General features: G+C 65.0%; 435 protein-coding genes, 8 tRNA genes, 2 pseudogenes and 1 riboswitch (2 of these 446 cut by a window edge). Of the genes and pseudogenes, 264 read left to right on the forward strand and 181 right to left on the reverse strand.

From position 1 onward, the window contains the following. Window positions 1–24, forward strand: partial view of a PleD family two-component system response regulator gene (locus J2R76_RS04870; RefSeq protein ID WP_028336389.1) — the 3' end only. Its footprint begins 1,350 nt before the window's first position; 24 of the gene's 1,374 nt are visible here — the last part of the coding sequence; the start codon falls outside the window, past its left edge; the stop codon is at window positions 22–24. A gap of 104 nt (window positions 25–128) precedes the next feature. On the opposite strand, the gene J2R76_RS04875 is transcribed toward J2R76_RS04870, so the two are convergent. The 3 genes from J2R76_RS04875 to J2R76_RS04885 form a co-directional block, all read right to left on the reverse strand. After that, entirely contained in the window at window positions 129–779 is a 651-nt protein-coding gene (locus J2R76_RS04875) for a serine hydrolase (RefSeq protein ID WP_253623774.1), read from the reverse strand. After that, window positions 737–1,324: a serine hydrolase gene (locus J2R76_RS04880; protein ID WP_253623775.1), complete on the reverse strand. Its 588-nt coding sequence runs from the start codon at window positions 1,322–1,324 to the stop codon at window positions 737–739. Before J2R76_RS04880 ends, J2R76_RS04875 begins: the two co-directional genes overlap by 43 nt. A gap of 149 nt (window positions 1,325–1,473) precedes the next feature. Next, entirely contained in the window at window positions 1,474–2,076 is a 603-nt protein-coding gene (locus tag J2R76_RS04885; protein ID WP_253623776.1) for a TetR/AcrR family transcriptional regulator, read from the reverse strand. A 133-nt stretch (window positions 2,077–2,209) separates the two neighbouring features. Here J2R76_RS04885 and J2R76_RS04890 point away from each other — a divergent pair, with 133 nt between their 5' ends. The 3 genes from J2R76_RS04890 (at window position 2,210) to J2R76_RS40570 (ending at window position 5,540) form a co-directional block, all read left to right on the forward strand. Then, the gene (locus tag J2R76_RS04890; protein ID WP_057020799.1) at window positions 2,210–3,442 is read left to right on the forward strand and encodes an MFS transporter; all 1,233 of its coding nucleotides are present in this window, start codon (window positions 2,210–2,212) and stop codon (window positions 3,440–3,442) included. A 499-nt stretch (window positions 3,443–3,941) separates the two neighbouring features. Continuing rightward, a complete protein-coding gene (locus J2R76_RS04895) occupies window positions 3,942–5,339 on the forward strand; it encodes an ammonium transporter (protein ID WP_274612836.1) in 1,398 nt (465 codons plus the stop codon). Between the two features lie 72 nt (window positions 5,340–5,411). Continuing rightward, window positions 5,412–5,540, forward strand: coding sequence for a hypothetical protein (locus J2R76_RS40570; protein ID WP_256520374.1), 129 nt, complete (start codon window positions 5,412–5,414; stop codon window positions 5,538–5,540). Here the strand turns inward: J2R76_RS40570 and J2R76_RS04900 are convergent. The 9 genes from J2R76_RS04900 to J2R76_RS04940 all read right to left on the reverse strand — a co-directional run bounded on the left by J2R76_RS04900 (window position 5,537) and on the right by J2R76_RS04940 (window position 15,904). Continuing rightward, complete coding sequence (locus tag J2R76_RS04900; RefSeq protein ID WP_028341027.1) at window positions 5,537–6,067, reverse strand: hypothetical protein; 531 nt, start codon at window positions 6,065–6,067, stop codon at window positions 5,537–5,539. The two genes, J2R76_RS40570 and J2R76_RS04900, sit on opposite strands and share 4 nt — an antisense overlap. Window positions 6,068–6,176: 109 nt before the next feature. Then, window positions 6,177–6,344, reverse strand: coding sequence for a 50S ribosomal protein L33 (rpmG, locus tag J2R76_RS04905; protein WP_018271988.1), 168 nt, complete (start codon window positions 6,342–6,344; stop codon window positions 6,177–6,179). A gap of 129 nt (window positions 6,345–6,473) precedes the next feature. Then, on the reverse strand, window positions 6,474–7,799 hold the full coding sequence (locus J2R76_RS04910) for an LLM class flavin-dependent oxidoreductase (protein WP_057020797.1): 1,326 nt from the start codon (window positions 7,797–7,799) through the stop codon (window positions 6,474–6,476). Window positions 7,800–8,004: 205 nt separating this feature from the next. Next, entirely contained in the window at window positions 8,005–8,754 is a 750-nt protein-coding gene (locus J2R76_RS04915; protein ID WP_141342741.1) for an NUDIX domain-containing protein, read from the reverse strand. Window positions 8,755–8,790: 36 nt separating this feature from the next. Then, on the reverse strand, window positions 8,791–9,228 hold the full coding sequence (locus tag J2R76_RS04920; RefSeq protein WP_018271985.1) for a DUF983 domain-containing protein: 438 nt from the start codon (window positions 9,226–9,228) through the stop codon (window positions 8,791–8,793). Continuing rightward, the gene (rnr, locus tag J2R76_RS04925) at window positions 9,219–11,576 is read right to left on the reverse strand and encodes a ribonuclease R (protein WP_253623778.1); all 2,358 of its coding nucleotides are present in this window, start codon (window positions 11,574–11,576) and stop codon (window positions 9,219–9,221) included. Before rnr ends, J2R76_RS04920 begins: the two co-directional genes overlap by 10 nt. Next, complete coding sequence (topA, locus tag J2R76_RS04930) at window positions 11,577–14,348, reverse strand: type I DNA topoisomerase (RefSeq protein ID WP_253623779.1); 2,772 nt, start codon at window positions 14,346–14,348, stop codon at window positions 11,577–11,579. A 197-nt stretch (window positions 14,349–14,545) separates the two neighbouring features. After that, complete coding sequence (locus tag J2R76_RS04935) at window positions 14,546–15,190, reverse strand: leucine zipper domain-containing protein (protein WP_253623780.1); 645 nt, start codon at window positions 15,188–15,190, stop codon at window positions 14,546–14,548. 237 nt (window positions 15,191–15,427) lie between these two features. Continuing rightward, complete coding sequence (locus J2R76_RS04940; RefSeq protein ID WP_057020794.1) at window positions 15,428–15,904, reverse strand: helix-turn-helix domain-containing protein; 477 nt, start codon at window positions 15,902–15,904, stop codon at window positions 15,428–15,430. A 109-nt stretch (window positions 15,905–16,013) separates the two neighbouring features. Between J2R76_RS04940 and J2R76_RS04945 the strand changes: the two genes are divergently transcribed. After that, window positions 16,014–16,787 carry an SDR family NAD(P)-dependent oxidoreductase gene (locus J2R76_RS04945; protein ID WP_229163205.1) on the forward strand — a complete coding sequence of 258 codons (774 nt, stop codon included), beginning with the start codon at window positions 16,014–16,016 and terminating at the stop codon, window positions 16,785–16,787. A 254-nt stretch (window positions 16,788–17,041) separates the two neighbouring features. After that, window positions 17,042–17,200, forward strand: coding sequence for a hypothetical protein (locus J2R76_RS04950; RefSeq protein WP_092078167.1), 159 nt, complete (start codon window positions 17,042–17,044; stop codon window positions 17,198–17,200). A gap of 57 nt (window positions 17,201–17,257) precedes the next feature. Here J2R76_RS04950 and J2R76_RS04955 read toward each other — a convergent pair whose 3' ends face one another. Further along, on the reverse strand, window positions 17,258–17,866 hold the full coding sequence (locus J2R76_RS04955; RefSeq protein ID WP_076834471.1) for an FMN-dependent NADH-azoreductase: 609 nt from the start codon (window positions 17,864–17,866) through the stop codon (window positions 17,258–17,260). A 99-nt stretch (window positions 17,867–17,965) separates the two neighbouring features. On the opposite strand from J2R76_RS04955, the gene J2R76_RS04960 reads away from it, so the two are divergent. Continuing rightward, window positions 17,966–18,376, forward strand: a complete 411-nt coding sequence (locus J2R76_RS04960) for a helix-turn-helix domain-containing protein (RefSeq protein ID WP_168858165.1) — start codon at window positions 17,966–17,968, stop codon at window positions 18,374–18,376. A 167-nt stretch (window positions 18,377–18,543) separates the two neighbouring features. Here J2R76_RS04960 and dprA read toward each other — a convergent pair whose 3' ends face one another. Beyond that, window positions 18,544–19,659 (reverse strand): DNA-processing protein DprA, encoded by a 1,116-nt coding sequence (gene dprA, locus J2R76_RS04965; protein ID WP_057020790.1) that lies wholly within the window; start codon window positions 19,657–19,659, stop codon window positions 18,544–18,546. Window positions 19,660–19,784: 125 nt separating this feature from the next. On the opposite strand from dprA, the gene J2R76_RS04970 reads away from it, so the two are divergent. After that, window positions 19,785–21,023: an amidase gene (locus J2R76_RS04970; RefSeq protein ID WP_253623781.1), complete on the forward strand. Its 1,239-nt coding sequence runs from the start codon at window positions 19,785–19,787 to the stop codon at window positions 21,021–21,023. A gap of 124 nt (window positions 21,024–21,147) precedes the next feature. Here J2R76_RS04970 and plsY read toward each other — a convergent pair whose 3' ends face one another. From plsY to J2R76_RS04985, 3 genes are all read right to left on the reverse strand, one after another. Then, the gene (gene plsY / locus J2R76_RS04975; protein ID WP_076834465.1) at window positions 21,148–21,744 is read right to left on the reverse strand and encodes a glycerol-3-phosphate 1-O-acyltransferase PlsY; all 597 of its coding nucleotides are present in this window, start codon (window positions 21,742–21,744) and stop codon (window positions 21,148–21,150) included. A 224-nt stretch (window positions 21,745–21,968) separates the two neighbouring features. Continuing rightward, a complete protein-coding gene (locus J2R76_RS04980) occupies window positions 21,969–23,270 on the reverse strand; it encodes a dihydroorotase (protein ID WP_057020787.1) in 1,302 nt (433 codons plus the stop codon). Window positions 23,271–23,275: 5 nt separating this feature from the next. Next, on the reverse strand, window positions 23,276–24,229 hold the full coding sequence (locus J2R76_RS04985) for an aspartate carbamoyltransferase catalytic subunit (RefSeq protein WP_026192854.1): 954 nt from the start codon (window positions 24,227–24,229) through the stop codon (window positions 23,276–23,278). Window positions 24,230–24,497: 268 nt separating this feature from the next. Here J2R76_RS04985 and J2R76_RS04990 point away from each other — a divergent pair, with 268 nt between their 5' ends. The 3 genes from J2R76_RS04990 (at window position 24,498) to J2R76_RS05000 (ending at window position 26,359) form a co-directional block, all read left to right on the forward strand. After that, window positions 24,498–25,232, forward strand: a complete 735-nt coding sequence (locus J2R76_RS04990; RefSeq protein WP_253590627.1) for a M15 family metallopeptidase — start codon at window positions 24,498–24,500, stop codon at window positions 25,230–25,232. Between the two features lie 228 nt (window positions 25,233–25,460). After that, window positions 25,461–25,874 (forward strand): hypothetical protein, encoded by a 414-nt coding sequence (locus J2R76_RS04995; protein WP_092078151.1) that lies wholly within the window; start codon window positions 25,461–25,463, stop codon window positions 25,872–25,874. A gap of 32 nt (window positions 25,875–25,906) precedes the next feature. Further along, complete coding sequence (locus J2R76_RS05000) at window positions 25,907–26,359, forward strand: hypothetical protein (RefSeq protein WP_168858162.1); 453 nt, start codon at window positions 25,907–25,909, stop codon at window positions 26,357–26,359. 28 nt (window positions 26,360–26,387) lie between these two features. On the opposite strand, the gene J2R76_RS05005 is transcribed toward J2R76_RS05000, so the two are convergent. Genes J2R76_RS05005 through J2R76_RS05015 form a run of 3 tightly spaced genes read right to left on the reverse strand, consistent with a single transcriptional unit; the run spans window position 26,388 to window position 30,936 of the window. Next, window positions 26,388–28,364, reverse strand: coding sequence for a glycosyltransferase family 2 protein (locus J2R76_RS05005; RefSeq protein ID WP_253590048.1), 1,977 nt, complete (start codon window positions 28,362–28,364; stop codon window positions 26,388–26,390). Further along, entirely contained in the window at window positions 28,364–29,587 is a 1,224-nt protein-coding gene (locus J2R76_RS05010) for a hypothetical protein (RefSeq protein WP_253623782.1), read from the reverse strand. Before J2R76_RS05010 ends, J2R76_RS05005 begins: the two co-directional genes overlap by 1 nt. Then, window positions 29,584–30,936, reverse strand: a complete 1,353-nt coding sequence (locus tag J2R76_RS05015; protein WP_253623783.1) for an HlyD family efflux transporter periplasmic adaptor subunit — start codon at window positions 30,934–30,936, stop codon at window positions 29,584–29,586. The genes J2R76_RS05010 and J2R76_RS05015 overlap by 4 nt, the downstream gene beginning before the upstream one ends. A 580-nt stretch (window positions 30,937–31,516) precedes the next feature. Between J2R76_RS05015 and J2R76_RS05020 the strand changes: the two genes are divergently transcribed. The 5 genes from J2R76_RS05020 (at window position 31,517) to J2R76_RS05040 (ending at window position 37,766) form a co-directional block, all read left to right on the forward strand. After that, entirely contained in the window at window positions 31,517–33,160 is a 1,644-nt protein-coding gene (locus J2R76_RS05020) for an acyl-CoA dehydrogenase family protein (protein ID WP_253623784.1), read from the forward strand. 128 nt (window positions 33,161–33,288) lie between these two features. After that, window positions 33,289–34,059, forward strand: coding sequence for a CPBP family intramembrane glutamic endopeptidase (locus J2R76_RS05025; RefSeq protein WP_141341898.1), 771 nt, complete (start codon window positions 33,289–33,291; stop codon window positions 34,057–34,059). A 66-nt stretch (window positions 34,060–34,125) separates the two neighbouring features. Then, the gene (locus tag J2R76_RS05030) at window positions 34,126–34,869 is read left to right on the forward strand and encodes a CPBP family intramembrane glutamic endopeptidase (protein WP_057020779.1); all 744 of its coding nucleotides are present in this window, start codon (window positions 34,126–34,128) and stop codon (window positions 34,867–34,869) included. Window positions 34,870–35,083: 214 nt separating this feature from the next. After that, complete coding sequence (locus tag J2R76_RS05035; RefSeq protein WP_253623785.1) at window positions 35,084–36,295, forward strand: ABC transporter substrate-binding protein; 1,212 nt, start codon at window positions 35,084–35,086, stop codon at window positions 36,293–36,295. 268 nt (window positions 36,296–36,563) lie between these two features. Then, entirely contained in the window at window positions 36,564–37,766 is a 1,203-nt protein-coding gene (locus J2R76_RS05040; RefSeq protein ID WP_256520381.1) for a GNAT family N-acetyltransferase, read from the forward strand. Between the two features lie 44 nt (window positions 37,767–37,810). On the opposite strand, the gene J2R76_RS05045 is transcribed toward J2R76_RS05040, so the two are convergent. The 3 genes from J2R76_RS05045 to J2R76_RS05055 all read right to left on the reverse strand — a co-directional run bounded on the left by J2R76_RS05045 (window position 37,811) and on the right by J2R76_RS05055 (window position 40,188). Beyond that, a complete protein-coding gene (locus J2R76_RS05045; protein ID WP_253623786.1) occupies window positions 37,811–38,737 on the reverse strand; it encodes an AEC family transporter in 927 nt (308 codons plus the stop codon). 2 nt (window positions 38,738–38,739) lie between these two features. Continuing rightward, the gene (gene ruvX, locus J2R76_RS05050; RefSeq protein WP_253623787.1) at window positions 38,740–39,222 is read right to left on the reverse strand and encodes a Holliday junction resolvase RuvX; all 483 of its coding nucleotides are present in this window, start codon (window positions 39,220–39,222) and stop codon (window positions 38,740–38,742) included. A gap of 75 nt (window positions 39,223–39,297) precedes the next feature. After that, window positions 39,298–40,188, reverse strand: a complete 891-nt coding sequence (locus J2R76_RS05055) for a LysR family transcriptional regulator (protein ID WP_253623788.1) — start codon at window positions 40,186–40,188, stop codon at window positions 39,298–39,300. On the opposite strand from J2R76_RS05055, the gene J2R76_RS05060 reads away from it, so the two are divergent. From J2R76_RS05060 to J2R76_RS05105, 10 genes are all read left to right on the forward strand, one after another. Then, window positions 40,130–41,293: a nitronate monooxygenase family protein gene (locus J2R76_RS05060; RefSeq protein WP_256520382.1), complete on the forward strand. Its 1,164-nt coding sequence runs from the start codon at window positions 40,130–40,132 to the stop codon at window positions 41,291–41,293. The genes J2R76_RS05055 and J2R76_RS05060 overlap by 59 nt on opposite strands. A gap of 152 nt (window positions 41,294–41,445) precedes the next feature. After that, on the forward strand, window positions 41,446–42,525 hold the full coding sequence (locus J2R76_RS05065) for a nitronate monooxygenase family protein (protein WP_076834440.1): 1,080 nt from the start codon (window positions 41,446–41,448) through the stop codon (window positions 42,523–42,525). 360 nt (window positions 42,526–42,885) lie between these two features. Continuing rightward, on the forward strand, window positions 42,886–43,173 hold the full coding sequence (gatC, locus tag J2R76_RS05070; protein ID WP_057020773.1) for an Asp-tRNA(Asn)/Glu-tRNA(Gln) amidotransferase subunit GatC: 288 nt from the start codon (window positions 42,886–42,888) through the stop codon (window positions 43,171–43,173). A 78-nt stretch (window positions 43,174–43,251) separates the two neighbouring features. After that, window positions 43,252–43,482, forward strand: coding sequence for a hypothetical protein (locus tag J2R76_RS05075; protein ID WP_057020772.1), 231 nt, complete (start codon window positions 43,252–43,254; stop codon window positions 43,480–43,482). Beyond that, window positions 43,479–44,954, forward strand: coding sequence for an Asp-tRNA(Asn)/Glu-tRNA(Gln) amidotransferase subunit GatA (gene gatA / locus J2R76_RS05080; RefSeq protein ID WP_253623789.1), 1,476 nt, complete (start codon window positions 43,479–43,481; stop codon window positions 44,952–44,954). Before J2R76_RS05075 ends, gatA begins: the two co-directional genes overlap by 4 nt. A 3-nt stretch (window positions 44,955–44,957) precedes the next feature. Further along, a complete protein-coding gene (locus tag J2R76_RS05085) occupies window positions 44,958–45,248 on the forward strand; it encodes a hypothetical protein (protein WP_253590054.1) in 291 nt (96 codons plus the stop codon). A gap of 156 nt (window positions 45,249–45,404) precedes the next feature. Beyond that, window positions 45,405–46,766, forward strand: coding sequence for a patatin-like phospholipase family protein (locus tag J2R76_RS05090; RefSeq protein WP_168858152.1), 1,362 nt, complete (start codon window positions 45,405–45,407; stop codon window positions 46,764–46,766). Window positions 46,767–46,883: 117 nt separating this feature from the next. Then, window positions 46,884–48,371 carry an Asp-tRNA(Asn)/Glu-tRNA(Gln) amidotransferase subunit GatB gene (gene gatB, locus J2R76_RS05095; protein ID WP_076834432.1) on the forward strand — a complete coding sequence of 496 codons (1,488 nt, stop codon included), beginning with the start codon at window positions 46,884–46,886 and terminating at the stop codon, window positions 48,369–48,371. A gap of 30 nt (window positions 48,372–48,401) precedes the next feature. After that, a complete protein-coding gene (locus J2R76_RS05100; protein WP_141341872.1) occupies window positions 48,402–48,824 on the forward strand; it encodes a hypothetical protein in 423 nt (140 codons plus the stop codon). Between the two features lie 1,104 nt (window positions 48,825–49,928). Beyond that, entirely contained in the window at window positions 49,929–50,195 is a 267-nt protein-coding gene (locus J2R76_RS05105) for a hypothetical protein (protein WP_057020768.1), read from the forward strand. 40 nt (window positions 50,196–50,235) lie between these two features. On the opposite strand, the gene J2R76_RS05110 is transcribed toward J2R76_RS05105, so the two are convergent. The 4 genes from J2R76_RS05110 to J2R76_RS05125 all read right to left on the reverse strand — a co-directional run bounded on the left by J2R76_RS05110 (window position 50,236) and on the right by J2R76_RS05125 (window position 53,630). Next, window positions 50,236–51,000 carry a sulfite exporter TauE/SafE family protein gene (locus J2R76_RS05110; protein WP_253623791.1) on the reverse strand — a complete coding sequence of 255 codons (765 nt, stop codon included), beginning with the start codon at window positions 50,998–51,000 and terminating at the stop codon, window positions 50,236–50,238. A gap of 72 nt (window positions 51,001–51,072) precedes the next feature. Further along, window positions 51,073–51,795, reverse strand: a complete 723-nt coding sequence (locus tag J2R76_RS05115) for a helix-turn-helix domain-containing protein (protein ID WP_253623792.1) — start codon at window positions 51,793–51,795, stop codon at window positions 51,073–51,075. Window positions 51,796–51,864: 69 nt separating this feature from the next. Continuing rightward, entirely contained in the window at window positions 51,865–53,127 is a 1,263-nt protein-coding gene (locus J2R76_RS05120) for an MFS transporter (protein ID WP_253623793.1), read from the reverse strand. Next, window positions 53,124–53,630 (reverse strand): PaaI family thioesterase, encoded by a 507-nt coding sequence (locus J2R76_RS05125; protein WP_082654056.1) that lies wholly within the window; start codon window positions 53,628–53,630, stop codon window positions 53,124–53,126. Before J2R76_RS05125 ends, J2R76_RS05120 begins: the two co-directional genes overlap by 4 nt. Before the next feature lie 187 nt (window positions 53,631–53,817). Here J2R76_RS05125 and gcvA point away from each other — a divergent pair, with 187 nt between their 5' ends. Further along, a complete protein-coding gene (gene gcvA / locus J2R76_RS05130; protein WP_253623794.1) occupies window positions 53,818–54,717 on the forward strand; it encodes a transcriptional regulator GcvA in 900 nt (299 codons plus the stop codon). A gap of 215 nt (window positions 54,718–54,932) precedes the next feature. Here the strand turns inward: gcvA and J2R76_RS05135 are convergent, their stop codons facing one another. After that, window positions 54,933–55,721, reverse strand: coding sequence for a helix-turn-helix domain-containing protein (locus J2R76_RS05135; RefSeq protein ID WP_253623796.1), 789 nt, complete (start codon window positions 55,719–55,721; stop codon window positions 54,933–54,935). A 96-nt stretch (window positions 55,722–55,817) separates the two neighbouring features. Here J2R76_RS05135 and J2R76_RS05140 point away from each other — a divergent pair, with 96 nt between their 5' ends. Then, entirely contained in the window at window positions 55,818–56,726 is a 909-nt protein-coding gene (locus J2R76_RS05140) for a DMT family transporter (RefSeq protein WP_057020762.1), read from the forward strand. Between the two features lie 423 nt (window positions 56,727–57,149). Here the strand turns inward: J2R76_RS05140 and J2R76_RS05145 are convergent, their stop codons facing one another. Together J2R76_RS05145 and J2R76_RS05150 are read right to left on the reverse strand one after the other, a co-directional pair. Continuing rightward, window positions 57,150–57,431: a hypothetical protein gene (locus J2R76_RS05145; RefSeq protein ID WP_057020761.1), complete on the reverse strand. Its 282-nt coding sequence runs from the start codon at window positions 57,429–57,431 to the stop codon at window positions 57,150–57,152. 163 nt (window positions 57,432–57,594) lie between these two features. Next, complete coding sequence (locus J2R76_RS05150) at window positions 57,595–58,269, reverse strand: hypothetical protein (protein WP_253623797.1); 675 nt, start codon at window positions 58,267–58,269, stop codon at window positions 57,595–57,597. Between the two features lie 749 nt (window positions 58,270–59,018). Between J2R76_RS05150 and J2R76_RS05155 the strand changes: the two genes are divergently transcribed. Both J2R76_RS05155 and J2R76_RS05160 read left to right on the forward strand, forming a co-directional pair. Next, the gene (locus J2R76_RS05155) at window positions 59,019–59,279 is read left to right on the forward strand and encodes a hypothetical protein (protein ID WP_141341846.1); all 261 of its coding nucleotides are present in this window, start codon (window positions 59,019–59,021) and stop codon (window positions 59,277–59,279) included. A gap of 239 nt (window positions 59,280–59,518) precedes the next feature. Further along, window positions 59,519–59,827 carry a hypothetical protein gene (locus J2R76_RS05160; protein WP_210262909.1) on the forward strand — a complete coding sequence of 103 codons (309 nt, stop codon included), beginning with the start codon at window positions 59,519–59,521 and terminating at the stop codon, window positions 59,825–59,827. 239 nt (window positions 59,828–60,066) lie between these two features. Here J2R76_RS05160 and J2R76_RS05165 read toward each other — a convergent pair. Both J2R76_RS05165 and J2R76_RS05170 read right to left on the reverse strand, forming a co-directional pair. Beyond that, window positions 60,067–60,160: transfer RNA gene (locus J2R76_RS05165), tRNA-Ser, on the reverse strand. 239 nt (window positions 60,161–60,399) lie between these two features. Next, window positions 60,400–62,886 (reverse strand): transglycosylase SLT domain-containing protein, encoded by a 2,487-nt coding sequence (locus J2R76_RS05170; RefSeq protein ID WP_375166565.1) that lies wholly within the window; start codon window positions 62,884–62,886, stop codon window positions 60,400–60,402. Between the two features lie 331 nt (window positions 62,887–63,217). Between J2R76_RS05170 and dapA the strand changes: the two genes are divergently transcribed. From dapA to J2R76_RS05190, 4 genes are all read left to right on the forward strand, one after another. Then, window positions 63,218–64,108 (forward strand): 4-hydroxy-tetrahydrodipicolinate synthase, encoded by an 891-nt coding sequence (dapA, locus tag J2R76_RS05175; RefSeq protein ID WP_057020758.1) that lies wholly within the window; start codon window positions 63,218–63,220, stop codon window positions 64,106–64,108. A gap of 59 nt (window positions 64,109–64,167) precedes the next feature. Continuing rightward, the gene (mscL, locus tag J2R76_RS05180) at window positions 64,168–64,584 is read left to right on the forward strand and encodes a large conductance mechanosensitive channel protein MscL (RefSeq protein ID WP_057020874.1); all 417 of its coding nucleotides are present in this window, start codon (window positions 64,168–64,170) and stop codon (window positions 64,582–64,584) included. Window position 64,585: 1 nt separating this feature from the next. Beyond that, window positions 64,586–65,059 (forward strand): SsrA-binding protein SmpB, encoded by a 474-nt coding sequence (gene smpB, locus J2R76_RS05185; protein ID WP_076834415.1) that lies wholly within the window; start codon window positions 64,586–64,588, stop codon window positions 65,057–65,059. Window positions 65,060–65,172: 113 nt separating this feature from the next. After that, the gene (locus tag J2R76_RS05190; protein ID WP_076834413.1) at window positions 65,173–65,754 is read left to right on the forward strand and encodes a peroxiredoxin; all 582 of its coding nucleotides are present in this window, start codon (window positions 65,173–65,175) and stop codon (window positions 65,752–65,754) included. A 220-nt stretch (window positions 65,755–65,974) separates the two neighbouring features. Here the strand turns inward: J2R76_RS05190 and J2R76_RS05195 are convergent, their stop codons facing one another. Both J2R76_RS05195 and J2R76_RS05200 read right to left on the reverse strand, forming a co-directional pair. Then, complete coding sequence (locus J2R76_RS05195) at window positions 65,975–66,634, reverse strand: uracil-DNA glycosylase (RefSeq protein ID WP_076834401.1); 660 nt, start codon at window positions 66,632–66,634, stop codon at window positions 65,975–65,977. After that, on the reverse strand, window positions 66,615–67,247 hold the full coding sequence (locus tag J2R76_RS05200) for an NYN domain-containing protein (RefSeq protein WP_016844002.1): 633 nt from the start codon (window positions 67,245–67,247) through the stop codon (window positions 66,615–66,617). The genes J2R76_RS05195 and J2R76_RS05200 overlap by 20 nt, the downstream gene beginning before the upstream one ends. 361 nt (window positions 67,248–67,608) lie before the next feature. On the opposite strand from J2R76_RS05200, the gene rpoZ reads away from it, so the two are divergent. The 12 genes from rpoZ to J2R76_RS05260 all read left to right on the forward strand — a co-directional run bounded on the left by rpoZ (window position 67,609) and on the right by J2R76_RS05260 (window position 80,176). Next, the gene (gene rpoZ, locus J2R76_RS05205; protein WP_016844003.1) at window positions 67,609–68,001 is read left to right on the forward strand and encodes a DNA-directed RNA polymerase subunit omega; all 393 of its coding nucleotides are present in this window, start codon (window positions 67,609–67,611) and stop codon (window positions 67,999–68,001) included. Window positions 68,002–68,211: 210 nt separating this feature from the next. After that, window positions 68,212–70,503 (forward strand): bifunctional (p)ppGpp synthetase/guanosine-3',5'-bis(diphosphate) 3'-pyrophosphohydrolase, encoded by a 2,292-nt coding sequence (locus J2R76_RS05210; protein ID WP_253623798.1) that lies wholly within the window; start codon window positions 68,212–68,214, stop codon window positions 70,501–70,503. A 101-nt stretch (window positions 70,504–70,604) separates the two neighbouring features. Further along, complete coding sequence (locus tag J2R76_RS05215) at window positions 70,605–71,378, forward strand: pyridoxine 5'-phosphate synthase (RefSeq protein WP_057020753.1); 774 nt, start codon at window positions 70,605–70,607, stop codon at window positions 71,376–71,378. After that, window positions 71,375–71,791, forward strand: coding sequence for a holo-ACP synthase (gene acpS, locus J2R76_RS05220; protein WP_021078359.1), 417 nt, complete (start codon window positions 71,375–71,377; stop codon window positions 71,789–71,791). The genes J2R76_RS05215 and acpS overlap by 4 nt, the downstream gene beginning before the upstream one ends. Before the next feature lie 283 nt (window positions 71,792–72,074). After that, a complete protein-coding gene (gene lepB / locus J2R76_RS05225; protein WP_028333840.1) occupies window positions 72,075–72,836 on the forward strand; it encodes a signal peptidase I in 762 nt (253 codons plus the stop codon). Next, window positions 72,833–73,654, forward strand: coding sequence for a ribonuclease III (rnc, locus tag J2R76_RS05230; protein ID WP_253623799.1), 822 nt, complete (start codon window positions 72,833–72,835; stop codon window positions 73,652–73,654). Before lepB ends, rnc begins: the two co-directional genes overlap by 4 nt. Further along, window positions 73,647–74,570, forward strand: coding sequence for a GTPase Era (gene era, locus J2R76_RS05235; RefSeq protein ID WP_016844010.1), 924 nt, complete (start codon window positions 73,647–73,649; stop codon window positions 74,568–74,570). The genes rnc and era overlap by 8 nt, the downstream gene beginning before the upstream one ends. A 14-nt stretch (window positions 74,571–74,584) precedes the next feature. Further along, window positions 74,585–74,965, forward strand: a complete 381-nt coding sequence (locus J2R76_RS05240) for a hypothetical protein (RefSeq protein ID WP_253623800.1) — start codon at window positions 74,585–74,587, stop codon at window positions 74,963–74,965. A 56-nt stretch (window positions 74,966–75,021) separates the two neighbouring features. After that, entirely contained in the window at window positions 75,022–75,771 is a 750-nt protein-coding gene (gene recO / locus J2R76_RS05245; protein ID WP_057020749.1) for a DNA repair protein RecO, read from the forward strand. A gap of 72 nt (window positions 75,772–75,843) precedes the next feature. Further along, window positions 75,844–78,099, forward strand: a complete 2,256-nt coding sequence (gene parC / locus J2R76_RS05250; protein WP_076834399.1) for a DNA topoisomerase IV subunit A — start codon at window positions 75,844–75,846, stop codon at window positions 78,097–78,099. 173 nt (window positions 78,100–78,272) lie between these two features. Beyond that, on the forward strand, window positions 78,273–79,223 hold the full coding sequence (locus tag J2R76_RS05255) for a cation diffusion facilitator family transporter (RefSeq protein ID WP_076834397.1): 951 nt from the start codon (window positions 78,273–78,275) through the stop codon (window positions 79,221–79,223). 149 nt (window positions 79,224–79,372) lie between these two features. Then, a complete protein-coding gene (locus tag J2R76_RS05260) occupies window positions 79,373–80,176 on the forward strand; it encodes an N-acyl homoserine lactonase family protein (protein ID WP_253625989.1) in 804 nt (267 codons plus the stop codon). Here the strand turns inward: J2R76_RS05260 and J2R76_RS05265 are convergent. Then, window positions 80,167–80,985: a helix-turn-helix domain-containing protein gene (locus tag J2R76_RS05265; RefSeq protein WP_076834395.1), complete on the reverse strand. Its 819-nt coding sequence runs from the start codon at window positions 80,983–80,985 to the stop codon at window positions 80,167–80,169. The genes J2R76_RS05260 and J2R76_RS05265 overlap by 10 nt on opposite strands. 79 nt (window positions 80,986–81,064) lie before the next feature. Between J2R76_RS05265 and J2R76_RS05270 the strand changes: the two genes are divergently transcribed. Then, window positions 81,065–81,943, forward strand: coding sequence for a DMT family transporter (locus J2R76_RS05270; RefSeq protein ID WP_141342650.1), 879 nt, complete (start codon window positions 81,065–81,067; stop codon window positions 81,941–81,943). Here the strand turns inward: J2R76_RS05270 and J2R76_RS05275 are convergent, their stop codons facing one another. Next, window positions 81,944–82,093, reverse strand: coding sequence for a hypothetical protein (locus tag J2R76_RS05275; RefSeq protein ID WP_309143527.1), 150 nt, complete (start codon window positions 82,091–82,093; stop codon window positions 81,944–81,946). Between the two features lie 216 nt (window positions 82,094–82,309). Between J2R76_RS05275 and J2R76_RS05280 the strand changes: the two genes are divergently transcribed. After that, window positions 82,310–83,566, forward strand: coding sequence for an adenylate/guanylate cyclase domain-containing protein (locus J2R76_RS05280; protein ID WP_076834391.1), 1,257 nt, complete (start codon window positions 82,310–82,312; stop codon window positions 83,564–83,566). A 106-nt stretch (window positions 83,567–83,672) separates the two neighbouring features. Here the strand turns inward: J2R76_RS05280 and J2R76_RS05285 are convergent, their stop codons facing one another. The 4 genes from J2R76_RS05285 to J2R76_RS05300 form a co-directional block, all read right to left on the reverse strand. Beyond that, on the reverse strand, window positions 83,673–84,914 hold the full coding sequence (locus tag J2R76_RS05285; RefSeq protein ID WP_076834409.1) for an MFS transporter: 1,242 nt from the start codon (window positions 84,912–84,914) through the stop codon (window positions 83,673–83,675). Between the two features lie 143 nt (window positions 84,915–85,057). Next, window positions 85,058–86,812, reverse strand: a complete 1,755-nt coding sequence (locus tag J2R76_RS05290; protein ID WP_141342651.1) for a flotillin family protein — start codon at window positions 86,810–86,812, stop codon at window positions 85,058–85,060. 3 nt (window positions 86,813–86,815) lie between these two features. Continuing rightward, entirely contained in the window at window positions 86,816–87,478 is a 663-nt protein-coding gene (locus J2R76_RS05295) for an OB-fold-containig protein (protein WP_076834388.1), read from the reverse strand. Then, entirely contained in the window at window positions 87,475–88,605 is a 1,131-nt protein-coding gene (locus J2R76_RS05300; RefSeq protein ID WP_253623801.1) for a PspA/IM30 family protein, read from the reverse strand. The genes J2R76_RS05295 and J2R76_RS05300 overlap by 4 nt, the downstream gene beginning before the upstream one ends. 120 nt (window positions 88,606–88,725) lie before the next feature. Between J2R76_RS05300 and J2R76_RS05305 the strand changes: the two genes are divergently transcribed. Continuing rightward, entirely contained in the window at window positions 88,726–90,099 is a 1,374-nt protein-coding gene (locus J2R76_RS05305) for an Nramp family divalent metal transporter (protein WP_076834384.1), read from the forward strand. Here J2R76_RS05305 and J2R76_RS05310 read toward each other — a convergent pair. From J2R76_RS05310 to hemB, 3 genes are all read right to left on the reverse strand, one after another. After that, entirely contained in the window at window positions 90,096–90,872 is a 777-nt protein-coding gene (locus J2R76_RS05310) for an arginyltransferase (protein WP_076834382.1), read from the reverse strand. The two genes, J2R76_RS05305 and J2R76_RS05310, sit on opposite strands and share 4 nt — an antisense overlap. Window positions 90,873–90,958: 86 nt before the next feature. After that, on the reverse strand, window positions 90,959–91,516 hold the full coding sequence (locus tag J2R76_RS05315; RefSeq protein WP_057020739.1) for an RDD family protein: 558 nt from the start codon (window positions 91,514–91,516) through the stop codon (window positions 90,959–90,961). Window positions 91,517–91,702: 186 nt separating this feature from the next. After that, entirely contained in the window at window positions 91,703–92,767 is a 1,065-nt protein-coding gene (hemB, locus tag J2R76_RS05320) for a porphobilinogen synthase (protein ID WP_076834380.1), read from the reverse strand. A 212-nt stretch (window positions 92,768–92,979) separates the two neighbouring features. Between hemB and J2R76_RS05325 the strand changes: the two genes are divergently transcribed. The 4 genes from J2R76_RS05325 (at window position 92,980) to J2R76_RS05340 (ending at window position 95,314) form a co-directional block, all read left to right on the forward strand. Continuing rightward, window positions 92,980–93,441, forward strand: coding sequence for a DUF6163 family protein (locus J2R76_RS05325; RefSeq protein ID WP_016845013.1), 462 nt, complete (start codon window positions 92,980–92,982; stop codon window positions 93,439–93,441). A 662-nt stretch (window positions 93,442–94,103) separates the two neighbouring features. Further along, window positions 94,104–94,622, forward strand: a complete 519-nt coding sequence (gene ldtR, locus J2R76_RS05330) for a transcriptional regulator LdtR (protein WP_018271925.1) — start codon at window positions 94,104–94,106, stop codon at window positions 94,620–94,622. Window positions 94,623–94,841: 219 nt separating this feature from the next. Beyond that, the gene (locus J2R76_RS05335) at window positions 94,842–95,072 is read left to right on the forward strand and encodes a hypothetical protein (protein ID WP_141342653.1); all 231 of its coding nucleotides are present in this window, start codon (window positions 94,842–94,844) and stop codon (window positions 95,070–95,072) included. A gap of 20 nt (window positions 95,073–95,092) precedes the next feature. Next, on the forward strand, window positions 95,093–95,314 hold the full coding sequence (locus J2R76_RS05340) for a hypothetical protein (RefSeq protein WP_016845010.1): 222 nt from the start codon (window positions 95,093–95,095) through the stop codon (window positions 95,312–95,314). A gap of 245 nt (window positions 95,315–95,559) precedes the next feature. Here J2R76_RS05340 and J2R76_RS05345 read toward each other — a convergent pair whose 3' ends face one another. Further along, complete coding sequence (locus J2R76_RS05345) at window positions 95,560–95,940, reverse strand: hypothetical protein (RefSeq protein ID WP_141341081.1); 381 nt, start codon at window positions 95,938–95,940, stop codon at window positions 95,560–95,562. A gap of 186 nt (window positions 95,941–96,126) precedes the next feature. Here J2R76_RS05345 and J2R76_RS05350 point away from each other — a divergent pair, with 186 nt between their 5' ends. Continuing rightward, window positions 96,127–96,384 (forward strand): DUF3551 domain-containing protein, encoded by a 258-nt coding sequence (locus J2R76_RS05350; protein WP_141341080.1) that lies wholly within the window; start codon window positions 96,127–96,129, stop codon window positions 96,382–96,384. A 330-nt stretch (window positions 96,385–96,714) separates the two neighbouring features. Here the strand turns inward: J2R76_RS05350 and J2R76_RS05355 are convergent, their stop codons facing one another. The 7 genes from J2R76_RS05355 to J2R76_RS05390 form a co-directional block, all read right to left on the reverse strand. Beyond that, window positions 96,715–96,888, reverse strand: coding sequence for a hypothetical protein (locus tag J2R76_RS05355; RefSeq protein WP_225158918.1), 174 nt, complete (start codon window positions 96,886–96,888; stop codon window positions 96,715–96,717). A gap of 766 nt (window positions 96,889–97,654) precedes the next feature. Further along, entirely contained in the window at window positions 97,655–97,837 is a 183-nt protein-coding gene (locus J2R76_RS05365; protein WP_057020734.1) for a hypothetical protein, read from the reverse strand. Then, window positions 97,834–98,139, reverse strand: a complete 306-nt coding sequence (locus tag J2R76_RS05370) for a hypothetical protein (RefSeq protein WP_246786886.1) — start codon at window positions 98,137–98,139, stop codon at window positions 97,834–97,836. The genes J2R76_RS05365 and J2R76_RS05370 overlap by 4 nt, the downstream gene beginning before the upstream one ends. Window positions 98,140–98,148: 9 nt before the next feature. Beyond that, complete coding sequence (locus J2R76_RS05375; RefSeq protein ID WP_092078022.1) at window positions 98,149–98,472, reverse strand: hypothetical protein; 324 nt, start codon at window positions 98,470–98,472, stop codon at window positions 98,149–98,151. 88 nt (window positions 98,473–98,560) lie between these two features. After that, window positions 98,561–99,016: an Hsp20 family protein gene (locus J2R76_RS05380; protein WP_057020733.1), complete on the reverse strand. Its 456-nt coding sequence runs from the start codon at window positions 99,014–99,016 to the stop codon at window positions 98,561–98,563. 510 nt (window positions 99,017–99,526) lie between these two features. Continuing rightward, entirely contained in the window at window positions 99,527–99,916 is a 390-nt protein-coding gene (locus J2R76_RS05385; RefSeq protein ID WP_028340955.1) for a PRC-barrel domain-containing protein, read from the reverse strand. A 108-nt stretch (window positions 99,917–100,024) separates the two neighbouring features. Next, entirely contained in the window at window positions 100,025–100,258 is a 234-nt protein-coding gene (locus tag J2R76_RS05390) for a hypothetical protein (RefSeq protein WP_057020731.1), read from the reverse strand. A gap of 331 nt (window positions 100,259–100,589) precedes the next feature. Between J2R76_RS05390 and J2R76_RS05395 the strand changes: the two genes are divergently transcribed. Genes J2R76_RS05395 through J2R76_RS05405 form a run of 3 tightly spaced genes read left to right on the forward strand, consistent with a single transcriptional unit; the run spans window position 100,590 to window position 103,554 of the window. Continuing rightward, the gene (locus tag J2R76_RS05395; protein WP_057020730.1) at window positions 100,590–101,558 is read left to right on the forward strand and encodes a tripartite tricarboxylate transporter substrate binding protein; all 969 of its coding nucleotides are present in this window, start codon (window positions 100,590–100,592) and stop codon (window positions 101,556–101,558) included. Continuing rightward, window positions 101,555–102,055 (forward strand): tripartite tricarboxylate transporter TctB family protein, encoded by a 501-nt coding sequence (locus tag J2R76_RS05400; RefSeq protein WP_141341078.1) that lies wholly within the window; start codon window positions 101,555–101,557, stop codon window positions 102,053–102,055. The genes J2R76_RS05395 and J2R76_RS05400 overlap by 4 nt, the downstream gene beginning before the upstream one ends. Beyond that, entirely contained in the window at window positions 102,055–103,554 is a 1,500-nt protein-coding gene (locus tag J2R76_RS05405; RefSeq protein ID WP_057020728.1) for a tripartite tricarboxylate transporter permease, read from the forward strand. The genes J2R76_RS05400 and J2R76_RS05405 overlap by 1 nt, the downstream gene beginning before the upstream one ends. A 191-nt stretch (window positions 103,555–103,745) precedes the next feature. Here J2R76_RS05405 and J2R76_RS05410 read toward each other — a convergent pair whose 3' ends face one another. Next, the gene (locus J2R76_RS05410; protein WP_253623802.1) at window positions 103,746–106,022 is read right to left on the reverse strand and encodes a TonB-dependent siderophore receptor; all 2,277 of its coding nucleotides are present in this window, start codon (window positions 106,020–106,022) and stop codon (window positions 103,746–103,748) included. Between the two features lie 607 nt (window positions 106,023–106,629). Between J2R76_RS05410 and glyA (J2R76_RS05415) the strand changes: the two genes are divergently transcribed. The 9 genes from glyA (J2R76_RS05415) to J2R76_RS05455 all read left to right on the forward strand — a co-directional run bounded on the left by glyA (J2R76_RS05415) (window position 106,630) and on the right by J2R76_RS05455 (window position 115,341). After that, window positions 106,630–107,931, forward strand: coding sequence for a serine hydroxymethyltransferase (gene glyA, locus J2R76_RS05415; protein ID WP_057020726.1), 1,302 nt, complete (start codon window positions 106,630–106,632; stop codon window positions 107,929–107,931). A 26-nt stretch (window positions 107,932–107,957) separates the two neighbouring features. Beyond that, entirely contained in the window at window positions 107,958–108,440 is a 483-nt protein-coding gene (gene nrdR / locus J2R76_RS05420; RefSeq protein ID WP_016844999.1) for a transcriptional regulator NrdR, read from the forward strand. Further along, the gene (ribD, locus tag J2R76_RS05425) at window positions 108,437–109,597 is read left to right on the forward strand and encodes a bifunctional diaminohydroxyphosphoribosylaminopyrimidine deaminase/5-amino-6-(5-phosphoribosylamino)uracil reductase RibD (RefSeq protein WP_253623803.1); all 1,161 of its coding nucleotides are present in this window, start codon (window positions 108,437–108,439) and stop codon (window positions 109,595–109,597) included. The genes nrdR and ribD overlap by 4 nt, the downstream gene beginning before the upstream one ends. A 110-nt stretch (window positions 109,598–109,707) precedes the next feature. Further along, window positions 109,708–110,316 carry a riboflavin synthase gene (locus J2R76_RS05430; protein ID WP_168855964.1) on the forward strand — a complete coding sequence of 203 codons (609 nt, stop codon included), beginning with the start codon at window positions 109,708–109,710 and terminating at the stop codon, window positions 110,314–110,316. 234 nt (window positions 110,317–110,550) lie between these two features. Further along, window positions 110,551–111,042 carry a 6,7-dimethyl-8-ribityllumazine synthase gene (ribH, locus tag J2R76_RS05435; RefSeq protein ID WP_076834363.1) on the forward strand — a complete coding sequence of 164 codons (492 nt, stop codon included), beginning with the start codon at window positions 110,551–110,553 and terminating at the stop codon, window positions 111,040–111,042. 2 nt (window positions 111,043–111,044) lie between these two features. Next, window positions 111,045–111,539 (forward strand): transcription antitermination factor NusB, encoded by a 495-nt coding sequence (nusB, locus tag J2R76_RS05440; protein ID WP_016844994.1) that lies wholly within the window; start codon window positions 111,045–111,047, stop codon window positions 111,537–111,539. A 150-nt stretch (window positions 111,540–111,689) separates the two neighbouring features. Then, window positions 111,690–112,691, forward strand: a complete 1,002-nt coding sequence (thiL, locus tag J2R76_RS05445) for a thiamine-phosphate kinase (protein WP_168855937.1) — start codon at window positions 111,690–111,692, stop codon at window positions 112,689–112,691. Between the two features lie 285 nt (window positions 112,692–112,976). Next, on the forward strand, window positions 112,977–115,097 hold the full coding sequence (locus J2R76_RS05450) for a sodium-translocating pyrophosphatase (protein ID WP_076834360.1): 2,121 nt from the start codon (window positions 112,977–112,979) through the stop codon (window positions 115,095–115,097). 88 nt (window positions 115,098–115,185) lie between these two features. After that, entirely contained in the window at window positions 115,186–115,341 is a 156-nt protein-coding gene (locus J2R76_RS05455; RefSeq protein WP_167350400.1) for a hypothetical protein, read from the forward strand. Window positions 115,342–115,383: 42 nt separating this feature from the next. Here the strand turns inward: J2R76_RS05455 and J2R76_RS05460 are convergent, their stop codons facing one another. Next, window positions 115,384–116,391, reverse strand: a complete 1,008-nt coding sequence (locus J2R76_RS05460; protein WP_141341073.1) for a tripartite tricarboxylate transporter substrate binding protein — start codon at window positions 116,389–116,391, stop codon at window positions 115,384–115,386. 157 nt (window positions 116,392–116,548) lie between these two features. Next, window positions 116,549–117,025: an outer membrane protein assembly factor BamE gene (locus J2R76_RS05465; RefSeq protein WP_018271914.1), complete on the reverse strand. Its 477-nt coding sequence runs from the start codon at window positions 117,023–117,025 to the stop codon at window positions 116,549–116,551. Window positions 117,026–117,162: 137 nt separating this feature from the next. On the opposite strand from J2R76_RS05465, the gene J2R76_RS05470 reads away from it, so the two are divergent. The 7 genes from J2R76_RS05470 (at window position 117,163) to J2R76_RS05500 (ending at window position 122,025) form a co-directional block, all read left to right on the forward strand. Beyond that, window positions 117,163–117,714 carry a ubiquinol-cytochrome C chaperone family protein gene (locus tag J2R76_RS05470; RefSeq protein ID WP_141341072.1) on the forward strand — a complete coding sequence of 184 codons (552 nt, stop codon included), beginning with the start codon at window positions 117,163–117,165 and terminating at the stop codon, window positions 117,712–117,714. Continuing rightward, entirely contained in the window at window positions 117,711–118,304 is a 594-nt protein-coding gene (locus J2R76_RS05475; RefSeq protein ID WP_141341071.1) for a DUF177 domain-containing protein, read from the forward strand. Before J2R76_RS05470 ends, J2R76_RS05475 begins: the two co-directional genes overlap by 4 nt. Before the next feature lie 309 nt (window positions 118,305–118,613). Further along, on the forward strand, window positions 118,614–119,675 hold the full coding sequence (gene plsX, locus J2R76_RS05480; protein WP_076834353.1) for a phosphate acyltransferase PlsX: 1,062 nt from the start codon (window positions 118,614–118,616) through the stop codon (window positions 119,673–119,675). Next, the gene (locus tag J2R76_RS05485) at window positions 119,672–120,649 is read left to right on the forward strand and encodes a beta-ketoacyl-ACP synthase III (RefSeq protein ID WP_057020717.1); all 978 of its coding nucleotides are present in this window, start codon (window positions 119,672–119,674) and stop codon (window positions 120,647–120,649) included. Before plsX ends, J2R76_RS05485 begins: the two co-directional genes overlap by 4 nt. A 130-nt stretch (window positions 120,650–120,779) precedes the next feature. Further along, window positions 120,780–121,115 carry an integration host factor subunit alpha gene (locus J2R76_RS05490; protein WP_035631661.1) on the forward strand — a complete coding sequence of 112 codons (336 nt, stop codon included), beginning with the start codon at window positions 120,780–120,782 and terminating at the stop codon, window positions 121,113–121,115. Window positions 121,116–121,242: 127 nt separating this feature from the next. Further along, a complete protein-coding gene (locus J2R76_RS05495; protein ID WP_253623804.1) occupies window positions 121,243–121,836 on the forward strand; it encodes a MerR family transcriptional regulator in 594 nt (197 codons plus the stop codon). Between the two features lie 111 nt (window positions 121,837–121,947). Next, a tRNA-Pro gene (locus tag J2R76_RS05500) sits at window positions 121,948–122,025 on the forward strand. Window positions 122,026–122,862: 837 nt separating this feature from the next. Here the strand turns inward: J2R76_RS05500 and J2R76_RS05505 are convergent. Next, complete coding sequence (locus J2R76_RS05505; protein ID WP_168855931.1) at window positions 122,863–123,375, reverse strand: MarR family winged helix-turn-helix transcriptional regulator; 513 nt, start codon at window positions 123,373–123,375, stop codon at window positions 122,863–122,865. A gap of 454 nt (window positions 123,376–123,829) precedes the next feature. Here J2R76_RS05505 and J2R76_RS05510 point away from each other — a divergent pair, with 454 nt between their 5' ends. Together J2R76_RS05510 and J2R76_RS40930 are read left to right on the forward strand one after the other, a co-directional pair. Further along, the gene (locus J2R76_RS05510; RefSeq protein WP_057020678.1) at window positions 123,830–125,362 is read left to right on the forward strand and encodes a porin; all 1,533 of its coding nucleotides are present in this window, start codon (window positions 123,830–123,832) and stop codon (window positions 125,360–125,362) included. 290 nt (window positions 125,363–125,652) lie between these two features. Further along, window positions 125,653–125,949, forward strand: coding sequence for a hypothetical protein (locus J2R76_RS40930; protein WP_141341069.1), 297 nt, complete (start codon window positions 125,653–125,655; stop codon window positions 125,947–125,949). 192 nt (window positions 125,950–126,141) lie between these two features. Here the strand turns inward: J2R76_RS40930 and J2R76_RS40575 are convergent, their stop codons facing one another. Further along, the gene (locus J2R76_RS40575; protein ID WP_256520399.1) at window positions 126,142–126,270 is read right to left on the reverse strand and encodes a hypothetical protein; all 129 of its coding nucleotides are present in this window, start codon (window positions 126,268–126,270) and stop codon (window positions 126,142–126,144) included. 228 nt (window positions 126,271–126,498) lie between these two features. On the opposite strand from J2R76_RS40575, the gene J2R76_RS05520 reads away from it, so the two are divergent. Beyond that, window positions 126,499–127,461: an SDR family oxidoreductase gene (locus tag J2R76_RS05520; RefSeq protein ID WP_141341068.1), complete on the forward strand. Its 963-nt coding sequence runs from the start codon at window positions 126,499–126,501 to the stop codon at window positions 127,459–127,461. A gap of 42 nt (window positions 127,462–127,503) precedes the next feature. Here the strand turns inward: J2R76_RS05520 and J2R76_RS05525 are convergent, their stop codons facing one another. The 4 genes from J2R76_RS05525 to J2R76_RS05540 form a co-directional block, all read right to left on the reverse strand. Beyond that, on the reverse strand, window positions 127,504–127,971 hold the full coding sequence (locus J2R76_RS05525; protein WP_141341067.1) for a GcrA family cell cycle regulator: 468 nt from the start codon (window positions 127,969–127,971) through the stop codon (window positions 127,504–127,506). Between the two features lie 107 nt (window positions 127,972–128,078). Next, window positions 128,079–128,279 (reverse strand): hypothetical protein, encoded by a 201-nt coding sequence (locus tag J2R76_RS05530; protein WP_016844973.1) that lies wholly within the window; start codon window positions 128,277–128,279, stop codon window positions 128,079–128,081. Window positions 128,280–128,453: 174 nt separating this feature from the next. Beyond that, window positions 128,454–130,280 (reverse strand): AMP-binding protein, encoded by a 1,827-nt coding sequence (locus J2R76_RS05535; RefSeq protein ID WP_168855930.1) that lies wholly within the window; start codon window positions 130,278–130,280, stop codon window positions 128,454–128,456. 191 nt (window positions 130,281–130,471) lie between these two features. Continuing rightward, window positions 130,472–131,413: an acetamidase/formamidase family protein gene (locus J2R76_RS05540; protein ID WP_141341065.1), complete on the reverse strand. Its 942-nt coding sequence runs from the start codon at window positions 131,411–131,413 to the stop codon at window positions 130,472–130,474. Between the two features lie 66 nt (window positions 131,414–131,479). Here J2R76_RS05540 and J2R76_RS05545 point away from each other — a divergent pair, with 66 nt between their 5' ends. The 3 genes from J2R76_RS05545 to J2R76_RS05555 all read left to right on the forward strand — a co-directional run bounded on the left by J2R76_RS05545 (window position 131,480) and on the right by J2R76_RS05555 (window position 134,384). Then, window positions 131,480–132,274 (forward strand): YdcF family protein, encoded by a 795-nt coding sequence (locus tag J2R76_RS05545; protein WP_141341064.1) that lies wholly within the window; start codon window positions 131,480–131,482, stop codon window positions 132,272–132,274. A gap of 86 nt (window positions 132,275–132,360) precedes the next feature. Continuing rightward, window positions 132,361–133,143: a DUF169 domain-containing protein gene (locus J2R76_RS05550; RefSeq protein WP_253623805.1), complete on the forward strand. Its 783-nt coding sequence runs from the start codon at window positions 132,361–132,363 to the stop codon at window positions 133,141–133,143. A 65-nt stretch (window positions 133,144–133,208) separates the two neighbouring features. Then, window positions 133,209–134,384, forward strand: a complete 1,176-nt coding sequence (locus J2R76_RS05555) for a trans-acting enoyl reductase family protein (protein ID WP_057020671.1) — start codon at window positions 133,209–133,211, stop codon at window positions 134,382–134,384. A 179-nt stretch (window positions 134,385–134,563) separates the two neighbouring features. Here the strand turns inward: J2R76_RS05555 and J2R76_RS05560 are convergent, their stop codons facing one another. Next, a complete protein-coding gene (locus tag J2R76_RS05560) occupies window positions 134,564–135,763 on the reverse strand; it encodes an NAD(P)/FAD-dependent oxidoreductase (protein ID WP_057020866.1) in 1,200 nt (399 codons plus the stop codon). 123 nt (window positions 135,764–135,886) lie between these two features. On the opposite strand from J2R76_RS05560, the gene J2R76_RS05565 reads away from it, so the two are divergent. After that, entirely contained in the window at window positions 135,887–136,381 is a 495-nt protein-coding gene (locus J2R76_RS05565) for a MarR family transcriptional regulator (RefSeq protein ID WP_141341084.1), read from the forward strand. Here the strand turns inward: J2R76_RS05565 and J2R76_RS05570 are convergent. The 4 genes from J2R76_RS05570 to J2R76_RS05585 form a co-directional block, all read right to left on the reverse strand. Then, window positions 136,353–137,621, reverse strand: a complete 1,269-nt coding sequence (locus tag J2R76_RS05570; RefSeq protein WP_076825280.1) for an O-antigen ligase — start codon at window positions 137,619–137,621, stop codon at window positions 136,353–136,355. The genes J2R76_RS05565 and J2R76_RS05570 overlap by 29 nt on opposite strands. Window positions 137,622–137,767: 146 nt before the next feature. After that, a complete protein-coding gene (locus tag J2R76_RS05575) occupies window positions 137,768–139,312 on the reverse strand; it encodes an undecaprenyl-phosphate glucose phosphotransferase (RefSeq protein ID WP_057020669.1) in 1,545 nt (514 codons plus the stop codon). A gap of 115 nt (window positions 139,313–139,427) precedes the next feature. Further along, window positions 139,428–140,567: a glycosyltransferase family 4 protein gene (locus tag J2R76_RS05580; RefSeq protein WP_141341062.1), complete on the reverse strand. Its 1,140-nt coding sequence runs from the start codon at window positions 140,565–140,567 to the stop codon at window positions 139,428–139,430. A gap of 3 nt (window positions 140,568–140,570) precedes the next feature. After that, window positions 140,571–141,182, reverse strand: coding sequence for a polysaccharide biosynthesis/export family protein (locus J2R76_RS05585; protein ID WP_375166477.1), 612 nt, complete (start codon window positions 141,180–141,182; stop codon window positions 140,571–140,573). Between the two features lie 175 nt (window positions 141,183–141,357). Between J2R76_RS05585 and J2R76_RS05590 the strand changes: the two genes are divergently transcribed. Further along, entirely contained in the window at window positions 141,358–143,700 is a 2,343-nt protein-coding gene (locus J2R76_RS05590) for an exopolysaccharide transport family protein (RefSeq protein ID WP_253623806.1), read from the forward strand. Between the two features lie 9 nt (window positions 143,701–143,709). Here J2R76_RS05590 and J2R76_RS05595 read toward each other — a convergent pair whose 3' ends face one another. Then, on the reverse strand, window positions 143,710–144,690 hold the full coding sequence (locus tag J2R76_RS05595; RefSeq protein WP_057020864.1) for a tripartite tricarboxylate transporter substrate binding protein: 981 nt from the start codon (window positions 144,688–144,690) through the stop codon (window positions 143,710–143,712). A 139-nt stretch (window positions 144,691–144,829) separates the two neighbouring features. On the opposite strand from J2R76_RS05595, the gene J2R76_RS05600 reads away from it, so the two are divergent. Next, a complete protein-coding gene (locus J2R76_RS05600; protein ID WP_141341060.1) occupies window positions 144,830–145,789 on the forward strand; it encodes a LysR family transcriptional regulator in 960 nt (319 codons plus the stop codon). A gap of 34 nt (window positions 145,790–145,823) precedes the next feature. Here J2R76_RS05600 and J2R76_RS05605 read toward each other — a convergent pair whose 3' ends face one another. Next, window positions 145,824–147,161, reverse strand: coding sequence for an MFS transporter (locus J2R76_RS05605; protein ID WP_375166566.1), 1,338 nt, complete (start codon window positions 147,159–147,161; stop codon window positions 145,824–145,826). A gap of 321 nt (window positions 147,162–147,482) precedes the next feature. Between J2R76_RS05605 and J2R76_RS05610 the strand changes: the two genes are divergently transcribed. Further along, on the forward strand, window positions 147,483–148,421 hold the full coding sequence (locus J2R76_RS05610) for a LysR family transcriptional regulator (RefSeq protein WP_141341059.1): 939 nt from the start codon (window positions 147,483–147,485) through the stop codon (window positions 148,419–148,421). A gap of 4 nt (window positions 148,422–148,425) precedes the next feature. On the opposite strand, the gene J2R76_RS05615 is transcribed toward J2R76_RS05610, so the two are convergent. Next, complete coding sequence (locus J2R76_RS05615) at window positions 148,426–149,619, reverse strand: GNAT family N-acetyltransferase (RefSeq protein WP_141341058.1); 1,194 nt, start codon at window positions 149,617–149,619, stop codon at window positions 148,426–148,428. A gap of 167 nt (window positions 149,620–149,786) precedes the next feature. On the opposite strand from J2R76_RS05615, the gene J2R76_RS05620 reads away from it, so the two are divergent. Beyond that, the gene (locus J2R76_RS05620) at window positions 149,787–150,815 is read left to right on the forward strand and encodes a polysaccharide deacetylase family protein (protein ID WP_057020662.1); all 1,029 of its coding nucleotides are present in this window, start codon (window positions 149,787–149,789) and stop codon (window positions 150,813–150,815) included. On the opposite strand, the gene J2R76_RS05625 is transcribed toward J2R76_RS05620, so the two are convergent. Continuing rightward, window positions 150,812–151,021, reverse strand: a complete 210-nt coding sequence (locus J2R76_RS05625) for a DUF2842 domain-containing protein (RefSeq protein WP_016844954.1) — start codon at window positions 151,019–151,021, stop codon at window positions 150,812–150,814. The genes J2R76_RS05620 and J2R76_RS05625 overlap by 4 nt on opposite strands. Window positions 151,022–151,212: 191 nt before the next feature. On the opposite strand from J2R76_RS05625, the gene J2R76_RS05630 reads away from it, so the two are divergent. Further along, a complete protein-coding gene (locus J2R76_RS05630; RefSeq protein ID WP_076825297.1) occupies window positions 151,213–152,298 on the forward strand; it encodes a COX15/CtaA family protein in 1,086 nt (361 codons plus the stop codon). 21 nt (window positions 152,299–152,319) lie between these two features. On the opposite strand, the gene nadC is transcribed toward J2R76_RS05630, so the two are convergent. From nadC to J2R76_RS05670, 8 genes are all read right to left on the reverse strand, one after another. Then, window positions 152,320–153,171, reverse strand: coding sequence for a carboxylating nicotinate-nucleotide diphosphorylase (nadC, locus tag J2R76_RS05635; protein WP_057020660.1), 852 nt, complete (start codon window positions 153,169–153,171; stop codon window positions 152,320–152,322). Next, the gene (locus J2R76_RS05640; RefSeq protein WP_253623808.1) at window positions 153,168–154,718 is read right to left on the reverse strand and encodes an L-aspartate oxidase; all 1,551 of its coding nucleotides are present in this window, start codon (window positions 154,716–154,718) and stop codon (window positions 153,168–153,170) included. Before J2R76_RS05640 ends, nadC begins: the two co-directional genes overlap by 4 nt. Next, entirely contained in the window at window positions 154,715–155,701 is a 987-nt protein-coding gene (gene nadA, locus J2R76_RS05645; protein ID WP_057020659.1) for a quinolinate synthase NadA, read from the reverse strand. Before nadA ends, J2R76_RS05640 begins: the two co-directional genes overlap by 4 nt. Window positions 155,702–155,755: 54 nt before the next feature. After that, window positions 155,756–156,607: a hypothetical protein gene (locus J2R76_RS05650; protein ID WP_256521427.1), complete on the reverse strand. Its 852-nt coding sequence runs from the start codon at window positions 156,605–156,607 to the stop codon at window positions 155,756–155,758. 119 nt (window positions 156,608–156,726) lie between these two features. Beyond that, window positions 156,727–157,134, reverse strand: coding sequence for a hypothetical protein (locus J2R76_RS05655; protein ID WP_141342883.1), 408 nt, complete (start codon window positions 157,132–157,134; stop codon window positions 156,727–156,729). A gap of 157 nt (window positions 157,135–157,291) precedes the next feature. Next, window positions 157,292–158,572: an O-acetylhomoserine aminocarboxypropyltransferase gene (locus tag J2R76_RS05660; protein ID WP_141342882.1), complete on the reverse strand. Its 1,281-nt coding sequence runs from the start codon at window positions 158,570–158,572 to the stop codon at window positions 157,292–157,294. Window positions 158,573–158,720: 148 nt separating this feature from the next. Beyond that, the gene (locus J2R76_RS05665) at window positions 158,721–159,305 is read right to left on the reverse strand and encodes a CoA-binding protein (protein WP_141342881.1); all 585 of its coding nucleotides are present in this window, start codon (window positions 159,303–159,305) and stop codon (window positions 158,721–158,723) included. A gap of 106 nt (window positions 159,306–159,411) precedes the next feature. Continuing rightward, window positions 159,412–160,239 (reverse strand): enoyl-CoA hydratase, encoded by an 828-nt coding sequence (locus tag J2R76_RS05670; RefSeq protein ID WP_057020655.1) that lies wholly within the window; start codon window positions 160,237–160,239, stop codon window positions 159,412–159,414. Window positions 160,240–160,309: 70 nt separating this feature from the next. Here J2R76_RS05670 and J2R76_RS05675 point away from each other — a divergent pair, with 70 nt between their 5' ends. From J2R76_RS05675 to J2R76_RS05695, 5 genes are all read left to right on the forward strand, one after another. Beyond that, window positions 160,310–160,738 carry a PaaI family thioesterase gene (locus J2R76_RS05675; protein ID WP_057020654.1) on the forward strand — a complete coding sequence of 143 codons (429 nt, stop codon included), beginning with the start codon at window positions 160,310–160,312 and terminating at the stop codon, window positions 160,736–160,738. A gap of 152 nt (window positions 160,739–160,890) precedes the next feature. After that, complete coding sequence (rplM, locus tag J2R76_RS05680; RefSeq protein ID WP_016840522.1) at window positions 160,891–161,355, forward strand: 50S ribosomal protein L13; 465 nt, start codon at window positions 160,891–160,893, stop codon at window positions 161,353–161,355. After that, window positions 161,355–161,831: a 30S ribosomal protein S9 gene (rpsI, locus tag J2R76_RS05685; RefSeq protein WP_028333930.1), complete on the forward strand. Its 477-nt coding sequence runs from the start codon at window positions 161,355–161,357 to the stop codon at window positions 161,829–161,831. The genes rplM and rpsI overlap by 1 nt, the downstream gene beginning before the upstream one ends. A 249-nt stretch (window positions 161,832–162,080) precedes the next feature. Continuing rightward, entirely contained in the window at window positions 162,081–163,298 is a 1,218-nt protein-coding gene (locus tag J2R76_RS05690; RefSeq protein ID WP_057020653.1) for a GGDEF domain-containing protein, read from the forward strand. A 44-nt stretch (window positions 163,299–163,342) separates the two neighbouring features. Beyond that, window positions 163,343–163,579, forward strand: a complete 237-nt coding sequence (locus J2R76_RS05695) for a hypothetical protein (protein WP_028333932.1) — start codon at window positions 163,343–163,345, stop codon at window positions 163,577–163,579. A gap of 7 nt (window positions 163,580–163,586) precedes the next feature. Here the strand turns inward: J2R76_RS05695 and J2R76_RS05700 are convergent, their stop codons facing one another. Next, the gene (locus tag J2R76_RS05700; protein WP_076825310.1) at window positions 163,587–164,723 is read right to left on the reverse strand and encodes an AI-2E family transporter; all 1,137 of its coding nucleotides are present in this window, start codon (window positions 164,721–164,723) and stop codon (window positions 163,587–163,589) included. A 278-nt stretch (window positions 164,724–165,001) separates the two neighbouring features. Here J2R76_RS05700 and J2R76_RS05705 point away from each other — a divergent pair, with 278 nt between their 5' ends. Further along, the gene (locus J2R76_RS05705) at window positions 165,002–165,772 is read left to right on the forward strand and encodes a gamma-glutamyl-gamma-aminobutyrate hydrolase family protein (protein WP_057020651.1); all 771 of its coding nucleotides are present in this window, start codon (window positions 165,002–165,004) and stop codon (window positions 165,770–165,772) included. Window positions 165,773–166,360: 588 nt separating this feature from the next. On the opposite strand, the gene J2R76_RS05710 is transcribed toward J2R76_RS05705, so the two are convergent. Further along, on the reverse strand, window positions 166,361–167,191 hold the full coding sequence (locus J2R76_RS05710) for a hypothetical protein (protein WP_253623810.1): 831 nt from the start codon (window positions 167,189–167,191) through the stop codon (window positions 166,361–166,363). A 759-nt stretch (window positions 167,192–167,950) separates the two neighbouring features. Here J2R76_RS05710 and J2R76_RS05720 point away from each other — a divergent pair. Together J2R76_RS05720 and J2R76_RS05725 are read left to right on the forward strand one after the other, a co-directional pair. Continuing rightward, window positions 167,951–170,224 (forward strand): PAS domain S-box protein, encoded by a 2,274-nt coding sequence (locus J2R76_RS05720; protein ID WP_253623812.1) that lies wholly within the window; start codon window positions 167,951–167,953, stop codon window positions 170,222–170,224. Window positions 170,225–170,405: 181 nt separating this feature from the next. Beyond that, complete coding sequence (locus J2R76_RS05725) at window positions 170,406–171,473, forward strand: ABC transporter substrate-binding protein (protein WP_076825313.1); 1,068 nt, start codon at window positions 170,406–170,408, stop codon at window positions 171,471–171,473. Window positions 171,474–171,747: 274 nt separating this feature from the next. Here J2R76_RS05725 and J2R76_RS05730 read toward each other — a convergent pair whose 3' ends face one another. Both J2R76_RS05730 and J2R76_RS05735 read right to left on the reverse strand, forming a co-directional pair. Next, entirely contained in the window at window positions 171,748–172,977 is a 1,230-nt protein-coding gene (locus J2R76_RS05730; protein WP_253623813.1) for an ABC transporter substrate-binding protein, read from the reverse strand. Between the two features lie 185 nt (window positions 172,978–173,162). Beyond that, window positions 173,163–174,140, reverse strand: a complete 978-nt coding sequence (locus J2R76_RS05735) for a GlxA family transcriptional regulator (RefSeq protein ID WP_253623814.1) — start codon at window positions 174,138–174,140, stop codon at window positions 173,163–173,165. 152 nt (window positions 174,141–174,292) lie between these two features. Here J2R76_RS05735 and J2R76_RS05740 point away from each other — a divergent pair, with 152 nt between their 5' ends. Beyond that, a complete protein-coding gene (locus tag J2R76_RS05740; protein WP_253623815.1) occupies window positions 174,293–174,556 on the forward strand; it encodes a tautomerase family protein in 264 nt (87 codons plus the stop codon). A gap of 165 nt (window positions 174,557–174,721) precedes the next feature. Here J2R76_RS05740 and glnA read toward each other — a convergent pair whose 3' ends face one another. Both glnA and J2R76_RS05750 read right to left on the reverse strand, forming a co-directional pair. Beyond that, window positions 174,722–176,131, reverse strand: a complete 1,410-nt coding sequence (glnA, locus tag J2R76_RS05745) for a type I glutamate--ammonia ligase (RefSeq protein WP_028333940.1) — start codon at window positions 176,129–176,131, stop codon at window positions 174,722–174,724. A gap of 151 nt (window positions 176,132–176,282) precedes the next feature. Then, entirely contained in the window at window positions 176,283–176,621 is a 339-nt protein-coding gene (locus J2R76_RS05750) for a P-II family nitrogen regulator (protein ID WP_011441447.1), read from the reverse strand. Between the two features lie 355 nt (window positions 176,622–176,976). On the opposite strand from J2R76_RS05750, the gene J2R76_RS05755 reads away from it, so the two are divergent. The 3 genes from J2R76_RS05755 (at window position 176,977) to J2R76_RS05760 (ending at window position 179,238) form a co-directional block, all read left to right on the forward strand. Next, window positions 176,977–178,476, forward strand: a complete 1,500-nt coding sequence (locus J2R76_RS05755) for an NAD(P)H-hydrate dehydratase (RefSeq protein ID WP_253623816.1) — start codon at window positions 176,977–176,979, stop codon at window positions 178,474–178,476. Further along, a complete protein-coding gene (locus tag J2R76_RS40580; RefSeq protein WP_256520413.1) occupies window positions 178,466–178,594 on the forward strand; it encodes a hypothetical protein in 129 nt (42 codons plus the stop codon). Before J2R76_RS05755 ends, J2R76_RS40580 begins: the two co-directional genes overlap by 11 nt. Before the next feature lie 86 nt (window positions 178,595–178,680). After that, on the forward strand, window positions 178,681–179,238 hold the full coding sequence (locus J2R76_RS05760) for a flavin reductase family protein (RefSeq protein WP_141341011.1): 558 nt from the start codon (window positions 178,681–178,683) through the stop codon (window positions 179,236–179,238). Here the strand turns inward: J2R76_RS05760 and J2R76_RS05765 are convergent. Next, window positions 179,235–180,134 (reverse strand): LysR family transcriptional regulator, encoded by a 900-nt coding sequence (locus J2R76_RS05765; RefSeq protein WP_141341010.1) that lies wholly within the window; start codon window positions 180,132–180,134, stop codon window positions 179,235–179,237. The genes J2R76_RS05760 and J2R76_RS05765 overlap by 4 nt on opposite strands. Before the next feature lie 143 nt (window positions 180,135–180,277). On the opposite strand from J2R76_RS05765, the gene J2R76_RS05770 reads away from it, so the two are divergent. The 4 genes from J2R76_RS05770 to J2R76_RS05785 all read left to right on the forward strand — a co-directional run bounded on the left by J2R76_RS05770 (window position 180,278) and on the right by J2R76_RS05785 (window position 185,358). Beyond that, the gene (locus tag J2R76_RS05770; protein ID WP_057016445.1) at window positions 180,278–181,279 is read left to right on the forward strand and encodes a CoA ester lyase; all 1,002 of its coding nucleotides are present in this window, start codon (window positions 180,278–180,280) and stop codon (window positions 181,277–181,279) included. Further along, the gene (locus tag J2R76_RS05775; protein WP_141341009.1) at window positions 181,269–182,468 is read left to right on the forward strand and encodes a CaiB/BaiF CoA-transferase family protein; all 1,200 of its coding nucleotides are present in this window, start codon (window positions 181,269–181,271) and stop codon (window positions 182,466–182,468) included. The genes J2R76_RS05770 and J2R76_RS05775 overlap by 11 nt, the downstream gene beginning before the upstream one ends. Window positions 182,469–182,507: 39 nt before the next feature. After that, complete coding sequence (locus tag J2R76_RS05780) at window positions 182,508–183,878, forward strand: LLM class flavin-dependent oxidoreductase (protein WP_253590111.1); 1,371 nt, start codon at window positions 182,508–182,510, stop codon at window positions 183,876–183,878. Between the two features lie 61 nt (window positions 183,879–183,939). Then, a complete protein-coding gene (locus J2R76_RS05785; protein WP_141341007.1) occupies window positions 183,940–185,358 on the forward strand; it encodes an MFS transporter in 1,419 nt (472 codons plus the stop codon). A 93-nt stretch (window positions 185,359–185,451) separates the two neighbouring features. On the opposite strand, the gene J2R76_RS05790 is transcribed toward J2R76_RS05785, so the two are convergent. Then, window positions 185,452–185,793, reverse strand: coding sequence for a hypothetical protein (locus J2R76_RS05790; protein WP_063790074.1), 342 nt, complete (start codon window positions 185,791–185,793; stop codon window positions 185,452–185,454). A 349-nt stretch (window positions 185,794–186,142) separates the two neighbouring features. Between J2R76_RS05790 and J2R76_RS05795 the strand changes: the two genes are divergently transcribed. Continuing rightward, on the forward strand, window positions 186,143–186,919 hold the full coding sequence (locus J2R76_RS05795) for a tetratricopeptide repeat protein (protein ID WP_141341006.1): 777 nt from the start codon (window positions 186,143–186,145) through the stop codon (window positions 186,917–186,919). Window positions 186,920–186,952: 33 nt separating this feature from the next. Here the strand turns inward: J2R76_RS05795 and J2R76_RS05800 are convergent, their stop codons facing one another. The 3 genes from J2R76_RS05800 to J2R76_RS05810 all read right to left on the reverse strand — a co-directional run bounded on the left by J2R76_RS05800 (window position 186,953) and on the right by J2R76_RS05810 (window position 190,194). Beyond that, entirely contained in the window at window positions 186,953–187,663 is a 711-nt protein-coding gene (locus tag J2R76_RS05800; protein WP_057016449.1) for a hypothetical protein, read from the reverse strand. Between the two features lie 77 nt (window positions 187,664–187,740). Further along, the gene (locus tag J2R76_RS05805) at window positions 187,741–188,826 is read right to left on the reverse strand and encodes an enolase C-terminal domain-like protein (RefSeq protein ID WP_141341005.1); all 1,086 of its coding nucleotides are present in this window, start codon (window positions 188,824–188,826) and stop codon (window positions 187,741–187,743) included. An 18-nt stretch (window positions 188,827–188,844) separates the two neighbouring features. Beyond that, complete coding sequence (locus J2R76_RS05810; RefSeq protein ID WP_141341015.1) at window positions 188,845–190,194, reverse strand: multicopper oxidase family protein; 1,350 nt, start codon at window positions 190,192–190,194, stop codon at window positions 188,845–188,847. A gap of 136 nt (window positions 190,195–190,330) precedes the next feature. On the opposite strand from J2R76_RS05810, the gene J2R76_RS05815 reads away from it, so the two are divergent. The 5 genes from J2R76_RS05815 to lon all read left to right on the forward strand — a co-directional run bounded on the left by J2R76_RS05815 (window position 190,331) and on the right by lon (window position 197,283). Next, a tRNA-Leu gene (locus J2R76_RS05815) sits at window positions 190,331–190,415 on the forward strand. Between the two features lie 164 nt (window positions 190,416–190,579). Further along, window positions 190,580–191,938 carry a trigger factor gene (gene tig, locus J2R76_RS05820; protein ID WP_141341004.1) on the forward strand — a complete coding sequence of 453 codons (1,359 nt, stop codon included), beginning with the start codon at window positions 190,580–190,582 and terminating at the stop codon, window positions 191,936–191,938. 240 nt (window positions 191,939–192,178) lie between these two features. Beyond that, on the forward strand, window positions 192,179–192,814 hold the full coding sequence (locus tag J2R76_RS05825) for an ATP-dependent Clp protease proteolytic subunit (RefSeq protein WP_016847729.1): 636 nt from the start codon (window positions 192,179–192,181) through the stop codon (window positions 192,812–192,814). Window positions 192,815–193,256: 442 nt separating this feature from the next. Further along, complete coding sequence (clpX, locus tag J2R76_RS05830; protein ID WP_018271869.1) at window positions 193,257–194,531, forward strand: ATP-dependent Clp protease ATP-binding subunit ClpX; 1,275 nt, start codon at window positions 193,257–193,259, stop codon at window positions 194,529–194,531. Between the two features lie 322 nt (window positions 194,532–194,853). Beyond that, on the forward strand, window positions 194,854–197,283 hold the full coding sequence (lon, locus tag J2R76_RS05835; RefSeq protein ID WP_028333951.1) for an endopeptidase La: 2,430 nt from the start codon (window positions 194,854–194,856) through the stop codon (window positions 197,281–197,283). Window positions 197,284–197,348: 65 nt separating this feature from the next. On the opposite strand, the gene J2R76_RS05840 is transcribed toward lon, so the two are convergent. The 3 genes from J2R76_RS05840 to J2R76_RS05850 form a co-directional block, all read right to left on the reverse strand. After that, window positions 197,349–198,008 (reverse strand): glutathione S-transferase family protein, encoded by a 660-nt coding sequence (locus tag J2R76_RS05840; protein WP_141341003.1) that lies wholly within the window; start codon window positions 198,006–198,008, stop codon window positions 197,349–197,351. Window positions 198,009–198,139: 131 nt separating this feature from the next. Continuing rightward, entirely contained in the window at window positions 198,140–199,351 is a 1,212-nt protein-coding gene (locus tag J2R76_RS05845; protein ID WP_092077821.1) for an MFS transporter, read from the reverse strand. Between the two features lies 1 nt (window position 199,352). After that, entirely contained in the window at window positions 199,353–200,021 is a 669-nt protein-coding gene (locus J2R76_RS05850) for a GntR family transcriptional regulator (RefSeq protein WP_028340149.1), read from the reverse strand. A 198-nt stretch (window positions 200,022–200,219) separates the two neighbouring features. On the opposite strand from J2R76_RS05850, the gene J2R76_RS05855 reads away from it, so the two are divergent. Next, window positions 200,220–200,630, forward strand: a complete 411-nt coding sequence (locus J2R76_RS05855) for a GFA family protein (protein WP_076825336.1) — start codon at window positions 200,220–200,222, stop codon at window positions 200,628–200,630. A gap of 63 nt (window positions 200,631–200,693) precedes the next feature. Then, a tRNA-Val gene (locus J2R76_RS05860) sits at window positions 200,694–200,770 on the forward strand. Window positions 200,771–200,933: 163 nt separating this feature from the next. Here J2R76_RS05860 and J2R76_RS05865 read toward each other — a convergent pair. After that, window positions 200,934–201,143 (reverse strand): hypothetical protein, encoded by a 210-nt coding sequence (locus J2R76_RS05865; protein ID WP_016847733.1) that lies wholly within the window; start codon window positions 201,141–201,143, stop codon window positions 200,934–200,936. A gap of 248 nt (window positions 201,144–201,391) precedes the next feature. Here J2R76_RS05865 and J2R76_RS05870 point away from each other — a divergent pair, with 248 nt between their 5' ends. From J2R76_RS05870 to J2R76_RS05880, 3 genes are all read left to right on the forward strand, one after another. Beyond that, complete coding sequence (locus J2R76_RS05870; RefSeq protein ID WP_038385060.1) at window positions 201,392–201,673, forward strand: hypothetical protein; 282 nt, start codon at window positions 201,392–201,394, stop codon at window positions 201,671–201,673. 23 nt (window positions 201,674–201,696) lie between these two features. Continuing rightward, entirely contained in the window at window positions 201,697–202,002 is a 306-nt protein-coding gene (locus J2R76_RS05875) for a YciI family protein (RefSeq protein ID WP_141341002.1), read from the forward strand. A gap of 91 nt (window positions 202,003–202,093) precedes the next feature. After that, window positions 202,094–202,945, forward strand: coding sequence for a class I SAM-dependent methyltransferase (locus J2R76_RS05880; protein WP_141341001.1), 852 nt, complete (start codon window positions 202,094–202,096; stop codon window positions 202,943–202,945). Between the two features lie 161 nt (window positions 202,946–203,106). On the opposite strand, the gene pepT is transcribed toward J2R76_RS05880, so the two are convergent. Both pepT and J2R76_RS40770 read right to left on the reverse strand, forming a co-directional pair. After that, window positions 203,107–204,363 (reverse strand): peptidase T, encoded by a 1,257-nt coding sequence (gene pepT / locus J2R76_RS05885; protein ID WP_141341000.1) that lies wholly within the window; start codon window positions 204,361–204,363, stop codon window positions 203,107–203,109. Window positions 204,364–204,535: 172 nt separating this feature from the next. Further along, entirely contained in the window at window positions 204,536–204,859 is a 324-nt protein-coding gene (locus J2R76_RS40770; protein ID WP_259171327.1) for an HU family DNA-binding protein, read from the reverse strand. Window positions 204,860–205,166: 307 nt separating this feature from the next. Between J2R76_RS40770 and J2R76_RS05895 the strand changes: the two genes are divergently transcribed. Next, window positions 205,167–205,243: transfer RNA gene (locus J2R76_RS05895), tRNA-Asp, on the forward strand. Window positions 205,244–205,359: 116 nt separating this feature from the next. On the opposite strand, the gene J2R76_RS05900 is transcribed toward J2R76_RS05895, so the two are convergent. From J2R76_RS05900 to J2R76_RS05920, 5 genes are all read right to left on the reverse strand, one after another. Then, entirely contained in the window at window positions 205,360–206,664 is a 1,305-nt protein-coding gene (locus J2R76_RS05900; protein ID WP_057016460.1) for a hypothetical protein, read from the reverse strand. A 156-nt stretch (window positions 206,665–206,820) separates the two neighbouring features. Beyond that, a complete protein-coding gene (locus tag J2R76_RS05905; RefSeq protein ID WP_076825345.1) occupies window positions 206,821–207,012 on the reverse strand; it encodes a hypothetical protein in 192 nt (63 codons plus the stop codon). A gap of 14 nt (window positions 207,013–207,026) precedes the next feature. Beyond that, window positions 207,027–207,227 (reverse strand): hypothetical protein, encoded by a 201-nt coding sequence (locus J2R76_RS05910; protein ID WP_028333962.1) that lies wholly within the window; start codon window positions 207,225–207,227, stop codon window positions 207,027–207,029. A 98-nt stretch (window positions 207,228–207,325) separates the two neighbouring features. Continuing rightward, window positions 207,326–207,970, reverse strand: coding sequence for a haloacid dehalogenase-like hydrolase (locus tag J2R76_RS05915; protein ID WP_141340999.1), 645 nt, complete (start codon window positions 207,968–207,970; stop codon window positions 207,326–207,328). 191 nt (window positions 207,971–208,161) lie between these two features. After that, entirely contained in the window at window positions 208,162–208,365 is a 204-nt protein-coding gene (locus J2R76_RS05920; protein WP_057016463.1) for a hypothetical protein, read from the reverse strand. A 199-nt stretch (window positions 208,366–208,564) separates the two neighbouring features. Here J2R76_RS05920 and J2R76_RS05925 point away from each other — a divergent pair, with 199 nt between their 5' ends. Beyond that, window positions 208,565–209,578 (forward strand): TRAP transporter substrate-binding protein, encoded by a 1,014-nt coding sequence (locus tag J2R76_RS05925; RefSeq protein WP_253625990.1) that lies wholly within the window; start codon window positions 208,565–208,567, stop codon window positions 209,576–209,578. Window positions 209,579–209,619: 41 nt separating this feature from the next. Here the strand turns inward: J2R76_RS05925 and J2R76_RS05930 are convergent. Together J2R76_RS05930 and J2R76_RS05935 are read right to left on the reverse strand one after the other, a co-directional pair. After that, window positions 209,620–210,911, reverse strand: a pseudogene (locus J2R76_RS05930) (spinster family MFS transporter). 47 nt (window positions 210,912–210,958) lie between these two features. Further along, window positions 210,959–212,149, reverse strand: a complete 1,191-nt coding sequence (locus J2R76_RS05935; protein WP_253623817.1) for an aromatic ring-hydroxylating dioxygenase subunit alpha — start codon at window positions 212,147–212,149, stop codon at window positions 210,959–210,961. Between the two features lie 130 nt (window positions 212,150–212,279). On the opposite strand from J2R76_RS05935, the gene J2R76_RS05940 reads away from it, so the two are divergent. From J2R76_RS05940 to mtnK, 22 genes are all read left to right on the forward strand, one after another. Continuing rightward, a complete protein-coding gene (locus J2R76_RS05940; protein WP_057016467.1) occupies window positions 212,280–212,795 on the forward strand; it encodes a MarR family winged helix-turn-helix transcriptional regulator in 516 nt (171 codons plus the stop codon). Between the two features lie 214 nt (window positions 212,796–213,009). Further along, window positions 213,010–213,375, forward strand: a complete 366-nt coding sequence (locus tag J2R76_RS05945) for an NADH-quinone oxidoreductase subunit A (RefSeq protein WP_018271860.1) — start codon at window positions 213,010–213,012, stop codon at window positions 213,373–213,375. A gap of 50 nt (window positions 213,376–213,425) precedes the next feature. Continuing rightward, entirely contained in the window at window positions 213,426–213,971 is a 546-nt protein-coding gene (locus J2R76_RS05950) for an NADH-quinone oxidoreductase subunit B family protein (RefSeq protein ID WP_176936700.1), read from the forward strand. 10 nt (window positions 213,972–213,981) lie between these two features. Beyond that, window positions 213,982–214,599, forward strand: a complete 618-nt coding sequence (locus J2R76_RS05955) for an NADH-quinone oxidoreductase subunit C (protein ID WP_076825355.1) — start codon at window positions 213,982–213,984, stop codon at window positions 214,597–214,599. Beyond that, window positions 214,596–215,792 carry an NADH-quinone oxidoreductase subunit D gene (locus J2R76_RS05960; RefSeq protein ID WP_076825356.1) on the forward strand — a complete coding sequence of 399 codons (1,197 nt, stop codon included), beginning with the start codon at window positions 214,596–214,598 and terminating at the stop codon, window positions 215,790–215,792. The genes J2R76_RS05955 and J2R76_RS05960 overlap by 4 nt, the downstream gene beginning before the upstream one ends. A gap of 41 nt (window positions 215,793–215,833) precedes the next feature. Then, window positions 215,834–216,445: an NADH-quinone oxidoreductase subunit NuoE gene (gene nuoE, locus J2R76_RS05965; RefSeq protein ID WP_029080758.1), complete on the forward strand. Its 612-nt coding sequence runs from the start codon at window positions 215,834–215,836 to the stop codon at window positions 216,443–216,445. Then, on the forward strand, window positions 216,445–216,657 hold the full coding sequence (locus J2R76_RS05970) for a hypothetical protein (protein WP_035631350.1): 213 nt from the start codon (window positions 216,445–216,447) through the stop codon (window positions 216,655–216,657). Before nuoE ends, J2R76_RS05970 begins: the two co-directional genes overlap by 1 nt. A 19-nt stretch (window positions 216,658–216,676) precedes the next feature. Continuing rightward, a complete protein-coding gene (gene nuoF, locus J2R76_RS05975; protein ID WP_057016471.1) occupies window positions 216,677–218,002 on the forward strand; it encodes an NADH-quinone oxidoreductase subunit NuoF in 1,326 nt (441 codons plus the stop codon). Window positions 218,003–218,007: 5 nt separating this feature from the next. Next, a complete protein-coding gene (locus J2R76_RS05980) occupies window positions 218,008–218,499 on the forward strand; it encodes a hypothetical protein (protein ID WP_143270708.1) in 492 nt (163 codons plus the stop codon). Window positions 218,500–218,506: 7 nt separating this feature from the next. Then, window positions 218,507–220,582 (forward strand): NADH-quinone oxidoreductase subunit NuoG, encoded by a 2,076-nt coding sequence (nuoG, locus tag J2R76_RS05985; RefSeq protein WP_253623818.1) that lies wholly within the window; start codon window positions 218,507–218,509, stop codon window positions 220,580–220,582. Window positions 220,583–220,592: 10 nt separating this feature from the next. Next, window positions 220,593–221,663: an NADH-quinone oxidoreductase subunit NuoH gene (gene nuoH / locus J2R76_RS05990; RefSeq protein ID WP_018271855.1), complete on the forward strand. Its 1,071-nt coding sequence runs from the start codon at window positions 220,593–220,595 to the stop codon at window positions 221,661–221,663. 7 nt (window positions 221,664–221,670) lie between these two features. Further along, entirely contained in the window at window positions 221,671–222,165 is a 495-nt protein-coding gene (gene nuoI, locus J2R76_RS05995) for an NADH-quinone oxidoreductase subunit NuoI (protein ID WP_018271854.1), read from the forward strand. Window positions 222,166–222,174: 9 nt separating this feature from the next. Further along, complete coding sequence (locus J2R76_RS06000) at window positions 222,175–222,813, forward strand: NADH-quinone oxidoreductase subunit J (RefSeq protein WP_028333975.1); 639 nt, start codon at window positions 222,175–222,177, stop codon at window positions 222,811–222,813. Continuing rightward, window positions 222,810–223,118: an NADH-quinone oxidoreductase subunit NuoK gene (gene nuoK, locus J2R76_RS06005; protein WP_016841823.1), complete on the forward strand. Its 309-nt coding sequence runs from the start codon at window positions 222,810–222,812 to the stop codon at window positions 223,116–223,118. The genes J2R76_RS06000 and nuoK overlap by 4 nt, the downstream gene beginning before the upstream one ends. Before the next feature lie 8 nt (window positions 223,119–223,126). Then, window positions 223,127–225,199: an NADH-quinone oxidoreductase subunit L gene (nuoL, locus tag J2R76_RS06010; RefSeq protein ID WP_076825360.1), complete on the forward strand. Its 2,073-nt coding sequence runs from the start codon at window positions 223,127–223,129 to the stop codon at window positions 225,197–225,199. After that, entirely contained in the window at window positions 225,200–226,714 is a 1,515-nt protein-coding gene (locus J2R76_RS06015; protein ID WP_076825362.1) for an NADH-quinone oxidoreductase subunit M, read from the forward strand. A gap of 10 nt (window positions 226,715–226,724) precedes the next feature. Continuing rightward, window positions 226,725–228,161, forward strand: a complete 1,437-nt coding sequence (gene nuoN / locus J2R76_RS06020; protein WP_057016475.1) for an NADH-quinone oxidoreductase subunit NuoN — start codon at window positions 226,725–226,727, stop codon at window positions 228,159–228,161. A 58-nt stretch (window positions 228,162–228,219) separates the two neighbouring features. Next, a complete protein-coding gene (locus J2R76_RS06025; RefSeq protein WP_076825413.1) occupies window positions 228,220–229,026 on the forward strand; it encodes a biotin--[acetyl-CoA-carboxylase] ligase in 807 nt (268 codons plus the stop codon). Then, entirely contained in the window at window positions 229,026–230,696 is a 1,671-nt protein-coding gene (locus J2R76_RS06030) for a ribonuclease J (RefSeq protein WP_253623819.1), read from the forward strand. Before J2R76_RS06025 ends, J2R76_RS06030 begins: the two co-directional genes overlap by 1 nt. A 71-nt stretch (window positions 230,697–230,767) precedes the next feature. Next, complete coding sequence (gene mce, locus J2R76_RS06035) at window positions 230,768–231,172, forward strand: methylmalonyl-CoA epimerase (protein ID WP_057016476.1); 405 nt, start codon at window positions 230,768–230,770, stop codon at window positions 231,170–231,172. 6 nt (window positions 231,173–231,178) lie between these two features. After that, entirely contained in the window at window positions 231,179–231,454 is a 276-nt protein-coding gene (locus tag J2R76_RS06040) for a DUF1467 family protein (RefSeq protein ID WP_057016477.1), read from the forward strand. A 197-nt stretch (window positions 231,455–231,651) separates the two neighbouring features. Then, window positions 231,652–232,956: an S-methyl-5-thioribose kinase gene (gene mtnK / locus J2R76_RS06045; RefSeq protein WP_253623820.1), complete on the forward strand. Its 1,305-nt coding sequence runs from the start codon at window positions 231,652–231,654 to the stop codon at window positions 232,954–232,956. 366 nt (window positions 232,957–233,322) lie between these two features. On the opposite strand, the gene J2R76_RS06050 is transcribed toward mtnK, so the two are convergent. The 4 genes from J2R76_RS06050 to J2R76_RS06065 all read right to left on the reverse strand — a co-directional run bounded on the left by J2R76_RS06050 (window position 233,323) and on the right by J2R76_RS06065 (window position 237,515). Continuing rightward, the gene (locus J2R76_RS06050; protein ID WP_057016587.1) at window positions 233,323–234,357 is read right to left on the reverse strand and encodes an ABC transporter permease; all 1,035 of its coding nucleotides are present in this window, start codon (window positions 234,355–234,357) and stop codon (window positions 233,323–233,325) included. Between the two features lie 94 nt (window positions 234,358–234,451). Next, window positions 234,452–235,954 carry a sugar ABC transporter ATP-binding protein gene (locus tag J2R76_RS06055; protein ID WP_253623821.1) on the reverse strand — a complete coding sequence of 501 codons (1,503 nt, stop codon included), beginning with the start codon at window positions 235,952–235,954 and terminating at the stop codon, window positions 234,452–234,454. A gap of 9 nt (window positions 235,955–235,963) precedes the next feature. Further along, on the reverse strand, window positions 235,964–237,001 hold the full coding sequence (locus J2R76_RS06060; protein ID WP_057016480.1) for a sugar ABC transporter substrate-binding protein: 1,038 nt from the start codon (window positions 236,999–237,001) through the stop codon (window positions 235,964–235,966). Window positions 237,002–237,089: 88 nt separating this feature from the next. After that, the gene (locus J2R76_RS06065) at window positions 237,090–237,515 is read right to left on the reverse strand and encodes a globin (RefSeq protein WP_057016481.1); all 426 of its coding nucleotides are present in this window, start codon (window positions 237,513–237,515) and stop codon (window positions 237,090–237,092) included. Between the two features lie 439 nt (window positions 237,516–237,954). Here J2R76_RS06065 and J2R76_RS06070 point away from each other — a divergent pair, with 439 nt between their 5' ends. From J2R76_RS06070 to J2R76_RS06115, 10 genes are all read left to right on the forward strand, one after another. Further along, complete coding sequence (locus J2R76_RS06070; protein WP_253623823.1) at window positions 237,955–238,344, forward strand: DUF2946 family protein; 390 nt, start codon at window positions 237,955–237,957, stop codon at window positions 238,342–238,344. Between the two features lie 82 nt (window positions 238,345–238,426). Next, window positions 238,427–240,835 carry a TonB-dependent receptor gene (locus J2R76_RS06075; RefSeq protein WP_253623825.1) on the forward strand — a complete coding sequence of 803 codons (2,409 nt, stop codon included), beginning with the start codon at window positions 238,427–238,429 and terminating at the stop codon, window positions 240,833–240,835. A gap of 11 nt (window positions 240,836–240,846) precedes the next feature. Next, a complete protein-coding gene (locus J2R76_RS06080) occupies window positions 240,847–242,073 on the forward strand; it encodes a sialidase family protein (protein ID WP_233475380.1) in 1,227 nt (408 codons plus the stop codon). Further along, the gene (locus J2R76_RS06085) at window positions 242,070–242,567 is read left to right on the forward strand and encodes a TlpA disulfide reductase family protein (protein ID WP_168855894.1); all 498 of its coding nucleotides are present in this window, start codon (window positions 242,070–242,072) and stop codon (window positions 242,565–242,567) included. Before J2R76_RS06080 ends, J2R76_RS06085 begins: the two co-directional genes overlap by 4 nt. Window positions 242,568–242,602: 35 nt before the next feature. Then, window positions 242,603–243,127, forward strand: a complete 525-nt coding sequence (locus J2R76_RS06090; RefSeq protein WP_168855893.1) for a copper chaperone PCu(A)C — start codon at window positions 242,603–242,605, stop codon at window positions 243,125–243,127. Window positions 243,128–243,134: 7 nt separating this feature from the next. Then, window positions 243,135–243,662: a YcnI family protein gene (locus tag J2R76_RS06095; protein WP_253623827.1), complete on the forward strand. Its 528-nt coding sequence runs from the start codon at window positions 243,135–243,137 to the stop codon at window positions 243,660–243,662. 3 nt (window positions 243,663–243,665) lie between these two features. Beyond that, entirely contained in the window at window positions 243,666–245,228 is a 1,563-nt protein-coding gene (locus J2R76_RS06100) for a copper resistance CopC/CopD family protein (RefSeq protein WP_253623829.1), read from the forward strand. Between the two features lie 163 nt (window positions 245,229–245,391). After that, entirely contained in the window at window positions 245,392–246,711 is a 1,320-nt protein-coding gene (proS, locus tag J2R76_RS06105) for a proline--tRNA ligase (RefSeq protein ID WP_038380332.1), read from the forward strand. 72 nt (window positions 246,712–246,783) lie between these two features. Continuing rightward, on the forward strand, window positions 246,784–248,064 hold the full coding sequence (locus J2R76_RS06110; protein ID WP_028339647.1) for a lipoprotein-releasing ABC transporter permease subunit: 1,281 nt from the start codon (window positions 246,784–246,786) through the stop codon (window positions 248,062–248,064). A 9-nt stretch (window positions 248,065–248,073) separates the two neighbouring features. Beyond that, window positions 248,074–248,772: an ABC transporter ATP-binding protein gene (locus J2R76_RS06115; protein ID WP_016840545.1), complete on the forward strand. Its 699-nt coding sequence runs from the start codon at window positions 248,074–248,076 to the stop codon at window positions 248,770–248,772. Between the two features lie 111 nt (window positions 248,773–248,883). Here the strand turns inward: J2R76_RS06115 and J2R76_RS06120 are convergent, their stop codons facing one another. Together J2R76_RS06120 and J2R76_RS06125 are read right to left on the reverse strand one after the other, a co-directional pair. Beyond that, window positions 248,884–249,156, reverse strand: coding sequence for a DUF3551 domain-containing protein (locus J2R76_RS06120; protein ID WP_253623832.1), 273 nt, complete (start codon window positions 249,154–249,156; stop codon window positions 248,884–248,886). 115 nt (window positions 249,157–249,271) lie between these two features. Beyond that, complete coding sequence (locus J2R76_RS06125; protein ID WP_246786911.1) at window positions 249,272–249,568, reverse strand: DUF3551 domain-containing protein; 297 nt, start codon at window positions 249,566–249,568, stop codon at window positions 249,272–249,274. Window positions 249,569–249,859: 291 nt separating this feature from the next. On the opposite strand from J2R76_RS06125, the gene J2R76_RS06130 reads away from it, so the two are divergent. The 14 genes from J2R76_RS06130 (at window position 249,860) to fabZ (ending at window position 267,000) form a co-directional block, all read left to right on the forward strand. After that, on the forward strand, window positions 249,860–250,594 hold the full coding sequence (locus J2R76_RS06130) for an outer membrane protein (RefSeq protein WP_028333998.1): 735 nt from the start codon (window positions 249,860–249,862) through the stop codon (window positions 250,592–250,594). Between the two features lie 183 nt (window positions 250,595–250,777). Beyond that, a complete protein-coding gene (locus J2R76_RS06135) occupies window positions 250,778–250,990 on the forward strand; it encodes a GDCCVxC domain-containing (seleno)protein (RefSeq protein WP_375166481.1) in 213 nt (70 codons plus the stop codon). Window positions 250,991–251,467: 477 nt separating this feature from the next. Beyond that, window positions 251,468–254,992, forward strand: a complete 3,525-nt coding sequence (gene dnaE, locus J2R76_RS06140) for a DNA polymerase III subunit alpha (protein ID WP_253623833.1) — start codon at window positions 251,468–251,470, stop codon at window positions 254,990–254,992. A gap of 218 nt (window positions 254,993–255,210) precedes the next feature. Further along, complete coding sequence (locus J2R76_RS06145) at window positions 255,211–256,203, forward strand: 30S ribosomal protein S2 (protein ID WP_057016493.1); 993 nt, start codon at window positions 255,211–255,213, stop codon at window positions 256,201–256,203. Between the two features lie 127 nt (window positions 256,204–256,330). Continuing rightward, entirely contained in the window at window positions 256,331–257,254 is a 924-nt protein-coding gene (tsf, locus tag J2R76_RS06150) for a translation elongation factor Ts (protein WP_057016494.1), read from the forward strand. Between the two features lie 71 nt (window positions 257,255–257,325). Then, window positions 257,326–258,042: a UMP kinase gene (gene pyrH / locus J2R76_RS06155; protein WP_253623834.1), complete on the forward strand. Its 717-nt coding sequence runs from the start codon at window positions 257,326–257,328 to the stop codon at window positions 258,040–258,042. Between the two features lie 74 nt (window positions 258,043–258,116). Further along, window positions 258,117–258,680: a ribosome recycling factor gene (frr, locus tag J2R76_RS06160; protein ID WP_028334007.1), complete on the forward strand. Its 564-nt coding sequence runs from the start codon at window positions 258,117–258,119 to the stop codon at window positions 258,678–258,680. A 21-nt stretch (window positions 258,681–258,701) separates the two neighbouring features. Beyond that, window positions 258,702–259,460, forward strand: a complete 759-nt coding sequence (locus J2R76_RS06165; protein ID WP_057016496.1) for an isoprenyl transferase — start codon at window positions 258,702–258,704, stop codon at window positions 259,458–259,460. Beyond that, window positions 259,457–260,305, forward strand: coding sequence for a phosphatidate cytidylyltransferase (locus J2R76_RS06170; protein WP_168855889.1), 849 nt, complete (start codon window positions 259,457–259,459; stop codon window positions 260,303–260,305). Before J2R76_RS06165 ends, J2R76_RS06170 begins: the two co-directional genes overlap by 4 nt. A 4-nt stretch (window positions 260,306–260,309) precedes the next feature. Next, entirely contained in the window at window positions 260,310–261,536 is a 1,227-nt protein-coding gene (gene dxr, locus J2R76_RS06175; RefSeq protein ID WP_253623835.1) for a 1-deoxy-D-xylulose-5-phosphate reductoisomerase, read from the forward strand. 44 nt (window positions 261,537–261,580) lie between these two features. Next, window positions 261,581–262,732, forward strand: coding sequence for an RIP metalloprotease RseP (rseP, locus tag J2R76_RS06180; protein ID WP_028339659.1), 1,152 nt, complete (start codon window positions 261,581–261,583; stop codon window positions 262,730–262,732). 175 nt (window positions 262,733–262,907) lie between these two features. Next, window positions 262,908–265,448: an outer membrane protein assembly factor BamA gene (gene bamA, locus J2R76_RS06185; RefSeq protein WP_057016498.1), complete on the forward strand. Its 2,541-nt coding sequence runs from the start codon at window positions 262,908–262,910 to the stop codon at window positions 265,446–265,448. Between the two features lie 32 nt (window positions 265,449–265,480). Beyond that, window positions 265,481–266,542, forward strand: a complete 1,062-nt coding sequence (lpxD, locus tag J2R76_RS06190; RefSeq protein ID WP_057016499.1) for a UDP-3-O-(3-hydroxymyristoyl)glucosamine N-acyltransferase — start codon at window positions 265,481–265,483, stop codon at window positions 266,540–266,542. Beyond that, complete coding sequence (gene fabZ, locus J2R76_RS06195; RefSeq protein ID WP_016841580.1) at window positions 266,542–267,000, forward strand: 3-hydroxyacyl-ACP dehydratase FabZ; 459 nt, start codon at window positions 266,542–266,544, stop codon at window positions 266,998–267,000. The genes lpxD and fabZ overlap by 1 nt, the downstream gene beginning before the upstream one ends. Before the next feature lie 12 nt (window positions 267,001–267,012). Here the strand turns inward: fabZ and J2R76_RS06200 are convergent, their stop codons facing one another. Then, window positions 267,013–267,336 (reverse strand): KTSC domain-containing protein, encoded by a 324-nt coding sequence (locus J2R76_RS06200; protein WP_141342145.1) that lies wholly within the window; start codon window positions 267,334–267,336, stop codon window positions 267,013–267,015. A gap of 147 nt (window positions 267,337–267,483) precedes the next feature. Here J2R76_RS06200 and lpxA point away from each other — a divergent pair, with 147 nt between their 5' ends. The 5 genes from lpxA to J2R76_RS06225 all read left to right on the forward strand — a co-directional run bounded on the left by lpxA (window position 267,484) and on the right by J2R76_RS06225 (window position 271,574). Further along, window positions 267,484–268,278 carry an acyl-ACP--UDP-N-acetylglucosamine O-acyltransferase gene (gene lpxA / locus J2R76_RS06205; RefSeq protein WP_028334015.1) on the forward strand — a complete coding sequence of 265 codons (795 nt, stop codon included), beginning with the start codon at window positions 267,484–267,486 and terminating at the stop codon, window positions 268,276–268,278. A 19-nt stretch (window positions 268,279–268,297) separates the two neighbouring features. Beyond that, window positions 268,298–269,155, forward strand: coding sequence for an LpxI family protein (locus J2R76_RS06210; RefSeq protein WP_159109568.1), 858 nt, complete (start codon window positions 268,298–268,300; stop codon window positions 269,153–269,155). Continuing rightward, the gene (gene lpxB / locus J2R76_RS06215) at window positions 269,155–270,333 is read left to right on the forward strand and encodes a lipid-A-disaccharide synthase (RefSeq protein ID WP_168855887.1); all 1,179 of its coding nucleotides are present in this window, start codon (window positions 269,155–269,157) and stop codon (window positions 270,331–270,333) included. Before J2R76_RS06210 ends, lpxB begins: the two co-directional genes overlap by 1 nt. A 119-nt stretch (window positions 270,334–270,452) precedes the next feature. Further along, window positions 270,453–271,112: an SRPBCC family protein gene (locus tag J2R76_RS06220; RefSeq protein WP_076825392.1), complete on the forward strand. Its 660-nt coding sequence runs from the start codon at window positions 270,453–270,455 to the stop codon at window positions 271,110–271,112. Window positions 271,113–271,205: 93 nt separating this feature from the next. Continuing rightward, window positions 271,206–271,574, forward strand: a complete 369-nt coding sequence (locus J2R76_RS06225) for a helix-turn-helix transcriptional regulator (RefSeq protein ID WP_253623836.1) — start codon at window positions 271,206–271,208, stop codon at window positions 271,572–271,574. 34 nt (window positions 271,575–271,608) lie between these two features. On the opposite strand, the gene gltA is transcribed toward J2R76_RS06225, so the two are convergent. Both gltA and gltX read right to left on the reverse strand, forming a co-directional pair. After that, on the reverse strand, window positions 271,609–272,910 hold the full coding sequence (gene gltA / locus J2R76_RS06230; RefSeq protein ID WP_168855886.1) for a citrate synthase: 1,302 nt from the start codon (window positions 272,908–272,910) through the stop codon (window positions 271,609–271,611). A gap of 160 nt (window positions 272,911–273,070) precedes the next feature. Further along, complete coding sequence (gene gltX / locus J2R76_RS06235) at window positions 273,071–274,492, reverse strand: glutamate--tRNA ligase (RefSeq protein ID WP_168855885.1); 1,422 nt, start codon at window positions 274,490–274,492, stop codon at window positions 273,071–273,073. A 177-nt stretch (window positions 274,493–274,669) separates the two neighbouring features. Here gltX and J2R76_RS06240 point away from each other — a divergent pair, with 177 nt between their 5' ends. The 3 genes from J2R76_RS06240 to J2R76_RS06250 all read left to right on the forward strand — a co-directional run bounded on the left by J2R76_RS06240 (window position 274,670) and on the right by J2R76_RS06250 (window position 277,422). Further along, on the forward strand, window positions 274,670–276,349 hold the full coding sequence (locus tag J2R76_RS06240; protein WP_057016590.1) for a glutamine--tRNA ligase/YqeY domain fusion protein: 1,680 nt from the start codon (window positions 274,670–274,672) through the stop codon (window positions 276,347–276,349). Between the two features lie 44 nt (window positions 276,350–276,393). Further along, window positions 276,394–276,780: a nuclear transport factor 2 family protein gene (locus tag J2R76_RS06245; protein ID WP_141342153.1), complete on the forward strand. Its 387-nt coding sequence runs from the start codon at window positions 276,394–276,396 to the stop codon at window positions 276,778–276,780. A gap of 279 nt (window positions 276,781–277,059) precedes the next feature. Further along, window positions 277,060–277,422 carry an SPW repeat protein gene (locus J2R76_RS06250; RefSeq protein WP_057016506.1) on the forward strand — a complete coding sequence of 121 codons (363 nt, stop codon included), beginning with the start codon at window positions 277,060–277,062 and terminating at the stop codon, window positions 277,420–277,422. 319 nt (window positions 277,423–277,741) lie between these two features. Here J2R76_RS06250 and J2R76_RS06255 read toward each other — a convergent pair whose 3' ends face one another. Further along, a complete protein-coding gene (locus J2R76_RS06255; protein WP_057016507.1) occupies window positions 277,742–279,070 on the reverse strand; it encodes an MFS transporter in 1,329 nt (442 codons plus the stop codon). Between the two features lie 432 nt (window positions 279,071–279,502). Between J2R76_RS06255 and J2R76_RS06260 the strand changes: the two are divergent. Then, window positions 279,503–281,778: pseudogene (locus tag J2R76_RS06260) on the forward strand (ComEC/Rec2 family competence protein). On the opposite strand, the gene J2R76_RS06265 reads toward J2R76_RS06260, so the two are convergent. The 11 genes from J2R76_RS06265 to J2R76_RS06315 form a co-directional block, all read right to left on the reverse strand. Then, window positions 281,775–282,002, reverse strand: coding sequence for a hypothetical protein (locus tag J2R76_RS06265; RefSeq protein ID WP_076825420.1), 228 nt, complete (start codon window positions 282,000–282,002; stop codon window positions 281,775–281,777). The pseudogene J2R76_RS06260 and the gene J2R76_RS06265 sit on opposite strands and share 4 nt — an antisense overlap. Before the next feature lie 145 nt (window positions 282,003–282,147). After that, window positions 282,148–282,576, reverse strand: coding sequence for a hypothetical protein (locus tag J2R76_RS06270; RefSeq protein ID WP_026192810.1), 429 nt, complete (start codon window positions 282,574–282,576; stop codon window positions 282,148–282,150). A 256-nt stretch (window positions 282,577–282,832) separates the two neighbouring features. Continuing rightward, window positions 282,833–283,537: a transcriptional repressor LexA gene (lexA, locus tag J2R76_RS06275; protein WP_016841600.1), complete on the reverse strand. Its 705-nt coding sequence runs from the start codon at window positions 283,535–283,537 to the stop codon at window positions 282,833–282,835. A gap of 243 nt (window positions 283,538–283,780) precedes the next feature. Further along, on the reverse strand, window positions 283,781–284,992 hold the full coding sequence (glp, locus tag J2R76_RS06280) for a gephyrin-like molybdotransferase Glp (RefSeq protein ID WP_168855883.1): 1,212 nt from the start codon (window positions 284,990–284,992) through the stop codon (window positions 283,781–283,783). 26 nt (window positions 284,993–285,018) lie between these two features. Further along, complete coding sequence (locus tag J2R76_RS06285) at window positions 285,019–285,645, reverse strand: HAD family phosphatase (RefSeq protein WP_057016509.1); 627 nt, start codon at window positions 285,643–285,645, stop codon at window positions 285,019–285,021. Window positions 285,646–286,083: 438 nt separating this feature from the next. Beyond that, window positions 286,084–286,242 carry a hypothetical protein gene (locus J2R76_RS06290; protein WP_253610086.1) on the reverse strand — a complete coding sequence of 53 codons (159 nt, stop codon included), beginning with the start codon at window positions 286,240–286,242 and terminating at the stop codon, window positions 286,084–286,086. 84 nt (window positions 286,243–286,326) lie between these two features. Beyond that, window positions 286,327–287,598, reverse strand: coding sequence for a serine hydroxymethyltransferase (glyA, locus tag J2R76_RS06295; protein ID WP_168855881.1), 1,272 nt, complete (start codon window positions 287,596–287,598; stop codon window positions 286,327–286,329). Between the two features lie 36 nt (window positions 287,599–287,634). Further along, window positions 287,635–287,720: riboswitch (ZMP/ZTP riboswitch) on the reverse strand. A 289-nt stretch (window positions 287,721–288,009) separates the two neighbouring features. Continuing rightward, the gene (locus J2R76_RS06300; protein WP_168855880.1) at window positions 288,010–288,456 is read right to left on the reverse strand and encodes a DUF4440 domain-containing protein; all 447 of its coding nucleotides are present in this window, start codon (window positions 288,454–288,456) and stop codon (window positions 288,010–288,012) included. Window positions 288,457–288,557: 101 nt separating this feature from the next. Beyond that, window positions 288,558–289,250, reverse strand: coding sequence for a helix-turn-helix domain-containing protein (locus J2R76_RS06305; RefSeq protein ID WP_168855879.1), 693 nt, complete (start codon window positions 289,248–289,250; stop codon window positions 288,558–288,560). Between the two features lie 210 nt (window positions 289,251–289,460). Then, window positions 289,461–290,123, reverse strand: coding sequence for a response regulator transcription factor (locus J2R76_RS06310; RefSeq protein ID WP_253623837.1), 663 nt, complete (start codon window positions 290,121–290,123; stop codon window positions 289,461–289,463). Then, a complete protein-coding gene (locus tag J2R76_RS06315) occupies window positions 290,120–291,541 on the reverse strand; it encodes a sensor histidine kinase (RefSeq protein WP_168855877.1) in 1,422 nt (473 codons plus the stop codon). The genes J2R76_RS06310 and J2R76_RS06315 overlap by 4 nt, the downstream gene beginning before the upstream one ends. Window positions 291,542–291,778: 237 nt before the next feature. Here J2R76_RS06315 and J2R76_RS06320 point away from each other — a divergent pair, with 237 nt between their 5' ends. The 3 genes from J2R76_RS06320 to J2R76_RS06330 all read left to right on the forward strand — a co-directional run bounded on the left by J2R76_RS06320 (window position 291,779) and on the right by J2R76_RS06330 (window position 294,323). Further along, window positions 291,779–292,714, forward strand: coding sequence for a DUF3280 domain-containing protein (locus J2R76_RS06320; protein ID WP_253623838.1), 936 nt, complete (start codon window positions 291,779–291,781; stop codon window positions 292,712–292,714). 137 nt (window positions 292,715–292,851) lie between these two features. Beyond that, the gene (locus tag J2R76_RS06325) at window positions 292,852–293,763 is read left to right on the forward strand and encodes an amino acid ABC transporter substrate-binding protein (RefSeq protein ID WP_168855875.1); all 912 of its coding nucleotides are present in this window, start codon (window positions 292,852–292,854) and stop codon (window positions 293,761–293,763) included. 410 nt (window positions 293,764–294,173) lie between these two features. Beyond that, window positions 294,174–294,323 carry a hypothetical protein gene (locus J2R76_RS06330; protein ID WP_018271828.1) on the forward strand — a complete coding sequence of 50 codons (150 nt, stop codon included), beginning with the start codon at window positions 294,174–294,176 and terminating at the stop codon, window positions 294,321–294,323. Between the two features lie 110 nt (window positions 294,324–294,433). Here J2R76_RS06330 and J2R76_RS40935 read toward each other — a convergent pair whose 3' ends face one another. Continuing rightward, on the reverse strand, window positions 294,434–294,838 hold the full coding sequence (locus tag J2R76_RS40935) for a hypothetical protein (RefSeq protein ID WP_168855874.1): 405 nt from the start codon (window positions 294,836–294,838) through the stop codon (window positions 294,434–294,436). A gap of 256 nt (window positions 294,839–295,094) precedes the next feature. Here J2R76_RS40935 and J2R76_RS06340 point away from each other — a divergent pair, with 256 nt between their 5' ends. After that, window positions 295,095–296,288, forward strand: a complete 1,194-nt coding sequence (locus J2R76_RS06340; protein WP_141343141.1) for an NADH:flavin oxidoreductase/NADH oxidase — start codon at window positions 295,095–295,097, stop codon at window positions 296,286–296,288. A 153-nt stretch (window positions 296,289–296,441) separates the two neighbouring features. Further along, the gene (locus J2R76_RS06345) at window positions 296,442–297,800 is read left to right on the forward strand and encodes a S41 family peptidase (protein WP_253623839.1); all 1,359 of its coding nucleotides are present in this window, start codon (window positions 296,442–296,444) and stop codon (window positions 297,798–297,800) included. Window positions 297,801–297,989: 189 nt separating this feature from the next. Here the strand turns inward: J2R76_RS06345 and J2R76_RS06350 are convergent, their stop codons facing one another. The 5 genes from J2R76_RS06350 to J2R76_RS06370 all read right to left on the reverse strand — a co-directional run bounded on the left by J2R76_RS06350 (window position 297,990) and on the right by J2R76_RS06370 (window position 305,227). Beyond that, window positions 297,990–300,719: an EAL domain-containing protein gene (locus tag J2R76_RS06350; RefSeq protein WP_168855872.1), complete on the reverse strand. Its 2,730-nt coding sequence runs from the start codon at window positions 300,717–300,719 to the stop codon at window positions 297,990–297,992. Between the two features lie 157 nt (window positions 300,720–300,876). Further along, complete coding sequence (gene moaC / locus J2R76_RS06355) at window positions 300,877–301,404, reverse strand: cyclic pyranopterin monophosphate synthase MoaC (protein WP_050384518.1); 528 nt, start codon at window positions 301,402–301,404, stop codon at window positions 300,877–300,879. Between the two features lie 4 nt (window positions 301,405–301,408). Beyond that, window positions 301,409–302,230: an indole-3-glycerol phosphate synthase TrpC gene (trpC, locus tag J2R76_RS06360; RefSeq protein ID WP_168855870.1), complete on the reverse strand. Its 822-nt coding sequence runs from the start codon at window positions 302,228–302,230 to the stop codon at window positions 301,409–301,411. An 11-nt stretch (window positions 302,231–302,241) separates the two neighbouring features. Continuing rightward, complete coding sequence (gene trpD / locus J2R76_RS06365; protein WP_057016518.1) at window positions 302,242–303,255, reverse strand: anthranilate phosphoribosyltransferase; 1,014 nt, start codon at window positions 303,253–303,255, stop codon at window positions 302,242–302,244. Window positions 303,256–303,325: 70 nt separating this feature from the next. After that, complete coding sequence (locus J2R76_RS06370) at window positions 303,326–305,227, reverse strand: peptidylprolyl isomerase (protein WP_253623840.1); 1,902 nt, start codon at window positions 305,225–305,227, stop codon at window positions 303,326–303,328. Window positions 305,228–305,468: 241 nt separating this feature from the next. Between J2R76_RS06370 and tpiA the strand changes: the two genes are divergently transcribed. Then, a complete protein-coding gene (tpiA, locus tag J2R76_RS06375) occupies window positions 305,469–306,221 on the forward strand; it encodes a triose-phosphate isomerase (RefSeq protein ID WP_168855868.1) in 753 nt (250 codons plus the stop codon). Window positions 306,222–306,278: 57 nt separating this feature from the next. Here the strand turns inward: tpiA and J2R76_RS06380 are convergent, their stop codons facing one another. From J2R76_RS06380 to J2R76_RS06390, 3 genes are all read right to left on the reverse strand, one after another. Further along, window positions 306,279–307,115, reverse strand: coding sequence for an IS5 family transposase (locus tag J2R76_RS06380; protein ID WP_253587672.1), 837 nt, complete (start codon window positions 307,113–307,115; stop codon window positions 306,279–306,281). A gap of 264 nt (window positions 307,116–307,379) precedes the next feature. After that, complete coding sequence (locus J2R76_RS06385) at window positions 307,380–307,910, reverse strand: N-acetyltransferase (protein WP_168855867.1); 531 nt, start codon at window positions 307,908–307,910, stop codon at window positions 307,380–307,382. Window positions 307,911–307,913: 3 nt separating this feature from the next. Further along, window positions 307,914–308,480: an XRE family transcriptional regulator gene (locus J2R76_RS06390; protein ID WP_168855955.1), complete on the reverse strand. Its 567-nt coding sequence runs from the start codon at window positions 308,478–308,480 to the stop codon at window positions 307,914–307,916. A gap of 203 nt (window positions 308,481–308,683) precedes the next feature. Here J2R76_RS06390 and secG point away from each other — a divergent pair, with 203 nt between their 5' ends. Then, window positions 308,684–309,073, forward strand: a complete 390-nt coding sequence (gene secG, locus J2R76_RS06395; RefSeq protein ID WP_028334048.1) for a preprotein translocase subunit SecG — start codon at window positions 308,684–308,686, stop codon at window positions 309,071–309,073. A gap of 167 nt (window positions 309,074–309,240) precedes the next feature. Continuing rightward, on the forward strand, window positions 309,241–310,872 hold the full coding sequence (locus tag J2R76_RS06400; protein WP_057016524.1) for a CTP synthase: 1,632 nt from the start codon (window positions 309,241–309,243) through the stop codon (window positions 310,870–310,872). A 23-nt stretch (window positions 310,873–310,895) separates the two neighbouring features. On the opposite strand, the gene J2R76_RS06405 is transcribed toward J2R76_RS06400, so the two are convergent. The 3 genes from J2R76_RS06405 to J2R76_RS06415 all read right to left on the reverse strand — a co-directional run bounded on the left by J2R76_RS06405 (window position 310,896) and on the right by J2R76_RS06415 (window position 313,825). Further along, window positions 310,896–311,558 (reverse strand): class I SAM-dependent methyltransferase, encoded by a 663-nt coding sequence (locus tag J2R76_RS06405; protein WP_057016525.1) that lies wholly within the window; start codon window positions 311,556–311,558, stop codon window positions 310,896–310,898. Window positions 311,559–311,774: 216 nt separating this feature from the next. Beyond that, window positions 311,775–313,154: a HAMP domain-containing sensor histidine kinase gene (locus tag J2R76_RS06410; RefSeq protein WP_057016526.1), complete on the reverse strand. Its 1,380-nt coding sequence runs from the start codon at window positions 313,152–313,154 to the stop codon at window positions 311,775–311,777. Beyond that, entirely contained in the window at window positions 313,151–313,825 is a 675-nt protein-coding gene (locus J2R76_RS06415; RefSeq protein ID WP_253623841.1) for a response regulator transcription factor, read from the reverse strand. Before J2R76_RS06415 ends, J2R76_RS06410 begins: the two co-directional genes overlap by 4 nt. A gap of 168 nt (window positions 313,826–313,993) precedes the next feature. On the opposite strand from J2R76_RS06415, the gene J2R76_RS06420 reads away from it, so the two are divergent. Beyond that, a complete protein-coding gene (locus J2R76_RS06420; RefSeq protein ID WP_018271819.1) occupies window positions 313,994–314,320 on the forward strand; it encodes an NIPSNAP family protein in 327 nt (108 codons plus the stop codon). 163 nt (window positions 314,321–314,483) lie between these two features. Here the strand turns inward: J2R76_RS06420 and J2R76_RS06425 are convergent, their stop codons facing one another. Then, entirely contained in the window at window positions 314,484–314,819 is a 336-nt protein-coding gene (locus tag J2R76_RS06425; RefSeq protein WP_168855865.1) for a PAAR domain-containing protein, read from the reverse strand. Window positions 314,820–314,984: 165 nt separating this feature from the next. Here J2R76_RS06425 and kdsA point away from each other — a divergent pair, with 165 nt between their 5' ends. From kdsA to glsA, 3 genes are all read left to right on the forward strand, one after another. Then, window positions 314,985–315,842, forward strand: coding sequence for a 3-deoxy-8-phosphooctulonate synthase (gene kdsA / locus J2R76_RS06430; RefSeq protein ID WP_168855864.1), 858 nt, complete (start codon window positions 314,985–314,987; stop codon window positions 315,840–315,842). 15 nt (window positions 315,843–315,857) lie between these two features. Continuing rightward, complete coding sequence (locus J2R76_RS06435) at window positions 315,858–317,051, forward strand: MFS transporter (protein ID WP_253623842.1); 1,194 nt, start codon at window positions 315,858–315,860, stop codon at window positions 317,049–317,051. A 165-nt stretch (window positions 317,052–317,216) separates the two neighbouring features. Further along, a complete protein-coding gene (glsA, locus tag J2R76_RS06440) occupies window positions 317,217–319,067 on the forward strand; it encodes a glutaminase A (RefSeq protein ID WP_057016594.1) in 1,851 nt (616 codons plus the stop codon). Between the two features lie 9 nt (window positions 319,068–319,076). Here the strand turns inward: glsA and queF are convergent, their stop codons facing one another. Together queF and J2R76_RS06450 are read right to left on the reverse strand one after the other, a co-directional pair. Continuing rightward, complete coding sequence (gene queF / locus J2R76_RS06445) at window positions 319,077–319,538, reverse strand: preQ(1) synthase (protein ID WP_210262590.1); 462 nt, start codon at window positions 319,536–319,538, stop codon at window positions 319,077–319,079. Between the two features lie 69 nt (window positions 319,539–319,607). After that, window positions 319,608–320,591 (reverse strand): lyase, encoded by a 984-nt coding sequence (locus tag J2R76_RS06450; RefSeq protein WP_168855861.1) that lies wholly within the window; start codon window positions 320,589–320,591, stop codon window positions 319,608–319,610. 174 nt (window positions 320,592–320,765) lie between these two features. Between J2R76_RS06450 and eno the strand changes: the two genes are divergently transcribed. The 13 genes from eno (at window position 320,766) to J2R76_RS06515 (ending at window position 333,054) form a co-directional block, all read left to right on the forward strand. Beyond that, the gene (gene eno / locus J2R76_RS06455; protein ID WP_057016595.1) at window positions 320,766–322,049 is read left to right on the forward strand and encodes a phosphopyruvate hydratase; all 1,284 of its coding nucleotides are present in this window, start codon (window positions 320,766–320,768) and stop codon (window positions 322,047–322,049) included. Window positions 322,050–322,095: 46 nt separating this feature from the next. Further along, window positions 322,096–323,232, forward strand: coding sequence for a zinc-binding dehydrogenase (locus J2R76_RS06460; RefSeq protein WP_168858572.1), 1,137 nt, complete (start codon window positions 322,096–322,098; stop codon window positions 323,230–323,232). Window positions 323,233–323,402: 170 nt separating this feature from the next. Further along, a complete protein-coding gene (locus J2R76_RS06465) occupies window positions 323,403–323,954 on the forward strand; it encodes an NADPH-dependent FMN reductase (protein WP_168858571.1) in 552 nt (183 codons plus the stop codon). Between the two features lie 140 nt (window positions 323,955–324,094). Next, window positions 324,095–324,406, forward strand: coding sequence for a septum formation initiator family protein (locus tag J2R76_RS06470; RefSeq protein ID WP_028334062.1), 312 nt, complete (start codon window positions 324,095–324,097; stop codon window positions 324,404–324,406). 166 nt (window positions 324,407–324,572) lie between these two features. After that, entirely contained in the window at window positions 324,573–325,592 is a 1,020-nt protein-coding gene (pdhA, locus tag J2R76_RS06475; protein ID WP_057016533.1) for a pyruvate dehydrogenase (acetyl-transferring) E1 component subunit alpha, read from the forward strand. Window positions 325,593–325,637: 45 nt separating this feature from the next. Beyond that, entirely contained in the window at window positions 325,638–327,032 is a 1,395-nt protein-coding gene (locus tag J2R76_RS06480; protein WP_076825471.1) for a pyruvate dehydrogenase complex E1 component subunit beta, read from the forward strand. A 5-nt stretch (window positions 327,033–327,037) separates the two neighbouring features. Beyond that, window positions 327,038–327,343: a DUF5076 domain-containing protein gene (locus J2R76_RS06485; RefSeq protein WP_018271806.1), complete on the forward strand. Its 306-nt coding sequence runs from the start codon at window positions 327,038–327,040 to the stop codon at window positions 327,341–327,343. Between the two features lie 2 nt (window positions 327,344–327,345). Further along, the gene (locus J2R76_RS06490; RefSeq protein ID WP_253623843.1) at window positions 327,346–328,716 is read left to right on the forward strand and encodes a pyruvate dehydrogenase complex dihydrolipoamide acetyltransferase; all 1,371 of its coding nucleotides are present in this window, start codon (window positions 327,346–327,348) and stop codon (window positions 328,714–328,716) included. Window positions 328,717–328,728: 12 nt separating this feature from the next. Then, window positions 328,729–328,905 (forward strand): hypothetical protein, encoded by a 177-nt coding sequence (locus tag J2R76_RS06495; protein ID WP_168858567.1) that lies wholly within the window; start codon window positions 328,729–328,731, stop codon window positions 328,903–328,905. Then, complete coding sequence (locus tag J2R76_RS06500) at window positions 328,906–329,148, forward strand: hypothetical protein (protein WP_057016535.1); 243 nt, start codon at window positions 328,906–328,908, stop codon at window positions 329,146–329,148. It abuts the gene before it with no gap. Window positions 329,149–329,165: 17 nt separating this feature from the next. Beyond that, on the forward strand, window positions 329,166–330,587 hold the full coding sequence (lpdA, locus tag J2R76_RS06505; RefSeq protein ID WP_168858566.1) for a dihydrolipoyl dehydrogenase: 1,422 nt from the start codon (window positions 329,166–329,168) through the stop codon (window positions 330,585–330,587). Window positions 330,588–330,764: 177 nt separating this feature from the next. After that, window positions 330,765–332,006, forward strand: a complete 1,242-nt coding sequence (locus J2R76_RS06510; protein WP_057016596.1) for a threonine synthase — start codon at window positions 330,765–330,767, stop codon at window positions 332,004–332,006. A 79-nt stretch (window positions 332,007–332,085) separates the two neighbouring features. Further along, entirely contained in the window at window positions 332,086–333,054 is a 969-nt protein-coding gene (locus tag J2R76_RS06515; RefSeq protein WP_253623844.1) for a tripartite tricarboxylate transporter substrate binding protein BugD, read from the forward strand. A 48-nt stretch (window positions 333,055–333,102) separates the two neighbouring features. Here J2R76_RS06515 and J2R76_RS06520 read toward each other — a convergent pair whose 3' ends face one another. Next, entirely contained in the window at window positions 333,103–335,322 is a 2,220-nt protein-coding gene (locus tag J2R76_RS06520; protein WP_253623845.1) for a lytic transglycosylase domain-containing protein, read from the reverse strand. Window positions 335,323–335,622: 300 nt separating this feature from the next. Here J2R76_RS06520 and J2R76_RS06525 point away from each other — a divergent pair, with 300 nt between their 5' ends. Continuing rightward, window positions 335,623–336,471, forward strand: coding sequence for an SMP-30/gluconolactonase/LRE family protein (locus tag J2R76_RS06525; RefSeq protein WP_253623846.1), 849 nt, complete (start codon window positions 335,623–335,625; stop codon window positions 336,469–336,471). Window positions 336,472–336,491: 20 nt separating this feature from the next. Here J2R76_RS06525 and J2R76_RS06530 read toward each other — a convergent pair whose 3' ends face one another. Next, the gene (locus J2R76_RS06530) at window positions 336,492–336,716 is read right to left on the reverse strand and encodes a hypothetical protein (RefSeq protein ID WP_253623847.1); all 225 of its coding nucleotides are present in this window, start codon (window positions 336,714–336,716) and stop codon (window positions 336,492–336,494) included. A gap of 62 nt (window positions 336,717–336,778) precedes the next feature. Between J2R76_RS06530 and J2R76_RS06535 the strand changes: the two genes are divergently transcribed. Beyond that, window positions 336,779–336,916 carry a hypothetical protein gene (locus J2R76_RS06535; protein WP_155258394.1) on the forward strand — a complete coding sequence of 46 codons (138 nt, stop codon included), beginning with the start codon at window positions 336,779–336,781 and terminating at the stop codon, window positions 336,914–336,916. A gap of 37 nt (window positions 336,917–336,953) precedes the next feature. Here the strand turns inward: J2R76_RS06535 and J2R76_RS06540 are convergent, their stop codons facing one another. From J2R76_RS06540 to dctP, 3 genes are read right to left on the reverse strand one after another with little or no spacing between them, the layout of a single operon-like run. After that, entirely contained in the window at window positions 336,954–338,312 is a 1,359-nt protein-coding gene (locus J2R76_RS06540; RefSeq protein WP_168858563.1) for a TRAP transporter large permease, read from the reverse strand. After that, window positions 338,309–338,863, reverse strand: coding sequence for a TRAP transporter small permease (locus tag J2R76_RS06545; protein ID WP_194295317.1), 555 nt, complete (start codon window positions 338,861–338,863; stop codon window positions 338,309–338,311). The genes J2R76_RS06540 and J2R76_RS06545 overlap by 4 nt, the downstream gene beginning before the upstream one ends. Beyond that, on the reverse strand, window positions 338,860–339,882 hold the full coding sequence (gene dctP / locus J2R76_RS06550; protein WP_076825488.1) for a TRAP transporter substrate-binding protein DctP: 1,023 nt from the start codon (window positions 339,880–339,882) through the stop codon (window positions 338,860–338,862). Before dctP ends, J2R76_RS06545 begins: the two co-directional genes overlap by 4 nt. A gap of 376 nt (window positions 339,883–340,258) precedes the next feature. On the opposite strand from dctP, the gene J2R76_RS06555 reads away from it, so the two are divergent. Continuing rightward, a complete protein-coding gene (locus J2R76_RS06555; protein ID WP_253623848.1) occupies window positions 340,259–340,492 on the forward strand; it encodes a pentapeptide MXKDX repeat protein in 234 nt (77 codons plus the stop codon). Window positions 340,493–340,546: 54 nt separating this feature from the next. Here the strand turns inward: J2R76_RS06555 and J2R76_RS06560 are convergent, their stop codons facing one another. Next, a complete protein-coding gene (locus tag J2R76_RS06560) occupies window positions 340,547–340,903 on the reverse strand; it encodes a DUF6481 family protein (protein ID WP_057016541.1) in 357 nt (118 codons plus the stop codon). A gap of 208 nt (window positions 340,904–341,111) precedes the next feature. Then, entirely contained in the window at window positions 341,112–341,336 is a 225-nt protein-coding gene (locus J2R76_RS06565; RefSeq protein WP_057016542.1) for a hypothetical protein, read from the reverse strand. Between the two features lie 188 nt (window positions 341,337–341,524). Here J2R76_RS06565 and J2R76_RS06570 point away from each other — a divergent pair, with 188 nt between their 5' ends. Beyond that, window positions 341,525–341,701 (forward strand): hypothetical protein, encoded by a 177-nt coding sequence (locus J2R76_RS06570; RefSeq protein ID WP_162832424.1) that lies wholly within the window; start codon window positions 341,525–341,527, stop codon window positions 341,699–341,701. 139 nt (window positions 341,702–341,840) lie between these two features. Then, window positions 341,841–342,116: a hypothetical protein gene (locus J2R76_RS06575; RefSeq protein WP_050384538.1), complete on the forward strand. Its 276-nt coding sequence runs from the start codon at window positions 341,841–341,843 to the stop codon at window positions 342,114–342,116. A gap of 15 nt (window positions 342,117–342,131) precedes the next feature. On the opposite strand, the gene J2R76_RS40590 is transcribed toward J2R76_RS06575, so the two are convergent. Beyond that, on the reverse strand, window positions 342,132–342,263 hold the full coding sequence (locus J2R76_RS40590) for a hypothetical protein (protein WP_256522279.1): 132 nt from the start codon (window positions 342,261–342,263) through the stop codon (window positions 342,132–342,134). 253 nt (window positions 342,264–342,516) lie between these two features. Between J2R76_RS40590 and J2R76_RS06580 the strand changes: the two genes are divergently transcribed. The 3 genes from J2R76_RS06580 (at window position 342,517) to J2R76_RS06590 (ending at window position 344,434) form a co-directional block, all read left to right on the forward strand. Continuing rightward, window positions 342,517–342,732, forward strand: a complete 216-nt coding sequence (locus tag J2R76_RS06580; protein ID WP_026192800.1) for a hypothetical protein — start codon at window positions 342,517–342,519, stop codon at window positions 342,730–342,732. Window positions 342,733–342,872: 140 nt separating this feature from the next. Next, the gene (locus tag J2R76_RS06585; RefSeq protein WP_253625992.1) at window positions 342,873–343,787 is read left to right on the forward strand and encodes a 2-dehydro-3-deoxygalactonokinase; all 915 of its coding nucleotides are present in this window, start codon (window positions 342,873–342,875) and stop codon (window positions 343,785–343,787) included. An 11-nt stretch (window positions 343,788–343,798) separates the two neighbouring features. Next, window positions 343,799–344,434: a 2-dehydro-3-deoxy-6-phosphogalactonate aldolase gene (locus J2R76_RS06590; protein ID WP_057016545.1), complete on the forward strand. Its 636-nt coding sequence runs from the start codon at window positions 343,799–343,801 to the stop codon at window positions 344,432–344,434. A gap of 16 nt (window positions 344,435–344,450) precedes the next feature. On the opposite strand, the gene J2R76_RS06595 is transcribed toward J2R76_RS06590, so the two are convergent. Beyond that, window positions 344,451–344,756, reverse strand: a complete 306-nt coding sequence (locus tag J2R76_RS06595) for a hypothetical protein (protein ID WP_168858558.1) — start codon at window positions 344,754–344,756, stop codon at window positions 344,451–344,453. A gap of 232 nt (window positions 344,757–344,988) precedes the next feature. On the opposite strand from J2R76_RS06595, the gene J2R76_RS06600 reads away from it, so the two are divergent. Next, window positions 344,989–345,402 carry an SRPBCC family protein gene (locus tag J2R76_RS06600; protein ID WP_168858557.1) on the forward strand — a complete coding sequence of 138 codons (414 nt, stop codon included), beginning with the start codon at window positions 344,989–344,991 and terminating at the stop codon, window positions 345,400–345,402. A 20-nt stretch (window positions 345,403–345,422) separates the two neighbouring features. Next, window positions 345,423–345,662 carry a YdeI/OmpD-associated family protein gene (locus tag J2R76_RS06605; protein WP_253623849.1) on the forward strand — a complete coding sequence of 80 codons (240 nt, stop codon included), beginning with the start codon at window positions 345,423–345,425 and terminating at the stop codon, window positions 345,660–345,662. A gap of 663 nt (window positions 345,663–346,325) precedes the next feature. Here the strand turns inward: J2R76_RS06605 and J2R76_RS06610 are convergent. Both J2R76_RS06610 and J2R76_RS06615 read right to left on the reverse strand, forming a co-directional pair. Next, the gene (locus J2R76_RS06610) at window positions 346,326–346,784 is read right to left on the reverse strand and encodes a DUF992 domain-containing protein (RefSeq protein WP_076825495.1); all 459 of its coding nucleotides are present in this window, start codon (window positions 346,782–346,784) and stop codon (window positions 346,326–346,328) included. A gap of 737 nt (window positions 346,785–347,521) precedes the next feature. Then, window positions 347,522–347,598 (reverse strand) — tRNA-Arg (locus tag J2R76_RS06615). 286 nt (window positions 347,599–347,884) lie between these two features. Between J2R76_RS06615 and J2R76_RS06620 the strand changes: the two genes are divergently transcribed. From J2R76_RS06620 to J2R76_RS06650, 7 genes are all read left to right on the forward strand, one after another. Beyond that, on the forward strand, window positions 347,885–353,092 hold the full coding sequence (locus tag J2R76_RS06620; RefSeq protein WP_253623850.1) for an alpha-2-macroglobulin: 5,208 nt from the start codon (window positions 347,885–347,887) through the stop codon (window positions 353,090–353,092). A 68-nt stretch (window positions 353,093–353,160) separates the two neighbouring features. Next, window positions 353,161–355,287 carry a penicillin-binding protein 1C gene (gene pbpC / locus J2R76_RS06625; protein ID WP_253623851.1) on the forward strand — a complete coding sequence of 709 codons (2,127 nt, stop codon included), beginning with the start codon at window positions 353,161–353,163 and terminating at the stop codon, window positions 355,285–355,287. 82 nt (window positions 355,288–355,369) lie between these two features. Further along, window positions 355,370–357,115 (forward strand): ArnT family glycosyltransferase, encoded by a 1,746-nt coding sequence (locus tag J2R76_RS06630; protein ID WP_375166482.1) that lies wholly within the window; start codon window positions 355,370–355,372, stop codon window positions 357,113–357,115. Between the two features lies 1 nt (window position 357,116). After that, window positions 357,117–357,962, forward strand: a complete 846-nt coding sequence (locus J2R76_RS06635) for a phosphatase PAP2 family protein (protein ID WP_229191481.1) — start codon at window positions 357,117–357,119, stop codon at window positions 357,960–357,962. 84 nt (window positions 357,963–358,046) lie between these two features. Further along, window positions 358,047–358,820: a glycosyltransferase family 2 protein gene (locus J2R76_RS06640; protein ID WP_253590638.1), complete on the forward strand. Its 774-nt coding sequence runs from the start codon at window positions 358,047–358,049 to the stop codon at window positions 358,818–358,820. Further along, window positions 358,820–359,158: a lipid-A-disaccharide synthase N-terminal domain-containing protein gene (locus J2R76_RS06645; protein WP_253590196.1), complete on the forward strand. Its 339-nt coding sequence runs from the start codon at window positions 358,820–358,822 to the stop codon at window positions 359,156–359,158. Before J2R76_RS06640 ends, J2R76_RS06645 begins: the two co-directional genes overlap by 1 nt. 203 nt (window positions 359,159–359,361) lie before the next feature. Further along, window positions 359,362–361,161 (forward strand): M23 family metallopeptidase, encoded by a 1,800-nt coding sequence (locus J2R76_RS06650; protein WP_253623853.1) that lies wholly within the window; start codon window positions 359,362–359,364, stop codon window positions 361,159–361,161. Window positions 361,162–361,210: 49 nt separating this feature from the next. Here J2R76_RS06650 and J2R76_RS06655 read toward each other — a convergent pair whose 3' ends face one another. Continuing rightward, the gene (locus J2R76_RS06655) at window positions 361,211–362,911 is read right to left on the reverse strand and encodes a Na/Pi cotransporter family protein (protein ID WP_253623854.1); all 1,701 of its coding nucleotides are present in this window, start codon (window positions 362,909–362,911) and stop codon (window positions 361,211–361,213) included. Window positions 362,912–363,248: 337 nt separating this feature from the next. Between J2R76_RS06655 and J2R76_RS06660 the strand changes: the two genes are divergently transcribed. Both J2R76_RS06660 and J2R76_RS06665 read left to right on the forward strand, forming a co-directional pair. Then, on the forward strand, window positions 363,249–363,494 hold the full coding sequence (locus tag J2R76_RS06660; RefSeq protein ID WP_026192789.1) for a PilZ domain-containing protein: 246 nt from the start codon (window positions 363,249–363,251) through the stop codon (window positions 363,492–363,494). A gap of 150 nt (window positions 363,495–363,644) precedes the next feature. Beyond that, on the forward strand, window positions 363,645–364,469 hold the full coding sequence (locus tag J2R76_RS06665) for a tetratricopeptide repeat protein (RefSeq protein ID WP_253623855.1): 825 nt from the start codon (window positions 363,645–363,647) through the stop codon (window positions 364,467–364,469). 15 nt (window positions 364,470–364,484) lie between these two features. On the opposite strand, the gene J2R76_RS06670 is transcribed toward J2R76_RS06665, so the two are convergent. From J2R76_RS06670 to metC, 5 genes are all read right to left on the reverse strand, one after another. Then, window positions 364,485–365,753 (reverse strand): AAA family ATPase, encoded by a 1,269-nt coding sequence (locus J2R76_RS06670; protein WP_057016553.1) that lies wholly within the window; start codon window positions 365,751–365,753, stop codon window positions 364,485–364,487. After that, on the reverse strand, window positions 365,750–366,490 hold the full coding sequence (locus J2R76_RS06675) for a CpaD family pilus assembly protein (protein ID WP_057016603.1): 741 nt from the start codon (window positions 366,488–366,490) through the stop codon (window positions 365,750–365,752). The genes J2R76_RS06670 and J2R76_RS06675 overlap by 4 nt, the downstream gene beginning before the upstream one ends. Window positions 366,491–366,523: 33 nt before the next feature. Next, window positions 366,524–367,972 carry a type II and III secretion system protein family protein gene (locus J2R76_RS06680; RefSeq protein WP_168858547.1) on the reverse strand — a complete coding sequence of 483 codons (1,449 nt, stop codon included), beginning with the start codon at window positions 367,970–367,972 and terminating at the stop codon, window positions 366,524–366,526. 34 nt (window positions 367,973–368,006) lie between these two features. Further along, complete coding sequence (cpaB, locus tag J2R76_RS06685; protein ID WP_057016555.1) at window positions 368,007–368,807, reverse strand: Flp pilus assembly protein CpaB; 801 nt, start codon at window positions 368,805–368,807, stop codon at window positions 368,007–368,009. Window positions 368,808–369,088: 281 nt separating this feature from the next. Continuing rightward, window positions 369,089–370,285 carry a cystathionine beta-lyase gene (gene metC, locus J2R76_RS06690; protein ID WP_253623856.1) on the reverse strand — a complete coding sequence of 399 codons (1,197 nt, stop codon included), beginning with the start codon at window positions 370,283–370,285 and terminating at the stop codon, window positions 369,089–369,091. Window positions 370,286–370,613: 328 nt separating this feature from the next. On the opposite strand from metC, the gene J2R76_RS06695 reads away from it, so the two are divergent. The 4 genes from J2R76_RS06695 to J2R76_RS06710 are packed head-to-tail and all read left to right on the forward strand — an operon-like array spanning window position 370,614 to window position 375,128. Continuing rightward, a complete protein-coding gene (locus J2R76_RS06695) occupies window positions 370,614–371,630 on the forward strand; it encodes an amino acid ABC transporter substrate-binding protein (protein ID WP_028339759.1) in 1,017 nt (338 codons plus the stop codon). Between the two features lie 23 nt (window positions 371,631–371,653). Next, window positions 371,654–372,859 carry an amino acid ABC transporter permease gene (locus tag J2R76_RS06700; protein ID WP_253623857.1) on the forward strand — a complete coding sequence of 402 codons (1,206 nt, stop codon included), beginning with the start codon at window positions 371,654–371,656 and terminating at the stop codon, window positions 372,857–372,859. Next, complete coding sequence (locus J2R76_RS06705; RefSeq protein WP_168856419.1) at window positions 372,856–374,376, forward strand: amino acid ABC transporter permease; 1,521 nt, start codon at window positions 372,856–372,858, stop codon at window positions 374,374–374,376. Before J2R76_RS06700 ends, J2R76_RS06705 begins: the two co-directional genes overlap by 4 nt. 11 nt (window positions 374,377–374,387) lie before the next feature. Further along, window positions 374,388–375,128 carry an amino acid ABC transporter ATP-binding protein gene (locus tag J2R76_RS06710; RefSeq protein WP_168856418.1) on the forward strand — a complete coding sequence of 247 codons (741 nt, stop codon included), beginning with the start codon at window positions 374,388–374,390 and terminating at the stop codon, window positions 375,126–375,128. 149 nt (window positions 375,129–375,277) lie between these two features. On the opposite strand, the gene J2R76_RS06715 is transcribed toward J2R76_RS06710, so the two are convergent. Next, window positions 375,278–376,312, reverse strand: a complete 1,035-nt coding sequence (locus J2R76_RS06715) for a cysteine synthase A (RefSeq protein WP_057016559.1) — start codon at window positions 376,310–376,312, stop codon at window positions 375,278–375,280. Between the two features lie 614 nt (window positions 376,313–376,926). Between J2R76_RS06715 and J2R76_RS06720 the strand changes: the two genes are divergently transcribed. The 6 genes from J2R76_RS06720 (at window position 376,927) to J2R76_RS06745 (ending at window position 387,064) form a co-directional block, all read left to right on the forward strand. Continuing rightward, window positions 376,927–378,396: an efflux transporter outer membrane subunit gene (locus J2R76_RS06720; RefSeq protein ID WP_253625993.1), complete on the forward strand. Its 1,470-nt coding sequence runs from the start codon at window positions 376,927–376,929 to the stop codon at window positions 378,394–378,396. Beyond that, entirely contained in the window at window positions 378,386–379,831 is a 1,446-nt protein-coding gene (locus tag J2R76_RS06725; protein ID WP_141340595.1) for an efflux RND transporter periplasmic adaptor subunit, read from the forward strand. The genes J2R76_RS06720 and J2R76_RS06725 overlap by 11 nt, the downstream gene beginning before the upstream one ends. 48 nt (window positions 379,832–379,879) lie before the next feature. Then, the gene (locus J2R76_RS06730) at window positions 379,880–383,008 is read left to right on the forward strand and encodes an efflux RND transporter permease subunit (RefSeq protein ID WP_253623858.1); all 3,129 of its coding nucleotides are present in this window, start codon (window positions 379,880–379,882) and stop codon (window positions 383,006–383,008) included. Next, window positions 383,005–386,109 carry an efflux RND transporter permease subunit gene (locus tag J2R76_RS06735; protein ID WP_057016562.1) on the forward strand — a complete coding sequence of 1,035 codons (3,105 nt, stop codon included), beginning with the start codon at window positions 383,005–383,007 and terminating at the stop codon, window positions 386,107–386,109. The genes J2R76_RS06730 and J2R76_RS06735 overlap by 4 nt, the downstream gene beginning before the upstream one ends. Window positions 386,110–386,144: 35 nt before the next feature. Continuing rightward, entirely contained in the window at window positions 386,145–386,870 is a 726-nt protein-coding gene (locus J2R76_RS06740) for a tRNA-uridine aminocarboxypropyltransferase (RefSeq protein ID WP_057016563.1), read from the forward strand. 120 nt (window positions 386,871–386,990) lie between these two features. Then, window positions 386,991–387,064 (forward strand) — tRNA-Cys (locus J2R76_RS06745). A 43-nt stretch (window positions 387,065–387,107) separates the two neighbouring features. On the opposite strand, the gene J2R76_RS06750 is transcribed toward J2R76_RS06745, so the two are convergent. Together J2R76_RS06750 and J2R76_RS06755 are read right to left on the reverse strand one after the other, a co-directional pair. Then, window positions 387,108–387,290 (reverse strand): hypothetical protein, encoded by a 183-nt coding sequence (locus J2R76_RS06750; RefSeq protein WP_016842103.1) that lies wholly within the window; start codon window positions 387,288–387,290, stop codon window positions 387,108–387,110. Window positions 387,291–387,724: 434 nt separating this feature from the next. Then, window positions 387,725–388,369 (reverse strand): TetR family transcriptional regulator, encoded by a 645-nt coding sequence (locus J2R76_RS06755; RefSeq protein ID WP_253623859.1) that lies wholly within the window; start codon window positions 388,367–388,369, stop codon window positions 387,725–387,727. Between the two features lie 94 nt (window positions 388,370–388,463). On the opposite strand from J2R76_RS06755, the gene J2R76_RS06760 reads away from it, so the two are divergent. The 7 genes from J2R76_RS06760 to J2R76_RS06790 all read left to right on the forward strand — a co-directional run bounded on the left by J2R76_RS06760 (window position 388,464) and on the right by J2R76_RS06790 (window position 396,141). Continuing rightward, window positions 388,464–388,949, forward strand: coding sequence for a DUF1772 domain-containing protein (locus tag J2R76_RS06760; protein ID WP_076828765.1), 486 nt, complete (start codon window positions 388,464–388,466; stop codon window positions 388,947–388,949). Window positions 388,950–389,220: 271 nt separating this feature from the next. Continuing rightward, window positions 389,221–389,295 (forward strand) — tRNA-Asn (locus J2R76_RS06765). Window positions 389,296–389,430: 135 nt separating this feature from the next. Continuing rightward, window positions 389,431–389,610, forward strand: a complete 180-nt coding sequence (locus J2R76_RS06770; protein ID WP_050404540.1) for a hypothetical protein — start codon at window positions 389,431–389,433, stop codon at window positions 389,608–389,610. A 136-nt stretch (window positions 389,611–389,746) separates the two neighbouring features. Next, window positions 389,747–390,412, forward strand: coding sequence for a protein-L-isoaspartate O-methyltransferase (locus tag J2R76_RS06775; protein ID WP_253623860.1), 666 nt, complete (start codon window positions 389,747–389,749; stop codon window positions 390,410–390,412). Between the two features lie 216 nt (window positions 390,413–390,628). Continuing rightward, window positions 390,629–392,032, forward strand: coding sequence for a TolC family outer membrane protein (locus J2R76_RS06780; protein WP_050385334.1), 1,404 nt, complete (start codon window positions 390,629–390,631; stop codon window positions 392,030–392,032). Between the two features lie 334 nt (window positions 392,033–392,366). After that, the gene (locus J2R76_RS06785; protein ID WP_057016568.1) at window positions 392,367–393,101 is read left to right on the forward strand and encodes a PopZ family protein; all 735 of its coding nucleotides are present in this window, start codon (window positions 392,367–392,369) and stop codon (window positions 393,099–393,101) included. Window positions 393,102–393,273: 172 nt separating this feature from the next. Further along, entirely contained in the window at window positions 393,274–396,141 is a 2,868-nt protein-coding gene (locus J2R76_RS06790) for a valine--tRNA ligase (RefSeq protein ID WP_253590208.1), read from the forward strand. Between the two features lie 18 nt (window positions 396,142–396,159). Here J2R76_RS06790 and J2R76_RS06795 read toward each other — a convergent pair whose 3' ends face one another. After that, the gene (locus J2R76_RS06795) at window positions 396,160–396,765 is read right to left on the reverse strand and encodes a DNA-3-methyladenine glycosylase (RefSeq protein WP_229191865.1); all 606 of its coding nucleotides are present in this window, start codon (window positions 396,763–396,765) and stop codon (window positions 396,160–396,162) included. Between the two features lie 165 nt (window positions 396,766–396,930). Here J2R76_RS06795 and lipA point away from each other — a divergent pair, with 165 nt between their 5' ends. From lipA to J2R76_RS06810, 3 genes are all read left to right on the forward strand, one after another. Further along, entirely contained in the window at window positions 396,931–397,890 is a 960-nt protein-coding gene (gene lipA, locus J2R76_RS06800; RefSeq protein WP_076828772.1) for a lipoyl synthase, read from the forward strand. A gap of 90 nt (window positions 397,891–397,980) precedes the next feature. Beyond that, entirely contained in the window at window positions 397,981–398,520 is a 540-nt protein-coding gene (locus tag J2R76_RS06805) for a DNA topology modulation protein (RefSeq protein ID WP_253623861.1), read from the forward strand. Further along, entirely contained in the window at window positions 398,520–398,987 is a 468-nt protein-coding gene (locus J2R76_RS06810) for a type II toxin-antitoxin system RatA family toxin (protein WP_076828775.1), read from the forward strand. The genes J2R76_RS06805 and J2R76_RS06810 overlap by 1 nt, the downstream gene beginning before the upstream one ends. A gap of 86 nt (window positions 398,988–399,073) precedes the next feature. Here the strand turns inward: J2R76_RS06810 and J2R76_RS06815 are convergent, their stop codons facing one another. From J2R76_RS06815 to J2R76_RS06825, 3 genes are all read right to left on the reverse strand, one after another. Next, window positions 399,074–399,469 (reverse strand): BA14K family protein, encoded by a 396-nt coding sequence (locus J2R76_RS06815; RefSeq protein WP_253623862.1) that lies wholly within the window; start codon window positions 399,467–399,469, stop codon window positions 399,074–399,076. A gap of 173 nt (window positions 399,470–399,642) precedes the next feature. After that, the gene (locus J2R76_RS06820) at window positions 399,643–400,242 is read right to left on the reverse strand and encodes a CinA family protein (protein ID WP_038386736.1); all 600 of its coding nucleotides are present in this window, start codon (window positions 400,240–400,242) and stop codon (window positions 399,643–399,645) included. A 1-nt stretch (window position 400,243) separates the two neighbouring features. Then, window positions 400,244–401,455: a bifunctional 2-C-methyl-D-erythritol 4-phosphate cytidylyltransferase/2-C-methyl-D-erythritol 2,4-cyclodiphosphate synthase gene (locus J2R76_RS06825; protein ID WP_253590211.1), complete on the reverse strand. Its 1,212-nt coding sequence runs from the start codon at window positions 401,453–401,455 to the stop codon at window positions 400,244–400,246. Between the two features lie 333 nt (window positions 401,456–401,788). Here J2R76_RS06825 and dusB point away from each other — a divergent pair, with 333 nt between their 5' ends. The 8 genes from dusB (at window position 401,789) to mgtE (ending at window position 412,968) form a co-directional block, all read left to right on the forward strand. Then, a complete protein-coding gene (dusB, locus tag J2R76_RS06830) occupies window positions 401,789–402,742 on the forward strand; it encodes a tRNA dihydrouridine synthase DusB (RefSeq protein WP_233475472.1) in 954 nt (317 codons plus the stop codon). Then, a complete protein-coding gene (locus tag J2R76_RS06835; RefSeq protein ID WP_057016577.1) occupies window positions 402,739–403,914 on the forward strand; it encodes a nitrogen regulation protein NR(II) in 1,176 nt (391 codons plus the stop codon). Before dusB ends, J2R76_RS06835 begins: the two co-directional genes overlap by 4 nt. Before the next feature lie 9 nt (window positions 403,915–403,923). After that, on the forward strand, window positions 403,924–405,366 hold the full coding sequence (gene ntrC, locus J2R76_RS06840; protein ID WP_050419700.1) for a nitrogen regulation protein NR(I): 1,443 nt from the start codon (window positions 403,924–403,926) through the stop codon (window positions 405,364–405,366). Window positions 405,367–405,555: 189 nt separating this feature from the next. Further along, on the forward strand, window positions 405,556–408,039 hold the full coding sequence (locus tag J2R76_RS06845; RefSeq protein ID WP_229191860.1) for an ATP-binding protein: 2,484 nt from the start codon (window positions 405,556–405,558) through the stop codon (window positions 408,037–408,039). Window positions 408,040–408,056: 17 nt separating this feature from the next. Beyond that, window positions 408,057–409,427 (forward strand): sigma-54 dependent transcriptional regulator, encoded by a 1,371-nt coding sequence (locus J2R76_RS06850; protein ID WP_028331957.1) that lies wholly within the window; start codon window positions 408,057–408,059, stop codon window positions 409,425–409,427. A gap of 374 nt (window positions 409,428–409,801) precedes the next feature. Further along, window positions 409,802–410,050 carry an RNA chaperone Hfq gene (gene hfq, locus J2R76_RS06855; RefSeq protein ID WP_006020546.1) on the forward strand — a complete coding sequence of 83 codons (249 nt, stop codon included), beginning with the start codon at window positions 409,802–409,804 and terminating at the stop codon, window positions 410,048–410,050. Between the two features lie 11 nt (window positions 410,051–410,061). Then, window positions 410,062–411,444, forward strand: a complete 1,383-nt coding sequence (gene hflX / locus J2R76_RS06860; protein ID WP_253623863.1) for a GTPase HflX — start codon at window positions 410,062–410,064, stop codon at window positions 411,442–411,444. Window positions 411,445–411,597: 153 nt separating this feature from the next. After that, complete coding sequence (gene mgtE / locus J2R76_RS06865; RefSeq protein ID WP_057016580.1) at window positions 411,598–412,968, forward strand: magnesium transporter; 1,371 nt, start codon at window positions 411,598–411,600, stop codon at window positions 412,966–412,968. 157 nt (window positions 412,969–413,125) lie between these two features. Here mgtE and mazG read toward each other — a convergent pair whose 3' ends face one another. Beyond that, complete coding sequence (gene mazG / locus J2R76_RS06870; protein ID WP_253623864.1) at window positions 413,126–413,971, reverse strand: nucleoside triphosphate pyrophosphohydrolase; 846 nt, start codon at window positions 413,969–413,971, stop codon at window positions 413,126–413,128. 128 nt (window positions 413,972–414,099) lie between these two features. Between mazG and queC the strand changes: the two genes are divergently transcribed. Then, the gene (queC, locus tag J2R76_RS06875; RefSeq protein ID WP_028344025.1) at window positions 414,100–414,819 is read left to right on the forward strand and encodes a 7-cyano-7-deazaguanine synthase QueC; all 720 of its coding nucleotides are present in this window, start codon (window positions 414,100–414,102) and stop codon (window positions 414,817–414,819) included. Between the two features lie 449 nt (window positions 414,820–415,268). Here the strand turns inward: queC and J2R76_RS06880 are convergent, their stop codons facing one another. The 3 genes from J2R76_RS06880 to nthA are packed head-to-tail and all read right to left on the reverse strand — an operon-like array spanning window position 415,269 to window position 416,931. Then, window positions 415,269–415,646, reverse strand: a complete 378-nt coding sequence (locus J2R76_RS06880) for a nitrile hydratase accessory protein (RefSeq protein WP_057018637.1) — start codon at window positions 415,644–415,646, stop codon at window positions 415,269–415,271. Then, window positions 415,646–416,305, reverse strand: coding sequence for a nitrile hydratase subunit beta (nthB, locus tag J2R76_RS06885; protein WP_253623865.1), 660 nt, complete (start codon window positions 416,303–416,305; stop codon window positions 415,646–415,648). Before nthB ends, J2R76_RS06880 begins: the two co-directional genes overlap by 1 nt. Beyond that, window positions 416,302–416,931, reverse strand: coding sequence for a nitrile hydratase subunit alpha (gene nthA, locus J2R76_RS06890; protein WP_028344028.1), 630 nt, complete (start codon window positions 416,929–416,931; stop codon window positions 416,302–416,304). Before nthA ends, nthB begins: the two co-directional genes overlap by 4 nt. A 74-nt stretch (window positions 416,932–417,005) precedes the next feature. Between nthA and J2R76_RS06895 the strand changes: the two genes are divergently transcribed. Then, complete coding sequence (locus J2R76_RS06895) at window positions 417,006–417,812, forward strand: enoyl-CoA hydratase/isomerase family protein (RefSeq protein WP_057018639.1); 807 nt, start codon at window positions 417,006–417,008, stop codon at window positions 417,810–417,812. A 256-nt stretch (window positions 417,813–418,068) separates the two neighbouring features. On the opposite strand, the gene J2R76_RS06900 is transcribed toward J2R76_RS06895, so the two are convergent. The 3 genes from J2R76_RS06900 to J2R76_RS06910 are packed head-to-tail and all read right to left on the reverse strand — an operon-like array spanning window position 418,069 to window position 422,283. Further along, window positions 418,069–418,641, reverse strand: a complete 573-nt coding sequence (locus J2R76_RS06900; RefSeq protein WP_253623866.1) for a DUF6496 domain-containing protein — start codon at window positions 418,639–418,641, stop codon at window positions 418,069–418,071. 42 nt (window positions 418,642–418,683) lie between these two features. Then, window positions 418,684–419,868: an acetate/propionate family kinase gene (locus tag J2R76_RS06905; RefSeq protein ID WP_253623867.1), complete on the reverse strand. Its 1,185-nt coding sequence runs from the start codon at window positions 419,866–419,868 to the stop codon at window positions 418,684–418,686. A 3-nt stretch (window positions 419,869–419,871) separates the two neighbouring features. Beyond that, entirely contained in the window at window positions 419,872–422,283 is a 2,412-nt protein-coding gene (locus J2R76_RS06910) for a phosphoketolase (protein ID WP_253623868.1), read from the reverse strand. Between the two features lie 661 nt (window positions 422,284–422,944). On the opposite strand from J2R76_RS06910, the gene J2R76_RS06915 reads away from it, so the two are divergent. The 3 genes from J2R76_RS06915 to J2R76_RS06925 all read left to right on the forward strand — a co-directional run bounded on the left by J2R76_RS06915 (window position 422,945) and on the right by J2R76_RS06925 (window position 424,161). Further along, entirely contained in the window at window positions 422,945–423,292 is a 348-nt protein-coding gene (locus J2R76_RS06915; RefSeq protein ID WP_253623869.1) for a response regulator, read from the forward strand. 274 nt (window positions 423,293–423,566) lie between these two features. After that, window positions 423,567–423,764, forward strand: coding sequence for a hypothetical protein (locus J2R76_RS06920; protein WP_057018643.1), 198 nt, complete (start codon window positions 423,567–423,569; stop codon window positions 423,762–423,764). Between the two features lie 217 nt (window positions 423,765–423,981). Next, complete coding sequence (locus J2R76_RS06925; RefSeq protein WP_057018644.1) at window positions 423,982–424,161, forward strand: hypothetical protein; 180 nt, start codon at window positions 423,982–423,984, stop codon at window positions 424,159–424,161. Between the two features lie 330 nt (window positions 424,162–424,491). Here the strand turns inward: J2R76_RS06925 and J2R76_RS06930 are convergent, their stop codons facing one another. Together J2R76_RS06930 and J2R76_RS06935 are read right to left on the reverse strand one after the other, a co-directional pair. Next, window positions 424,492–424,671, reverse strand: a complete 180-nt coding sequence (locus J2R76_RS06930) for a hypothetical protein (protein WP_229192086.1) — start codon at window positions 424,669–424,671, stop codon at window positions 424,492–424,494. 87 nt (window positions 424,672–424,758) lie between these two features. Continuing rightward, on the reverse strand, window positions 424,759–425,298 hold the full coding sequence (locus tag J2R76_RS06935) for a response regulator (protein ID WP_309143529.1): 540 nt from the start codon (window positions 425,296–425,298) through the stop codon (window positions 424,759–424,761). Here J2R76_RS06935 and J2R76_RS06940 point away from each other — a divergent pair. From J2R76_RS06940 to J2R76_RS07000, 13 genes are all read left to right on the forward strand, one after another. Then, on the forward strand, window positions 425,273–426,283 hold the full coding sequence (locus tag J2R76_RS06940; protein ID WP_253623870.1) for a chemotaxis protein CheB: 1,011 nt from the start codon (window positions 425,273–425,275) through the stop codon (window positions 426,281–426,283). The two genes, J2R76_RS06935 and J2R76_RS06940, sit on opposite strands and share 26 nt — an antisense overlap. Beyond that, window positions 426,283–426,552, forward strand: coding sequence for a hypothetical protein (locus tag J2R76_RS06945; RefSeq protein ID WP_057018646.1), 270 nt, complete (start codon window positions 426,283–426,285; stop codon window positions 426,550–426,552). Before J2R76_RS06940 ends, J2R76_RS06945 begins: the two co-directional genes overlap by 1 nt. Window positions 426,553–426,916: 364 nt before the next feature. Beyond that, window positions 426,917–430,087, forward strand: coding sequence for a CheR family methyltransferase (locus tag J2R76_RS06950; protein ID WP_253623871.1), 3,171 nt, complete (start codon window positions 426,917–426,919; stop codon window positions 430,085–430,087). Further along, window positions 430,088–430,834, forward strand: a complete 747-nt coding sequence (locus tag J2R76_RS06955) for a Crp/Fnr family transcriptional regulator (RefSeq protein WP_253623872.1) — start codon at window positions 430,088–430,090, stop codon at window positions 430,832–430,834. 303 nt (window positions 430,835–431,137) lie between these two features. Further along, window positions 431,138–431,338: a hypothetical protein gene (locus tag J2R76_RS06960; protein ID WP_028331978.1), complete on the forward strand. Its 201-nt coding sequence runs from the start codon at window positions 431,138–431,140 to the stop codon at window positions 431,336–431,338. A gap of 356 nt (window positions 431,339–431,694) precedes the next feature. Continuing rightward, entirely contained in the window at window positions 431,695–431,949 is a 255-nt protein-coding gene (locus J2R76_RS06965) for a hypothetical protein (protein ID WP_028331979.1), read from the forward strand. A gap of 245 nt (window positions 431,950–432,194) precedes the next feature. After that, window positions 432,195–433,040 carry a hypothetical protein gene (locus tag J2R76_RS06970; RefSeq protein WP_253623873.1) on the forward strand — a complete coding sequence of 282 codons (846 nt, stop codon included), beginning with the start codon at window positions 432,195–432,197 and terminating at the stop codon, window positions 433,038–433,040. A 33-nt stretch (window positions 433,041–433,073) separates the two neighbouring features. Next, window positions 433,074–433,295: a hypothetical protein gene (locus J2R76_RS06975; RefSeq protein ID WP_050385371.1), complete on the forward strand. Its 222-nt coding sequence runs from the start codon at window positions 433,074–433,076 to the stop codon at window positions 433,293–433,295. A 4-nt stretch (window positions 433,296–433,299) separates the two neighbouring features. Continuing rightward, window positions 433,300–433,743, forward strand: coding sequence for a hypothetical protein (locus tag J2R76_RS06980; RefSeq protein ID WP_253623874.1), 444 nt, complete (start codon window positions 433,300–433,302; stop codon window positions 433,741–433,743). A 96-nt stretch (window positions 433,744–433,839) separates the two neighbouring features. Continuing rightward, window positions 433,840–434,352: a hypothetical protein gene (locus tag J2R76_RS06985; RefSeq protein WP_057018651.1), complete on the forward strand. Its 513-nt coding sequence runs from the start codon at window positions 433,840–433,842 to the stop codon at window positions 434,350–434,352. A 2-nt stretch (window positions 434,353–434,354) separates the two neighbouring features. Beyond that, the gene (locus tag J2R76_RS06990) at window positions 434,355–435,440 is read left to right on the forward strand and encodes a YihY/virulence factor BrkB family protein (RefSeq protein ID WP_253623875.1); all 1,086 of its coding nucleotides are present in this window, start codon (window positions 434,355–434,357) and stop codon (window positions 435,438–435,440) included. A gap of 53 nt (window positions 435,441–435,493) precedes the next feature. Continuing rightward, entirely contained in the window at window positions 435,494–435,718 is a 225-nt protein-coding gene (locus J2R76_RS06995; RefSeq protein WP_028331984.1) for a hypothetical protein, read from the forward strand. 9 nt (window positions 435,719–435,727) lie between these two features. Beyond that, window positions 435,728–436,057 carry a four-helix bundle copper-binding protein gene (locus tag J2R76_RS07000; RefSeq protein ID WP_028331985.1) on the forward strand — a complete coding sequence of 110 codons (330 nt, stop codon included), beginning with the start codon at window positions 435,728–435,730 and terminating at the stop codon, window positions 436,055–436,057. A 190-nt stretch (window positions 436,058–436,247) separates the two neighbouring features. On the opposite strand, the gene J2R76_RS07005 is transcribed toward J2R76_RS07000, so the two are convergent. The 5 genes from J2R76_RS07005 to J2R76_RS07025 form a co-directional block, all read right to left on the reverse strand. Next, entirely contained in the window at window positions 436,248–436,679 is a 432-nt protein-coding gene (locus tag J2R76_RS07005; protein WP_057018654.1) for a CBS domain-containing protein, read from the reverse strand. A 128-nt stretch (window positions 436,680–436,807) separates the two neighbouring features. Then, window positions 436,808–437,026, reverse strand: coding sequence for a hypothetical protein (locus J2R76_RS07010; RefSeq protein WP_057018655.1), 219 nt, complete (start codon window positions 437,024–437,026; stop codon window positions 436,808–436,810). A gap of 21 nt (window positions 437,027–437,047) precedes the next feature. Next, window positions 437,048–437,800, reverse strand: coding sequence for a DUF72 domain-containing protein (locus J2R76_RS07015; RefSeq protein WP_057018656.1), 753 nt, complete (start codon window positions 437,798–437,800; stop codon window positions 437,048–437,050). A gap of 33 nt (window positions 437,801–437,833) precedes the next feature. Next, entirely contained in the window at window positions 437,834–439,081 is a 1,248-nt protein-coding gene (locus J2R76_RS07020; protein ID WP_253623876.1) for a DUF763 domain-containing protein, read from the reverse strand. An 87-nt stretch (window positions 439,082–439,168) separates the two neighbouring features. Beyond that, complete coding sequence (locus J2R76_RS07025; protein ID WP_028344048.1) at window positions 439,169–439,657, reverse strand: ferritin-like domain-containing protein; 489 nt, start codon at window positions 439,655–439,657, stop codon at window positions 439,169–439,171. Between the two features lie 238 nt (window positions 439,658–439,895). Between J2R76_RS07025 and J2R76_RS07030 the strand changes: the two genes are divergently transcribed. From J2R76_RS07030 to J2R76_RS07050, 5 genes are all read left to right on the forward strand, one after another. Next, the gene (locus tag J2R76_RS07030) at window positions 439,896–440,099 is read left to right on the forward strand and encodes a CsbD family protein (RefSeq protein WP_028331989.1); all 204 of its coding nucleotides are present in this window, start codon (window positions 439,896–439,898) and stop codon (window positions 440,097–440,099) included. 101 nt (window positions 440,100–440,200) lie between these two features. Further along, window positions 440,201–440,809 carry a cysteine hydrolase family protein gene (locus J2R76_RS07035; RefSeq protein WP_082653898.1) on the forward strand — a complete coding sequence of 203 codons (609 nt, stop codon included), beginning with the start codon at window positions 440,201–440,203 and terminating at the stop codon, window positions 440,807–440,809. Between the two features lie 569 nt (window positions 440,810–441,378). Next, on the forward strand, window positions 441,379–442,398 hold the full coding sequence (locus J2R76_RS07040; protein ID WP_018271684.1) for a TRAP transporter substrate-binding protein: 1,020 nt from the start codon (window positions 441,379–441,381) through the stop codon (window positions 442,396–442,398). Window positions 442,399–442,425: 27 nt separating this feature from the next. Next, the gene (locus J2R76_RS07045; RefSeq protein WP_253623877.1) at window positions 442,426–444,312 is read left to right on the forward strand and encodes a TRAP transporter large permease subunit; all 1,887 of its coding nucleotides are present in this window, start codon (window positions 442,426–442,428) and stop codon (window positions 444,310–444,312) included. A 25-nt stretch (window positions 444,313–444,337) separates the two neighbouring features. Beyond that, a complete protein-coding gene (locus tag J2R76_RS07050) occupies window positions 444,338–445,987 on the forward strand; it encodes an acyl-CoA synthetase (RefSeq protein ID WP_253623878.1) in 1,650 nt (549 codons plus the stop codon). A gap of 4 nt (window positions 445,988–445,991) precedes the next feature. Here J2R76_RS07050 and J2R76_RS07055 read toward each other — a convergent pair whose 3' ends face one another. The 6 genes from J2R76_RS07055 to J2R76_RS07080 form a co-directional block, all read right to left on the reverse strand. Further along, window positions 445,992–446,798 (reverse strand): MBL fold metallo-hydrolase, encoded by an 807-nt coding sequence (locus tag J2R76_RS07055; protein WP_057018661.1) that lies wholly within the window; start codon window positions 446,796–446,798, stop codon window positions 445,992–445,994. Continuing rightward, window positions 446,795–447,586 (reverse strand): TatD family hydrolase, encoded by a 792-nt coding sequence (locus tag J2R76_RS07060; protein ID WP_253625994.1) that lies wholly within the window; start codon window positions 447,584–447,586, stop codon window positions 446,795–446,797. The genes J2R76_RS07055 and J2R76_RS07060 overlap by 4 nt, the downstream gene beginning before the upstream one ends. Before the next feature lie 14 nt (window positions 447,587–447,600). Then, a complete protein-coding gene (gene metG, locus J2R76_RS07065; RefSeq protein WP_253623879.1) occupies window positions 447,601–449,592 on the reverse strand; it encodes a methionine--tRNA ligase in 1,992 nt (663 codons plus the stop codon). 87 nt (window positions 449,593–449,679) lie between these two features. Then, window positions 449,680–450,720, reverse strand: a complete 1,041-nt coding sequence (locus J2R76_RS07070) for a DNA polymerase III subunit delta' (protein WP_057018662.1) — start codon at window positions 450,718–450,720, stop codon at window positions 449,680–449,682. Continuing rightward, a complete protein-coding gene (tmk, locus tag J2R76_RS07075) occupies window positions 450,717–451,403 on the reverse strand; it encodes a dTMP kinase (protein ID WP_253623880.1) in 687 nt (228 codons plus the stop codon). The genes J2R76_RS07070 and tmk overlap by 4 nt, the downstream gene beginning before the upstream one ends. Window position 451,404: 1 nt before the next feature. Then, window positions 451,405–451,798, reverse strand: the final stretch of a protein-coding gene (locus tag J2R76_RS07080; RefSeq protein WP_253623881.1) for a D-alanyl-D-alanine carboxypeptidase family protein. 860 nt of this gene lie beyond the right edge of the window; 394 of the gene's 1,254 nt are visible here — the last part of the coding sequence; its start codon lies off the right edge, out of view — the gene reads right to left on this strand; its stop codon occupies window positions 451,405–451,407.

Consider the following 451,798-nt stretch of genomic DNA (forward strand, 5'->3'; position numbering starts at 1 on the left):
CGCGTGGTGTCTGCGGCAGCGTAGCGCGATCTCGCAGCCCGGATGCAGCGAAGCGCAATCCGGGGTATCGCGCCGCTTGCACCAGCTTCCCGGATTTCGCTGCGCTCCATCCGGGCTACGAAGTGCCCTTAGCGGCCGCGTCTCACCGCGTCATAGGCCATCCGCTTGAACTCGAACGAGAACGGATGGACGAACGCCATCTGGCGCTGCGCCATCATGACGCCGGCGATGCCCGTTTTGGGCGAAATCCACCACTGCGTGCCTGCGACACCGCCCCAATAGAGTTCGCCGGCGGCGTCGGGATGATCGATCGAGGAGGGGTTGAGGATCAGTCCGCCGGTAAGACCATAGGTCTTGCCGGGCTGCTCGCCCATCATCGCGAAGCGGATCCATTGGCCCGGCGTGAGCTGGTTGGTCATCGCCTCTGCGATCGTCTCCGGCTTCAGCAGCGTCGGCCCGCCGGGCAAGAGGCTGCGGATCAGCGCGACCATGTCATGCAGCGTCGAGACGAGGCCGCCGCCGCCATTGAAGCGCGGCACCGGGCGCAGATAGGCGCCAGGATAGGGCGCGTTGTCGGTGCGCGTCAGCCCGGGCTTCATCGGGTCCATCAGATCGGCGCCGGCGTAATAGGCGACGAGCCGGTTGTGATCCTTCTCCGGAACATGGAAGCCGGTGTCGACCATGCCGAGCGGATCGAGGATGCGCGCCTTGATGAACTTGTCGAACGGCTGGCCGCTCACCACCTCGACCAGCCGTGCATGGCAACGGAATATTCCCACGACGAGCCGGGATGGAACACCAGCGGCAGATCGGACAGACCGTCGACCATGTCGGCGAGCGTCGTCATCGGATTGAGGATCTTGCGCTCGTTGTAGGCCTTGAAGATCGGTGTGCCCGGATCGAACAGGCCGTAGCTGAGGCCGGCCGAGTGGCTCAGCAGATGGCGAATGGTGATCGACCGCTGCGCCGGTTCGGTGTCGTCGATCGACGTCGCGCCCGGCCGCAGCACCTTGCGGTTTCTGAGTTGCGGGATGAAGGTCTCGATCGGATCGTCGAGCCGGAAGCGGCCTTCCTCGACCAGCAGCAGCGCCGCGCAGGAGGTGATCAGCTTGGTGTTGGAGAAGACGCGGAAGATGTGATCGGTGCGCAACGGAATCTGCGCTTCCTTGTCGGCCCATCCGACGCAGCCCGTGTCAGCGATGTCGCGCCCGACCAGAACCGTCCAGGAGATGCCGGACAGGAGATCGTTGTCGATGTAGCGCTGCATGGCCGCGCGCGCCGGCGCGAAATCATAGCCGGTGGCCGTCACCTTCAGATCTTCCATGGTCGTTTCCCCTGTTGTGCCGCAAGTCTTCTAAGTAGCAGGTCTTCGCGCGGTCGCTGCCAATCTCGCCGGACGGAATATCCAGCCGGGAATGCCGTGGCCTGCGGTCGGTGTTAACAACCAAACCTGACTTCCGCACGCAACCGGATTTATCCGGCGCGTTTCTTGCCGGCGGGGGCGGGGCTGCCGACCTTGACGCCTGCATTTGCCAGCAACACGCGCGCGGCTTCCTTGGCCGCGTGCGCCATCGCCGGATCGTCGCGCACCAGATCCTGCGCGATCGAGCCATCGACCAGCAGCGTGAGCTGGGTCGCAAGTCCCTCGGCATCGGCGACGCCGAGCCGCCGCAGCAGATCGCGAAACCAGAGCCGGCGGCTTTCCTTGAAGGCGATTGCGATGTTCCTGAAGGTGCGATCCTCGTCCTCCGGCCCGAGCTCGGCCACCGCGTTCACGAACGGGCAGCCGCGAAAGTCCTTCGCCGAGAAGCGCCGCTCCAGCGAATCGAAGGTTGCGAGAATCTGCTCGGCCGGCGGCTTGTCGGAGGGACGCGGCTGCACGAAGCGGCGTTGCAGATAGGCTTCTATCAGCGCGTCCTTCGACGGGAAGTGGTTGTAGAGCGTGCGCTTGCTGATGCCGATCTCGGCCGCGATGGTGTCGACGCCGATGGCGCGAATGCCTTGCAGGTAGAACAGTCTGTCAGCGGTCTCGAGGATCCGCTCCTTCATGGTCTGTTTGGGAGGCGGGGAAGCCATGCGCCAGCCGTGATCCTCTTCGCTTGACAGTCGGCCCCCTGTATAGCCTAAGTGCACAGGTCTGTGTAACCAAAACATGCATGAATCGCAGGCCATGGCACGCGTGCCGTGCCGTTATGGGAGAATAAGAACAATGCCCCTGTTGCAGGTCCTGCGTCCCACCCTTCCCATCCTGATCGGCGCCTCCATCATGCTCACGCTGAGCATGGGGCTGCGGCAGAGCCTCGGCATCTTCATGCAGCCGCTGACGCACGACATCGGCATCTCGATATCCCACTTCACGCTGGCGCTCGCGGTGCAGAACCTCGCCTGGGGTTTTCTGCAGCCGGTCGCCGGCGCGATGACGGTGCGTTACGGCTTTCGCCCGATCATGGTGGTCGGCGCGCTGGCCTACATCGCGGGCCTCGTGCTGATGACGACGGCGCATGGGCTCGTTGCCATCATGATCGGCGCCGGTGTCCTGATCGGCCTTTCGCTCGCCTGCACCGCGAATGCGATCGCAATGTCGGTCTCGGCGCGCGCGGTGCCGGAGACGGTACGCTCGACAGTGCTCGGCATGGTCTCCGCCGCGGGCTCGCTCGGCGCGCTGCTGTCGGCGCCGATCGGCCAGATGCTCAATGAGGGTTTCGGTTGGCGCGTCGGACTTGCCGGCTTTGTCATTCTCTCGATCTTCATGATCCCGGCGGCGTTGTACGCCGGGCGCGTCGACAAGATTCCGTTGCCGAAGCCCGCTGGCGACGACATCGGCAACGCCACCGCGGCGACGGCGGCGAAGACCGCGTTCGGCAACGCAGCCTTCGTGGTGATGACCTGCGCCTACATGGTCTGCGGCATGCAGCTCGTCTTCCTCACCACGCATCTGCCGTCGTATCTCGCGATCTGCGGGCTCGATCCGATGCTGAGCGCGCAGACGCTCGGCATGATCGGCGGCTTCAACGTGCTGGGCTCGCTGTTCTTCGGCTGGGCCGGCCAGCGCTGGAACAAGCTGGCGCTGCTCGGCGCGATCTACATCCTGCGCTCGCTGGCGCTCGCCTGGTACTTCATGCTGCCGGCAACGCCCGGCTCGACGCTGCTGTTCGGCGCGATCATGGGCTTTCTTTGGATGGGCGTCGGTCCGCTGGTCGCGGGCGCGGTGGCCGAGATGTTCGGCTTGCGCTGGCAGGCGATGATCCAGGGCCTCGCCTTCATGAGCCACCAGGTCGGCAGCTTCCTCGGCGCTTACGGAGGAGGGCTGATCTACGACTCGCTCGGCTCCTACACCATGGCCTGGCGCATCGGCGTCGCGCTGGGTCTTGCCGGCGGCATCATCCAGCTCGCCTTCGCGTTGATCAGGCCGGCGCAACCACCACTGCTCAAGGCCGCTTAGCTTTCAGAATTCCTGCGAAGGCTGCTCCTTGCGAGGGCAGTCGCCAGGTGCTGCCTAGTTTTTGACCGGCCACTTGCCGCAAGAGCGTGCAATGAAGCGCGATGCTGTTCCGGCCGCGGATCGAAGCGATAGCGTTTTCAAAGTGTTACGCGGCGCGCAGTGGTGGCACGAATCTTGTTTCAATATGGCTAGAAATCGTGCCGGAAACCCTCGCTGAGGGTTCCGGCCTGGAGACTTTGGGAAGGGCTGGCCGCGATGGGGCTAGTCGCCGTCATTCTCCAGCCATCCGCGCACCACGGCCTTTGCCGCGCCGCCGAGCAGGAGGCCCTTGTGCCCTGCGTCGGGCCTGATGCCGCTGCGACTTCGCTGCATCCCGCCACCCGCACCGCGGCACTTCGAGACATCCCGATAGCCGGACGCGCGCTGTCCTTCGGCGCTCACGCTGCGAACGCGCCGCGCCCATTCCGAACGCCAGCATTTCTCTTGTGATGGGAGGTCGATGATGGAGTCTGCGACACACACGCGCCAAAAGCTCGTGAGAATCGTGGTTGCCTTGTTGGGCGTGGCGTTCCTTTGCCTGCTGTTCAACGATCTCGCGCTGGCCGAGGATGCGGCGGCGCCGCCTGCCTGTGGCGGCAAGATTCTCGAGAAGTGCACGCCGAATTCCGGCGACACCGCCTGGATGCTCACGTCAGTCGCGCTCGTCCTGATGATGACGATCCCGGGGCTCGGCCTGTTCTATGGCGGCATGGTGCGCAAGAAGAATGTCGGCGATACCGTGATGACCAGCTTCGCGGTCACCTGCCTGGTCACGATCCTGTTTGCCGTCCTTACCTACAGTCTGGCGTTTCGTGCCGGCACGCCGTTCATCGGCGGCCTCGATCGCCTGTTCCTCAAGGACATCCTGAGCGACATCGGCAAGGGAGGCATCGGCAATCCCAATCCGCTCGCTGCGACGATCCCCGAGTCCGTTTACATCTGCTTCCAGATGACGTTCGCCATCATCACGCCGGCGCTGATTGCCGGCGCGTTTGCCGAGCGGATGAAGTTCTCCGCGATGCTCTGGTTCATCGGGCTGTGGGCGATCTTCGTCTATGCGCCGATCGCGCACTGGGTCTGGGGCCCTGACGGCATATTCTCGGCCGGCAACGACGCTGCGTATGTCAAGGTTCTCGATTTCGCCGGCGGCACCGTTGTGCACATCAACGCCGGCGTCGCGGGCCTGATGTGCGCCATCATGCTCGGCAAGCGCGTCGAGACGGGGCCGGCGCACAATATGGTGCTGACCTTCATTGGCGCCTCGCTGTTGTGGGTCGGCTGGTTCGGGTTCAACGCCGGCTCCGCTGTCACGGCCGGAATGCAGGCGGGCATGGCCATGCTGGTGACTCAGATCGCCACGGCGGTGGCGGGCTTCACCTGGATGCTGGTGGAATGGGCGTTGAAGGGCAAGCCGACCGTCGTCGGAATCTGCTCGGGTGCCGTGGCGGGCCTCGTCGCGATCACGCCGGCCTCCGGTTTCGTCGGGCCGGTCGGCGCTTTCGCGATCGGCATCGCCGCCGGCGTCTGCTGCTACTGGGGATGCACCGGCTTGAAGCGCATGTTCAGCTACGATGATGCGCTGGACTGCTTCGGTGTCCATGCCCTTGGCGGCATCGTCGGAGCGCTGCTGACCGGGGTGTTCGCGGTCGAGCAGTATGGTGGAACGGCAGGTGTTCTGGAAGGAAATCCCGGGCAGTTCCTCAATCAATGCATCGGCGTCGCGACGGTTTTCGTGTATGATGCCGTGGTGAGCCTGATCATCCTGTTCGTGATCAATCTCTTCGTCGGCCTTCGAGTGACGCGGGACATCGAGCGCGAAGGGTTGGATCTGGCACTGCACGGCGAGGTCGTGCAGTAGACTTTGGCGGCATTCCGCGCAGCCGGTGATCTTCGCCGGCTGGCGCGGATCTAAGCTGTTCGAGGTGATCCGATGAACTGGTTCTATTGGAACACAGCGTGGTCGCTGTTCTTCAGCCTCGTTTGGTTCATGACGATCACACACAATCCGGATGCAGAGATCGCGGACGCGCATCTGCGCGATGAGGCGTTCAAAGGTTAGCTCCGATAATAGCGCCACATCCTGAGGAACGTCCGGTGGATCTCGTCGGGCGTCCGGTCGAATGGCTCCAGATTGACGCGGACCACGCCACGATGGTCCATGCGCCAGGGCAGGCGCATCAGCAGCCGGTAGGCCGGCCGCTTGCGCCAATCGGCGACCAGCGCGCTGCCGAGCGGCCCGCTGAGTGCGATCTGCAATTCGTGAACCGTCATCGCGCGCTCGGCGATCTCGACGAGGTCGATGCGCGTGATAGCGCGCCAGCGGATCAGCCCGAAGGCCTGGATGAAGATGCCGTACTGGTTGGCCCCGATCGTCGGACGACCGGCCTCCAGCAGGGGGATGTTGTAATAAGTGAAGCCGCCCGCTGCCGCCGCCGGCGCCAGCCAATAGATCGCGCCCGTGATCCAGGTCGCGGTCAGAAAGATCGCGGCGAGGGCTGCCGTGACATAGACCGGAAAGTAGATGTCCTCGCGGCCGTAAGCGACCGAGTAGCCGCCGACGTTTCCCTCGTCCAAGGTTGCGATCATCTGAGCCCTGCGCCCGGGACTGGTCCGGGAATCATGAGGGATGACGCAAGCCTAGAAAGCAAAAACGGGGCCGCGAGGGCCCCGTTTGAAACGTCGGAAGCTGCAGATCTTACTTGATCTTGGCTTCCTTGAACTCGACGTGCTTGCGCGCGACCGGATCGTACTTCTTCTTGACCAGCTTGTCCGTCATGGTGCGCGAATTCTTCTTGGCAACGTAATAGAAGCCGGTGTCGGCCGTCGACACGAGCTTGACCTTGATGGTGACCGCCTTGGCCATGTGCAAAACCTCGAAAATCGGGGGAATTCGGGAGCCGGCCAAATCGGCCCGCGTTTGGCCGGGAAACTAGCCAGAAACAGCCCAAAGTCAAGGATTTCTGAGCCAAGATCACCCCGATTCCGGGCCTAATTACCCCTCGAAGAACTGATTTTTCGGCCGCGGCAGGCCCAAATTCTCGCGCAAGGTCCGCCCCTCATACTCTGTGCGGAAAATCCCGCGCTTTTGCAGTTCCGGCACCACCTTATCGACGAACTCGAACAGGCCCTGCGGCAGATAGGGGAACATGATGTTGAAGCCGTCGCTGCCCCGGCCGGTCAGCCATTCCTCCATCTGGTCGGCGATGGTCTGCGGCGTGCCGACGAAGGCGAGCCCGCCATAGCCGCCGACGCGCTGCGCGAGCTGGCGCACGGTGAGCTTGTCGCGCGCCGCGACATCGACGAGGCGCTGCCGGCCGCTTTTGCTTGCATTGGTTTCGGGGATCGGCGGCAACTGTCCGTCGGGATCGAAGCCGGACGCATCGGTGCCGAGGATAACCGACAGCGAGGCGATCGCGCTGTCGTAATGCACGCGGCTGTCGAGCAGCGCGCGCTTCTCTTTTGCTTCTTCGACGCTGTCACCGACCACGACGAAGGCGCCTGGCAGAATCTTCAGATGCTCGGGATCGCGGCCGATCTTCTCCATGCGGCCCTTGATGTCGGCATAGAGCTTCTGTCCGTCGGCCAGGCTGCCGCCGCCGGTGAACACGGCTTCCGCGGTCTCGGCCGCAAGCTGCCTGCCGTCATCGGAAGCGCCGGCCTGCACGATGACAGGCCAGCCCTGCACGGGGCGGGCGATGTTCAGCGGACCGCGGACCGAGAGATATTTGCCCTTATGATTGAGCACATGCATCTTGTCGGGATCGACGAACAGTCCGGACTCGACGTCGCGCACGAACGCGTCATCGGCGAAGGAATCCCACAGGCCGGTGACGACATCGTAGAACTCGCGGGCGCGCTTGTAGCGCTCGGCGTGCTCCATATGGTCGTCGAGCCCGAAATTCAGCGCCGCGTCCGGATTGGACGTGGTGACGATATTCCAGCCGGCGCGGCCGCCCGAGATGTGGTCGAGCGAGGCGAAGCGCCGCGCGACGTGATAGGGCTCGTCGAAGGTGGTCGAACCGGTCGCGATCAGGCCGATATTCTCCGTCACGGCGGCGAGCGCCGATAGCAGCGTGAACGGCTCGAACGAGGTCACGGTGTGGCTGCGCTTCAGCGCGTTGATCGGCATGTTCAGCACGGCAAGATGGTCGGCCATGAAGAAGGCGTCGAATTTGCCGGCCTCGAGCTTACGGATCAGCGTCTTGATGTGGTCGAAGTTGAAATTGGCGTCGGGCCAGGCCCCGGGATAGCGCCAGGCACCGGTGTGAATGCTGATCGGCCGCATGAACGCGCCGAGCTTGAGTTGACGCTTCGCCATTGCCCCGTTCCGTCCTTGATGTCGTTAGCGGAACAGATAGGGAGGCGTTTCGCGGCGCGCCATCGGGAAGATTATTTTGTTTTTGGCCGCTCTCTCGACAGTGTCATTCCGGGGCATCGCGCAGCGATGAACCCGGAATCTCGCGCCGCAATCTCGAGATTCCGGGTTCGATGCTGCGCATCGCCTCGGAATGACGAGGATCATACTACGCCCCCAGCACGTCCTTCTGCATCTTGCCGCCGTAGAAATGGAAGAACGGCACCGGCGCGTCGTGGCGGAGCGGGCCGGTGGCGAGACGGCGGTCGAGCTCGGCGAGCACGTTCTTGGTCATGGCATGCGCGTCGGCGAGCGGCTCGGAGCCGATCTCGACCCAGACCAGCTCGACCAGCTCGGCATCGGCATGCACCACGCCCTCGACACGATGCGCGATGGTCGACGCGTCGGCAGTGAAGAAGCGCGTGTCGAAGCGGCGGACGCGGCCGGGCGGGGTGATCGCGCGCGCGATCAGGAACAGGCCGGACGGATCGGGCAAGAGACCAGCGTCGGCGAACGGTGCCCAGGGCCCGTCGAGCTTGTGCGGCTTCTCGACCTTGCGGCCGAGGCAGAGCCCGGTCTCTTCGCACGCCTCGCGGATCGCGGCGTTGGCAAGCGCACGCGCGCGGCCGGGCGTGATCTTCGGGCTGCCCTTCAACAGATTGGCTTCGAGCTCCGGCGTGATCGGCGCTGCGACCGGCACGCGGTTGTCGGCCTTGTCGACGCGGCCGCCGGGGAAAACGAATTTGCCGGGCATGAACACGACCTTGTCGTGACGCTTGCCGACCAGCACCTTCGGCTTGGCGCCGGAGCGATCGATCAGGATCAGCGTCGCCGCATCCTTCGGCCGGAAATACGCATGATGGTCGGCTTCTTTTTCGCCCTGGTGGACGACAGCGGCGGGCGCGGCAGCTTCAGTCATTTCATCCCTTTCATTTCTTCTTGCGGCCCGGTTTAGCTAGACCGGCGGGATGTCGCTAGGGGGATTCTCGTCAAAGCCATGCATGCGCAGGGCCCATTGCAAGCCGATCACGGCTCCCTTCACCGGCTGCAACAGCGCCAGCGATGCGAACAGCGTGAACGGCAGATAGATCGCAAGTTGCAGCCACACCGGCGGCGAATAATTGGTCTCGATCCACAGCGCCATCGGTACCACGATATGGCCGACGATAACGATGACGAGATAGGCAGGCAGATCGTCCGCGCGATGCGGCGTGAAGTCGAGGTCGCAGACCGGGCAATGGCCGTCGCATTTGAGAAACTTGCGGAACAGTCTGCCTTTTCCGCAGCGCGGACAGCGGCAGCGGAACCCGCGCTTCATCGCGCTCCACACGTCGCGCTTCTCGGGCTCGGCCGCCTCGCGAGTCCAGACCACTGTCGGTGGTGTCACTTCCATGACTTGCCTCGCTTCGATTTGCCGGACTTCTGCTGCGCCGGCTTGCGATCCTTCTTGCGCGATTTCCGCTCCTTGTGCGCCTTCTTGCCTGATCGTTTCGGTCCCTTGTCAAATCCGGCGGCACGGCGCTCGGCCCTTACGCTGTCGCGTTTTCTGCCGCGCGGAATTGCCTGACCATCGGATAATAACTCAAATCGCAGCGCGCCGGCTATCGGCGCGGCTTCCACCAGACGCACATCGACGACGTCGCCGAGGCGATACATGGTGCCGCTGCGCGTGCCGATGAGCGCGTGGCGAGTTTCGTCGTAGTTGAAATATTCGCTGCCGATGGTGCGGATCGGGATCAGACCGTCGGCGCCGGTGTCGTCGAGCTTCACGAACAGGCCGGATCGCGTCACGCCGGAAATGCGGCCCTGGAACGAGGCGCCGACCTTATCGGCAAGGAAATGCGCGATCAGGCGGTCGGTGGTCTCACGCTCCGCCTTCATCGCGCGGCGCTCGGTGACGGAAATCTGCGCGGCGATCTCGGCGAGCGTCTCCACGGTTTCATCGGTCGGCAACGCGCCTTCGCCAAGCCCGAGCGCGCGGATCAGCGCGCGATGCACGATCAGATCGGCATAGCGGCGGATCGGCGAGGTGAAGTGCGCGTAGCGGCGCAGGTTCAAGCCGAAATGGCCGTAGTTCTCGGCGGAGTATTCCGCCTGCGCCTGCGAACGCAGCACCACCTCGTTGACCAGCGGCTCGTAGTCCTCGCCGGCAACCTGCGCCAGCACGCGGTTGAATTGCGTGGGACGCAGCGCGCCCTGCTTGGTGAAGGGCAGGTCGAGCGTCTTCAGGAATTCCTGCAGGTTGTGCACCTTCTCCTGGCTCGGCTCGTCGTGCACGCGGTAGATCAGCGGCAGCGCCTTCTTCTCCAGCATCTCGGCCGCGGCGACGTTGGCGAGGATCATGAACTCCTCGATCAGCCGGTGCGCGTCGAGCCGCTGCGGCACGATCACGCGATCGACGGTGCCGTCGGCTTTCAGCAGGATCTTGCGCTCGGGCAGATCGAGATCGAGCGGGTCGCGCTCGTTGCGTGCAAGCTTGACCAGCTCGTAGGCCGACCACAGCGGCTTCAGGATCGGATCGAGGATAGGGCCCGTCGTGTCATCGGGCCTGCCGTCGATCGCGGCCTGCGCCTGCGCATAATGTAGCTTCGCAGCCGAGCGCATCAGCACGCGGTGGAAGGTATGCGAGCGCTTGCGGCCGTCGGCGCCGATCACCATGCGCACCGCGAGCGCGCCGCGCGGCTCGCCCGGCACCAGCGAGCAGAGATCGTTGGAGATCCGCTCGGGCAGCATCGGCACGACGCGATCAGGGAAATACACCGAGTTGCCGCGCTGCAGCGCGTCGCGGTCGAGCGCCGAGCCGGGCCGCACATAGAAGGCGACGTCGGCGATCGCGACATGGACGATGAAGCCGCCCTTGTTGTTCGGATCGGGATCGACTTCCGCATGCACCGCGTCGTCGTGATCCTTGGCATCCAGCGGATCGATGGTGACGAGCGGCACGTCACGCCAGTCCTCGCGGCCCTGCAAGGTTGCGGGCTTGGCGTCTTCAGCTTCGCGCAGCGCAGAAGTGGAGAACACCTGCGGGATATCGTGGGTGTTGATCGCGATCAAGCTGATCGCCTTCTCACTGGCGATCGAACCGAGCCGCTCCTTGACGCGGGCGGAGGCGAGGCCGTAGCCGCGGGTGCGGATCAGGTCGACGCTGATGAGATCGCCGTCTTCGGCGCCGCCGCTGTCGGCCTTGGCGATGTTGAGCTCGCGGCCGGCCTGCTTCTTGTCGACCGGGATCAGGCGCCCGCCGCCATCGGGATTGCGACGGAAGATGCCGAGGATCCGGGTGCGCCCGTGATCGATCACCTTGATGACGCGGCCGCGATAGGGTGTGCCGTCTTGCTCGTCCGTGACTTCGACGCGCAGCAGCGCGCGGTCGCCGACGCCGGCGGTGGTGCCGGGCTTCGGCCGCCGCGGCGTCTCGATACGGATTTTCGGGGCGGTGCCGTTCTCGTCCGAGTCCCACTCGGCAGGCGTGGCGATCAGCTCGCCGTCGCTGTCGCGGCTGGTGATGTCGGCGAGCAGGGTCGGTGGCAGCGCCGCCGGCTCGTGGATCTTGCGGCCGCGCTTGGCAATCGTGCCGTCGTCGGCGAGCTCACGGAGGATCCGCTTCAGCTCGACGCGGTCGGCGTTCTTCAGGCCGAACTCGCGCGCGATCTCGCGGGTGCCGACCTTGCCTGGATTGGCGCGGATGAAGGCGACGATGGCGTCCCGGCCCGGAAAGCCATGGTCGGGTTTTCGTTTCACTTATCCTCGTGCCTTGCCGGCGCTTTTCTTCGCGGGCGCTTTCGCTGGTGCCGATGATTTTGCAGGCGACGTCTTGGCACCGGAGGCGACCGGCGCGCGCGCCTTGCTGGTCGCATCCGTTTTCGGCTTCGCCGCGGCTTTCTTCGACGCAGCCTTCTTGGCGGGCTTGGCCTCGCCGTCGCCGTCAGTCTCGGTCGCCTCGGACTTGGCTTTCTTCGCCTTGGCGGGCTTTTCCGCCTTGGCCTTCTTGGCCTTTTTGCCGCCGCCCTTGGCCGCGCGCTCGTCGATCAGCGCGATCGCTTCGGCGAGCGTGATCTGGTCGGGGGTGCGGTCGCTCGGGATCGTCGCGTTGACGCCGCCCGCCGCGACATAGGCGCCGTAGCGGCCGTTCTTCAGCGCGACCGCGCCGAGCGTCGGATGATCGCCGAGCGGCTTGCCGGGATCGGCACCGAAGCGGCGGCCGCTCGGGCCCTTCGCGATCTTCTCCGCGATCAGCGTGACGGCGCGGTTCAACCCGATATCAAAGACCTCGTCGCCGGCCTCGAGGCTCGCATAAGTCTTCTCGTGCTTGACGAACGGCCCGAACCGGCCGAGGCTGGCGGTGATCGGCTGCCCGGTTTCCGGATGCTTGCCTATCTCGCGCGGCAGCGACAGCAGTTTCAGTGCCAGTTCGAGATCGACATCGGCCGGTGAGGTGCCCTTTGGAATGCCCGCGCGCTTCGGCTTCTCGCCTTCGGCGTAATCCTTCTGCTCGCCGAGCTGGATGTAGGGGCCGAAGCGGCCGGCCTTCACCGTGACATCGAAGCCGGTGTCGGGATCGGTGCCGAGCACGCGGTCGGCGCTCTCGGCGCTGTCGGCCGCGAGCGGACGGGTGTAGCGGCATTCCGGATAATTCGAGCAGCCGACGAAGGCGCCGAACTTGCCGGCCTTGAGGTTGAGCCGGCCGGTGCCGCAGGTCGGGCATTGCCTGACGTCGCCGCCATCCGCGCGCGGCGGATAGATATGCGGGCCGAGCATCTCGTCGAGCGCGTCGAGCACCTCGGCGACGCGCAGGTCCTTGATGTCGTTGACCGCGCCGATGAAGCCGCGCCAGAAGTCCTGCAGCACCTGCTGCCAGGCGATCTCATTGTTGGAGATGCGGTCGAGCTGCTCCTCGAGATCGGCGGTGAAGTCGTATTCGACGTAGCGCGAGAAGAAGTTCTCCAGGAACGCGACCACGACGCGGCCCTTGTCTTCGCCGTGCAGCCGCTTCTTCTCGAGCTTGACGTAGCCGCGGTCCTTCAGGACCTGCAGGATCGAGGCGTAGGTCGAGGGGCGGCCGATGCCGAGCTCCTCCATCCGCTTCACCAATGATGCTTCCGAGAAGCGCGGCGGCGGCTCGGTGAAATGCTGGGTGACGGCAAGGCTCTGGCGCTTCACGGCCTCGCCCTCGCTCATCGCGGGCAGGCGGCGCGAATCCTCGTCCTCCTCGTCGTCGCGGCTTTCCTGATAGAGCGCGAGGAAGCCGTCGAACTTGATGACCTGGCCGGAGGCGCGCAATTCCAGCACGCGTGAGCCGGCCTTGGCCTCGATGTCGACGGTGGTGCGCTCGAGTTCCGCCGACTCCATCTGGCTCGCAATGGTGCGCTTCCAGATCAATTCATAAAGCCGCGCCTGATCGGCATCGAGCCGTCGGCCGATGGTGGCCGGGCGACGCGACAGATCGGTCGGGCGGATCGCTTCGTGCGCTTCCTGCGCGTTCTTGGCCTTGGCCTGGTACTGGCGCGGGGCGTCCGGCACGTAGGCGTTGCCATAGTCCTCGCCGATCACCTTGCGCGCCTGCGTGATCGCTTCGGGTGCGATCTGCACGCCGTCGGTTCGCATATAGGTGATGAGGCCGGTGGTCTCGCCGCCGATGTCGATGCCCTCATAGAGCCGCTGCGCGATGCGCATGGTGTGCGCCGGCGCGAAACCGAGCTTGCGGCTAGCTTCCTGCTGCAGGGTCGAGGTGGTGAAAGGCGCCTGCGGATTGCGCCGCGCCGGCTTGGCCTCGACGGTCGCAACCTTGAACAGGGCCGCCTCGATCGCCTTCTTGAAATCCTCGGCTTCCGCGCCGGAGCCAATGTCGAGCCGTGCGATCTTCTTGCCGTCGGCGCCGACCAGCCGCGCCTCGAAGGCGTCGCCGCGCGGCGTCAGCAACGTCGCGACCAGCGACCAGTACTCCTTCGGAACGAACTTCTCGATCTCGAGCTCGCGGTCGCAGACCAGCCGCAGCGCGACCGACTGCACGCGGCCGGCGGAGCGGGCGCCGGGCAGCTTGCGCCACAGCACGGGGGAGAGGGTGAAGCCGACCAGATAGTCCAGCGCACGGCGCGCCATATAGGCGTCGACCAGCGCGCCGTCGATCTGGCGCGGCGCCTTCATCGCCTCGGAGACGGCTTGCTTGGTGATGGCGTTGAACACCACGCGCTCGACCTTCTGGTCCTTCAGCGCGCGCTTCTCCTTCATCACCTCCAGCACGTGCCAGGAGATCGCCTCGCCCTCGCGATCGGGGTCGGTTGCGAGGATCAGACGGTCGGCACCCTTGAGCGCCTTGGCGATGTCGTTGAGCCGGCTCGCGGCCTTGGCATCGACCTCCCAGATCATCTGGAAATTGGCGTCGGGATCGACGGAACCATTCTTGGCCGGGAGGTCGCGAACATGGCCGAACGACGCCAGGACCTCGTAGGAGGACCCCAGATATTTGTTGATCGTCTTGGCCTTGGCCGGCGACTCCACAATGACGATATTCATGTCATTCCAATAGCTTACGGGAAAACTTGAAGGTGGGTTCCGCTAGACTCGCGGCCCGCCGTGTCGGGGCGAACATGGGTGCTGGGGCGGTCCCTGTCAAATCGCCAGATATTGAGGGGAGGCGCCAAGCTGTGGAGTTTCTATCCCAAGGGTTGCAAAATGCGTCCTAGAGTTGCGGTCGGCAAGGGCTTATCTCTTTATATATAACGTAGGAATCGGATTAGGCCTTTTGAGCAGCACAGGAGGCGGCCGGAAGCGCAAGGCGTCCGGCGGGCGGCGACCGGCGGGCGACGAGACGGCTGGGGAAGGCGGCCCCGACGACGCCCTGGTCCTGATCGCAGGCGCCGCGACCTAACTCGCCAAACTCGCCCGGCGCGATCGATCGCGACAAAGGCATAACTGGTGCGGCGTTGCAGCGCGGGCAGATACTTCACGTCGATATGAATGAAGCCGATGCTGGCGCTTTCGAAGACGCCGGCCCTGGGCTTGTCAGGCTTGGCAAGCCGGCTGATGCCGTTGCGCTGCAGGCAGCGGTGGATCGCGCTGCGGGACAGCTTGGCATTGATGCACCGCTGCATCACCTCGACGATATCGTCCAGCGGCAGCTGCAGCGATGTCCGCAGCTCACACACTGCCCGTTCCTCAAGGGCGGACAGGCTGGTCGTGAGGTGCTTCGGCCGATGCGAGCGATCCTCGACCGTGCTGCGACCGCGCCAGCGATAGATTGTGGTCTCGCTGACCCCCAGCTCGGCCGCCAATTGGGCGACCGACTTCCTGCTGCGCTGGATGTAGGCACGCGTCTTCGGTGTCGTCGTGGCGTTCGCATGCAGGCTCAGTTCCATGACGCGAAGCGCTCCATGATAAAAGCCACGCCTCGTTCTACACCGATTCCATCCAACCAATCAGCAGGGACCAAACACGAAAGCAGGGACGACACCCAATATGGGTCGTCGTATGTGAGTCATACATCCGCATCCTCGCGACGCGAGGCGCATTCGGATAAAGCGAAATATTTTCGCGGGCGAGGATTGACAAGTTTTTGGTGAGTTGCCCGTCGTGTCGTACCAGCAACACCCGTCCTACGCACTCACGAGGCGCCGCGCGCGCTTCGCTGCAGGCCGCGGCTTCAGCGTCGTATCCGCGGCACCCAGCACGCGTCCATCCTGCGAATAGAGCGCGAGCTTCTTCACCGGCTTGCCCTTGTCGCGGTCGACCAGGATGGTCGCGATCTCGTCCGGATGCTCGTCGAATTCCTCGGTCCATTGCCGCAACGCGACCAGGATCGGAAAGATGCCGTGGCCCTTCGGCGTCAGGACATATTCCTGATAGGCGCTGCCGTCGGAGGCGGGGACCGTCTTCAGGATGCCGCGTTCGACCAGCGTGCGCAGCCGTGTGGCAAGGATGTTTTTGGCAAGCCCGAGGCTCGCCTGGAATTCGCCGAAGCGGCGCCGGCCGAGGCTGGCGTCGCGGATGATCAGGAGCGACCACCAGTCGCCGAACACGTCGAGCGCGCGTGCGACGGGACAGCTGTCGCCTGCAAGGCTGGTTCGTTTCACCGGCTGTCTCCAGGAGTTTGGGCCATCACGACCTTGTGTGGTTGCAATATTAAACCGTATGCCTTAGCTAGGCAAAGAAGTTTAATAATGCAACCAACTGGAGGCGGAAATGAGACTGGCGAACAAGACGGCGTTGATCACCGGCGGCAACAGCGGCATCGGGCTCGCGACAGCGAAGCTGTTCGTGGCGGAGGGCGCCAAGGTCGTCATCACCGGGCGCAACAAGGAGACGCTTGCGGCGGCATCCAGGGAGCTCGGGCCGAACGCGCTCGCAGTGGTGGCTGATGCCACCGACGTCGCGGCGCTGGAAGCCGCGGTGAAGCAGGGCGCCGAGAAGTTCGGCAAGTATGACGTTCTGTTCGCCAATGCCGGCATTCCCGGCCAGACGCCGGTGGGCGGCACCACGCTGGCCGCATTCGAGAATGTGATCCGGACCAATCTCACCGGCGTGTTCTTCACGGTGCAGGCGGTCGCGCCGTACCTCAACGACGGCGCATCGATCATTCTCAACGGCTCGGTGATCTCCGTGCTCGGCAATCCCGGCTACTCGGCCTATGCCGCGAGCAAGGCCGGCGTGCGCGCGATGGCGCGGGTGATGGCGTCAGAATTCTCGCCGCGCAACATCCGCGTCAACGTGGTGGCGCCGGGCGCGGTGCGCACGCCGATCTGGGGCGCGGCGATCGCGACGCCCGAGGCCGAGAAGATCTTCGAGCAGCGGATCGGCAAGACCACGCCGCTCGGGCGGATCGGCGAGCCCGATCACATTTCAAAGACCGTGCTGTTCCTGGCGTCCGACGACGCCGCGCATGTGCAGGGGCAGGAGCTGTTCATCGATGGCGGTGCAACGGCATCACCGGCGGGCGCGCCGATCTATCGCGGATAGAGCCTTTCCGTTCCGATTAAATCGGGCCGGGGCTCTGGTTTTATTCTGACGCGTTTTCTTCACGCGAACCGGTATCCACTTCGCTCGAAAACGCTCTGGTTTGTTTCTCATTGTATCGAACGGCCGGTGTGAAGCGTTTCATACCGGCCGGTTTGGCTTGCGACTATCATCGCGCGCATTGAACCTTTGACGTACTGCCCGGACTCCTGATTGGGCGGGGAGTTTTTCACCACGGAATCATTTGGAGTGCCGCCATGCCGAAAGCAGCCCGCATTTCGACGTCGATCCCGGTTTCGCCCGCATCCGAAAGTTCAGATACGACGCAGTTTGTGACGGTCGCGCTGTTCTCCGGCATCGGCCTGTTGATTTCGCTGGTCGCCGTCATCCTCGGCATACAGGGCGTCTGGTTCTGAGTTCGTCCACCTGAACGGCCTGCCGCCGCCAGGCGACGGCAGGCACTTTGAATCACATCAGGCTGCGTTCAGGCTGCCGGCGGCCTGCAGCGCGCCCGCAACCGCCTTTTCGCGATGCTCGGGGCCAACCTGGATGCCGTCGGCGGGGATGAACTCAACATTCCTGACGCCGATGAAGCCGAACACGCCGCGCAGGTAGGTCTCGAGGTGCTCGAGCGCGGCCATCGGCGTGTCGGCGCCGTAATAGCCGCCGCGCGAGATCGCGATGATGACGCGCTTGTTGCCGGCCAATCCCTCGACGCCGCCGGTGCCATACTTGAAGGTCTTGCCCGCGACCAGGATGCGGTCGATCCAGGCCTTGAGCTGGCTCGGAATCGTGAAATTGTACATTGGCGCGCCGATCACGACGATGTCGGCGGCGAGGAACTCGTCCAGCACCGCTTGGCCGGTCGCGATGTCGTCGCGCACCGACGGATCCGGCGCCGCGCCTTGGCTGGCGGCGAGGTGCAGGCCGGAGAGGTGGGCGAGCGGGGTCTGGCTGAGGTCGCGGTAGCTGACGACGAGGCCCGGATTGGCCTGGCGCAGCCGCTCGACGGCAGCGGCCGAGACCTGGCGGCTGACGGAGTGGGGGCCGAGGACCGAGGAATCGATGTGCAGAAGTTTCATGGCTGGGGTCACCTTTGGTATAGGTTTGTAACTGGCGCTATATGAGTGACCGCCCTAAATCTCCGCAAGAACGCACATTTTTGAAACCCGAGCACACCAATGGAACCCGAGCACATCGATGTAACCGCCGAAACCGGCCTGCCGCGTGGCCCCGGGACGCATCAGGACTGCCGCGGCGTGGCCTCGGTGCTGTCGCGGGTCGGCGACAAATGGAGCGTGCTGGTCATCATGCTGCTGCGCGATGGACCGCGCCGCTTCAACGAGCTGAGGAGGATGATCAACGGCATCTCGCAGCGCATGCTGACCTTGACGCTGCGCGGCCTGGAGCGCGATGGCCTGGTGACGCGCACGGTGTTTCCGACCATTCCGCCGCGGGTCGACTACGAGCTGACCGATCTCGGGCGCGGACTGGCGGTGCCTGTGATGGCGCTCGGCGAATGGGCGTTCGCGCATCTGCCAGAAATCGAGGGCGCGCGGAACGATTTCGACGCGCGGAATGGCGAAGGCTGAGTTCGGAGCCTTCGCGTTCGGACAAGCAAAACCGTCATCCTGAGAGCCTGCGTAGCAGGCGTCTCGAAGGATGCACGGCCACCAGTCGGGCCGTCGATCCTTCGAGACGCGCTGCGCGCTCCTCAGGATGACGGACAGGCGTTTGCGCGAGCGAGATATTCAGCTCGTCAAATCATCGACACCAGCCCGCCGCCGTGGCGTTCGAGCCTGCCGGCGAGCTCGAGCTCGAGCAGCACGGCGCGGACAACGGCCGGCGACACGTCGGCCATCCGGATCAGATCGTCGAGGCTGATCGGGCTCGGTCCGAGCAGGTCGATGATGCGGGCGCGATCGCCGCTATCAGTGGCAAAGTCCAGCGGCTCGTCGTCCTCGCGCGCGCCAAGCATCACCGGCCGCTCCATGATCGGCGTCACCGCGCTGATGACGTCGGCGGCTTCGGTGACCAAGGTGGCGCCTTGCTTGATCAGGTCGTTGGCGCCGGCGGCGCGCGGATCGATCGGCGAACCCGGCACGGCGAACACCTCGCGGCCCTGTTCGGCCGCCATCCGCGCCGTGATCAGCGAGCCCGAGCGATGCGCGGCCTCGACGATCACGACGCCGAGCGAGGCGCCCGAGATCAAACGGTTGCGACGGGGAAAGTCGCGCGCCCGCGGCACATGGCCGAGCGGCATCTCCGAGATCGCCGCGCCGCGCTCGAGCAGGGCGGCCAGCAGATCCTCGTGCTCCGGCGGATAGATCCTGTCGTGGCCGCCGGCGAGCACGGCGACCGTGCCGCTGGCAACGGTGGCGCGGTGCGCTGCCTGATCGATGCCGCGGGCGAGGCCCGAGATCACGACAAAGCCGGCATCGCCAAGATCGCGCGCCAGGGTGCCTGCAAATTTCAACCCGGCGCCGGAGGCATTGCGGGAGCCGACGATCGCGATCATCGGCCGCGTCAGGGTATCGCGCGCGCCGCGCACGGCAAGCAGCGGCGGCGCGTCGTCGATAGTGGCAAGCCGCGCCGGATAGTGCGCTTCCTCCGGCGCGACGAGATCGATGCCGAATTTGCGGCAGGCCGCGAGCTCGGCGGCGGCGTCGGCCTCGCTGCAGATCCGCCCGGGGCCGGAGGCGCCGCCGCGGCGCGCGAGGTCAGGCAGGCGCTCCAGCGCGTGCGCCGCATCGCCAAAATGGCGGAGCAGCGATGCAAAGGTGCGCGGGCCGACATTGTCGGAGCGGATCAGCCGCAGGCGGTTGAGCCGTTCGGTGTCGGTGAGTTTTGGAGGGCTGGGCGAGCGGTCATGCATACGGGGCCCAGCTTCGCCCAACCTGAGATTGTGATCAACTGCGACATTGGCGCAGCCGCGCGCGACGCGCTAAAAGCGCTTGGCAAGAAGCCGCCAAAAACCGTCAAGAAACAGGAAGTCCGCCGATGATTTCGCTTGCCGATCTCCAACGCCGCATCGCCTCCGGCGAATTGTCCACCGATGTCGCCATCACGCAGACGCGGGACGCCATCGCGGCGCAGGACAAGACTATCGGCGCCTTCGTCCGCCTCGACGAGACGGCGCGTGGGCAACAGGCCGGGCCGTTGCGTGGAATTGCAGTCGGCATCAAGGACATCATCGATACCGCTGACCTCCCGACCGAGATGGGCGCCGCGATCTATCGCGGGCATCGGCCGCGCGCCGACGCTCCGGTCGTGATGGCGCTGAAGCAGGCCGGCGCCACCATCATCGGCAAGACCACGACGACGGCATTCGCGGCGAACGATCCGACCGCAACGCTCAATCCGCACAATCACGCGCACACGCCGGGCGGCTCGTCGTCGGGCTCGGCCGCCGCGGTCGCCGCCGGGATGATCCCGCTCGCGCTCGGCACGCAGACCGGCGGCTCGGTGATCCGGCCGGCCTCGTTCTGCGGCGTCGCCGCGATCAAGCCGAGCTACCGGCTGCTGCCGACCGTCGGCGTGAAATGCTTCTCCTGGACGCTCGATACCGTCGGGCTGTTCGGCGCCGGCGTGCGCGACGTCGCGCTGGGGCTCGCTGCGATGACGAAGCGGCCCGAGCTGGTGGTGCCGTCGAAGGTTTCCGCGCCGCGCATCGGCGTCGTCACGCAGGCCTTCGCCGGCGCGCCTGAACCTTCCGGCGCGGAGGCGTTGCAGAAGGCCGCGCGTGCGGCGGAGCAGGCCGGTGCGACCGTGCGCGAACTCGCGATGCCCGAGGTCGTCGCGGAGGCGTGGCGGATTCATCCGGTGGTGCAGGAGTTCGAGGCGCATCAGTCGTTCGCCTGGGAATACGGCCAGAACTACGATGCGATGCCGCCGCTGCTGCGCGGCCGGCTCGACGAGAGCAAGGGTGGCACGCCGGCCGAATACGACGCGGCGATAGACGTCACGCTGCGCGCACGGCTGGCGCTGGCCACGATCCTCACCGAGGTCGACGTGCTGCTGACGCTGTCGGCACCGGGCGCGGCACCCGAGGGTTTGGCGTCGACCGGCGATCCCCGTTACAACCGGCTCTGGACCTTGATGGGCGTGCCCTGCGTCAACGTGTCGACACTGACCGCCGAGGGCGGATTGCCGGTCGGCGTCACCGTGATCGCGGGGTTTGGCGATGATGCCAAAGCGCTGGCGGCCGCGAGCTTTGTCGAGGACGCGCTGAAGCGGTAGGCCTAGTCATTCCGGGGCGATGCGCCGCATCGAACCCGGAATCTCGCCCCACAACTTCTGGATTCCCCGGTGCGCAATTGCGCACCTGAGGTTCATCGTGCGCGATGCCCCGGAATGACATACGTCACTTCCGCTCGCCGATCTTGCCCTCGGTACCGGCCTGCAGGCGCTGGATGTTCTCGCGGTGCATGTAGAACAGCAGCAGCGTCAGCACGGCGAACAGCGAGGCGAGCGCGTTATGGCCGAACCACCACAGGAACAGCGGCGTCACGAACGCGGCGATCAGCGCCGACAGCGACGAGTAGCGCGTGGTGTAGGCGGTGCCGAGCCAGATCACGGCGAAGATCAGCGCCGCCGGCCAGAACAGGCCGAGCAGCACGCCGAGATAGGTCGCGACACCCTTGCCGCCGCGAAACTTGAGCCAGACCGGGAAGAGGTGGCCGAGGAAAGCCCCCAGCGCCGCCAGCATCGCCGCGTTCGGGCCGTCGATGGTGCCGGCGATGATGACGGCGACGGTGCCCTTCAACATGTCGCCGAGCAGCGTCGCCGCGGCGAGGCCCTTGCGGCCGGTGCGCAGCACATTGGTGGCGCCGATATTGCCCGAGCCGACCGTGCGCAGATCCTGCGTGCCGGCCATCCTGGTCAGCACCATGCCGAACGGGATCGAGCCCAGCAGGTAGCCGATCAGGAAGGCGAGCGGCAGCAGCCCATCAGCAGACATCGCAGTGGTTCCCTGGAGCGGTCCGGCCCGAACGGGGCAGTGCCGTCAATGAAATATTAACCATAAATCCGCACCATGGCCTTGGTAATGAGGGAGCTTATCATGGCTTCTGTTCGCAGGCGGCTGGAGCAGTTTTTCTTTGTCGTTTACGTCGCGGCCATCGTCGTTGGCACAACGATGGAAGCGATGTCGCAACTCGCGTCGCGCTAAGTTCCACCCCAGTTTCAGACGTGCTCGTAAACGGTCCGTCCGCCGACGATCGTCCGCGTCACGCGGCCCGAGAAGCGGGCGTCGTCGAACGGCGTGTTCTTGCACAGTGATTTGAGATCGTCGCGGTCGAGGACCCAGGGCGTGTCGGCGTCGATCACGATGACGTCGGCCGGCGCGCCCGCGCGCAGCGTGCCGCCGGCCAGGCCGAGCAGCTCCGCCGGCCGTGTCGACATCGCCCGGATCAGCGTCTTGAAGTCCATCTCGCCATTGTGGATCAGCCGCAGCGCCGCCGGCAGCATGGTCTGCAGGCCGACTGCGCCGCTCGCCGCTTCCGCGAACGGCAGCCGCTTGACCTCGACGTCCTGCGGATTGTGGTCGCTCATCACGACGTCGATCAGCCCGGAGGCCAGCGCCGCGACCAGCGCCTTGCGGTCCTCCTCGGTGCGCAGCGGCGGGGCCAGCTTGAGGAAGGTGCGGTAGGGGCCGATGTCGTTCTCGTTCAGCGTCACGTGATTGATCGAGACCGAGGCCGAGACATTGTGGCCGGCGTCGCGGGCGCGCTTGAGGATCTCCAGCGACTCGATCGAGGTCAGCGAGGCTGCGTGATAGCGCCCGCCGGTCAAGCCTGCGAGCCGCATGTCGCGTTCGAGCATGATCGACTCGGCCGCGGTGGGAATGCCGGCGAGGCCGAGCCTTGTGGCGAATTCGCCCTCGTTCATCACGCCTTCGCCCACCAGATTCGGATCCTCGGTGTGATGCACGATCAGCGCGTCGAAATCGCGGGCATAGGTCAGCGCGCGCCGCATCACCTGGGCGTTGGTGACGCTGCGGTCGCCGTCGGTGAAGGCGACGGCGCCGGCGGCCTTGAGCAGGCCGATCTCGGTCATCTCCTGGCCCTGCATGCCCTTGGTCAGCGCCGCCATCGGATGGATGTTGACGATCGCGGTGTCGCGGGCCCGGCGCAGCACGAAGTCGACGGTCGCCGAATTGTCGATCACCGGCGAGGTGTCGGGCTGGCAGATGATGGTGGTGATGCCGCCGGCCGCGGCGGCCTGGCTGGCGGAGGCGAAAGTCTCGCGATGGCTGGCGCCGGGCTCGCCGACAAAGGCGCGCATGTCGATCAGGCCGGGGGCCACGATCTTGCCGGCGCAATTGACGATGTCGGTGCCTTCGGGGACGCCGGCGGCGCCGATGCCGCGCTTGGCGTCACGGATCACGCCGTCGGCAATCAGGACATCGCCCGGACCGTCGAAATCGCGCGACGGATCGATGACGCGGGCGTTGGCGAGCAGGATGGGGCGGCGGTCGGTCAGCATCGGTCTCACGCGTTCGGCAGGTTGCGGGCGAGCGCTTCCAGCACCGCCATGCGCACTGCCACACCCATTTCAACTTGTTCACGGATCAGCGACTGCGCGCCGTCGGCGACGAAGGTGTCGATCTCGACACCGCGGTTCATCGGGCCGGGATGCATCACCAGCGCATCCGGCTTGGCATAGCCGAGCTTCTTCTGGTCGAGGCCGAAATAGTGGAAATACTCGCCCGACGACGGCACGAAGGAGCCGTTCATGCGCTCACGCTGCAGCCGCAGCATCATCACGATGTCGGCGCCGTTCAGCCCCTCGCGCATGTCGCGCGCGACCTCGACGCCCATCCGCTCGATGCCGGGCGGCAGCAGCGTGGAGGGGGCCACCACGCGGACGCGCGCGCCCATCGTGTTGAGCAGGAAGATGTTGGAGCGCGCCACGCGCGAATGCAGCACGTCGCCGCAGATCGCGATCGTCAGCCCCTCGAGCCGGCCCTTGTTGCGGCGGATCGTCAGGGCGTCGAGCAGCGCCTGGGTCGGGTGCTCGTGGCTGCCGTCGCCGGCGTTGATCACGGAACCGTCAACCTTGCGCGCCAGAAGCTCGACCGCGCCGGAGGCGTGGTGGCGTACCACGAGAATGTCCGGGTGCATCGCGTTCAGTGTCACCGCGGTGTCCATCAGGGTCTCGCCCTTGCGGGTCGACATCGATGACACCGACATGTTCATGACGTCGGCGCCCAGGCGTTTTCCGGCGATCTCGAACGAGGACTGGGTCCGGGTCGAGGCCTCGAAGAACAGATTGACCTGGGTACGGCCGCGCAGGCTGGCGCGCTTCTTGTCGACCTGGCGGTTGAGCTCGACATACTCCTCGGAGAGGTCGAGCAGGCCCGTGATGTCGTCAGCGGAAAGGCCCTCGATGCCCAGCAGATGCCGGTGACCGAGGACAAAAGTCGATTTCAATGATGGGGTCATTAAAGCGAGAGCTATAGGCGCGGATGGCCGGTGGGGCAAGCGCGAAGAGGGCTCGCGGGAGTTTTCCCCGAGTAAGATATCGCCGCCTTCCCGGCGGTCCTGCCGGGGCTCGCCGCGGGACATCCGCGCCTTGCTTTTGCGGGGGTTTCCGGAACAAGACGTGGATGGCGGGGCACAGGCGGAGCGGCAGCGACGCCGTCCTCCTGACGGGCTATACCCGGCCGTGACGCCGGAGCGAGACCTCGTGAAAATTGTCGTGATCGCATGGATGGCCATCGCATTGATCCCGGGGGCGATCTCGCCTGCCTTCGCTCAGAACTTGCCCGGCGACTTCGCGTTCCTTCGCGACATCGATCCGACCATCATCCAGGACATCCGCTACGCCGGCGCGAACAATTTCATGGGCCGGCCGCTCGCGGGCTATGGCGCGGCGGAATGCGTGGTGAAGCGGGAGGTCGGGCTTCGGCTCAAGGCCGTGCAGCAGGAACTGGCCCGGCAAAGACTGTCGCTGAAGATGTTCGATTGCTACCGGCCGGCTCGCGCCGTCGCCGACATGGTGGCATGGTCGAAGAACGGCACCGAGACCGCCGCCGAGCGGCGCTACAACCCGGCCTTTTCGAAGACGGACCTGTTCCGCCTCGGCTACATCGCCACCCATTCGGGCCATTCGACCGGGGCCGCGGTCGATCTCACGCTGGTCGATCTTGGCGCCGACAATTCGCGCAAGTTCGATCCGGCCAGGGACTATGCCGACTGCACCGCGCCGGCCGCCGCGCGCGCCCCCGAGGGCAGCGTCGACATGGGCACCGGCTACGACTGTTCCGACGTCAAGGCCCACACCGCGACGAGCTCGATCACGCCGGCGCAGAGACGCTGGCGCGCCATGCTGGTCGCGGCGATGGCCCGGCAAGGGTTCGCGAACTATGCCAAGGAATGGTGGCACTTTTCGCTGCCGGGGGCAGGCGGGCCGGCCTACGACTTCCCGATCGTCCGGGCGCGGTAGCGCGTTTTCGAGCGAAGTGGACTCCGGTTCGCGTTGAAGAAAACGCGTCGGAACAAAGACTGGAGCTTCGATTCCGATCAATCAGAACCGAAGCTCCAGCGCAGGATTTTCCTCAAATCCGAAGCATTTTCGCAAGACGACGCTTGCCATCGCAAAAGTAGCTGAGCGACCTTTCAACACTCCTTAATTGTGGCCGTATGAAGTGCCGGCAACACGGGAGCATGCAGCATGCGTTTCGCAGCCATTGCAATTGTTGTCGTCGGCGTCGCCGGCGTCTTGATCTATGATCGACACGACAAGAGCGCGAATTATCAGCGCGTCGATGCCCGCATCAGCGGCGTCAGCGAGCAATGCTATCTGGAAAAGGTCGAGCGCGGGGTCATCACCAAGACGACATCGACCTCCGATCTGACCCGCTGCGAGATTGCCGAGCTGCTGCGCAAGGAGCATCCCAAGTGGCAGGGCTATGACGTGAAGCACAAGATCGAGGTGAAGGTCGTCTATGTCTCGCCGGTCGACGGAGCCACCCACCAGTCGAGCCTGCAGATGTCCTATTTCCCCAATGGCAAGCCGCTGCGCGCCGGGGACGTGTTTCCTGTCCTCGCCTCCAAGACCAAGGCGGACAAGACGCGTTCGATCTGACCGACGCGGTTCGACAGGACGGAAGCACAACCATGCGCCTTGGCCTCTACGCTATGATCGCTGTCGCCGTCGCGAGCTTCTATGTCTATAGCGAGCTCGACAAGCGGCTGAACTTCCGGCCGATCGACGCGCGCGTCAGCAGCGTCAAGGAACAATGCTACATGGAGAAGACCGAGGGGTCGCGGAGCTCGACCTCCGATCTGTTGCCGTGCGAGCTTACCGAGCTGCTGGCACGCCATCATCCGAAATGGCAGGGCGCCGACATCAAGCACAAGATCGAGATCCGGTTTGCCTACATCTCGCCGGTGGACGGCGCCGCGCATGAGTCCAACCTGCAGTTGGCGGCCTATCCCGATAACCGGCAATTGAGCAGCGGCGACATTTTTCCTGTCCAGGCTTCCAGGAAGGAGGCGAACCGGACCCGCGTCAATGACTGGGTCGACCGCTGGCTCGGCCGCCATGCGCCCAAGCATGGCAGCATCTGAACGCGATGAGCTTGGGCGCAGGCTGGTCCTACGCGCCGATAAACCCGCGGCGCAGCAATCCGCCCAGCACACCGCGAAGACTGGCGACGGCGGCGATGTTGCCGTGCGACGCGCTGAACAGCCACACCACCAGACGCTGATACTGTTCGGCGCTCGGCTCAAGCCGCGCCAGCACGGTTTGGCGGGATCGCGAGACCATGGAAATGTCGGTCCACCCCAGCTCCTCCAGGTGAATTCTGTAGCGCCAGCCGGCAAGCTCAAGCCCCTCGCCCGACCGACCCGAGAGCCGCACCGAGTCCGGTGATATCGCGAGCAGGCGGCACGACAGGATTTTTCCTTCGCCGAAGAGCCAGACCAGTTCGTCCGTCTCGAACATGTGACCGGAGCGAGGCAGCTCGAAGCAGACCAGGAACGCGATGAAGGCGATCAGCATCGCGATCGCCGCCCACAGCATGTTGAAGAAATCGAGCGAGGAAATCTCGCTGGCGCCGTACGGGGAGACGTACGCCCACACGATGCTTGCGGCGGAGCTTGCCGCGATCAATCCGAAAATGGCGGCGAGTTTCCAGTGGATGCGCGGCGCCGATCGATCACCTCCCTTGTCGGTGATCTTGAAGGGACGTCCGAACGGCTTGACGATAGCGCTGAGCAGCGTTGCGGTCACCGCAAAGCAGGTGACGGCGTGGGTGGCCTCCATGAACAAGGGCAGCGTCCGCGCGCGCGATATCCAGCTCATGTAGATAATCTGTCCGAGCAGCGCCGGCATGCCATAGCGCAGGAAGGAATGATAATCGGCTTCGAACGCGGGCAGCCCGCCGAACCAATAGATCGTCGGTGCGATCAATAGCAGCACCATGAAGGGTTTGGAGAGCCAGTTCAGCACGCCGTGCACATAGTGCCAGCGCTCGGTGAAGCTGAAGCCGCGGCCGAACAGCGGTCCGTTGCGCAGCAGGGCAACCTGTATGGTGCCAAGGCACCAGCGAGCGCGCTGAGTGACATATTCCGGGATGCCTTCGGCCGAAAGTCCGAAACTGAGCGGCTCGTTCAGCCAGACCGTGCGATAGCCGCGCGCCAGCATGGTGTAAGTGAGGTTGATATCCTCCGAGATCGCCTGTTCGGGAAAGCCGCCGATCTCGTCGAGCCGGTCGCGGCGAACGACGAAGGAGGTGCCGACGCAGAACGCGCAGCCCCACGCATCCTTGGCGGGTTGAAAGACGTCGAAGAAGAAGCGTTGATCGTCGACCCAGCTCTTCTCAGCCAGGAGATTATGCTGGATCGGATCGGCGTTGTAGTAAAACTGCGGGGTCTGCACGATCGCAACCTCCGGATCGGACAGCAGCAGGCCGACCGTGCGTTTCAAGAAGTCACGCCGCGGCGCGAAATCCGCATCGAGCACCAGAATGACCGGCGCGGCGGTCGCACGGCCAGCCGCGGCCAACCCGTTGTTGAGGTTGCCGGCCTTGGCACCCCTGTTGTCAGGCCGCGTCAGATGGCGTGCGCCGACCCGCTCGCAATAGTCCCGCAGCCAGTCGCGTCGCGTGTCATCGAGAACCCACACCGTCACATTGGCATAGTCGAGCGCCAGCGCGCCCAGGATCGAGCGCTGGAGGATTTCGAGCGGCTCGTCATAGGTGCAGATGAAGACGTCGACGGCGGGATCGCGATTGTCCGCGGCCAAAAGCTGCTGGGCGGCGTCGGCCTGCGCGGTGCGGTCGGTGCTGCGGAACAGGATGACGATCGAGATCAGCGTGTAGAGGATCGCGAGCAACTCGAACGCAATGAAGAGCCGCGGCCAAAGACTTTGCGCCGATAACTCGAACGGCGGCAGCGTATCGCTCCATCGCCACAGCGCATACATGACGAGAAGGGCCGCCGTGGTCGTCCCGAACAGCGTACGGTGGCTGGCATGCGACGGCTCCAACAGCCGAGCCATGACCAGAAGCCCGAGCAAAATGCCGACGTCGATGGTCAGGACTGACACGATATCCGCGGCGGATGGGAACATTAGCGTATCCTTTTGCCGGTGAACGGATTCCAGCCGGTTTCGGCCAGCGCGGCCCACGCCGTCGCGCCGAGATGCGGGCGGCGGTAGTAGAAAAAGTCGGGATCGCCGCCGCTGGTCGGATCGATCGATAATCCCGTCGTCAGCCGCGCCGGCCGTGACGCATTGAGCAGGCCGGACGACGTCTGGTCCGCCTTCAGGTCTGCCAGCAGTCGATCGCTCTCGTGTAGGTCGCCGCTGATCCGGTAGGCCAAGGCCGCCTGCGCGGTGCCCTCCACCCAGAGGCCGTCGCGATCGCCGTTGAAATCGAAACCGCCGTCGACCCCGAGCCGCGCTTTTGCGAAGCCGAGCGCGCTCTTCCATGCTGCGGGCGATTCAGGCATCGCCATCCACGGCCAAAGCTGCGCGTCGAGCGCGAGCAGGCCCTCGTCCGCGAGGCTGCCGTCAGGCTTCGTCCCAAGCAGGAAGTGATCGCCGCGAAAGGCGCGATCGAGCAGCCGCCGCGCCTGTCCTGCCGCGCTGTCGTATTTCCGTTCGCCAGTCAGGCGGAACAGCCAGCGAGCGGCGGCGTGAACGTCGGCGTTGTGCTCGGTCGACATCCAGGTGAGCCTGACCTGCTTCGGATCGTAGCCGTGAAAGCCGCCGTAAAAGCCATTTTCGGAAGCGGTTGCGCCGATCATCCAATCGACCAGGCGCTCCGCGTCGGCGAGATATCGAGGATCGTGGGTTGCCTGATGCAGCGTCAGCAGTGCCAAGGCAGCCCAGGCGACGTTTCCGGTCGAGGTGCCGTCCTGCGCCGGATCCTCCGCCCAGACCCTGGCATGTCCGTCCCACCAGCCCGGTAGATCGGGAATAGGCTGGTTCACCGCGCCGGCACGATAGGCATTGCGCACACGGCCGTCATCGAAGCTCCGGTCGTTGCCTGCGGCGCGGCTGAGCGCGTTGCTGATTGGCCTTGCATCCGACACGTTGCCGCAGGCAACAAGCGCAATGACGGCGAGCGCATTGTCGTAGACGAACGCCGTCGTGGCGAGACCCGCGGGAAGGGCCGCTTCATCCTCGCCGGACTCATAGCTGCGGACGAAGACCGCGTCGGCCGCGCTGCTGTGCGGCGCGACCGCCTTTTTCAGCCCGGCGCAGAACGTGCTTGCGGTTTGCGCCGTGTGGCCTGCCGCCGGCGCGCCCACGATCGCCGCGCACAGCATCATCGCGATGGCCGATTTCATTGCGATACGAGGGCACGAGTTCCGGGTGGTGGTTCGTTGTCGTCGGCCTTCGGCTGCGGCGGCTCCGAGGCATGGAAAGCGTCATGCAGACGAGCGATACCGGCGCGCCGGGCATCCGCATCCGGCGGCGTCTTCTGCGCGGTATCGGCGGTGCCTGCGTCGCCGCCGATCCACGACGCAACGTAGTGGCCGAGCCGGTGCCAAGTGACCGACATCGAGGGGACCACACCATTCTCGCGCGTCACCGTCACCCATTGGCCGACCGGACAGGCGGACGCGTCGGCGGTCCCCGTTTGCTGCACCGGTCCGCCGTCGCCTGCCTGGTCCGGCGTGATGATGGCGTAGAGTTCGCGCCGCTCGGTTTGCGGGAACGGAACGGCAAAGCGCTCATCGGCTTTGTCGCTGGTCTTCGGTACGACCGCAGTGACGACGCCGGACCGCAACGAACTCCCGTCGATGCGAACGCGGGTGCCGGGCATCATGCTCTGGCCCTGCCGGTAGGAAAAGATGGCGACGACAAAGCGCTTGTCGCAGTCGATGACGGAGCTGATAGTATCACCGGCGCTGACATGCCGCCCCATCGCGGCGCCGACGCTCGAGACCTTGCCCTGGCCGCGCGCGACGACATCGGCATCCGCCAGCGTCGCCAGCCTGCGCGTTTCGGCGTCGATCAGGTGCTCGAGATCGGCAAGCACTGCGGCTTGCTGCTTTTGCTCGATTTTCATCCGCGTGGCGTCGAGATCGATGTCCCTGCGCTTCTGGGCCAGATTGTTGAGAGCAACCAGTTCCTCGCCGACATAGATACCCCTGCTCAGGGCGTTGAGCTGTGCCATCTTCTGATTCAGCTTGGCGGCCTCTGCGTCCGCACCATGTATGGTCGCGGCATATTGCTGAGTTGTCGGCCGGAGCATGTCGTTACTCGCGGCATTGCGTGTCACCATATTGGTCTGGCGGTCGACCAGGGCCTTCTTTTCACCGCTCGCGGCGTTGGATTGAGCAACACGGGCGCGAAGCTCCTCGATCCGCGACTGTAACTGACCCTTGAGCTGGCTGGTCTGATCAGCAATCTCGCCATCGAGGGACGAAACATAGTTGAAGTCCGATTCGTGCTTTGCGCGCGTCGCATCGAGCTTCTGCCGTGCGTCGGACGCCTTTTCCTGCAACGCGATCAGCGTCCCGCGATCGATCCTTGGATTGCTGATCCGCGCCAGCGTTTCGCCATCGCGGACGTCCCGGCCCGGAAGCACCGTCAACAGGCCGACTTCGCCGCTGATCGGCGCGGTCAAAAGCGTAACGGGGGCGTTGACCACGGCACGATCGGATTGATCCGCAACGATCGGCGGCGTCACCGCGGTGAGCATCAGGACAGAGAGCAATCCGGCGACGCCGATGGCGGATATTCTCAGTATTCCGGGATGTTTCCGCACAGTACCGCGCGTTTCAGATCTATCAATCATCAGTTCTCTCTCGGTTGGGAGGGCCTAAAAGAGCGCGTCTTGGTGATTGGTTGCCTGTTTTTCCCTGCGCATGGCTAGGACTGCAACAACGCAGAGCGCATTTGGTTGCTGCAGAAACCGAGCGGAAAACCTGCAGCAGGAGCGGCGGACGCACGGAGGAACGGGTGAACGGCAGCCCGGATCGCCGGTTCCGGCCGTACGGCGGCGGCTGATGATAGCGGACAGCCCAAGGGGCGTCCGTTGATGGGCCCTGCTGCGATATCGCCCCGCGATCGGAGCGGACATCGGCTGCGCGGACCCCGATAACCCCCGATTCACCAGCACGCGGCCGAATGCGCATTTTTCGCTGCCCCGCGTCGGCTCGCAGGCTTATGATCCTCCGATTCCATCGCGCCGCGGCTGGCCCGTGATCCCGGCCGGAAGAGGCCGGTTGTCCCGGCCGCATGCGTGCAGACCAGTTGCCGAGGAGACCATGACGCAGGCTCCGTTTGCCACCCACGACGTCTTCAACCAGTCGCCGCCGTTCGAAAATGTCGACCTGTTCACGGCGGATGTGCCGCTCGCCGCGGCAGTCGCTGCCAATGGCGGGGCGGCGGCAACGGCGGAGCTGTCGGATTTTGGCAAGCATTGGGGCTCGGACGCGATGGCGGAGCGCGGCCGCATCGCTAACGAGAACACGCCGAAGCTGCGCTTGTTCGATGCCAGGGGCAATCGCCGCGACGAGGTCGAGTTTCATCCGGCCTATCACGAGCTGATGGCGCACTCCGCGCATGCAGGCGTGCACAACTCGACCTGGAGCGCCGACGGCAAGCCGGCCGGCGGAGCGGCCGAGGTGGTGCGTGCGGCAAAGTTCTACATCGCTTCCCAGGTCGAGACCGGCCATCTCTGCCCGATCACGATGACGCGCGCCTCGGTCGCGGCGCTGGCCTCGCAGCCGGACATTCTGGCGAAGACGATGCCGGTGATCGGAACGCGCGCCTACGATCCCACCTTTGCGCCGTGGTGGACCAAGCGCGGCATGACCCTCGGCATGGGCATGACGGAAAAGCAGGGCGGCACGGATGTGCGCGCCAACATGACGCGCGCCGAGCGCGACGGCGGGGCCTGGCGCATCACCGGGCACAAATGGTTCATGTCGGCGCCGATGTGCGACGCCTTCCTGGTGCTGGCGCAGACCATGAATGGGCTGAGCTGCTTCTTCATGCCGCGCTTTGCGTCCGACGGCACGGTCAACGCGATCCACTTCCAGCGCCTGAAGGACAAGCTCGGCAACCGCTCCAATGCCTCGTCGGAGGTCGAATTCCACGGCGCTTATGCCGAGCTGATCGGCGAGGAGGGCAAGGGCATCCGCACCATCATCCAGATGGTGCAGCTGACGCGGCAGGATTGCGCGATCGCATCCGCCGGGCTGATGCGCTCGGGGCTGGCGCATGCGCTCCATCACGCGCGGCACCGCAGCGTGTTCCAGAAGCATCTCGCCGACCAGCCGCTGATGCAGGCGGTGCTGTCGGACATGGCGCTGCATGTCGAGGCGTCGATCGCGCTGGTGATGCGGCTCTGCCGTGCCTTCGATCACGCGCCGGCCGATGCGGGCGAGGCCGCCTATATGCGGCTGCTGACGCCGGCGATCAAATACTGGACCTGCAAGAGCGCGCCCGGCTTCCTCTATGAGGCGATGGAGTGCCTCGGCGGCAATGGCTATGTCGAGGAAGGCATTTTGGCGCGCCATTACCGGGAGTCGCCGGTCAACGCGATCTGGGAGGGGTCCGGCAACGTGATGTGCCTCGACGTGCTGCGCGCGCTCGGCCGCGAGGCCGATGCCGCGCTCGCGGTGCTGCGCGCGCTCGCCAAGGAGACCAGGGGCCTGCCCGGCGCCGCTGAGGCTGTTGCCTCGATCGGGCAGTCGTTCCGGCGGCCGGACAGCGAGCGCGTCGCGCGGCTTGCGGTCGAGCAGCTGGCGCTCCTGGCGGCAACCGCGGCGCTCAACCAGGTCTCGCCGAAAAACGCCGAACTGTTCGCGGTGACACGGCTTGCCGAACGCCACGCCGGCATGTACGGCGCGGTGGACTTATCCGATGCCGATCAGCGCGCGCTGCTGGCGCGGGCGCTGCCATGACCACATTGACCACCGTCATGCCCGACCTTGTGCCGGGCATCCACGTCTTTGCTTCGACAGGGCAAGGAAAGACGTGGATGGCCGGGACAAGCCCGGCCATGACGAATTGATAGAGCCGAGGTTCGCTGATGGATTCTCTCACGCCGCAAGACGCGACTGCCGCGATCGAACCGCCGCCGCTCCCCCCGCGGGTCTGGAAATTCTGGGGCACCGCGCTGTGGGGCCTGTTGATCTTCGCCGCGATGTTCGTCGGCCAGGTCACGGTCATCGTCTGGCGCATCGTCGCGCAGGGCGGCGAGGTGTCGACGGCCGGCATCACTCATGTGGTCGCCGACGGCCTGACGATCTCGCTCTCGGTCCTCGCCGGCCTGCCGATGGTGCTGCTGGTGCTGTGGTTCGCGATCCGCCGGACCCGGATCCCGTTCGCCGATTACCTCGGGCTGCGCGGGACGTCGTGGAAGAACGTGATCATCGGCATCGTCGCGCTCGTCGTGCTGGTCGGAGCCTGGGACATGGTGTCCCGCGCCGCCGGCCGCGAGGTGTCGCCGGGCTTCATGGGCGACGTGCTGAAATCGGCGCAGGAGCACAGTGCACTGTGGCTCCTGGTGATCGCCTTCGCCGTGGCCGCGCCGCTCTGGGAGGAACTGTTCGCACGCGGCTGGCTCTACCGCGGCTGGTCGGAATCCGCGCTCGGACCCTATGGCGCGATCCTGCTGTCGTCGATCGTCTGGACGGTGATGCACCTGCAGTACGACTGGTTCTTCCTCTGCCAGGTGCTGACGATCGGCCTCCTGTTCGGCTATTTGCGCTTCCGCACCGGCTCGACCTGGCTGACCATCCTGCTGCACGGGCTGAACAATTTTGCGGCGACGATCCAGACCTGGTGGCTGGCTGGCTGAGAGTTCCCTATGCTAGGTTGAAGCTAGGCCCACCTTCGCTGCAACGTTGTTGCAGAAGAATCCCATATGTCGAACTTCGAGAATGCCAACGCGCCGGTCCCGGCTTCGGCGAAATCGCCGCGGGTATGGGATTTCCTGGAGACGACGCTTGTTGGCCTTCTCGCCTACGGCGCGTTTCTTCTGACGGGAGGGCTCGGTGTTCTTGTCCTTATGCACGCGCAGTATGGGACAATCCCGATTGCTCAGGTCGGGCTCGAGGGACGCTGGCAGGGTGCAGGTCTGGTGCTCGGAAGTCCAGCCGCTGTTGCGGTGCTTTGGGTCGCCGTCCGCAAGCTCGATCGGGGCTTTTCCGAGTACCTTGCGCTCAATTGGCCCAGTTCAAGAGAGCTTTTTCTCGCATTGGCCATCGCGGCAGTTCTGCTGATTGTGGAGAGCTGTTTTCTAGCTTTCGTAGGAGCAGACACGAGTTGGGCTGCTCCCAATCTGAACGTGCAGGGGCGGGTTGGCTTGCTCACCTTCCTGATCGGCTGCTGCTTGGCCGCGCCGATCATGGAGGAGTTTGTCTTCCGCGGCTTTTTGTTTCGAGGATGGTCGCAGTCCTTCCTCGGACCAGTCGGTGCCATCGTCTTGACATCACTGGTTTGGGCTCTCAACCACACGCAGTACGATTGGTCCTATCGTTTTTGTCTATTCATTTTCGGCCTCGCTCTGGGCTACTTTCGTTGGCGCAGTAATTCGACCTGGCTGACTGTGATCGTTCACTCGGCCTTGAACATAGTCAGCTGCTTCATGATAGGCCCTTACGCTTAACGCCCCATCGCGACGACACGATCGGCATCGTGATGGCCGCCGGAGCCGTCTGTAGCGCGATGATCCGGAACAAGCAGTGGCGCATCGCCGCCCATTGGAAGGCTGACGAAGGGGATGCCAGCATCCCGTCCGAGTGCTATGATCTAGATCAATGAATGAGCGCGGGCCGGACTGAAACCAGGCAGCGGCGGCTGCCGTCGTGCGAGCTCTTCTCATGGCTATCTTGATCCGAGCACTCCTGGCCGGCGTCGTCGCGCTGGCGTCTCTCGGCGCCATCACGCAGCAGGTGCGCGACCAGGGCGTTACCGACACCGAAATCCGCATCGGCAATGTCATGCCGTATAGCGGCGCGCTGGAGATTTTCGGCCAGATCGGCAAGGCGGAAGCCGCCTATTTCGAGATGATCAACGAACGCGGCGGCATCAATGGCCGCAAGATCCGCTTCATGTCCTATGACGATCTGTCGGATCCCTCCAACGCCATGGATCTCACGCGAATTCTGGTCGAGACCGACAATGTGCTCTTGATGTTCGGTTCGTTCGGCACGCCGGGGAATCTCGCGGTGCGGAAGTATCTCAACGAACGCAAGATCCCCCAGCTTTTCGTTGCTTCCGGCGATCACGAGCTCAGTGAGCCGGCCTCCTATCCGTGGACCATGGGCTGGCAGCCTTCGTATCGCGAGGAGGGACGCATCTACGCGAACTACATCCAGGCTTTCTATCCCGGCAAGAAAATCGTGGCGCTTTGGGAGAATGACCAGTTCGGGCGCGAATTGTTCAAGGGACTGGTGCAAGGGCTGGGCGACGTCGCCCACAACATCAGGGTCGACATCGCCTATGATGTCGACGATCAGCACCTGGACGGCCACGTCTCGATCCTGAAGCAATCGGGTGCCGAGGTCTTTGTGTTTGCCGGAGTGCCGGAAAATGCCGCCAAGGTGATCCGCGCGGCGGCTGACCACGGCTGGCGGCCGGTGTTCGTCGTGAACCAGATGGCGTCATCGATCGAGACGGTGCTCAAGCGGGCCGGCACGGAGAATGCGACCGGCGTCATCACCGCCGCGTTCCTGAAGGATGCGAGCGATCCGGCCTGGAGAGCGGAGCAGGGCGCCTGGTACAGCTTCCTGGACAAGTACACCAAAGCCGGCGGCAAGGATGACGCGGCCGCAGTCTACGGCTATGCCGCCGCCGAAACGATGGTCGAGGTGCTCAGGCAATGCGGCAACGACCTGTCGCGCGAGAACGTCATGAAGCAGGCTGCGGCGCTCAGGGATTATCAGGCGTCCGCCTTGCTCCCCGGCATCAAGATCAACACCGCTCAGTTCCGACCGGTCGAGCAATTGCGGTTGCTTCAGTTCGATGGCCGTAGCTGGCAGCCGATCGGGGATGTGCTCGATACGGCGTTCGCCGGTTCGACCGGGAAATAGCGGCGATCAACATAAGCCTACGAGCCGCGCGCAATTGTTGCGGGCCTTCGCTCTTGCTGAAGCGCAAGGGCGAGTTGTGGTGCTACGTCGCTGGGACCGGCGGGCCGGTCTATTGCGGGAGGGCGCGCGCCGCTCGGCGCCGACGGGGCCTCGAAAGAGACGCAACTTCGAAAGTAATGACTTGTTGCGCGAATGGCACAGGAGGCCGCGGCCAAATCAGGTACATTGATACTGTATTGAAAGACTTTTCATCACCCGGAGCATTGCGTTGGCGTCAGACGCAGTCAGTCTGGCTGATACAACAAGCGTAGCGGACGGGGCGGCTGCTACAGCGCCGTTTCGCGTAAAGATCGTGACGCGCGACGAAATCGCCGGTTGTCCCGCTTGGGAGGCCAGTTTCGCCGACCTGCGCAAGGATCACCGCTACTACGAGATACTGGAGGATACGCTCCGTGAGCGTGTCGAGTACCGGTACTTCGCGATCATCGACCGGGCAGGCTGTCTCCATGCCGTCCAGCCGTTTTTTCTTCTCGACCAGGACGTTCTCGAAGGACTTGGAGCGCAATGGCAGCCGCTGCTGGCGCGCATCCGAGGGTTCGTTCCCGGGTTTCTCAAAATGCGAACCCTGATGGTCGGATGCTTCGCCGGTGAAGGGCATCTTGCCGGATCAAGCACGGTGCCGTCCGGCAAGATCGCCGAGATTCTTTGCGGCGAAATCGTCACGCTCGCCCGATCGTGCGGGGCGCAACTCATCGTCCTGAAGGAATTTCCTGCGCGCTACCGGCCGGTGCTGGATTGCTTTGTCGGGCGCGGCTTCGCCCGTGCGCCGAGCATGCCGATGACGGCGCTCAATATCGAGCACGACGACTTCGATGCCTACATGCAAAATGCGCTGCCGCGATCGGCACGCTGGCAGCTCCGCAAGAAATTCAAGGCAACCGACGGTGAAACCATAGCTCTTACCGTCACCGACGACGCAAGGGATGCCGTCGACGAGATCTATCCGCTCTACCTGCAGGTCTTCGATCGCTCGAAATTCCGTTTCGAGAAACTGACAGCCGACTATCTCCGCCGGCTCGGCAGTGACATGAAGGACAAGGTCCGCTTCTTCATCTGGCGCCGTGGCGGGAAGGTGATCGCCTTCAGCCTTTGCATGGTCGAAGGCGACAGTCTGTTCTGGGAGTATGTCGGACTCGACTATGCTGTCGCACTCGACCTTCATCTTTATTACTACACCATTCGCGACATGATGAATTGGGCGATCGCCAACGGTTACAGGTGGCTCCGAAGCACGGGTCTCAGCTACGAACCGAAATTCCGGATGCGGCATGATCTCGATCCGCTCGACCTCTATGTGCGGCTTCGCTCTCCGCTTCCGAACGCGATCTTCAGGCTCCTGTTGCCCTGGATCGTACCGGCCCGCTATGACAAGATCTTGCGCAAATTCGCGAACTATCGCGAAGTCTGGTAGCGACCGATTGCGCGGCGATATTCAAGGCCGATCGGGTACGCCTTCTAAAGCCCCACCGCGGCAATCACGATCGGCATCGTGATCGCGGCCAGAATTGTCTGCAGCGTGATGATCTGGGCGAGTAGCGGCGCGTCGCCGCCCATCTGGCGCGCCAGCACATAGGCTGACGGCGAGGTCGGCACCGCGGCGCAGGCCGCGACGATGGCGAGATTGGAGCCGGTGACGCCGAACCACATCGCGAGCGCGACCGTCAGCACCGGCATCAGCACGAGTTTGAGCACCAATGCCGCGCTGGCAGCGAGGCTGGGCCGGAAGATGCCTTCCAGATGCAGCCCGGCCCCGGTGACGAGCAGGCCGATCGCCAGCGACGAGCCGCCGAGCGCGTCGGCGACGTCATACCAGATCTGTGGCAGCGGGATGTGCGCGACATTGATGACGAGCCCGATGACGCAGGCCCAGATCAGCGGGTTCTGCACGACAGTCATCACGATGGCGCCGGTCGAACGCTTCTCGGACGTGGCATATTTCGCCAGCACGGCGACGCTGAACACATTGACCAGCGGGATGATCGCGACCATCGCGACCGAAGCCAGGGCAAGGCCTGTGCTGCCATAGAGATTGCGCGACACCGAAAGCGCGACATAGGTCTGCCAACGGGTCGCGCCCTGGAAGATCGAGGTGAAGGCGGGGCCGTCGACGCCAGCGCGCGCCAGCGGGCCGCGCAGCGCGAGGCAGAATAGCGACATCACCAGCGCCGCGAGCAGCAGCGCGCCGCCGACGCCCGCGACCGGCACCGTGGTCAGGTCGGCCTTCACCAGGGTCTGCACCAGGAGCACCGGGAACAGCACGTAATAGGTCAGCCGCTCCAGCCCGTGCCATTGCGTATCGAGCGGCATCAGCGTGCGCTTGAGGACGAAGCCGAGCACGATCAAGAGGAACACCGGCAGCAGCGCCGCGATCACCACGGCCATGATCAGCGCTCCCCGCGCAGCTTCGCGAGCCGGTCCAGCGCACCCTGCAGGATGAAGATCGCGGCGTGCTCGTCGATCACCTCGGCGCGGCGGGCGCGGCTGACGTCCATCCCGATCAGCTCGCGCTCGACCGCCGCAGTCGAGAGCCGCTCGTCCCACAGCCCGATCGCAAGGGGGGTGAGGCCGGCGAAGTTGCGGGCGAATGCCCGGGTCGATTGCGCGCGCGGCCCCTCGCTGCCGTCCATGTTGATCGGCAGCCCGAGCACGAAGCCTGCGGCGTTGCGCTCGGCCGCGATCGCGAGCAGCCGTGCCGCATCGACCTTGAACTGCTTGCGCTGGATGGTCTCGACGCCGGTCGCCAGCCGCCGGTCCGGATCGGAGACGGCAACGCCGATGGTCTTGGTCCCGAGGTCGAGGCCGACAAGCGCGCCGCGGTCGGGCCAATGCGGTGCGGCTTCGATCAGGGGAAGGATAAGGGCGGGCATGGCCTTGCGCTTAGCACGCAGTCGCGCGCCGAGGCAAAGCCCGGCGGAGGGCGGGCGTCCATGCGAAAATGCCGATCAGGCGGCGATCACCCGATCGTCGCCGGGAAGGCACGCGGCCAGTCCCTGTAGCGCGCTGTACTGATGCGCGGTGCGGCGCTGGATGAACAGCGTCTCGACACGCGCGTGCTGTGGCTCGAGCTTGTGGATATGGATGTCGCGCTGGACGTGGTCGCGCGCGACGACGGCGCGCGGCAACAGCGTCACGCCCATATCGGCGGCGACGCAGCCGACCATGCCGTCGAGCGTGCCGAACTCGAACCGGACGGCCGACGGCCAGCCGAACTCGGTAAACACCTGTTCGAGACGCTGCCGGTAAGTGCAGCCGGTGCGGAACACCAGCGCGGTCGGGCCCGACTCCGGCGTGCCGGCGCGCAGGGCGGCAAGCGATTTCCAGCGCTGCGCGGTGACGAGCACCAGTTCCTCGGTGAAGGCTGACGTCGCGATGAGTTCGGCATGCTCGATCGGGCCGGCGACGAATGCGCCGTCGAGCGAGCCGTCGAGCACGGCGGCGACGAGATCGGCGGTCGGCGCGGTGCGCAAGGTCAGGCGCACCGCCGGATAACGGCGATGAAACTCGGCGAGTAGCGTCGGCAGCCGCACCGCGGCGGTGGTTTCCATCGAGCCGATCGACAGCGGACCCTTCGGCTCGCCATCGTCGCGCGCGGCGAGCACGGCTTCGCGCGACAGCGCCGCCATGCGCTGCGCATAGGGCAACAGGCGGCGGCCGGCGCCGGTCAGCGACATGCCGCGGCTGTGGCGCTCGAACAGCGCGGTGCCGATCTCGGCCTCCAGCGCCTTGATGCGCTGGGTGACGTTGGACTGCACGGTGTTGAGCTCGTCAGCGGCCTTGGTGATGCCGCCGAGGCGGGCGACCGTGGAAAAGGTGAGCAGGTCGGTCAATTCCATCTGGGACCACCGTTTCAAATCAGAGATGGGAGCGTTCTCTAGTATTCATTTTCACAGAATGTTAGCCCGACCTAGTCTGATTGTCCACAAACCCCGGAGGAACGCCATGTCGATCGACACGCCGCTGACTGCGCTTTTGGGAATCCGACAACCGATCTTGCTCGCACCGATGGATGTGGTCGCGGGCGCGAGGCTCGTGACTGCGGTCAGCGCCGCCGGCGGCCTTGGCATTCTCGGCGGGGGCTATGGCGACCGGCCTTGGCTCGAGCAGGAGACGGCGAAGCTCCGGAAATCGACGACCCCGTTCGGCATCGGCTTCATCACCTGGAGCATGGCGAAGCAGCCGGAGGTGTTGGACGTCGCGCTTGCAGCACAACCGCGCGCGATCATGCTGTCGTTCGGTGATCCGAAGCCGTTCGGACCGCGGATCAAGCAAGCCGGTGCGCGCCTCATTTGCCAGGTGCAGGACGAAGAGATGGCGCAGGACGCACTGGATGCCGGCGCCGACGTCCTCGTCGCGCAGGGGACCGAGGCCGGCGGTCATGGCGCGTCGCGAACCACTCTTGATGTCGTGCCGGCGATCGTTGATCTCGCCGCGGGGCGTGTCCCGGTGGTTGCCGCCGGCGGCATCGCGGACGGCCGCGGTCTTGCCGCCATGCTGATGCTCGGCGCCTCCGGTGTGCTGCTCGGCACACGATTCTACGCGAGCCAGGAAGCCGAGATCGCTGACGAAGCGAAGCGGCGGGTCTGTGCCGCCAAGAGCGGTGAGACGGTGCGTGGCATCGTCTTCGATCTGTCACGCAACAATGTCTGGCCGGCTCCGTTCAACGGGCGCTGTCTCGTCAACGATCATGTCCAGCGCTGGACGGGACGTGAGGTCGAATTGCTCCAGAATGTGAAGAAGGTTGCCGCCGACTATGCGGAGGCCAAGGCGCGCGGCGATTTCGACGTCGCCGCCGTCATCGCGGGCGAAGCGGTTGGGCTGATCCACGACGTTCCGCCGGCGGCCGAGATTGTCGACAGGATCACGTTGGAGGCCGAACAGATTCTGCGTGGACGTCGCAACTCCGTGCTCAACCCTGCGCAGGCGCCGGCTCCTGCCTGAAAAGGCGTGAATCGGAACGCGCATCGCATAAGAGACTTGAATCCGTAGCGATCGGTGATAGTTCCGCTCGCTGGCTTTCGTATCGAACCGACCCTCTCCCTTTTTGCGGAGAGGGTTCAAAACCAACAACAACCAGTTCAAGAGCAAGAAGAATGTGGCCTGATCGACGTCTAACTGATCTCTTCAAAACCGAATTCCCGATCGTACTGGCGCCGATGGCGGGCGTGATGGATGCGGAGCTTGTCATCGCAGCCGCAGAGGGTGGCGCACTCGGCTCATTGCCATGCGCGATGCTATCGGCCGAGAAGACACGCGAGCAGGTCAATATCATCCGTCAGCGCATTTCGGCGCCCGTCAACATGAACTTCTTCTGCCACACGCCGGTCGAGACCGATCGCGCGCATGAAGCGACATGGCGGCAGCTGCTCGCGCCTTACTATCACGAGCTCGGCCTCGATCCGGATGCGCCGATCAACGCGGCGAACCGCGCGCCGTTCGACGCGGCGTTTTGCGCCGTGGTCGAGGAGCTGAAGCCCGAGGTGGTCAGCTTCCATTTCGGCCTGCCGGAGCCGAAGCTGTTGCAGCGGGTGAAGGCGGCCGGTGCGATCGTGATGTCGTCGGCGACCACGGTGAAGGAGGCGATCTGGCTGGAAGAGAACGGCGCCGATGTCGTCATCGCGCAGGGCGCCGACGCCGGCGGCCATCGCGCCATGTTCCTGACCGAGAATATTTCCGAGCAGCCCGGGACGTTCTCGCTGTTGCCGCAGGTGGTCGATGCGGTGAAGGTGCCGGTGGTCGCGGCCGGCGGTATCGCTGACGGGCGCGGGATCGCGGCGGCATTCGCGCTCGGCGCCGCGGCCGTTCAGATCGGCTCGGCCTATCTGCGCTGCCCGGAATCCAAGGTAACCCCGCAGGGCCGTGTCGCGCTGGCGCAAGCGAGCGACGAATCGACCGTCATCACCAATGTGATGACCGGACGCCCGGCGCGCGGCGTCGCCAACCGCGTGATGCGCGAGGTCGGGCCGATCTCGCCGGACGCGCCAGCGTTTCCACACGCCGCGACCGCGCTCGGACCACTGAAGGCGGCTGCCGAGAAACAGGGCAAGGTCGATTTCACCAATCTATGGGCCGGGCAGGCAGTGCGGATGGGCAAGGAGATGCCGGCCGCCGAATTGACCCGCGCGCTCGCCGGCGCCGCGCTGGCGCGGATGGCGGCTCTGTCTCAGGCCTGACGCGCGGCCTCGTTCAGACCAGGCAGGCCACGTAGAGGATCGCGACCCCCAGCGCCGTGCCGATCGACCAGAGGGCGGGGTCCCAGCCCTCCGGGCGGAGGCTGCCGTTGAGCATTGACATGACGCGCTCCGAACTTTTCTGTTTGGTGGAGTAGGCGCCGTGAATGTTTCGGGACGACTTCGCGGTGGCCGCGAACTGGTTTCGTCGTGCGTTTCGCAGCCGGAATGCGTGGCAGGGTGTCTTGCCCGGTCGCCGGATGGGCGCAAAGCCCCGTTGGGCGGGCAAATTCGCGCGGTTGCGGCGCAAAACCGGCCTCTGCTATACGGCAGGCTGACCTTTCAGCCCCGAGGCCCTATATAATGTCCGTAGACGCCACGACCGTCCGCCGCATCGCGCATCTGGCGCGGATCGCGGTCAGCGACGCCGAAGTTCCCCATCTCCAGGGCGAGCTGAACGCGATGCTGGCCTTTGTGGAGCAGCTGTCGGAAGTGAATATCGACGGCGTCGAGCCGATGACCTCGGTGACGCCGATGGAGATGAAGAAGCGCGCCGACGTGGTCAATGACGGCGAGATCGCCGACGTCATTGTCCGCAACGCGCCCGACACCGTGAACGACTTCTTTCTGGTGCCGAAGGTGGTCGAGTAACGCAAGCATCGCGTTTTCGAGCGAAGTGGATACCGGTTCGCGTGAAGAAAACGCGTCAAACAAAAGCGACAAAGCTCAATGTGTCTGCTGTGCGACGATGAGAAGGCCTACAAGGCCTATATGGACTTCCTCGATGCCATGGAGCGCAAGGGGAAGGTCGCCGATCCCAACGCGGCGATGGACGCCGTGCTCGACCATCTCGAGGCGCTTGACGCCGCCCGCGCCAAGGAAAATGCCAAAGCCCGGCATGACGACCCCGCCAACGACAAGACCCTGTCTCCGTTCTTCTGCAGCCCGATCAATAAATGACTGATTTGACATCGCTGACGATCGCCGAGGCCCGTGAGGGCCTGGCGAGCAAGTCTTTCACCGCCCGCGAACTGACCGATGCGCATCTCGCCGCGATCGAAGCCGCGCGCGTGCTCAACGCCTATGTGCTCGAGACGCCCGACCGCGCCCGCGAGATGGCCAAGGCCGCCGACGCGAAAATTGCAAAAGGCGAGGGCGGACCGCTCGCCGGCATCCCGCTCGGCATCAAGGACCTGTTCGCGACCCGCGACATCAGGACCACTGCGTGCTCGAATATCCTCGGCAATTTCATTCCGCCCTACGAGTCGACGGTGACCTCGCAGTTGTGGCGCGACGGTGCAGTGCTGCTCGGCAAACTCAACAATGACGAATTCGCGATGGGCTCGTCGAACGAGACCTCGTGCTTCGGCCCGGTCACCAACCCGTGGCGGCGCGAGGGCTCCAACACCACGCTGGTGCCGGGCGGCTCGTCCGGCGGCTCGGCTTCGGCGGTGGCGGCTGCTCTCTGCATGGGCGCGACCGCGACCGACACCGGCGGCTCGATCCGCCAGCCCGCCGCGTTCACCGCAACCGTCGGCATCAAGCCGACCTATGGCCGCTGCTCGCGCTGGGGCATCGTCGCGTTTGCATCCTCGCTCGACCAGGCCGGCCCGATCGCGCGCTCGACGCGCGATGCCGCGATCCTGATGCGCTCGATGGCGGGGCACGATCCCAAGGACACCACGTCGGTCGACATCGCCGTGCCGGACTACGAGGCCGCGATCGGCAAGTCCGTGAAGGGCATGAAGATCGGCATCCCCAGGGAGTATCGGCTCGACGGCATGCCGGCCGAGATCGAGAAGCTCTGGAGCGAGGGCGCGCAGTGGCTGAAGGCCGCGGGTGCCGAGCTCGTCGAGGTGTCGCTGCCGCACACCAAATACGCACTGCCTGCCTATTACATCGTGGCGCCGGCGGAGGCTTCGTCGAACCTCGCGCGTTACGACGGCGTGCGCTACGGGCTGCGCGAACCGGGCAGGAACATCATCGAGATGTACGAGAACACCCGCGCCGATGGTTTTGGCGACGAGGTGCGCCGCCGCGTGCTGATCGGCACCTATGTGCTGTCGGCCGGTTACTACGATGCCTATTATCTGCGTGCGCAAAAGGTCCGGACGCTGATCAAGAAGGACTTCGAGGACTGCTTCGCCAAGGGTGTCAACGCAATCCTGACGCCGGCGACGCCGTCGGCGGCGTTCGGCATCGGCGAGAAAGGCGGCGCCGATCCGGTCGAGATGTATCTCAACGACATCTTCACGGTGACCGTGAACATGGCGGGCCTGCCGGGCATCGCCGTGCCCGCCGGCAAGGACACGCAAGGTCTGCCGCTCGGCCTGCAGTTGATCGGCCGTCCGTTCGACGAAGAGACGCTGTTCTCGCTCGGCGAGGTGATCGAGCAGGCGGCCGGCCGGTTCACGGCCCCTAGATGGTGGTGAGCGATGGCGGATTTCCGCGCCAGTCTCGCTGACACGGCGCCCGATGCGGCGCTGTCGCCGCCGCTCGCCGCGTTGTGGTGGGCAAAGAAGGGCGATTGGGACCAGGCGCACCGCATCGTGCAGGATGAGGGCGACGCCAATTCGGCCTGGGTGCATGCCCATCTGCATCGCGTCGAAGGCGATCTCGGCAATGCCGGCTACTGGTATCGCCAGGCCGGCCAGCCGGCCGCAAAGGACACGCTCGAGGCCGAGTGGGAGCGGATCGTTGCCGCGCTGCTGGCGCAGCGCGGCTAAAGGACGCCGGTGCCGAGGCACCGCGAGCATTAACCCTGTTTCGGCCGCCATGCCGCCGCCCAGATTGGCCGTGATAGGCTAGTGGAACCGGGCGGGGGCCAGCGGCAAAAGAGAGTATTCGTGCGTGGGTCGGGCATAGGGGGATGGCTGTCAGCAATGCTGGTGGCCGTGGTGGCGGCGGGCCTTGCCGGCTGCGCCTCCGTCTACAATCTGCCCGGCAATGTGCCGCTCGGCGCCGCGCTCGCCGACAACAGCAGCGCTCGCGACATTCCGGCCTACGAAGATGATCTGCTGCTCGCGCTGTCGTTCTCCGGCGGCGGCACCCGCGCGGCGGCGTTTTCCTTCGGCGTGCTGGAGGAGCTTGACCACACGCGTTCGAGTGCGGCGGGCACCAAGACGCTGCTCGACCGCGTCGACTTCGTCTCCGGCGTCTCCGGCGGATCGGTCACCGCCGCCTATTTCGGATTGAAGCGCCGCGCGGCGCTCGACGATTTTCGCCAGCGCTTCCTGCTGCGCAACGCCGAGGAGGGACTGAAGACCCGGATCTCGCTCGGCAATATCGGGCGCGCGCTCGGCGGCGGCGTCAACGACAGCCAGTTCACCGACTGGCTCGATCAGAATTTGTTCGACGGCGCGCGGTTCGACGCACTGGCCGACGATCGCCGGCCGCGGGTCTGGATCAACGCGTCTGATATCTACAACCGCACGCCGTTCGTGTTCGGCAAGACGTCGTTCGATGCCTTGTGCAGCGACATCAGATCGTATCGTGTCGCCGAAGCGGTGGCGGCATCCGCCGCGGTGCCGCTGGCATTCGCCCCGATCGTGCTGCAAACCTATCCCGGCGGTTGCGCCGCGCCACTGCCGGCCTGGCTCGAGCGGGTGCGCAACGATCCGAACGCACAGCCGTTGCTGCGCGCCTATGCCGAGGCCCAGGCGCATTACCGCGACGGCTCGATGCGTTACGTCAAGCTGCTCGATGGCGGCCTCGTCGACAATTACGGCCTGTCGGGGCTGAGCATCGGCTTGCTCGCCGCGCAGCGTCCGTACGAGCCGCTGAACGAGCGGCAGGCAGCCAAGCTGAAGCGCATCCTGTTCCTGGTGGTCGACGCCGGCCGCGGCATCTCCGGCGACTTCGTGCAGACGCTCGAAGGGCCGAGTGGCGTCGAACTGGTGTCCGCGGCCGCCGACACCGCGATCGATGCCAGCGTGCGCTCCAGCTACGCCGCCTTCACGGCGCTTGCCGAGGACTGGTCCGGCAAGCTGAAGCGCTGGCGCTGCGGGTTGTCGGCGGCGGAGCGCAGCCGGCTCGGCGTCGGCGCCGGCTGGAAATGCGGTGACGTCGCGATCTATGTCGAGCGGCTCGGCTTCGACCGCCTCGGACCGGACCGCGCCGGCATCCTGAACGCCATCCCGACGCGGTTGTCGCTGCCGCCGGAGCAGGTCGACCAGCTGATCGCGGGCGGCGCCGACGCGCTGCGCTCGAGCAAGGCCTACCAGCAGTTCCGGCGCGGGCTCTGATCCCGCCGCAGGCGACGGCGGCGGGCCGCAAGAGGACAGGAAGGCGGCTTGACTGGCGCGATTGGTTGCGCGAAGCCCAATCCATCCCAGATATCCTTTATCCGGAAACCGAGATCCATGACCGCATCTGCCGCCCCGCACAAACTGATCAAGAGCGCCACCGGCGATTGGGAGGTCGTGATCGGCATGGAGATCCATGCCCAGGTCACCTCGAACGCGAAGCTGTTCTCCGGCGCATCGACCGCGTTCGGCGGCGATCCCAATTCCCATGTCTCGCTGGTCGATGCCGCGATGCCGGGCATGTTGCCCGTGATCAACGAGGAGTGCGTCCGCCAGGCGGTGCGCACCGGTCTCGGGCTGAATGCGCAGATCAACCTGCGCTCGGTGTTCGACCGCAAGAACTATTTCTATCCGGACTCGCCGCAGGGCTACCAGATCAGCCAGTACAAGTCGCCGATCGTGGGCGAGGGTGAGGTGTCGCTCGAGCTCGACGGCGGCCGCAGCGTCACGATCGGGATCGAGCGGCTGCACCTGGAGCAGGACGCCGGCAAGTTGCTGCACGATCAGTCGCCGACGATGTCCTATGTCGACCTCAACCGTTGCGGCGTTGCGCTGATGGAGATCGTCTCCAAGCCCGACATCCGCGACGCCGAGCAGGCCAAGGCCTACGTCACCAAGCTGCGCTCGATCCTGCGCTACCTCGGCACCTGCGACGGCGACATGGAGAAGGGCAATCTGCGCGCCGACGTCAACGTCTCGGTGCGCCGTTACGGCGAGACCGCGTTCGGCACCCGCTGCGAAATCAAGAACATGAACTCGGTCAACTTCATCGGCCAGGCAATCGAGTACGAGGCGCGGCGTCAGATCGAGATCATCGAGGACGGCGGCTCGATCGACCAGGAAACCCGGCTGTTCGACCCGAACAAGGGCGAGACCCGCTCGATGCGCTCCAAGGAAGAGGCGCACGACTACCGGTACTTCCCCGATCCCGATCTGTTGCCGCTCGAGTTCAGCCAGGCCTTCGTCGACGATCTCAAGGCGCAGCTGCCGGAACTGCCGGACGAGAAGAAGTCCCGTTTTATTACGGGCTTCGGCCTGTCGCCCTATGATGCGAGCGTGTTGGTCGCCGAGCGCGAGAGCGCGGAGTTCTACGAGACGGTGCTGTCGGGTCTTGCCGACAAGGCGCGCGACGGCAAGCTCGCCGCCAACTGGGTGATCAACGAATTGTTCGGTCGTCTCAACAAGGAAGGCGTCGAGATCGCAGCCTCGCCGGTGTCGGCGGAGCAGCTCGCCGCGATCGTCGACCTGATCGGCGAGGGAACGATTTCCGGCAAGATCGCCAAGGACTTGTTCGAGATCGTCTGGCAGGAAGGCGGCGATCCGCGCGCGCTTGTCGAGGCGCGCGGCATGAAGCAGGTCACCGACCTCGGCGCGATCGAGAAGGTGGTCGACGACATCATCGCGGCCAATCCCGACAAGGTCGAGCAAGCGAAGGCGAAGCCGCAATTGGTCGGCTGGTTCGTCGGTCAGGTGATGAAGTCGTCGGGCGGCAAGGCGAACCCGCAGGCGGTCAACGACCTCTTGAAGTCGAAGCTCGGCATCTGAACAACAGGACAATGATGTTGTCCTTGGCGCATGATCCAGCCGGATCATGCTCCCTTGCATGCTCCTTTGCCGTCACCTTCGGTGTCGTCGCGCGCGCGTGAACGTGGCGTGATCCTGCCTCACACCCTCCGTTCGTGGCGCGCCGGCGCCACCGGCGCCGAATCGCAGAAGCCGCGATTCGTTCGCAAATCCGGTTCGGATGACCTCAAACGAGGCAAAAGCCGTCTTTCCCACGAAAATTTTTTCGTTGCCAAAAATTACGACTCGGCGTCGGCGACGTGCCGCTTTTCGTCTTCGCTCGCGACTCAGCGCAACGACGATCTCGCGTCGATCGCTTCAATGCGAATTCAAGAAAAGCCTACAACAGAAGGCATTTCCTGCAACGTTGACAAATGCCGATGTCGGCGGCTGTTGCACTTCTTGCATCGTCGCGTGAATGAAGTGTCGATTTGAACGGCGGCGCGCGCGGTGCGCGTTGCCACCGCTGCGTCAACACTTCCTTAAGCGGGACACTGTTTTTTTCGGTCTGTTGGTGTATTCGGGAAGTAGTGCATATCGATTCCCGAGTGCACGCAGCGAAGTAGAGCCATCTCACATACTGGAGGGCAACATGGCTAAGAAGGCAAAGAAGGCGAAGAAGGCGAAGAAGGCGAAGAGCGCAGTGAAGAAGACTGCGAAGAAGACCCGCAAGGTCGCCAAGAAGAAGTAAGCCTCTCGCCTCGAGAGGATTGTCGGCGGCTTGACGCCGGCACGTCGCGAGAGCCAGCGGACGGACTGCTGAGAGGCACATCCCACCCCCAAGGCTCTGGCTGACGAAAGAGGGTGTCGGCGAGACATCAGGTCAAACGGCTGGATCGAATTTCGGAGAGGGCAACCTTCCCAAAACCGGTCCGGCAGAAGAAACAGAGATTTCTTCGTTCGGTGCGGAGCCCGCTTGGTTCCGCAATTTCACCGGCGAGAATGCCGAGCTGAAATCTGGTCCTGACGTGTTCGCCGACCCCCTCGTTCCGGCGGCCCGCGCAGTCCGCGCCCGGCAGCCACTTTCCCCATCCATCCCCGTTCCGGATCGACGCTGGGCCTGACGGCCTCGCGTTGCTTTTGTCTGTGCACCCGACCGCACGCCGCTCCGCGGCTCGTCCATGGTCGCGCCGCCCCTCCGTCAATTTCGAAACTGATTGCCTGGTGGGACCCGCCGGCGCCGCGGCCAATGTCCGCCATGGTTATCGTTGTCCCAAACACCAGGGTAAACCGGCGTTCACGAATGCAAGGAAGTGCCTGCGGCACAGGCACTTCTGCGATTCCTCGATGCGCCCTCGGCGACGCCGATTTACATCCCGTTCATCGCGATACTTAAACCGCTCTTCAAATTTGATGGGCCATGATCATCCCAACAAGCCGGCAAACGGCACGCGGTGATCCCGAGGATCAGCGCGGGGCATGATCAAGAGATCAGCCCGGGCATGATCAAAGATCAGCCAGGGAATGACAGGGTAGTTTCAACAGTGGACGGGGGCCGCGCTCGGGGGAGGGCGGCCAGCAACAAAAAGGGGAATGAGAATGTTTCAGGGGGTCATCGATCAGGAAAGCGCTGTCCCGGTTGCCGCAACGGCGATCCAGGACGTGCTGTTCGAACGTGGTATGTATTGGGCGAGCGGCCGCTCCGGTGTGGTCAACCTCGTCGCGGCGCACAAATGGTTCAACCTGGCGGCGCTCAAGGGACGTACTGACGCGATCGCGCACCGCCGCGAAGTCGCCGAGCAGATGTCCGATGTCGAGATCGCGGTCGCCCAGCGTGAAGCCCGCGCCTGGATGACGACGCACTAAGCCAACCGATATCGATGGAGCCTCGGCTCCCTCGCTCCACCTAGAACCAGTATCGCGCCGCGTAGACCACCGTCATCAGCGCTCCGGCCACGATGACGAACTGCCGGACGATGTGGCCGGGAAGGATCCGGATCAGGAAACCGCCGGCATAGCCGCCGACCATGGCGCCGAGCAGCATCGCCAGGGTCTCCGGCCATCGCACTGCTCCCTGCAAGACAAAGATCAATGTGGCAGCGAGCGACACGCAGGTCGCGAGCAGGTTCTTCAACGCCTTGATCGCCCTGATGTCGCCGGGCTCGGTGATCGACAGCACCGCGGTCAGGATGACGCCGAGACCGGCGCCGAAGAAGCCTCCATAGATGCACGACAATCCCAGGACAGCACCGCTCGCGCTGGTCGAGGGCAAGGCCGCGGCCTTGTGGCGCTCGACGGTCCATCCCTGGATCTGCGGCGCGAAGCCGAACAACAGCGTTGCAAATGCGATCAAGGCCGGCACCGGCAGCAGAAACAGCCGCTCGGGAAGCAGCGACAGCACGCCGGCGCCGACCGCGCCGCCCACCGTGGCGATCACGACGAAGCTGATCGTGCGCCGCGTCGGCGGCGGCAGCTTGCCGCGATCGGCGAGCGCCGCGATCAAATGCCCCGGCGAGATCGCCACCGCATTCGACGCGTTGGCGATGACGGCCGGCAGGCCCGCAGCGAGCATCGCCGGAAAGGTGATGAGTGTGGCGCCGCCCGCCAGTGCATTGATGATCCCTCCGGCGACCCCGGCCGCCAGCAGCAGAAGACTTGTCTGGGTATCCATCCTTCACCCTCTTGAGGGTGAGCAGGCTAGCGGGCGGCGCGCCAATCGGTCTGGAACGTCTGTGACGTCACTTCAGCCGCGCCAGTAGACGCCCGGCGTCGTGCCAAAGGTGCGGCGGAACAGCCGGGTGAGGTGGCTCTGGTCAGAAAAGCCCGCATCGGCCGCGATTGCTGCGATTGGGGCGCCGGCGCGCAGCAATTGCCGGGCAAGATTGAGCCGGGCCAGCAGACGGAAGGTATGCGGCGGGATGCCGAGCTCGCGGCTGACCATGCGGCTGAAGCCTTCGCGGCTTCGCCCGAAGCCGGCGGCAATCGCTCCGATCGGCGCGACGCTCTCGGTCAGCGTGATGCCGAGCTTCGTCTTGTCGGTGCACCCGGCGGGGTGGGACGGCGCGCACGACAGGATGTCGTCGGCGATCTCGCTGACGTGCCCAGGCGAGATCTCGTCGACGTTCCGCCAACGCTGCCCGAAACGGATGATCCGCACCGATGAGCAGACGCGGCCGGCAGGAACGTAGGCGTTCAGGCAGACCGTTTCCTCGTCCGACATCGTCATCGGCGCATGCAGCATTCCGGCCGGAATCAGCGCGGCATGGCCGGCGGGCACGGTGACGGTCGCGCCGCCGATGCGAAAGGCGCGCGACCCTGACAGCACCAGCACGATCTGGTTCTCGTCATGGAAGTGCGGCTTGAGGCCAAGCGAGCCGGCGCCGCGCCACGATGCCAGCTCAACGATGTCTTCCCTGTCGGCTCGCCGATAAGTCCAGGCATTGGTCATGGCGAGGCGAGCGATCACGGAGGTCTCGAAACGATGGGGCGGTGATCTCCGAGCGTAGCACGGGGGTCACCGACCGTCATGAGGGCCTCACGCCTGCTCAACCGAGGCGATCGGCGAGGCCGTTCGCATGGTCGCCATTGCAATGAGGGCGGCGACGAGGTTGGCGGCCGCGCTGATCGCCACCGGAATGAAGTAGCTGTGGCTGATGTCGTAGGCGAAGCCGGCGGCGCTCGGGCCCAGCAGCGTGCCAACCGCGACGCTGGTGTAGAGGATGCCGATGATGCCGCCGACATTGCGGCCGCCGAAATGGTCGGTGACGACAGCGGGCAGGATCGCGACCCAGCCGCCATAGAACAGGCCGAACAGCAGCGCGAAGGCCGTGAGCGACCAGAAGGTGCCGGCGATCGCCCAGATTGCCAGCGAGACGGCCATGCCGAGATACATCGCGACCAGGAATGCATCGCGGCCGACCCGGTCGGCGATGCCGCCGAGGAGGAACCGGCCGGCCGTGCTTCCGACCCCGATCATCCCGAGCAGCAGCACGGCAAGCGTCGGCGCCACCCGATGATCGACTGCAAAGGGCACGAGGTGAACGAAGGGCACGAATACGCCGAACGCGCTGATCAGGCAGGCGGCATAGAGCCCGGCGAAGCGCGCGCTCCGTACCGCAGCGCGGATCGAGACGCCCTGGCGGAGCGGCGCGCCCGATACCGTCTCGAGCGGATCGCCGTCCGGTCCGGTGCCGTAGCGGCGCGGATCGTCCGCGATCAGCAGCGATGCACCGATCCCGGCGACGGCGGCGACAACGCCCAGCACGACATAGGCATCGCGCCAGCCGAGGCTCGTGATCAGCCAGGTCGCGAGCGGCGGCATCACCAGTGTGCCGACGCCGATCCCGCTGACGGCGAGGCCCGACGCAAAACCGCGCCGCCTGACGAACCAGCGTTGCACCGCGCCCAAGGTCGGGACGTAAGCGCAACCGACGCCGGCGCCGATCCCGATGCTGTAGGCGGCATAGACCTGGAGGATGGTCTGGGCCTGTCCCGCCAGCACCATGCCGAGACCGACCAGCGCCATTCCGAGGCCAGCGAGCCCGCGTGCGCCCCAGCGATCGGCAAGCGGACCGGAGATCATCCCCAGGCCGAAATACAGGAAGCCAGCGAAGGAGAACACCAGCGACACCGAGCCGCGCGAGGCGCCGAACTCCCGCTGCAGGGACTCGACGAAGGACGAGAATGTGTAGGCGCTGCCGAAGCCGATCAGCGTCACGACGAAGGCCGCTGCGACGACGTACCAGCCGTAGAACGGCTTGGCGCGTTGATAACCGGCGTGCATGACGGCATTCCTCATGATCGTTCTCCCTGTGCCGCATGACCACCGGCCTTGCTCGGCGGGTAGAGCAGCATCTGTGTGCAGCGAAACAGCGCGATGGTCTTGCCCGTCGCCTCGGTGCGGATCTCGGCGTCCCACACCTGGGTGGTGCGCCCGGCGTGAACGAGGCGCGCCTCGCAGCTCATGCCGCCTTCGCGCGCGGCGCCGATGAAGTTGGTCTTCAACTCTCCGGTGGCGAAGCCGATGGCGCCGTCCGGCAACGACGCGAGGCAGCCGAACCCGCATGCGGTATCGGCCAATGCGACGATGCTTGCGCCGTGCAGCAGCCCGTGCGGCGAGAAGTGTTTTGCGGCAATCTCGAAGCGGCCGCGGATGTGGCCGCGTCCGGCTTCGAGCCACTGAAAGTCCAGCAGGCCGGGCAGGCTGCCGGCTTGCGACGCGTTGATGCGCTCGACGAGCGGGCCGGTCTGGCCGCCGGCAGCGATCTCGCGGAGGCCGAGCTTGCTTGCGACCTCAGTCATGGCTTGGCTCCATCAAGAAAACGGAGCCGTCGGGAGCGGCAAAGAAGGTTAGAAAATCTAAGTTCCATGATTTCGACTTTCTCTGCGTTGACGCGGCTTTCAGCATCGGATTAAGCTGATAAGGCGCCCGGGACGCCGAGTTAGCAAACCAGATTTGCTGGGCAATTCAGATTAGAAAATCTAAATCATGGAAAGCCGGCTTCCACCCCTGAACGCGCTCAAGGCGTTTGAATCCGCTGCTCGCCATCTCTCGGTGAAGCTCGCGGCCGAGGAGCTATGCGTGACGCCGGGCGCGGTCAGTCAGATGCTCAAGACGCTCGAAGCCGATCTCGGCGTGAAGCTGTTCAAGCGGGTTCCGCGCGGCATCTATCTCACCGACGCCGGCCGCGACTATCTGCCGTCGATCCGCAATGCGTTTCGCCAGATCGCGGATGCCTCGCGCCGCGTCGCGGCATCGGTCGATGTCGGTACGCTCACGGTGAGCGTCACGCCGTTCTTTGCGTCGGCCTGGCTGGTGCCCCGCATGGCCTCGTTCCAGGATGCGCATCCCGAGATCGATCTGCAGATCGTCACCAGCAACACAGTGGTCGATTTCTCGCGCAGCGGCGTTGACGTCGCGGTGCGCCACGGCCTTGGCCGCTATCCGGGGCTGCGCAGCGACCGCGTCGTCACCGTGGAGATGGTGGCGGTGGCATCGCCGTCGCTGGTTGAGCGACTTGGCCGGCCGGCATCTCCGGGCGAACTCGCGGGCTGGCCGCAGGTGCATGACGCCGATCGCAAGGGGTGGAGCCTGTGGTTTCAGGCCAACGGCATCGCGGAGGTTCGCACACCGCACGGACCCTCGTTCGATGACAGCGGCCTTCTGCTGAAGGCCGTGCTGACGGGGCAGGGCGCGGGCCTGCTGCCGGCCGCGATGGTCGCAAATGAGATCGCGAGCGGCGAACTGGTCCAGCTGCTCGAGACCGCGCATCTGGAGGAGTTCGCCTACTATCTCGTCTGTCCCGACAACCGGCAGTCGCTTCCGAAGATCGCGGCGTTCAGGGAATGGATCCTGGGACCGGAGGCTCAGTCGGCGGCGGAGCACTAAAGCGCGACGAGATTATGCCAGGTCGAGCAACGGACTCTGCTTCACCTCGGCCCGTGTGCGGGGAGAGGTCGGATCGCATGGAGCGAAGCGCAATGTGATCCGGGTGAGGGGGAATCTCCACAAGTCTAACTCGAAGTTGTTTTGCGGATGCAGCCCCTCACCCCAACCCTCTCCCCGTAAGAACGGGGAGACGGAGCACAGCGGCAGTGGACGGCTCACCGATAGAACGCGTTGGGCGGCACGCCAAAATGCTTGCGGAACATCGCGGTGAAGGCGCTCTGGCTGGCATAGCCGGCATCGAGCGCGACATCGACCACGCGGGCGCCGCGCGCGAGGCGTTCGAGCGCGAACAGCAGGCGGGCCTGCTGACGCCATTCGCCGAACGTCATGCCGGTTTCCCGGGCGAACAGACGATGGATGGTCTTCGACGTCAGCTTCAGCCGGCGCGCCCATTGCTCCGCCGTGGAGCCATCGTTCGGGTGGGCCACCAGCGCAGCGCAGATCCGCGCGAGCCTTTCGTCGCGCGGCATCGGCAGGTGCAGCGGCAGCACATCGACTTCGCGCAGCTGGTCGAGCAGCACGCGCATCAGGCGCTCGTCGGAGGTCGCGGGCGCATAGTCCAGCGGGACGCGCATCGCGGCGACGAACAATTCGCGCAGCAGCGGCGAGACCGCGAACACGCAGCTGGCCCGCGGCAGATTGGGAGCCGCGTCGGCGTCCACGAACACGGTGCGGATCTTGACCGCGCCGCACATCCGGACCTCGTGCGCGAGATCGGCCACCAGCCACACCGCACGGTTGGGCGGCACCACCCAAGTGCCTTCAGCGCAGCGAACGACCATCACGCCTTCGATCGCATAGAGCAGCTGGCCGCGCGGATGCGCGTGCAGGCCGGTCGACGCGCCGCTCGGATAGTCGATCTCCATCGCCGCCATCGGCCGCGCCGTGGCGTGATAGTCGAGGTGCCGTGTGGTCAGCTCGTCCAACACGTCTTCATCTCGCATGTCCCAATCTCACTAGGTGAGGTCATTCTAGCGTGAGACGGACGTTAGCGCGACAGGTAGTTGCTGGAGCGTCCTTCACCAACGCGCTGCCGGGTCATGTTCAAGCAGAAAGTCGCACTTCTCTATCCCTTCGTTGCCATCGTGCTGTGGGCGGGCAACGTCATCGTCTCTCGCCTCTCGGCGCACACGATCGGTCCGCAGGCGATCACCTTCTATCGCCTGCTGGTCGCGATGCTCTTGATGTCTCCGTTTGTGGCGCGCGGCGCCTGGCGCAATCGCCGTGCGATCTGGCCGCATCTCGGTCCACTCGCGATCCTCGGCTTCCTTGCGATGTGCCTGTTCCAGAGCCTGTCGTATCTGGCGGCCGAAACCGCCACCGCGACCAACATGGCTGTCTTCACCGCGCTGACGCCGCTGTTGACGGTCGCCCTCAGTGCCGCGCTGCTCGGCGAACCGCCGACGCTTGGCATGATCTGGGGCGCACCGCTGTCATTTGCGGGCCTCGTCTACCTCGTCAGCGGCGGCGACTTGTCGTCGCTGTTGCAGAACGGCGTGCATGCGGGCGACGCGCTGATGCTGCTGGCCGCGATCGCCTATGCGCTGTACGGCGTGCTGCTGAAACGCTGGAATCTGCCGATCACTGGATGGCAATCCACCTACATGCAGGCGCTGTGCGCGCTGGCCGTGATGTTTCCCGCGTTCCTCGCGACGCCGGCGCCGCTGCGTCAGGTCAACGCCGAGACTTTGCCGCTGATCGTGTATGCCGGTGCGCTCGCGTCGGTGGTGCTGCCGTTCCTCTGGATCCGCGGCGTCGCGCAGCTCGGCCCGAACCGCTGCGCGATCTTCATGAATCTCTTGCCGGTGCTGACCGCTGTGGCCGCGATCGTGATGCTCGGCGAGCCGGTCAGGCCATTCCACGTCGTCGGCGGCGGCCTCGCGCTGCTCGGTGTCGCCTGCGCGCAGGCCTTGCCGCGGCCGCTAAAGACCGCGATCGGTGCGCGATAACGAAGTGACGGATCGCCGATCTCGCTGTTTTGATCGCATGTGAGAAGCCAGGGCAGAATACAGCGCTACGCTCGGCGATCACCTGTTCGGTGAAACGGAGTGATCGCGATGCGTGTTGTCTTGCGTGTTTGCTTGCCTATTTCCTTGGCCTTGGCGTTGCCGCTTGCGATGCTGTGGAGCTCGGTTGCCGGCGCCGCAACGCCGCATCATCGTCGCGTGCGACAGCACCTCATCATCCGTCCAAGTGAACAGGTCGTGTCTCCGGACCGGTACGTATATCCGGGCTTTGGCCCGATCCCGCCCGGCGAGAACCGAAACCTCGATCCATCCACCCGCGGCAGCGGCTGACGTCGTCGCCGCCGCACTGATGCTTCATCGCATCGATCGCTCTGCCCGCGTGCAAGGAGCTGGTCAAAGACCGAGCTATGCTGCGTCGGTCACCAGCTTGTGCTGAGATCTCTCGGCGACGCGCTTTTCGAGCGTGGCAATCGTTCCCTTGAGATTGGCGTGCCGCTCATTGAGCGACCTTGCCAAAATCGGATACCTCGCGTCCGATCGGTCATAAATTCCCACGCGCGCTTCTTCGGTCGCGATGTCGGCTTCGATCTGCCGGCAGGCCAGGACGAGATCGGACAGCATCTTGCTGACCGTCGACTCGCGTCCGCCACGTCCGCCAGCTGTCTCAAAACGATGATGCATGTTCATTTGCGTGCTCCGAATGTCTGAGTTCGGCACACCGAGAACAGCTGGCGCCGAACTATTCACGGATACATCGCAAGTTCCCTGCCAGTCGGGGGTCCGTAAGAATACTGTCGGGGCGGTGCGGCGCGGCGTGTGCCGCCGGCTGGCGACAGTCTGATGGCTCGGACTAGTCTCGCCGCCACGCCGGAACGCAAGCACCCAGCGTGATGCGCTTGTAGTCTCGCGCGGCGTCCTGATCTCCCGCCTGTTCGGCAAACCTGACCGCTGCTTCCATGTCTTGAGCGGCGGACGCGCTGTCGCAGAATTGGCTGCGAATTTCAGCCCGGTATCGATATGCCCTGTAGTTCATCGGGTTGTACTGAAGCGCAAGGTTGTAGCTGCTTTGCTCCTCAGTGGCGCCTCGGCGCGCTTCATCCGACTGACTGCCGAAATTGGTTTGGCGATTGAGCGCCTGGAGTGTCCCGAGCTCCGTGTAACGCAGAGACATCGCACCGAGACTGGCAGGAAGTGCGTCACCCGACGAAGAAGGTTGCCTCGCCGAGGTACGTTCAATTTCGATCTTCTTGTACTTGATTGCGTTGCCGTAGTCCCGCAAGCCTTGGAAGGTGCTCGATATTTCGCCGGTGATCGACGCAAGATAAGCGGTCGAGAGGCGTCGATCGCTCAGCAGGTTGAGACACGCCCGTATCTTTGCCTGCGCAGGCAAGACGTCGCGGCATTCCTTGTCAACCACACGCCACTCGTCCCGCGAATGCAGCGTCGGCGCCGTCTGCGCAGCAGGCAGAAGGAGAACCAGCGCGAAACAGATCGCTGACCTGAGACCGCGACTTGGGCCATCCATCTATTTCTTCGCCTTCAGCTCGAGCTCGACCGGCCGACGGATTCTTCGCGCGGGCGCCTTGATCATTTGATGCCAAATAATCAAGCCGAGGGAAAGCTGACGCGGTTCATGGATGGGCCTAAAAGTGGGGCCGTTCGTGACTGGGAAAGACCGAACGGCCCCAGCCGGCCCGTAGTGCCAAAATGGAAGAAATAGGCCGGCGCTCCAGTTACGGAGTCGCCGGACAAATGGTTTCACCAGAGCCAATTGACGTCGCTACCGTACGTCCCCAATGCGGCTGCTTGCTATGAACGGGCGGGGTCGGCTTGACGGCAGGTCGTCAGGACAAACGCTGCCTTGCTACATTGCCACTCGCTGCCAAGCGCAGCGCTCGAGACCGGCCGCGGGGCAGCAGCGATCGCCAGCACAACAACCATGCAAGCCAGCGAAGTTGCGACCACGAGCCTGCCTGCCTTGGATGAGAAGCGCTGCCGTAACCAGGGACCCAAGTCGGCGGATCGGCGAAGCTGGGCGTTACGCAGAACCTGGTCGGTATCCTGGAAGTGGATGCCACTGTCTTGCTGCATGGCTTTACCCCGGAAATGTTCAGGTGAAATAAACAATGCGGGGATGGTGGGCGCGGTTTGTTGCGTGCTCGCTTCGCGGAGCCGGGAATGATGTTTCATTCACGCGGAGGTGACAACCGGTCCAGGCCAGGGGCCGATGCCGGCATTCCTCCAGGACGACCCTCTTAGGACCGCCGCTCAAGAGTGAGTAAAGGGCTGCTTTTTCTGCGGCTTATGGACAATACCGGGCGAACAAGAGAACTGGAAAATACTTTCGAAGTCACAGTCAGCGGTCGCACGCCAATACCGTTTTGGATGTGGGCGATTGCCTCGGCGGTCCCCCATTTCGGATGGAGCAACGGCGAAGGCGCCATCAAAGGTGCGGCGCTCGCCGTGTTGTTCGCTGGCCTGCTCGATAGGCCGCTTCCGGATCGTCTGCCCGGCTGGGCAACCGACTGGATCTGATCGAATCCCCAAAAAGTACGCCGCCGGTCTCAAAAATACACGCCCGGCGGCGTTTCCTTCCTGAACTGGGACACTGAAATCCCCAGCACGGTCCAGAGTGCAGGCACTATGCCATCGCGGTTCGCGCCGGGGCAGCTAAGTACCCATGTCGCGTCGCTGGATTGCTTGACCTAGATCAAACCCCACGACCGAAAAACAGCCTCGCATGCGCTCCTCCTGTAATTTCAATGGAGGGTAGCATGGCAGTAGTCGTGCAGTACGTGGTCAAGCCGAATCCAGGCGGTGACCTCGCAGGAATACTCGAATTGGCAAAGGAGAGTGCCGCGCTTTGGCGCAAGCATGGTGGCAAACCAAGGTTCTGGTCTGTCGCCGTCGGTGAAGCCGGCAATTTCGTTTTCTCAGTAAATTTTGAGACGTTTTCGGCTTATGGCGCGGCGGTTGACAAGCTGAACGCCGATCCAGCTTTCCAGACCTGGCAAGCGAAGAGATTGAAAGCGGGCTTGACCACTCTTGTGCGCGCGAACATGGCAATCGAGATTGAACTTTAAGGGAGCGCCGTGCAGCACGCCAAAAGTACGCCGCCGGGCTCGAAATGGCATTGTCCCGGCGGCGTTTCTTTATCCAGCCTTGGTCATATTTGCAGTAACGGTCGAACTGATCGCCGTCTCAAGTTTCGGAAAATCGGCGCGATTCTGAGAGATGAATTTGACCATGCTCTCGCACGAGGTTGTCACCATGTCTTAGGCACGACCTGTTACCCATGTCTCCGGGCTGGACAATAGTTGGCTGGCGGAGACGGAGGGATTCGAACCCTCGATAGGCCTTTACAAGCCTATAACGGTTTAGCAAACCGCCGCCTTCAGCCACTCGGCCACGTCTCCAATGGCGCCGATATGCCCGAGAGGGCGCTGAGCCGCAAGCGGCAGATTCAGATTGCGCCAAGGTGATTTGAGGGCAGCTCGGCCGCCGGCCGTCCCCAAGCCTTTATAAACCGCGCCGATCGGCTCGTATCGGAGCGCGCGGTTGCTTAAAATGCAAGATATAACAATAGATTAGCTGGATCTTTGGTCGAGGCTGGAAGCTGCGGTCGCCCAGCCTGTTGAAAACCGGTTGCGCCGGCTCATTCCACGCTGGCGCCGCGTCGCAAATCGGCCTCGATCTGCAATTTGGTGCCGCCGCCGAACCGGGCGCGATAGACCTGCAGGTTTTCCATGATCCGCTGGACGTAGTTCCGCGTCTCCGAGAACGGAATCAGCTCGACCCAGTCGACCGCGTCGACCTTGGGATCGCGCGGATCGCCATAGCGCTCGATCCACTTCCGCACGCTGCCGCGGCCGGCATTGTAGGCGGCGAAGGTCAGGATGTAGGAGCCGCGATAGTCCTCGAGCAGGCCGCCGAGCTCGGCGGCGCCGAGCATCGCGTTGTAGACCGGATCGGTCTTCATCCGGTTGAGGTCGAAGCCGATGCCGGCGCGCTTGCAGACGTAACGTCCGGCGTCCGGCGTCACCTGCATCAGGCCGTAGGCCTGGGCCGGTGACACCACCGCAGGATTGAACGCGCTCTCCTGGCGCGCGATCGCGTAGACGACGCTTTGCTCGACCTCCGGCCCGACCTGGCGGAACGAGGGGATGCCGTTGACCGGATAGGCGTAATGGTCGAACGGCAGTCCGCGGTTGAGCGCGGCCTTGCCCATCAGCAGCATCCCGCGGGCATCGCCGTGGCGCGCGGTGAGCTCGCCGAGGCCGGCAAGGGCTTCCGGATCGCCATTGTCGCCCATGTCGCCGAAGATCGGGATCGCGAGCTCGCGCGCGTCGATTTCGTAGAGCAGCGCCACCGCGCGTACGATCTCCAGCCGCTCGGCGCCGCGGCCGCGCGGCGCGCTGTTCAGCTCGATCTGCGGCAGGCCGAGCTTGGCGCGCGCGAGCTGGCCGTAATAGCTGGTGGACTGCTCGGCCGCGCGTCCGTAGGCGGCGCGCGCCTCCTGGCCGCGGCCGGCGGCTTCCGCGGCGCGGCCCTGCCAATAGCCGGCACGCGCCAGCGCGGTCGGATTAACGCTGCCGACGCCGATCCGCGCGAAATGCTGGGCGGCGAGGGCGGGATCGTTGAGGAAGCGCAGCGCGATCCAGCCCGAGGTGAATTCCTGCTCGGTCTTGTAGATGTCGCGGGCCGGCAGCGCCGCGTCGCGCGCGATCAGATAGGCGGTACGAAACTCGTTGGTGTCGATCATCTTGCGCGCCAGCAGCCGGCGCTCGATCCACCATTCGTCGACATTGTACAGGCGGGAAGCTTCCTTCGGTGCGCTCAGCATCAGCCGCGCGGCCTCGGAGAATTTCTCCTCGCGGCGGAGCAACTGGATCCTGGCGAACAAGTAGCCGGTGTCGCCGGAGAGTTCGCTCGGCACGGCTTCCAGCAGCGCGCGCAGGTTCGAACCCTTGCGGGTGGCGGCGATGCGTGCCTTCGCGAGCGCCACGTAGCCGGAGCCAAGGCGTTTGGCTTCGCGCATGCCGGCGGCCTCGTTGTCGGTGCCGTACAGCATGGTGTCCATGCGTGCCTTGTGGTCGCCGGCAGTCAGGAAGGAGCCGAACAGCTCGAGCGCGGTGTTTTCGGTGTCCTCGCTCATCCCGTCGTTGCGCCAGGCCTCGCGGACCAGGCGCTCGGCATTGCCGCGGTCGCCGCGTCCGATCATCACCTTGGCGAGCGCGAGCCGGCCCTTGGCCGAGACCGGCGATTCATTCTGGAACCAGGCCCAGACCGCGGAGTCGTCGCGGCGGTCGTCCCACAACGAGGCCTCGATGCGACGACGCAGGAAGGTCTGCGACGGCCAGCTCGGATTGGCATCGAGGAAGGCGCGGTAGCGCTCGACCGAGGCGCCGTTGTCCTCGCTGCGCAGGATCAGCCATTCGGCAAGCTTGCGCGCGACCGGATCTGAGATCGAGGCCTCGGCCTCGGTGGCGTCCGCCGGCTTGCGCTTGCGCAGCAGCTCGACGACGCTTGCAAGCGCTTCCTTGTCCGACTGCGACGTCGAGGATGTCGCGGCCACGGCCGCAGGCAGCACCGGCTTGCGCGCGATCGGCGCGGCATGCTGGCGGGTTGCCGGAACCAGTGCGGGCGCGGGCACCGACCTGTTCGATACAGTTCCCGTTGCAGCCGGAGCGGCGGGCTTGGCCGCGGTGGTCTTGGATGTGTTGGTCTTGGACGTGGTGCCCTTGGATTCCGTGGGCTTCGGAGCCGTTGCCTTGTGAGCTTCGGTCTTGGCGGGAGCGGCCTTGGCTCCGTCTGTCTTGACCGCGCCGGACTTGGACGACGTTGTCTTGTGAGCCTCGGTCTTGTGAGTGTCAGTCTTTTCAGCGTTGGTCTTGGCAGCGTCAGTCTTGGCGGCGCCGGGTTTGATTGCCGCTGGCTTTGAAGCCGCCGCCTTCGGAGCCGTGGACTTCGGCGTGGTCTTGGAGGCGGCGCCCTTGGAAGCCGCGTCTTGGGCAGCCGGCTTCGCGGTTGGAGCATCCTCGGCGGCCCAGGCATCGGCCGTGATGGCAGCAAGGCCGACAACGAGCGCCAGGCTCGTCGCCAGCGCCGTCGACCGCAATGTGCCTGCACGAACGGAACGGATCACAGAAGTCCTCTGCGGCCCCGAATCATCTGGTCGTTTGGGCCATGGGTTCTTATTTGATTGAAAACGTACACAAAATACTAAGAAGCCTGCCGGTGCGGCTGTTTGCGCCAGCACAACGGCAAAATCGCGGCTGGAAACGATTTCGCGCGCCGCAGATTACCGCTGGGAATAGGTACGGTACGGCCCTTTCGCCTGTCCGCCAGACCCGATATGAATTGCCTTTCATGGCGTTTCGCAACAACCGGGTGCCGGTCGCACGGACGTGAAGCGCGCCAACAACGAAGGTCCGTCGACCTAGCCTTTAGCCTGAAGCGTTTGGAGGAAGTCCATGGCAGCCAAGACAAAATTCCGGGGATCATTCACTGCCTTGGTGACGCCCTTCAAAAACGGCTCGGTGGACGAAGCCGCCTTCCGCGGCCTTGTGAACTGGCAGATCGCCGAGGGCACCCACGGCCTGGTGCCGGTCGGCACCACCGGCGAGAGCCCGACGCTGAGCCACGACGAGCATAAGCGGGTGGTCGAGTGGTGCATCGAGGAGGCCAAGGGCCGGGTGCCCGTGATCGCCGGCGCCGGCTCGAATTCGACCAAGGAGGCGATCGAGCTCGCCGAGCACGCCGAGAAGGCCGGCGCCACCGCGGTGCTGGTCGTGACGCCGTACTACAACAAGCCGACGCAGGAAGGCATGTATCAGCACTTCAAGGCGATCAACGATGCGATCGGCATTCCGATCATCATCTACAACATCCCGCCGCGCTCGGTGATCGACATGTCGGTCGACACCATGAAGCGGCTGTTCGAGCTGAAGAACATCGCCGGCGTCAAGGACGCCACCGCGAGCATGGTGCGGGTCTCGCAGCAGCGCGCCGCGATGGGCGAGGATTTCAACCAGCTCTCCGGCGAGGACGCCACCATCATCGGCTACATGGCCCATGGCGGCCATGGCTGCATCTCGGTGACCTCGAACGTCGCGCCGCGGCTGTGCTCGGAGTTCCAGGCCGCCTGGCAGAAGGGCGACGTCACCACGGCACTGAAGATCCATGACAAGCTGATGCCGTTGCACACCAACCTGTTCATCGAGAGCAATCCGGCGCCGGTGAAGTACGCGATGTCGCTGCTCGGCAAGCTCGACGAGAAGCTGCGCCTGCCGATGGTGCCGGTCACCGAAGCGACCCGCCAGGCGGTCCGCAGCGCCATGGTCCATGCCGGCCTGATCAACTGAGCCGGACCGCGACCGCCGTGAACAGTGCCGTGCGCAATGTCGAGCAGAAGGGGATGGGCATGCTGAAGGAATTCCGCGAATTCGCCATGAAGGGCAATGTCGTCGACCTCGCCGTCGCCGTCATCATCGGTGCAGCCTTCGGCGCGATCGTCACCTCGCTGGTCGGCGACATCATCATGCCGATCATCGGCGCGATCACGGGCGGACTCGACTTCTCCAACTATTTCACCGGACTTTCCAAGGCCGTGAACGCGACCAACCTCGCCGACGCCAAGAAGCAGGGCGCGGTGCTGGCCTGGGGCAGCTTCCTGACGCTGACGCTCAATTTCCTGATCGTCGCTTTCGTGCTGTTCATGGTCGTCCGCTTCATGAATCAGTTCAAACGCAAGGATGAGGCCAAGCCCGCCGAACCGCCGAAGCCGTCCGACGAAGTCGTGCTACTGACGGAAATCCGCGACCTCCTCAAGAAGAGCTAAAGTGGCCGAGAAGAACGAACGCCCGATCAAGGTTGTTGCCGAAAACCGAAAGGCCCGCTTCAACTACGCAATCGAGGACACGATCGAGGCCGGCATTTCGCTGACCGGCACCGAGGTGAAATCAATCCGCAACGGCAAGAGCACGATCGCGGAATCCTATGCGGATTCCAAGAACGGCGAGATCTGGCTGATCAACGCCAATATTCCTGAATATCTGCAGGCCAACCGCTTCAACCACGAGCCGAAGCGGCCGCGGAAGCTGCTGCTGCATCGCAAGCAGATCAACAAGCTGCTCGGAGCGGTCGACCGCGAGGGCATGACGCTCATTCCGCTGAAGCTGTATTTCAACGAGCGCGGCCGTGCCAAACTGCTGCTTGCGGTCGCCAAGGGCAAGAAGCTGCACGACAAGCGCGAGACCGAGAAGAAGCGCGACTGGAGCCGCGAGAAGGGCCGCCTGATGCGGGCGCGGGGATAGCGTTCAAGTCGTCATTGCGAGGAGCGAAGCGACGAAGCAATCCATCTGTCCAGTGCGCGTCTCTATGGATTGCTTCGCTTCGCTCGCAATGACGACCGAGGGAGATTTGGGTCATGAGCCAATCGAGCCTTACTGACGTCGACTGGAGCAAGATTCCGGCGCCGACGGATGACGGCGGCGCGGGGCATCTGACCGGCATGACGATCCCGCCGGTCAGGCTGCGTGCCACCGACGACACCGCGGTGGCGCTGTCGGCGCTCAAGGGCCGCACCGTGGTGTTCGCCTATCCGCGAACCGGCGAGCCCGGCAAGATCGGGCTGGTCGACGATTGGGATATGATCCCCGGCGCCCGCGGCTGCACCCCGCAGACCTGCGCATTCCGCGACCTGTTCGCCGAGCTGAAGGCGGCCGGTGCCGCCCAGGTGTTCGGGCTGTCGACGCAAAGCAACGCTTACCAGACCGAGATGGCCTCGCGCCTGCATCTGCCGTTCCCGGTGCTGTCCGACGAAGCGCTGGAACTGACGCACACGTTGAAGTTGCCGACGATGTCGGTGGCGGGCCTGACGCTGATCAAGCGGCTCGCGCTGGTGATCGACGACGCGCGCATCACGCATGTGTTCTATCCGGTGTTCCCGCCCGACCGGAACGCCGGAGATGTGCTGGAATGGCTGAAGGCCAATCCGCGGTCGGACTAGCTAGACTAGAGCAATACGAAGTTATGGGGCCGTCGCAGGTCGCGCTGCCAGAATATCGAAAACAACCCCATGCAAAGTAGCCGGCGGCGGCCGGCGTTCACCCAGGCAACTTGACACGTCGGGCAATTCAGGGGTATTTTCTATTATTCCGAAGTCGCGCGAGCGTCCAGCATTTGCATGCTTTGGATAGCGGTTCGCAAAGCGGATACCGGAAGGGGCGCTAGCCGAGCTCCTTGCGCACGGTCGCGAAGACCTTGCGGAACATATCGGTCGTCAACACGCCCGTGTTCGTGTTGTAGCGCGAGCAGTGGTAGCTGTCGTAGAGCTTGAATTTGCCCGCACTATGCACGGCACCGTGCACAAAGGGCGCGGCAGCCAAACGAACATCCAGTGCCTTGAGAGTCGATTCGTGGGCGATTCGCCCGAGCAGCACGATCGCGCGCAGCTTCGGCATCGCGGCGATGGTGGCGCGGAGGAATTGCCGGCAGGTGTTGATCTCGGCCGGCAGCGGCTTGTTCTGCGGCGGCACGCAGCGCACCGCATTGCTGATCCGGGCGTCGACCAGCTTCAGGCCGTCGTCCGGCCGCGCCTGATAGACGCCGCTGGCAAAACCATATTCGAGCAAGGTCGCGTAGAGCAGATCACCGGCGTAGTCGCCGGTGAAGGGACGGCCGGTGCGGTTGGCGCCCTGCAGGCCCGGCGCGAGCCCCACGATCAACAACCGCGCATTCGGATCGCCGAACGATTCCACCGGCGAGTTGAACCAGTCCGGATGCAGTGCGCGCGCCTGCGCGCGGAAGTCGGCCAGCCTGACACAAAGCTGACAGTTGCTGTCGGGGCGCGTAGCAGCAGCGACGAGATTACTCGTCGAAATCGTCATCGGCTCCCCGTGGGGCCATGGTGGTCGCGCGCTGCAGGAATTGCGGGGAGTGGTGGCGCGGTTCGCGCGGGGCCGGGCGTTCGGACGGATCACGGCCAAGCTTGGATTGCAACTCGACGAGGTCGGTGAAGACGTCGGCCTGGCGGCGCAGCTCGTCAGCGATCATCGGCGGCTGGCTGGCGATGGTGGAGATGACCGTGACGCGAACGCCGCGGCGCTGCACTGCTTCCACCAGCGAACGGAAGTCGCCATCGCCGGAAAACAGAATCATCTGGTCGATGTGCTCGGCGAGTTCCATGGCATCGACGGCGAGCTCGATGTCCATGTTGCCCTTCACCTTGCGGCGGCCGCTGGCGTCGATGAATTCCTTGGTCGCCTTGGTGACGACGGTGTAGCCGTTGTAATCGAGCCAGTCGATCAACGGGCGGATCGACGAATACTCCTGATCCTCGATGATCGCCGTGTAGTAGAACGCACGGAGCAGGGTGCCGCGACTCTGGAACTCCTTGAGGAGGCGCTTGTAGTCGATGTCGAAGCCCAGCGTCTTTGCGGTGGCGTAAAGATTCGCTCCGTCGATGAAGAGCGCGATCTTGTTGGAAACAGGTGACGACATCAAAGTGTTCTCGCGTGGTTGTTAGTGTTCTTAGCGCGGCGGTGATCAACCGCGCGCAATTTCCGGCGTTGCTGCCTAAAGTTCTGTGAATCTTTCCCCACGACAGTCACCACCGCAATTATGGTGAGGCGAGGGCAAAAAGCCTAGATCCTTGACATTGCAATGAAGAGATTTACTCGCCTGGGACAGCAACCTGGCCATGTCGTCAGACGCTCCGGCCCTTCTGGCCCCCGTCAGACCGGGTTATCAGAGCCTGTTCGGAAGGCAAATCACAAATTTTACCTTGCGAAACCGGGGCTAGGCCTATAACTAACCCTCATAACCTACATGTTCGGTCCCTTTTACCACGGAGCGCCTCGGGATGGCTCGCGTCACCGTCGAAGATTGCATTGACAAGGTCGACAATCGTTTCGACCTCGTCCTGTTGGCCGCGCATCGCGCCCGGATGATCTCCTCGGGGTCGCAACTCACGGTTGATCGCGACAACGACAAGAATCCGGTCGTCTCGCTGCGCGAGATTGCCGATTCGACGATCTCGCCGGAAGACCTGAAAGAGGAACTCGTTCACTCCCTGCAGAAGTTCGTCGAGGTCGACGAGCCCGAGCCCGACACCGTGCCGCTGATCGGTTCCGCCGGTGCCAGCGTCGACGCCGACGACACCGAGGTGGCGGTCGAGCGGATGACCGAGGAAGAGCTGCTGAAGGGCCTCGAGGGTCTGGCGCCCCCGGAGGAGCAGCCCGAGGAAGACGAGTAAGCTCGCCGTCGTTTCGAACAGATTTGCCGAAGGCCCGGACATTGCTCCGGGCCTTTGCTTTTGTTGACAATTTTGCTGTTACGGTGCGTCCTACGCGGACGCGGGAAATTGAATGGTTCCAGGGCCCGCGCGGGGTGCTGCTTCATTGGAAAGCGCACTAGATTGAGGAAAGGTGGGACGTTCCGGTCCCGCGCGAGAGGCAGCGAGTTCATGGCGTATCGACGCCGCAGTTCCATCCAGATGCAAGCTGCAACCGAAACGGTCGCGGTGGCGCCGACGTCGTCCACGGCGGAGAGGCCGGCCAAGCCGCGGACGCGAATGATGCGACAATATGACCTTGTCGAGCGCGTCCGCTCCTACAACCCCGACACCAACGAAGACCTGCTCAACCGCGCCTATGTCTACGCCATGAAGGCGCACGGCACGCAGACCCGTGCTTCCGGCGATCCCTATTTCTCGCATCCGCTCGAGGTCGCCGCGATCCTCACCAACCTCAAGCTCGACGACGCCACGATCGTGGCGGCGCTGCTGCACGACACGATCGAGGATACCGAGGCGACGCGGGCCGAGATCGACAATGTGTTCGGCCACGAGATCGGCGTGCTGGTCGAAGGCCTGACCAAGCTGAAGCGGCTGGAACTGGTGTCGCGCGAGGCCAAGCAGGCCGAGAATTTGCGCAAGCTGCTGCTTGCGATCGCCGACGACGTCCGCGTGCTGCTGATCAAGCTCGCCGACCGGCTGCACAACATGCGCACGCTGGAATTCGTGCCGCCGGCCTCGCGCCGCCGCATCGCCGAGGAGACGCTGGATATCTATGCGCCGCTGGCCGGTCGCATGGGTATGCACGAGATGCGCGAGGAACTCGAGGACCTTTCGTTCTTCGTGCTCGATCCAGAGGCCTATGCGGTGGTCAAGCAGCGGCTCGACTCGCTGGCCGAGCGCAACCGCAATTTGATCGGCGAGATCGAAACCCAGCTCTCCAAGAACCTGCAGAAGAACGGCATCACCGCGCGGGTATTCGGCCGCCGCAAGCAGCCGTTTTCGATCTGGACCAAGATGGAGCGCAAGTCGGTCGGCTTCGAGCAGCTGTCCGATATCTACGGCTTCCGCATCATCCTCGACGATGTCGGCGCCTGCTACCGCGCGCTCGGCATCGTCCACACCACCTGGCCGGTGGTGCCGGGCCGCTTCAAGGACTACATCTCGACCCCGAAGCAGAACGACTACCGCTCGATCCACACCACGGTGATCGGGCCGGGCAAGCAGCGCGTCGAGCTGCAGATCCGCACCGAGGACATGAACCAGATCGCCGAGTTCGGTATCGCCGCGCATGCCTTCTACAAGGAGGGCGCGGGCTCGCCGCACGAGCGGCTGAAGCACGAGTCCAACGCCTTCGCCTGGCTGCGCCACACCATCGGCATCCTCTCGGAAAGCGCCAATCCGGAAGAATTCCTCGAGCACACCAAGCTCGAGCTGTTCCACGACCAGGTGTTCTGCTTCACGCCGAAGGGCAAGCTGATCGCGCTGCCGCGCAACGCCAACGTGATCGATTTCGCCTATGCCGTTCACACCGGTGTCGGCAACAGCGCGGTCGGCTGCAAGATCAACGGCAAGTTCGCGCCGCTGTCCTCCGAGCTGCAGAACGGCGACGAGGTCGAGGTGCTGACCTCGAAGGCACAGTCGGCGCCGCCGTCGGCCTGGGAGGCGCTCGCCCGCACCGGCAAGGCGCGGGCTGCGATCCGCCGTGCCACCCGCGACGCGGTGCGCGACCAGTATGCCGGCCTCGGCCGCCGCATCGTCGACCGCCTGTTTGCCCGTGCCAAGATCGAATACGCCGACGACAAGCTGAAGGGTGCGTTGCCGCGGCTCGCGCGCGGCTCGATCGAGGACGTAATGGCTTCGGTCGGGCGCGGCGAGATCAAGGCCTCCGACGTCGCACGCGCGATGTATCCCGATTACAAGGAAGAGCGGCTGGTGCGCTACGGTGCCAAGAAGGGTCTCGCCGCCAAGCTGAAGACGCAGAACCCGCCGCACCCGGCGCGCGCAACCTCGGTGATCCCGGTGCGCGGCATCAATTCCGACCTGCCGGTGAAGTTCGCGCCGAACGGCGGTGCGGTGCCGGGCGACCGGATCGTCGGCATCGTCACGCCGGGCGAGGGGATCACGATCTATCCGATCCAGTCGCCGGCGCTGAAAGATTTCGAGGAGGAGCCGGAGCGCTGGCTCGACGTGCGCTGGGATATCGACGAGACCATGCCGCAGCGCTTCCCGGCCCGTATCCTGGTCCACAATGTCAACGAGCCCGGCAGCCTCGCCCAGATCGCGACCGTGATCGCCGAGCACGACGGCAATATCGACAACATCCACATGTCGCGCCAATCGCCCGATTTCACGGAGCTGACCATCGATCTTGAGGTCTATGACCTCAAGCATCTCAGCGCTATCATCGCCCAGTTGCGCGCCAAGGCCGTCGTCGCTCGGGTCGAGCGCGTCAATGGGTAACGTCTCGTCGTTGCCGGGCTTGACCCGGCAACCCATCTTTCCAAAAGGATGGATGCGCGGGTCAAGCCCGCACATGACGGGCTAGATTGCAGGTCAAAGAGATGTCCAAAACTCCGCCGCTGCGTCTCGGTATCAATGTTGATCACGTCGCCACCCTTCGCAACGCCCGGGGCGGAGCGCGGCCCGATCCGGTGCGGCTGGCGCTTGCCGCGATCGCGGCCGGCGCCGACGGCATCACCGCGCATTTGCGCGAGGATCGCCGCCACATCCGCGATGAGGACATGGCGCGGCTCAAGGCCGAGATCTCCAAGCCGCTGAATTTCGAGATGGCGGCGACCGACGACATGCTGCGGATCTCGCTCGCCACCAAGCCGCACGCGGTTTGCCTGGTGCCGGAACGGCGCCAGGAGCTCACCACCGAAGGCGGCCTCGACGTGGTCGGCCAGCACAACGCACTGGCGCCGTTCATCGCGCGGCTGGGTGACGCCGGCATCCGCGTCTCGCTGTTCATTGCCGCCGATCCCAGGCAGATCGAGATGGCCGCGAAGCTGAAGGCGCCCGTGATCGAGATCCACACCGGCGGCTGGTGCGACGCTGTGGTCGACGGCCACCAGGACAAGGCGGAGGCCGAATGGAAGCGCATCGTCGCCGGTGCCAGGCTGGCGCAGGCGGCCGGGCTCGAGGTCCATGCCGGCCACGGGCTCGACTATGATACCGCGGAGACGATTTCCGCGCTGCCCGAAATCCGGGAGTTGAACATCGGTTATTTCATGATGGGCGAGGCACTGTTCGTCGGCATCGCCGGGACGGTGCGTGAGATGCGTGCGGCGATGGACCGCGGCCGCGCCAGGGCGCAGGGTGGCGTCAGCGCATGATCATCGGCATCGGCTCCGACCTGATCGACATCACCCGGGTGGCCAAGGTGATCGAGCGCCATGGCGAGCGATTCCTCGATCGCATCTTCACCGACGCCGAGCGCGCCAAGGCGATGCGCCGTGCCAACAACGAGAAGATGGTGGTCGCAACCTACGCCAAGCGCTTTGCCGCCAAGGAAGCTTGCTCCAAGGCGCTCGGCACCGGTATCCGGCGCGGGGTGTGGTGGAAGGACATGGGCGTCGTGAACCTGCCGGGCGGGCGGCCGTCGATGCGGCTGACCGGCGGGGCGCTGGCCCGGCTGCAGGAACTGACGCCCGAGGGCATGCAGGCGCAGATCGACCTTTCGATCACCGACGATTGGCCGTTGGCCCAGGCCTTCGTCATAATTTCGGCGGTTGCCCCCGCCAGATGATCCCGCGGTGCCGGATTCTGCCGGAAAACTTCAGCAAACTAAAAAATCATTGATATTTCAATGAATTGCGAAGTTTTGAGGCGGCGATTGATTGCGCCCCTGCGAACAACCGTCTAAAACGCCGCAGGGTTATATCGAGCGAGACGCTGATTCCGGGTTTAGGCCGGAATTTGCCCTCAAGATCAGAATCAAGGCCATTTTCCTCACGCGAAGGCCGAACGCTTCGCGCGAAGAGAACGTTCTGCCACCGCGTGGACATCAGTCCACGGGAATTGAGAAAGCAATGAGCGTGACCACCGGGACCAAATCTGAAAGCGGCTTGGGCGAGACCATCCGCGTCGTCATCCATGCTCTTCTGATCGCGCTCGTCATCCGCACCTTCCTGTTCCAGCCGTTCAACATCCCCTCCGGGTCGATGAAGGCGACGCTCCTGGTCGGCGACTACCTGTTCGTCTCGAAATATTCCTATGGCTACAGCCACTATTCGATCCCGTTCTCGCCGAACATTTTCTCGGGCCGCATCTTCGGCTCGGAGCCGAACCGCGGCGACATCGTGGTGTTTCGCCTGCCGCGGGATGACTCCACCGACTACATCAAGCGCGTCATCGGGCTGCCCGGCGACCGCATCGAGGTGAAGAGCGGGCTGCTCTACATCAACGATGAGCCGATCAAGCGGGAGCGGCTGAGCGATTTCGTCGGCGAGGATCCCTGCGGCTCGGCGGATGCGACCGCCCGCGTCAAGCGCTGGAAGGAGACGCTGCCGAACGGCGTCAGCTATGAGACGCTGGACTGCACCGACAACAGCTACATGGACAACACCATCGTCTACACCGTTCCGCCCGGGCATTTCTTCATGATGGGCGACAACCGCGACAACTCCACCGACAGCCGCTTCCTGTCGCAGGTCGGCTACGTGCCGTTCGAGAACATCATCGGGCGAGCCCAGATGATCTTCTTCTCGATCGCCGAGGGCGAGCAGGCCTGGATGATCTGGCGCTGGCCGCTTGCCGTGCGGTGGAATCGCCTATTCTCTATCGTGCGATGAACGACGATACCGCATCCATCAACGATCCAGCGCCGATCGGCGAGCCGAGCCAGACGCCTGCCGCCGACGGCACAGCCGCGCCGAAGAAGCGGCGCAGCAAGGCGGCCAAGGCCGCTGAGGAGAAGGCCGCGATCGCCGGCACCGAGGCGCGGATCGGGTACACGTTCCAGGATCCCGCGCTGCTGACCACCGCGTTCACCCACGTCTCCGCGCTGAAGCCCGCCACCCGCAACCGCGCCGACAGCTACCAGCGGCTGGAGTTCCTCGGCGACCACGTGCTCGGGCTGATCGTGTCGGACATGCTGTTCCGGTCGTTCCCCAAGGCCGACGAGGGCGAATTGTCGAAGCGGCTCGCCGACCTCGTGCGCAAGGAGAGCTGCGCCGACGTCGCCAAGGCGCTCGGGCTGCTCGAGGACATCAAGCTCGGCATGGTGAAGGCGGTCGAGGGCGCCCGGCTGCGCAAGTCCGTGCTCGGCGATATCTGCGAAGCGGTGATCGGGGCGATCTTCCTCGACGGCGGCTACGAGGCTGCGCGCCAGTTCGTCGAGCGCAACTGGACCGAACGGATGCACAAGCTGCGCCGGCCGCTGCGCGATCCCAAGACCGTGTTGCAGGAATGGGCCCAGGGCAAGGGGCTGCCGACGCCGGTCTATCGCGAGGTCGAACGCACCGGTCCGCATCACGATCCACAATTCCGCGTTGCGGTCGACCTGCCGGGCCTGGCCTCCGCCGAGGGCCTCGGTGGCAACAAGCGCGCGGCCGAGAAGGCGGCGGCATCCGCGATGATCGAGCGCGAAGGCGTCGGCACCAATGACTGACGAGGCCAAAGGGCAAGGGGACGCGACGCGCTGTGGCTTCGTCGCGCTGATCGGTGCGCCCAATGTCGGCAAGTCGACGCTGGTCAACGCGCTGGTGGGCTCCAAGGTCACGATCGTCTCGCGCAAGGTGCAGACCACGCGCGCGCTGATCCGCGGCATCGTGATCGAAGGCAACGCGCAGATCATCCTGGTCGACACGCCCGGCATCTTCGCGCCGCGGCGCCGGCTTGACCGCGCCATGGTATCGACCGCCTGGAGCGGCGCGCACGACGCCGATCTCGTCTGCGTGCTGCTCGATGCGAAGTCGGGCCTCGACGAAGAGGCCAACGCGATCCTGGCCAAGCTCGAAACCGTCGCGCATCCGAAGATCCTGGTGCTGAACAAGGTCGATCTCGTGCAGCGCGAAAAGCTGCTGGCGCTGGCGCAGGCCGCCAACGAGCGGATGCGCTTCGAGCACACCTTCATGATTTCGGCGCTATCCGGCGACGGCGTTGCCGATTTGCGCCAGACGCTCGCCAAGCTGGTGCCGGCGGGGCCGTTCCTCTATCCCGAGGACCAGATGTCGGATGCGCCGATGCGGCATCTGGCGGCCGAGATCACGCGCGAGAAGATCTACAGCCATCTGCATCAGGAACTGCCGTACCAGTCGACGGTCGAGACCGACAGCTGGACCGACCGCAAGGACAAGTCGATCCGCATCGAGCAGACGATTTTTGTCGAGCGCGAGAGCCAGCGCAAGATCGTGCTCGGCAAGGGCGGCGCCACCATCAAGTCGATCGGCGCGCAGGCGCGTGCCGAGATCGCCGAGATCATGGGCGTCCCCGTGCATCTGTTCCTGTTCGTCAAGGTGCGCGAGAACTGGGGTGACGATCCCGACCGCTACAAGGAAATGGGACTGGAATTCCCCAAGGAATAAGAGTCGACGCTTGCATGAACGTGCCCAGAAATGTGCTGTGGTTTGAGGTTCTGCTCTATATGTCGCTGACGCTGGATGCGCTGTCGGTGGCGTTCCAGGACCGCACGCCGACCGTCCTGAAGACCGAGCAGGTGATCATGGGCGAGACCCTGACGGCCGGCTGCATGATCCTGCTCCTGATGTATTTCGTCCGGCTTGCCGCGCAGCACCGCAAGAACTGGCCGCGCTGGGCGCTGCTCGCGGTGCTTGTCTTGTCGGTGATGTCCCTGGTGCAGGTCATCGGCGCAAGGGGCGTGGATATCGACAGCGCCATCGAGGTGGTGTCATGCATCCTGACCACGGCCGGGCTGTATTATTCCTTCACCGGCGACGCGCGGGGCTGGTTCAACGCGTAGCGAATGACGCGTGCGGAAAGCTGCGTTCATCCGCGGAATCCTGCTAGACTCCGCACATGGAATGGACCGACGAAGGCATCGTGCTGGGCGTGCGGCGGCATGGCGAATCCTCCGCCATCGTCGAGCTGTTGACGCGCGAGCACGGCCGCCATCTCGGCCTGGTGCGCGGCGGCGCCAGCTCGCGGATGCGGCCGCTGCTGCAGCCCGGCAACAGCGTCACCGCGGTGTGGCGGGCGCGGCTCGACGAGCATCTCGGCATGTATGCGCTGGAAGGCACGCGGCTGCGCGCTGCGACGCTGCTCGGCTCGTCGCATGCGGTCTATGGTGTCACGCATCTGGCGGCGCTGGCCCGGCTACTGCCCGAGCGCGATCCGCATGAGGACATCTACGAGATGCTGGAGGGGACGCTCGACGATTTCGAGGACGCAGGCGTTGCCGCCGTGCATCTGATCCGGTTCGAGCTCGCGATGCTGACCGAGCTCGGCTTCGGGCTCGACCTGGAAAACTGCGCAGCCACCGGGGAGACCACCGACCTGATCTACGTGTCGCCGAAATCCGGCGGCGCGGTGTCGCGCGCCGCCGGCGAGCCATGGCGCGACCGGCTGTTGCCGCTGCCGGCGTTCCTGCGCGAAGGCGAGGGCGGCGCCAACAGCTGGTCGGACCAGGACCTGCTCGACGGCTTCCAGATCACCGGCCTGTTCCTGCTCCGCCACGTGCTGGAGCCCCGCGGCCAGGGCCATTCCGACGCCCGCGACGGATTTATCAACGCCGTGACGCGGCGGCGGGGCCGGAGCGCGGTTCCGTAAGGCCGATTCGGGCCTTAAATTCCCGCTGATTCGCGGCTTGCCCGATTCAGCGCTAAGGTTTAACGCCTCCCCATGGGAAAACGACAGATACCGCCGGAAGAGCCGGCCGAAATTCACGAGGTGCCGCTGCGTGATGCGCTCGAGGAGCGCTATCTCGCCTATGCGCTCTCGACCATCATGCATCGCGCGCTGCCGGACGCCCGCGACGGGTTGAAGCCGGTGCATCGGCGCATCCTCTACGGCATGGACCTGCTCGGGCTCGACCCGCGCGCCGCGTTCAAGAAGTCGGCCAAGATCGTCGGCGACGTGATGGGCTCGTTCCATCCTCACGGCGACCAGGCGATCTACGACGCCATGGTGCGCCTGGCGCAGGATTTCTCCTCGCGCTACCCGCTGGTCGACGGCCAGGGCAATTTCGGCAATATCGACGGCGACAACCCGGCCGCCTACCGCTACACCGAAGCGCGCATGACCGAGGTCGCGCGCCTCTTGCTCGAAGGCATCGACGAGGACGGCGTCGAGTTTCGTCTCAACTATGACGGCCAGTCGAAAGAGCCGGTGGTGCTGCCGGGCGGCTTCCCGAACCTGCTCGCCAACGGCGCGCAGGGCATCGCGGTCGGCATGGCGACCTCGATTCCGCCGCACAACGCCGCCGAGCTCTGCGACGCCGCGCTGCATCTGATCGAGAAGCCCGACGCCAAGTCGAAGGCGCTGCTGAAATGGGTCAAGGGCCCGGACTTCCCGACCGGCGGCATCGTGGTCGATTCCAAGGAAGCGATCGTCGAGGCCTACACCACGGGGCGCGGCTCGTTCCGCACCCGTTCGCGCTGGACCCAGGAGGAAGGCGCCCGCGGCACCTGGGTGGTCGTCGTCACCGAGATCCCGTGGCTGGTGCAGAAGTCGCGGATCGTCGAGAAGATCGCCGAGCTCATCAACGAGAAGAAGCTGCCACTGGTCGCCGACGTCCGCGACGAGTCGGCCGAGGACGTCCGGCTCGTGATCGAGCCGAAATCGCGCACCGTCGATCCGGCGCTGATGATGGAGTCGCTGTTCCGGCTGACCGAGCTGGAAAGCAAGATCTCGCTGAACCTCAACGTGCTGATCAAGGGCCGCATCCCCAAGGTGGTCGGCCTTGCCGAGTGCCTGCGTGAATGGCTCGACCACCTGCGCGACGTGCTGGTCCGGCGGACCAAATTCCGCAAGACCCAGATCGAGCACCGCCTGGAAGTGCTGGGCGGCCACCTCGTCGCCTATCTGAACCTCGACAAGGTGATCAAGATCATCCGGACCGAGGACGAGCCGAAGCCGGTCTTGATGAAGACCTTCAAGCTCACGGAGATCCAGGCCGATGCCATCCTCAACATGCGCCTGCGCAATCTGCGCCGCCTGGAGGAGATGGAGATCCGCACCGAGGACAAAGATCTTCGCAAGGAGCTGAAGGGCATCGAGGGCCTGCTCGGTTCCGAGACGGAGCAATGGGCCAAGGTCAGCGATCAGGTGCGCAAGGTCCGCGATATCTTCGGGCCGAAGACGCCGCTCGGCAAGCGCCGCACCACCTTCGCCGATGCGCCCGAGCATGACCTCGCCGCGATCGAGGAAGCGCTGGTCGAGCGCGAGCCGTGCACCGTCGTGATCTCAGAGAAGGGCTGGGTACGGACGCTGAAGGGCCATGTCGAGGACCTCTCGGGGCTTGCCTTCAAGACCGACGACAAGCTCGAGCACTCGTTCTTTGCCGAGACCACCTCGAAGCTGTTGCTGTTCGCGACCAACGGCAAGTTCTACTCGCTCGACGTGGCAAAGCTGCCGGGCGGCCGCGGCCATGGCGAGCCGATCCGCATGTTCATCGACCTCGAGCAGGACGCCGCGATCATCTCGCTGTTCGTCAACAAGGGCGAGCGCAAGTTCCTGATCGCGAGCAGCGAGGGGCAGGGTTTTGTCGTCAAGGAAGAGGACTGCGTCGGCAACACCCGCAAGGGCAAGCAGGTGCTCAATGTCGAGATGCCGAACGAGGCCCGCGCGATCACGACCGTGAACGGCGACACCGTTGCGGTGATCGGCACCAACCACAAGATGGTGCTGTTCGGCCTCGACCAGGTGCCGGAGATGGCGCGCGGCCGCGGCGTGCGCCTGCAGAAATACACCAGCGCGTCGCTGTCTGACGTTGCGGTGTTCGACGCCAAGGCCGGCTTGAGCTGGAAGGATTCCGCCGGCCGCGAGCACAGCATGACCATGAAGGAACTGGCCGACTGGCGCGGCAACCGCGCCGACGCCGGCCGGCTCGCCCACGGCCTGCCGAAGTCGAATAAGTTCAATCGCGGCGTGGAGTAACGGTGTTGTAGCCCGGATGAAGCGAAGCGAAATCCGGGAGCTCGCGCCGGATCACCAGTGATCCCGGATTGCGCTGCGCTCCATCCGGGCTACGGGGGCTCAGTGCGCGGTGTGATAGTATCCACATTTCACCGCGCTATAACCGTCGCCGACGACATCGGGCGACGGTTGCCATGGCGCACAATCACGACCACGACCACAGCGGTCATTCTCACGGACATGCCGGGCATTCCCATGCCGGGCACAGCCACGCGCCCGACAGTTTCGGCACGGCCTTTGCGGTCGGCGCGTCGCTGAACACCGCTTTCGTCGTCGCGGAGCTGATCTTCGGCTATTCCGCCAACTCGTTGGCGCTGGTCTCCGACGCGGTTCACAATCTCTCCGACGTCATCGCGCTGCTGTTGGCCTGGGGCGGGGCATGGCTCGCCGGCAGGCGGCCGACCGATACTCACACCTATGGCTACCGTCGCGCCTCGATCCTGGCGGCGCTGTTCAATGCCGGGTTGCTCCTGATCGCGGTCGGCGGCATCGCGGTCGAGGCGATCAATCGCTTGCGCGAGCCGGCGGAGGTCGCAAGCTGGACCGTGGTCTGGGTCGCGGCGCTCGGCATCCTGATCAATGGCGGCACCGCGCTGCTGTTCATGCGCGGCCGCGACAGCGACCTCAATGTCCGCGGCGCCTATCTGCACATGGCGGCGGATGCCGGTGTCTCGCTCGGCGTCGTGATCGCCGCGCTCCTGATCATGGCGACCGGCTGGCAGTGGCTCGATCCGGCGATCAGCCTGGTGATCGCCGTGATGGTGCTGCTGAGTGGCTGGGAGCTCGCCCACGACAGCGTCAACCTCGCGCTCGACGCGGTGCCGAGGGGGATCGATCTCAAGCAGGTGCGGGATTATCTCATCGCGCTCGAAGGCGTCACCGAGGTGCACGACCTGCACATCTGGGCGATGAGCACCAGCGAGACCGCGCTGACCGCGCATCTGGTGCGGCCCGGCGGACACGACGATGTCTTCCTGCATCACGTCTGCGCCGAGCTCTCGGAGCGGTTCAGCATCCACCACGCGACACTGCAGGTCGAGATCAGCAGCGAGACCTGCCGGCTGGCGCCGGCGGAAATGGTCTAGCCGACGCGGCCGCCACGCACTCGCATTCAATTGATCGATCGACCCATGTCCACGGCTTCCACGGGCGGCGACGACACGGCACATTGCGACCGCGCGAATGGCTGGCGTAATCAACGGAGGGCGACGTGAAGAAGGCAATCGGTCTTGCAATGTTGTTCTTCGCCGTGGGCGCGCTGCCGCATGCGCATGCCGAGCCGGCGAAAGCAGGCGTCGAGAAGCTCTACATCCTCAACTGCGGTGAAGGCGTTGCAGGTGACATTTCACGCTGGTCGCCCGGCGTCAACGAAGGCAAGTCGATGGACTTCGTCGACAATTGCTACCTGATCAAGCATGCCCAGGGCTGGTTCCTGTGGGACACCGGGATTCCCGACGCGGTGGCGGCGATGCCGGACGGCCTTGCGCCGGCTGCTCCGAAGGCGATCACCTGGCGGCGGCCGAAGACGCTCGCCGCGCAGCTCGACCAGCTCGGCGTCAAGCCGACGGACATCAAGGCGATCGCCGTGTCGCACACCCATCCCGATCACATCGGCAATGTCGAGCTGTTCCCGGCGGCGATGCTGTATGTGCAGAAGGCGGAATATGAATGGCCCGGCACCAACAACGCGCCGCGCTTCAAGCCCGAGCATCCCGTGACGAAGCTGGAAGGCGACCGCGACGTATTCGGCGACGGCAGCGTCACCATCCTGTCGACGCCGGGCCATACGCCCGGCCACCAGTCGCTGCTGGTGAAGCTGCCGAACACAGGTGCGATCGTGCTGACCGGCGATGCCGTTCACTTCAGGGATAATTGGGACAATCGGCGCGCGCCGAGCATGAACGCCAGCAAGGAGCAGACGCTGGCCTCGATGCAGAAGATCGCCGATACGCTGACGAAAGAGAAGGCGCAGCTCTGGATCAACCACGACAAGGCGCAGCGCGACGGGCTGAAGCTGTCGCCGGAATTCTACGACTGAGCCGCCGTGGCGGTGTTCGCTTTCGACCAGTTTCGAAAAATCTGCGCGGTCTCCTCGTCCATCGGAAAGAAGCTCTCGATGCGCAGCTCCTGCAGCGTGACGTCCTGCGGCGTCCCCAGCGTCGCGATCGTGGTGAACAGCTGCAGGCTGACGTCGCCCTTGCGGAACAGCATCGGCAGCACCGGTCCGGATGCGGGACTTGCCGGCGCGGCCAACGCGGCCTCGACACCGTCATAGGCCAGCAGGCGCTTGAGCAATTCCGCCGTCGCAGTGGTGCCGTCGGCGGCGGCATCGGCCTCGACGCTGCGGACGAAGTAGCCGGCAACCTCGGTCCAGTTGGTGAGATAGGGGCGCAACACACCGGGCGCGACCAGCGCATCGGCGAGGTTGACCGCCGTGCCTGGCGCCAGCGGCCCGACCAGGAATTCCACCAGTTGGCTTGCGCCTGCATTGGCGAGCAGCAGATTCCAGTGCCGGTCGACCACGACCGCCGGGAAGGGCTCCTGCTGTGCCAGGATGAAATCGAGCGCGTAGCGGATCTGGGCGAGCTCCGGCGCGGCGAGGTCGGTTTGCCGCCAGACCGGCGCGAAGCCGGCCGCCACCAAGAGCGCGTTCTGCTGGCGCAACGGCACGTCGAGCGCCGCGGCAAGCCGGATCACCATGTCGCGGCTCGGCGCGGCGCGGCCGAGCTCGAGAAAGCTGAGATGCCGCTGGGAGATATCCGCGCGCCCGGCGAGCTCGAGTTGCGAGTGCCCCTTGCGCTGCCGCCACCAGCGCAGGCTGGCCGAAAAATCGCGCTGCTGCGACATGAATACCTGTGAAGTAGTTGCCGGAATGATCTCGCCGGGCAAGATGCCACAAGCGAACCGAAAACGCATGGGGATCGGGATGGGCGAATGGATCGGCGTTGCGATTGCACTGGTCTCGAGCTGCCTCGGCGGCACCGCCGCGGCGATCACCCGTTACCTGGCGGGCAATGCCGACCCGATCACGCTGGCGATCCTGCGCTGGGTGATCGGCTTTCTCTGTGTGCTGCCCGCCGCGGTCCTGCTCGGGGCGAAGTGGCCGCGGCGTGACGACTTGCCGGCGGTCGCGGCGCTCGGCGTCGCCTTCTTCGGCGTGTTCTTCGTGCTTTATAATCTCGCGATGTCCTACACGACGGCGGCGCGCGCCAGCCTGGCGCTGGCGACCTTGCCGCTCTCGACGATGGTGGTCGGCGCCTTGCTCGGCTTCGAGCCGCTGACGATGCGCAAATCGATCGGGGTCTCGATCGCGGTGCTCGGCGCGGCGGCGGCGCTGGCATCCGGGCTGGCGGCGGCGCCAGTGGGCGCATGGCGCGGCGAACTGAGCATGGCCGCCGCAGTGCTCTGCATGGCCTTCTACAACGTGCTGTCGCGGCCGTTCATCCGCCGCTCCAGCGCGCTCGGCTTCCTTGCCGTCGGCATGGGCGCCGGCGCGGCCGCGCTGGTGGCGGTGGGATCGTTCACCGGCAGCCTGGCGACGCTGCGCGAGTTCGGCACGTCGCAATGGATCGCGGGGCTCTATCTCGGCATAGCCGGCGGCGCGCTGGCTTTCATCCTGTGGGTGCTGGCGCTCGAGCGGGCCTCGCCGACCCGCGTCGCCAACACCATGACGGTCAATCCGATCGCCGCCGCGCTGCTTGCGAAGCAATTGGTCGGCGAGCCGATCACGGCCAATCTGGTCGTCGGCCTGATCGCGGTCTTCGCCGGGATCTGGATCGCGACGTCGGAAACCAAATCGGTCTGATCAGCCGCGCGGCGCGGCAGGCGCGGCCGCCGGCGGGGCAGGCGAGTGCGTCGGCTTCAGCGTGCCGGCGTAGAACGACAGGACGAACACCAGGATAAGGCCGACAAGATAGACCCCATAGGATTGCGGCGGGGTGATCGCCCATTGCATGAGGCGTCGGATCGGGTTTGGCGGGCCAGCGTCGTTGTCCATGCGCTGTTGTGCGCGAAGGCCCGGACAAAAGGAAGCGGAATCGGCGCCATTCGGCGGCCGTGTTCCGCGCGAAATGGTGAGGCGGGCGGCCTTGCAATGCCGCATTGGCGTTCGCATCTGTCACGCGACGACCAACCCTTCCTCCCGCACCAATTGCCCGGCATAATCCAGCTTATGGAACTGACGCCCCGTTTGCGCCTCATGAATTGGCTGGTCCGCCAGGGTTTGACGGGCCTGCCGGAAAACGACCTGCTGCGCGGTTTCTGCGAGCGCTGCCGGGCCGCGGGCATGCCGCTGTCGCGGGCGATCGTCTTCATCGATACGCTGCATCCGATCTTCGAGGGACGCGGTTTCCGCTGGAACGACGGCGAGAGCAACGAGGCCGACATCTTCGAATACGGCTCGACCAGCACCGGCGAGGCCAGCCAGACCTGGCGGCGGTCGGCCTTCTATCACATGCTCGAAAACGGCCATGACGAGATAGTGATCGATCTCGCCGACACCTCGCACGATTTCTCGATGATCGGCGAGCTGGCGGAGAAGGGCCACAAGCATTTCGCCGCCTTCGTGCATCGCTTCGGCGAGGCCGGCACGATCGGCGAGATGGACTGCTTCTACTCCTACTACACCACCCGCCGCTCGGACGGGTTCGACGAGAACCATATGGCGGCGCTGCGCGACCTGGTGCCGGTGCTCGGGCTCGCGATCAAATCGGCTGCCCAGGTCGAGATCGCCCGCACGCTGGGGCGGGTCTATCTCGGCCGGGACACCGCGGAGCAGGTGCTGCGTGGACGCATGCAGCGCGGCATCACCGAGAAGATCAAGGCCGTGCTGTGGTACTCCGACGTGCGCGGCTCGACCGCGATCAGCGAGCGGATCGGCCCGGACGAGATCATTCCGTTCCTCAACGATTATGCGCAGGCCTCGATCGATGCGATCCACGACGCAGGCGGCGAGGTGCTGAAGCTGATCGGCGACGGCGTGCTGGCGATGTTCACCGGCGAGAACGTGGCAGGCGCCAAGCGGGCCGCGCTGCGGGCCGAGCACAGATTCCGGCATAACATCCGCGTGCTGAACGACCGCCGCGAGAACGAGGGCCGGCCGACCACCACGGCCTATGTCGGGCTCCATGTCGGCCAGGTCTTCTACGGCAATATCGGCAGCGAGGACCGGCTGGATTTCACGGTGGTCGGACCGGCCGTCAACGAGGTCAGCCGGATCGCCTCGATGTGCGCCTCGGTCGATCGGGAGCTGTTGACCTCGACCGATTTCCGCACCGGGCTCGACGCCGCCGGCCGCAACTATCTGGTCTCCACCGGCCGCTTCGTGCTGCGCGGCATCGGCCATGCGCAGGATCTCTACACGCTGGATCCGGCGATTGCCGCCGACGAGGTCGTCGGCGGCAAATACGAGCGGTACTTGGCGAGCTAGGGTCTCTCCACCGTCGTTGCGAGCGCAGCGAAGCAATCCATTCCTCCACAGGTGGCGACATGGATTGCTTCGCTGCGCTCGCAATGACGGCTGAGAAGACCCGGGATCAGCACCGCGCGGGTTCGCCGACCATGTCGGGCTGCCGCGTCAGCGCCACCGCGGGCGACATCAGGATCACCAGCGCCTGGGCGGCGAAGATCGCGGCCGCGAGATAGAGGCAGGCTTCGGCGCCGTAGAGGCCGCCGACGATGGCGCCGAGCGCGGAGCCGAGCGGGCGCGCGCCGTAACTCATGATGTTGATCGCCGAGACGCGCCCGAGCAGCGAGGGCGGCGTCACCGACTGCCGCAGCGTGGTGGTCGAGATCACCCACAGGATCGGCCCGACGCCGAGCAGGAAGAAGCTGAGGCCGGCGAGCAGCGGCGTCGCAAACCAGGTCGTCAGCGCCATCACGGCCGCGGCGACGAAGCCGGTAACCGGGCCGAGCCCGATCACGGTGCCGAACGCCAGCCGCTTCATCACGCGGGTCGCGAACAGCGCACCGACCACCATGCCGACGCCGTACATCGCAAGCGTGGTGCCGACGCCGGTGGCGCTGAGCCCGAGATGGCGCACCGCATAGGGCACGAACACGGCGAGCAGCAGGAACGACGCGGTGTTGAAGATGAACTGGGTGATGAACACCGGCCGCAGCAAGGCGTGGTGCATTACGAAGGCGGCGCCTTCCTTGATGTCCTGCAACGGATGGCGCCGCGGGGCAGGCTGCCGCGCCGGCTCGTAGATGCCGGCGAGCAGCACGACCGCGATGGCCGACAATGCCGCGGCGAAGCCGAATGCGGGCGCGGCACCGACCCAGCCGACCAGCACGCCGCCGAGCGCGGGGCCGCTGGCGAACGCGACGGTACGCGCGAGCTCGATGCGGGCGTTCGCCGCCGGCAATTGCTGTGACGTCACCAGCGAGGGGACCAGCGCCGGCGCAGCGACGCTATAGGCGACCGTGCCGCAGACCGCGATGAAGCCGAGCAAAGCGAGCAGCGGCAGCGTCATCGCGCCCAGCCACAGCAACAGCAGGATCGCGGCAAGCGCGGCCGCGCGCAGCGCTTCGGAGCCCGCCATCACCCAGCGCCGCGACACGCGGTCGGCGAGCAGGCCGGCGGGAATCGCAAACAGGATGAAGGGCAGCGTCAGTGCGGTCTGCAACAGGCCGGTCTGGCCTTCGCCGACGCCGAGCAGCAGCACGGCGACGATGGGCGCAGCCGCAAGCGCAACCTGTTCGGCGGATTGCGCGGCGAGATTGGACCAGGCCAGGCGGTTGAAGGTGGCTGGCAGGCGAGGCGTATCGGCGGACATGACGGAATCCTTGATCATTCGACTGCCCGGTAGTGTGTGGTTGGAAGAGGCCCGATCCCACCCGTTTCCCGATAACGCCAAAAGCAGAAGCCCGCCGAAGGGGATCGGCGGGCTCTTCCAGAGTCAGACTTGGCTGAAAGCTGTCACTGCGGTTTGGGAGCAGGCGCCAGTTGGCCCGTAATGGTGCCGACCAGCGCGGTTGGCGCGCTTTCGATGCCCACCGTCGGTGTTTCGGTGACCTCGGCCTTGCGCTGCGCCAGCGCGCTGGTCAGGCTGGTGAGTGCGTCGGAGCCGGCGGGGAAGCCGGCCTCCGAGAGGATCTTGTCGATCATCGGCTTGAATGCGGAGACCGACAGCAGCTGCGCGGCGAGCCCGTCGCCGAGCCCGAGGCCGCCATTGCCGTTGGCGTGGCCGTTGGCGCCGCCGCGACCGAGCATGCTGCCGGTGTCGAAGATCCGGATGTCGGAAATCTTCTCGATCGGCTTCACCGCCTCGGCGAGCGCGCTCGGGATCACGTTGATCCGCGCGAGGTTGAGATCGTAGGCGATCATGTCGGCGCTCAGCTTGTTGCGCGCCTCCGCCTTCATCGTCGCGACCTCGGCTTCGGCCTGGCCGAGCGCCTTGACGCCGGCAGCGCGGGTGGTGGCAGCCGCCGCATCGGCCTTGGCGAGCACGTTGGTGGCTTCCGCCTTGTTGGCGGCGGCCTGGCGTTCCGCCTCGGCCATCACCGTGATCGGCATCGCGTCAGTCTCGGCCGCCTTGCGCGCCGCGATCACGTTGATGATCTTGTCGCGCTCGGCGATCTCGGTGGCGCGGGCGGTGGTGACCTTTTCCTCGGCGGCGATCGCAACGGCACGCGCGGTCTCGGCGATGGTCTGGGCCTCCGACTGCTCCTTGCTCTTGGCCGCGACCGCGATCGCGCTTTCCTGCGCGACGATCTGAAGGTCGCGCTCCATCTCGGTGTTGCGGCGCTTGACCGCGAGATCGGCCTCGATCTTGCGCGTGTCGCGGGCCTGGTTGGCCTCGGTCTGCTTGTTGGCGACCGCGAGCTCCTGCTGGATGCGGTATTCGGCCTCGTTCTGCAGCGCGGTCTGTTCGACCTGCGCCGTCTGCGCGCGCATCGCGGCGGTCTTGTTGGCGATGTCGCGCTGCTGGGCGAGCTCGGCCTCGCGCTTGGTGCTTTCGATCGTCAGCGTGGTCTGCCGCGCCACCAGATCCTGCTGGGCGATGTTGACCTCGGTGGTGCGGACGATCTGGTTGCGCTCCTGCTCACGCTCCTTGGTGATCTTGGTCAGCGTGGTGAGACCATGCGCATCGAAGAAATTGCTCGGGTTGAAGTGCTTGATGTCGCTCTGGTCGAGCTTCGTCAGCGACACCGATTCAAGCTCGAGACCGTTGTTCTGGATGTCGGCGCCGACCGCGTCCTGCACCGCCTTGACGAAGGTGGCGCGCTGCTCCTGCAATTCCTCGAGGTTCATGGTCGCGGCGACCGAGCGCAGGCCGTCGACGAACTTGGCCTCGACCAGCTCGCGCAGCTCGGCCGCGTCATTGGTGCGGTTGCCGAGGGTCTGCGCCGCGAGCGCGATCGACGACGCGTCGGGTTTGACGCGCAGATAGAACTCGGCGCCGATATCGACGCGCATGCGGTCCTTGGTGATCAGCGAGTCCGGGCCGCCGCGCGCGACCTCGAGCCGTAGCGTTTTCAAGTTCACCGCGGCGGTGGAGTGGAAGATCGGCAGCACGAGCGAGCCGCCGTCGAGCACCACCTTCTGGCCGCCGAGGCCGGTGCGGACATAGGCCTCATCGCGCGTCGAGCGCTTGTAGAGCTTTGCGAACAGGAGACCGATAACGAGGATGACGATGACGCCAATAACGACGGGTACAGCAAGTTCCCACATGTGTTATGCCCTGTTGGAAGATCGTTGTTGTTCGACGAGGTCGGCTGGAGCGGCAATCGCGATGAAGCCCTTGGCATCGCGATCGACCAGCAGCACGCTGGCGCCGACCGGCAATGCCTCGGACTCCGCGCTGGCACGCGCCGACACGGTGTGCCAGTTGCCGAAGACATCCTTGAGACGGACCCGGCCGGGCAGGCCCTGATCGAGCGGGCCGACCGACACGGTTGCGACCTTGCCGACAAAGTCGCTGTCGTTGACCGCATAGCTCTCGTCGCGCGGAATGACGCGGGCGAGGCCGCGGCTGGTATTTCTGATCACGGGGATGCTGCCTGCGGCAGCAACCACCGCGGCAAGCGAGACCGGGATGGCGGTGCCTGCGGCATGCGCCAGTCCCTGAAGCAGGAAGCCTCCGATCGAGAAGATGCCGAGGATCAGGATGATCAGGATCAGGAGGGGAAGCCGTCCGGCGTTGATCCAGAGAAACAGGCCACTGAGAGCATTGTGGCTCTCGGCCTCGACCGCGAAATCCTTGCCGATCAATTCGCTGATCGAAAGTCCGATCATGGTGCTGAGCAGTTCGATACCGCCAAGTGCCACCATGATCGCGGCCGCGACCGCGAAGGGCCGCACGTCGGGGGCGAGCAGAATGTCGCCAACTGCACTCATTTTTCTGACTTGATCCTTTCAAGCCGCGCCGCGATTTCCTTTTCGCGATGCAGGCGATCGAGTTCGTCAAGCTCCTTGTCGCCGAGCACGCTGGAGGCGGGAACACCGGTGACCCGGGCGATCGCCGCCATGGCGCGCTCAGCACTCCATGTATTGGTCGTCGATGGGCCCCGGCTGGTTTCGTCCTGGGCCTCGCGGATCAGGCTTTGTTCGAGATCGGCCAAGCGCGTCTCCGCCTCGCGGCGCGCGCCGAGCATGGCCTGCAGCGCCTTGGTCTGCTCGTCGATTTCGAGTTCGATGAAATCCATCGCGCGTTCCAGCGCGATCACCTGCGACTCCAGATCAATTTGCCGTGCAACGCCGGCGCGCGCGAGATCCTCGCGATTTTCCGCAAGTGCGAGACGAATCTTTTCGTTCAGATTGGTCGTTTCGGTATCCAGTTCTTCGCGCCGCTTCTTCAGGCGGAATTCTTCGGCGCGCGACTTGCCGAGCGCGTAGCGCGCTTCGTCGGCGCCGGCGTCGATCTCGCGGATCGCCTGTTTGACCAGCGCGACCTTGTTGTTGTTCTCGACATTGTCGATGGTCTGGCTCGCGATGGCGGCAAGAAGCCGGCCCATGCGCGCAAGGATGCCTTCGTGAAGCATGGTCTTCTCCTCCGGTTGTGCTGATTTCGATTTGACGGCGATGTGGATTTCGTAGCCGCGTCCATCCGAGATCAAATGCGCCGGGAAGGGGCTTTCCCAGCCTGAGACATATCCCGGCACATCGAACGGCACCAAGACGCGTCCGCTAACAGTGCTAATGGTCAGTGAAGTTGGGCCCTTGATCGCAAACAACTTGTCGTCGAGCGGTATCCGGCGGACGGCGGCGCCTGCGATGTAATTGGCACGGTCGCGCAGGCCGAGCGTCACCAGCCGTGCGGGGAGGCCGGTCTCCTTGCGGATCTTCTCGTAGGCCTGGGCGTGCAGCGAGACGAGGTTGGCGCCGACGGGGGCGACCTCGGCGAGGATCGCCATCATCCGGTCATAGGCCGCAAAGGTCGCCTCGATCGCCTCGATGCCTGAAGGGTCAGGGGCGAGGGCGTAACGCAGGGTTGCGGTGGGCGTCTCGACGGGCAGCTTAATCATGCATCTAACGTAAAGCGCTTCCTTAGTGCTTTACAAGGAGGGCGGTGGTATCATTTTCGTGAGCCTAGATGCAGTTGCAAATGAGTTGCAATAACGGGACAGATCGGCCATCCTTGTCGGATGGATGCTCGGACCCCTGAACTGTCTTCCGTTTCGGTTCCCAATGCCGTGCCAAGTGGCTGGCGGGGCGATGCCGGACATGTGCGCAGCCTGCCTGAGGTGAACGCGACCGTCGCGGTGCCGTCAGGCGGCCTGTGGTGGCGGCGGCTGCTGGCCTTCGCCGGGCCGGGCTATCTGGTTTCGGTCGGCTATATGGACCCCGGCAACTGGGCCACCGACCTCGCGGGCGGATCGAAGTTTGGCTACACGTTGCTGTCGGTCATCCTGCTCTCCAACCTGATGGCGATCCTGCTGCAGGCGCTTGCCGCGCGGCTTGGCATCGCCACCGACCGCGACCTGGCGCAGGCCTGCCGCGCGACCTACTCGCGCCCGGTGAATTTGCTGCTGTGGCTCGCCTGCGAGGCCGCGATCATCGCCTGCGACCTCGCCGAGGTGATCGGCACCGCGATCGCGCTCAAGCTGCTGTTCGGCATTCCCCTGATCGGCGGCGCGCTGCTGGCGGCGCTGGATGCGTTCCTGCTGCTGCTCCTGATGAATCGCGGCTTCCGCTTCCTCGAGGCCTTCGTCATCGCGCTCTTGATCGTCATCGCGGTCTGCTTCGTCGTCCAGATCGCGGCCGCCGCGCCGCCGGTGGCCGCCGTGCTCGGCGGCTTCATCCCGTCGCGCGAGATCGTCACCAATCCGGAGATGCTGTACATCGCGATCGGCATCATCGGCGCCACCGTGATGCCGCATAATCTCTATCTGCACTCCTCGATCGTGCAGACCCGCGCCTACCCGCGCACCGAGGAGGGACGGCGCGACGCGATCAAATGGGCGACCACCGATTCCACCATCGCGCTGATGCTGGCGCTGTTCGTCAATGCCGCGATCCTGGTGCTGGCGGCCGCGACCTTTCACAAGAGCGGCCATTCCGATGTCGCCGAGATCGACCAGGCGTTCGAACTGCTGTCGCCGCTGCTCGGCCTCGGCATCGCCTCGACGCTGTTTGCCGTGGCGCTGCTCGCCTCCGGCCTCAACTCGACGGTGACGGCGACGCTGGCCGGCCAGATCGTGATGCAGGGCTTCCTCGACCTCAAGCTGCCCGACTGGCTGCAGCGGCTGGTGACCCGCGGCATCGCGATCGTCCCTGTCATCGTGGTCGCCGCGCTCTATGGCGAGAGCGGCACGGCGCAGCTGCTGGTGTTCAGCCAGGTCGTGCTGTCGATGCAGCTGCCGTTCGCGGTGATCCCGCTGGTGCGGTTCGTGTCCGACAAACGCAAGATGGGCGCGTTCGCGATCTCACGCCCCGTCGCGGTGGCGGCGTGGATCGTCGCAGGGTTGATCGTGATCCTGAACGTGAAGCTGCTGATCGATACGTTCTTCGGCAGCTAGTCCTGCGGCTCGGCGAGCACCTCGCCTGATGCGTCGACGCGCAGCCAGCCCGACGGCGCGAGCCGCTGCTGCGGCAGGAAGCGGCCCTTGTAGTCCATCTTCTTGGAGCCCTCGATCCAGTACCCGAGATAGACGTAAGGAAGGCCCTGCCGGCGGGCGCGGGCGATGTGGTCGAGGATCATGAAGGTACCGAGCGAGCGGGCCTCCAGCCCGGGCTCGAAGAACGAATAAACCATCGACAGCCCGTCGCTGAGCACGTCGGTCAGCGCCACCGCCATCAGCTCGTCGCCGCGGCCGGTGATGGCGCTGTCGCCATTGCGCTTGCGGTACTCGATGATCCGGGTCTCGACATGGCTGTCCTCGACCATCATGGCGTAGTCGAGCACGGTCATGTCGGCCATCCCGCCATTGCGGTGGCGGCGGTCGAGATAGGCGCGGAAGACCGAATATTGCTCCGAGGTCGGCACCGCGGTGCGCTGCTCGCCGATGATGTCGGCGTTGCGGGCCAGCACCTTGCGGAAGTTGCGGGAGGGGCGGAATTCGTTGGCGATCACCCGGACCGAGACGCAGGCCCGGCACTGGTCGCAGGCTGGGCGGTAGGCGATCGACTGGCTGCGGCGGAAGCCGCCATGGGTCAGCAAGTCGTTGAGATCGCCCGCTTTGTCGCCGACCAGGTGCGTGAAAACCTTCCGCTCATGTCGGCCCGGCAAATACGGGCAAGGCGAGGGCGCCGTCAAATAGAACTGGGGAGTATCACGCGAATGCTGGGTCACGTCAGATCGTCGGGCTCCACAAACAATACAGGCAGCCGAGTGAGCATCGCCCCCCTGAGGCTAACGGTCAATTGGTTTAGGCGGGCCTAATAGGAGGTCCGCGCGGCCGGGGCGACGGGGGTCCGGACCGAGCTGTTGATAATGACGGTTCCGAGGACGATGTCGTGCAGCAGCCGGCGGCGGCCGTTGAGCAGCCCGATCAGGAGCACTAGCGGCGACAGGAACGAGATCGTCACCCAGAACAGCACCGCATGGGTGGCGCCGAGCACGAAATAGCCGCGCGCACCGTACCAGGTCCGCAGTTCCAGATCCATCATGCGCATGCCGATGGTGGCCGAGTGCTGCCCGCCGATCGAGGCGCCGTAGTAGACGATCGCCCAGACGATCGAGGCCGGCGAGACCAGCCAGAACAGCGCCCAGCCGAGACCGAGCGTGACGAGGCCGAACACCGCGATGAAAATCACCGCCAGGATCACCGGCACCGACAGCACGAACAGGTCGATCAGGAACGCAAAGACACGTCGCGTCAGCACGCCGCGGAACAGGTCCGGCTGCATCATTGGGTCGAACGCATGCGGAGGAACGCCGCCGTCGTTGCGCCAGGCCTCGTTGCGCCAGGTGCCGCCGTCATTGCCGTAAGACATGACCAACCTCCGATGAAAGTCCCGCGCAGGACATGGGAACAGGAGGCGCATTCGCCAAGCCTGCGCGAACATTAACTAGCCGAAATAATCCGGCGATTCGGGGGCTGGATTGAGCGGTTCTACCTTCACGCCGTCATTGCGAGCGGAGCGAAGCGATCCACTTGTCGCAATAACGGGCGGCGGCCGTCAGCTCTCCGCCTTGATCTTTTCGGCGGCCTTCGGCGCGAAATAGGTGAGGATGCCGTCGGCGCCGGCGCGCTTGAAGCCGACCAGGCTCTCCATCATCGCGCGCTCGCCGTCGATCCAGCCATTGGCGGCGGCGCCCGCGATCATCGCGTACTCGCCGGACACCTGGTACACGAAGGTCGGCATCGCGAAATGGTCCTTCACGCGGCGGACGATGTCGAGATAGGGCATGCCCGGCTTCACCATCACCATGTCGGCGCCCTCGGCGATGTCGAGCTCGACCTCGCGCAGCGCCTCGTCGGAATTGGCGCTGTCCATCTGGTAGGTGCGCTTGTCGCCGGTCAGCGTCTTGGCCGAGCCGATCGCGTCGCGGAACGGGCCGTAGAAGGCGGAGGCGTATTTCGCCGCATAGGACATGATCTGCACGTCGCCGAAGCCGTTGTCGTCGAGCGCCTCGCGGATCGCGCCGATCCGGCCGTCCATCATGTCCGACGGCGCGATCACGTCGCAGCCGGCCTCGGCCTGGGTCAGCGCCTGCTTCACCAGCACCGCGACTGTCTCGTCGTTGAGGATCCTGCCGTCCTCGATCAGCCCGTCATGGCCATGGCTGGTGAAGGGATCGAGCGCGACGTCGCAGAGCACGCCGATGTCGGGAAACTCCTTCTTGATCGCGCGCACCGCCTGGCAGACCAGATTGTCGGGGTTGAGCGCCTCCGAGCCCTGCTCGTCGCGCAGCGACGGCTCGGTGAACGGGAAAAGCGCGATGCAGGGAATGTTGAGCCTTGCCGCGCGCTCGGCGTCGCGGACGATCTGGTCGACGGTGAGCCGGTCGACGCCGGGCATCGAGGCCACCGGCGTGCGGGTGTTGTGGCCATCGACCACGAACATCGGCCAGATCAGGTCATTGCTGGTCAGCACGTTCTCGCGCACCAGGCGTCGGGCCCATTCCGACTTGCGGTTGCGCCGCATCCGGATCGTGAGGTCGAGCGAGGGGGAGGCGAGGGCATCGCTCTGCCGCCGGGGCGCATCACGCAGTTCAATCGGGCGCCCGAATTTGATCGCCATGTCTTCTTCTCCTCGACGGACGGCATTCTGGACCTGATAAGGTCTGGACCTGATATAAGTCCGTTTCTAGCACCTGTCAGGGCCGCCGTCATTGCGCCGCTATTGCATCCGTGGCGCCCTTGATTTGCCGCAACGGCAATTGATTTTGCGTCCCCGGCGGGCCAAGACTGCGCCCATGAACCCCATTTTGCAGCCGCTATGCGGCGATTCGGATGTCTGACACCTCTGCACGCGATCAGGCGCGGGACAATGCCATCTCGGTGAGCGCGATCTCGTCCGACCGGATCGAGCCGGACGACAATGCGTGGACGCGGCGCCTCGTCATCTTCCTGCGCATCATGGCCGTCGTCTCGGTCGCCAAGGGCCTCTATCACTGGGCCCAGGTGACCGGCTTCGTCGGCGGCGAGGAGGAGGCCTTCGAGAACCAGTCGATGGCCTGGCAGACCGCCACGATCTATTTCGCCGTCATCGAGCTCGTCGCCGCCGTCGGGCTCTGGCTCGCGACGCCCTGGGGCGCCGTGGTGTGGCTGACCACCGTGGTGTCGATGGCGGTCATCGAGCTGATGTTTCCCGGCATCTATGGCGGCAGTCTCACCGTGGTCGGGCTCGAGGCGCTGATGCTCGCCGCCTATCTCGCGCTGGCCTGGATGTCGGCGCGCGAACGCCCGCCATAGGCCGGCGTGCAGCGATGGCCTGATGCACTGTTGCCCCGTGGCGACAGCGCCACGAATAGCCGGCCGCGGCCGGCAATATTTGCCAGCCGTGCGCGCAACGAGAAGACAGCTCTGCTGGTTCTGATAGGTGGGTGCCGACAGATCGCATCCGTTTGAGACACTCCCTTGCGGGACCGTCTCTACGGGACCTGCCGTCGGGGCCCATTTCACCGGACCTCGGCGCGTGTGCCGGCCGGCTTTGCGCGGGCCGACGGCGGAACCGGTCTGGCCCCCACAACAGATCGGCACCGCTGCGCGCATCGCGTGCACGTCCCGCCGCTGCACTCCGATAAAATTTTCAAAGAATTTTCCGGTAACCGATCGGTCACCGTAAAGGGTTCCCTCATACCCGTTACGCCACCGTTTCGAATTCAGACGATGCTGTTTCCGAATGTGACAGGGCAGGCAGACGAAGCGTGAACAAGGGTCCGCCACCGTCAATGAAAAGTTGCGAAAAGCCTTTGATCCATGGGCTTAATCCACGATTCACTGTCTTAAATTCATGATCTCTTTATTCTCTTATTTAAGCGGATATTCAAACGGCCCCCTTACGTTGGACCTATCAGGCGGGACACAAGTTTCGTCGAATAAAGTCGATAAAAACGACAAACAGGGGAAGTGTCATGATGAAAGCCGTTGCGACAACGGCGGCGGATGCCGCTGATCGCGCTACCGGTCAAGCTCCGGTGCAGCCGCTCTATCTCGAAGCCCTGACTTTGGTGGAGCGGCTGCATCGCCGGCTCCTCGACGTCATCAAGGACGAATTCGATCGTCGTGGCCGCGCCGACATCAACTCGGTGCAGGCGCTGCTCCTGTACAACATCGGCGACAAGGAGTTGACCGCCGGCGAGCTGCGCACCCGCGGCTACTATCTCGGCTCCAACGTCTCCTACAATCTGAAGAAGCTCGTCGAGCTCGGCTTCCTCGATCATCAGCGCTCGCGCGTCGATCGCCGCTCGGTCCGCATCCGGCTGACCCCGCAGGGCCAGGAGGTCCGCAAGATCGTCGACGCACTCTATCAGAAGCACGTCAAGACGGTGGAGCAGGTCGGCGGCATCTCGAACGAGGAGTTCGCGAGCCTCAACAAGTCGCTGCATCGCCTCGAGCGGTTCTGGACCGACCAGATCCTGTATCGCCTCTGAGCCTTCCCGTTTTCGCCTGATGGCCAAGCCGGCCGCGCGAGAAGACCGGCAGCCTTCCTTCAGTCCAGCCTTGCTCCGGTCCAACCTTGCTCCAGTCAACGCATCGGTCATGCCCGGCCGATGCGTTTTTCATGCTGCACCTGCGAAAATAAATGGGCCCCGGCGAGGAACCAAGGCGTTCCCTGCGGCTTATCCGTTAGCCAACGGAGAGGCAGGGATATGTTGCTCGAACGCGGGATTGAGGTGCTGAATGTCGAGGTCGTCGGTGACGCCTACGCGATCGCCTCGAACTATCTGCGCAAATCCGGCGCCATCGCCGACAATTTCGCCACCAATGAGCGCCTGCTCGGCATCATCGTGAAGCTGTTCCAGCGCGGTGAGATGAACCGCCTCCGCCTCGCCAACAAGGCGATCGCGAAGTTCGAGGCCGAGACGCTGGTGGTCGCCTGAGCGTCAACCCGGAGACTTCAATGGAAGCCGCTATCGATCGGATCATGCAGACGTATGATCTGCTGCTCAACCGCACGCCCGCTGCGAGCGACGAAGCGCGGGCGAAGGTGACAGAGTACGTGCAGACGCTGTTCGACGCCGGCGAGCGCGATCCGCATCGGTTGACGGTGTGCGGGCTGACCTATCTGCGCCAGCTCGACGGTAGTACCGACCACGTGAAGGCCGGCTATACCGGGCTGTAGCGGCGCGCCTGGCTTCGCGGTCTGATTCCGCGTCGTCGGCAAGGCTTCCTCGGCGGCGATTTGCTTTGCTCGCAACGACGCGATGACGGTGCAGGTTCCTCGCGCACGATCGTCGTCCTGAAAGCAGGACCTATAACCACCGCATTTGGCGATGAGCGGGATCGCGGCCCCAGCATCGCGCAACAATAGTGATTTGGGGTAATGGGTCCTGGCTTTCGCCAGGACGACACTGAGTTTGTCGTAACTCAAAACTGAAATGGAGCAACCGAAACCGCCAACTTTCCGTCGCTCGATTTCTGCACGGTGAATTCGACTTCCTTGGAAGCCTTGATGTCGCCCACGGAAACCGAGATGCCGCCGCTGCATTGCAATGTTCGCTTGTCCTCACTTGCCGAGGTCGTGACGATCTTTTCACCGAGGAGGTATTGTGGATTTGCGTTTTCCGCAGTGGGCTTCGCCGTCGATTCCCTGGCGGCGAAATTGACAAGCGGATTGCGGTGATCGTTGGAGATGGTCTGGAGCACGGCCTTCCGGGTTTCGATTGAATCGCACTCGAGTTGATCGCCGCAACCACCCAGAACTACCAGAACCGGAAACCCTAAAAACCAAAGCAGTCGTGACGGCATGCCGATTGACTTTGTGTGGGATGGATGGTTTCCAACAACCGACCCAACGGAGCATGGTTCCTGCGCTCGCGCTCGGCGCGGCCGCTCCGGCTGCGGCTTGCGATCTTGCTAACCGGCCGGCCACTATCGAAGGGAACGCTAATCTTGCCGCTCCGTTGGTCCTCGATTGCTTGCGAGGACCCGATCATGCGCGCAACCGTCCTGTTCGCTGTCCTGGAGCTCGTCCTGGCGTTCGGCGTTGCAGGACTGGCAAGTGTGAGCCCAGCCAGCGCCCGGGATTATCGCTGGTGCGTGCAGGGGCGCGGCGTCGGCTATCCCGGCGATTGCATGTACCAAACCCGCGCCCAGTGTCTCGCGTCAGCTTCCGGAAGGAACGTGACCTGCGGGATCAATCCTCGTGCCGCATATGGGCAGCAGCGGCGGGGATATCGCGACCGCTATTGATTGTCGCGCCGATGGCGCGCGCGAGGCGGTTGGGGAAGGGCGCACCCTAAGGGTGATGCGGTTAGCCGGGGCCGCTTTTTGAGCCTGCCGTTTTGAAACCTCTCCTGCCCTATGGAATCTCTCCTGCCCTATGGATAGGTGTGGCCTTTCTGAGCAACGCGCACAGCCAGTGGCGTGCGGGGAAGATCCCCAAACTCGGACGAGTCGTAGTCTCGGCCTTCAGGTGTCACGATGTGGATGTCGTAACACTGCGACCGTGAAAGCTCTTTTGCCTTGCGTAGAGCTGCTTCGGCCGTGCCACGACGGTGCACGATCTCTCCAAACTTGCACCTAGCTTTTACGGTGAAGCTCATCTTTCTTCTTTTTCTTGTTTCGTTTGACGACCTCGGCCTGAGCCCGGAACGCTTGGGCGAGGCTCTTCATTTGCTCGGCCGCGAATTCGTCAGCCGTCCGCACCGCCGCCTGCTCGGCGGTCTTGGCCTGTTTCTTCAGGTCCTTGGCCATGCCCATGCCCTGTAACGTCCATGCCGTTTCGCCAGTTCCATCCGTCTGATCTCATTGACGCGAAGCTGGCAGGAACTTTTTAGGCTTCCCGGGCTTTTTGATTTTGCTTTTGGGGCAGCCAAACGTCAGCGTTGGAGAGAGGAGCCATGAAGCGACGACGCCGGGTTAGGCAGATTTTCCCTCTTGAAAAACGCCTCGCCCAAGAAGCCGAACGGCTACGTCAACGGGCCAAGAACCTTCCTCCCTGTCGAGAGCGAGAGACCCTGTTGAGGCAGGCGCGGCATGACGAAACCACCGCCAATTTGGCGGCGTGGCTACTGTCTCAAGGTCCGCGGGCACCCATCTAGGAGGACGCTCAATGCATACAAACCACCACCATATCGACGGTGTGGAGATTGCCTTTGTCAGCGCTGCGACCGTGTCGCTTGTGGCTCTCATCGCCTCCATGGCCTGGCTTTTGCTAGGGTGAAATTCCGAACCAGGGCTCCGATCCGAGACCTTCGATCGGGATCGTTAGGCGGAACCCATGGAATGAAAGATCTTCACCAGCGTTACCAATGAGCCAAAGACTGCGCCGGTCACAGCGAGGAAGACAGCGAAATAGTAGATCAGATACATAAGGCAACGTCTCCCGGATGCGTACCAAGCCTCCGGATAACGGACGCGTCCTTTGATGGTTCGAAGGCACGCGGGTGGCTTTGCGGCCTTCGCGCGAGGCGAGCGGCGGGCATCACGAGCGGATTTGTCTCCCGCCGCCATGAATCGCTCACGCCGCGCGTGACGACCGATCGGAATCGTCGAGCAACCGGCCTAGTATCCGGCGTTCTTCCTCGATCCTCCGTCGATAGCGTTCGCGCTCTTGTTCCGAGGTCGCGCTATCCAGCAGGAATTGATAGTGACCGATGACTTTTTCGCTGCCTCTTATGAGCAGTTGTTGCAGCCCATTCATGGCGTGATCTCCTCGCAAGCTGCGCGATCGAACGAGGAGGGAAGGGATGGAATGTCGGCCGCGAGGCCTTGCATTGCCGTGGTTTCTTCGGACAGCCGTCTTTCGATGAATTCGCGCTCGAGGTCGGAGAGCTGGGTCTGCAGCAATCGCTGATACCGATGAATATTGTTGCGATGAGCGCGCAACTGTTCAAGCCGGTGGTCGAACAGTTCTGAGCTCCCGCGCCTTGCCTGTCCAAATCTTGACCGCCAGCGTCCCTCGAGGCGGTCGATGACCTGCTTCGGTAGCCTGATGTCTGTCATCTCGCGCTCCTATGCAGCCAGGCAGCGGTCGACGGAGCGCAGGCGGGCAGGCCGGCCGCCTGGCGGATGGTGCGGATCGCTGTCGAGCGCGCGAAGCGCTTCGAGGATGTCGCTGACAGGAACGGGCGCTTTGAGCCCCTTGGGTGCGCGCAAAGCGGGATTGGACGCTACAGCGCTGGCGTCCGAGGCCCAGGATGCCAGGAGAGCGCGTTTCTCGGCCAGGCTCAGGCGAGAATCCCGCACCACATCGTGCGGGACCTCATATTGGTGGTGATCGCCAATCGGCAGATGAAAGCCAATAACGTTATGAGCAGGCGCGGTCGTCGGCCGCATGGATACCTCCGTTCGAAAGACGAGTTGCTGAGAAGAGTGAGAAGACGAAGCCGCGACCTGTTCGTCGGACGCGGCTTCGCCGGTTCAATCAGGCGGCGACGTTTTCGAGCTGTCGGGGCGCCGTGTTCGATGCCGCGTTGATCGCGATGCGTCGCGGCTTCATCGCCTCCGGCACTTCGCGCGCCAGCTCGATCCTGAGAAGCCCGTTGTCGAACGCCGCGCTCTTGACCTCGACGTAGTCGGCCAGGCTGAACTGGCGCTTGAATCTGCGCGTCGAGATGCCCTGATAGATGTATTCGCGCTCGGCCTTCTCGACCTTGACGCCTTCGACAGTCAGAACGTTCTGCTCTGCCGTGACGGAAATCTCATCCGGCGCAAAACCGGCGATCGCGAGCACGATCTGATAGCTGTCTTCGGATAGCCGTTCGATGTTGTAGGGCGGGTAGTGATCTTCGCCGGCCCGGTGGGCTGCTTCGGCAAGATCAAAGAGCCGGTCGAATCCGATGGTCGACCGGAACAGGGGAGAGAAGTCGTATGTGCGCATAGCCAAATCCTCCATAGAGCAAGATGGATATGAACGGCACCGGACACGACCGGTGCCCGTCTCGCCTGGCCCCGAGGGGCGACCAGGCCCCAGCCTCCGCGTTGGGGGCTGGCGCGAAAGAAAATAAAAACCGGAGATATCGTGTCAAGAACCCGGCCGAAAAATTTTTGCGGTTGATTCTCCGCGTCAGAACCGCGGCTGAAGCGGCGGCGGATCAGCGCCGCTCGAGGGAGGCCTGTTGCAGACAAGACATGCCGGTGGAAAATTAGGTCGCCGATTTACATAGGCTAATGCCGGAACCGCGGGGGCGTTGATCGATTGGACTGCCTGGCTCCAACAGCTCGGCCCCGGATCAGGCAACCGGCCCCAGCACCGGCCTCCAGGCCCCCAAAGGTGCTGGGGCCGTTTCGTTGCGCGACCCTGGTCCGTTCCGGCGAGCTTGGATAGGGCCGCCATCACTTGCGTGAATAGCGCCCCGTCTGCTCTGAGCGAGCAGACGGGGCGTCGATGCTACTTATTCTCCGGCTTCCAAGTCGTGCTGGCGCGATCGTATTTGAAACCAGGTGCGGCCTTCAGGCTGTCCTTGGTCTCGTCGAGCGTAAGCCACCACTTGTCGTCTTTCTTTTGAGACTTGACGGCCGTGAACGGCACGATCACGTCCTTTTCGCCGGCGCCGAGGAAGCCGCCGACACCGACGACGAGACCGGTCACCTTGCCGGACTTGTCGACAAGCACGTCGTCGATCGTCCCGATCTTGGATTCCTTCGGGTCGTAGACATTCTGCTTGTAGTAGTTGGTGATGGTCGAACTGTCCGCCGGCGCGGCGGGCATGGTGGTTGCTGCATGCGCGGCGGTAGCGAACGCCGCAGCCATGATGCAGCCGATAGCCAACTTCTTCATAAGAGGTCTCCTTGCTTCAGTGCATATGGCCGATCAGGTAGATGCCGCCGCCGATGACGATGATCGCCGGCACGGCCCAAAGAATGATGACTGGCATGCGATCGCCTCCTAGTCCGAGGTACAGACCTTGACGCTCTTCATGCCGGTCTCGGCCTCGGAGCGCGTCTTGTAGACAGTGCCTGACGGGCTGACGACGGTGGTCGTCGTGTCGACGGGCTTCTTGTCGACGATCGTGCACTTCTTCGTCTTCACATCCTGGACGACGTAGAATTCATCCGCTGCGAATGCCGGCGAGACGAAAGCGGCAAGCAAAGATGCCGCGACAATGGTCTTAAACTTCATGTTCTCTCCTCCAATAGCCGTACCAATCGGCGGAGTTGGAACGGGAGAAAATGGCGAAGGTTCCTAGAACCGAACTTGCGTTGGCGAGCCGTGCCGAATCAAAGCAAGCGAAAAATGACCGGAGATGGTGCGGCGATTTGCAGCACTGGCTAGCTGCGCCCTCCGGCTTGCCGAAGGCTGTGGCGAATGGTCGCTAGGGACACGCAGACGCGAGATCGGCGAGCGATTCCTGACCCGAAGGGACCGCGCTGTCCGAGTGGCGATGCGATCACGTGACCGGATGCAGCCGGCGATCCGCAGGCTGCTTTCCGAAAATTCAGGAGGAAGCCCCATGATCTCGTCCCACATGCGCCTGTTCGGCGCGGTCGTCGCGCTGTTGCTCGGGGCGAGCGGTCCGGCGCCCGCGCAGCAGCTCGAGCTCAAGCTGATGGCGCCGGCGGCGCCGGGCGGCGGCTGGGATCAGACCGCGCGTTCGATGCAGCAGGCGCTGGTCGCGGCCGGCATCGCGCGCAGCGTCCAGGTCACCAACGTTCCTGGCGCCGGCGGCAGCGTCGGCATCGCGCAGTTCGTCAACGGCGCCAAGGGCGACAGCAACCAGATGATGGTGAACGGCTTCGTCATGGTGGGCGCACTCGCCATGAACAAGTCGCCGGTGACGCTGGATCAGGTGACGCCGATTGCGCGCCTCACCGAGGAGACCCAGGTCATCGTGGTGCCGGCGAACTCGCCGATCAAGACGGCGCAGGATCTTGCCGCCGCGGTGAAGGCCGATATCGCCAAGGTGACCTTTGCCGGCGGCTCGGCCGGCGGTGTCGACCATGTGATGGCGGCGCTGTTCGCGGGCACGGTCGGCGCCGACGCCAAGAAGATCAACTACATTCCGTTCTCGGGCGGCGGCGAGTCGCTTGCAGCCATTCTCGGCGGCAAGGTCACGGCCGGCATTTCCGGCCTCAGCGAATATGAAGGCCAGATCAAGGCCGGCAAGTTGCGCGCGCTCGGCGTGACGTCGGCGCAGCGTCTGCCCGGCGTCGACATCCCGACCTTCAAGGAGCAGGGCATCGATCTCGTGCTGGCCAATTGGCGCTCGGTGGTCGCTCCGCCCGGCATCACGCCGGAGCAGCGCAAGGTGCTGAGCGATGCGGTCGAGAAGATGGTGAAGTCCGATTCCTGGAAGGAGATCCTGAAGCAGAAGGGCTGGGATGACGCCTATCTCGGCGGCGACGCCTTCGCGGATTTCCTGAAGAAGGAGATCACGCGCGTGACCGAGGTGCTGAAGTCCGTCGGCCTCGTGAAGTCATGACGCCGGACGCGGCGTCTGAAAACCTCCGGCCGGCGCCGGCGCGCCGCGTCGACCGCGCCGGCGTGGTCATCGCGGCCGCGCTTGCCGGGCTTGCTGCGGTGCTGGTGTGGGACGCCAGCAAGCTGCCGTCGACCACGATGTACGGCATGGGGCCGGAGGCGATGCCGGTCGTCATCGCGATCGGCCTTGTCATCCTCGCGGTCGGCAATCTGATCGACGCGCTGCGCGGCAAGCTGCCGCCGCGCGAGAGCATGGATCCGAAACCGGTGTGGCTGATCATCGGGGGCCTGGCGCTCCTGATCGCCATCATCGGCTTTGGCGGCGGCTTCATCCTCGCCACCTCGGCGCTGTTCGTCACCACGTCGGCGGCGTTCGGCCGCCGCGCCGTCCTGGCCGACACCGCCATCGCGCTCGTGATCACGACGCTGATTTATCTCGCGTTCGACAAGCTGTTGACGCTGAGCCTTCCCGCCGGCCCGCTGGAGCGACTGCTGTGATGGACACTTTCGCCGCGCTGGCGCACGGCATGGCGGTCGCCATGCAGCCGATGAACCTGCTCTACGCCCTGATCGGCGTGTTCCTGGGCACCGCGGTCGGCGTGTTGCCGGGCATCGGACCGGCGCTGACGGTCGCGCTGCTGCTGCCGGTGACCTACAAGCTCGATCCCGGCGGCTCGCTGATCATGTTCGCCGGCATCTATTATGGCGGCATGTATGGCGGATCGACCACCGCGATCCTGATCAATACGCCGGGCGAGAGCGCGTCGATGGCGACCGCGCTCGAGGGCAACAAGATGGCCAAGGCCGGCCGCGGCGGCCCGGCGCTGGCGACCTCGGCGATCGGCTCGTTCGTGGCCGGCACCATCGCCACCATCGGCCTCGCATTCCTCGCGCCATGGCTGGTCGATTTCGCCGTGCGCTTCGGGCCGGAGGATTACTTCGCGCTGATGTGCGTCGCCTTCGTCACGGTGTCGGCGACCTTCGGCGACTCGCCGGTCCGCGGCCTCACCAGCCTGTTCATCGGCCTCACGCTCGGGCTGGTCGGCATCGACAAGCTGACCGGTCAGGCGCGGCTTGCCTTCGGCATCCCCGAACTGCTCGACGGCGTCGAGGTGACGACGCTCGCGGTCGGCCTGTTCGCGGTCGGCGAGGCGCTCTATGTCGCCTCGCGCCGGCATCACGCCGAGGAGAAGCTCGAGCCGGTGCGCGGCTCGCTGTGGATGACGCGGGAGGACTGGCGGCGGTCGTGGAAGCCGTGGCTGCGTGGCACGCTGTTCGGTTTTCCGATCGGGGCGCTGCCGGCCGGCGGGGCGGAGATCCCGACATTCCTGTCCTATTCCACCGAGCGGCGGCTGACCAAACATCCGGAGGAGTTCGGCAAGGGCGCGATCGAAGGCGTCGCAGGGCCGGAAGCGGCGAACAACGCGTCCGCCGCCGGCACGCTGGTGCCACTTTTGACGCTCGGGCTGCCGACCTCGGCAACGGCTGCAATGATGCTGGCGGGCTTCCAGCAATACGGCCTCAACCCGGGGCCGCTGTTGTTCGCGGAGCGGCCCGACCTGGTGTGGGGCCTGATCGCGAGCCTGTTCATCGCCAACGGCATGCTGCTGGTGCTCAATCTGCCGCTGGTCGGCCTTTGGGTGCGGCTGCTGGCGATCCCGCAGCCCTGGCTCTATGCCGGCATCCTGGTGTTCGCCACCATGGGCACGATCGCGGCGAAGCCGTCGGTCGTCGAGCTGTCGATGCTGGCGGCGTTCGGCGTCATGGGCTTTCTGATGCGCCGGTTCGACTTCCCGATCGCGCCCGTCGTGATCGGGCTGATCCTCGGGCCGATCGCCGAAAGCCAGTTGCGCCGCGCGCTGGCGATCAGCCTCGGCGATCCCATGGTGCTGCTGCAAAGCCCGATGTCGGCGACGCTGCTCGGCATCGCGCTGATCGCGCTGCTGGCGCCGTTCGTGCTCAAGGGATTGGGGCGATTCAAGGCGAACGAGGATTAGGACGCGACCAGACCGTAAAAGGCCCGCTCCGGGGCTCGCATTTCGGAGCGGGCCAGTCTGGGCACGGCAAATATCGCCGCGACGCAAAACCTAGCGTGACAAGCTGACACCACCCTGACGACAGCGAAAAAAGAGAGGCGGCCGAATGCCGCCTCTCGGTCACATGATTTTCCGTGAACTGAAAGTTCAGCTCACCATTTGTAGGCGAAGCTCGCCGTGATGCGGCGGCGATCGCCGTAGTAGCAGGAGCTGATGGTCGCGCAGCTCGCGACATAAATCTTGTCAGTGACGTTCACGACGTTGAGCGCCGCGCGCCAGTTGTTGTCCCATTCGTAATGCAAGGCGAGATCGCCCAGCACGACCCCCGGGACGCGTGCGGTGTTCGCGGTGTCGGCAAAGGACGAGCCGACATAGCGCACGCCGCCGCCGAAGCCGAAGCCCGTGAGCGGCCCGTCGCGGAAGGTGTAGTCGGTCCACGCCGATGCGAGCTGACGCGGCGCGTTGGTCGGCACGGTGCCGATCAGCGCGGGATTGAGGTCCTTGCTGACGAACAGCTCGTAATTGGTGTAGCTCGCCACCAGCTTGAAATCGCGCGTGATGTTCGCGACCGCCTCGAGCTCGACGCCGCGCGAGGTGACTTCGCCGTTCTGGGTCTGGAACAGCGGATTGTTCGGATCTGTTGTCAGCGCGTTCTTGCGCTTGAGGTCGAAATACGCGACGCCGAACCGTGCGTTGAGCCCGACCGGCTCGTACTTGACGCCGACCTCGGTCTGCTCGGAGGTTTCCGGCAGCAGCAATTGGCCGGACGCGGTGGTGCCGATGACCGGGTTGTAGCCCGTCATGTAGGAGACGTAGGGCGCAACGCCGCTGTCGAAATTGTAGATCGCGCCTACACGGCCGGAGAACTTGCTGTCGTCGCGGCCCTGGGAGGCGCCGATCCGGTTGTTGTTGGTGAGATCGACCCAATCCTGGCGGCCGGACAGCACCACAGTCAGGCGGTCGAGCTTGACCTGATCCTGCAGGTAGAGCCCGGCCATGCCCTGGGCGAGATAGCCGTTCTGATAGAGCGGGCCGCTATACGGCAGGTTGGTGCCATAAACCGGATTGAGCACGTTGAGATTGGTGCCCATGCCAAAACCCTGGCGGTCGTCGATGCCGTAATATTTCAGATCGACGCCGACCAGCGCGGTGTGCTGCAGCGCGCCGGTGGCGAAGCGGTATTCGAGCTGATTGTCGAGGTTGAGCTGGGTGGCGATGCCGCGGGTGTAGAAATTGCCGCGGGTGATGTCGGCGGCGGCCGGCGTCGTCGCATAGCCGAGCCCGTAGAGGCCGGCATAATAGACGTCGACATGCGCCATGCGCGCGTTCTGGCGGAAATCGACGCTGTCGGTCACGCTCTTCTGGAACTGGTAGCCGACCATCTGCTGGTCGCGGCGGAACTGGTCGGCGCTGGGATCGCCGACAAACAGGCTGGTCGGAATCCGGCCGAACGGCGCGTTGGTGACGGTGCCGACATAGGGCAGGAAGTTCAGCGCGCGGGTGTTGCTGTGCGAGGCCATGCCGAACACGGTGAGGCTGGTGTCGGCATCGGGCCGCCAGGTCACCGACGGGGCGAAGAAGAAATTGTTGTCGTAGACATAGTCGGTCTGGGTGCCGCCGCCCTGGGCCTGGCCGACGAGGCGGTACTGCACCTGGCCGTTGCCGGGCTGCGCCGTCGCGCCGCCGATGTCGAACTGGGTATAGGCGTTGCCGAAATTATTGACGCCGGTCTCGATGTAGCGAACGGGCTCGGCCTGCGGCAGCTTGCTCACCGCGTTGACGAGGCCGCCCGGCGCCGAGCCGCCATACAGGATGCCGGACGGACCGCGCAGCACCTCGACGCGCTCGAGATTGAAGGGCTGCAGCTTCCAGCTCGCATAGGAGGTGTAGAACAGCTGCAGGCCGTCGAGGAACAGCGACTCGTTCTGCGCCGGGAAGCCGCGGATCATGAACCAGTCGTTGCGGAAATCGGTGCCATAGGTGCCGCCGATGACGCCCGGCGTGTAGCGCAGCACCTCGTCGAACTTGCTGACGATCTTCTGGTCGCGGATCTGCTCGGCGCTGATGACCGACACCGATTGCGGCGTCTGGATGATCGGCGTGCTGGTCTTGGTGCCGCTGGCGCTCAGCCGCGCCAGATAGCCGGTGACCGGGCCGTTGGCGCGTTCGTGCCCGCCGCTGGCGCCCGCGGGCTGCTGAGCGGTCTGTGGCTGCGCGCCCACCGGGGCGGCCGTCGCGCGGCGCGAGGCGCTGCGTGCGCGCGTGGACCGTTGCGAAGGCTGCTGCGATCGCGCCGCTTGCCGCTGCGGCGCCTCGACTGTCACGGACGGCAATTGCGTCTGGGCGAAGACATCGTCCGCACCAACAACCGAAAACACAACGACAGCCGAAGCAGCAAACCGCTGCGGCCGAATCCACCTGCACGACATTTATTCCACGCTCCGTAAAAAAAATCTTGAGCGAGTCGTTATCACGGTGATTTTCGCGAGCAGCCTGCACGGGGTTAGAAGCTGTCGAAGTTGCACGCAAAGCTTGGCTGTGTGACCGGGAGACAACGGCGTATGACGCGCAATTGCACGCATCGCGTGAGAGCCTTGAATCGATCCGGTGTTGAACGATTCAAAAATCGAACGATTCAAAAATTGGCTCGTCATCTCGTGGGTCGATGCATCGCGATCGCGCGCGACATGATCAAGCGAGTCCGATGTCGCGCGGTTGCGCGAGCAACGCGTTGAAACCTCGAGGCGATAGTTGTCTCGTCCGCGGTCCCCGCGCGGTCGGGAAGGGGAGTGAGTTCCACTCGGCGGCTGCCACAGCCCTGCTGGCCGCGCGGCGGGAACCGGGTGGCGGGGGCGGCCGTCCGGCCGGCTGGCAATCCCCGCCATCCCCACCATATCTGGCATAATTGACCGGCAGGGACCGCAACCGCTTGGCCATTTTGGGGCGATGTGATAACGCTCTGAAACCAGCTTCGACCGCCACTCGTGACCGTCCGCATCCTGCCTAAAGGCTTGCGGCGGTGGAGATATTTCGCCGATGACCTCGTCCAGCAAGACCGCTTCCGCGCCCGATTCCTTCTTCACCGCAACCCTCGCCCAGGCCGATCCCGAGATCGCCGCCGCGATCAAGGGCGAGCTCGGCCGGCAGCGTCATGAGATCGAGCTGATCGCCTCGGAAAACATCGTCAGCCGCGCCGTGCTAGAGGCGCAGGGCTCGGTGATGACTAACAAATATGCGGAGGGTTATCCGGGCGCGCGCTACTACGGCGGTTGCGAGTGGGTCGACGTCGCCGAGACGCTGGCGATCGAGCGCGCCAAGAAGCTGTTCGGCGCCGGCTTCGCCAACGTCCAGCCGAACTCCGGCAGCCAGATGAATCAGGCGGCGTTTCTGGCGCTGCTGCAACCAGGCGACACCTTCATGGGCCTCGACCTCGCGGCCGGCGGCCATCTCACCCATGGTTCGCCGGTCAACATGTCAGGCAAGTGGTTCAAGGCCGCGCACTACACCGTGCGCCGCGAGGACCAGATCATCGACATGGACGAGGTGCAGAAGCTGGCCGAGCAGGTCAAGCCGAAGCTGATCATCGCGGGCGGCTCGGCCTATTCGCGCGCCTGGGACTTCAAGCGCTTCCGCGAGATCGCGGATTCCGTCGGCGCGTATCTGCTGGTCGACATGGCGCATTTCGCGGGCCTCGTCGCCGGCGGCGTGCATGCCTCGCCGGTGCCGCACGCCCACGTCACCACTACGACGACGCACAAGTCGTTGCGCGGCCCGCGCGGCGGCCTGATCCTCACCAATGACGAGACGCTGGCCAAGAAGCTGAACTCGGCGATCTTCCCGGGCCTGCAGGGCGGTCCGCTGATGCACGTCATCGCCGCCAAGGCGGTGGCGTTCGCAGAAGCGCTGCGGCCGGACTTCAAGGTCTACGCCAAGAACGTGGTCGAGAACGCCAAGGCGCTGGCGGAGACGCTGCGCGGCCATGGCCTCGACATCGTCTCGGGCGGCACCGACAACCATCTGATGCTGGTCGACCTCAGGCCGAAGGGCCTGAAGGGCAACATCTCCGAGAAGGCGCTGGTGCGCGCCGCCATCACCTGCAACAAGAACGGTATCCCGTTCGATCCCGAAAAGCCGTTCGTCACCTCCGGCCTGCGGCTCGGTACGCCGGCGGCGACCACGCGCGGCTTCGGCGTCGCCGAGTTCAAGCAGGTCGGCGGCATGATCGCGGAAGTGCTGAACGCGCTGGCGCAGTCGCCGGACGGCAAGGCGCCGCTGGTCGAGGCCGCGATCAAGGAGCGCGTCAAGGCGCTGACCGATCGCTTCCCGATCTATCAGTAAAAGGTCGTTGCTAGAGGTCCCGTCGGATGCGCTGCCCGAGCTGCAATTCTCTCGACACGCAGGTCAAGGACTCGCGTCCGACCGAGGACTCCGCGGTCATTCGCAGGCGTCGCGTCTGCATGGCCTGCAACTTCCGCTTCACGACCTTCGAGCGGGTGCAGCTGCGCGAACTGACCGTCATCAAGCGCAACGGCCGCCGCGTGCCGTTCGACCGCGACAAGCTGGTGCGCTCGCTGCAGATCTCCTTGCGCAAGCGCCCGGTGGAATCCGAGCGGGTGGAGAAGATGGTGTCCACCATCGTGCGCGAGCTCGAAAGCGGCGGCGAGGCCGAGGTCTCCTCTGAGGCGATCGGCGAGATCGTGATGGAGCATCTGCGCCAGCTCGACGACGTCGCCTATGTGCGCTTCGCCTCGGTCTACCGCAATTTCCGCGAGGCCAAGGACTTCGAGGCCGTGCTCGACGAATTGACCGGCGAAGAGGACCCGCGGCTCGCGACGCTACGCAAATGATCTTCCGCATTCTGGAAGACCAGTTCGCGCAGAAGGCCAAAGAGGCCAAGGAAGCGGCAAAGGCGGCCGATCTGCGCTTCATGCAGCTGGCGCTGGCGCTTGGCCGGCGCGGGCTCGGGCGCACCTGGCCCAATCCGGCGGTCGGCGCCGTCATCATCAAGGACGGCGTGATCGTCGGCCGCGGCTGGACGCAAGCAGGCGGCCGGCCGCATGCCGAGGTCGAGGCACTCAGGCGCGCCGGCGATGCCGCGCGCGGCGCCACGCTCTACGTGACGCTCGAACCCTGCTCGCATTTCGGCCGCTCGCCGCCTTGTGCGGACGCCGTGGTGGCGGCCGGGCTCGCCCGCGTCGTCTCGGCGATCGAGGATCCCAATCCGGAAGTCGCGGGGCAGGGGCACGCCAGGCTGCGTGCCGCAGGCATCGCGGTCGATGTCGGGCTGTGCGCGGAAGAGGCCGCGCGCGACCATGCCGGGCACTTCCGCCGTATCCGCGACAAGCGCCCGCATGTGATCCTCAAGCTCGCGGTGTCCGCCGACGACAAGATCGCTGCCAGCGGCCATAAGCCGGTTACGATCACCGGAGAGGCCGCGCGGACCCGGGTGCATCTGCTGCGCGCGCAGAGCGATGCGATCCTGGTCGGCATCGGCACGGTCAAGGCCGACGATCCGCTCTTGACCTGCCGGTTACCGGGGATGGCGGCGCGCTCGCCAGTGCGCCTGGTGCTGGACCGCGCGCTGCGGATTTCTGGCGACAGCCGCCTGGTGCATTCGGCGCGCGAGACGCCGCTCTGGGTGATGACCTCCGACATGGCGGAGGCGCCTGCCGCGGTGAAGCTCGGCGCCGCCGGCGCGCAGGTGATCCGCATCGCCGCCAGCGCGCCTGATGGTCTCGATCTGCCGTCCGTCCTGCATGCGCTGGCGGAGAGGGGGATTTCGCGGCTGCTGGTCGAGGGCGGATCGCGCGTGGCAAATTCTTTCGTGGCAGCCGGCCTTGTCGACGAGATCTGGCTGTTGCGCGGACCCGATGCGATCGGTGCCGGTGGTGTTCCCGCGCTGGACGCAATGCCGCTCGACGCAATCACGCAGTCGCCCGCCTTCCGGCTTCGTGCTAGCGAAGCCTTGGCCAAAGATGTTTTGACTATCTACGATCGATCCTAAGTCGTCATGCCCGGGCTTGACCCGGGCATCCACGTCTTGGTCGCCAGCAGTGAAGTAAGTCGTGGATGGCCGGGTGAAGCCCGGCCATGACGAAGAGTAAGAGGTTTGTTGTGTTCACGGGAATTGTCACCGATATCGGTGAGATCACCAGCCTGAAGCAGGTGGCGCAGGGGCAACTGCATCGCATGCGGATTGCCTGCGACTACGACCAGACCACGATCGCCAACGGCGCCTCGATCGCCTGCAACGGCGTCTGCCTCACCGTCGTCGCCTCCGGCACCGCCGATGGCAAGACCTGGTTCGATGTCGATGCGGCGGCCGAGACGCTCGGCATGACCACCGCCAAGCATTGGGCGCAGGGCGGCCGGCTCAATCTCGAGCGCGCGCTCAAGATCGGCGACGAACTCGGCGGTCACATCGTGGCCGGGCATGCCGATGGCATCGCCACCATCGTCAAGCGCGACGACCTGCCCGACATGGCGCGCTTCGAGCTGCGAACCAGCCGCGAACTGGCGCGTTTCATCGCGGCGAAGGGATCGGTCACGCTGGACGGCGTGTCGCTGACCGTGAATACGGTCGGCGACGTCAGCTTTTCGGTGCTGATCATCCCGCACACGCTTTCCGTGACGACCCTGAGCGCCTGGAAGGCCGGCAGCGAGGTCAATATCGAGGTCGATCTGATGGCCCGCTACGCGGCGCGGCTGTCGGAGATGAAATGACGGCATAGCCGTCAAGCGGCAGTCATTCCGGGGCGATGCGAAGCATCGAACCCGGAATCTCGAGATTCCCCGGTGCACTATTGTGCACCTGCGGTCTGGTCCTTCGGACCATCCCGGAATGACAGTGCCTGAGGCATTCGTGCTTGGCTTCAGTCGTCGGGGCGACTACAAACTCGCGAAACGTTGACATCCAACGTTATCGGTAAATGTCAACAATATGAAATGGATACGTAGATGGCTGACGCGCGGCGCGCACCCCTGAAGGACCAGACCGACATTACCGGCGCACGCGTGCTGATCGTCGAGGCGCGGTTCTATGACGACATCCAGGACGCGCTGCTGGAAGGCGCGTTGGCCGAGATCAAGGCCGCGGGTGCGACGCACGACGTGATCACGGTGCCGGGCGCGCTGGAGATTCCGGCGGCGATTGCGATCGCGATCGATGCGGCTGAAGCGAACGGCAAGCCGTATGACGCGGCGATCGCGCTCGGCTGCGTGGTGCGCGGCGACACCATCCATTTCGAGATCGTCTCGCAGGAGTCCTCGCGCGGATTGATGGATTTGGCCATCAGCCGGAAATTCCCGCTCGGCAACGGCATCCTCACCGTCAACACCGAGGCGCAGGCCTGGGCGCGGGCGCGCGCCAGCGAACTCAACAAGGGCGGCGACGCGGCGCGTGCGGCGCTGGCGATGCTGCGGATCAAACGCCGCCTGGCAAAGGCCTGACCATGGCAGACAACAAGAAGCCCGCGAAAGCCCCCGACAGAAAAGCCAACCGCCGCGGCGCGGCACGGCTCGCGGCGGTGCAGGCGCTCTATCAGATGGACATCGGCGGCGCCGGCATCAACGACATCTTCGCCGAGTTCGAGAGCCACTGGCTCGGCAACGAGGTCGAGGGCGAGAAATATTTGCCGGCGGAAGCCGCGTTCTTCCGCGACGTGGTCTCCGGCGTGGTGCGCGACCAGGCCCGGCTCGATCCTTTGATCGACGAGGCACTGTCGAAGGGCTGGCCGCTGAAGCGGATCGACGCCATCCTGCGCGCGGTGCTGCGGGCAGGCTCCTACGAGCTCGAGCACCGCAAAGACGTGCCGGGCCGCGTGGTGGTCTCCGAATATGTCGACGTCGCGCATGCCTTCGTTGAGAAGGACGAAACCGGCATGGTCAACGCCGTGCTCGACCAGATCGCGCGCCAGTTCCGCGGCGACGAGTTTGTGCGGAGCTAGGTGCCGCGATGCCGCCCACCTCCGTAGCCGTCACCCTGAGGTGCCGTAGCGAAGCGGAGGCCTCGAAGGGCGACGGCGTGGCGCTACGGTCGCATCGGGGCCGTGCATCCTTCGAGGCTCGCTTTGCTCGCACCTCAGGATGACGGGTTGATGACCCAAGCAAGCAAACATACCTCCGGCGAAGACTCCCTGATCGCGCGCTATTTCAAGCCGCTCGCGACCGATCCGGGTGCGTTCGGGCTCGACGATGACGCCGCCGCGCTGAGGGCGGCCGGCGAGGACATCGTGGTCACCACGGACGCCATCGTCGAGGGCGTGCATTTCCTCGGCGATGATCCGCCCGACACGCTGGCGCGCAAGGCGCTGCGGGTGAACCTCTCCGACATCGCCGCCAAGGGCGCGGTGCCGGCGGGCTTCGTGCTGACGCTGGCGCTGCGCGGCGCCGAGGAGGCCTGGCTGAAGCCGTTTGCCCGGGCGCTCGGCGAGGACGCCGCGCATTTCGGCTGCCCGCTGCTCGGCGGCGACACGGTCTCGACACCGGGGCCGCTGATGATCTCGATCACTGCGTTCGGCCGGGTGCCGCAGGGCACGATGGTGCATCGCGCGGGAGCACAGGCGGGCGACTGTGTGTTCGTCACCGGCACGATCGGAGACGCCGCGCTCGGCCTCGATGTGCTCCGGGGTGGCCCGGTCGCCGCGGCTCTGGCGGACGATGTCGTCGGGCGGGATTTTCTTGCCGCCCGTTACCGTGTTCCGCAGCCGCGCAACGCCTTGGCCACGGCCGTCCGCACCCACGCCAGCGCCGCGATGGATGTGTCCGACGGTCTTGCCGGCGATCTGACCAAGCTTTGCGCAGCCAGTGGTGTGGCGGGCGTGATCAACGTGCCGAGCATCCCGTTGTCGTCCGCGGCCGCAGGGCTGCTCGCGCGCCGGGCGATCGGTATCGAGACCTTGGTGGCCGGCGGTGATGATTACGAGCTCTTGTGCGCGGTCCCGAGCGATCATGTCGACGCGTTTCTGCGCGACGCACGGCAGGCCAAGGTCGCGGTGACCGCAATCGGCGGCCTGATCGCAGGCTTGTCGCCACCAAGCTTCCTCGACGGGCAGGGGCGGGAACTGAAGCTGAGGCGGCTGTCCTACAGCCATTTCTAGAGCGTTTTCGAGCGAAGCGGGCACCGGTTCGCGTTAAGAAAACGCGTCGGAACGGAAGCAGCTCTGGACTTCCCGCGCCTGATCGCGCCGATTTTCCTTCTAAATAGCTGCCGATATCGGCGTTTTCGGCCACGGGTGGCGTTGCACAGCGGTAACGATTTTGGCAAGGTCGCGCCCGATTTGAGGCAATCCGTTTTTGGGGAGGATTGTCCTCGCAAAATAAGCGCCTGCCGCCCCCTAGCGGCACAAGAAGGCGCGGGGGTTACATCAAGGATCTGAGGCAACATGACAGCTTTATGGTTGATTGTGCTCTGCGGGGCGCTTTCCATCGTCTACGCGATCTGGGCGACGCAGTCGGTCTTGAACGCGGATGCGGGTAATCCGCGCATGCAGGAAATCGCGGCCGCGGTGCGCGAGGGCGCACAGGCCTATCTGCGGCGGCAGTACACCACGATCGGCATGGTCGGTATCGTGATCTTCGTGGTGCTGGCCTACTTCCTGGGCCTGCCGGTGGCGATCGGCTTTGCGATCGGCGCCATCCTGTCGGGGGCTGCCGGCTTCATCGGCATGAACGTCTCGGTGCGCGCCAACGTCCGCACCGCGCAGGCGGCAACCACCTCGCTCGCCGGCGGCCTCGAACTCGCCTTCAAGGCGGGCGCGATCACCGGCATGCTGGTTGCGGGGCTCGCGCTGCTCGGCGTCACCATCTATTTCATGATCCTGGTCAAGTTCATGGGTCTGGAAGCGGGCAGCCGCACCGTGGTCGACGCCATGGTGGCGCTCGGCTTCGGCGCCTCGCTGATCTCGATCTTCGCCCGTCTCGGCGGCGGCATCTTCACCAAGGGTGCGGACGTCGGCGGCGACCTCGTCGGCAAGGTCGAGGCCGGTATCCCCGAGGACGATCCGCGTAACCCGGCCACCATCGCCGACAATGTCGGCGACAATGTCGGCGACTGCGCCGGCATGGCGGCGGACCTGTTCGAGACCTATGCGGTGACCGCGGTCGCCACCATGGTGCTCGCGGCGATCTTCTTCGCCAAGACGCCGATCCTGGTGAACATGATGACGCTGCCGCTCGCGATCGGCGGCATCTGCATCATCACCTCGATCATCGGCACCTTCTTCGTCAAGCTCGGTGCCAGCCAGTCCATCATGGGCGCCCTCTACAAGGGCCTGATCGCCACCGGCATCCTGTCGCTGGTCGGCGTCGCGCTCGTGATCAATTGGCTGGTCGGCTTCGGCAAGCTCGACGGCGTCGACTATACCGGCATGGCGCTGTTCTGGTGTGGCGTGGTCGGTCTCGTCGTCACCGGCCTGATCATCTGGATCACCGAATACTACACCGGCACCGACTATCGCCCGGTGAAGTCGATCGCCTCGGCCTCGGTCACCGGTCACGGCACCAACGTGATCCAGGGCCTCGCGGTCTCGATGGAAGCGACCGCGCTGCCCGCGATCGTGATCATCGCCGGCATCCTCGTCACCTACAGCCTTGCCGGCCTGTTCGGCATCGCGATCGCGACCGCCACCATGCTGGCGCTGGCCGGCATGATCGTCGCGCTCGACGCCTTCGGCCCGGTTACCGACAACGCCGGCGGCATCGCCGAGATGGCGGGGCTGCCGAAGGAGGTGCGCAAGTCGACCGACGCGCTCGACGCGGTCGGCAACACCACCAAGGCGGTGACCAAAGGCTACGCGATCGGCTCCGCCGGTCTCGGTGCGCTGGTGCTGTTTGCGGCCTATAATCAGGACCTCAAATTCTTCATCAGCGACTCCAATGCCCATGCCTACTTCAAGGGCGTCAACCCGGACTTCTCCCTGAACAATCCTTACGTCGTGGTCGGCCTGCTGTTCGGCGGCCTGCTGCCATATCTGTTCGGTGCGATGGGTATGACCGCGGTCGGTCGCGCCGCCGGCGCGATCGTCGAGGAAGTGCGCCGTCAGTTCCGCGAGAAGCCCGGCATCATGCAGGGTACCGACAAGCCGGACTACGGCAAGGCGGTCGACCTGCTGACCCGGGCGGCGATCAAGGAGATGATCATCCCGTCGCTGCTTCCGGTTCTGTCGCCGATCGTGGTCTACTTCCTGATCTACGCGATCGCGGGCGGTGGCGCAGCCGGTAAGTCGGCCGCTTTCTCCGCGGTCGGCGCCATGTTGCTCGGCGTCATCGTCACCGGCCTGTTCGTCGCGATCTCGATGACCTCGGGCGGCGGCGCGTGGGACAACGCAAAGAAGTACATCGAGGACGGCCACTACGGCGGCAAGGGCTCTGACGCCCACAAGTCCGCGGTGACCGGCGATACCGTCGGCGATCCCTACAAGGATACGGCGGGCCCGGCGGTGAACCCGATGATCAAGATCACCAACATCGTGGCGCTGCTGCTGCTGGCGATCCTGGCGCACTGAGCGGCGGACACGACTGAAACGAGGCCCCGCGGTGAAAGCCGCGGGGTTTTATTTTTGAACCAGACGCGAACAACACGGAGATCAATCGATGTCGCTCTCATCCGCACGGAACTACGCGCTCCGCGCCTCCAAATCGCAGGATCAGAAGGAGGCCATCGAGCTGCTCTCGAAGGCGATCATGGAACTGGCGATGTCGATTGAAGCGACCGACGCCAAGGTCAAGAAGATCAACAAGTCTTCGTAGCGTTGGCCGCAACGTGCTCAGGAAACGTCGTGACGGCGGCTGTTACTTGACCTCCATCTGCAACCCTTCCTTCTCGATGATCGCCGCGAACTTCTTCGTCTCGGCATCGACGAAATCGGAGAATTGCTGGGGCGTGCCGTAGTCGGCGCGCGCGCCCATGCCGGCGATGTTCTTCTTGACGTCGTCGCGCTCCAGCATCGCCTTGACTTGGCGGTTCAACTCGTCGAGCACCGGGGCGGGCGCGGTCTTCGGCAGGAACACGCCGAACCAGGACGAGACGTCGAACTTTGCCAGTTCCGGCGCGCCCTCGCGCATCGTCGGCAGGTTCGGTGCGGAATCGCTACGCTCCGGCGTGGTGACACAGAGGCCGTTGAGCTTGCCGTCCTGCACCTGCGGCAGCGACGGATAGAGATTGTCGAACAGGATCTGGATGTCGCCGGCGAGCCCGGCCTGCAATGCGGGACCGGCGCCGCGGAACGGCACGTGCGTCATCTTCAACCCGGTGAGTTGCAGGAACCAGGCGCCGGTGAGGTGAGGGCTCTGTCCGGTACCGGACGAGCCGTAGGTGAGCTTGTCCGGATTCTTCTTCAGAAAGGCGATCAATTCGGGGATCGACTTGAGGCCGGTCGACGGATGCGCCGACACGATGTTCGGGATCCGGATCATGTTGGAGACCGGCTGCAACTGGTCGGCCTTGTAGGTCAGGTTGCGGAAGATGCTGTAGGCGATCGCGTTGGGGCCGGGATTGCCGATCAGGATGGTGTGGCCGTCGCCCTTGGCGCGCGCGACCTCGGATGTGCCGATGGTGCCGCCGGCACCGGAGCGATTCTCGACCACCACCGACTGGCCCCAGAGCGGCTGCAAATGCGCCGCGAGCAGCCGCCCCATCACGTCGGTCGAGCCGCCGGCCGCCGCCGGCACGACGATGCGGACGGTCTCGGTCGGCCGCCAGTCACCGGCGCCGAGGCTCGCGCGCGGCAGGATCGCCGCGGCCGTCAATGCGGCCGTGCCCGACAATACCGTACGACGGGAAAATCTCTTGGCTGTCATGCGTTTACCCCCTGCTCAGGCTCTTGTTTGCGAGCAAACTAGGGGACCGCTTGCCCCTCGGGCAAGCGACAACTTGGCGCAGCGGCTTATGCTCTGGACTCCGGTTTGACGCGTTGTCTCACGCGAACCGGAGCCCCCCACTTCGCTCGAAAACGCTCTAGTTGAAGCTCAGCAGCTTGAAGAGCGGTGTCAGGTAGGACATTTCCTGGCCCGACGTCGGCGTGGACCGGCTGACGAAGTCGAAGATCTTGCCGTCCTTCAGGCCGTAATTGGCCAGTCGGCGCACCTGCCGGTTCTTGTCGAAATAGACCGCGATCACGCGCTGGTCGATCACCCGCTGATTCATGAAGGCGACCGGGCGGGAGGTCCGTTGCGAGATGTAATAAAACACCTCGCCGTCCAGCGTTGCGACCGTCGAGGGCGTGCCGAGCACGATGAGCACCTGGTCCTGGCTCGCGCCGATCGGGATCTGCTCGAGCGCCCCCTCCGGCAGGATGTAGCCCTTCTGGAATTGTTCCCCGGCGCAGCCGCCGAGTGCGGCGCAGACGAGGCCAATCGCCGCGACGGCGCGGAGACGCGAAAAGAACCCGCGCGCGGAAGCGGCGCGAGACTGTCGTGAAAGAGTGTGGTTCATCGGCGGAACTGATCCGTCCCCTTGCATCGGCCGAGGCATTGACGTACCGGGCAGCTCAATGGATTGCAATCATGCCGAGCTCCAATGGGCGACCTCTCAACAGGCGACCCTTTGGGGACCGGCAGCCGGAACCCGTCATGCTTTGGCCGTTCAATCACTTCAGAAGACCCCGGGTGCCCGCGCGCAGCACCATTGAGACCATCTATGGCATGATCGTGACGCAGGCGCGAGAACCGTTGTTTTACCGTGACTTGGGCGTTCCGGACACGGTTAACGGCCGTTTTGACCTGCTTCTCATGCATCTGTGGCTGGTGCTGCGGCGACTGAAATCCGTCGAGGGCGGCGTCGCGCTGTCCCAGGCCCTGTTTGATCATTTCTGCATCGATATGGACGACAATCTGCGCGAAATGGGCGTCGGCGACCTCACGGTGCCGAAGCGCATGCAGGCGTTCGGTGAAGCCTTCTACGGCCGCACCGCGGCCTATGATCTGGCGCTGACCGACAGCGAGGCGGCCTTGGCCGAGTCGTTCTGCAAGAACATCCTCAACGGTCAGAACATCGACAAGGCCCGCGAGCTCGCCGCCTATGCCAGGGAGGCGATCGAAGAGATGGCGCGCGCCGATCTCGCGGCGTTGGCCAAGGGCGCGTGGCGCTTTCCGGTACCACAGCCTGCGGGGACGGCGGCATGAGCGGCGGCGGCACAGGGCAGCCCGATGCACGGCGCGACCGCGACCCCTGGCGGGTCCTGGTCAACATCGCGCAGATTCCGGAGACCGGCCTGCATCGCGAGATCGCGGCCGACGAGGCGGCGCGCAAGGCGATGGCCGAAGTTGCCGAGTTGCGGGAAGTCGTCTCCGCGCGTGCAGAGTTCGACCTGCAGCCCAAGCGCGACGGCAGCTACCACGTCACCGGCAGAGTTAAGGCCAGGATCGGGCAGACCTGCGTGGTGACGCTCGATCCGATCGAGAACGAGATCGATGAGCCGATCGATGTGGTGTTCGCGCCGCCCGAGCAGATCCCGCAAATGGCCGACCTGGTCGACGACGCCGACGACAGCGATGAGGAAACGCCGGACCCGCCGGAGCCGATCGTCGGCGGCTTCATCGATATCGGCCGGCTTGCCACCGATGCGCTGTTTCTCGGCATAGACCCGTATCCGCGCAAGGTGGATGCGGTCTTTGAACAGAAGGCTGAAGCGCCTGACCCGGAAAATCATCCTTTCGCGGCGCTGAAGGCGCTGACGGAAAAGCCGGACGGCAAGAAGCCCAAGGGAAGTTGAGGGCGCCTGGCGCCACATTTGCGGGGATGGCTTGCCTGCAAGCTTGCGCGAGCGGTGTTCCTAGTTACTTCAAATACGTGTCACAATACATTGAAATACAATGTATTTCTGGTATGCTCCGATGTGTTGCGTGACGGTTCGGCAGCTGCCTCATTTGCGGTCAAGAGGTTGTGTCGGACCGAGGACACGCTATTGTCGCGTCCCGGCCGGGACGCGAGTTGGTGTTTCGCCGCGCGCCGTTGACGGCGGTGACTTCAAGCTCGCGGTCTTCGTCTGAAGGCTGCGGGAAAGCAGGCTTCCGGGACGTTCATGCCTCAAAAGGTTCGAATAGCGCTTGACGCCATGGGGGGCGATGTCGGCGCTTCCGTCGTCATTCCCGGCGCCGCGATCTCGTTAAGCCGTCATCCCGACAGCGAATTCCTGCTGGTCGGGGACCGGGCCCAGATCGAGCCGGAGCTCGCCAAGCATCCGGCACTGAAGGCGGTATCGAAAGTGATCCATACCGACGTCGCCGTGAAGAACGATGAGAAGCCGAGCCAGGCGCTGCGGCGGACCCGAAGGGCGTCCTCGATGTGGCTCGCGATCGACGCCGTGAAGCATGGCGAGGCCGACGTTGCGGTCTCCGCCGGCAACAGCGGCGCGCTGATGGCGATGGGCAGCCTCAATCTGCGGACGCTCCCCGGTGTCGACCGCCCGGCGCTTGCGGCGGTGTGGCCGACGCTGCGCGGCGACTCTGTCGTGCTCGACCTCGGCGCCACGATCGGCGGCGACGCCCGCCATCTGGCGACGCTGGCGGTGATGGGCAGCGCCATGGCGAGCGTGCTGTTCAACCTCGAACGGCCGACCGTCGGCCTGCTCAACATCGGGTCCGAGGAGATGAAGGGGCACGGGGAAATCCGCGAGGCGGCGGAGATGCTGCGTGCGATGAACTCGACTCAGTTCAACTATATCGGCTTCGTCGAGGGCGACGCGATCGGCAAGGGCCTCGCCGACGTCATCGTGTCGGAAGGTTTCAGCGGCAACATTGCGCTCAAGGCCGCCGAAGGAACCGCGCGCCAGATGTTCACGCTGCTGCGCGAGGCCATGTCATCTAGCTGGCTAGCGCGGATCGGCTATTTGCTGGCCCGCGGCGCGTTCCAGAAGCTGCGCGACAAGCTCGATCCCAACAAGTCGAATGGCGGCCTGCTGCTCGGCCTGAAGGGCGTCGTGGTCAAGAGCCATGGCGGCACCAACGCGGAAGGCTTTGCCTATGCGGTGGATGTTGGCTATGAGATGGCCCACTTCGATCTCCTCACCAAGATCAATCAGATGCTTAATCGCGACGGCAGTGCGCTGGTGCAGGCGCAGACCGCGCAGGAGGCTGTCTCGTGACTGCTATACGTTCGGTAGTGCTCGGCTGCGGCTCATATTTGCCGGAGCGGGTTTTGACCAATGCCGAACTGGCCACCCGGATCGACACGTCGGATGACTGGATCGTGCAGCGCACCGGCATCAGCGAGCGCCACATCGCGGCCGACGACGAATTCACCTCGCATCTGGCGATCAAGGCGGCGCAGGCCGCGCTCGCCCACGCGCAAGTCGATGCGCAGTCGATCGACCTGATCGTGCTCGCGACCTCGACGCCCGACAACACCTTTCCCGCCACCGCGGTCGCCGTCCAGCACGGGCTCGGCATCAACCATGGCGTCGCCTTCGACCTGCAGGCGGTCTGCTCCGGCTTCGTCTTCGCGCTGGCCACCGCCGATAATTTCCTGCGCGCCGGCACCCACAAGCGGGCGCTGGTGATCGGTGCCGAGACCTTCTCACGCATCCTCGACTGGAACGACCGCGGCACCTGCGTGCTGTTCGGCGACGGCGCCGGCGCGGTCGTGCTGGAGGCGCAGCAGCATTCCGGCACCACCAGCGACCCCGGCGTGTTGACGACGCATCTGCGCTCCGACGGCCGCCACAAGGCGAAGCTGTTCGTCGATGGCGGGCCCGGCTCGACCAGGACGGTCGGGTATCTCCGGATGGAGGGCCGCGAGGTGTTCAAGCACGCCGTCGGCATGATCACCGACGTGATCGTCGACGCCTTCAACGCCACCGGCTTTACCGCCGAGGACATCACCTGGTTCATCCCGCACCAGGCCAACAAGCGAATCATCGATGCGTCGGCGCACAAGCTCCATATTGCGCCGCAGAAGGTGGTCCTGACGGTCGACAAGCACGGCAACACGTCGGCGGCCTCGATCCCGCTCGCGCTGTCGGTCGCCGTGAAGGACGGGCGCGTCAAGAAGGGCGATCTGGTGCTGTTCGAGGCGATGGGCGGCGGCTTCACCTGGGGCTCGGCGCTCGTGCGCTGGTAGCGTATCGCCAAACAGTATCGACAGGTTGCCGGTATCTTTCCTGCGCCTGGGCGCTGGTCGCTGTTGACCATTGCGCGCTAAGCTTTTAATTTCAGTCAAGAAATTGTTCGCCGAGAGTGCGGGGCAGGCGATGACCACGGGAACCGGAAAAACAGTTACGCGCGTCGATTTGTGTGAGGCGGTCTACCAAAAGGTGGGTCTGTCGCGCACGGAATCGTCGGCATTTGTCGAGTTGGTGCTGAAGGAGATCACCGATTGCCTGGAAAAGGGCGAGACGGTGAAGCTGTCCTCGTTCGGCTCCTTCATGGTGCGCAAGAAGGGCCAGCGTATCGGCCGTAATCCGAAGACCGGCACCGAGGTGCCGATTTCGCCGCGGCGGGTGATGGTGTTCAAGCCGTCGGCGATCCTGAAGCAGCGGATCAATGGCCATGTCGTCACCAATGGCGACGGCAGCAAGGCCGACTAGAGCGTTTTCAAGCGAAGTGGATACCCGGTTCGCGTGAAGAAAGCGCGGCAAACCTAGAATCCGGAGCCCCGTTCCGATTCAATCGGAACGGAAAGGCTCCAGGCATTGAGCTCAAAGGAGCGGGCATTTGGACAAGGCGCCGGATGCGTTCCGTACCATCAGCGAGGTCGCTGATGAACTCGATATTCCCCAGCATGTGCTGAGATTCTGGGAAACGCGCTTCGCGCAGATCAAGCCGATGAAGCGCAGCGGCGGACGCCGCTATTATCGCCCCGACGACGTCGACCTGCTCAAGGGCATCCGCCGGCTGCTGTACGGCGAGGGCTACACCATCCGCGGTGTGCAGCGGATCCTGAAGGAGCACGGCATCAAATCGGTGCAGGGCATCGCCGACCAGACCGCGGCGGTCTCGTTCGGCGCGGTCGAGGAAGCCGTCGGCAACAGCATGGCCGAGCCCGACGACCTCGAGAGCAGCGACGGCCTCGATTTCGACGGCGAGGAGGGTGATGGCGACGAGAAGGGGATCGACTACCGATTCGTCGATCCCGACGAGGATCCGATCCTGTCGACCTACAAGGCGCACGCCCAGCCGGGCAAGGCGCCCGCCGCGCTGCCGGTTCGTCCCTCCGTTCCGTCAGTCGATCGGGAGCGGCTCGAACGCGTGCTGCAGGAGCTGGTCGCCTGCCGACAGATGATCGACGCGGCGATGAAGGACGGCTGAGGCAAGGAAGCCTGCCGAGGAAACCTGCCAAGGGAACCGGCCTCGGAATACAGTCTTTGAGAGCCTGCCCCGCCTTGCGCGAACGCAGGATCGCAGCTAATGGAACGGCATCGGAGCGTGGCGCAGCCCGGTTAGCGCACTAGTCTGGGAGACTAGGGGTCGGAGGTTCAAATCCTCTCGCTCCGACCATTTTTCTCAAAATTCGTTCGGTGTGGCTTGAAGCGGGCGCGCATCGCTCGCCGTCGGCTTGCGATTGGTTGCCAATGCTGTTCGCCAGTCGCGGAAAGCTGTGCGCGGAAGCCAACACGCTGTCGTTAATATCGAGCAAACGCTCGTTGAAGAGGCAGCACCAAGCCGATCGCATCGGCGGCTGTCGTTGTCGATGAACAATCGTTCATGGAACGCCACTGATTTCAGGCGGTTAGTCGCGGGGCGCATTTTGGAGGACAAAATGAAGCACGCAATCATCGTCCTTTCCGCGGCATGCCTGATGGCTTCCACCCCGGTTGCTTTTGCACAGGGCGTTTCGAGCAAATCACCTGGACACGAGATGCAAAAGAAGGGCTCCAAGAAAGGAAGTCACGGCGCTTCGGGCTATGCACCCGGGCACGAGATGCAGGCACGAGGATCGAAAGCCGGGAGCCCAGGGGCCTCTGGCTACGCCCCTGGTCAGACGACGGGGTCGGGCAGCGGGATGACCGGAGGCAGCTCGACCAGGTCCAGATAGTTACACTGTAAGTTTTTCGGGGCCCCGGCCGTCAGCGCCGGGGCTCCTTTTCCATAGCCCGTTCACGGATCGACCGCGGCTTGGCCCGTTTCATGCTTTCCATTGAGGGGCAAATGGGGGGCCAACATGATTGCTGAACACTTTCTGGTCTGGGCTGCGCTGCTGAGCGTTCTCGCCTTCCTGGCGTTCCAGTCGCCGGGGCGCGGACACCGATAAGTCTCCGCTTCCAACGCTTCGCGAGGTGAGCGGCGCGATCGTGCCGGTTGCCAGTCGTCCCGTCTGCTGCAGAGCCGGTCGCCTCAGGCCTCGGCCTCCATCGCAACAATCAGGCAGGCCTTTTCCAGGCGGTTGGTAAGCATCGAAAGCTTGGCCGTGAACTCGGCCAGCTCAGCCTCGCTGAACTCCTCGAACACGGTTTTCTTGAACGCCTTGTGCTGTTCGGCGAGGCCTGCGAGGTGCCTTTTGGTCTTGTCGGTCAGCGACAGCCGCACCACGCGCGCATCGGCCGGGGAGGGCGCGCGCCGCAGCAGCTCCTTCTGCTCGAGCAGCTTGGACTGCGTGGTCACGAACGACGGATCGACGTGCAGCAGCTTCGACACCACGTTGATCGGCACGCCGTCATCCTTGTCGAGATCCGAGATCGCGATGAGAATCATCCATTGCGGACCGCTGACGCCAAGCGACTTGCCCCAGAACTGACGGACGCGCTCCAGATGCGAGTTGATGGCCGAAATCTCGAGCGTGAACCGCTTGATGATGTCGAGATGTTCGATGGCGCGCTGGCGCGTCGAATCCTTCCTTGTCACTGACACAGCTTCCTCTTCCCTCGGGCGCCGACTCAGCTTTGTGCTGATTTATTTCTTGTTTTCCGCGCTGCAGTAGGTTTTTTCCCGCAAGCCGCCAACGAACGCAAGTGAACGTAAAGTAATTATGATGGTCGTGTGACGGTTGGACTATTTGGGATGTGACAAGTTTTCTCAGGTAGGCAAAGGGCTTACAGGCAGCGTTGCCGGCGAGACACAGTGTGGCCGCATTCGCATTCCTGACTTTATAAACTATTTTGATTGGCGAACTCGCCAATGCATATTGAACCCGGCGGTAGGGGAATCTCGATCGTCCCGTTGCGGTGATCGTTCAAGTCCGTCGCACACCACAGATTGATCTGAGGGTGCGGGGTTTGGGGAAAACGGTCTTGGACAATGCGGGAGGATCACGGGGCGCTCGCGGCCTCGGACTCTCCGCATATGAGCAACTTGGAGGTTTAATATGAATTTGAAGAGCCTTATCCTGGGCTCGACGGCTGCGCTGGTCGCGGTCGGCGGGGCACAGGCGGCCGATCTTCCCGTCAAGGCCAAAGCGGTCGAGTACGTGAAGGTTTGCTCGCTTTACGGTCCGGGCTTCTACTACATCCCCGGCACCGACACCTGCATCAAGCTGGGCGGCTATGTGCGTGCTGACGTCGTGGTGAACGGCAACAGCGTGTACGGCGCGAACTACAACGGCGCCAGCGGTGCCAACAACCGTTTCACGAACGGCTACACCTGGCGTTCGCGTGAAGACTTCAACATCGATACGCGCACCGCGACCGAATACGGCGTGGTCCGCACCTATTTCGATGCGGTGTTCACCTGGACCTCCGACACCTATGCCGGCCAGGGCAACGGCTCGACCGTGTACTCGGCGATCGGCTCGTCTTCTGCGCCGAACAACGCAGGTTCGGGCAACGTGGCTGCCGGTACGGTCGGCGTCTACTACGCCTTCATCCAGTTCGCCGGCTTCACGATGGGTAAGGCGGTTTCGCAGTTCGCTGCCCCCTGGAACGGTTATCCGGGCAACAACTACGACGCACTCGTCGGTGGCGTGAACACCACCAACGGCATCAACCAGTTCACCTACACCGCGCAGTTCGGCAACGGCGTGTCGCTGGCTCTGTCGGCGCAGGACCAGGTTGCCTACATGCAGGCTGGCGTGAACAACCTCGGCGTCGGTGGTGCCTACGGCTCCAGCGACTACGCCGGCACGATCGCTCCGGACTTCGTCGCTTCGCTCAAGGTCGACCAGGCTTGGGGTATCTTCCAGGCGTCGGTCGCCGCGCATGACAACCACGCTGCCTACTATGGCGGCACCGAGTTGACCGGTCATCCCGACGACAAGTGGGGTTGGGCTGGTGCGTTGGCCCTGTCGATCAAGAACATCCCGACCGGACCCGGTGACACCATCAACATCCAGGGCGTCTACACCGACGGTGCGACCCGTTACAACATCCAGGAACTGGCCAGCCAGGCCGGCGCGATCGCCATCTTCGGCGGTTCGAGCCTGCCGGGCGTCTATGGCAGCGTTGGCTTCGGTACGGCACCCGACACGGTGTTCGGCCCCGGCGGTCAGCAGCAGTCCATCAAGACCTGGGGTATGCGCGGTGCGTACACCCACAACTGGGATCCCTACTGGAACACCAGCTTGTATGGTGCGTTCGCCGCTGTTTCGTACAACGACGCGGCTAAGTCGCTCATCTGCGGCGTTGGTGGCGTCGGTGGTTCGTTCCGTGCCGCATTCGCTGGCGGCGCTGGCGTGACCGCCTGCAACCCCGACTACAACATCGCGCAGATCGGCGTGATCACCCGTTGGACCCCGGTCAAGAACCTGACCTTCTCGGCCGACGTGACCTACTCGCACCTCGATCAGAAGTATGCCGGTATCATCACGACGTCGTCGACTGCTATCGGCAAGCCGACCGCGACCTACGAGCTGAAGGATCAGGACACTGTCCAGATGCTCTTCCGCGCTCAGCGCAACTGGTAATTCCGGTTGATCTGATCACGATCCAACAGAACCCCGGCAGGGAACTGCCGGGGTTTTTCTTTGCGAAAGATTCTAAGGAGAGCTGCGCTGCGTCAATTCGGTCCACGCGAACGACGAAGACGAGCCATGCGATTCATTCGCCGCAGACTTATTTACTTACCTGATCTACTAAACTATATACGCCACGGCCAACACATTGAATGATGGCTCTTAGCTAGCTGCTAAGCCTCCCAAACCTCCGGCAATGCCCTGCCGGAGGTTTTTGATTCAAGGCCCAGCCGGCGGCGACGATGGTGGCGCGGGTTGCCGTCGCCTTGCCGATTCGATGCCGTCAAGATTTGACGGAATCGATCCGCAGTGCATTCTCGCCATTGATGGGACGCTTCAAGAACAGCCGCCTGGCGCGCATGAGCAGCGGCCACTATTGCCTGATCCGGGATCTCGGGCTGGTGAAGGGCGGCAAGGGATTGCGGCACCATGAGGTAATCATCGATTTCTCCTGGCGCGGCCTGCTCAAGCTGGCCCTGAGCGCGGGTGCCGGCGTCCTGCGGCGGCGCGCGTCCGTGCGCATCGAGACAGCCGAATAGCACGGGGCCGCGTCATGACGCGGCTTGGCCTGCGGCCAGGATGCGCGCGATCATCGCGTGAGTCTCACGCTTCGTGAACAAGCATTCGAATTCGAGCGACGTGATCGCAGCATTGTCAGAGCTTCGCCCATAACGATCGCACGCTGTGCCACGCCGCGCGCTGCGCTGTGCGCCGATTGCGATCAACGTAGTTCATCTGTGCAAGGTGCTGTCGCGCTGCTTCGCTGGTTTTACCTCGGCAGCTGCGGCCGCGGTGGAAATTTCGGCCGCGATCGCCATCAGCGTTGTCGCGACCAATCTGTTCAGGATGTGCACGATCATGGTCTCCGATTGTCGATGTCGGATTGTTCGCAACGCGGAATGATTTCGTTACGCGGCCACCGTCTCAACCCGCAGCAGGCGGCTCACTTGCGCGTGAGGCGGCGCCGTTGCTGGGCGACAATTCGGTGATGTAAGGTGCCGCAGCCAAGCGGTTGGGGCTGCGATCCGCGCTCCGGCCGAAACAAAGAAGAACAGGGCAAGAAAAATAAGGGAAGGAACGGATCTCACATGAAGGATTTCGCCGGAAAGATTGCCGTCATCACCGGTGGCGGCACGGGCATGGGGCGCGAGCTGGCACGGCAGCTCGTTGCCGAGGGCTGCAATGTCGCGATGTGCGACGTCTCGGCCGAGGCGATGGCCGAGACCAAGCGGCTCTGCGAGGTCGAGAAGCTGCCGCAGGGCCTGCGCATCACGACGCACGTTGCCGACGTCTCGATCGAGGATCACTACAAGCGCTTCCGCGACGAGCTGATCGAGCAGCAGGCGACCGACAAGATCCACCTGCTGTTCAACAACGCCGGAATCGGTGGCGGCGGCAGCCTGTTCTCCAACACGCGCGAGCAGTGGGAGCGCACCTTCAACATCTGCTGGGGCGGCGTCTATCTCGGCGTCCGCACCTTCCTGCCGCTGTTGGTGAAGGCCGACGAGGCGCACATCGTCAACACCTCGAGCGTCAACGGCTTCTGGGCCTCGGTCGGCATGGGCGTGTCGCACACCGCCTACAGCGCGGCGAAATTTGCCGTGAAGGGATTCACCGAGGCGATGATCAATGATCTCCGGCTCAACGCGCCGCATGTGAAGTGCTCGGTCGTGATGCCCGGTCACATCGGCACCTCGATCGTGTCGAACTCGCGCAAGGTGCAGAACGGCTCCGACCAGCTCAACGCCGACGAGCTCAAGCAGGCCCGTCAGCGTCTGCAGGGGCAGGGGATCGATGTCGCCAAGATGTCGGACGCCGACATCCAGCAGCTCGCGCTCGACCGTGCCCGCATCTTCCACGATGAAGCGCCGACCTCGGCGGCGGCCGCCGCCAAGGTCATCCTCGACGGTGTGAAGGCCGAACGCTGGCGCATCCTGGTCGGCGACGACGCGCATCTTCTCGACGAGCGCGTGCGCAAGGCGCCGGAACAGGCCTACTCGCCGGCGTTTTATCAGGACCTCGTGGCAGCGACCGGGTGGAAGGTCGGCTGAACGGCCGTCCCGCATCGCGTGCGGGACGGATTCACTCAAGCGCTATCCGCGCATCGCGCGTTGGCGCGATCCCGCTTGATAGGCGAGGCGGTAATGCCCTGAGCAATAGGGCATGCCGCCGAGCGGTGTGTTGCCGCAGAAGCAGAAATCATCGGCGCCTGGGGTGCTGATCGGCCAGCGGCAGCGCTGCTCGCTCAGCTCGAGCAGCGAGCAGCTGTTGGCGCTGACGATCGGGGCGTCGTCGGGCTCCTGCTCGTAGACCGCCTGGAGCAACCGGAGCTGCTGCTTGGCAGTCGCCCGTTGCGCGGCGTGGGCGGCGGATTTCTTGCGCCGCGCCCGACGTTCGTCCGGCGTCGTGCGTGTGAGGTTCAGCCGCGACAGCTTGCCGATCACCGCATTGCGGCTGACGCCGATATTGACGGCGATGTCGCGGCAGGAGAGGCCGGCTTCAAAGTAGATCTTGAGTTGGTCGACGCGCTCCGGCGTCCAGGTCTCTTGGATGGCAATCATCTGACGGTTCCACGTTCTGTGTTGAACCGCCGCGCCGGCACACGCGCCCTTAGTTCTTGAGCATGATCTGTTCGGAAAACCGGTTTCCACTTTTCCGGATCATGCTCTCAGGGCGTGCGGCCGTTGTCGCGGATTGCAAGCAACCCGTCCTTGATGGCGAGCCGAATGCCTTCCTCGATCAATGTCCGTGCGACGCCCGGGACGCTCGTGCCGTGGGTGCCCTGTCTCACCAGCTTCTCGAGGTATCCGATGGTCGAGAGCGCCAGCGTGACCGGGACGCGGTCGGTTTCGGCCTTTTCCGTAGCCATGGTGAAACGCTTAACCCCGAACGCCTGTACTGAAAAGTATCTATTTAGAGTCTATTTAGGAATGAGGCGGTTCGTCAAGCCGTGGGCGGCAAGAAACAGCCAGCCGCGTCCAAGCGCGCTGGAAGCGAGTTCCAGCGCGCGGGTGTCATCGAATTATTGAGGTAGATGAAGGTGTTAGGGCCGTAACTCGACCTTGACCGGGAACTTCTTGAGAAGCCGCTCAGCCTTCTCGGCCTTGTCCGGAGGCGCGCTCACCCTCAGGTACAGTCCGCGCGACGGGTCGGTGATCGCGTCGACAGTGACCTCGCCGGACAATCCTTCCAGCGCCAGCAACTCGCGCGCGGCCTCGCCGGCGGCGATCTCGCGCAGCTTCGGCTTGAAGATCTTGCCGACCGGAGTCACCGGCATCTCCGGAATCACCGACACCACGCGCGGGCGCGCCGGCGGCTCCAGGATGTTGTCCTGCACGAAGGCGGCGAGCGCGTTCGGATCGATATGGGTGCCGGGCTGCGCCGAGACGAACAGCATCGGCACTTCGCCGGCGTAGGTGTCGGGACGTCCGACGGCCGCGGCAAGCGCCACGCCCGGAAACGCCAGCGCGGCGTCCTCGATCGCGCGCGGATCGATGTTGTGGCCGCCGCGGATGATGACGTCCTTGGCGCGGCCCATGATGTAGACGAAGCCGTCGGCATCGATCCGGCAGATGTCGCCGGTGCGCAGCCAACCGTCGCGGAACGCCTCCTCGGTCTGCTTCTTGTCGACATAGCCGGCGAACACCTGCGGGCCCCTGGTCAGCAGTTCGCCGACCGGCGAAGGCCACGGTCCCGTGTGGAGCTTGCCGCCGTCGAGGATCGCGAGTTCGACCAGCGGATTGCGGGTGCCGACGCTCTCGGCGCGCGGCTTCACACCGTGCACATCGTGAGTGATGGCACCGGCGAGCTCGGTCATGCCGTAGAGCTGCTGGATGCAGGGGCCGCCCCAGGTCGCAAGATAACGCCGCTCGATCTCCGGCGGGCAGATCGAGGCGCCGGTGGCGGTGACGCGCAGGGTCGAGATGTCGCTGTCCGCGACCGGGATATCGGCGAGGGCGCCAAGTATCGTCGGCACGTTGCCGGCGATGTTGATGCGGTACTGCTCGATGATCTGCCAGAAGTGCCGGACCAGCGCCGGATCGCGCGCGCCGGCGGGACCGGGGATGACCATCGTCGTGCCGGCCGCCAGGGAATTGGCCGTGGTGCAGAAAAGGCCGCCGACATGGAACAGCGGCATCGTGATCATCGCGCGCTCGCCGCGATGGAAATCGAGCGCCATCCGCGAGGATACGGTGGAGGCGACCATCGCGCGGTTGGTGAGCCGCGCCACCTTGGGATGGCCGGTGGTGCCGCCGGTCGGGAGCATCACGGCGACGCGGTCGGCCTCGCTCATGTCCTTGGACTTGCCGTAGTCGTCGCGCCAGGCGGGATCAGGCCGCAGCACCTCACCGTCGAAGGCGATGCTGCCGTCGAGCGGCACGATCACAATGTGCTTCAGGGAAGGTACCTCGCGCTGCAGGCCCTCGACCCTCTCATAGAGCCCGCCTGGCATGCCCGGCGGCGGCGCCAGCAACAGCTTCGCGTGGATCGCATTGAGCTGGGCGACGATCGCTTCGCGCGTGAACAGCAAATTGAGCGGCTCGGCGACGCCGCAGGCGGCTGCGCCGAAGATCGCGACGACGGTCGCGGGGCACGCCGGGAGCAGGACAGCCACCGCGTCGTCCTTGCCGATGCCGTGCTTACGGAAATAGGTTTCAGCGGCCTTGATGCAGCCCATCAAGTGATCGTTCGAGATCACGACCGGGTTGGGATCGAGCGGCGAGCGCAGATAGATCGCGGCTTCAGCGTCCGGAGCGCCCTGCGGGCCGCGGGCAATGAGGTCGAGGATGCGCGGGCATGCCGCGAGCGTCTCCTGCATTTCCCTGTCGCGCGCAGCCTCGTCGGCCGGCGAAAGCCTGTCCTTCAGCATATCCGTCCCCGTCCATTCTTGTTCGTTGGGACGGGGATTGTATCGAGCCGTGCTCGCGGAACACAAGTGCGGCCATAGCACTCAGTCATTCCGGGGCGGCTCGCCGAGCCGAACCTCAGGTGCGCGAATTGCGCACCGGGGAGTCTCGAGATTCCGGGTCTGGTCCTTCGGACCATCCCGGAATGACGATCTCAGCCGTGGACCACGGATTTGGCGATCATGCAGTGGATGCCCTTGGAGCCGTTGACCGTCTGCGTCACGCGCAGGTCGGCGGCAAGGCTGCACAGCGTGTAGGCATCCTCACGCGACAGGTTGCGCTTCTCGCCGAGCAGCACGATCATGTCGCGCAGCGCCCGCACCACGCACTGGTCGAGATCGGGATCCATCGCCATGGTCATGTAATGATCCGCGGTCTCTGCGCGCGGATAGGCGAGCTTGATATCCTTGCGCAATGTGAGGCGGAAGCGGCCAGTCAGCGCGGTCTCGATCGCGGTGACGCAGACCTCGCCGTCGCCCTGCACGCCATGGCCGTCGCCGCAGGAGAACAGCGCGCCCGGAACGAACACCGGCAGATAGAGCTTGGCGCCGGCGCCGAGCTCCTTGTTGTCGAGATTGCCGCCCATCGCGCGCGGGATCAGCGAGGAGATCCGGCCCCAGGCCGGCGGCGGCGACACGCCCATCACGCCGAAGAACGGCTTGAGCGGCAGATCGAGCCCCCAGGGCATACGGCCGACCATGCGCCCGCGATCGAGCGGGATGTTGAGGACGCGTGTTTCGTGGAAATCGTCGGGCAGGGTGCCGGACAATGGCTTGATCAGATTGTAACCCCAGTCCTGTCGCAGCTGAACGTCGAGAATATCGACCTCGAGCACGTCGCCGGGTTCGGCGCCGGCAACCGCGATCGGGCCGGTCAGAATATGTCCGGGTACCATCCGCTCGCACTTCGCATGGATCTCGTCGAGCTCCGGCGGAACGTAGAATTTGCCGCGGTCGGGCACCACGTCCGGGCCGCCGCTGACGGTCTCGATCGTGATCTCGTCGCCGCTCGCAACGGTCAGAACCGGTTTCAGCTTGGCTTCAAAGAAGCCCCAATGGCAGGTTTCAGGGCTCGACTTCAGATGATGATGGGTCATGTGACGGCTTTTGATTGGTTTCCCAGCAGCGTATGACGCTGTAGCAGAACTTCGCAGGGGCTTCTCTTGTTTTTTGTGCTCTCCAAGACGCTCGGCATCATGCTGTTGCCGATCAACTTCCTGATCGGTATCGGCGTGATCGGCACCGTGCTGCTGTTGACGCGGTTTGCGCGCCTCGGCCGCAGGTTGATGGTGGCCGCGCTGCTGCTGCTCGCGATCTGCGGCTTCTCGCCGCTCGGCAATGTCCTGATCTCCACATTGGAGCAGCGCTTCCCGCCATGGGATGCCTCGCGCGGCGCGCCGGACGGCATCATCGTGCTCGGCGGCTCGATCGATGCCGATCTGTCGGTTGCGCATGGCACGCCGGTGGTGCGCAGCGCGGCCGATCGCGTCATCGCGGCGGCGGCGCTCGCGCGCAGATATCCGAACGCGCGCCTCGTGTTCACCGGCGGCAGCGCGAACCTGATCTCGAACGATGCGCGCGAAGCCGACTATGCCGCCGAGATGTTCGAGGGGCTCGGCATTGCCAGATCGCGATTGATCATCGAGCGCCGCTCGCGCAACACGGTGGAGAACGCCGAATTCTCCAGGGCGTTGGTCGATCCCAAGCCGGGCGAGCGTTGGCTGCTTGTCACCTCGGCCTACCATATGCCGCGCTCGGTCGGGCTGTTCCGCAAGGCGGGATTCAATGTCGAGGCCTATCCGGTCGATTGGCGCGTCGGCGATGTCTTCAGCTTCGCGACGCTTGCGATCGAGGGCCTGTCACGCACCGATCTCGGCACGCGGGAGTGGGTCGGGCTTCTGGCCTATCATCTGGCCGGCAAGACCGACGATTTGTTGCCGGGACCGGCTGCACGTTGAGGCGTAGGCACTTGTCGCCTCCAACGGCCAATCCTAACATCAAATCAACAGGCGGCGCCAAGCCGCCGATCACGGGAGTTTTCGCCATGCAACAGCAGACACCGCCGGAACAGTTCGACCTCGGCGCAATCGTCGCCGACCTGAACAACCTGCTGCGGCTGAAGACCACGGTCATCGGCATCAAGATGTTCGCGCGGGTCGAGGAGATGGAGGCGATCCCGAAGATCCGCCGTCCATCGGCGGTCCACACCACGGACCAGATCGTCAGCATGGCCTCGCGGATCGGCTGGACCGTCGGCATTACCGGCGACGATCTGGTCGGCGCGCAATGCCGCGCCGTGATCGGGCTCGCGCCGCAGGACGAGAAGTGGCTTGCCGGCGAGAACTATGTCGGCGTCTGGCATGGCACCGCCGAAGACGCGCGCAAGCGCCAGGAGGCGCTCGACGTGGTGCCTTGCGGCCAGTACAAGGCGATGGCGGTGAGCCCGCTGACCAGCGGACGGCTCAACCCGCCCGACATCTGCCTCGTCTATGCGACGCCGGGACAGATGATCATCCTGATCAACGGGCTGCAGTACACCGGCTACAAGAAGTTCGAGTGGGGCGTGGTCGGCGAAACCGCCTGCGCGGATTCGTGGGGGCGGGCGCTGAAGACGGGCGAGCCGAGCCTGTCGCTGCCATGCTTCGCCGAGCGCCGCTATGGCGGCGTGCCCGACGAGGAGATGCTGATGGCGCTGCCGCCGGCCTATCTGGTGAAGGCGATCGCCGGCATGAAGCAGCTCGCCAAGAACGGTTTGCGCTACCCGATCGCGCCCTATGGCATCCAGGCCGACGTGCGCGCCGGCATGGGCGTCTCGTACAAGAAATAGCGCATTGCGTTGCCGCGCCCGCGATGACAAAAGGGCGCCCATTCGCTGCGCAGGGAGCCTGATCCATGTCCTCGTCGAAACTCGACATCGTCGTCTATGGTGCGACCGGCTTCACCGGCCAGCTTGTCGCCGAATATCTCGCGGCGCATTATCGCAACAGTAGCCTGACATGGGCGATGGCCGGGCGCAGCAAGGACAAGCTCGCCTCGGTACGCGACGCGATCGGCGCGCCCGCCGACACGCCGCTGATCGTCGCCGATGCCGGCGATGCCGCCTCGCTGAAGGCGATGCTAGCGCAAACCAGGTCTGTCATCTCGACGGTCGGACCGTATCAGCTCTATGGCAACGAGCTGATCGCGGCCTGCGTGGAAAGCGGCACCGACTATTTCGATCTCTGCGGCGAGCCGATCTGGATGCGGCAGATGATCGACAAATACGAAGCCGCCGCGAAGGCCAGCGGCGCGCGCATCGTGTTCTCCTGCGGTTTCGACTCGGTGCCGTTCGAACTGGGCGCGTTCTTCGTGCAGGAGGAAGCGAGGCGCGTGTTCGGCGCGCCGGCGCCGCGCATCAAGGGCCGCGTGCGCGACATGCGCGGCACGCTGTCCGGCGGCACCGCGGCGAGCGCCAAGGCGACCTTCGATGCGGTCGCCAAGGACCTCAGCCTGGTTGCGATCCTCAACAACCCTTTCGCGCTGACGCCGGGCTTCGAGGGTCCGAAGCAGCCGCGCGGCAGCAAGCCGGCCTATGAGGAGGATTTGCACTCCTGGACTGCGCCGTTCATGATGGCGCTGATCAACACGCGCAACGTGCACCGCTCCAACATGCTGATGGGCTTTCCCTACGGACGGGACTTCGTCTACGACGAGATGGTCCTGACTGGCCCGGGCGAGAAGGGCGAGGCCAACGCCAAGAAGGTGATGGCGTTGAATTCCGAGAAGACCGGCCCAAGCGCGCCGAAGCCGGGCGAGGGGCCGTCAAAGGAGGAGCGCGAGAACGGCCGCTACGATCTGCTTTATCTCGCGGTCGCGCCCGACGGCCGCATGGTCCGCGCCGGCATCAAGGGCGATCGCGATCCCGGCTACGGCTCGACCTCGAAGATGATCTCGGAATGCGCGATCTGCCTGCTGCGCGATACACCCGACGTCGCCGCCGGCTTCTGGACGCCGGGAGCGGCGATGCAGCACAAGCTGATCAAGCGCCTGATCGATCACGCCGGGCTGACCTTCGAGGTCGAGAAGTAGCTTCGCTTACCTCGCCCCGCTTGCGGGGAGAGGTCGGATCGCATCGTCAGATGCGATCCGGGTGAGGGGGTACAGGTCCGTCCGATCGCATTGCTCGTGGAGAGAGCCCCTCACCCCAACCCTCTAAGAGCGAGCTTCGCTCGTCTCGACCCCGTGAAGGACGGGGAGAGGGAGAGGCGCTACGCCGCCGCGCGCGGATTATAAGCGTACATGAAGTCCATGCCCTTGGACGACACCGGCAGCAGCAGCTTCAACATGTGATCGCGGAGCCAGGCGCCGGTCGGGCTGAACTCGCGCTTGCTGTTGCCGTTGCGCCGGGCGATCGCCACGATCTTCTCGGCGCGCGGGCGCCGCTCGTGCTCGAAAGCCTGGAACGTCATGCCGAGCTCCTGGCCGTCGCGCATCAGGATGCCGAGCCGCAGCGCGTCTTCCAGCGCCAGCGATGCGCCCTGGCCGGCATGCGGGCTCGTCGCGTGCGCGGCGTCGCCGATCAACAGCGTGCGCTTGCGCGACCAAGTCGGCAGCGTCGCGACGTCGAGCGTGTCGGTCACCACGATATTCTGGGCGGCTTCGATGATCTCGGGGATCGGCGCGTGCCAGCCGGCGTGGAAATCGCGCAGATGCTGCCTGATTGCGTCCTGGCTCCGCAGGCGGTAGGCCGCCGCGGTCATGCCGTGCGACGGCTGCGTGCTCCACCACATCGCGCCCGTGTCCGGATCGGGGCTGCACATCCCATAGCCGAAGAAGCCGCTCTGCCCGAACGTGGTCGCCACCCTCTGGCCGATCGGCAGCTTCTCGATCACCGCGCGGGGCACGAATCCGCCGAAGCCGATCAGCCCGGTGTCGAACGGCGTTGGGCCGTCAGGGATCACGTGGCGCCGCACCGCAGAGTGCACGCCGTCGGCACCGATCACGAAATCGCCCTCGGCGGTGGTGCCGTCGTTGAAATAGGCGATCACGGGCTGGTCGCCGCGGTCTTCGATCTTCACAAGTTTCTTCTCGAAGAACACCGAGACGTTGGAGGCCCAGGCCTTGTCGATCAGCGTCTCGTTCAACGTCGCGCGGCACATGTTCACCGCGGGCTGGCCGAAGCGCTGCTGCATGTTCTGGTTGAGCGAGCCGAGCTTCTTGCCGCCCTGCGAATAGAAGTCGAAGGACTCCGCGATCGAGCCGTTGCGGATCAGTTCGTCGGCGAGGCCGAGCTCGGCCAGCACATGCATGCCGTTCGGCGCGATCTGAAGCCCGCCGCCGATCCCGGTGGAGTAGGGCCAGGCTTCATAGAGCTCGGTCTCGATGCCGGCGCGGGTCAGGAACATCGCGGTGACAGGACCTGCGATGCCGGCGCCGATGATCAGAGCTTTACGGGGACGTGAGGTCATGCCTTGCTCCATGCATCCGTGTGGGATAGGAAAGGTCAGTTGCTAATTATCTTAGTATATAAGATATTAGGCGAGTAAGATATAGGAGCCGATTTGTCAAGCACGACGTCGCGCGAAACGCTGATGCAGGAACTCGAGGAGGCGATGCGCCGGTCATCCGCGCAGGGCGTGATGTACGGCCAAGCAGTTGCAAACATGGCCGGAATCTCCAATTCCGACATGGAATGCATGGATATCCTGCATCTGGAGGGGCGGGTGACCGCGGGGCGTCTCGCCGAGGTCACCGGGCTGACCACCGGCGCGATCACCGGCGTGGTCGATCGTCTGGAGAAAGCGGGTTACGTGCGCCGCGAGCGGGACGAGAGCGACCGCCGCAAGGTCTTCATCTCGGTGGTGGAGGAAAAAGCGGCGGAGATCGGCAAGTTCTACGTGCCGATGCAGGAGGCGATGCTCAAGCTGTGGAGCAGCTACACCGACGACGAGCTGCGCTTGCTGCTGCGTTTCGCCAATGACGGCTACAAGGGCGTGCTGGAAGCGACCGGAGCATTGAAGGCGGTGATCGACATGCCGCCGGAGCAGCGCGCCAGCCTCAAGATGCCGCCGAAGACTCGTCGATGATCCGTGCCGACGTCGCGCGGTAGTGCTCGGCTGCCGCATACATGCCCCACATCGTGCCCAGCATCATCCAGAAGTGCCGCCAGTGGTCGGTATCGATGATGAAGCTCTCGCCGACGAAGCCGAGGAACGCCGAGAAGACCGCGAGATAGCCGCGCTGCCACGGCACCCGCATGTAGATGTAGCGGAAGCCGATGATCGCGGTGACGAACACCAGCGCCGGATAGCAGATCCCCGAGATCCAGCCGCCCGACATGAAGGCGTTGAGATAGGAATTGTGGGTGTCCTCGGGGAAGTAGGTGTGGAATTGCAGCGGCCCGATGCCGAACGGCAGCTCCAGCGCCATCTGGGCGCCGAGGATGTGGCGGCCGAACCGGCCGAAGCGGCCTTCGTCATAGCTCTGGTCGAAGCTCGCGCGCTGCTTGAACATGTCGGCGACCGAGCCGATCGAGAGCAGCACCGCGATCAGCGCCACGGCCAGGATCGCGGCGATCAAGGTCATCACGATGATGCGCGAGCGCTGCGCCTGCGAGCGGCTGGTGAACACCATCAGCGCCAGCATGAAGGCCGCGGTGATCACGAGGCCGCCCCAGGCGGCGCGCGAGAACGACAGCAGGATCGCGAGCGAGATGATGCCGAAGGCGATGGCGTTGCGGAGCGCCTTGCCGAAGCGGTCGGAGACCACGCTCTGCAGTGTGAACAGCGCCGGCAGGATCAGGAAGGCGCCGAGCACGTTCGGGTCCTTGAAGGTTCCGCGGGCGCGGTCATACAGCGTCAGCAGGTCGTAGCCGCCGGGCACCAGACGGAAGTAGCCGGCGATGCCGGCGAGCGAAGCGATCATCGCGCCGACGATCAGGCCGCGGCGCAGCATGTCGAGGCGGGCTTCGGTATCCTCCGACATCACCATCGCGAAGAAGATGACGGTGATGGCCATGTACCAGGAGGTCAGGATCCAGTTCACCACCTCCGGCTTGTCGAGGAACGGCACCGCACCGATGCTGTAGCCGACATTGAGCACGATCAATGTGAACAGCAGCGGCATGAACACGAGCCGCATGCGCAGGCCCGTGGCGAAGAACAGCACGCAGGCAGTCAGCGTGACGAGCTCATACGGGCTCGGCTCGATGAACACGATGGCGCCGGACGCGCCGGCCAGCCACACCAGCGCCCGCTGCAGCGCCAGCACGCCCGTTGGTGCTGATGTCAGCGAATGGGTCGTCCCGGCTGTCGCCGCATAGGCCATCGGATACTCACGCAACGCAACGGACACAGAACCTGACACCCGTTATTGCGAGGAGCGTCAGCGACGACGCAATCCACCTATCCCCTAGCGGCAGCGTGGATTGCTTCGCTGCGCTCGCAATGACGTGCGGTTTGAACCCGCCTCGATCAGTACGCGTTCTCGCTTTTCGTTAGCAGCGAGAACGGGGTCTTGAGCAGGATGTAGAGGTCGAACAGCACCGACCAGTTCTCGATGTAATAGAGGTCGTATTCGACGCGCTTCTGGATCTTCTCGTCAGTGTCGACCTCGCCGCGCCAGCCGTTGATCTGCGCCCAGCCGGTGATGCCGGGCTTGACGCGGTGGCGGGCGAAGTAGCCGTCGACCGCCTCGTCGAACAGGCGGTTCTCCAGCTTGCTCTGCACGGCGTGCGGGCGCGGGCCGACCAGCGAGAGATTGCCCTTCAGCACAACGTTGAACAGTTGCGGCAATTCGTCGAGCGAGGTTTTGCGGATGAAGCGGCCGACGCGGGTCACGCGCGGATCGTTCTTGGTCACCACCTTGGAGGCGGTGGGGTCGGCCTGATGGTGGTAGAGCGAGCGGAATTTGTAGACGTCGATCCGCTCATTGTTGAAGCCGAAGCGCTTCTGGCGGAACAGCACCGGGCCGGGGCTGTCGAGTTTCACCGCGAGCGCCACCAGTCCCAACACCGGCAGCGCCGCAACCAAGGCCAGACCGCCGACCACGCGGTCGAACAGCCATTTCAGCACCAGATCCCAGTCGGTGATCGGCGCCTCGAACATATCGAGCGTCGGCACCTTGCCGATATAGGAATAGGAACGGGGGTGGAAGCGCAGCTTGTTGGTATGGGCCGACAGGCGGATGTCGACCGGCAGCACCCACAGCTTCTTCAGCATTTCCAGGATGCGGGTCTCCGCCGAGATCGGCAGCGCGAACAGCACGAGGTCGACGCGGGTGCGGCGGGCGAATTCGACGATGTCATCGATCTTGCCGAGTTTCGGTGCGCCGGCGCAGGTGTTGGTGGCGCGATCGTCATTGCGGTCGTCGAACACGCCGAGCAGATGGATGTCGGAATCATCCTCGGCGTTCAGCGCCTCGATCAGCTGCTCGCCATTGTGGTCTGCTCCGACGATGATGGTGCGGCGGTCGAGCCGGCCGTCATGCGCCCAGGCGCGCACCATCGATCGCAGCAGCAGCCGTTCGGCGATCAGCACCGCAAGGCCGACGCAGAAGAACGACGACAGCCAGACCCGCGAGACCTCGCCGCCGAGCTTGACCAGGAAGGAGATGCCGATGAACAGCAGGAACACGACGGCCCACGACGAGATCATGCGCGTCATCTGGCGAAGCTGGCCGCGGAAGATCTGCACCTGGTAGATATCGGCGGCCTGGAAGCAGACCACGGCGGCAGCCGACATGCCGAGGATCGATGCGATGTACCCCCAGTGAATACTGCCGCCGGCGAGCGGCCTGACATAGGCGAGATAGAGCCCGACGCCGACCAGGCTGAGCAGCACGAAGTCGGCGAGGCGAACCACGCCGGCGATCACAACCGGCGAGTAGGCGCCGCGAACCTTCTGGTTGGTAACGGCGAGCGCGGCCGGCGAGAGGCGCCGGCGCCGTTCGATCTGCGGCTGAGCGGCCGTCGCAGACGCAGCGGCATCCAGCATCGAGCGTGCGTTAAACGGTTCCACGAGTCCACGTCCATTCCTGCGCATGCAGATGGGCATCCGCGCGCAGCACGAAAATTCCCCCGGACGTGACTTAAGGGGACAAATCGGAAGAAACGGTTACGTGTGCAAGAAGTGGTTAACGTTTGGCAAAGGCGTCGCGATAGCCGGCCAGTACACCCTCGACCATCGCGCTTTGCGAGAAATGTTCCGAAATCCGCTCGCGCAATCGCTCGGCGCGCGCCGCGGTCGCGGCGGGATCGTCGAGCGCGGCCTTGATCGCGTCGGCCATCGCTCCAGCATTGCTCGGCGCGAACAGGGCGTCGGTGTGGGTATCGAAGATCTCCGGGATGCCGCCGACATCGGCGGCGATCATCGGAACGCCGGCCGCGCCCGCCTCGATCACTACATAGGGCATCGAATCGCCGCGCGAGGGCACCACGAGCAGGCTGCCCTTCGAAAAGCCATAGCGCGCCTTGACGTGACCGATGAAGCGGACGGCCTCGCCGAGCGACAGCCGCGTCACCTGCTCCTTGAGGCGCTCGAATTCCTCGCCGTCGCCGCCGAGCGTCAACGTCACCGGCTTGCCCTCGGCGCGCAGCTTCGCCACCGCGTCGATCAGCAGATCGGCGCCCTTGATGCGCCGGAACTCGCCGACATAGGCCACGTCGGTGGCATCGTCGGCGCGGGGGACCGGTTCGAACTCCTCCGCGGTGACGCCGTTGAACACGCAGCGCACGAGGCCTGCCGGCTTGCCGACGGTGCGCTGATAGGTGTCGCGGGCAAACGCGCTCTCGAACAGGAACAGGTCGGTGCTGTTCATCAGGGTGCGCTCGAGCTGGCTGTAGAAGCGGCCCTTCCAGGTGTCGAGCGGGTAGTGCAGCGAGCCGCCATGCGGCGTGTAGACCCGGATCACCTTGCCCGACCGCCGCCGCAGCCGGACATAGGCGCCGGCCTTGGCGCCATGCCCGTGGACGACATCGGGTTTCAGCTTCCGGATCAGGCTGGCGATGTGGGCCCAGACCATGAAGTCGGCGAAGCGCGGCTCACGGCGTATCGCGACGCGGTGGACGCCGAGCTTGAGCCGCGGCTCGATCTCGGCAAGCGCCGCGTCGGCCCGCGCGCCGCCGGTCAAACTGTCGGCGACGATGCCGACATGATGGCTGCGTTCGATCTGGCCGTTGGCGACGTCGAGGATGTGACGAATGATGCCGCCGACCGGGGCACGCACCACGTGCAGGATGCGGAGGGGCGGTTGCTGATTTTGATCCTGCGCCATCGATCAGAACCAGCGCTCGCCGACGAACACGGTGTCGCCGGGGCCGATCGGCGTGCCCAGGGGAGCGACGAAGCGGCCGGCGCCGGATGCATTGGTGTGGGTGACGGTAACCTCGTCGCGCCTGGCGCGCGGCGAGAAGCCGCCGGCGATCGCGATCGCGCTTTCGACCGTCATGTTGGGCACATAGGGATATTGGCCGGGGGCCTGGACTTCGCCGAGGATGAAGAACGGCCGGTAGGCCTCGATCTCGACTGCGACCGACGGCTCGCGGATGAAGCCGTTGCGCAGCCGCGCGGTGATCTCGGCGGCAAGCCCGGCGGGCGTCCGGCCGCGCGCCGGCACCGAGCCGAACAGCGGCATGGTGATCGCGCCCGCGGCGTCGATCGCATAGGCGTTGGTCAGCCCTTCCTGGCCATAGACCACAACGCGGAGCTTGTCGCCGGGGCCGAGATTATAGCCCTCGCGCGTCGGTGCGGGATCGGCATAGGCCACGGGCGCAGCATACGCCATCGGTTCGAGACCAGGGTCACCGGCAAGCGGCGACGCTCGGACCATGCAGCCCGACAGCGCGAGCGCAGCGACCAGACAAATAAGGGGAGCGCGCAGATCGCGCATGCAAGGAATCCCGCGACAATATCGGCTCCGATTAACGGCACCCATGGTTAACAAAGAATGACGGGGCGGGTGGTGGCGGCCATGCCCGTCAACCCCACCGATTAACCCAGCGGCAACCTTAATGGACTGTAATCGCCCCATTGAGAGGGAGTCGCGGTGTCCGCGGGGGTTCGTTATGCGTTTTGCATTCTGGCGTAGAGGCAAGGATAAGGCCGTCGTGCAACGGGCGTTGCCGAAGTCTGCGCCCGTTGCCGACGAAGCTGTCGTGAAGCCGGCTGCGCCCAAGCCTGATCCCGACAAGCCTGCTCCTGACAAGCCGGCCCGTCCGGCGGAGGCGGCCGATCTTGATCTGCACGTGCTCGGCCGCGCGCTGGCGCGCAAGCGCGGCTGGATCATCGTGCCGACGGTGCTGGTGTTCGCGTTGTCGCTTGCCGCGGTCAACGTCGTGACGCCGCGCTACAAGTCGGAAGCGCGAATCCTGATCGACAATCGCGAGAACGCCTTCCTGCGTCCGAACGGCGAGCGCGACCTGGAGCGCACCTCGCTCGACGCCGAGGCGGTGACGAGCCAGGTGCAGCTGTTGCTGTCGCGCGATCTCGCGCGCGACATCATCAAGAAGAACAAGCTGGCCGAACGTCCGGAGTTCGATCCGGTGCTGCGGGGCTTTTCGCCGCTGAAGTCGCTGCTGGCGCTGTTCGGCATCGGCCGTGACCCGTTCAGCCTGACGCCGGAAGAGCGGGTGCTTGATTCCTATTACGAGCGCTTCCAGGCTTTTGCGGTCGACAAGTCGCGCGTCATGGTAATCGAGTTCCAGTCCGAGGATCCCGAGCTTGCGGCGCGCGTCGCCAACTCGATCGCGGACGGCTATCTCGTGCTGCAGCAGGCCGCGCGGCAGGACCAGGCCAAATCCGCCAGCACATGGCTGCTCGGCGAGATCGACAAGCTGCGCACCAAGGTCGCGGAGGCGGATTCGCGCGTCGAGGAATTCCGCTCGAAGTCGAGCCTGTTCGTCGGCACCAACAACATCCCGCTGTCGAACCAGCAGATGGGTGAGCTGAACACGCAGCTCAACAATGCCCGCGCGCTGAAGGCGGATGCCGAGACCAAGGCACGGCTGATCCGGGAGATGCTTCAGGGCGGCAAGCCGATCGAGGCGTCGGAGGTGCTCAATTCCGAGCTGATCCGCCGGCTGGCCGAACAGCGCGGCACGCTGCGCGCGCAGCTTGCCGAGCAGTCGTCGACGCTGCTCGACAACCATCCGCGCATCAAGGAATTGAAGGCGCAGATCGCCGATCTCGACCGGCAATTGCGCGAAGAAGCCGGCAAGGTTTCGCGCTCGCTGGACAATGACGCCCGCGTCGCCGATGGCCGAGTCATGGCGTTGCAGGCGAGCCTGGACCAGTCGAAGAGGCAGGCGTCGTCTAGCAATAGCCAGGACGTGCAACTGCGCGGGCTGGAGCGCGAAGCCAAGGCGCAGCGCGACCTGCTGGAGGCCTATCTCGCCAAGTACCGCGAGGCGACGGCGCGCGAGAACATCGAGGCCGCGCCGACCGACGGTCGCATCATCTCGCGCGCCTCGGTTTCGAATACGCCGGCCTATCCGAAGAAGCTGCCGATCGTGCTGATCGCGACGCTGGCGACGCTGCTGCTGTCATCCGGCATCATCATCACCGGCGAGCTGCTGCGCATCTCCGCGCCCGGTGCGGTTGGCCGCGCCTTCGCGCCGGCGGCTGCCGTGATCAGGCGCCGCGAGCCGGTCATGGATGCCGCAACCGTGGACCAGCCCGCGCCGGCGCTGCCCCCTGAACCCGCGCTCGCATCGCCGGTCGCGCCGAAGCCGGCCGTGGAGCCCGAACTGCCGCTGGAGCCTGCGGCTGCCTATGAACCTCCGCCGCAGCCTGAGTCCGCCCAGACTGCCGACGAGATCGATGAGCTCGCCGAGCGCCTTGTCGCCGCCGGTCCCGCCGCCCACAAGGTCACCGTGCTCGGCCCGGCCGCGGCTGATAGCGTTACGTTGACCGCCCTGACGCTGGCGCGTCTGATGGCGCGCCAGGCCAAGGTTGTCGTCGTCGATCTCGTCGCGTCCTCGCCGGTGCTGACGTCGGCGACCGTCGATCCGGCGGCGCCCGGCCTTGCCGAGCTGATGCAGGGCGAGGCGACCTTCGCGCAGATCATCACCAAGGACCGGCAGTCGCGTGTTCAGATCGTCAGCGCCGGGCGTCCGGGCTTCGATCGCTCGCATCTGCAATCGCCGCGGCTCGCCCTTGCGATCGATGCGCTGCTCAGGGTCTACGACCACGTGCTGCTCGACGCCGGTTCGGCCCTCGACCTGCCGGCCGAACTGCTGACCGCGAAGGCACAGGCGGTCGTCGTGCCCGACGCCACCATGGCGCAGGATGCTCGCCACTCGATGGTCGAGCAACTCAGGGCGGTCGGCTTCGCCGAAGTGACGATGCTGAGCAAGCCCTGCGCGGCGTCGGAAGCGGCTGTGAGGGGCCCGCGGGTGGTGGCTGCCTGAGCGCCACCGTCAGCCCGTCGGGGTAAATCCGGTCGCCCGCACGATCCCTTTCCAGCGATCGGATTCGGTGGCGAGCAGTTGCGCAAAGTCATTCATCGCGATTGCGTCGACGTCGACCGACAGTTTGGCCATGCCGGACTTGACCTCGTCGCTGCGCAATGACGCCTGGATCGCGCCGTTGAGTTGCGCGACGATTGCCGCGGGCGTCTTCGCCGGCAGGAAGATGCCGAACCAGGTCACGTCCTGAAGCCCGGGGTAACCGGCTTCCGCCACCGTCGGCACATCGGGGAGGGATTTGAGACGGCTGGGACCGGTCGTCGCCAGAGCGCGAAGCTGTCCGGACTGGACCTGACCCAGCAGGCTGTCGATCGGCATCACCGCCGACGCGATCTCGCCCTTCAGGAGATCCTGGACCGCCCCTCTGCCTTGATAGGGCACGTGGAGATAGTCGAAGCCCGCGGTTCGGCCGAGCATCGCACCGATGAAATGCAGGGTGGTGCCAACGCCCGGCGTGCCGTAGGTCGCCTGTGTCGGGTTGGCGCGGCACCAGGCGACGAAGTCGGCGAGGCTCCTGACATCGTTCGGGACTTTCGGGCCGATCGCCAGCAGCGTCGCGAATGAGCCGACGGTCGATACCGGCGTGAAGTCCTGCGGTGTGTATGCGAGCGAATTGTAGGTGTGTGGAAACAGCGCGATGAACCCAAGCGGCGCGAGCAGCATGACCGATCCATCGGCCTCGGCGTTCTTTACCGCCTCGATCGCAATCCGGCCGCTCGCGCCGGGCCGGGTCTCAACGACGATGGAGTCGGCATAGTCCTTCATCTGCCCGGCAACGAGCCTTGCGACGGCGTCGGGCAATCCGGGCGTGTAGCCGGTCAGGATATGGGCGGTCTTCAGGCGGGGCTGCGCGCCGACTGGCCGGACCAGGCCTGCGGCGGCGAGCGCGGCACCGGCCGCTGACGCGGTCAGGACGTCGCGACGGGTCAACATGCATGCCTCCATGGTCGTCGAGCCGCGCCGTTCGGGGCGCGACGATCTGCGTCATCGCACGCGGAGGATGCGTGAGGCGGGGATAAACGTCCAATGCTAGTGTCTGAGGCGTCCATAACCGTTTTGGTAAGGATCGCTGATGCAGGACATCGAGCGTGCCCGACGCCGGATCAAGCTGCGCGACCTGCACATCCTGCTCGTTATCGCGCAGCGCGGCAGCATGGCGAAGGCTGCCGCGGAGCTCGCGGTGTCGCAGCCGGCGATATCGCGGGCGGTCAGCGACATGGAGCACGCGCTCGGACTTCGGCTGTTCGATCGTTGCCGTAACGGCATCGAACTGACGGCCTATGGCCATGCTCTGGTTCGACGCGGGGTCTCGATCTTCGACGAGCTTACCCAGGGCTTGCAGGAGCTCGAGTTTCTGGCCGATCCGAGCATTGGAGAGTTGCGCATCGGCAGCACGGAGAGCATCGCAGCGGGCTTGCTTCCGGTGGCGATCGACCGCTTCACGCGGCAGCATCCCGGCATCCGCATCAATGTCGCGCAGACCGTTCTCAGCGATCTGCGCTACCGCGAACTGCGCGAGCGCAACATCGATCTGCTGCTTGGATGGACGCCGACGCCGTTTGACGAGACGGACCTGGCCGTCGAGCCCTTGCTCGATGATCGGCGCGTCGTGGTCGCGGGAAGGCGAAGCAAATGGGCGCGCGCATCCAGGCTCGAATTGGCTGACCTCGCTGACGAGCGCTGGGTGTTGCCTCCGCCGGACACCTTTCCGGGCGCCGCGGTGGCGGAGATATTTCGCGAATTCGGAATGCAGACACCGAGCGCGCCGATCACGACGCTGTCGCTTCATTTGTGCTGCCGGCTCGCCGCGACCGGCCGCTTCATCACCATGCTGCCGGGCTCGGTCGCGCGGTTTGCCGGCGGCGATCTCGGCCTGAAGGTTCTTCCGGTTCAGCTTCCGCGGGCGGCCGCCGTCTCGGCCGCGATCGTCACGTTGAAAGGCCGCACCTTGGGTCCGACCGCCGAGATCTTCATCGCCTGTATCCGCGAGGTTGCCAAGGCGGCCGCAAGCAAGGCGGCCGCCGGCAAATGACGGGCATTGCAGGCGCCGTTCCGCGCAGGCGGGTTTAGTGCGCCATCATCGGCGCGCGCGCGGTTCGCTCGAGCACCGGATCGATCCGCAGCCTGATCGTGACCAGCGCGCCGATCAGTCCCATCACGGCGAGCAGCAGTAGCCCTGCGGTAAAGCTGCCGGTCAGGTCCTTCAGATAGCCGACGGCGAATGGGCCGGCGAAGCCCGACAGGTTGCCGAGCGAGTTGATCGCGGCAATGCCTGCCGCCGCCGAGGCGCCCGTCAGGATGCCGGCCGGCATCGGCCAGAACATCGGCGGCACCGCCGACACGCCGATCTGCGCAAGGCAGAGCAGGGCGACGATCAGCACCGGATTCGACATCAGCCCGGCAAGGCCGATGCCGACGGCGGCGAGCGTCAGCGCGCCGGCGACATGGTATCGCCGCTCGCCGGTCTTGTCGGAATGGCGGCCGAGCAGCACCATGCCGACCGCGCCGAACACGAAGGGCAGGGCCGCGATCAAGCCGGTCTGGGTGTCGGTGACGCCAAACGCCTTGATGATGGTGGGCAGGAAGAATGCGACGCCGTAGCTTGCCGCGTTGAGGCAGAAATACACGAAGGCGCAGGCAAGGACCCGCGAGTCGGTGAGCGACTGCAGGACGGAAATATGCTCCACGGCCTCGGTTTGCTGCCGCTCGCGCTCAAGCGTGGTCTGGATCCACTTGACCTCGTCGGGCTGCAGCCAGCTTGCCTGGCGCGGAAAGTCCGGCAGGAAGGTCAGGACAGCGAAACCGACCAGGACCGACGGCAGTGCCTCGCAGACGAACAGCCACTGCCATCCGGTCAGGCCGGCGCCCGACAGGTTGAGCAGCAATCCCGAGATCGGCGCCCCGATGATGCTCGAGATCGGGATCGCCAGCATGAACAGGCTGATGACGCGCGCACGGTACACCGACGGGAACCAGAGCGTCAGGTAGAAGATGATGCCGGGGAAGAAGCCGGCTTCGCAGGCGCCGAGCAGGAGGCGCAGGAAGTAGAAGATCCATTCGCTCGACAGGGCGCTCGCCGCGGACATCTGCGGGATGAAGGCAAATGCGGCCGAGACGATGCCCCAGCTGATCATGATGCGGGCGATCCACCGCCGCGCACCGAACCGCTCCAGCAGGATGTTGGAGGGCACCTCGAAGAAGAAGTAGCCGATGAAGAACAGACCGGCGCCGAGCCCGTAGGCGGCCTCGCTGAGGCCGAGCGCCGCGTTCATATGCAGCTTGGCGAAGCCGACATTGACGCGATCGAGATAGGCCACGAAGTAACACAGGATGAGGAACGGAATCAGCCGCCGCATCATCTTTCCGATCGCGCGCTTCTCGACATCGTCGCTCATCGTTCCCATCCCTTCCTGTTGTTCGATTCGGCAGACGATCACTGCGCTGTTCGGGGCGGCCTGGCGCACCCGCAGCGGTTCGTCGCGTTGCTCTTGCAAGTCTTCTTCATTGTTGTGTAATCGACTGCCGCGTGACTAATGGCATTTGGGAATGGAGCCACGGCGAAACTGTCATGATGCACCGCGGTATAAACGCGGGAACCCTGGAGCGTTTTCCGGCGAAGTGGCTGCCGGCTCGCGTCAAGAAAACGCCTCAAAGCAGAATCTGGAGCCCCGTTCCGGTTTAGTCGGAGCGGAAGAGGCTCTTTCCGGGCAGGATGGTGGCGGGCCGTGATCAGTAATCTGAAACTGCGCCAGCTGCGCCTGCTGGTCGCTCTCGACAATGAGCGCAAGTTGCAGCTCGCCGCCGAGCGGTTGAACATCACCCAATCAGCGGCATCGAAGATGCTTGCCGAAATCGAGGCGCTGGCGCGGGTTCCCTTGTTCGAGCGCACGGCGCGCGGCGTCGAACCGACGGCCTATGGATCGATCCTGATCCGTGGCGGCAAGAGCGTGCTGGCCGATCTCGACCAGGTCACCGACGAGTTCGCGGGCTACAAATCCGGTGAGCTCGGCACCGTCTCCGTTGGAACAGTCGCCAAGCCGAGCATCGACCTCGTCGTCGACGTGATCCAGTATCTCGGCGAAAAGCTGAATCGGGTGAACATCTCGCTCGATGTCAGCACCAGCCCGCCATTGATCACGCGACTGCTGGCGCTCGAGTTCGATTTCGTCGTCGCCAGGATTCCCGCCGGCATCGATCCCCGGCAATTCGACTATTACGAGATCGGCGCGGAGGAGGCGGTGCTGCTCGTTCGCGCGGAGCATCCGTTGGCCGGCCGCGAGACGGTCGAGCTGGAGGACATGGTCGACCAGCAATGGATCTGCCAGCCGCGCGAATCTTTCATGCGCCAGGCGCTCGAGAGGCTGTTCATGAGCCGCGGCGTGACGCCGCCGCGCCGGGTCATCAACACCGAGTCGTTTTTCGCCTCGGTCGGAATTGCGGCGGGCATCGACGCGATCGTGCCGGTCCCCATGCTGGTGTTCGATCTGGTCGATCCGCAGCGGTTCAAGGTGCTGCGCCTGCGCGACAGGCTGTTGTTGGAGAATTACGGCCTGATCAAGTTGCGCAAGCGTGCGCTGTCACCCGCTGCGGCACTCTTGTTCGACGCGATGAAACGGCTCGGCGTACCGAATGGCGGCGCAGAGCAGGGCGACGCGGCGAGCTGAATACTCAGCGGAACATGCTGCGCAGGTTCTGGGCAATCTCGAACAGCGCCGGATTCTGCTTGACGGCGCGCTTGGCGCGATTGATGGCCGACAGCGCACTGGCCGCCGGCTTGCCGCGCAAGCTGAGCGGAATGAAGCTGTCGACGACGGCTTCATCGTCCTTGCAGAACAGCCGCTTGTACTCGTCCGAGCCGATGCCGAGATCCAGAGCGCGGTAGTTCAGGCCGGCATGGCGATCGATGATGTCGCGCATCAGGATCAGGCCGGGGCTGAACTTGGAATTGGCCGACATCGTGTAGGTGTTGAACATCATCGAGAAGCGATGACCGTCGGACACGCCGGCGAAGATCGCGATCACTTCCTCGTCGCACTCCAGCGCGTGGATGTCGATCGCATAGCCGTTGCCGTCGGCGCGCGGCGCGAGGCAGGCGGCACGAATGAACTGCTCGATGCCCGGCTCGGCGAACACGTTCGGCAGCTTCTGCTCGGCCATTCGCTGCGGCTTGACGCGGAAGAACCAGTCGAGCAGGCGGCAGACATCGGCGCTCTCGCTCGCGACGTAATAGCGGTAGCCGGGCAGCGCCTGCAGCTTGCGCTCCTTGCCCTTGAGGCGGCGGCGGAACGAGTTGCTGATCAGCGCCGCCGGTGCCGCGCCGGGCTCGATCGCCAGCACCGGGCAGTCGTTGACCGAAGCCTGATGCGGCAGCAGCGCCAGCGGATTCGGCAGATCCCGCCAGCGCAGCGGCTGCTGGCAGAGCGCGAGCGCATCGGCGCGGGAGCGTTCGGCGATCGATCGGATCAGGGCCGCGATGTCGGCTTCCGTCGCATCGGCGGCGAAATCCTTCGCGCACAGCGCCATGTTGAAGGTCGCATGCCTGCCGCCCATGAAGCTCGCGCAGTTCGCGCCGAGGCGGGATTCGATTGCGAGCGGCAGCAGCAGCAGCGGCCGGCGTTCGCTGTCATGAGCGACGACGATGAAGGGCCGCAGGCCCTCGCGCTCGCCGACCTGGCGTTGCCAGCTGGCGAGGAAATCGAACCGCTGATAGGGCGTGTAGCTGTGCTGCGACGTCTCGAAGCCGCGCCAGGTCGCTTCGGCCGCGGTGAGATCATGAAAGATGTCGACGCCGGCGACGCGGATCGCGTTCGGCCACGCCCGCGTCTCAGCCGTCTGGCCTTCGATTGCCGCCGCCATGGTCATCTCGGAACCCGAAATTTTAGGGTATTAATTTACAGTTCTCGGCTGGGGCCGACCTTCGCAGGGAAATGTCAACAAAGAGTAAGAACAATGCCGCGGCGGTGTGCGGGAACCGCCTGACAAGGACGGGGATCTTGGCGCCGGACAGCGGGATTTTACGACGGGCCCGAATGGAGCTCGCGTATTTCAGTGGCGCCTTCAAGCTGCGGGAACGCGAGAGCGGCGGCGCCGGGGTGATCCTGCGCTTCGCCCGCGTTCGTCCCGCGCGACGCGGCCGGTTTCAGCCGCTGAAGTCTCAGGAGATCACCCCGGCTTTCCTCGATCGCACGATCCGAGCGCTGAAGCGCTGGCGGTATGACATCGTCGGGATCGACGAGGCTTGCCGCCGCGCGGTGACCTTGCCGGTGCGCCGGCGTTTTGCCTGCCTGACCATTGACGGCGCCAGCAAGGACATCGTCACCCATGCTTGGCCGGTGCTCGCCAGGCACGGCGTTCCCTTCGCGCTGTATCTGCCGACGGCCTTTCCCGATGGCGTCGGCGTGGCGTGGTGGCTGGTGCTGGAGGAAATCATCGCGCGCGAAAACCGCATCAGCATGATGATCGACGGCCGGGAGCGGCACTTCGCGATTTCAAATCTCTCGGACAAATACGAGCTGTTCGATTTCCTGTCCGGCTGGCTGCGCAAGCTGCCGCCGTCGGACCTGTCCTACGCGCTGAACGATCTCGCCAGGCGCTATTCGGCCGACGCAGCCCAATTGTCACGCAATGCGTCACTCGACTGGCAGGATCTGGCGAAGCTTGCCGCCGATCCGAACGTGACGTTCGGCAGCGCGACCGTGAACTATCCGGCGCTGTCGAGCCTCAGGGATGCCGACGCGCAGCGCGAGATGGCGATGGGCAAGGCGGTGGCCGAGAGCGCGCTTGGGCGGCAGGTCAGACATTTCGCATTCCCGTTCGGGGACCGCGATGCGTTCGGCCGTCCGCATGTCGTGATGGCCGAAGAGGCCGGCTTTGCCAGCGCGGTGTCAACCATACCAGGGGTCGTCGAGGCGCAGGGGCGCACCAACCTTCACGCGCTGCCGCGCATCGCATGGGACGGCCGCGTGCGCTCGCTGCGGATGATGCGGGTGCTGCTGTCGGGCGTGATGTTCGCGCCGGTGCGGCCGACGCGTAGCGCGCGCGACCAGGACGTTACTTAGGCGCGATCGGGCCGCGACATCCAGGCGACGATCGGCATCGCCGGCAGCACCCAGCCGAGGCCAGCGACGACGTAGAAGATCGCCTGCAGCAGCCCCGAATTGGCAAGCCAAGGCGTCTGCGCGACCGTCATGCCAAGCAGCGACCACACCACCACCAGGATCAGCAGGAAGATGGTTCCGAGCAATTTGCGGGTGCGTATGGCCATGGCGGATATGTACGACTCGTGATCCAGGGCGTTTTCGTGCGAAGCGGGCACCGGTTCGCGCAAAGAAAACGCGTCAAAACAACATTCTGGAGCTTCCTTCCGACTTGATCGGAACGAGGCTCCGGGCGGCGCTTGCGCCGCTGGCGCGGCGGACTATAAGGGGCCCGAAAATCCAATCAAGTCAGGGCGAAATGGCCGGTATTTCCGCAAAGACATCGCAGCTCCGCGCCGTCAGGGTATGGCTGGTCGCGGTGGCCGCCCTGATCGCCCTGATGGTCTTGGTCGGCGGCGCCACGCGGCTGACCGAGTCCGGCCTGTCGATTGTCGAATGGAAGCCGGTGACCGGTACGCTGCCGCCGCTGACCGAGGCGCAGTGGACCCAGGCCTTCGAGGGCTATAAGAGGATCCCGCAATATCGCGAGCTCAACGCCGGGATGACGCTCGAGCAATTCAAGACGATATTCTGGTGGGAGTGGAGCCACCGGCTGCTTGGCCGCGTGATCGGCGCGGCCTATCTGCTGCCGTTCCTGTATTTCCTGTGGCGCGGCGCGGTGAGCGGCGAACTCGGCCGGCGATTGTGGGTGATTTTCGGCCTCGGCGCGCTGCAGGGCGGCGTCGGCTGGTGGATGGTCGCGTCCGGCCTCTCGGAACGCATCGAGGTATCGCAGTATCGGCTGGCGACGCATCTGGTGCTGGCGCTCCTGATCTTCGCGGCGATCGTCTGGACGCTGCGGCGCCTGACCGACCGCCCAAGCGTGATCGCGCCGCTCAGGCTGAAGATCACGAGCGCGGTGCTGCTCGTGCTGACCTTCGTGCAGCTCTATTTCGGCGCGCTGGTCGCGGGGCTGCGCGCGGGCAGGGTTTATAATACCTGGCCCGACATCGACGGCGGCTTCATTCCGTCGGCTGACCGGCTTTGGTTCGAGACACCGTGGTGGCGCAATCTGTTCGACAACACGCTGACGGTGCAGTTCGAACATCGCATGACCGCCTATCTGCTGTTCGCGCTGGCGATCGCACATGCGATCGATGCCATGCGCGCGCGCGCCGGCGGCGCGGTGATCGCGGGGGCCTGGTGGCTGGTGGCTGCGATCACGCTGCAGGCGACGCTCGGCATTCTGACGCTGCTGCATCGGGTGCCGATCGATCTGGCGCTGACGCACCAGGCCGTCGCCATCGTCGTGCTGACACTAGCGGTGCTGCAGGCCGAGCGCTTCGCCGCGCGCCGGACCGAGCGGGATCAGCCGACCCTCGTTGCGGTCGGCCAGCCCGGTTGATCGATCAACCTCTTTGATCGATCAGGACAGATAGTCGAGCCCGATATCGAGCGCGGCCGAGCTGTGGGTCACCCAGCCGACCGAGATCAGGTCGACGCCGGTTGCGGCAATCGCTGCGGCCGTCGCCGCGGTGATGCGGCCGGAGGCTTCGGTGATCGCCTTGCCGCGCGCCATGTCGACCGCCTGGCTGAGCTGCTCGGTCGTCATGTTGTCGAGCAGCACCGCGTCGACGCCGAGCGTCAGCGCCTCTTCGAGCTGCGACAGCGTGTCGACCTCGACCTCGATCTTGACGAGATGGCCGGCATTGGCCTTGGCGCGCTCGATCGCGGTGCGGATGCCGCCGGCGAGCGCGATGTGGTTGTCCTTGATGAGCACGGCATCGTCGAGGCCGAAGCGATGATTGCCGCCGCCGCCGGCGCGCACCGCATATTTCTCCAGCGCACGCAGTCCCGGCGTGGTCTTGCGGGTGCAGACGATCTGCGCGCGGGTGCCCGCCACGGCCTTGACCAGCGTAGCCGTTGCGGTGGCGACACCGCTCAGATGGCAGAGGAAGTTGAGCGCGGTCCGCTCGGCGGTGAGCAGGCTGCGGGCCGGGCCGTCGATGATCGCGATGACCTGGTCGGGTTCGACCGCGCTGCCGTCGGGCCGTTCGGCGCGCAGCGTGATGGCCGGCGACACCGTCTGGAAGGCTGACCGCGCGACATCGAGCCCGGCGATCACGCCGGGCTGCCGCGCCCGCATCACCAGCCGCGCCTGCTGGCCGGCCAGCACGATGGCGTCTGCGGTGATATCGCCGGCGCGGCCGAGATCCTCGCGCAAGGCGGTCTGCACGATCGGCTCATAGATCAGCGGCAGCAGGGGGGTGAGGGTCATGACAGGGCACTCCTGGCAAATGGCGTGGATTCGACGATGTCGCGCGCGGCGGCGAGTGCATCGGCGCGGGTAAGGGACGACGGAACGGCCGACGCAGCAATGTGCGGGAAATCGCTGCGGAAGTGGCCGCCGCGGCTTTCCTCACGCCGGATGGCGGCAACCGCGACCATCAATCCGACCAATGCTGCGTCGGACGCCGCACTGTGACCGCATGCGAGTGGATAGAGGCTGCGGATCGCGCGGGCGATCCCGTCGCGGTCGCGCAGGACGCCGAGGCCCTGGGTGAGGATCGGTCGCACGGCGGAGGGATCGGAAGCCTGTGGCATCGCGTCGTCGCGCAGCATGGCGCGCGGGCCCGCACTCACGCTTTCGATGCTCTCGGCGACCCAGCGCGCGCAGACGATCGCTTCCATCAGCGAATTGCTGGCGAGCCGGTTGGCGCCGTGCAACCCGGTGCGCGCGGCCTCGCCGCAGGCCCACAGGCCCTGCACCGTGCTGCGGCCAAAACCGTCAACCGCGATGCCGCCCATGTGGTAGTGAACCGCCGGCCGGATCGGGATCGGATCATGGGCGGGATCGATGCCGGCCATCTTGCAGAACGCGCTGATCACGGGATAGCGCTGAGCAAACTCCGCGCCCGGATGTTGGCGCGCGTCGAGGAAGGTGCGATGCCCCGCGGCGCGGTGGCGCCAGACGGCGCGCGCGACGATGTCGCGTGGCGCGAGCTCGGCGCCGGGCTGATCGGCCATGAAGCGCTCGCCGGTCTCGTCGATCAACACCGCGCCATCGCCACGGATCGCCTCGGTCAGCAGCGGCATCGGGCGCGACGGCCCGTCGAACGCGGTCGGATGAAACTGGACGAACTCGATGTCCGACAGTTTCGCGCCGGCCTGTGCGGCAAGTGCGAGCCCCTGGCCGAAACACCCGCCGGGATTGGTGCTGTCGGCGAACAGCCCACCGATGCCGCCGGTCGCGATCACCACGCGATTGGTCGTGATCGTCAGCGCGCCGCTTGCGTTGGCTGCAAGCACGCCCCTGACCGCATTGTCCTCGACCAGCAGCCGGCGCGCCTCGACGCCCTCCAGCAGCGTGATCGATGGTGTGCGCCGGACCGCCGCGATCAGCGCGCGCATGATCTCGCGTCCGGTACCGTCGCCGGTGGCGTGCACGATGCGGTTGCGGCGGTGTGCGGCCTCGAGCCCGAGGCGCCAGCTGCCGTCGGCGTGCCGGTCGAAGGCGACGCCGAGCCTCGCCAGCTGCTCGACGGCGGCGGGCGCGGCGTGGACGATCCGGCTCGCGGCGGCCGCGTCGCAAAGGCCGGCGCCGGCCGCGAGCGTATCGGCGAGATGCAGGGCAGGGCTGTCATCTGCGCCGACCGGCGCCGCAAGGCCGCCCTGAGCCCACATGCTGGAAGCTTCCGCGCCGAGCGGCGACTTCGACAGCAGCACGACCGGCTCGGGGGCGAGCTGAAGCGCGGTCATCAGCCCGGCGGCACCGCCGCCGATGATCACCGGGCGGCCGTTGAGATCGGAGATATCGGTGCTCATATCGCCAGCATCCTTTCGACGCTCTTGCGCGCGCGATCAGCGATCGCGGAGTCGATGGTGACCTCGTGCTGGTTGGTCTCCAGCGCGTGACGGATGTTCTTCAGCGTGATCCGCTTCATGTGCGGACAGAGATTGCAGGGGCGGACGAAGTCGACACCGGGATTTAGCGCGGCGATGTTGTCGCTCATCGAGCATTCCGTCAGCAGCACGACGCGCGGCGGACGTTTGGTCTCGACGAACGACTGCATCGCAGCCGTCGACCCGGCAAAGTCCGCTTCGGCGACCACCTCGGGCGGGCATTCCGGATGCGCCAGGATGGTGACATCGGGATGATCCTCGCGCAGCTGACGCACGTCATCGGCGGTGAACAACTCGTGCACCTCGCAGTGGCCCTTCCAGGCGATGATCTTCTTGCTGGTCTGCTTGGCGATGTTCTGCGCCAGATATTCATCCGGGAGCATGATGACGCGCTCGGCGCCGAGCGATTCAACCACCTTCAGCGCATTGCCCGACGTGCAGCAGATGTCGGACTCGGCCTTCACCGCGGTCGAGGTGTTGACATAGGCGACGACCGGTGCGTCCGGGTAGCGCGCGCGCATCAGCCGCACGTCCTGCGCGGTGATGGAATCCGCCAGCGAGCAACCGGCCTTGAGGTCGGGGATCAGCACGGTCTTGGCCGGATTGAGCAGCTTCGCGGTCTCGGCCATGAAATGCACGCCCGCGAGCACGATGACATCGGCATCGACCTTGGTTGCTTCGCGCGCGAGCAACAGACTGTCGCCGACGATATCGGCGACGCCGTGGAAGATCTCCGGCGTCTGGTAATTATGCGCCAGCACCACCGCGTTGCGGCGGCGTTTCAGCGCGAGGATCGCATCGACGTCCTCGGCGAATGTGGCCCATTCGAACGGCGGGATGACGCGCTTGACGCGCTCATAGAGCGGCGCGGTGCGGGTGAGCAGATCGGTATCGAGTGCAACCATTTATACTCTCCGTGAGCATAAGATGGCTTATACTTATCCTGAGCATAAGGCGTGTCAAGTGCGCGAAAGCGGGAGCTTGGTGCCGGCGACGGCCCGCTCGGCCAGCACGGCATGGCGGAAGCGGAACAGCTTGGCCGGCCGGCCGACGGTATCGGCGGCCATTGCGCCAGTCTCTTCAACGAGTTCCTGCTGCTCGATCAGCCGGCGGAAGTTCTGCTTGTGGACCAGCCGGCCTGCGAGAGCCTCAACACTGCGTTGCAGTTGCAGCAGAGTGAACTCGGCCGGCATCAGCTCGAATACCACCGGACGGTATTTGATCTTGGCGCGCAGCCGCGCGATCCCGGTCGCGAGAATGCGGCGATGATCCGCCGTCATCGGCTTGCCCGGCACGACCGGCGCCTCGCGGCCATGCGCGCGCCCGGCTTCCGGGATCAGCGAAGCCTCATAGAGCAGCTCATAGCGTTGCAGCACCAGCTCTTCGTTCCAGTCGCGATCGTCGAGACCGAAGGTGATGGCGCAACGCTGCCAGCGCTCGCGCTGCAGCGTCGGTGACGGCGCCGCCTTCGCCCACGTTTTCAGCTTCGGCGCGATCGTCTTCGCCAGGAAGGCCGGCGCGCCGGCGCGATGATCCTCCCAGGGGAAGTAGTCGTACCAGCCGGACCAGTGCGCCTCGAAGCCTTCGCCGACCCGATCCTCGCGGGTCAGGCCGAGATAGCTGATCGAGACGCTGTGCGGCCCCTTGGCATCGCCGGAGCGGCCGCGGTCGGCAAAGGTGTAGAGCTGCTCGACATAGCCGAGCGGGTGGCCGGTCTGCGCTTCGACCCAGGCCCGCAGCGCGGTCTGCAGCGAGCGATGGGTGAACTCGAACGGGCCGCTCGGCAGCTCGGAGCCGCCGGCGATGGTCATGATCTTGGGCGTGCCCTCGGTGACGGCGACCAGCACCGCGACGAGATCGGCGGTCACCGCGTTCCCCGAAGCCGGTGCGCTGGATTTCTGCGGCGATCTGGCCACCCGATCGGTCCGCGCTAGCAGTAGCCGTAGACGCCACAGGCGTAGGGCAGGCGGTCCCAATAGGTCACATAGGCACCGCCGTAGTACGGGCCGAAATAGTTGTAGGAGTGCCAGTTGCCGTAATAGCCGGGCAGCGACGATGACCCCGGCAGCAGCGGCTCGCCGGGCACGAACGGGATATACGGCTCGGAATTGAGCGGGATCACCACGGGCTGCTCGACGATCACGAGCTGGCGTCCGCGCCGCACATAGGTCGGCGATGTGATCGTGGTGCGGTAGGCGTAATGCCGGTGCGGCAGGCCCGCCGGCAGCTGGCGCGCGGCCTTGACGGTCGCGCTCTTGGCGACGGCCGGGCCGTCGGCGGCGTCAGCAGGCGGGATCGCAAACAATGCGATCGCGAGCGGCAATGTCCAGCGCAGCATCAATGGTCTCCCGAATCATCCGGAGCCTATCACTGCCACTTTAAGCCGGATTGAACGTTAACGAGAGGCCCGTCGGTATTAAGCGTTAACGGGAGGCCCGCCGCCTTGGGCAAGCTGCCGGAGCGATGCGGCGCACCGCTCCGGAACAAGTGCGGGATCAGGCGCGCAGGGCCTGGTCGAGGTCGGCGATCAGGTCTTCCTTGTCCTCGATGCCGATCGAAAGCCGCACCACCTCGGGCGCCGCGCCCGACCTCACCTTGGCGGCGTCGTCGAGCTGGCTGTGGGTGGTGGAGGCCGGATGGATCACCAGCGAGCGGGTGTCGCCGACATTGGCGAGATGCGAGAACAGCTGCAGGTTCGACACCAGATTGACGCCGGCGTCATAGCCGCCCTTAAGGCTAAACGTGAACACCGCCCCGGCTCCCTTCGGCGCATATTTGCGCTGCAAGGCGTTGTACCTGTCGCCGGGCAGGCCGGCATAGTTCACCGCCGACACGGCGGGGTGGGTGGAGAGGAATTCCGCCACCGCCTTGGCGTTGTCGCAGTGCTTCTGCATGCGCAGCGGCAGCGTCTCGATGCCGGTCAGGATCATGAAGGCGTTGAACGGCGACAGCGCGGGGCCGAGGTCGCGCAGGCCGAGCACGCGGCAGGCGATCGCGAAGGCGAAGTTGCCGAAGGTCTCCTGGATCCGGATGCCGTGATATTCCGGGCGCGGCTCGCTCAGCATCGGATATTTGTTGTCCTTCGACCAGTCGAAGGTGCCGGCATCGACGATGATGCCGCCGAGTGAGTTGCCGTGACCGCCGAGGAACTTGGTCAGGGAGTGCACGACGATGTCGGCGCCGTGGTCGATCGGCTTGATCAGATAGGGCGAGGCCAGCGTGTTGTCGACGATCAGCGGCACGCCGGCCTTGCGCGCAACGGCCGCGATCGCCTCGATATCGGTGATGCTGCCGGCCGGGTTGGCGATCGACTCGATGAAGATCGCCTTGGTGTGCGGCGTCACCGCGCGCTCGAAGCTTTCGATCTCATCTGGGTCGGCCCAGGCCACGTTCCAGCCGAACGCCTTGAAGGCGTGCGTGAACTGGTTGATCGAGCCGCCATAGAGCTTGCGTGCCGCGATGATCTCATCGCCGGGCTTCAACAGCTGCTGCAGCACGACGACCTGCGCCGCGTGACCGGAAGCGACGGCGAGCGCCGCGGTGCCGCCTTCGAGGGCTGCGACACGTTCCTCGAGCACGGCATTGGTCGGGTTGCCGATGCGGGTATAGATGTTGCCGAAAGCCTGCAGGCCGAACAGCGAGGCCGCGTGGTCGGCATCGTTGAAGACGAATGACGTGGTCTGGTAGATCGGTGTCGCCCGCGCGCCGGTGGTGGGATCAGGCTGCGCGCCGGCGTGCACGGCGAGGGTGGAAAATCCCGGAAGGCGATCGGTCATTCTTTAGTATCCTGTTGTGGCCTGGTCGAAACGCGCGGCATGCTGATGGCGACGGCGCCCGCCGTCAAGCGAGTTGGGCGCATCGCCAGTTTTTGGAGGGGCATCCCGCGCTATACCGGATGATCGCAGCGATTATTCCGCCGCGATGTCAGGTCGTCTCGGTCTTGTTCTTTGCCGCGCGGTCGGACGCCGCGGTCTGTCCGCCGCCGAAGCTCGTGCGATTGAGCGACAGCCGCATGCCCTGCGTCGGGATCGGCGCACGCTTGGAACTCAGCGTGCGCGAGTTGACGCCCATCCACGAGATCTCCGACGACAGCCGGCCATACTCGATCTTCGGGCAGCGGTTCATCACCACTTTGAGGCCCGCGGCTTCCGCCTTCTCGGCCGCGGCGTCGTCGCGTGCGCCAAGCTGCATCCAGATCACCTTCGGCGGCGTTGACAATTTCAGCGCCTCCTCGACCACGGGCATGATGTGGCTTGAATTGCGGAAGATGTCGATCATGTCGATCGGCCGATCGATGTCCGCAAGCGAGGCGATGAACGGCTTGCCCATCAGCGTCTTGCCGACATGGCCGGGGTTGACCGGGATCATGTCGTAGCCGCGCTGCGCCAGATATTTGAACGCGAAATAGCTCGGCCGCACATTGACCGGCGAGGCGCCGACCATCGCGATGGTCTTGACGTTGTTCAGAATGCTGCGGATGTAATTGTCGTCGTAGGCGTCGTGATTCATTTTTCTTCCGGGTTTGTCATTCCGGGGCTCGCGCAGCGAGAACCCGGAATCTCGAGATTCCGGGTCTGGTGCTAATGCACCATCCCGGAATGACGACCTCAGGTCGTCACTTGTCCTGCCACTTCGGATCGCGCTTCTCGATGAAGGCACCGATGCCTTCCTCGGCGTCGCGCGCCATCATGTTTTCGGTCATCACCTCGGCGGCGAAGCGATAGGCATCGGCGAGGTTCATCTCGGCCTGGCGATAGAACGCTTCCTTGCCGAGCTTGACGGTGTAGGCCGATTTCAGCGCGACCTTCTCGGCCAGCGCGATCGCGGCGTCGCGTTCGGTGCCAGCGGATACCACGCGGTTGACGAGGCCGATGCTCTGCGCCGTTGCCGCCGAGACCGGCTCTCCGGTCAGCAGCATCTCCATGGCCTGTTTGCGCGGCACGTTGCGCGACAGCGCCACCATCGGCGTCGAGCAGAACAGCCCGATGTCGACGCCCGGCGTCGCGAACGCCGCCGCTTCGGAGGCGACCGCGAGGTCGCAACTTGCGACGAGCTGGCAGCCGGCCGCGGTGGCGATGCCCTGGATGGATGCGACCACCGGCTTCGGCAGGCGCACGATGGCCTGCATCATCGCGCTGCAGGCGTTCATGATTTGCGCGAAATAGGCGCGGCCGCGGTCGGCATCGCTACGGCGCGCGGTAAGCTCCTTGAGGTCGTGGCCGGCGCAGAACGCCGGGCCTTTGGCGGCGAGCACGACGGCGCGGATGCGCTTGTCGCCGCCGACATCGTTCAGGGCGGCGTGCAGCTCGGCGATCAGGCCCTCGGAGAGGCTGTTGCGCGCTCCGGGGCGATTGAGCGTCAGTAGCGCGATACTGCCGACGGTCTCGCGCAGCAGGATCGGCTGGTGTTGCGGCGCTTCGGCGCGGGCGGCTTGGGCGGACATGCTGAAATTCCACTTTGGTCTCTGTGACAACTTAATGTAACAGGCAGGCTGAAGCGAGGGCAGGGACGGCATGGCGACTGCGAAAATGAGCGTGGCTGACGTGGAGGAGTTCCTGCGGAGGGAATTCCCGCAGGCGTTCGTCTACGACGATGTCCGGATCGAAAGCGCCGACGGCGAGACGGCCCTGCTGCGCCAGCGCTTCAGCGAGCGCATGCTGCGGCCTGGCGGTACGGTGTCCGGGCCGACCCTGATGGGCCTGGCGGATTTCGCGATGTACGTGGTGCTGCTGTCGGCGATCGGGCCGGTTGGCCTTGCCGTGACCACCAACCTCAACATCAACTTCCTGCGCAAGGGTCAGCCGGGGCAGGACGTACTTGCGGTGGCGAGGCTGCTCAAGCTCGGCAAGCGGCTCGCGGTCGGCGAGGTCAACCTGCTGTCCGGCTCGTCTCCCGATCCCATCGCCCATGTCACGGCGACCTATTCCATTCCAAATCAATAGGCTTTTCTACGGTATTATTGCACCATAATTGCAAGCCATTGTTTTTTCTGATGTAATTTGAGCGCGTGGGCGTTGACGCGCGATCGCGGCTTCTCTAGAAAGCTGCCAGTTCGGCGCATACGGCGCCGATTTCTTTTTCACGGATTTCACACATGAGCACGTTCTCGGCCAAGCCCGCCGAAGTGACGAAGAAGTGGGTCGTGATCGACGCCAAGGGTCTGGTCGTCGGTCGTCTCGCCACGCTCGTCGCGATGCGCCTGCGCGGCAAACACCTGCCCACCTACACCCCGCATGTCGATTGCGGCGACAACGTCATCATCGTCAACGCCGCGCATGTGGTGCTGACCGGTCGCAAGCGCGACCAGAAGACCTACTACAAGCACACCGGCTTCATCGGTGGCATCAAGGAGCGCACCGCGAAGCAGATCCTCGAGGGTCGCTTCCCCGAGCGCGTCGTCGAGAAGGCGATCGAGCGCATGATCCCGCGTGGTCCGCTCGGCCGCATGCAGATGGGCAATCTGCGCGTCTATCCGGGTGCCGATCATCCGCATGAAGCGCAGAGCCCCGAGAAGGTCGATATCGCTTCCCTGAATCGCAAGAACACGAGGGCCGCATAATGTCCGATACGTTGCAGTCCCTCGACCAGCTCTCGCAGGTCAAGCCGGCCGCTCCCGACGCGCCGAAATACGTCAAGAAGGTCGACAAGTACAACCGCGCTTACGCCACCGGCAAGCGCAAGGACGCGGTCGCCCGCGTCTGGGTCAAGCCGGGCTCCGGCAAGATCTCGGTCAACACCCGCGAGTTCGAGGTCTACTTCGCCCGCCCTGTGCTGCGCATGATGATCCAGCAGCCGCTGGTCGCTGCCGCCCGTAACGGCCAGTATGACGTGATCTGCACCGTCGCCGGCGGCGGTCTCTCCGGCCAGGCCGGTGCTGTCCGCCACGGCATCTCGAAGGCGCTCACCAACTTCGAGCCCGAGCTGCGCGGCGTCCTCAAGAAGGGCGGCTTCCTGACCCGCGACAGCCGCTCGGTCGAGCGCAAGAAGTACGGCAAGGCGAAGGCCCGCAAGTCCTTCCAGTTCTCGAAGCGCTAATTCGAGTTCTAAAATTCGCGGCAATTGCCGCGGGCATCGAGTTGCAGAGGGCGCCGCGAGGCGCCCTTTTTGCTGCGTCCGACCGGCGATGCTTCTGCGCGAATTAGCGCAGTTTTTCATGAAAACTTGCGTGTGCGTGCAAACGAAATTGGAACTCGCACCTTCTAGCTTGCGGGCTCGCAATGGCGCTGCATCACCGTATTTATTTGCGCCTGCGAACGTTGCATCACACCGGGCTGGGGTGAGTTTATGTCGTTCGATCCATCGACACTTTATTTGTTCGCCACCATGGTCGCGGGCATGCTCGGCGCCATGCTGTGGTTGTTCGGCAGGCAGGAGAACATTTCCGCGCTGAAATGGTGGGGCACCGCCTATCTGCTCGGCGCGGCCTCGGTCGCGGTCTGGACGGTCGGCAGTTCGACGCTCGATCCGATGGTTCTGCTGGGCCTCAATGCGATCGGCTTCGCCGCCTGCGGCCTGGTCTGGAATGCCGCGCGCATTTTCCACGGCCGCAAGGCCAATTTGCTGGGCCTCGTGCTCGGCCCGATCGCATGGATCGGGGCGGTGACGACGGTTGAGGATCCCGCGATGCGCCTGACGATCGGTGCCGGGATCGTCGCGATCTACGCCGCGCTGACCGCATCAGAACTGTGGAGCGAGCGCCGCCGCGCGATGCAACGGCGCTGGCTTGCGATCGTCATCCCGGTCGCGCACGGTTGCGTCCTGATGCTGCCGATCCTGGTCGGCGACCTGCTGCGATTGAACGGCCAGAATTTCGTCTCCAGCTTTTGGGTCACGCTGTTTTCGATCGAACTCGTGCTGTACGCGATCGGCACGGTGTTCGTGATCTTCATGATGGTGTCGGACCGCGCGGTGGCCGTGCACAAGACGGCCGCGTCGATCGACCCCCTGAGCGGCATGCTCAACCGCCGCGGCTTCACCGAGGCCTGCGCGCGGGTGATCGAGCGCGAGTCCATTGCCGGCCGGCCGGTCACCGTGATGATCTTCGACATCGATCACTTCAAGTCAATCAACGACCGCTTCGGCCATCCCGCGGGTGACGAGATCCTGAAGCTGTTCTCCGCTGTCGTGGTCAACAGCCTCAGGATCAGCGATCTGTCGGGCCGGATCGGCGGCGAGGAATTCGCGGCGCTGCTGCCGTGCTCGCTGGAGGAGGGTGTGCTGGTCGCCGAGCGCGTGCGCGAAGCCTTCGAGAACAGCAACATCACCTGCGAGGAAGGCGCGGTCGACACCACGGTCAGCATCGGCGTCGCAGGCGGTCCCGCCGGCACCGAGCTCGAGGTGCTGTTGGCCTCGGCCGACACCGCGCTCTACCAGGCCAAGCGCGGCGGCCGCAACCGCGTCGAGGCAGCGGAGGAATTGCCGCTCTCGCTGGAGAACTGGCGGCGCAAGACCGCGGGCCTGCCGGCTTCGGCGCGGCAAAAGCCGGCGAGCGTCCGGGCATGAGTGCGGTAACGAGTGGTTAACCATTCGATCCCATGCTTTCGGGCATGGAGTCGATCCGCACCCGCAATCCGCAGTCAGCCCTGATGTCGCTCGAAGCCGACGCGGTTTCGGCGCGCAGCGGTTTCGCCTGCCTGTTCTCGGACTCGCATGAATACGAGACCGCGCTGATCGCCGAACGGCGCGCGCAGGGGCGATACCAGCCGCCGAAGAGTCGCTGGCCGATGGTGATGCTGGCCGGCGTGATGCTGATGGTCGCGGGAACGGTGCTGCTGCTCTCCTGACGTGCGGTCACGCGGCCCGCGCCGGATCCTCCGTCTTGAAGTGGTCGATCATCACCTTGGCGATCGCCATCAGCGGCAGCGCCAGCGCCAGCCCCCAGATGCCGAACACGACGCCGAGCAGGATCTGGAACGCGAACAGCGTGGCCGGCGGGATGTCGAGCGCCTGGCGCTGGATGATCGGCGTCAGCACGTAGCTTTCCAGCGCGTGGACGCCGAGGAACAGGATGAAGGCCGACAGCGCCGCGATCCATCCGGTCGCAAGGCTCGCGAGCACCACGATCAGCCCGCCGAGGATCGCGCCGACCGTCGGAATGAAGGCGAGCAGGCCGGCCTGGATGCCGAGGATGAACGAGCTCGGAATGCCGATGATGGCAAGCCCGATCCAGGTGACGAGGAATACCGCCGTCATCGTGATGATCTGCGCGATCAGCCAGCGCTCTAGTGTCTCGCCGATGTGGTCGACGATGATGGTCGCCTGCGCGCGGTACTTGACCGGCGCGATGAACAACAGCCCGGCGCGGTAGATGCTTGGCTGGGCCGCGAAGGCGAGCCCGAGAAACAGCACGATGAAGAAGTTGCCGACGACGCTGACGGTGCCGAGTAGCACCTTCAGCGTCTGGCTGATGATGGCGCCGCCGCTTGAGGCCAGCGCGCCGGCGCCGGGGATGCCATGGGACTGCGACGATGGGGGCGTCGTTGTCGTCGTCGTCACGGCGGTGCCTTCGCCCTTTGCCTCGCCCGCGGCATTGGTGAAATCGAGATAGCTGGTGTCGACCCCGTGCTGTTCGAGGAAGTCCTTGACGCTGCCGAGCTGCGATTTGATCGTGTTGCTCAGCACCGTGGCCTGCTGCGCGATCGTGGTGCCGCCGAGGAACACGATGCCCGACAGCAGCCCGGCCATCGCCAGGCAGACGATCGCAAGCCGCAACGCGTGGGGCAGCTTGGTCAGCCGGCCGAGCAGGGTGGTCATGGCATTGAGGGCGACCCCGAGCAGCATGCCGGCGAACAGCAGGAACAAGGTCGCGGCAAAATGCCAGGCGAAGGTCAGCAGGGCAGCGAACAGCACCACGCCGATGCCGCCGACGGCGATCGCCCATGCCAAGTCGTTGCGGGCCTGCAGGCGATTGTCAGCCGAGTCTGTCACGGGTGATTCCCCCTTCGCGACGGTGTTTCGAGCAGTCTTTGGCGAAAACCCCGCCGGGATCAAGCTGGCGGGGCCGTGCCGGTTCGCCGCTGACGGGGTGCGGGGCCGGGCGCGATCGGTGGGCATCTGGCCGGCTTTGGGTCGCGAGGGGCGCGAATCTGTGCAGGACTGCAAGCCCCCCTGTGCAGATATAGATAGTTGATCCGGCGGGAACTCGAAGGCATGATCGTCTCCGCAACGTCGCAAACTTAGAAGAATCATTGCGCGAGACTTCAATAATGAGACGGCCCGTGGTCGGCGTGATCGGAAACGCCCATCGCATCGAAAATCGTTTCACAGTCCAGATGGTCGGGGAGCGCAACCTTCGCGCGGTTGCCGAGGTGTCGGGCGCGGTGCCGCTGATGTTCGCCGGCAGCCCCGAAATCACCGAGGTCAGTGCCTTGCTCGACGTGGTCGACGGCGTGGTGCTGACCGGGGCCCGCGCCAATGTTCATCCGACCCGCTTCAATACCGAACCTTGCGCCGCCCACGAGCCCTACGACATCCACCGCGACGACGTTGCGCTGGCGCTGTCGGAAGCCTGCGTCGCGCGCGGCGTGCCGATCTTCGGCATCTGCCGCGGCCTGCAGGAGATGAACGTCGCCTTCGGCGGCTCGCTGCATCCGGAGATCCGCGAGATTCCGGGCCGCATGAACCACCGGATGCCGCGGCTGGAGAACGGCGAGATCCATCCTGACCCGACCGTTGTGTTCGCCGACCGTCATGACGTCGCGCTGACACCGGGCGGCGCGTTCGCAAAAATCCTCGGCCGGGAGACCATTCGAGTCAATTCGCTGCACGGCCAGGGCATCCTCGAGCCCGGCAAGCGCGTCGTGATCGAGGGCATCGCCGAGGACGGCACCATCGAGGCGATCCGCATCGCCGATGCGCCGGGTTTTGCGCTGGGTGTGCAGTGGCACGCCGAATACGATCCGCAGCGCAATCCGATCAACCGCGCCCTGTTCGAAGCCTTCGGCGACGCGCTGCGCGAACGGCGGCGGGCGGCGTAGGACGGTTTCACCGCCACCGTCCCTGCGCGTTAATCACGACGTCGTCTCCGAAAAACGCGCCGTCGTCCCTACGAAAGCAGGGATGCTCCGCAGCGGTTGTTGTGGAGGGGGACTCGTCGTTGCGGCACTGCTCAACAAGGACCGTCGGTGGTTATGGGTCCCTGCCTTCGCAGGGACGACACCAAAGGTGCGGCGTCGCCTGTCCGTCGGGTCGGTTTGTCGAACCTCGGTTCGGGAAGCCATGAAAGACGCGGGGCTTTCCTTGGCCAATCGATGGGAGCCGAGCGGCAGGCGAGTAGATCGTTCCTAGAACTCAGGACGTCACGAAAGCAAAGTGTGTTGTCCCCGCAACGTCACAAGAGTTCCGTTGAGCATCGCACCTGTTGGGACTTCACTGTGTGGCAAATTCCCCGTTTAATAAAGGCGGACCTGAGGCAAAGATTTTACCACCAAGACGTTCATTTAAGATCAGGTTCAAGAGGCCGCTGACCAGCGCCAGCGGCCTCTTCGTGTTGCTTCATTGATCGCAAAGTGCAGGTATCGGCCGTTGCCGCGTCGACGGCACGCAGGAAGCAGCACGTCACGGCATTAGCGCACTGACCATGGCCATGCCGGCGGTTGCGGTTTGCTGGTGGCGTGCGGCCGCGTCGGGGTTGGCGCCGGTTTGCGCGCCTGGGCAACATCGGTCGACGGCCGCGGACGCGGCAGTGGTATTTCCGGGGCTACCGTTGGCTGTTCGGGGCTTACCTTTGGCTGTTCGGGGCTTACCTTTGGCTGTTCGGGGCTCACCTTCGGCTCTGCGGCGTTCGCAATGACACCGGCCAGCTGGTCCTGGCTTGCGTTGAGCCGCTCGGTGACCGTCTCGCTCTCGCGCGCCATCTGATCCTGGGTCGCCTTGATCTGGTCGATGATATCTTTGCTGCGTGCCATTTCTGCTTGGCTCGCCTCGAGTTGGCTTGCGACATTTTTATGGTCGCGGACCAATTGTTCTTGCCTCACCTCAAGCTGTTCGACCGCCTGCCTCAAGGCCGCGAGATCGCGCGCCATCGGTTGAAGCTGCTGCGCCAAGTCGGAAGAAAGTGCGGCGGCAGTCGGCGCAACGTCTTTCGGCGCGGCGTCTTTCGGCGGGGTTTGCGCAGGAGGTGAGGAGTGGCCAGGGGAGGCCACCATCGCCGTATCGCTGGGTGACGACCACCACCAAGCAGCGCCACCTATGCATGCTGCCAGCACGGAACCGACAATGGCCAGGTGGCGCCAATCCGCCAATCGATGAACCGCTTCTAGCGGCGCGTGAAACGCTTTCTTGCCGGTCGGCGGGCCGGAAGGGCTGACTCCTGCTTCGCGCGCGAGGTTCGAAAGCTGCTCTTCCAAGCTCACGAGCCGCCCTTCCGCGACCCTGTCCTTCAGCATGGAATCCATTTTGTGCTCCGTAGCAAATGCAAAGTCACCCGCCTTGAGAGCAGATCCGCTCTTCGGCGCGCTAACATTCAACGGGACCCAGATCGGTATTTGCAGCTTAAGCCTACGAGGGATGAGGATGCGGCCTGCACATCACATCGTCTCTCTTTTGTAAGCTCATCCTTCCTGAACTGTCCCGACGATTTTGGCCGAGATATTGTTCGTCCGCAATCGGGAACACCGCTTGCCACGGGGCGCTCGAGCTCGTGGATCGAGGTCCTGCTCGGCCGCCTCACGATGCGTCTCGCAGCCGAGGCACGTTACTTCGAGGTGTCGTAAGTCGGCGTTGAGAGCGTCGCCAAGCGCCGGCGAGGGCTGGGCTGGACCCAGAAACGTGGGAGTGGTCCATGTTTGGCGAGCGACCATGTCGGCATCCCGCCTGGCGCGTTCGGCCGACGGCTGACCACGGCGCCAAACATGCACTCCGGGGCCCTCCTGCAAATTCTCGGTATGTTGAGTTGTGCTGCCGGCGAGATGTACCGCTGGTCGACAGGTCGCAGCTATTCTTCCGGTATTGCGCGTGCGCCGGAATCGGCCTTCCTCCGTACTAATACGGATACGAAAGTGGCGGATTGCGGCGCCGGACTCGGCTAAGCAACAGGGATATTTGCTCCGGCGCCGACGACCCTTTCCGAATACTGCTTTTCCTTTTCCATTTTCGGGTGCAGCCGACACGAGGGGTTGGTCGGGATGAATTTGTCGGGCCGTCTGGCGATGGGGATGTTGTTTCCCGTCGCCGCGCTCCTGCTCGCGCTGGGCTTCATCCATGGCGTAACCTGGCCGGGCGTTCTGCTCGCGGGTGGCGCGGTTGCGGTGGTATTGATGACGGCTGAGGTGATTGCGAGATCGCTGTCCAGGACGCCCGCCCAGCCGGTGCGGGCGGCGGAGGCGTTGTCGCGCGGCCAGCAGGTCTCGCTCGGCTCAAGCGATGACGGCGAGACCGCTCAGCTCGCGGCGACGCTTGCCGAATTGTCGGCGCAGCTGGGCAGCAGGCAGCACCTGCTGGAGAAGACCGTCGAGAGCATCCGCGATCCGGTGGTGGTCGCCGACGAGCACGGGATGATCGTGATCGTCAACGCCGCGGCGCGACGGCTGTACAGTGTCGAACCCGGTTTTGATACCCTGACCGGCGTTCGCACCTTCCAGAACTATTATGCCGACGGCACCACCGTGATGCCGATCCCGGACACGCCGATGGCGCGTGCGCTGCGCGGCGATGACGTCGACGATTTCGAGCTGATCGTCAAACCGCAACCGCCGCAACCGGCCGTCTTCCTTGTCGTCAACGCGCGGCCGCTGCGCGACGATACCGGCAATCTGCGGGGCGCGGTCGCCGTACTGCACGACGTCACCGCGCAGCGTCGGGCATACCAGGCGCTGGTCGAGAGCGAGCAGATGGCGCAAGCCATCGTCAGGACCGCGCTCGACGCCTTCGTCCAGACCGACCAGGACGGCGTCATTCTCGACTGGAGCCCGCAGGCCGAGGTGCTGACCGGCTGGACGCGCTCCGAGGCGGTTGGTTATCGGGTGGTCGAACTGGTGTTTCCGGAGGAGCTGCGCCTCGCGCACCGGCAGCGGATCACCCGCTTCCTGCAGGAGACCGCGGCCGGCGGCATGGGCATGCGCTATGAAACGGCGTGCCTGCACCGCGACGGTCACCGGTTCTATGTCGAGGTGTCCCTCAACGCGCTGCGCCGCGGTGACGGCTGGATCATCAATTCCTTTGTCAGGGACGTCAGCCAGCGCCGGATCGCCGAGGAGCAGTTGATCCAGGCGCAGAAGTCGGAATCGCTGGGGCGGCTGACCGGCGGCATCGCGCACGACTTCAACAACATGCTGACCGTGATCACCGGCACGATCGAGATCCTCGCCGACGGCGTCAAGGACAACCCGCAACTCGCCGCAATCGCCAAGCTGATCAGCGATGCCGCCGATCGCGGCGCGCAGCTCACCTCGAGCCTCCTGGCATTCGCGCGCAAGCAACCGCTGCAGCCCGGCGAGACCGACGTCAACGACCTGGTCGGCGAGGTGGCCCGGCTGCTGTCGCAGACGCTCGGCTCGCAGACCGAGATCAGGACGGAGCTCAGCCGCGACGCCTGGCTCGCCTTCGTCGACCGCAGCCAGCTTGGTGCTGCGCTGGTCAATCTCGCCATCAATGCGCGCGATGCCATGCCTGACGGCGGCACGCTGAGCTTTGCGACCCGCAACATCCAGCTCGGGATTCCCGACGCCGTGGCGTGCGGCGTCGAGCGCGCCGGCGATCATCTCGTGATCGAGGTGACCGATACCGGCACCGGCATTTCGCCGACGCATCTGGAGAAGATCTTCGATCCGTTCTTTTCCACCAAGGAGGTCGGGCAGGGCGCCGGGCTCGGGCTCAGCATGGTGTTCGGCTTCGTCAAACAAAGCGGCGGCGGGATCGAGGTCAAGAGCGAGCAGGGGCGCGGCACCATCTTCAGGATCTATCTGCCGAAGGCCGACGGCACCGCACAGCGTGCGGCGGAGAAGGACGATCTGCCCGTCAGGGGCGGCGACGAGACGATCCTGTGCGTGGAGGACGACCCTACGATCCGAGACTATGTCACGGGCCAGCTCGAAAGCCTCGGCTACAACGTGCTGGTCGCTGCGAACGCGGACGCCGCGCTCGAGATCGTCAAACGCGGCACCGCGTTCGACCTTCTGTTCACCGATATCGTGATGCCCGGCAGCATGAACGGCCGGCAATTGGCGGAGACGCTGATGGCCGGGCGCCCGGCACTGCGGGTGCTGTTCACCTCGGGTTACAGCGACGGCGTGCTGCCCGCACAGCAGGGGCGTGGCGGTCACGGCATTCCGCTGCTGACCAAGCCCTATCGGCGCGGCGAGCTGGCGCGGATGCTGCGGCGCTGCCTTGATCTTCAGGTCGACTTTCAGGGCGATCCGGTTCCGCAGCCTTATTCCGTGCAGCCCGATCTCGAACGCTTCCTGCGCGAGAATCCGCCCGCGAAGACGTAGCCGCGGCGTGACTTGGATGCCAACGGGTCCGCAAGCGCGGCCCGATGATAAACTGCGCGAAACCCATCATCCCTGATGCGGCCGCTATTTGATGGGTTTCGCTTCGCTCTACCCATCCTACGCGCTAAGCTCCCGCGACAAAGGCGCGGCCGGTCAACGGCCCGATTTCAGGGAGTATGGAATGCAGGACCGCAAATGGTCGAGGCGCGACTGGCTCAAGGTGACGGCGGCCACCGCCGCTGGCATGGTATTCGCGGAGCCGCTGCGCGCGGCGGCGCCGCCGGCGGAAGCCGTGACGCCGGAGCTGATCGCAGCCGCCAAGAAGGAAGGCAAGATCTCGTTCTACAGCGCGCTGGAGCTGAACACGGCCGAGCGTCTCGCGCGTGACTTCGAGCAGAAATATCCCGGGATCAGCGTCCGCGTCGAGCGCTCGGGCGCGGAACGCATCTTCCAGCGCATCGCACAGGAGCAGGGCAGCGGCATCAACGCCGTCGACGTCGCCAATTCCACAGATCCCGCGCATTACCTCGACTGGAAGAAGAACGACTGGCTCGCGGCCTATGTGCCGGAGGACGTCGCCAGGCATTTTCCGGCCGACCAGATCGATCCCGACGGCACCTCGGCGACATCCTGCGCCTGGTTCGAGGTAATCGGCTACAACACCGAGCAGGTGAAGCGCGAGGAGGCGCCGAAGAGCTACGCCGACCTGCTCGATCCCAAGTGGCGCGGCAAAATCGTCAAGGGCCACCCGAGCTATTCCGGCGCGATCATGACCGCGACCTTCGTGCTGGCACGCGACCTCGGCTGGCCGTATCTGGAGAAGCTGTCGCAGCAGCGCGTGATGCAGGTGCAGTCGGCGGCCGATCCGCCGAAGAAGATTCTGCTCGGCGAGCGCGCGGTGATGGCCGACGGTAACGACTACAACCTCGTGCTGGCCAAGGATCAGGGCAAGCCGGTCGAGGTGGTCTATCCGGCCGAGGGCGCGCCGCTGATCATCGTCCCGAGCGGCATCTTCAAGAACGCGCCGAACCCGAATGCGGCGCGGCTGTTCCAGAGCTACTTCTTCAGCGCCGAGACGCAGCAGATGCTGGCCGACGAATTCGCGCACCGCTCGTTCCACGCCAAGGTGAAGGAGAAGGCCGGTCACGTGCCGCTCGACAAACTGAAAATGCTCAAGGCCGATCCGGCCCAGGTGCAGGTGCAGTCGGAGGAGATCAAGGCGAGGTACGCGAAGCTGTTCCGGGTGTAGGTCAAGCTCCGTAGGATGGGTAGAGCGAAGCGAAACCCATCGCTTGTGCAGGGGGCGAGATGATGGGTTTCGCTGCGCTCTACCCATCCTACAGATCCAAGGCTACTAGCGTCATTGCGAGCGAAGCGAAGCAATCCATCTTTCCGGATACGCGGAGAGGTGGATTGCTTCGCCGCTTCAGCGCAAAATTGCTTTGCAACTTTGTCGCGAACTCCTCGCAATGACGCGGATAACGCTCGGACCGCCGGGCGGCGCAGTGAGGGGCTGCGGTCGGCTAACCTCCCACTTCCGCGCTGAGCATCGGCCCGAACAGCTCCCATCGCTCGCCCTTGAGTCGTCTGAGCTGCATCTGCTTGATCGGCGCGAAATCGATCGGGCTGGTGTTCATTGTGATGCCGGGCAGCAAGTTGGTGGTGCGGAAGGCCTTCAGGTTGGCGGCCTGCTTCATGACGTTGGCGCGCGTGAGATCGTCGCCGCACTGCTTAAGCACCTGAACCAGCGTCTGAGCCGCATTGTACCCTGTCATAATCAGGCTGTCGGCCCGATTGCCTTCGGGGAAATATTTGGAGAGATACTCGTCGAACGCCTTCATGCCGGGATCGTCCTTCCATTGCGGATCGAGCGGATCCATCAGGTAGGCCACCGAAATGATGCCTTGTGCGTTCTCGAAGCCGGCAGGCTGGATCACGGCGCCGAGCGAGGAACCTACCGAGTTGAGGATGTGCAGCGGTTTCCAGCCGATCTCGGCCGCCTTCTTGATGGCCTGCGCCGCGAATTTCGGTGTGGCGATGTCGACGAATACGTCGGCATTCATCGATTTCATCTTGACGATGTGCGTGTCGATCGTCGGCTCGGCCACCTCATACGCATCCTCGATTACGATCATCGACGCCGCCTTGTCGCCGAGGCCGTCCTTCAGGCCCTTGAGATAGTCCTTTCCATAATCGTCGTTCTGGTAGAGGACCGCGATCCTGCCGCCCGGCTTTTCCTTCAGGATGTGCTTGGCGTAGATCCGTCCCTCGCTCTGATAGCTGGGCTGCCAGCCCATGGTCCATGGGAAGTTTTGCGGATCGTTCCACTTGGTGGCACCGGTCTGAATGAACAGCTGCGGCACCTTCTTCACGTTCATGTATTTCTGAATCGCGCCGTTGGATGCCGTGCCGAGAGAGGCGAAGATCAGCAAGACCTCGTCGCCTTCGACCAGCTTGCGCGCCTGCTCGACCGTCTTCGGCGGACTGTAGCTGTCGTCATAGGAGATGAAGTTGATCTTGCGGCCATTGATGCCGCCCTCGGCGTTGATCTTGCGGAAATAGGCCGCCTGGGCCCGGCCGCTGGTGCCGTAGGCGGATGCCGGCCCGCTATACGGCATGATGTTGCCGATCTTGATTTCGGTATCGGTTACGCCGGTGTCGTATTTCTTCTGGGCGAATGCGCTGCCAGCACAGACAGCGAGAATGGTGATGGCGGTCGAAAGCGCCGCCATTCGTCGAGCGACGAAAGACATCTCGTTTCTCCCCATGCAGAAAAATGAATGTGTGTTTTATCGGAGGCCGCTTTCGGGTCCTTGCCGGCAGTGAACACCCGAGCCCAGGCGTTGTCGATCCCGGAAACACAACCTTGTGTGCGGTTCGCATCACGTCATCAGGTTCGTCAGCGTTGCTGACCGTAGTCTTCCGGGGCTTCCCGCGATCAGGCCGCGCGCATCGATCGTTGCGCGCGATAGGCCTGCGGCGATGTCAGCGTGAGCTTGCGGAAGGCCTTTCGAAAGCTGCTCTCGTCCTCATAGCCGGTGGCGCGGGCGATCGCCTTGATCGGCTGCGCCGTTGTTTCCAATAGCGTGCGGGCGTGCTCGACGCGGCGGCGCATGATGAAGGCCTGCGGCGGCTCGTGGGTCAGTTCGCGGAAGCGGCGGTTCAGTGTGCGTTCGCTGAGGCCGAGCGCATGCGCGAGGCCGCGCACCGTGTTCGGGGTCTTGCCGGTGCGGCGCACTAGCATGTCCGCCTTGATCAGCAGCGGGTCCTGGCCGAGCATGTAGCCGAGCGGCATGAAGATCGCCTGGGTGCGCTGCGCGGTGTCGATCACCGCATAGTCGGCGCAAACCTTTGCGACCTCCGCGCCTTCGACGAGCTCGATCAGCCGCAGCAACAGATCGACCCACGACATCGGGCCAGCGGCGCAGACCAGGCGATCGGCCTGCGTGATCACGGCATCACCGGCGAGATCAACCTTGGGATGGCGGCGACGCAGCTCGCACTGCAGCCACCACGTGATGGTGGCGCGGCGACCGTCGAGCAGGCCGGCATTGGCGAGCAGCAGCACGCCGCTGCAGAATGCGCCGATCAGCCGGCCGCTGGCATGCTGCTGGCGCAGCCAGGCGCCGGCACGGTCATATTGCGGTTGCAGGCGCTCGGCGGTGAGATGATCGACCAGGCTGCCCGGCACGATGATCGCGTCGCACGCCGTCCGCCTGCCCACCGTACCATCGACGGCGAGCAACTTGCCGCCGCCGGCGCGCACCGCCTTGCCGTCGAGCGAGAGCGTCTGCCAGCTGAAGCGCGCCTTGCCGCCGCGCAGCTGCATCACGTGGTTGGCGAGGGTGAGGATGTCGGCGATGCCGGCGACCGCCGATTGCATGCAGCCTTCCAGCGCGAGGATCGCAAGCTTCATGGGACCTCCGGAATTTGCCGTCATGCTAGCCGATCAGCGCGATCGGGCGGTGGCAGATATTGCCCGATCTCTGTCCGATCGGCCACCGCCTGATTTGACCGTGCCGGTCCATCTTCGCTGCGTTGTCACACCCTCAGCAATGGAGAGAGACCATGCCTTACGTCACCATTTCCACCGTCCGCGGCATCTTCGATGTCGCGCAGAAGCAGGCGCTGCTGGAGCGCGTCACCGACCTCATGGTCGAGATCGAGGCGCAGGGTAACCCGGACTTCCGCCGCAACGTCTGGGTCAAGATCGAGGAGGGCGAGCCGGCGAGCTGGTCGCTCGGCGGCATGATTCCGACGCCGGACATGATCGCCGGCACCTTCGGCGCGCTCGACGCCGACGGACGGCGGCTCGCCAAGGCGAAGGTGTAACTGCCCTGCGTAGGATGGGTAGAGCGAAGCGAAACCCATCATCTCAAGGCTTGCACCGGTGCGATGGGTTTCGCTGCGCTCTACCCATCCTACGCACCGTTCTCACCCAAAACAAAAGGCGCTTCCGGTGGAAGCGCCTTTCGCATGTCGTCGGTGCCGCAAGATTTACAGCGAGTAGTACATCTCGAATTCCACCGGGTGCGGGGTCATTTCGAAACGCGCGACCTCGGTCATCTTCAGCTCGATATAGGCGTCGATGAAGTCGTCGTCGAACACGCCGCCGTTCTTGAGGAACGCGCGGTCCTTGTCGAGGCTCTCGAGCGCCTCGCGGAGCGAGCCGCAGACGGTCGGGATCTGCTTCAGCTCTTCCTTCGGCAGATCGTAGAGGTCCTTGTCCATCGCCGGACCCGGATCGATCTTGTTCTTGATGCCGTCAAGACCGGCCATCAGCATCGCGGCGAAGCCGAGATAGGGGTTGGCCATCGGGTCGGGGAAACGCACCTCGACGCGCTTGGCCTTCGGGTTCGCGGTGTAGGGGATGCGGCAGGCCGCCGAGCGGTTGCGCGCGGAATAGGCGAGCAGCACGGGGGCTTCATAGCCCGGCACCAGACGCTTGTAGGAGTTGGTCGACGGGTTGGTGAAGGCGTTGATCGCCTTGGCGTGCTTGATGACGCCGCCGATGTAGTGCAGGCAGGTCTCCGACAGGTCGGCGTATTTGTTGCCGGCGAAGGTCGGCTTGCCGTCCTTCCAGATGGACTGATGCACGTGCATGCCCGAGCCGTTGTCGCCGTAGACCGGCTTTGGCATGAAGGTGGCGGTCTTGCCGTAGATGTGGGCGACCTGGTGGATGCAGTACTTGTAGATCTGCATATGGTCGGCCATCAGCGTCAGCGTGTCGAACTTCATGCCGAGCTCGTGCTGGGCCGAGGCCACCTCGTGGTGATGCTTTTCGACCTTGACGCCCATCTTGGCCATCGCGCCGAGCATCTCGGAGCGCATGTCCTGCACCGAGTCCTGCGGCGGCACCGGGAAGTAGCCGGCCTTGGTGCGGATGCGGTGGCCGAGGTTGCCGCCCTCATATTCGGTCGCCGAGTTGATCGGCAGCTCGGAGGAGTCGAGGCGGAAGCCGGTGTTGTAGGGCTCGGCCGAATAGCGCACGTCGTCGAACACGAAGAACTCGGCCTCGGGGCCGACGAACACGGTGTCGCCCACGCCCATCGACTTCACCATCGCCTCGGCCTTCTTGGCGATGCCGCGGGGGTCGCGGTTGTAGGGCTCGCCGGTGGTCGGCTCGAGCACGTCGCAGGTGATGACCATGGTGGTCTCGGCGAAGAACGGGTCGATCGTCGCGGTGACCGGGTCGGGCATCAGGCACATGTCGGATTCATTGATCGCCTTCCAGCCGGCGATCGACGAGCCGTCGAACATCGTTCCCTCGGCGAAGATGTCATCGTCGATCATGCTGACGTCGAAGGTGACGTGCTGCCACTTGCCGCGCGGATCGGTGAAGCGCAGGTCGACGTATTTGACGTCGTTGTCCTTGATCGATTTCAGGACGTCTTTGGCGGTCTTCATGAATACCCCTTATGGATGTGCGGGTCGGTTTCCAGCGGAGAGCGACGTTATTCCCGCTTTTGGCGAGTTCGTGTGACTACACAAACGAAATCAGGCTGCCGAAGCAGCCTTTTTTCTCTTTTGCCGTCGGAAAATCCGGATAGCACCGCCCTTAAATAGCGTCCAGCCCGGATTCGCCGGTCCGGATGCGGATGGCTTCCTCGATGTTGGAGACGAAGATCTTGCCGTCGCCGATCCGGCCAGTCTGCGCCGCGCGGCGGATCGCGTCGATCGCCTTCTCGACCAGGTCGTCGCCGATCACGATCTCGATCTTCACCTTGGGCAGGAAGTCGACGATGTATTCCGCACCGCGATAGAGTTCGGCATGGCCCTTCTGGCGGCCAAATCCCTTGGCCTCGGTGACGGTGATGCCTTGCAGTCCGACTTCCTGGAGCGCTTCTTTCACCTCGTCGAGCTTGAAGGGCTTGATGATGGCTTCAATCTTCTTCACTGAGCGCCTCCCGGGCATTGCAGATTGCAGGGTCGAGTTCGATGCGCGTGGGGCGCAGTCTGGTTGGTCTTAAGGCTTCCGGCCGGTGGCCGGAAACACGCGCAATGGTCCGCATGAAGCGGCCTTGCGCGCGGCTTCCTCAAAAGCAGGGTCTATGCCAAGTTGTTAAGGTCCCCGATTTCAGAATGTTATCAGCCTTTTAACAGGCAATCGGCTGATATCGAACCACATGGGCTATGATATCCAAGCCTAACAAATAGGCAAATAGATCAATCCGTATGCAGTCGGCCAGTAGAAACCCCGCGAACGTCACAGGAATTGCCTCTCGAAAAGGCGAAGCGATTGAGGATTCGGCATGGACGTTCTGACCACGACCGAGATGGAGCGCGCTGACCGGCTGACCATCGCAGCCGGAACGCCGGGCTTCGCGCTGATGATGAGCGCGGGCCAGGCCGTCGCGGAAGCCGCGATGGACCTGGTCGAGGAGGGGCCGATCGTGGTGGTCGCCGGCCGCGGCAACAATGGCGGCGACGGCTTTGTCGCTGCCGCCGAGCTTGCCGCGCGCGGCCGCGAGGTCTCGGTGATCCTGCTCTGCGAGCGCGACAGCCTGCAGGGCGACGCGGCGCTGGCGGCGAAGGGCTGGAAATATCCGGTGCTGCCGTTCAACCCGCAGGCGCTCGGCAAGCCGGCGCTGATCGTCGACGCGCTGTTCGGTGCCGGCCTCAACCGGCCGGTAAAGGGCGATCCGCTGGAGATGATCGCGGCGATCAATGCCAACGGTACGCCGGTGCTGGCGGTCGACCTGCCGAGCGGCATCAACGGCACATCGGGCGCGGTGATGGGAGCGGCCGTGCAGGCCACCGAGACCGTCACCTTCTTCCGCAAGAAGCCCGCGCATCTGTTGCTGCCGGGCCGGATGTATTGCGGCCGGGTGCGCGTCGCCGACATCGGTATCGCCGCGCAGGTGCTCGACGAGATCAAGCCGCTGACCGCGGAGAATGCGCCGGAGGCCTGGCGATGGTCGTTTCCGGTACCGCGGATCGACGGCCACAAATACGCGCGGGGGCACGCCGTCGTGGTGTCGGGCGATCTCGCCTCGACCGGGGCGGCACGGCTCGCCGCGCGCGCCGTGCTGCGCGCCGGCGCCGGCCTCGTGACGCTGGCCTCGCCGCGTGATGCGCTTGCCGTCAACGCTGCGGCGCTGACCGCGGTGATGGTGCGCGCGGTCGACAACCCGATCCAGTTCGCCGAGCTGCTTGGCGACAAGCGCCTCAATGCCTGCGTAATCGGTCCGGGCGCCGGGGTCAGCGCGCGGACCCGTGACTTCGTCCACACCGCGCTGTCGGCGCAGCGGCATCTGGTGCTCGACGCCGACGCGCTGACCAGCTTTGCCGGCGCGCCGGACCGGCTGTTCGAGGCGATCAAGGCTAGCGCCGGTCAGCAGGTGGTGCTGACGCCGCATGAGGGCGAGTTTCCGCGGCTGTTCAGCGATATTTCCAACAAGCATCCCGGCCGCTCCAAGCTCGAGCGCGTGCGCGCGGCGGCCGAGCGCTCCGGCGCGGTGGTGCTGCTGAAAGGCGCCGACACGGTGATCGCGTCTCCCGACGGCCGCGCCACCGTCGCCGCCAATGCGCCGCCGTGGCTCGCCACCGCCGGCGCCGGCGACGTGCTGTCGGGCATCATCGCGGGTTTCCTGGCGCAGGGCGCCGCGGCCTTCGAGGCCGCCAGCATCGGCGCCTGGATGCACGGCGAGAGCGCGAGCGAGGCGGGCCCCGGCCTGATCGCCGAAGATCTCACCGAAGTGCTGCCCGCCGTGTTCCGCCGCCTCTATGACGAGTTCGGGATTGAGTATTAGGCGGCTGGTGCTGGCCGACATGGATGTCGCCGCGCGCGCGCATCGCGCGGCATTCGATCAGGCGCTGCCGTGGCTCGCCGGCCTGCACACGCCCGACGGCATTGATCGGATGATCTGAACAACTGGTTAGATATTTGCGTTTCTGCGATCGGTCGAGCTGGCCTATACGATTCAAAACCGTCGCCTCTCGCCCGGAACAGCCAGATGAACGCACCGACCAGCCTGCTTTCGACCGCTTCACGGACCGCCGCCGCTCCGGCTCACGGGAGCGTCGACCCCGCGTCCTATCGCGCGGCGATGCGCCACCACGCCGGCGCGGTGACGATCCTGTCGGCGGGCGGGCCGGGCGACAGAACGGGGATGACGGCGACGTCGGTCTGTTCGCTGTCGGACGCGCCGCCGCGGCTGATCGCCTGCGTCAACCGCTCGGCGAGCGCGCATGGCCTGATCCGGCGCACCGCTGCGTTCGGCGTCAACATGCTGCACGCCGACCAGGCCGAGCTGGCTAATGTGTTCGCCGGCCGCCGCGGCATCGAGCGGGACGATCGGTTTTCCGACGCCGACGGCTGGCTGTCGCTTGCCACGGGCGCGCCGATCCTTAAGGATGCGCTGATCGGGCTCGACTGCGAGCTGATCGACGAGCATGCGCACGACACGCATTCGATCTTCGTCGGCGCGGTCCGCGCGATGCATCTGCGTGAGGGGGAGACGCCGCTGATCTATTTTGGTGGCGCGTTCTGCGGGTTGGCCCGGCGGACCTAAGGGCGCGGCTTGAGGAATTTGTGAATCACTGATGTCAGCGCGCCGGCGGCCGGCGAGAACGATTGTCCGCGCAACGAGACGATGCAGACGGTGCGCTCCAGCGTCGGATTGACGATCGGTAGCGCCTGCATCGTCTTCCTGACCGGCCGCGGCAAGGCGACCTTCGGCAGGATGCCGACGCCGAGACCGGCGCCGGCCAGCGCGGCCAGCGTGTAGCTGTGCTCGACCTCGAACTTGATCTTCATCTGCAGATTGCGCGTGGCGAGCGCGCGCTCCAGCATCGAGCGCAGCGCCGCCGATTTTGAGTTCAGCAGGATCGGATAGGCGGACAGTTCGGTGAGGTCGACCGCGCTGCGCTTGCGAAACGGAAACGCTCTTGTCGCCAGCGCATAGATCGGGTCGTTGAACAGCGGCGCGAACTGAAACTCGGTCGAGCCGTCCATCTCCGGCCCGATGCCGAAATCCGCCTCGCGCCGGCGCAGGCAGTCCAGCATGTCCTCGGCCGCAAGCTCGCGCAGATTGATGTTGATGCCGGGATAGCTCGCCTGGAAGGCGTGCAGCGCCTGCGGCAGGATGGTCGCGGCAATGGTCGGGACGCAGGCCAGCGACAGCGTGCCGCGCTGGATGTCGATGACCTCACGGATCTCGCGCAGGCCGTTCTCCCATTCGCCGAGCGCGCGCCGCGCATGCGTCAGCAGTTGCAGTCCCTCCGCGGTCAGCTCGACGCGTCGCGTCGTGCGATGAAACAGCGCGGCGCCGACCTGATCCTCCAGCAGCTTGATCTGCATGCTGACCGCGGATTGCGAGCGGTTGAGCTGCTCGGAGGCCTGGCGAAAGCTCTTGTTCTCCGCGACCGCGATGAACATGTGCAGCAGCTTGAAATTGATCTGCGACATCGTTTTGCCCTGCAGACGATTGTCCCGGAGAACTGAACAGTTCTTAAGATAATCTCGTTAGAAAGATCAGTGTCGGACATCTAGCATGATTGTTGTTGGCCGCGGGAGACGATCCTGCGGCGCGATGCAGAAAAGATGCTCCAATGTCCTTCACCGTCACCAAGCCGCGCACGCGCCGCGTCCAGCGTTCCGAACTCGCGGTTCCCGCGACCTCGACCCATTTCTTCGAACGCGCAGCGAGTAGCGCGGCCGATTTCATCTTCCTGGATCTGGAGGACGCGGTTGCGCCGCCGCGAAAGCCCGAGGCGCGCGAGATCGCGATCGAGGCGCTGAACCGGATCGACTGGGGCAACAAGACGCTGGCGGTGCGCATCAATGGCCTCGATACCGAATGGGCGCATCGCGACATCATCGAGATCGTCAGCCGCGCGCCGCGCCTCGACCTCGTCATGGTGCCGAAGGTCGGCACCGCGTTCGACGTCCGTTTCGTCGACGCGCTGCTGGCGGGGCTCGAGCGCGAGTTCCCGCGCGCAAGGCCGCTGGGCATCGAGATCCTGATCGAGACCACGCTTGGACTCGCCAATGTCGAGGACATCGTGCAGGCGTCGGAACGGCTGGAAGCGGTCATCTTCGGCATCGGCGATTACTCGATCGACCTGCGTACCTGCGGCGAGATCATCGGCGCCTCCGATCCGCGCTATGCCGTGCTCACCGATGCGGACGAGGGCGGCGCGCGCCGGATGCACTGGAACGACCAGTGGCACTTCGCGCTCGCCCGCATCGCCAATGCCTGCCGCGCCCACGGCCTGCGTGCCATCGACGGCCCCTATGCCAATTTCGGCGATGCCGCAGGCTTTCGCGCCAGTGCGGCGCGGGCGGCCGCGCTCGGCTTCGAGGGCAAATGGGCGATCCATCCCTCGCAGCTCGAAACCGCCAACGAGGTGTTCTCGCCGACCGCACGCGAGATCGGCTGGGCGCGCGAGATCACGGCCAAGATCCAGTCCGCCAGCGCCGGCGGCGACGGTGCCTTCGGGCAGGACGGCGTGTTGATCGATCTTGCGGTGCTCAAGCGCGCGCAGGCGATCATCGACCGCCATGACGCAATTCAGGCGGCGGGCAGGCAAGGAGCGCGCGATGTCGCATGAGCCACCGCTGTCCGGAATTCGCGTGCTCGACATCGCGACCTTCGTGGCGGCGCCGTTCTGCGGGACAGTGCTGTCCGATTTCGGCGCCGAGGTGATCAAGATCGAGCAGCCGGGCACGGGCGATCCCTTGCGCCGGTTCGGCACCCCGAGCGACTGCGGCGACACCTATGTCTGGCTCAGCGAGGCCCGCAACAAGAAGTCGGTGACGCTCGATCTGCGCAGCGAGCGGGGCGCGGCGCTGTTTCGCGAGCTGGTCCGCCAATCCGACGTGGTGCTGGAGAACTTCCGGCCGGGCACGCTGGAGAAATGGGGGCTCGGCTTCGAGGCATTGCGCGAGATCAACCCAAAACTCGTGATGCTGCGCATCAGCGCCTATGGGCAGGACGGCCCCTTGCGTGACAAGCCGGGCTTTGCCCGGATCGCGCACGGCTTCAGCGGGCTCGCTTATCTTGCCGGCGAGGCGGGACGGGCGCCGGTGATGCCGGGATCGACCTCGCTCGCCGATTACATTTCCGGGCTATGGGGCGCGCTCGGCGTGCTGCTGGCGCTGCGCCATGCCGAAGCCACCGGACACGGGCAGGTGGTCGATATCGGGCTCTATGAATCGGTGTTTCGGCTGCTCGACGAGATGGCGACTGTGTTCGCCAAGACCGGCTTCGTCCGCGAACGCCTCGGTGCCGATACCGTCAATGTCGTGCCGCACAGCCATTACCAGACCGCCGACGGCAAATGGGTGGCGCTGGCCTGTTCGAGTGACAAGATGTTCGAGCGCCTGGCGCAGGCGATGCGGCGGCCGGATCTCGCGACCGACCCGCGCTATGCGGCCATGGCCGGCCGCCTGGCGCGGCGCGAGGAGGTCAACGGGATGGTCGCCGACTGGATCGGCTCCATGCCGCTGGAGACGGCGCTTGCCGAATGCGAGCGCTACGACGTGCCCTGCGGGCCGATCTACAGCATCAGTGACATCTTCGCCGACCCGCAATACCGCGCCCGCGGCAACATCGCTGAGGTGCCCTCGCGCGCCGGGCCGATTGCGGTGCCGAGCGCGATCCCAAAAATGTCGCGCACGCCGCCGCAGTTCAAGCATGCCGGCGTCGCGCTCGGCGCGCACACCGACGAAGTCCTGACCTCACTTGCCGGCGCAACCGCGGCGGCGCTCGCCGCGCTGCGCAGCGACGGGGTGATCTGACATGCCCCAATTCTCCCGCGGCCACGAAGGAACCACGCCATGACCAGGCAGATGAAATTGATCGGCTTCCTGCAGGCCCAGAATTGCTCGAACTATCCCGCCTCCTGGCGCCATCCCGACTCGAAGCCGAACTGGTTCTCGCGCGACTATTACCAGGAGATCGGGCGCACGCTGGAGCACGGCAAGTTCCATCTCGCCTTCTTCGACGACCGGCTCGCGATCCCCGATCGCTTCGGCGACGATTTCCGCGAGACCATCCGCCACGGCGTGCGCGCGGCGAAGCTCGATCCGGTCTCGGTTGCGCTCACGATGGGATTGGCGACCGAGCGGCTTGGCATCGGCGTGACCTATTCGACCACCTATTACGAGCCGTTCCACGTCGCGCGGGTGTTCGCGACGATGGACCTGCTGCTAAACGGCCGCGCCGCCTGGAACGTGGTGACCTCGCTGAACGACTCCGAGGCGGCGAATTTCGGCGCCTCGCAGCATCTCAGCCACGATTTGCGCTACGACCGCGCGGACGAGTTCATGGAGGTCGTGCTCGGCCACTGGAACAGCTGGGAGGACGGCGCGGTCAGCTTCGACCGCGAGAGCGGGCTGTTCGCCGACCCGGCCAAGGTGCACCGGCTCGACCATCACGGGCAGTTCTTCCGCTCGCGCGGCCCGTTCACGGTGCCGCGCTCGCCGCAGGGCCATCCGGTGATCATTCAGGCCGGCCAGAGCGGCCGCGGCAAGACCTTCGCGGCGCGCTGGGGCGAATTGATCTTCGTGATCTATCCCAATCTCGACATCGCGAAGAAGCAGTATGCCGACTTGAAGGGGACGCTCGCCAAGACGGGCAGGGACATCAGCATCGCGCCGGCGGTCTATCCGGTCGTCGCCGAGACCCAGGCCGAGGCCGAGGACAAGTTCGCGGCGATCAACCGGCTCGCCAAGCCGATCGATGCGCTGACGCTGTTGTCGGAGGTGTTGAACTACGATTTCGCGGCCAAGCCGATGGACGAGCCGTTCACGTCGGATGAGCTGGCCTCGATCAGCGGGCTGCAAGCAATCCGCGACCGCGTGATGAATCTCAGCGGCAAGCCCAATCCGACACCGCGGGACTTCGTGCAGTTCAGCGGGCGCGGGACGCTCGCTGAACTACCGACCTTCGTCGGCTCGCCCAAGGCGGTCGCCGATCAGATGGAGCGCTGGTTCTGCGAAGGCGGCTGCGACGGCTTTGTCGTCGCCGCCACCCATGTGCCCGGAACCTACCAGGACTTCGTGCGCCTCGTCGTGCCCGAGCTGCAACGGCGCGGCCTGTTCCAGCGCGAGTATCAGGGCGACACGTTGCGCGAGAACCTCGGCCTGCCGCGGCCGCAAGCCATGCATGCGAGCGCAGACGAGGAGGCGCGCGTCTCGACCGGATAGCGCGGGCACAAAAATCGGCGCGGACAACGATCAAAACAAAATCAAAATCAGGGAGGCTGAAGTGACCAAGGGCGTTAACGCGGGGGGCCGGCTCGACAGATTGCCGATCTCAAGGTTTCACTACCGGATCTTCGCGCTGATCGGAGCCGGGCTGTTCGTCGACGGCTTCGAGATCTTCCTCGCCGGCAGCATTCTCGGCGCACTGGTTCAGTCCGGCTATTCGGACCTCGCGCAGAATGCGCGCTTCATCTCGGCGACCTTTGTAGGGATGCTGATCGGTGCCTGGCTGGCGGGCGTCGCCGGCGACCGCTTCGGCCGCAAGTTCGCCTATCAGGCCAACCTCCTGATCTTCGGCCTCAGCGCGCTGGCGGCAACGCTCGCGCCGTCGATGAGCTGGCTGATCGGGGCCCGCTTCGTGATGGGCCTCGGGCTCGGCGCCGAGATCGTCGTCGGCTATGTCGTGCTCAGCGAATTCATCCCGCCGCAGCAGCGCGGCCGCTGGGGCGCGGCGCTCGCGACCTGCACCAATGGTGCGCTGTTCGTCGCGACGCTGGTCGGCTGGGTCGTCATTCCGCACCTCGGCTGGCGCTGGATGTTTGCGCTGTGCGGCATTGGCGCGATGATCGTCTGGTTCCTGCGGCGCTCGCTGCCGGAATCGCCACGTTGGCTCGAGACGCAGGGCAAGAGCGCCGAGGCGGAGGCGGTGCTGGCGGCGATCGAGCAGGAGGTCGGCAAGGGTAGGACCCTGCCGACCCCGGCCTATCAGCCGGCGCCGGTACAGCCGGACGTTCGCTTTACGCGCCTGTTCTCGCGCGCACTGATCGCGCGGACCATCGTCGGCTGCCTGATCCTGATCGGGCTCAACACCGCGGTCTACGGCTTCATCGCCTGGATCCCGACCTTCTTCGTCAAGCAGGGCATCAACCTGTCGTCATCGCTCGGCTACACCATGCTGATGACGCTCGGCAGCCCGCTCGGCACGCTGTCGGGCATGTGGATCGGCGAGAAGATCGACCGCAAGCCGTCGCTGATCGTGCTGTCGCTCGCCGCGGCCGGGCTCGGGCTGATCTATCCGATGTTCATCAACCCGGTCGCCTTCGTCGTGATCGGCTTCCTGCTCGTGTTCACGGTGGCGGTGATGCTGGCGCTGGCCTGGGGGCTTTACATCCCCGAACTGTTCCCGACCGAGCTCAGGATGCGCGGATCCGGCATCTGCAACACCGCCGGTCGCCTGATGTCGATCGTGACGCCGTTCATCGTGGTCGAGCTGTTCATCAGGTTCGGCGTCACCGGCGTCGTCTCTGTGGTGGCCGGGCTCCTGGTGGTGCAGGCGATCGCGGTTGCGGTGCTCGGCATCGAGACCCGCAAGCGTCCGCTGGAGGCATTGCGGCCGGAGGCGATGGACAGCGAAGCGTCATCGGCGCAGGCGCGCGGCAAGCTGCAACCGAGCCCCGGCGGGATTGCCGGAGGCGGGGAGTAGGCGTCGGGCCAAAGGCCCCGGTCGAAAACGGCCGCGTTACAGCGCCCGCACTGTGCTCAGATGCGGGCGCTCGACGCTGACCTCAGGTCGATTTCATTCCGCTGCTGAAATCAGCGCGGTTTGGCTCACCCGCGTCTCGCCCTTGAGATTGTCGACGGTGACGTGTGTGTCGTACCAGGTCAGCCGCGGCCGGACTCCGAACCGTCCGGTGAGCTCGACGATCTTGGCCTCGGTAAACCATGCCTCGGCCGCCTCTCGGCTCTCCCAGAGATAGACGCCGCCGGTACCGGCCTCTCCATTGAGATAGTCTTTGCGGATCAGCCCCTTTGTTGCGAGCTTTCGGTAAATGGGGGCGGTGCCCATGCCACCCCTGATGGCCTGTTCTTCAGTTCGTTTCGGAAGGTCGAATTGAACGACGACGATACACTGTGCCATCCCTGTTCTCCGATCTGAGCCACATGGTGCCAGATTCGCTCGGCGGCACGCCGATCAACTCCGACACTACAGGATTTATCCGACGCTTGTCCCGAATTGACGGGTTCCGTTTCGCGATTTCGATGCGAATTGATGTGATCGCCATGGGCTCGACGACATCAGGCCGTTGGGTAGGCCAGAAGGTGGGCGGGGCGCTGCTGTTGACCTCATGTCGCGTTTTAACGAGACTGTTGCTGGACGCCCCGCGATGGCGGGGCTAGGGCCCTCAACATTCTCTCGGATCCTCCAGAAACCTCTCGTGAGTGGCAGGCAGAACAATTTCCTCGCTCAGGCGCTGCAACAAGGCGCCTTGGCGTTGCGGGCGCAGCAGTTTGCTCAGGCCGAGCAGATTGCGACGAACCTCCTGAAATCAAACCGCACGGACAGACACGCCGCGCTTCTTCTGGCGCATGCCCTGATGGGGCAGAACCGGGGCGGCGAGGCGATCGCAACGCTCGAGCGGGTTGCGCGTCGCACCGACGATGGAGAGGTCGAGACTTTGCTCGGCGCGCTGATGTGCGGCGCGGGCCGCGTCGCCGACGGCATCGCGCAGCTTCGGCGCACGGCGGCACGCCGCCCGCCATATTTTCCGTCCTTTCAGGAACTCGCCGGGCAGCTTGCCAAGGCCGGTCAACACGACGAAGCGATCAGCACGATCGAGGCCGGTCTCGCGCTGGCCCCTGAGAGCGCCGACCTGAAGCTCGCTCTCGGGCGCCTGTTGCAGGAGACCAATGACGTCGCGCGGGCTGCAAGCGTCCTGACGGCGGCACGTGATGCTGCGCCGGGACGCCCCGACATTCTCAACCAGCTCGGGCGGGTCCTGATCCTCCGTGGCGACTACGCCGCAGCCGCGGATGCGTTCCGCCGCGTGCTCGCGCAATACCCGGATGATCGCTCAACCCGCGCCCACCTCGCCACCTGCCTTTTCGAGCAGGGGGAGCGCGATGCTGCCGAGGCAGCGCTGCGCTCGGTGATGCGCGGTCAGCCCCAGCTGTTTGGACGCGCGGCATTCGTCATGGCCTCGGGATCTCATGGCCGCTTCTTCTTCTCCCAGAGCGCCGCTGCGAAGTTCCTCGGCGGGGACTGAGATTGCGCGCGGCGGACGGCATTCCGCCATGCCTTACGCCCTGAAGTTTCTCCGGTAGAGGTTCGGCTGCCGTCTGAGCTCGGTGCGGAGTTCGCCGACCCGCTTGGCGTCTTCCGCGGTGAACGGCGATGCCTGCGCGGTCCAGTCGTCTCGCTTGACGGGAATACATTGCGCGATCGGAGTCCCCTTGGGGAGGACGCCTCTGAAATTCCTGTCGTGCCAGTACGCCGGAAAGTGCACCCAATTGTCGGCATAGAGGTCGGAATTGACCAGGCCGCTGAGTGTGGTGAATGGCAGATCGAAGCGGTTGACGGGATGGGTGAAGTAGATCGCGTAGCCTTCCGGGGCTTCGACGGTCCACAAATTGTGGAATTTGAGAAAGAAGCGGCCCTCTTCAAACAGCGGAGTGCCGGTGACCTGACCCGGGTCGTGGAAGCCGATCGGTGAGCGTGGGAATTCCGGCGTGCCTCCCGGCGGCAGGTCCTGGTCCCAGGTGATTTCGCCGTCCTCGACTTTGAGATCGCAAACCAGCGGCAGCAAGAACCCGCAGGTCATCGCATCCACGAACGGCGGGCAGCGCTTGATGGTGTCCTCGTCGTGCAGGTTGATCGAGGAGAAGGCCGTTGCCGGCATCGCCCTGAGCCAGTCGGGAACGCCCTGCGCCGCCGGTATGGGGGCCGGTATCAGTCCGTCAAGCTCCGTCGGGCAACGGAATTTGAGCGTCAGCTTGCTATTGGTCGACATTGGGCGCTCCGATTTCGGATCGACCTACATGAATGCGTCGCAAAGGTGAAGCGTGCGCTCACCGGCCAGGATCGCCGCTAGCTGACGAGATACTTCGCGACCGCCGGCTCGTTCCATTCGATGCCGAGCCCGGGGCCCTTGGCGGTCACCGCGCCGTCGACGATTTCGGCGGGCCTTGTGAGGATCGCGCCGGCGAAGTCGAGGAACTCGAGCCAGTGCGCGGTCGGCGTCACCGCGAGCAGATGCGCGCTGACTTCCGCGAACAGATGGCTCGACATCGGGATCGAGGCGGCGTCGGCTTGTCCCGCGACTTGCATCCAGCCGGTGACGCCGCCGACCTTCATCACGTCGGGCATGATGAAGTCGGATGCGCCGGCCGCGATCGCTTCGGCAAAGCCGCGCGGAAACCACCAGTTCTCGCCGGCCTGGATCGGCGTCGGCGAGGTCTCGCGGACTTTTGCGTGGCCGGACAGGCTCTCCTGCGGCACCGGCTCCTCGATCCAGTGCAAATCGTAGGGCGCAAGGCGGGCGATGCGGCGGGTCGCCTCCGCCGGATCGAGCGACTGGTTGAAGTCGATCATCAACGCGATGTCGGGGCCGAGCAGGGCGCGCACGTCCTTCACGACGCGCTCGTCATTGGCGGCATCACCGTCGCCGCCTTTGATTTTTATACCGCGAAAACCCTGGTCGAGCGAGCAGCGCAGCGCGCGCTCATCGGCGACGGGATCGACCACGCCGTAGCTGTCATAGGCCTTGATCGGCTTCGCCGAGCCGCCAAGCAGTTCGACCAGCGGCCGGCCGGCGAGCTGGCCGAGCACATCCCAATAGGCCATGTCGAGTCCGGATACCGCCATGCCGACCAGGCCCTGCCAGCCGAGCAGCCGAAACTTGGCGTCCATTGCCTTGATCAGGTCGAACGGCGCGACCGGCTTGCCGATGAGCTCGCGGCCGATCTCCTCGATCAGATAGGCAAGAGGTTTAAGCGTGAGCTTGCTGTAGGCGAAGATGTAGGTGCGGCCGGTAACGCCTTGGTCAGTCTCGACATCGATCAGAACCAGCGGGCCGGAATCTATCACGCCGAAGGCGTTCTTCACAGGGCGCTTGAGCGGCACCACGACGCTTCGCGCCTTGACTGCGCGGATCGCTGCAACTGTCTGGCTCATGGACGTTTCCTCTTCTTGTTATTGGACACTGTACCATCGGACGAGCCGCGGCGCGGCCCAGTCGGTCGCGACCTGCTCGATCAGGTAGCGGCCCGGATATTCGGCGAGGAAGGCGATGCGCTGGGTCTGGCCCGGCTCGATCGCGAGCGTGTCGAGCCAGAACGGCTTCCAGCCGTCGTCGAGCCGGTCGAGCAGACGGAAGTGATGGCCGTGCAGATGAAAGACGCTGGCGATCGGGCCGCGGTTGGTCAGCGCCAGCACCACCGGCCGGCCGGCTTTGGCCTGAAAGGCCGGCGCGGCCGATGGCTTGAAGTCCGCCGGGCGGAACCATTCGGTCGGCGTACCGAGAGTTAGCTCGAACCTTGCGGCGCTCTTGAGATCGAGCTGGGCGGGCATGTCGTTGCCGGGCAGCGGTGGAGCCGGCGGGAACGGCGCCGGGCGGACCGGCGGATCGTTCGAGACGGCCAGCTTGCCGACCGGGCGGGCCTGCTTGCCATCGTGCAGCAGGATCGGAAAGCTGGTTCCGGCCGGTCCGGCCGCGTCGACGAAGACATCGGTACGGCCGCCGGGAGCCAGTACCAGCGCACCGTTGCGGGCCGGAAACGGTTCGGCCGGCTGGCCGTCGATGGCCATCACACGGACATCGAGGTTCTCCAGCTTGATCGCCAGCACGCTGCGTTGGCTGCCGTTGATGAAGCGGAGTCTGAGGCGGGCATTGGCCGGTGCCGAGATGTCGTATGAGGTTTTGCCGTTAATCGTATGAATTTGCGTCGAATCTTTTGGATCATTGCCGGCCGGGATTGCGCTTCCGTCCGGTCGCAGGCGCCACTCCTCGATCAGCAAGACCTCGTCGCGATCGACCGCGACCGGCGAGGTGCCGGTCACGATCAGCGGCCGCGGCCGTGCCGGCGCCGTGCCGCCATCGCCGAGCAACGGCTCGCACAGAAAGGTGCCGGCATGCCGAAGCGGCAGCTGGAAGCTATCCTTTGCCCCGGCGGCAAGCAGCGCCCGGGAGGCCAGTGGCTCCGCCGCCGCGACGCCGTCGAGCCCGCGGCAATCCAGCGCGGCCGCGACCGGCAGATCATTGCCAAAGGTGACGTCGAGGACCTCGCCGCGCTTGAAGCGGAGGTCGCCGCTGCCGAGCGACCAGACCGGTGTCTCCGGTCCGCCAGGACCCGGTCCGTCCGGACGAAGCGAGATGCGGTCAGGTTTGGCCTGGAGCGCGACCGCGGTCCGGCCCTGCGCCGCGCCGGTGGCCGGCAGAGCGGGGCAAAGCGCCGCGGCGCCGAGGGCGGCGATCAGGTTGCGCCGGGTGAGTGAAAATTCGGGACTTGCGGGAGGACTTGCCATCCGGCCGATGCGGACCATTTTCAAGTGTACCTGTCCAGTCGCGATCGGTCGCAGGGCGGGCTCAACAGCGGCCATTTTTTTGCTGCGAACCGGTGGGCGCATGTTATAAGCCCGGCCGCCCGCGGCATCGCGGCCGGACTGGGATGCTTTTCGCGCGGGCGTGGCGGAACTGGTAGACGCGCTGGATTTAGGTTCCAGTGACGAAAGTTGTGGGGGTTCGAGTCCCTCCGCCCGCACCAAGCGCTTACAGCGTTTGCATGACGAATTCTTGGAGAACCTTTGGCCCCGATGGGGTGAGGGTTCGCCGAACCCACAGACGTTAGGCCGCAAGGCCCATCGTCGAACAGATTGAACACTGCCACGGCCGCTCGGGCCGCGGCAAAAGCGGAAGAAGATTGATACCATGCAGGTCACCGAGACCCTCAACGAGGGATTGAAGCACGAATTCAAGATCAGCGTCCCGGCATCCGATCTCGATGCCAAGGCGGACGCCAAGCTGGTCGACCTCAAGGACAAGGTCCGTCTCAACGGCTTCCGTCCCGGCAAGGTGCCGGTGGCGCATCTCAAGAAGATCTACGGCCGCTCGGTGATGGCCGAGACCATCGACCAGACCATCAGCGACACCAACCGGCAGATCTTCGAGGATCGCGGCTTCCGTCTCGCCGGCGAGCCGAAGATCACGATGCCGACCGAGAAGGACCAGGTCGAGGAATTGCTGTCGGGCAAGACCGACCTGACCTACACCGTCGCGATCGAGGTCGTGCCGCCGATCCAGCTCGCCGATTTCAAGTCGTTCTCGGTCGAGAAGCCGGTGGTCGACGTCTCCGACGCCGATGTCGACGATGCCATCAAGCGGATCGCGGAAGGCAGCCGCCCGTACAATGCCAAGACCGAGGGCGTGGCGGAGAAGGGCGACCGCGTCACCATCAGCTTCAAGGGCACCATCAACGGTGAAGCCTTCGACGGCGGCACCGGCGAGGGCATCCAGGTCGTGATCGGCGCCGGCCAGTTCATCCCGGGCTTCGAGGAGCAGCTGATCGGCATCGGCACCAATGAGACCCGCACGCTGAAGGTCTCGTTCCCGAAGAACTATCTGAACGAGAAGCTCGCCGGCCAGCCGGCCGAGTTCGAGACCACCGCGACGCTGATCGAGGCGCCCGGTGAGACCACGATCGACGACGAGTTCGCCAAGACGCTGGGCCTGGAGTCGCTCGACAAGCTGAAGGAGGCCGCCCGCGAGCGCCTGACGGCCGAGTTCGCCGGCGCCACCCGCCAGAAGGTCAAGCGCGCGCTGCTCGACCGGCTCGACGACAGCCACAAATTCGAGGCGCCGCCGTCGCTTGTCGCCGAAGAGTTCAATCTGATGTGGAACTCGATCAAGGCGGAGATGGACTCGTCCGGCAAGACCTTCGCCGACGAGAACACCACTGAGGAAGCGGCAAAGGAGGAGTACCACAAGATCGCCGACCGCCGCGTCCGCCTCGGCCTCGTGCTGTCGGAGATCGGCGAGAAGAACAAGATCACCGTGACCGACGACGAGGTGTCGCGCGCCGTGATCGAGCGTGCGCGCCAGATGCCCGGCCGCGAAAAGGAAGTCTGGGACTACTACCGCAGCAACGCCCAGGCGCTGGCCCAGCTTCGCGCCCCGATCTACGAGGACAAGGTCGTCGACTTCGTCCTAGAGCTCGCCAGTGTGACCGAGAAGAAGGTCACCAAGGAGGAGCTGTTCAAGGATGAAGACGCCGAGAAAACTGCCGCTTAATTTCGGCACCTCGCGTTAATGATGAACCGCGAAAGCGCGCCTCGCGACGGGTCCCGTCGCTAGGCGCGAAGACGCGAATCAGCTTGAACTTCTGCGACCTGCCCAGGTGGCTAGTGCGGCGAGTTGACGGCCTTGTCGGCCGGAAATTGGCCCATATCTGGGTTAAGCCTTGAGGCAGTAGTCTTGAGCCAAGTAGTCTTGAGCAAAGTTCTGCATCACCCCTAACCCTTGGGTTCTTTCATGCGCGATCCCGTTGAAACCTACATGAACCTCGTGCCGATGGTCGTCGAGCAGACCAATCGCGGCGAACGCGCCTACGACATTTTCTCGCGCCTGCTGAAAGAGCGCATCATCTTCGTCACCGGTCCGGTGGAAGACGGCATGTCGACGCTGATCGTCGCGCAGTTGCTGTTCCTCGAGGCCGAGAATCCGAAGAAGGAAATCTCGATGTACATCAACTCGCCGGGTGGCGTCGTGACGTCGGGTCTTGCGATCTACGACACGATGCAGTTCATCCGTCCGCCGGTATCGACGCTGTGCACCGGGCAGGCGGCCTCGATGGGCTCGCTGCTGCTGGCTGCGGGCGAGAAGGACATGCGCTTCACGCTGCCGAATTCCCGCATCATGGTGCACCAACCCTCCGGCGGCTTCCAGGGTCAGGCCACCGACATCATGCTGCACGCGCAGGAGATCCTGAATCTCAAGAAGCGCCTCAACGAAATCTACGTGAAGCATACCGGTCAGACCTACAAGGCGATCGAGGACGCGCTGGAGCGCGACAAGTTCCTCACCGCCGAGGACGCCAAGGCGTTCGGCCTCGTCGACAAGGTCATCGACAAGCGTCCGGACGATCCGGCCGCCGCGAAGGCGGCCTGATCTGGGCAGGCATCTCGAGGCGTCGGTGTGATCTCCACATTGACGCCTCACATAACCGGCAAAAGCAGGGTGCTGGACCCGCCGGCGGGTGCATGCGCACAGCGGAAAGTTCCGCTTTCGTGCTCATATACCGACGTGGTAATCCCGCAACGTTCCGTGGATTTCGACGCGTATTCCACGTGCGATCGTTGAAAATCACGGTATTGTCACGGTCTTGAGCCGGCCATCCGATTAGCGAATTCTTGATAGTCGGGTGCCAGCATGGTTGGCTGTGATGCATCGGCTATGATCGCGGAGATTCGAATAAACCGTGATCCACACGGTCAGTATTGCGTAAGGGTCTTTTTTGGTACGGAATTTGCTCTATCTACCCAACAGCCCGGTTGTGTGCCGGATTGGGTCGATCTGGCAAACAAGATCGAACGGCGGACGGAGATAATGAATGAGTAAGGTCGGCACGAGCGACGCCAAGAACACGCTATATTGCTCGTTCTGCGGCAAGAGCCAGCATGAAGTTCGCAAGCTGATTGCCGGACCGACTGTCTTCATTTGCGACGAGTGTGTCGAACTGTGCATGGACATCATTCGCGAGGAGAACAAGTCCTCGCTGGTGAAGTCGCGCGACGGCATCCCGACGCCGAAGGAAATCTGCAAGGTCCTGGACGACTACGTGATCGGCCAGAGCCATGCCAAGAAGGTGCTGTCGGTCGCCGTCCACAACCACTACAAGCGGCTCAACCATCAGACCAAGCACAACGACGTCGAACTGGCGAAGTCGAACATTTTGCTGATCGGTCCGACCGGTTCGGGCAAGACGCTGCTCGCGCAGACGCTGGCCCGCATCCTCGACGTGCCCTTCACCATGGCTGACGCGACGACGCTGACTGAAGCCGGCTATGTCGGCGAGGACGTCGAGAACATCATCCTGAAGCTGCTGCAGGCCGCCGACTACAACGTCGAGCGTGCGCAGCGCGGCATCGTCTATATCGACGAAATCGACAAGATCAGCCGCAAATCGGACAACCCCTCGATCACCCGCGATGTGTCGGGCGAGGGCGTCCAGCAGGCGCTGCTGAAGATCATGGAAGGCACTGTGGCTTCGGTCCCGCCGCAGGGCGGCCGCAAGCATCCGCAGCAGGAGTTCCTGCAGGTAGATACCACCAATATCCTGTTCATCTGCGGCGGTGCGTTCTCGGGCCTCGAGAAGATCATCTCCGCGCGCGGCCGCTCGACCTCGATCGGCTTCGCGGCGCAGGTGCTCGCGCCGGAGGACCGCCGCACCGGCGAGATCTTCCGTCACGTCGAGCCGGAAGATCTGCTGAAGTACGGCCTGATCCCGGAATTCGTCGGCCGTCTGCCCGTCGTTGCGACGCTGGAGGACCTCGACGAGACCTCGCTGAAGAAGATCCTGACCGATCCGAAGAACGCGCTGGTGAAGCAGTACCAGCGGCTGTTCGAGATGGAGAACATCGAGCTGACCTTCGCCGACGAGGCGCTTGGCGCGGTCGCCCGCAAGGCGATCGAGCGCAAGACCGGCGCGCGCGGCCTGCGGTCGATCCTGGAGAGCATCCTGCTCGAAACCATGTTCGATCTCCCGGGCCTGGAAGGCGTCGAGGAAGTCGTGATCTCGCGCGAGGTCGTCGAGGGAACGGCGCGTCCACTCTACATCTACGCGGATCGTTCCGACCGCGCCGTCGAGAGCAGCGCGAGCGCCTAAACGGCGCTCGTCCCGACCCGCCAAAAATGCACGGCTGCCGGACGCTCCGGCGGCCGCCGTGGCGCAGCAGCGGCGCCCTTACGGCGTGGCAGCAAATGCTTGTTTAGCCTATATTTCCCGACACTTCTGAGACTTGACACCCCCCCGCCTGATAGCCACCTAATGCTATCGGTGAGGGATCTCATCCGTTGAGATTCGTCGCTTCACGATGCGGAATAAGCGGCTGCCGACGGCATTCTCATTCCGCATCACCAAGGCACCTTGTGGCGGTTGCGCAAGCAGGCGGACTGCGTGCAAGGGGGCACAACAAAAGGATTAGGCCATGACGACCTCAAAACCCCGGCCAACGATCGTCCACGGCGAAAGCCACTCCTATCCGGTGCTGCCGCTCCGCGACATCGTCGTCTTCCCGCACATGATCGTGCCGCTCTTCGTCGGCCGCGAGAAATCGATCCGCGCGCTCGAAGAGGTGATGAAGAACGACGCGCTGATCATGCTCGCGACGCAGAAGAACGCGTCCGATGACGATCCGGCACCCGATTCAATTTACGAGACCGGTACGCTCGCCAGCGTCCTGCAGCTCCTGAAACTGCCCGACGGCACCGTCAAGGTGCTGGTCGAGGGCCTCGAGCGCGCGCGCGTCGAGAAGTATTCCGACCGCAGCGAATATTATGAGGCGACCGCGGTCGCGCTCGCCGACACTGACGCCAACTCGGTCGAAGCCGAGGCGCTGGCGCGGTCGGTCGTGTCCGACTTCGAAAGCTATGTGAAGCTGAACAAGAAGATCTCCGCCGAAGTCGTCGGCGTGGTTCAGGCGATCACCGATTTCGCCAAGCTCGGCGATACCGTTGCCTCGCATCTCGCGGTCAAGATTGCCGATCGGCAAGCGATCCTGGAGACGTTGTCCGTCACGCAGCGCCTGGAGAAGGTGCTGGGCCTGATGGAGAGCGAGATCTCGGTGTTGCAGGTCGAGAAGCGCATCCGCTCGCGCGTCAAGCGCCAGATGGAGAAGACCCAGCGCGAGTATTACCTGAACGAGCAGATGAAGGCGATCCAGAAGGAGCTCGGCGACGACGAAGGTCGCGACGAGCTGGCCGATCTGGAGGAGAAGATCTCCAAGACCAAGCTGTCCAAGGAAGCGCGCGAGAAGGCCCAGCACGAGCTGAAGAAGCTGCGCCAGATGTCGCCGATGTCCGCGGAAGCGACCGTCGTGCGCAACTATCTGGATTGGCTGCTGTCGATCCCGTGGGGCAAGAAGTCCAAGGTCAAGAAGGACCTCGAGGCCGCGCAGGCGGTGCTGGACTCCGATCACTACGGACTAGAGAAGGTCAAGGACCGTATCGTCGAGTATCTCGCGGTGCAGTCGCGCGCCAACAAGCTGACCGGACCGATCCTGTGCCTGGTCGGGCCTCCCGGCGTCGGCAAGACCTCGCTCGGCAAGTCGATCGCGAAGGCCACGGGGCGCGAATTCGTGCGCGTGTCGCTCGGCGGCGTGCGTGACGAGGCCGAGATCCGCGGTCACCGCCGCACCTATATCGGCTCGATGCCCGGCAAGATCATCCAGTCGATGCGCAAGGCGAAGACCTCGAACCCGCTGTTCCTGCTGGACGAGATCGACAAGATGGGCGCCGATTTCCGCGGCGATCCGTCGTCGGCGCTGCTTGAGGTCTTGGACCCCGAGCAGAACTCGACCTTCAACGACCACTACCTGGAGGTCGACTACGACCTGTCCAACGTGATGTTCATCACGACCGCGAATACGCTGAATATTCCCGGCCCGCTGATGGACCGCATGGAGATCATCCGGATCGCCGGCTACACGGAGAACGAGAAGGTCGAGATCGCGCGCAAGCATCTGATCCCGAGCGCGCTCTCCAAGCACGGTCTGGACTCCAAGGAATGGTCGATCGACGACGCGGCCTTGCTCTTGATGATCCGCCGCTACACCCGCGAAGCGGGCGTGCGTAACCTGGAGCGTGAGCTCTCCACACTCGCCCGCAAGGCGGTGAAGGAGCTGATGATCTCCAAGAAGAAGTCGGTGAAGGTCACCGAGGCGAACATCGAAGAGTTCCTCGGCGTTCCGAAGTATCGCTTCGGCGAGATCGACGACGAGGATCAGGTCGGTATCGTCACCGGTCTGGCCTGGACCGATGTCGGCGGCGAGTTGCTCACCATTGAAGGCGTCATGATGCCCGGCAAGGGCAAGATGACCGTCACGGGCAATCTGCGCGATGTGATGAAGGAGTCGATCTCGGCGGCGGCGTCCTACGTCCGCTCGCGTGCGATCGTCTACGGCATCGAACCGCCGATGTTCGACCGCCGCGACATCCACGTTCACGTGCCGGAGGGCGCGACGCCGAAGGACGGTCCGTCTGCCGGCGTTGCGATGGCCACCGCGATCATCTCGGTCATGACCGGCATTCCGGTCCGCCACGATGTCGCGATGACCGGCGAGATCACGCTGCGTGGTCGCGTGCTGCCGATCGGCGGTCTGAAGGAGAAGCTCCTGGCCGCCGCCCGCGGCGGCATCAAGACGGTGCTGATCCCGGAGGACAACGCCAAGGATCTCACGGAGATTTCCGATGCGATCAAGGGCGGCATGGACATCATTCCGGTCTCGCGGCTGGATGAGGTCGTCGCCAAGGCGCTGGTCCGCGTGCCCGCGCCGATCGTCTGGGAAGAGGAGACGAGCAAGGTCGACGTCAAGCCCGATGCTTCCGATGAAGCGTCCGGCGGCCTGACGGCGCACTGAGCGAGCTCAGATCGACATAAGAAAACGGCGCCTTTGGGCGCCGTTTTTGTTTTCGCTGTTCGCGATCAGGTCGGGAAGGCTGCGGCTCTGTCCGCGGCGGCAAAGTGCGCCATCTGATCGGCATGCGCTTTTGCGAAAGCCGGCCGGGCCGTGGCGCGCGCGACGTAGTCGCGACACGCGGGATATTCCGCCAGTCCGTCGAAGCGGTCGACCAGGCGCAGCACATCCGCCATGAGAATGTCGGCGACGGAGAATGGCCCGGCCAGCCATTTGCGGCCCGCGAGCACCGGCTCCATGTACCTGAGCCGGGATTGCAGGAAGCCGTCGAAGCGTGTCCATGCCGACGTGCCGCCGCTCTCGCCCGAGAATACCAGGAGCGACCAGGGCAGGCTCGCCATCTCGACCGAGTTGAGCGCTGCGAACAGCCATTTCAAAGCCTCGTTGCGTTGGTGCGGATCGGTCGGCAGCAGCGCGTCGCTGCGCTCGCCGAGATGCAGCAGGATCGCGCCGCTCTCGAAGATCGAGATGTCGCCGTCGGTCAGCCACGGCACCTGGCCGAACGGCTGGTGCGCGAAGTGCTCGGCGCTCCGATCGCGAAATGGCACGCTCGCAACGCGATACGGCAAGCGCGCCTCTTCCAGTGCCCAGCGCACCCGGAGGTCGCGCACAAATCCCCGCGGCATCTCCGGAACCCAATCGAAGGTGGTAAGCGTCAGGTCGGCCATTGGGGATCTCCATTTGCTGGCTTCACAGCAAAGAACGAACCAATGGCGCGCATTCCGACACCCCGACGGGCTTTTTCGTCGTTGCGGTACGGAACGATCGAGTTGCCGGCGTGGGTACGCCGGCGCCGGAACTAGTCTTTCCTCTCGACGACGAAATTGCCGATCGCGCCGAGTGCCATCAGCACGCTGGTGCCGAGGAACACCGCGGGCATGCCGATATGGCCGCCGATGAAGCCGCCGGCGAGCGGGCCGATCACCTGGCCGGCATATTGCGCCGAGATAGAATAGCCGAGCATGCTGCCGGTGACCGCATCAGGCACGTTGTGCCGGATCACGCTCGCGATGCAGGGCAGGAGGCCGCCGAGCGCGAGCCCCATCAGGAAGCGCAGCAGGATCAACTGCCAGCCGCTGACCACGAAGGCCTGCGGGATCAACAGCAGCGCGGAGACAGCAAGGCAGATGGTGATGATCCGCCAGTGGCCGACCCGATCGGCCAGCTTGCCGAGATGCGAGGACGACAAGAGGCTGCCGAAGGCCGCCGCCGACATCACGAGGCCGGCGACGAACGTCACCTGCGGTGCTTCGACCAGTTGCGCGACATAGACCGTGATGATCGGCTCGATCGACATGTTGGCGACCATCAGCAGCAGGCCGGTTCCCCACATCGCGACGACAGGGCGCTTGTCCGGGACCAGCGACCAGCCGCCACGCGCCTTGCCGCCTTTCGCGGTCTTCGGGCGTGCTTCCTCGCGGATCAAAAAGGTCGTGCCGAGGAAGGTGAAGAAGATGACGCCGCCGATCAGGAAGAAGGTCGCGCGGATGCCGATCAGCCCCGGCAGCACGCCGCCGATCAAGGGACCGACCAGGCTGCCGGCCATGATGCCGGCCGACAGCACGCCGATCGCCCAGCCGGATCGCGCTTTCGGCGTCTGCGCCGCGACCAGCACGGTCGAACCCGACGCGTAGCCGCCGAGCAGGCCGGTCAGCAGCCGCAGGCCGACCAGCTCATAGACGTTGTGCGCCATGCCGATCAGCGACATCGCGATCGCCATGCCGAGGCTGGCGCGGATCAGCATCAGCTTGCGGCCGTAGCGATCGGCGAGCCGTCCCCACAGCGGCGCCGTCAGCGCCGCGCTGAAGAAGGTCGCGCCATAGGCGACGCCCGACCATTGCACGATCGCGGCATGATCGGTCACGCCGAGCTGCTCGACATAGAGCGGCAGGAACGGCAGCAGCAGCGTCATCCCCACGATTGTCGTGAAGGAGCCGAACACGCAGACGATCAAATTGCGTTTCCAGGGGCCCGCGTCGAGCAGGGCTTCGCGATCGACTTCGATGTTCATGTCAGCGCAGCCCGATCACGGCGAAGCCGCGCGCCCGCAGGCCGCGGCGATCCTCGTTCAGCGAACGCAGCAGGCGATCACGGGTATCGGTGATGTGGTCGGCGGCCTCGCGCGCGGCGGCCTCCGGATCGTTGGCCTTGATGAAGCCGAGGATGCGCCGGTGCTCGCGCCAGGCCTGCTCGCGCGACGGCTCGGTCCACACTTCCAGCCAGCGCGCCCGCGACAGCCTCGTCATGGCGCCGGCGATCGCCTTGACGATGAAGGGGTTGCCGGAGAGCCGCGCGATCTCGACATGGAAATCGGTGCCGACCCGATGCCATTCCTCGCGCGGCGCGCCGGACTGGCAGGCATCCAGCATCTCCTCGACGCCGGCGATATCGGCTGCGCTCGCCCGCGCGCAGGCGAGGCGCACCGCCGTCGTCTCCAGCGGAATCCGGAACTCGGCCAGCGCCTCCAGCTCACCGAGGTCGATCGGTGCGACGATCCAGTTGCGGCCGTCGCGGCGCACCAGCTCTTCGCCTTCGAGCCGGACCAGCGCGGCACGGATCGGCGTGCGCGATCCCTCGAACCGGCTCTCCAGCCAGCGCTCGGTCAGTCGCTCGCCGGGGCCCAGGTCGAGCGACAGGATCATCTCCCGGAGCTGGTCATGGATCTGAAGCATCTGCGACATGGCGCCGTCCTTTGGCCGCCTTAGCGGGTACAGAATCTCGGTCTGGCGGGTTTGGTATCCCGATTTGGTATCCCAAACAAGGTGGGTACGGGATACCGGCGTTGCTCCGCAAGGGAAGTGGGCCGAGAGCCAGGCCCCCTGGACGATGGAACCGCGCCCACGGCGGTTGCTTTGTTTGACGGAATTGGAGAGCGCCATATGCGTATCGACGGGCAATGCCATTGCGGGGCTATCACCTATCAGGCCGAGATCGACCCGGAACGGGTCTCGATCTGCCATTGCACGGACTGCCAGGCGCTGACCGGCTCGCCCTACCGCGTCACGGTGATCTGCGACGCCGAACAGGTGCGGCTGACCGGAGGTGCGCCGAAGGTCTACGGCAAGCGGGGCGATAACGGCCGAATCCGCTTCCAGCACTTTTGCGGCGATTGCGGTTCGCCGCTGTTTACGAGTGGCGAGGACGGCGGGCCCGACGACTGGGGCATCCGCTGGGGCAGCATTCGCCAGCGCGGCCAATTGACCCCGCGACGCCAGGTCTGGTGCCGCTCCGCTGCGCCATGGATCAATGATCTCAAGGAATTGCCAGCGCACCCCAAGGACTGGAGCTGACGGATTGAGGTGTTGCGGCCTTGCGCCTCGGGGGCAGGCGAGGCTAAAGAGGCGCGCAGGTAAGGGCGGCTAGCTCAGCTGGTTAGAGCATCTCGTTTACACCGAGAGGGTCGGGAGTTCGAATCTCTCGCCGCCTACCAGCCTTCGCACCTCACGGGCTACGGCTGGGCAAGCCAGCCTGTGAGCACGAATTCATCCGCTTGTTCGGTTCGCAGGGCGAAGGCTGTCGCACCGAAGCTCGAAGAGCGCAGGCGGACCGGCTGCCTGAATGTGCGGGCGTGCTTCCCCGTTTTGGATCCAGCCCTATGGCTGAAGCATCCTGATGGTCGCGATCGGCCACTTCCCGATGTGGCCCTTGATCGAGATGCGCAACCCATGAGATTCGTCGAGAAACACGCCCTCGACGGTCCCTGCGGTTCCATCGGTGAGAACCGCGGCTCGTCCGACCAGCTCGGCCTCCGCTTGCACATGCTCGCGCAGGATGACGGTGGCGCGGTGTTTCACGAGCTGCAAAGCGGCCTCTGGTTGATGAGCCCTACGGAGTAAGGCCATTGCATCGCTCTCGGTGAACGCGCGGAGAGGGCGCGATCCCGGCCGTGGAGTAGTCTCATGGGGATGGCCGGGACCGCGCTTGCTCCGCGCTGGCGTGCCGAATGTCATTCGATCCCCGATGGTGCGAAAGGTGCCGAAAGTCACGCGCTCCGATTTGATGCCGACGCTGCAGCGATGCTATTCTGTCCGCCTAACCGGGAACTTGATGCATGCGCAAACTCGCCGCGATTTTTCTTCTCACCATGATTGCCGGACCCGCATTCGCACAGTCGGATCACGTTCAGCGCTATCGCGAAGAGGTCGAGAAGTCGCCGGCCGATGCGGCCAACGAGGCGCGCCAGCAGCGCGCCTATCAGCGGGCGCTCAGTGGTGTGCCGGATCAGAAGCCGACCGATCCCTGGGGCATCGCGCGCAGCGACGGGCAGGGCGCGCCCAAGGCGAATGCCGCGAAGCCGAAACCGGCCAAGCCCACGAGCGCAGCCGCCAAATAGAGCTCCGAGCGCGGATCAGGTCGATGAAATACTACGTCTGCAAATTGACCGGACCGCGCCCGACCTTTCCTCAGGATATGGCGCCGCAGGAAGCCGCCATCATGCAGGCGCACGTCGCCTATTGCGGCGAACTGCTGCAGGCCGGCAAGGCGCTGGTGTTCGGACCGGTCGCCGATCCCGCCGGGGTCTGGGGACTCGGCGTGCTGCAATTGCCTGACGATGCCGATCCGCAGGAGATCGTCGCCAACGATCCCGTCACCAAGGCCGATGCCGGATTCACCTATCAGCTGATGCCGATGCTGCGCGCCGCGACGCGCGAGACTTGCTAGGGCATGATCCGGAAAAGTGCGAAGCGGTATTCCGAAAAGGATCATGCCCAAGCATGAGACGACAGAAGCTTCCTAACGAGGTTTGGATCGCATGAACGCTGGCCATCCGCAGAACGCCGACCAGATTGCTTATTGGAACGGGCCGGGCGGTCAGCGCTGGGCCACACGGCAGGCCGCGCAGGATATCGTGCTGCAGCCGGTGCTCGACCTCCTGATCGATCGTGCCGCGCCGAAAGCCGGCGAACGCGTCGTCGATGTCGGCTGTGGCAGCGGCGCCTCGAGCTTCGCGCTGGCGGCCAAGGTCGCGCCCACAGGTCACGTGCTCGGCGTCGATGTCTCGGAGCCGATGCTGACGCGGGCGCGGCAGAGCGCGCCGCAGGGTTTGCCGGTGGAGTTCGCGCTGGCCGACGCGACCATCTATCCGTTTGTCAGCGAGAGCTTCGATCTGTTGGCCTCGCGCTTTGGCGTGATGTTCTTTGCCGATCCCGTGACGTCGTTCGCCAATCTGCGCAAGGCGATGAAGCCGACCGGCCGTCTCGCCTTCGTCTGCTGGCAGGAGCCGCGCGAAAATCCGTTCTTCATGACGCCGCTTGCTGCCGTCTACAAGCACGTGCCGAAACTGCCGCCGCTAGGGCCCGAGGATCCCGGCCCGTTCGCGTTCGCCTCCGAGGCCCGGGTGAAGCGGATCCTGGGCGAAGCCGGCTTCTCCGGCATTGCCATGGAGCCGTGCCGGGTTGAGCTTGATGTCGCGACCGGGCGCGGCATCGATGCCGCGATACAGGGCGCGCTCGAGATCGGGCCGGCCAGCCGCGCGCTGGAAGGGCACCCTGATGAGGTGCGCGCTGCGGCGATCGCCTCGATGCGCGAGGCGCTGGCGCCTTTCTTGAAGGGCGATGCGGTGCTGCTGCCCGGCGCGATCTGGATCGTGACCGCGCGGGCATAGAACTCTCGGGACCAAGCACTCCGTCATTGTGCGCGCGAGCAAGCAATCCATCGCGCCGCATATGTGCCAGCATGGATTGCTTCGTCGCTTCAGCGCAAAATTGCTTCGCAATTTTGTCGCCGAGCTCCTCGCAATGACGGAAGAAAAAGGAGCTGCGACTCCTACGCTCGCTCTTCCCAGATCATCGCCAGGTGCACGATGGTCTGCACGGCTTTCTCCATGTCCTGCCGGCTGACCCATTCGAGCCGCGAATGGAACGCGTGCTCTCCGGCGAAGATGTTCGGGCAGGGCAGTCCCATGAAGGACAGCCGCGAGCCGTCAGTGCCGCCGCGGATCGAGGTCTTCACCGGCGTGAGACCGGCGCGCTCGATCGCCTCGATCGCATAGGCCACGATCTGCGGGTGGCGATCGATCACATCCTTCATGTTGCGGTACTGCTGCTTGACCTCCATGCGGTAGGTCGAGCGCGGATAGCCCTTCATGATGTCCTTCACGATGTCTTCCAGCAGCGATTCCTTCTGCTTCAGGCCGGCCTCGGTGAAATCGCGCACGATGAAGTCGATCCGCGCGTTCTCCAGCGCGCCGGAGATCGCGACCGGATGCAGGAAGCCTTCCTTGCCCTCGGTGGTCTCGGGCGAGCAGGTGTCCTTCGGCAGGCGATCGACGATCGCGGCGGCGATCTTGATCGCGTGCTCCATCTTGCCCTTGGCGAATCCCGGATGGGTCGCGACGCCTTCGATGATGATGCTGGCGCCGTCGGCCGAGAAGGTCTCGTCCTCGATATGGCCGGCGGTCTCGCCGTCCATGGTGTAACCGAAATCGGCCCCCAGCTTCTTGATGTCGACCTTGTCGACGCCGCGGCCGATCTCCTCGTCCGGCGTGAACAGGATCTTGATGGTGCCGTGCTTGACCTGCGGATTGGTGATCAGGAAATGCGCGGCATCCATGATCTCGGCAAGGCCCGCCTTGTTGTCGGCGCCGAGCAGGGTGGTGCCGTCGGTGGTGATGATGTCGTTGCCGATCTGGTCGGCTAGCGCTTGGTGCTCGGCGGGGCGGATCACCTGCGAGGCATCGGCGGGAAGCACGATGTCGCCGCCGCGGTAGTTCTTCACGACCTGCGGCTTGACGTTCTTGCCGGTGCAGTCGGGAGAGGTGTCCATGTGCGAGCAGAAGCAGATCACCGGCACTGTCTTGTCGGTGTTGGCCGGGATCGTCGCATAGACGTATCCGTGCGGATCAAGATGCGCGTCGGATATCCCCATCGCCTGCAGCTCGGCGACCAGCAGGCGCCCGAGATTCTTCTGCTTCTCGGTGGAAGGCGTGGTGGGTGAATCCGGATCGGACTGGGTGTCGATCACGACATAGCGCAGGAAGCGCTCGGTGACGGTGTGCTTGAAGTCGAGAGCCGGTGCCAGCATGAAAACCGCGCAAAAAACTGGAGAAAGGAACAATGCGCTTTGGCGAAGTTGGTTCGCGCGAGCAAACCGCGTCAAGGCGAGTTTCGAAGGACACTCCTATAACAGAAAAGCGCCACCCCGGGGCCGCGTCACGAGCCGGAATGGCGCTTTGCCTTAACGGAGAGAGTAGGCGCTAGACGGCTTCCTTCAGCTCCTTGGCGGCGCGGAAGGCGACCTTCTTGCTGGCCTTGATGTGGATCTGTTCGCCGGTCGCCGGGTTGCGGCCCATGCGGGCGGCGCGCTTGCGGACCTGGAGGATGCCGAGGCCGACGATCCTGATGCGCTCGCCCTTCTTGAGGTGCTTGGTGATCCTGGTGACCATATCGGTCAGGATCGCCTCGGCCTGTTTCTTGGACAGCTCCTGCTCTTCGGCGATGGCCGCCGCCAAATGCTTCAGCGTGATCGTCGCCGGTGTCGCTGCTTTCTTCGCCATGTCTGGCCCTCCTCGTTGCTGAATGGCTGGATTGCTGCTTTTCACGCGAATGGCGCGCCGTTCGCGTCGGGAAAATGCGTCCGGACAAGTCCTGAAAACCGCCGGTTCCGGGAACGGCAGCGCCGGGCCGGCCACAGGAAACCCAGACGTATCAGGCCTTATTTGATTCGGGGCTTCGCTGACTACGCCGTTTCCCCTGAAAACAGGCGACAACCCGCGTATGTGCCGCGAAAATGCCGATGCTGTGCAGGGATCCGCAACCTCCTTGACTAACCGGATGCGGGCCTTTATGCCCTCGGTCCTGCGCGGATCAATCCGACGATCGGCATCCGCGGGAGTAGCTCAGTTGGTTAGAGCGCCGCCCTGTCACGGCGGAGGCCGCGGGTTCGAGTCCCGTCTCTCGCGCCATTTATTTCAATGACTTAGCAGCGTGTTTGGCCCGAAACCATTGGTCCCTCTGGACCGGTGCCATAACGAGTTGCCTGCCCTCCTGTTCACTGCACCTGGCGAACTGCCGCGACAGCTCAGGACGCCGCGAGGCCGACAACGCTGACGGGTTGAGCGGCCTGCTCGAGCCTGACCGATAATGCCACGCGCTGTTCGGGCGTCAGCCACCACAGCAGGAACAGCAGTGCTATCCCGTTCGACAGCAGGCCTGTCGTGAGCGGCACGTTCATGATCGCCTGAACTGCGATGCCGGACGAAACCGCGATGAAGCGCGGCGACAGGTGCTTTGAGACCATCGATCCCACCGACAGGATCAGGCCGCAGACGAAAGCCGACACCGGGGCGAGCGCAAGACCGACCGATGCGATGCCCTCGGTGGCGAGGAAGGACGCGTTGAAATTGCCGTCCTGATAAATCGCTCCGAGGGTCGGGCCGAGCTCGCCGTACGGGCAGGCGGTTATGTATCGCAGGACGGTGATCTGGCAGAACCGGGTGAGTTCGCGGTGCGCAAAGAAGTCGGCGTATTGATCGAGCGCGAGTGACGGGATCGCGACGAAGCGCAGATTGATGGTGCTGAACACGATGTAGGTCTTGTCGGACACGAGGACGGCGAAAGCCAAAAGGCCGACGATCATCGGGATCAGAAATGCGAGCACCGTGGCCAGCCGCGGGTCGAACCGGCCGTACAGCCAGAACAGAAACGGCAGCCAGATCGGCAACAGAAGGACGGTCTTGTTGTTGACGACGGGATAGAAGCAAAGCGCAAGCAGCAGCACCCCGGCCGCCGGCATCCACCGGCTGCGCGATGCGAAATGCGCGAACAAATAGGGCAGGACCGCGCCGGTCATGATTCCGGTGAGATAGTTCAACAGCGCCGGGCGCACGACGGCGGTGCGGGCTGCGCCATAGGGATTGCCAAGATTGGCCCCGTAGGAGATGTCGGCCACCAGCACGGCGAAGCACGACGCCAGCAGCAGAATCGCGATGCGCTTGACGGCCGCCTCGGACAAATCGGGCCGCCAAACCGGGATATTCTGTAACATCAGAGGGATCATCGCTGCGGCCAGCGCGGCGATCATGGCCCAGCGGGCGATGGCGTGCGGATAGTCGAAGGCGCTGAAGAAGCTGAGCCAGACGAAGCCGAACACGGCTGACAGCAGCGAGAAGCCGACCAGATAACCGAAGCTGAATCGTGCCGCGACGAACGCCGGGACGAACGCGACCATGATGGTGATGCCGAGGACGGCCTGCGCGGTGATGCCGGATCGCCAGACATGCATCGCCGGGAATGCGTGCCCACAGGCGATCATCGAGGCGACGCTGAGGACGAAGAACCCGGGGATCGTGACCCCGACAACCAGGTCACCGCGCGTCAATGTCATCGGTCCGTCCGAATCCGAAAGCTGCCAGGCAGCTAGCCGGTCGGCCCTGGACGAAGCAAGTTAAGCAATATCTCGGTCTGTGTTGTTATGTTTCTGCCTGGCCATTCGTCTCCGCGATGCCCTACGAATTCACACAACGGCAACGCCCTGCCTTGATCAGGCAAAGAATGCGGCGACCGCGTTGAGGTCGGATTGTCCCGGTGCATCGCCGCGCAAATTGGCGTCGATGATGCGGCGGCAGGCGTCAACCGTGTGGGTGTCGCCCAATTCGTTGGCGGCCTCGAGGATCGACCAGACCGTGTCCAAGGGAACGTCGCTCTGCGTGGTCGCCTTCGGGTCTGACAGCATTGGCGGGGCCGCGGTTAGAATTCGAACAGGTCACGGCCGCGCCGCGCCAAATTGTGCAGGTCCGCCACCGTGCCGCGCACCGCGTTGCAGCGGCGGCATTCGATGATGGTGTCGCCGGATGCATGCGCCGGATCGGCGACCTTGATCGCCAGGCTGCCGCAATCCGTGCAGATGATCTTGAAGCCGGTTGAAATTACTTGCTGCTGCAAATTCATTGTGGCCTGCGCCTTTGTTGACGCCGACCTTAGCCGGGCAACTTTTAAGACTGGGGTCGCGGAGCGGATTGCAATCGAACAACCGCGTTAGGGCGCGGTTAAGATTTCGCTGCGGTCGCGCGGCCCTGCAAATGCAGCGTCGGCCTGCCGAGCCCGGCCGCGGCGGCGCGCACGGCATCGCGGGCATTGACGGTGATGATGCCGGCGGCGTGGGCCCAGACCGCGAGGTCGGAGGCGCTGTCGCCGGCGTAGATGAAGCCCCCGGGAAATGTCCTTTGCAACAGGTCGGCCTTGTTGGCGCCCTTGAGATTATGTTCGCCGTCGGAGGCAAGCACCTGGTCGATCCAAGGCAGACGCGACGCCAGCTTCTGAGCGAGCAGCGCGTCGGCCGCGGTTGCCAGCACGATGCGGCGGCCGGCCGCGTTCTCGCGCTCGGCCAATGCGACGACGTCCTGGTGCAGTTCGATCCGGCTCCAGTCGATGCGCTGGCGCTGTGCGAGCCGGCGCTTCAGCGCCGCGCGGCCGCGCGTCAGCCAGGCGGCGCATGACACGACGATCAGCGGATTGCGGCGCAGGATCGAGACGAAGCTCAGATAGAGCAGGTCGCCCGTGATCAGCGTGCCGTCGAGGTCGAGCACCAGCGGCAGCGATGCCGGGAGGCCGAGCAAAGGGGGCGACCCGTCGGTGCGGGAAGCATGCTGCGGCTTCGCAATGTTGTCGCCGGCGAGGCGAGGTTCAGTCATTCGCGGCGCTCAGCCGGGTTGCGACCTTGCACACGTCGATCGCGCGCACTCCGGTCTCGGTGGTCCACAATCGCCGTAGCCGAACCTGCTCGCAAAGGCCACACCGTCCTGGTCCGAGCTTGAGACGATCAGGACCAACAAGAAAGGCCGCCCAGGGGCGGCCGTTGTGTCTGCCGAGGCTTGAAAGCGTCTTAGCGGACCGTGGAGGTGCCCGACGAGGTGATCGCCACCGGCTTGCCAGCCTTGATGACCTGCGTGGACTGGGCAGTCTGGGTGAAATCCGCGTTGTTCCGGGCCGAAATGCCGAGCGCCGCGATCCCGATCCCCGCAATAAGGGCAACCACCACAATCTTGAGATGGGTCGCGCGGTCAGCTGAATGGATCGAGTGGTTCATGGTCGCCTCCGGGCGTCTGTGCGCCGTCTATGGCAGGTACTGGTAAGGCCCATCTGTTTCCGGATCGTTTCGTGAGTTCCGGGAAATGGTTTCGTGCCACGGGCGGATTGGTTTCACCGTGCCTTGCGTCACACTGCCGGCCGGCTAAAACTGCCCCAGGCGCGGAAATGCGCTTGGGAGAAAAACAATAATGAAAACAATGAGACTAACCCGGCGCCGGGTCCTTGGAACCGGCTCCGCGGCACTCGCCGCCACGATGTTTGGTAAGCGCGCCGTTGCGGCGGCCGAGTTCGACTTCAAGCTCGGCGTCAACACTCCGGAAACCCATCCGCTAACAATCCGCCTGACTGAGGCCGCCAAGGCGGTCGGCGCGCAGTCGTCCGGCCGGGTCAACATCACGGTGTTCGCCAACAGCCAGCTCGGAGGCGATCCGGAGATGCTGTCGCAGGTCCGCGCCGGCGGGATCGAGCTGCTGGCCGCGCCCAGCATGACGCTGTCGACGCTGGTGCCGCTATCGGGGCTGCCCAGCATCGGTTTCGCCTTTCAGACCTACGACCAGGTCTGGGCGGCGATGGACGGCGGCGTCGGCGACCTCGTGCGCGAGGCGATCACGAAGACCGGCGTCGTGCCGCTGAAGAAGGTCTGGGACAACGGCTTCCGTCAGATCACCTCGTCGTCGAGCCGGCAGCTCAACAGCGTCGACGATCTCAAGGGTTTCAAGATCCGCGTGCCGGTGACGGCATTGCTGACGTCGCTGTTCTCAGGGCTTGGCGCGCTGCCGTCGAGCATCTCCTACAGCGAACTCTATTCGGCGCTGCAGACCCACATCGTCGAAGGGCAGGAGAACCCGCTGGCGCAGGTCTCGACCGGCAAGCTCTACGAGGTGCAGAAATTCTGCGCGCTCTCGAACCATTGCTGGAGCGGTTACTGGATCCTCGGCAACCGCCGCGCGATGGCGGCCCTGCCGCCCGATCTGCTCGAGCTCATCAATGCCGCGTTCGACGCCGCGGCGGTGAAGGAGCGCACCGATCTGGTCGAGATGGACCGCTCGCTGCAGGCCGAGCTGACCGAGAAGGGCATGACCTTCAACAAGCCCGATCCCGTGCAGTTCAGGGCCGCGTTGGTGAAGGCCGGCTTCTACACGCAGTGGCAGAAGACCTACGGCGCGGACGCCTGGGCGGCGCTGGAGAAATACACCGGCAAGCTGACGTGAGCGCAGCCTGACATCACGCGCCGGCTCGGCTGAGACGGGTGCTAGCTCGCGCGCGCGATGTCGGCGCGGATCGCGCGTGCCGCCAACACGAACAGCAGGGCACCGAGCGTCGTCGTGAGCGCGGCCGACAGCAGCGAGTAGCGAACCGCATCGACGCCGTAGGTGCCTTTCAGCGCGTCATTGATCATGCCGACGGCGAGGGGGCCGACGCCCTGGCCGAAGCAGGTCGCGGTCAGCAGCACGATCGCCGAGGCCAGCGCGCGCATGCTGGGTTTTGCCACCGTCTGCGCAATCGCGAAGATCGGGCCGAGATGAAAGCCGACCATGAACGAGGTCAGCGCCAGCGTCGCGACCATCAGCGTGAAGCTTTGCGTCAGCATGCACAGCGCGAACACCGGGCCGGCGAGACCGGACATGATCGCGGGCGCCCACAGCTTCCAGCGGTCGTCGCGACGGCCGATCTGCGCCACCACGAGGCCACCGATCAGCGTGCCCGCCATGCCGGCGAGACCCTTGAAGGTGCCGGCATAGGTGCCGATCTCGGCGCTGGTGAGGTGATGGATCCGCGCCAGGAACGGCGGGATCCACACCGCGGTGGCGTAGTTGGTGTAGGTCATCAGACAAGAGCCGATCAGCACGATGACGAAGCTCGGCTGCGATACCAGGAAACGCAGCGTCGGCCCCAGCGGCTCGGCCTTGAAGGTCTCGGCCATCGCGCCGTGCTTCGGCTCGGCGATCGTCAGCCACAAGACGGCGGCGAGCGCGATGCCGGGCAGGCCGGCGGTGAAGAACGCCATCCGCCAGCCATAGTGCTGGTTGACATAGCCGCCGATGAAATAGCCGAGGAAGACGCCGAGATAGGTGCCGATCGCGTAGATGCCGAGCGCGCGCGGTCGTTCGTTCTTGTCGAAGAGATCGGCGATCATCGATTGCGAGGCCGGCGTGCCCGCCGACCCCCGATGCCGACGCCGACCCGGGCCAATGCCAGCGTCGTGACGCTGGAGGCGAGGCCGCAGAGATAGGTCATCGCGCTCCAGAACGCGAAGGCGACCGCGACGATGTTGCGGCGGTTGAGGCGATCGGCCATCCGCGCGATCGGAATGCCGAGCAGCGAATAGAACAGCACGAAACCGAACCCGGCGAGCAGGCCCATCGTGGTGTCGCTGAGCGTGAACTCCTTCTTGATCGGTTCGATCAGCACGTTGAAGATGGTGCGGTCGAGGAAGTTGAGGGCGTAGATGATCGTGAGCAAGGCGAGGACGTAGTAGCGGCGCGCCGAGGGCGCGGCCGCAGCTTGCGTTGGCGCGGCCGCCTGCGGTGCGACATCGACCATCACTTCCTCCCCCGATCTTCTTTGTTGTTGTTGCTTGCGCGCGGGCCTTACGCCTCGCGGATGTAATTCCCTGCCTCGAATTCGACCGGCCTCGTGTCGGCGTCGAACGACACCCCGATCGGGTCGCGGCCGGTGGCCATGGCCTCGAGCTGGTCAGCGAGCATCCGGCGGATCATCAGGATGCCGCGGTCGCTCTGGCCAAAATGCTCTTCGGAATGGATCGTCACCGCTCCCTGGCCGACCTGGGCCTCGTAGTCGCCGGGAAATTGCTGGTGCTCGGCCTCGGTCATGTCCCACCAGAACTTGCCGTTGAACTTCGAGCGCATCCGCCCGATATCGCCCGCGTTCTTGACCCGGCCGGCGACGTAGATGCGGAACGAGGTGTCGTCGATCGGCAAGGTCCAGCCGATCGATTCGACGCGCGCGAACTGCGCGACGCGCGGATTGGGCACGACGCGGAGTGTGGGGAGGGCGGCCTCGGTGACGCGATAGAACACCTTGCCGTCGTCCTGCCTGCGGATCGAACGCACCGTGATGCCGCGCGGCGACATCTCGAACTTCACGTCGAGCATCGAGGCCATCATGTTGGTGAACTGCGGCCCTGAGAACGAGCCGTGCAGCACCGGCACATGGTAGGGGTCGGCGACGTTCTCGAAATGCTGCAGCCAGTTGCAGGGGATCACGGCAGGGCCGCCGCCGCCGATCGAGGAATCGTCGGCCTCGACGAACTCGCCGTCGTCCATGTTTTCCAGGCACTCGTAGCGCGGCAGCACCGGCCTTTTCCCGGCCGGCCCCATATAGGCGAAGATCAGGCCGTAGCGTTCCTGCACCGGATACCAGGGCTGGCGCACCTTGTCCTTGAACAGGCCGCCGTCGGGCTCGCAGGGGTGTTCGAGGCAGCGGCCCTCGGTGTCGAATTTCCAGCCGTGATAGCAGCAGCGGATACCGTCTTCCTCGACCTTGCCGTAATAGAGCGTGGTGCCGCGGTGGCAGCAGCGCGCATGTAGCAGGCCGGCCCGGCCATGCCGGTCGCGGAACAGGATCAGGTCTTCGCCAAGTGCGCGGACTTTTCTGGGGATATCGGAGGCGTCACCGGTGAGGCCGACCGGCTGCCAATACCGGCGCAACAGCTCGCCCATCGGCGTGCCGCGGCCGACCGAGGTGAGCTCGGTCCGGGTGCTCGACGGCTTCATCGCATAGGCCGTGCCGAGATCGCGGTCCCGCTGGGTGATCGTCATGTTGTCCTCCCCGCCGCTGGTCGGGCGCCGGCGGCTGATCTATCGTTGACTAAGTCAACGATAGATAGATGACAATGTCAACGATATCGTTGAGCTTGGCAGCGCGCGGCTTTGTTGGCAGAGGTTGGTGATGACCGAGAAGCTCAGGACTGAGAGGGCCTTGCCGCCGGAGGCCGTTGTCGATTCCGAACTGGCGCCGATCACCGCGATGATGTCGTCGCGGCTGATGGTGCTGGCGAACCTGCTCAGGCGCGGCGCGATGCTGCGCTACAAGCGCCTGACCGGCCTGTCCTCGGTCGAGTTCGGGCTGGTCGCCTCGCTCGGCCGGCGGCCGCCGATGAGTGTGGTGCGGCTCGCCGAGGCCGTCGGCATGGACAAGGGGCAGATCAGCCGGGCGCTCGCCGAGCTCGTGGCGCGCAAGCTGGTGGCGAAGGCGGCCAATCCGCGCGACAACCGGGAGACCCTGGTCTCTCTCACCAAGGCCGGCCTGGCAGCCCATGATGCCATCGTGGCCGGCGCGCAGGAGCGAAACCGGCACCTGCTGGAACAGCTTGCGCCGGGGGATCTTGAGCTGCTGCTCGGACACATCGATCGGCTCACCCTGACCGCCGCCGAGATGCTCGCTGCCGAGCGGGGGCTGGGCTGATATGGGGAGAGCGCAGGGCACCGGATGGCCGCCGCGGCGTTGCCCATGGAGGCAAGCGCATCCGCCTGATGAGGCCAAGAGCCCGCGGGAAGGACGGTAAAAGCGTCAAAATAGCTTGTCTTGCGCCCCCTGTTGCGCTGCGCTAAAGCCTCAAGAACAATTCCAATCAACGAATCTGCGGCATGTCCGAAACCGCAGCAAGAAGGCCTCGCCGATGACCGGCATCCTGCAGAATTATCTCCCGCTTGTGGTCTTTATCGGAGTCGCGAGCCTGATCGGTCTGGCACTCCTGATCGCGCCGTTCCTGGTCGCGTTCCAATCGCCGGACCCGGAAAAGCTGTCCGCCTATGAATGCGGATTCAACGCTTTTGACGACGCCCGCATGAAGTTCGACGTCCGGTTCTATCTGGTGGCGATCCTCTTCATCATCTTCGACCTCGAAGTGGCGTTCCTGTTCCCCTGGGCCGTGGCGTTCGGAAAGCTCGGCGCCACCGGGTTCTGGTCGATGATGGTGTTCCTGGCCGTGCTGACGGTCGGGTTTGCGTATGAATGGAAGAAAGGCGCGCTCGAATGGGATTGAGCCCCACCGCCGCAACCTCCCAGCCGGCGATTGCCAAATCTGAGATCGCCATGGCTCCGAGGGGTATCCTTGATCCGTCGACCGGTAAGCCGGTCGGCGCCAATGATCCGTTTTTCCTCGAGGTCAATCACGAGCTGTCCGACAAGGGCTTCTTCGTCGCTGCAGCCGATGACCTCATCACCTGGGCGCGCACCGGCTCCCTGATGTGGATGACCTTCGGTCTCGCCTGCTGTGCGGTCGAGATGATGCAGGTCTCGATGCCGCGCTATGACGTCGAACGCTTCGGCTTCGCACCGCGCGCCTCGCCGCGGCAGTCCGACGTGATGATCGTTGCGGGCACCCTGACCAACAAGATGGCGCCCGCGCTGCGCAAGGTCTACGACCAGATGCCGGAGCCGCGCTACGTGATCTCGATGGGCTCCTGCGCCAATGGCGGCGGCTACTATCACTACTCCTATTCGGTGGTGCGTGGCTGCGATCGCATCGTGCCGATCGACATCTACGTGCCCGGCTGCCCGCCCACGGCGGAAGCGCTGCTCTACGGTGTGCTGCTGCTGCAGAAGAAGATCCGCCGTATCGGCACTATTGAACGCTAAGGTTTCAGGTATGGACGACGGCAAGCTCGACGCCCTTGGGCAGACGATCGTGAGCGCGCTTCCGGGCGCGGCCACGGCGCACTCGGTCGCGTTCAATCAGCTCACTATCGACGTCGAGATTGGCAGAATCGTGGAGGTCGCCAGGTTTCTGCGTGACGATCCCGGCTGCCGTTTCGTCAACGTCACCGACGTGACCGCGGTCGACTATCCGAGCCGCGAGAAGCGCTTCGACGTCGTCTACCATCTGCTGTCGCCGACGCTGAACGCGCGCGTCCGTTTGCGCGGGCAGGCCGACGAGACCACGCAGGTGCCGTCGATCATCGGCGTCTTCCCGGGCGCCGACTGGTTCGAGCGCGAGACCTACGACCTCTATGGCGTGATCTTCACCGGCCATCCCGACATGCGCCGCCTGCTGACGGACTACGGCTTCGACGGCCATCCGCTGCGCAAGGATTTCCCGCTCACCGGCTTCGTCGAGGTCCGCTACGACGACCAGGAGAAGCGGGTGCTGTACGAGCCGGTCAGGCTCAACCAGGAATTCCGCAAGTTCGATTTCCTTTCGCCCTGGGAAGGCGCGGACTATCCGCTGCCCGGCGATGAGAAGGCCAAGGCGGAGCCGAAGCCATGAATGAACAGCCGCAAAACCTTCGTAACTTCACCATCAACTTTGGGCCGCAGCATCCGGCGGCGCACGGCGTGCTGCGCCTCGTGCTGGAGCTCGACGGCGAAGTCGTCGAACGCGTCGATCCGCATATCGGCCTGCTTCACCGCGGCACCGAGAAGCTGATCGAGCACAAGACCTATCTGCAGGCGATTCCCTATTTCGACCGGCTCGACTATGTCGCGCCGATGAACCAGGAGCATGCGTTCTGCCTCGCGGCGGAAAAGCTGCTCGGCATTACGGTGCCGCGCCGCGGCCAGTTGATCCGCGTGCTCTATTGCGAGATCGGCCGCATCCTGTCGCATCTGCTCAACGTCACCACCCAGGCGATGGACGTCGGCGCGCTGACCCCGCCGCTGTGGGGCTTCGAAGAGCGCGAGAAGCTGATGGTGTTCTATGAGCGCGCCTCGGGCTCGCGCATGCACGCGGCGTTCTTCCGCGTCGGCGGCGTGCATCAGGACCTGCCGCCGAAGCTGATCGACGACATCGAGGCGTGGTGCGATCCGTTCCTCAAGGTCGTCGACGACCTCGATCGGCTGCTCACCGGCAACCGCATCTTCAAGCAGCGCAACGTCGATATCGGCGTGGTGCCGCTCAAGGAAGCCTGGGAGTGGGGCTTCTCCGGCGTGATGGTGCGCGGCTCGGGCGCGGCCTGGGACCTGCGCAAGTCGCAGCCCTACGAGTGCTACGCCGAGATGGATTTCGACATTCCGATCGGAAAGAACGGCGACTGCTACGACCGCTATCTGATCCGCATGGAAGAGATGCGCCAGTCGGTGCGCATCATGAAGCAGTGCATCCAGAAGCTCAAGGCACCCGACGGGCAGGGCCCGGTCGTGGTCGAGGACAACAAGATCGCGCCGCCGCGCCGCGGTGAGATGAAGCGCTCGATGGAAGCGCTGATCCATCACTTCAAGCTCTACACCGAAGGCGTGCACGTGCCGGCCGGCGAAATCTATGCCGCGGTCGAGGCGCCGAAGGGCGAGTTCGGCGTCTACCTCGTCGCCGACGGCTCCAACAAGCCCTACAAGTGCAAGATCCGCGCGCCGGGCTTCGCCCATCTGCAGGCGATGGATCACATCTGCAGGGGCCATCTGCTGGCCGACGTTTCCGCCATCCTGGGCTCGCTGGACATCGTGTTCGGCGAAGTCGACCGGTGACGATGTCCGCATCCGAACCGCGCGCAATGAGAGTTTGATCGATGTCCGTCCGCCGCCTTGCCCCGAAGGAATTGCAGCCCGCGAGCTTCACGTTCACGGACGAGAATCTTGCCTGGGCCAAGAAGCAGATCGAGAAATATCCGCCGGGACGGCAGGCTTCGGCCGCGATCGCGATCCTGTGGCGCGTGCAGGAGCAGCATGACGGCTGGGTCTCGGAAGCCGCGATCCGCGCTGTCGCCGACCTGCTCGAGATGCCGCATATCCGCATGCTCGAGATCGCGACGTTCTACACCATGTTCCAGCTCTCGCCGGTCGGCAAGAAGGCGCATGTGCAGGTGTGCGGCACCACGCCGTGCCGGCTGCGCGGCGCCGCCGACCTGATCGAGGTCTGCCAGCACCGCATCCATCACGATCCCTTCCAGCTGTCGAAGGACGGCAACTTCTCCTGGGAAGAAGTCGAGTGCTTAGGGGCCTGCGTGAACGCGCCGATGGTGCTGATCTGGAAGGACACCTATGAGGACCTGACCAAGGAAAGCTTCGGCAAGGTCCTCGACGGCTTTGCCGCCGGCAATCCGCCGAAGCCGGGCCCGCAGGTCGACCGTCAGTTCTCGGCGCCCGCGGGCGGGCCGACGACGCTGAAGGAAACCACCTGATGCGGAGCTTTCAGGTGCTAGCAGATGAGACGGGAAGGGGCGCTGCGATGAAGGCTTGGCGCACGATCGCCCTGCATACCGTTGTCGCGGCGGGCTTCATGTTCCTGCTGCAACGCTACGGCCTGAGCGCCACGCTGGAATCCAGCCTGTTGTGGGCCATCGTGTTCGGCGGCTGCGCTGCCGGGCTCGCTTATTCGCAAGCCAATCGGTGATGTTCGGAAAGTTTTGAGCATGCTCGACGACAAGGACCGCATCTTCAAGAACCTCTACGGCCTGCATGATTGGGGCCTCGAGGGCGCGCGCCGCAGAGGCGCCTGGGATGGCACCAAAGGGATCATCGACAAGGGGCGCGACTGGATCATCAACGAGATGAAGGCGTCGGGTCTGCGTGGCCGCGGCGGCGCCGGCTTCCCGACCGGCATGAAGTGGTCCTTCATGCCGAAGGAATCCAAGGACGGCCGTCCGAGCTATCTCGTCGTCAACGCCGATGAGTCGGAGCCCGGCACCTGCAAGGACCGCGAGATCATGCGGCACGATCCGCATCTTTTGGTCGAGGGCTGCCTGCTCGCGAGCTTCGCGATGGGCGCGCATGCCTGCTACGTCTATATCCGCGGCGAGTTCATCCGCGAACGCGAGCGGCTGCAGGCGGCGATCGACCAGGCCTATGAGGCCAAGCTGGTCGGCAAGGACAATATCAACGGCTGGCCGTTCGACATCTATGTCGCGCACGGCGCCGGCGCCTATATCTGCGGCGAGGAGACCGCGCTGCTCGAGAGCCTCGAGGGCAAGAAGGGCCAGCCGCGGCTGAAGCCGCCGTTCCCGGCCAATGTCGGCCTCTATGGCTGCCCGACCACCGTCAACAACGTCGAGTCGATCGCGGTCGCGCCGGACATCCTGCGCCGCGGCGCCGCCTGGTTCGCCGGCATCGGCCGGCCGAACAATGTCGGCACCAAGCTGTTCTGCATCTCCGGCCACGTCGAACGGCCCTGCAACGTCGAAGAGGCGATGGGGATTCCGTTCCGCGAGCTGATCGAGAAGCATTGCGGCGGCATCCGCGGCGGCTGGGGCAATCTGAAGGCCGTGATCCCCGGCGGTTCGTCGGTGCGCATGGTGCCGGCCGAGCAGATCATCGACACGCCGATGGATTTCGACAGCCTGAGCAAGCTGCGCTCGGGCCTCGGCACCGCGGCGGTGATCGTGATGGACAAGTCGACCGACCTGATCCGGGCGATCGCGCGCATCTCCTATTTCTACAAGCATGAGAGCTGCGGCCAGTGCACGCCGTGCCGCGAGGGCACGGGGTGGATGTGGCGCGTCCTGACCCGGATGGCCGACGGCCGTGCCCACAAGCGCGAGATCGACATGCTGCTCGAGGTCACCAAGCAGGTCGAGGGCCACACTATCTGCGCGCTCGGCGACGCCGCCGCCTGGCCGATCCAGGGCCTGATCGCGCATTTCCGTCACGAGATCGAAGAGCGCATCGACCAATATTCGCACAAGGCCGATCTCGACGATCAGGGCATTCGCGATCCCATGCACATGGTAGCCGCGGAGTAATGTTGGTGATGACGCAACAGGCCGCATGGTGGCAGAAGTACGGGACGCTTGCGCAGATGGCGCAGGCGACCGTGGCGCTGCTCGGCTTTGTTGCAATCCTGCTGCAGATCAACGAAATCCGTACCTCGAACCGTGCTTCCAGCGCGCGTTCAGCGTTTCTCGGCTACACCGATCTCGCATTCCAGAATCCGAAATTCGCTCAGCCGGACTACGAGACCATCAAGGCCGCCGGTCGCGAAGAGCGGTCCCAATATGAGAGTTTTGTCTCGTATTTCCTCTATGCCTGCGAGGAGACCTTTGCCGCCTTCGCGGATAAGCGCGAATGGCAGGCATCGTGTGACTACGACCTGAAACCGCATCTGCCGTTCCTCTGCGAGAAGAACCAGGCGCAGCCTGCCTATCTCGCGACCTACGGCGCCGACACCCAGCAATGGGTGAAGACCTCATTGAAAACCGCGAGCGTCGCACCGCCCGACTGCAAGCTCGGAAAGACTTGAGACAGACATGAGCAAGATCATCGTCGATGGCAAAGAGATCGATGTGCCGCCGGAGTACACGCTGCTGCAGGCATGCGAGGCGGCCGGCGCAGAGATTCCGCGCTTCTGCTATCACGAGCGGCTGTCGATCGCCGGCAATTGCCGGATGTGCCTGGTCGAGGTGAAGGGCGGCCCGAAGCCGGTCGCGAGCTGCGCCTGGGCCGTGCGCGACTGCCGGCCGGGCCCGAAGGGCGAGCCGCCGGAAATCTCGACCCGTTCGCCGATGGTGAAGAAGGCGCGCGAAGGCGTGATGGAGTTCCTGCTGATCAACCATCCGCTGGACTGCCCGATCTGCGACCAGGGCGGCGAGTGCGATCTGCAGGACCAGGCGATGGGCTACGGCGTCGACACCAGCCGTTTCGCCGAGAACAAGCGCGCGGTCGAGGACAAGTATCTCGGCGCGCTGGTCAAGACCTCGATGAACCGCTGCATCCAGTGCACGCGCTGCGTCCGCTTCTCCGCCGAAGTCTGCGGCGCGCCGGAAATGGGCGCGACTGGCCGCGGCGAGGACATGGAGATCACCACCTATCTCGAGCAGGCGCTGAGCTCGGAGCTGCAGGGCAACCTGGTCGATATCTGCCCGGTCGGCGCGCTGACCTCGAAGCCCTACGCCTTCGCGGCGCGGCCCTGGGAGCTCGGCAAGACCCAGTCGGTCGACGTCATGGACGGCGTGGGATCTGCGATCCGCGTCGACACCCGCGGCCGCGAGGTGATGCGCATCCTGCCGCGCATCAACGAGGCGGTGAACGAGGAGTGGATCTCCGACAAGACCCGCCACATCGTCGACGGCCTGCGTACGCAGCGCCTCGACCGGCCCTATGTGCGCGAGAACGGCCAGCTCCGGCCGGCGACCTGGCAGGAAGCCTTCGCCGCCATCGCCGCCAAGGCCAGCCGCAGCGACGGCAAGCGGATCGGCGCGATCGCCGGCGATCTGGCCGCGGTCGACGAAATGTATGCGCTGAAGGAAATGCTCGCGAAGTTCGGCTCGGTCAATCTCGCCGTGCAGGGCGGCGATGCGTTCGACGCCAAGGCCGGCCGCGGCTCCTACATCTTCAATCCGACCATTGCCGGCATCGACCAGGCCGACGCGATCCTGATCATCGGCTCGCATCCGCGCAAGGAAGCCGCGGTGCTGAACGCGCGGATCCGCAAGCGCTGGCGCACCGGCGGGCTCAAGGTCGGCATGATCGGCGCCAAGGCCGATTTCACCTATGACCATGAGTATCTCGGTGCGGGTACTGACACGCTGGCCGATCTCGTGGCGGGCAAGCACTCCTTTGCCGACGTGCTGAAGAATGCGCAGCACCCGATCATCCTGGTCGGCGCCGGCGCCTACACCAGGCATGACGGCGCTGCGGTGCTGGCGCAGGCCGCCAAGCTCGCCGTTAATGTCGGCGCGCTGAAGGACGGCTGGAACGGCTTTGCCGTGTTGCAGGATACCGCCTCGCGCGCCGGCGCACTCGATATCGGCTTCTCGCCGGTGGCCGGTGGCCTGACCGCGGCGCAGATGACGACCTTCGGCACGCTCGACGTGCTGTTCCTGCTCGGCGCCGACGAGATCAAGGTGCCGGACGGCACCTTCGTGGTCTATATCGGCACCCATGGCGACCAGGGCGCGCATCGCGCCGACGTCATCCTGCCGGGCGCGGCCTATACCGAGAAGTCCGGCATCTACGTCAACACCGAAGGCCGGGCGCAGATCGCCAACCGCGCCGCATTCCCGCCGGGCGAGGCCCGCGAGGACTGGGCGATCATCCGCGCGCTGTCCGACGTGCTCGGCAAGAAGCTGCCGTTCGATTCGCTGCAGGCGCTGCGTCAGGCTATGTTCAAGGCCTACCCGCATCTGATGCGGCTCGACCAGATCGAGGCCGGCAAGCCCGACGACGTCAAGGCGCTGGCAGGCAAGGGCGGCAGCGTCGACAAGGCGGCATTCAAGCCGACCGTCGAGGACTTCTATCTGACCAACCCGATCGCGCGGGCCTCTGCCGTGATGGCGGAGTGCTCGCGGCTGGCGTCGGGCCGAATGCTGACGGCAGCGGAGTGAGCGTGACCTGATGGCTGAATTCTTCGCAAGCTCGTTCTGGACCGGCTTCCTCTGGCCGCTGATCATCATGGTCGCGGAGAGCCTGTTGCTGCTGGTCGTACTCCTGATCGCGATCGCCTACATCCTGCTCGCCGACCGCAAGATCTGGGCGGCGGTGCAGATCCGCCGCGGCCCCAACGTGGTCGGGCCGTTCGGATTGCTGCAATCCTTCGCCGACCTCCTGAAATTCGTGCTGAAGGAGCCGGTGATTCCGTCCGGCTCCAACAAGGGCGTGTTCCTGCTGGCGCCGCTGGTGTCGTGCATCCTGGCGCTGGCCGCCTGGGCGGTGATCCCGTTCGATCTCGGCTGGGTGATCTCCGACATCAATGTCGGCGTTCTCTACATCTTCGCGATCTCGTCGCTGTCGATCTACGGCATCATCATGGCCGGCTGGTCGTCGAACTCGAAGTATCCGTTCCTGGCCGCCCTGCGCTCGGCGGCGCAGATGGTGTCCTACGAGGTCTCGATCGGCTTCGTCATCATCACCGTGCTGCTCTGCGTCGGCTCGCTGAACCTATCGGCTGTGGTCGAGGCGCAGAACACCCGCGGGCTTGCGCACCTGATCGGCCTGCCGCAGCTCACCATCCTGAACTGGTATGTGTGGCCGCTGTTCCCGATGTTCGTGGTGTTCTACGTCTCGGCGCTCGCGGAAACCAATCGTCCGCCGTTCGACCTGGTCGAAGCCGAGTCCGAGCTGGTCGCCGGCTTCATGACCGAATACGGCTCGACCCCGTATCTTTTGTTCATGCTCGGCGAGTATGTCGCGATCACCACGATGTGCGCGCTGGCGTCGATCCTGTTCCTGGGCGGCTGGCTGCCGCCGGTCAATCTGCCGCCGTTCACCTGGATTCCGGGCATCGTCTGGTTCGCCCTGAAGGTGTTCTTCATGTTCTTCATGTTCGCGATGGCGAAGGCGATCGTGCCGCGCTACCGCTACGATCAACTGATGCGGCTCGGCTGGAAGGTGTTCCTGCCGCTGTCGCTGGCGATGGTGGTGATCGTGGCCGGCGTGCTGCAGTTCGCCGGCATCGCGCCGAAGTGAGGCCGTCATGAGTGTCAATGTCAACGCAACAGCCCGCTCGCTTCTGCTGTCGGAATTCGTCTCGGCGTTCTTCCTGGCGATGCGCTATTTCTTCCAGCCGAAGCCGACGCTGAACTATCCCTTCGAGAAGGGCCCGATCTCGCCGCGCTTCCGCGGCGAGCACGCGCTGCGCCGCTATCCGAACGGCGAGGAACGCTGCATCGCCTGCAAGCTGTGCGAGGCGATCTGCCCGGCGCAGGCGATCACGATCGAGGCCGGCCCGCGCCGCAACGACGGCACCCGCCGCACGGTGCGTTACGACATCGACATGGTGAAGTGCATCTATTGCGGCCTGTGCCAGGAGGCATGCCCGGTGGACGCCATCGTCGAGGGACCGAATTTCGAATTCGCGACCGAGACCCGCGAGGAACTGTACTATGACAAGGCCAAGCTGCTCGCCAATGGCGACCGCTGGGAGCGCGAGATCGCGAAGTCGATCGCGCTCGACGCGCCATACCGGTGAGGTGAGGGCATGATCCTTCCGGCGCTGTTCTTCTACCTGTTTGCTGCGGCCTGCGTGGCCTCGGCGGTCATGGTGATTGTCTCGCGCAATCCCGTGCACTCCGTGCTGTTCCTGATCCTGGCCTTCGTCAACGCGGCCGGGCTGTTCATCCTGATGGGCGCCGAGTTCCTCGGGATGATGCTGATCGTGGTCTATGTCGGCGCGGTCGCGGTGCTGTTCCTGTTCGTGATCATGATGCTCGACGTCGACTTCGTCGAGCTACGCGAGGGCTTCATCCAGTATCTGCCGATTGGCATCGTGATCGGCGGCATCTTCATGTTCGAGCTGCTGCTCGTCGTCGGCGCCTGGGTGATCAACCCGGCCGTGACCAAGACGATCACCGCGGCGATCCCGACCAATGTCAGCAACACCGAGGCGCTCGGCCTCGTGCTCTATACGAAGTACATCCATTACTTCCAGCTCGCCGGCATGGTGCTGCTGGTCGCGATGATCGGCGCCATCGTGCTGACGCTGCGCCACAAGGCCAAGGTCAAGCGGCAGAACATCAACGTGCAGAACGCGCGCACGCCCGAGATGGCGATGGCGATGCGCAAGGTGGCGTCGGGGCAGGGCCTGCAGGATGCCGACGCGGCGGAGTGGGTGAAATGACGATCGGGCTCGGACACTATCTCGCGGTCGCCGCGATCCTGTTCACGCTCGGGATCCTCGGCATCTTCCTCAACCGCAAGAACATCATCGTCATCCTGATGTCGATCGAGCTGATCCTGCTGTCGGTTAACATCAACCTGGTGGCGTTCTCGACCTTCCTCGGCGACATCGTCGGCCAGGTGTTCGCGCTCTTGGTGCTGACGGTGGCCGCCGCCGAGGCTGCGATCGGTCTCGCCGTGCTGGTGGTGTATTTCCGCAACCGCGGTTCGATCGCGGTTGAAGACGTCAATCTGATGAAGGGCTAGGCGCAGTTATGGTTCAGGCAATCGTATTCCTGCCTCTGCTGGGCGCCATCCTCGCAGGCATTATCTCGCTGGTCGGTGCCCATGCGCGCTGCCCGAGCGGCGATACCGTCGACCATCACGACGATGCGCATGGCGACGCCCATGCCTCCGCGGCCCATGACGATCACGGCCATGATGACCATGGCCATGACGATCACCATGTCTCCGAGCCGGCGGCCGCCGGCTCGCGCCTTGCCGAGCTGATCACCACGGGCCTCTTGTTCGTGTCGGCGGCGCTGTCGTGGTTCACGCTGGTCGATGTCGGCTTCATGCACCATGACGCGCGCGTCGTGCTGCTGCCCTGGATCAACTCGGGCGATCTGCAGGTGGCCTGGACGCTGCGGGTCGACACCCTGACCGCGGTGATGCTGGTCGTGGTCAACACGGTGTCCGCGCTCGTCCACCTCTATTCCATCGGCTACATGGACGAGGATCCGAACCGGCCGCGCTTCTTCGGCTATCTCTCGCTGTTCACCTTCGCGATGTTGATGCTGGTGACGTCGGACAACCTCGTTCAGCTGTTCTTCGGCTGGGAGGGCGTCGGCCTCGCGAGCTACTTGCTGATCGGGTTCTGGTACCAGAAGCCGTCGGCCAATGCCGCGGCGATCAAGGCCTTCGTGGTCAACCGCGTCGGCGACTTCGGCTTCGCGCTCGGCATCTTCGCGATCTACGCGCTGGTCGGCTCGACCGATTTCGAGACCATCTTCCATGCCGCGCCCGGTCTGACCGGCAAGACCATCAACTTCTTCGGCTGGCAGGCCGACGCGCTGACCTTGACCTGCCTGTTGCTGTTCATGGGCGCGATGGGCAAGTCGGCCCAGTTCCTGCTGCACACCTGGTTGCCGGACGCGATGGAAGGTCCGACCCCGGTGTCGGCACTGATCCATGCCGCGACCATGGTCACCGCCGGCGTGTTCATGGTGGCGCGGCTGTCGCCGCTGTTCGAGCTGTCGCCGACCGCGCAGGCGGTGGTGATGTTCTTCGGCGCGACCACGGCGTTCTTCGCCGCCACGATCGGCCTCGTGCAGAACGACATCAAGCGCATCGTCGCGTATTCGACCTGTTCGCAGCTCGGCTACATGTTCGTGGCGATGGGAGCGGGGGCCTATTCGGTCGGCATGTTCCACCTGTTCACGCACGCCTTCTTCAAGGCGCTGCTGTTCTTAGGGTCAGGCTCGGTGATCTACGCGATGCATCACGAGCAGGACATCCGCAACATGGGCGGCCTGTGGCGCAAGATCCCGTACACCTTCGCGGTGATGTGCATTGGCACCCTGGCGCTGACCGGCTTCCCGCTGTTCGCCGGCTACTTCTCCAAGGACGCGATCATCGAGGCGGCCTATGCGGCGCATAATCCGTTCGCGACCTACGCCTATCTCTTGACCATCGTGGCCGCCGGCCTGACCTCGTTCTACTCCTGGCGCCTGATCTTCAAGACGTTCTTCGGCGAGCCGCACGACCAGAAGCACTACGACGCGGCGCATGAGAGCCCGGTGTGGATGCTGGTGCCGATCGGCGTGCTCGCCGCCGGCTCGATCCTGGCGGGCCTGCCGTTCAAGGAGCTGTTCGTCAACCCGCACGGCGTGGAAGAGTTCTTCCGCGAGTCCGTGAAGATGAACCCGCACATCCTCGAGGACATGGAGCACATGCCGGGCTGGCTTGCGCCGCTGCCCACCGTGATGATGGCGCTCGGCCTGTTCATCTCGTATCTGTTCTACATCCGCAGGCCGTACCTACCGGTCGAGCTCGCGCAGCAGCAGCCGATGCTGTACCAGTTCCTGCTCAACAAATGGTACTTCGACGAGCTGTACGACTGGATCTTCGTGCGCCCGGCGAAGTGGCTCGGCTACACGCTGTGGAAGAAGGGCGACGGCTTCATCATCGACGGCTTCGGTCCCGATGGCGTCTCCGCCCGCGTGCTCGACGTCACCCGCAACGTCGTGAAATTGCAGACCGGCTACCTCTATCACTACGCATTCGCGATGCTGATCGGGGCCGCCGGATTGATCACCTGGTTCATGTTCGGCTTGGGAGGCCAGTAGATGACAACCTGGCCCATCCTTTCGGTCACGACCTTCCTGCCGGCGGTCGGTGCGATCCTGGTCTATCTGCTGGCGCGGGGCGGTGACGAGACCGCGAGCCGCACGGCGCGCTGGATCGCGCTGTGGACCACGCTGATCACCTTCGCGATCTCGCTGATCCTGGTGGCGCGCTTCGATCCGGCCTCGACCGACTTCCAGTTCGTCGAGAAGGCGTCCTGGCTCGCCACCGGCATCACCTATCACATGGGCGTCGACGGCATCTCGCTGCCGCTGATCATCCTGACTACCGCGATCATGCCGCTCTGCATCATCGCGAGCTGGAAGTCGGTGACGCAGCGCGTCGGCGAATACATGATGGCGTTCTTGATCCTGGAAACGCTGATGGTCGGCACCTTCTCGGCGCTCGACCTCGTGCTGTTCTATTTGTTCTTCGAGGGCGGCCTGATCCCGATGTTCCTGATCATCGGCGTCTGGGGCGGCCCGCGCCGGGTCTATGCGTCGTTCAAGTTCTTCCTCTACACCTTCCTCGGCTCGGTCCTGATGCTGCTCGCCATCATGGCGCTGTACTGGAACGCCGGGACGACCGACATCCCGACCCTGATGCACACCGTGGTGCCGCGGTCGATGCAGACCTGGGCGTGGCTGGCCTTCTTCGCCTCGTTCGCGGTGAAGATGCCGATGTGGCCGGTGCACACATGGCTGCCGGACGCGCACGTCGAGGCGCCGACGGCGGGCTCGGTGATCCTGGCCGCGATCCTCCTGAAGATGGGCGGCTACGGCTTCCTGCGCTTCTCGCTGCCGATGTTCCCGCTGGCCTCGCACGACTTCGCGCCGTTCGTGTTCGTGCTATCCGTCATTGCCATCATCTACACCTCGCTGGTGGCGATGATGCAGGAGGACATGAAGAAGCTGATCGCGTATTCGTCCGTCGCGCATATGGGCTTCGTCACCATGGGCATCTTCGCGGTGACGACGCAGGGCGTCGCCGGCGGCATGTTCCAGATGGTCTCGCACGGCATCGTCTCCGGCGCGCTGTTCCTTTGCGTCGGCGTCGTCTACGACCGCATGCACACCCGCGAGATCGCGGCCTATGGCGGTCTCGTCAACCGGATGCCGCTCTACGCGCTGACCTTCATGGTCTTCACCATGGCCAATGTCGGTCTGCCGGGCACCAGCGGATTCGTCGGCGAGTTCATGACGCTGCTCGGCACCTTCAAGATCTCGCTGCCGACGGCGTTCTTCGCCACCACCGGCGTGATCCTGTCGGCCTGCTACGCGCTCTGGCTCTACCGCAAGGTGGTGTTCGGGGCGCTGGTCAAGCCGTCGCTGATGTCGATCAAGGATCTCACCTTCCGCGAATGCGTGACGCTGTTCCCGCTGATCGCACTGACCATCCTGTTCGGCGTCTATCCGAAGCCGGTGCTCGACATGTCGGCGGCCTCGGTGCAGCAGCTCGTCAACAATTACCAAACCGCCGTGACTGCCGTGAAGGCAGCCGCGCTGACCGTCCAGTAAGGCCCTCGTCATGAGCTTTTCCAGTGCAGGTTATCAGTTGCAGCCGGTGCTCCCGGAGCTGGTGCTCGCGGTCGGCGCCATGGTGCTGTTGATGATCGGAGCCTATCGCGGGCAGGGGACGACGCGGCTCGTCACGGCGCTGGCGATCTGTCTCCTGGTGCTGACCGGCGTGCTGGAGCTCTGGTTGCCGGCCGGCAAGCTCGTGACCTTCGGCGGCAGCTTCATCGTCGATGATTTCGCGCGCTTCCTGAAGGTCCTCGCGCTGATCGCCTCGGCGGCAACCCTGATCCTGTCGACGGAGTACCTGTCACAGCCGTCGAGCCGCAACTTCGAGTTCTCGATCCTGGTGCTGCTGTCGACGCTCGGCATGATGGTGCTGATCTCGGCCGGCGACCTGATCTCGCTCTATCTCGGCCTCGAGCTGATGAGCCTTGCGCTCTACGTCGTCGCCGCCAGCCAGCGCGACAACGCCAAGTCGAGCGAGGCGGGCCTGAAGTATTTCGTGCTCGGGGCGCTGTCGTCGGGCATGCTGCTCTACGGCGCCTCGCTGATCTACGGCTTCACCGGCACCGTCAGCTTCGCCGGCATCGCGGCCGCCGCGACGACCGGCAGCATCGGCATCGTGTTCGGCCTGGTGTTCCTGCTCGCCGGCCTCTGCTTCAAGGTGTCGGCGGTGCCGTTCCACATGTGGACGCCCGACGTCTATGAGGGCGCGCCGACGCCGGTGACGGCGTTCTTCGCGTCCGCCCCGAAGGTCGCGGCGCTCGCGGTGTTCACCCGCGCGACGCTGACCGCGTTCCCGGGCATCGTCACCCAGTGGCAGCAGATCCTGGTGTTCGTGGCGATCGCCTCGATGGCGCTGGGCTCATTCGCGGCGATCGGCCAGACCAACATCAAGCGGCTGATGGCCTATTCCTCGATCGGCCATATGGGCTTTGCGCTGGTCGGCCTCGCCTCCGGCACGGTCGAGGGCGCCCAGGGCGTCCTGATCTACATCACGATCTACGTCGCGATGACGCTCGGTTCCTTCAGCATCATCCTGGCGATGAAGCGCAACGGCCAGGCGCTGGAGCAGATCAGCGATTTCGCCGGGCTGTCCCGCACCAACCCGTTGCTCGCCTTCATCTTCGCGATGCTGCTGTTCTCGCTGGCCGGCGTGCCGCCGCTCGCCGGGTTCTTCGGCAAATGGTACGTGTTCGTCGCCGCGATCAAGGCCAATCTGTTCACGCTCGCCGTGATCGGCGTGCTGACCAGCGTGGTGGGTGCGTTCTACTATCTGTCGATCGTCAAGGTGATGTATTTCGACCAGCCGCTCGGCAAGCTCGACCCGGTCCGCGTCGAGCTGCGCACCGTGCTGGCGGTCGCCGGCATCTTCAATATCTTCTACTTCGCCTATCCGGGCCCGCTGGTGAGTGTGGCCACGGCGGCGGCAAAATCGCTATTTTGACGCGTGCGGTTCCGAAATCGGGATGGCTTTCGGAACCAATCATGCGCATAACGCTGACATGACCTTCACGCTCGGGCCCCGGGCCATAGCGGCGGGCTATCGGCTCGCCGCCTTCGATCAGATCGGCTCGACCAATGCCGAGGCGATGCTGCGCGCCCGCGGCGGCGAGCGGGGGCCGATGTGGTTCGTGACGCCCGAACAGACCGCGGGCCGCGGGCGGCGGCAGCGGGTCTGGGTCGCGCCGCGCGGCAATCTCGCCAGCACGATCCTCGAGGTGACGGACGTCCAGCCGGCAGTCGCCGCTACCCTCGGCTTCGCCGCCGGGCTGTCGCTCGAAGCTGCGCTGCGGAAGGTCAGCATCGAGGCGGCGCTGCGGCTCGGGCCGGACAGCCCGAAGTTCACCCTGAAATGGCCGAACGACGTGCTGGCCAACGGCAGGAAGCTCTCGGGCATCCTGCTTGAGGCCGAAGCCATCGGGAGCCGGCTGGCGGTCGTCGTCGGCATCGGCACCAATGTCGTCGCAGCACCAGAGGGGACGCCGACGCCGGCCGTATCGCTCGCGGCGCTCGGCATCCAGATCGGGGCGGAGGAGCTGTTTGCCGCGCTGTCGGACGCCTGGGTCGAGTTTCGCGGCATCTGGGACGACGGCCGCGGCTTCCCCGAGATCCGCAGGCTGTGGCTGGAGCGCGCGGCCGGGCTCGGCGAGAAGGTCGCGGTCCAGACCGGCTCGGCGACCCTTGAGGGCACGTTCGACACCATCGATGATACCGGCTGCCTGATCGTCCGCACTGCTGATGGCGAGCGCCTGCCCGTGACCGCCGGCGAGGTCTATTTCGGCACCGCAGCCTCGGTGAGGGCGAACTGATGGCGCGTCCGGACGAGCTCACCTTTGCGCCGCTCGGCGGCGTCGGCGAGATCGGCATGAACCTGTCGATCTACGGCCTCGGCAACCGCCACCAGCGGTCCTTCCTCGCGGTCGATCTCGGCGTCTCCTTCGGCGACGAGGAGCATCTGCCGGGCATCGACCTGATCATGCCCGACGTCCGCTTCCTCGAGAAGGAGCGCAACAATCTGGTGGGCCTCGTGCTGACGCACGCCCATGAGGATCATTTCGGTGCCATTATCGATCTTTGGCCGAAGCTCGGCTGCAAGATCTACGCGACGCAATTCAGCGCGGCGCTGTTCGAGGCCAAATGCGCCGCCGAGCGCAACCCGCCAAAAATCCCGGTCACGGTGATCCCGTCGGGCGGGCGAGTCGATATCGGTCCGTTCAATGTCGAGTTCATCCCGGTCGCGCATTCGATTCCGGAATCGCACGCGCTGGCGATCAAGACCGATCTCGGCACCGTGCTGCATACCGGCGACTGGAAGATCGATCCGACCCCGATCATCGGCCAGCCGACCGACGAGCGGCGGCTGCGCGAGCTCGGCGATGAAGGCGTGCTGGCGCTGGTCGGCGATTCCACCAATGCGGTGCGCGACGGGCGCTCGCCGTCGGAGACCGAGGTCGCCGCCACAATCAAGAAGCTGGTCAAGGCGGCCAAGGGCCGGGTCGCGGTCACGACCTTCGCCTCCAATGTCGCCCGGGTGCGGGCGGTGGCGGACGCCGCCAACGCCGCCGACCGCGAGGTCGTCGTGGTCGGCCGTGCCATGGAGCGCGTGGTGCAGGTGGCGCGCGAATGCGGCTATCTCGATGGCTCGCATAAATTCCGCAGCGCCGACTATTACGGCCATTTCCCGGCCGACAAGGTGCTGGCGCTGTGCACCGGCAGCCAGGGCGAGCCGCGTGCGGCGCTGGCGCGGATCGCCAATGACGACCATCCGCAGGTCACCCTGAACAAGGGCGACACCGTGATCTTCTCCTCCCGCACCATTCCCGGCAACGAGAAGGCGGTCGGCTCGATCATCAACAACCTCGTCATGCAGGGCGTCGAGATCATCACCGACCGCGAGCATCTGGTGCACGTCTCCGGCCACCCGCGCCGCGACGAGCTGCGCGACATGATCTCCTGGGTGCGGCCGCAACTGCTGATCCCCGTCCATGGCGAGGCGCTGCATCTCGCCGAACACGCCAAGCTGGCGCGCGCCGCCGGCGTGCCCAAGGTCCTGACCTGCCGCAACGGCGACCTCGTCAAGCTCGGGCCCGGCGAGCCCGGCATCATCGGCGAGGTGCCGGCGGGGCGGCTCTACAAGGACGGAACCATCCTGGAGGACGCCAAGTCGCGCGCTGTGGTGGAGCGGCGGCGGATGGGCTTTGCCGGCTGCGCCTTCGTCGCCATCGCCATGACCGAGCAGGGCGAGCTCGTCGACGATCCCGAGGTTGATCTGGTCGGCATGCCGGAGAACAATGCGGCGGGCGGACTGCTCGACGACATCGTGTTCGATGTGGTGGTATCGACGATCGAGGGCCTGCCGAAGCCGCGGCGGCGCGATCCGGACGCGCTGGGGGAATCGGTGCGGCGCGCGGTGCGGGCGGCGCTGAACGAGCAATGGGGCAAGAAGCCGATCTGCGTCGTGCACGTTCTGACGGTTTGAGCCTAAGCATGATCCGGAAGAGTGCAAAGCGATTTTCCGAAAAGATCATGCTCAACTAAAGGGAGAGAGAGATGCTGGGCCGGCTCAATCACGTCGCGATCGCGGTCAAGGACGCCAAGCAGGCCGCGAAGATCTACGGCACTGCCTTCAATGCCGAGATTTCCGATGCGGTGCCGCTGCCGGAACACGGCGTGATTACCGTGTTCGTGACGCTGCCGAACACCAAGATCGAGTTCATCGAGCCGCTGGGCGAGACCTCGCCGATCGCGAAATTCGTCGAGCGCAATGCCGACGGCGGCATCCACCATGTCTGCTACGACGTGCCCGACATCATCGCGGCCCGTGACCGCATGATCGCCGAGGGTGCGCGGGTGCTGGGCGACGGCCAGCCGAAGATCGGCGCGCATGGCAAGCCGGTGCTGTTCTTCCACCCGAAGGACTTTTCCGGCGCCCTGGTCGAGATCGAACAGGCCTGAGGCCGCATGGCTTACCAGATCTCCACCGGACTTGCGATCTACTTCGTGCTTTGGTGGCTCGTGCTGTTCCTGACGCTGCCGTTCGGCGTGCGCAGCCAGCACGAGGACAATGTCGGCGCGCCCGGCACCGACCCCGGCGCGCCGATCCTAGCGCGGATGGGCCGCAAGCTGCTGTGGACCACGCTGATTTCCGCCGTGATCTTCGCGATCGCGATGTGGGCCTATCATTCCGGCTATCTCTCGATCGAGCGGCTGTCGAAGCTGATGGGAATGCCGTTCTGATACGCAGAAGTAGCCCGCATGAGCGAAGCGACATGCGGGATCACTTTCCCGGGTATCGCGGAGCCTGTCATCGGGCGCGCGTTCGCGCGACCCGTTGGCTCACCCGGGCTACGTACCGATGGGGATGCTGTTTTAGAAACTGATGCCAATGGAGTGGGGATCAACCTCGCCCTGGCAATGCGGAGGAGGCGACCACGATGAACCTGCAGTCCCAGCCGGGCTCCGGGCCGAGCGCATATCGAATCCTGCGGGAAGCCGATCTGCGGGATTATCTCGCGGGGCTGCCCGCCATCGTCGCGCAGCTCGGCGGCGCGCCGGCGGACTGGTCGATCAGCGAGGTCGGCGACGGCAATCTCAATCTCGTCTTCATCGTCAAGGGCGGAAGCGGCGGCCTCGCGGTCAAGCAGGCGCTGCCGTATGTGCGCCTCGTCGGCGAGAGCTGGCCGCTGCCGCTGTCGCGGGCGCATTACGAGCACATGGCGCTGGTGCATCAGGCGCGGCTGGCGCCGATGCTCGTGCCGGCGGTGCTGCATCATGATGCGCCGCTCGCGCTCACCGCGATGGAGCTACTCGAGCCGCACATCATCATGCGCAAGGGCCTGATCGAGGCCACGTGGTACCCGCGCTTTGTCGAGGATATCTCAACCTTCCTGGCGCAAACGCTGTTCTTCACGTCCGACCTTGCGTTGTCGGCCGCGGAGAAGAAGCAGGGCATCGCCGATTTCGCCGGCAACCACGCGCTCTGCAAGATCACAGAAGACCTGATCTTCACCGATCCCTACCGCATCGCCGAGCAGAACCGCTGGACCGCGCCGTATCTCGACGCCACGGCGGCGGCGTTCCGCGAGGACCTCGACCTGCATGTCGCGATCTCCAGGCTGAAGCTGAAATTCATGGCGAGCCCGCAGGCGCTGCTGCACGGCGATCTGCATACCGGCTCGATCATGGTTACAGACAGCGAGACCAGGGTAATCGATCCCGAGTTCGCCTTCTACGGCCCGATGGGCTTCGACATCGGCGCCGTCATCGGCAACCTCCTGATGGCCTATCTGGCCTCCGCCGGCCACGAGCGCACGCCGGGCGAGCGCGCCTCGTTCGAGGCCTGGCTACTCGCGACCATGGAGGGCGTCTGGAGCGAGTTTTCCCGAAAGTTCCTGGCGCTGTGGCGCAGCGAGGCGAACGGCGACGGCTATCCGGTGTCGCTGTTTACCGGCGAGGCAGGTGCCGCGCGGTTGGAGGCAGAACGGCAGGCGTACATGGCGCGGCTGTTCGAGGACACCGTCGGCTTCGCCGCGGCCAAGACCATCCGGCGCATCCTTGGTCTCGCGCACAACATCGACTTCGAGTGGATCGCCGACGAGAAGCAGCGCGCGATCTGCGAGGCGCGGGCCCTCAAGCTCGCCCGCAATATGATGCTGGGGGCGCCGTCCTACACGACGATCGGCGCGGTCACCTACGCCGCCCGCGAGCTGCGCCACTGGCAGCCGGATTTTGCGAGGTAGCCGGGAAGCGTAGGATGGGTGGAGCGAAGCGGTACCCATCATTCTGACAGCGCGATAAGAGTTGATGGGTTTCGCTTCGCTCTACTCGTCCTACGCAGCGCGGCTTTCCCTGCGCCCTCTTCAACGCGAGGGCGGAACGAACAGCAAGCTCGGACAAATCATGTCGCGAGAATGCGGATGTTTGACTCACAAGCGATACACACTCGGCGTCGTCCCGGCGAAGGCCGGGACCCATAACCACCAACGATCATTGTTGAGCGACGCTGGAATGACGAGTTCCTTCAACAATACCCGCCGCGGCGTATGGGTCCGTGCTTTCGCAGGGACGACGAATGGAGAGAGCTGTGTGCTCAGCTCCCTTCATCCTTAATCCGCCGCCTGTTCCCGCAGCCGCTGCGCGTACACGTTGATGATCAGCGCCGCGAGCAGGATCAACCCGCGGATCAGGATCTTCAGGAAGCTGTCGATATTGACGTGGTCGAGGCCGTTGTTGAGAACGCCGAGCACGAACAGGCCGACGATGGTGTTGCCGATGCCGCCGCGGCCGCCGAACAGGCTGGTGCCGCCGACCACCACGGCCGCGATCGAATCCAGCAGATAGGTATCGAACTCGTTCTGCTGGGCGCTGCCGAAATGGGCGACGCCGAGCATGCCGCCGATCCCCGAGCACACCGCCGAGATCACCATCACACTGCCGAGGATGAGCTTGACGTTGAGGCCGGCAAATTCCGCGGCCTCGCGGTTGCCGCCGACCATGTAGACGTAGCGGCCGAACCGTGTGTAGGTCAGCACCAGGTGGCCGCCGAGCAGCATCACCGCGGCGACGATCACAATCCAGGGGATGCCGCCGATCGAGCCGGAGCCGAGCGTCGTGATCAGGTCCGGCACCTTGTAGGCGATCTGGCCGCGCACCAGCAGCGCCGAGACGCCGGCCGCAATCTGCATCATGGCGAGCGTCATGATGAAGGAGGGGATGCCGATCATGGTCAACCCCAGCGCGTTGACGAGGCCGAGCAGCGCGCACAGCGCCAGCGCCAGCAGGATCGCGACGATGCCCGGCATCGGGACATTGGCGATGTTGACGTAGGATTCCTGCAGCGTGAAGTACGCCACCGCAATGCCGGTGACGTTGGCGATGCTGGCGATCGACAGGTCGATCTCGGCGCACAGGATCACGAAGGTGAGGCCGACGGCGATGATGCCGGTGACCGACACTTGCGTGAGGATGTTGCCGACATTGTCGATGGTGGCAAACGACGGGCTCGCGATCGCGAAGAAGGCGCTGAGGAAGATCAGCGTCAGGAACGGCGCAATGTTGCGCATCTGCGAGCGCACGAAGGGCGCCAGCCCGCGCGACCGCTGGTGATCCGCTCGCGCCGTGGCGCCGTCACTGCTTGCCATCATGTCTCTCCATCAAGCGCGATGAGGTGGTCATCGCGCTTTCTCTGTTTGTTTGAGCATCGGAAAACCGCTTCGCACTTTTCCGGATCATGCTCTAGGCCGCCTCCAGCAGCCGGTCCTTGCTGACCGCTTCGCCCGCGAATTCGCGCACCACCGCGCCGCGCTTCAGCACCAGGATCCGGTCGGCCAGCGACAGCACCGTCTCCGGCTCGGTCGACAGCACGATGATCGCCAGCCCCTTGGCGCGGAGATCGCGCACGATGTTGATCACGTCGTTCTTGGCGCCGACATCCATGCCGCGGGTCGGCTCGCACAGCACCAGGACGCGCGGCGGATAGGCTAGCCATTTCGCCAGCGCCACCTTCTGCTGATTGCCGCCGGACAGCATGCCGAGATCGAGGCCGACCACCGGCGGCCGGATCTGCAGTTGCTCGACCTGGCGCTGGGCGATCGCACGCTCGCGCACCGGCTTGAGCAGCAGCGCCGAGATCCGTTCGAGGATGCTGATCGAGATGTTCTTGTAGACCGGTTCCTGGTGGAACAGCATGGCGCGCCGGCTTTCCGGCACCAGGGCGACGCCGGCCCGTCGCGCCGCCGCGGTGCTGCGAAACGTCTTCGTGGCGCCGTCGACCGCAAGCGTTCCGCCGTCGGGTCGCAGCTTGCCGAACAGGATGCGCGACAGCTCCAGCTGCCCGCAGCCCATGAAGCCGTAGATACCGAGCACTTCGCCGGAGCGGGCCTCGAACGAGACGTCCCGCAGGCTGCGGCGCAGCGAGAGCTGATCCACCTTCAGCACCGCCGCGCCTCCGCTCGATTGCGGGAGCATCATGTCATCGGTGTAGCTGTGTTCCAGCGCCTCGCCGCCGCGGCCGATCATGGCCTCGATCAGGGCGCCCTTGGTGGTGTCCGCGGACGCGGTCTCCGCGATCTTCCGCCCGTTGCGGAACACCGTCACCACGTCGGAGACCCGCAAAATGTCCTCGATGAAGTGCGAGATGAAGACGATGCTGGTGCCTTCGTCGCGCAGCCTGTGCAGCGTCGCAAAGAGGCGTTCGACCTCGGGCGGAGAGAGGGCGGAGGTCGGCTCGTCCAGGATGATGATGCGTGCGCCGGAAAACAGCACGCGAGCGATCTCGATCAGCTGCTGCAGGCCGATCGGCAAATCGCCGAGCCGCGTCATCGGGTTGACGTCGATGCCAAACCGGGCCAGCTGCTCGCCGGCCTCGCGCGCCATCCGCCGCCATTGCACGAAGCCGAGGCGGTTGGTCGGCTGGTTGCCGAGGAACACATTCTCAGCGACCGTGAGATCAGGCGCGACGCTGAGCTCCTGATGCACCATGCCGATGCCGGCGGCGTGCGCGTCACGGGTGGAGCGGAAGCGGGTCTCCTTGCCGTCCAGCATGAAGCGGCCGGAGAACTCCGGATGCACGCCGGCGATGATCTTCATCAGCGTACTTTTTCCGGCGCCGTTCTCGCCGACGAGACCATGGATCTCGCCGGCGTGCAGCGCGAAGTCGATCCCACGAAGGGCTTCGACGCCGCCGAAGGCCTTCGTGATCTGGTGCAATTCGAGGATCGCCGAGCGTCCCTGCGTCATGAGGCCCGCTCAGATCAGGAAATGATCCTCCATCCATTGCATGCCGGCGGCGTTGGCCTTGGTCACGACGGGACCGTCGGTCACGACATTCTTCGGAATGCCCTGGCCGCTCTTTTCGCCGCCGACCACGGCGGCGACGCCCGCGACGATCGCGCCGCCATGGATGCGGCAGGACGGATTGCGGACGGTCGCGAACATGCGGCCTTCGCTGACCGCCTGAATCGCCGGCGGCATGGCGTCGACACCGCCAATCAGGATGTTGGTGCGGTTGCGCGCCTTCATGATGTTGTAGGCGGCGAGCGCCATGTCGTCATTGTGGAAGAAGGCGGCGTCGATCTGCGAGTATTTGGTCAGATAGGTTTCCCAGAGCCGGGCGGTCTTCGAGACGTCCCAGTCGGCGGGCTGGGTATCCAGCACCTCGATGTTCGGGAACTGCTTGATGACCGAGTTGAAGCCCTTGGCGCGGCCCTGCGCGCCGGTATGGCCGAGCGCGCCCTGGGTCATGATGACCTTGCCCTTGCCGCCGATCGCGTTGCACAGCGCCTGCGTTACGGAGGCGCCCATGAACTCGTTGTCAGGTGCGAGGAACGAGTGGACGTTAATTTGATCGAGAGGAGCAATAAGCGTGTCCATGTCGATCACGGGGGTCCCGGCGTCGATCATCTTCTGCACCGGCTGGGTCAGCGTGCCGATGCCGAACGCCTGGATCGCGACGAAGTCCCATTTCTGCGACGCCATGTTGTCGATCGCGGCGCGCTGCTTGACGGCATCGAGCTGGCCGTCGAACCAGGTCACCTCGACGTTGAACAGCTTGCCCCAGAACTCGGCGGCCTGCTTGCCTTGCGCGCACCACGTCGCCTGCAGTCCGGCATTGGAGAACGCCGCCTTCAGCGGCTTTTCCGAGCGTCCCGTTTCGGCGGCGAGCGCCGACGTCGTCATGCCCATTCCGCCGAACAGGCCGGCCGCAGCTCCACCTGCCGCCGCCATCTGCAGAAGGTCGCGCCGCGTCGTCGACGCCTTGTCCATCCCCTTGTCGGTCCCTGGCATTGCTTGCTCCCTCTTCGTTTTTCTGACCGTCGGCGTCAGTTGCACGCGCCGCGGATAAAGCGAGTGTGTCACAATCGGAACGGTGACGCTACGGCCTCTCGTCCACGAGATGTTTCTGCTGCAGCACGATGGCTTCGATGTCGCCGAGCAGCTTGTGCCACGCAGCATCGATCTCCGCAGACCATTGCTCGCCGAGAATGTCGCGCAGCGTATCGGCGATCACCGCGAAGAACGCGACGAACAGTTCGCGCGGCGTGCCGTAGGCGTCGTGCGAGAACACTTCCGATTCGATCAGGCGAAAATGTCCGCGGCGCTCGCCCGCGAAATCGAGGATGGCTTCGATCGTCAGCTGCAGCATCGAGCCTTTCACCGGCTCGCTGCCTTCGGTGCGAAACATCGCCTGCGTCTCGGGATGTTCGCGAAACAGGCGGCGATAGACTGACGGTGTCAGATCATCGCAAGCCGCTGCTGCGAGTTCAAAGCTGCGTTCGATCGGATTCAATGATGGAGCCATAGCGGATTGCGATCATCACATAAAAAAAGAGCAGGGCTCAAAGCCCTGCTCCAAAAATTGTGTCGACCCTATTTGCCCCAAAAATTCGATTTGATCTTGATTGATGGGGTGACGCTGCTTGTGCGCGTCGGGCTCCTCCCGAGACTTGGACCACCAGGACACACCTCGCGGCTGGCCTGAGCCCGAATTGGTAGACTATCTTTCCAGGCTTGTCATCATTTTCGGCAACGATTGTTCAATTTTCGAGCAATTTGCGAAATGATTGGGATGGCGCCACCGGCGGTTGTGACGGGAGATATAAAACACGTGGCAGGGTAAGGGGATACGACTGATTTCGGAGTTGCCGTGACGCAAGTGCCACGCTCGGTTATTTCCGTCGGCTGGAAGAAACCGGACGCATCGGCGATCTCGACTTCCGGCGCCCATGGTGGTTAGTTCCGTGGCGGATGGATTTGCGATGCGCCGGCGGCTGAAGAATTTTCTGCCCATCGTCTTGGTTGCCCTGCTGGTGCAGATTCTTGCACCGATCGGGGCCTGCTGGGCGGCGAGCCTTGCCGCGTCCGATCCGCTCGCGGCCGCCACCATCTGCCACGGCGATGCCGGCTCCGGAGCGGGGCAGGGTGACCAGACCAGTCACGACGCCCATGACGGCTGCTGCTCGGCCTGCAGCGTGCTGCAGACCGGTGCGCCGGTTGATAGCCCGCAAGTTGTGGCCCAGGCCGTCGAACGCCTGCCGAACCCGATCGCCTGGCTTGATTTCGCCTCCGAGCTCGATCGTTCGCGCGCCGGCCTCTCGGCGCAAGCCCGCGCGCCGCCGCTGTTTTCCTGACGACCTTGTCGCTGCCGGTGCGTCCCGCGCCAGCAAGTGCCCTTGAGCAAGCCGGCCAGAGCGCCGGTGTCAGGATTCATCCATGTTTCGCTATCATCCGCTGGAGGCGGCAAGCGTGCTCGCGCTGGGCGCGACGCTTTGCGCATTGCCGTCCGCTGCCGAAGCCCAGGCGCCCAGCACAGAGCTACCCTCCGTCACCGTCGAGGCGCCCCGGACGGCGGTGCGCGCCAAGCCGGCGGCGCAGAAGCCGCGCGTTCGTGCCGCGTCCGTGCGGCGGCCGCCGAAGCCGGCGACAGCGCCAGCCGTGACGGCGGCCCCAGCGGACGGCGCGAGGCCGGGGGAGACGCTTGCCGCGACCCGCGACGGTTTGAACCGGGCGCCGACAGGCCAAACGCAGACGACCATCGACCGCAGCCAGTTCGACAACCGACCGGCGTTCTCCGTCGCCGATGTGCTGCGCGACAGTCCGGGCATCTCGATCAAGCAGGGCAACGGCCCGCGTGATTTCGGCATCTCGATCCGCGGGTCGAATGCGCGGAACGGCTTCGGCATCCGCAACCTCGTCATCTTCGACGACGGTTTCCCGGTGACCCAGCCGGACGGCCTGTCGCGCAGCGACCTGATCGATCCGCATGCCTATGGCGCCATCGACGTGGTCCGCGGGCCGTCATCGGCGCTCTACGGCAATTATGCGACCGGCGGCGCGCTGAATTTCAGGACCCGGCCGGGCGGCAAGATCGACGGCGTCGAGTATGGCGTCGACGGCGGCAGCTTCGGTTACCTCAACAACTATCTCGCGGCGGGCAAGAAGGTCGGCAATTTCGAGGCCTCGCTGTTCGCGAGCGACGCGCGCGGCGACGGCTACATCGGCAACAGCTGGTTCAACACACAGACCGTTAATTTCCTCGGCACGCTGCAGGTCACGCCGGACGACCGCTTCACGGTGAAGCTGATCAACAACGACCTGACGACGCGCCTGCCGATCCGCTCCTCGCTCAACCAGTTCTACCAGAACCCGTTCCAGCAGGGCTGCACGACCGGCGCGACGGCCGCGCCGGGATGCGCCACCGTGACGTTGTTCAACAACGGATTCAACGCGGCGGCCGGGACCGACAGGGAGACCGCGGTTCAGGCCGGTCTCGGGCGCGACGACCGCCGTACCATCGTCGGCGGCCGCTGGGAGCACGACTTCGACAACCAGACCACCTGGCGCAACCAGTTCGTCTTCGACGACCGCAATATCAATCAACCGACGGGATCGACGAGCGCGATCGGCGACTTCCCGTCCTACAACTACATGAGCGACGTCGTCAGACGCGGCGATATTTTTGGGCTGGATTCGACGACCTATTTCGGCGGCTTCTACAATACGCTCACCGCGTCGAGCGACACGCGCAATGTAATGCCGGGCGGAAATGCGACGCTCGGAAGCCTGTCGAGCAATTTGTTCAGCACGACGACAAATTACGGTGTTCGCGCACGCGAGGAATTGAAGCTCACGTCTGCGCTGACGGCCGTTGCCGGCATTGGCTGGGAGGCCACCAGTCTGACGGGCCGGAACACCGCCTACAGCTACGCCGGCGCGGCCGGAACCACGACCACGGCGATCACGACGGCGGACCGGCAATTCCAGAATACCGCGCCCGAGCTCGCATTGCTGTACCGGCTGAGCAGCGAGTGGCAAGTCCGTGGACGAGTGGCAACCGGATACGGCACGCCGCAGGTCAGCAATTTGTTCGTCCTGCCGAGTGGCGCCTCGGGCAACAACACCCAGCTGCGGACGCAAAAGAATCTCGGTTACGATGTCGGTGCCGACTGGACACCGAACAACGCGCTCAAGCTCAGCGTCACGGGCTTCTACGAGTTCTTCAAGGACGAGCTCGTTTCTCAGGCCACGCCGCTTGCGGGCATCTCCTACACGTTCAACGCGCCGCGATCGGAGCATCGCGGCGTCGAGCTGGCCGCCGACTGGAAATTCCTGCCGGGCTGGCGGTTCTCGGCGGCCTACACTTATCTCGACGAGGTCTACACGGAATACGTCGAGAACATCACGAACGGCGCGGTGTTCAGCTTCAATCGCGCCGGCAACAAGATTCCCGGCATTTCGCCGAACGAGCTCACGGCGCGGTTGGGCTACGACCAGCTGTCGGGTCAGTTTCAGGGATTTGGCGGGTTCGTCGAAGTGCAGTGGAAGGACAGCTTCTACATGGACAACGCCAACCTCTTGAAGGCGCCGGGCTATGAGCTGGTCAACCTCAATCTGCACTACAAGACCGATCTCGTCTCCGATTATTTCAAGGCGCTGAACCTCTACATCGAGGTGAGGAACGTCTTCGACCGGACGTACGTGGCGTCGGCGAACAACATCTCAAATTCGGTGACCGCGGCAGGCATTCAAAATCCCGCGAGCGTACTAGCGAACTCGACCAACTCGATCTATGCCGGATCGCCGCGCGCCGTCGTGGCGGGCATGAAGATTGCGTTCAAATGAGGAGCGCATCGATGACCTATCGCAAACCGGTCGCCCTGACGCTGCTTGCATCGCTCATGCTCGCGGCCTTGCCGAGCCTTGCCGTCGCACAGATGAGCCATCAGCACGCCTCCGAAGCGGCCTGCGAAGAGACGGCCCTGCGCTGCGCGACCAAGGTCACGCCCGCCTTTGGGCGGGATGGGACATTGTGGCTGGTGTGGATGGCCGGCGGCCAGATCTCCGTCGCGAGCTCAAAAGACCAGGGCAAGAGCTTTTCCACACCGGTGCAGGTCACACGGGAGCGGCTCAGTCTCGATTGGGGACCGGATGCGCGGCCGAAGCTTGCGATCGATGCCAAGGGCAACATCGCTGTGGCCTTCTCGATCTTCCGCGATCAGAATTTCAACGGCCAGGTGCTGACCACGCGATCGACCGATGGCGGGCGCAGCTTCGATGCGCCGAAGCCGATCACCACGAACAATGAGAGCCAACGGTTCGAGGCGATCGGTTTCGATCCTGCGGGGGCGATGTTTGCCGCGTGGCTCGACAAGCGCAACCGCGTGCCGGCGCAGCAGCGCGGCCAGAAATATGACGGTGCCGGATTGTTTTTCGCGTCATCGGGAGATGGCGGAGCAACCTATTCCGACGCGCGGCTCGTCGCCGACAACACCTGCGAGTGCTGCCGCCTCGCGCTGGCGTTCGATGGTGCGGGCCATCCTGTGGTCGTGTTCCGGAACATCTTTGAAGGCGGCGTGCGCGACCATGCGGTCGTGACGTTCTCCGATCTGGCTACGCCCGGCGAGATCCATCTGGTGAGCCGCGACGACTGGCAGATCGCGGCCTGTCCGCATCACGGTCCGAGCCTGACGATATCGCGCGAAGGAACCTACCATGTGACGTGGTACACCAACGGCAAGGCGCGCAAGGGATTGTTCTATGCGCGCTCGCACGACGGCGGCAAAACCTTCTCCGATCCGCTTCCGGTCGGTCAGCCGAACCGCAGCCCGTCACGGCCGCAGATTATCGCGGGGCCGCAGGGGCTTGTCATGGCCTGGAAGGAATTCGACGGGCAGAAGACGACAATCGATCTCATGACATCGCACGACGATGGAGCGACATGGTCGAAGCCAACGGTGATCGCGGATACCGCCGACAGTTCCGACCATCCGCTGCTCGTCTCGAACAGCCGGCAGACCTATCTGTCGTGGATGACGAAGGCCGACGGCTACCATTTTCAAGCGATCGAGGGCGAACCATGAAGCGTTATCTGCTCGCGGCGCTGGTCCTGCTCGCAACGCTGCCGACTGCACTGGCGGCGGGAGAGGGCGCGCCAAGGCCGTTTGAACGCGGCAGCTGGCAAAAGCTGCTGCATGCGCATGCCGGTCGTCCGACCCTGGTGCATTTCTGGGGAGTGACCTGCGGACCATGCAAGGTCGAGCTGCCGGAGCTTGGCCAGTTCATGAAGGATCATCCCGGAATCGATATCGTCACGATCAGCGCGGATCTGGTTCCCAACCTTCCGGAAGCGACGCGATCGATGCTGGATCGCGCCGGCCTCGGCGCGGCCGAAAACTGGATCTTCGACGACGGCTTTGCCGAGCGGTTGAGATTTGAGATCGATCCGGCCTGGCAAGGCGATATCCCGCGAACCATGCTGATTTCCCGGGATGGAACGATCACGACGATCGAAGGGGCGGCCGAAATCGCCGATCTGAACAAATGGTCCAGCGCCCAGTCGGCAGCAACCCGATGACACTTGAATTACAACTTGAAAGGAAATCCGTCGCCATGAAGACGCTCCCCCGCATCCTTGCCCTCGCAGGGCTGACCGCTGCACTCGTCTCGACGTCCGCGCGCGCCGAGGACGTCAAGGCCGGCGACCTCGTGATCACGCAGGCCTGGACGCGCGCAACGCCGAACGGCGCCAAGATCGGCGGCGGCTACCTGACGATCGAGAACAAGGGGACGACGCCCGACCGGCTGGTGTCAGGCACCGGCGATGTTGCCGGCAAGATCGAAGTCCACGAGATGTCGATGGACAATGGCGTGATGAAGATGCGTGCGCTCGACAAAGGCCTCACCATCGAGCCCGGCAAGACCGTGAAGCTCGCGCCGGGCGGCTATCACCTGATGATGTTCGATCTGAAGAATCCGCTGAAGCAGGGCGACAAGGTGCCGGTCACGCTCGAGTTCGAAAAGGCCGGCAAGGTCTCGGTCTCGCTGGACGTGCAGGCCGTCGGCGCGCAGGGGCCGGGCGGCGGTCATTCCGGCCATGGCGACCATTCCGGTCACATGGACATGAAGAAGATGTGAGGCAGCCATGCGATCACAGACGCTCCTCATTGCCACGGCGGCGCTGCTCGCAGCGCAGCCGGCGATCGCGCATATCACACTCGAAGGAAAGCAGGCGGCGGTCGGATCGTATTACAAGGCGGTGTTCGCCGTGCCGCATGGCTGCGCGGGCTCGGCGACAATCAAGATCCGGGTGCAGATTCCGGAGGGCGTGATCGGAGTTAAGCCGATGCCGAAGGCGGGCTGGACTCTCGATGCGGTCACCGGCAAATACGCCGCCCAATACGACTATCACGGCGCCAAGCTTTCCGAGGGCGTCAAGGAAGTCGCCTGGAGCGGTGGCAAGCTTGCGGACCAGAACTACGACGAGTTCGTGATGCAGACGTTTCTCACCGATACCTTGAAGCCCAACACCACGTTGTACTTTCCGGTCGTGCAGGAGTGCGAGCAGGGCGTCAGCCGCTGGATCGATACCCCAGCCGACGGGCAGGGCGGCGGGCACGACCATGGCAGCAAGACACCGGCTCCCGGCGTCAAGCTGCTGCCGAAGTCGTAAGCGATGCGGCTGGTCGCAAACCTCGCAGCGCTGCTCGTGGCGCTGTGTCTTGCGACCTCAGCCCATGCGCATGCCGTCCTGATCGGCGCCGAACCGGCCGACGGCAGCGTGGTGGCTGAAGCACCCAGGACGGTGGTGCTCCGCTTCAACGAAGCGGTGGCGCCGACGGCGGTCAGCCTGCTCGACGCCGCGGGCAAGCCGCGCGACGTCGCGTTCCGCGCCGTCGACCAGTCGGTGATGGTGACGCTGCCGGCGGGCCTGCCACAGGGCACGCAGGTGGTCAGCTATCGCGTGGTGTCGCAGGATGGCCATCCGGTCGCGGGCTCGCTGCTGTTTTCGATCGGCGTCGTCACCGGCTCGGCGGCGCCGTCAAGCGACGGCGTGCTCGATGTGTTGATCTGGCTGGCGCGGCTCGGGCTCTATCTGGGCCTGTTTGCCGGCGTCGGCGGCGTGTTCTTTGCGGCCTGGATCGGGCAGGGCCCGGCCGGCGAACGGCTGATCATGTGGTCGCTGAAGATCGGCCTTGTCAGCGCGATCGCGTCGCTTGGACTGCAGGGCGTCGACCTCTTGAACCTGCCGCTGTCGGGCATCGTGACGTGGGCGGCGTGGGCCAGCGCCGCCGGCACCAGCTTGTTTCCCGCGCTGCTGCTCGCGATCGCTGCGATGCTGATCGCGGCGATTGCCTGGCGCAGTCCGTCGTTCGGTGCAGCCTTCACCCGCACCGCGATCGCAATGATCTGTGTCGGGCTGTCGTTTGCGGTCAGCGGCCACGCCGCCACCGCTTCGCCGCAATGGCTGACGCGAGCCGCGCTGTTCATCCATGGCGTGGGCGTGGCGTTCTGGATGGGCGCGCTCGCGCCGCTGGCGGTGCTTGCCTGGCAGCGCAAGGATTCGCTGCTGCGGGTGCTGCGGCATTTTTCGACGATCGCGGTGCCGGTCGTCGCGTTGATCGCCTTGTCGGGCCTGGCGCTCGCGATCGTCCAGCTCGACAGTTTTCACGCGCTGATCGACACCGGGTACGGCAACATCCTGGTTGCGAAACTGGTGCTGGTGGTGTTGTTGCTCGGGCTCGCTGCGCTGAACCGGTTGGTGTTCACGCCGGCCATCGCGCGCGAGTTTCATCGGACACGGCCGCTGCAGCGCTCGATCGCGCTGGAATTCGTGCTGATGATCGCCATTCTCGGCCTCGTTGCACTCTGGCGCTTCACGCCGCCGCCGCGCGTGCTGGCGATGTCGGCCGATGTTCCGCTCGCGGTCCACATTCACACCGATGCCGCGATGTTCCAGGTGCTGATCGCGCCGGGCAAGGTCGGGCAAAATAACTTCGTGCTGCAGCTGATGAACGGCGATGCCAGCCCGTTCACGGCCAAGGAGGCGACGCTGACGCTGAGCTTGCCCGAGCGCGGCATCGAACCGATGGAACGCGCCGCCGCGCGCGGTGCCGATGGCTATTGGCACGTGCGCAAGGTGCCGCTGCCGGTGCCGGGCCGCTGGCACATGCAGATCGACGCCCTGGTGACCGATTTCAAGAAAGTGACACTGGAAGACGATTTCGAGGTCAGGTAAAGCCGCGGTCGGCGCGCTCGGTGCTTCGACGGCACGAATTCGTTCAAATGGCCGAAAATCGCCTGATTTGAAGGGTTTTTCTTATTTGGCGGCCTTGTGTTTTCACAGCCGATCCGGTTTCACTGCAGCTCTTCCCAGGCTTTCCTGATTCCCGAGTAACGCCATGCGATTGTCGCGGTTTTTCCTGCCCATCCTGAAAGAAAACCCGAAAGAGGCGGAGATCGTCTCGCATCGGCTGATGCTGCGCGCGGGCATGATGCGGCAGGAGGCTGCCGGCATTTATGCCTGGCTGCCGCTCGGCTTCCGGGTGCTGAAGAAGATCGAGCAGATCGTTCGCGAGGAACAGGACCGCGCCGGCGCGCTCGAGCTCTTGATGCCGACGCTGCAGCTCGCCGATCTCTGGCGCGAAAGCGGCCGCTACGACGCCTATGGCCCGGAGATGCTGCGCATCCTCGATCGTCACAAGCGCGAGCTGTTGTACGGGCCGACCAACGAGGAAATGATCACGGAGATTTTCCGCTCCTACATCAAGTCCTACAAGAACCTGCCGCTCAACCTCTACCACATCCAGTGGAAATTCCGCGACGAGCAGCGTCCGCGCTTCGGCGTGATGCGCGGCCGCGAGTTCCTGATGAAGGACGCCTATTCGTTCGACCTCGACGAGGCCGGCGCGCGGCGCTCCTACAACAAGATGTTCGTGGCCTATTTGCGCACCTTTGCGCGGATGGGCCTCAAGGCGATCCCGATGCGGGCCGAGACCGGCCCGATCGGCGGCGACCTCAGCCACGAATTCATCGTGCTCGCGGAGACCGGCGAGTCCGGCGTCTACATCAACCGCGATGTGCTGGACCTGCCGGTGCCGGGCGCGGACGTCGATTATGACGGTGATCTGACGCCGATCATCAAGCAGTGGACTTCGGTCTACGCCGCGACCGAGGACGTCCACGAGGCTGCGCGCTTCGAACAGGAAGTGCCTGAGGCAAAGCGGCTGAACACGCGCGGCATCGAGGTCGGCCAGATCTTCTATTTCGGCACCAAATATTCCGAGACCATGAAGGCGATGGTGGCCGGTCCCGACGGCGTCGACGTGCCGATCCATGGCGGCTCCTACGGCGTCGGCGTGTCGCGTCTGGTCGGCGCGATCATCGAAGCGTGTCACGATGACGCCGGCATCAAATGGCCCGAGGCCGTCGCGCCGTTCCGCGCCGCGATCCTCAATCTCAAGCAGGGCGATGCCGCGGTCGATGGCGCCTGCGAGCAGCTTTATCGCGAGCTCTCGGCGAAGGGCGTCGACGTGCTCTACGACGACACCGACCAGCGTGCCGGCGCCAAGTTCGCCGCGGCCGATCTGATCGGCATCCCGTGGCAGATTCTGGTCGGACCCAAGGGGCTTGCGGACGGCAAGGTCGAAGTGAAGCGTCGCAGCGACGGCTCACGCGACAACATGAGCCCCGCCGACGTGGTCGCGAAGCTCGCGGGTTAAAGTTTATTCACGCCGCGCTGATCGGCGGGGTAATCCGGCCACATTTGGCCCGAATCATGGGATTATCGACAGATGGATGAGACCATGAGCGAGCCAGTCCGTACCCCGCCCTTTGCGCCATTCGAATGGCTGCTGTCCGGACGCTATCTGCGCGCGCGCCGCAAGGAAGGCTTCATTTCGGTCATCGCCGGCTTTTCGTTCCTCGGCATCATGCTCGGCGTCGCCACGCTGATCGTGGTGATGGCGGTCATGAACGGCTTCCGCAAGGAGTTGCTGGACAAGATCCTCGGCCTCAACGGACATATTCTGGTGCAGCCGCTGGAATCGCCGCTGACCGACTGGAAGGATGTCGCCGACCGCATCAGCCAGGTGCAGGGCATTCGCCTCGCCGCGCCGGTGGTGGACGGGCAGGGGCTCGGTTCATCGCCGTTCAACGCCGCCGGCGTTTTCATCCGCGGCATCCGCGCCGACGATCTCAACAACCTCACCTCGATCGCCAAGAACATCAAACAAGGCTCGCTCGAGGGCTTTGATGAGGGGCAGGGCGTCGCGATCGGTCGCCGCCTCGCCGACCAGCTTTCGCTGCATGCCGGCGACATGATCACGCTGGTTTCGCCGAAGGGCGCGGTGACGCCGATGGGCACCACGCCGCGCATCAAGCCCTACAAGATCACTGCGGTGTTCGAGATCGGCATGTCGGAATATGATTCGACCTTCGTGTTCATGCCGCTGACCGAGGCGCAGGCCTATTTCAACCGCAACAACGACGTGTCCTCGATCGAGGTGTTCACCACCAATCCGGACAAGATCGAGACCTATCGCAAGCTGGTGACCGAGGCGGCCGGCCGGCCGGTCTTCCTGGTCGACTGGCGGCAGCGCAATTCGACCTTCTTCAACGCGCTTCAGGTCGAACGCAACGTGATGTTCCTGATCCTCACCATGATCGTGCTGGTCGCGGCGCTCAACATCGTCTCGGGACTGATCATGCTGGTGAAGGACAAGGGCCAGGACATCGCGATTCTGCGGACCATGGGCGCCTCGCAGGGCTCGATCATGCGGATATTCCTGATCACCGGCGCATCGATCGGCGTCGTCGGCACGCTGGTCGGTCTGCTGGTCGGCTTGCTGATCTGCTTCAACATCGAAACCATCAGGCAATTCCTGTCGTGGCTCACCAACACGGAATTGTTCGATCCGACGCTGTATTTCCTGTCGAAGCTGCCTGCTGAAATCGATTTTGGCGAGACGCTCGCCGTCGTGATCATGGCGCTGACGCTGTCCTTCCTTGCGACGCTCTACCCGTCGTGGCGCGCCGCGCGCCTCGATCCGGTCGACGCGCTCCGGTACGAATAAGGAGCGCACATGGCGGAGGGGGCGGAAGACACACCGGTCGTCTATCTTCATGACATCAAGCGGGAATACCGGCAGGGCGAAGCGACGCTGACCGTCCTGAACGGCGCCAATCTCGCGCTGTGGCCCGGTCAATCGGTGGCGCTGGTGGCGCCGTCGGGATCCGGCAAGTCGACATTGCTGCACATCGCGGGCCTGCTGGAGACCCCCGATGACGGCGAAGTCTATGTCGCGGGCACGCCGACCTCGCAGATGTCCGACGTCGACCGCACCCAGATTCGCCGTTCCGATATCGGCTTCGTCTATCAATCGCACCGGTTGCTGCCGGAGTTCTCGGCGCTCGAGAACGTCATGCTGCCGCAGATGATTCGCGGCCTCAAACGCTCCGAAACCGTGAAACGGTCGACCGAGATTCTCTCCTATCTCGGGCTCGGCGATCGCATCACCCATCGCCCAGCCGAGCTCTCGGGCGGCGAGCAGCAGCGTGTCGCGATCGCGCGCGCGGTTGCCAACGCGCCCCGGGTACTGTTCGCGGACGAGCCGACCGGCAATCTCGATCCCGGCACGGCCGACCACGTCTTCAACGCGCTGATGCAACTCGTGAAGGCGACCCGGGTCGCGATGCTGATCGCGACTCACAATCTGGATCTCGCCGCGCGAATGGATCGCCGGGTGTCGCTGTCGAACGGACAGGTTGTCGAGCTCGAATAGTGCGCCGTCGCGTGAACTGGCTAGCGGTGCGCGTGAAGAAGCCGCGCTAAGACGAGAGAATCCGGAGCCTTTTCCCGTGTCGCTTCGATCGGAACGAAATACTTCTGGCTCTCAATAAGCGGGGCGAGGCCGTCTGCCTGATGCTCTCGGCTGCCTGTCGATCGGCGGCCCGGCATAGTAGGGGTTGTTGATGCAGATCGCCGCGAGGCCGGACGCCGAAGCCTGGCACTGCGCGATCGACGTGTAGCCGCAGTCGGTATCCTCACCGCCCCATCGGTAGTTGGTTTTGCAGACCGCCGAGGTCGAATCGTATTTCTGGGCGCTGGCCGGCGCGGCTGCCAAGGCCAGGAGTGTCGGCAAGAGTGCCAGAATCAGACTGCGCATCAGAAATCTCCTCGTCGGCGCCGGCAATGCTGATGCCGAGCGCGCGCGAATAGGCACCTGTGCGCAGCGCCGGATCAACTCACATTCCCGCGCCGGGGTTGCCGGACCGAGCGTATCAGTGGATGAACAGGTCGAAGAAATTGCCCTCACGGCGGTCCCGCGGGGACACGTGAAGATACGAGCGCGGGTCGTTGTCGCCGGCATAATAGGGGTTGGCGATGCAGTTCTGCCCGATGCCCGAAGCGGTGGCCAGGCACGCCTCATACGACGGATAGGAGCAGTTGCTCAGGCCGGGATAGCGGTCGCCTTGAATGCAGAACGGGTAACGCACGCCGACGGCATGCGCGGGCGCAGTCCCCAGCGTTGCGAATGCGGCCACAGACGCCGCAGCAGCAAGAATCATCGTGCGCATGTGCATTCCTTTTGCTGCGAAGATGCGACCTTGGCGACGATCCAAATCGGACAAGCCGGTTCCGGTCAACGATCATGCGCGCAGCTATGCACGCAGATCCGAATTGTGAAGTTTGTGCGGCAACTATGTGGCAAAAATTCCAGGAAGCGCCCGTAATACAGTATTAACTTCAAATTTGAGGGAAGTCGTTTGGCCCTGCCTGTTGCCGCGAAGTTACAGCAATTCCGCCGGGGGCTGCTATGACGGTGTCTCGCGGCCTTGGGGGCCTGTAGAAAAAGTTGGAACGGGAAAATGAAAAAGATTTTGCTTGTCACCGCCAGCATGCTCGCGCTCAGCGCGACTGCTGCTTCCGCGGCTGACCTCGCGGCTCGCCCTTACACCAAGGCTCCGCCGCCCATGGTTGCCGCTGTTTATGATTGGACTGGCTTCTACATTGGTATCAACGGTGGTTGGGGCCAGAGCCACGACAACCGTTCGGTCGACGGCTTCGGCGGCGTCGGAAGCTTCGACGCCAACGGCGGCACCGTCGGTGGCCAGATCGGCTACCGCTGGCAGGCCGGCGGCTGGGTGTTCGGTCTGGAAGCTCAGGGCAACTGGGCTGACTTCTCCGGCAGCACCGGCAACCTGGTCGTCCCGGGCGGCATCGTTCGCTCGAAGACCGATGCGTTCGGCCTGTTCACCGGTCAGATCGGCTACGCCTGGAATAACGTCCTGCTGTACGCCAAGGGCGGTGCTGCGGTCACCGATCGCAACTTCCAGTTCCTCAACGCGGCCGGCAATCTGGCGTCCGAGACCGGCTTCGACACCCGTTGGAGCCCGACGGTCGGTGTTGGCCTCGAATTCGCCTTCTCGCAGGGCTGGTCGCTCGGCGTCGAGTACAACCACATCTTCGAAGACACCCATGGCGCGACCTTCGTGACCCCGGCTGGTGTTGCCGTGACCGGCTTCCACACCGGTGGCGACACCGACATGGTCCTCGGCCGTCTGAACTACAAGTTCGGTGGCCCGGTCATCGCGAAGTACTGATCGCTCGCTTAATTCAAGCGGCATCGAAAACCCCGGGCTTCGGCCCGGGGTTTTTTGTTGGCCTGGCGGCGCCGCCGATCGGCCAGGAGCAGGGGACAGGCTTTGCCGTCCGCTCCGGGATTCGGGTCGGGTTTGATTGGGCGGGGCTTTCCAACCGAACAGTTAACGCCGCATATTCGCGGCATGACGGACCTGCAGCTGACTTCCCAACTGACGTGCCCGTCCTGCGGCCATGTCTCCATCGAGACGATGCCGACCGACGCCTGCCGGTTCTTCTATGATTGCAAGGGCTGCGGCACTCGCCTGAAACCGAAAGCAGGAGATTGCTGCGTTTTTTGCTCATACGGAACGGTCCCTTGCCCTCCCAGGCAGGCTGGGAATTGCTGCGGTAACTAGCTCCCCGGAGGCTCAAGACGAGTTCGCCATCCGGATCACTGTCGGCGGCGAGACGTCGGCCGCTCAGGAATTAACCACAGGGGTCACTTCTCGAACTGGGTCGCCGGCATTGCTTGACTCCTAGAACAAAAAAGGAACAATGTTCTGCATACGTTCCGGTTCAGGGAGAGCGGCCATGTTGAAGATTTTCGTGCAAGAAGCTGCAGCGCTGGCATCGATCACGCTGTTCGTCGGGATGATCGCGGTGTGGGCCCAGCTGATCACCCAATTCTGAAAATGCGCCCGCGGGGACAGGGGCATCGCCGGCGGCATGGTCTGCCCCTGGGGAAAAGCAGGAGGACTTGCCGCCACGCCGCGTTCGGCGTGGACTTGGCAGGGGTCAGGCCCCACCATGGGATTGCGAGTCGGGTCTGACACTTTCGAGTTCCGGCCCTGGCGCTCGCTCCATCCCTGACGCAAGAGCTTCCGTAAGCAGTCATGCCGAATGCCGGATTCGTTCACCTTCACGTTCATTCCGCCTATTCGCTGCTGAAGGGCTCGATCAAGATCGCCAAGCTGGGCGAGCTCGCGAAGGCCGACCGCCAGCCGGCGCTGGCGCTGACCGATACCGACAACATGTTCGGCGCGCTGGAATTCTCCGACAAGATGGCCGGCTACGGCATCCAGCCGATCGTCGGCTGCGAGCTGGCGGTGGATTTCGGCGACGTCGATCCGAATACGCGCAGCATCCTTGCGACGACGGGCCCGGCGCGAATCGTGCTGCTGGCGGCGCGCGAGCGCGGCTACCGCAGCCTGATGCGGCTGAACTCGCGGGCGTTCCTGGAGACGCCGGTCAACCAGACCCCGCACATCAAGTTCGATTGGCTCACCGACGACGCCGAAGACCTGATCGCGCTGACCGGCGGCCCGGACGGGCCGATCGCGCTGGCGCTGCGGGCAGAACAGGCGGCGCTGGCGACCACCCGCTGCGAGCGCCTCGCCAGTCTGTTCGGCGATCGCCTCTACATCGAATTGCAGCGCCACGGGGCCGACAAGGAACGCCGCACCGAGGGCGGCCTGATCGATCTCGCCTACAGCAAGGGCCTGCCGCTGGTCGCGACCAACGAGCCGTATTTCGCCAGCAATGACGACTACGAATCGCATGACGCGCTGCTCTGCATCGCCGGCGGCCATCTGATTGCCGAGACCAACCGCGAGCAACTGACCCCGGATCACCGCTTCAAGACCCGCGCGGAAATGGCGGTGCTGTTCGCCGACATCCCGGAGGCGCTGGCCTCGACGGTGGAGATCGCCGAGCGCTGCTCGTTCCGGCCGAAGACCCGCAAGCCGATCCTGCCGTTCTTCACGGTGGGTGCCGCCGCCAGCGCCGATGCCGCCGCCGACGAGGCCGCCGAGTTGAAGCGCCAGGCCGAGGAGGGGCTCGCGAATCGCCTGCGGGTGCACGGTCTCTCGCCGGGAATGACCGAAGAGGACTACAGCAAGCGGCTTGCCTTCGAGCTCGACGTCATCACCCGCATGAAATACGCGGGCTACTTCCTGATCGTCTCCGACTTCATCAAATGGGCGAAGGCGCAGGGCATTCCGGTCGGGCCGGGCCGCGGCTCCGGCGCCGGCTCGCTGGTCGCCTGGGTGCTGACCATCACCGACCTCGATCCGATGCGGTTTGCGCTGCTGTTCGAGCGCTTCCTCAATCCCGAACGCGTCTCGATGCCGGACTTCGACATCGACTTCTGCCAGGACCGCCGCGGCGAGGTGATCCAGTACGTGCAGGAGCGCTACGGCCGCGACCAGGTGGCGCAGATCATCACCTTCGGTACGCTGCAGGCGCGCGGCGTGCTGCGCGACGTCGGGCGCGTGCTGCAGATGCCCTATGGGCAGGTGGACAAGCTGACCAAGCTGGTGCCGCAGAATCCCGCAGCGCCGGTGACGCTGGCGCAGGCGATCGAGGGCGAGCCGAAGCTGCAGGCGTTCCGCGACGAGGATCCGGTGGTCGCGCGTGCGTTCGACATCGCGCAGCGTCTCGAAGGCCTGACGCGCCATGCCTCGACGCATGCCGCCGGCATCGTGATCGGCGACCGGCCGCTGAGCGAGCTGGTGCCGCTCTACCGCGATCCGAAATCCGACATGCCGGTCACCCAGTTCAACATGAAATGGGTCGAGCCGGCGGGCCTCGTGAAATTCGACTTCCTCGGCCTGAAGACGCTGACCGTGCTGGACGTCGCGGTGAAGCTGCTCAAGCAGCGCAACGTCCATGTCGATCTCGCGACGCTGCCGATCGACGATGCGCCGAGCTATCAGATGCTGGCGCGGGGCGATGTCGTCGGCGTGTTCCAGGTGGAAAGCCAGGGCATGCGGCGCGCGCTGATCGACATGCGGCCGGACCGCTTCGAGGACATCATCGCGCTGGTGGCGCTGTATCGCCCGGGCCCGATGGCGAACATCCCGACCTATTGCGCGCGCAAGCACGGCGACGAGGAATCGGAATATCTGCATCCGATCCTGGAGCCGATCCTGAAGGAGACCTTCGGCGTCATCATCTATCAGGAACAGGTGATGCAGATCGCGCAGCAGATGGCGGGCTACTCGCTCGGCCAGGCCGACCTGCTGCGCCGCGCGATGGGCAAGAAGATCCGCGCCGAGATGGACAAGCAGCGCGACATCTTCGTCGACGGTGCGATGAAGAACGGCGTGGCGAAGGGCCAGGCCGAGACGATCTTCGAGCTGCTCGCCAAGTTCGCCGACTACGGCTTCAACAAGAGCCACGCGGCGGCCTATGCGCTGGTGTCGTACCACACCGCCTATATGAAGGCGCACTACCCGGTCGAGTTTTTGGCGGCGTCGATGACGCTCGAACTCAACAACACCGACAAGCTGTCCGAATTCCGCTCCGAGGCGCAGCGGCTCGGCATCAAGGTCGAGGCGCCCAACATCAATCGCTCCGGCGCGACCTTCGAGGTCAGCGACAACACGATCTACTACGCGCTGGCGGCGCTGAAGGGCGTCGGCATCCAGGCGGTCGAGCAGATCATCGAGGAGCGCAACAAGAAGGGCGCCTTCACCTCGCTCGCCGATTTCGCCGCGCGGGTGAGCCCGCGCGCCGTCAACAAGCGGATCATCGAGAGCCTTGCGGCGGCCGGCGCCTTCGACACGCTGGAGCCGAACCGCGCGCGCGTCTTCGCCGGCGCCGATGCGATCCTCGCCGCCTGCCAGCGCAGCCATGAGGCGGCGACCTCGGGCCAGAACGACATGTTCGGCGGCGCGGCGGATGCGCCGAGCATCATGCTGCCGCAGATCGAGCCGTGGCTGCCCGCCGACCGGCTGCGGCGCGAATACGACGCCATCGGCTTTTTCCTGTCGGGCCATCCGCTCGACGACTACGCCACCGCGCTGAAGCGGCTGCGCGTGCAGTCCTGGGCGGAGTTCTCGCGCGCGGTGAAGACCGGCGCCACCGCCGGCAAGGTCGCGGCAACCGTCGTGTCCCGCATGGAGCGCCGCACCAAGACCGGCAACAAGATGGGCATCATGGGCCTGTCGGACCCGACCGGCCATTTCGAAGCGGTGCTCTTCTCGGAAGGCCTTGCGCAATACCGCGACGTGCTCGAACCGGGAGCGGCCGTGCTGTTGCAGCTCGGCGCCGAGCTGCAGGGCGAGGACGTGCGGGCGAGGGTGCTGCACGCCGAGCCGCTGGATCACGCCGCGGCCAAGACGCAGAAGGGCCTGCGGATCTTCGTGCGCGACACCAAGCCGCTGGAGTCGATCGCCCGCCGGCTCAACATGCCGGAAGCCGCGCCTGCCCCGGGCGGCGCCGCAAAGGCACCGGCCGTGAAGCCGGCCGCCGCGCCGCCACCGGCGGCGGGGGCCGATGGCGACGTCTCGCTGGTGATGATGCTGGACCTCGAAACCGAGGTGGAGATGAAGCTGCCCGGCCGCTACAAGGTCTCGCCGCAGATCGCCGGCGCGATCAAGGCGGTGGCGGGCGTGGTCGACGTGCAGACCCTGTAAACTGGGGACTCCGGACGCCAAACAGGGCCGTTTCGGCACGAATTGGGCCCGGCCGGCCGGTGTAACCGGCCGTATTTCCTTGCTTCTGGCGCAAATCGCGCTATATAGCGCGCCATCTCACACGGAAACATGGCTCTCAAGGCCGTCCGGTGGCAACCGGGCCATTCAGGCGCGTTTGCTCACACGTTTCCGGAGGAACCAACCGGAGAATTATCACTATGTCGCTACCCGATTTTTCTATGCGTCAGTTGCTTGAAGCTGGCGTTCACTTTGGCCACCAGGCCCACCGCTGGAATCCGAAGATGCAGGATTACATCTTCGGCGCCCGCAACAACATCCACATCATCGACCTCGCGCAGACCGTGCCGATGCTGCACCGTGCCCTGCAGGCGGTCAGCGATACCGTCGCCAAGGGCGGCCGCATCCTGTTCGTCGGCACCAAGCGCTCGGCCCAGGACGGCGTTGCCGACGCTGCCAAGCGTTCGGCGCAGTACTTCGTCAACTCGCGCTGGCTCGGCGGCACGCTGACCAACTGGAAGACGATCTCGGCCTCGATCAAGCGCCTGCGTCATCTCGACGACGTGCTGTCGTCGGGCGAAGCCAACTCCTACACCAAGAAGGAGCGGCTGACGCTGCAGCGCGAGCGCGACAAGCTCGACCGTTCGCTCGGCGGCATCAAGGACATGGGCGGCCTTCCCGACATGATCTTCGTGATCGACACCAACAAGGAAGACATCGCGATCCAGGAAGCCCAGCGGCTCAACATCCCGGTCGCGGCGATCGTCGACACCAATTCGGACCCGAAGGGCATCACCTATGTGGTGCCGGGCAATGACGACGCCGGCCGCGCGATCTCGCTGTATTGCGATCTCGTGGCGCGCGCCGCCATCGATGGCATCTCGCGCGCTCAGGGTGATTCCGGAATCGACATCGGTGCGTCGGCGACGCCCGTGCAGGAAGACCTTCCGGCGGCTGCGCCGTCCGGCTTCCAGGGCCTCGCCGGCCCGCGCGGCACCGCCGACAACCTCAAGAAGCTCACCGGCGTGTCCGGTGCGATCGAGAAGAAGCTCAACGACCTCGGCATCTTCCACTACTGGCAGCTCGCCGAGCTCGACCACGACACCGCGCACAAGATCGGCGAAGAAGTCGGTCTGCCGAGCCGTGCCGACGCCTGGGTCGCCCAGGCCAAGACGCTCGCCGAAGCGGAATAAAGGCTACGCGGCGTGGCCGGGTCTCGCCCGGCCGCCGCTTCTATTCCACGAACAACGATCTCCCTGTCGCAGATAGCGGCGCCATCGGGCGCCGCGGTTTCTGTACAGGCAAGAAGGACATTGAACGATGGCAACGATCACAGCAGCGATGGTCAAGGAGCTCCGCGAGTCGACTGGCGCGGGCATGATGGATTGCAAGGCGGCGCTGACCGAGAACAACGGCGACATGCAGGAAGCGCAGGACTGGCTGCGCAAGAAGGGCCTCTCCAAGGCCGCCAAGAAGGCCGGCCGCGTCGCGGCCGAGGGCCTGATCGGCGCGCTGACCTCCGGCACCAAGGGCGTGCTGGTCGAGGTCAACTCGGAGACCGACTTCGTTGCGCGCAATGAGCAGTTCCAGGGCCTCGTCAAGATGATCGCCCAGGTCGCGCTGCACAACGGCGCCGACGTCGAGAAGATCAAGGCGGCCAAGGTCGGCGACGTCACCGTCGAGACCGCGATCTCCGACGCGATCGCGACCATCGGTGAGAACATGACGCTGCGCCGCGCCGCTTCGCTCGAGGTGAGCAAGGGCGTGGTGTCGAGCTATGTCCACAACGCGGTTGTCGAGGGCGCCGGCAAGATCGGCGTGATCGTGGCGCTGGAGTCCGCCGGCAAGACCGACGAGCTCGCGGTGCTCGGCCGCCAGCTCGCCATGCACGTCGCGGCGGCCAAGCCGCTGGCGCTCGACCCGGCCGGGCTCGATCCGGAGACCGTCAAGCGCGAGAAGGACGTGCTGGCCGACAAGTACCGCCAGCAGGGCAAGCCGGAGAACGTCATCGAGAAGATCGTCGATTCCGGCCTGAAGACCTACTACAAGGAGGTCTGCCTGCTCGATCAGGCCTTCATCCACGATAGCGGCAAGTCGGTTGCCCAGGCGGTGAAGGAAGCTGAGGGTAAGGTCGGCGGGCCGATCAAAATCGCTGGCTTTGTGAACTATGCTCTCGGTGAGGGAATCGAGAAGCAGGAAAGCGACTTCGCCGCCGAAGTCGCGGCCGCCAGCGGCAAGAAGTAACCGCTGACACCAGGGCGTCCGGCGCTCTGCGCCGGAAGCCTGCCTGCGCGGGATAAGAAAGCGATTGCATCATGGCTGAGCCGATCTATCGTCGCGTGGTGATCAAGCTGTCCGGCGAATATCTGGCCGGCTCCCACGGGTTCGGTATCGATCAACCGACGGTCGATCGCATCGCCGACGACCTGATCGCAGCCCGCAAGCTCGGTATCGAGGTCGCCGTCGTGATCGGCGGCGGCAACATCGTCCGTGGCGTCGAGGTGTCCTCGCGCGGTGTCTCCCGGCCGACCGGCGACACCATGGGTATGCTTGCCACCATGATGAACTGCCTCGCGCTGGAGGCGGCGATCGAGCGCAAGGGAACCCCGGCGCGGACCTTGTCGGCATTCGTGATGCCGGAGATTTCCGAGCTGTTCACCCGTAGTGCAACGCACAAATATCTCGCCGAGGGACGCATCGTCCTGCTCGGCGGCGGAACCGGCAACCCGTTCTTCACGACCGACACCACCGCCGTGCTCCGCGCGGCCGAAATCGGTGCGCAGGCGGTGCTGAAGGCCACCAATGTCGACGGCGTCTACAGCGCCGATCCGAAGAAGGACCCCAAAGCCAAGCGCTTCGACCGCCTAACCCATTCGCAGGCGATCGAGGGCGGCTACAAGGTCATGGACGCGACCGCTTTCGCACTTGCCCGCGAGACGTCGCTGCCTATCATCGTGTTCTCTATCGCGGAGCCCGGTTCGATCGGTACGATTCTGCGCGGTACCGGACACGGCACCGTCGTCGCCGGCTGATTGCCGCGCCTCCGGGTCCAGATTTTGGACCCGAGGGCGTCGACAGCCGGTTTCTAGTGAAAGGGAGAAACGTCATGGCCGCAGCTGGTTTTGACATCAACGACGTGAAGCGCCGCATGCAGGGCGCCACGCAATCGCTCAAGCACGAGCTCGGCGGCCTGCGCACCGGCCGTGCCGCGGCCTCTATGTTGGAGCCGGTCCAGGTCGAGGCTTACGGCTCGCATATGCCGCTCAACCAGGTTGCCACCATCAGCGTGCCCGAGCCGCGCCTGCTCTCGGTGCAGGTCTGGGACAAGACGATGGTCAAGGCCGTGGAGAAGGCAATCGTCGACTCCAACCTCGGCCTGTCGCCGGCGACCGAAGGACAGGTGCTGCGCTTGCGGATTCCCGAACTCAATGAGGAGCGCCGCAAGGAGCTCGTCAAGGTCGCGCACAAATACGCGGAAGCGGCCAAGGTCGCGGTACGCCACGTGCGCCGCGACGGCCTCGACGTGATCAAGAAGCTCGAGAAGAATCACGAGATCTCCGAGGACGATCAGGAGCGCCTGTCGAACGAGGTGCAGAAGGCGACCGACGGCGTGATCGCCGAAGTCGATCAGCTGCTTGCCGCCAAGGAAAAGGAAATCCTGACGGTCTGAAGGCGCTACGGGAACGAGCCGATGTCGAACGCCGCCGCCCCAGCAGCTGACGGACCGGATCGCTCCGGCAGTCCGTTGCATGTGGCCATCATCATGGACGGCAACGGGCGCTGGGCCGCTTCGCGCGGCTTGCCGCGCGTCGAGGGCCATCGCCGCGGCGTCGAAGCGCTGCGCCGCGTGGTGCGTGCGGCCCATGAACTCGGCATCGTCTATCTCACCATTTTTTCTTTCAGCTCGGAAAACTGGTCGCGGCCCGCGAGCGAGATCGGCGATCTGTTCGGCCTGTTGCGCCGCTTCATCCGCAACGATCTGGCGACGCTGCATCGTGACGGGGTGCGGGTGCGCGTGATCGGCGAGCGTGACGGGCTTGACGCCGACATCTGCGCGCTGCTCAACGAGGCAGAGGAGCTGACGAAGAACAACGTCAAGCTCAGCCTTGTGGTCGCCTTCAACTATGGTTCGCGGGCGGAGATCGCCGCCGCGGCGCGGCGCCTTGCGCGCGAGGTCGCCGAAGGCAAGCGCGACGCCAACTCCATCGATGCCGACACGCTCGGGCAATATCTCGATGCGCCCGACATTCCGGATCCGGATCTGATTATCCGCACCAGCGGCGAGCAGCGTCTGTCCAACTTCCTGATGTGGCAGGCCGCCTATAGCGAACTCGTGTTCGTGCCGATTCACTGGCCGGATTTCGACAAGGCGGCGCTCGAAGGCGCGATTGCGGAATACGGCAAGCGCGAGCGCCGGTTCGGCGGGCTCGCTGCGAAAACCGGATCGTGACCGAGGGCGAGGCCGCGCCGGCGGCAGCAAACGAGCAGGGGTCGCGCAATCTCGCGATGCGCGTGATTGCGGCGCTGGTGCTGGCGCCGGTTGCGATCGCGCTGGCCTATATGGGCGGCGTCGCCTGGTCGCTCCTCGTGACATTGGCGGCGGCCGGATTGTTCGCGGAATGGCTTGTTGTCACCGGACTCGGACGCGAGCTCCGTGTCGTGGTGCCCGGCGTGGTCGCGTTGCTGCTCGCCGGACTATGCCTGATGGCCGGCCGTATCGATGCGGCCCTGATCGTGCTCGCCGCCGGTGCGGTTGTTGTGGCACTGACGTCCGGCGCGCGGCGCAACTGGGCCATTGCGGGACTGCTCTATGCGGCAGGGGCCGAGATCGCATCGGTCCTGCTGCGCCTCGACACGGCGAAGGGCTTTGCCGCGCTGATGTTCGTGTTGCTGATCGTGTGGGTCACCGATATCGGCGGCTACTTCGCGGGCCGCAGTATCGGCGGGCCGAAGCTCTGGGTGCGGGTCAGCCCGAAGAAGACATGGGCGGGCGCGGTTGGCGGCTTCGGGGCGAGCCTGCTGGTCGCGGCCGGCTTTGCCGCCTTTGAGATCGGCTCGACCGGTCCGCTCTTGATGCTCGGCGCCGTGTTGTCGGTGGTCTCGCAACTTGGCGATCTCTTCGAATCCGCGGTGAAGCGGCGGTTCGGCGTAAAGGATTCGAGTCACATCATTCCCGGTCATGGCGGCCTCCTGGACCGCCTGGACGGATTTGTTGCGGCCGTCATTGTGGCGGCGATTTTCGGCTTTCTCCGTGGTGGCGCCGATGGCGTCGGGCGCGGTCTTATGGTTTGGTGATGAGATGAGCGCAGTTCCGTTGCGTAACAACAAGGCCGCGGCGGCATCCGCCCTGCGGACTGTAACCGTCCTCGGTGCCACCGGCTCGATCGGCGACAGCACGATGGATCTGCTGCGCGGCGCGCGCGACCGCTACCGGGTCGAGGCGCTGACCGCGAACAGCAATGTCGAGGGCCTCGCCAAGCTGGCCAAGGAATTCGGCGCGCGGTTCGCCGCCATTGCCGATCCGGCGAAGCTTTCGGAGCTGAAGGACGCGCTGGCCGGAACCCGGACCGAATGCGGGGCCGGGGAGAGCGCGATCACCGAAGCGGCCGCGCGGCCGGCCGATTGGGTGATGGCGGCGGTCAGCGGCGCGGCCGGGCTGAAGCCCGCACTTGCCGCGGTCGATCGTGGCGCCACCGTCGCGCTGGCCAACAAGGAATGTTTGGTCTGCGCCGGCGATATCTTCATGGAGCGGGCGAGGAAGGCCGGCGCCTGCATCCTGCCGGCGGACTCCGAGCACAATGCGCTATTCCAGGCGCTGGCTTCCGGCAACCGCGAGGAACTGACGCGGGTGATCATCACCGCGTCCGGCGGCCCGTTCCGTACCTGGGCGCCCGCCGACATCGAGCAGGCGACGCTGGAACAGGCGCTGAAGCATCCGAATTGGAGCATGGGGCAGAAGATCACGATCGATTCCGCCTCGATGATGAACAAGGGTCTCGAGGTGATCGAGGCGTCCTATCTGTTCGCTTTGACGCCCGACGAAATCGACGTGCTGGTGCACCCGCAGTCGATCATCCACGGCATGGTCGAGTTCTCCGATCGCTCGGTGGTCGCCCAACTCGGCACGCCCGATATGCGGATCCCGATCGCGCATTGCCTCGGCTGGCCCGACCGCGTCGTCGGCCCGTCCGCCAAGCTCGACCTCGCCAAGATCGGACAGCTCACCTTTGAGGCGCCGGATTTTGAGCGCTTCCCGGGGCTGCGGCTGGCCTACGAGGCGTTGCGGATGGGGCACGGCACGACGACGGTCTACAACGCTGCGAACGAGATCGCGGTCGCCGCGTTTATCGCCGGCAAGATCAAGTTCGGCGCGATCGCCCGGCTGGTCGAGGCGACGATGAACGATTGGATCAAGTCAGGGAACCAGCCACCACTGCACTCGGCGGATGATGCGATTTCCGTTGACCATATCGCGCGAAATAAAGCTGCCGCCCTATTGCCTCAAATTGCCTTAAAGGCAACCTAGAGGGTTGGGGACGGAGCCTTTGGCTCTTGTCGAGGGAAAATCGAATGCCCGAGTATTTTATTCATAGTATCAATGCGTTGAGTCATGGGCTTCTCGGTACCATCGTTCCCTTCCTCTTCGTCCTGACCATCGTCGTCTTCTTCCATGAGCTCGGCCACTTCCTGGTCGCGCGCTGGGCCGGCGTGAAGGTGTTGACGTTCTCGCTGGGCTTCGGCCCGGAGCTCGCCGGCTTCAACGACCGGCATGGCACGCGCTGGAAGATCTCGGCGATTCCGCTCGGCGGTTACGTCAAATTCTTCGGCGACGACAGCGAGGCTTCGACGCCGTCCACCGAGACGCTCGCCGCCATGACGGCGGAAGAGCGTGAAGGCAGCTTCCATCACAAATCGGTCGGAAAGCGCACCGCCATCGTTGCGGCCGGCCCGGTGGCGAACTTCATTCTCGGCGCCCTGATTTTCGCGGGCATGGCGCTCTACTACGGCAAGCCGAGCACGATTGCCCGGGTCGACGGCCTAGTGGCCGAAAGCGTCGCCGCGAACGCCGGCTTCAAGGTCGGCGATGTCGTCGTGGATATCGACGGCAGCGCGATCCAGAGCTTCGCCGACATGCAGCGGATTGTAGCTTCGAATGCTGGTTCAGAGCTTGGATTCAAGGTGAAGCGCGATGGTGCGATTGTCGCGCTCAAGGCGACGCCGGCGCTCCGGGAGGTCAAGGACCCCTTCGGCAATGCCCACCGAATCGGCGTGCTCGGAATCGAGCACAAGGCTCAGGTCGGCGAAGCGACCAGCGCCTCGGTCGGCGTGCTGGAGGCCCTCAAGATCGGCGTCGAGCAGGTTTGGTACATCATTTCCAGCACGTTCAAGTTCCTGGGGTCGCTGTTCGTTGGAACCGGCAATCCGGCCGAGGTGAGCGGCGTCATTGGAATCGCGAAGCTGTCGGGGCAGGCCGCGAGCGCCGGGTTCCAGTTCGTGATCAACCTTTGCGCCATCCTGTCGGTCTCGATCGGCCTGCTGAACCTGTTTCCGATCCCGCTTTTGGATGGCGGACACCTGCTTTTCTACAGCGCGGAGGCGCTGCGGGGACGCCCGCTCTCGGAGCGGACGCAGGAGGTGGGTTTCCGAATCGGGCTGGGTCTGGTCCTGATGCTGATGGTGTTTGCGACGTATAACGACATCCTCAGGATCGCCGGGTCCTGAAACGGGCTTTTTTGTGGCGTTGCCAATGGGCAACGTCTTGGAACGAAAATGGAAATGTTCAGCTCTAGTAAGTTTGCCCCCTTGGCAAATTTGGTTACAAGCTGAGCGGCAGGTTGGGAATCTGTCGGGTCGTTGGGGAACGATCTGGCATCGTTAAGATAAGGGCGCATTGCGCATGATGTTTGGAATGCGAGTGAGGGGGGGGCTGTTCGCCGCCTTGGTCATGTTCGCCGCGCCGGTGGTTGCCACCTTGGCGACCGTAGCTGTGTCTGTGCCTGCGTCGGCGCAGACCGTCGATTCGATCACGGTGGAGGGGAACCGCCGTGTCGAGCTTGAAACCATCCGCTCCTACTTCCATCCCGGACCGGGCGGTCGGCTGGCCCAGGCCCAGATCGACGACGGTCTGAAGGCGCTGATCGAGACCGGCCTGTTTCAGGACGTCCATATCGACCAACGGGGCGGGCGCCTCGTCGTGGTCGTGGTCGAGAACCCGGTGATCGGCCGCGTTGCCTTCGAGGGCAACAAGAAGATCAAGGACGAGCAGCTCACCGCTGAAGTTCAGTCCAAGCCGCGCGGCACGTTCTCGCGCCCGATGGTCCAGTCGGACGCCCTGCGCATCGCCGAAATCTACCGTCGGTCCGGCCGCTATGACGTGCGGGTCAATCCGCAGATCATCGAGCAGCCGAACAACCGCGTCGACCTGATCTTCGAGGTCAATGAAGGCGTGAAGACCGGCGTCCGGTCGATCGAGTTCATCGGCAACAGCGCCTATTCGGCGTCCCGTCTGCGCGACGTCATCAAGACCCGCGAATCGAACATCCTGAGCTTCCTCGGCGGCAACGACGTCTACGATCCCGACCGGGTCGAGGCCGATCGCGACCTGCTGCGTCGCTTCTATCTCAAGAACGGCTATGCCGACGTCCAGGTCGTGGCCGCGCTGACCGAATACGATCCCGAGAAGAAGGGCTTCCTGGTTACCTTCAAGATCGAGGAAGGCCAGCAGTACCGCGTCGCGTCGGTCAACTATACGTCGTCGATCGCAACGCTCGACCCGAACGCGCTGCGCACCTACTCGCGCGTCAATGTCGGCTCGCTCTACAACGCCGAGGCGCTGGAGAAGTCGGTCGAGGAGATGCAGATCGAGGCATCGCGCCGCGGCTACGCATTCGCGGTGGTCCGGCCGCGCGGTGATCGCAACTTCGACAATCACACGGTGTCGATCACCTTCGCGATCGACGAAGGTCCGCGCACCTATATCGAGCGCATCAACATCCGCGGCAACAGCCGTACCCGCGACTACGTGATCCGCCGCGAGTTCGATATCTCGGAAGGCGACGCCTACAACCGTGCGCTGGTCGACCGCGCCGAGCGCCGGCTGAAGAACCTCGACTTCTTCAAGACGGTGAAGATCACCACCGAGCCGGGCTCCTCCAGCGATCGCGTCATCCTGATCGTCGATCTCGAGGAGAAATCGACCGGCGACTTCTCGGTGTCGGGCGGCTACTCGACCACCGACGGCGCGCTGGCCGAAGTCAGCGTCTCCGAACGCAACCTGCTCGGCCGCGGCCTGTACGCGAAGGCGTCGGTGACCTACGGCCAGTATGCCCGCGGCTACTCGCTGTCGTTCGTCGAGCCCTATCTGCTCGACTACCGCGTCGCGCTCGGCCTCGACCTCTATCAGCGCCAGCAGCTGTCCAACAGCTACATCGCCTACGGCACCAAGACGCTGGGCTTCAGCCCGCGGCTCGGCTTCAGCCTGCGGGAAGATCTGTCGCTGCAGCTGCGCTACTCGATCTACCAGCAGGAAATCACCCTGCCGTCGACGCTGAACAACTGTAACAACGTGCCGACCCTGCCGGATGGAACGCCCAACCCCGCGTTCAATCCGAGCCCGGCCTATGCGAACCTGAACGGGATCAGCCTGGTGTCGACCAATGGTCTCGGCTGCTTCTTTGACGGCGAAGCCTCGCTGCCGGTCCGCAAGGAGCTGGCGGGCGGCAAGACCCTCACATCGGCGCTGGGTTACACGCTCAACTACAACACGCTCGACAACAACAAGAACCCGACCGACGGTCTGATCGTCGACTTCAAGCAGGACTTCGCCGGTGTTGGCGGTGACGTCAGCTACATCAAGACCGCGATCGACGCGAAGTACTACACCCCGCTGGTCTCCGACATCGTCGGCGTGATCCACGCCCAGGGCGGCATCCTGAACAAGCTCGGGACCTCGGATCTGCGCATGCTCGATCACTTCCAGATGGGCCCGAACCTGGTGCGCGGCTTCGCGCCGAACGGTATCGGTCCGCGTGACATCAACCCGTACGGCACCATGGATGCCATCGGCGGCACCAAGTACTGGGGCGTGTCGGCGGAACTGCAGATGCCGTTCTGGTTCCTGCCGAAGGAAGTCGGGCTCAAGGGCGCGGTCTATGCCGACGCCGGCGGGCTGTACGACTACCAGGGCCCGACCTCGTGGGCGGCGACCGGCGAAGTCAACGTGCCTGGCTGTGTCAGGCCGACGAACAATCCGCCGTCTCCGGGTACGTGCCTTGGCCTGAGCTACGACGACAGCAAGGTTGTCCGCACCTCGGTCGGTGTCGGCCTGATCTGGCAGTCACCGTTCGGCCCGCTGCGCTTCGACTACGCGGTGCCGCTGACCAAGGGTGCGTTTGACCGCACGCAAGAATTCCGGTTTGGCGGCGGTACGACGTTCTAAGACCGATTGCCAACCGGACTGCGACGGATGGAATGGCGCAGCCGATCTTCTACAAGAGTCCTCCTTCGTCATCGCTGGCTGAAATAGCCGCGCTGACGAAGGCGCAACTGGTCGACCCCGAAAGGGGCGCGCTTCAGATCAGGGGGCTGGCCTCGCTCGACGAGGCCGGTCCGATGCATCTCGCCTTTTTCGACAATCTGAAATACGCCGACCAGCTTGCCGCGACCAAGGCCGGGGCGTGTCTGGTCAGCCCGCGCTTCGAGGCGCAGGTGCCGAAGGGCACGGCCGTGCTGCGGGCGGCGAAGCCGTTCCAGGTGTTCGTCGAGCTCGCCCGCGAATGGCACGCCGATGCCCTGCGGCCGCAATCCTGGTTCGACACCGAGGGGATCGCGCCGTCGGCGATCATCGATCCCACCGCGCGCCTCGAGGACGGCGTCATCGTCGATCCGCTGGTCGTGATCGGCCCGCGGGTCGAGATCGGCTCGGGCACCATCATCGGCGCCGGCGCGGTGATCGGGGCCGATGTCAAGATCGGCCGCGACTGCAATGTCGGCGCCAAGACCACCATTCAGTTCGCGCTGATCGGCAACAACGTCCTGATCCATCCCGGCTGCAATATCGGCCAGGACGGCTACGGCTTCATCTTCTTCGGGCCGGCCGGCCATGTGAAGGTGCCGCAGACCGGCCGCGTGGTGATCCAGAACAATGTCGAGGTCGGCGCCGCCTCGACCATCGACCGCGGTTCCCTGCGCGACACCGTGATCGGCGAGGGCACCAAAATCGACAATCAGGTCCAGATCGGCCACAATGTGACGATCGGCCGGCACTGCCTGCTGGCGGCCCAGATCGGGCTCGCCGGCAGCCTGACCATCGGCGACAATGTCGCGCTCGGCGCCAAGGTGGGCATCAACAACCACCTCAAGATCGGCGACGGCGCCCAGGTGACGGCGATGAGCGCGGTCAAGGACGATATCCCGGCCAACGGTCGGTGGGGCGGGCATTTCGCCAAGCCGACCAAGCAGTGGTTCAGGGAAATTATCGCAGTGGAGCGTCTGGTGCGCGACAACGAAGCCAAAGGTGAGGGGCAGGAGTGATGGAGGAGGCACCGGTCAAATTCGAGCTGGTGGATATCAACGATATCCTGAAGACGCTTCCGCATCGCTTTCCGATGTTGCTGATCGACCGGGTGATCAAGATCCGCACCGACTACAGCGGCATCGGCATCAAGAACGTCACCTTCAACGAGCCGCCGTTCCAGGGTCACTTCCCGGATCGCCCGGTCTACCCCGGCGTGATGATGATCGAGGCGATGGCCCAGACCGCCGGCGTCATCGGCATCAAGTCGGTCGAGGGCACCGAGAAGCCGCGCGCGGTGTATTTCCTCACCATCGACAAGTGCAAGTTCCGGAAGCCGGTGATGCCCGGCGACACCATCGAGTATCACATGCGCTCGCTCGGCCGGCGCAAGACGATGTGGTGGTTTCACGGCGATGCCAAGGTCAACGGTCAGGTCGTCGCCGAAGCCGATGTCGGTGCGATGCTGACGGATTAGGCCGCGCCGGTCTCACGACGTGGTGCAGGTGTAGCGGCCGTCCGCGCCCGCGATCCGCAGGACGCGATTGAGGAAGATGCCCATCGACGGTGCGTTCATCAGCGCGTCGTAGGTTTCGGCAGGGACGCCGCAATAATGCTGGTAGCTGCCTCTGACCGCCACCAGCAGCGCGCGTTGATCCGTGCTGTAGCAGACCCGCTGGACGATCGTGCTGCGGTTGATGTCGTGGCATTCGAAGCTCGAGAGATCGACCGCCGTGCTGTTGCCGAGATCGACCGTCTCCGGGCCGATTGGCGCAGAGAGCAGGCTGAGGATCAGCGCGGCGGCCCGGACCATGGTTCGGTTGCGACCTTCTCTTGCAACAGGCCGTCATCATACGTCACTGGACAGGGCGGGCAAAGTCGCGCTAACGACCGCCCCAATCGATAGGCTGGCGCCTCGATAGCACCTTGGCGCCATTAACGAATTCCGGACCGAAATTTCATGAGCATGATCGACCCGACTGCGCGGATTGCCGATGGCGCTGTGATCGGGGCCGGCACCGAGATCGGTCCGTACTGCATCGTCGGCCCCAACGTCGTGCTCGGTGAGAACTGCAAGCTGATCGCGCATGTCACGATCAGCGGGCATACCAGGATCGGCGCCGGCTGCATCATCTCGCCGTTCGCAGCGCTCGGCGGGCCGCCGCAGGATCTCAGCTATCGCGGCGAGCCGACCCGCCTCGAAGTCGGCGAAGCCTGCACGATCCGCGAGGGCGTGACGATGAATGTCGGCACGGTCAAGGGCGGCGGGCTCACGCGCGTCGGCGATCGCGGCTTCTTCATGAACAACAGCCATGTCGGCCATGACTGCATGGTCGGCAATGGCGTGATCTTCGCGACGTCGGCGACGCTCGGCGGCCACTGCGAGATCGGCGACTTCGTCTATATCGGCGGCCTGTCGGCTGTGCACCAGTTCACCCGCGTCGGCTCGCAGGTGATGATCGGCGGCGTCTGCGGCGTGCGCGGCGACATCATCCCGTTCGGCCTCGCCAACGGTCAGTACGCGGTTCTCGAAGGACTCAACATCATCGGCATGCGGCGCCGCCAGTTCACCAAGGCGCGGCTGGCGACGGTGCGCGCGTTCTATCAAAAGCTGTTCCACGGTCCCGGCATCTTCGCCGAGCGGCTCGCTTCGGTGCAGCCGCTGGCGGGCGAGGATCCGGCGATTGCGGAAATCCTGGCCTTCATCGAGGGCGGCAAGCTGCGCCCGCTCTGCCTTCCCGCCGATACCAATTGAGCAGGGGATGGCCGCCAGCATGACGTCAGCGGCTCCCTCGCTTTCCTCGCCGGTCGGCGTCATCGCCGGCGGCGGCGCCATGCCGTTCGCGGTCGCCGACTCCCTGGTTGCGCGCGGCATCACGCCAGTGCTGTTCGCGCTGCGCGGCGCCTGCGATCCGGCGCGCGCGCAGCGGTTTCGTCACCGCTGGATCTCGGTCGGCCAGCTCGGGCGGGCGACCCGGCTGTTCCGCGACGAAGGCTGCCGCGATCTGATCTTCATCGGCACCCTGGTGCGGCCCGCGCTGTCGGAGATCCGGCTCGACTGGGGCACGCTGCGCCTGCTCGGCCACGTCGTGCGCGCATTTCGCGGCGGCGACGATCATTTGCTGTCGAGCGTTGGCCGCATCCTCGAGCAGCAGGGCTTCCGCATGGTCGGGATCAAGGATGTCGCGCCCGATCTCTTGATGCCGGAGGGTGCCGTGACGCTCGCGGCGCCCGACGGCACGGCACTCGCCGACATCGCGCGCGGACGTGGTGTGCTCGACGCGCTCGGCCCGTTCGACATCGGTCAGGCGGCCGTGGTGATCGACGGTCATGTGGTGGCGGTCGAGGATATCGAGGGCACCGACGGGCTGCTCGCGCGCGTCGCGCGGCTGCGCGCCGAGGGCCGCATTCGCGCCAAGGCCGGCCGCGGCGTGCTGGTGAAGGCGCCGAAGAGCCGGCAGGATCTGCGCTTTGATCTGCCGACCATCGGCCCGCGGACGGTCGAGGGCGCGGCAGCAGCCGGTATCGCCGGCATCGCCGTGATCGCCGGCAATACGCTGGCCGCCGAGCCGCAGGCCCTGGTCGAGGCCGCCGACGCCAAGGGGCTGTTTGTCATCGGGCTGGCGGGCTGATGCAGGAGCGCAGCCCCAGCACCACTCGCAAGATCTTCCTCATCGCGACCGAGGAATCCGGCGACCGCCTCGGCGCGGCACTGATGCAGGTGCTGCGCCAGCGGCTCGGCGATGCCGTGCAGTTTTCCGGCGTCGGCGGCCGGGCGATGACTGCTCAGGGAATCGTCCCGCTGTTTCCGATCGAAGAGCTCTCGATCATGGGCTTTGCCGCCGTCGTGAAGCAATTGCCGAGAATCCTGCGATTGATCCGGCGCACCGCCGATGCCGTGTTCGCCGACGCGCCTGACATGCTCGTCATCATCGACAGCCCCGATTTCACCCACCGCGTCGCCCGTCGTGTCCGCGCCCGCAATCCGAACATTCCGATCGTCGACTACGTGTCGCCGTCGGTCTGGGCCTGGCGGCCGGGCAGGGCGCGCGCGATGCGGGGCTATGTCGACCACGTGCTCGCGCTGCTGCCGTTCGAGCCGGAGGAATATCGCAAGCTGCAGGGACCGCCGTGCAGCTATGTCGGCCACCCCCTGACCGAGCAGCTCGCCACGCTGCGCCCGAACGAGGACGAGCAGAAGCGGCGCGATGCGCAGCCTCCGGTGCTGCTGGTATTGCCCGGAAGCCGGCGCAGCGAGATCAGGCATCATCTGGCGCTGTTCGGCGCGGCGCTCGGCCAGCTCAACAAGCAAACGCCGTTCGAGCTCGTGCTTCCCACCATGCCGCATCTCGAGGCGATGGTGCGCGAGGGCGTCGCGTCGTGGCCGGTGGTGCCGCGGCTCGCGATCGGCGAGACCGAGAAGCGCGCCGCGTTCCGTGTCGCCCGCGCTGCGCTCGCGAAGTCGGGCACGGTGACGCTGGAGCTCGCGCTGTCAGGGATTCCCATGGTGACGGCCTATCGCGTCGGCGCCGCCGAGGCGTTCATCCTGCGCCGCGCGATCCGGGTGTCCTCGGTGATCCTCGCCAATCTCGTGATCGGCAGCGATATCATTCCCGAGTTCCTGCAGGAGGACTGCACGCCGGACAAGCTCGCGGCGGCGCTGGGCGACGTGCTTGCGGATTCGCCCGATCGTCTGCGGCAGCTCGTGGGGTTCGCGACGATGGACGGGAAGATGTCGACCGGCGACCAGCCGCCGAGCGTCCGCGCCGCCGACATCGTGCTGGCGGAAATGGGCCGCCGTTCGGCCTAGCCAATCGATCGTGTCCTCGTTCAGTTCAGTGGCGACATCCCGCCGCAAGGATCTCGCTTGCGCTGAATATTTAGACCGTCCTAATATTAGCAATAGCTAATATTAGGACGGAGCATGCCATGAAGATCGACCCGGTCGCCTATCTCGGAGCCGTCATTCGCGAAGTCGCCTTCCGGGAACGCGACGGCAAGCCGGCCCGGGCGGTGATCGCGACCCGCAGCTACGACACCGACATTGCCGATCTCTGGGATGTGCTGACCAACCCCGAACGCATTCCGCGCTGGTTCCTGCCGATCTCGGGTGACCTGAGGCTTGGCGGCCGCTATCAGTTCCAGGGCCATGCGGGCGGCGAGATCACGACGTGTGAGCCACCGCGCCGGCTTGCCGTCACGTGGGAGTCCATGGGCACGGTCAGCTGGGTTAGCGTCACGCTGGCCGAGAATGGCCCGGACGCCACGCGCCTGGAATTGGAACACCTCTCGGTGATCGAGGGCGACTTCTGGGACCGCTACGGGGCCGGTGCGGTCGGCGTCGGCTGGGATCTCGCGCTCCTAGGGCTCGCGCTCTATCTGGCCATGCCGCCCGGCGAGGAATTCGACCGCGCCGCCGCGTCCGCCTGGCCAGCCACCGGCGACGGCAAGGAATTCATCCGCCGCGCCAGCGAGGACTGGTGCAGGGCCTCGATCGCGGCGGGCACCGAGGAGGCTGCGGCGCGCAGATCGGCCGCAAACACCACGGCGGCCTATTGCGGCGAGCCGGAGCCGGGGAGCGGAGGCTAGAGCATGATCCGGAAAAGTGTGAAGCGGTTTTCCCTCGCGACAAACGCGAAGCGTTTGCGCGGAGATCATGCTCAAACGAAGAGCTAAAGCGGGATGACGATGCAGTCTCATCGCGCTTTAGCGACCTTGCACGCCTTCGACATCCTCGGCGATCCCGTCCGCCGGCGCATCCTGGAACTGCTTGCGACCGGCGAGCACAGTTCGGGCGACGTCGTTGCGGTCGTGCAGCGCGAGTTCGGCATCACCCAGTCGGCGGTGTCGCAGCAGCTGCGGATCTTGCGGGACGCCGGTTTCGCGTCGGTGCGTGCCGAGGGCACGCGCCGCATCTATGCGGTCGAGTCGGCGCGGCTGCGCGAGGTCGACGACTGGCTCGACCGGTTCAGGGCGTTCTGGCTGCCGCGCCTTGACGCGATCGCGACCGAAGTCGCGCGGGGCAAACGAAAACGGCGCCATCAGGAATGATGGCGCCGTCCCGGATTCGCTTCAGCGATGCAGCTTACTTGCGCCTGTCGATCTGCACATAGTCGCGGCGTGCGACGCCGGTGTAGAGCTGGCGCGGACGGCCGATCTTCTGCTGCGGGTCCTCGATCATCTCGCTCCACTGGCTGATCCAGCCGACGGTGCGGGCGACCGCGAACAACACGGTGAACATCGAGACCGGGAAGCCCATCGCCTTCAGCGTGATGCCCGAATAGAAGTCGACGTTCGGGTAGAGCTTGCGATCGATGAAGTAGGGATCGCTGAGCGCGATCTTCTCGAGCTCCATCGCGACCTTGAGCATCGGATCGTCGCCGTGGCCGGTCTCCTTCAGCACCGCGTGACACATCTTCTGCATGATCTTGGCGCGCGGATCGTAGTTCTTGTAGACGCGGTGGCCGAAGCCCATCAGGCGAACTTCGCTGTTCTTGTCCTTCACCTTGGCGATGAAGTCCGGAATGTTTTCGACCTTGCCGATGCCGTAGAGCATGTTGAGCGCGGCCTCGTTGGCGCCGCCATGCGCCGGGCCCCACAGGCAGGCGATGCCTGCCGCGATGCAGGCGAACGGGTTGGCGCCCGACGAGCCGGCGATGCGTACCGTCGAGGTCGAGGCGTTCTGCTCGTGGTCGGCGTGCAGGATGAAGATCTTGTCGAGCGCGTCGGCGAGCACCGGGTTGATCTTGTAGTCCTCGCAGGGCACCGCGAAGCACATGTTGAGGAAGTTCTCGGCAAACGAGAGCGAGTTCTTCGGATACACGAAGGGCTGGCCGACCGTGTACTTGTAGGCCATCGCCGCCAGCGTCGGCACCTTCGCGATCATCCGCATCGAGGCGATCATGCGCTGACGCGGATCGTTGATGTCGGTGGAGTCGTGATAGAACGCGGCGAGCGCGCCGACGGCGGCGACCATGATCGCCATCGGATGAGCGTCGCGGCGGAAGCCCTGGAAGAACCGCGCCATCTGCTCATGCACCATCGTGTGATGGATCACGCGATGGTCGAAGTCCTTCTTCTGCGCCGGGGTCGGAAGATCCCCGTACAGCAGCAGGTAGCAGGTCTCGAGGAAGTCGCCGTGCTCGGCGAGCTGCTCTATCGGATAGCCACGGTACTCGAGCACGCCGGCGTCGCCGTCGATGTAGGTGATCTTCGACTGGCAGCTGCCGGTCGAGGTGAAGCCGGGGTCGTAGGTGAACACCCCGGCCTGGCCGTAGAGCTTGGCGATGTCGATGACATCAGGCCCAACCGTGCCGCTCAGGATCGGGAAATCGTAGTTCTTGTTGCCGATGGTGAGTGTGGCTGTCTTGCTGGATTTTGCGTCCATCGTGATATCCCCGATGAATTCGTTGCGAAAACCGACCTTGCCCAGTCGCTAAATTGCGGCCCATGGCGGGGCGGAACGGCTTGTGGAGAAAGCGTCCGGAATTGGGTAGCTCATTGCCATGTGCGCTGCAAGATGGACCCTGGAGGGGGTCCATGCAGGATCACGCCGCCTGATCGGCGAGACGGGCAAGGCACTCCTGGCGTCCCAGCACGGCCAGCACGTCGAATATGCCCGGCGACGTCGTGCGTCCCGTCAGTGCCACCCGAAGCGGCTGGGCGACGGCGCCGAGTTTCAGGTTGTTCTGCTCGGCGAAATTCCGCATCGCGGTCTCGGTGGTTTCCGCTGTCCAGTCGTTGACGGCTTCCAGCGCGGTGCGCAGGCGGCCGATCATCGCACGCGTTTCCGGCGTCAGCAGCGCCACAGCTTTCGGATCGAGCGCGAGCGGACGATCGGCGAAGATGAAGTAGGCGCCCGAGATCAGCTCGATCAGCGTCTTGGCGCGCTCCTTCAGGCTCGGCATCGCCCGCAGCAATTGCGCGCGGGTGGTGTCGTTGAGCTTGGCCTTCAGCGCGGCGCCCTCGGGAACATAATCCAACACGCTCTCGAACTGGGTCACGAGGGATTGATCGTCGCTCTGCCGGATATAGTGACCGTTGAGGTTCTCCAGCTTGGCGAAATCGAACCGTGCCGCAGAACGGCCGATGCCCGAGAGGTCGAACGCGTCGATCATCTCCTGGGTCGAGAAGATCTCCTGATCGCCATGGCTCCAGCCGAGCCGGACGAGGTAGTTGCGCAAGGCGGCCGGCAGGTAGCCGAGCGCGCGGTAGGCGTCGACGCCGAGCGCGCCATGGCGCTTCGACAGTTTCGAGCCGTCGGGACCGTGGATCAGCGGAATGTGGGACATGCTCGGCAGTTCCCACTCCAGCGCGTCGTAGATCTGCTTCTGACGCGCGGCGTTGATCAGGTGGTCGTCGCCACGGATGATGTGAGTGACGCCCATATCGTGGTCGTCGACCACGACCGCGAGCATGTAGGTCGGGGTGCCGTCGCCGCGCAGCAGGACGAGGTCGTCGAGGTTCTCGTTCTGCCAGACCACGCGGCCCTGCACCTGGTCCTCGATCACGGTTTCGCCGGTCTGCGGCGCCTTGAGGCGGATGGTCGGCTTGATGCCGTCGGGCGCCGTGGCCGGATCGCGGTCGCGCCACATGCCGTCATAGAGGCGGGTGCGGCCCTCGGCGCGCGCCTTCTCGCGCATCGCGGTGAGCTCTTCCGGCGAGGCATAGCAGTAATAGGCGCGCCCGGCGGCGAGCAGGCTCTCGGCGACCTCGCGATGGCGGGCAGCGCGGCTGAACTGGTAGATGACCTCGCCGTCCCAATCGAGCTCGAGCCACTTCAGGCCGTCCAGGATGGCGTCGATCGCCTCCTTGGTCGAGCGCTCACGGTCGGTGTCCTCGATCCGGAGCAGCATCTTGCCGCCGAGCTTCCTGGCATAGAGCCAGTTGAACAGCGCGGTGCGGGCACCTCCGATATGGAGGAAGCCGGTCGGTGAGGGGGCGAAGCGGGTAACGACGGGTTTGGTCATGATCGAGCGAGACGTATGCTGAGACGGCGGTGGTGTATATCAGGAACCGGACATAACTAAACCCCCGGCTGACCTTTTGCCCACCAAACCAGGCCTCAAACCAGACTTGAAACCAGGCTTGGCCGGACGGCACGAATTTGGCAGAAGGTTGAGCTGACTCCTCCAGGGAACCCTTTGATGACGACTGACACGACGGCAGAGGCAGGGCGCGACTTCATCCGCGACATCGTCCAGGCCGATCTCTCCTCCCACAAGCACAACCGGATCGTGACCCGTTTCCCGCCGGAGCCGAACGGCTACCTGCATATCGGCCACGCCAAGTCGATTGCCCTGAATTTCGGCATCGCGCAGGAGTTCGGCGGCCAGTGCAATTTGCGCTTCGACGACACCAATCCGACCAAGGAGGAGCAGGAGTACATCGACTCCATCCAGGCCGACGTCCATTGGCTCGGCTACGACTGGGGAGCCAACCTGTTCTATGCGTCGGACTATTTCGAGCGCCTGTACGATTGGGCCGAGGGCCTGATCAAGGCCGGCTATGCCTATGTCGACGATCAGTCCCAGGAGGAGATCCGCACTTCCCGCGGCACGCTGACCGAGCCCGGCAAGAACTCGCCGTTCCGCGACCGCTCGGTCGAGGAGAACCTCGACCTGTTCCGCCGCATGAAGGCCGGGGAGTTCTCGAATGGCGCCCGCGTGCTGCGCGCCAAGATCGACATGGCCGCGGGCAACATCAACCTGCGCGACCCGGTGCTCTACCGCATCTTGCACGCCCATCATCCGCGCACCGGCGACAAATGGTCGATCTATCCGAGCTACGATTACGCGCACGGCCAGTCGGACGCGATCGAGGGCATCACCCATTCGATCTGTACGCTGGAGTTCGAGGATCACCGCCCGCTCTATGAGTGGCTGCTCGACAAGCTGCCGGTGCCTTCGAAGCCGCGCCAGTACGAAATGGCACGGCTCAACCTGACCTATACGCTGCTGTCCAAGCGCGTGCTGACCCAGCTCGTCCGTGACGGCCATGTCTCGGGCTGGGACGATCCGCGCATGCCGACCATTGCCGGCTTGAAGCGGCGCGGCGTGCCGCCGGCCGCTGTGCGCGAATTCATCAAGCGCATCGGCGTCGCCAAGGCCAACAGCGTGGTCGATGTCGGGATGCTCGAATTCTGCATCCGCGAGGAGCTGAACCGCACGGCGCTGCGCCGGATGGCGGTGCTGCGGCCGCTCAAGGTGGTGATCGAGAATTATCCGGAAGGGCAGGTCGAGGAGATCGAGGCGATCAACCATCCCGACAATCCGGAAGCCGGCACCCGCAAGATCGCGTTCGGCCGCGAGCTCTATATCGAGCGCGACGACTTCATGGAGAATCCGCCGAAGAAGTTCTACCGCCTCTCGCCCGGCAACGAGGTGCGGCTGCGCTATGCCTACTTCATCAAATGCACCGGCGTGGTGAAGAACGACGCCGGCGAGATCGTCGAACTCCGCGCGACCTACGATCCCCTAACCAAGGGCGGCAACGCGCCCGACGGCCGCAAGGTCAAGGCGACGATGCACTGGTTGCCGGCGGCGCAGTCGAAGCCGGCGGAGGTCCGTATCTACAACCAGCTGTTCGCCAATCCGAGCCCGAACGCGGCCGATTTCGCCGCCGACCTCAATCCGCAGTCGCTCGAAGTGCTGAAGGATGCGCGCGTCGAGCCGGCGATCGCCGAGAGTAATTCGCCCGATCCGGTGCAGTTCGAGCGGCAGGGCTATTTCGTGCGCGATGCGGATTCGACGCCGGACCGGCTGGTGTTCAACCGCACCATCGGCCTGCGCGACACCTTCGCCAAGGAAGTCGGCGGCAAGGGCTAGCCGAGAGGAAGCGCGTCCCGAGCGGACAAGCGGACGGGGGATCGATGCCTGATGAATCCGACGAGATCGTCTCCGCCATCATCGCCAGATGGTCGGCGGGTTTCAGCAGGCTCGATGCGAATGCGTTAAGCGCGCTCTATTCGAAGAGCGCGTTCTTCTTCGGCTCGAACCCGACGCTGTATCGCGGCCGCGACGGCGTCAAAGCCTACTTTGACGGTCTGCCGCGCTGGCGCGCGCCGCGCGTTCAATTCAGCGATGTCAGGGCAGAGCGGGTCAACGCCGATCTCGTCAACATGGCGGGCATCGCGTCATTCTTCCTCGACGGCGATGCGCCCTCGCTCGCCGTCAAGATCACCTGGGTGATCGCGCGCGAGGACGGCGACTGGAAGATCGTCTGCCACCACGTCTCGTCGCAGACGCCGCTGATCTAGGCTCAGCGCTGGAGCTGACGCAAAAAGTCGAGGGCCGGCGGGCCCTCGTAGTCAGGGAGAGTGCGCGGGGCCGGGCGCCTCGCGGCTGCACCCAACTCGCAGGCTATCCGGATCGCGCTGCATTGCGAGGAGGGACCAAGGTCGTAGGCTGCGGAGCGCGGCTTCCGGGCGCCCGGACGGTCGTCGGCTTGCGGATCAGCAGCGGCAACACATCGCAGGTCGGACAGATGCTTTTTTGCCCGCGCCGCACCATGTCTTCGGAAGAAGGAGGTGAGGATCATGCGCATTCAACACTGGCAGGATGCTGCCAGCCTGTTGGTAGGCGCCTGGCTGGTCGCATCGCCGTTTGCACTGGGCTTTTCCGGGGCAGCTCTCTGGATCTCCATCGCGCTCGGATTGGGCGTCGTGCTGTTCGCCCTGGAGGCATTCATCATTCCGTCCTATCTGGAGGAATGGGGCGAGATGCTGATGGGGTTGGCTCTGGTGGTGGCACCCTGGACGTTCGGCTACCAGCAGGGATCGGTCACGACGAGCAGCGTGCTCGCCGGCGTCGCGGTGATCGTGCTCGCGTGCTGGGAGCTGACGATGGATCGTGATTTCGCCACCTGGTGGCACGATCGCTGGCATCACCGAGCTGGCTGAGAGGAAGCTGACTGAGACGTTGGCCTGACCGCCAACCAAAGGCGGCCGGAGCGGGGATTTGCGTGGCGCGGGATCCCCTCTGCCGCCCGATGCAGGTTCTGCAGAGACATCTCGCCAGAGACGGCGGGTGTGGGACGATTCAGAAGCGTCGTCCCGCACTCGCTGGACGGCGGCCATGGCGCCTGCTGCAGGGTGAGAGCGCTTTCGAGCGACGTGGATAGCGGCTCGCGTAAGGAAAACGCATCGAGACAAGATTCTAGAGTCCCGTTCCGATCCCGTCGGAACGGAGCTGTAGTCGCCCGTCAGCAAGGTGACTCCGTCACGATGCGGCTTTCGCCTCGATCTGCTCCCAAATTCTGGTCTTGCGTGTCTCGGGCATGATGAAAACGGCGATCACGAAGCACACCGCGGGAACGACAATCGGGTAGATCAGCGCATAGCCGATGCTGCCGGTCGCCGCGAAGGCGGCTGATGTGATGAACGGCACCAATCCGCCGCCCCAACCATTGCCGATATGATACGGCACCGAGACCGAGGTGTACCTGATCCTGGCCGGGAAAAACTCCGCCAGGAACGCGCCGACCGGCCCGTACACCATCCCGACATAGCAGACGAGGATGAAGATGATGAAGACGGCGACCGGATAGTTGATGTGTCCCGGCTGCGTGACCATGCCGAGCCACAGATACAGCGGATAGTAGGTGATCGCGGCAAGCAGCATTCCTCCGAGGATCACGGACTTGCGGCCGATCTGATCCGACAGCCAACCAAAGAAGATCAGGCTCGGCGTTGCGATCAACAATGCGGCTCCCACGATGTAGGCCGAGGTAACCGCATCGACCTTGGAGACCTGCTGCAGGAAGTACAGTGCCCAGAATTGACCACTGTACCAGACCACGCCCTGTCCAATCAGGACGACGATAGCGATCAGGATGTACTTGATGTTGGCGCTGAGGAAGGCTTCCCGCCAGGGATTCCTGGTCATCTGTCCCTGTGCCTTGATCTCCTGGAAAATCGGCGTCTCCTGGAGCTGCAGGCGGATGTAGATGGCGATGGCCACCAGCACGAACGAGACCAGGAACGGTACGCGCCACGCCCATTCGTCAAAGGCCTGATTGCCGGCCCAGGTTCGGGTCAGAACGATCACCGCCAGCGACACCACGATCCCGAGCGTCGGCGAGGTTTGTAGCCAGCCCGTGTAGTAGCCGCGGCTGTCGTCCGGAACATGCTCGGCGACGTAGGTGATGGCGCCGCCATATTCGCCGCCCAGGCAGAGACCCTGGATCATCCGCAAGCCGAACAGAACGAATGCGGCCGTCAGGCCGATCGACTGATAAGTTGGGATCAGTCCGATCGCTCCCGTTCCCAGGCCCATTCCGCTCAGCGTAATGAGGAATGTATATTTGCGGCCGACCCGATCGCCCATCCATCCGAACAGGAAGGCCCCCAGCGGGCGGATCAGGAATCCCGCAGTGAACAGCGCGATCGTGCTCAGCAGGGCTGCGACGGGGTGGGATTGCTCAAAGAACTTGACCGAAAGAACGGCGGCCAGGCTGCCAAAAATATAAAAGTCGTACCATTCAATGATGTTTCCCACTGACGCAGCGACAATCACGCGGCGAAAATCGCTTGGTACTTGAATTGCCATGTGCTGCTCCTCTCAAATGCAAACGCTACTCCTCGCGTTTTTCAGCGATCTATCCGCTCGCGGAGTGCGCGTGGTGCACGGCGTTACAGGCGAGATTTGCGCGTTCGTCCGCAACGCCTGATCTCAGGGGAGTTGTGGCCACCTGAGAGGAGCTCCAGCGGCCTTCAAGTGCCGCGAGCCGTCACTGCCTCATCTCCGTCTCTTCGGGAGCGGAGGCATCAGGACAGTCTATTCCTAATGTGATCGGTATCTTAGTGAGACTTTCGGCTCGATCGATTTGACGCAGGCGGCAGCCGTGGCCCGGCGCGAGCTAGGCAAGGCGCAGGACGATCCAGATACCCGGGCGTTCCCGGTCCGTATTCTGCATCCGTTCCGCTAGTCGGGTGACGGGGCGATCCGCTAGCCTGCCGCCCGGCAGGGATCGCAAGCGGAATGGCGGAGCAGGGCACGACGCCGGGCGGCAAACGCGGCTACGCGGGGACGTGGCCGCCGCGCACGGCTGCGCCGGTCGGCGGCTTTCTCCCGGCGCGCGCCGGCATCTGGAAGCCTCTCGTCGAGACATTGCGGCAATGGGCGCGCGCCGAGGCCGGCGCTGGCCGCCTGTTGCCCTGGGTGCCGGTGGCGTTCGGCACCGGCATCGCGTTCTATTTCGCGGCCGAGCACGAGCCGGTGCTGTCGGTCGCGGCCACCGTCGCAATCCTGCTCTGCCTGCTGGCGCTGCTGCTGCGGCGGCGCAGCGTGTTTCCCGTCATCGCGCTGCTGGCCGCGGTGGCCGCGGGCTTTGCGACGGCGACCTGGAAGACGGCGCGCGTCGCTCACACGGTGCTGGCGCGGCCGATGTTCTCGGTGGCGCTGACCGGCTTCGTCGAGACGCGCGACATCCGCGAGAAGACCGATCGTTTCGTGCTGCGTGTGGTTTCGATGGAGAGCCCGCGCGACATGACGAAGCTCGATCGGGTCCGGCTCTCGGTGAAGAAGGGCACCGCGCCCGATGTCGGCAGCTTCGTTGAATTGAAGGCACGGCTGATGCCGCCGCTCGGGCCGCAGCGCCCGGGCTCCTATGATTTCGGCCGCGACCTGTATTTCCAGGGCATCGGCGCCTCCGGCTTCGTGATGGGCGCGGTCAAGACCAGGGAGCCGCCTGCGACCGGCGGCTTTGCGCTGCGCTACGCCGCCTTCATGCAGGGCCTGCGCGACGCCATCGACGCGCGGATTCGCACCACGCTCGACGGCGACCAGCGCGCGATCGCAACCGCCTTGCTCACCGGCCGGCGCGATGCGATCTCGACGCCGGTCAACGATGCGATGTTCATCTCGGGGCTCGGCCATGTGCTGTCGATCTCCGGCTACCACATGGCCGTGGTCGCCGGCGTCGTGTTCTTCGCGGTGCGCGCGCTGCTCGCGCTGTTTCCGGCGCTGACGGCGGCGCATCCGATCAAGAAATGGGCGGCGGCGGCCGCGCTGGTCGCCGCGGCGTTCTATCTGTTGCTGTCGGGCGCCGAGGTCGCGACGCAGCGGTCGTTCTTCATGACCGCCGTGGTGCTGCTCGCCGTGATCGTCGACCGCCGCGCGATCACCTTCCGGACGCTGGCGGTGGCGGCGCTGATCGTGCTCGCGATCGCGCCGGAGGCGCTGGTGCATCCCAGTTTCCAGATGTCGTTTGCGGCAACGCTCGGGCTGGTGGCGCTGGTGCAGATCGGGCTGCCGAACCTGCTGGCGTCGCCCGACCATTCGACGACCGCGCGCGTCGCGCTGTGGGGCGGCCGGGAGCTCACGATGCTGATACTGGCCTCGCTGGTGGCGGGGCTGGCGACGACGCCCTATGCCGCGTTCCATTTCCACCGCGTGACGCCCTACGGGCTGCTCGCCAACCTCGCGGCGATGCCGGTGGTCTCGGCGGTCGTGATGCCGGCCGGCCTGCTGGGGCTCGTCGCCATGCCGTTCGGCTTCGACGGCGTGTTCTGGGCGATCATGGGTCTTGGCATCGACTGGATGATCCTGGTGACGCAATGGGTCGCCGCACTCCCGGGCGCGGTCGGCCGCATGGCGGCGTTCGGCATCGGGCCGCTGATCGCAGCGAGCGCCGGCATCATCCTGCTCGGGCTGCTGCGCACGCCGCTGCGCTGGTCAGGTGCGGTGCTGCTGCTGGTGGCCTCGGTCTGGGCGCTCAGGGTGCCGCAGCCGGACGTGCTGATCTCGGGCGACGGCCGCAATGTCGCGGTGGCGGTGATGGACGGCTGCATCTGATGCACAGCGCCAAGGATGCATTTTTGGTCAAGGAGTGGCTGGCGGCGGACGCCGACGCGCGCACCGCCACCGATGCGTCGCTCGGCGAGGGCGTCTCGTGCGATGCCGGCGGCTGCGTGACCCAGGGACCAAGCGGCACCTTCGTCGCGCTGGCGACCCGGTCGGAGGCGCTGGCGGACGACTGCGAGCGCGCAGCCCTGATCGTGACGGCGCGGCGGGCGCCGCAGGGCTGCGCGGCATCGGTGATCGATGCCGAGCGGCTGCGCCGCCACGGCGCGCTGGTGCTGCGGCGGAGCAGGGACGGCTACGTCGTCGATGCGGTCAAGCCCGGCGGGATCGACCGGCCGTGGTCGCCGGCGGTTTCCGGCGACGGCGAGAGCGAGACGACGCTACGCGCCCCCGCGCCGCGGCCTGCGGTGGATGCGACGCCGGCCGAGACCGATCTGCAGGGCGATGATTAGCCGTGGTCCGGCAAGGGCGCGCTTGGCAGCTCGAACAGGCCGAGATGGTATTCGTCGGAGTCGGGGCCGGCGTCGGGCTTCTTGACGAGAGTGAAGGAAGCCTCGGGAAATTGCTCCCAGACTTTCAGGTCGTCGGCCGTTACCGTCAGCCAACCGAACCGGAACATGTAGCGGCCCGGTTCCGTGACGCGTCCAGCCTTTTGCCATGTGACCTTATCGACCACCGCGCACGTCCTCCGTACCCGATGATGCGCCAAGGTGCCGGCCGACGCAAATCTCCTTCTGCGCCCCGGAAGCGGGAGTCCGGGGTCGCCCGAAATTGCTTAGGTCATCCGCCGCCGAACAGCTCATTCCGCGGCGACGATGCGCTCAACCCAAAAACAGCGTTGCGAATGCGGAGGGCCGCCGCTCCACAACCTTCGGCTTCTGCTCGACCGGCGGATGCAGCGCCGGCAATTGCAGCACGCTGACGCGCTGTCCCTCGACCAGCTGGGTCACCAGCACATGGCTGCCGTCGGGGAATTCGACCGCGTCATGATGCCGATCGGGCACGTCGGGCTCGACTTCGTTGAACACGCCGACGCGATAGTTCAGCGTCTTGGTCCAGATCCAGCGGCTGTCGTAGCGAACGTTCTCGGCGAAAGCGAGCTCGGTGCCCGGCAGCATGCAGACCGCGACAGTGGGGTCATTCTCCGAAGCAAAGCCGCGGGTCGACGTGCCGCGGAACGTCGTCGTGATCAGCGTCTCTCCGACAATGGCGGGGCGCGATGCCACGGCGTGCAGACTATAGTCACACATCGGATGGCTCCTCATTTCGAGGTAGCGACCCGTGCCTCTCCTTGAGGCATTAGGGCCTCTACCAGAGTGGACGATAGCGAACGAGCGTCTGCTCGTTTCTGGGCGATTGTACGACTGGTCCGAGATCGCTCCGATCACAAACACGCGACGCTGCGCGAGAGGTATCGGAGCGCATCGGGCAGGCCGTACGCTACACTATCATGCAAGGAACGATCCGACGTGTTGCTCGTTCCCGGCCGCCGCAAGTATTTGCAATTCAGTATTTGCGATAAAGGCCGATCAGCTTGCCCTGGATGCGGACCCGGTTCGGCGGCAGGATGCGCACTTCATAGGCGGTGTTGGCCGGCTCGAGCGCGATCGATGCGCCGCGGCGGCGGAAGCGCTTCAGGGTGGCTTCCTCCTCGTCGATCAGCGCCACCACGATGTCGCCGGTATTGGCGACGTCGTTGCGCTGGATCAGCGCCATGTCGCCGTCGAGGATGCCGGCATCGACCATCGAGTCGCCGCGCACCTCGAGCGCATAGTGCTCGCCGGCACCGAGCATGTCGGGCGGCACGCTGATGGTGTGGCTGCGGGTCTGCAGCGCCTCGATCGGCGTACCGGCGGCGATCCGGCCCATCACGGGGACCGCGACCGGACGGTTGCCGTCGTCCTCGGCAATCGGCGGCGTGCTGGCGCGCCGGCCGAGGGTGCCTTCGATGACGCTGGGCGTGAAGCCGCGGCGGCCGTTGCCGCCGCCGGCCGAGAGTTCGGGCAGCTTGATGACCTCGATGGCGCGGGCGCGGTTCGGCAGGCGGCGGATGAAGCCGCGCTCCTCCAGCGCAGTGATCAGGCGGTGGATACCGGACTTCGAGCGCAGGTCGAGCGCATCCTTCATCTCGTCGAAGGAGGGCGGTACGCCGGCCTCTTTCAGACGTTCATTGATGAAACGCAGTAGTTCGTACTGTTTGCGCGTGAGCATCTCGAGTATTCCCCCGGTTGATAGCGTCGTTCGATTCCGAGACTCTTCTGGTGGGGCCTGCAGGCCGGGCCTGACCTCAGGAGCATGTGCTCAATGCACCTGCTTCCATGCAGCTTCCCGAATGTAGACACCAGTACTCGAAACAAATCATGAACGGACACTATATGTTCGATATGTGTTCCGCAACCACTTAATTTCCGGTGAACGTGTCGGGCAACGCACAATCGGCGGGGCGCGAAAACCCTATTCGGGCAGTGTCAGAATCTCGCATTCGCTGCCCTTGACGGCAGCTGCCGCAAACGGCGGACGCACGAGAAGTGCCCGTGCCGCAGCGAGATTCCCGAGCAGCGACGAGTCCTGCTGCGTCACCGGCGTTGCGATCAGCCTGCCGTCCTCGCGCGCTTCGAGCCGCGCACGCAGATAGTCCTCGCGCTGGTCGTTGGCAGCGAGGTCGCGGCCGAGCAGGGCGCTCGCGCGGCGATGACGAATCACTTTCCGGCCGCTCAGCGCCCGAATCAACGGCACCAGGAACAGGAAGGCGCAGACATAGGACGACACCGGATTGCCCGGCAGGCCGATCACCCGCATCGCGCCGAGCCGGCCATGCATCATCGGCTTGCCGGGCCGCATCGCAATCCGCCAGAACGCCATCTCGACCCCCTCGGCTTCCAGCGACCGCTTGACGAGATCGTGGTCGCCGACCGAGGCGCCGCCTGTCGTGATCAGGACATCGGCACCGGCCTCGCGCGCCCGGCGGATGCCCGCCGTGGTCGCCTCCACCGTGTCGGCGGCAACGCCGAGGTCGACGGTCTCGGCGCCTTCGGCGCGCGCCAGCGCCCGCAGCGCGTAGCCGTTGGAATAGACGATCTGGCCGGGACCGGGCTGCGAGCCCGGCATCACCAGCTCGTCGCCGGTCGCCAGCACCGCGACCTTCGGGCGGCGGCGCACCGCAAGTTCCGGATAGTTCATGGCGGCCGCCAGCGACAGCGCGCGGTCGGACAGGCGGCTGCCGCCGGCGAGCAGCACCTCGCCCTCACGGAAGTCGACCCCAGCCGGGCGGATGTGCCGCCCGACGCTGGCGGCCTCCGTGATCGTGATGTGGTCGCCGTCGACGGCGGTGTCCTCCTGGATGATCACCGCGTCGGCGCCATTGGGGATCACGCCGCCGGTGAAGATCCGCACCGCCTCGCCGGCGCCGACCGTCCGCTCGAACGGCCGGCCGGCGGCGACTTCGCCGATCACCTTGAGCCGGGCCTTTAGATCAGCCGCATCGGCGGCGCGCACCGCATAGCCGTCCATCGCCGACATCGGCTGCGGCGGCTGGGTGCGGAGCGCCGCGAGATCGTGCGCAAGCGTGCGGTGGTAGGCGGCATCGAGCGCGACCATCTCCTCCGGCAGCGGTTCGGCGCCGGCGAGGACGGCGGACAGGGCATCGGCAACCGGCATCAGGGCCACGCTCAGAGTTCCTCAATTCCTAATCTTCAAATTCCAAGTGCGGTCAAAGCCCTTGCCACGTCATCCGTCGATGTCACGTGGATAGCATAAAGGCCGCGGGCCCGCGCACCTTCGATATTGGCGGCCAGGTCGTCGAAAAACAGGATCCGCGACGCCGGCACGCCGATGGCTTTTACCACATGATCATAGGCCTCGGCGTCGGGTTTGCGGAAGCCGATGCTCGAGGACAGGAAGACGTTGCGGAAATGGCTGAGCAGGTCGGCGTGGGTGACCGAGAAATGCGCGACATGGGCCGGATTGGTGTTGGAGAAGGCGTAGAGCGGCATCCGCTTGGCGGCCGCCGCGAGCAGCGGGGCGATGCCCGGCATCTCGCCGGTGAAGATCGCGTTCCAGCCTTCGAGGAACTGGGCGTCCGTGATGTTGATGCCGAGCGTCCGGCGCAGATTCTCGAAGAAAGCCGCGTCGTCGATCCGGCCGATCTCATGATGCTTGAAACTGTCGTCGACGACAAAGCGCGTGGCGAGCTCGGCGGGCGCACACCCGGCATGCTGCGCCCAGTGCGCCATCACCTTGTCAAAGTTGATGTCGAGCACGACGCGGCCGATATCGAACAGCAGCACGTCGACGGAGTTGGGAGTGAATTGCGAGGTCATTGCATGAAACCGTGTACGAGAATTGCGGGCAGGCGGCAATGTCCTCGATTTCAGTGACCGGTGTGTGGATTGTACGTGGCGTTGCATTCATCGCGAGACTGTTCCCGCGCACACCACCGTCGTCCCGGCGAAGGCCGGGACCCACAACCACCGCATTTGATCAGGAACGGGATCGTGGCCCCAGCGTCGCACAACAATTGAGATTTGGGGTAATGGCTCCCGGCCTTCGCCGGGACGACGGCGGGTGTCGTCGCTTGTGCTTCAAACATCCATATTCTCGCGACATGATCTGTCCGAGCCTTGGTCTTTTCACCCTATATTTTTGCTACGGGGCTTGGCTTGCCGCGTCGGGCAACTCAGTGGCACGCACGCACTAGCTTTCAGCGCACCAAGCGACTTGATGCTTGCCGGCGGCTTGACGCCCGCCGGGCGTAGCTCTCACAGCCTGGATAGCGCCAGGCCGAGGTAACCGATCAGCGCACCGGTGCTGAGAATGATGACGACGAGCGCCTGTTCCGAGCGTGCTTGCAAGGTTTTCCGGGTCACGGCGTTGGACGCTCCGTCTTCGAGGTCATGCGGTCCAACGAACAGCATCAATTTCCGTTCCGGTCCTTCCCCCGGGAACCTTCACGACCTGCCGAGCTACGCGACGAATGCGGAACAGGAACGCGGCTCGGCTGCCTATGAGGGCGGCGCGATCCCCGGAACGGGGAAGGCGCGGCACATCTCGACGCTGTTCGACCTCAGTCGCTTGACGACCGCTGCATCTCCCTTCGACCGGAGGGATTCCGCAATGAGTTCGGCGATGAGGCGCATTTCGGGCTCGCCCATGCCGCGCGTGGTCGCCGCCGGCGTCCCGAGGCGAATGCCGCTCGGCTTGAGCGGCGGACGCGGATCGTCGGGAATGATCTGCTTGTTTGCGGTGATCCCGACGGCGTCGAGGATGTTCTCGGCCGCGCCGCCGTCCACGCCGACGCTGGCCACCGTATCCACAACCATCATGTGATTATCGGTTCCGCCGGTGATCAACGTCATGCCACGTTCCATCAACGCTTCGGCCAGGACCTTCGCGTTGCGCATGACCAGTCTTGCATAGGCCTGAAAATCGGACGTCGATGCCTTCTTCAGCGTGACCGCGGTTCCGGCCACAACGTTCATGTGCGGACCTCCCTGCAGCCCCGGGAACACCGACGCGTCGATCTTGCCGGCGAACTCCCGGCGACAGAGAACGATGCCGCCGCGCGGCCCGCGAAGCGTCTTGTGCGATGTCGTCGTCATCACGTCGAAACCCGCATCGAGCGGATTGCGCAAGGCATTGCCGGCGATCAGGCCGCCGTAATGGCTGACGTCGGCCATGGTCAGTGCACCCACCTCATCGGCGATGCTCTTGAAGGACGCATAATCCAGATCGCGCGGATAAGAGCTGTAGCCGCACAGCACCAGCTTCGGGCGGACGTGCCGGGCCATGGCGCGGAGCTCATCGAAATCGATGGCGCCGCCGTTTGACGGCTGCGTCTTGTAGCGGGCGAAGTTGAAGAGCCGCCCCATGTGCGACACCGGCGCGCCATGAGTGAGATGGCCGCCGTGTGACAGGTCCATCGCCAATATCGTATCGCCGGGCTGCAGCAGGCCGAGATACACGGCCTGGTTCATTGGCGACCCGGACAGAGGCTGAACGTTGGCATGTTCGGCGCGAAACAGCGCGCAAGCGCGCTGGCGGGCAAGGTTCTCTATCTGGTCGGTAAATTCCTGGCCGCCGTAATAGCGGCGTCCCGGATAACCTTCGGAATACTTGTTGGTGAACACCGATCCCAGCAGCTCGAGCACCTCGGGGTAGGTGTAGTTCTCCGATGGAATCAGCTCGACGCCGTCTTGCTGGCGGCGCTCTTCGCCCTCGAGCGCAAGGGCAACTTCCGAATCGTTGAGATGGAGTTCATTGCGGAATGACGGCATGGTGCGGGCTCCCTAAGACGCTGGATCATCAGCTGAACGGGTTGCCCAGGCGAACGGCGTTGGAACCCTTCGCGCTTCACCGTGGTCAATTCCACGTAAGCTCGCCAGTCGCGCGAGGGGCGAATGAGCCTGCGAAGCTCATCGCGAGCAGAAGGCTATCCAATCCCCGGCGGGCTCGCAAGGGTTGGTTGCTGGCGCCGCCGCGGGCCCAGCGTTGGGCGAGATCGAACATCTGGCGACAGCCACGGCAATGGCGACCAAACCGAGGGACGTCCGGCTTACCCAATGAACCGATGTCCCGATGATCAATGCCGTCTTCGGCTGAGGGCCAATAAGGTGCATGACCATCCGTCACTTGCGGGCCGTCAGGCTTGCGGGGTGGCTGACCGTGTGGCTGTGGCACCCGCGAATCTATTCCTTGACGAAGATATGAGACTTTATCTTCCACTGCCCGTCGGGTTGGCGTTCAAGCAGTCTCACGGTGCTGCCAGAAATTGGCGCCGCCTTCTCATTTATTACTAGCGTGGCCGTGAAATGCGAGGTGGTGTAGGCGTAGTTTCCCATGGGCAACACATCGAGCAACTCAACCTTGTGATCTCTGACGCTTCTTCCCCGCCCGGCAAAGAAATTACGGATTGCCAAAGGGCCGGTGACTGGCTGCGCACCAGGCGGCATCAATCTGGCGTCAGCGGCATACAACGGTAACAGGGCATCGAAGTCTGCGTTGTTGATGGCGGCATCCCATTTGGCAGCCGCCGAGGAAAGTTCGTCGGCAGGTGGGGCTGCCCCTGCGGGACTGACGCAAGTACAAGTAAAGATCAACAACAGGGTGCATGAAGGAAGAGAAGGGCGGCTCATCTTTGCCTCCTTTAGCTGAGATGCTTAGCGCGGGAGCGCATTCGCAAACGCTATAGCCGAGGCAAGCAGAACCACTAGTCCAGAAAGTGGACTGGATATCCTCAACTGGCTGAGACTCGATCTGCGGCCGCCGGCGCCTCATCGGCATATTTGCTGCGTGGGAACCAAGTCCGCATGCTGTTCACAAGATGCCTGGGACCGTCGATCTCGATTTTGCCGAGCTCACACGCCCGTAGCAGCGGCATCTCTTCTACGAAAATCTGCACGAGCGTCAGCAGACTCGCATAGAGGCTGATATCGACCTTGAAGCCGGGGTCATCCCAGCAAAGATCGGCTTCCTCCTTCTTCACAACAAACCACCAGCGCTTTGGCCGAGCGTCCGCAATCTCGATGTACAGAACGAAGTCGCATGGAATGTGCCTTAGATCGAACGAACGGCGCATATTCCACATGAGCCGGCCCGCGTGAAGTTCGTTGGGTGTGAGCTGGCTGCGAGCCCATTTGTGGCCCCAATAGCCCATTGCATCGATAATTGGCCTGGCTTCCCTGGCTGCCTGGGTTGGATGGTACTCCCAATGCCCGTTATCGCCTGATCTGCGTGAGATTAGCCCGGCTTCTTCTAGCGTTTGCAAGCGCTTGGAGAGGAGGGTCGGCGACATCTGCGGGATGCCGCGGCGAAGCTGGTTGAAGTGGTGGGACCCCAGCAACAGTTCGCGGAGCAGGAGCGGGGTCCACCGCTCCGTGAGAATTTCCGCAGCTTTGGCTACGGGGCAAAATGATCCATAGCCTTTCATGACGAGAACTTTAGCATCACGAGGGCCACCAAGGTAGTCCAGGTTCTGAACTATGTCCCAGACGAGCCAGCATCGAGGCTGTCCTGGAGGTCTGTTACGCGATTTTCTCGAGACTCGGCCATTCGACGATGCCGGCTCGATGTTCGGTTTGCCCGGAGGCAGATGCGGCTCGATTTGCCAGTACGCGGCCTGGCTGGTGCCACCGCGGGCTCAGCGTTCGCCGAGATCGATCTGCGTGAGGATGCCTTGCCGCAGCGCGAGGCGGACCAACTCGATATCGGTGCCGACGCCGAGCTTGTCCTTGATCAGGGAATGGAGGTTCGCGACCGTCTTGGGACTGAGGTGCAGCGCCTCGGCGATCTCCTCGGTGGTGTTTTCCGCGAGCAGCATGCGCAGCACCTCGAATTCCCGCGCGGTCAGGAGGTCGGCCGCCTTGGTCTCGCCGGCAAGGTGGCTGAGCGCGAGCTCGTGGTCGATATCCGGGCTGATCGCGATCTTGCCCGACAGCGCATCCATCACGGCGTGCACCAGCGTCTCCGGCGGGCTGGTCTTGGTGACATAGCCGCTCGCGCCGGCGCGGATCGCCTGCACGGCAAAGGCCGCGCTCTGGTGCATGGTGAACACCAGGATTTTTGCGCGCCTGTCCCACTGCCGGAGGCGGCGGATGGCCTCGATGCCGCCGATGCCGGGCATCGACAGGTCCATGATGACGAGGTCGGGCCCGGTGTCCTTGTAGAGGCGGTAGGCCTCGACGCCGTCGGAGGCTTCGGCGACGACGCAGAGGCCCGGCTGCTTCTGCAGCATCGCCCGGTAGCCCTCCCGGACGACGGCGTGGTCGTCGACCAGCATGATGGTGCGCGCCGCGTGGCTCATGCCGCGCGCTCCACCGGTGCGGCCTCTCGGCTGGCCGCGACGGGAACGATGACGCGGAGCGAGGAGCCGCTGGGCTGTCCGGTCTCGAAGCTGAGCCGCCCGCCCAGCGCGGCGACCCGCTCGCGCATGCCGAGCAGGCCGAGGCCGGACCTGAGCTGGGGATCGCCTTGCGGATCGCCGGGCTGGCCGTCATCGTCGATCGCGAGCACGATCGCGCTGTCGCCGCCGCCAGGCGGCGCCTCGCGCATCTCAAGCCGCAGCATGACGCGCGTGGCGCCGGCATGCTTGGCGGCGTTGGTGAGCGCCTCCTGCACGATGCGGTAGAGATTGGCGCTGACGGAGGCGACCAGGCGCTCGAACGATCCCGATATGGTGATCTCGAACCGTGGCTGTCCGCGGCTGCGGCCGTTCCAGCCGGCGACCAGGCCCTCGAGGCTGGCCGCAAGTCCGAGTTCGTCGACATCGGGCGGGCGGAGCCGGAAGAGGGCGCCGCGCAACGTCTCCATCATGTCGGTCGCGGTCCGCGCGATGCCGTCGCATTCGGCGAGCAAAGGCGGGCAATCCGCGGCCGCGGTTTGGCGCGCCGAGGCGGCGAGCGCACGGATTGCGGCCAGCGACTGCCCGAACTCGTCATGCAGCTCACGCGCGAGGTGCCGGCGCTCCTCGTCCTGCACCAGGATCAGTTTCTGCGTCAGCGCGTTGCGGTCGGAGAGCGCGGCGGCGAGGCGCTCGGCGAGCTGGTTGAAGACATCGCCGATCGCCGACAGTTCGGCGAGATCGAACGGCGGCAGGCGCGCGGCGAGGTCGCCTGCGGCGATCCGCTCGAGCCCGTCGCGGATCTGCCGCGTCGGACGCAGCGCGCGCGCCAGCGCCGCATAGACCAAAGCGCAGAGCAACGGCAGCGCGATCATGAAAACCGCCATCAGCCGGCCGGCATCGTGCCAGGCCTCGGCGGTCGGCACCGCCGGATCGATCCAGGCCACCGCTTCGCCGACGGCAATGCCGCGCGAAACCACCTGCTGCACCGCCTCGCGTCCGGGATCGAACAGGCGGCGATAGAGCGCCGCGAAGGCCAGCGGCGGCGCGGCCGTGTCAGTCTGCGCGCCGCCGCAGAAGCGTTGGCTGATCTCGCCGCTATTGCTGCGAAAGGCGATGCACAGTCCCGGCGTCATGACCGTCGCGGCAACGCTGTCGAGATCGGGAAAGTCGGAACGCGCATTGTTCAGCCACTGGATCTTGCTCTGCTGCAGCTCCAGCGTCTTGGCGGCGACATCGGCAACGGCCGCGATCCGCCCGCGCACCGAGCGGTCGGCCTCGATCAGGAAATAGCCGGAGATGACGGCAAAGCAGAGCGTTGAGACGATAGCCACGCGCAACGTCAGCCGCAGTTTCAGATCGCTTCCGGACCAATTCCACATTGGCGTATCCTCAAGATCGAAGGCGGGCTTCGGCGCGCGATCGCGGGCAGGGTCGTCACGCACATTAAACGGCAGAACGGAGGCGCCGAGAAGCGCCGGCTTGGGCGTTCTTTGGGCGCGGACCATCGTCGTGAAATTTTCCCGGCGCCGGGCGGGAGGCACTCCGCTGCGGCGCGGCGGCCAGTTGGCCCAGGATGCGACCGACCCGCCCGCGCCAGCACCCGAAAGGCCCAGACCATGCGACAATCCCGTCTTGTCTTGCACGCCCTCGCGTTGACCGGCCTTCTGGCCGGACCTTGTCAGTTGCGCGCCGAAACGGGCACGGTGCCAGCATCTCAGCTTGGCGTCAGCATCGATGATTTCAGTTATGTCGACACCTCGGGCGAGGTCCTCGATCAGACTGCCGTGCACCAGAAGCGGCTCGACGTGTTCATGCGCGCGCTGCGCGTCGACGTCGCCGCGGAGCCGCGCTATCGCCTGGTGCCAGCAGCGGCGTCCGCAGGCGAGGCCCGGATCAAGGTGGTCGGCGGCGTGCAGAAGATGAGCACGCTGGTGCAGTGGGCCAAGGTGGCGGTCATCGATGTTGAAGGGAGCCGCGTGCTGTACGAAAAGCTCTACACGTTTCGCGGCGACAATGACGAGGCATGGGACCATGCACGGGTGTTCGTGTCGCGCGAGGTGCGCAGCGTCCTCGCGGGCGTGTTGCCGCCGACGCAGACCGCCACGGCTGCGCCGATCGGACTTGCGGTGTTCGAATTCGAGCTTGAGGACACCTCCGCGGCGCCGGCATCCGGCCTTGCCGACGCCGATGCGGCCTACCTCGCCGATGTGACCAAGGGCGTGCGTGACCGGCTTGCGCAGTCGGGCCGCTACCGCCTGGTCGACACCGGCGGCGCGACCGCCGAGCCCGTCAAGGCGCGCGCGCTGCGCGACTGCGACGGTTGCGAGGCGGCGATCGCGCAACAGCTCGGCGCCGATCAATCGCTGATCGGCGTGATCAGGCGGGTCAGCCGGACCGAATACACGATCGGCTTCCAGCTGCGCGACGCCCGCAGCGGCGCGGTCGTCTCACGCGGCGACAGCGGCCTGCGGATGGGCGCCGATTATTCCTGGACCCGTGGCGCGGTCCGCCTGGTCGGCGATCGCCTGCTCGAAGGTGGGGCGCAGCGCTAGGGATGCTTCGCGGCTGCGGCTGCAACTCTGGCAGGCGGACCATAGCAAAGTGCGATAGCTGCTAGACACACCGTCATCTGGCTCCGGGCTCATGCGTGCGCTATCACCGCCGCCTGATCACCGCACAGGAGCCGCCGATGCGTTTGCCCGCCATCCTCTTCGCACTCACGCTCGCCGCAAGCCCCGCGGCGGCCGAGGAGCTGTCGGGCACGCTGCAGAAGATCAAGGAGACGAAGAAGGTCACGCTCGGCTTTCAGGAGGCTTCCGTTCCCTTCAGCTATCTCGACGACAATCAGCGGCCGATCGGCTTTGCGCTCGACATCTGCCTGAAGATCGTCGATGCCGTGAAGAAGGAGCTCGGCGTATCCGACATCGCCGTCGACTACCTCCCGGTGACCTCGTCGAACCGCATTCCCCTGATGGTCAACGGCACGATCGATTTGCATTGCTCGGCGACCACCAACAGCGCGGACCGCCAGAAACAGGTGACCTTCACCAACACGCATTTCCTCAGCGCGACACGGTTTGCCGCCAAGAAATCCGCAGGGATCAACACGATCGACGATCTCAAGGGCAAGTCCGTCACCGCCGTTGCGGGCTCGGTGAACCTCACGCAGCTCATCAAGGTCAACACCGAACGCAAGCTCGGCATCAACGTTCTCCCGGCCAAGGACCAGGCCGAGGCGTTCCTGATGCTGGAGACCGATCGCGCCCAGGCCTACGCGCTCGACGACGTCCAGCTTGCGGTTGCGATCGCGCGATCGAAGCAGCCTTCGCTCTACATGATCAGCGAGGAGGCGTTCTCGAAGGCAGAGCCGTTCGGCATCATGCTGCGCAGGGAGGACACCCCGTTCAAGGCGCTCGCCGACCGCGCCACGGCGGAGCTCTACAAGAGCCCCGAGATCGAGGTCATGTACAGGAAGTGGCTGGAAGCGCCGACCCCGCCGAAAGGTATCAATTACAACGTCCCGATGTCGCCGGCGCTGCGCCACGCGTTCGCCCATCCGAGTTCGAGCTTCGATCCCGACGTGTACGAGGTCGGCAAGTAGCGTCACTTGCGGGTGTGCCAGCGCAAATCGATTGTGGTTCTCGGAAGCCGCTGCGCTCACCCCCGCGCCGAGCGGCAGTCCGGGTGCACCTCCAATGATTTACGGCCCCAGCGTGACGGCTGGGGCCGCAGGAGGTGGTGTGTGCCTCTGGGGCAATGAATCAGAGGACAACCACCGAACCGCACATCGATGACAATGTTCCAACAGGCTGCGGCCGGCCGTGCCATGCTGCCACTGAGAAGCTTGCAGACCGCGCCAGGACCGTACCATCATGACGTCGGCCGGCCCGAATCGAATGCGGGCCTGGTGGACGTCTCCAGCGTCGGCCTTCGGCCCCAAAGGGTGCCGGGGTCACATTTCTGCTTGCAGCTGATTTTTTTCGCTATGCCGATTGTTCTGCGGAGCCGACATTGAACCACGACGCATTGGCCAAGCTCACCGTCACCATCATTGTCCTGGTCGCGTTGCTGGTATGGCGCGTTGCCGACCAGAAGAAATCGATTGAATGCGGCGCAAATTGCCCGACCGATCTCTCCGCGAGCCGGAAGGCCGCTCAATAGATCGAAGCACCTTCGATCAACGGCGCGGGTCGAACCGGCGCCGATCAAGCCAAGCGAGCTTTGTCGGCGCCATTCCGGTTCACGGCCGCCTGGTCAGCATGGCGCGCGGCCTAGCGCTTTGCGGGTGGGCCGCTCTTGTTGCCTGGTTGTCCCTTGATGTTCGACGAATCCTGTTCCTGGACATGCAGGTTCTGCGAGTTCGAGCCGACCGTGCCTTGCTTGGCGGGCGGCCCGCTCTTGTTGCCCGGCGCGCCGGCGATTCCGGTTCCGGAACTTTGACCGCTCGGAGACGTCGTGGCGTTTGGGGAACCGGCGGCCGTGTCGGGGCGCCCCGGAGGCGTTGCGGCCGCGCCGGGCCTGTCCTGATCGCCGACATAGCCGGATTCACCGGAGTTGCGGGTCTTGGCACCCTTGTCGGCCTCGTTTTGCAGGTTCTGGGCAACCGCGTGTTGCGCCAGTATCGGGCCGGTTGCCATGGCACCGGCGATGAGCAGTGCGATTGTGCGGGTCCTCATGAGTGTCCCTCCTCTGGGTTGCCGGGGACAACACGTATCGCGATCATCATTTCCTATGCGCGCGAAAAATCGCCGCGAGGGAACAGGCATGGCGAGCGTGCCGCGGCCCGCTACAGCGCTGCCATGCCGCGATCCGTTTGAGCGGCCAATTGCGGCCGCCGGCGCGCCTCTATCGGCCATCGCGCGGTGCGTATATCGTCCGCGCCAAACACAAGATCGTCCCGCGCGCCGGGTAACGACGCATAATGAGGAAGCGATGTCCGACATGCTGCTGTTTTCGCCAATGACGATCCGCGGCGTCACGCTGAAGAACCGCATCGTGGTGCCGCCGATGCACCAATATTCCGCCGAGAAGGGCTTTCCGACCGACTGGCATCTGATGAATGCCGGCAAGTTCGCCGCCGGCGGCGCCGGTCTCGTGATCGTCGAATCGACCAAGGTCGAGCGGCGCGGCTGCGGCACGATCGGCGATCTCGGCATCTGGGACGACAAGTTCATCGCGCCGCTCAGCCGCCTCGTCGGCTTCATCAAGCAGCAGAACGCGGTCGCCGGCATCCAACTCGGCCATTCCGGCCGCAAGGCGCGCGCGAGCCGGCCCTGGGAGGGCGATCGCCCGCTCGAGCGCACCGCCGAGATCGAGGACTGGGATGCCTGGACGCCGGTGGCGCCGAGCGCGATTGCCCATAGCGAGCGCTGGCCGGTGCCGCGCGCGCTGGACACGCATGAGGTGAAGGATCTCGTCGCAGCCTGGGGGCAGGCGGCACGGCGCGCCCATGCGGCAGGGTTCGAGGTGCTGGAACTGCACGGCGCCCATGGCTATCTCGTGCACGAATTCCTCTCCGGGCGCTCCAACCAGCGCAGCGACGAATATGGCGGCTCGGAAGCCAACCGGATGCGCTTCCTGATCGAGGTCACCGAGGCGGTGCGGGCGCACTGGCCGGATCACAAGCCGCTGTTCGTGCGGCTGTCGGTCGAGGACAACGCCGGCTGGGGCCCGGAGCAGAGCGCGCGGCTCGCCAGGATCCTGAAAGCGAAGGGGGTCGACGTGATCGATTGCTCATCGGGCGGAATCAGCGAGATGGCGCCGATCCTGGGCAAGGAGATCAAATACAACTATCAGGTGCCGCTCGCGGAATATGTCCGCGCCCATGCCGATATCATGACCATGGCGGTCGGCCTGATCATCCACGGAGACCAGGCCGAACAAATCCTGCGTGATAAACAAGCAGATTTGATCGCGGTCGGCCGGGAAATCCTCAATAACCCGAACTGGCCGATGGACGCCGCGCTCAAGCTCGGCGTCGAGGGGCCGTTCCGCAATGTTCCTCCGCAGTTCGGCTACTGGCTGGGCACGCGGGCCAAGCGCGGATTCGGCACCCAGCCGTCGACCTGGCAGAACGGGTTGCGGGAGACTGGGCCAAAGGCCGACGAAAGGCTGACAGGGGGCTGACAAGAGGCCGATCCGGGCACCGTGACAGGACCGTAATGGTCCGGTGACAAGGCGGCCTTGATCCGACCAAAAAGCCGTTGTGTGGTGCCCCGCGTCGGGGTGGGGCCGAATGTTGCGAAACGTTGCCGGCCGTTAGCGAAGGGATCACGGATAATGCGCAAACATGTTGGCTTCTTGCTCGGGACGGTCGCGGGCGCGTGTCTCACCCTGCTCGTGGCCTCGCCGCAGGGCGCGCATCTGTTCGCCGTCGCCAACGCCGCCGCGCATTCCGACAACAGCAACACCTATTCGCAGCTCAATCTGTTCGGCGAGGTGTTCGAGAAGGTCAAGACCGACTACGTCGAGAAGCCCGAGGACGCCAAGCTCGTCGAGGGCGCGATCAACGGCATGATCTCCTCGCTCGATCCGCACTCCCGCTACATGAACGAGAAGGGCTGGGCGGAGATGCAGGAGACCACGCATGGCGAGTTCGGCGGGCTCGGCATCGAGGTCACCATGGAGGACGGCTTCGTCAAGGTGGTGGCGCCGATCGACGACACGCCGGCCTCGCGCGCCGGCATCATGTCGGGCGACGTGATCACGTCGATCGACGACGACCAGATCCAGGGCATGACGCTCGACCAGGCCGTCAACAAGATGAAGGGCGCGCCCAACAGCTCGATCCGGCTGAAGATCATCCGCAAGGATGCCGACAAGCCGATCGAGGTCTCGATTATGCGCGAGATCATCCGCGTCCGCCCGGTGAAGTATCACGTCGAGGGCGGCGACATCGGCTATATCAGGATCACCTCGTTCAACGAGCAGACCACCGAGGGTCTGCGCAAGGCGATCGGCGATATCCAGAAGCAGATCCCGCAGGACAAGCTCACAGGCTACATCGTCGACCTCCGCAACAATCCCGGCGGCCTGCTCGACCAGGCGGTCTCGGTGACCTCGACCTTGATGCAGCGCGGCGAGGTGGTCTCGACCCGCGGCCGCAATCCCGAGGAAACCCAGCGCTTCACCGCGCATGGCGGCGACATGACCAAGGGCAAGCCGCTCGTCGTCTTGATCAACGGCGGTTCGGCCTCGGCCTCCGAGATCGTCGCCGGCGCGCTGCATGACCACAAGCGCGCGACCCTGATCGGCACCCGCTCGTTCGGCAAGGGCTCGGTGCAGACCATCATTCCGCTCGGCACCGGCAATGGCGCGCTGGCGCTGACCACGGCGCGCTATTTCACGCCGTCGGGCCATTCGATCCAGGCACTCGGCATCAAGCCCGACATCGAGGTGCTGCAGGACGTGCCGGACGAATTCAAGACCCGCTCGGAGATCAAGGGCGAGGCCTCGATGCGCGGCCATCTCTCCGCCGAGGGCGCCGAGCAGACCGGCTCGCAATCCTACGTCCCGCCGGACGAGAAGAACGACAAGGCGCTGGCCGCGGCGTTCAACCAGCTGCGCGGCGTCACCGTCAACGCCGATGCCAAGAACGCCGACACCAAGGCCGCGCAGAAGCGGCCGGTGCCGAACTAGAACCTGTAGCCCGGATGGCTCCATCCGGGCTACGCAGCTGCCAAAATATCGAAAACAACCCCATGCAAAGGAGCCGGTGGGGGCTGGCGCTCGACCAGGCAATTTGACACGTCGGGCAATTACAGGGTATATTTCCAAAATTCCGAAATCGTGCGGGCGCGCCCCTCGGGCTCCGACTTCCGAGCAGCCTTACGCCGCGCCGACCGGCTTGCGTCGCCGCGCCGTGCTCGCGCCCGCGGCGGGGCCGCGGCGATGCCCGGCCAGCAGCTCGCGGATCTGGGCGGCGGGCTTTGGCGGGCTGAACAGATAGCCCTGCATTTCCGAGCAGCCGAGCTCGCGCAGCAATTGCTGCTGCTGCGCGGTCTCGACGCCTTCCGCCGTCGTCGTCATGCTGCGCTCGGCGGCGATGTTGACGACGGCCTCGACGATGCCGGCCGAGCCTTGCGGATCGGCGATGTCGGTGACGAAGCAGCGGTCGATCTTGATCTTGTCGAACGGGAATCGCTTCAGGTAGCTCAGCGACGAATAGCCGGTGCCGAAATCGTCGAGCGCGATCCTGATCCCGATGGCGCGCAGCTGGTGCAGCGCGGCCAACGCGCTCTCGTCGTCGCGGATCAGCACCGCCTCGGTGATCTCGAGCTCGAGCCGGCTCGCTGACAGCCCCGACGATGCAAGCGCCGCGATCACCTTGAGCGCCAGCGTGCCGCTGCGGAACTGCACCGGCGAGACGTTGACGGCGAGCCTGACGTGGTCGGGCCAGTTCACGGCTTCCTTGCAGGCCGTCATCAGCACCCACTCGCCGAGCTGGTTGATCAGGCCGGTCTCTTCCGCAATCGGCACGAATTCGGCCGGCGAGATCATGCCGCGCTGTGGATGACGCCAGCGCACCAGCGCCTCGCAGCCGGTGATCTCGTTGCTGCGCAGGTCGACGCAGGGCTGGTAATGCACTTCGAGCCCGCTGCCTGCGGCGATCGTCTGCCGCAACTCCATCTCGAGCTCGCGGCGGGCGCGGGCGTCGGCATCCATCGCCGGCTCGAAGAAGCGGAAGACGCGCCGGCCGGCCGACTTCGCCGCATACATCGCAAGATCGGCGTTCTTCATGATCTGGTCGAGATCGGTGCCGTCCTTCGGCGCCAGTGCGATGCCGATGCTGGCGTCGGTCGTGACCTGGTGGCCGAGGCATTGATAGGGCGCGCGGATCACCTCGTAGATGCGCGCGACGAGGTCGGCGACCTCGGCCTCGCTCTTCACCCCGGTCTGCACGATCGCGAACTCGTCGCCGCCGAGGCGAGCGACGAAATCGCCGTCGCCGATCACGCCGCTCAGCGTCCGCGCCACGGACTTGAGAAGCTCGTCGCCGACCATGTGGCCGAGCGAGTCGTTGACGCCCTTGAATTCGTCGATGTCGATATAGAGCACCGCAAGCTGGCTGTCGGGCGTGACATGCGGCAGCTCGCGCCTGATCTCCTCGTGGAACAGCGCGCGGTTCGGCAGGTCGGTGAGCGCATCGTAGTGGGCGAGATGCGTGATGCGCTCCTCGGCGCGGCGGCGCTCGGTGACGTCCTCATGGGTCGCAAGCCAGCCGCCGTCGGCCAGCGGCTCGTTGACGACCTGGATCGAGCGCCCGTCGGGCGTCGTGATCACCATGGTGTTGCGGATGCCGACGTCGCGCAGCACGAGATTGACGTAGCGCTCGACGTCGCCCTGGAACGAGCCGGTCCGGTGACGATGCACGATGACGTCGCGGAAGCTGCAGCCGGGCTTGATGATGTCGGCCGACAACCCGTACATCTCGATATAGCGCCTGTTGCAGATCACCAGGCACTGCGCGGCGTCGAACAGCAACAGGCCCTGCGTCATGTTGTTGACGGCGGTGTCGAGCCGCAGCTTCTCCAGCGTCAGGCGCTGCTGCTGGGCGCGATGCTGCTGCACCAGCTTGCGCACCACCAGCGTCAGCAGGATCGCGATCGCCAGCACCGAGATGCTGGTCACCGCGATCAGGATGCCGATCTGCTCGCGCCAGTTGGCGAGCGCCGCCTCGGTGGTGCTCGTCGCGACGACGACGATCGGGAATTTGGTCAGTGCCCGCGACGACACCAGGCGGTCCTTGCCGTCGACCGGGCTGGCGAGCCGCGTCGTGCTCTGCGGCAGCTCGAAAACCTGCTGCTGATTGACCGGACCGTTGCGGAAATTCCTCCCGATCAGCTCTTCGACATGGGGATAGCGTGCCAGCAGCGTGCCGTCGCGATGATGCATCGAGATCGCGGCGCCGTCGCCGAGCGCCACGGTGGAGAAGAACTTCTCGAAGGCCGCCGGCTCGATGCCGCGGCCGACCACGCCGAGGAATTCGCCGTGCGGACCGGTGACCTTGCGGACGATAACGGTGGTCCAGTTTCCGGTGATGCGGCTCACCACCGGCGCGACCTGCATGTCGGGCGAATAGGGGCTCGACTTGAAGATCTGGAAGTAGGGGCGGTCGGCAATGCTTGCCTGCGGCAGCGGCCAGGCGCCCGAGCTGTTGATCAGAACGCCGTCGGCGTCGAACACGTTGAGGCTGCCGACATTGGACAGCGCGTCCATCTTGGATTTGAGCATCGCATGGATGTCGGCGGCCGACATCCGGCGCCTGTAGTTCTCCGGCGTCGCGATTGCATTGTCGCGCATGAACGTGATCAGGTCGCGCTGGACGACTTCGAGATCGTCGAGCTGCTGGTCGAAATGCCGCGCCAGCAGCAGTACGGTGTTCTCGAGCTCACGCTCGCTGTTGTGCAGGGCGCGATCGCGGAAATTCTCCGCCATCAGCGTAGCGCCGATCGCGATCGCGGCCATCAGCACGGCGCCGCCAAGGATCAGCCAGCGGATCGGACCGCTGCCGATCACCGATTTGATGTTGAACGTGGCGCCGCCGTTTGGAGTCATTTGCCGCAATCGCTTCCAGGTGTTTCACCCGGAAGTAGGTCTCGTGCACCCCCGGCCCGCGAAAGTCGTATCCAATCGAAATGGAGCGCGGGTTAGCGAGATTGGTTAATGAAACCTTGCGGGCATTGGCGACAGGCCGTCGCGTGCGTACCGGCGATCACGCGCCGGCGCGATAGTGCCCCGATTTGCCGCCGATCTTCTCGACGAGGTGGATGCCCTCGATGCGGATGCCGCGGTCGACCGCCTTGACCATGTCGTAGATCGTCAGGCATGCGACCGAGACTGCGGTCAGCGCCTCCATCTCGACGCCGGTCGGCCCCGTCACCTTGACGCTGGCGCGGACGATGCAGCCGGGCAGCTTGCGGTCGGGTGTGATGTCGATCGTGACCTTGGTCAGCGCCAGCGGATGGCAGAGCGGGATCAATTCCGAGGTCCGCTTCGCCGCCATGATGCCGGCGATCCGCGCCGTCGCCAGCACGTCGCCCTTCTTGGCCTGGCCGGTTTCGATCAGCGCCAGCGTCGCCTTGCTCATCACGACGCGGCCTTCGGCGACCGCGGTCCGCTCGGTCGCGGGCTTGGCCGAGACGTCGACCATCCGAGCCTCGCCCTTGGCGTCGATATGGGTGAGGGCGGTGCCGGAGCCGGAAGGCTCGGCCTTGGTCTTGCCCTTGCTGTTCCGCGCCATTGCGTCAGCGCGTTGCGGTGGCGCGCGGGGCGGCCTGCCGCGTCAGCAAGGCGCGGGTCGCCGCGGTGACGTCCTGCTGGCGCATCAGGCTTTCACCGACCAGGAAGGTCGACATCCCGACCCGTTCGAGCCGGGCGAGATCGCCAGGCGTGAAGATGCCGCTCTCGCCGACCATCAGGCGGTCGGGCGGGATCAGCGGTGCCAGCGCCTCGCTGGTCGCGAGCGTGGTCTCGAAGGTGCGCAGATTGCGGTTGTTGACGCCGATCATCGGCGAGCGAAGTTTCAAGGCACGGTCAAGCTCGGTGCGGTCGTGAATCTCGACCAGTACGTCCATGCCGTAGCCGAGCGCGGCGTCCTCGATCTCCCTAGCCGCCGCGTCGTCGAGCGCGGCCATGATGATCAGGATGCAGTCGGCGCCATGGGCGCGCGCCTCCGCCACCTGGTAGGTGTCGAACATGAAATCCTTGCGCAGCACCGGCAGGCTGGTCGCCGCGCGGGCCGCAACCATGAAGTCGAGATGGCCCTGGAACGAGGGCGCGTCGGTCAGCACCGACAGGCACGCCGCGCCGCCGGCCTCGTAGGCCTTTGCGAGCACGGGCGGATCGAAGTCGGCCCGGATCAAGCCCTTCGAGGGCGAGGCCTTCTTCACTTCCGCGATCAGCGCGTAGTCGCCGCGCGCATGCTTGTCCTTGAGGGCGCGGACGAAGCCGCGCGGGGCCGAGGCCGATCTGGCCTGCGCCTCGACCTCGGCGAGCGGATGGGCGCGCTTCGCGGCTGATATCTCCTCGCGCTTGTAAGCCTCGATCTTGGTCAGGATATCGGACATGTTTCGCGCTCTCAGCCGTTCGAAACCGCGACCAGATGCTTCAGCCGCGCGGCGGCAGCGCCGCTGTCGAGCGACTGGGCACCGATCGCGACGCCTTCCTTGAGGTCCTTGGCGCGGCCGGCCACGATCAGCGCGGCGGCGGCGTTGAGCAGGGCGACGTCGCGATAGGCGCTCGGCTTGCCCTGCAGCACGCTGGAGAGCGCGATCGCGTTGGCATCGGCGTCACCGCCCTTCAGCGCCTCGCCGCCGACGCGGCCAAGGCCGGCATCCTCGGGCGTGACCTCTGATGTCGTGATCTCGCCGTTCTCGAGCGTCGCAACGAAGGTCGGGCCGGTGAGGGTGATCTCGTCGAGGCCATCGGAGCCGTGCACGACCCAGACCTTGTCGGAGCCGAGGTTCTTCAGCACCTGCGCCAGCGGCTGCACCCATTGCCGCGAGAACACGCCGACCATCTGCCGCTTGACGCCGGCGGGATTCGATAGCGGGCCGAGCAGGTTGAAGATGGTGCGGGTGGCGAGTTCGACCCGGGTCGGACCGACATTCTTCATCGCCGGATGATGCGCGGGCGCGAACATGAAGCCGATGCCGGCTTCCTTGACGCAGCGCCCGACCTGTTCGGGCGTCAAATCGAGCTTGACGCCGAGCGAGGCCAGCACGTCGGCGGCGCCCGAGCGCGACGACAATGCGCGGTTGCCGTGCTTCGCCACGGGCACGCCGGCGCCGGCCACGATGAAGGCCGCGCAGGTCGAGACGTTGACCGAGCCGGAGCCGTCGCCGCCGGTGCCGACGATGTCGACGGCCTCCGCCGGCGCCGTGACCGGCAGCATCTTGCCGCGCATCGCCGTGACGGCGCCGGTGATCTCCTCGACGGTCTCGCCGCGCACCCGCAGTGCCATCAATAGCCCGCCCATCTGCGAGGGCGTGGCTTCGCCCGACATCATGCTGTCGAAGGCGGACGCCGCCTCTTCACGCGTCAGCGTAGCGCCGGTGGCGACTTTTCCGATGATCGATTTCAGGTCGTCCATTCGCTGGCTCAGGGTCTGTTGTTGGAGCTTGATCGCCGCGCAGCGCGTCGTCGCGCTGTCCCGATCATGCTCAATTATTTGCGCCTGTCACCTGTGCGAAGGCTGCCTGGTTGATGGTCACACCGATATCGGACTCGATCTTCGTGACATATTGCGCGACCTGCTCGTCGCTCAGCGACCGCCGCAGCGCCTCGGTGAGCTGCTTGGCCGCGTCGGACGCGAAGTCGACCGGCGGCACCGTCACGTTGGTGACGCGGAAGACCACCCACTGGCTGCCGCCGGCGACGGAGGTCTCTCCGTCGCCGTCCTTGGCGGTCCGGAATGCCGCCGCAATCACGCCGGCCGGCACGGCAGGCAGCGAGGCCTCGCGGTTCAAATTCGCCGCGGTTTCGACCTTGACGCCGGCAGCGGCGGCTTCGTCGGCGAGCTTGGCGCCGCTGTCGAGCTTCTGGACGATCTCGGTCGCCTTGGCGCGCAGCTTGGTGGAGATCTGGTCTTCGCGCCACTTGGCCTCGACCTGATCGCGAACCTCGTCGAGGCTGCGCTCGCGCGACGGCGTGATGCCGAGCACGTCGTACCAGACATAGCCGCCGTTGAACTGGATCGGGTCGTTGTCGACGCCAACGTCGCTGTTGAAGGCCTGCGACACCACGTCGAGGCCGCGCGGGATGTTGGTCGCGACCTGGCCGTTCGGCAGCCGTCCGGAGCGATCGACCGCGTCGATGGTGACGGGCGTCAGCTTCAGCTTCTGCGCGGCTTCGACGACGCTGGCGCCGCCGCCGCGCTCGTCTTCCATCTTGTCGCGCAGGTCAGCGACCTTGGTGCGGGCGCGCTCAGAGGCGATCTCGTTCTTCACCTGCTGGGCGAGGCTCTCATAGCTCGGGGTCACGCCGGGCTCGACCTTGCCGACCTTGACCAGCGCGACGCCGAAGCGGCCCTGCACCGGCTGGCTGACTTCGCCGGCGGCCAGGGAGAAGGCGGCATCGGCGACGGCCGGATCGAGGATCGCCGACTTCGCGACCAGGCCGAGATTCACGTCGGCCAGATTGAGGTTGCGCTCCTTGGCGATGTCGTCGAACGACGTGCCCGACGCGATCCGCCCGCGCGCGGCCTGCGCCTCGCCAGCGTCCGGAAACACGATCTGCGAGACCTCGCGCTTCTCCGGCGTGCTGAGCCGGTCCTTGCGCTCCTCGAAGATCTTCCTGGCGTCCTCGTCCGACACCGTTTCCCACTTGCCGATTTCCTCGGGCGTGATGGCGACGAAGGAGATCTTGCGGTATTCGGGCGCGCGGAACTGGGCCTTGTGGTCCTCGAAATAGGCGGCGAGCGCCTCGGGCGAGGGCGGATCGATGGTTCCGGCCTGCGCTGCGCCGAGCGTGATATAGTCGATCGAACGCTGCTCGTTCTGGAACCGGGTCAGCGCCTCGACCAGCGATTTCGACGGCTCGATCCCGGACGAGATGGTGCCGGCGATCTGGCGCCTGAGGCCAACGCGGCGCTGCTCGGCGATGTAGCGACCTTCGGTATAGCCATAGTTGCGGATCACGGCCTGGAAGCGCTGCGGGTCGAACTGGTTGTTGAGGCCCTTGAAGTTCGGATCGTTGTAGATCGCGCGCAGCACCTCGGCGTCGGACACGTTGAGGCCCATGCGGCGCGCTTCCTCGTCCATTGCGGCTTCCGCAAGCGTCTGCTGCAGCACCTGGCGGTCGATGCCGAAGGCGCGCGCCTGGTCCGGCGTCAGCGGGCGGCCGAACTGACGGCCAAGCTGCTGCAGGCGGTCGGTATAGATCTGGCGGAACTGCTCGGCCGAAATCTCGGTCCCGCCCACCTTGGCGAAGGTCGACTGGCCAAACCCCTTGAAAATGTCGGCAATGCCCCAAATTCCGAAACTGACGATCAAAACGCCCATCACCACGGCCATAATCGTCTTGCCGAGCCAGTTTGATGAGGCTTTCCGCATTCCTCGAAGCATGGGTCCAACTTGTTTTACAGGAGGGGAACCGGGTCGTGCCCAATGGGGAGCCGAAAGTCGAGGCTTTTGTCCCGCAGCAGGGCGTCACCGGGTTGAAAACCCATCATAAAGTGGCCGAAGCGCCCCCGCAACCTTGGCCGCGCGGGCGGAAGCGTCGCACGGTGTGCGCGAAGCCGAGCTCTGGAAGTCGCCGCCCGGCTCTGGTAGCGCAGGGACACGCTTGAATGATGGGAAATCCGACATGACCGACGCCATCCGGCCGCTGATCGCCGGCAACTGGAAAATGAACGGCCTGAAATCCTCTTTTGCCGAGTTCGACGCGATGCTGGCGGGCGCCGGCGATGTCGCCGGGAAGGCTGATCTCCTGGTCTGTCCGCCCGCGACATTGGTCGGGGCGTTCGCTGACAAGGCGCGCGGCTCGAAGGTCGCGGTCGGCGCCCAGGATTGCCATCCCAAGGCATCGGGCGCCCACACCGGCGATCTCTCGGCGGAGATGTTCAAAGATCTCGGCGCGGTCGCGATCATCGTCGGCCATTCCGAGCGGCGCGCCGACCACGGCGAGACCGATGCCTTGATTCGGCAGAAGGCGGAGGCCGTGTGGCGCGCCGGGCTGACCGCGATCGTCTGCATCGGCGAGACACGCGAGCAGCGCGACGCCGGCAAGACGCTCGATGTCTGCGGCACCCAGCTTGCGGGCTCGCTGCCCGACGGCTCTACCGCGGCCAATCTGGTGGTGGCCTATGAGCCGGTCTGGGCGATCGGCACCGGCCTGACCCCGACCGCCAAGGATGTCGAGGAAGTTCACAGGTTTATCCGAGGTCAGCTCACCGATCGCTTCAAGGGCGAGGGAAACAGGATCAGGATCCTCTACGGCGGCTCGGTCAAGCCGTCGAACGCGGCCGAACTGATGGCCGTCGCCAATGTCAACGGCGCCCTGGTCGGCGGCGCCAGCCTGAAGGCGTCGGACTTTTTGGCGATCGCTGCGGGGTGTTAGGGCTGCCCCTTTCGCACCGAGCTCTCACACCGTCATCCTGAGAGTCTGACTCATAAATCACCCAACCTTAGCTGCAGCCGCGAGTCTGCGGGTCAGGAGCCTGATGTGTGCAATCAGCAGCCAGGCAGCTTCGGTTGCCGCCGTCGCCTCGAAGTCCTTGGCGAGGCGGCGGCATCTGCCGAACCAAGCGAATGTGCGTTCAACCACCCACCGCCTCGGCAGAAGCTGGAAGCCTTTGACGCCTTGAGGCCGCTCGACGATCTCGACAGTCCATGGACCGCAGTCTGAGAGCGCGTCGAGGAGTTGATTTCCGCGGTAGATCCGGTCGGCAAAGACGTGGCGCAGCCGGGGGAAGTTCATCCGCACGTTCTTCAGCAGCGGTACGGCGCCATGGCAGTCCTGAACGTTGGCCGGATGAACATGAACCCCAAGGAGGAGGCCATTGGTATCCGTCACGATATGCCGCTTGCGGCCGTAGATGCGCTTGCCTGCATCGTAGCCGCGCGGTCCGCCAGCTTGCGTGGTTGGCGCACTTTGACTGTCGATCACGGCTGCCGTCGGCTTCGGTGTCCGTCCAAGCTTTTTTCGCGCCCGTCGGACAAGCACGCTGACAATCCTCTGCCACCGGCCTGTATCCCGCCATCTATAAAAATAGCCCTGCACCGTCGAATAGGGCGGGAACTCCTGCGGCAACGCCCGCCACTGGCAGCCGGTCGAAACGATATAGAGGATCGCTTCGATCACACGACGCAGCTCCGTCTTACGCGGCCGGCCGCGCCGGTTCGCTCGCGGCAACAGGCGTCTGATCACCGCCCACTCCGCATCGGTCATATCGCTTGCATAACGCAGATCGTCCCGCCGATATTGCTCCCGAGTGATCTTGGTCCAGGGCATCGTGCTCTCCCTCGAATCTTTGCAAATCCGATGGAATCACACCCCACTGAGATCACTCACCCATTTTTCAGTCAGGCTCTGAGGAGGCCGCAACGCGGCCGTCTCGAAGGATCGACGGCCCAGCTGGTGGCCGTCGCCCCCTCGAGACGCGCGGAGCCTGTCATCGGGCCGCGCTTTGCGCGGACCCGTTGGCGCTCCTCAGGGTGACGGGATTGGCAGTGTTGCGCAGACAGTTGCCATCGGCATCTCTGCTTGGCTACGGATTCAGGCCGCCGCCGCGCCGATCCGCTTCCAGTAGATCATCGTGCCGGTGAGGCCGCCATGCGGCTTCAGCGCGTAGTCCGGGATGATGCCGGTGAGCTGAAATCCCAGTCTTTCATAGAGTGGCGCAGCGCCATCCTCTGCGGCGGTGTCGAGCACCAGCAGCGTGCGGCCGTGCGCGATCGCAAGCTGCTCGGCCGTGCGCATCAATTCCGTCGCGACGCCGCGATGGCGATGGGCGACGCGTGTCATCATCTTTGCAATTTCCGCCCGATGCGGCTGGTTGGGCGGCAGGTTGAGCAGAAGCGTCACGGTGCCGATCAGATCATTGCCGGTGAATGCGCCGAGCACGATGCGCTCGCCGCGCGCGGCGGCGCCGAGCGAGTCCTGCCAGAATGCATCGGCGTCGTCCGGCGACAGCGGATGCATGAAGCTCACCGAGCCGCCGCCGGCGACGGTCTCGACCAGCAGCTCGCTGAGCGCGCTGCGAATCCCGGGCGCATCCTCGAGCGGCTTGATGGCAAACTGCGGCATGCATCAGCTCCGGGCCAGGGCGACCACATAGGTGCAGGAGGCGTTGGTCTCGTTGGCGAATGTCGTCTCTGCCGGCGGGCCAAAACCGAGGCAATCGCCGGCGGCGAGCAAATGGCGCGCGCCGCCTTCGGTGATGACGAGGCTGCCGCTGAGCACCCAGACCAGTTGGCGGATATGCGCGTAGGAGGAGGCGGGCAGGGTCACGGTCTGCTTCGGCGGCAGCTCGACCCGCACCAGTTCGACCGGATGGTCGGGACGGCTGAACACCTGGCGGCGCAGATAGCCGGTTTCCGGATCGCGCCAGGCCGGTTGCGCGGCGGCTCGCGACAGCCGTTCGCCCTGGCCTTCGGCGCGCAACATCAGGCCGGCCAGGGTGAGATCGAAAGCCGAGGCGAGGCGCACCAGCACGACCGCAGTGGGGCTGACCTCGGCGCGCTCGATCTTGCTGATCGTGGCCTTCGAGACGCCAGCGCGTTCGGCGAGGTCGGCCAGCGACCAGCCCCGGCCATCGCGCTCGAGCCTGATCCGCTGCGCCAGGCGTTGGCTCAGATCTTCTACTAAAGTATCCATTTGTCTACTATAGTAGAAATTGCCGGTTCCCGGCAAGGCCCGGCCGGGCCGCCATCGGCGCCGCTTGTGATCGTCGACAGTGCGACTATCTCGGGGGTGACAATGCCCGGTGCAATCGTGTAACAGGGCGCGACTTCACGAAAACCGTAAAGCCGATAGCGCCGTTTGTCTGGCCGCTTGGCGGCTTGTGACGAAGGCTTGCGATGCAGACTGTCGTTATCATTGTCCACCTCATGATTGTCGCCGTCATGATCGGCGCCGTGCTGTTGCAGAAATCCGAAGGCGGTGGCCTTGGCATGGGTGGCGGCGCCGGCTTCATGTCGAGCCGCGGCACCGCCAATTTGCTGACGCGGACTACGGCGATCCTCGCGGTGGGCTTCTTCATCACCAGCCTGTTCCTGTCCTGGTACGCAGGCTACGACCGCAAGCCGAGCTCGATCGTCGGCACCGGCGCGCCGGCGCAGACGCAGCCGGCCGGCGGCACGCCGATGAACGCGCCGACCTCGGGCGGCATCCTCGATTCGCTGAAGAAGGCCGACGAGCAGCAGGGGCAGCAGGCCCCGAGCGGCCCGCAGGCGCCACGGTCGCAATAAAGCGGGGTGGCCATGCAGGATGCCCCGCTGGTATCCTGCATCAGAAACCCCCATCAATGCTCTGAAATCGCTTCCAATTTGATGCAACCCACAGCCCGGCGAATTGTTTGCCGGGAACAGCCGATTCGTTTTGCGAATCGCCGGAGTCGGATTAAAGGTAAAGTCCCATGGCGCGGTACATATTCATCACCGGCGGCGTGGTCTCCTCGCTCGGCAAGGGTCTGGCTTCAGCGGCGCTCGGCGCTCTGCTGCAGGCCAGGGGCTACAAAGTCCGCCTTCGCAAGCTCGATCCCTATCTCAACCTCGATCCCGGAACGATGTCGCCGTATCAGCACGGCGAAGTGTTCGTGACCGACGACGGCGCCGAGACCGATCTCGATCTCGGCCATTACGAGCGCTTCACCGGTCGTCCGGCCACCAAGGCCGACAACATCACGACCGGGCGAATCTACCAGGACATCATCACCAAGGAGCGCCGCGGCGATTATCTCGGCGCCACTATCCAGGTGGTTCCGCACGTCACCAATGCGATCAAGGAATTCGTGCTGTCGGGTAACGACGAGTTCGATTTCGTGCTGGTCGAGATCGGCGGTACCGTCGGCGACATCGAGGGCCTGCCATTCTTCGAGGCGATCCGCCAGCTCAAGAACGAGCTGCCGCGCGATCACGCGGTCTACATTCACCTGACGCTTCTGCCGTACATTCCAAGTGCCGGCGAACTCAAGACAAAGCCGACGCAGCACTCGGTGAAGGAGCTGCGCTCGATCGGCATCCAGCCGGACATCCTGCTGTGCCGCACCGACCGCGAGATTCCCAAGGAGGAGCGGCGCAAGCTCGGCCTGTTCTGCAACGTGCGCGAGAGCGCCGTGATCGAGGCGCGCGACGTCGACAACATCTACGCCGTGCCGGAGGCCTATCACGCCGCCGGCCTCGACGACGAGGTGCTGGCCGCGTTCGGCATCACCGCGAAGATTCCGCCGGCGCTGCAGAGCTGGCACGTCATCAACGAACGCGTCCGCAATCCGGAAGGTGCGGTGACGATCGCCATCGTCGGCAAATACACCGGCATGAAGGACGCCTACAAATCGCTGATCGAGGCGCTGTCGCACGGTGGCATCGCCAACAAGGTGAAGGTCAATCTCGATTGGATCGAGAGCGAGGTGTTCGAGAACGAGGACCCGGCGCCGTTCCTCGAGCACGTCAACGGCATCCTGGTGCCCGGCGGCTTCGGCCAGCGCGGCGCCGAGGGCAAGATCCGCGCGGCGCAGTTCGCGCGCGAGCGTGACGTGCCGTATTTCGGCATCTGCTTCGGCATGCAGATGGCGGTGATCGAGGCGGCGCGCAATCTGGTCGGCATCGAGGACGCCAACTCGACCGAGTTCGGCCCGACCAAGGAGCCGCTGGTCGGCCTGATGACCGAATGGCTGCGCGGCAACGAGCTCGAGAAGCGCTCGCAGAGCGGCGATCTCGGCGGCACGATGCGGCTCGGGGCCTATCCCGCGGCGCTCAACCGCGGCAGCCGCGTCTCGCAGGTCTATGGCGGCGCGACCGAGATCTCCGAGCGGCACCGCCATCGCTACGAGGTCAACACCGCCTACAAGGACCGCCTCGAGCAGCACGGCCTGCGCTTCTCCGGCATGTCGCCCGACGGCGTACTGCCGGAGATCGTGGAGTACGAGGACCATCCCTGGTTCATCGGCGTCCAGTTCCATCCCGAGCTGAAATCGCGGCCCTTTGAACCGCATCCCCTCTTCGCGTCGTTCATCGAGGCGGCAGCCAAGCAGAGCCGGCTGGTTTAACTGAGCGGCCGTCAGCTGCGCCGCTACACGGCGCAGTCCTCGCTGGTCCGGCGTTCTTTCTTGATCGGTGAAACGTTTGCACCAGCCGCCGGCGTGCCGTCGCGCGTCATCAGCTTGTATTGCGGGCGTCGCGTCAGCCGGTAGACCGCGGCCGGCGGCACGTTGAGGATGGCGCGATCGACCAGCGTGGCGCGCAGGCCGAGCCGGTCGAGGATCGGCCGCGGCACCGGACAGCGCATGCCGTAGGTGAATTGATAGAACGCGCCGCCGGGACGTAGATAGCTGAACGCGCCGCCGACGATCGAGATGACCTTGCGCGGGGACATGTTGAGCAGCGGCAGTCCGCTGACGACGGCGCCGACCGGCGCGCCATCGTAGAGCCGCTCCGAGGCGAGGCGCGCCGCGTCCATCCACAGCACGCGCGCGCCGGGAAAGCGCAGCTGCAACAGCCGCATGAAATCCGAGCCGTATTCGATCAGCGTAAGATCCTGCTGGCGCACGCCGCGCTTCAACAGCTGATAGGTGAACGCGCCCGTGCCCGGACCGAGCTCGAGCACCGGGCCGGTGTCGGCGCTGATGTCGCGCGTGATCAGTTCGGCGAGCGCGGCGCCTGACGGCGCGATGGCGCCGACGCGGCCGGGGGCCGCCATCCACGCCGTGAAGAAAGACAGCAGATCATGTGACATTGGGATTCCCAGCAAAGTGTCGCGGCGCTTCGACTCAGATGCGAAGCGTGATGCCTTGTTTGCGGGAGCTGCATTGCGACAACATTGCGCGAGAGCCCCGTTCCGATTGAATCGGAACGGGGCTCTCGACCCTAGCTTTGACGCGTTTCCTTCACGCGAACCGGTGCCCATCCCGCATCGAGTGCGGGACAGGCTTCGCTCGAAAACGCTTTGGCATCACGACGCGAACGGCGCCGGCGGTAACGTGAGGCGGAAGCACGCGCCGCCCTTCGGGCCATCGAGCACGGAGACGTGACCGCCGTGCAGCCTTGCGATCTCGCGCACCATGTTGAGGCCGAGGCCGGCGCCGCGATCGAGCGGCGCGAGCCGATAGAACGGGTCGAAGATCCGCGTGCGCTGGTCCTGGGGAATGCCGTCGCCTTCATCCGATACGTCGATCGTCGCGGCGCTGCCGACATGGATGGTGATGGTGCCGCGGCGGCCGCCATGCTGGATGGCGTTCTGCACCAGATTGGTGAGCGCGCGCTCCAGCGCGGCGCGATCGCCCAAGGTCTCGACCCGATCGGTTGCGGTATCGAGCGACAGCTCGTAGCCGGCCGCGATCGCAAGCGGCGCAAGGTCGGCCGCGACATTGCGTGCGACCGCGACGAGATCGACGCGGACGAACGGATTGCGGCACTGGTCGAAGCGCTGGATGTCGAGCAGTTGCTCGGCCAATGTCGCAAGCCGCGCCGAATCCTCGAGCAGGCGGGTTTTCTCCGGGCCTGGCGGCAGCGACTCCAGCCGCGTGTTGAGGATCGCGATCGGCGTGCGCAATTCATGCGCCGCGTCGGCGACGAAGCGCTGATGCCGGGAGTAGCCGTCGTCGAGTCGCTTCAGCGCATCGTTGATGGCGGTCACCAGCGGCGCCACCTCGAGCGGCAGATGGTCCGCCGACAGCCGGCTGCCGCGCTGGCGGAAATCGATCCGGCGCGCTTCGTCGGCGGTGGTATCGAGACCGGCGAAGGCGCGCTTCACCACCATCGGCGTCGCGATGAAGGTGGCGCATGCCATCAGGAACAGGCCGGGCAGGGCAATGGCGAGGAACGCCAGCGTCGTGGCGAGCGCGGTCTTGACGCTCGACATTGGCCCTTGCGTCGCTGTGAGCACCTGCACGGGGCCGGCGTCGGAATTGACGCGCTTCAGCCGCGCCGGCGGCTTGCGCGGATCATCCTCGAACATCTGCCAGCCGAGCCGCGCCTGGCTGATCTGGTCGAGCGCGTCGCCGATCCTGGCGAATTCCGGCGGCACCGCGCCTTCCGTCAGCGAACGGCCTTGCCGGTCGCGCACCAGGAACCAGAGGTCCGGCGTGTCGTCACGAAGCTTTTGCAGTTCGGCCGTCGGGCGCAAAATCAACTCGCCCTTGCCGTCGCGTGCGACCGCGCCCTGCACGATGGAAATCACATGATCCTCATCGCGCGGAACGATCAGGAAGCCGGTGGCACACAACGCGCTGATCAGGCAAACGATCAGCATGGCAAGCAGCAGCGCCTGGAGCGTCACCAGCCGCCAGCTCAGTTGCGAGCGCAGGCAATAGTGCTCGGCCTGTTCGCTCATGACGTTTGCTTCAAGAGATAGCCGACGCCGCGGATGCTGTGGATCTCGACACCGGCGTTGGCGTCGGCAAGCTTGCGCCTGAGACGCGAGACGTGCGCATCGAGTGCGTTGGACTGGATCTCGTCCTCGAAATTGTAGACGGCTTCCTCCAGCGTCGCGCGCAGCACGGTGCGGCCCATGCGGCGCAGCAGCGTCTCCAGCACCAGCAGCTCGCGCCGCGGCAGCTCGAGCGGACGGCCGTCGACACTGGCCTCGCGATGGCCGCAATCGAACGCCACGCGGCCGGCCCTGATGATCTCGAGCTGCAGGCCGGCGGGGCGGCGCAGCACGGCGCGCAGCCGCGCCATCAGCTCCTCGACCGCGAACGGCTTGGCCAGATAGTCGTCGGCGCCGCGGTCGAGGCCAGTGATGCGGTCGGTGAGATCGCCGCGCGCGGTCAGCACGATGATCGGCACGCCGTCGGCCTTGGCGCGCAGCTTCGGGATCAGCGTGAGGCCGTCGCCGTCCGGAAGCTGGCGGTCGAGCAGGACCGCGCCATGCACGTCGGCACAGATCGCTTCCTCGGCCTCGGCAAGGTTCGGCACGTGGTCGACCACCATGTCGTAGCCCTTCAGCGCCTGCGACAGCGCCGCCGCCATTTCGGCCTCGTCCTCAACCAGCAGTATCCGCATGTCCTTGTGGTCCAACTCCTGAAGGCAGGTTTTAGGGCAAGTAACATTGCAACAACATTGCGGAAATGGCCGCCCGTCGCGAGCAGGGGTGCCATGTTGTCACCCCCTCAAGACAGTCCGGAAGGCGCTGGCTATAACCGCCCGCACACCAATCTGGGAGGACTGCCAATGATCTACGAGACCCGCGTCTATCGCTGCCTGCCGGGACGGCTGCCGGCGCTGCTCAAGCGCTTCGAGACCATCACGCTGAAGCTCTGGGACAAGCATGGCATCAGGCAGGCCGGCTTCTTCACGACGCTGGTCGGGGAATCCAACCAGGAGCTGACCTATCTGCTGGCCTGGGAATCGCTCGCCGAGCGCGAGAAGAAGTGGACCGCGTTCCAGACCGATCCGGAGTGGATCACCGCGCGCGCCAAGACCGAGGAGGACGGCCAGATCGTCCTCAACATCGTCAACCAGCTTCTGGTGCCGACGGCGTTTTCGTCGGTCAAATGACGCCCGCTGCGGCCATGTTCCCGTCATTGCGAGCGAAGCGAAGCAATCCATTCGTACTGCATATGCGGAGCGATGGATTGCTTCGCAATTTTGTCGCGAGCTCCTCGCAATGACGGGAAGGCATCTTTTCTCGGTCCCTTGGGGAGGGAAAGTTGTAGCGACGCTATTGCGGGCAGCCCGAGGTCTGATCGCCCTGGGTCACCATCGGCTTGCCGTTGATGAAGACGCCGTGGCTGCCGGAGGTCGTCTTGCCGCCGCAATGCGTGCGATCGCCCATGACCACCGCCGGCTTGCCGTTGATCAGGACGTTGGGCACGCCCTCGACGAGCGGGCCGCCATTGCTGGTGGTATCGCCGTTGCGCGCCGCCGGCTTGCCATTGACGGTGACGCCGGTGGCTCCGCTGGTGACGACCCCGGGCTGGGTGCTGGTCTGGCCATAGGCGAGGCCCGACATCGCCGACAGGGCGGCGACGGCTCCGATCATCAGCGGGATGCGCATGGCTTCCTCATGGGAATCTGTTCCGCGCCAGTTTATAGGCGCTGTTTGGGCGGGATTGTGTTAGCACGGCGCACCCACGGCGTCAGCGCAACCCCCTCATCGTGCGGGATGGCTTGATCCGTCCCGCGCGGGACTGCATGGTCGCCGGCAAAAGGATGCAGCATTTTGACCAATCAGGTTTCCGCGCAAGCCGCCGCGCCGATCGTTGCCGTCGGATCGGCCAAATTCGGCAATGCCTTGCCGATTTCGATCATCGCCGGTCCGTGCCAGCTCGAGAGCCGCGCGCATGCGCTTGAGGTGGCGTCCGCGCTGAAGGAGATCGCGGTCCGGCTCAAGGTCGGTCTGGTGTACAAGACCTCGTTCGACAAGGCGAACCGCACCAGCGCGACCGCGGCGCGCGGCATCGGATTGGCGCAGGCGCTGCCGATCTTCGCCGAGATCCGGTCTTCGCTCGGGCTGCCGGTGCTGACCGACGTGCATGAGGCGACCCAGTGCGCCGACGTGGCGCAGGCGGTCGACGTGCTGCAGATTCCGGCCTTCCTGTGCCGGCAGACCGATCTGTTGCTGGCTGCGGCCGCGACCGGCAAGGTCGTCAATGTCAAGAAGGGCCAGTTCCTGGCACCGTGGGACATGGCCAATGTGGTCAGCAAGATCACCGGCGCCGGCAACGCCAACGTGCTGGTCACCGAGCGCGGTGCATCGTTCGGCTACAACACGCTGGTCTCGGACATGCGCGCGCTGCCGATCTTGTCGCGCACCACCGGCGCGCCTGTGATCTTCGACGCCACCCATTCGGTGCAGCAGCCGGGCGGCAAGGGCACCTCGTCGGGCGGTGAGCGTGAATTCGTGCCGGTGCTGGCGCGCGCCGCGGTCGCGGTCGGCGTCGCCGGCGTGTTCATCGAGACCCATCCCGATCCGGATCACGCGCCGTCGGACGGCCCCAACATGGTGCCGCTCCGCGACTTCGAGTCCCTCGTCAAGCGGCTGATGCAGTTCGACGCGCTGGCGAAGACGGCGGCCTGACCGGCGGACAACGACATGACCGCAACCAGCGGCATGCCGCCGGCCCTTAACGTGATCACGCTGGCGACCTTCGCGGCGAGCCTGTCGGTGCGCGCGCTGGATCCGGTTCTGCCGCATGTCGCTGAGGATTTCGGCGTCAGCATCGCGACCGCGGCGAGCTTTGCCGCGGTGTTCGCCTTCACCTTTGCCGCGGTCCAGCCGGCGATCGGCGCCGCTGCCGATCTGTTCGGCAAGGCGCGGCTGATGACGATCTGCCTCGGACTGCTCGGCGTCGCCAACATCCTCGGTGCGCTCTCGACCTCGTTTCCGATGCTGTTCGTGACCCGCATCCTCGCCGGCATCGGCTCGGGCGGCGTGTTTCCGGTGGCGCTGTCGCTGACCAGCGATCTGGTTGGCCCGGACAAGCGGCAGCTCGCGATCGGACGAACGCTGGCGGGCTCGATGACCGGCAATTTGCTCGGTGCGACGGCATCCGGCCTGATCGGCGACTTCCTCGGCTGGCGCGGCGTGCTCGCGGTGCTCGGCGGCCTCGTGATTATCGTCGCGCTGGCGGTTGCAGCCGGCTTCCGCGGCGCTGCGCTGAACCGTCCGCCGCGCACCAGCCTGAAGGCGCTGCGCCACGGCTATCGCACCATCTTCACCAATCCGAACGCCCGCATCTGCTATTCGGCAGTCTTCATCGAAGGCTGCTGCGTGCTCGGGCTGTTTCCCTTCATCGCCTCGTTCCTGTTCGAGCTCGGCGAGACCTCGCTGTCGATCGCCGGCATCGTGATCGCGGGATTTGCGATCGGCGGATTGCTCTACACGCTGACGGTGTCGCGCCTGCTGCCGTGGATCGGGGTGAGGGGCATGATGGTCGTCGGCGCGACGCTGGTTGCGATTCAACTGGTCGGCGTCGCGTTCGGGCCGCACTGGAAGCTGCAGATGGCGGGCCTCCTGGTGATGGGCCTCGGCTTCTACATGATCCACGGCTGCCTGCAGGTGTTCGCCAGCGAGCTGTCGGTCGAGGCGCGCGCCACCGCGCTGTCGCTGCACTCGTTCTTCTTTTTCATGGGCCAGACCGTCGGCCCGATCGCCTATGGCTTCGGCCTGCAACACGTCGGCAAGACCGCGACGTTGGTGTCAGCTGCCGCCGTGATGGTCGTGCTCGGCTTTATCTGCGCGCGGTTTCTGCGGCAGACCAGGCCCGCCGATGCGCAGACAACCTAGGCGTCCACGGGCCCACCGGCGGTGGCAGACACAACATGCAGGGAAGCGGGGTGCAGCGTCAGGATGACGCATTCGCAGCAGCGTTCGGACGACCGCGCATGGCATGAGGATTGCTTATTTCTCGCCATTTGAGGTGAGAGCGTGGACGTCCAGACTGGCTGGCCTATTCGAGGGAATGCGGACGTCAGGACAACGGGATATGGCACCGAGCCTCCACTTCAGCGTTTTCTGGCCTCCTGCCACCAAGAATTCAAATCGGACAATTCCGGCGCGCTCGCCGACTACATTCCGGAGCTGAAACGGGCCAACCCGGCGCATTTCGGCATCAGCCTCGTCACCATCGATGGCCATGTCTACGAAGTCGGCGACAGCGCCGCTCCTTTCACCATCCAGTCCGTTTCGAAGGCGTTCGTGTTTGCGCTGGCCCTCGATCTCGTCGGCGAAGCGCGCGTCGCGTCGGCGATCGGCGTCGAGCCGAGCGGTGAGGCATTCAACTCGATCCGGCTGACCAACGACAACAAGCCGTTCAATCCGATGGTCAACGCCGGCGCGATTGCCTGCTCCGGGCTGATCCACGAGGTCGATGGCCGCGCCGCATTCGAGCGCATCCGGGACAAGCTCGGCCAGTTTGCCGGCCGCGAACTCGACGTCGACGACGCGGTCCATGCGTCGGAGACGGCGACCGGCAACCGCAATCGCGCGATCGCCTGGCTGCTGCGCAACTACCTCGTGCTACAGGACGGCGTCGATGCCGTGCTCGATATCTATTTCCGGCAATGCGCAATTCTCGTCACCGCGCGCGACCTCGCGGTGATGGCCGCAACGCTCGCCAATCGCGGCGTCAATCCGGTCACCGGCGTCCAGGTGGTGACGCCGCATGTCGTCGCGCGCACGCTGTCGGTGATGACGAGCTCGGGCATGTACGACTATGCCGGCGAGTGGATCTATCGCGTCGGAATGCCCGCCAAGAGTGGGGTCGGCGGCGGCATCGTCGCAGCGCTCCCGTCGCAATTGGGGCTCGGCACCTTTTCGCCGCTGCTCGATGGGCACTTCAACAGTGTGCGAGGCCTGAAGGTTTGCGAGGCGCTGTCGGCGCGATTTGATCTGCATATGCTCAACCGCAGCGGCGACGTCCGCACCTGCATCATCGCCGACTACGACATCTTCGGCATCACCTCCCGCCGCAGCCGCCAGCCGCACGAACAGCAGATCCTCGATGACCGCCACAGCGACACCCGCGTCATCGAGCTGGTGGGGGCGCTCAACTTCGCGTCGATCGACTACGTCACTCGCCGGCTGTCCAGCGAGCCGCCCGGCGCGCCGCTGCTGATCCTAGATTTCCACCGCGTGCCCGACATCACGGCAGCCGGCGCCCAGCTGCTGGCTGAGAAAATCGCCACGCTCGGAAATTCCGGTGTGACGACGATCATCTCCGGTGTCGAGACGACGTCGCCGGTCTGGGCCACGATCCGCGCGCAGATCGAAGAGCCGAAGCGGTTGCGGCATTTTCCGCTGCTCGACGACGCCGTTGAATGGGCCGAGGATCAACTGATCTACCGCTATGGCGGCTTCACCGAGACCAAGGAGACCGCCCATCTCGGCGAGCAGGCGCTGTTGGCCGATCTCGCGCCCGAGGAGATCGCTGCGCTCGCCGAACTCTCGACGCCGCGCCGCTACGACGCCGGCCAGCGCATCGTCGTGGCCGGCGAGCCGGCCAATTCGTTGTTCTTCCTGCAAAGCGGGATGGTGAGCGTGAAGCTGCCGAGCGGCGTGCGGCTTGCCTCGCTCGGGCCGGGGATGGAGTTCGGCGAGATGGCGATCATCGAGAGCCACCGCAGCGCCGACGTCTGGGCGGACACGCCGGTCAAATGTCTCGAGCTACCGATCGACAGCTTTGCCGACTATCGTCAACTCCACCCGCAGATTTCGATGAAGATCATGCGCAATCTTTCCGCACTGCTGGCGCGCCGCCTCATCCTCGCCAATGCCAAGGTCGATCTGCTGAGCGCCTATTGAGACGCCGGATCAGCCCCGGCCTCGATAGGGCGCGACGCCCTGATCGGGAACCCAGATGCCCTTCGGCAGCCGGCCGGTCTGGAAGAACACGTCGATCGGAATGCCGCCGCGCGGATACCAGTAACCGCCGATCCGCAGCCATTTCGGCTTGATTTCCCCGACGATGCGCTTCCCGATCATGACGGTGCAATCCTCGTGGAAGGCGCCGTGATTGCGGAAGCTCGCCGCATAGAGTTTCAGCGACTTAGATTCCAGGAGCCACCGGCCCGGCACATAGTCGAGCACCAGATGGGCGAAGTCCGGCTGGCCGGTGATCGGGCAGACCGAGGTGAATTCCGGGATAGCGAAGCGCACCAGATAATCCGTGCCGGCCTGCGGATTGGGGACGCGGTCGAGCACCGCCTTGTCCGGGCTATCCGGCCACGCGACGGCACGGCCGAGTTGCAGGGTTTTCTTCGCCATGGGCCTCATCCTTGTGGGAGCGGCCGAAATGAACGGAAGCGGGCGGTTCGTCAACCGTCCGCGTGCGGGGGCAGGGTGCTACGCGGGCGCGGCAGTCTGGATCAGGACCAAGCGGTCTTGGCCGGATTCACAGCCCCAGACCTCGCCGGGCCGGCCATCGAGTTGCCGGACATTCGCGCCGGCGCGGTCGCTCGGAAAGGCGTTGAAGGTCGCGCCCACCGGATCGAAGCGCATGATCGCGTTGGCCGAGAAATCGGTGAGCCAGACCTTGTCCTTGTCGTCGACATAGACGGCATAGGTCCGTGGATTGCTGCCGGGCAGCTTCCAGGCCCTCCACGTCCCGTCGGCGGGATCGTGCACCGACACGTTGCCGCTGTTCCATTCGCTGACCCAGATCCGCCCCCGCGAATCCGACCACACCCGTCGCGCGCCCTGTTTCGGCGTCGGCGGTTGGACCACGCTGGCGTTGCCGGTCGCAGGGTCAATCCGTGCGATATAGCTGCCGGCAAGCGAGGCGTACCAGATGTCGCCGTTTGGGGTCACGGTGATGCCGTAGGGGCCGACGCCGCGCGGTGCCTCGAACACCTTCATCTCACCGGATTTCGGATCGAGCCGGCCGTAGAAGCCGGACTGGCCGGTGAACCAGTAGACGCCGCGCTTGTCGAACACGCCGGTATTGAGATTGGCGTCAGCGGCTTTCTCGGGCAGGCGGAACAGCGTCACCTTGTGGTCGCCGGGGTCGACGCGGGCGATCGCATTCTGCCCGCCCTCGGTTACCCATGGCGCGCCGTCGGGGCCGATCGTGACGCCGTGCGGGGCCGCACCCCTGCCGAGGCTGACCAGCTTGAACGCACTGTCGCGCGGATTGAGCCGGCCCAGCGCACCGCTGCGCTGGCCCGTGAACCAGACGGTGCCATCGGGCGCCGGCGTGACATCGTGCAGGCCGGTCCCGGCGTCGACGTTGAAATATTTCACCCGGAACGGCGTCTGGGCATCCTGCGCCTGCGCTCTCGTGGTCAAAATCGCGGCAGTGGTGGAGGCGAGAAACTGGCGACGGTTCATTGCGTTATCCCGGCTTCGTGAAACAATGGGCCAGCACGCGAAGGTAATCCCCGACAGCATAAACCCACCACATTGCACCGTCAGACGGGCCGGGCGGGCGGGCCGTTCACATTTGCTTGCGCGCCGTGTATGACGCGGCGCATCAGCCAACCCCATATCGAGAAAGAGCACGTCATGACTGACATCGTCGACATCATCGGCCGCGAAATCCTTGATAGCCGCGGCAACCCCACGGTCGAGGTCGATGTGGTGCTGGAGGATGGGTCAATCGGTCGCGCGGCGGTGCCGTCGGGCGCCTCCACCGGCGCGCATGAGGCGGTGGAACTGCGCGACGGCAACAAGGCGCGCTATCTCGGCAAGGGCGTCGAGAAGGCGGTCGCCGCCATCAACGGTGAGATCTTCGAGGCGCTCAGCGACCAGGCGGTCGAGGAGCAGGTCGCGATCGACCAGATCATGATCGAGCTCGACGGGACGCCGAACAAGAGCCGGCTCGGGGCCAACGCCATCCTCGGCGTCTCGCTGGCCTGCGCCAAGGCCGCCGCCGAATCCTTCGACATGCCGCTGTATCGTTATGTCGGCGGCACCTCGGCGCGGACGCTGCCGGTGCCGATGATGAACATCATCAATGGCGGCGTGCATGCCGACAACCCGATCGACTTCCAGGAGTTCATGATCCTGCCGGTCGGCGCCACGTCGTTCGCCGAGGCGCTACGTTGCGGTTCGGAAATTTTCCACACGCTGCGCGGCGAACTGAAGAAGGCCGGCCACAACACCAATGTCGGCGACGAGGGCGGCTTCGCGCCGAACCTGCCGTCGGCCGACGCCGCGCTCGAGTTCGTCATGAACGCGATCGGCAAGGCCGGCTACAAGGCGGGCGACGACGTCGTGCTCGGCCTCGACTGCGCCTCGACCGAATTCTTCAAGGAAGGCTCCTACGTCTATGGCGGCGAGAACAAGACCCGCTCGCGCTCCGAGCAGGTGAAGTATCTCGCCGATCTCGTCGGCCGCTATCCGATCGTCACCATCGAGGACGGCATGTCGGAGGACGACATGGACGGCTGGAAGGAACTGACGGATGCGATCGGCAAGAAGTGCCAGCTGGTCGGCGACGATCTATTCGTCACCAACGTCACCCGGCTTGCCGACGGCATCAAGAACGGCCGCGCCAATTCGATCCTGGTCAAGGTCAACCAAATCGGCACGCTGACCGAGACGCTTGCGGCGATCGAGATGGCCTACAAGGCCGGCTACACCGCCGTGATGTCGCATCGCTCCGGCGAGACCGAGGACTCCACGATCGCCGATCTTGCGGTCGCCACCAATTGCGGGCAGATCAAGACCGGCTCGCTGGCGCGCTCCGACCGTACCGCCAAGTACAACCAGCTGCTGCGCATCGAGCAACAGCTCGGCACCCAGGCGAAATACGCGGGCAGGGCGGCCTTGAAGGCGCTGGCGTAGCGCCCCAGCTTGAACGGGATCCAACAAAACGCAAAGGGAGGTCGGGATGAGCGACGGCAAGAGCGGTCTGCAGCTGCGTTCGCTGCTCAAGAAGAATGGCGAGCTCGAGATATCGCTGGTCAATGTCCCGACCCCCGAGCCCGGCCCCGACGAGGTCGTGGTCCGGGTCGAGGCGACCCCGATCAATCCGTCCGATCTCGGTCTGTTGATCGGCCCGGCCGACATGTCGGCCGCCAAGGTCTCCGGCAGCAAGGAATTGCCTGTGGTGACTGCGCGCGTGCCGGAAGCCGCATTGCCGGGCCTCGCGGCACGGCTCGATGAGTCCATGCCGGTCGGCAATGAAGGTGCCGGCGTCGTGATCAGGACCGGTTCATCGGATGCGGCGAAAGCGCTGATGGGCCGCACGGTCGCGATGATCGGTGGCGCGATGTATGCGCAATACCGCACGCTGCGCGTCAACGAATGCCTGCCGCTGCCCGACGGCACCACGCCGGCGGAAGGCGCGTCCTGCTTCGTCAATCCGCTGACCGCGCTCGGCATGACCGAGACGATGCGGCGCGAGGGGCACAAGGCGCTGGTGCACACCGCGGCAGCGTCCAATCTCGGCCAGATGCTCAACAAGATCTGTCTCAAGGACGGCATCGGCCTCGTCAACATCGTGCGCAACAAGGAGCAGGCCGACATCCTGCACAAGATCGGCGCCAAACATGTCGTCGATTCCTCCGCGCCCGATTTCATGGACAAGCTCACCGGCGCGCTGGTCGAAACCGGCGCCACCATCGCCTTCGATGCGATCGGCGGCGGCAAGCTCGCGGGCCAGATCCTGGTCGCGATGGAGACCGCGATCAACAAGACCGCCAAGGCCTACAGCCGCTACGGCTCGAATGTGCACAAGCAGGTCTATGTCTATGGCAGCCTCGACACCCGCTCGATCGAATTGCCGCGCGGCTTCGGCATGGCCTGGGGCGTCGGCGGCTGGCTGCTGTTCCCGTTCCTGATGAAGATCGGTCCGGAGGCCGGCAACAAGCTGCGCCAGCGCGTGGTGGCCGAACTGAAGACGACTTTCGCCAGTCACTACACCAAGGTGGTCTCGTTGCAGGAGACCCTGCAGCTCAACAACATCGCCGTCTACAACAAGCGCTCGACCGGCGAGAAATTCCTGATCAACCCGAACAAGGGCTGAGGATCGAAACGCAGGGGCCGTTCCGATGGGGGCGGCCTTTTTGCTTTGCATAGACCAATTCCGCGAAACGCTGCGTTTCCGGAATTGGACGATCCATGCACTTGCATCTTTCTTGGTGCGCCGGTAGGTGAGGGGCACCAGTTTCACGCGCAATCCGAGGGGAATTTGCTATGGCCTATAACATCGTCACCATCGTCGGCAGCATCCGCAAACAGAGCTTCTCGCTCAAGATCGCCAATGCGCTGGCCAAGCTTGCACCGGCGTCGCTGAAGCTCGATGTGACGACGCTTCAGGAAATTTCCTTCTTCAACCAGGACCTCGAGGCTGCGCCGCCGGCGGACTGGCTCGCCTTCCGCGAGAAGCTGCAGAAGTCGAACGGCGTGCTGTTCGTGACCCCCGAATACAACCGCTCGATCCCGGGCGTGCTGAAGAACGCCATCGACGTCGCCTCGCGGCCCTACGGCAAGAGCTCGTTCATCGGCAAGCCGATCGGCATCGTCGGCAATTCGCCCGGACCGCTCGGCGGCGTCAGCGCGGTGAAGCACCTGCAGAACATCCTGCCCGGCATTTCCGGCCCGATCCTCGGTCAGCCGGAAGCTTATCTCAACGGCGTCGGCGATGCCTTCGACGACAACGGCGAACTGACCAAGGAGTCGCTCAAGGGCGTGCTGCAGCAGTATCTCGACGCCTTCGCGGCCTTTATCGAAAAGCAGAACCGCTGAACAAGAGGCCCGTTCCGATTGAATCGGAACGGGCCTCTGAACTTGTTTTGACGCGTTTTCTTCCCGCGAGCCGGTACCCACTTCGCTCGAAAACGCTCTGGTTCAGCGTTCGTTAACCCCATGGCCGCATGCTCGCGGCCATGGTTTCCCGCACACGCCTCAAATCGATTCTGACCGGGCTCGCCCTCTATACGCTGGCGGCGCTGATGGTCGGCTATTTCGGCGTCAACGCCTACACCGGCAAATACGGCTTGAACGCGCGGCAGGAGCTCGATCAGGAGATCATCGCGCTGACCTCCGAGCTGGCGCGGCTGAAGAAGGAGCGGGCCGAGGGCGAGCAGCGGGTGTCGCTGCTGCGGTCGGACCGGGTCGATCCCGACATGCTGGACGAGCGTGCGCGCTTCCAGCTCGACTACGCCAATCCGCGTGACCTCGTTCGGATCAACAAGTAACTGACGACGCGTTCTCAAATTTCAAAATCATTCGCGCGCTATCACAAAAATGTCGCGCTGCGCTGCAGTGCGGCATAGCAAAATTCCATCGGGCGAACGCAATCCTTCCAAGGCGATTTGAGTTGGGTTAGAGAGGGTTCTCCGACTTCTCTCACCCGGAATTGCCATGGCCGCACCCAAGAAAAGCGTCGCAAAAGAATCAGGGCAGGAGAAGGCCGGCTCTCCCCCCGAATTCACCAAGGAGCAGGAGCTCAAGGCACTGCGGGACATGCTCCTGATCCGGCGCTTCGAGGAGAAGGCCGGTCAACTCTACGGCATGGGTGCGATCGGCGGTTTCTGCCATCTCTATATCGGCCAGGAAGCGGTCGTGGTCGGCATGCAGATGGCGCTGAAGCCGGGCGACGAGGTCATAACCGGCTACCGGGACCACGGCCACATGCTGGCCTGCGACATGGAAGCCAAGGGCGTGATGGCCGAATTGACCGGACGCCGCGGCGGCTATTCCCGCGGCAAGGGCGGCTCCATGCACATGTTCAGCAAGGAGAAGCACTTTTATGGCGGTCACGGAATCGTGGGCGCGCAGGTCTCGCTCGGCACCGGCCTTGCGTTCGCCAACCGCTATCGCGGCAACGATAACGTCAGCGTGACCTATTTCGGCGACGGCGCGGCCAACCAGGGCCAGGTCTACGAGAGCTTCAACATGGCGGAGCTGTGGAAGCTGCCGGTGATCTACGTGATCGAAAACAATCGCTATGCGATGGGCACCTCGGTGTCGCGCGCATCGGCCCAGCAGGACTTCTCCAAGCGCGGCGCCTCCTTCAACATTCCGGGCAAGCAGGTCGACGGCATGGACGTGCGCGCCGTCAAGGCCGCCGCCGATGAGGCCGTGGCCTGGTGCCGCGGCGGCAACGGTCCGATGATTCTCGAGATGCAGACCTACCGCTACCGCGGCCACTCGATGTCCGATCCGGCCAAGTACCGCACGCGCGAGGAGGTCGAGAAGGTGCGTCACGACCAGGACCCGATCGAGCAGGTGCGCAACCGCTTGCTGGCCTCGGGCGCCAGCGAGCAGGACCTGAAGGCGATCGACGCCCAGGTGCGCGAGATCGTCAACGAGGCCGCCGACTTCGCGCAGCACGATCCGGAGCCGGATCCGGCCGAGCTCTACACCGACATCTACCGCTGACCCCACCCGCGCAGACGAATTTCAAGACCGATTTCGGGAGCCGATATGCCCATTCAAGTGCTGATGCCTGCGCTGTCGCCCACCATGGAGAAGGGCAACCTCGCCAAATGGCTGAAAAAGGAAGGCGAGACCATCAAGTCCGGTGACGTCATCGCCGAGATCGAGACCGACAAGGCGACGATGGAGGTCGAGGCAACCGACGAGGGCACGCTCGGCAAGATCCTGATTCCGGAAGGCACCGCGGACGTTGCGGTGAACACGCCGATCGCCACCATTCTCGTCGACGGCGAAAGCGCCGCCGACCTCGCCAAGGCGCCGGCGGCTCCAGCGCCGCAGCCGAAGGCCGCCGAAGCCGCGCCTGCCGAAGCCAAGGCGGAAACGCCGCAGCCCGCGGCGAAGGCACCAGCCGCGCCCGCGACCGAGTCACTGCCTGATCCGGAAATCCCTGCGGGGACCGAGATGGTCACGCAGACCATTCGCGAGGCGCTGCGCGATGCGATGGCCGAGGAGATGCGCCGCGACGGCGATGTCTTCATCATGGGCGAGGAGGTCGCGGAATATCAGGGCGCCTACAAGGTGACGCAGGGCCTGTTGCAGGAATTCGGCGCCCGCCGCGTGATCGACACGCCGATCACCGAGCACGGCTTTGCCGGCGTCGGCGTCGGCGCGGCGATGGCGGGCCTGAAGCCGATCGTCGAGTTCATGACCTTCAACTTCGCCATGCAGGCGATCGACCAGATCATCAACTCCGCCGCCAAGACGCTCTATATGTCCGGCGGCCAGATGGGATGCTCGATCGTGTTCCGCGGCCCGAACGGCGCCGCCGCGCGTGTCGCCGCGCAGCACAGCCAGGACTACGCGGCGTGGTACTCGCAGATCCCGGGCCTCAAGGTGATCGCGCCGTATTCGGCCGCCGATTACAAGGGCCTGCTCAAGGCCGCGATCCGCGATCCCAATCCGGTGATCTTCCTCGAGAACGAGGTGCTGTACGGCCACACCGGCGAGGTGCCGAAGCTGGCTGATTTCGTGGTGCCGATCGGCAAGGCGCGGATTGCCCGCGCCGGCAAGGACGTCACCATCGTCTCCTGGGCGATGGGCATGTCCTATGCGCTGAAGGCTGCCGACGAGCTCGCCAAGGAAGGTATCGAGGCCGAGGTCGTCGATCTCCGCACCATCCGTCCGATGGACACCGAGACCATCATCAACTCGGTGAAGAAGACCGGCCGCGCGGTGACGGTCGAGGAGGGCTGGCAGCAGAGCGGCGTCGGCTCTGAGGTCGCCGCGCGCATCATGGAGCACGCCTTCGACTATCTCGACGCGCCGGTGGCGCGCGTCTCCGGCAAGGACGTGCCGATGCCCTATGCCGCCAACCTCGAAAAGCTCGCTCTGCCCTCCGTCGCCGAGGTGGTCGCCGCCGCCAAGGCCGTATCCTACCGGTAACGCCGATGGCCGGTCCCAAGGAGCAGCCGCTGCCGCCTGACGTGATGGGCCGCGACGACGCCATCGAGGTGCTGCGCGCCTTCGTCGTCGATGGCGGCCTGTCGATCGCGTTCCAGCGCGCTTTCGAGGAGCCGGACATGTGGGGGCTCATGCTGGTCGACATCGCCCGCCACGCGGCGCGCGCCTATGCGCGCGAGAGCGAATACACCGAGGACGAGGCGCTCGCGCGCATCGTCGAGATGTTCGAAGCCGAAATCGCCCGGCCGACCGACATGGGCCAAACCAAACCGCGGTCGCAACAAGGTCACTGACAATGCCGATCAATATTCTCATGCCCGCGCTGTCGCCGACGATGGAAAAGGGCAACCTCGCCAAGTGGCTCAAGAAAGAGGGCGACAAGGTCAAGTCCGGCGACGTGATCGCGGAGATCGAGACCGACAAGGCGACGATGGAAGTCGAGGCGGTCGACGAAGGCACGATCGCCAGGATCCTGGTGCCCGAGGGCACCCAGGACGTGCCGGTCAACGACGTCATCGCGGTCATGGCCGGCGACGGCGAGGATGTGAAGGCGGCGGCCAGCGCCGGAGCGGGCGCCGCACCTGTCGCGAAACCCGCCGAGGCGCCGAAGCCCGCCGCGCAGGCCGCGCCGGCGGCGGCTCCCGCACCGGCGGCGGCGCCTGCGCCGAAGCCGGCCGCAGCGCCAGCGCCGGCAGCGGCGCCTCAGGCTGCTGCACCGGCCGCGCAGGCTAACGGCCACGCCCGGGTGTTCTCATCGCCGCTGGCGCGCCGGCTGGCAAAGGAAGCCGGCATCGATCTCGCCCGCATCACCGGCACCGGCCCGCATGGCCGGGTCATCGCGCGCGACGTCGACGAGGCCAAGTCCGGCAAGGGCCTGAAGGCGCCGGCGGCAGCGCCCGCCGCGGGACCGAGCATCGCGCCGTCAATGTCGGACAAGCAGATCCTCGCGCTGTTCGAGCCGGGCTCCTACGAGGTGGTGCCGCATGACGGCATGCGCCGCACCATCGCGCAGCGTCTCACCGCCTCGGTGCAGAACGTCCCGCACTTCTACCTCACCATCGACTGCGACATCGGCAAGCTGCTCGCCGCGCGCGAGGAGATCAACGCCGCAGCGCCGAAGGACAAGGAGAAGAAGCCGCTCTACAAGATCTCGGTCAACGACTTCGTCATCAAGGCGATGGCGGTCGCGCTGCAGAAGATTCCGAACTGCAACGTCAGCTGGACCGAAGGCGGCATGCTCAAGCACAAGCATTCCGACGTCGGCGTCGCGGTGGCGATGCCGGGCGGCCTGATCACGCCGATCATCCGCAAGGCCGAGACCAAGACACTTTCGACCATCTCCAACGAGATGAAGGATTTCGCCGCCCGCGCCCGCGCCCGCAAGCTGAAGCCGGAGGAATATCAGGGCGGCACCACCGCGGTCTCCAACCTCGGCATGTACGGCATCAACCACTTCACCGCCGTGATCAACCCGCCGCATGCCTCGATCCTCGCGGTTGGCACCTCGGAGGAACGTCCGGTGGTGCGCGGTGGCAAGATCGAGATCGCGCACATGATGAGCGTGACGTTGTCGTGCGATCACCGTGCGATCGACGGCGCGCTGGGCGCCGAGCTGATCGGTGCCTTCAAGCAGCTGATCGAAAACCCTGTGATGATGATGGTGTGACGGGCATCCGCCATGTACGCGATCGTCGGTCCGTACGTCCTGCTCGCCGCTATCGCCGTCGCGTTGCTCGTCGCGGTCAACCGCGACCTGATATCGACGATCCAGTTCAGGATCATGATGATCGGCGCCGCGGTGCTGGCGCTGGCGTGGTCCGTGTTCCTCGGTGCGGTATGGCGGGAGTACGGATGAATGGCCAGCATGGCTCGCACGCGCTGGCCCTGGATCTCGCTGTTGCTGTCGGCCGCACTGGTGCTCAATCCGGTCGGATTGGATTTTCTACACTCCGCGTTCTTCGCCGGCGAGCAGCTGGCGCGGAACATCGCCCAGCCGATCGTGCTGACGGCCCTGGCCATCATGGCCCTGGTGATCGGACTCGAATGGCTGGTCAGGTCATTGATCGCAAGAAGCCGCGCCCGCGGCGTCACACGTTGAGTTGAACGGGAGCCGCCATGGCCGACACATCCTTTGACGTCATCATCATCGGCTCCGGCCCCGGCGGCTACGTGACCGCGATTCGTGCCGCGCAGCTCGGTTTCAAGACCGCGATCGTCGAGAAATCCTATCTCGGCGGCATCTGCCTGAACTGGGGCTGCATTCCGACCAAAGCGCTGCTGCGCTCCGCCGAGATCTATCACTACATGCAGCACGCCAAGGATTACGGGTTGTCGGCCGACAATGTCTCGTTCGATCCGAAGGCGGTGGTGCAGCGCTCGCGCGGCGTCTCGAAGCGCCTCAATGACGGCGTCGGCTTCCTGATGAAGAAGAACAAGGTCACGGTGATCTGGGGCGACGCCACGATCGATGCCCCCGGCAAGATCACGGTGAAGAAGTCGGCGGTCGAGGCGCCGAAGGGCGCCAGCGGCGAGGGCACCTATCAGGCCAAGCACATCATCGTGGCGACCGGCGCGCGGCCGCGCGTGCTGCCCGGGCTCGAGCCCGACAAGAAGCTGATCTGGACCTATTTCGAGGCGATGGTGCCGGAGCGGATGCCCAAATCGCTGCTGGTGGTCGGCTCCGGCGCGATCGGCATCGAGTTCGCCTCGTTCTTCCACACCATGGGCGCCGACGTCACTGTGGTCGAGGTGCTGCCGCAGATTCTCCCGGTCGAGGATGCGGAAATCGCAGGGCTCGCCCGCAAGCGGTTTGAGAAGATGGGGATCAAGATACTCACCTCGACCAAGGTGACAAAGCTCGAGAAGAAGGCCGACAGCGTGGTTGCGACCATCGACGACGGCAAGGAGAAGCCGCAAGCGGTGGAGTTCGAGCGCGTGATTTCGGCGGTCGGCGTGGTCGGCAATATCGAGAATCTCGGGCTGGAGAAGCTTGGCGTCAAAACCGATCGCGGCTGCATCGTGATCGACGGCCTCGGCAAGACCAACGTTCCCGGCATCTATGCGATCGGCGACGTCGCGGGACCGCCGATGCTCGCGCACAAGGCCGAGCATGAGGGCGTGATCTGCATCGAGGCGATCAAGGGTCTGCATCCGCATCCGATGGACAAGCTGATGATCCCGGGCTGCACCTACTGCAACCCGCAGGTCGCCTCCGTCGGCCTCACCGAGGCCAAGGCCAAGGAAGACGGCCGCGAGATCCGGGTCGGCCGCTTCCCGTTCGTCGGCAACGGCAAGGCGATCGCGCTCGGCGAGGACCAGGGCCTCGTCAAGGTGATCTTCGACAAGAAGACCGGCCAGCTGCTCGGCGCCCACATGATCGGCGCCGAGGTCACCGAGCTGATCCAGGGCTACGTCGTGGCGATGAATCTGGAGACCACGGAAGAGGAACTGATGCACACCGTGTTCCCGCATCCGACCTTGTCGGAAATGATGAAGGAAGCGGTGCTCGACGCCTATGGGCGCGTGCTGAATATTTGAGGCTGCGAACGGCGGCCACGGTCCCGTCATCCTGAGGAGCGCGGAGCGCGTCTCGAAGGATGCACGGCCCGGAGCGAGCAGCGGGGCTCGTCGCCCTTCGAGACGGCCGCTGCGCGGCCTCCTCAGGGTGACGGGCCAAACACCGGTCAAAACGAACAGCAAGAAAGAACAGAGCCAGTGAAAGACAACGACAACCTCACCATCGAACGCCCGACTTTCGTCACCCATCTCGAATGCGCGATGGAGGGCGATCATTATCCCGCCGACCAGGTGCACAACCTCTCCAAGGCCGGCAAGCCGCTGCTGGTGCGCTATGACCTTGCCGGGGTGAAGAAGGCGCTGACGAAGGACGCCCTGGCGCAGCGTCCCGCCGATTTGTGGCGCTACCGCGAGCTGCTGCCGGTGCGCAAATGCAAAGATATCGTCAGCCTCGGCGAGGTCACGACGCCGCTGATCCGGCTGCCGCGGCTCGGCGCCAAGCTTGGCGGCGGCGAGATCATTGTGAAAGATGAAGGCCGGCTGCCGACCGGCTCGTTCAAGGCACGCGGCCTGGTGATGGCGGTGTCGATGGGCAAGGCGCTCGGCATCAAGCACATGGCGATGCCGACCAACGGCAATGCCGGCGCGGCGCTGGCGGCCTATGCGACCTCCTGCGGCATCAAGACCACGATCTTCTGCCCGGCCGATACGCCGGAGGTGAATGTCAGCGAGATCGAGCTGCAGGGCGCCACCGTCTATCGCGTCAACGGCTATATCGATGACTGCGGCAAGATCGTCGGCGAGGGCAAGGCGAAGGTCGGCTGGTTCGATACCTCGACCCTGAAGGAGCCGTACCGGATCGAGGGCAAGAAGACGATGGGGCTTGAACTTGCCGAGCAGCTCGGCTGGGACGTGCCCGACGTGATCTTCTACCCGACCGGCGGCGGCACCGGCCTGATCGGCATGTGGAAGGCGTTCGACGAGCTCGAGAAGATCGGCTTCATCGGAAGCAAGCGCCCGCGCATGGTCGCGGTGCAGGCCTCCGGCTGCGCGCCGATGGTGCGGGCCTATGAGGCCGGCACCGAGCACGCCGCGCGCTGGGAGGACGCCCACACCATCGCCTCGGGCATCCGCGTGCCGCAGGCGATCGGCGACTTCCTCATCCTGCGCGCGGTGCGCGAGAGCAAGGGCTTTGCGATCGCCGTCGATGACGACAAGATCAGCGCCGCCCTCAATGAGGTCGCGCGCGAGGAGGGGCTGTTGCTGTGCCCCGAGGGCGCCGCGACCTACGCCGCCTACAAGGAGAGCCTCGCCGACGGCCGTGTCAGCAAGACCGACCGCGTGATGCTGTTCAACTGCGCCAGCGGCCTGAAATACCCGCTGCCGCCGATCACCCGCACGCTCGACCGGCACAAGCCGATCGACTTCTCGCAGTTCTGACGCCTCATCCGAAGGGCCATCTTGTCGAGAGGTGGCCCTTCAAAAATAATTGGAAACAAGAAAATTGAGGGAGAGCGTGATGCGGAAGCTGGTTCTGGCCGTGTTGGCGATGTTGGCGTTAACGGGGACCGTTTCCGCGGAAACCTATCCGACGCACCCGATCACCATCGTGGTGCCGTTTGCCGCCGGCGGTCCTTCGGATGCGATGGCGCGCATCCTCGGCGAACGAATGAAGCAGTCGCTCGGTGAGGTGCTGCTGATCGAGAACGTGACTGGAGCGGGCGGCTCGATCGGCGTTGGCCGCGCGGTGCGCTCGGCGCCCGACGGCTATACCATCTCGTTCGGCCATCTCGGCACCCATGTCGCCAACGGCGCGATCTACAAGCTCGGCTACGACCTCGTCACCGATCTCGAGCCGGTGGTGCTGCTGCCGAGCAACCCGATGATCATCGTCAGCAAGAACGCCGTGCCGGCGAAATCGCTGAAGGAATTGCTGGAGTGGCTGAAGTCGCGGCCGGCGCCGCCGACCGCGGGCACCGCCGGCGCCGGCAGCGGCAGCCATATCGCCGGGCTCTATTTCGAGAACGTTTCCGGCATCAAACTGCAATATGTACCGTATCGCGGCACCGGCCCGGCGCTGAACGACCTCGTCGCCGGTCAGATCGACATCATCGTCGACCAGACCTCGAACTCGATCAATCAGGTCCGCGCCGGCAATATCCGCGCCTATGCGGTCACCGATTCCAAGCGGGTCGCGAATGCGCCTGACGTTCCGACGGTCGACGAGGCCGGCCTGCCGGGCTTCCACATGACGCTGTGGTCCGGCCTCTGGGTGCCGAAGGGTACCCCGAAGGAGATCGTGGCCAAGCTCAACGCCGCTGCGGTCGAGGCGATGGCCGATCCGGCCGTGCAGAAGCAGCTCGAGAATTTGGGCTTGCAGATGCCGCCGAAGGATCAGCTCACGCCGGATGCGCTCGGTGCCTGGCAGAAGGCGGAAATCGCCAAATGGTGGCCGATGATCAAGGCCGCCAACGTGAAGGTGGATTGAAACTTGTCATCCCGGCCGCGCGCAATTGCGCGCTAGGCCGGGACGACGTTATTGCGACGGCATTGCCTCAGCCGGCGCCGCGTTGCTCTCCTGCGTTACGACGCGTTCGCCGTTCTTGGCCACTGCCGTGTCGGCATCCTCGAACCGCGCCTGGTAGACCGCGAAATTTTCCATCACGCGCTGCACGTAGTTGCGCGTCTCGGAGATCGGGATCCGCTCCACCCAGTCGACTGGATCGACCTTGGGATCGCGCGGGTCGCCGTAGGCCTTGATCCAGTCGCGGACGCGGCCGCGGCCGGCGTTGTAGCCGGCAAAGGTCATGATGTGGCAGTTGCGATATTCCGACAGCAACGCGCTGAGCTCGGCTGCGCCCATCTGGGTGTTGTAGACCGGATCGGACACCATCCGGCTCCAGTCATAGCTGACGCCGAAGCGCTTGGCGGTGTCACGACCGGCCTCCGGCGTCACCTGCATCAGGCCGACGGCGTTGGCCGCCGACTTGTCGCGCTGGTCGAACGCGCTTTCGGTACGCGCGATCGAGTAGGTCATGCTGCGCCCGATATCGGGCGCGATCGGCGTGTGCTTGGGAATACCGATCACCGGGAAGGCGTAGTGGTCGAAGGCAAAGCCGCGCGCGAGCGCGATCTTGCCGATCTGCAGCATGGCCCGGGCATCGTTGCGGCGGCCGGTGAGCTCGCCGAGCGCCTCGAGCATCCCGACATCGGTGCTTTCCTCGGCGAGGTCGGCGGCGAAATAGAGCACGATGTCGGGCTCGCCGATCGCATAGAGCATATCGGCGGCGCGGACCCGCTCGTCGGCAGCTATGCTGCCGGCGCTGGCGGCCGGCGAGGGCGCGCGCAGCTCGACGCTACCATCACGGCCGAGCTTGGCCAGCGCGAGCTGACCGTAATAGGCCGTCGGGTAGCGCGCGGCGGCCTGGTAGTCGGCCCGCATCGCCGCGGAATTGCCGAGTGCCTCTGCGGTGCGGCCACGCCAATAGGCGGCGCGCGCCAGCACGGTCGGGTTGGTCTGGCCCTCGTCGATATGCGCGAAGTGCGCCGCGGCGGTCTTGGCGTCGTTGAGATAACGCAGCGCGATCCAGCCGCGCATGAAGTGCATGTCGGAGCGGTAATAAGGATTGTCCGGCGCCGCCGCGGGCCGGATCACGTCATAGGCCGCCTGGTACTCGCCCTGGTCGAGCAGCTTGCGGGAGAGGATGCGGCGCTCGCGCCACCACTGGTCGGTGTCCTGCTGCGCCATCGTCTCGGGCTCAGCCGCGATCGTCACGCGCGCGGCTTCGTCGACCTTGTTCTTCGCAAGCAGCCACTGAATTCGGCACAGCGTGTAACCGAGATCGCGGCGGGCATCGGCCGGCACATCGTTGAGCGTGTCCTCTGCCTTGCTGGATCGTCCGCGGACCGCGCTGCAGGCTTTCACGATCGCCAGATCGTCGCTGCCGAGCCGCTGCGCCGCGCGCCTCGCGCCGGCGAGATCCTTGGCGCCGATCAGCTTGTCCATGCGCGCGCGATGGTCGTCGCGCGTCAGCAGGTCCTTGAACGCATCATAGGCGTCGCTCTCGGAGCGATCGGACAGCTCCTCCGAGCGCCAGGCGTCGCGCACCAGCCGGGTGGCGCCGTCGCGGTCGCCTTCGGCCAGCAGCGTGCGGGCGAGCGCGAACTTGCCCTTGGCGCTGATCGGCTGATCGAGGGTGAAGCCGTGCACCGTGGCCGGATCGCTGCGCTCCTGCCAGATCCGCGCTTCGGCGCGCTTGCGCAACAGCGTGACGCTAGGCCAATCCGGATTGGCCGTCACGAATGCCGCATAACGGCTGAACGGCGCGCTCGATTCCGAGTGGCGCAGCAGATACCACTCGACGAGTTTTCGCCCGACCGGGTCGGTGATCCTGGCCTGGATGTCGGTCGCATCGCTGGTCTTGCCTCTGCGCGCGGCGAGGATCGCATCCCTGATCGTGGCGAGATCGCCCGACAATTGCGGCCCTGCGGGCTTCTCCGGCTCGGGCGCCTTCTCAGCGGATTTGGAAGGATCGGATTTGGCCTTCGCGGATTTACGTTTGTCGGCGCCATGTCTGGCGTGCCGCCGCTTGCCGGAGGTGCTCTCGCGCGCGGCCTTGCCGCCATGCGCCTTCTTGTCCCCGTGGCCGCTCTTGGCCTGGTGCTGGTGATGCGGCTTGGCGGTCGCCTGGACCGGAAGCAGCGCGAGCGCGGCGGCGGTGGCGAAGCACGCCAGCGGACGTAGGCAACGGTTCATTCCCTGGTCCCCCCTGAGAAACCATGAGGCACAACAGAACGCGTCATACGGCGTCACAACCGCCGCAGATTATCACTACCCTCGATTCTCGAGTCTTAATGCAGCTGCAACTCAACAGGGAAAACGCGGCGAAATATGGAATATGGCGTGTGGAACCCGCTGGAACCGGGATTATTACGGGTGAAAACGGACAGGCAGCACCGTGCTTTGACCGGTTCCGCCTGAGTTGTATCGTCGTAGCGAGCGCACGTGGGGGCCGACGATGTCACTGCAACATCACTTTTCTCGAACCGGTGCATCATGACGGCGCGCCTCAGAACGATCCTCGACGGCGGCCGCTATTTCGAAGGCCCGCGCTGGCATCGCGGGCGGCTCTGGTTCGTCGATTGCATGGCGCGGGCGCTTCTGAGCATCAGCTCGTCGGGCGAGTTGCAGGAGCATGCTGCGCTGACCGACGACACGCCGTGTGGTCTCGGCGTGCTGCCTGATGGCGACATCGTCGTGCTGACGATGTTCAGGAAGCGGCTGCTGCGGTTTTCCGATGGAGCGCTGTCGCTCTATGCCGATCTCTCCGAAGTCGCGACCGGCACGATCGACGACATGATCATCGACGGGCAGGGACGCGCCTATGTCGGCGATCTCGGCTTCAACCTGCCGCCGCCGGAGCGCCGCGGTGCGGTCGGCCGGATCATCCTCGTGACGGCCGATGGCAGTGCGCGCGTCGTTGCTGAAGGCTTGCGGTTTCCCAACGGCATTGCCGTCTCCTCCGACCATCGCCGACTCGTCGTTGCCGAAATGGATGGCGCCGGTCTCGCCGAATACGACATCGCGCCGGACGGCGGCCTGAGCCTGCGCGGGCGGTTCGGCAGCATCAACGATCCCGACGGCATCTGCCTCGATGCCGACGGGGCGACCTGGGTCGCGTCTTTCACGGAAGATGCTTTTGTCCGGATCGATCGCACCGGTGTGGAGCGCGAGCGCATCACGGTGTCTGGCCGCCGCGCACTTGCCTGCGCGCTCGGTGGCGCGGACCGCAGGACGCTGTTCTGCCTGAGCGCGGAGACGTCCTACGAGGAGCTCCGCAAGGGCACGTCCACATCGCGGATCGATGTGATCGAGGTCGACACGCCGGGTGATGGCTATCCGTGAGCCCTGGCCGCAGGCAAGTCTCACCTCTTCTTTTTCTTCTCTTTCTTCTTCAGGATATCGGCCTGGCTCCTGAAAGCACGGGCGAGGGAGCGCATCTGGTTGGCGACAAGTGCGTCGGCCGTCGTCAACGCAACCCGCTCCGCGGTCTGCGCCTGCCTGCGAATTGCCTTGGCCATTTTCATGAAGGAACCAATCGCGCCGCGTCGCTCTGGTTCCTGCACGCGCGACGGCGGCTTGAAGCCCATCTCGCGGCCTTGAGTTTTGTTCTTGTTTCGTTCATATTAGCGCGCTCCGGGGGAGTGCTGCCATGGACGCCGAGCGAGACCGCGAAATCATCAGGCTGTGGAACGAGCTCCGCCGGCTGCAGCGCGAGGGACGTCCGACGGCGTTGCTGGTCCGCCGGATCGAGAAGGCGCTCGCGGAACGCGAGCAGGAGGCCGCCTGAAACTACGGTCTGCCGCGTTCCTCTGCGCGACAACGGTCTAGCGCCCGCCGTCCGGCCCCATGATCAGATTCGGCAGCCAGGTCGAGATCTCCGGAAAGAAGCAGAGCAACAGCACTGCGAACATCATCAGCAGCACGAATGGCAACGTGCCCCAGATCACCTCGCTCAAGGGGATGTCGGGCGCGACGTTGCGGATCACGAAGATGTTGAGGCCGACCGGCGGATGGATCAGGCCCATCTCCATCACGATGGTCATGACGACGCCGAACCAGATGATGTCGAACTCGGCCGCGCGCAGCGGCGGCAGGATGATCGGCGCGGTCATCAGGATGATCGAGACCGGCGGCAGGAAGAAGCCGAGCACGATCACCATCACGAGGATCGCAAACAAGAGCTCCCAGCGCGGCAAGTGCATGGCGACGATCGCCTCCGCCGCCGACTGCGAGATGTGCAGGTAGCTCATCACATAGGAATAGAGCAGTGACATGCCGATGATCAGCATCAGCATGGTGGACTCGCGGATGGTCGATTTCAGGATCGGCGACAGGTCGTTGGGTGTCCACACGCTGTAGATCACGGCGATCAGCCCGAGCGCCAGGAGGCCGCCGAGGCCGGCGGTTTCCGATGGCGTGGCGTAGCCGCCATAGAGCGCAATCATCACGCCGGTCAGCAGCAGCACGAACGGGATCACGCGCGGCAGCGCACTGAAGCGCTCGGCCATGGTGAATTCGTCATGCTGCAGGATCGCCGCGTCCTTGCCGGTCGCGTCATAGACGGCGCGGGCCATGGCGTATTCCTTGCGGAAGCGGAACACCGCGTAGAAACCGAACAGCGTCACCAGCAGCAGGCCGGGGCCGATGCCGGCGAGAAACAGCCGTCCCAGCGATTTCTCGGCTGCGACGGCGAACAGGATCATCGTGATCGAGGGCGGCAGCAGGATGCCGAGCGTGCCGCCGGCGGCGATGATGCCCGCGGCAAAGCCGCCGGAATAGCCGCGCTTGCGCATCTCCGGGATGCCGGCCGAACCGATCGCCGAGCAGGTCGCCGGCGAGGAGCCGGCCATCGCCGCGAACAGGGCGCAGGCGAATACGTTGGCGACGCCGAGGCCGCCGGGCACGCGGTGCAGCCAGGCGTGCAGCGCCGAATAGAGGTCCTGGCCGGCTCGCGATTTGCCGATCGCCGCGCCCTTCAGGATGAACAGCGGGATCGACAGCAGCGTGATCGAGGCCATCTCCTCGTAGACGTTCTGCGTCACCGTATCGAGCGAGGCCGCCGGCATGAAGATCGCCATGAACACGACCGCGACCGCACCGAGCGCGAACGCGATCGGCATGCCGGAGAACATCGCAAACAGGGTGGCAAGTCCGTAGGAGATACCAATACCAAACACGGTCATCGGCGCGCGCCACCCGTCAGCGGAATGATGATTTGCAGGAGGATCTGCACGCAGAGCAGCGTCATGCCCAGCGCCATCAGCACGTAGGGGATGGCGAGCGGCGGCGACCACATCGAGTTGGACACCTGGCCGTCGACATAGGCTTCATGCGCCAGGGTCCAGGATTTCCAGGCGAAGAAGGCGCAGAACGCGAAGCTCGCGACGTCGACCAGCCACAGCCGGATGGCGTTGGCGCGCGCCGAGAGCAGCCCGACGAACGCCTCGATGCTGACATGGCCGCGCTGGCTCTGCACATAGGCCGAGGTCATGAAGGTGGCGCCGACCAGGAGGAAGACGGCCGCCTCGTCCTGCCAGTAGTTCGGGCTGTGGAACAGGGCGCGGCCGAGCACGCTGTAGCTCAGGATCACGCAGGCCGCGACCAGGGCGAGCGCGGCGAACACCACGATGATGTTGTTGCAGATGGACAGCGCGCGCCCAAGCACGGCCACGGGCGTGTTGCCCGCGGCGATGCTTGCGGTTTCGGCCTGATCCGCGACCGGACCATGGATCATGCGGCGACGTCGCTAGCGAGCTTCAGCAGGTTGGCGGCGGTGGCGGTCTTGGCGCCATAGTCCTTCCACGCGGTATCGCGCGCGATGTCGCGCCACTTGCCGACAATGGTTGCATCGAGCGCGCTGACCTTGGCGCCGGCCTTCTCATAGACCTTGGCGACTTCGGTATCGTCGTCCTGCGCCCCCTTGCGGCCAAACGCCTCGAGCTCGGTGCCGACGGCAAGGATGATGTCCTGCTGGTTTTTCGGCAGCTTGTCGAAGATTGCCTTCGACATCATCAACGGCTCCAGCATGAACCAGTAGGAGGCGCCGGCGCCGGAGGTCAGCGATTTCGCGACCTCCTCGAGGCGGAACGAGATCAGGCTGGTGGAGGAGGTGATGCCGGCGTCGCAGGCGCCGGTCTGCATCGCGGCGTAGAGCTCGTTCGACGGCACCGACAGCACGGCGGCGCCGGCGGTCTGCAGCACCATGTCCATCTCGCGCGAGCCGCCGCGCACCTTGAGGCCCTTGGCATCTTCAGGCGCCACGATCGCCTTGGAGCGGCTGGCGACGCCGCCGGCCTGCCAGACCCAGGAGATCAGTAGAATGCCCTTGTCGGCGAGGAAGTCGCTCAAGGCCTTGCCGACCGGCTCCTTCTTCCAGCGCAGGCCCTGGTCGTAGGTGGTGACGAGGCCCGGCATCAGGCCGATATTGGTCTCCGGCAATTCGCCGCCGGCATAAGGCATCGGATACAGGCTGAGATCGAGCGCGCCCTTGCGCATCGCCGAGAACTGCGCGTTGGTCTTGATCAGCGACGAGTTCGGGTAGACCTCGGCGGTCAAATCGCCGCCCGAGCGCTTGGCGACCTCGGCCGCGAACATCCTGCACAGCCGGTCGCGGAAGTCGCCCTTGTCGATGGTGCCGCCGGGGAACTGGTGGGAGATCTTCAGCGTGGTCGCGGCATGCGCGGTCCCGATGCCCATCCGCAGGACGGAGGGTGCGGCGAGGGCGGAAGCGAGGACGTGGCGGCGTGTGAGCATTGTTCTCCCCTGAGAGCTTCTTGAGTGGCTGTTAGGCCGGCGCGGAGCTTTAGCTTAGCCGGTCTTCGCGTGAATATTCTCTAGTCTGATAGTTCGAGGCGCCCTGATAGTGCGAGCCGATACGCGGCTGCAAGTCCTGACGTTCTAGTCCTGACATTCAAGTCCTGACGTTCAAGCCTTGCCGTTGTTGCGGTGCACACTGATGCGCGGTGACGCCGCTTCGTCACGCAACCGTCGCGCGACCAGCCGCCGGGCGACCGCAGCCGTGCTGCTTCAAGAATTCGTTATTGGAGGTAACGACGGCCGGCGCAAGTGCGTCGAGTAGAGAGCGGCAAGTCGTCGCGCTCACATTCGACCACACAAGGGATCATCACCAATGACCACCAAGACCCGCCTCGGCCTTTCCGCCGCGCTGCTCTCGTTCAGCCTGGCGCTGGCGCCCGCCGCCTTCGCTCAGGACAAGATGGGCAAGGATGACGCGATGAAGAAGGAAGACACGATGTCCAAGGATGCCATGAAGAAGGACGGTGGCATGATGAAGAAGGACGACGCCATGAAGAAGGACGGCGGCGAGATGATGAAGAAAGACGACGGCATGAAGAAGAACTGACTGCCGTCATCGCCCGCTGTCCGCAGGCCCGCCGCTGGCGGGCCTGGTTGCGCCTTAGCGCTTCTTCTTGCCGCGCTCCTTGCGTGCCGCGTAGCGGGCATCGCGCTTGGCCTTCTGCTCGGCGAGCAGCGCCTCCTCGCGGGCGGCTTCCTCTTCCTTCTCGCGCGCAATGCGGGCGGCCTCGGCGGCGGCGGCCTCTTCCTCGCGGCGCTTCTGCTCGGCCTTTTCGGCCTCGCGGGCTTCCTTGGCCTTGGTGCGGCGTTCGGCAATCGCCGCGCGCTCCTCGGCACGTGCCTTCACAGCGGGATCGTCAGCTCCCGGCTGGGCGCGAAACTTGTTGAGGAGGTTTTGCCGCGCCTGCAGGGCCGCTTTCTGGCGGTCGGCAAAACCCGGTTCCTTGAAGCCACTCATAGAGGAAGCCTTGCTGCTTTCTGTTCGGGTGATGGATGGGGTTGGTTCGGCGTTTCAATAAGTGAGTGGCGACGAAATTGCCAGTGGTGAACGGAGGGCTGTGGAGCAAGGGAGATATGAGCCAGCGTCAAGCGGCCATCGTTCGCCCCGCGGACGCGTGGTGAGTGGCTGGTCACCAAGGGCTGTTGAACAAGGGCCGTTGAAAAGTTCAGCCGCGCTGGAGGTGCTCGCGTCGTCCGTTACCCAGGACCTTGGCGACCGTCTCGGCGGTCATCGCGCTCCGGTCCGAGGCGCGTTGGGCTTCCAGCCTATCGCGCGCCCTTTCGACGATCAGTAGGCTGATCAGCCGCTGCCTGCTGCTCTCATCGACAGCCTCCGAGAGCAACTGCCTGTAACGCTGATAGTCGTACGTCGTCGCTTCTTGTTCGCTCATCGGCACGCCCCGCACACGCGCTCCACTTCAGCGAGTAGTCTTTCGCGAGTCGCCCCTGGCGCGCAACGGAATTGCGGTGCCGACAGCCGCGGCCGTGCATTTCGTTGTGCGACTGTTGCAGAATTGATCGCACGCAACCATGCAAAGGGTCATGATGCGGACCGTGGCAACCGGGAACCGAAGCGGGCATGAGCGAATCCGACGACGGAGGCAGCAGAAGGGGCGCGCTGATCGGACTGCTGGTCGCAGCGGTCATGCTCGCGGTCGGCCTCTGGCTCGCGCATGACCTGACGGCGGCGAGCAAGATGCAGGACTGCCTGATGTCGGGCCGGACCAACTGTAATGTGATCGAGCCGGCGCGCTAACCCCGTCTTGCGGCAGTGCAATATCGATCCCACATCAATCCCAAAGACTCGGGCTGAACTGTTTGATCCCGGTTGTGATTCCGATCACACGTGGACAGGCGGCTGCCTCGTCTCCTGGAGATCGGCGGGAACCAAGGCCATGATGTCCAAGCTGTGGTCCGGAAAGGGCGCGGCGCTGGCTGCCGCAGGCGCGGCGGGTGCCGTTTTGGTGGCGTATCTATCCCTGACACTGGCGTCGCCCGAGCCGGTGTCCAATGCGGCGCTCGGACCGGAATGGCAATGCAGCCGGGTTGCTTTCGTGCTGACCACCTGCACAAGGGGGACCGAGGCGGAACGCGAGGCTGAGGCCAAGCCGGAAGGCGAGGTCAAGGCGATCCCGGTGCGGGCGAAGGACGATTGTCCGCCAGAACTCTAGCGGCCGTATTTCAAGTCATTTCTTGGTGGTACTGCGCGGCTTGATCGACAGGCCGAGGCGCATCGCCATCTTCTTGATCCGCTCCGGCGAGCGGCCGGTCGCCTTCACGACCTCCTCCAGCGACTTCGAGGAGCGTGCCAGTTCCATCAGTCGTCGGTCCTCCTTGAACGACCACCGCGGCTTTCGGGCCATCTTGTTGGTTTCCTTGTGCATTGCTGGGCAACAAAGCCGCCAGGCGGGGTCGCCTGACGGCCTTGCCGGTGTGGGCCCGGACCTTGGGGAAATGTCCGGTGGATAAGCAATACTGCTTCCGAATAAGGCCGCAATTGAAACCGGAATTTAACCTAACCCATCAAGGTTACTTGCAACATTACTCGGATACGGCGTGGCAGGAGGCCTTATGCGCAAGGTCGCCATTTTGAGTGCCGCAGCATTTTTACTGTCCGGTTGCTGGTCCGACCCGGAGGTTACGGGATCGACCAACAGCTGTGCGGCCAATCTTTACAGTCAGTACAATCCCAAGGTCATGGATCAGTGCGTCAACGCCTGCATCAAATGTGACCGCGGCAACGTTACGACCTGCACGACCTCCTGCACGCTGAAGGGCGCGCGGTAATCGATCCGCGCGTCCGATGCCAGCGAGGCCTCGTGGCGTCACGCCACCGAGCCGCCTTGCGTGGCGCGATGATCGCCTTTATCGCGTCTGGCAGCGGCGCCGTCGGCGCGCGGGACACTGAGAGCGTGGAACAGGGCGCGATGAGCGGGCTTTCCTATGTCGCGGTCGACTGGGGCACCAGCAGCTTCCGGCTCTGGCTGACGGGCGCCGGTGGCAAGGTGCTCGGTGAGCGCCGCAGCGATGAAGGCATGACCGCGGCAGCCAGGACCGGCTTTGCGGCCGTGCTGCAATCGCATCTCGATGCGCTGGGTGTGCCGGCCGACCTGCCGGTCGTGATCTGCGGCATGGCGGGCGCGCGGCAGGGCTGGGTCGAGGCCGGCTATATCGATACGCCGGCGCATCTGTCGGACATCCTCAAGGGCGCTGTCGTGGTCAGCGGGCAGACGCGCGAGATCCGTATCCTGCCCGGGATCGCGCAGCGTGATGCCGCCGCGCCGGACGTCATGCGCGGCGAGGAGACCCAGCTGCTGGGGGCGCTCGGCTTGAATGCGCCGGGCGAGGCGCTCGTCTGCATGCCGGGAACGCATTCCAAATGGGTGAGGGTCCGCGGCGGAACGGTCGAACGCTTTGCGACCTTCATGACCGGAGAGCTGTTCAGCGCGGTCGCGCGCGACACCATCCTGTCGCACGCCGTCGCCGGCGCCGAGGAAGCGGTTGACGGCGATGCGTTCCGCGCGGCGGTCGCGGCGGCATTCGCGGCGCCGGCGCTAGCGGCCAATCTGCTGTTTCGCGTGCGATCGCGGCAGCTGCTGTTCGGCGGCAACGCACAGGCCGCGCGCGAGACGATCTCGGGCACGTTGATCGGCGTCGAACTCGCGGCGGGCCTTGCGGAGCGGGAGCAGGGAGCGCCGGTTACGCTGGTTGCCTCGGGCCGGTTGCAGCGGCTCTATCAGATGGCGCTCGAAGCCCTTTCGATTCCGCTCAATGTCATGGATGCGGAGGAGGCGGTTCGCCGTGGCCTCGCCGGCGCAGCGGCGGCGATCTGGAAGAAGTGAGGGATCAACGCATGAGTATTCCGTTTCCGCCGATGAAGCGGCCGCTGGTCGCGATCCTGCGCGGCGTCAAGCCGGACGAGGTGCTGGGCATCGTCGGCGCGTTGCTCGACGCCGGCATGACCGCGATCGAGATTCCGCTGAACTCGCCAGAGCCGTTCCGCTCGATCGAGATCGCGGCGAAGCGCGCGCCGGCCGATGTTCTGATCGGCGCGGGCACGGTGCTGACTGCAGCCGACGTCGATCGCCTGCACGACGTCGGCGGCCGCCTCATGGTGTCGCCGAATGTCGATGTCGAGGTGCTGGCGCGTGCAAGGGACCACGCGATGATCACGATGCCCGGCGTGTTCTCGCCGACGGAAGCGCTGCTCGCCGCGCGCGCGGGGGCATCTAGCCTGAAATTCTTTCCGGCCAGCGTGCTCGGCGCCGCCGGCATCACCGCGATCCGCGCCGTGCTGCCGCCGGATGTGACGATCGCCGCGGTCGGCGGCGTCTCGGACCAGAATTTCGCCGAGTATGTGAAGGCAGGCATTCGCGCCTTCGGTCTCGGCAGCAGCCTTTACAAGCCGGGCATGACGGCCGCGGATATTGCGGTCAGGGCACGAGTGACGATCGAGGCGTACGACAAGGCCGTGCAGGGTACCGGTTAGGCTCGGTGCAAGCGCGCTAATCGTCCCGCCTGCCGCCGTCGATCACCCTGAACAGCGGGGCCGCCTCGCGGGGATTCTCAAGCAGTTCTTCGACCATGGCGATCGCGGCCGCGACGTATTTCCCGGTCGCGGCGTCCAGCGGCCGTTCGGCTTCGTCCGAGAGTGCAAGCATTGCGCCTTCGAGCAGCTTGCGGGTGCGGACGGCGGACTCGTCGCCGGCGGTGAGGGCGGCGCGCGCGATCGATCGCAGCACGAACAATTCGCCCTCCAGCCGCAGCAGGCGGTCGTTCAGCTTGCTCAGGACGGTGTTCAGGTTCCGCATGACGCGCTCTCCGGGCATTGGACCCGTCTTCCATACACGGTCATTCCTGACGAAATTCTTGTGGCGACCACGCACCATTTGGTTGGTTGAATGGCGTCCCGGATCTCCTCATGTTCCCGGCGGCCCGGGCATTGCCATTTGACGAAGGCGTCGATGGCCCTAATAGAATGGCCGCGGTCCGGCGCCGCCCGGGAGGCGCGTCAGCTTCACCCATCGCTACGAGGGAATAGATATGAGGATTGTCGTCGAAACGACCGTTGCCGCGCCGATCGCGGATGTCTGGCGCGCCTATACGACGCCCGACGACATCAAGCAGTGGAACGCGGCTTCCGACGATTGGCACACGACCGCCGCGACCGTCGACCTGCGCACCGGCGGCGCCTTCTCGTCACGGATGGAAGCCAAGGACGGCAGCATGGGGTTCGATTTGGCCGGCACCTACACCAGGGTCGAGGAGCCCCGGCTGCTCGAATATTCGTTCGGCGATCGCAGCGCGCAGGTCGCATTCACGCCGGAGACCGGCGGCGTCAAGGTGCAGGTCAGCTTCGACAGCGAGGATACCCACTCGGTCGAGCAGCAGCGCGACGGTTGGCAGGCGATCCTGGATAACTTCAAGCGCTACGTCGACGCCAAGCGGCGGTCCTGATCCGGCGATCGGAGGGCGGCGTGACGCTGAAGCGACCCCGCGCGGCGATGCCGGCGAGCATTCGCCGCGAGCTCGATGCTGCCGGACTGATGCAGGCGTTCAAGACGCGCCCGCCGTATCAGCGCAACGACTATCTGCACTGGATCGGCCGCAGCGTGCGAACTGCAACACAGCGCAAGCGGATCGACCAGATGCTGGCGGAATTGAAGGCCGGTGGGGTGTATATGGGAATGGCGCATCGGCCGAGCAAACCAAAGTGAGACTCTCGCGGCGTGACCGCTGCGCGCTGTGCGTTCGCATCGCTCGCGTGATGTTTTGGTCGTGCGAATCCTCATCGAACAAAAAGGACGATCTGGGAATCGTCCATCGCGGTCCTGAAAAATATCGACGACCGATGCGCGCACTCTCAATCCTCTAGAGAAACATTCTTGGATTAAAAAAATTGCGAAGCGCGCTGCCGGAGCTCACGGCAAGTGGAACCTGCAATCGCACGAACGGAAAGCGATCAGTCCCTCAATCGCCGCCGGAACTTTGTTCACGCACGGAGAACTACGGAATCGTTTCGTGCGCTGAATGATAAGACGCGAGTGATTTCACGGCACACGGCGAACATCGAAAAAGAAAGGCCTCAGCGCGTGGGCCACGCTGAGGCCAAGTAGACACTTTGGTCGTGAGGCACCGTCGCCGGCGCCTCGATGCCTAACCTATCTTTGTTTCTGTGTTTCCAAATGGCCCATTTGGGCCATGCCGCGTGATAGCCAATTTGGGACATGCGCCGCTGGCACAAAGTGTGCAGACTTGGAGCTGTCAGGATTTTGCATCACCTTCCTGGGGCTAGGGCCAGCGCCGTCCGCATCTATTTCAAGCGGACGGCGTTGTGCATTCCGGCGGCCGCGCCGGCCATCGCCTGGCTGCGCTCAGGGTCAGCGGTCCACCGGCCGAATCTCGAGGTTCTCGATTTTCAGGGGCGGCGTTGAGGGGACGTTCCGCTCGTTCAACGGATGCAGCGTGATCGGCGTATTCGTGCCGCCGGCGAGAACGTTGACGCCGGCGCCGTCGGCATGGGCGTAGCCGCCGGCGAGATCGTCGCTTCCAAGCCACGGCACGGGCGCCATCACCTTCCAGGTCATGGCGACTTCTTGATCTCCGATCAAAACGCCGAGGTTGCGGATGGCCGCGACATAACGACTGTCCGGCGTGCTATCGACGTGCAGCACGCAATTGAGGTTGGTCACCGGACCCACCACGAACCCGGTATCGGGTCCGCCACGACACTCAAGCGTTCCGGCCTGCACCTGCTGCGCATTGGCGGCTGCGAGCGGCGCAGCGAGAACCGCCGCACCACACAGAGCAGAGGCGATCGGACGGCTTGTCACACGCATGGTGCTGGATAACGCGGATCGGCGCGCAATCGGCCCATGACCCCGCGTGCGGCCTTCGCTTGTGGTTAAGAGAGCCTTAGAGATTGGTTTGATTGCTGCCGACGGTCGACGTTCGCGAGCGACCGGCCAGGAGGACGACGATCAACCAGCGGCGATCCTTTTCATCGCCGTGCCGGCTGACACCTTGATGGCGGAGCGATCGACGTCGAACGAGCGTGCTTGATTTCCAGGCAGGAGAGGCCGCGGGCGAAGCAAGGGAATGGTCCCGGCACTGACGCCGGACCGTTCGGATCATGGCGGTGAGCCCGTCCCGAAAAATTACGCCGCCGGGCTCGAAATGCATTGTCCCGGCGGCGCCTGTTCCAATCTGGGCCCGCAATCCCAGTCATGTTTGTGTCTGCAAAACCGGCGCCAAGGTTCGAGCGCCCCCGTAATCATACGGGGACTGGGCGTCCCGCGATGGATTGGTGTTGGCTGCTTGTGCGCTGGCAAAGGTCCGATTGTCTGGGGTGATCCAAGCCGCGGCGGCTAATCGCCACCGATGCTCCGCCCGGTCAGATATGATGCTCGAGCTTGCGCATCTCCTGCAGGCGAGACAGGCAGAAATCCCGATACAATTCGTTGATGAAATCCCACATGACCTAATCCCCTTGGTCCAATGCCGGGACGCTACGCCGGGTTTGTTTCCGGCCGGCTTCGCGGCTTGCGAAAAATGGTTTCATTGAGGGGGAGTAGGGTGGCGATCCCGGCAGGATTCGAACCTGCAACCCGCGGAGTAGAAATCCGCTACTCTATCCAGTTGAGCTACGGGACCGTGGCGGCCTTGTAGCACCGCCAATATGAAAAATCCGCCTTTCCGCCAAGTCCGTCCGAACCGATTTTTGTGGTCGAACGACAAAGGCGAGCAGGGCGCCCGCCCTGCGTTGGCCTGTCCAGCCTGCCGAGCCGCACGACGCTGCCGCCGGGGTGGTCAAAGGAATGTCGGCAATGCGATCTGCGACGTTTTCGTCCGTTCATGTCCGCGCCTTCACTCCGTCACCTTTTCGCGCACTTTTGGCCCCAACGCGGCGTTCGACCGCGGGGCGTTCAGGAGCTCCATCATGATCGGATTGGTTCGTGCCGCCACGATATGCGCCACGCTGCTGCTCGCCCTGGTGGGCGCCCAGGCCGCGGACAAGGCCTTCAAGCGCGACGATCTCGCCGATTCCGCGATCAAGCTGGAAGCCCAGATCAAGAGCGAGGCCGGCGCGGTCAACAAATCGGCCGCGACCCTGCGCACTGACGCCGACGCCGCCTTCAAGCGCAATGATTTCCGCGGCGGGCTGCAAATCCTCGGCCAGATCGCGGCGACCACGCCCGAGGACGGCGCCAACTGGCTGCGGCTCGCCAGGACGATCTTCCAGATCCGCTCGGCGAGCTCCAGCGAACAGACGTTCCTGATGGAGCGCGCCTCCACTGCCGCCTACATCGCCTATCAGCGCGCCGGCAATGCGGGCGAGGAGGCGGACGCGCTGGCCGTGCTCGGCAAAGCGCTTGCCGAGCGCAAGCTGTGGCGCCCGGCGCTGGACAGCTTGCGGCTGTCGCTCGACATGCGCGAGGTCGCCGATGTCCGCGGCCAGTATGAGAAGATGCGCGACGAGCACGGTTTCCGGCTGCTCGATTATGCCGTCGATTCCGACGCGGCCTCGCCGCGGGCCTGCTTCCAGTTCTCGGAGGAACTCGCCAAGCGCGTCGACTTCGCGCCGTATCTCGCGCTCGCCGGCACCGACAAGCCGGCCTTGTCGGCGGAGGGCCAGCAGCTCTGCGTCGACGGGCTCAAGCACGGCGAGCGCTACAACATCAATCTGCGCGCCGGCCTGCCGTCGACCGTCAAGGAGACCCTGCCGAAATCAGCCGAGTTCAACCTCTATGTCCGCGACCGCAAGCCGTTCGTGCGGTTCACCGGGCGGGCCTATGTGCTGCCGCGGACCGGACAGCGCGGTATCCCGGTGGTCAGCGTCAACACGCCGGCGGTCAAGGTCGACGTCTTCCGGATCGGCGACCGCAACCTGATCAACACGGTGATCGACAGCGACTTCCAGAGCACGCTGAGCCGCTATCAGCTCTCCGATCTCGGCGACCAGCGCGGCGTCAAGGTGTGGTCCGGCGAGCTTGCGACAGCGACCACGCTGAACCAGGACGTCGTCACGGCGTTTCCGGTCGACCAGGCGCTCGGCGACCTGCAACCCGGTGTCTATGTCATGACCGCCGCGGCCAAGGGGCCGGGCACCGACGACGACGGCACGCTGGCGACGCAATGGTTCATCGTCTCGGACATGGGCCTGTCGGCCTTTTCCGGCAATGACGGTATCCACGTCTTCGTCAACTCGCTGGCTTCGACCGAACCGGTCGCCAACGCCGACGTGAAGCTGGTTGCCCGCAACAATGAGATCCTGGCCACGCGCAAGACCGATGCCGCAGGCCACGTGCTGTTCGAGCAAGGCCTGGCCCGCGGCGAGGGCGGGTTGTCGCCGGCGCTGCTGACGGTCATGGGCGAGAAGGCCGACTACGCCTTCCTGAGCCTGAAAACCAATGCGTTCGACCTCACCGACCGCGGCGTCGCGGGCCGGGCGATCCCGGCCGGCGCGGACGCCTTCGTCTACGCCGAGCGTGGCGTCTACCGCTCCAGCGAGACCGTCTATCTGACCGCGCTGTTGCGCGACGGGCAGGGCAATGCCCTGACCGGGACGCCGCTGACCATGGTGATCGAGCGCCCCGACGGCGTCGAATTCCGCCGCGCCGTGCTGCCCGACCAGGGCGCCGGCGGCCGGATGCTGGCGGTGGCGTTGAACTCTGCGGTGCCGACCGGCACCTGGCGCGCCCGCGTCTTTACCGATCCGAAAGGCTCGTCGGTCGGCGAGGCCACCTTCATGGTCGAGGATTACATTCCCGAACGGGTCGAATTCGATCTGACCAGCAAGGAGAAGGTGATCAAAGCTGAAGTTCCAGTGGAGCTTCAGGTCTCCGGCCATTTCCTCTACGGCGCGCCGGCCTCGGGCCTGCAGCTCGAGGGCGACATGCTGGTAGCGCCCGCGGCGAACGGCCGGCCCGGTTATGCCGGCTATCAGTTCGGCGTCGACGACGAGCAGACCGCGAGCAACGAGCGGACCCCGATCGAGGACCTGCCGGAGGCCGATGCCAACGGCGCGGCGACCTTTCCGGTGAAGCTCGAGAAGGTGCCGACCTCGACGCGGCCACAGGAGGCCCAGATCTACATCCGCATGGCGGAGACCGGCGGCCGCTCGGTGGAACGCAAGATCGTGCTGCCGGTGGCCCCTGGCGCCTCGCTGATCGGCGTCAAGCCGCTGTTCGGCGACAAGAGCGTGGCCGAGGGCGACAAGGCCGAGTTCGATGTCGTGTTCGTCGCGCCCGACGGCAAGCAGCTGCCGCGCAACGGGCTGCGCTACGAGCTGTTGAAGCTGGAGTCGCGTTACCAGTGGTACCGGCAGAATTCGTCCTGGCAGTATGAGCCGGTCAAGTCGACCCGCCGCGTCGCCGATGGCGACGTCAACCTCGCGGCCGACAAGCCGATGCGCCTGGCCTTCCAGCCGCAGCCCGGCCGCTACCGGCTCGACGTGAAATCGACCGACGCCGACGGCCCCGTCACCTCGGTGCAGTTCGACGTCGGCTGGTATTCCGACGGCAGCGCCGACACGCCCGATCTATTGGAAACCTCGATCGACAAGCCGGAATATGCCTCGGGCGACACGATGACCGTGTCGGTCAATGCGCGCACGTCAGGCAAGCTGACGGTCTATGTGCTTGGCGACCGCCTGCTGACCGCCCAAAGCGTCGACGTCACGGAGGGCACCCGGCAGGTCAAGCTCCCCGTCGGCAAGGACTGGGGCACCGGCGCGTATGTCATGACGACGTTGCGCCGTCCGCTCGATGCCGCCGCCGGGCGCATGCCCGGCCGCGCGATCGGACTGAAATGGTTCGGCATCGACAAGAAAGCGCGCACGCTTGCCGTCGAACTGTCGCCGCCCGCGTTGGTGCGGCCGGGCTCGACACTGAAGATCCCGGTCAAGCTCGGCGGGCTCAATCCCGGCGAGGACGCCAAGGTGGTGCTGGCCGCGGTCGATGTCGGCATTCTCAATTTGACCAATTACAAGCCGCCGGCGCCGGACGACTACTATCTCGGCCAGCGCCGTCTGACCGCCGAGATCCGCGACCTCTACGGCCAGCTGATCGACGGCATGCAAGGTACCCGCGGCCAGATCCGCAGCGGCGGCGACTCTGCCGGCGCCGAGCTGCAGGGCTCGCCGCCAACGCAGAAGCCGCTCGCGCTCTATTCCGGCATCCTCACGGTCGGGCCTGACGGGACGGCCGAGGTGAGCTTTGATATCCCGGAATTTGCCGGCACCGCGCGGGTGATGGCGGTGGCGTGGAGCGCAACCAAGGTCGGCCGCGCCAATGTCGACGTGATCGTGCGCGATCCCGTGGTGGTGACCGCGACCTTGCCGCGCTTCCTGCTGACCGGTGACAAGGGCACCATCAGCATGGATATCGACAATGTCGAAGGTGCGGCCGGCAACTATGCCATCAGCGTCAAGGCGAGCGGCCCGATCAAGGCTTCCGGCAATTCGACCACGACGGTGAAGCTTGCCGCCAAGCAGCGCTCCTCGCTGTCGCTGGGCCTCGAGGCCGGCGGCGCCGGACGTGCCGAGTTCGACGTCGACATCTCCGGGCCGAACGGGCTGACGCTGGCGCGGCATTATGCGCTCGACGTCAAGCCGGCGACCCAGGTTCTGGCGCGCCGTTCGATCCGCACGCTGGCGAAGGGCGAAAGCCTGACGCTGACCTCGGACATGTTCTCCGATCTTGTGCCGGGTACCGGCAGCGTTTCGGTCTCGGCGAGCCTGTCGACCGCGCTCGATGCCGCGAGCATTCTGAAGGCGCTCGACCGCTACCCGTATGGCTGCTCCGAGCAGATCACGAGCCGCGCGTTGCCGTTGCTCTATGTCAATGATCTCGCCGCCGGTGCCCATCTTGCGATGGACACCGCGGTCGACCAGCGCATCCGCGACGCGATCGAGCGGCTCCTCGCTCGACAGGGGTCCAACGGCTCGTTTGGCCTGTGGTCGGCGGGCGGCGACGACGCCTGGCTCGATGCCTACGTCACAGACTTCCTGACCCGGGCCCGCGAAAAGGGCTTTGCGGTGCCGGACGTGCTGTTCAAGAACGCGCTCGACCGCGTCAGGAACTCGGTGGTCAATGCCAACGAGCCGGAGAAGGACGGCGGCCGCGATCTGGCCTACGGCCTCTATGTGCTCGCGCGCAACGGCGCGGCGCCGATCGGTGATCTGCGCTATCTCGCCGACACCAAGCTGAACAATCTGGCGACCCCGATCTCCAAGGCCCAGCTTGCGGCGGCGCTGGCGCTGGTCGGCGACAAGGCGAGGGCCGAGCGGGTCTATGGTGCCGCGCTCGATGCGCTGAACCCGAAACCCGTGATCGAGTTCGGCCGGGTCGACTACGGCTCGGCGCTGCGCGATGCTGCTGCGCTGGTCTCGCTCGCTGGCGAAGGCAATGCACCGCGCACCACGCTGACCCAAGCCGTGCTGCGGGTCGAGGCGGCGCGGGGACTGTCGCCCTACACCTCGACGCAGGAAAATGCGTGGATGGTGCTGGCGGCGCGGGCGCTCGCCAAGGAGACGCTGGCGCTCGACATCAACGGCCAGCCGGTCAAGACCGCGGTCTATCGCAGCTACAAGGCCGAGGAGATGACCGGCCAGCCGCTCAGGATCACCAATACCGGCGATGCGCCGGTGCAGGCGGTGATCTCGGTGTCGGGCTCGCCGGTCACGCCGGAGCCGGCGGCCTCCAACGGCTTCAAGATCGAGCGCAGCTATTTCACGCTCGACGGCAAGCCGGCCGATGTCACCAAGGCGAAACAGAATGACCGCTTCGCGGTTGTCCTGAAGGTGACGGAAGCCAAACCGGAGTTCGGTCACATCATGGTGGCCGACTATCTGCCGGCCGGGCTCGAGATCGACAACCCGAACTTGGTGTCATCGGGGGATTCCGGCACGCTCGCGTGGATCGAGGACGGCGTCGAGCCGAAGAACACCGAGTTCCGCGATGACCGCTTCACGGCGGCGATCGATCGGGGCGCCAACGACAAAGCGGTGTTTACGGTCGCCTATGTCGTGCGCGCGGTGTCGCCGGGCAAATATGTGCTGCCGCAGGCCTATGTCGAGGACATGTACAATCCCTCGCGCTATGGCCGCAGCGGAACCGGTGCGGTTGAGGTGAAGCCGGCGAAATGAACAAGGACGCGCGGCGCAAACTCTTCTCGTCATGGCCGGGCTTGACCCGGCCATTCATAGGCGCGTCCATGCGAACGAAGGATGTGGATGCCCGGGTCAAGCCCGGGCATGACAAGCGCAGCGGGCGGCTGGCGCTCCGCGTCGCGGCCGCAATGGCCGTCGTCCTTATTGCGATCACCGGCGCCTTCGCCGCCTGGATCGTTTCGCTCGGGCCGTTGCCGCTCGACAAGGCGCAGCAGGTCTCGACCACGGTGATCGATCGCAACGGCAAGCTGCTCCGCGCCTATGCGATGACGGACGGGCGCTGGCGGCTGCCGGTCGATGCGAAGACGTCAGTCGATCCCACCTATCTGAAGCTCTTGTTCGCCTATGAGGACAAGCGCTTCTATGAGCATCACGGCATCGATCCGCTGGCGCTGTCGCGCGCCGCATTCCAGCTTCTCACCAGCGGTCATATCGTCTCGGGCGGTTCGACGATCACGATGCAGCTGGCGCGGCTGATCGAGCCGCGCCACCAGCGCTCGGTCTACGCAAAGCTGCGGCAGATGGTGCGGGCGGTCGAACTGGAGCGGCAGCTCTCGAAGGACCAGATCCTCGATCTCTATCTTGCGCTGGCGCCGTTCGGCGGCAATCTCGAGGGCATCCGTGCCGCCTCGATTGCCTATTTCGGCAAGGAGCCGAAGCGGCTGTCGCTCGCCGAAGCCGCGCTGCTGGTGGCGCTGCCGCAATCGCCGGAGCGGCGGCGGCTCGATCGTTACCCGGACGCCGCCCACGCCGCCCGCGACCGCGTGCTCGAGCGCATGGTCGAGGATGGCGTGGTGTCCAAGGACGATGCCGCGCAGGCCACTGCGACGGCGGTGCCGAAGATGCGCAAGCAGATTCCGATCCTGGCGCCGCATTCGTCCGATCAGGCGATCGCGACGATGAAGGATGCGCCCGTCATCAAGCTGACGCTCGACGCCGCGCTACAACGGAACCTGGAGGCGCTGGCGCGCGACCGCGCCATCGCGCAGGGGCCTGACGTCTCGGTTGCGATCGTCGTGGTCGACAATGAGACGGGCGACGTGCTCGCGCGCGTCGGCTCGGCGGATTATTTCGATGAGCGGCGGGCCGGGCAGGTCGACATGACGCGCGCGGTGCGCTCGCCGGGCTCGACCTTGAAGCCGTTCATCTATGGCCTTGCCTTCGAGGATGGCTTTGTCCATCCCGACAGCCTGATCGAGGACCGGCCGATCCGCTTCGGCACCTACGCGCCGGAAAATTTCGACATGACGTTCCAGGGCACGGTGCCGATCCGCAAGGCGCTGCAATTGTCGCTCAACGTGCCGGCGATCGCGCTGCTCGACCGGGTCGGTGCCAGCCGGCTGTCGTCGCGGCTGAAGCAGGCCGGCACCAGTCTCGTGCTGCCGAAGGACGAGGCGCCGGGCCTTGCGATGGGTCTTGGCGGTGTCGGCATCACGTTGCAGGATCTCGCTCAGCTCTATTCCGGCCTGGCACGGCTCGGCGCGACTAAACCGTTGCGCGAGATCATGCAGGAGAATGACAGCCGCGACACGATGCGGCTGATGGATCAGGCTGCGGCCTGGCAGGTCGGCAACGTCCTGCTCGGCACGCCGCCGCCGGAGAACGGCGTGCACAACCGGATCGCGTTCAAGACCGGCACCAGCTATGGCTATCGCGATGCCTGGTCGGTCGGCTTCGACGGCCGCGTCACGATCGGCGTCTGGGTCGGCCGTCCCGACGGCGCGCCGGTGCCGGGTCTGGTGGGCCGCACCGCCGCGGCGCCGATCCTGTTCGACGCCTTTGCACGCACCGGCAAAATCCCGGCGGCATTGCCGAAGCCGCCACTCGGCGTGCTGGTCGCATCCAACGCGAAACTGCCGCCGCCGCTGCGCCGCTTCCGGCCGCTCGGCGAACTGGTCCGTAGCGGCAACGACCAGGCTCCGCACATCCAGTTTCCGCTGAACGGCTCGCGCATCGATGTCGATCAATCCGAGGGCGGCCGCAATGCCGCGCTGCCGGTCAAGGTTGCCGGCGGGGTGCTGCCGCTGACGGTGCTCGTGAATGGTGTCTCAGCCGGGGACATCGACAGCCGGCGCCAGCGCCTGATCGAGCCGCCCGGGCCGGGCTTTGCGCGGCTCACCGTGATCGACGCCACGGGGGCCGCGGATACCGTTGTGATCCGCGTGCAATGATCGCACGGGAAAGCGGAGCGGCACGGCCGGAAAGCGGAACAGCACGGTTGTTTGCGCTGCGGTTTCATCGTATGCGAAACCCATGGTGGATGGCCTCCAACCCCGGCGCTTCGGAGCAGGGCAACAGTCTGTAAAACCTGCGCATTCGAGCCGCAGGCTGTTCATGGCGTTCGAGTTCGCAACGGCCAGCCAATGGCGTTCGATCCTGTTCCTGACGCTGACCTGCCTCGTGCTGTTCCTGCCGGGCTTCTTCACCATCCCGCCGATCGACCGTGACGAGGTCCGCTTTGCCCAGGCGACCAAGCAGATGGTCGAGAGTGGCGATTTCGTCGACATCCGCTTCCAGGACGACGTCCGTTACAAGAAACCGGTTGGCATCTACTGGATGCAGGCGGCTGCGCTGAAGACCGTCTCCGCGCTCGGGGTGCCGCGCGCCCAGGTCCGCATCTGGGTGTACCGCCTGCCGTCCCTGATCGGCGCCATCGGCGCCGTTTTGCTGACCTATTGGACGGCGCTGGCCTTCGTGACGCGGCAGGGGGCGGTGCTGGCCGCCCTGATGATGGCAAGCTGCGTGCTGCTCGGGGTCGAAGCGCGGCTCGCCAAGACCGACGCGATGCTGCTGCTGACCGTCACCGCGGCGATGGGCGCGATGGCGCGAGTCTATCTGTCGTGGCAGCGCGGCGAGGATCCCGCACACCCTTCATGGGGTCCGCCCGCGGTCTTCTGGACGGCACTGGCGGTCGGCATCCTGCTCAAGGGGCCGCTGATCCTGATGTTCGTCGGCCTTGCGATGGCGGGGCTTGCGATTCTCGATCGATCGGCGGCCTGGTTCTGGCGCATGCGCCCGGTCTGGGGGCTGATGTGGACCCTCGTGCTGGTGCTGCCGTGGTTCGTGCTGATCTTCCTGCGCGCCGGCGAGACCTTCTTTGCCGACTCGGTCGGCGGCGACATGCTGAGCAAGCTCGGTGCGCAGGAATCCCATGGCGCGCCGCCTGGACTCTATCTGCTGCTGTTCTGGATCACGTTCTGGCCCGGTGCGCCGCTCGCCGGCATGGCGGCGCCTGCGGTTTGGCGGGCGCGGCGCGAGCCCGGTGCGCAGTTCCTGCTGGCCTGGCTGATCCCGTCCTGGATCGTGTTCGAGGCCGTGCTGACCAAGCTGCCGCATTACGTGCTGCCGCTCTATCCGGCGATCGCGATCCTGACCGTCGGCGCGCTGGAGCGGCGCGTGCTGTCGCGCTCGCCGTGGCTGTTGCGGGGCGCCGCCTGGTGGTTCGCGATCCCCGCCTTCGGCGCGGTGCTGGTGATCGTCGGCGCCATCAAGGCGATCCATCAGCCGGTGTTTCCGGCCTGGCCGTTGTTCGCCGTTGCGATGGTGTTCGGCCTGATCGCGTGGTGGTTGTTCGAGGACAGCCGCGCCGAGCGCTCGCTGCTCAATGCGGTGATTGCCGCGGCGCTGATGGCAGCCGGCACCTATGGTGTGGTGCTGCCGCGGCTTACCACCGTATTTCCGAGCCAGGAGGTCGCACGCGCCTTGCGCAACGTGACCTGCGTCGGCCCGAAGGCGGCAGCCGCCGGCTTCCACGAGCCGAGCCTCGTGTTCATGACCGATACCTCGACGCTGCTCACCGACGGATCGGGCGCCGCGGATTTCCTCGGGCAGGGCTCCTGCCGCTTCGCGCTGGTCGAACAGCGCTCGGAGCGCGCCTTCGTGCAGCGCGCCGAGGCGATCGGCCTGCGCTACAACGCGCCGGTGCGCGTCGAGGGCTACAACATCTCGCAGGGCAAGGCGGTCTCGATCGCGATCTTCCGTTCCGAAGGGACGGAATGACATGCCGGCGCTTCCAGCCACCCCGGAATCCGCCAACTATTTCGGACGATTGCTGACATTGGTTTGGCTGTCCTTTGCCCAGCTCGTGCGGGCACCGTCGCATTCGCGCCGTGCCGAGGCAGCTCGCCGCTCCGCGCGCCACGGACTTTTGCTCGTCGTCATCGTCGGCGCCGTGATCATCACGCTGATGTATGCGTTCGATGTCACCGAGATCAGTCTGATGCCGCCACGCGGCACGCCGGGTCTGTGGTGGGTGAAGACGCTCACCGATTTCGGCAAGGACGAGTATGTGCTGTGCGCGCTTGGCCTGCTGCTGATCGTGGTCGCGCTGGCGGCGCCTGCGCTGCGCGGCGTGCCGCGCGCCACCTTGCTTGGCTTCGGGACAAGGCTGCAATACCTGTTTCTGTCGGTCGTGCTCTCGGTCGCTGTCGGCGAATTGATCAAGTGGATCGTCGGCCGCGGGCGGCCCTTTGTCGGCGGCAAGGCCAATGCCTTCAACTTCCAGCATTTCGCCGGTACCGAGGCCTATTCGAGCTTTCCGTCGGGACATTCGATCACGGCGTTCGCGCTTGCCTTTGCGGTGTCCGCGGTGTGGCCGGGCGCGCGGTTCGCGATGCTGGTCTACGCGCTGGTCATCGCCGCGACCCGGCTCGTGCTGCTGGCGCATCATCCGAGCGACGTGGTGGCCGGCGCGCTGGTCGGGGTGATCGGCGCAATGGTCGTGCGCTACTGGTTCGCCGCCCGCCGCCTTGGTTTTGCCATTCATCGCGACGGCACTGTGGTGGCGCTGTCAGGACCGTCGGACGGGCGTCTCAAAAGGGTTGCGAGGAGCGCCTTCGCCCCATAAAAGCGGTCGCCCGACGGCCGGATCGGGCTGGTTCCATCGCCGACAACACCAACCACGAGTGCCGATTTGCCTGCTCCCGACCAGATGCCGGTCGCCGTTTCCATCGTCGTGCCCGTGCGCAACGAGGCGGACAATATCGCGCCGTTGATCGCCGAGATCGCGGCCGCGCTCGACGGACGCTGGGCCTACGAGATCGTCTACGTCAATGACGGCTCGACCGATGCCACTGGCGAGCGGCTGAGCGCGGTCATGGCCGGGCGGCGCAATCTCCGGCAGCTCCGCCACGCAACCTCGTCGGGCCAGTCGGCGGCCGTGCGCAGCGGCGTGCGCGCCGCGCGCGGCGCGATCGTGGCGACGCTCGACGGTGACGGGCAGAACAATCCCGCCTTCCTGCCGGACCTGATCGCGGCGGTCGAAAGCGGCAACGGTCGCGTCGGCCTCGCCGCGGGCCAGCGCGTCGGGCGCAAGGACACCGGCTTCAAGAAGCTGCAATCGCGCATCGCCAACACGGTGCGCGGCATCATCCTGCGCGACGGCACCCGCGACACCGGATGCGGCCTGAAGGCGTTTCCGCGCGAGGTGTTTCTGGCGATGCCTTACTTCGACGGGCTGCATCGTTTTCTTCCGGCACTGGTCCGCCGCGAGGGGCTGGCGATTGCCTATGTCGACGTCGTCGACCGGCCGCGCCATTCCGGCGTGTCGAACTATGGATTTTTCGACCGGCTCTGGATCGGGATCATGGATCTCGCCGGCGTGTGGTGGCTGATCCGCCGCAAGAAGCCGACGCCGGTCGTCACTGAAGTGGTCGCTGAAGTGCCCGATGTCGCTGGCGTGCCAGGCGTGACCGAGGTGAAGTGATGCTGATTCAGTACGGTCAGGCGCTGAGCGCCTATCTCTACGACGTGTTCATCGCCAAGTTCGACTTCTGGCTGGCGTTCGGCCTGATCGCGCAACTGTTCTTCACCGCGCGCTTCCTCGTGCAGTGGATTTCCAGCGAACGCGCCGGCCAGAGCGTGGTGCCGATGGCGTTCTGGTTCTTTTCGATGGGTGGCGGCCTGATGACACTGATCTATGGGCTTGCCAAGCGCGAGCCCGTCATCATCATCGGGCAGGGTCTCGCCACGCTGATCTACATCCGCAACATCATGCTGATCGTGAAGAACCGCGGCCGCGGGTCGAAGACAGTCGATAGCTGATTGCCGTCATCGCCGGAGCGGCGAGCAGTATGCCGGGCCTTGTTCGGGAATCTCGATAGATTCCAGCATCGGGCTCAGCCCGGGATCAATTGCGACCGAATCTGAACCAAGGTCAAACATTCGCCCCAAGCGGCATGGCATCTACGGCTTGCCGTGGGCGTGGCGGCATCTCGAGACCGTGCCCCAGGGGATGAGGGGCGTTGATGACCAGCCGTGACGAAGCGACGAAAGCGGGTGGTTATCTATCGAGCGTCCGCGATATTCCGTCGCTTGACGAGCCACCGCTGACCGGCGAGCGCAAATTGCCTGACCGGCGCGCCGTCAGCCTCCGTTGGATGGCGGGGACGATTCTGATCGGATCCGCCGCCGTCGCTCTTCTTGCCGGCGCGCTTCGCGGGGCGTTTGGCGATCACGCGCGATTCGCAGCCGCGCCGGTCGTGTCACTTCCGCGCTTCGCAGGGCAGGTAGTTGACGAGGCGCGACGCGGCGATCGTCTCGACCGGAGGCTCGGCCCGCAGGGCAATTCCGCTGCGCTCAAGATTGAGCAGCTGAGCGATGCCGGCGCGGTCCGTCGATTTACCCGCGTGTCAGCGCGGCTCGCGGAGATCGATCTCGAGCCACACCAGGAAGCGCGGGGAGACGAAAAGGACGACGCGCGAGCGGGCTCGCAACGCGACCTGCTGTCGGAGCTGCCAGCCATCATACGGACAGGTCCAGCGCGGCGCCCACTGCCGGGCGGCACCAGCGCCTATGCTGACGGTGAAGACGTGCCGCGTCCGCCGGCTCCGATCGGCGAGGCTGTCAACGTCACCAACCTTCCGAAGTCGCCTACGTCGTCGCGTCACCGCCGACATGTCATTATCGCGAGAAGCGGCGACACGCTGGCCGCCATTCTGCGGGCGCTGGCGGCGGCCGCGGAGGACGCGCCGGCGATCCTGGCCGCTTTCCCGTCGCCTGGCGCTCTGGAGACGCTGTCCGGTGGCGAGAAAATCACGGTCATCGAACAAGGCGAAGACGCCGGTTCGCCGCGCGGCCATGTCGCGAAGGTGTCGATCGAACGCGCCGGCTCCGATGTGTCCGCCGTCGGTCGCACCGATGGCGGCCAATACCAGCCGATCGCGCCCGAACAGCCCGACATCGCCGCGCGCAGCGAGAGCCCGCTGCGTGAGTCGATCGATACGCATTCCGTTCCGGGCGAAACACTGCGTGACGGCCTTGACGCGCTTGCGCGCTCCAACCACGTCGACCAGGGGATCGTTGCTGAACTGATGCGGCTCTGTGGCCGCGATTTCGATCTCGACGAGCCGCTCGGCGACGCCGATGTGGCCGAGATCATCTACGCGCCGAACGACATCGGTCAGCCGGAGTTGGTCTTCATCGATTTGACGGCGGGCGGACAGTCCCGCCGGTACTATCGCTTCACGGCGCCGGACGATGGCAGCTCCGATTTCTATGATGAGACCGGCCAGTCCATCACCAAATTCCTGTTGCGCAAGCCGGTCGTGACCGGCCGCCTTGGCGACGGCTTTGGTTGGCGGATTCATCCGATCCTTGGCGACCGCCGTTTCCATGAGGGCGTCGATTATGCGGCGCCCTATGGGTCGCCCATCGCGGCCGCGGGCGCCGGCGTCGTCGAGACCGAAGGGTACGAACGCGGGTACGGGAAATATATCCGCGTGCGGCACGACCGCGGTTATGAGACGACCTATGCCCACGTCGCAAGCTTCCCGCCCGGGCTGAAGATCGGAGACCGCGTTCGTCAGGGCGAGACGATCGCCTTTGTCGGATCGACCGGGCTCTCGACGGGACCGCACCTCTATTACGAGGTACGGATCAACGGCCGCAACGTCGATCCGCTTCGGATGAAGCTGTCGGGCGGCCGGCTGCTGCAAGGCGATCTGCTCGGGGCTTTCGATCGCCAGCGTGACAGCATCGACCAACTCGCTGCCATCTCCGCGCTTCCGCCGCGGCGTTTCGGCTCCGAACATCGGCCGCCGACATAGCGAGCGCAGATCGCATCACGCCATGCCGGCGCGGCGGGCCTTGCCGGGGTCAGGAGCCCGGAGAGCTCGAAGGCACGGGCGCCGCAACGTCGGTCGCTTCCATGGTGGTGCTCTCGCGATCGGCGGCGGTCTCGCCGGCGGCGTCGAGCACGGGATAGGCGACCGAGCAGATGTGCGAATGGATGCGGCGAAGGTCGCGCAGCACGTCGAGATGCAGCGAAGTGGTCTCGATGGTTTCGGGCCGGCCTTCGCGCAGGCGCTCCAGATGGCGCTCGACGGCGGCCAATTCGGCCGCGCGCAGCGCCGCCTTCTCGGTGAGCAGCTTGCGCGCCTCGTTGGCATCGCCCGACATGAACACGCCGAACGCGATCCGCAGCGAGTCGATCGTGCGCTTGTGGAACGCCGACAATTCCTCCGCGCCTTCGGTGGAGAATTGCAGGCGATGCTTGATCTTCTTGGTCGCGAGCTCGCTCAGGTTCTTGTCGATGATGTCGCCGATATGCTCGAGATTGATCGCGAACGCGACGATCTCCATCGCGCGCTGGCCCTCGCGCTCGTCCAGGCTGCCGCGGGTGAGTTTCGTGACGTAAAGCTTGATCGCCTCGTTCAGCCGGTCGACGGTGTTGTCCATCTTCGACACCTGGTCAACCAGGGCGCGATCGTTGGTCAGCATCGCCGCCATCACCTTGCGCAGCATGGCCTCGGTGTGATCGCCCATATGCAGCACCTCGCGCGCCGCATCGGCCAGCGCCAGTGAAGGCGTCTCCAGCGCACTTTCGTCGAGATAGCGCGGCCGTGATGGATCGGTCTCCTGCGCTCGCTTCGGCAGCAGACGCTCGAGCAGCCGCGCCATGTGGTCGAGCACGCCGATGAACAGCAGCGCGGTCGCAACGTTGAAGGCGATGTGGAACAGCGCAGTCGCCTTGGCGAGATCGGGTTGCCAGGCGTAGATGATCTCGGTGATCGGGCGCAGGAACGGCGCCACCAGCAGGATGCCGACGACGCGGTTGACGAGATTGCCGACCGGCAGCCGGTAGCTCGCCGGATTGTCGCGCCGCGCGCCCTCCAGTAGCGGATTGATGGCACTGCCGAGGTTGGCGCCGAGCACCAGCGCAAATGCGGCATAGGGCGAGATGAACTGGGAAAAGGCCAGCGACATCACCAGCAGCACGCTGGCGACACTGGAATGGACCAGCCAGGTGACGACGGCGCCGATCAGGATGCAGAGCACGGGATCGCCGGTGATCGCGCCCAGGAACACGCGCACGCCCGGAGCATTCTCGGCGGGCGCCATCGTATCGAGCAGGATGTGCAGCGCCAGAAGCATCAGGCCGAGGCCGATCGAGACGCGGCCGAGATCCTTGATCCGGGAGCGCGGCCCGCTGCGGAACGCAACGAGGCCGACGATGAACAGGACCGGCGCGGTGGCGGCGACGTTGAACGACAGCACCTGCACGATCAGCGTGGTGCCGATATTGGCGCCGAGCATGATCGCGAGCGCCGGCACCAGGCTGACGATCTCTTCGGCGGCGAAGGAACTGGTGATCAGGGCAGTCGCGGTCGAACTCTGGAGCAGGGCGGTCAGGCCGAGGCCGGCGCCAAGGGCGGTAAAGCGATTGCGCAGCGCCCGGGCGAGCAGCAGCCGCAAATCCGGTCCGAAGGCGCGCAGAATCCCGCTATGGACCATGTGCAGGCCCCACAGCAGGAGCGCCACGCCCCCCATCAGATCGAGCAGAACAATGCTTCCCATGCTTCCTGGCATCCCGGCGAATTCGAGTCGAATGAACATAGGTATCGTCTATCGACTGGCGATCAACCCCTTTTTGTTCTCATGCGACCACGGCGGGAGCGACGCACGCTATCGAGTGAGGCGGCCTATCGGGTAGACGTCATTCGACCTGCAGCACATATCATTCAACTATTCAATCGTTGATTGATCAAAGCTCGTGTCTCCCGGCGAGGGCGCCCCCGGTAAACGAATCTCGAACGCGACCGCTCAATTGCGATGGGTTCCGCTAGGCAGTTTCCAATCTTTCCCAGCTATGACGATAGGCCAGGAAGTTGCCCAGAAAGGCTTGGGGATCAGAATGTTTATGAATCGCCGCAAGAGCGAACGCCGCCCGTGCCGGAGCGTCGCCAAAATTCAGCTGGGCACAGGGTCGCTGCCACGCGACTGCATGATCACCGATATTTCAGCCGGCGGCGTCAAGGTGATCGCCGAATATCTGGAGATCCCGCCGGAATTCACCATCATCCTGTCGACCGGCAGTCCGCGTCAGTGCCGGCTGGCCTGGCAAATCGGGCACGAGTTCGGCGCCCAGTTCGTCGACTGAAGTCGACTGAAGCTGCCATTTGGCTGCTTTCTCGCCAGGCGTCCGGCACCGCATCTGGGCCGGATGACGGCGACATGATGGCATCCTTAACCGGACCTTAGGGTTAAGCTGTGAGCATCCCGGAACCTTCGCCGTTCCGAGTCTCGCTTTATGTTTGAGAAATTCCCCCGACCCTCAGGCCGCGTGCGCCGTCTCGCGGGCACGGTATCTGCCGCGATCCTGCTGATCGGGTTGTCTGCCTGTCAAACCTCCGGCCCGTCTGACATCACCGGCTCATTGGGAGACACGGCGGAGGCCACGCCGGCCCCGGCCGATCCGCGGCGCGACATCGCGACCTACCACGAGCGCGTCCGCGCCAACCCGAAAGACACCGACGCCGCGCTGAAATACGCCCGGGCGCTGCGCGCCACCGGCCAGCGGGCCCAGGCGGTCGCCGTCATGGAGCAGGCGGTGCTGGCGCAGCCCAGCAACAAGGCGCTGCTCGCGGGTTACGGACGGGCGCTCGCCGACAACGGCAATTTCCAGCAGGCATTCGACGTGCTCGGGCGCGCGCATACGCCGGAAGATCCGGACTGGCGCATCCTGTCGGCGCAGGGCGCCGTGCTCGACCAACTCGATCGCCACGACGAGGCGCGGCAGTATTATGCGAGTGCGCTGAAGATCGTGCCTGACGATCCGTCAGTGCTCTCCAATATCGGGCTGTCCTATCTGCTGTCGAAGGACCTGCCGAAGGCCGAGGAGACGCTGCGCCGCGCGCGGGAGCGCGCCCCCGGCGACATGCGGGTGCGAACCAATCTCGCCGTCGTGGTTGGCTTGCAGGGCCGCCAGTCCGAGGCGGAAACCATCATGAAGGCCGATTTGCCGGCGGAGCAGGGCTCAGCCAACGTCGCCGCGCTGAAGCGACTGTTGGCGCGCAGGGATGCGAGCCGCACCGACGCCGAGAAGATCCCGGTCGCAGCCAGTCGCCGCGACTAGAGCGCTAGCGGGACGCTAGCCGGCGGCCCGGCGCCCGTCATTTCGGCGCGACTGCAGCTTCCTGAGGATGGGCGACAGGAACGACTCGCGGGCTTCGGCGAGATCGGGACGGCCGGTGAGGCGTTGCGCAATCTGCAGGAAAGTCCTTGTGGTGCGGTGACGCGCGGAGACTTCCGCGATCATCTGGCCGTTGTTGGCGGCTTCACCGAACAGCCTGCAGTCGAACGGGATCGCCGCGATCGGCTGGCTCTCGATGGTCTTGGCGAAATCCTTGACCTCGATCTCGGGGCGCTTCGACATGCCGACCTGGTTCAGGCAGTAGAGCGGCGGACGGTCGTTCGGACGCGCGGTCCTCAACAGGTTCATCATGTTCTTGGTGTTGCGCATGTTGGCGAGGTCGGGCTCGGCCACGATCAGGATATCGTCGGCACCGACCAGCACGCGTTTGGTCCAGGCGGTCCATTGATGCGGCACGTCGAGCACGATGCAGGACGTTGTCATGCGCATCGTATCGAAGATGGCATCGAACGCCTCGGCGCCGAAATCGTAGACCTGGTCGAGGGTGGCCGGCGCCGCCAGCAGGCTGAGATGATCGCCGCACTTTGCGAGCAGGCGTTCCATGAAGGCAGAGTCCGGACGCTCGGGCGAGAACACGGCGTTGGCGATGCCCTGCACCGGGTCCTGATTGTAGTCCAGCCCGGCGGTACCGAAGGCGAGGTCGAGATCGACGACGACCGAATCCAGCCCGAGGTCGCGTGCGATGGTCCAGGCGACATTGTGGGCAATGGTCGAGGCGCCGACGCCGCCCTTGGCGCCCGCGACCGCGATCAGGCGGCCGACCGAGACCGCTTCGGAGGCCGAGAACAGGCTGCAGATCGAGCGCACGATGTCGAGCACCTTGACCGGCCCGATGACGTAGTCGTTGACGCCGCGCCGGACCAGTTCGCGATACGGCGCAGTCTCGCCGGCCGTGCCGAGCACCACGACGCGGGTGCCGGGATCGCAGACCGTGGCGAGCTCGTCGAGACCGGCCAGGAAATCATGATCCGGCTCGGTCTCGAGCATGATGACGTTGGGCGTCGGCGCCTTGTGGTAGGCGTCGATCGCCGCGGCGATGCCGCCCATATGGACCGAGAGATGAGCCTTGGCTAGCCGGCGGTCGTCGGCAGCCGCGCGTGCGTTCGCGGCGGTCGCGACGCTGGCGCAGAAGGCCTGCACGGAAATCCGCGGCGCCGGCGCGATGTAATCGTTGGCGTGCTGCGGCTCGTCTTGTTGTTCGGTCATTTCGCGGCGTCGCTCAGCTTGGCTTTCTCGGCTTCGGGGTAGGCGGTCGCGGTCGACTCACCCTTGCGGTATTTATCGAACGCGATCGTACGGCGCGGCGTATAGGCTGCGGTCTCGGTTCGCGGCTGTTCGAGGTCGGACGGATTGGCGACCATCGCGGCAAGGTTACGCTGCGTGGCGCAGCCGAAATTGTCGTACTGCTTGTTCTGGTTGTAGTTCGGATTGTAGATCGAGGGACCGAGGTCGCTCGGCCACACTCCGCAGGGACCGGCGACGGCGGCCATCTTCGGATAGCTCAGCCGAATGGTCGGAAGCGCGCGCGGATCATCGAGATGGTAGGAGCGCTTGGTGATGGCATGGGCGGGTACGCCCATCGACGCCAGCAGGCCGCGGATCTCCTGATACACCGCCTGTGCCGAGCGCGAGTTCGAGCTGTCGGCCGGCACGTCGATCGCAATCGCGCCGGTGCCTTCGCGGCGCCAGGTGCGCGCCAGCCCCATGACGTCGTCGCGCTGCGCTTCGGTGAGGTTGCCGCGGGCGCGGCCGACGAAGACGACGATCGACTGTTCGCCCTCGGTCACCGCGATCGGATGCCGCTGCCGGTAGTCGTCGCCCACGGTGCCGGTGGCAAGATTGTCGCCCGTCAGATTGCAGCCGCCGAGCGCGATCGCGCTGACGACGACGGCGCCCAACAGCGACAGCGTCCTGGCACGACCGGCTTGTGTGTTGCGTGTCATCATAGGATCCCCCAACCCCTTCAGGTCCGCGCCTCAGTCGATGATGAAGCCGAAATTGACCGGCGTGGCGCCGATCGGCTCGCTGCGGGCGGCGACGCCGTAGATGCGATTGACGCGCGCCAGCAGTGCCGACTGCGCGTCGGAAGCCGGGGCAAATCCGTCGTCGGGACGGGACAGCTCCTTCTGCGCAACGGCGCGCACCACGTAGGGCGTCACGATGACCATGAGCTCGGTCTCGTTGTTGACGAAGTCCTGGCTCCGGAAGAGCTGGCCGAGGATCGGGATCTGATCGACGCCGGGCATGCCGTTGATGGCCTGCTTGGTCTGCTCCTGGATCAAACCGGCCATCGCGATCGAGCCGCCGGAGGGCACCTCCAGCGTGGTGTCGGCGCGGCGGGTCTTGATCGAGGGAATGGTCGTGCCGTTCTGGCCGCCGGTCAGGGCGTTCTCCATCGAGACTTCGGAGACCTCGGTCATCACCTTCAGGCTGATCCGTCCCTCGGTCAGCACCACCGGCGTGAAGTTGAGCGAGATGCCGAACTTCTTGAAGCTGACGGTCTGCACGCAATTGCCGATCGTGCCCGACGTCGTCGTCTGGCAGGTGACGCCGGTCGGAATCGGAAACTCGCCGCCCGAGATGAAGGTCGCCGACTCGCCGGAGATCGCGGTGAGGTTGGGCTCGGCCAGCGTCTTGACCACGCCCGCGCTCTCCATCGCGCGCAGCGTCGCCGTGACGGTCGGCACGCCGAGCTTGTTCAGGGCTGCGCCCGTCAGCCCGTTGTTGGGGGCGAGCGCACCGTTATTGGCGGTGAAGGCGTTGGCGTTGTTGAAGACCACCGCGGCGGTGCCGTAGTTCATGTTGGCGCTGAGGTCGACGCCGAGCTGCTTGACGACGTCCCGGCGGACTTCGGCGACGGTGACTTTCAGCATCACCTGGTCGCGGCCGCGGACCACGATGGAATTGACGACCTTGTCGGCGCTGCCGACCAGTTTGGCGGCGATGTCGCCGGCCTGCTGGGCCTCGACCGGGCTTGCCACCGTGCCGGTCAGGACGACGCTGTCGCCGACGCCCTCGATCTGGACGCCGGGCAGCATCTGCTTCAGCGCGGCGCGCATTCCGTTAAGGTCGCGCTTGATCGCGATGTCGTAGGAGGCGACCTGGTTGCCGTCGGCGTCGAAGAACACCACGTTGGTCTGGCCGACTGCCGCGCCGATGATATAGGCGCGCTGCGCCGAGCGGATCACGGCGTTGGCGATCTTGGGATCGGCGACCAGAACGTCCTTGGCCTCGCGCGGCAGATCGACCACGACCGACTTGCCAACGCCGAGCGAGACGGAGCGCGTCTTGGCGGCGATGCTGCTCGTCACCGCGACATCCGCGTTCTTGTCGGGATCGGTCGCGCTGGCAAGGGCAGGGATCAGCATCAGCGCAGTGATCGCCGACAATGACAGCGCGCGGACCAGCGTGGCCGACGTCGCCATTTGTTTCGCACCCGTCGTCATATCGAAGCCCCCATCACTTCTGTGTCGTCAGAGAGCTCGGGATGCCGAAGCGCACCACCTTGATGCTCTCGCCCCGCTTCGGGGCATGGTCTCTGGTCTCGTCGGTCTGCTCGTTGACGTCGGCGATGCTGCGCAGCGCCAGCGCCAGCGTTCCGCTCTGCCGGGCGCGCGCCAGCGTCTCGGCCTGTTCGGGCTTGAGCTCGAGGGTCACGGTCTTGCCGACGAGGGAGTTGTTGCCGTCCTTCTCCTTCGGCGCCTGGTCGATCGCCAGCACGCGGACGTTGGACAGCAGGATTTCAGTGGTGACGATATCGCGGCCGCCTTGCTGATCGGGATTCTTGTCGCGACGCGACAGGATCACATCGACGCGGTCGTTCGGCAGAATGAAGCCGCCGGCGCCCGTCTCCGGCGAGATTTCGGTGGAAATCGCGCGCATGCCGGAGGGCAGGATCGCGGCCATGAAGCCGCTTCCGTTGGCCTTGACCAGCTTTTGCTCGCGGATCGGTTCGCCGACGATGAAGGGCGCGCGTGCGATCGAACCGATGATGTCGTTCATGGCATTGGCGTTGGCGTCGTGACGGATGAACGCGCTGCTTGCAGTTTCGGCCGGCCAGCGCTGCCACTGGATGTCTTCGGCCTTGACCGATTGACCGAGCCCGATGTCGGACTTAGCGACCAGCACTTCGACGGTCGGCAGTTGCGCGACGGGCGGCGCGACCGGCGCCGGTTTGCGATCGCCAACGCTCGCGAGATACATGGCCGCGAGGCCTGCGACGCCGGCGATGCCGAGGACCACGATGCGTGCCGTTTTCATGCGATTGTCTGAATGCCCTTCACACAGGGCAATCGCGTCCTTGCGGCACTGACAGCCCTTCCCGAGGCATCACTACGGCCGCAAAAGTATAAGGGAACTTGATGGAAGGTCCGGACAATTAAGGGATTGGTGGGGATGGTGAACGGCGAGTTATCGGCGCCGTTGCATCTCCGCAGAATCCCGGAGATCGCGCGTGCTTAAGGCGTACGACGTTGGTCGCAACGCGGCGTCAGCGCCGGTGGAGCGTGGTTAATGTCGTCTAACGTGGCAGGGCGCGAGGATCAGAGCGCGGCCTTCAACGCCGCAAATCCACGGTCGAGATCGGCCTTGAGGTCGTCGAGATTCTCGAGCCCGATATGCAGCCGCAGCGTCGGCCCGCCCGGCGACCATTTGGTCGCGGTGCGATAGTCGCTGCAGTCGAACGGGATGGCGAGGCTTTCGAAGCCGCCCCAGGAAAAGCCCATGCCGAACAAAGTGAGCGCGTTCAGCATTGCATCGACCGCGGTCTGTGGCACCGGCTTCAGCACGATGCTGAACAGCCCGGAGGCGCCGGTGAAGTCGCGTTTCCAGATCGCGTGCCCGGGATCGGTGTCGAGGGCAGGGTGCAGCAGGCGATCGACCTCGGGCCGCGCGCCGAGCCAGCGCGCGATCTCGAGTCCGGAGCGGTGGTGCTGCGCAAGCCGCACCGATAGCGTGCGAACCCCGCGCAGCGCGAGATAGACGTCGTCGGGGCCGGCGCAGACGCCGAGCAGGCGGATCGCCTCCTGGATCAGCGGCCAGGCTTTCGCATTGGCTGCGATGGTGCCGAACATGATGTCGGAGTGGCCGCCGATATATTTGGTGCCGGCCTGCATGCTGATGTCGACGCCCTGTTCGAGCGAGCGGTGATAGAGCGGCGTCGCCCAGGTGTTGTCGTCGATCATGAGCGCGCCGCGGGCGTGCGCCACGGCCGATATCGCCCGCACGTCCGGCATCTCGAACGTCTGCGAGCCGGGCGCTTCGATCAGCACCGCGCGGGTGTTCGGCTTGAACAGCGTCTCGATGCCGGCGCCGATCAGCGGATCGAAATAGCTGGTCTCGATGCCGTAGCGCTTGAGCATGTTGTCGCAGAAATTGCGGGTCGGCCGATAGGCATTGTCGCACACCAGGAGGTGATCGCCGGTCTTGAGCACGGCGAGCAGCGTGGTGCTGATCGCCGCCAGTCCCGACGGGGCAAGGCCGACGCCGGCGCATTGCGGGCCTTCCAGCGCCATCAGCACGTCCTGCAGCGCCCGCGTGGTCGGGCTGCCGTGGCGGCCGTAGGTAAATTCGGCGCGATGGGCGTGGAGGTCCTCCGCGGTCGGATAGAGCACGGTCGAGCCGTGAAACACCGGCGGATTGACAAAGCCCTTCTGGGCCTCGGTGTCGCGGCCGGCCGTGACCAGGCGGGTGGCGGCCTGTTGCGGGTGGGAGGGCGTGGAGCCGTCGGAGGAGGTCATGGAGCGCTGCCGTTAAACTTTAGACTTTTTGCCGCAGCCGTACCGCGCCGGGAAGGCGGGGCCGGGCCGGGAGGTGTTACTAACAAGAGGTAGAAGACATGCGTCAACCCCTTGACCCGGCTCGTCAGTCGCTATGTGATGCGGCGCAACTACCAGTCGCCGCACGTTGAGGGGCCTGCCGCGACCTACGATCCGTTGCCTGACCGGTTTGCAGGTCAAACTGCCGGTCAAATCGGCATTTTTGCTGCAAGGGATCATTGGGATGGCCCGTGAACGCGAGGCGATCACAATGCAAACGTCCACCGGACGACCCTGAAAGGCCCCGCCCATGAAACGCGTATCCCTGGCTGTCACCCTCGCCGCTGCCGCCGCCCTGTCGGTCCAGGCCGCCTCGGCGCAAACCCTCAAGACGGTCAAGGACCGAGGCCAGCTGTCCTGCGGCGTCAGCGGCGGCCTGCCGGGCTTCTCGTCGCCGGACGACAAGGGGAACTGGACCGGCATCGACGTCGACATCTGCCGTGGCATCGCGGCGGCGATCTTCGACGATCCGTCCAAGGTCAAGTTCGTGCCGCTGTCGGCCAAGGACCGCTTCACCGCGCTGCAGTCGGGCGAGATCGATGTGCTGTCGCGCAACACCACCTGGACGCTGTCGCGCGATACTTCGCTCGGCGCCAACTTCACCGGCGTGACCTATTATGACGGGCAGGGCTTTCTGGTGAAGAAGTCGCTGAAGGTAAACTCGGCGCTGGAGCTGAACAGCGCGTCGGTCTGCGTGCAGACCGGCACCACGACCGAGCAGAACCTCGCCGACTACTTCAAGGGTAACAACATGAAGTACGAGGTGATCGCGTTCGCCGGTGCCGACGAGACCGTGAAGGCCTACGAGACCGGCCGCTGCGACGTGTTCACCTCCGACGTGTCCCAGCTCTATGCGCAGCGGCTGAAGCTCGCCAACCCGGCCGACCACGTCGTGCTTCCCGAGATCATCTCCAAGGAGCCGCTCGGCCCGATGGTTCGCCATGGCGACGACCAGTGGTTCGACATCGTGAAGTGGGCGCTGTTCGCCCAGATCAATGCCGAGGAACTCGGTGTCACCCAGAAGAACGTCGACGAGATGGCCAAGTCGGACAAGCCCGACCTCAAGCGCGCCTTCGGCACCGACGGCAATCTCGGTGAGCAGCTCGGCCTGACCAAGGACTGGTTCTCCCGCATCATCAAGGCCGTCGGCAATTACGGCGAGATGTACGATCGCAACGTCGGCGTCGGATCGAAGCTGCAGATCGCACGCGGGCTCAACAATCTCTGGAACAAGGGCGGCATCCAGTACGCGCCTCCGATCCGCTGATCGGCGACGAGGCGGCTGCGGCGATGACGACCGAGCCCCGAAAACCACCGCCTCAGTTCATCTTCCGCCTGAAGCGCGCGCTCGGCGGCCAGTCCGGCTGGACTGGCCTTGCCGTGCAGATCGTGTTCGCGGCGGTGTTGGCCTGGGTCGCCTATGAGATCGTGGCCAATGCCCGCGCCAACCTGGAGTCGCAGCGCATTGCCTCCGGGTTCGGGTTTCTCAAAAACAATGCGGGCTTTGATGTCAGCCTGAACCTGATCCCGTATTCGGGGTCGGACACCTATACGCGGGTGTTCTTCGTCGGCCTGCTCAACACGCTGCTGGTTGCGGGCATTGGCATCGTCTTCGCCACCATCATCGGCTTCATCATTGCGCTGTGCCGGCTGTCGCCGAACTGGCTGTTGGCGCGGCTCGGCGAGATCTATGTCGAGATCGTCCGCAATCTGCCGCTGCTGTTCCAGCTGTTATTCTGGTACCTCGCGGTGCTGGCGGCGCTGCCGGGGCCGCGCCAGAGCATCTCGCTGTTCAACGCCTTCTTCCTCTCCAATCGCGGGCTGGTGATCCCGCGGCCGATCGGCGAGCCCGGGCTCGATCCGCTTCTGATCGCGCTCGCGATTGGCGTCGCAGGCGCGCTGGCGCTGCGCGGCTATGCGAGGCGGGCGCTGTTTCAACGCGGGCAGGCGATCCGGATCTGGCCCTATGTACTCGGCCTGCTGGCTGGCTTGCCACTGGTGACGATGCTGGTGTTCGGGCTGCCGGTGACCTTCGAGCTGCCGCAACTCAAGGGCTTCAACTTCGCCGGCGGCGCGCGGGTGATTCCGGAGCTGGTTGCGCTGGTGGTCGCGCTGTCGACCTATACGGCGGCCTTCATCGCCGAGATCGTCCGCGCCGGCATTCTGTCGGTCCATAAGGGACAGATGGAAGCCGGCTCGTCGCTCGGCCTGTCGCGCGGCACCACCTTGCGGCTGATCGTCGTGCCGCAGGCGATGCGCGTCATCGTTCCGCCGCTGACCAACCAGTACCTCAACCTGACCAAGAATTCGTCGCTGGCGGTCGCGATCGGCTATCCCGACCTGGTCTCGGTATTTGCCGGAACGACGCTGAGCCAGACCGGCCAGGCGATCGAGATCATCGCCATCACCATGGGCGTGTACCTGCTGATCTCGCTGGTCACCAGCGCGATCATGAGCGTCTATGGCTGGCGCATCAACCGGAGCCTTGGGGCATGACCGACGCCACCGCGTCATCCTTCGTCCGGCAGGACCTGGTGCCTGAACGCCGGGCGCCGGTGAAGACCACCGGCCTCGTCGGTTTCATCCGCACGCGGCTGTTGAATTCGCCGACCAACATCCTGCTGACGATCCTGGCGCTGGGGCTGCTCTGGTACACGATCGTTCCCGCGTTCAAGTTCCTGCTGGTCGATGCGGTCTGGAGCGGCAAGGACCGCAATGCGTGTCTCGCCGAGACCGCCGGCCGTCAGGTCGGCGCCTGCTGGCCCTACATCCAGGCCAAGCTCACCCAGCTGATCTACGGCTTCTATCCGGAAGCCGAACGCTGGCGCGTCAACCTGACCTTCGTCCTTGCGGCCGTCCTGTTGCTGCCACTCCTTATTCCGCGCCTGCCGGCGAAGGGCCTGAATGCGAGTCTGTTCTTCTTCGCGTTCCCGGCGATCGCCTTCTTCCTGCTGCGCGGCGGCGGACTATCTGGTTTCGGCGTCAGCTGGGTGGCGAGCCTGTTGCAGCTGTTCGACGACAGCATCGTCAATGCCGGTCAGGTGCTGGTCAATCTCAGCCGGAGTTCGGCGATCGGGCCGCTGCTGTGGGCCGTCGGCAACATCATCGTGCTCGCCGGCAGCCTGATCGGCTGGCTGATCTTTCCGTTGACCTGGCTGCGCGAGCAGCTCCAGTTGTCGAGCCAGCCGCTGTGGTTCGACTTCCTGCTGACCACGGCGATCGTCTCGCTGATCCTGTTTTTCCTCGGCGGCGGCATGCGAACCGGACAACGGGCGCTGCTCGGGAGCCTGGCGAGCTTCGCCGGCATCGCGATCGTGATCAAGCTGATGGGGCTCGACCGCGGCGGACTGCCTATCGTCGATACCAGGCTGTGGGGCGGCCTCCTGGTGACGCTGGTGGTGTCGGTCACCGGCATCGTCACCTCGATGCCGATCGGGATCGCGCTGGCGCTGGGCCGCCGCTCGACCATTCCGCTGATCCGGATATTCTCGATCGCCTTCATCGAGTTCTGGCGCGGCGTGCCGCTGATCACCGTGCTGTTCTTCGCAACCTACATGCTGCCGCTGTTCCTGCCGGGCAACTTCAACGTCGACGGGCTGGTCCGCGCGCTGATCGGCATTGCGCTGTTTGCCGGCGCCTATCAGGCCGAGGTGGTGCGCGGCGGCCTCGCCGCAATCCCGCGCGGGCAGGGCGAGGCGGCGAGCGCGCTCGGCCTGTCCTGGTGGAAGACCACGTCGCTGATCGTGATGCCGCAGGCGCTGCGCCACGTCATTCCGGGTCTCGTCAACAGCTTCATCGCCCTGTTCAAGGACACCTCGCTGGTTTCGATCGTCGCACTGTTCGACCTCTTGGGATCGTTGCACGCGACGTTCTCCGATCCGACCTGGTCGACGCCGACCACGGCCTTTACCGGCTTCGCCTTCGCTGGAATGATCTACTTCGTGTTCTGCTTTGGAATGTCGCGCTACTCGCTGTTCGTCGAAAACCGGCTCAACGCTCACCGCCGCCACTGAACAAGGTCACCATGTCCACAACCCCGATCGTCAACATTTCCACTCTCAACAAATGGTACGGCGACTTCCACGTGCTGCGCGACATCAACCTGGAGGTCGGCAAGGGCGAGCGCATCGTGATCTGCGGCCCATCCGGTTCGGGCAAGTCGACCCTGATCCGCTGCATCAACGCGCTGGAGGAATTCCAGGAGGGCGAGATCGTGGTCGACGGCATCGACCTCGGCCCGAACCTTCGCCGTGTCGACGAAGTCCGCCGCGAGGTCGGCATGGTTTTCCAGAGCTTCAACCTGTTCCCGCATCTCACCGTGCTCGACAATTGCACGCTGGCGCCGATCTGGGTGCGCAACATCCCGAAGAAGGATGCCGAGGCCACCGCGATGAAGTTCCTCGAGCGGGTCAAGATCCCGCATCAGGCCAACAAGTTTCCCGGCCAGATGTCGGGCGGTCAGCAGCAGCGCGTTGCGATCGCCCGCGCGCTGACCATGAACCCGAAGGTGATGCTGTTCGACGAGCCGACCTCGGCGCTCGACCCGGAGATGGTCAAGGAAGTGCTCGACACCATGGTCGATCTTGCCAAGGAGGGCATGACCATGCTGGTCGTGACCCACGAAATGGGCTTTGCCCGCGAGGTCGCCAACCGCGTCGTGTTCATGGACGCGGGCCAGATCATCGAATCGAACACGCCGCAGGAATTCTTCGCCAACCCGCAGCACGCGCGGTCGAAGCTGTTCCTGAGCCAGATTCTGCGGTGATTTCTGCCGTCATTGCGAGCCACCCGGTCGGCGCAAAGCGCCGCCGGATGACAGGCTCCGCGAAGCAATCCAATCCTCCGCATCGGAAGCATGGATTGCTTCGTCGCAATAGCTCCTCGCAATGACGTCTGCGGGGACGCATTCGCTCCCTAGACCAGCGGCAGCTCGATCTTGCTGCGCTTTTCCAGCCATTCCGGGACCGGCAGGTTCTTCGAGCGCATGAAGGCCGGGTTGAACAGCTTGGACTGATAGCGGTTGCCGGAGTCGCAGAGGATGGTGACGATGGTCTTGCCGGGGCCGAGCTGCTTGGCGAGCTGGATCGCGCCCGCGATGTTGACGCCGGTCGAGCCGCCGAGGCACAGGCCTTCGTGCTCCAAAAGCTCATAGATGATGGTCACGGCTTCCTCGTCGGAGATCAGGAACGCGGTGTCGACCTTCGCCGTCTCGACCACCGGCGTGACGCGTCCGAGCCCGATGCCTTCCGTGATCGAATCGCCCGGCGTCGATTTGACCTGCCCATTCTTGAACAGTTCGTACATCCCGAAGCCGTGCGGATCGGCACAGGCGGTGACGACGGCCGGGTTCTTTTCCTTCAGGTAGCGGCTGATGCCGGCAAGCGTGCCGCCGGTGCCGACCGAGCAGATGAAGCCGTCGACCTTGCCGTCGGTCTGCTGCCAGATTTCCGGTCCGGTCGAGTCGTAATGCGCCTTGGGATTGTCGAGGTTGTTCCACTGGTCGGCAAACAGCACGCCGTTCGGTTCGGTCTTGCGCAGCTGCTCCGCGAGACGCCTGCCGAGATGCTGATAGTTGTTCGGATTGGCGAAAGGCAGCGCCGGCGCCTCGACCAGCTCGGCACCGCACAGCCGCAGCATGTCCTTCTTTTCCTGGCTCTGCGTCTCCGGAATGACGATCAGGGTGCGGTAGCCGCGCGCACTCGCCACGACAGCAAGCCCGATCCCGGTATTGCCCGCGGTCGACTCGACCACGAGGCCGCCGGGCTTCAGCGTGCCGCGCCTCTCGGCCTCCAGGATCATCCATTTGCCGGCACGATCCTTCACCGACTGGCCCGGGTTCATGAATTCGGCCTTGCCGAGAATGGTGCAGCCGGTCAGTTCGGACGCGCGTTTCAGCTTGATGAGCGGGGTGTTGCCAATCGCTTCGATGACGTCTTTGTTGAATATCATGTCGGGGAATTTCTTTGCCGGGCTGGGTCTTGCTTGGCGAACCTAGTGTGCTGATCGAAAAAGGGAAGGGCTTTTGCACTGCGGCAAAAGACGGGTTCAACACGCTTGACCTCGCACGCGCGGATGTCTCGAGCTTGGGGAGAACGCCGTTTTGCGGCGGTCGGGTCGGCCAGCAGAATCATCCTGTGGTCCGCGGTTTTGCATGAGTTGCGCGCTCTCGGCCAATCAAGACCTGACGGCGCGGTGCGCAGTGGCGCGAGTCTGGCGCCGCGCCGGCACATCTTGCGGATTCAATGCAACAGGAGCCGAGAAATCCCCATGAAATCTTTGTAAGAATCGTGACTTCCGGCACCGGGCCGAAAAGCGCGGAAATGCCGTAAAAAATAGGGAAAAGTCGGCATTCAAGGTAGCCACGAATCGCTTGCGATGCGACGCCGCGCAATTGTGACGGGGCTGTCCGCCCCATGGTCCCAAGGGTAGGATGGGACAGGCAGGTTCCATTTGAAGCATACCCCCGTGAACGTCACCCAGACCATCGCTGAACGCGTCATTCGTGCGCCACGGGCGAAGTCTGGCTTCGGCGGAGAACGGGTGTGACCCAGCCCATGTCCGTGATGGTGCCTGGAGGCCGGTTCGGCCTCGCCGCCCGCGTGCGCCGGCTCGCGGCACGTTCGCTCGTTGCGCTCGGCCTGGTCGTTGGTTCTGCCGGCTGCATTCTGACCCAGGACATCCCGGATCCTGCGCTCGACGTGCCGCAGGGCTACAAGGCCGTGCGTCTCGGCCGGCCGGGCGACGCGCTTCCGACGCTCGATTGGTGGCGGGGCTTCCGCTCCAAGGAGCTGACGCAGCTGATGGAGGAGGCGCAGACCGTCAACCTCGACATCGCCGCTGCGGTTGCGCGCTTCCGCCAGGCCGACGCGCTGGCGCGGCAGGCCGGCGCGGCGCTGCTGCCGACCCTCAATCTCAACGGATCGGAAACCTACTCGCGCACCTCCGGCTCCAGCGCCAGCGGCCTCACCAATGGCGGGCGCGAGGTGGTGAACTACAACGCCTCGCTGAGCGCCAGCTATCAGCTCGACTTCTGGGGCCAGAACCGCGACGCCGCGCAGGCGGCGGAGGAGACCGCCGTTGCCAACCGGTTCGACCGCGAGGTGGTGGCGCTGACCACGCTGGCGAGCGTCGCCAATGCTTATTTCACCGTGCTCGCGACGCAGGACCGGCTGCGCACCGCGCAGCGCAACATCGCCAGCGCCGAGCGCATCCTCAATGCGATCAAGGAGCGCTTCAAGGCCGGCACCGGCTCCGATCTCGACGTCGCGCAGCAGGAGACTGTGCTCGCCAACCAGCGCGCGCTAGTGCCGCCGCTGCGGCAGACGCTCGACCAGAGCATCAATGCGCTCGCGGTGCTGGTGTCGCGACCGCCGGAAAGCGTGCGCGTCTCCGGCGGCTCGCTCAACGCCGTTGCGATCCCGCGCGTTACGCCGGGCCTGCCGTCTGAATTGCTGACCCAGCGTCCCGACATCCGCCGGCAGGAGGCGCAGCTTGCATCCGCCACCGCCAATGTCGGCAGCGCGCGGGCGCAGTTCTTCCCGAGCATCCAGCTGACCGGGACGGGCGGCTACCAGAGCCAGGCGCTGGTCTCGCTGTTCCAGCCGCATGCCGCCTTCTTCAACCTGGTCGGCAGCATGACCCAGCCGATCTTCGACGGCGGCCGGATCCTCGGCAATTTCGAATACACCAAGGCCAAGCAGGACGAGTTGCTGCAGACCTACCGCAAGACGGTGGTGCAGTCGTTCACCGACGTCGACAATGCGCTGGTCGCGATCCGCGAGACCACGCGCCGGCTGCAGCTGCAGCGCGACGTGCTGTCGTCGTCGCGGCGCGCCTTCGAGCTCGCCGAGCAGCAGCTCAAGGCCGGCACCGCCGATATCGTAACTGTGCTAAACACGCAGCTGACCCTGTTCCAGGCGGAAGATGCCTATTCGCAGGCCCAACTGGCCCGGCTATTGGCGATCGTGAGCCTATATCAAGCATTAGGGGGCGGCTGGGAACCGAAGATGGAAAGACCGGTCGATGCTCTTTAAGCCCGACTCGACGGACGACGAGAAACGCACGGCGCCGCGCAAGCGGAGCCTTCTCTCGCGCGTGCTGGGGCGCATGGTGTCCTTGCTCATCACGCTCGTGATCCTCGGCGGGCTCGGCTATCTCGGCTGGCTCGCCTTCCAGCCCAAGCAAAATGGCGGCGGCGGGCGCGGCGCGGGCGGGCGGCCTGACCTGCCGGTGCCGGTGCTGGCGGCCACGCCGCAGGTGCATGACGTGCCGGTCTATCTCGACGGCGTCGGTTCGGTGAGGGCGCTGAATACCGTGACCGTGCGCTCGCAGGTCGACGGCAAGCTGCTCAAGGTGAATTTCGTCGAGGGCCAGGACGTCAAGAAGGACGACGTTCTGGGCGAGATCGATCCGGCGATCTATCAGGCGCAATACGACCAGGCGGTGGCCACGAAGGCCAAGGACGAAGCGCTGCTCGCCAATCAGAAGATCGATCTTGCCCGCTATGAGCAGCTCGCTGCCACCAACGCGGGCTCGAAGCAGCAGGCCGATACGCAGCGAGCGCTGGTCGCGCAGCAGCAGGCCATCATCAAGGCCGACCAGGCCCAGATCGACAATGCGCGCGCCACGCTCGGCTATACCAAGATCGTCGCGCCGATCGCGGGGCGCGCCGGCCTTCGCCAGGTCGACCAGGGCAACATCATCCACGCCGCCGATACCACGGGGCTCGTCATCCTGACCCAGCTGCAGCCGATCGCAGTATGGTTCAGCCTGCCGCAGCAGCAGATCATGCGGGTCAACGCCGCGGCCGCGAAGGGCCAACTCGCGGTCGACGTGTTCGGCAATGACGGCGTCACCGTGATCGATACCGGCAAGCTGACCGGCATCGACAACCAGGTCGATCCGACCACCGGCACGCTGAAGCTGAAGGCGGAATTCCCCAATGCCAGCTACCAGCTCTGGCCCGGCCAGTTCGTCAATGTCCGCCTCAAGGTCGAGACCCTGCCGCAGGCGATCGTGGTGCCGACCTCCGCGGTGCAGCGCGGTCCCGCCGGCACGTTCAGCTACGTGATCGGTGAGGGCGATATCGTCACCGCCAAGCCGGTCACGGTCACGCAGCAGAACGAGCATGACGCCGTGATCGCCAGCGGCCTGACCACGTCGGACCGCGTCGTGACGACCGGCTTTGCCAATCTCGCCGATGGCGCGAAGGTCGTGGTCGGCAAGGACGACGGGCCGCCGGCCGCCGATCTCGCGCCGCGCAAGCGCAGCCGCAACCCTGACGGCAAGCGCGGGGCGCAAGGCGAAGGTCAAGGCAAGGACGGTAAGAAAGACTGGCAGGGCAAGGACGGCGAGCATCGCGGCCGGCACGAGCATAGCGAAGGCGATCAGAAGGGGCAGACCGGACCGGCGCCCGCGCCAGCAGCAGGGGGCGAACAGTCGGGCGGCGCGCCGAAGGCGCAGCCATGACCGGCATCCTGACTTCGTAATGTCCGATCTAACAGCGAGCACGCAGCCATGAGCGTCTCCGAACCGTTCATCCGCCGGCCGATCGCCACCTCGCTGCTCGGCATCGCCCTGATGATCGGCGGTGCGCTCGGCTATTGGGCGCTGCCGGTCTCGGCGCTGCCGCAGGTCGACTTCCCGACCGTGCAGGTGACGACGCAACTGCCCGGCGCCAGCCCCGACGTGGTGGCCTCGCTGATCACGGCGCCGCTGGAGCGGCAGCTCGGGCAGATCCCGTCGCTGTCGTCGATGAACTCGACGAGCTCGTTCGGCGTCAGCCAGATCTCGTTGCAGTTCGACCTCAACCGCGACATCGACGGCGCCACGCAGGATGTGCAGGCCGCGATCAATGCGGCCGCCGGCATATTGCCGAAGACGCTGCCGTATCCGCCTGTCTACGCCAAGGTGAACCCGGCGGACGCGCCGGTGATGACGCTGGCGCTGACCTCGGAGACGATCTCGCTGCGGGCGATGAGCGATCTCGCCGACACCATCCTGGGTCAACGGCTGAGTCAGATTTCCGGCGTCGGCCGGGTCTCGATCCTCGGTGGATTGAAGCCGGCGGTGCGCGTGCAGGCCGATCTGGCCCGGCTCGCGGCCTACGGCATCGCGATGGAGGATCTCCGCAACGCGATCGCCGGTGCCAACGTGTCGGGGCCGAAGGGATCGCTCGACGGTGCCCAGCAGTCCTACACCATCGCCGCCAACGATCAGATCGCCGCCGCCGACGCCTACCGGCCGATCATCATCGCCTATCGCAACGGCTCGCCGGTCACGATCGGCGACGTCGCCCAGATCGTCGATGGCCTGGAGAACGACCGCACCGGCGGCTGGTACCAGGGCACGCCGGCCGTCATCATCGACATCCAGCGCCAGCCGGGCGCCAATGTCATCGACGTCGTCAAGCAGATCCGCGCCGAAATCCCGCGGCTGCAGCGCGCGGTCCCGGCCGGCGTCAAGCTGACCATCGTCTCCGACCGTACCGTGACGATCCGCGCCTCGGTGCGCGACGTGCAGTTCACGCTGATCCTGAGCGTCGTGCTTGTGACGCTGGTGGTGCTCCTGTTCCTGCGGTCGCTGCGCGCGACCCTGATCGCCGGCGTTGCGCTGCCGCTGTCGCTGATCACGAGCTTCGGCATCATGTATTTCGCGGGCTTCAGCCTCGACAATCTGTCGCTGATGGCGCTGACCATCGGAACCGGATTCGTGGTCGACGACGCCATCGTCATGATCGAGAACATCGTCCGCCACATGGAAGACGGCGAAACGGTGATGGAGGCCTCGCTGAAGGGGGCCAGCGAGATCGGCTTCACCGTGATCTCGCTGACGGTGTCGCTGATCGCGGTGTTCATCCCGCTGCTGTTCATGTCCGGCCTGGTTGGCCGCATGTTCCGCGAATTCGCGCTCACCTTGACGATCGCGGTCGTGACCTCGGCGATCGTCTCGCTGACATTGACGCCGATGATGTGCTCGCGGCTGCTCAAGAACATCCATGAGGAGATGGCGGTCCCGGGCCTCGCCGCGGTCAGCCGTTTCATCGACCGCATGGTGGAGTTCTACCATCGGACGCTGCTCTGGGTGCTGCGGCGCCAGCGCGCGACGCTGCTGGTGACGTTCGCGACCATCGCACTGACGCTGATCATGTATGTGCTGGCGCCGAAGGGTTTTCTGCCGCTGCAGGACACCTCATCGATCACGGCGGTGACCGAGGCCGGACCCGACGTCTCGTTCGCCGAGATGCAGCGGCGGCAGAGCGCGGTCTCAAACATCATCAAGGCCGATCCTGATGTGGTCGGCGTTGTCTCGGTGATCGGTTCGGGCTCGGTCAATCCGACCACCAATGTCGGCCGTCTGGTGATGACGCTGAAGCCGCTCGACCAGCGGCGCGAGGGCGTCGTCAAGGTGATCGAGCGGCTGAAGGAGAAGATCGCGACGGTGCCCGGCATGACGGTGTACTTCCAGCCGGTGCAGGATGTGCAGATCTCGACCCAGTCGAGCCGCTCGCAATACCAGTACACGCTGACCGCGACCGACGCCGCCGAGGTCTCGCAATGGGCGCAAAAGCTCGTCGCCGAGATGCGGCGCGACCCGATCTTCCGCGATGTCTCCTCGGAGGCGCAGGAGGGCGGCCTGCGCGCGGCGCTCGACGTCAATCGCCAGCGTGCCGGCCAGCTCGGCGTCAGTCTGCAGGGCGTCACCGACACGCTGAACGATGCCTTCGCGCAGCGGCAGATATCGACGATCTACGGCCAGGCCAACCAGTACCGCGTCGTGCTCGAAGCGCTGCCGATGTATCAGCGCGACCCGTCGATTCTCGACAAGCTCTATCTGCCCGGCGCCAACGGCGCGCAGGTGCCGCTGTCGGCGGTGGCGACGCTGGTCCGGACCACGGCGCCGCTCGCGATCTCGCACCAGGCGCAATTCCCGTCGGTCTCGCTCAGCTTCAACCTGGCGCCGGGCGAGGCGCTGGGCGACGCGGTCGCGGCCGTGAAGGCGATCGAGAGCAGGATCGGAATGCCCCGCAGCATCGTCGGGATCTATTCCGGCGACGCCGCCGAATTCTCGCGCTCGCTCGCCGGCCAGCCCTGGCTGATCCTGGCGGCGATCATCACGATCTACATCGTGCTCGGCGTGCTCTATGAGAGCTATATCCATCCGATCACCATCCTCTCGACGCTGCCCTCGGCCGGCGTCGGCGCCATCCTCGCCTTGATGCTGTGCGGGCAGGACCTCTCGGTGATCGGCCTGATCGGCATCATCCTGTTGATGGGTATCGTCAAGAAGAACGCGATCATGATGATCGACTTCGCGCTGGAGGCCGAGCGTCACCAGGGCATGTCGTCCTATGACGCCATCGTGCAGGCCTGCCTGCTGCGCTTCCGCCCGATCATGATGACGACGCTGGCGGCGCTGTTCGGCGCGCTGCCGCTCGCGATCGAAAGCGGCACCGGCGCGGAACTGCGCTTCCCGCTCGGTATCTCGATCATCGGCGGCCTGCTGTTGAGCCAGCTGCTGACGCTCTACACCACGCCGGTGATCTATCTGGCGCTCGACCGCCTCAACCGCCGGATCGAGCGGGCCGTGCCGGAGCCGGGTCCCAGCGGCCCGCCGATAGCGGGCGCCACCGAGGGCATGCAGTGATCTCGATCTCGGAGCCCTTCATCCGTAGGCCGGTGGGCACCACACTGCTTGCGATCGGGCTGTTCCTGGTCGGGATCGTCGCCTACCAGTTCCTGCCGGTGTCGTCGGTTCCGAATGTCGATTTCCCGACCATTCGGGTGTCGGCGTCCAGGCCAGGGGCCGATCCCTCCGTAATGGCCGCGACCGTCGCCGCACCGTTGGAGCGCAAGCTCGGCACCATTTCGGGCGTCGACCAGATCACCTCGACGAGCTCACTCGGCACCACCAGCATCCAGGTGCAGTTCTCGATCGGCCGCAATATCGACCGCGCCGCGCGCGACGTGCAGGCCGCGATCAACGCCTCGCTCGCCGATCTGCCGAGCGACCTGCCGTCGCTGCCCAGGTTCCGCAAGGCCAACCCGGCCGCGTCGCCGGTATTCGTGCTGGCGCTGACCTCGAAGACGATCTCGACTAGCGCGATGTACGACGTCGCCGACACGGTGCTGGCGCAGCGCATCTCGCAGGTGCCGGGAGTGGGCGAGGTGACCGTCAGCGGGGCCGACCAGCCAGCGGTGCGCATCGCGCTCAACCCGGTGTCCCTGGCGAACGCCGGGATCGCGACCGACGACGTCCGGCTCGCGATCATCAATGCCAACCCGCTGGGGCCGGTCGGCATCTTCAATGGCGGCCGGCTGAGCGAGACGCTCTCGATCAACAAGCAGATGCGCACCGCCGCCGAATTCCGCGACATTGTCATCAAAAGCTCGAACGGCAATTACGTCCGCCTCGCCGACGTCGCCGAGGTCGAGGATTCCGTGCGCAACTCGCGCTCGATCGCCTGGTTCAACAAGCAGCCGGCGGTGCTGATCCAGATCACCAAGCAGGGCGACGCCAACGTCATCGACACCGTCGACGGCGTTCGCAGGATGCTGCCGGAACTGAAGAAATGGATTCCGGCGGGCGTCGAGATCTCCACCCTGGTCGATCGCACCGGAACGATCCGCGCCAGCGTCGAGGACATGCAGTTCACGCTGCTGGCGACCGCAGTGCTTGTGATGATCGTGGTGTTCGTGTTCCTGCGCCGGGTGGTGCCGACGATCGCCGCCGGCGTGTCGGTGCCGCTGGCGCTGGCGGGCACCTGCGCCGGGATGTGGCTCGCCGGCTTCTCGATCGACAATCTGTCGCTGATGGCGCTGGCGATCTCCGTCGGCTTCGTGGTCGACGACGCCATCGTGATGATCGAGAACATGTACCGCAATCTCGAGCAGGGCATGGCGCCGTATCCGGCCGCGGTCGAAGGCGCCAAGCAGATCGGCTTCACGGTGCTGTCGATCTCGCTGTCGCTGATCGCGGCCTTCACGCCGCTGATCTTCATGGATGGCATCGTCGGGCGCCTGCTGCGCGAATTCTCGCTGACGCTGGTGTTCGCGATCGCGGTTTCGACCGTGGTGTCGCTGACCATCACACCGATGATCTGCGCGCATTACATCAGGGAGGCGACCTCCGATCATGCCACCTGGTACGATCGCGTCATCGAGGGCACGCTGTCCCGTGTCGTGGCGTTCTACGCAGCGACGCTGCGAATCGTGCTCGGCTATCCCTTCCTGACCCTGGTGGTGTTCTTCGCCACCGTCGCGCTGACGGTGACGCTCTACATCAAGACGCCGAAGGGCTATTTTCCGACCGACGACAGCGGCTTCGTGATCGGCTCGACGCGGGCGTCGGCGGATATCTCGTTCCAGGCGATGCTTCAGCTGCAGCAGCGGCTCGCCGACATCGTGATGGCCGACCCCGCTGTCGCCGGCATCGGCTCGTCAGTCGGTTCCGGCGGCGGCCCGGGCGGCGCCACCTCCAACCGCGGCATCATGTACATCAGCCTGAAGCCGCCGGAGGAGCGGGGAGGCCTGTCGACCGCGCAGGTGATCGACCGGCTGCGCCGCAACCTGTTCATGGTGCCGGGCATCCGCCTGTTCATGTTCGCCGCACAGGACATTCGCACCGGCGGCCGGCAGAGCGATTCAGACTACCAGTACACGCTCGCCTCGACCGATCTCGAGCTGCTGCAGAAATGGGCGCCGATCATCGCCAAGCGCATGGAAACGGTGGAGGGCATCACGGACGTCTCCTCCGACCGCGATCCCGGCGGGCTACAGCTCAACCTCGTGATCAACCGCAAGACCGCCTCCAGCCTCGGCGTCCGCGTGCAGGACATCGACAATGCGCTCAACAACGCCTTCTCGCAGCGGCAGATCTCGTACATCTACACCCAGCGCAACCAGTACATGGTAGTGCTCGAGATCGATCCGAAATTCCAGAGCGATCCGTCGAACCTCGAGCGCATCTACGTTGCCGGCGCCAACGACGTGCAGGTGCCGCTGTCGGCGCTGGTGCACTACCAGCGTGGATTGTCGGCGCTCGCGGTCTATCACTCCGGCGGCTTCCCCTCGACCACGGTGTCGTTCAACCTGCTGCCGGACGTGCCGCTGGAGGTGGCGACGACGAACATCCAGCAGGCGGTCGACGAGCTGCACATGCCCGAGGGCATTCGCGGCAGCTTCGACGGCAATGCCGGCGACTTCAACAAGACCAGCGGGCGGCAGCCGCTCCTGATCCTCGGCGCGCTGGTCGCGATGTATATCGTGCTCGGCGTGCTCTATGAGAGCCTGGCGCATCCGATCACGATCATCTCGACCCTGCCTTCGGCCGGGCTCGGCGCCTTGCTCGCCTTGCAGGTGACCAACACGCCGCTGACGGTGATCGCCTTCGTCGGCATCATCCTGTTGATCGGCATCGTCAAGAAGAACGGCATCATGATGGTCGATTTCGCGCTCGAGGCCGAGCGGCATCAGGGCCTGTCGTCGCGGGACGCGATCTTCGAGGCCTGCCGCGCGCGCTTCCGTCCCATCCTGATGACGACGATGGCCGCGCTGTTCGCCGGCATTCCGCTGGTCATTGCGACCGGCCCGGGCACCGAGCTGCGCCGGCCGCTCGGCATCACCATCATCGGCGGCCTGTTCGTGTCGCAGATCCTGACGCTCTACACGACACCGGTGATCTATCTCTTGATCGACCGGCTGCGCCAGCGCCGCGAGCCGTCAGGCGTGCACGCACCCGCGGAATAGTTTGAATTGCACGATTGCAAGCGTATAGCGGAGCGATGTCCGAACCGACCGAAGCAAAAACCGATATTGTCGCCGAGATCGAGGAGTGCGCGCATTGCGGCAAGCCGTTGCCGCTGTGCATCTGCGACAGCGTCACGCCGATCGAGAGCCGCATCCAGCTCCTGATCCTGATCCATCCGCAGGAGCAGGACAGGGCGCTCGGCACCGCGCGACTGTTGGCACAGCATTTCGAAAACGCCGTGGTGCGGATCGGGCTGTCCTGGCCGAGCCTGGCCAAGGCGCTCGGCCGGCCGGTACCCGATCCGTCACGCTGGGCGGCGCTCTATCTCGGCTCCGCCAAGGTCGAAGACCTCGAGACCGATGCCGAGATCGTTGCGATCAACCGCAAGGGCGAGCTCGAGCCGCATCAGCGCGCCATCCTCTCCGACATCGAGGGCATCGTGCTGCTCGACGGCACCTGGAGCCAGGCCAAGGCGCTGTGGTGGCGCAATGCCTGGATGCTGAAGTGTCAGCGGGTGATTCTCGGGCCGAAACGGCCCTCGCTCTACGGCAGACTGCGGCGGGAACCGCGCCGCGACGGCCTGTCCACCATTGAGGCGGCCGCGATCCTGCTGGCGGGGCTGGAGAAGCGGCCGGACATTGCCGCAACGTTGTCAGGCAGTTTCGAGCGGATGCTGGCGAGGTTCCGCGAAGTGCAGGCCAAATTGCCGGAATTGGCGCCAAAACCGAAGAAGCGGGATTTCCGGAGGCGCCGGCGCTAGAGCCTGATCCGGAAAAGCGCGAAGCGGTCTTCCGAAAGGATATTGCTCAAACAAGGGGCACCTTACCTTCCGGCTCGGTTGCCTATCGGAGAGAGGCCGTATATGAAGTCCGCCGCAAGGGGCCACGTGGCGGAGTGGTTACGCAACGGTCTGCAAAACCGTGTACACCAGTTCAATTCTGGTCGTGGCCTCCACTCATCTCATCAATGGCTTGCAGCCAGTCAATGAGAAGCCGCATTAACTCGCGGCGTACCAACCTTCAGGAAACGGAATCAGCGGCCACGGCGCCTGGTTGTCATTGGCCGCGCGCGGTGGCGGCTGAATGCGGGGCGAGGGCTGAGCCACGAGATCCTCCTGAGCAATGGGCGCGATCGCCGTTCGCACGGCGTCCAGCAGCAGATCAAATTCGACTTCGCTCATCGCGCTCTCCGAGGTTCGAGAGCGCCATGGTCGCAAAACTGTCTTCGGTCCGGATTGAGCGATTCGTTCGAATTTTATGAAAAGAACGATGGCGCCCGCTTTGGTTAATGAATCGTTGGTGGCTCCTTCGGGAACCTAGGTCGGCGTGGCCGCACCTCATGTGAGACAGATCACATCTTGCGAAAAACTCTGCCCGGAATTCCCGGCAATACTCATAGCCGTCAAATATCGCAGGAATTTTAGGGAGTCGTGACAATGAGGGCGTGCGTCGCGGGATACTCGTTGATCGCATGCCACCTCGATCCTCGGCTCTTGCTGACACGGTTTCACCAGTGGGCAGTGTCAGGCGCTGCGGGCAGCTCCGAACAGAGCAAATCGCCTTCGCCCGCTGTCTATCGCCTCGGGCCGGAGGAAATTCCCGACGTCCGCGCCCGTTACGTTAGCCCGGTGAGGTCGTGCGGCAGCATGGTCTTGAACTGCGTCAGCGCTTGCCGCGCCTTCCTCGGTGGCAGCGTGATCGCGTGACGGACGGCGGCTGCGATCAGTGTCATGGTCAGGGCGGAAAAGGTGGCGAGGGCGGCAGTCGGCATGTCGGGCGCAATCCGCCTGACCGCGTCGGACAACAGGCCGGAGAGCACGGCCATGTCGTCCGCATCGAGCTTCTGCAGGGCGCGGTCGGCTTGCGTCGCCTGCCAGATGTCGCGCATGACAGGCTCGCGCATGAACATCTCGTAGTAGCTGTCGACGATCCTGCACAGCGCCGGGTGCAGGTCGCGCGCGGTCGTCACCGCGGCCAGATCGCGCCTGACGCAATCGCGCCCGACCGCGTTATGGCGTTCGGCCAGGGTGCCGATGATCGCGGCCTTGTCCGGGAAATATTGATAGAGCGAGCCGAATGCGACGCCGCTGCGCGCGACGACATCGCTCATGCGGAAAGCCTCGCTGCCCTTTTCCGCCATGATCTCGGTCGCACAGGCGAGGATGCGCTCGAAGCGCTCGCGGCTGCGCTGCTGGGTCGGGGCAAGCCGCGCCAGCCCGGGCAGGGGGACTTCCACGGATGCGGCCTTTCGTCTCGACATCTTTCGCTTCCCTGCGATCGGGGTTGACGGCTCTAATACGAGAGTTTATCGCATTTCAAAAATACGAGTATATCTCGCATTTGGAGGCGGAACGATGCGCCAGATCCTAACCTCGGCCTTGCTGTGGTTTTCCGCGCTCGGCTGCGGCCTGCTCGCCGGGCTCTATTTTGCGTTCTCGGCTTTTGTCATGACCGCGCTCGGCCGCATCGATCAGGCCGCCGGCATCTCGGCGATGAACGCGATCAATGTCGATATTGTCCGTTCGCCGTTCATGCCGGTGTTCCTCGGCACCACGCTGTCCTGCGCCGTGCTCGTCTTGCTCGGCGGGCTCAGATGGCAGGAGCCGGGCGCGATTGCGATGATTTGCGGCGGCGGCCTCTACGTGGTCGGCATGTTCGTCGTGACCGTCGTCTTCAATGTGCCGCTGAACGATCAGCTTGCGGCCTCTGATCCTGCGGGCAGGTCGGCGGCATCGGTCTGGGCGCGCTATCTGACCGACTGGACCTTCTGGAACCACGTGCGGACCATCGCCTCGCTGGCCGCGACCGCGCTGTTCATCGTTGCCATCGCCGGGCGGTAGCCAACCCCGTTTGCGCGAGGAGCTGGGCCGTCGCGCCCCTGACAGAATCACGGGCGCGGTGCGACCGCCGCGCTGGCGGTGTTTCCAGGCGCCCGCGGGAGCGCGGCCGGGCCGGCGGGCTGGGCATGTCGCACACCGGGCGACAGGTAAGCCCTTGTATCGCAGAGGCTTACCGTGCGCGCTAAAGTTTCGCCGGAGGCGCGATTTGGTTCTTTGCAAGGCCGAAAGGCTTTGTTATACGCTGCCCGCTCGCGAACAGATGTTCGCCTATTCCTCGGTAGCTCAGCGGTAGAGCATTCGACTGTTAATCGAATGGTCGCTGGTTCGAATCCAGCCCGGGGAGCCAGTTTGGTCTGGCCCCATCGATCCCCCAAATCGCCATCACAAGCCCGTGGTCCGCAGCGGACAGGCCGAAAACGTCGTCAAATCGACTCAATAGCCGTCGACACTTGCTCCCGCCGGGTCTTGAGAGGTGATTTTGATGGCCATTAACCTGATCGACCTGTCGATGCCGCAGCCGACGCTCGTTCCGAGCGATGCCCCCGACATCAGTGACGACGAGTGCGTCCGCCGGCTCGCGAGGGCCGTCGAGGAGCATGATTCCGAGCATCTCGATGAAGTGGCCCGCCTGATCGGCCGGCTCGCCGTCACGATCGAATAGACTGCGCCTTGGAGCGCGTTTTGGGAGCGCGTTTCGCCCGCCAGCGGCGTGTTGCGTTTTGGCGGAGCTTGTTCCAAAAGATGGCCCTGTTCTAGCTTCTCCAGCGGCAATGCCGCGACTTGCAGGGTCTCCGCCAATGACCGGTTTTTCGACCGCGCGCCAGTATATGGTCGATGGTCAGGTGCGTCCGAGCGACGTGACCGATGATCGTATTCTCGATGCCATGCTGACCGTGCCGCGCGAGGTCTTCGTGCCGGCCAGCAAGCAGGCGCTGGCCTATCTCGACCTCGACCTCGATGTCGCCGAGGGCGGTGCGACGAGGCGCTGTCTGATCACGCCGGCGCTGCTCGCCCGGATGCTCCAGGCCGCCGAGATCAAGGCCACCGACCGCGTCCTCGTGGTCGGCTGCGCGACCGGCTACGCCGCCGCCGTCGTGGCGCGCTTTGCCGCAGAGGTCAGCGCGACCGAAAGCGATCCGGCCCTTGCCGCAAAGGCGACCACGGCGTTCGCCGAACTCGGGATCCAGAATATCACGGTCAAAGCGGCCGCGTCCGCCGATGGCGATGCCGCGGGCGCCCCGTTTGACGTCATTATCCTCAATGGTGCGACGGAAATCGTCCCGACCGGGCTGTTCGGCCAACTCAAGGAGGGGGGCCGGCTGGTCGGGGTGTTCGGCCTGTTGCCGCCGCCGCGCGCCACCCTGGTGACGCACTCCCACGGGGATTTCGGCCATCGCGAGCTGTTCGACGCCTCGGCCCCCGTTTTACCCGGATTCGAGCGAGTTCCCGCCTTCGTCTTCTGACCCTCTCCTGCGGCGCACGGGCTGATAAAATCCCGTTCCGAATCAGAAGTGTGGCCCGTTTGCCCCATGTGAAGAGTTTCGACCGTGTTCCGTTGCGGGGTAGTTCCGTTGGCCCTAGCTGCGGACTAAGGTGAGGCGGGACTCACTTCGACTGAAGCGACCGCCGGACTGATTTGCGTGTGGGAGACGGCGACTACAATGATTGGATTTCCGGGGATGCGTGGGGTGAAGGTTGTCACCGCGGCTGCGACTGCCGTCCTTCTGTTGGCGGAGATGGGCCCTGTGCCCGCACTCGCCGATACAATCGAGGCCGCGCTGGTGCGGTCCTACCAAAACAATCCCCAGCTGAACGCGCAACGCGCGCAGGTGCGGTCAACTGACGAGAACGTTCCGCAGGCACTGTCGGGCTACCGCCCGAAAGTCGCGCTAACGGCAAGCGCGGGGTACCAATACACCGATACGCTGACGACACAGGGCGGCGACGCGAACAATCTTGTCCGCACCCAAATCCATGGCGCCAACGCCCCACGCAGCGCAGGCCTCACGGTCAACCAATCGCTGTTCAACGCGCAGACCGCGCCCAGGGTGCGCGCGGCGGAAAGCCAGGTCTCGGCGGCGCGCGAGGGCCTGCGTGTGCTCGAGCAAACCGTGATCCTGAGCGCGGCCACGATCTACATGGACTATCTCCGCGACTCCGCCATCGTCGAGGTTCAGCGCAGCAACACGCGCGTGCTGGAACAGACGCTGAAGCAGACCCAGGATCGCTTCAATGTCGGCGAAGTGACGCGCACCGACGTCGCGCAATCCGAAGCGCAGCTTGCGGCAGGCAAAACCCAGCAGCTCACCGCCGAATCGAACCTGACGACGACGCGATCGAATTTCCGCCGCATCATCGGCAACGAGCCACAGAATCTCGCGCCGGGCTCGCCGGTCGACCGCTTCCTGCCGACGACGCTTGCGGCCGCCGTCGATCTCAGCCTGACCCAGAATCCGAACGTCACCTCGGCGATGTACGGCGTCGACGTCAACTTCCTGCAGGTCAAGGTCAGCGAGGGTGCGCTGTTCCCGTCGGTCAACCTGCAAACGTCGGTGCAGCAGCAATACGAACAGACCCTGATCAGCCAGCGCGCATTCAGCGCGGGAACGGCGGTCCAGCTGTCGGTGCCGCTCTACCAGGGCGGTGCGGAATATTCGCTGATCCGCCAGTCCAAGGAATCGCTGGCGCAGCAGCGCCTCGTGCTCGAACAGACCCGCGATCAGGCGCGCGCCAACGTCGTCACCGCGTGGGGCCAGCTGGTCGCCGGCAAGTCGCAGGTGGCATCGGCACAGGCGCAGGTGACCGCGTCGGAGATCGCCCTGAACGGCGTGCGCGAAGAGGCCAAGGCCGGTCAACGCACCACGCTTGACGTGCTCAACGCGCAGCAGGCGCTCGTCAACGCGCGCAACGCGCTGGTCACCGCGCAGCACGACCGCGTCGTCGCGTCCTATAACGTGCTGAGCGCGGTTGGCCGCTTGTCGCCGCAGGTGCTCGGGCTTTCGACCAACGTCTACGATCCGAGCGTGCATTACCAGCAGGTTCGTGACAACTGGGCCGGCGTACGCACGCCCGACGGCCGCTAAACACCTTCGCATCGTCATCGCTTGTCGCGTCATGTTTGTGGTTCTGAGTTAATCAGGACCACAAACAGGCGCGATTGCTTGCATTCGATAATTGGCCTGACATACCGTTTTGTCGGGCAGCAAGGCGATTCGCGGCGCGCCGGCGTAGCGTGATGACAGGTGCGACGCCCCCTGTGATCACGCTGCATTGGGCGACACGAAGCTTGCACAAAGCCTCGGGCGGGCTTGATCTGGGGACAAGTCGGGCGGGAGCAATGAAAATCTCTGCCCGCATCATCGGAACCGGCGAATCCTCTCGGGCTTGATGTAAATTCGTTTCGATGTGGAGTCGGAGATGACGCAACCTGCGAAGGTCCAAGAGCCCTCGATGGAGGAGATCCTGGCGTCGATCCGTCGCATCATTGCCGACGACGAGGCGAAGCCGGCCGCGGCCGAGAAGCCTGCGGCCGCCGCTGCAGCCCCGGCGCCGAAGGTCGAGCCAGCACCAGCAGCCAAGCCCGCGATGAAGAGCCCGCCGTCCGCAGCGCCACCGGCCGCGAAGGCCGCCGCGCCGGCGCCGAAATCACCGCCGCCTGCGCCGGCACCGGCGGCCAGCAACAGTCAGGACGACATCGACTCGCTGCTCGCCAGCCTCGATGAGGCGACGCCCGCAGCCGAGATCAGGCCGTCGCCGCAGCCCGCGGCCCAGCCCGAAGCCGACGTGTTCGAACTCACCGACGAGATGGCGCTGCCGGACCCGGCCGCCGCGCCGTCGTTCCGCAAGGTCGAGCCGCAGGACGACCTCGAGTTCACGGAAGCGCGGAGCCGGGCGCCGGAACCGGCCCGGGAGCCGCCGGCGATCGAGACCGCGCCCATGCAGCAGATCATCTCGGGAACCACGATGCGGGCCGTCGAGTCGGCCTTCAACTCTTTGGCCAACACCGTGCTGAGCAACAATGCGCGGACGCTCGAGGATCTGGTCAAGGAGATGCTGCGGCCGATGCTGAAGTCCTGGCTGGACGACAATCTGCCCGGGCTGGTCGAGCGGATCGTCAAGGCCGAGATCGAGCGGGTATCCCGCGGGCGCTAGCTGCGCGCGGCGTTAGCAGCGCAGCTGGCGCGAGGCTGGCTCCCGCCGTTGGGCCTGGCGGCCCTCAATCAGCTCCCCAAATGCCCTAAACGTCGATTTGACGTACCGGTCCGGTTGACTTGGTGCGCTCCGGCGGCTTTCTAACGCTTTCCATGGTCCACAGCGCATTGTCATGATCGAGAAAAACTACCAGCCCGCCGATATCGAGCACCGGATGGCCCGGATCTGGGAGGAGAGCGGTGCGTTCAAGGCCGGCCGGCCTGAACGCAAGGACGCCGCGCCCTTCACCATCGTGATCCCGCCGCCGAACGTGACCGGCTCGCTGCACATGGGCCACGCGCTCAACAACACGCTGCAGGACATCCTGTGCCGCTTCGAGCGGATGCGCGGCCGCGACGTGCTGTGGCAGCCCGGCACCGATCACGCCGGCATCGCCACCCAAATGGTGGTCGAGCGGCAGCTGATGGAACGGCAGGAGCCGGGCCGGCGCGACATGGGCCGCGCCAAGTTCCTCGAGCGGGTCTGGCAGTGGAAGGCCGAGAGCGGCGGCACAATCGTCAACCAGCTCAAGCGCCTCGGGGCGTCCTGCGACTGGTCGCGCGAGCGCTTCACCATGGACGAGGGCCTGTCGAGCGCCGTCGTCAAGGTGTTCGTCGAGCTGCACCGCGATGGCCTGATCTACAAGGACAAGCGCCTGGTCAATTGGGACCCGAAGCTGCTCACCGCGATCTCCGATCTCGAAGTGCAGCAGGTCGAGGTCAGGGGCCATCTCTGGTACCTGCGCTACCCGATCGAGGGCCGCAGCTTCAGCCCCGAGGATCCGAAATCGTTCATCGTGGTCGCGACGACGCGCCCCGAGACGATGCTCGGCGACACCGCGGTCGCGGTGCATCCGGACGACGAGCGCTACGCCGATCTGGTCGGCCAGCACGTCATCCTGCCGCTGGTCGGCCGCAGGATTCCGATCGTCGCCGACGACTATTCCGATCCGGAGAAGGGCTCGGGCGCGGTCAAGGTGACGCCTGCGCACGACTTCAACGACTTCGAGATCGGCAAGCGTCACGGCCTGCCGCAGATCAGCGTGCTCGACCAGGAAGGCAGCCTCAGCCTGGTGGGCAACGAGGATTATCTGCGCGGCCTGCCTGTCGGCGCCGACGAGTTCGCCGCCGAGTTTGACAAGATCGAGCGCTTCGCGGCGCGCAAGAAGATCGTCGCAAGGCTGGAGGAGTTCGGCTTCCTCGAGCGGATCGAGCCCAACACCCACATGGTGCCGCATGGCGACCGCTCCGGTGTCGTGATCGAGCCGTATCTGACCGACCAGTGGTATGTCGACGCCAAGACGCTGGCGCAGCCGGCGATCGCGGCGGTGCGCTCCGGCGAAACCACGTTCGTGCCGAAGAACTGGGAAAAGACCTATTTCGAGTGGATGGAGAACATCCAGCCCTGGTGCATCTCGCGCCAGCTCTGGTGGGGCCATCAGATCCCGGCGTGGTACGGACCCGACGGCAAGGTGTTCGTCGCCGAGACCGAGGAAGAGGCGGTCGGCCACGCGCTCGGCTATTACGTCGAGCAGGAAGTCATCACGCCGGAGCAGGGCCACGACATGGCGGTCGACCCCGCCAAGCGCGAGGGCTTCATCACGCGTGACGAGGACGTGCTCGACACCTGGTTCTCGTCGGCCCTGTGGCCGTTCTCGACGCTGGGCTGGCCGGACGACACGCCGGAGGTCGCGCGCTACTACCCGACCAATACGCTGGTTACCGGCTTCGACATCATCTTCTTCTGGGTCGCCCGCATGATGATGATGGGCCTCCATTTCATGAAGGAGGCGCCGTTCTCGACCGTCTACATCCACCGCCTCGTCCGCGACGAGAAGGGCGCCAAGATGTCGAAGTCGAAGGGCAACGTCATCGACCCGCTCGGCGTGATCGACGAATACGGCGCCGACGCGCTGCGCTTCGCGCTGACCCGCGAGGCGGCGCAAGGCCATGACATCCGCCTGTCGCCGCATCTGGTCGAGACCAACCGCAATTTCGCGACCAAGTTCTGGAACGCCTGCCGGTTCGCCGAGATGAACGAGTGCGTCAAGCCGGACGGTTTCGATCCGAAGGGCGCAAAGGAGACGTTGAACCGCTGGATCGCGCACGAAACCTCGCGCGTCACCCGCGAGGTCACCGAGACGATCGAGGATCATCGCTTCAACGATGCCGCGGGCGCGATCTACCGCTTCGTCTGGAACGTGTTCTGCGACTGGTATCTTGAGCTCGCGAAACCCGTGCTGATGGGCGAGGAGGGCGCGGCCAAGGCCGAGACCCGCGCCATGGTCGCCTGGACCCGCGACGAGATCCTCAAGCTGCTGCATCCGTTCATGCCCTTCATCACCGAGGAGCTGTGGGCGGTGACCGCAAAGCGCGACGGCCTGTTGGTGCTGGCGTCCTGGCCGCGCAAGTCGGGCGTGACCGGCGAGCAGCTGGCCGCGATCGCGACCGCCGGTCCGGTGGTCGATCCGATCATTCCGCCGGTGATTGCCGCGCTCGACGCCGACGAGTTCAGCGATCCTGCGGCCGAGGCCGAGATCGGCTGGGTGGTCGATCTCGTCACTGCGATGCGGTCGGTGAAGGCGGAAATGAACATCCCGCCGTCGACACTGACGCCGCTGGTGATCGCGGGCGCCTCCGACGAGACGCGGGACCGCGCGCGGCGCTGGAACGACACCATCAAGCGGCTCGCACGATTGTCGGATATCTCGTTTGCCGATCACCCGCCGGAAGGCGCGGTACAGCTCCTTGTCCGCGGCGAGGCGGTCGCGCTGCCCCTGAAGGGCGTGATCGATCTCGCGGCTGAACGCACGCGGCTGGAGAAGGAGCTCGGCAAGGCCGACGCCGACATCAAGCGGGTCGATGCCAAGCTCGCCAACGACAAGTTCGTCGCCAACGCGCCGGAAGAGCTCGTCGAGGAAGAGAAGGAAAAGCGCGCGGCAGCAGCGGAGCGCCGCGCCAAGATTCTCGAGGCGATCGAGCGGTTGAAGAAGGCGTCATAGCTGATAACGCCGTGGCGATCAAAACCGCTTGCTGAGGAATTTTGATCCCTTCAGCCCGTAGCGCCAGGGCAGGTCGACGGCCTTGGTGATGCCGATCCGCACCCCGGTGATGATTTCGGGTGCTTCGGTCCGCGCATGGAGCGCGATCGGGGCGCGGTCGAGCGGCAATTCGCTGTGCGCGATGGTGATGCCGAGCGCCTCGCAGAGCTTGCCGGGCCCCGAGCACAGCGCGCGCTCGTCCTCCAGCCCGCGCCGCCTGCGCATCGCCGCGAGCCCATGGGTCGGCTCGATCGCGCGGATCAGCACGGCGCTGGCCGAGCCCGCTTCCTCGCAGACGAAGTTGACGCACCAATGGATGCCGTAGGAGCGGTAGACGTAGGAGAAGCCCGGCGGGCCGAACATCACCTGGTTGCGCGGGGTCGGCCCGCGGTAGGAATGCGCCGCCGGGTCGGTGTGATGATAGGCCTCGACCTCGGTGATGATGCCGCCGGCGCCGCCGACCAGGAAGGTCGCGCCGATCAGGTCGGGGGCGACCTCGTGGACGCTGCGATCGAAGAAGGAGCGTTTCAGCGCCTTGCCGAGGCGCGGCGCGGTCGCGCTGATGGATCGGGGTTTTTGAGCCATTTTGAGGTAGGAATCGGCATGGAACGGGTCGCAAGACTGCCAATATATGGGCAGGTCTGCTAGGGTCGCGGGGCGGGTTGCGAGCTGCGTCAACACCGATTAGCTAAGCCCTTGGTTCGGAGCATTGATCTGCCTGGATCATGCTCCCGCGACTTGCAGGCATCCATGGTCACCATCGTCGACACCATCTCCACCACTCAGCTCCGCCCACGGCACCCCGAAAAGGTGAACCGGCCGGATGCCGTGTCGCCGCCGAAGCCGGACTGGATCCGGGTTCGTGCGCCGAATACGCGCGGCTATGCAGATACGCGCCGGATCGTGAAGGAGAATGGCCTCGTCACGGTGTGCGAGGAGGCGGGCTGCCCCAATATCGGTGAGTGCTGGGACAAGAAGCACGCCACCTTCATGATCATGGGCGACACCTGCACGCGCGCCTGCGCGTTCTGCAACGTCAAGACCGGCATGCCCGGCGCGCTCGAGGCGAGCGAGCCGGAATACGTCGCGGAGGCCACCGCCAAGCTCGGGCTCAGTCATGTCGTGGTCACCTCGGTCGACCGCGACGATCTCGCCGACGGCGGTGCCGAGCATTTTGCCGAGACCATCCGCGCCATCCGCGCGCGCTGCCCGAGCACCACGATCGAGATCCTGACACCGGACTTCCTGCGCAAGGACGGCGCGCTGGAGCGCGTGGTCGTGGCCAAGCCCGACGTCTTCAACCACAATCTGGAAACCGTGCCGTCGCGCTATCTGACGGTCCGTCCCGGCGCCCGTTATTTCCATTCCATCCGGCTGCTGCAGCGGGTCAAGGAGATGGATCCGACCATCTTCACCAAATCAGGCATCATGGTCGGACTCGGCGAGGAGCGGCACGAGGTGCTGCAGGTGATGGACGATCTGCGCTCGGCCGACGTCGATTTCCTGACCATCGGCCAGTATTTGCAGCCGACCCGCAAGCATCACGCCGTGATGCGCTACGTGACGCCGGACGAGTTCGCAGGCTACGAGCGCGTCGCCTATACCAAGGGCTTTTTGATGGTGTCGGCGAGCCCGTTGACGCGCTCGTCGCATCACGCCGGCGAGGATTTCGCCAAACTGCAGGCGGCGCGCACGGCCCGCGGCCGCTAGATTTTTGCAAACGGCGGTAGGCCGGCGCCGTCACGCGCCGTTGCTTGATCGGGCCTTGACCGAACCTTGGCCGAATCTTGGACTGGACCAATGCAGCGCGTTCTGGTGATGGGATCGTCGGGATCCGGCAAGTCGACCTTTGCGCGGCGGCTGTCCGCCATGACAGGGATTCCGACCGTGTCGATCGATGCGCTGTTCTGGAAGCCGGGCTGGGTCGAGTCGGGCAGGGACGAATTCGAGCGCCGCGTGACCGAAGCAGCCCAGGAGCCGCGCTGGATCATGGATGGGAACTACATGAGGCATGGTGCAGGGGAATTGCGCCGGGAGCTCTCCGACACGATCATCTGGTTCGACCTGCCGCGGTCGACCTGTATGCTCGGTATCTTCAGGCGGATAGCCGGGAGCTATGGCGAGGTCCGCCCGGAGATGGCGGAAGGCTGCCCTGAGAAGATCGATCTCGAATTCTTCCGCTACGTCTGGACCTATCGCCGGCAGCAGCGGCCGAAGCTGATCGAGTATTTTGCCGGCTTGCGGCCCGATCAATCGCTGGTCTGTTTCACCGATCGGGCGCAGGCGGATGATTATCTGAAGCGCCTCGCACTCGGGCAAAACCGTGCGAGTATCCACTGATGCCACGATTCTCAAGCAAGCGGCGGGTCCGGCACACCGCACCTCAAATGTTCGATCTGGTCGCCGACGTCGAGCGCTATCCCGAATTCGTGCCGCTATGCCAGTCGCTCAAGATCCGCCAGCGCACGCCCAAGGACGACGGCACCGAGGTCGTGGTGGCGGACATGACGGTGTCCTTCAAGCTGGTGCGGGAAACCTTCACCAGCAAGGTGACGCTCGACCGGGCCAATCTGAATATCCTGGTCGAATATCTGCGCGGCCCGTTCAGCAATCTGGAGAACCGCTGGAGTTTTGAGCCGAAGTCGGAAACCGAATGCGATGTCGGCTTCTTCCTGAACTACGAATTCAAGAGCCGGATGCTGGCGATGCTGATGGGCTCGATGTTCGACGCCGCATTCTCACGCTTTGCCGCGGCGTTCGAGAAGCGCGCGGATCAGGTCTACGGCAAGCCGCAGCTGTCGACGTAGCGAAGCCGTCTCGTCTACATCTCTGGAACGCAAATGCCCGGCACGAGGCCGGGCACGACGGATGGTGCGGGAGAGCGTTCGCCGACTTACGGGCAGGATCGCCGCACGCCGCCGGATGCGATGTAGGTGCCCGAAGCGGGGTCGTAGGTACGGAAACGCTGGGAGCAATAGGCGTCGTTGTTGGCCTTGGCCTGGCTCGCCGCGATCGCGCCGCCGATGATCGCGCCGGCCGCCAGCCCGCCGATGATCGCCGCGCCGTTACTGCCGCCATCGCGATAGTAACCACCGCGGTAGCCGTATCCGCCGCGATAGCCGTAACGCGGACCACCGTGCCAGTGACGATACTGCACATGCTCGACGGAGGTAGGCTGATCCTGCAATTGCGCGGGAGCGAGTGGTGCGGCGGACGAAGGCACAACAGTCGACAGCGTCATGGCGCCAGCGCTGATGGCGGCCACGACAAAAGTTCCCAACTTCATCATTTTCTCCTTGTTGTGGGATTTTGCTGTTGGACGAACAATCGAAACAGCAGAGTTGGAACAACATAAAGCGGCGAAGCCGCGTCAAAGTTCCATTTCAGGTAAGCGTCACCGGGCCGCAGTTGACACAAGCCAGTGTAAGGTGGGCCGTGGCGCGACTTGACTTTGCGTTGGGCCTATCCGCGCGGCGGCCGGCGGCGTTTCGCAGCGTGGCTCCGCGGCGACCGGGCCACCCTTGGCCGCAACCGGCTGGCCGCCTCGCGACGCGGCTTGGCGGCCTGCGGCGGGCGCGCAAGCTCCATCAGCATGCGCAATGCTTCGACCACGGAGCGCTGCCGCACCGTGCTGCGGCCGATCGCGCCAAATCGCTGCTCACGATGAATGATGCGGCCGTCGCGCGCGGCGACGGCGAAATGCACTAGGCCGACCGGCTTGCCCGGTGTCGCACCGCCCGGGCCCGCGATGCCGGTGATCGAGACCGCAAGGTCGACGCCGGCCTTTTCCAGCGCGCCGATCGCCATCGCAGTCGCGGTTTCCTTGCTCACCGCGCCGAACGTTTCGAGCGTGGCCGCCTTGACGCCGAGCATGACCCGCTTGGCCTCGTTCGAATAGGTCACGAAGCCGCGGTCGATCACGTCGGAAGAGCCGGGGATGTCGGTGAGCGCACCCGCGACCAGGCCGCCGGTGCAGGATTCGGCGGTCGCGATGGTCAGCTTGCGCATCCGGCACAGGTCGAGCAGCGAGCGGGAGAGGGCACGAGCGTCGCTGCCGCCCATGTCAGGCACTCCGGCCTTTATCGTCCCAGCCTTTATCGTCCCAAGGGAGACGGACCGTGGCGCTCGCGGTTGCCGCGATGCCTTCCTCGCGGCCGGTGAAGCCGAGCCGCTCGCTGGTGGTGGCCTTGACCGCCACGCGCGAGACGTGGACGCCGGAGATCTCCGCGATCTTCGCCCGCATGGTGTCGCGCAACGGCCCGATCTTCGGCCGCTCGCAGATCAGCGTCACCTCGAGATTGGCAATCCGTCCGCCACGCGCGGTGACGCGCTCGACCGCGTATTTCAGGAACTGGTCGGAGGAGGCGCCTTTCCACTTGGCCTCGCTCGGCGGGAAATGCGAGCCGATATCGCCGTCGGCCAGCGCGCCGAGGATCGCGTCGACCAGCGCATGCAGCCCGACATCGCCGTCGGAATGGGCCAGGAATCCCTTCGTGTGCGGCACGCGCACGCCGCAGATCATGACATGGTCACCGTCGCCAAAGGCATGCACGTCGTAGCCGGTGCCGGTTCTGATGTCGCCGAGCTGGCTTGCGAGCCGCGCTTCCTCGCGCACGAAGTCCTCGGGTGTGGTGAGTTTCATGTTGGCAGCATCACCTTCAAACGTCGCAACCGTCAATCCCGCCCACTCGGCAAGCGCCGCATCGTCGGTGAAATCGGAGCGGCCATCGCGCGCTGCGCGACGATGCGCCTCCAATATTACGTCGAAACGAAAAGCCTGTGGCGTCTGCGCGATCCGCAGGCGCGCGCGCTCCGGCGTCGCCTCGACGTCGCCGGCATCGCCGGTGAGCTTGATGGTGTCGGTGACGGGAATCACGGGGATCGCAGCGCCGGTCCGGCCGGCTGCGGCGATCGCGCGCGAGATCACGGCTGCAGTGACGAAGGGGCGCGCGGCATCGTGGATCAGCACGATATCCGGCTTTTCGCTTGCGAGCGCCTCGAGCCCGGCATGGACCGAGGCCTGCCGGGTCGCGCCGCCCGGCGTCGGCGGCCGATGGCGGAGGCCTGCGACTGCTTCATCGAACAGCGCGGTGTCGTCAGGATTGACCACAGGCTGCACCGCAAACACGTCCGGATGTCCGGAGAACGCCTCCATGGCGCGGTAGATCACCGTCTGTCCGCCGATCGTCCGGTATTGCTTCGGCCCGCCTGCGCCGGCGCGCAGTCCACGGCCGGCTGCGACAAGGATGGCTGCGGTACGCTCAGGCTTCGGCATTTTGAACCAGTGACAGACGAATCGGGGATGAGGGGGACGGCGAGGATCGCCGCGCACAGCCCTTAGCATGACCGCTGCGCAAAAACAGAGCGTTTGCCGATGACTGTGGGAAAAGCAGATTTTGTTGCAGTGCACCTGCACTGATGATAGGAATGTCTAAACCGTAGGCATGAGCCTTGACTGCACAAGAATTGTGCGCAGAATAGGCGACGTCAGCTGCAATGGCGTGGCTGACAGAACGACGAGACGGCTGTGACCGGCGTGCAAAGTACTCCTCGTAACCCATTGAAGATCGGCGATATTGCTGTCGCCAACCGGGTTCTCCTCGCGCCCATGTCCGGCATTACCGATGCGCCCTTCCGGCGACTCGCTGCCACTTTGGGCGCCGGCCTGGTGGTCTCCGAGATGACCGCCAGCAACGATCTGGTGAACGGCAAGCCGATGTCGAAGCTGCGTTGCGAGGCAGCCGGGGTCGGACCGCATGTGGTCCAGCTCGCGGGCTGCGAGACCCACTGGATGGCGGAGGGCGCACGGATCGCCGAAGGCGCCGGCGCCGACGTCATCGACATCAACATGGGCTGTCCGGCACGCCACGTGACCGGGGGCCAGTCCGGCTCGGCCCTGATGCGCGACCTCGACCACGCGGTCACGCTGATCGAGGCGACGCTGTCGGCGGTCAGGGTGCCGGTCACGCTGAAGATGCGGCTCGGCTGGGATGACCGCTCGCTCAATGCACCGGAACTGGCGCGCCGCGCCGAGGCCGCCGGCGTGCAGATGATCACCGTGCATGGCCGGACCCGCTGCCAGTTCTACAAGGGCGAGGCGAACTGGAACGCGGTGCGCGCGGTCAAGGACGCCGTCACCGTCCCGGTCGTGGTCAACGGCGATATCACCTCGTTCGACAAGGCTGTCAGTGCGCTCGAGATGTCGGGCGCCGACGCCGTCATGATCGGCCGCGGCGCGCAGGGGCAGCCCTGGCTGCCGGGACAGATCGGCCGTCGCCTCGAGACCGGGATCGCCGAGGCCGCGCCGTCGCTCGCCGAGCAGCTCAAGCACGTTCGCGCGCTCTATGACGAGGTTTGCAGCCACTATGGCCTGCGCATCGGGCTCAAGCATGCACGCAAGCATCTGGGCTGGGCGCTGGAGGCTGCTGCGGCCTATAGCTGCGCGCCGGCCGCGACCTTGAAGACCTGGCGGCAGGCGATCCTGACCGCGGAAGAGCCGTCCAGCGTGCATCGCTCGCTCGCCGACGCCTACGACGATTTTGCCTGGAGTGCTGCCGCATGACGTCAGCCATGGAATTCCGCCGGCCGGTGCCGACTGACGGGGAGGCCATCCTCAATGCGCTGCCCAATCCGGTGCTGCTGGTCGCACCCGACGGGCGGATCGTCGACGCCAATATCGCAGCCGAATCTTTCTTCGAGATCTCGACCCAGTTCCTGCGCCGGCAGTCGCTGAAGGAACTGGTGCCGTTCGGCAGCCCGCTGCTGGCGCTGATCGAGCAGGTGCGGACGAGCGGCTCGCCGGTCAACGAATACAAGGTCGATCTCGGCACGCCGCGGATCGGCGGCGATCGCCAGGTCGATCTGCACGTCGCGCCGCTGACCGAGCGGCCCGGGCATATCGTGGTGATGCTCCAGGAGCGCACCATCGCCGACAAGATGGATCGGCAGCTCACCCATCGCAGCGCGGCGCGCTCGGTGATCGCGCTGGCGGCGATGCTCGCCCACGAGATCAAGAACCCGCTGTCCGGCATCCGTGGCGCGGCGCAGCTTTTGGAGCAGCAGGCCTCCTCCGAGGACCGGCTCTTGACGCGGTTGATCTGCGACGAGGCGGACCGCATCGTGACGCTGGTCGACCGCATGGAAGTGTTCGGCGACGACCGCCCGGTGGCGCGCGGTCCGGTCAACATCCATTCCGTGCTCGATCATGTGAAGCGCCTGGCGCAGTCCGGCTTTGCCCGCAATGTCCGCTTCATCGAGGACTACGATCCGTCGTTGCCGCCGGTGCTGGCCAACCAGGACCAGCTGATCCAGGTGTTCCTCAACCTCGTGAAGAACGCGGCCGAAGCGGTGGCCGATCTCGGCACCGATGCCGAGATCCAGCTCACCACTGCGTTCCGGCCAGGCGTGCGGCTGTCGCTGCCCGGCAAGAAATCGCGGGTCTCGCTGCCGCTGGAATTCTGCGTCAAGGACAACGGCTCTGGCGTGCCGGAAGACCTGCTGCCGAACCTGTTCGATCCCTTCGTCACCACCAAGCAGACCGGCAGCGGGCTCGGCCTCGCGCTGGTCGCCAAGATCGTCGGCGATCACGGCGGCATCATCGAATGCGAGTCGCAGCCGCGCAAAACCACTTTCCGCGTGCTGATGCCGATGTACAGCGCCGCCAAGCAACTCGACCAAAGCAACCGCGATGACGTTCCGGGTACGTCCTCGCCTGCCTCTCAGGATGCACGATGAGGAACACCAATGCCTGCAGGTAGCATACTTGTCGCCGACGACGACACCGCCATCCGGACCGTCCTGAACCAGGCGCTGTCGCGCGCCGGCTATGAGGTTCGCCTCACCGGCAACGCCGCCACGCTGTGGCGCTGGGTCAGCCAAGGCGAGGGCGATCTCGTCATCACCGACGTCGTGATGCCCGACGAGAACGCATTCGATCTCTTGCCGCGGATCAAGAAGATGCGGCCGAATTTGCCGGTCATCGTGATGAGCGCGCAGAACACGTTCATGACCGCGATCCGCGCCTCCGAGCGCGGCGCCTACGAATATCTGCCGAAGCCGTTCGACCTGAAGGAGCTGATCACCATCGTCGGCCGCGCGCTGGCCGAGCCGAAGGAGCGGGTCTCCAGTCCCGCCGACGACGGCGAGTTCGACTCGATCCCGCTGGTCGGCCGCTCGCCGGCGATGCAGGAAATCTACCGCGTGCTGGCGAGGTTGATGCAGACCGACCTCACCGTGATGATCTCGGGCGAATCCGGCACCGGCAAGGAGCTGGTCGCGCGCGCGCTGCACGACTACGGGCGGCGCCGCAACGGCCCGTTCGTCGCGGTCAACATGGCGGCGATCCCGCGCGACCTGATCGAATCGGAGCTGTTCGGCCATGAGCGCGGCGCATTCACCGGCGCCAACACCCGCGCCTCCGGCCGCTTCGAGCAGGCCGAGGGCGGCACGCTGTTCCTCGACGAGATCGGCGACATGCCGATGGAGGCGCAGACCCGGCTGCTCCGCGTGCTGCAGCAGGGCGAGTACACCACGGTCGGCGGCCGCACCCCGATCAAGACCGACGTCCGCATCGTCGCCGCCTCCAACAAGGACCTGCGCATCCTGATCCAGCAGGGCCTGTTCCGCGAGGACCTGTTCTTCCGCCTCAACGTGGTGCCGCTGCGGCTGCCGCCGCTGCGCGAGCGCATCGAGGATCTGCCCGACCTGATCCGGCACTTCTTCTCGCTCGCCGAGAAGGACGGCCTGCCGCCGAAGAAGCTCGACGCCCAGGCGTTGGAGCGGCTCAAGCAGCACCGCTGGCCGGGCAACGTCCGCGAGCTGGAAAACCTCGCCCGGCGGCTCGCCGCGCTCTATCCGCAGGACGTCATCACGTCTTCCGTCATCGACGGCGAGCTGGCGCCGCCGGCGGTCACCTCGGGCAGCACGGCGACCGTCGGCGTCGACAATCTCGGCGGCGCGGTCGAGGCCTATCTGTCCTCGCACTTCTCCGGCTTCCCGAACGGCGTGCCGCCGCCGGGCCTCTACCACCGTATCCTCAAGGAGATCGAGATCCCGCTGCTGACCGCCGCGCTGGCGGCGACTCGCGGCAACCAGATCCGGGCCGCCGACCTGCTCGGGTTGAACCGCAATACGCTGCGCAAGAAGATCCGCGACCTCGACATCCAAGTCTACCGGAGCGGCGGCTAGGGCTGCCAGGGCGGGGCGCGAGCCTCGCTTCAAGCTCGCTACCGTTATTGAGTAGTCACAAATGGTTTTGGGGACACGGCGCCGCACCAGGGGTTTGCGCCGCGGAAATGTCGCAATTCGGCAACATTGTGATATGATTGCATCAGTTCGCAATTCCCGCGGGCGATCGCTCTCAGCTCAATTGCCGGTATGACCAGCGCAGAGACCACCGCTTCAACATTACGCGCCCCGTCGGCCGAGCCCAATGCAGAGGCGCGGGGCTTCCCGCTGCGGCGCTGGCTGGCGCCGTTTGCCGTGGCCATCGCGCTGCTGTCCGCCTTCCTGACCTTCGTGGTGCTGACCGGGCTGACCCCGATCGAGCCCACGTCCGAGGTGGTCCGCTCCTTCCTGATGATCAATGCCGGCACCATCCTGCTGCTGGTCGGCATCATCGTCCGGGAAGTCTGGCAGATGGTGCAGGCGAGGCGGCGCGGCCGGGCCGCGGCGCGGCTGCATGTGCAGATTGTCGGCCTGTTCTCGGTGATCGCGGTGCTGCCCGCCGTGCTGGTGTCGATCGTCGCCAACGTCACCATCGAGCGCGGCCTCGACCGGCTGTTCTCGGGTCCCACCAAGCAGGTGATCCAGAATTCGCTGACCATCGCCAGTGCCTACATGCAGGAGCACGCCCAGCTCATCAACGGCGACACGCTGGCGATGGCCAATGACCTCGCCCATGCCCGGCCGCTCTACGACCAGGATCGCATGACGTTCCTGCAGCTGATGACGGCCGGCGCCGAGTCGCGCAATCTTCCGGTCGCGGTGCTGATGGACAAGGACGGCAAGATCGTCGCCAGCGCCGAGACCGGCGTTCGCCTGAACTACGAGGCGCCGCCGCCCGACATCCTGAAGGACATCAACGAGACCGAGCCGAAGATCTCGGTCTTTCCGGAAAACTACGTCGCCTCCGTGGTCCGCCTGCGGGCCTATGACGACATGTTCCTGTATGTGGCGCGGCTGCTCGATCCGGCGGTGGTTGCCCAGCTCAAGCAGACCCAGACCAGCGCGGCCGAATATGCCCAGCTCGAGACCCGCAGGCTCGGCATCCAGGTCGCGTTCGCGCTGATGTTCGCGGTGATCGCGCTGACCATCCTGATGGCCTCGGTGCTGATCGGGCTGAACTTCGCCAACGGGCTGGTGTCGCCGATCCGCCAGCTGATGGGCGCGGCGAGCGAGGTCTCGACCGGCAATCTCAATGTCCAGGTGCCGGTCAACAAGTCGGAAAGCGACCTCGCGCTGCTCGGCGAAATCTTCAACAAGATGACCCAGGAGCTGCGCACCCAGCGCAACGAGCTGGTCGACGCCAGCGAGACCATCGACAGCCGCCGCCGCTTCATCGAAGCGGTGCTGTCGTCGGCCTCTGCCGGCATCATCGGGGTCGACGCCTCAGGCACCATCGGCGTCCTCAACCGCTCGGCGGAGAAGCTGATCGGGCACGCCGAATCGGAGACGCTCGGCCATCCGCTCTCGGACGTACTGCCCGAGCTCGACGAGATGATGAAAACCGCGCGCGAGGGAACGCAGCGCCTGGTGCAGGGGCAGGTCACGATCCTGCGCGACGGCCATGAGCGCAATCTGTCGGTCCGCGTCTCGGCCGAGCAGACCAGCCAGTCGCGCGACAGCTACATCATCACACTCGACGACATCACCGAGCTGGTGTCGGCGCAGCGCACCTCGGCCTGGGGCGACGTCGCCCGCCGCATCGCCCACGAGATCAAGAACCCGCTGACCCCGATCCAGCTCTCCGCCGAGCGCATCCGCCGCAAGTTCGGCAAGACCATCACCGAGGAGAAGGACAAGTCGATCTTCGAGCAGTGCACCGATACCATCGTGCGCCAGGTCGACGACATCAGGCGGATGGTCGACGAGTTCTCGCGCTTTGCGCGGATGCCGAAGCCGGTGATGGAAGGGGAGGACGTCGCCGACGTGGTGCGCCAGGCGGTGTTCCTGATGAAGGTCGCGCATCCCGATCTCGACATCGAGGCCGACATCAAGCAGTCGCCGCTGCCCGCGCAGTTCGACCGCCGGCTGATCTCGCAGGCGCTGACCAACATCATCAAGAACGCCACCGAGGCGATCGAGCAGGTGCCGCGCGAGGAACTCGGCAAGGGCCGCATCGACGTCGTGGCGCAGCGCGAGAACGACGACATCCTGATCGACGTGGTCGACAACGGCATCGGCCTGCCCAAGGTCGCCCGCGCGCGCCTGCTCGAGCCCTATGTCACGACCCGGGCGAAGGGCACCGGCCTCGGCCTGGCGATCGTCGGCCGCGTTCTGGAGGACCATGGCGGCCGCATCGAGCTCAAGGATGCCTCCGATTTCCGCGACGGCCAGCGCGGTGCCTGGATGCGGCTGCGCTTTGCCGTCACGGGACACGCGGCCAAGCCGGAGAACAAGCCCGAAAGCAAGGACCAAAAACCGGACGTCAAACCGGACAAGGCCGAACCGGAAAGTGAAAAAAATCCGCCGGAGGAGCCGACCAACGGCCCGGCGCAAGCGACCAACAATGAACCAAAAATCCAAGAACCGACCCAAGAACCAATCCAAGAACCTATCCGAGATCCCGCTGATCAGGGGCCAAACAATCAAGAGCCAAATGCGCAAAAGCCAAAATTCAAAGCCGCGACGAGCGACTGACAAGGCAGGTGTAACCCATGGCAAGTGACATTCTGATTGTCGACGACGAAGCTGACATTCGCGACCTCGTTGCGGGTATTCTGGACGATGAGGGCTTTTCCACGCGCACCGCGCGCGACAGCGACTCGGCGCTCGCCGAGATCGCCAATCGCCGGCCCAATCTGGTCTTCCTCGACATCTGGCTGCAGGGCTCCAAGCTCGACGGCCTGCAGCTGCTCGAGCAGATCAAGAAGGACAATGCCGATCTGCCCGTCGTGATGATCTCGGGCCACGGCAACATCGAGACCGCGGTCGCCGCGATCAAGCGCGGTGCCTACGACTTCATCGAGAAGCCGTTCAAGTCGGACCGGCTGATCCTGGTCGCGACCCGGGCGCTGGAAACCTCGCGGCTCAAGCGCGAGGTGAAGGAGCTCAAGCAGCTGGCTCCGGCGGCGAGCGTCCTGACCGGCCGCTCGGCCTGCATGAACCAGCTGCGCCAGACCATCGACCGCGCCGCCAAGGCCAACAGCCGCATCCTGATCGTCGGTCCCTCCGGCGCCGGCAAGGAGCTTGCCGCGCGCACGCTGCACCATGCCTCCGGGCGCGCCGAGGGGCCGTTCGTGGTGATCAATGCGGCCGCGATCACGCCGGAGCGCATGGAGATCGAGCTGTTCGGCATCGAGGGATCGAACGGCGAGCAGCAGCGCAAGGCCGGCGCGCTCGAGGAGGCGCATGGCGGCACGCTGTTCATCGACGAGATCGCGGACATGCCGCGCGAGACCCAGAACAAGATTCTGCGCGTGCTGGTCGATCAGACCTTCCAGCGCCAGGGCGGCACCGGCAAAGTCCATGTCGACGTCCGCATCATCTCCTCGACCGCGCGCAATCTCGAGGAGGAGATCGCCGCAGGCCGCTTCCGCGAGGACCTCTATCATCGCCTCTCGGTGGTGCCGATCCGGGTGCCGCCGCTGTCGGAGCGACGCGAGGACATCCCCGAGCTGATCGACTATTTCATGGACCAGATCTCGGCCGCCACCGGCCTGCCGAAGCGGCAGATCGGGCAGGACGCGATGGCGGTCCTGCAGTCGCACGTCTGGCCGGGCAACGTCCGCCAGCTCCGCAACAATGTCGAGCGCGTGATGATCTTGGCCGGCGGCGGTCCGGAGGCGATCATCACCGCCGACATGCTGCCGCAGGACGTCGGCTCGATGGTGCCGGCGATGCCGACCTCCAACAATGGCGAGCACATCATGGGCCTGCCGTTGCGCGAGGCGCGCGAGGTGTTCGAGCGCGACTATCTGATCGCCCAGATCAGCCGCTTCTCCGGCAATATCTCGCGCACCGCGGAGTTCGTCGGCATGGAGCGCTCGGCGCTGCATCGCAAGCTGAAGGCGCTCGGGGTCGGCTGACCCCGGCGCGGCAGGCCGGCAGTCCGCTGGCGGCTCGAAGCGAAGCCCCGGCGGTCACCCGCCGGGGAGCCGACAGGCGGCTCTCGGGGCGGTTTGGATCAATCGGCGGGGCGAGGGCGGGGCCGGTACAACCGGGGATTTATCCACTCTCCACGAGAATATTCGTCTCTTTCCTCGCACTTTCTTAGAATTGCCACCGTGTTCCTACCGACTGCACCGCGAACTGGCTTGCCTAAAAACCGCGCGTAGCCTCTAATCCTACCGCTATGCCTGCCGGAGGGGGATCTCGTGGCAGGTGGGCAGCCGGAGGAGGCTCCGTCAGAGAGCAACAACCGGTTCAATAAAAAGAAGCACAAGCTTGCGGGACAAAAACAATGGCGGCAGACCGCGCACAAAATCTACAAGACACCTTCCTTAATCACGTTCGTAAAACCAAGACGCCACTGACGATATTTCTGGTCAACGGAGTAAAGCTGCAGGGCATTGTCACATGGTTCGACAATTTCTGCTTGCTGCTGCGGCGCGATGGTCACTCGCAGCTGGTCTACAAGCACGCGATCTCGACCATCATGCCCGGAGCTCCGATTCAGTTGTTCGAAGGTGGTGAGGACGCACCGGCTTGAGAGTGAACTGATTGGAACCCTTCAATCGTGAAGGGGGCGCCGACCGTGCCCGGTCGGCGGGGGACGGCAGCACCGGGCGGGTGATCGTCATCGGCCCGTACCTGCGCACGCGCCGTGGCGACGGCGATGCGCAAACGGATTCCTCTGTCCGCGACTATGAAGCGCGGATCGAGGAAGCCGCCGGCCTCGCCGGTGCGATCGACCTCACGGTGGTGGACTCCGTGATCGCGCCGATCAGCCAGATCCGGCCCGCGACTTACCTCGGCAAGGGCAAGGTCGAGGAGATCAACGGGCTCGTCGCCAGCAACCAGGTCGAGCTCGTGGTGATGGATTGCGCGCTGTCGCCGATCCAGCAGCGCAATCTCGAGAAGGCCTGGAGCACCAAGGTGCTCGACCGCACCGGCCTGATCCTGGAAATCTTCGGCCGCCGCGCCAAGACCAAGGAAGGCGCGCTGCAGGTCGAGCTCGCCCATCTCAACTATCAGCGCAGCCGTCTGGTGCGGTCCTGGACCCATCTCGAGCGCCAGCGTGGCGGCTTCGGCTTCATGGGTGGCCCCGGCGAAACCCAGATCGAGGCCGACCGCCGCCTGATCAGCGAGCGCATCACCAAGCTCGAAGGCGAGTTGAAGAAGGTGCAGGCGACGCGGCGGCTGCATCGCGCTGGCCGCCAGCGCGTGCCGTATCGCGTGGTGGCGCTGGTCGGCTACACCAATGCCGGCAAATCGACGCTGTTCAACCGCCTGACCCGCGCCGACGTGCAGGCCGCGGACATGCTGTTTGCGACGCTCGACCCGACCCTGCGCGCGCTCAACCTGCCGCATGGCGGCAAGGCGATGCTGTCGGACACGGTCGGCTTCATCTCCAATTTGCCGACCCAGCTGGTGGCCGCGTTCCGCGCCACGCTGGAAGAGGTGCTGGAAGCCGACATCATCCTGCATGTCCGCGACATCTCCCATGAGGACGCGGAGGCGCAGGAGCGCGACGTCGAGGCGGTGTTGCGCCAGCTCGGCATCGATCCCGATGCCGACGGTGGCCAGCGCATCATCGAGGTCTGGAACAAGATCGACCGCTTCGATCCCGAGGAGCGGGACAATTTGCGCAATATCGCCGCGCGCCGCCCGCCGGAGCGGCCATGCTTCCTGGTTTCGGCCGCAACAGGCGAGGGGATCGATGCGCTGCTCGCCGCGATCGAGGATCGCCTCGCGGCCAAGCGCTCGACGCTCAATCTTTCGATCGACGCCTCCGATGGCGCCGGCATCAGCTGGCTGCACCGCAATGCCGAGGTTCTGAACAAGGAGCTGCATGGCGAGCGCTTCGACATGACGGTGCGCGTCGACGAGACCAAGCGCGACATCGTGATGAGCCGGTTCGCCGCCGTCCCCTACGAGGCGTAAGCCCTCGAATACGGGCCGTGCAATCTTCCGAAATATAACGATGCCGTGACGTTGCGGGCGCTGATGCGCCTGCGACGCGGCGTCGCACTTTCTGTTTGAAATCCGCGCCGCCTTGGTTCATTGCGCTGCAGAACGCAAAGCCGAGGCGGATCGATGCAGGACACCAGCGAAACCATCACGAAAGAGACGCTCGCCGGCCAGAGCGGTGATCTTGCCCAGGAGCGGGCGCCCGAAATCGTCGAGGCGCTCAATGCCCGGGAGCCCGCGGATGCCGCGAAGCTGCTGCGATCGCTGCCGGCCGAGAAGGCGATCGAGGTGCTTGACCTGCCCGGACTCGACAACACCTGCGAGATCCTGGCCGAGCTGCCGAAGGATACCGCGGTCTCGCTGCTGTCGGGCGTCTCCGACGACCGTGCCGCCGATATCTTCAAGGAGCTGGTCGAGCCGCTGCGCACCACGCTGCTGAACGGGCTCAATCCGGAGACCCGCAACGTCATCTCGGGGCTATTGGCCTATCCCGAGCGCAGCGCCGGCAGCATCATGACGACCGAGTTCGTCAGCGTGCCCTCGAGCTGGACCATCGCCGAGGTCCTGCATCACATCCGGATGGTCGAGCGCACCCGCGAGACCGTCTACTCGATCTTCGTGATCGACCCGGTCAAGAAGACGCTGATCCAGGCCGTGCCGCTGCGCCGCCTGATCTCGGGCGATCCGCACGCCAATGTGCTGACCGCGGCGCCGGCGCGGAAGCCGCTGATGATCTCGCCGGAGGCCGACCGCATGGAGGCGGCGCGGCTGATCTCGCGCTACGACCTGCTCGCCGTCGCCGTCGTCGACGGCCCCGGCCATATCCTCGGCATCGTCACGGTCGACGACGTCATCGACGCCATCGTCGAGGAATCGACCGAGGACGCCCAGAAGTTCGGCGGCATGGAAGCGATCGACGAGCCGTATTTGCGGATCGGTTTCGGCGAGATGATCAAGAAGCGCGCCGGCTGGCTGTGCGCACTGTTCCTGTCGGAAATGCTGACCGCGACCGCAATGCAGTCGTACCAGAGTGAGCTCGAGAAGGCGATCGTCCTGACGCTCTTCATCCCGTTGATCATGAGCTCGGGCGGCAATTCCGGCTCCCAGGCAACCTCGCTGTTGATCCGTTCGCTGGCACTGCACGAGGTGCGGCTGCGCGACTGGTGGCGTGTCGCCGTGCGGGAATTGCCGACAGGCATCGTGCTCGGCGCCATTCTCGGCCTGATCGGCGTCGTCAGGATCACGCTCTGGCAGACGCTCGGCCTGTTCGACTACGGCCCGCATTGGGTGCTCGTCGCAGCGACCGTCGGCACCGCACTGATCGGCATCGTCACCTTCGGATCGCTGTGCGGCTCGATGCTGCCCTTCATCCTCAAGCGCATCGGCTTCGACCCGGCCAGCGCGTCGGCACCGTTCGTCGCGACACTGGTCGACGTCACCGGTCTCGTGATCTACTTCGGCGTTGCCGCGGTGATCCTGCGCGGGACGCTGTTGTAGGCTGAGCCTGCGCCTTCAACCTCGGTGTCGTCTCTGCGAAAGCAGGGACCCATGACCACCGGCCATCGCTGTTGAGTGCAGCGGAAGTTCTGCATCTTGCTCGCCTCGCTGAATCTCTGGCGATGCGTGGGATTGATACCGTCGACTATCCGTTAGATCACGCGGTATGGGTCCCGGCGTTCGCCGGGACGACGGCGGTTTTGGCTTCATTCCACAACGCGTCCATCTCCTCAAGCGATGCCCCCTCCAGCGAACGCCCCTGCGCCGCCAGCGCCTTCTCGATATAGGCAAAGCGCCGCTCGAACTTGGCGTTGGTCGCACGCAGCGCCGCTTCCGGATCGGCGTCGACGTGGCGGGCGAGGTTGACCAGCGCGAACATCAGGTCGCCGGTTTCCTCCGCGATCTCCGCCCTGTCGTTGCGGTCGAGCGCGGCCTCGATCTCGTCGGCCTCCTCGCGGATCTTGGCGAGCACCGCGCGCGGGTCGTTCCAGTCGAAGCCGACGGTGGACGCCTTGCGCTGCAGCTCCATCGCGCGCGTCAGGGCAGGCAGGCCCGCCTTCACGCTCGCCAGCAGCGATTTGTGCGCAGTCTCTTCGGGCGGCCGCCGCGCGGCGCGCTCGGCCTTCTCCTCGGCCTTGATCCGTTCCCAGGCGCTCTTGACGCCGGCCGGCTGGATATTGCCGTCCTTGTCGGCGAAGACGTGCGGATGACGGCGGATCATCTTCCTGGTGATCGCCTCGACCACATCGCCGAACGCGAACGCGTTCTGCTCCTCGGCCATCCTGGCGTGGTAGACCACCTGCAACAGCAGGTCGCCGAGCTCCTCGCGCAAATCGTCGAGATCGCCGCGCGTGATCGCATCCGCAACCTCATAGGCCTCCTCGATCGTGTAGGGCGCGATGGTCTCGAAATTCTGCACGAGGTCCCAGGGGCAGCCGGTCACCGGCGTGCGCAGCGCAGCCATGATCTCGATCAGGCGGGAAATGTCGCGGGATGGGGTCATGGGGCACCGGCATCAAAGAGGTATTGGCTTTATGCCAATACACCCCTCCCGATCCCAGCAAAACACGCCGGAATCGCGACGCTGTCCACGGATTGGCCACGGCGCCGTCAGGTGCTAAATCGCGTTCCATGACCGATCAGAATGCTTCCGACACCGCGCTGGTGCTGTTTTCCGGCGGCCAGGATTCCACCACGTGCCTTGCCTGGGCCTTGTCGCGCTTTGCCCGCGTCGAGATGCTCGGCTTCACCTACGGCCAGCGCCACGCGATCGAGCTCGATTGCCGGGACCAGCTGCTGGCCGGGATCAAACGGGTCCGGCCGGAATGGTCTGCGAAACTCGGCGACAGCCACACGCTTGATATCCCGACGCTGTCCGAGATTTCCGACACCGCGCTGACCCGCGACGTCGCGATCGAAATGGGCGCGGACGGCTTGCCGAACACCTTCGTGCCCGGCCGCAACCTCGTGTTCCTCACCTTCGCTGGGGCGCTGGCCTATCGGCGGGGGATCCGCCACATCATCGGCGGCATGTGCGAGACCGACTATTCCGGCTACCCGGATTGCCGCGACGAGACCATCAAGGCATTGCAGTCCGCGCTCAATCTCGGCATGGCCAGGGATTTCGAGCTGCACACGCCGCTGATGTGGCTCGACAAGGCCGCGACCTGGCGGCTCGCGCACGAGCTCGGCGGAGCAGGGCTGGTCGACCTGATCCGCGAGCACTCGCACACCTGCTATCTCGGCGAACGCGGCGCGCAGCACGATTGGGGCTATGGCTGCGGCGAATGCCCGGCCTGCAGCCTGCGGGCCAAGGGCTGGCGGGAGTACGTCGCGCAGGGTGGCCCGTAACCGTGGACTGATGGCCCCGCAGGGGCGCACGGCCAAAATATCGAAAACAACCCCATGCAAAGGAGTCGGCGGCTGCCGGCGTTCGACACGGCAACTTGACACGTCGGGCAACTCAGCGGTATTCTTCTATTATCCAGAAATCGTCCCAGGCCCGGCTCGACCGGGCGATCCGGTATGCTGCGGCTTCTCGGCTCCAGCACTCCCGTCTCTGGAATCCGTGCGCGCGGTTCTCTCCCCGTCGTCGTCCCGGCGAAGGCCGGGACCCATACGCCGCGGCAGGCGTTGTGGGTTGGACTCGTCGTTCCAGCATCGCGTAACAATTTGCATTTGGGGTTATGGGTCCCGGCCTTCGCCGGGACGACGATGAGGATGAGTTCGCGATTCAAGGCGACCCACCACGCGATGACATCACCCGCGCATGCGCATGTAGGTAATCATGGCATTCGAGGCTACTCGAAATCCGCGGCCGTCAGCACGATCGGCTGGCCGTGCGGGGTGCGGTCGGCGGCGTGGTCCCAGGCGTCGCGGTAGCGGTGCAGTGTCTCATGCGTCGTGACGCCCTTGGCGGCGACGAGATGTTCGAGCGTCGCGAGCCAGTGCTGGTAATAGGTCTCGCCGGTGTCGGGATCGCCGGCGGCCTGCGCGCGCTTGATCTGGTCGGCAAGCGCCGCAGCCCATTCGGGCCAGGTGAACACGCCGCGGTCATGCAGCGTCAAGGCCATGGCGAACGCCTGCGCCTCCCACGGTGCACGGAACACCGGGCCGTCCTGGTCGCGGGGAATGCTGGACACTGCGCCGGTGGCGCGCGCGGCGGCACCTGCATCCATCACACGGCCTCCAGATACGGCTCGAACGCGTCGATCGAGACCTTGATGGTCGGATCGGAGTCCGGTCCCCACAGCTCGCGTCCGTCGAACACGACGGTGTACAGCCATTGCGGATGCTCGCCGGCGTCGTTGGCCACCGTATCGGGAAATACGTGACAGCCATGATCGCGCTCGACCACCCCGACGTGACCGCGCACGTAGCGCGGCAACCGTGTGTGCGTGGCGGGATGGATGTTCTTCGCCCGCACCCGATCGCCGGCCTTGAATTTCGCAGGCCCCGGCGCGGCGCGGCCGAACTTGCCGCGTACCATGATGCGCTCGATGTCGACCACCGAGAACTTGCCGTGCTTGAGCGCTTTCGCCGGCGCGACGGAATGCCCGGCGGCGACGTCGTCCTTGGAGATATAGCCCTTGTCGAGCAGCAGGGCTTCCAGCCCGAGCAGCCATTTCCTGTAGTAGGAGCTCGACAGATAGACCTGCGGGGGCAGGGTCTCGCGATAGAAGCGCGAGGCGTCGATGTTGAAGGCGCCGGCTGCGCCCATCGCGCGGACCATGGCGAGCACCCGGGATTCCCATTCCTCATGGAACATCGGCTCGTTCGGCTCGGGCTCGACCTTGCCGAACCCGTCCATGCCGCCCATGTCGTGGACGCCGTTCATGACGGCGCCCCCGGTTTCTTGGGAAAGCCGGTGCCGATCATGGAATCGCGCGTCACCAGCTCGGCGAGCTGGTCTTCGCTCCAGCCCTCGGTGCCTTCGGGCCGCATCGGCAGCACCAGGAAGCGCGTCTCCGCGGTCGAATCCCAGACCCGGATTTCCGTCTCCTTCGGCAGGCTGACGCCGAAATCGGCGAGCACGCCGCGCGGATCCTTGACCGCGCGCGAGCGATACGGCGAGGCCTTGTACCAGACCGGCGGCAGCCCGAGCATTTCCCAAGGATAACAGGAGCACAATGTGCAGACGACCATGTTGTGGCGGCCGGGTGTATTCTCGATCGCGACCAGATGGTCGCCGACCCGGCTGACATGGCCGAGGGTGCCGACCGCCTTGCTGGCGTCCTCGAGCAGCGCCTTCTTGAAGGCGGGATCGGTCCAGGCCTTGGCGACGACCCGGGCGCCGTTATGCGGGCCGATCTTGGTCTCATAGGCCTGCACGATGGCGTCGAGCGCGGCAGCCTCGACATAGCCCTTCTCGGTCAGGATCGATTCCAGCGCACGGACGCGCAGTTCGGTCTCCGACAGTTCGGAATGGTCGTGATCGTGGTGGTGATGATCATGTTCGCTCATGCCCACAGAATAGGCGAAACCGTCGTGCTATGTCGAGGCAGGCAGTACACAAGAATGCGAGCGGGGAGGTATGCGTGGTTGACTATGTGACGATCGAGAAGGGCCTCGGGCCGGACGGCCGCATCGCCGTGGTGCGGTTCGATCGCGGCGACGGTATCAACGCGCTGTCGCCGGAGGCGCTGCGGCAGCTGACTGACGCGGCGCGCAGTTTCGAGGACGATGGCGAGACCTCGGTGGTGGTGCTGACCGGCGGCGCCAAATCGTTCAGCGCCGGCTTCGACCTCAAGGATGCCGAAGGGCGTTCGCGCCAGACCATGGACATGGGCACGCTGCGCCGGCACCTGAAGCTCGGGCCGCGGCTGACGCGCGCCTGGCAGGACATGGAGCAGGTCACGATCGGCGCGATCGAGGGCTTTTGCGTCGGCGGCGGCGTGGCACTCGCGGTCGCGCTGGATTTCCGCGTCATGGCGCGCGACGCGCATATGCGGGTGCCGGAAATAGCGCTCGGCATGAACATGAGCTGGCAGAGCGTGCCGCGCATGCTGCATCTGATGGGACCGGCGCGCACCAAGCAGGCTGTGATCCTGGCCGACGACCGGATCTCGGCCGAGGAGGCCTATGAATGGGGCCTGGTGGAGCAGGTGACCGATCCTGGAAAGTCATATGACGTAGCGATGGCGCTCGCGGCCAAGGTCGCCGCCCAGCCGCCGATCTCGGTCGCGATGACCAAGCTGACGGTCAACCGGCTCGCACATGCGCTCGACGATCTCGCGAGCCACATGGACCTCGACCAGTTCGCGCTCGCGAGCCTGACCGAGGATCACAAGGAAGGCGTTGCGGCCTTCCTCGGACGGCGGAAGCCGCACTTCAAGGGGCGCTGACGCGTGTCGTTCAAGAGCCTTTCCAAGCTTCGGATCCAGGCTTCGGAATGGCGAAGGCCCTGACGCCGGGCCGATGCGTCAGGGCCTTTGCGGTGCGGAGACGACCCCAGCACCTTTGCGGGCCCTGGGGCCGACGCTGGGGTCATCCGCCTGCACCGTTGTCGAGACCGAGCAGGCAGCGCGTACCATGCGCCCATCACCGGTATCCGCATTTGCCTATGTGAATCGCGATCGTCGTCCTCTCGGACCGCCGGGCTTACTTTCGCCGCCGCGCTCTGGTGCGGGCTGCTTTCTTTGCTGCGGCCGAACGAACGGCCGATCCCTTGGTTTTTGCCGCCTTGCGCGCCGCGGCCGAGCGGGCCGATGCAGAACGCCGCGAGGCCGCGCGCCGCGTTTGTTTCGACAGCGCCGTGTGCGACGCCGCGCTGCGCGATTCCCGTTTCAGGACGTTGGACACCGCTCGCGAGACGCGCGGCCTGCGTCTGGTCTTTCGTTTGCCCTGGCCCGCCTCATAGGCGTACTCCGCGCTCTTGCGGGTGGTCGCCTTGGCCGCGCCTTTCTTGGGTGGACGGAGCGGAACGCCCGCGCGCCTCGCCTTCGACAGGCCGATTGCAATGGCCTGTTTGGAAGATCGCGCGCCGTGCTTGCCGCGGCGAACCTTGCGAATTTCCTCGTGCACGAACTCGCCCGCCTGGGTGGTCGTCGACCTTCCCGCGCGCCGGTCCTGTCTGGCCTTTTGCATCGTCTTTCGTTCCGGCATCATCGTTCTCCCGTTGCCGATTTCGGTTTCCGGGACATCAACGTCCGGCTCAAGCAAACGGTCCTTCAAGCATCGATTTAGCCACGGCCGCAGGAGCGCCTCTCGTCGATCCTAGGTTCCCGGGATCAAGGCTGCGCAGTGGCGAGCGATCATTGCTTCCTCGTTTGTCGCCATGACGAGCACGTCCACCGAACTGTTCTCGCCAGCAATGTGCAGCTCTGCCGCGGCGTTGGCGGATGGATCGAGCTGGACACCCAGCCATCGCAGGCGTTCGCAGACCTGGCTGCGAACCTCGCCCGCGTGCTCGCCGATACCGCCGGTGAACACCAGGCATTCCAGTCCGCCCAGCGTGCCAGCCATCGCGGCGACCTGTTGCGCGATGCGGAACGTGAAGAGATCAACCGCTTCCTTCGCGGCGGGCTCCTGGCTTGCGAGCAGGACACGCATGTCGGAGGAGATGCCCGAAACGCCGAGCAGCCCCGATTGGTGATAAAGCAACTGCTCAAGGTCGTCGACCGACATGCCGTTCTGCTGCTGGAGGTAAAGCAGAACGCCCGGATCGATCGTGCCGCAACGGGTCCCCATGACCAGGCCGTCGAGCGGCGTCAGACCCATCGTGGTGTCGATGCTCCGGCCGTTGCGCATGGCGCACAGGCTCGCGCCATTGCCGAGATGCGCCACCACGGTGCGCTTTGCGGAAAACTCCGGCGAGATGTCGGCAAGGCGGCCTGCGACATATTCAAAGGAGAGCCCATGAAAGCCGTAGCGCCGAATGCCGGCGCGTTCGAGATGTCTCGGGATCGCAAACCGATTGACGGGCGGCGCGAGGTCATGATGGAACGACGTGTCGAAGCATGCGACCTGCATCAGTTCCGGTCGGATCGCGCTGATTGCCCGGATTGGCGTCAGGCACCGAGGCTGATGCAGCGGCGCCAGCGGGGTGAGGGCGTCGAGGACGGCAAGCACCGTCCGATTGACTTCGACCGGTCGCGAAAATTCGCGGCCGCCATGTACGACGCGATGCCCGACGGCACGCAGCCGCTGGCTGAGATGATGTTCGATCCGTGCCAGGACGTCGGCGAGCAGCCGATCGGGCGGCGCATCTGGTTCGGCTTGCTCCAACGCGAACGACGCGCGGCCGGCCGGATCGGTGAAGACCAATCGCGAGGCGCCCTCGTGCTCATCGATCTGCGCCTTGCAGAGCAGCTTGGGATCGGCATGCGAAGCATCGAAAACGCCGAACTTGATGCTCGACGAGCCGGAGTTGACGACCAGAACCGCATTGGAGGTCGGCATGGCTCAACCGCCGGATTTGGCAGGGGTGGCGCCGCCGGTGCCGTTCGGCCAGACCCAGTCTCGAACCTCCGGCATGTCCTCGCCATGCTCGCGCACATATCGCGCATGCGCGATCAGGGCATCCCGGTATCCTTGCTTGATCTGTGCGGCCTTGGTGGCGAGCCCCGGCACGCGCTCGATCACCTCGATCGCGAGATGATAGCGGTCGAGCCCATTGAGAACGACCATATCGAAAGGTGTGGTCGTCGTGCCTTCCTCGACAAAGCCGCGCACGTGCATGTTGTCGTGATTGGCCCGGCCATAGGTGAGCCGGTGGATGAGATACGGGTAGCCGTGGTAGGCAAAGATGACGGGGCGATCGCGCGTGAACAGGCTGTCGAAGTCGCGATCGCTGAGGCCATGAGGGTGCTGTTGCATCGGCTGCAGCGTCATCAGGTCGACGACGTTGACCACGCGGATCTTGAGGTCGGGGAGGGCCTTGTGCAGCAGATCAACGGCGGCAAGCGTCTCCAGCGTCGGAACGTCACCCGCGCAAGCCATCACGACATCGGGCTCGCTTGTGGCATCCCCGGTTCCGGCCCACGTCCAGATGCCAATGCCAGCGTCGCAATGGGTGGCGGCGTCCTGCATCGAAAGCCATTGCGCGGACGGTTGTTTGCCGGCGACAATGACATTGATCCGACCGTAGGTCCGCAGGCAGTGATCGGCGACCCATAGCAGCGTGTTGGCGTCGGGCGGGAAATAGACACGGACGATGTCGGCCTTCTTGTTGGTGACCAGATCGACAAAGCCGGGATCCTGGTGGCTGAAACCGTTGTGATCCTGGCGCCAGACATGCGACGTCAGCAGGTAATTGAGCGAGGCGATCGGACGCCGCCACGCTAATTGGCGCGAGACCTTCAGCCATTTGGCATGCTGGTTGAACATTGAATCCACGATGTGGATGAACGCTTCATAGCAGGAGAAGAAGCCATGGCGTCCGGTCAATAGATAGCCCTCCAGCCAGCCCTGGCAGAGATGCTCGCTGAGGACTTCCATGACACGGCCGTCTTGAGCGAGATGGACATCATACGGCTCGGTCGGCTCCATCCAGACCCGGTCTGTGGCTTCGAATACGGCATCCAGCCGGTTCGAGGCGGTTTCGTCAGGCCCCATGATGCGGAAATTGCCGGTATCGGCATTCAGCTTGAGGACATCGCGCAGGTATTTTCCGAGCTCGTGGGTCGCTGCGGCGACCGTCTGACCCGGATGCTTCACGTCGACGGCAAATGCGCGGTAATCCGGCAGCCGGAGCTCGCGTTTCAGAAGGCCGCCATTGGCGTGCGGATTGGCGCCCATCCGGCGGTTCGCGGTCGGGGCGAGGGCCTGGAGCTCCGGGATCAGCGCACCATCCTTGTCGAACAGTTGCTCTGGATGATAGCTGCGCATCCAGTCTTCAAGCAGCCTGAGATGCGCGGGGTTGTCGCGGACTTGCGCGATCGGCACCTGGTGCGCGCGCCAAAAGCCCTCGACTTTCAGCCCGTCGACCTCCTTCGGACCGGTCCAGCCCTTCGGACTGCGCAGCACGATCATCGGCCAGCGCGGCCGCTCCGATCGTTTGCCGCCGCGCGCCTCGGTCTGGATCTTGTGAATGGCTGCAAGCGCCTCATCGAGGGCAGCGGCCATGGCGCGATGCATCGGCATCGGATCGTCGCCCTCGACGAAAAGCGGCTCATGTCCGTAGCCGCGAAACAGGCTGCGGATTTCATCGTCGCCCATCCGCCCGAGCACCGTCGGATTGGCGATCTTGTAGCCGTTGAGATGCAGGATCGGCAGCACCGCGCCGTCGCGCGCGGGATTCAGGAACTTGTTCGAGTGCCACGATGCAGCCAGCGGACCGGTTTCCGCCTCGCCATCGCCGACGACGCAGGCCACGATCAGATCCGGATTGTCGAACGCCGCGCCATAGGCGTGGACCAGCGAATAGCCGAGCTCGCCACCCTCATGAATGGAGCCGGGCGTTTCCGGTGCTGCGTGGCTTGGGATACCGCCGGGGAAGGAAAACTGCCGGAACAGTTTGCGCAGACCGTCCGTGTCTCGGCCGACATCGGGATAGATCTCGCTATAGGTGCCTTCGAGATATGTGTTCGCCACCATGCCCGGACCGCCGTGTCCCGGACCGCAAATGTAGATGACGTTGAGATCGAGCGCGCGAATGACCCGGTTGAGATGGGCATAGACGAAGTTCAAGCCCGGCGTGGTGCCCCAATGCCCGAGCAGGCGGGGCTTGATGTGTTCCTTGCGCAACGGCTCGCCGAGCAGCGGATTGTCGAGAAGATAGATCTGGCCGACCGAAAGGTAATTGGCGGCGCGCCAGTAGCGGTCGAGCAGGTCGAGATTGCCGGCGGTCGTTCTTTGTTCGATGGTTGCTTTCATGGAGCCAACTCCTCCCCAAAACTATCACAACAGCTACAGGTTGATCCGCCGGTGATGATCGTGCTCGACTGATGGCGGGGCCGGGCGGGACGTCGGGCAGCGATAGCGGCGGCGGTTCTTGGCTGCGGTTCTTGGCTGATGCATTGCGTTCGCCGGCTCCAACCGCAGGCGCCGACCCTCGTTCCTTCGTTTGCCGCCTTGGAGCCGCGCACCCGCACACCCTAGCGGTGACGGCGACTGGTTTGTTCTTCGGCATCGGCAAACGAGCCATCTCCGGGCGGGATCACCGGTCTCTCATATGTAAATGCCGGAACCAGGCAGAGAGATGACAAGCGGCAGCGACTGATGTTTCGACCGCGATTCGATATCCGCCATAGTCAGCCGAAGGTGCAGTTGATGAATCTCATCGACCGCTACTTTTTCGCCGCAACGATCACTGTGACAATTGTACTCTGGCTATACCTCGGGTTGCTGGTGGCCGGTAGCTGACGGCGCGCGCCTGGAAAATCGGGACCACCCTCCGCCTTGAATTCCCGCTCTTTGAAATGGGCCATGACCGCTGTCCTAACGGTGGGCGGAACGACGCGCCTGGGAAACCCAACCGGCGGGAGAACGTTAACGCCTCGATCATCCGCGAAGATCAACTGGCAGAGGTACTGCTATGCGTACGATCTTGATCGTGGAGGACGAGTATTTCATTGCCGATGACTGTGCCACGCTGGCACGACAGGCCGGCTATCACGTCGTCGGCCCGTTCGCTTCGATCGACGAAGCCCGCCCGCACGCGTCCGGAGCGTCCGGCGCGCTGATCGACATCAACGTCAATGGAACCTCGTCCTACAAGTTGATCGATACCCTGCTTGCGATGGGAACACCGGTCACCCTGTATACCGGCTACGACCCCAGCACGCTGCCCGAGAAGTATGGGCACCTCCCCGTGGTAACCAAGCCGCGCGGGTGTGCGGAGGCTCTCGGGATCTTGTGCAAGCAGATGAGCGTCGCCGAATAGCCGGCGAGCTCAACGCAGATCGGTGCACGCGCCGCGGGCTGGCCGCGTCCGATCCGGCAGGACGCCGTCGGAACTGTTTTGCTGAGTTGCCCGTCGGCGCCTGTCGCTTGGCCGAATGGCCATCTCCGGCGCCTCGGGCTTCCGGCACAGCACTTTGTTGGCAACTTTCCCGGTCGAGGTTTGTTGTCTCCTCATCACCGGCCAAGGCTCTGCCCGTAGGCGTCGGTGGCTGAGAGACCGATTGTGCTCCCGCCTGCATAACAGGGAGTACGTCATGCCCATCGAGCGGCAAATCTATCGTCTTTCCAATTACCGTGATCTCGACGATACCGAGCGGATGATCCGGGTCGTCGAGCACGCGCGCAAGCTCCTCGCCGAAAGCCGCGCCAGCACGTTTCTGGGCCGCAAGACGCAGGAACCCTTCCCGCAGGCGGAAAGCCAATATGGAATCCTGAATCCTGACCTGTGTTGAGCTTTCGCACCTTGCGGAGGCGGAACCATGGGGTGATTACCGTGTTACCCCCACCAGGGAGCAGGCCATGAAGCGGCGCATCGACGCCGGCGACGACCGCGGTCGAACAATCTTCGATGTCTCATGAGATACGTTTGTCGCACTGCCTCGGAGCAAACCCGCTTCGGACTTATCACATGACAGGGCGGCGGCAGCGATCGGATGACATGTTTCGTCGATGATCGATCCCCTGTTCGCCCGCGCTCAGCTTGCCATCGAAGAAAGTCTCACTTTGCGCGCACAGAAGCGATCGCTCGCGGATCAGCGAGACGATCAGCTCGCCGAGTTGCGGCAATCGGTGCGTAATTCCGCGAGCACGCGCATGGAGATCAAAGCCCACCGCGACAACGATACGTAAGGCTTTCGCTGGTGCGGGCGGGCACCTGCAATATCCCGACCGGCCGGTGGGTCGACTAGCGGGCGTCGACTAGCGGGCCTTGATGAAGCGTTCGAGATGCATGGAGAATTCGTAGCTCAGCGCCAATCGTCGCCAGGACCTGGCCAGCAACTCGTAATCCTTGCGCGTCCTTTCGACGCCGGACGTCGAGGCCAGACGGTCGGCCTCGTCGGCCAGTTGCCGGCATTCCGCGATCCGATCCGTTGAATCGTGCAGTGTCGTTGTCCTTCCTGAAAACGATGGGAGGATGCATCACGCCGCCGGTTCACCGGAGATCGCGGACCGAGACAATCAGACAATATGAGCGTCACCCGGCCTCAAGGTCCTGAGCTGCGCGACGACGAGGCGCAACTCGTTTGCCAATTGGGCGTTACGGATGCGGGTTTCCGTGACGGTCGAGAGGTCGGCGATCAGCGCGCTCTCTGCGGCCGTCTGCTCCAGCAGCTCGATACGTCTTTCGATCTCGGTCATTACGCACCCCCCGTCCGATATCGTGACCGGGGTATCGTGAGGCCCTCTGCAGACCTCCGCACTAACATTTGCAAATGCTCGAGCGGATTATTCGTGTCCGGCAGCATCATTGCCACGCAGGATCATGCCGGCGAGCCCGTGCGCCATGGCGCGATGATCGAACGGCTTCTCCCACAATGGAACGTCCGCGAATTCGCTGCTCAGCACGATCTTGTCGTATCCCGAGGTGAACACCATCGGCACGCCGCGCGCCTGCAGCTCGCGCGCGACCGGATAGATCATCTGCTTGCGGATGTTTACATCGAGCACCGCTCCATCGATCACGCCGCCGTCTTGAAGGATACGAAGCGCATCGTCGATGTCACCGGCCGGCCCGGCGATATCGGCACCGAGCGCACGCAGCGCGCTGCGCATGTCGTCGGCAAGGAAATATTCGTCTTCGACAATCAGGACGCGCCGTCCGGTCAGGAGAGGGCGTTCGCGCAAAGGTGCAAATTCAGACATGTCGATTCGGGCCGTACCCGGTGTGATGTCGTCGCAAAATTGGAACATAAGCCGAATGCTCGCCTTGTTGTAAACAATATTGGAAAAGGCAGGTTCCATGTCCAATCGGGACATCATCGTCATCGGCGGTTCGGCTGGGGCGACTGCACCGTTGAAGCAGATTCTGGGGCGCCTGCCGGTGGATCTGCCGGCCGCGGTCTTCATCGTATTGCACATACCGTCTCACGGCATCGGCATTCTCTCCACGGTCGCGAGCGCAGCTGGCAAGCTGCCGGTCCGGCAGGCGGAAAGCGGCATGGTCATCGAAAATGGTCACGTCTATCTGGCGGCGCCGGACCACCATCTGCTGATCCAGAACGGCCACCTGATGCTCGGCCGCGGGCCACGCGAAAATCTGGTCCGGCCGGCGATCGACGCGCTGTTTCGCTCGGCCGCACTGCACTATGGACCGCGGGTGATCGGCGTTGTGCTCAGCGGCCTGCTGTCCGACGGCGCGGCGGGCCTGAACGCGATCAAGCGCTGCGGCGGGGTCGCGCTGGTTCAGGAGCCCCAGGACGCTATTTCCGATGAAATGCCGCTCAGGGCATTGGAAGCGACCACGGTTGACCTCTGTATCCCGGGTGCACGGCTTGGCGATGTGCTGTCCGATCTGGTCCGGGAGCGGCCCGGCGCGATCCTGCCGATTCCGCCGGAGATCGTGCTGGAGGTGAAAATTGCGGCGGGCGAGCGCGTCGGCAGCGATACGCTGGTCGAGATTGCCGATCCCGCGCCGCTCACCTGTCCGGGGTGCGGCGGCGTCCTTTCCGAGCTCAAGGTCGGGCACCCGCTGCGATTCCGCTGTCAGGTCGGTCACGCCTATACGGCCGACGCGCTTGCCAAGGAGCAGGAGGGCCGGGTTGACGAGGCGCTTCGGGTCGCACTCCGCATCATCGAGGAGCGCGCCGAACTGGTGCACCGGATGGCCGAGGACGGCCGCCAGAGCGGTCGCCCGGCGGTCGCGCAAATGTATGACGCGCGCGCCGCTGAATATCGCGAATACGCCGATATGATCCGGCGAGTCATGCTACAATCGCTCGATCCGAAGCGACCGGTGCGGAAGGAACCGTGATGGCCAGCGCTGAGCATGCGAACTGGGCCGAACAGCTGCGGTCCGAACGTGCGCTGCTGGTCAAGGCGGACGTCGATATCGAGGAGGGCTGGAGGCGGCTGCGCGGCCAGCAGGATCTGCTGGATTGGCTGCAACGGGCCGGTCACGACACTGTGCAAGCCGAGCGGCTGGTCGGCTTGCTCAAGCAGACCTTGATCGAGTGGGAGCGGCATCGAACCCTGATCGTGCAGCGGGTCGCATATCTCGAGGAGCGGGTGACATCGCACTAGCGCCCGGGAGGAGGATCGGGGATGCGCCTCTGCGCCCTGAACTCCGCTCCAAATTCGAACATGTGGTCAAACTGCTGCAGGACGCGCTGGCGCCAGAGGTCGTTCTCGTCGATGAGGCGATGGGCTTCTGCAGTCGCCCGTTCCGCACGCCTGATCAGGGCTGTGAGCTCTCCGGATCCATCTATCGTCGGGTCGCCTTCCATCACCTAACTATGACCCTTCCGGTTTTGGAGGGCAATCGATCCCGGAGTCGAGGTTCCCGGGAGGTTGGAGAATTCCTACCTATCCCGTTGGGATAGGACTAAACTCTGCTATCAAAAGACGCGGGCGAGACGCCAGCAGGAGAATGAGAGCCGCTGCAATCATGGATGATGTTGGCCAATCCCAGAGCGGAGACGAAGAGCGCCAGTCCAAGGCGCCGCTGATCATAGGTGTGGGCGCGTCCGCCGGCACCCTCGACAGCATCGAGCGGTTCTTCTCGAAGCTGAGGCTCAATCCGGACCAGGCCGTCGTGCTCGTGTTGCAGTACCGGGATGCCATCGAGGACACCCGGTTGCGCGAAGCGTTGCAGCGATCGGAAGGCGCCCGGCTGTCCGAGATCAGCGACGGACAGCTCGTCGAGGGTGGCACGATCCATCTGTGTCCGTCCGACATGATCACCACCGTTCATGGCGACCGTTTCGCGGTCCGGCGCGCCGAGCAGGCGCGCGCCGAGCGGGCCACCATCGACAGTTTCCTGGTGTCGCTGGCGGAGGAGCGCGCCGAGGAATCGATCGGCGTGGTGCTGGCCGGCACCGGTGGCGACGGCACGCTCGGGGTCGCGACCCTGAAGGATCATGGCGGCCTGGCGATCGCCGAGCGCATCGGGGATGGCGAACCCGATCCGCACGCCGAAGGCAATTCGGCCGTCGCGATCGCGGATTTTGTGCTGCCGCCCGAGGCCATTCCCGAGCATATCGACGTCTATGCCCGCCACCTGCGCCGGCTCGAGGAGAAGCAGGGGTTCGACGAGGTGCTGGCCGCGGCGGCAACCTCGCTTGCGCGCATTGCGGATATCCTTCGCAACAAGACCGGCAACGATTTCCACGGCTACAAGCAGAACACCTTCCTGCGCCGCGTCCAGCGCCGCATGCAGGTGGTGCAGATCGACGATATCTCCGCCTATGTCGATTTCTTGAGAAACGACAAGGACGAGGCGCAACATCTGTTCAACGACCTTCTGATCGGCGTCACGGAATTCTTCCGCGACAAGAAGGAGTTCGATGTCCTGGAAACCCAGATCATCCCGAAGATATTCGAAGGGAAGGGTGCCGGCCAGCAGGTGCGTGTCTGGGTGCTTGGCTGCGCGACCGGCGAAGAGGCCTATTCGATCGGTATCCTGCTGCGCGAGCATATGGCCGGTCTCGACTCGGTGCCGCAGGTGCAGATCTTCGCGACTGACATCGACGGGCGCGCGCTCGCCGCCGCGCGCGTCGGGCGCTATCGCACCAGCATCGAGAACGATATGACGCCGGAACGGCTGGCGCGCTGGTTCGTGCGCGAAGGCGACACCTACTGCGTCGTCAAGGAGCTGCGCGAGATGTGCATTTTCTCGCAGCACAACGTCATCAAGGACGCGCCGTTCTCCAAGCTCGATCTGATCTCGTGCCGCAACCTCCTGATCTATCTCAATGCCGAGCTGCAGAACCGCGTCATCCCGCTGTTCCATTTTGCGCTCCTGCCGGACCGGTACCTGTTTCTCGGCAATTCCGAGAACGTCACGCGGCATCCGAAGCTGTTCGCGCCGGTCGACCGGCGCGCACGCATCTTCAAGAAGCTCGAGACCGGGACGCGGCTGCCGCCGGAATTCCCGATCACGACGGCGGCCGGGCGAGCCGCGATCGACATACCACCGGTCCGCTCCATCGGCCCCGATGTCGGCCTCGAGCGCCGCGCCCAGCGCATCGCCGAGCGCTATGCGCCGGCCTATGTGATCACCGACGACCACTTTCACATCCTGCATTTCTCCGGCCGCACCGGCCGCTATATCGAGCCCACCGCGGGCACGGCGACGCTCGATCTGCTGCAGCTCGTGCATCGCGATCTCAGGCTGGAGCTGCGCACGACACTCAGCCGTGCCGCGGAAACCAACGAGGCCGCGCATGCCGAGCAGGTGCAACTCGGCGTCAACGGGCATCGCGTGCTGGTCGACATCACGGCCGAACCAATTCTCGACGGCCCTGCGGGTCACCGCAATTTCGTCGTGCTGTTCAAGGATGGGCCGATCCGCCCTGTGGATCGCGCCGAAACCAATCCCAACGTTCTGGTCAGGACCGAGCATGTCGAGCGGCTGGAGAGCGAGCTGCGCGCCACCCGCGAGCGGTTGCAGGCCACGATCGAGGAGCTCGAAAGCACCAATGAGGAACTGAAATCCTCCAACGAGGAGTATCAATCGCTCAATGAGGAACTGCAATCCGCCAACGAGGAACTGGAGACCTCGCGCGAGGAATTGCAGTCGGTCAATGAGGAGCTGACCACCGTCAACGGCGAGCTGGCGCACCGCGTGCAGGAATTGACCCGCGCTACCAGCGACCTGAAGAATTTCCTCGAGAGCACGCAGATCGCGACCGTGTTCCTGGACAACGATCTGAAGGTGATGAACTTTACGCCGGCGATCACGCATTTGCTGCATCTGGTCGAGACCGATGTCGGCCGCCCGATCGCGCATATCAAGGCGCGTATCCCGATCGAGGAGCTCTACGACGATGTGCGGCGCGTGCTGCGGACGCTGGCCAGCGCCGAGCGCGAGCTGACCGCGCCCGACAGCGGCACGCGCTATATCGTGCGCATCCTGCCGTACCGCAGCATCGACAATTTCATCGCCGGCGTCGTGATCACCTTCATCGACGTCACCGCGATCACGCGGGCCGAGGAGCGGCAGCGGCTGCTGCTTGCCGAGCTGCAGCATCGCGTGCGCAACACGCTCGGCGTGGTCCGTTCGATCGCGCGCCGCTCGGCCGAGACCAGCGCGAACGTCGAGGACTACGCATCGCATCTCGACGGCCGGCTCAACGCCTTCGCGCGGACTCAGTCGCTCGTGACCCGCGATCCGGAAGGCGGCGTCGACCTCGAATATCTCGTGGTCGAGGAATTGCTTGCGTACAACGCGAAGGAAGGCGAGCAACTGAAGGTCGCAGGTCCCAGGATCCGGCTCCAGCCCAAGGCCGCGGAGACCTTCGCGCTGGCACTCCACGAGCTCGCAACCAATGCCTTGAAGTATGGCGCGCTGAGCGATACGGCCGGGCGCATCGACGTCTCATGGCGCATCGATGATGCGGCCGATCCGCGGCAACTGCTGTTCGACTGGCGCGAGCGCAACGGGCCCGCGGTGGCGCCGCCGCGCCGCAGGGGATTTGGATCCGATCTCCTGGAGCGGACGCTGGCGTTCGAGTTCAAGGGCAAGAGCACGCTCGAGTTCAATCCGTCGGGACTGCACTGCACGATCGCCATACCGATGAACCCGCAAGCCATCCATACGCCGAGCATGGGGAGCTAGATGCATCCCCCGATCCTCGAGGGAAATCTGGCGCTGCCGGTGATCCGGCGGCTCAATGCCCTGCGGCAATTGTCCGAACGCGGGATCGCGTTGCTGCAACAGGCGATCCAGGAAGGGCTGCACCGCGCCCGCCCGGGCGAAGACCTCGCCACCGAGGGCGATCCGGTCGAGAGCGTCAGGATCATCCTGTCGGGCTGGCTCTGCCGCTACAAGACGCTGCCGGACGGCCGCCGCCAGATCGTCAATTTCATCCTGCCGGGCGACAGCTGCGATGCCTGCGTTTATCTGCTGTCGGTGATGGATCATTCGATCGGCGCATTGACCCCGGTCACCTACGCCGACATCAAGCGCCCGGCGTTCGAGCAGTTGCTGGCGGGCGACCGTTCGCTGGAGGAAGCGCTGTGGTGCGAAACCATGGTGAACAGCGCGATCCAGCGGGAATGGACGGTCAATATCGGGCGGCGCGTGGCGCTGGAGCGGGTCGCGCATCTGTTGTGCGAACTCTATGAGCGCCTGCTGCCGGTTGGAATGATCGACGGCGATTCCTGCCTGTTCCCGGTCACGCAGATGGATCTCGCAGATGCCACCGGCCTGTCGGTGGTCCACGTCAACAGGACGCTGCAGGAGCTGCGCGGCTCCGGCCTGATCGTGCTGCGCGACCGCATGCTGACGATCAACGACCTGAAGCTGCTCAAGGACACGGCGCTGTTTTCGGCCGACTATCTGCACACCAAGCGGCGCGGCTGAGACGCGGCAAGGCGGCTCTATGCTGCTCTCCCTGAAATCGCGACGGATGCCGGTGCGGCGGGCGCGCGAGGCGCCGCAGGCGTTCGCTGATGCGATCCTTGAAATGTCGCAGCGGGACTGACGCGGAGGCGCGTCATTTTGCAGAGCGCACTGACGATCTGAACATGACAGTGATTTGTCGCGACGAAGACAGCGCGACGGTCGGCCGCGCAAGATTTGGATACGGCTGTTAACATACTTGAACTCCTCTCGCGCGGTGTCGCGCTACGATGCAGTTCGATCCACGAGGGCAGGGAGGCAATCATGCTCGATGGAGAGACGGCCGCAGTGCTTCGCGCGGTGCTCGACGAGGTCTGCGGAGGCGTGCCGCGTTCGGATACGACAAAGCGGACCAACGTCGCCTCTGGATTGCTGCAGGCCATTCGCGAGGGACGCTCGTCAATCGATGAGCTGCGCATCGCAGGCCAGGCCGCGTTGCGCACCGCCCCGAGCATGTGGCGCTAGGCGGTCTGATCGGGCAATCGCAGCGGCACGATTGTGCGTCGCACATTTGCAGACGTTAGTGCCGGAACTGACTTCGACGCGCATGCTCTCGCGAGCTGACGCGCCGACCGGCCGTCAGCGCAACCAGGAGAACCCCGCTACGACCCCAGCTCTCCATCCCTGAGCTGGGGTCACTTGTGTCGAACAGGGAGTGGAGCCACAGCGATCGAGTAGAGCGTCGAGGGCTCCTCGATCTCGTCCTCCGGTCACGTCCAGCCGCCATGATGGTGAAGGAACGTTCAGGAAAGTTCCGATCCTGTTCCTGCAACATGCGCGGACGCCAGTCGTTATCACGGCGTACTAGAAAGGAGGATGCCATGACGAAGCTTACTTACGCTCTTGCCGCGGTTGCGGCACTCTCGATAGCGGCACCGACCGTTGCGAGCGCGCAGGGTGTGGGCATCTATGTCGGCCGCGACCACGGCTACTACGGCGATCGATATTATGGTGGTCCGCGCGTCGACGTATACCGGCATGACCGGGGCTGGCACCACGGCTGGTACAACCATCATCGCGACTACTACCGCGACCGCGGCTTCGTGATCCGTGGTCATGACTGGGACGACGACTAACGGTGTTGCTCGCACGTCGCGATCAGCAGATCGCGACGACCAATGAGGGCCTCGCATCGGCGGGGCCCTTTTTATTGGCCTGCCGCATCGCGCCGGTTCGTCCGCGTAGGAACCTTGGCTTCTCCACCAGATTGTCAGGACGGGAAGGACGAAGGAGGTTTTCATGAACCAGTTGATTTATCTGGTCGGACTGATCGTGGTCATTTTGGCGATATTGTCGTTCTTCGGGCTGCGGTAGGCGCGTCATGGATAACGAGCGAGGGCTTGCCGTGTCCGCCGCCAACAGGACCGGGCTTCGGCTGCAATGGAGTCCGGTCATCGCCGGCGCGCTGGCTGCGGCGGCGCTGTCGGTGATCCTGATCGGCTTCGGCGCGGCGGTCGGGTTGGGTGTCAGTTCAAGCTCGCCGTCATGGCGCGACGCATCAGCCGCGCTCGCGTTGCTGTCGGGGCTGTATCTGATCCTGCAGGCATTGGTGAGCTTCGGCGTCGGCGGCTACATCGCCGGCCGGGCCCAGCGCGTGATCGGCGCGACGCCATCCGACGAGATCGACAGCCGCGACGGGCTTCACGGCCTGACCGCCTGGGCGCTCGCCGTCATCCTCGGTGCTACGATCGTCGCGCTGGTTGGCCTGTCAACCGCGCGTCCGGTGGTTCAGAACCGGCCATCTGCGACGGCCGCGGAGCCGCTGCTGAGCGCCGAGCTCGACCGCCTGTACCGGTCAGTGCGGCGTCCGGCCAATCTCGATATCGGCTATGAGCGGGCAGAGGCCGGTCGCATCCTGCTGACGAGCTCCAGCCGCAGTGGCGTCAGCTCCGACGATCGCAGCTATCTGATCCAGCAGGTGGCGGCCGCGACCGGTCTGCCTGCTGCGGAGGCGGAGAAGCGCGTCGACAGCGTGATGGGCGATGCCAGGACCGCCATCCAGCGGTCGCGGCGCAGCGCGGTGATTTTGGCGTTCTCGGTTGCAGCGGCGCTGCTGTTCGGTGCGGTCGCCGCGTGGGCCGCGGCCGGCGCGGGCGGCCGTCACCGCGACGGCGCCGCGCCGGAGTGGATGGGCGGTAGGCCGACGACGGCCGTGCCGATTGTCTGATGCAGTTGTGAATGTCCTTCAAGGGAGACGATGATGGCAACGATCTTGGTGATGGATCACTCCGGCGACACGCGGCAGCAGTTCGACCCCGACAACAGTGAGCAGCTGGCCTGGGCGAATGCTCGCTTCACCCAGCTCACGTCGGATGGCTACACCGCCGCAATCCGGCAAGCGACCGGAGAGGCGAAGTTGGTCCGCGCGCTCGATCCGACCGCCGAGGAAACCCTGTTCTATCCGAGGCTGGTCGGCGGCTGACGCCATGCTCGCCCGTCTGCGCGAGATGTCCCTGCGGTCCGTGCTCCGGCGCGCCGCCAGCACGCTGGGTGCGACGCTGGCCGCGATCTGGGATCGCTGGCAGGCCTATGAGCGAATTGAGGCGCGCGGACTTGCGCTGCTGTCCGCGTGGCTGTCACCCGAGCAGCGGGCGCAGTTCGAAAAGTACAAGCGCTTCGACGTCATCGGCTCGGAGTCCGGCAAGCGATACCGGATTTGCTACGGCACCTCGACCAACGTCTATGAGATGGACGGCGGTGACCGCATCGTGCTGGGCTGGTGCTTCCGGCCCGTCGGCGCGCTGGCGGCGGGCGACGTGATGCTGGCCCAGAAGATCGCGCTCGAAACCGACGAGCGCGGGACGCTCTTGGTCGCGAAGCCATTCCCGAGCTCCATGCCACCACGCACAAATCTTCCTTCGGTCAGTTAGCGCTCGGTCCGCGCTGTCCCGCATGGCGCGAACTGTTGCGCGTTGCCGGGGGAGGAACGTCGATCTTCCCGCCGGGTTGTCGGATGCCGACTTGCAATGGACCTCGTCATGCGCGTCAACACGTCATCTTCGCTGAGCCTGATCTTCCGCTCCTACCTTGCGGACTTGCGACAATGGATGACGCGCCTCGTGACCGGCTACGCGTTTGCATGCAGCTTCATGCTGGCGGGTGCGGTCTCGCTTCTGATCGGGATTGGGATCGGGGTTGGCGCGGCTTTCCACGCCCTTGAAGTGCATTACGGCATCTGGATCGCATATGCCGCGATCGGGGGCGCCTTTGTCCTCCTCGGGATCCTGGGGCTGATCATGGGCCGCGTGCTGCTCGCGCGTCCTGTGCCGGCCGTGCCGCGCCCGGGCCGACAGGCCGACATGCTCAAGCGGGTGATCGCAGTGCCCGTCGCCGCGCGGCTGATCGCCACCACGCGGTCGGGAGCAGGGGCGAGCGTAGATCCCACCACCCGCGCACTGGCCGCCGGGGCTGCAATCATGCTTGTCGGCTGGTTTGCTGCATCGCGCGCCCGGCGTCAGCGCGACGCGATCCAGGACTAGCGATGGCTACGCTGCGCAATTGGCCGAACGACCTGATGCTCGCCGGTGCAACGGCACTGGCGACGTTGGCGATCGCTCGCCAGCTGTCCCGATCGGAGCAGCCGTCCGCTCGGGAGCAGGGCGTCGAACCCGCGCTGGCCGAAACGCAAGATCGTGGACGGCTCGCCGACACGCCGCTCGAGATTCCGACTGCCGGCTGGAAGGACATTCTGCTGCGCACCTATCAGCAGATCGAAGAGGACCGTCTGCTGGCAACCGCGGCCGGCGTCGTGTTCTATGGCCTGCTCGCGATCTTCCCGGCGATCACCGCGCTGGTCTCGAGCTACGGCCTGTTCGCCGATCCGTCCACGATCTCATCGAACCTGCAGAGTCTGGCGCTGATGCTGCCGGAAGGCTCGTTTGCGATCGTCCAGGACCAGATCGCGCGCGTGCTCGCGAAGGGGACCTCGACGCTCGGCCTGACCTTTGCCGCCGGCCTGCTGATCGCGATCTGGAGCGCCAATGCCGGCATGAAGGCGATCTTCGATGCGCTCAACGTCGTCTATGACGAGAAGGAAAAGCGCAGCTTCGTCAAACTGAATCTGATGTCCCTCTCGTTCACGATCGCCGGGCTGATTTCCATCATGCTGATGGTCGGAGCGGTGGTCGTCGTCCCGCTTCTGCTACAGCAGGTCGGACTGGGCACGACGGCCGAGCTCGTCATCCGGTTCGGACGGTGGCCGATCCTGGTGCTCCTGCTCCTCACCGCGCTCGCGGTGCTGTACCGCTATGGTCCGAGCCGAACCAGGCCGCGCTGGCAGTGGCTCAGCGTCGGCGCCGTCGCAGCGGCCGTGCTGTGGCTGGCCGGTTCGGTGCTGCTCTCCTGGTATCTGGCGAACTTCGGCGATTACAACGCGACCTATGGCTCGCTGGGGGCGGCCATCGGTCTGATGACGTGGATGTGGATGTCCGCCATCATCGTGCTGTGCGGGGCAGAGCTGAATTCAGAGATCGAGCATCAGACCAAGCTCGATTCGACCGAGGGCCGCCGCAAGCCGCTCGGAGCGCGTGGCGCAACCATGGCCGACACGGTCGGCAGGGCGTCTTAGCCGGCGCAGACCCCGCAGCAGCGCACCCGGCAATGAGCATAGGAACCAACGGCATGACCCGCGCTTATGCCAAAATGGTTGAGATCAACGTGCTGGAAAAACCGATCGAGCGGATCAAGCAAACCTGCGAGCTGATGGGCATCGCGGACAGGTTCGACCGCGCGCTTCCCGAACTCGAGACCTTCCTCGAAGCCGAGATCGCGCAGGGCGAAGTCCGCGAGTCGAAGCTGACCCTTGATGGACTCTGCTACCTGCGCCAGCTGCTGGCGCAGGCGTGAGGTATCGACATGGCATTCTCTGAGGAAATGAACCGGTGCGTCGAGACCTGTCTGTCCTGCTACAGGACCTGCCTGGGCACGGCCATGAACCATTGTCTCGTCACCGGCGGCAAGCATGTCGAGCCGGCGCATTTCCGATTGATGATGGCTTGTGCGGAAATGTGCCGGACGGCGGCCCATTTCATGCTGATCAACACCCCGCACCACAAGCACACCTGCCGGGAATGCGCGGAGATCTGTGGTGAATGCGCTGAGGATTGCGAGCGCGTCGGCGGCATGGACGAATGCGTGGCGATGTGCCGTGCCTGCGCGGAATCCTGCCGCAAGATGGCGGCCTGACGGCGCGAGTTCCCCGTTCGGTCAGTCGGAGCTGACGTAGTGGGCGCGCCAGAGCAGCGCGGTGACGATCAGGGCGATGACCCCGGCGGCAATCACGATCCAAGGTACATAGTCGGCCATTGGCACACCTGACGCTCCGCTTCGCGAACCGGGCCTTTGCGAGCCAGCCGCGAAGCGGAGCCATGTAAGTCTAGAGTTGCGCGTGTTGGGTGGTCGGGCGTGAGATCTGGCTGAGCGCCATGCCCGTACCATCGCTGGCCTGGATCAGGGCGATATCCCCGAGGGCGATGATTCCGACCAGGCGCTTGTCCCGGCTCAGCACCGGCAGGCGCCGAACCTGGATCGCACCCATGTTCTGCGCGATGTCGTCGAGCTCCTGATCCTCGAAACAATACTTCACCTCGGCCGTCATGACGTCGCCGACCCGCGAGTCGGGGCCGCGACCCATTCCGATGCCGCGAAGCGCGATGTCGCGGTCCGTGATCATGCCGACCAGGCGCTCGCTATCGGTAACCGGCAGCAGGCCAACGCCAAGCGCTGCCATCGCTTCTGCAGCATCGCGGAGCGTATCGTCGGGGGTGCACAGCTGGACGTCAGGTGTCATCGCGTCGCAAACCTTCATGATAGCCTCTCCATTTGGCTGGTTGCGTCAACGGCCTAACGATGCCGCCCGGAACGGCGTTCCTAACAAGGCGAGGCGGATGGCAATGTTGGTCCAGGTCGGATGAAGCGGCATGTCCCGGCCTGTGCCTAGGCTACGCCGGGATAGGTCGCCGACTTCAGCAGGCGTGCAAGATGTGCCGCGTTGGCCGCAAGCATGGCGGTGGTCTGCACAGTCTTGTCGTAGGGCTTTTTGAGGTCCTTGTAGTGGGTCGGGGAGGGATCCTTGCCCCGCTTCAGCGTGTAGTTCAGCGCAATGGCTTTCAACGATCGGATGGCATCGCGTCGGCTCGTCTCTTTGGCAGCCATGCAGGCTGGAACCGTTCGTTCCTATTGCGAACGCCGCCGAGGAACGGTGGCGCCGAGCAGCGCGCAAAGCCGTTTGGCATCCGCCGGCGCTGCGCTCTTCTGGTCGTTGTCGAAATAGACATAGATGTCGCATCCCTGCCGCTTCCAGCCGCGGATGCGTTTGGCCCAGTCGGAAAGCTCGGCCGGCTTGTAGTGCCCGCGATATCGGCCGCCCGGGCCGTGGCCGCGGACGTAGACGAAATCCGCGGTCCGTTTCCACGGCGCCGGCGCGTCGTGGTGATCGGAGATGCAGAGCGCGATATTGCGATCCGCCAGCAGCTTCAGGATATGCGGCTCGTACCAGCTGGAGTGGCGGAATTCGAACGCATAGCGCCGCCGCCGCTTCAACAGCTTCAGGAACGAGGCTAGCCGATCGGCATCGATCGTGAAGTTCGGCGGCAGCTGAAACAGGACCGGGCCGGCCTTGTTGCGCAGCAACGACAGACGCTCTTCCAGCAATTGGAGACTGTTGACCGAGTTCGCAGAGAGGCGCTTCCAGTGCGTGATGAATTTCGACGCCTTCCAGGCGAAGACGAAATCCGCATCGGTCGCATCGCGCCAGCCTGTCACCGCCTGTTCGGTCGGCGTGCGGTAGAAGACGCCGTTCAGCTCAGTCGTCGGAAACTGCGTCGCGTAGTAGTCGAGTTGCCGCTTGAGCGGCAAGCCCCTGGGAAAGAACGGACCGCGCCAGGACGAATAGTGCCAGCCGGAGGTGCCAATCAATACGCGCGCCATGCGATGGTCCAAGCGGTGGATCAAGCCTTCGCTTTAAGGCTTGGTGATCCCGTCGCGCTCGGCAAGGTCGGCTTCCCAGCCGAACACCGAGCGGCCGTCGAGCGCAGGAGAACGGGCCCGCTCGTTCGCGACAAACGCCTCGAAGGAGGGGCCGGCGGCGGTTCGTTCCAATCTGCGGGCCTGATCGTCGAGCCGCTTCAGGGCCTGCATCTCCTCATCGCGGCCGAGCTTTGCCTGCTGCACGGCCGACTTCAGCACGCGGATGGTCTCGTCATAGACCTTGATCGGCACCGGGAAGGGATGACGGTCCTTGCCGCCATGGGCGAGCGAGAAGCGCGCCGGGTCGCGGAAGCGATAGGGCGTCCCGTGAACGACCTCGGCGACCATCGCGAGCGACTGCACCGTGCGGGCGCCGACGCCGGGCGTCAGCAGCAGCTCGGGAAAATCCAGCGGCCCGCGATCGGCAGCCGCGGCCAAGGTGCCGTGCAGGCGGCGCACGAACACGTCGCTCGAGCGCACGTCGTGATGCGCGGGCATGATCAGGTGCAGGAGATCCGGTTGCGCGGTCGCGCTCTGCGTCAGCTCGGCATATTCGCGCGTGATGCCGTCCGGCCCAAGCGCAGCGAGCAGATCGAGCTGCGCCTGGCGTGAGCTTTCGGCGCGGTGATCGGTGAGATTGACGATCTCGCCCTGCGCCGGGCCGTCGATCGCGCTGTGCGGCTCGTCGACGAAGCTGCGCAGGCCCTCGGAGTGCCAGTGATAGCGGCGGGCCTGCCGCTTGTCGCCGTTCATGCCTTGCTGGACGACGGTCCATTTGCCGTCGTCGGTGACGAAGAAGCCATGCAGGTAGATCTCGAATCCGTCCTGCACCGCGGCGCTGTCGACCTTGGCCACCAGCCGGCTCGCGCGGGTCAGGGCGGCACCGTCGAATCCGACGCGGTCGCCGAGGGCGGACAGTTCATCGGGCGTGCGGCGCGAATGCTTGCCGCGCCCGCCGCAGACATGGATTCCGAGCTCGCCTTGCAGCGGCGCCAGACCTCGCTTCAGCGCACCGATGACGCTGGTGGTGATGCCGGACGAGTGCCAGTCCATGCCCATCACGGCGCCGAACGACTGGAACCAGAATGGATGCGACAGTCGCTGCAAAAAGGCATCGCGGCCGTAATGGTGGACGACGGCCTGGGTGATGATGCCACCCAGCGTCGCCATGCGCGCCGCCAGCCATGGCGGCACGCGGCCGCCATGGAGCGGAAGATCGGCGCTGCCGGTGCGTCGGGCCATCGGGCTCCCAGATGCTGAATCGGCGTCCAATCTACCAGCAAATGCGAGCATGTGTACAAAGCGGACGTCGCTTCATCGCGCGTCTCGTCAGGCGGCTTCGGCGTTGATGCCGCTGACGGCAAGCTTGGTGAGCGCTTCATCCGTCTTCTTTTCCTCGGCCAGGGTCTGGTCGATGAGCTTGACCGCATCCTTCATGCTGAGCCGGTTGGCCCAAGCCTTCAAGGTGCCGTAGCGGGCGATCTCGTAATGTTCGACCGCCTGGGCTGCCGAGAGCAGGCCGGCGTCGAGCGCCGGCGTGTCGGCATACTCCTCCATGATCTCCTTACCCTCGTCGATGATCCCCTCGATGGCGTCGCACTTCTTGCCGCGCGCCGGCTTGCCCATCAGGTCGAAGATCTGCTCGAGCCGCTCGATCTGTCCTTCGGTCTCGTCATGATGCTTCTCGAACGCCGCACGCAGATCGTCGGACTCGGCGGCCTTGGCCATCCGCGGCAACGCCTTCAGTATCTGCTTTTCCGCGTAATAAATGTCCTTGAGGGTATCGAGGAAGAGGGCGCTGAGATCCTTGTCCGGCATTGGTCGCTCCGTGTGTTGGGTGAATAGTCCGGAGTGCCAACACGAGTGCGGAAAGCAAGTTCCTATCCTTGATCGATGCGTGGCAAAGCGCCTCGTCGGCCGTCGCACATTCGAGCGGGTCACGATGGAGCTTGGTCGGATTGCGAAGTCTGGATTGCGAAGTCTTGCCGCAACGTGCCTTCGGAACGAAGCCTCGGCCGGCCCGTTGGTCGGTCTCATCGTTCAAGGGAGAACCGCAATGGATTGGAATCGTGTCGAAGGCAACTGGAAGCAGGTCAAGGGCAAGGTCAAGGAGCAGTGGGGCAAGCTCACCGATGACGATCTCGATGTGATCGACGGCAAGCAGGACCAGCTCGAGGGCCGTCTGCAGCAGCGCTACGGCTATGCCAAGGATCAAGCCGCCAAGGAAGTGAACGACTGGTACGGCCGCCAGAAATGGTGAACGGGACCGCGTTCCGGGCCCCGCTTCGGCGGGGCCTTTCGCGGCCTGGGCGGCTGAGCTTGCGTGTGACGGCATCCGGTCGGCGCGCGCAGGAGTGAGCGATGGGACAGCTTTTGAGCCCGCCAGGTCCGCGCGCGGCGCACCTTTGCATCGATATGCAGCGGCTGTTCGAGCCCGGAGCGCCCTGGGCGACGCCCTGGATGGACCGCGTGCTGCCGCGCATCATCGAGCTGGCGCGGCATGCGCCTGAACGTACCGTGTTCACCCGCTTCATTCCGCCGCGCTCGAAGCACGACGCGCGAGGGATTTGGCGGGCTTATTATGAGAAATGGGAATGCGTGACCCGCGAGCGGCTCGATCCGGAGTTGATCGAGCTCGTGCCGGCGCTCGCCGCCTGTGTGCCGCCGGCCGCCATCATCGACCGGCCGATCTACAACGCGTTCGGCAACGGGCGCCTGCAAGCTCATCTGGATGCGCATGGGATCGATACGGTGATCGTGTCGGGCGGCGAGACCGACGTGTGCGTGCTCGCCACCGTGCTGGCCGCGATCGATATCGGCTACCGGGTGATCGTGGCCGAGGACGCCCTGTGCAGCTCTTCCGATCAAAGCCATGACGCGCTGCTGCAGCTCTATGCCGAACGCTTCAGCATCCAGATCGAGGTGGCATCCACGGCCGATATCCTCCGGATGTGGACCCTCGACGACTGAAGCGACAACGGGCCGAAACGAGGTACCGGTAGCAGGGCAATCGGAGCAGGGGTGGCAATACCTGCTTCCTGGGGCTGAGCTGACGCTGGCGATGCGTAACTGCGAGGCAGGCGTGCCTGGCTGATACGGCTCATCGCTCAACCGCTGGAAGGTAGGACTGGGCCGTCGATCTGTCAGACGGAGCCAAGGTTCCTGATTCTCGGCGTCGCGGCGAAGGTGAGCGGAGCAACGGGATAGCTGCCGGCGATCGTGGCTGGGCCCGCATCCGTAATTCGCATAAGGTATATTATGGAATATTTATATCTACAATTAGATCAGATATTTAGTGGGAAATCTTCGCACTGGTCCGCAAGTTGGCGCGCGTGGCGGTGTGTCCCGAACTGTCGCCTAGCCGGTGCTGGTGCCGCAGCGATGCACGCGCGCGCATCTCGTCTGAAAGCCGATATTGCCGCCGCGTACGGACGCTGCAATAAGCCCCAGCTGTGCAGAGATCGCTGGTGACCCCGCGGCATCAGGTCCGTATAGGATGGCATCTCAGAACAACAACAAGCCTCTTGAGGGAGCAACCAATGAGTTTTTCACGACGCACGCTGCTGAAGGTTTCCGCCGCTTCCGCCGTCCTCGGCGGGATCGGCGCGCCCTATGTCGCGCGCGCCCAGTCGGCCGAGTTCTCTTACAAGTTCGCCAACAACCTGCCGGAGTCGCATCCGTTCGTGGCGCGCGCCCGGGAGATGGCCGCGGCGATCAAGACCGAGACCAACGGCCGTTTCGACCTGCAGGTGTTCCCGAACAGCCAGCTCGGTTCCGATACCGACATGCTGAGCCAGGTGCGCTCCGGCGGCGTCGAGTTCTTCACGCTGTCCGGCCTGATCCTGGCAACCCTGGTGCCGGCCGCCTCGATCAACGGCATCGGCTTCGCATTCCCGGACTATCCCACGGTCTGGAAGGCCATGGACGGCGAGCTCGGCGCCTATGTGCGCGGCGAGATCAACAAGGCCGGCCTCGAGGTCATGGAGAAGATCTGGGACAACGGCTTCCGGCAGACCACATCGTCGACCAAGCCGATCACCGGTCCCGACGACCTCAAGGGCTTCAAGATCCGCGTGCCGGTGTCGCCGCTGTGGACCTCGATGTTCAAGGCGTTCGATGCATCGCCCGCCTCGATCAATTTCAGCGAGGTCTATTCGGCGCTGCAGACCAAGATCGTCGAAGGCCAGGAAAACCCGCTGGCGTTGATCTCGGCGGCGAAGCTCTACGAGGTGCAGAAATACTGCTCGATGACCAACCACATGTGGGACGGCTTCTGGTTCCTGATGAACCGCCGGGCCTGGGCGGCGCTGCCGGACGATATCAAGACCATCGTCGCCAAGAACGTCAACGCGGCGGCCGTCAAGGAGCGTGAGGACACCGAGAAGCTGAACGCCACCGTGAAGCAGGAGCTCACGGGCAAGGGGCTCGTGTTCAACCAGCCCGAGGTCGGGCCGTTCCGCGACAAGCTCCGCGCCGCCGGCTTCTACGCCGAGTGGAAGGGCAAGTACGGCGAGAAGGCCTGGGATCTGCTCGAGAAGTCCGTCGGCAAACTGTCCTGATCGATCAAATCAAGCGGGAGGTTTGCCATGGCTCATGTCGAGATGACGCCGGCCGTGGCCGGCGAGGCGGCGTCGCAGCCCCCTCGCCGCCGCTCCGTTCTCGGTTCCATCGACGCGGCGCTCGGAATGCTGGTGGAAATCCCGGCGGCGATCCTTGTCGTCGCCGAGGTCGTGATCCTGTTCGCCGGCGTGGTGTCGCGCTACGTGCTCCATGCGCCGCTGATCTGGTCCGACGAACTGGCGTCGATCCTGTTCCTGTGGCTCGCGATGCTGGGATCGGCGGTTGCGTTCCGCCGCGGCGAGCACATGCGGATGACGGCGCTGGTCGCAAGCGCGGGACCGCGGCTCTGGGCCTATCTCGATGTGATCGCGACCTGCGCCGCGCTGGCGTTCCTGATCCTGATCGTGCGGCCGGCCTATGAATATGCCTACGAGGAAAGCTTCATCACCACGCCGGCGCTGCAGATATCCAACACCTGGCGCGCGGCGGCGCTGCCGGTCGGCACCTGCCTGATGGCGCTGTTCGCGCTGCTGCGGCTGGCGCGGGTCGGCGATTTCAGGACCTTCCTGCTGGCCGCGCTGACCGTAGCTGCGCTGATCGGGCTGTTCTGGCTGGCACAGCCGATGCTGCGGCCGCTCGGCAATCTCAACCTGATCATCTTCTTCGTCGGCGTGGTCGGCTTCTGCGTGTTCGCCGGCGTGCCGATCGGCTTTGCCTTCGGCATGGCGATCTTCGGCTATCTGGCGCTGACGACCCGAACGCCGCTGATGGTGCTGGTCGGCCGGATGGATGAGGGCATGAGCCATTTGATCCTGCTGTCGGTGCCGCTGTTCGTCTTCCTCGGTCTCCTGATCGAGATGACCGGCATGGCGCGGGCCATGGTGGCGTTCCTGGCGAGCCTGCTCGGCCATGTCCGCGGCGGCCTGCATTACGTGCTGGTCGGCGCCATGTATCTGGTCTCCGGCATCTCCGGATCGAAGGCGGCCGACATGGCCGCGGTCGCGCCCGTGCTGTTCCCGGAAATGAAGCAGCGCGGCGCCAAGCCGGGTGATCTGGTCGCCCTGCTCGCCGCCACCGGCGCGCAGACCGAAACCATTCCGCCGAGCCTCGTGCTGATCACGATCGGCTCGGTGACCGGCGTCTCGATCTCGGCGCTGTTCACCGGCGGCCTGCTGCCCGGCGTGGTGCTGGCGATCACGCTGTCGGGGCTGGTGTGGTGGCGCTACCGCGGCGAAGACCGCAGCCACGTCCAGCGCGCCACCGGCAGCGAGATCGGCAAGGCGTTCGTGTTCGCCCTGCCCGCATTGGCCCTGCCCTTCGTGATCCGCTACGCCGTGGTCGAAGGCATCGCCACCGCCACCGAAGTCTCGACCATCGGCATCGTCTACGCCTTCGTCATCGGCCTCTTGATCTACCGCCAGTTCAACTGGCGACGTCTGTTGCCGATGCTGATCGACACGGCATGCCTGTCGGGGGCGATCCTGTTCATCATCGGTACCGCGACCGGCATGGCCTGGGGCCTGACCCAGTCCGGCTTCTCGCGGGCGCTGGCGGCGGCGATGACCGGGCTGCCGGGCGGTTCAGCGACCTTCATTGCGGTCTCGATCCTGGCCTTCGTGATCCTCGGCAGCGTGCTCGAGGGCATCCCGGCGATCGTGCTGTTCGGGCCGCTGCTGTTTCCGATTGCGCACCAGGTCGGCGTCCACGAGGTGCACTACGCCATGATCATCATCCTGGCGATGGGCATCGGGCTGTTCGCGCCGCCGTTCGGGGTCGGCTATTATGCCGCCTGCGCCATCGGGCGCGTCGATCCGGCCGAGGGTATCCGGCCGATCTGGGGTTACATGCTGGCGCTGTTGATCGGCCTGATCATCGTCGCCATCTTCCCCTGGATATCGATCGGTTTCCTGTAAAGCACCTTGCGGATGGGATAGAGCCATGAGTGCAGCTCAGAACCAGTACTCGATCGGGTTGGACAAGACGCCGGCCAACTACGTGCCGCTCTCGCCGCTGAGCTTCCTGGCGCGCTCGGCCGCCGTCTATCCCGACCATCTCAGCGCGGTCTATGAGGGCCGCAGCTTCACCTGGAAAGAGACCTACGAGCGCTGCAGGCGCTTTGCGTCCTATCTCGCGGGCCGTGGCATCGGCCATGGCGACACGGTCGCGGCGATGCTGCCGAACATCCCGGCGATGAACGAATTGCACTTCGCGGTGCCGATGACCGGCGCGGTGCTCAACGCGCTCAACATCCGCCTCGACGCGGCATCGATCGCGTTCCAGCTCGAGCATGGCGGCGCAAAGATCATTCTGGTCGATCCCGAATTCTCCGGCGTGATCGCGGAGGCCCTGACCCTGATGAAGGGCGCAAAGCCGTTCGTGATCGACGTCGATGACGCGGCCTTTGGCGGCGGCAAGCGGATCGGCGAGATCGAGTATGAGGCTGCCGTCGCGGCGGGCGATCCCGGCTTCGTGGAACGGCCGCCGGCCGACGAATGGGACGCGATCGCGCTGAGCTATACGTCGGGCACGACGGGCAATCCCAAGGGCGTCGTGACGCATCACCGCGGCGCCTATCTCAACGCCGTCAGCAACATCCTCGCCGGCAATCTCGGTCAGCATCCGGTCTATCTCTGGACGCTGCCGATGTTTCATTGCAACGGCTGGTGCTTCCCCTGGACGATCGCGGCGGCCGCCGGCGTCAATGTCTGCCTGCGCAAGGTCGACCCGGCCAAGATCTTCGAACTGATCCCGAGGCACGGCGTCACCCACATGTGCGGCGCGCCGATCGTCTACAACACGCTGATCAACGCGCCCGATGCGCCAAAGGGTGGCAAGGCAAAGCCCGTCTCCGGCCTGATCGCCGGCGCGGCGCCGCCGGTTGCGGTGCTCGAGGGTGGCGAGCGCATCGGCATCAAGCTGACCCACGTCTACGGGCTGACCGAGGTCTATGGCCCCGCCTCCGTCTGCGCCGAGCAGCCGGGCTGGGACGAGCTGTCGGCTGATGCGCGCGCGCAGCTGAAGCGGCGCCAGGGCGTGTCCTATCCGCTGCAGGAAGGCGTCACGGTGCTCGATCCCGAGACCATGCGCGAGGTGCCGCGCGACGGCGAGACCATCGGCGAGGTCATGTTCCGCGGCAACATCGTGATGAAGGGTTACCTGAAGAACGCGACGGCGACGCAGGAAGCCTTTGCCGGCGGCTGGTTTCACACCGGCGATCTCGGCGTGCTCGACGAGCACGGCTATGTCATCATCAAGGACCGCTCCAAGGACATCATCATCTCCGGCGGCGAGAACGTCTCCTCCGTCGAGGTCGAGGACATCCTCTACAAGCACCCGGCCGTGCTGTTTGCGGCAGTCGTGGCCAAGCCCGACCCGAAATGGGGTGAAGTGCCCTGCGCCTTCATCGAGCTGAAGGACGGCGCCAAGGCGACCGAGGCCGAGATCATCGCCTATTGCCGCGAGCACATGTCGGGTTTCAAGACGCCGAAATCCGTGGTGTTCGGCGTGATCCCGAAGACCTCGACCGGCAAGATCCAGAAATTCCTGCTGCGCAACCAGGTCGGATCGGCCAAGGCGATCTCGGCCTGAGCCTTCAGCCTGCCCGGTCGAGCGTTAGCCGCATGCCGTCATGGGCCGGGATGACGTCGGCCGGCAAACTCTGCCGCAGCACCTCGTAGTCGAGGTCGGAATGCATGTTGGTGATGACCGCGCGCTTCGGCTTGAAGCGCTCGATCCACGACAGCGCGTCCGCAACGCTGAAATGGCTGGGATGCTGCGCATAGCGCAAGCCGTCGACGATCCAGAGATCGAGACCTTCGAGCGCCGGCCAGCTTTCCTGGGGGATGTCGTGCAGATCGGGCGTGTAGGCGGCGCCGCCGATGCGGTAGCCGAGCGCCGGGATCTTGCCATGATGCACCAGGAAGGCCGCGAGCTTCAGCGGACCGCCCTTCCCCTGGACCGTATGGCTCTCGCCGGCCTCGATCGAATGCCGCGTCAGGATCGGCGGATAGTCGCTGCCTTCCGGCGAGATGAAGCAATAGGAGAACCGCGCCATCATGTCCTTGGCGGTCGACTGGTTGAAGTAGACCGGGATGCGGCGGCGCTGATGCAGCACGACCGAGCGCAAATCGTCGATGCCGTGGGTCTGGTCGGCATGCTCATGCGTCAGGAACACCGCGTCGATGTGCTCGACATTGCTGTCGATCAGCTGCTCGCGCAGATCGGGCGAAGTGTCGATCACGACCCGCGTGGTGCCGTGCTCCATGGTGCGCTCGGCCATGATCGAGCAGCGGCGGCGGCGGTTCTTGGGATTGCTGGGGTCGCAGGCGCCCCAGCCGAGTGCCGGGCGCGGCACGCCGGCGGACGAGCCGCAGCCCAGAATGGTCAGTGTCAGCGTCATGCAGCAACCTTCGGCGCCGGCACCTTGGAGAACAGCCGGAAAAAGTTTTCGGTGGTCTGCCGCGAGATCTCCTCCAGGGAGACGCCGCGGGTTTCCGCGAGCACCCTTGCGACCTCGACGACATAGGAAGGCTCGTTGCGCTTGCCGCGGAATTTGCCGGGCGCAAGATATGGCGCGTCGGTCTCGACCATGATGCGGTCGGCCGGCAGCTCGGCTGCCAGGGCCCGCAGCGCGTCGGACTTCTTGAAGGTCAGGATGCCCGTGAACGAGATCGACAGCCCAAGCGCGATCGCCTTCATCGCGAGTTCGCGCCCGCCGGTGTAGCAATGCAGAACCGCCTTGAACGGGCCCTTCGCGACCTCGTCCTCCAGGATGCGGCCGCAATCCTCATCGGCCTCCCTGGTATGGATGACGAGCGGCAGGCCGGTCTCGCGCGCCGCGGCGATGTGCGCGCGAAAGCCGCGCTCCTGCGCCTCGCGCGACCCGTGCTCGTAGAAATAGTCGAGCCCCGCCTCGCCGAGCGCCACGACCTTCGGATGCTTCGTCAGCTCGATCAGTTCGCTGGCCGGGATGCCGTCCTCTTCATCGGCATGATGCGGATGGGTGCCGACCGAGCAGTAGACCTCGGGAAAGCGCTCCGTGATCGCGAGCAGACCGCCGAGCCGTCTCACCCGGGTCGAGATCGTGACCATGCGGCCAATGCCGGCCGCCTCGGCGCGCCCGACGATCCCGTCGAGATCGTCGGCGAAATCAGGGAAATCGAGATGGCAATGACTGTCGACCAGCATGAATTTCGAACCGCTCACTCGGTCTTCGGTTCCACATAGCGCGGGAAGACGCCGACAGGCGCCGGCAAAACCGTACCCGGCTTGATCCGTTCGGCGACCGCGGCAAAGCTGCGGGCGTCAGCAGCGATACCGAGGCTGTCGAGCATCTTGCCGCAGGACTCCGGCATCACGGCCTGCGCCATGATCGCGATCTGGCGCACGACTTCGGCGGTGACATACAGCACCGTCTTCTGGCGCGCGGGATCAGTCTTCGCCAGCGCCCACGGCGCCTCTCCGGCAAAATAGCGGTTGGCCTCGGCGACCACGGCCCAGACCGTGTTGAGCCATTGATGGATCTGCTGCGTCGCCATCGCGGTCCGCGACGTCTCCAGCATGGCGTCGGCCTGCGCCAGAATCGCCTTGTCGTTGTCGCTGAATTCGCCGGGCTCCGGCAGCACGCCGCCGAGTTGTTTGGCGATCATCGACAGCGAGCGCTGCGCCAGATTGCCGAAATCATTGGCGAGGTCGGCGTTGATACGCGCGACGATGGCCTCGTGGTTGTAGTTGCCGTCCTGGCCGAACGGCACTTCGCGCAGAAAGAAGTAGCGCATCTGGTCGACGCCGTACTGCTCGGCGAGATTGAAGGGGTCGACCACGTTGCCGACCGACTTCGACATCTTCTCGCCCCTGTTGAACAGGAAGCCGTGTGCATAGACCCGCTTCTGCACGGGAATGCCTGCCGACATCAGGAAGGCCGGCCAGTACACGGCGTGGAAGCGGATTATGTCCTTGCCGATGATGTGCACGTCGGCCGGCCAGTAGCGCCAATGCTTGTCGTTCTCATCGGGATAGCCGACGCCGGTGATGTAGTTGGTCAGCGCGTCGACCCAGACATACATCACGTGCTCGGGATCGTCCGGGACCTTGACGCCCCAGTCGAACGTGGTGCGCGAGATCGAGAGGTCCTTGAGCCCGCCGCGCACGAAACTCATCACCTCGTTGCGGCGCGAATCCGGGCCGATGAAATCGGGCTGACTCTCATAAAGGTGCAGCAGCTTGTCCTGGTAGGCCGACAGCTTGAAGAAATAGCTCTTCTCCTCGACCCATTCGACCGGCGTGCCCTGCGGGCCGCGGCGGACATTGTCCTCGCCGACGACGGTCTCTTCCTCGGCGTAATAGGCCTCGTCGCGCACCGAGTACCAGCCGGCATAGGTGTCGATATAGATGTCGCCATTGTCCTGCATGCGGCGCCAGATCTCTTGCACCGACTTGTGGTGAGCAGGCTCCGAGGTGCGGATGAAGCGGTCGAACGAGACGTTGAGCCGCTCGTCCATCTCCTTGAACCGCGCGGCGTTGCGGGTCGCGAGATCGAACGGCGTCATGCCCTCGCCGGCCGCGGTCTGGATCATCTTCTGTCCGTGCTCGTCGGTGCCGGTCAGGAAGAATACGTCCTTGCCGTCGAGCCGCTGGAAGCGCGCCAATGCGTCGGTCGCGATCGCCTCATAGGCGTGGCCGATATGCGGCTGCCCGTTCGGATAGGCGATCGCGGTCGTGATGTAGAAGACGTTGCCGCGGTCCGCGGCGGGCACCGGAACGGAAGCGGCCGCAGGAGCCACCGCCGCGGGTTTGGGCTGCTTCGGCGCGCGAACCTTTGCCGGTCTCGGCGCCTTCTCGGTAACGGGAGCCATCGGCAGAGCGGGCTTCTTTGCCGCCGGTGCGGCGGCTGCGGCTGCTTTCTTCGGCGCAGCCTTGGTGGCCTTCGCAGCAGCCTTCTTGGCCGTGCTCTTGGCCGTCTGCTTCGCAGCCTTCTTGACGGCCTTTTTGACGACCTTCTTTGCCGCCGATTTCCTGGCGCCCTTGGCTCCGGTCTTGGATTTGGACTTGGCGGCCTTCTTCGCTTTCTTGGCGACACGCCCGGCCTTCTTGGCTGCGCGCGCCTTCGCCGTTGCTTTGCTGGTCGCGCGAGCGGGCGATGCCTTCTTCGTCTTCTTGGCTTTTTTTGACGATTTCTTCTTAGCGGTCGCCACCACGGAATCCTTTGCAGATCGAAACGAGATTGTCGGGAGTGTTGTCAGACGGATGTGTTTTCAGCAGATGCGTTTAAGACGCGGTGTCTATCGGGTCGCATCCGCGAGCATCGAAAACACCGAGAAAACCAGCGGCTTGCGCTCCAGATTGTAGGCTTCGGTATCGCGCGCGGCGCGGACGATCTTTTCCCATACCTCCGCCAGCCGTGCAAGGCGCGGCAGATTGGCATTGGCATCGCCCGTGCGCATGCGCTCGCTCATCCAGCGATCGATGCCGTCGATGAAGGCGGCGAGCGCGACGCGGTCGCTGGTGCCGAGCGCTTCGCCCAGCGCATGCAGCTCACGCGGATCGACACTCGGAAGCGTCGCGAGCAGCGCGGCCGTGCGTTGCTGCAGTTTCAGCGCATCGCCGCCGAGCAGCGACAGCGCCCGCCCGACGCTGCCTTCGGATGCTGCGGCGGCTTCCGCCAGCGCGGGATCGTCGGCTTCGATATCGGTTGCAGCCGCGGCCGCGCGCACCACATCGTCCGTCTCCAGCGGCCGCAGCAGCAACTTGCGGCAGCGGGACAGAATGGTCGGCAGCACCCGTGACGGTGCGTGGCTGACCAGGAGGAACAGCGATTGCTGGGGCGGCTCCTCGAGAATCTTCAGCAGCGCGTTCGCGGCGTTGGGATTGAGCTCGTCGACGGTGTCGACGATGCAGACGCGCCAGCCGTCGACCGCAGCGGTCGAGCCGAAGAACGAGATGGTCTCGCGCGTCTCGTCGACCGTGATGACGGTGCGCATCACGCCGCGATCGTTGAGGCCGCGCTCGAGCACAAGGAGCCCGCCATGAGCGCCTGCCGCGACCTGCCGCGCCACGGGGTCGGCCGGATCGACCCGCAGCGTCGGCGCCTGCTGCACCTGGGACGATTTCGGATTGCGAAACGCCAGCACGAACCGCGCCATGCGGTAGGCCAGCGTCGCCTTGCCGATGCCCTGCGCCCCGCCGATCAGCCAGGCGTGCGGAATTCGCCCGCTGCGATAGGCATCGAGCAGCGCGGTCTCCGCCTCGCGATGCCCAAACAAATCCGGCGTTTCGCGCGGATGGCGGGCGGCGCTCTCCTGTTCGACCTTGCGCGCGCTCATGCGATGCTGTTCGCCACAAGCGTTGCGCGCAGATGTTCGCGCAGCGCGGCCCATATCCTGGCCGTGACCGTGTCCGGATCGGCCGTAGCGTCGATCAGGACGCAGCGCTCCGGATCTTCGGCCGCGATCCGGCGGTACGCGTCACGCAAATCCTGATGGAACTTGATGCCTTCGGCTTCGAAGCGATCGGCGGTGGCGTCGCCGCGGCGCGCAGCGGCGCGTTGCAGTCCGACCTCGACCGGCACATCGAGGATGAAGGTCAGATCGGGCTTGAGATCACCGATGGTCACGCGCTGCATGGCGTTGACCAGTTCGGGCGACACCTGCCCGAGCTGGCCCTGATAGGCACGCGTGGAATCGAAGAAGCGATCGCACAGCACCCAGATGCCCTGGTTGAGCGCCGGCAGGATCACGGTGCGGACATGGTCGTCGCGCGCGGCGGCGAACAGCAGCGTCTCGGCCTCCGGCCCGAGCAGCTTGCCCATCCCCGACAGCACGAGGTGACGGATGATCTCCGCCCCCGGCGAGCCGCCGGGCTCGCGGGTCACGATCGCGCGCAGCTTGGCGGCATCGAGCCGTTCGGCAAGCTTGCGGATCTGGGTCGATTTGCCCGACCCCTCGCCGCCCTCAAAGGTGATGAAGCGACCGCGCAAGCTCGGCCGTTGGACTGCTGCTTCCGCCATGTCAGAGCTTCTCGACCCCTGCGCGGAACATGCCGATGACCAACTCCTGAGCGCCGTCGAGCGCGCGACGCATCGTTGATCCGGTGCCGACCGCGTCCGCTGCGAAGACCGGAGCTTCCATTGCGACATTGGCGCCGCGCCACACCCGCACCACCCCGATCTTCTGGCCGGCGGTGATCGGCGCCTTGACCGGGCCGCTATAGATGATGCGCGCGAGCAGCTTGTCGTTGCCGTTCTTCGACACCATCACCTTGATCGGATCGGGGCTGACGAGCTTGACCGAGCGGCTCTCGCCGCCGAACACCCGTGCGTAGCCGACCGGCTGGTTGGCCGCGATCAGGGTCCGGGTCTCGAAGCTGCGGAACCCCCATTCCAGCATCTTCTTGGCTTCGGTC

This window comes from Bradyrhizobium sp. USDA 4532, from assembly GCF_024171315.1.
Taxonomy (GTDB): domain Bacteria; phylum Pseudomonadota; class Alphaproteobacteria; order Rhizobiales; family Xanthobacteraceae; genus Bradyrhizobium; species Bradyrhizobium australafricanum.

Coding starts and splice junctions, on each gene's coding strand:
- J2R76_RS06795 (WP_229191865.1), bottom strand. CDS start 396,765: ATGGCTCAAAAACCCCGATCCATCAGCGCGACCGCGCCGCGCCTCGGC.
- secG (WP_028334048.1), top strand. CDS start 308,684: ATGCAGACTGTCGTTATCATTGTCCACCTCATGATTGTCGCCGTCATG.
- ruvX (WP_253623787.1), bottom strand. CDS start 39,222: ATGCCCGCCCTTATCCTTCCCCTGATCGAAGCCGCACCGCATTGGCCC.
- J2R76_RS06950 (WP_253623871.1), top strand. CDS start 426,917: ATGGATGATGTTGGCCAATCCCAGAGCGGAGACGAAGAGCGCCAGTCC.
- hemB (WP_076834380.1), bottom strand. CDS start 92,767: ATGGCGATCAAATTCGGGCGCCCGATTGAACTGCGTGATGCGCCCCGG.
- J2R76_RS06675 (WP_057016603.1), bottom strand. CDS start 366,490: ATGACACGCAACACACAAGCCGGTCGTGCCAGGACGCTGTCGCTGTTG.
- J2R76_RS06200 (WP_141342145.1), bottom strand. CDS start 267,336: ATGGTCCGGGCCGCCGCGCTGATCCTCAGCCTGCTCTCTGCGCCAATC.
- gatB (WP_076834432.1), top strand. CDS start 46,884: ATGACCGCATCTGCCGCCCCGCACAAACTGATCAAGAGCGCCACCGGC.
- J2R76_RS06645 (WP_253590196.1), top strand. CDS start 358,820: ATGCTGATTCAGTACGGTCAGGCGCTGAGCGCCTATCTCTACGACGTG.
- J2R76_RS06165 (WP_057016496.1), top strand. CDS start 258,702: ATGTCGAACGCCGCCGCCCCAGCAGCTGACGGACCGGATCGCTCCGGC.
- J2R76_RS06125 (WP_246786911.1), bottom strand. CDS start 249,568: ATGCGCACGATGATTCTTGCTGCTGCGGCGTCTGTGGCCGCATTCGCA.
- parC (WP_076834399.1), top strand. CDS start 75,844: ATGGGAAAACGACAGATACCGCCGGAAGAGCCGGCCGAAATTCACGAG.
- J2R76_RS05560 (WP_057020866.1), bottom strand. CDS start 135,763: ATGACCTCACGTCCCCGTAAAGCTCTGATCATCGGCGCCGGCATCGCA.
- fabZ (WP_016841580.1), top strand. CDS start 266,542: ATGGAGGAGGCACCGGTCAAATTCGAGCTGGTGGATATCAACGATATC.
- J2R76_RS06725 (WP_141340595.1), top strand. CDS start 378,386: ATGCTCTTTAAGCCCGACTCGACGGACGACGAGAAACGCACGGCGCCG.
- trpC (WP_168855870.1), bottom strand. CDS start 302,230: ATGTCCGATATCCTGACCAAGATCGAGGCTTACAAGCGCGAGGAGATA.
- J2R76_RS06565 (WP_057016542.1), bottom strand. CDS start 341,336: ATGAGCGAACAAGAAGCGACGACGTACGACTATCAGCGTTACAGGCAG.
- rpsI (WP_028333930.1), top strand. CDS start 161,355: ATGTCCGATACGTTGCAGTCCCTCGACCAGCTCTCGCAGGTCAAGCCG.
- J2R76_RS06400 (WP_057016524.1), top strand. CDS start 309,241: ATGGCGCGGTACATATTCATCACCGGCGGCGTGGTCTCCTCGCTCGGC.
- J2R76_RS06415 (WP_253623841.1), bottom strand. CDS start 313,825: ATGCGGATACTGCTGGTTGAGGACGAGGCCGAAATGGCGGCGGCGCTG.
- J2R76_RS04970 (WP_253623781.1), top strand. CDS start 19,785: ATGATTTCGCTTGCCGATCTCCAACGCCGCATCGCCTCCGGCGAATTG.
- J2R76_RS05905 (WP_076825345.1), bottom strand. CDS start 207,012: ATGCTGTCAGACCCGAAGGCGACCACGCAGAGCGACGTTCCCTTGGAC.
- J2R76_RS06145 (WP_057016493.1), top strand. CDS start 255,211: ATGTCGCTACCCGATTTTTCTATGCGTCAGTTGCTTGAAGCTGGCGTT.
- J2R76_RS06560 (WP_057016541.1), bottom strand. CDS start 340,903: ATGAGTGGCTTCAAGGAACCGGGTTTTGCCGACCGCCAGAAAGCGGCC.
- J2R76_RS06410 (WP_057016526.1), bottom strand. CDS start 313,154: ATGAGCGAACAGGCCGAGCACTATTGCCTGCGCTCGCAACTGAGCTGG.
- J2R76_RS05315 (WP_057020739.1), bottom strand. CDS start 91,516: ATGTCTTACGGCAATGACGGCGGCACCTGGCGCAACGAGGCCTGGCGC.
- J2R76_RS06835 (WP_057016577.1), top strand. CDS start 402,739: ATGACGTCAGCCATGGAATTCCGCCGGCCGGTGCCGACTGACGGGGAG.
- J2R76_RS06340 (WP_141343141.1), top strand. CDS start 295,095: ATGTCCGACATGCTGCTGTTTTCGCCAATGACGATCCGCGGCGTCACG.
- J2R76_RS05090 (WP_168858152.1), top strand. CDS start 45,405: ATGCTGGTGGCCGTGGTGGCGGCGGGCCTTGCCGGCTGCGCCTCCGTC.
- J2R76_RS05695 (WP_028333932.1), top strand. CDS start 163,343: ATGGAGTCGATCCGCACCCGCAATCCGCAGTCAGCCCTGATGTCGCTC.
- J2R76_RS06225 (WP_253623836.1), top strand. CDS start 271,206: ATGACGATGCAGTCTCATCGCGCTTTAGCGACCTTGCACGCCTTCGAC.
- J2R76_RS07005 (WP_057018654.1), bottom strand. CDS start 436,679: ATGAAGGTTTGCGACGCGATGACACCTGACGTCCAGCTGTGCACCCCC.
- dusB (WP_233475472.1), top strand. CDS start 401,789: ATGTCCGGCATTACCGATGCGCCCTTCCGGCGACTCGCTGCCACTTTG.
- J2R76_RS05210 (WP_253623798.1), top strand. CDS start 68,212: ATGGCGTATCGACGCCGCAGTTCCATCCAGATGCAAGCTGCAACCGAA.
- J2R76_RS05665 (WP_141342881.1), bottom strand. CDS start 159,305: ATGAATCACGACGCCTACGACGACAATTACATCCGCAGCATTCTGAAC.
- J2R76_RS05590 (WP_253623806.1), top strand. CDS start 141,358: ATGCGTTTTGCATTCTGGCGTAGAGGCAAGGATAAGGCCGTCGTGCAA.
- J2R76_RS06320 (WP_253623838.1), top strand. CDS start 291,779: ATGCGACAATCCCGTCTTGTCTTGCACGCCCTCGCGTTGACCGGCCTT.
- J2R76_RS06210 (WP_159109568.1), top strand. CDS start 268,298: ATGACGTCAGCGGCTCCCTCGCTTTCCTCGCCGGTCGGCGTCATCGCC.
- lipA (WP_076828772.1), top strand. CDS start 396,931: ATGGTCACCATCGTCGACACCATCTCCACCACTCAGCTCCGCCCACGG.
- J2R76_RS05730 (WP_253623813.1), bottom strand. CDS start 172,977: ATGTCTTTCGTCGCTCGACGAATGGCGGCGCTTTCGACCGCCATCACC.
- J2R76_RS06420 (WP_018271819.1), top strand. CDS start 313,994: ATGATCTACGAGACCCGCGTCTATCGCTGCCTGCCGGGACGGCTGCCG.
- J2R76_RS05215 (WP_057020753.1), top strand. CDS start 70,605: ATGTCCAAAACTCCGCCGCTGCGTCTCGGTATCAATGTTGATCACGTC.
- J2R76_RS06995 (WP_028331984.1), top strand. CDS start 435,494: ATGACCCGCGCTTATGCCAAAATGGTTGAGATCAACGTGCTGGAAAAA.
- thiL (WP_168855937.1), top strand. CDS start 111,690: ATGACCCAAGCAAGCAAACATACCTCCGGCGAAGACTCCCTGATCGCG.
- J2R76_RS05870 (WP_038385060.1), top strand. CDS start 201,392: ATGCGCAAACTCGCCGCGATTTTTCTTCTCACCATGATTGCCGGACCC.
- J2R76_RS06380 (WP_253587672.1), bottom strand. CDS start 307,115: ATGCCCTGGACCAAGATCACTCGGGAGCAATATCGGCGGGACGATCTG.
- J2R76_RS05915 (WP_141340999.1), bottom strand. CDS start 207,970: ATGACTGAACCTCGCCTCGCCGGCGACAACATTGCGAAGCCGCAGCAT.
- J2R76_RS05620 (WP_057020662.1), top strand. CDS start 149,787: ATGGAGCTCGCGTATTTCAGTGGCGCCTTCAAGCTGCGGGAACGCGAG.
- J2R76_RS06240 (WP_057016590.1), top strand. CDS start 274,670: ATGACGACTGACACGACGGCAGAGGCAGGGCGCGACTTCATCCGCGAC.
- J2R76_RS07020 (WP_253623876.1), bottom strand. CDS start 439,081: ATGGCCCGACGCACCGGCAGCGCCGATCTTCCGCTCCATGGCGGCCGC.
- J2R76_RS06580 (WP_026192800.1), top strand. CDS start 342,517: ATGCGCAAGGTCGCCATTTTGAGTGCCGCAGCATTTTTACTGTCCGGT.
- rseP (WP_028339659.1), top strand. CDS start 261,581: ATGCCCGAGTATTTTATTCATAGTATCAATGCGTTGAGTCATGGGCTT.
- J2R76_RS05085 (WP_253590054.1), top strand. CDS start 44,958: ATGGCGGATTTCCGCGCCAGTCTCGCTGACACGGCGCCCGATGCGGCG.
- J2R76_RS06000 (WP_028333975.1), top strand. CDS start 222,175: ATGATCCTTCCGGCGCTGTTCTTCTACCTGTTTGCTGCGGCCTGCGTG.
- J2R76_RS06785 (WP_057016568.1), top strand. CDS start 392,367: ATGACGCAACCTGCGAAGGTCCAAGAGCCCTCGATGGAGGAGATCCTG.
- J2R76_RS07045 (WP_253623877.1), top strand. CDS start 442,426: ATGGCTCATGTCGAGATGACGCCGGCCGTGGCCGGCGAGGCGGCGTCG.
- J2R76_RS05075 (WP_057020772.1), top strand. CDS start 43,252: ATGTGTCTGCTGTGCGACGATGAGAAGGCCTACAAGGCCTATATGGAC.
- J2R76_RS05375 (WP_092078022.1), bottom strand. CDS start 98,472: ATGCGGCCGACGACCGCGCCTGCTCATAACGTTATTGGCTTTCATCTG.
- J2R76_RS05295 (WP_076834388.1), bottom strand. CDS start 87,478: ATGAGTGCAGTTGGCGACATTCTGCTCGCCCCCGACGTGCGGCCCTTC.
- rpoZ (WP_016844003.1), top strand. CDS start 67,609: ATGGCTCGCGTCACCGTCGAAGATTGCATTGACAAGGTCGACAATCGT.
- J2R76_RS06065 (WP_057016481.1), bottom strand. CDS start 237,515: ATGGCTCCATCATTGAATCCGATCGAACGCAGCTTTGAACTCGCAGCA.
- nthB (WP_253623865.1), bottom strand. CDS start 416,305: ATGAACGGCGTCCACGACATGGGCGGCATGGACGGGTTCGGCAAGGTC.
- J2R76_RS05550 (WP_253623805.1), top strand. CDS start 132,361: ATGCAACAGCAGACACCGCCGGAACAGTTCGACCTCGGCGCAATCGTC.
- J2R76_RS06285 (WP_057016509.1), bottom strand. CDS start 285,645: ATGACCTCGCAATTCACTCCCAACTCCGTCGACGTGCTGCTGTTCGAT.
- nuoG (WP_253623818.1), top strand. CDS start 218,507: ATGAGCAAGATCATCGTCGATGGCAAAGAGATCGATGTGCCGCCGGAG.
- J2R76_RS04945 (WP_229163205.1), top strand. CDS start 16,014: ATGAGACTGGCGAACAAGACGGCGTTGATCACCGGCGGCAACAGCGGC.
- J2R76_RS05025 (WP_141341898.1), top strand. CDS start 33,289: ATGGATTCTCTCACGCCGCAAGACGCGACTGCCGCGATCGAACCGCCG.
- J2R76_RS05740 (WP_253623815.1), top strand. CDS start 174,293: ATGCCTTACGTCACCATTTCCACCGTCCGCGGCATCTTCGATGTCGCG.
- J2R76_RS06015 (WP_076825362.1), top strand. CDS start 225,200: ATGACAACCTGGCCCATCCTTTCGGTCACGACCTTCCTGCCGGCGGTC.
- lon (WP_028333951.1), top strand. CDS start 194,854: ATGACGACCTCAAAACCCCGGCCAACGATCGTCCACGGCGAAAGCCAC.
- J2R76_RS05585 (WP_375166477.1), bottom strand. CDS start 141,182: ATGCGCGATCTGCGCGCTCCCCTTATTTGTCTGGTCGCTGCGCTCGCG.
- hfq (WP_006020546.1), top strand. CDS start 409,802: ATGGCGGCAGACCGCGCACAAAATCTACAAGACACCTTCCTTAATCAC.
- J2R76_RS05355 (WP_225158918.1), bottom strand. CDS start 96,888: ATGGCCAAGGACCTGAAGAAACAGGCCAAGACCGCCGAGCAGGCGGCG.
- J2R76_RS04895 (WP_274612836.1), top strand. CDS start 3,942: ATGATGGAGTCTGCGACACACACGCGCCAAAAGCTCGTGAGAATCGTG.
- J2R76_RS05780 (WP_253590111.1), top strand. CDS start 182,508: ATGACCAGGCAGATGAAATTGATCGGCTTCCTGCAGGCCCAGAATTGC.
- J2R76_RS07060 (WP_253625994.1), bottom strand. CDS start 447,586: ATGCTGGTCGACAGTCATTGCCATCTCGATTTCCCTGATTTCGCCGAC.
- recO (WP_057020749.1), top strand. CDS start 75,022: ATGGAATGGACCGACGAAGGCATCGTGCTGGGCGTGCGGCGGCATGGC.
- J2R76_RS06220 (WP_076825392.1), top strand. CDS start 270,453: ATGAAGATCGACCCGGTCGCCTATCTCGGAGCCGTCATTCGCGAAGTC.
- J2R76_RS06910 (WP_253623868.1), bottom strand. CDS start 422,283: ATGAAAGCAACCATCGAACAAAGAACGACCGCCGGCAATCTCGACCTG.
- J2R76_RS05625 (WP_016844954.1), bottom strand. CDS start 151,021: ATGGCCATACGCACCCGCAAATTGCTCGGAACCATCTTCCTGCTGATC.
- J2R76_RS06485 (WP_018271806.1), top strand. CDS start 327,038: ATGGCCGGTCCCAAGGAGCAGCCGCTGCCGCCTGACGTGATGGGCCGC.
- J2R76_RS05260 (WP_253625989.1), top strand. CDS start 79,373: ATGTTGTTCTTCGCCGTGGGCGCGCTGCCGCATGCGCATGCCGAGCCG.
- trpD (WP_057016518.1), bottom strand. CDS start 303,255: ATGGACGACCTGAAATCGATCATCGGAAAAGTCGCCACCGGCGCTACG.
- J2R76_RS06620 (WP_253623850.1), top strand. CDS start 347,885: ATGATCGGATTGGTTCGTGCCGCCACGATATGCGCCACGCTGCTGCTC.
- J2R76_RS05145 (WP_057020761.1), bottom strand. CDS start 57,431: ATGAACATGCATCATCGTTTTGAGACAGCTGGCGGACGTGGCGGACGC.
- gatA (WP_253623789.1), top strand. CDS start 43,479: ATGACTGATTTGACATCGCTGACGATCGCCGAGGCCCGTGAGGGCCTG.
- J2R76_RS07025 (WP_028344048.1), bottom strand. CDS start 439,657: ATGCCGGACAAGGATCTCAGCGCCCTCTTCCTCGATACCCTCAAGGAC.
- J2R76_RS05670 (WP_057020655.1), bottom strand. CDS start 160,239: ATGTCCGCCCAAGCCGCCCGCGCCGAAGCGCCGCAACACCAGCCGATC.
- J2R76_RS05135 (WP_253623796.1), bottom strand. CDS start 55,721: ATGCGAGATGAAGACGTGTTGGACGAGCTGACCACACGGCACCTCGAC.
- J2R76_RS05955 (WP_076825355.1), top strand. CDS start 213,982: ATGGACGACGGCAAGCTCGACGCCCTTGGGCAGACGATCGTGAGCGCG.
- J2R76_RS05800 (WP_057016449.1), bottom strand. CDS start 187,663: ATGTCGACCAATAGCAAGCTGACGCTCAAATTCCGTTGCCCGACGGAG.
- J2R76_RS06310 (WP_253623837.1), bottom strand. CDS start 290,123: ATGAGCCACGCGGCGCGCACCATCATGCTGGTCGACGACCACGCCGTC.
- ribH (WP_076834363.1), top strand. CDS start 110,551: ATGGCTGACGCGCGGCGCGCACCCCTGAAGGACCAGACCGACATTACC.
- J2R76_RS06270 (WP_026192810.1), bottom strand. CDS start 282,576: ATGTGTGACTATAGTCTGCACGCCGTGGCATCGCGCCCCGCCATTGTC.
- J2R76_RS06515 (WP_253623844.1), top strand. CDS start 332,086: ATGCGGAAGCTGGTTCTGGCCGTGTTGGCGATGTTGGCGTTAACGGGG.
- J2R76_RS05150 (WP_253623797.1), bottom strand. CDS start 58,269: ATGGATGGCCCAAGTCGCGGTCTCAGGTCAGCGATCTGTTTCGCGCTG.
- J2R76_RS05460 (WP_141341073.1), bottom strand. CDS start 116,391: ATGACAGCCAAGAGATTTTCCCGTCGTACGGTATTGTCGGGCACGGCC.
- J2R76_RS40590 (WP_256522279.1), bottom strand. CDS start 342,263: ATGGAACTGGCACGCTCCTCGAAGTCGCTGGAGGAGGTCGTGAAGGCG.
- J2R76_RS06600 (WP_168858557.1), top strand. CDS start 344,989: ATGAGGATTGTCGTCGAAACGACCGTTGCCGCGCCGATCGCGGATGTC.
- J2R76_RS06740 (WP_057016563.1), top strand. CDS start 386,145: ATGTCCGAACCGACCGAAGCAAAAACCGATATTGTCGCCGAGATCGAG.
- J2R76_RS06050 (WP_057016587.1), bottom strand. CDS start 234,357: ATGGCAAGCAGTGACGGCGCCACGGCGCGAGCGGATCACCAGCGGTCG.
- lexA (WP_016841600.1), bottom strand. CDS start 283,537: ATGCTCACGCGCAAACAGTACGAACTACTGCGTTTCATCAATGAACGT.
- J2R76_RS05970 (WP_035631350.1), top strand. CDS start 216,445: ATGCGGAGCTTTCAGGTGCTAGCAGATGAGACGGGAAGGGGCGCTGCG.
- J2R76_RS05370 (WP_246786886.1), bottom strand. CDS start 98,139: ATGACAGACATCAGGCTACCGAAGCAGGTCATCGACCGCCTCGAGGGA.
- J2R76_RS05190 (WP_076834413.1), top strand. CDS start 65,173: ATGAGCCAATCGAGCCTTACTGACGTCGACTGGAGCAAGATTCCGGCG.
- J2R76_RS05725 (WP_076825313.1), top strand. CDS start 170,406: ATGCAGGACCGCAAATGGTCGAGGCGCGACTGGCTCAAGGTGACGGCG.
- J2R76_RS06025 (WP_076825413.1), top strand. CDS start 228,220: ATGACCTTCACGCTCGGGCCCCGGGCCATAGCGGCGGGCTATCGGCTC.
- mazG (WP_253623864.1), bottom strand. CDS start 413,971: ATGACCCCATCCCGCGACATTTCCCGCCTGATCGAGATCATGGCTGCG.
- J2R76_RS06060 (WP_057016480.1), bottom strand. CDS start 237,001: ATGCCAGGGACCGACAAGGGGATGGACAAGGCGTCGACGACGCGGCGC.
- lpxD (WP_057016499.1), top strand. CDS start 265,481: ATGGCGCAGCCGATCTTCTACAAGAGTCCTCCTTCGTCATCGCTGGCT.
- J2R76_RS06425 (WP_168855865.1), bottom strand. CDS start 314,819: ATGCGCATCCCGCTGATGATCGGAGCCGTCGCCGCCCTGTCGGCGATG.
- mce (WP_057016476.1), top strand. CDS start 230,768: ATGCTGGGCCGGCTCAATCACGTCGCGATCGCGGTCAAGGACGCCAAG.
- J2R76_RS05290 (WP_141342651.1), bottom strand. CDS start 86,812: ATGTGGGAACTTGCTGTACCCGTCGTTATTGGCGTCATCGTCATCCTC.
- J2R76_RS06575 (WP_050384538.1), top strand. CDS start 341,841: ATGATGTCCAAGCTGTGGTCCGGAAAGGGCGCGGCGCTGGCTGCCGCA.
- J2R76_RS05055 (WP_253623788.1), bottom strand. CDS start 40,188: ATGGAATTGACCGACCTGCTCACCTTTTCCACGGTCGCCCGCCTCGGC.
- J2R76_RS06595 (WP_168858558.1), bottom strand. CDS start 344,756: ATGCGGAACCTGAACACCGTCCTGAGCAAGCTGAACGACCGCCTGCTG.
- J2R76_RS05365 (WP_057020734.1), bottom strand. CDS start 97,837: ATGAATGGGCTGCAACAACTGCTCATAAGAGGCAGCGAAAAAGTCATC.
- J2R76_RS06660 (WP_026192789.1), top strand. CDS start 363,249: ATGTTTATGAATCGCCGCAAGAGCGAACGCCGCCCGTGCCGGAGCGTC.
- J2R76_RS05120 (WP_253623793.1), bottom strand. CDS start 53,127: ATGAGGAATGCCGTCATGCACGCCGGTTATCAACGCGCCAAGCCGTTC.
- J2R76_RS05385 (WP_028340955.1), bottom strand. CDS start 99,916: ATGAAGAAGTTGGCTATCGGCTGCATCATGGCTGCGGCGTTCGCTACC.
- J2R76_RS06905 (WP_253623867.1), bottom strand. CDS start 419,868: ATGCCGACCTCCAATGCGGTTCTGGTCGTCAACTCCGGCTCGTCGAGC.
- lpdA (WP_168858566.1), top strand. CDS start 329,166: ATGGCCGACACATCCTTTGACGTCATCATCATCGGCTCCGGCCCCGGC.
- J2R76_RS07000 (WP_028331985.1), top strand. CDS start 435,728: ATGGCATTCTCTGAGGAAATGAACCGGTGCGTCGAGACCTGTCTGTCC.
- J2R76_RS06790 (WP_253590208.1), top strand. CDS start 393,274: ATGATCGAGAAAAACTACCAGCCCGCCGATATCGAGCACCGGATGGCC.
- J2R76_RS05880 (WP_141341001.1), top strand. CDS start 202,094: ATGAACGCTGGCCATCCGCAGAACGCCGACCAGATTGCTTATTGGAAC.
- J2R76_RS06945 (WP_057018646.1), top strand. CDS start 426,283: ATGGCCAGCGCTGAGCATGCGAACTGGGCCGAACAGCTGCGGTCCGAA.
- J2R76_RS06370 (WP_253623840.1), bottom strand. CDS start 305,227: ATGCTTCGAGGAATGCGGAAAGCCTCATCAAACTGGCTCGGCAAGACG.
- J2R76_RS05690 (WP_057020653.1), top strand. CDS start 162,081: ATGTCGTTCGATCCATCGACACTTTATTTGTTCGCCACCATGGTCGCG.
- J2R76_RS05875 (WP_141341002.1), top strand. CDS start 201,697: ATGAAATACTACGTCTGCAAATTGACCGGACCGCGCCCGACCTTTCCT.
- J2R76_RS05020 (WP_253623784.1), top strand. CDS start 31,517: ATGACGCAGGCTCCGTTTGCCACCCACGACGTCTTCAACCAGTCGCCG.
- nadC (WP_057020660.1), bottom strand. CDS start 153,171: ATGACCCTCACCCCCCTGCTGCCGCTGATCTATGAGCCGATCGTGCAG.
- nadA (WP_057020659.1), bottom strand. CDS start 155,701: ATGGTTGCACTCGATACCGATCTGCTCACCCGCACCGCGCCGCTCTAT.
- J2R76_RS05380 (WP_057020733.1), bottom strand. CDS start 99,016: ATGCGCACATACGACTTCTCTCCCCTGTTCCGGTCGACCATCGGATTC.
- J2R76_RS05765 (WP_141341010.1), bottom strand. CDS start 180,134: ATGTCGCAGATCAATTTCAAGCTGCTGCACATGTTCATCGCGGTCGCG.
- J2R76_RS06305 (WP_168855879.1), bottom strand. CDS start 289,250: ATGAAAGGCTATGGATCATTTTGCCCCGTAGCCAAAGCTGCGGAAATT.
- J2R76_RS05760 (WP_141341011.1), top strand. CDS start 178,681: ATGAACGCACCGACCAGCCTGCTTTCGACCGCTTCACGGACCGCCGCC.
- J2R76_RS05340 (WP_016845010.1), top strand. CDS start 95,093: ATGGAAGCCGCTATCGATCGGATCATGCAGACGTATGATCTGCTGCTC.
- J2R76_RS05405 (WP_057020728.1), top strand. CDS start 102,055: ATGGACACTTTCGCCGCGCTGGCGCACGGCATGGCGGTCGCCATGCAG.
- J2R76_RS05470 (WP_141341072.1), top strand. CDS start 117,163: ATGCTTTGGCCGTTCAATCACTTCAGAAGACCCCGGGTGCCCGCGCGC.
- rnc (WP_253623799.1), top strand. CDS start 72,833: ATGAACGACGATACCGCATCCATCAACGATCCAGCGCCGATCGGCGAG.
- J2R76_RS04890 (WP_057020799.1), top strand. CDS start 2,210: ATGCCCCTGTTGCAGGTCCTGCGTCCCACCCTTCCCATCCTGATCGGC.
- J2R76_RS06640 (WP_253590638.1), top strand. CDS start 358,047: ATGCCGGTCGCCGTTTCCATCGTCGTGCCCGTGCGCAACGAGGCGGAC.
- tpiA (WP_168855868.1), top strand. CDS start 305,469: ATGACCGACGCCATCCGGCCGCTGATCGCCGGCAACTGGAAAATGAAC.
- J2R76_RS05520 (WP_141341068.1), top strand. CDS start 126,499: ATGAAGGATTTCGCCGGAAAGATTGCCGTCATCACCGGTGGCGGCACG.
- J2R76_RS06350 (WP_168855872.1), bottom strand. CDS start 300,719: ATGACTCCAAACGGCGGCGCCACGTTCAACATCAAATCGGTGATCGGC.
- J2R76_RS05305 (WP_076834384.1), top strand. CDS start 88,726: ATGGATGCTCGGACCCCTGAACTGTCTTCCGTTTCGGTTCCCAATGCC.
- nrdR (WP_016844999.1), top strand. CDS start 107,958: ATGCGCTGCCCGAGCTGCAATTCTCTCGACACGCAGGTCAAGGACTCG.
- pdhA (WP_057016533.1), top strand. CDS start 324,573: ATGGCCGCACCCAAGAAAAGCGTCGCAAAAGAATCAGGGCAGGAGAAG.
- glnA (WP_028333940.1), bottom strand. CDS start 176,131: ATGAAGACCGCCAAAGACGTCCTGAAATCGATCAAGGACAACGACGTC.
- J2R76_RS05400 (WP_141341078.1), top strand. CDS start 101,555: ATGACGCCGGACGCGGCGTCTGAAAACCTCCGGCCGGCGCCGGCGCGC.
- lpxB (WP_168855887.1), top strand. CDS start 269,155: ATGCAGGAGCGCAGCCCCAGCACCACTCGCAAGATCTTCCTCATCGCG.
- J2R76_RS06880 (WP_057018637.1), bottom strand. CDS start 415,646: ATGGATGCAGGTGCCGCCGCGCGCGCCACCGGCGCAGTGTCCAGCATT.
- J2R76_RS06525 (WP_253623846.1), top strand. CDS start 335,623: ATGACGGCGCGCCTCAGAACGATCCTCGACGGCGGCCGCTATTTCGAA.
- eno (WP_057016595.1), top strand. CDS start 320,766: ATGACTGACATCGTCGACATCATCGGCCGCGAAATCCTTGATAGCCGC.
- J2R76_RS05920 (WP_057016463.1), bottom strand. CDS start 208,365: ATGAACCACTCGATCCATTCAGCTGACCGCGCGACCCATCTCAAGATT.
- J2R76_RS06325 (WP_168855875.1), top strand. CDS start 292,852: ATGCGTTTGCCCGCCATCCTCTTCGCACTCACGCTCGCCGCAAGCCCC.
- J2R76_RS06520 (WP_253623845.1), bottom strand. CDS start 335,322: ATGAACCGTTGCCTACGTCCGCTGGCGTGCTTCGCCACCGCCGCCGCG.
- J2R76_RS05350 (WP_141341080.1), top strand. CDS start 96,127: ATGCGCGCAACCGTCCTGTTCGCTGTCCTGGAGCTCGTCCTGGCGTTC.
- J2R76_RS05790 (WP_063790074.1), bottom strand. CDS start 185,793: ATGGCACAGTGTATCGTCGTCGTTCAATTCGACCTTCCGAAACGAACT.
- ntrC (WP_050419700.1), top strand. CDS start 403,924: ATGCCTGCAGGTAGCATACTTGTCGCCGACGACGACACCGCCATCCGG.
- J2R76_RS40575 (WP_256520399.1), bottom strand. CDS start 126,270: ATGATCGTGCACATCCTGAACAGATTGGTCGCGACAACGCTGATGGCG.
- J2R76_RS06670 (WP_057016553.1), bottom strand. CDS start 365,753: ATGACCGAACAACAAGACGAGCCGCAGCACGCCAACGATTACATCGCG.
- J2R76_RS05810 (WP_141341015.1), bottom strand. CDS start 190,194: ATGGTCCGCATCGGCCGGATGGCAAGTCCTCCCGCAAGTCCCGAATTT.
- J2R76_RS07035 (WP_082653898.1), top strand. CDS start 440,201: ATGGGACAGCTTTTGAGCCCGCCAGGTCCGCGCGCGGCGCACCTTTGC.
- J2R76_RS06100 (WP_253623829.1), top strand. CDS start 243,666: ATGCGGCTGGTCGCAAACCTCGCAGCGCTGCTCGTGGCGCTGTGTCTT.
- J2R76_RS05580 (WP_141341062.1), bottom strand. CDS start 140,567: ATGGCGCAGGATCAAAATCAGCAACCGCCCCTCCGCATCCTGCACGTG.
- J2R76_RS05240 (WP_253623800.1), top strand. CDS start 74,585: ATGAACGTGCCCAGAAATGTGCTGTGGTTTGAGGTTCTGCTCTATATG.
- J2R76_RS05950 (WP_176936700.1), top strand. CDS start 213,426: ATGGCTCCGAGGGGTATCCTTGATCCGTCGACCGGTAAGCCGGTCGGC.
- J2R76_RS06465 (WP_168858571.1), top strand. CDS start 323,403: ATGGCCTATAACATCGTCACCATCGTCGGCAGCATCCGCAAACAGAGC.
- J2R76_RS07010 (WP_057018655.1), bottom strand. CDS start 437,026: ATGGCTGCCAAAGAGACGAGCCGACGCGATGCCATCCGATCGTTGAAA.
- J2R76_RS06705 (WP_168856419.1), top strand. CDS start 372,856: ATGACCGACGCCACCGCGTCATCCTTCGTCCGGCAGGACCTGGTGCCT.
- J2R76_RS06080 (WP_233475380.1), top strand. CDS start 240,847: ATGACCTATCGCAAACCGGTCGCCCTGACGCTGCTTGCATCGCTCATG.
- era (WP_016844010.1), top strand. CDS start 73,647: ATGACTGACGAGGCCAAAGGGCAAGGGGACGCGACGCGCTGTGGCTTC.
- J2R76_RS05850 (WP_028340149.1), bottom strand. CDS start 200,021: ATGTCGCAGATGCTTCAGATCCATGACCAGCTCCGGGAGATGATCCTG.
- J2R76_RS05960 (WP_076825356.1), top strand. CDS start 214,596: ATGAATGAACAGCCGCAAAACCTTCGTAACTTCACCATCAACTTTGGG.
- J2R76_RS06315 (WP_168855877.1), bottom strand. CDS start 291,541: ATGTGGAATTGGTCCGGAAGCGATCTGAAACTGCGGCTGACGTTGCGC.
- J2R76_RS06960 (WP_028331978.1), top strand. CDS start 431,138: ATGCTCGATGGAGAGACGGCCGCAGTGCTTCGCGCGGTGCTCGACGAG.
- topA (WP_253623779.1), bottom strand. CDS start 14,348: ATGAATATCGTCATTGTGGAGTCGCCGGCCAAGGCCAAGACGATCAAC.
- ldtR (WP_018271925.1), top strand. CDS start 94,104: ATGATGAAAGCCGTTGCGACAACGGCGGCGGATGCCGCTGATCGCGCT.
- J2R76_RS06135 (WP_375166481.1), top strand. CDS start 250,778: ATGACGGACCTGCAGCTGACTTCCCAACTGACGTGCCCGTCCTGCGGC.
- J2R76_RS40570 (WP_256520374.1), top strand. CDS start 5,412: ATGAACTGGTTCTATTGGAACACAGCGTGGTCGCTGTTCTTCAGCCTC.
- J2R76_RS06075 (WP_253623825.1), top strand. CDS start 238,427: ATGTTTCGCTATCATCCGCTGGAGGCGGCAAGCGTGCTCGCGCTGGGC.
- dprA (WP_057020790.1), bottom strand. CDS start 19,659: ATGCATGACCGCTCGCCCAGCCCTCCAAAACTCACCGACACCGAACGG.
- J2R76_RS06090 (WP_168855893.1), top strand. CDS start 242,603: ATGAAGACGCTCCCCCGCATCCTTGCCCTCGCAGGGCTGACCGCTGCA.
- J2R76_RS06720 (WP_253625993.1), top strand. CDS start 376,927: ATGGTGCCTGGAGGCCGGTTCGGCCTCGCCGCCCGCGTGCGCCGGCTC.
- acpS (WP_021078359.1), top strand. CDS start 71,375: ATGATCATCGGCATCGGCTCCGACCTGATCGACATCACCCGGGTGGCC.
- J2R76_RS06555 (WP_253623848.1), top strand. CDS start 340,259: ATGACCACCAAGACCCGCCTCGGCCTTTCCGCCGCGCTGCTCTCGTTC.
- J2R76_RS06110 (WP_028339647.1), top strand. CDS start 246,784: ATGGATGAGACCATGAGCGAGCCAGTCCGTACCCCGCCCTTTGCGCCA.
- queC (WP_028344025.1), top strand. CDS start 414,100: ATGACCGATCAGAATGCTTCCGACACCGCGCTGGTGCTGTTTTCCGGC.
- J2R76_RS06610 (WP_076825495.1), bottom strand. CDS start 346,784: ATGCGTGTGACAAGCCGTCCGATCGCCTCTGCTCTGTGTGGTGCGGCG.
- J2R76_RS06650 (WP_253623853.1), top strand. CDS start 359,362: ATGACCAGCCGTGACGAAGCGACGAAAGCGGGTGGTTATCTATCGAGC.
- J2R76_RS06540 (WP_168858563.1), bottom strand. CDS start 338,312: ATGACCGTGTTTGGTATTGGTATCTCCTACGGACTTGCCACCCTGTTT.
- dnaE (WP_253623833.1), top strand. CDS start 251,468: ATGCCGAATGCCGGATTCGTTCACCTTCACGTTCATTCCGCCTATTCG.
- J2R76_RS06770 (WP_050404540.1), top strand. CDS start 389,431: ATGGCCATTAACCTGATCGACCTGTCGATGCCGCAGCCGACGCTCGTT.
- J2R76_RS06250 (WP_057016506.1), top strand. CDS start 277,060: ATGCGCATTCAACACTGGCAGGATGCTGCCAGCCTGTTGGTAGGCGCC.
- frr (WP_028334007.1), top strand. CDS start 258,117: ATGGCCGCAGCTGGTTTTGACATCAACGACGTGAAGCGCCGCATGCAG.
- J2R76_RS05525 (WP_141341067.1), bottom strand. CDS start 127,971: ATGATTGCCATCCAAGAGACCTGGACGCCGGAGCGCGTCGACCAACTC.
- J2R76_RS06810 (WP_076828775.1), top strand. CDS start 398,520: ATGCCACGATTCTCAAGCAAGCGGCGGGTCCGGCACACCGCACCTCAA.
- J2R76_RS06030 (WP_253623819.1), top strand. CDS start 229,026: ATGGCGCGTCCGGACGAGCTCACCTTTGCGCCGCTCGGCGGCGTCGGC.
- J2R76_RS07015 (WP_057018656.1), bottom strand. CDS start 437,800: ATGGCGCGCGTATTGATTGGCACCTCCGGCTGGCACTATTCGTCCTGG.
- J2R76_RS06980 (WP_253623874.1), top strand. CDS start 433,300: ATGCTCGCCCGTCTGCGCGAGATGTCCCTGCGGTCCGTGCTCCGGCGC.
- J2R76_RS05345 (WP_141341081.1), bottom strand. CDS start 95,940: ATGCCGTCACGACTGCTTTGGTTTTTAGGGTTTCCGGTTCTGGTAGTT.
- J2R76_RS06120 (WP_253623832.1), bottom strand. CDS start 249,156: ATGCGCAGTCTGATTCTGGCACTCTTGCCGACACTCCTGGCCTTGGCA.
- J2R76_RS06965 (WP_028331979.1), top strand. CDS start 431,695: ATGACGAAGCTTACTTACGCTCTTGCCGCGGTTGCGGCACTCTCGATA.
- plsY (WP_076834465.1), bottom strand. CDS start 21,744: ATGTCTGCTGATGGGCTGCTGCCGCTCGCCTTCCTGATCGGCTACCTG.
- J2R76_RS05140 (WP_057020762.1), top strand. CDS start 55,818: ATGTTCAAGCAGAAAGTCGCACTTCTCTATCCCTTCGTTGCCATCGTG.
- J2R76_RS06450 (WP_168855861.1), bottom strand. CDS start 320,591: ATGAACCGTCGCCAGTTTCTCGCCTCCACCACTGCCGCGATTTTGACC.
- J2R76_RS06820 (WP_038386736.1), bottom strand. CDS start 400,242: ATGGGCGGCAGCGACGCTCGTGCCCTCTCCCGCTCGCTGCTCGACCTG.
- J2R76_RS05855 (WP_076825336.1), top strand. CDS start 200,220: ATGCGTATCGACGGGCAATGCCATTGCGGGGCTATCACCTATCAGGCC.
- J2R76_RS06915 (WP_253623869.1), top strand. CDS start 422,945: ATGCGTACGATCTTGATCGTGGAGGACGAGTATTTCATTGCCGATGAC.
- J2R76_RS05720 (WP_253623812.1), top strand. CDS start 167,951: ATGTTGTTTCCCGTCGCCGCGCTCCTGCTCGCGCTGGGCTTCATCCAT.
- J2R76_RS06040 (WP_057016477.1), top strand. CDS start 231,179: ATGGCTTACCAGATCTCCACCGGACTTGCGATCTACTTCGTGCTTTGG.
- J2R76_RS06490 (WP_253623843.1), top strand. CDS start 327,346: ATGCCGATCAATATTCTCATGCCCGCGCTGTCGCCGACGATGGAAAAG.
- J2R76_RS05605 (WP_375166566.1), bottom strand. CDS start 147,161: ATGGGAACGATGAGCGACGATGTCGAGAAGCGCGCGATCGGAAAGATG.
- dxr (WP_253623835.1), top strand. CDS start 260,310: ATGAGCGCAGTTCCGTTGCGTAACAACAAGGCCGCGGCGGCATCCGCC.
- gatC (WP_057020773.1), top strand. CDS start 42,886: ATGTCCGTAGACGCCACGACCGTCCGCCGCATCGCGCATCTGGCGCGG.
- J2R76_RS04920 (WP_018271985.1), bottom strand. CDS start 9,228: ATGGAAGTGACACCACCGACAGTGGTCTGGACTCGCGAGGCGGCCGAG.
- J2R76_RS05540 (WP_141341065.1), bottom strand. CDS start 131,413: ATGACCCATCATCATCTGAAGTCGAGCCCTGAAACCTGCCATTGGGGC.
- nusB (WP_016844994.1), top strand. CDS start 111,045: ATGGCAGACAACAAGAAGCCCGCGAAAGCCCCCGACAGAAAAGCCAAC.
- J2R76_RS06805 (WP_253623861.1), top strand. CDS start 397,981: ATGCAGCGCGTTCTGGTGATGGGATCGTCGGGATCCGGCAAGTCGACC.
- J2R76_RS05535 (WP_168855930.1), bottom strand. CDS start 130,280: ATGCTGAAGGACAGGCTTTCGCCGGCCGACGAGGCTGCGCGCGACAGG.
- J2R76_RS05275 (WP_309143527.1), bottom strand. CDS start 82,093: ATGCAATGGGCGATCACCCCGCCGCAATCCTATGGGGTCTATCTTGTC.
- J2R76_RS04915 (WP_141342741.1), bottom strand. CDS start 8,754: ATGACTGAAGCTGCCGCGCCCGCCGCTGTCGTCCACCAGGGCGAAAAA.
- J2R76_RS04935 (WP_253623780.1), bottom strand. CDS start 15,190: ATGGAACTGAGCCTGCATGCGAACGCCACGACGACACCGAAGACGCGT.
- rplM (WP_016840522.1), top strand. CDS start 160,891: ATGAGCACGTTCTCGGCCAAGCCCGCCGAAGTGACGAAGAAGTGGGTC.
- clpX (WP_018271869.1), top strand. CDS start 193,257: ATGAGTAAGGTCGGCACGAGCGACGCCAAGAACACGCTATATTGCTCG.
- J2R76_RS07070 (WP_057018662.1), bottom strand. CDS start 450,720: ATGAGCGCGCGCAAGGTCGAACAGGAGAGCGCCGCCCGCCATCCGCGC.
- J2R76_RS04960 (WP_168858165.1), top strand. CDS start 17,966: ATGGAACCCGAGCACATCGATGTAACCGCCGAAACCGGCCTGCCGCGT.
- J2R76_RS04900 (WP_028341027.1), bottom strand. CDS start 6,067: ATGATCGCAACCTTGGACGAGGGAAACGTCGGCGGCTACTCGGTCGCT.
- J2R76_RS06130 (WP_028333998.1), top strand. CDS start 249,860: ATGAAAAAGATTTTGCTTGTCACCGCCAGCATGCTCGCGCTCAGCGCG.
- J2R76_RS04995 (WP_092078151.1), top strand. CDS start 25,461: ATGCGTTTCGCAGCCATTGCAATTGTTGTCGTCGGCGTCGCCGGCGTC.
- metC (WP_253623856.1), bottom strand. CDS start 370,285: ATGACCTCCTCCGACGGCTCCACGCCCTCCCACCCGCAACAGGCCGCC.
- J2R76_RS05510 (WP_057020678.1), top strand. CDS start 123,830: ATGAATTTGAAGAGCCTTATCCTGGGCTCGACGGCTGCGCTGGTCGCG.
- J2R76_RS05655 (WP_141342883.1), bottom strand. CDS start 157,134: ATGCTGCGCTGGACATTGCCGCTCGCGATCGCATTGTTTGCGATCCCG.
- J2R76_RS05925 (WP_253625990.1), top strand. CDS start 208,565: ATGAGACTAACCCGGCGCCGGGTCCTTGGAACCGGCTCCGCGGCACTC.
- moaC (WP_050384518.1), bottom strand. CDS start 301,404: ATGGCGCGGAACAGCAAGGGCAAGACCAAGGCCGAGCCTTCCGGCTCC.
- tsf (WP_057016494.1), top strand. CDS start 256,331: ATGGCAACGATCACAGCAGCGATGGTCAAGGAGCTCCGCGAGTCGACT.
- J2R76_RS06940 (WP_253623870.1), top strand. CDS start 425,273: ATGTCCAATCGGGACATCATCGTCATCGGCGGTTCGGCTGGGGCGACT.
- bamA (WP_057016498.1), top strand. CDS start 262,908: ATGATGTTTGGAATGCGAGTGAGGGGGGGGCTGTTCGCCGCCTTGGTC.
- J2R76_RS06570 (WP_162832424.1), top strand. CDS start 341,525: ATGAGCGAATCCGACGACGGAGGCAGCAGAAGGGGCGCGCTGATCGGA.
- J2R76_RS06755 (WP_253623859.1), bottom strand. CDS start 388,369: ATGTCGAGACGAAAGGCCGCATCCGTGGAAGTCCCCCTGCCCGGGCTG.
- J2R76_RS05300 (WP_253623801.1), bottom strand. CDS start 88,605: ATGATTAAGCTGCCCGTCGAGACGCCCACCGCAACCCTGCGTTACGCC.
- glyA (WP_168855881.1), bottom strand. CDS start 287,598: ATGCCGTCATTCCGCAATGAACTCCATCTCAACGATTCGGAAGTTGCC.
- J2R76_RS06405 (WP_057016525.1), bottom strand. CDS start 311,558: ATGTCACATGATCTGCTGTCTTTCTTCACGGCGTGGATGGCGGCCCCC.
- J2R76_RS04950 (WP_092078167.1), top strand. CDS start 17,042: ATGCCGAAAGCAGCCCGCATTTCGACGTCGATCCCGGTTTCGCCCGCA.
- J2R76_RS05735 (WP_253623814.1), bottom strand. CDS start 174,140: ATGAAGCTTGCGATCCTCGCGCTGGAAGGCTGCATGCAATCGGCGGTC.
- J2R76_RS05105 (WP_057020768.1), top strand. CDS start 49,929: ATGTTTCAGGGGGTCATCGATCAGGAAAGCGCTGTCCCGGTTGCCGCA.
- J2R76_RS06545 (WP_194295317.1), bottom strand. CDS start 338,863: ATGATCCATGGTCCGGTCGCGGATCAGGCCGAAACCGCAAGCATCGCC.
- J2R76_RS05100 (WP_141341872.1), top strand. CDS start 48,402: ATGATCCAGCCGGATCATGCTCCCTTGCATGCTCCTTTGCCGTCACCT.
- J2R76_RS05805 (WP_141341005.1), bottom strand. CDS start 188,826: ATGAGCCAGACAGTTGCAGCGATCCGCGCAGTCAAGGCGCGAAGCGTC.
- J2R76_RS04980 (WP_057020787.1), bottom strand. CDS start 23,270: ATGCTGACCGACCGCCGCCCCATCCTGCTCGCCAACGCCCGCGTCATC.
- ribD (WP_253623803.1), top strand. CDS start 108,437: ATGATCTTCCGCATTCTGGAAGACCAGTTCGCGCAGAAGGCCAAAGAG.
- J2R76_RS06590 (WP_057016545.1), top strand. CDS start 343,799: ATGAGTATTCCGTTTCCGCCGATGAAGCGGCCGCTGGTCGCGATCCTG.
- J2R76_RS06930 (WP_229192086.1), bottom strand. CDS start 424,671: ATGACCGAGATCGAAAGACGTATCGAGCTGCTGGAGCAGACGGCCGCA.
- queF (WP_210262590.1), bottom strand. CDS start 319,538: ATGAGGCCCATGGCGAAGAAAACCCTGCAACTCGGCCGTGCCGTCGCG.
- J2R76_RS05840 (WP_141341003.1), bottom strand. CDS start 198,008: ATGGCCGACCTGACGCTTACCACCTTCGATTGGGTTCCGGAGATGCCG.
- nuoH (WP_018271855.1), top strand. CDS start 220,593: ATGGCTGAATTCTTCGCAAGCTCGTTCTGGACCGGCTTCCTCTGGCCG.
- J2R76_RS05705 (WP_057020651.1), top strand. CDS start 165,002: ATGAGACGGCCCGTGGTCGGCGTGATCGGAAACGCCCATCGCATCGAA.
- J2R76_RS06085 (WP_168855894.1), top strand. CDS start 242,070: ATGAAGCGTTATCTGCTCGCGGCGCTGGTCCTGCTCGCAACGCTGCCG.
- mscL (WP_057020874.1), top strand. CDS start 64,168: ATGCTGAAGGAATTCCGCGAATTCGCCATGAAGGGCAATGTCGTCGAC.
- J2R76_RS05285 (WP_076834409.1), bottom strand. CDS start 84,914: ATGTCCGCCGATACGCCTCGCCTGCCAGCCACCTTCAACCGCCTGGCC.
- cpaB (WP_057016555.1), bottom strand. CDS start 368,807: ATGAAAACGGCACGCATCGTGGTCCTCGGCATCGCCGGCGTCGCAGGC.
- J2R76_RS06530 (WP_253623847.1), bottom strand. CDS start 336,716: ATGGGCTTCAAGCCGCCGTCGCGCGTGCAGGAACCAGAGCGACGCGGC.
- dapA (WP_057020758.1), top strand. CDS start 63,218: ATGGCAGCCAAGACAAAATTCCGGGGATCATTCACTGCCTTGGTGACG.
- J2R76_RS05640 (WP_253623808.1), bottom strand. CDS start 154,718: ATGAGCACCGATATCTCCGATCTCAACGGCCGCCCGGTGATCATCGGC.
- J2R76_RS06775 (WP_253623860.1), top strand. CDS start 389,747: ATGACCGGTTTTTCGACCGCGCGCCAGTATATGGTCGATGGTCAGGTG.
- J2R76_RS06470 (WP_028334062.1), top strand. CDS start 324,095: ATGGTTTCCCGCACACGCCTCAAATCGATTCTGACCGGGCTCGCCCTC.
- J2R76_RS05270 (WP_141342650.1), top strand. CDS start 81,065: ATGGGCGAATGGATCGGCGTTGCGATTGCACTGGTCTCGAGCTGCCTC.
- J2R76_RS05390 (WP_057020731.1), bottom strand. CDS start 100,258: ATGAAGTTTAAGACCATTGTCGCGGCATCTTTGCTTGCCGCTTTCGTC.
- J2R76_RS06955 (WP_253623872.1), top strand. CDS start 430,088: ATGCATCCCCCGATCCTCGAGGGAAATCTGGCGCTGCCGGTGATCCGG.
- nuoI (WP_018271854.1), top strand. CDS start 221,671: ATGAGTGTCAATGTCAACGCAACAGCCCGCTCGCTTCTGCTGTCGGAA.
- J2R76_RS05000 (WP_168858162.1), top strand. CDS start 25,907: ATGCGCCTTGGCCTCTACGCTATGATCGCTGTCGCCGTCGCGAGCTTC.
- J2R76_RS06935 (WP_309143529.1), bottom strand. CDS start 425,298: ATGACGATGATGTCCCGATTGGACATGGAACCTGCCTTTTCCAATATT.
- J2R76_RS05045 (WP_253623786.1), bottom strand. CDS start 38,737: ATGGCCGTGGTGATCGCGGCGCTGCTGCCGGTGTTCCTCTTGATCGTG.
- J2R76_RS05940 (WP_057016467.1), top strand. CDS start 212,280: ATGACCGAGAAGCTCAGGACTGAGAGGGCCTTGCCGCCGGAGGCCGTT.
- J2R76_RS06970 (WP_253623873.1), top strand. CDS start 432,195: ATGGATAACGAGCGAGGGCTTGCCGTGTCCGCCGCCAACAGGACCGGG.
- J2R76_RS05660 (WP_141342882.1), bottom strand. CDS start 158,572: ATGACCGATCGCCTTCCGGGATTTTCCACCCTCGCCGTGCACGCCGGC.
- nuoN (WP_057016475.1), top strand. CDS start 226,725: ATGAGCTTTTCCAGTGCAGGTTATCAGTTGCAGCCGGTGCTCCCGGAG.
- J2R76_RS06495 (WP_168858567.1), top strand. CDS start 328,729: ATGTACGCGATCGTCGGTCCGTACGTCCTGCTCGCCGCTATCGCCGTC.
- J2R76_RS05945 (WP_018271860.1), top strand. CDS start 213,010: ATGACCGGCATCCTGCAGAATTATCTCCCGCTTGTGGTCTTTATCGGA.
- tmk (WP_253623880.1), bottom strand. CDS start 451,403: ATGGCGGAAGCAGCAGTCCAACGGCCGAGCTTGCGCGGTCGCTTCATC.
- J2R76_RS06300 (WP_168855880.1), bottom strand. CDS start 288,456: ATGAGCCGCCCTTCTCTTCCTTCATGCACCCTGTTGTTGATCTTTACT.
- J2R76_RS06730 (WP_253623858.1), top strand. CDS start 379,880: ATGAGCGTCTCCGAACCGTTCATCCGCCGGCCGATCGCCACCTCGCTG.
- lpxA (WP_028334015.1), top strand. CDS start 267,484: ATGAGCATGATCGACCCGACTGCGCGGATTGCCGATGGCGCTGTGATC.
- J2R76_RS05475 (WP_141341071.1), top strand. CDS start 117,711: ATGAGCGGCGGCGGCACAGGGCAGCCCGATGCACGGCGCGACCGCGAC.
- J2R76_RS06695 (WP_028339759.1), top strand. CDS start 370,614: ATGAAACGCGTATCCCTGGCTGTCACCCTCGCCGCTGCCGCCGCCCTG.
- mtnK (WP_253623820.1), top strand. CDS start 231,652: ATGAACCTGCAGTCCCAGCCGGGCTCCGGGCCGAGCGCATATCGAATC.
- J2R76_RS05845 (WP_092077821.1), bottom strand. CDS start 199,351: ATGAACATCGAAGTCGATCGCGAAGCCCTGCTCGACGCGGGCCCCTGG.
- J2R76_RS05595 (WP_057020864.1), bottom strand. CDS start 144,690: ATGTTGACCCGTCGCGACGTCCTGACCGCGTCAGCGGCCGGTGCCGCG.
- J2R76_RS06345 (WP_253623839.1), top strand. CDS start 296,442: ATGCGCAAACATGTTGGCTTCTTGCTCGGGACGGTCGCGGGCGCGTGT.
- J2R76_RS07050 (WP_253623878.1), top strand. CDS start 444,338: ATGAGTGCAGCTCAGAACCAGTACTCGATCGGGTTGGACAAGACGCCG.
- pyrH (WP_253623834.1), top strand. CDS start 257,326: ATGGCTGAGCCGATCTATCGTCGCGTGGTGATCAAGCTGTCCGGCGAA.
- J2R76_RS04885 (WP_253623776.1), bottom strand. CDS start 2,076: ATGGCTTCCCCGCCTCCCAAACAGACCATGAAGGAGCGGATCCTCGAG.
- J2R76_RS06655 (WP_253623854.1), bottom strand. CDS start 362,911: ATGGGAAGCATTGTTCTGCTCGATCTGATGGGGGGCGTGGCGCTCCTG.
- J2R76_RS06680 (WP_168858547.1), bottom strand. CDS start 367,972: ATGGCGACGTCGGCCACGCTGGTCCGCGCGCTGTCATTGTCGGCGATC.
- J2R76_RS05910 (WP_028333962.1), bottom strand. CDS start 207,227: ATGAATTTGCAGCAGCAAGTAATTTCAACCGGCTTCAAGATCATCTGC.
- J2R76_RS06715 (WP_057016559.1), bottom strand. CDS start 376,312: ATGATATTCAACAAAGACGTCATCGAAGCGATTGGCAACACCCCGCTC.
- J2R76_RS06925 (WP_057018644.1), top strand. CDS start 423,982: ATGATCGATCCCCTGTTCGCCCGCGCTCAGCTTGCCATCGAAGAAAGT.
- J2R76_RS06095 (WP_253623827.1), top strand. CDS start 243,135: ATGCGATCACAGACGCTCCTCATTGCCACGGCGGCGCTGCTCGCAGCG.
- J2R76_RS06845 (WP_229191860.1), top strand. CDS start 405,556: ATGACCAGCGCAGAGACCACCGCTTCAACATTACGCGCCCCGTCGGCC.
- J2R76_RS05125 (WP_082654056.1), bottom strand. CDS start 53,630: ATGACTGAGGTCGCAAGCAAGCTCGGCCTCCGCGAGATCGCTGCCGGC.
- J2R76_RS04880 (WP_253623775.1), bottom strand. CDS start 1,324: ATGGAAGATCTGAAGGTGACGGCCACCGGCTATGATTTCGCGCCGGCG.
- J2R76_RS05280 (WP_076834391.1), top strand. CDS start 82,310: ATGGAACTGACGCCCCGTTTGCGCCTCATGAATTGGCTGGTCCGCCAG.
- J2R76_RS05675 (WP_057020654.1), top strand. CDS start 160,310: ATGGCGACTGCGAAAATGAGCGTGGCTGACGTGGAGGAGTTCCTGCGG.
- nuoK (WP_016841823.1), top strand. CDS start 222,810: ATGACGATCGGGCTCGGACACTATCTCGCGGTCGCCGCGATCCTGTTC.
- J2R76_RS06665 (WP_253623855.1), top strand. CDS start 363,645: ATGTTTGAGAAATTCCCCCGACCCTCAGGCCGCGTGCGCCGTCTCGCG.
- J2R76_RS05555 (WP_057020671.1), top strand. CDS start 133,209: ATGTCCTCGTCGAAACTCGACATCGTCGTCTATGGTGCGACCGGCTTC.
- mgtE (WP_057016580.1), top strand. CDS start 411,598: ATGCAGGACACCAGCGAAACCATCACGAAAGAGACGCTCGCCGGCCAG.
- J2R76_RS06760 (WP_076828765.1), top strand. CDS start 388,464: ATGCGCCAGATCCTAACCTCGGCCTTGCTGTGGTTTTCCGCGCTCGGC.
- J2R76_RS05255 (WP_076834397.1), top strand. CDS start 78,273: ATGGCGCACAATCACGACCACGACCACAGCGGTCATTCTCACGGACAT.
- proS (WP_038380332.1), top strand. CDS start 245,392: ATGCGATTGTCGCGGTTTTTCCTGCCCATCCTGAAAGAAAACCCGAAA.
- J2R76_RS05325 (WP_016845013.1), top strand. CDS start 92,980: ATGTCTGACACCTCTGCACGCGATCAGGCGCGGGACAATGCCATCTCG.
- J2R76_RS06920 (WP_057018643.1), top strand. CDS start 423,567: ATGCCCATCGAGCGGCAAATCTATCGTCTTTCCAATTACCGTGATCTC.
- gltA (WP_168855886.1), bottom strand. CDS start 272,910: ATGGACGCAAAATCCAGCAAGACAGCCACACTCACCATCGGCAACAAG.
- J2R76_RS05490 (WP_035631661.1), top strand. CDS start 120,780: ATGACCACGGGAACCGGAAAAACAGTTACGCGCGTCGATTTGTGTGAG.
- J2R76_RS06750 (WP_016842103.1), bottom strand. CDS start 387,290: ATGAGCGAAGTCGAATTTGATCTGCTGCTGGACGCCGTGCGAACGGCG.
- J2R76_RS05465 (WP_018271914.1), bottom strand. CDS start 117,025: ATGAACCACACTCTTTCACGACAGTCTCGCGCCGCTTCCGCGCGCGGG.
- J2R76_RS04990 (WP_253590627.1), top strand. CDS start 24,498: ATGGCCATCGCATTGATCCCGGGGGCGATCTCGCCTGCCTTCGCTCAG.
- J2R76_RS05615 (WP_141341058.1), bottom strand. CDS start 149,619: ATGACCATGGCGGCGGCAATCGAAGGCCAGACGGCTGAGACGCGGGCG.
- J2R76_RS06815 (WP_253623862.1), bottom strand. CDS start 399,469: ATGATGAAGTTGGGAACTTTTGTCGTGGCCGCCATCAGCGCTGGCGCC.
- J2R76_RS06975 (WP_050385371.1), top strand. CDS start 433,074: ATGGCAACGATCTTGGTGATGGATCACTCCGGCGACACGCGGCAGCAG.
- J2R76_RS05035 (WP_253623785.1), top strand. CDS start 35,084: ATGGCTATCTTGATCCGAGCACTCCTGGCCGGCGTCGTCGCGCTGGCG.
- J2R76_RS05450 (WP_076834360.1), top strand. CDS start 112,977: ATGACAGCTTTATGGTTGATTGTGCTCTGCGGGGCGCTTTCCATCGTC.
- J2R76_RS05010 (WP_253623782.1), bottom strand. CDS start 29,587: ATGAAATCGGCCATCGCGATGATGCTGTGCGCGGCGATCGTGGGCGCG.
- J2R76_RS05565 (WP_141341084.1), top strand. CDS start 135,887: ATGCAGGAACTCGAGGAGGCGATGCGCCGGTCATCCGCGCAGGGCGTG.
- J2R76_RS05395 (WP_057020730.1), top strand. CDS start 100,590: ATGATCTCGTCCCACATGCGCCTGTTCGGCGCGGTCGTCGCGCTGTTG.
- J2R76_RS05110 (WP_253623791.1), bottom strand. CDS start 51,000: ATGGATACCCAGACAAGTCTTCTGCTGCTGGCGGCCGGGGTCGCCGGA.
- J2R76_RS05530 (WP_016844973.1), bottom strand. CDS start 128,279: ATGGCTACGGAAAAGGCCGAAACCGACCGCGTCCCGGTCACGCTGGCG.
- J2R76_RS05630 (WP_076825297.1), top strand. CDS start 151,213: ATGGCCGGTATTTCCGCAAAGACATCGCAGCTCCGCGCCGTCAGGGTA.
- J2R76_RS07030 (WP_028331989.1), top strand. CDS start 439,896: ATGGATTGGAATCGTGTCGAAGGCAACTGGAAGCAGGTCAAGGGCAAG.
- J2R76_RS06480 (WP_076825471.1), top strand. CDS start 325,638: ATGCCCATTCAAGTGCTGATGCCTGCGCTGTCGCCCACCATGGAGAAG.
- nthA (WP_028344028.1), bottom strand. CDS start 416,931: ATGAGCGAACATGATCATCACCACCACGATCACGACCATTCCGAACTG.
- glyA (WP_057020726.1), top strand. CDS start 106,630: ATGACCTCGTCCAGCAAGACCGCTTCCGCGCCCGATTCCTTCTTCACC.
- plsX (WP_076834353.1), top strand. CDS start 118,614: ATGCCTCAAAAGGTTCGAATAGCGCTTGACGCCATGGGGGGCGATGTC.
- lepB (WP_028333840.1), top strand. CDS start 72,075: ATGAGCGTGACCACCGGGACCAAATCTGAAAGCGGCTTGGGCGAGACC.
- J2R76_RS05265 (WP_076834395.1), bottom strand. CDS start 80,985: ATGTCGCAGCAGCGCGATTTTTCGGCCAGCCTGCGCTGGTGGCGGCAG.
- J2R76_RS05195 (WP_076834401.1), bottom strand. CDS start 66,634: ATGACGATTTCGACGAGTAATCTCGTCGCTGCTGCTACGCGCCCCGAC.
- pbpC (WP_253623851.1), top strand. CDS start 353,161: ATGCGAACGAAGGATGTGGATGCCCGGGTCAAGCCCGGGCATGACAAG.
- J2R76_RS05900 (WP_057016460.1), bottom strand. CDS start 206,664: ATGACATTGACGCGCGGTGACCTGGTTGTCGGGGTCACGATCCCCGGG.
- J2R76_RS06535 (WP_155258394.1), top strand. CDS start 336,779: ATGGACGCCGAGCGAGACCGCGAAATCATCAGGCTGTGGAACGAGCTC.
- gcvA (WP_253623794.1), top strand. CDS start 53,818: ATGGAAAGCCGGCTTCCACCCCTGAACGCGCTCAAGGCGTTTGAATCC.
- J2R76_RS05935 (WP_253623817.1), bottom strand. CDS start 212,149: ATGACGATCACCCAGCGGGACCGCGATCTCGGCACGGCCTATGCGATG.
- J2R76_RS06850 (WP_028331957.1), top strand. CDS start 408,057: ATGGCAAGTGACATTCTGATTGTCGACGACGAAGCTGACATTCGCGAC.
- J2R76_RS05755 (WP_253623816.1), top strand. CDS start 176,977: ATGGACGTTCTGACCACGACCGAGATGGAGCGCGCTGACCGGCTGACC.
- J2R76_RS07055 (WP_057018661.1), bottom strand. CDS start 446,798: ATGACGCTGACACTGACCATTCTGGGCTGCGGCTCGTCCGCCGGCGTG.
- J2R76_RS06115 (WP_016840545.1), top strand. CDS start 248,074: ATGGCGGAGGGGGCGGAAGACACACCGGTCGTCTATCTTCATGACATC.
- J2R76_RS06990 (WP_253623875.1), top strand. CDS start 434,355: ATGGCTACGCTGCGCAATTGGCCGAACGACCTGATGCTCGCCGGTGCA.
- J2R76_RS06435 (WP_253623842.1), top strand. CDS start 315,858: ATGACCGCAACCAGCGGCATGCCGCCGGCCCTTAACGTGATCACGCTG.
- J2R76_RS06585 (WP_253625992.1), top strand. CDS start 342,873: ATGAGCGGGCTTTCCTATGTCGCGGTCGACTGGGGCACCAGCAGCTTC.
- J2R76_RS40930 (WP_141341069.1), top strand. CDS start 125,653: ATGGTGGCGCGGGTTGCCGTCGCCTTGCCGATTCGATGCCGTCAAGAT.
- J2R76_RS05410 (WP_253623802.1), bottom strand. CDS start 106,022: ATGTCGTGCAGGTGGATTCGGCCGCAGCGGTTTGCTGCTTCGGCTGTC.
- J2R76_RS05710 (WP_253623810.1), bottom strand. CDS start 167,191: ATGGATTCCATGCTGAAGGACAGGGTCGCGGAAGGGCGGCTCGTGAGC.
- J2R76_RS06385 (WP_168855867.1), bottom strand. CDS start 307,910: ATGCCGCAGTTTGCCATCAAGCCGCTCGAGGATGCGCCCGGGATTCGC.
- J2R76_RS05005 (WP_253590048.1), bottom strand. CDS start 28,364: ATGTTCCCATCCGCCGCGGATATCGTGTCAGTCCTGACCATCGACGTC.
- J2R76_RS05570 (WP_076825280.1), bottom strand. CDS start 137,621: ATGGCCTATGCGGCGACAGCCGGGACGACCCATTCGCTGACATCAGCA.
- gltX (WP_168855885.1), bottom strand. CDS start 274,492: ATGACCAAACCCGTCGTTACCCGCTTCGCCCCCTCACCGACCGGCTTC.
- J2R76_RS07040 (WP_018271684.1), top strand. CDS start 441,379: ATGAGTTTTTCACGACGCACGCTGCTGAAGGTTTCCGCCGCTTCCGCC.
- J2R76_RS06055 (WP_253623821.1), bottom strand. CDS start 235,954: ATGACGCAGGGACGCTCGGCGATCCTCGAATTGCACCAGATCACGAAG.
- J2R76_RS05455 (WP_167350400.1), top strand. CDS start 115,186: ATGTCGCTCTCATCCGCACGGAACTACGCGCTCCGCGCCTCCAAATCG.
- J2R76_RS05770 (WP_057016445.1), top strand. CDS start 180,278: ATGTCCTTCACCGTCACCAAGCCGCGCACGCGCCGCGTCCAGCGTTCC.
- J2R76_RS06630 (WP_375166482.1), top strand. CDS start 355,370: ATGGTGGATGGCCTCCAACCCCGGCGCTTCGGAGCAGGGCAACAGTCT.
- J2R76_RS04955 (WP_076834471.1), bottom strand. CDS start 17,866: ATGAAACTTCTGCACATCGATTCCTCGGTCCTCGGCCCCCACTCCGTC.
- J2R76_RS04910 (WP_057020797.1), bottom strand. CDS start 7,799: ATGGCGAAGCGTCAACTCAAGCTCGGCGCGTTCATGCGGCCGATCAGC.
- J2R76_RS06245 (WP_141342153.1), top strand. CDS start 276,394: ATGCCTGATGAATCCGACGAGATCGTCTCCGCCATCATCGCCAGATGG.
- dctP (WP_076825488.1), bottom strand. CDS start 339,882: ATGCTCACACGCCGCCACGTCCTCGCTTCCGCCCTCGCCGCACCCTCC.
- nuoF (WP_057016471.1), top strand. CDS start 216,677: ATGCTCGACGACAAGGACCGCATCTTCAAGAACCTCTACGGCCTGCAT.
- rpmG (WP_018271988.1), bottom strand. CDS start 6,344: ATGGCCAAGGCGGTCACCATCAAGGTCAAGCTCGTGTCGACGGCCGAC.
- J2R76_RS05200 (WP_016844002.1), bottom strand. CDS start 67,247: ATGTCGTCACCTGTTTCCAACAAGATCGCGCTCTTCATCGACGGAGCG.
- J2R76_RS05825 (WP_016847729.1), top strand. CDS start 192,179: ATGCGCGATCCCGTTGAAACCTACATGAACCTCGTGCCGATGGTCGTC.
- J2R76_RS05335 (WP_141342653.1), top strand. CDS start 94,842: ATGTTGCTCGAACGCGGGATTGAGGTGCTGAATGTCGAGGTCGTCGGT.
- J2R76_RS05775 (WP_141341009.1), top strand. CDS start 181,269: ATGTCGCATGAGCCACCGCTGTCCGGAATTCGCGTGCTCGACATCGCG.
- pepT (WP_141341000.1), bottom strand. CDS start 204,363: ATGCTGGCACCGGCTCTCGACTTCAAGCACACCGTCACCGAGCGCTTC.
- J2R76_RS06635 (WP_229191481.1), top strand. CDS start 357,117: ATGCCGGCGCTTCCAGCCACCCCGGAATCCGCCAACTATTTCGGACGA.
- J2R76_RS06825 (WP_253590211.1), bottom strand. CDS start 401,455: ATGCCGAAGCCTGAGCGTACCGCAGCCATCCTTGTCGCAGCCGGCCGT.
- J2R76_RS40935 (WP_168855874.1), bottom strand. CDS start 294,838: ATGAGGACCCGCACAATCGCACTGCTCATCGCCGGTGCCATGGCAACC.
- tig (WP_141341004.1), top strand. CDS start 190,580: ATGCAGGTCACCGAGACCCTCAACGAGGGATTGAAGCACGAATTCAAG.
- J2R76_RS05160 (WP_210262909.1), top strand. CDS start 59,519: ATGGCAGTAGTCGTGCAGTACGTGGTCAAGCCGAATCCAGGCGGTGAC.
- J2R76_RS05600 (WP_141341060.1), top strand. CDS start 144,830: ATGCAGGACATCGAGCGTGCCCGACGCCGGATCAAGCTGCGCGACCTG.
- J2R76_RS04985 (WP_026192854.1), bottom strand. CDS start 24,229: ATGACCCCATCATTGAAATCGACTTTTGTCCTCGGTCACCGGCATCTG.
- J2R76_RS06710 (WP_168856418.1), top strand. CDS start 374,388: ATGTCCACAACCCCGATCGTCAACATTTCCACTCTCAACAAATGGTAC.
- J2R76_RS05065 (WP_076834440.1), top strand. CDS start 41,446: ATGTGGCCTGATCGACGTCTAACTGATCTCTTCAAAACCGAATTCCCG.
- J2R76_RS05650 (WP_256521427.1), bottom strand. CDS start 156,607: ATGACCATCGCCGGCGGCTCCGAGCTGCCGAGCGGCCCGTTCGAGTTC.
- J2R76_RS06255 (WP_057016507.1), bottom strand. CDS start 279,070: ATGGCAATTCAAGTACCAAGCGATTTTCGCCGCGTGATTGTCGCTGCG.
- J2R76_RS05030 (WP_057020779.1), top strand. CDS start 34,126: ATGTCGAACTTCGAGAATGCCAACGCGCCGGTCCCGGCTTCGGCGAAA.
- J2R76_RS06780 (WP_050385334.1), top strand. CDS start 390,629: ATGCGTGGGGTGAAGGTTGTCACCGCGGCTGCGACTGCCGTCCTTCTG.
- nuoL (WP_076825360.1), top strand. CDS start 223,127: ATGGTTCAGGCAATCGTATTCCTGCCTCTGCTGGGCGCCATCCTCGCA.
- J2R76_RS06460 (WP_168858572.1), top strand. CDS start 322,096: ATGAGCGACGGCAAGAGCGGTCTGCAGCTGCGTTCGCTGCTCAAGAAG.
- J2R76_RS06985 (WP_057018651.1), top strand. CDS start 433,840: ATGGACCTCGTCATGCGCGTCAACACGTCATCTTCGCTGAGCCTGATC.
- nuoE (WP_029080758.1), top strand. CDS start 215,834: ATGTCCGTCCGCCGCCTTGCCCCGAAGGAATTGCAGCCCGCGAGCTTC.
- J2R76_RS06700 (WP_253623857.1), top strand. CDS start 371,654: ATGACGACCGAGCCCCGAAAACCACCGCCTCAGTTCATCTTCCGCCTG.
- J2R76_RS06390 (WP_168855955.1), bottom strand. CDS start 308,480: ATGGATACTTTAGTAGAAGATCTGAGCCAACGCCTGGCGCAGCGGATC.
- J2R76_RS06500 (WP_057016535.1), top strand. CDS start 328,906: ATGGCCAGCATGGCTCGCACGCGCTGGCCCTGGATCTCGCTGTTGCTG.